This is a genomic window from Desulfovibrio sp. 7SRBS1 (assembly GCF_049723905.1).
Classification (GTDB): Bacteria; Desulfobacterota; Desulfovibrionia; order Desulfovibrionales; family Desulfovibrionaceae.
Window position 1 is genome coordinate 2,986,939 of sequence record NZ_JBJKFD010000001.1, and the last position, 461,373, is coordinate 3,448,311.

377 protein-coding genes, 4 tRNA genes and 4 pseudogenes (2 of these 385 cut by a window edge) are annotated in these 461,373 nt (G+C 56.7%); 182 read left to right on the top strand and 203 right to left on the bottom strand.

What is annotated here, in order from left to right:
- Window positions 1–212, top strand: the final stretch of a protein-coding gene (locus ACI0FJ_RS13490; RefSeq protein ID WP_424304399.1) for a hypothetical protein. The gene continues 235 nt to the left of window position 1, outside the view; only the last 212 of its 447 coding nucleotides appear in the window; its start codon lies beyond the left edge, outside the window; its stop codon occupies window positions 210–212.
- A gap of 104 nt (window positions 213–316) precedes the next feature.
- Here the strand turns inward: ACI0FJ_RS13490 and ACI0FJ_RS13495 are convergent, their stop codons facing one another.
- From ACI0FJ_RS13495 to ACI0FJ_RS13525, 7 genes are all read right to left on the bottom strand, one after another.
- Window positions 317–1,093 (bottom strand): ParA family protein, encoded by a 777-nt coding sequence (locus ACI0FJ_RS13495; protein ID WP_424304401.1) that lies wholly within the window; start codon window positions 1,091–1,093, stop codon window positions 317–319.
- 242 nt (window positions 1,094–1,335) lie between these two features.
- Window positions 1,336–2,343 carry an NAD-dependent epimerase gene (locus ACI0FJ_RS13500; RefSeq protein WP_424304403.1) on the bottom strand — a complete coding sequence of 336 codons (1,008 nt, stop codon included), beginning with the start codon at window positions 2,341–2,343 and terminating at the stop codon, window positions 1,336–1,338.
- A gap of 174 nt (window positions 2,344–2,517) precedes the next feature.
- Window positions 2,518–3,387, bottom strand: coding sequence for a slipin family protein (locus ACI0FJ_RS13505; protein ID WP_424304405.1), 870 nt, complete (start codon window positions 3,385–3,387; stop codon window positions 2,518–2,520).
- 18 nt (window positions 3,388–3,405) lie between these two features.
- Window positions 3,406–4,767, bottom strand: coding sequence for an NfeD family protein (locus tag ACI0FJ_RS13510; RefSeq protein ID WP_424304407.1), 1,362 nt, complete (start codon window positions 4,765–4,767; stop codon window positions 3,406–3,408).
- Window positions 4,768–6,731: 1,964 nt separating this feature from the next.
- The gene (locus tag ACI0FJ_RS13515; RefSeq protein ID WP_424304409.1) at window positions 6,732–7,481 is read right to left on the bottom strand and encodes a hypothetical protein; all 750 of its coding nucleotides are present in this window, start codon (window positions 7,479–7,481) and stop codon (window positions 6,732–6,734) included.
- Window positions 7,457–8,671, bottom strand: a complete 1,215-nt coding sequence (gene coaBC / locus ACI0FJ_RS13520) for a bifunctional phosphopantothenoylcysteine decarboxylase/phosphopantothenate--cysteine ligase CoaBC (RefSeq protein ID WP_424304411.1) — start codon at window positions 8,669–8,671, stop codon at window positions 7,457–7,459. The genes ACI0FJ_RS13515 and coaBC overlap by 25 nt, the downstream gene beginning before the upstream one ends.
- 1 nt (window position 8,672) lies before the next feature.
- The gene (locus ACI0FJ_RS13525) at window positions 8,673–9,188 is read right to left on the bottom strand and encodes a hypothetical protein (protein WP_424304413.1); all 516 of its coding nucleotides are present in this window, start codon (window positions 9,186–9,188) and stop codon (window positions 8,673–8,675) included.
- Window positions 9,189–9,499: 311 nt separating this feature from the next.
- Between ACI0FJ_RS13525 and queA the strand changes: the two genes are divergently transcribed.
- The 5 genes from queA (at window position 9,500) to ACI0FJ_RS13550 (ending at window position 13,274) form a co-directional block, all read left to right on the top strand.
- A complete protein-coding gene (gene queA / locus ACI0FJ_RS13530) occupies window positions 9,500–10,585 on the top strand; it encodes a tRNA preQ1(34) S-adenosylmethionine ribosyltransferase-isomerase QueA (protein WP_424304415.1) in 1,086 nt (361 codons plus the stop codon).
- 75 nt (window positions 10,586–10,660) lie between these two features.
- On the top strand, window positions 10,661–10,903 hold the full coding sequence (locus tag ACI0FJ_RS13535) for a 4Fe-4S dicluster domain-containing protein (protein WP_424304417.1): 243 nt from the start codon (window positions 10,661–10,663) through the stop codon (window positions 10,901–10,903).
- Entirely contained in the window at window positions 10,896–11,969 is a 1,074-nt protein-coding gene (locus ACI0FJ_RS13540; protein ID WP_424304419.1) for a 3-methyl-2-oxobutanoate dehydrogenase subunit VorB, read from the top strand. Before ACI0FJ_RS13535 ends, ACI0FJ_RS13540 begins: the two co-directional genes overlap by 8 nt.
- A 2-nt stretch (window positions 11,970–11,971) precedes the next feature.
- The gene (locus ACI0FJ_RS13545) at window positions 11,972–12,730 is read left to right on the top strand and encodes a thiamine pyrophosphate-dependent enzyme (protein ID WP_424304421.1); all 759 of its coding nucleotides are present in this window, start codon (window positions 11,972–11,974) and stop codon (window positions 12,728–12,730) included.
- A 1-nt stretch (window position 12,731) separates the two neighbouring features.
- Window positions 12,732–13,274, top strand: a complete 543-nt coding sequence (locus tag ACI0FJ_RS13550) for a 2-oxoacid:acceptor oxidoreductase family protein (RefSeq protein WP_424304423.1) — start codon at window positions 12,732–12,734, stop codon at window positions 13,272–13,274.
- A gap of 305 nt (window positions 13,275–13,579) precedes the next feature.
- On the opposite strand, the gene ACI0FJ_RS13555 is transcribed toward ACI0FJ_RS13550, so the two are convergent.
- From ACI0FJ_RS13555 to ACI0FJ_RS13575, 5 genes are all read right to left on the bottom strand, one after another.
- A complete protein-coding gene (locus tag ACI0FJ_RS13555; protein ID WP_424304424.1) occupies window positions 13,580–15,691 on the bottom strand; it encodes a methyl-accepting chemotaxis protein in 2,112 nt (703 codons plus the stop codon).
- 290 nt (window positions 15,692–15,981) lie between these two features.
- Window positions 15,982–16,710 carry an ATP-binding cassette domain-containing protein gene (locus ACI0FJ_RS13560; protein WP_424304426.1) on the bottom strand — a complete coding sequence of 243 codons (729 nt, stop codon included), beginning with the start codon at window positions 16,708–16,710 and terminating at the stop codon, window positions 15,982–15,984.
- 251 nt (window positions 16,711–16,961) lie between these two features.
- Window positions 16,962–18,119, bottom strand: a complete 1,158-nt coding sequence (gene devC, locus ACI0FJ_RS13565) for an ABC transporter permease DevC (RefSeq protein WP_424304428.1) — start codon at window positions 18,117–18,119, stop codon at window positions 16,962–16,964.
- A 16-nt stretch (window positions 18,120–18,135) separates the two neighbouring features.
- Entirely contained in the window at window positions 18,136–19,023 is an 888-nt protein-coding gene (locus tag ACI0FJ_RS13570) for an efflux RND transporter periplasmic adaptor subunit (RefSeq protein ID WP_424304430.1), read from the bottom strand.
- A 415-nt stretch (window positions 19,024–19,438) separates the two neighbouring features.
- On the bottom strand, window positions 19,439–20,545 hold the full coding sequence (locus ACI0FJ_RS13575) for a hypothetical protein (RefSeq protein WP_424304432.1): 1,107 nt from the start codon (window positions 20,543–20,545) through the stop codon (window positions 19,439–19,441).
- Between the two features lie 354 nt (window positions 20,546–20,899).
- On the opposite strand from ACI0FJ_RS13575, the gene ACI0FJ_RS13580 reads away from it, so the two are divergent.
- Both ACI0FJ_RS13580 and ACI0FJ_RS13585 read left to right on the top strand, forming a co-directional pair.
- Complete coding sequence (locus ACI0FJ_RS13580; protein ID WP_424304433.1) at window positions 20,900–21,271, top strand: helix-turn-helix domain-containing protein; 372 nt, start codon at window positions 20,900–20,902, stop codon at window positions 21,269–21,271.
- Between the two features lie 2 nt (window positions 21,272–21,273).
- Window positions 21,274–21,873: an ImmA/IrrE family metallo-endopeptidase gene (locus ACI0FJ_RS13585; protein ID WP_424304435.1), complete on the top strand. Its 600-nt coding sequence runs from the start codon at window positions 21,274–21,276 to the stop codon at window positions 21,871–21,873.
- 382 nt (window positions 21,874–22,255) lie between these two features.
- Here the strand turns inward: ACI0FJ_RS13585 and ACI0FJ_RS13590 are convergent.
- Window positions 22,256–22,331: transfer RNA gene (locus ACI0FJ_RS13590), tRNA-Thr, on the bottom strand.
- A 1,124-nt stretch (window positions 22,332–23,455) separates the two neighbouring features.
- On the opposite strand from ACI0FJ_RS13590, the gene ACI0FJ_RS13595 reads away from it, so the two are divergent.
- Window positions 23,456–23,683 carry a hypothetical protein gene (locus ACI0FJ_RS13595; RefSeq protein WP_424304436.1) on the top strand — a complete coding sequence of 76 codons (228 nt, stop codon included), beginning with the start codon at window positions 23,456–23,458 and terminating at the stop codon, window positions 23,681–23,683.
- Window positions 23,684–24,992: 1,309 nt separating this feature from the next.
- Entirely contained in the window at window positions 24,993–27,305 is a 2,313-nt protein-coding gene (locus ACI0FJ_RS13600; RefSeq protein WP_424304437.1) for a methyl-accepting chemotaxis protein, read from the top strand.
- A gap of 73 nt (window positions 27,306–27,378) precedes the next feature.
- Here the strand turns inward: ACI0FJ_RS13600 and ACI0FJ_RS13605 are convergent, their stop codons facing one another.
- The 4 genes from ACI0FJ_RS13605 to ACI0FJ_RS13620 form a co-directional block, all read right to left on the bottom strand.
- Window positions 27,379–29,052, bottom strand: coding sequence for a diguanylate cyclase (locus tag ACI0FJ_RS13605; protein ID WP_424304438.1), 1,674 nt, complete (start codon window positions 29,050–29,052; stop codon window positions 27,379–27,381).
- Entirely contained in the window at window positions 29,049–29,456 is a 408-nt protein-coding gene (locus tag ACI0FJ_RS13610) for a response regulator (protein ID WP_424304439.1), read from the bottom strand. Before ACI0FJ_RS13610 ends, ACI0FJ_RS13605 begins: the two co-directional genes overlap by 4 nt.
- A gap of 2 nt (window positions 29,457–29,458) precedes the next feature.
- Complete coding sequence (locus ACI0FJ_RS13615) at window positions 29,459–32,293, bottom strand: PAS domain-containing sensor histidine kinase (RefSeq protein WP_424304440.1); 2,835 nt, start codon at window positions 32,291–32,293, stop codon at window positions 29,459–29,461.
- Between the two features lie 76 nt (window positions 32,294–32,369).
- Entirely contained in the window at window positions 32,370–33,560 is a 1,191-nt protein-coding gene (locus tag ACI0FJ_RS13620; RefSeq protein ID WP_424304441.1) for a sensor histidine kinase, read from the bottom strand.
- A 278-nt stretch (window positions 33,561–33,838) separates the two neighbouring features.
- Here ACI0FJ_RS13620 and ACI0FJ_RS13625 point away from each other — a divergent pair, with 278 nt between their 5' ends.
- The 4 genes from ACI0FJ_RS13625 (at window position 33,839) to ACI0FJ_RS13640 (ending at window position 38,922) form a co-directional block, all read left to right on the top strand.
- Complete coding sequence (locus ACI0FJ_RS13625) at window positions 33,839–34,408, top strand: TetR/AcrR family transcriptional regulator (protein ID WP_424304442.1); 570 nt, start codon at window positions 33,839–33,841, stop codon at window positions 34,406–34,408.
- 146 nt (window positions 34,409–34,554) lie between these two features.
- Complete coding sequence (locus tag ACI0FJ_RS13630; RefSeq protein ID WP_424304443.1) at window positions 34,555–35,781, top strand: HlyD family secretion protein; 1,227 nt, start codon at window positions 34,555–34,557, stop codon at window positions 35,779–35,781.
- Between the two features lie 2 nt (window positions 35,782–35,783).
- Entirely contained in the window at window positions 35,784–37,361 is a 1,578-nt protein-coding gene (locus ACI0FJ_RS13635; RefSeq protein ID WP_424304444.1) for a DHA2 family efflux MFS transporter permease subunit, read from the top strand.
- A 205-nt stretch (window positions 37,362–37,566) separates the two neighbouring features.
- Window positions 37,567–38,922 (top strand): D-serine ammonia-lyase, encoded by a 1,356-nt coding sequence (locus ACI0FJ_RS13640; protein ID WP_424304445.1) that lies wholly within the window; start codon window positions 37,567–37,569, stop codon window positions 38,920–38,922.
- Window positions 38,923–39,650: 728 nt separating this feature from the next.
- On the opposite strand, the gene ACI0FJ_RS13645 is transcribed toward ACI0FJ_RS13640, so the two are convergent.
- The 5 genes from ACI0FJ_RS13645 to ACI0FJ_RS13665 form a co-directional block, all read right to left on the bottom strand.
- On the bottom strand, window positions 39,651–40,463 hold the full coding sequence (locus ACI0FJ_RS13645; protein ID WP_424304446.1) for a tetratricopeptide repeat protein: 813 nt from the start codon (window positions 40,461–40,463) through the stop codon (window positions 39,651–39,653).
- 99 nt (window positions 40,464–40,562) lie between these two features.
- Entirely contained in the window at window positions 40,563–43,013 is a 2,451-nt protein-coding gene (gyrA, locus tag ACI0FJ_RS13650) for a DNA gyrase subunit A (protein ID WP_424304447.1), read from the bottom strand.
- A 147-nt stretch (window positions 43,014–43,160) separates the two neighbouring features.
- Window positions 43,161–45,557 (bottom strand): DNA topoisomerase (ATP-hydrolyzing) subunit B, encoded by a 2,397-nt coding sequence (gene gyrB / locus ACI0FJ_RS13655; protein WP_424304448.1) that lies wholly within the window; start codon window positions 45,555–45,557, stop codon window positions 43,161–43,163.
- A 2-nt stretch (window positions 45,558–45,559) separates the two neighbouring features.
- On the bottom strand, window positions 45,560–46,732 hold the full coding sequence (dnaN, locus tag ACI0FJ_RS13660) for a DNA polymerase III subunit beta (protein ID WP_424304449.1): 1,173 nt from the start codon (window positions 46,730–46,732) through the stop codon (window positions 45,560–45,562).
- Between the two features lie 134 nt (window positions 46,733–46,866).
- The gene (locus tag ACI0FJ_RS13665) at window positions 46,867–48,225 is read right to left on the bottom strand and encodes a DnaA ATPase domain-containing protein (protein ID WP_424304450.1); all 1,359 of its coding nucleotides are present in this window, start codon (window positions 48,223–48,225) and stop codon (window positions 46,867–46,869) included.
- Window positions 48,226–48,823: 598 nt separating this feature from the next.
- Between ACI0FJ_RS13665 and ACI0FJ_RS13670 the strand changes: the two genes are divergently transcribed.
- The 3 genes from ACI0FJ_RS13670 (at window position 48,824) to ACI0FJ_RS13680 (ending at window position 52,091) form a co-directional block, all read left to right on the top strand.
- Window positions 48,824–49,999, top strand: coding sequence for a homocysteine biosynthesis protein (locus tag ACI0FJ_RS13670; RefSeq protein WP_424304451.1), 1,176 nt, complete (start codon window positions 48,824–48,826; stop codon window positions 49,997–49,999).
- Between the two features lie 314 nt (window positions 50,000–50,313).
- Window positions 50,314–51,423, top strand: a complete 1,110-nt coding sequence (locus tag ACI0FJ_RS13675) for a DUF362 domain-containing protein (RefSeq protein ID WP_424304452.1) — start codon at window positions 50,314–50,316, stop codon at window positions 51,421–51,423.
- A gap of 245 nt (window positions 51,424–51,668) precedes the next feature.
- A complete protein-coding gene (locus ACI0FJ_RS13680; RefSeq protein WP_424304453.1) occupies window positions 51,669–52,091 on the top strand; it encodes an ATP-binding protein in 423 nt (140 codons plus the stop codon).
- A 419-nt stretch (window positions 52,092–52,510) separates the two neighbouring features.
- Here the strand turns inward: ACI0FJ_RS13680 and ACI0FJ_RS13685 are convergent, their stop codons facing one another.
- The 3 genes from ACI0FJ_RS13685 to ACI0FJ_RS13695 form a co-directional block, all read right to left on the bottom strand.
- A complete protein-coding gene (locus tag ACI0FJ_RS13685; protein WP_424304454.1) occupies window positions 52,511–53,080 on the bottom strand; it encodes a flavin reductase family protein in 570 nt (189 codons plus the stop codon).
- A gap of 224 nt (window positions 53,081–53,304) precedes the next feature.
- Window positions 53,305–53,817: a hypothetical protein gene (locus ACI0FJ_RS13690; protein ID WP_424304455.1), complete on the bottom strand. Its 513-nt coding sequence runs from the start codon at window positions 53,815–53,817 to the stop codon at window positions 53,305–53,307.
- A 922-nt stretch (window positions 53,818–54,739) separates the two neighbouring features.
- Window positions 54,740–55,576, bottom strand: coding sequence for a M48 family metallopeptidase (locus ACI0FJ_RS13695; protein ID WP_424304456.1), 837 nt, complete (start codon window positions 55,574–55,576; stop codon window positions 54,740–54,742).
- 81 nt (window positions 55,577–55,657) lie between these two features.
- Here ACI0FJ_RS13695 and ACI0FJ_RS13700 point away from each other — a divergent pair, with 81 nt between their 5' ends.
- Window positions 55,658–56,002 (top strand): STAS domain-containing protein, encoded by a 345-nt coding sequence (locus tag ACI0FJ_RS13700; protein WP_424304457.1) that lies wholly within the window; start codon window positions 55,658–55,660, stop codon window positions 56,000–56,002.
- A 79-nt stretch (window positions 56,003–56,081) separates the two neighbouring features.
- Here the strand turns inward: ACI0FJ_RS13700 and ACI0FJ_RS13705 are convergent, their stop codons facing one another.
- The 3 genes from ACI0FJ_RS13705 to ACI0FJ_RS13715 all read right to left on the bottom strand — a co-directional run bounded on the left by ACI0FJ_RS13705 (window position 56,082) and on the right by ACI0FJ_RS13715 (window position 59,701).
- A complete protein-coding gene (locus tag ACI0FJ_RS13705) occupies window positions 56,082–56,930 on the bottom strand; it encodes a TatD family hydrolase (RefSeq protein ID WP_424304458.1) in 849 nt (282 codons plus the stop codon).
- Window positions 56,931–57,335: 405 nt separating this feature from the next.
- The gene (locus ACI0FJ_RS13710; RefSeq protein WP_424304459.1) at window positions 57,336–58,217 is read right to left on the bottom strand and encodes an amino acid ABC transporter permease; all 882 of its coding nucleotides are present in this window, start codon (window positions 58,215–58,217) and stop codon (window positions 57,336–57,338) included.
- Between the two features lie 92 nt (window positions 58,218–58,309).
- Window positions 58,310–59,701 carry an ATP-dependent 6-phosphofructokinase gene (locus tag ACI0FJ_RS13715; protein ID WP_424304460.1) on the bottom strand — a complete coding sequence of 464 codons (1,392 nt, stop codon included), beginning with the start codon at window positions 59,699–59,701 and terminating at the stop codon, window positions 58,310–58,312.
- A 387-nt stretch (window positions 59,702–60,088) separates the two neighbouring features.
- Here ACI0FJ_RS13715 and ACI0FJ_RS13720 point away from each other — a divergent pair, with 387 nt between their 5' ends.
- The 7 genes from ACI0FJ_RS13720 to ACI0FJ_RS13750 all read left to right on the top strand — a co-directional run bounded on the left by ACI0FJ_RS13720 (window position 60,089) and on the right by ACI0FJ_RS13750 (window position 68,924).
- On the top strand, window positions 60,089–61,282 hold the full coding sequence (locus tag ACI0FJ_RS13720; protein ID WP_424304461.1) for a PP2C family protein-serine/threonine phosphatase: 1,194 nt from the start codon (window positions 60,089–60,091) through the stop codon (window positions 61,280–61,282).
- Window positions 61,283–61,604: 322 nt separating this feature from the next.
- Window positions 61,605–62,078 carry an Lrp/AsnC family transcriptional regulator gene (locus ACI0FJ_RS13725; RefSeq protein WP_424304462.1) on the top strand — a complete coding sequence of 158 codons (474 nt, stop codon included), beginning with the start codon at window positions 61,605–61,607 and terminating at the stop codon, window positions 62,076–62,078.
- 107 nt (window positions 62,079–62,185) lie between these two features.
- Complete coding sequence (gene ald, locus ACI0FJ_RS13730) at window positions 62,186–63,292, top strand: alanine dehydrogenase (protein ID WP_424304463.1); 1,107 nt, start codon at window positions 62,186–62,188, stop codon at window positions 63,290–63,292.
- 337 nt (window positions 63,293–63,629) lie between these two features.
- Window positions 63,630–64,982, top strand: a complete 1,353-nt coding sequence (dgt, locus tag ACI0FJ_RS13735; RefSeq protein ID WP_424304464.1) for a dGTP triphosphohydrolase — start codon at window positions 63,630–63,632, stop codon at window positions 64,980–64,982.
- Window positions 64,983–65,237: 255 nt separating this feature from the next.
- A complete protein-coding gene (locus ACI0FJ_RS13740) occupies window positions 65,238–66,380 on the top strand; it encodes an iron-containing alcohol dehydrogenase (RefSeq protein WP_424304465.1) in 1,143 nt (380 codons plus the stop codon).
- Entirely contained in the window at window positions 66,380–67,588 is a 1,209-nt protein-coding gene (locus ACI0FJ_RS13745) for a two-component system sensor histidine kinase NtrB (protein WP_424304466.1), read from the top strand. Before ACI0FJ_RS13740 ends, ACI0FJ_RS13745 begins: the two co-directional genes overlap by 1 nt.
- On the top strand, window positions 67,581–68,924 hold the full coding sequence (locus ACI0FJ_RS13750) for a sigma-54-dependent transcriptional regulator (protein WP_424304467.1): 1,344 nt from the start codon (window positions 67,581–67,583) through the stop codon (window positions 68,922–68,924). Before ACI0FJ_RS13745 ends, ACI0FJ_RS13750 begins: the two co-directional genes overlap by 8 nt.
- A 739-nt stretch (window positions 68,925–69,663) precedes the next feature.
- On the opposite strand, the gene ACI0FJ_RS13755 is transcribed toward ACI0FJ_RS13750, so the two are convergent.
- The 3 genes from ACI0FJ_RS13755 to ACI0FJ_RS13765 all read right to left on the bottom strand — a co-directional run bounded on the left by ACI0FJ_RS13755 (window position 69,664) and on the right by ACI0FJ_RS13765 (window position 73,793).
- On the bottom strand, window positions 69,664–71,415 hold the full coding sequence (locus ACI0FJ_RS13755; RefSeq protein ID WP_424304468.1) for a PAS domain-containing sensor histidine kinase: 1,752 nt from the start codon (window positions 71,413–71,415) through the stop codon (window positions 69,664–69,666).
- On the bottom strand, window positions 71,375–72,544 hold the full coding sequence (gene ercA / locus ACI0FJ_RS13760; RefSeq protein ID WP_424304469.1) for an alcohol dehydrogenase-like regulatory protein ErcA: 1,170 nt from the start codon (window positions 72,542–72,544) through the stop codon (window positions 71,375–71,377). The genes ACI0FJ_RS13755 and ercA overlap by 41 nt, the downstream gene beginning before the upstream one ends.
- A gap of 193 nt (window positions 72,545–72,737) precedes the next feature.
- A complete protein-coding gene (locus tag ACI0FJ_RS13765) occupies window positions 72,738–73,793 on the bottom strand; it encodes a diguanylate cyclase domain-containing protein (protein ID WP_424304470.1) in 1,056 nt (351 codons plus the stop codon).
- Between the two features lie 280 nt (window positions 73,794–74,073).
- Here ACI0FJ_RS13765 and ACI0FJ_RS13770 point away from each other — a divergent pair, with 280 nt between their 5' ends.
- From ACI0FJ_RS13770 to ACI0FJ_RS13785, 4 genes are all read left to right on the top strand, one after another.
- On the top strand, window positions 74,074–75,393 hold the full coding sequence (locus ACI0FJ_RS13770; RefSeq protein WP_424304471.1) for an amidohydrolase family protein: 1,320 nt from the start codon (window positions 74,074–74,076) through the stop codon (window positions 75,391–75,393).
- A gap of 79 nt (window positions 75,394–75,472) precedes the next feature.
- Window positions 75,473–75,778: a hypothetical protein gene (locus ACI0FJ_RS13775; RefSeq protein ID WP_424304472.1), complete on the top strand. Its 306-nt coding sequence runs from the start codon at window positions 75,473–75,475 to the stop codon at window positions 75,776–75,778.
- 231 nt (window positions 75,779–76,009) lie between these two features.
- Window positions 76,010–76,327, top strand: coding sequence for a hypothetical protein (locus tag ACI0FJ_RS13780; RefSeq protein WP_424304473.1), 318 nt, complete (start codon window positions 76,010–76,012; stop codon window positions 76,325–76,327).
- Window positions 76,328–76,747: 420 nt separating this feature from the next.
- Window positions 76,748–77,740, top strand: a complete 993-nt coding sequence (locus tag ACI0FJ_RS13785) for an NAD(P)H-dependent glycerol-3-phosphate dehydrogenase (protein ID WP_424304474.1) — start codon at window positions 76,748–76,750, stop codon at window positions 77,738–77,740.
- Between the two features lie 165 nt (window positions 77,741–77,905).
- On the opposite strand, the gene ACI0FJ_RS13790 is transcribed toward ACI0FJ_RS13785, so the two are convergent.
- From ACI0FJ_RS13790 to ACI0FJ_RS13800, 3 genes are all read right to left on the bottom strand, one after another.
- Window positions 77,906–78,070, bottom strand: a complete 165-nt coding sequence (locus tag ACI0FJ_RS13790) for a hypothetical protein (protein WP_424304475.1) — start codon at window positions 78,068–78,070, stop codon at window positions 77,906–77,908.
- Window positions 78,071–78,582: 512 nt separating this feature from the next.
- Window positions 78,583–78,957 (bottom strand): RidA family protein, encoded by a 375-nt coding sequence (locus ACI0FJ_RS13795; protein WP_424304476.1) that lies wholly within the window; start codon window positions 78,955–78,957, stop codon window positions 78,583–78,585.
- 461 nt (window positions 78,958–79,418) lie between these two features.
- Window positions 79,419–80,309, bottom strand: a complete 891-nt coding sequence (locus ACI0FJ_RS13800) for a LysR substrate-binding domain-containing protein (protein WP_424304477.1) — start codon at window positions 80,307–80,309, stop codon at window positions 79,419–79,421.
- 131 nt (window positions 80,310–80,440) lie between these two features.
- Here ACI0FJ_RS13800 and ACI0FJ_RS13805 point away from each other — a divergent pair, with 131 nt between their 5' ends.
- The 4 genes from ACI0FJ_RS13805 to ACI0FJ_RS13820 all read left to right on the top strand — a co-directional run bounded on the left by ACI0FJ_RS13805 (window position 80,441) and on the right by ACI0FJ_RS13820 (window position 85,830).
- Window positions 80,441–80,785: a carboxymuconolactone decarboxylase family protein gene (locus ACI0FJ_RS13805; protein WP_424304478.1), complete on the top strand. Its 345-nt coding sequence runs from the start codon at window positions 80,441–80,443 to the stop codon at window positions 80,783–80,785.
- Between the two features lie 403 nt (window positions 80,786–81,188).
- Window positions 81,189–82,505 (top strand): methylenetetrahydrofolate--tRNA-(uracil(54)-C(5))-methyltransferase (FADH(2)-oxidizing) TrmFO, encoded by a 1,317-nt coding sequence (trmFO, locus tag ACI0FJ_RS13810; RefSeq protein ID WP_424304479.1) that lies wholly within the window; start codon window positions 81,189–81,191, stop codon window positions 82,503–82,505.
- A 176-nt stretch (window positions 82,506–82,681) separates the two neighbouring features.
- Window positions 82,682–83,851: a rhomboid family intramembrane serine protease gene (locus ACI0FJ_RS13815; protein WP_424304480.1), complete on the top strand. Its 1,170-nt coding sequence runs from the start codon at window positions 82,682–82,684 to the stop codon at window positions 83,849–83,851.
- 350 nt (window positions 83,852–84,201) lie between these two features.
- A complete protein-coding gene (locus ACI0FJ_RS13820) occupies window positions 84,202–85,830 on the top strand; it encodes a DEAD/DEAH box helicase (protein ID WP_424304481.1) in 1,629 nt (542 codons plus the stop codon).
- Between the two features lie 498 nt (window positions 85,831–86,328).
- Here ACI0FJ_RS13820 and ACI0FJ_RS13825 read toward each other — a convergent pair whose 3' ends face one another.
- From ACI0FJ_RS13825 to ACI0FJ_RS13835, 3 genes are read right to left on the bottom strand one after another with little or no spacing between them, the layout of a single operon-like run.
- Entirely contained in the window at window positions 86,329–87,741 is a 1,413-nt protein-coding gene (locus tag ACI0FJ_RS13825; protein WP_424304482.1) for an efflux transporter outer membrane subunit, read from the bottom strand.
- A gap of 18 nt (window positions 87,742–87,759) precedes the next feature.
- Window positions 87,760–89,715, bottom strand: a complete 1,956-nt coding sequence (locus ACI0FJ_RS13830) for a MacB family efflux pump subunit (protein WP_424304483.1) — start codon at window positions 89,713–89,715, stop codon at window positions 87,760–87,762.
- A 2-nt stretch (window positions 89,716–89,717) separates the two neighbouring features.
- The gene (locus ACI0FJ_RS13835) at window positions 89,718–90,890 is read right to left on the bottom strand and encodes an efflux RND transporter periplasmic adaptor subunit (protein WP_424304484.1); all 1,173 of its coding nucleotides are present in this window, start codon (window positions 90,888–90,890) and stop codon (window positions 89,718–89,720) included.
- Between the two features lie 302 nt (window positions 90,891–91,192).
- Here ACI0FJ_RS13835 and ACI0FJ_RS13840 point away from each other — a divergent pair, with 302 nt between their 5' ends.
- From ACI0FJ_RS13840 to ACI0FJ_RS13865, 6 genes are all read left to right on the top strand, one after another.
- The gene (locus ACI0FJ_RS13840) at window positions 91,193–91,897 is read left to right on the top strand and encodes a response regulator transcription factor (RefSeq protein WP_424304485.1); all 705 of its coding nucleotides are present in this window, start codon (window positions 91,193–91,195) and stop codon (window positions 91,895–91,897) included.
- Window positions 91,897–93,369: a sensor histidine kinase gene (locus tag ACI0FJ_RS13845; RefSeq protein WP_424304486.1), complete on the top strand. Its 1,473-nt coding sequence runs from the start codon at window positions 91,897–91,899 to the stop codon at window positions 93,367–93,369. The genes ACI0FJ_RS13840 and ACI0FJ_RS13845 overlap by 1 nt, the downstream gene beginning before the upstream one ends.
- 638 nt (window positions 93,370–94,007) lie before the next feature.
- Window positions 94,008–95,411 (top strand): NAD(P)/FAD-dependent oxidoreductase, encoded by a 1,404-nt coding sequence (locus tag ACI0FJ_RS13850; RefSeq protein ID WP_424304487.1) that lies wholly within the window; start codon window positions 94,008–94,010, stop codon window positions 95,409–95,411.
- Between the two features lie 24 nt (window positions 95,412–95,435).
- Window positions 95,436–95,678 (top strand): hypothetical protein, encoded by a 243-nt coding sequence (locus ACI0FJ_RS13855; protein WP_424304488.1) that lies wholly within the window; start codon window positions 95,436–95,438, stop codon window positions 95,676–95,678.
- A gap of 248 nt (window positions 95,679–95,926) precedes the next feature.
- On the top strand, window positions 95,927–96,337 hold the full coding sequence (locus ACI0FJ_RS13860; protein ID WP_424304489.1) for an EamA family transporter: 411 nt from the start codon (window positions 95,927–95,929) through the stop codon (window positions 96,335–96,337).
- A gap of 32 nt (window positions 96,338–96,369) precedes the next feature.
- Window positions 96,370–97,164: a DUF169 domain-containing protein gene (locus ACI0FJ_RS13865; RefSeq protein ID WP_424304490.1), complete on the top strand. Its 795-nt coding sequence runs from the start codon at window positions 96,370–96,372 to the stop codon at window positions 97,162–97,164.
- 642 nt (window positions 97,165–97,806) lie between these two features.
- Here ACI0FJ_RS13865 and ACI0FJ_RS13870 read toward each other — a convergent pair.
- Window positions 97,807–98,427: a TetR/AcrR family transcriptional regulator gene (locus ACI0FJ_RS13870; protein WP_424304491.1), complete on the bottom strand. Its 621-nt coding sequence runs from the start codon at window positions 98,425–98,427 to the stop codon at window positions 97,807–97,809.
- A gap of 157 nt (window positions 98,428–98,584) precedes the next feature.
- Between ACI0FJ_RS13870 and ACI0FJ_RS13875 the strand changes: the two genes are divergently transcribed.
- Window positions 98,585–99,385 carry an EFR1 family ferrodoxin gene (locus ACI0FJ_RS13875; protein WP_424304492.1) on the top strand — a complete coding sequence of 267 codons (801 nt, stop codon included), beginning with the start codon at window positions 98,585–98,587 and terminating at the stop codon, window positions 99,383–99,385.
- Between the two features lie 1,071 nt (window positions 99,386–100,456).
- On the opposite strand, the gene ACI0FJ_RS13880 is transcribed toward ACI0FJ_RS13875, so the two are convergent.
- Window positions 100,457–102,058, bottom strand: coding sequence for a glycosyltransferase family protein (locus ACI0FJ_RS13880; protein WP_424304493.1), 1,602 nt, complete (start codon window positions 102,056–102,058; stop codon window positions 100,457–100,459).
- An 82-nt stretch (window positions 102,059–102,140) separates the two neighbouring features.
- On the opposite strand from ACI0FJ_RS13880, the gene ACI0FJ_RS13885 reads away from it, so the two are divergent.
- From ACI0FJ_RS13885 to ruvB, 5 genes are read left to right on the top strand one after another with little or no spacing between them, the layout of a single operon-like run.
- Entirely contained in the window at window positions 102,141–102,767 is a 627-nt protein-coding gene (locus ACI0FJ_RS13885; RefSeq protein ID WP_424304494.1) for an RlmE family RNA methyltransferase, read from the top strand.
- Window positions 102,768–102,802: 35 nt separating this feature from the next.
- On the top strand, window positions 102,803–103,543 hold the full coding sequence (locus tag ACI0FJ_RS13890; RefSeq protein WP_424304495.1) for a YebC/PmpR family DNA-binding transcriptional regulator: 741 nt from the start codon (window positions 102,803–102,805) through the stop codon (window positions 103,541–103,543).
- Between the two features lie 4 nt (window positions 103,544–103,547).
- Window positions 103,548–104,057 carry a crossover junction endodeoxyribonuclease RuvC gene (ruvC, locus tag ACI0FJ_RS13895; RefSeq protein WP_424304496.1) on the top strand — a complete coding sequence of 170 codons (510 nt, stop codon included), beginning with the start codon at window positions 103,548–103,550 and terminating at the stop codon, window positions 104,055–104,057.
- Entirely contained in the window at window positions 104,054–104,659 is a 606-nt protein-coding gene (gene ruvA / locus ACI0FJ_RS13900; RefSeq protein ID WP_424306570.1) for a Holliday junction branch migration protein RuvA, read from the top strand. The genes ruvC and ruvA overlap by 4 nt, the downstream gene beginning before the upstream one ends.
- Window positions 104,659–105,618 (top strand): Holliday junction branch migration DNA helicase RuvB, encoded by a 960-nt coding sequence (gene ruvB, locus ACI0FJ_RS13905; RefSeq protein WP_424304497.1) that lies wholly within the window; start codon window positions 104,659–104,661, stop codon window positions 105,616–105,618. Before ruvA ends, ruvB begins: the two co-directional genes overlap by 1 nt.
- Window positions 105,619–105,850: 232 nt before the next feature.
- Here ruvB and ACI0FJ_RS13910 read toward each other — a convergent pair whose 3' ends face one another.
- The 3 genes from ACI0FJ_RS13910 to lysE form a co-directional block, all read right to left on the bottom strand.
- Entirely contained in the window at window positions 105,851–108,583 is a 2,733-nt protein-coding gene (locus tag ACI0FJ_RS13910; protein WP_424304498.1) for a glycosyltransferase, read from the bottom strand.
- On the bottom strand, window positions 108,580–110,124 hold the full coding sequence (locus ACI0FJ_RS13915) for an HlyD family efflux transporter periplasmic adaptor subunit (RefSeq protein ID WP_424304499.1): 1,545 nt from the start codon (window positions 110,122–110,124) through the stop codon (window positions 108,580–108,582). Before ACI0FJ_RS13915 ends, ACI0FJ_RS13910 begins: the two co-directional genes overlap by 4 nt.
- 486 nt (window positions 110,125–110,610) lie before the next feature.
- Window positions 110,611–111,228, bottom strand: a complete 618-nt coding sequence (gene lysE, locus ACI0FJ_RS13920) for an L-lysine exporter (RefSeq protein WP_424304500.1) — start codon at window positions 111,226–111,228, stop codon at window positions 110,611–110,613.
- A 126-nt stretch (window positions 111,229–111,354) separates the two neighbouring features.
- On the opposite strand from lysE, the gene ACI0FJ_RS13925 reads away from it, so the two are divergent.
- On the top strand, window positions 111,355–112,269 hold the full coding sequence (locus ACI0FJ_RS13925) for a LysR family transcriptional regulator ArgP (protein ID WP_424304501.1): 915 nt from the start codon (window positions 111,355–111,357) through the stop codon (window positions 112,267–112,269).
- A 210-nt stretch (window positions 112,270–112,479) separates the two neighbouring features.
- Here ACI0FJ_RS13925 and ACI0FJ_RS13930 read toward each other — a convergent pair whose 3' ends face one another.
- Entirely contained in the window at window positions 112,480–112,914 is a 435-nt protein-coding gene (locus ACI0FJ_RS13930; RefSeq protein WP_424304502.1) for a 3D domain-containing protein, read from the bottom strand.
- 231 nt (window positions 112,915–113,145) lie between these two features.
- Here ACI0FJ_RS13930 and ACI0FJ_RS13935 point away from each other — a divergent pair, with 231 nt between their 5' ends.
- From ACI0FJ_RS13935 to ACI0FJ_RS13945, 3 genes are all read left to right on the top strand, one after another.
- Window positions 113,146–113,904 (top strand): DUF3431 domain-containing protein, encoded by a 759-nt coding sequence (locus ACI0FJ_RS13935; protein WP_424304503.1) that lies wholly within the window; start codon window positions 113,146–113,148, stop codon window positions 113,902–113,904.
- Complete coding sequence (locus ACI0FJ_RS13940; protein WP_424304504.1) at window positions 113,901–114,935, top strand: glycosyltransferase family 1 protein; 1,035 nt, start codon at window positions 113,901–113,903, stop codon at window positions 114,933–114,935. Before ACI0FJ_RS13935 ends, ACI0FJ_RS13940 begins: the two co-directional genes overlap by 4 nt.
- A gap of 233 nt (window positions 114,936–115,168) precedes the next feature.
- On the top strand, window positions 115,169–117,583 hold the full coding sequence (locus tag ACI0FJ_RS13945; RefSeq protein WP_424304505.1) for a glycosyltransferase: 2,415 nt from the start codon (window positions 115,169–115,171) through the stop codon (window positions 117,581–117,583).
- A gap of 948 nt (window positions 117,584–118,531) precedes the next feature.
- Here ACI0FJ_RS13945 and ACI0FJ_RS13950 read toward each other — a convergent pair.
- The 4 genes from ACI0FJ_RS13950 to ACI0FJ_RS13965 form a co-directional block, all read right to left on the bottom strand.
- A complete protein-coding gene (locus tag ACI0FJ_RS13950; RefSeq protein WP_424304506.1) occupies window positions 118,532–118,891 on the bottom strand; it encodes an STAS-like domain-containing protein in 360 nt (119 codons plus the stop codon).
- A gap of 12 nt (window positions 118,892–118,903) precedes the next feature.
- Window positions 118,904–119,788 carry an ATP-binding protein gene (locus ACI0FJ_RS13955; RefSeq protein WP_424304507.1) on the bottom strand — a complete coding sequence of 295 codons (885 nt, stop codon included), beginning with the start codon at window positions 119,786–119,788 and terminating at the stop codon, window positions 118,904–118,906.
- Between the two features lie 141 nt (window positions 119,789–119,929).
- Window positions 119,930–120,673, bottom strand: coding sequence for a class I SAM-dependent methyltransferase (locus ACI0FJ_RS13960; protein WP_424304508.1), 744 nt, complete (start codon window positions 120,671–120,673; stop codon window positions 119,930–119,932).
- Between the two features lie 32 nt (window positions 120,674–120,705).
- Window positions 120,706–121,581 carry a methylenetetrahydrofolate reductase gene (locus ACI0FJ_RS13965; protein WP_424304509.1) on the bottom strand — a complete coding sequence of 292 codons (876 nt, stop codon included), beginning with the start codon at window positions 121,579–121,581 and terminating at the stop codon, window positions 120,706–120,708.
- Between the two features lie 103 nt (window positions 121,582–121,684).
- Between ACI0FJ_RS13965 and ACI0FJ_RS13970 the strand changes: the two genes are divergently transcribed.
- The 10 genes from ACI0FJ_RS13970 (at window position 121,685) to ACI0FJ_RS14015 (ending at window position 135,011) form a co-directional block, all read left to right on the top strand.
- Window positions 121,685–121,975: a hypothetical protein gene (locus tag ACI0FJ_RS13970; RefSeq protein WP_424304510.1), complete on the top strand. Its 291-nt coding sequence runs from the start codon at window positions 121,685–121,687 to the stop codon at window positions 121,973–121,975.
- Between the two features lie 29 nt (window positions 121,976–122,004).
- On the top strand, window positions 122,005–123,774 hold the full coding sequence (locus ACI0FJ_RS13975) for a methyl-accepting chemotaxis protein (protein WP_424304511.1): 1,770 nt from the start codon (window positions 122,005–122,007) through the stop codon (window positions 123,772–123,774).
- A 16-nt stretch (window positions 123,775–123,790) separates the two neighbouring features.
- Entirely contained in the window at window positions 123,791–126,013 is a 2,223-nt protein-coding gene (locus ACI0FJ_RS13980) for a methyl-accepting chemotaxis protein (protein WP_424304512.1), read from the top strand.
- A gap of 4 nt (window positions 126,014–126,017) precedes the next feature.
- Window positions 126,018–126,578: a chemotaxis protein CheW gene (locus ACI0FJ_RS13985; protein ID WP_424304513.1), complete on the top strand. Its 561-nt coding sequence runs from the start codon at window positions 126,018–126,020 to the stop codon at window positions 126,576–126,578.
- On the top strand, window positions 126,575–128,050 hold the full coding sequence (locus ACI0FJ_RS13990; RefSeq protein ID WP_424304514.1) for a CheR family methyltransferase: 1,476 nt from the start codon (window positions 126,575–126,577) through the stop codon (window positions 128,048–128,050). The genes ACI0FJ_RS13985 and ACI0FJ_RS13990 overlap by 4 nt, the downstream gene beginning before the upstream one ends.
- The gene (locus ACI0FJ_RS13995; RefSeq protein ID WP_424304515.1) at window positions 128,047–128,766 is read left to right on the top strand and encodes a chemotaxis protein CheW; all 720 of its coding nucleotides are present in this window, start codon (window positions 128,047–128,049) and stop codon (window positions 128,764–128,766) included. Before ACI0FJ_RS13990 ends, ACI0FJ_RS13995 begins: the two co-directional genes overlap by 4 nt.
- On the top strand, window positions 128,763–131,732 hold the full coding sequence (locus tag ACI0FJ_RS14000; protein ID WP_424304516.1) for a response regulator: 2,970 nt from the start codon (window positions 128,763–128,765) through the stop codon (window positions 131,730–131,732). The genes ACI0FJ_RS13995 and ACI0FJ_RS14000 overlap by 4 nt, the downstream gene beginning before the upstream one ends.
- Window positions 131,733–131,734: 2 nt before the next feature.
- Window positions 131,735–132,733: a chemotaxis-specific protein-glutamate methyltransferase CheB gene (gene cheB / locus ACI0FJ_RS14005; protein ID WP_424304517.1), complete on the top strand. Its 999-nt coding sequence runs from the start codon at window positions 131,735–131,737 to the stop codon at window positions 132,731–132,733.
- Between the two features lie 92 nt (window positions 132,734–132,825).
- The gene (locus ACI0FJ_RS14010) at window positions 132,826–133,998 is read left to right on the top strand and encodes a SpoIIE family protein phosphatase (protein ID WP_424304518.1); all 1,173 of its coding nucleotides are present in this window, start codon (window positions 132,826–132,828) and stop codon (window positions 133,996–133,998) included.
- Window positions 133,999–134,054: 56 nt separating this feature from the next.
- Window positions 134,055–135,011 (top strand): DMT family transporter, encoded by a 957-nt coding sequence (locus ACI0FJ_RS14015; RefSeq protein ID WP_424304519.1) that lies wholly within the window; start codon window positions 134,055–134,057, stop codon window positions 135,009–135,011.
- 58 nt (window positions 135,012–135,069) lie between these two features.
- Here the strand turns inward: ACI0FJ_RS14015 and ACI0FJ_RS14020 are convergent, their stop codons facing one another.
- From ACI0FJ_RS14020 to ACI0FJ_RS14050, 7 genes are all read right to left on the bottom strand, one after another.
- Complete coding sequence (locus tag ACI0FJ_RS14020; RefSeq protein WP_424304520.1) at window positions 135,070–136,137, bottom strand: DMT family transporter; 1,068 nt, start codon at window positions 136,135–136,137, stop codon at window positions 135,070–135,072.
- Between the two features lie 291 nt (window positions 136,138–136,428).
- Window positions 136,429–137,364 (bottom strand): AraC family ligand binding domain-containing protein, encoded by a 936-nt coding sequence (locus ACI0FJ_RS14025; protein ID WP_424304521.1) that lies wholly within the window; start codon window positions 137,362–137,364, stop codon window positions 136,429–136,431.
- 79 nt (window positions 137,365–137,443) lie between these two features.
- Complete coding sequence (locus ACI0FJ_RS14030) at window positions 137,444–138,007, bottom strand: N-acetyltransferase family protein (RefSeq protein WP_424304522.1); 564 nt, start codon at window positions 138,005–138,007, stop codon at window positions 137,444–137,446.
- A gap of 265 nt (window positions 138,008–138,272) precedes the next feature.
- A complete protein-coding gene (locus ACI0FJ_RS14035) occupies window positions 138,273–139,418 on the bottom strand; it encodes an amino acid permease (RefSeq protein ID WP_424304523.1) in 1,146 nt (381 codons plus the stop codon).
- Window positions 139,419–139,570: 152 nt separating this feature from the next.
- On the bottom strand, window positions 139,571–140,800 hold the full coding sequence (locus tag ACI0FJ_RS14040; RefSeq protein ID WP_424304524.1) for a Glu/Leu/Phe/Val dehydrogenase dimerization domain-containing protein: 1,230 nt from the start codon (window positions 140,798–140,800) through the stop codon (window positions 139,571–139,573).
- A 108-nt stretch (window positions 140,801–140,908) separates the two neighbouring features.
- Window positions 140,909–143,311 carry an acetate--CoA ligase family protein gene (locus tag ACI0FJ_RS14045; protein WP_424304525.1) on the bottom strand — a complete coding sequence of 801 codons (2,403 nt, stop codon included), beginning with the start codon at window positions 143,309–143,311 and terminating at the stop codon, window positions 140,909–140,911.
- 171 nt (window positions 143,312–143,482) lie between these two features.
- Window positions 143,483–145,981 (bottom strand): 2-oxoacid:acceptor oxidoreductase family protein, encoded by a 2,499-nt coding sequence (locus ACI0FJ_RS14050; RefSeq protein WP_424304526.1) that lies wholly within the window; start codon window positions 145,979–145,981, stop codon window positions 143,483–143,485.
- A 294-nt stretch (window positions 145,982–146,275) separates the two neighbouring features.
- Between ACI0FJ_RS14050 and ACI0FJ_RS14055 the strand changes: the two genes are divergently transcribed.
- Window positions 146,276–147,001 carry a FadR/GntR family transcriptional regulator gene (locus ACI0FJ_RS14055; protein ID WP_424304527.1) on the top strand — a complete coding sequence of 242 codons (726 nt, stop codon included), beginning with the start codon at window positions 146,276–146,278 and terminating at the stop codon, window positions 146,999–147,001.
- A gap of 208 nt (window positions 147,002–147,209) precedes the next feature.
- Window positions 147,210–147,653, top strand: coding sequence for a hypothetical protein (locus tag ACI0FJ_RS14060; RefSeq protein ID WP_424304528.1), 444 nt, complete (start codon window positions 147,210–147,212; stop codon window positions 147,651–147,653).
- A 418-nt stretch (window positions 147,654–148,071) separates the two neighbouring features.
- On the opposite strand, the gene ACI0FJ_RS14065 is transcribed toward ACI0FJ_RS14060, so the two are convergent.
- From ACI0FJ_RS14065 to ACI0FJ_RS14080, 4 genes are all read right to left on the bottom strand, one after another.
- Window positions 148,072–149,232, bottom strand: coding sequence for a YibE/F family protein (locus ACI0FJ_RS14065; RefSeq protein WP_424306572.1), 1,161 nt, complete (start codon window positions 149,230–149,232; stop codon window positions 148,072–148,074).
- Between the two features lie 148 nt (window positions 149,233–149,380).
- Window positions 149,381–150,859 (bottom strand): alkaline phosphatase, encoded by a 1,479-nt coding sequence (locus ACI0FJ_RS14070; protein ID WP_424304529.1) that lies wholly within the window; start codon window positions 150,857–150,859, stop codon window positions 149,381–149,383.
- Window positions 150,860–151,244: 385 nt separating this feature from the next.
- On the bottom strand, window positions 151,245–152,336 hold the full coding sequence (locus tag ACI0FJ_RS14075) for a formylglycine-generating enzyme family protein (RefSeq protein WP_424304530.1): 1,092 nt from the start codon (window positions 152,334–152,336) through the stop codon (window positions 151,245–151,247).
- Window positions 152,323–152,946: a hypothetical protein gene (locus tag ACI0FJ_RS14080; RefSeq protein WP_424304531.1), complete on the bottom strand. Its 624-nt coding sequence runs from the start codon at window positions 152,944–152,946 to the stop codon at window positions 152,323–152,325. The genes ACI0FJ_RS14075 and ACI0FJ_RS14080 overlap by 14 nt, the downstream gene beginning before the upstream one ends.
- 327 nt (window positions 152,947–153,273) lie before the next feature.
- Here ACI0FJ_RS14080 and ACI0FJ_RS14085 point away from each other — a divergent pair, with 327 nt between their 5' ends.
- Genes ACI0FJ_RS14085 through ACI0FJ_RS14095 form a run of 3 tightly spaced genes read left to right on the top strand, consistent with a single transcriptional unit; the run spans window position 153,274 to window position 155,515 of the window.
- Entirely contained in the window at window positions 153,274–153,681 is a 408-nt protein-coding gene (locus tag ACI0FJ_RS14085; RefSeq protein WP_424304532.1) for a Mor transcription activator family protein, read from the top strand.
- A complete protein-coding gene (locus ACI0FJ_RS14090) occupies window positions 153,678–154,097 on the top strand; it encodes a terminase small subunit (protein WP_424304533.1) in 420 nt (139 codons plus the stop codon). The genes ACI0FJ_RS14085 and ACI0FJ_RS14090 overlap by 4 nt, the downstream gene beginning before the upstream one ends.
- Window positions 154,094–155,515: a hypothetical protein gene (locus tag ACI0FJ_RS14095; protein ID WP_424304534.1), complete on the top strand. Its 1,422-nt coding sequence runs from the start codon at window positions 154,094–154,096 to the stop codon at window positions 155,513–155,515. The genes ACI0FJ_RS14090 and ACI0FJ_RS14095 overlap by 4 nt, the downstream gene beginning before the upstream one ends.
- Before the next feature lie 138 nt (window positions 155,516–155,653).
- Here the strand turns inward: ACI0FJ_RS14095 and ACI0FJ_RS14100 are convergent, their stop codons facing one another.
- From ACI0FJ_RS14100 to ACI0FJ_RS14125, 6 genes are all read right to left on the bottom strand, one after another.
- Window positions 155,654–156,253: a hypothetical protein gene (locus ACI0FJ_RS14100; RefSeq protein WP_424304535.1), complete on the bottom strand. Its 600-nt coding sequence runs from the start codon at window positions 156,251–156,253 to the stop codon at window positions 155,654–155,656.
- A gap of 372 nt (window positions 156,254–156,625) precedes the next feature.
- A complete protein-coding gene (locus ACI0FJ_RS14105) occupies window positions 156,626–156,916 on the bottom strand; it encodes a cupin domain-containing protein (protein ID WP_424304536.1) in 291 nt (96 codons plus the stop codon).
- Between the two features lie 15 nt (window positions 156,917–156,931).
- Entirely contained in the window at window positions 156,932–158,089 is a 1,158-nt protein-coding gene (locus ACI0FJ_RS14110) for an MFS transporter (protein WP_424304537.1), read from the bottom strand.
- A complete protein-coding gene (locus ACI0FJ_RS14115; protein WP_424304538.1) occupies window positions 158,086–158,535 on the bottom strand; it encodes a MarR family winged helix-turn-helix transcriptional regulator in 450 nt (149 codons plus the stop codon). The genes ACI0FJ_RS14110 and ACI0FJ_RS14115 overlap by 4 nt, the downstream gene beginning before the upstream one ends.
- Window positions 158,536–159,156: 621 nt before the next feature.
- Complete coding sequence (gene mazG / locus ACI0FJ_RS14120) at window positions 159,157–159,948, bottom strand: nucleoside triphosphate pyrophosphohydrolase (RefSeq protein WP_424304539.1); 792 nt, start codon at window positions 159,946–159,948, stop codon at window positions 159,157–159,159.
- A gap of 92 nt (window positions 159,949–160,040) precedes the next feature.
- Window positions 160,041–160,676 (bottom strand): CvpA family protein, encoded by a 636-nt coding sequence (locus ACI0FJ_RS14125; protein WP_424304540.1) that lies wholly within the window; start codon window positions 160,674–160,676, stop codon window positions 160,041–160,043.
- Window positions 160,677–161,239: 563 nt separating this feature from the next.
- Between ACI0FJ_RS14125 and ACI0FJ_RS14130 the strand changes: the two genes are divergently transcribed.
- The 5 genes from ACI0FJ_RS14130 to ACI0FJ_RS14150 all read left to right on the top strand — a co-directional run bounded on the left by ACI0FJ_RS14130 (window position 161,240) and on the right by ACI0FJ_RS14150 (window position 167,616).
- The gene (locus ACI0FJ_RS14130; protein WP_424304541.1) at window positions 161,240–161,491 is read left to right on the top strand and encodes a DUF4212 domain-containing protein; all 252 of its coding nucleotides are present in this window, start codon (window positions 161,240–161,242) and stop codon (window positions 161,489–161,491) included.
- A 119-nt stretch (window positions 161,492–161,610) separates the two neighbouring features.
- Window positions 161,611–163,389, top strand: a complete 1,779-nt coding sequence (locus tag ACI0FJ_RS14135) for a sodium:solute symporter family protein (RefSeq protein ID WP_424304542.1) — start codon at window positions 161,611–161,613, stop codon at window positions 163,387–163,389.
- A 577-nt stretch (window positions 163,390–163,966) separates the two neighbouring features.
- Window positions 163,967–164,260, top strand: a complete 294-nt coding sequence (locus tag ACI0FJ_RS14140) for a SemiSWEET family sugar transporter (RefSeq protein ID WP_424304543.1) — start codon at window positions 163,967–163,969, stop codon at window positions 164,258–164,260.
- 81 nt (window positions 164,261–164,341) lie between these two features.
- Window positions 164,342–165,163, top strand: a complete 822-nt coding sequence (locus ACI0FJ_RS14145; protein ID WP_424304544.1) for a substrate-binding periplasmic protein — start codon at window positions 164,342–164,344, stop codon at window positions 165,161–165,163.
- 389 nt (window positions 165,164–165,552) lie between these two features.
- On the top strand, window positions 165,553–167,616 hold the full coding sequence (locus ACI0FJ_RS14150; protein ID WP_424304545.1) for an elongation factor G: 2,064 nt from the start codon (window positions 165,553–165,555) through the stop codon (window positions 167,614–167,616).
- Window positions 167,617–167,980: 364 nt separating this feature from the next.
- On the opposite strand, the gene ACI0FJ_RS14155 is transcribed toward ACI0FJ_RS14150, so the two are convergent.
- Window positions 167,981–170,449, bottom strand: coding sequence for an EAL domain-containing protein (locus ACI0FJ_RS14155; RefSeq protein WP_424304546.1), 2,469 nt, complete (start codon window positions 170,447–170,449; stop codon window positions 167,981–167,983).
- 379 nt (window positions 170,450–170,828) lie between these two features.
- On the opposite strand from ACI0FJ_RS14155, the gene ACI0FJ_RS14160 reads away from it, so the two are divergent.
- The 3 genes from ACI0FJ_RS14160 (at window position 170,829) to ACI0FJ_RS14170 (ending at window position 173,521) form a co-directional block, all read left to right on the top strand.
- Complete coding sequence (locus tag ACI0FJ_RS14160; protein ID WP_424304547.1) at window positions 170,829–171,830, top strand: 4Fe-4S binding protein; 1,002 nt, start codon at window positions 170,829–170,831, stop codon at window positions 171,828–171,830.
- Window positions 171,831–171,914: 84 nt separating this feature from the next.
- A complete protein-coding gene (gene dapF / locus ACI0FJ_RS14165) occupies window positions 171,915–172,760 on the top strand; it encodes a diaminopimelate epimerase (RefSeq protein ID WP_424306574.1) in 846 nt (281 codons plus the stop codon).
- 416 nt (window positions 172,761–173,176) lie between these two features.
- Entirely contained in the window at window positions 173,177–173,521 is a 345-nt protein-coding gene (locus ACI0FJ_RS14170; protein ID WP_424304548.1) for a DMT family transporter, read from the top strand.
- Window positions 173,522–173,561: 40 nt separating this feature from the next.
- Here the strand turns inward: ACI0FJ_RS14170 and ACI0FJ_RS14175 are convergent, their stop codons facing one another.
- The 8 genes from ACI0FJ_RS14175 to ACI0FJ_RS14210 all read right to left on the bottom strand — a co-directional run bounded on the left by ACI0FJ_RS14175 (window position 173,562) and on the right by ACI0FJ_RS14210 (window position 182,608).
- The gene (locus ACI0FJ_RS14175; RefSeq protein ID WP_424304549.1) at window positions 173,562–174,965 is read right to left on the bottom strand and encodes a cobyrinate a,c-diamide synthase; all 1,404 of its coding nucleotides are present in this window, start codon (window positions 174,963–174,965) and stop codon (window positions 173,562–173,564) included.
- Window positions 174,966–175,134: 169 nt separating this feature from the next.
- The gene (locus ACI0FJ_RS14180; RefSeq protein WP_424306576.1) at window positions 175,135–175,371 is read right to left on the bottom strand and encodes a dissimilatory sulfite reductase D family protein; all 237 of its coding nucleotides are present in this window, start codon (window positions 175,369–175,371) and stop codon (window positions 175,135–175,137) included.
- A gap of 87 nt (window positions 175,372–175,458) precedes the next feature.
- Window positions 175,459–176,604 carry a dissimilatory-type sulfite reductase subunit beta gene (dsrB, locus tag ACI0FJ_RS14185; protein ID WP_424304550.1) on the bottom strand — a complete coding sequence of 382 codons (1,146 nt, stop codon included), beginning with the start codon at window positions 176,602–176,604 and terminating at the stop codon, window positions 175,459–175,461.
- A gap of 51 nt (window positions 176,605–176,655) precedes the next feature.
- Entirely contained in the window at window positions 176,656–177,969 is a 1,314-nt protein-coding gene (dsrA, locus tag ACI0FJ_RS14190; RefSeq protein WP_424304551.1) for a dissimilatory-type sulfite reductase subunit alpha, read from the bottom strand.
- 756 nt (window positions 177,970–178,725) lie between these two features.
- Window positions 178,726–179,469 carry a DVU0298 family protein gene (locus ACI0FJ_RS14195; protein WP_424304552.1) on the bottom strand — a complete coding sequence of 248 codons (744 nt, stop codon included), beginning with the start codon at window positions 179,467–179,469 and terminating at the stop codon, window positions 178,726–178,728.
- 159 nt (window positions 179,470–179,628) lie between these two features.
- On the bottom strand, window positions 179,629–180,531 hold the full coding sequence (locus tag ACI0FJ_RS14200) for a DMT family transporter (RefSeq protein ID WP_424304553.1): 903 nt from the start codon (window positions 180,529–180,531) through the stop codon (window positions 179,629–179,631).
- 146 nt (window positions 180,532–180,677) lie between these two features.
- Window positions 180,678–181,733: a chorismate synthase gene (aroC, locus tag ACI0FJ_RS14205; RefSeq protein WP_424304554.1), complete on the bottom strand. Its 1,056-nt coding sequence runs from the start codon at window positions 181,731–181,733 to the stop codon at window positions 180,678–180,680.
- Between the two features lie 113 nt (window positions 181,734–181,846).
- Complete coding sequence (locus tag ACI0FJ_RS14210) at window positions 181,847–182,608, bottom strand: tetratricopeptide repeat protein (RefSeq protein WP_424304555.1); 762 nt, start codon at window positions 182,606–182,608, stop codon at window positions 181,847–181,849.
- A 462-nt stretch (window positions 182,609–183,070) separates the two neighbouring features.
- Here ACI0FJ_RS14210 and ACI0FJ_RS14215 point away from each other — a divergent pair, with 462 nt between their 5' ends.
- Both ACI0FJ_RS14215 and murI read left to right on the top strand, forming a co-directional pair.
- Entirely contained in the window at window positions 183,071–183,307 is a 237-nt protein-coding gene (locus ACI0FJ_RS14215; protein WP_424306578.1) for a hypothetical protein, read from the top strand.
- Window positions 183,308–183,454: 147 nt separating this feature from the next.
- Entirely contained in the window at window positions 183,455–184,276 is an 822-nt protein-coding gene (murI, locus tag ACI0FJ_RS14220) for a glutamate racemase (protein WP_424304556.1), read from the top strand.
- Between the two features lie 122 nt (window positions 184,277–184,398).
- On the opposite strand, the gene ACI0FJ_RS14225 is transcribed toward murI, so the two are convergent.
- Window positions 184,399–185,589 carry a PhoH family protein gene (locus ACI0FJ_RS14225; protein WP_424304557.1) on the bottom strand — a complete coding sequence of 397 codons (1,191 nt, stop codon included), beginning with the start codon at window positions 185,587–185,589 and terminating at the stop codon, window positions 184,399–184,401.
- A gap of 59 nt (window positions 185,590–185,648) precedes the next feature.
- Here ACI0FJ_RS14225 and ACI0FJ_RS14230 point away from each other — a divergent pair, with 59 nt between their 5' ends.
- A complete protein-coding gene (locus ACI0FJ_RS14230; RefSeq protein WP_424304558.1) occupies window positions 185,649–186,296 on the top strand; it encodes a class I SAM-dependent methyltransferase in 648 nt (215 codons plus the stop codon).
- 205 nt (window positions 186,297–186,501) lie between these two features.
- On the top strand, window positions 186,502–187,146 hold the full coding sequence (locus ACI0FJ_RS14235; protein ID WP_424304559.1) for a peroxiredoxin: 645 nt from the start codon (window positions 186,502–186,504) through the stop codon (window positions 187,144–187,146).
- A 215-nt stretch (window positions 187,147–187,361) separates the two neighbouring features.
- Here the strand turns inward: ACI0FJ_RS14235 and ACI0FJ_RS14240 are convergent, their stop codons facing one another.
- The 6 genes from ACI0FJ_RS14240 to ACI0FJ_RS14265 form a co-directional block, all read right to left on the bottom strand.
- On the bottom strand, window positions 187,362–188,063 hold the full coding sequence (locus tag ACI0FJ_RS14240) for an Abi family protein (RefSeq protein ID WP_424304560.1): 702 nt from the start codon (window positions 188,061–188,063) through the stop codon (window positions 187,362–187,364).
- A 274-nt stretch (window positions 188,064–188,337) separates the two neighbouring features.
- Window positions 188,338–189,267 (bottom strand): DMT family transporter, encoded by a 930-nt coding sequence (locus ACI0FJ_RS14245; protein WP_424304561.1) that lies wholly within the window; start codon window positions 189,265–189,267, stop codon window positions 188,338–188,340.
- 127 nt (window positions 189,268–189,394) lie between these two features.
- A complete protein-coding gene (locus ACI0FJ_RS14250; protein WP_424304562.1) occupies window positions 189,395–190,207 on the bottom strand; it encodes a helix-turn-helix domain-containing protein in 813 nt (270 codons plus the stop codon).
- A gap of 292 nt (window positions 190,208–190,499) precedes the next feature.
- Window positions 190,500–191,195, bottom strand: coding sequence for a DUF2290 domain-containing protein (locus ACI0FJ_RS14255; protein WP_424304563.1), 696 nt, complete (start codon window positions 191,193–191,195; stop codon window positions 190,500–190,502).
- Window positions 191,192–193,336 (bottom strand): DEAD/DEAH box helicase, encoded by a 2,145-nt coding sequence (locus ACI0FJ_RS14260; protein WP_424304564.1) that lies wholly within the window; start codon window positions 193,334–193,336, stop codon window positions 191,192–191,194. Before ACI0FJ_RS14260 ends, ACI0FJ_RS14255 begins: the two co-directional genes overlap by 4 nt.
- Before the next feature lie 463 nt (window positions 193,337–193,799).
- Window positions 193,800–194,387: a DJ-1/PfpI family protein gene (locus ACI0FJ_RS14265; RefSeq protein WP_424304565.1), complete on the bottom strand. Its 588-nt coding sequence runs from the start codon at window positions 194,385–194,387 to the stop codon at window positions 193,800–193,802.
- Between the two features lie 245 nt (window positions 194,388–194,632).
- Between ACI0FJ_RS14265 and ACI0FJ_RS14270 the strand changes: the two genes are divergently transcribed.
- Window positions 194,633–194,821 (top strand): hypothetical protein, encoded by a 189-nt coding sequence (locus ACI0FJ_RS14270; RefSeq protein ID WP_424304566.1) that lies wholly within the window; start codon window positions 194,633–194,635, stop codon window positions 194,819–194,821.
- A gap of 359 nt (window positions 194,822–195,180) precedes the next feature.
- On the opposite strand, the gene ACI0FJ_RS14275 is transcribed toward ACI0FJ_RS14270, so the two are convergent.
- Window positions 195,181–195,579, bottom strand: a complete 399-nt coding sequence (locus ACI0FJ_RS14275) for a DUF3568 family protein (RefSeq protein WP_424304567.1) — start codon at window positions 195,577–195,579, stop codon at window positions 195,181–195,183.
- A 696-nt stretch (window positions 195,580–196,275) separates the two neighbouring features.
- Here ACI0FJ_RS14275 and ACI0FJ_RS14280 point away from each other — a divergent pair.
- Entirely contained in the window at window positions 196,276–197,724 is a 1,449-nt protein-coding gene (locus ACI0FJ_RS14280; RefSeq protein ID WP_424304568.1) for an ATP-binding protein, read from the top strand.
- Between the two features lie 73 nt (window positions 197,725–197,797).
- On the opposite strand, the gene ACI0FJ_RS14285 is transcribed toward ACI0FJ_RS14280, so the two are convergent.
- Window positions 197,798–198,904, bottom strand: coding sequence for a two-component system sensor histidine kinase NtrB (locus ACI0FJ_RS14285; protein ID WP_424304569.1), 1,107 nt, complete (start codon window positions 198,902–198,904; stop codon window positions 197,798–197,800).
- 143 nt (window positions 198,905–199,047) lie between these two features.
- On the opposite strand from ACI0FJ_RS14285, the gene rimO reads away from it, so the two are divergent.
- From rimO to chrA, 11 genes are all read left to right on the top strand, one after another.
- Window positions 199,048–200,367 carry a 30S ribosomal protein S12 methylthiotransferase RimO gene (gene rimO / locus ACI0FJ_RS14290; RefSeq protein ID WP_424304570.1) on the top strand — a complete coding sequence of 440 codons (1,320 nt, stop codon included), beginning with the start codon at window positions 199,048–199,050 and terminating at the stop codon, window positions 200,365–200,367.
- 207 nt (window positions 200,368–200,574) lie between these two features.
- Window positions 200,575–202,311 (top strand): 30S ribosomal protein S1, encoded by a 1,737-nt coding sequence (locus ACI0FJ_RS14295; RefSeq protein ID WP_424304571.1) that lies wholly within the window; start codon window positions 200,575–200,577, stop codon window positions 202,309–202,311.
- Window positions 202,301–203,206, top strand: a complete 906-nt coding sequence (gene sppA, locus ACI0FJ_RS14300) for a signal peptide peptidase SppA (RefSeq protein WP_424304572.1) — start codon at window positions 202,301–202,303, stop codon at window positions 203,204–203,206. Before ACI0FJ_RS14295 ends, sppA begins: the two co-directional genes overlap by 11 nt.
- A 279-nt stretch (window positions 203,207–203,485) precedes the next feature.
- Complete coding sequence (locus ACI0FJ_RS14305; RefSeq protein ID WP_424304573.1) at window positions 203,486–203,764, top strand: AtpZ/AtpI family protein; 279 nt, start codon at window positions 203,486–203,488, stop codon at window positions 203,762–203,764.
- The gene (locus ACI0FJ_RS14310) at window positions 203,748–204,173 is read left to right on the top strand and encodes an ATP synthase subunit I (RefSeq protein ID WP_424304574.1); all 426 of its coding nucleotides are present in this window, start codon (window positions 203,748–203,750) and stop codon (window positions 204,171–204,173) included. The genes ACI0FJ_RS14305 and ACI0FJ_RS14310 overlap by 17 nt, the downstream gene beginning before the upstream one ends.
- A 5-nt stretch (window positions 204,174–204,178) precedes the next feature.
- Window positions 204,179–204,883 carry a F0F1 ATP synthase subunit A gene (gene atpB / locus ACI0FJ_RS14315; RefSeq protein WP_424304575.1) on the top strand — a complete coding sequence of 235 codons (705 nt, stop codon included), beginning with the start codon at window positions 204,179–204,181 and terminating at the stop codon, window positions 204,881–204,883.
- A gap of 105 nt (window positions 204,884–204,988) precedes the next feature.
- Window positions 204,989–205,327 (top strand): ATP synthase F0 subunit C, encoded by a 339-nt coding sequence (locus tag ACI0FJ_RS14320; protein ID WP_424304576.1) that lies wholly within the window; start codon window positions 204,989–204,991, stop codon window positions 205,325–205,327.
- An 84-nt stretch (window positions 205,328–205,411) separates the two neighbouring features.
- The gene (locus ACI0FJ_RS14325; RefSeq protein ID WP_424304577.1) at window positions 205,412–206,062 is read left to right on the top strand and encodes a redox-sensing transcriptional repressor Rex; all 651 of its coding nucleotides are present in this window, start codon (window positions 205,412–205,414) and stop codon (window positions 206,060–206,062) included.
- Window positions 206,063–206,306: 244 nt separating this feature from the next.
- Window positions 206,307–207,107 (top strand): SAM hydrolase/SAM-dependent halogenase family protein, encoded by an 801-nt coding sequence (locus ACI0FJ_RS14330; protein ID WP_424304578.1) that lies wholly within the window; start codon window positions 206,307–206,309, stop codon window positions 207,105–207,107.
- Window positions 207,108–207,214: 107 nt separating this feature from the next.
- Window positions 207,215–207,958 carry an adenosylcobinamide-GDP ribazoletransferase gene (gene cobS, locus ACI0FJ_RS14335; RefSeq protein WP_424304579.1) on the top strand — a complete coding sequence of 248 codons (744 nt, stop codon included), beginning with the start codon at window positions 207,215–207,217 and terminating at the stop codon, window positions 207,956–207,958.
- Window positions 207,959–208,163: 205 nt separating this feature from the next.
- Window positions 208,164–209,306: a chromate efflux transporter gene (gene chrA / locus ACI0FJ_RS14340; protein ID WP_424304580.1), complete on the top strand. Its 1,143-nt coding sequence runs from the start codon at window positions 208,164–208,166 to the stop codon at window positions 209,304–209,306.
- A gap of 409 nt (window positions 209,307–209,715) precedes the next feature.
- Here chrA and htpG read toward each other — a convergent pair whose 3' ends face one another.
- Entirely contained in the window at window positions 209,716–211,617 is a 1,902-nt protein-coding gene (gene htpG / locus ACI0FJ_RS14345; protein WP_424304581.1) for a molecular chaperone HtpG, read from the bottom strand.
- Between the two features lie 261 nt (window positions 211,618–211,878).
- On the opposite strand from htpG, the gene ACI0FJ_RS14350 reads away from it, so the two are divergent.
- Window positions 211,879–212,340, top strand: a complete 462-nt coding sequence (locus tag ACI0FJ_RS14350) for an Lrp/AsnC family transcriptional regulator (protein ID WP_424304582.1) — start codon at window positions 211,879–211,881, stop codon at window positions 212,338–212,340.
- Between the two features lie 15 nt (window positions 212,341–212,355).
- Window positions 212,356–215,361 (top strand): L-glutamate gamma-semialdehyde dehydrogenase, encoded by a 3,006-nt coding sequence (gene pruA / locus ACI0FJ_RS14355; protein ID WP_424306579.1) that lies wholly within the window; start codon window positions 212,356–212,358, stop codon window positions 215,359–215,361.
- A 273-nt stretch (window positions 215,362–215,634) separates the two neighbouring features.
- Here the strand turns inward: pruA and ACI0FJ_RS14360 are convergent, their stop codons facing one another.
- Window positions 215,635–216,531, bottom strand: coding sequence for a DMT family transporter (locus tag ACI0FJ_RS14360; protein ID WP_424304583.1), 897 nt, complete (start codon window positions 216,529–216,531; stop codon window positions 215,635–215,637).
- 323 nt (window positions 216,532–216,854) lie between these two features.
- On the opposite strand from ACI0FJ_RS14360, the gene ACI0FJ_RS14365 reads away from it, so the two are divergent.
- Window positions 216,855–217,064 carry a TOBE domain-containing protein gene (locus ACI0FJ_RS14365; protein ID WP_424304584.1) on the top strand — a complete coding sequence of 70 codons (210 nt, stop codon included), beginning with the start codon at window positions 216,855–216,857 and terminating at the stop codon, window positions 217,062–217,064.
- Between the two features lie 152 nt (window positions 217,065–217,216).
- Here the strand turns inward: ACI0FJ_RS14365 and ACI0FJ_RS14370 are convergent, their stop codons facing one another.
- Together ACI0FJ_RS14370 and ACI0FJ_RS14375 are read right to left on the bottom strand one after the other, a co-directional pair.
- On the bottom strand, window positions 217,217–219,301 hold the full coding sequence (locus ACI0FJ_RS14370) for a ribonuclease catalytic domain-containing protein (protein WP_424304585.1): 2,085 nt from the start codon (window positions 219,299–219,301) through the stop codon (window positions 217,217–217,219).
- 172 nt (window positions 219,302–219,473) lie between these two features.
- Complete coding sequence (locus ACI0FJ_RS14375) at window positions 219,474–220,748, bottom strand: IMP cyclohydrolase (protein ID WP_424304586.1); 1,275 nt, start codon at window positions 220,746–220,748, stop codon at window positions 219,474–219,476.
- Window positions 220,749–220,992: 244 nt separating this feature from the next.
- On the opposite strand from ACI0FJ_RS14375, the gene ACI0FJ_RS14380 reads away from it, so the two are divergent.
- Entirely contained in the window at window positions 220,993–221,352 is a 360-nt protein-coding gene (locus tag ACI0FJ_RS14380) for a hypothetical protein (protein WP_424304587.1), read from the top strand.
- Here ACI0FJ_RS14380 and ACI0FJ_RS14385 read toward each other — a convergent pair.
- A complete protein-coding gene (locus ACI0FJ_RS14385; protein ID WP_424304588.1) occupies window positions 221,275–222,633 on the bottom strand; it encodes a transglycosylase SLT domain-containing protein in 1,359 nt (452 codons plus the stop codon). The two genes, ACI0FJ_RS14380 and ACI0FJ_RS14385, sit on opposite strands and share 78 nt — an antisense overlap.
- Before the next feature lie 242 nt (window positions 222,634–222,875).
- Between ACI0FJ_RS14385 and ACI0FJ_RS14390 the strand changes: the two genes are divergently transcribed.
- Together ACI0FJ_RS14390 and ACI0FJ_RS14395 are read left to right on the top strand one after the other, a co-directional pair.
- Entirely contained in the window at window positions 222,876–224,153 is a 1,278-nt protein-coding gene (locus tag ACI0FJ_RS14390; RefSeq protein ID WP_424304589.1) for an adenylosuccinate synthase, read from the top strand.
- A 4-nt stretch (window positions 224,154–224,157) separates the two neighbouring features.
- Window positions 224,158–225,057: a DNA polymerase III subunit delta' gene (locus ACI0FJ_RS14395; protein WP_424304590.1), complete on the top strand. Its 900-nt coding sequence runs from the start codon at window positions 224,158–224,160 to the stop codon at window positions 225,055–225,057.
- A 395-nt stretch (window positions 225,058–225,452) separates the two neighbouring features.
- Here ACI0FJ_RS14395 and ACI0FJ_RS14400 read toward each other — a convergent pair whose 3' ends face one another.
- Window positions 225,453–227,102: a diguanylate cyclase domain-containing protein gene (locus ACI0FJ_RS14400; RefSeq protein ID WP_424304591.1), complete on the bottom strand. Its 1,650-nt coding sequence runs from the start codon at window positions 227,100–227,102 to the stop codon at window positions 225,453–225,455.
- A gap of 150 nt (window positions 227,103–227,252) precedes the next feature.
- Here ACI0FJ_RS14400 and ACI0FJ_RS14405 point away from each other — a divergent pair, with 150 nt between their 5' ends.
- From ACI0FJ_RS14405 to ACI0FJ_RS14425, 5 genes are read left to right on the top strand one after another with little or no spacing between them, the layout of a single operon-like run.
- Entirely contained in the window at window positions 227,253–227,588 is a 336-nt protein-coding gene (locus tag ACI0FJ_RS14405) for an ArsR/SmtB family transcription factor (protein ID WP_424304592.1), read from the top strand.
- Between the two features lie 45 nt (window positions 227,589–227,633).
- Entirely contained in the window at window positions 227,634–228,725 is a 1,092-nt protein-coding gene (locus ACI0FJ_RS14410) for a permease (protein WP_424304593.1), read from the top strand.
- A 17-nt stretch (window positions 228,726–228,742) separates the two neighbouring features.
- Window positions 228,743–228,973, top strand: a complete 231-nt coding sequence (locus tag ACI0FJ_RS14415) for a thioredoxin family protein (RefSeq protein WP_424304594.1) — start codon at window positions 228,743–228,745, stop codon at window positions 228,971–228,973.
- A 25-nt stretch (window positions 228,974–228,998) separates the two neighbouring features.
- Complete coding sequence (locus tag ACI0FJ_RS14420; protein WP_424304595.1) at window positions 228,999–229,373, top strand: putative zinc-binding protein; 375 nt, start codon at window positions 228,999–229,001, stop codon at window positions 229,371–229,373.
- Window positions 229,374–229,401: 28 nt separating this feature from the next.
- Window positions 229,402–230,760, top strand: a complete 1,359-nt coding sequence (locus tag ACI0FJ_RS14425) for a radical SAM/SPASM family putative metalloenzyme maturase (protein WP_424304596.1) — start codon at window positions 229,402–229,404, stop codon at window positions 230,758–230,760.
- A 27-nt stretch (window positions 230,761–230,787) separates the two neighbouring features.
- Here the strand turns inward: ACI0FJ_RS14425 and ACI0FJ_RS14430 are convergent, their stop codons facing one another.
- The 5 genes from ACI0FJ_RS14430 to ACI0FJ_RS14450 form a co-directional block, all read right to left on the bottom strand.
- Window positions 230,788–231,339 (bottom strand): hypothetical protein, encoded by a 552-nt coding sequence (locus ACI0FJ_RS14430; protein WP_424304597.1) that lies wholly within the window; start codon window positions 231,337–231,339, stop codon window positions 230,788–230,790.
- A 72-nt stretch (window positions 231,340–231,411) separates the two neighbouring features.
- A complete protein-coding gene (locus ACI0FJ_RS14435; protein WP_424304598.1) occupies window positions 231,412–232,785 on the bottom strand; it encodes a sigma-54-dependent transcriptional regulator in 1,374 nt (457 codons plus the stop codon).
- A gap of 12 nt (window positions 232,786–232,797) precedes the next feature.
- A complete protein-coding gene (locus ACI0FJ_RS14440) occupies window positions 232,798–234,264 on the bottom strand; it encodes a sensor histidine kinase (RefSeq protein WP_424304599.1) in 1,467 nt (488 codons plus the stop codon).
- Window positions 234,265–234,268: 4 nt separating this feature from the next.
- On the bottom strand, window positions 234,269–235,612 hold the full coding sequence (locus ACI0FJ_RS14445) for a glucose-6-phosphate isomerase (protein ID WP_424304600.1): 1,344 nt from the start codon (window positions 235,610–235,612) through the stop codon (window positions 234,269–234,271).
- 232 nt (window positions 235,613–235,844) lie between these two features.
- On the bottom strand, window positions 235,845–237,017 hold the full coding sequence (locus tag ACI0FJ_RS14450; protein ID WP_424304601.1) for a pyridoxal phosphate-dependent aminotransferase: 1,173 nt from the start codon (window positions 237,015–237,017) through the stop codon (window positions 235,845–235,847).
- Between the two features lie 115 nt (window positions 237,018–237,132).
- On the opposite strand from ACI0FJ_RS14450, the gene ACI0FJ_RS14455 reads away from it, so the two are divergent.
- From ACI0FJ_RS14455 to ACI0FJ_RS14465, 3 genes are read left to right on the top strand one after another with little or no spacing between them, the layout of a single operon-like run.
- Window positions 237,133–238,821 (top strand): glycosyltransferase family 2 protein, encoded by a 1,689-nt coding sequence (locus ACI0FJ_RS14455; protein WP_424304602.1) that lies wholly within the window; start codon window positions 237,133–237,135, stop codon window positions 238,819–238,821.
- 31 nt (window positions 238,822–238,852) lie between these two features.
- Window positions 238,853–239,221 (top strand): gamma-glutamylcyclotransferase family protein, encoded by a 369-nt coding sequence (locus tag ACI0FJ_RS14460; protein ID WP_424304603.1) that lies wholly within the window; start codon window positions 238,853–238,855, stop codon window positions 239,219–239,221.
- Between the two features lie 30 nt (window positions 239,222–239,251).
- Window positions 239,252–240,193 carry a deoxyribonuclease IV gene (locus tag ACI0FJ_RS14465; protein WP_424304604.1) on the top strand — a complete coding sequence of 314 codons (942 nt, stop codon included), beginning with the start codon at window positions 239,252–239,254 and terminating at the stop codon, window positions 240,191–240,193.
- A gap of 135 nt (window positions 240,194–240,328) precedes the next feature.
- On the opposite strand, the gene ACI0FJ_RS14470 is transcribed toward ACI0FJ_RS14465, so the two are convergent.
- Window positions 240,329–241,057, bottom strand: coding sequence for a hypothetical protein (locus ACI0FJ_RS14470; RefSeq protein ID WP_424304605.1), 729 nt, complete (start codon window positions 241,055–241,057; stop codon window positions 240,329–240,331).
- Between the two features lie 166 nt (window positions 241,058–241,223).
- On the opposite strand from ACI0FJ_RS14470, the gene lgt reads away from it, so the two are divergent.
- Window positions 241,224–242,015 (top strand): prolipoprotein diacylglyceryl transferase, encoded by a 792-nt coding sequence (gene lgt / locus ACI0FJ_RS14475; protein WP_424304606.1) that lies wholly within the window; start codon window positions 241,224–241,226, stop codon window positions 242,013–242,015.
- Between the two features lie 541 nt (window positions 242,016–242,556).
- Here the strand turns inward: lgt and ACI0FJ_RS14480 are convergent.
- The 3 genes from ACI0FJ_RS14480 to glnH all read right to left on the bottom strand — a co-directional run bounded on the left by ACI0FJ_RS14480 (window position 242,557) and on the right by glnH (window position 245,036).
- Window positions 242,557–243,279, bottom strand: a complete 723-nt coding sequence (locus ACI0FJ_RS14480) for an amino acid ABC transporter ATP-binding protein (RefSeq protein WP_424304607.1) — start codon at window positions 243,277–243,279, stop codon at window positions 242,557–242,559.
- Window positions 243,280–243,306: 27 nt separating this feature from the next.
- Window positions 243,307–243,978, bottom strand: coding sequence for an amino acid ABC transporter permease (locus ACI0FJ_RS14485; protein WP_424304608.1), 672 nt, complete (start codon window positions 243,976–243,978; stop codon window positions 243,307–243,309).
- A 308-nt stretch (window positions 243,979–244,286) separates the two neighbouring features.
- Window positions 244,287–245,036, bottom strand: coding sequence for a glutamine ABC transporter substrate-binding protein GlnH (glnH, locus tag ACI0FJ_RS14490; protein WP_424304609.1), 750 nt, complete (start codon window positions 245,034–245,036; stop codon window positions 244,287–244,289).
- Between the two features lie 381 nt (window positions 245,037–245,417).
- Between glnH and ACI0FJ_RS14495 the strand changes: the two genes are divergently transcribed.
- Together ACI0FJ_RS14495 and ACI0FJ_RS14500 are read left to right on the top strand one after the other, a co-directional pair.
- Window positions 245,418–245,822: a cereblon family protein gene (locus ACI0FJ_RS14495; RefSeq protein WP_424304610.1), complete on the top strand. Its 405-nt coding sequence runs from the start codon at window positions 245,418–245,420 to the stop codon at window positions 245,820–245,822.
- A gap of 429 nt (window positions 245,823–246,251) precedes the next feature.
- Window positions 246,252–247,979, top strand: a complete 1,728-nt coding sequence (locus ACI0FJ_RS14500; RefSeq protein WP_424304611.1) for a bacteriohemerythrin — start codon at window positions 246,252–246,254, stop codon at window positions 247,977–247,979.
- A 386-nt stretch (window positions 247,980–248,365) separates the two neighbouring features.
- Here the strand turns inward: ACI0FJ_RS14500 and ACI0FJ_RS14505 are convergent, their stop codons facing one another.
- On the bottom strand, window positions 248,366–249,304 hold the full coding sequence (locus ACI0FJ_RS14505; RefSeq protein WP_424304612.1) for a LysR family transcriptional regulator: 939 nt from the start codon (window positions 249,302–249,304) through the stop codon (window positions 248,366–248,368).
- Between the two features lie 173 nt (window positions 249,305–249,477).
- Here ACI0FJ_RS14505 and ACI0FJ_RS14510 point away from each other — a divergent pair, with 173 nt between their 5' ends.
- The 3 genes from ACI0FJ_RS14510 to ACI0FJ_RS14520 all read left to right on the top strand — a co-directional run bounded on the left by ACI0FJ_RS14510 (window position 249,478) and on the right by ACI0FJ_RS14520 (window position 251,917).
- Entirely contained in the window at window positions 249,478–250,647 is a 1,170-nt protein-coding gene (locus tag ACI0FJ_RS14510) for an ATP-grasp domain-containing protein (protein WP_424304613.1), read from the top strand.
- Window positions 250,648–250,763: 116 nt separating this feature from the next.
- On the top strand, window positions 250,764–251,039 hold the full coding sequence (locus ACI0FJ_RS14515; protein WP_424306476.1) for a transposase: 276 nt from the start codon (window positions 250,764–250,766) through the stop codon (window positions 251,037–251,039).
- A gap of 11 nt (window positions 251,040–251,050) precedes the next feature.
- On the top strand, window positions 251,051–251,917 hold the full coding sequence (locus tag ACI0FJ_RS14520) for an IS3 family transposase (protein WP_424306474.1): 867 nt from the start codon (window positions 251,051–251,053) through the stop codon (window positions 251,915–251,917).
- A gap of 511 nt (window positions 251,918–252,428) precedes the next feature.
- On the opposite strand, the gene ACI0FJ_RS14525 is transcribed toward ACI0FJ_RS14520, so the two are convergent.
- The 7 genes from ACI0FJ_RS14525 to ACI0FJ_RS14555 all read right to left on the bottom strand — a co-directional run bounded on the left by ACI0FJ_RS14525 (window position 252,429) and on the right by ACI0FJ_RS14555 (window position 260,287).
- Entirely contained in the window at window positions 252,429–254,183 is a 1,755-nt protein-coding gene (locus ACI0FJ_RS14525; RefSeq protein WP_424304614.1) for a bifunctional aspartate transaminase/aspartate 4-decarboxylase, read from the bottom strand.
- A gap of 522 nt (window positions 254,184–254,705) precedes the next feature.
- Window positions 254,706–255,863, bottom strand: coding sequence for a sulfate reduction electron transfer complex DsrMKJOP subunit DsrP (dsrP, locus tag ACI0FJ_RS14530; protein WP_424304615.1), 1,158 nt, complete (start codon window positions 255,861–255,863; stop codon window positions 254,706–254,708).
- 11 nt (window positions 255,864–255,874) lie between these two features.
- Window positions 255,875–256,651: a sulfate reduction electron transfer complex DsrMKJOP subunit DsrO gene (gene dsrO / locus ACI0FJ_RS14535; protein WP_424304616.1), complete on the bottom strand. Its 777-nt coding sequence runs from the start codon at window positions 256,649–256,651 to the stop codon at window positions 255,875–255,877.
- A gap of 2 nt (window positions 256,652–256,653) precedes the next feature.
- A complete protein-coding gene (gene dsrJ / locus ACI0FJ_RS14540) occupies window positions 256,654–257,043 on the bottom strand; it encodes a sulfate reduction electron transfer complex DsrMKJOP subunit DsrJ (RefSeq protein ID WP_424304617.1) in 390 nt (129 codons plus the stop codon).
- A 13-nt stretch (window positions 257,044–257,056) separates the two neighbouring features.
- Complete coding sequence (gene dsrK, locus ACI0FJ_RS14545) at window positions 257,057–258,667, bottom strand: sulfate reduction electron transfer complex DsrMKJOP subunit DsrK (protein ID WP_424304618.1); 1,611 nt, start codon at window positions 258,665–258,667, stop codon at window positions 257,057–257,059.
- A 13-nt stretch (window positions 258,668–258,680) separates the two neighbouring features.
- Window positions 258,681–259,712, bottom strand: coding sequence for a sulfate reduction electron transfer complex DsrMKJOP subunit DsrM (dsrM, locus tag ACI0FJ_RS14550; protein ID WP_424304619.1), 1,032 nt, complete (start codon window positions 259,710–259,712; stop codon window positions 258,681–258,683).
- A 5-nt stretch (window positions 259,713–259,717) separates the two neighbouring features.
- On the bottom strand, window positions 259,718–260,287 hold the full coding sequence (locus tag ACI0FJ_RS14555) for an RsbRD N-terminal domain-containing protein (RefSeq protein WP_424304620.1): 570 nt from the start codon (window positions 260,285–260,287) through the stop codon (window positions 259,718–259,720).
- A gap of 277 nt (window positions 260,288–260,564) precedes the next feature.
- On the opposite strand from ACI0FJ_RS14555, the gene ACI0FJ_RS14560 reads away from it, so the two are divergent.
- From ACI0FJ_RS14560 to ACI0FJ_RS14575, 4 genes are all read left to right on the top strand, one after another.
- Window positions 260,565–261,164 carry a VOC family protein gene (locus ACI0FJ_RS14560; protein WP_424304621.1) on the top strand — a complete coding sequence of 200 codons (600 nt, stop codon included), beginning with the start codon at window positions 260,565–260,567 and terminating at the stop codon, window positions 261,162–261,164.
- 927 nt (window positions 261,165–262,091) lie between these two features.
- Complete coding sequence (locus ACI0FJ_RS14565) at window positions 262,092–263,726, top strand: sigma 54-interacting transcriptional regulator (protein ID WP_424304622.1); 1,635 nt, start codon at window positions 262,092–262,094, stop codon at window positions 263,724–263,726.
- 295 nt (window positions 263,727–264,021) lie between these two features.
- A complete protein-coding gene (gene ald, locus ACI0FJ_RS14570) occupies window positions 264,022–265,137 on the top strand; it encodes an alanine dehydrogenase (RefSeq protein WP_424304623.1) in 1,116 nt (371 codons plus the stop codon).
- Between the two features lie 72 nt (window positions 265,138–265,209).
- Complete coding sequence (locus tag ACI0FJ_RS14575; RefSeq protein WP_424304624.1) at window positions 265,210–266,598, top strand: alanine/glycine:cation symporter family protein; 1,389 nt, start codon at window positions 265,210–265,212, stop codon at window positions 266,596–266,598.
- A gap of 135 nt (window positions 266,599–266,733) precedes the next feature.
- On the opposite strand, the gene ACI0FJ_RS14580 is transcribed toward ACI0FJ_RS14575, so the two are convergent.
- The 17 genes from ACI0FJ_RS14580 to ACI0FJ_RS14660 form a co-directional block, all read right to left on the bottom strand.
- Window positions 266,734–267,965, bottom strand: a protein-coding gene (locus ACI0FJ_RS14580; RefSeq protein ID WP_424297970.1) for an IS3 family transposase whose coding sequence is annotated in 2 segments (ribosomal slippage) — window positions 266,734–267,611 and window positions 267,611–267,965 — 1,233 coding nt in all. Because the reading frame shifts where the segments join, the coding sequence is not laid out codon by codon here.
- A gap of 406 nt (window positions 267,966–268,371) precedes the next feature.
- On the bottom strand, window positions 268,372–269,661 hold the full coding sequence (locus ACI0FJ_RS14585) for a phenylacetate--CoA ligase family protein (RefSeq protein WP_424304625.1): 1,290 nt from the start codon (window positions 269,659–269,661) through the stop codon (window positions 268,372–268,374).
- Window positions 269,662–269,933: 272 nt separating this feature from the next.
- Window positions 269,934–270,695: a tryptophan synthase subunit alpha gene (trpA, locus tag ACI0FJ_RS14590; protein ID WP_424304626.1), complete on the bottom strand. Its 762-nt coding sequence runs from the start codon at window positions 270,693–270,695 to the stop codon at window positions 269,934–269,936.
- Window positions 270,696–270,699: 4 nt separating this feature from the next.
- The gene (gene trpB, locus ACI0FJ_RS14595; RefSeq protein ID WP_424304627.1) at window positions 270,700–271,881 is read right to left on the bottom strand and encodes a tryptophan synthase subunit beta; all 1,182 of its coding nucleotides are present in this window, start codon (window positions 271,879–271,881) and stop codon (window positions 270,700–270,702) included.
- 391 nt (window positions 271,882–272,272) lie between these two features.
- Window positions 272,273–272,893 carry a phosphoribosylanthranilate isomerase gene (locus ACI0FJ_RS14600; protein ID WP_424304628.1) on the bottom strand — a complete coding sequence of 207 codons (621 nt, stop codon included), beginning with the start codon at window positions 272,891–272,893 and terminating at the stop codon, window positions 272,273–272,275.
- On the bottom strand, window positions 272,878–273,684 hold the full coding sequence (locus ACI0FJ_RS14605) for an indole-3-glycerol phosphate synthase TrpC (RefSeq protein WP_424304629.1): 807 nt from the start codon (window positions 273,682–273,684) through the stop codon (window positions 272,878–272,880). Before ACI0FJ_RS14605 ends, ACI0FJ_RS14600 begins: the two co-directional genes overlap by 16 nt.
- On the bottom strand, window positions 273,674–274,675 hold the full coding sequence (trpD, locus tag ACI0FJ_RS14610) for an anthranilate phosphoribosyltransferase (protein ID WP_424304630.1): 1,002 nt from the start codon (window positions 274,673–274,675) through the stop codon (window positions 273,674–273,676). The genes ACI0FJ_RS14605 and trpD overlap by 11 nt, the downstream gene beginning before the upstream one ends.
- 13 nt (window positions 274,676–274,688) lie before the next feature.
- The gene (locus tag ACI0FJ_RS14615; RefSeq protein ID WP_424304631.1) at window positions 274,689–275,261 is read right to left on the bottom strand and encodes an anthranilate synthase component II; all 573 of its coding nucleotides are present in this window, start codon (window positions 275,259–275,261) and stop codon (window positions 274,689–274,691) included.
- Window positions 275,245–276,681, bottom strand: a complete 1,437-nt coding sequence (locus ACI0FJ_RS14620; protein ID WP_424304632.1) for an anthranilate synthase component I family protein — start codon at window positions 276,679–276,681, stop codon at window positions 275,245–275,247. Before ACI0FJ_RS14620 ends, ACI0FJ_RS14615 begins: the two co-directional genes overlap by 17 nt.
- A gap of 125 nt (window positions 276,682–276,806) precedes the next feature.
- The gene (locus ACI0FJ_RS14625) at window positions 276,807–277,622 is read right to left on the bottom strand and encodes a prephenate dehydrogenase/arogenate dehydrogenase family protein (protein ID WP_424304633.1); all 816 of its coding nucleotides are present in this window, start codon (window positions 277,620–277,622) and stop codon (window positions 276,807–276,809) included.
- Window positions 277,619–278,959: a 3-phosphoshikimate 1-carboxyvinyltransferase gene (aroA, locus tag ACI0FJ_RS14630; RefSeq protein WP_424304634.1), complete on the bottom strand. Its 1,341-nt coding sequence runs from the start codon at window positions 278,957–278,959 to the stop codon at window positions 277,619–277,621. The genes ACI0FJ_RS14625 and aroA overlap by 4 nt, the downstream gene beginning before the upstream one ends.
- An 18-nt stretch (window positions 278,960–278,977) precedes the next feature.
- On the bottom strand, window positions 278,978–280,138 hold the full coding sequence (gene pheA / locus ACI0FJ_RS14635; protein WP_424304635.1) for a prephenate dehydratase: 1,161 nt from the start codon (window positions 280,136–280,138) through the stop codon (window positions 278,978–278,980).
- 13 nt (window positions 280,139–280,151) lie between these two features.
- Window positions 280,152–281,141: a 3-dehydroquinate synthase II gene (locus ACI0FJ_RS14640; protein WP_424304636.1), complete on the bottom strand. Its 990-nt coding sequence runs from the start codon at window positions 281,139–281,141 to the stop codon at window positions 280,152–280,154.
- A gap of 3 nt (window positions 281,142–281,144) precedes the next feature.
- Window positions 281,145–281,954 (bottom strand): 2-amino-3,7-dideoxy-D-threo-hept-6-ulosonate synthase, encoded by an 810-nt coding sequence (locus ACI0FJ_RS14645; RefSeq protein ID WP_424304637.1) that lies wholly within the window; start codon window positions 281,952–281,954, stop codon window positions 281,145–281,147.
- Window positions 281,955–282,600: 646 nt separating this feature from the next.
- A complete protein-coding gene (locus tag ACI0FJ_RS14650; RefSeq protein ID WP_424304638.1) occupies window positions 282,601–283,776 on the bottom strand; it encodes a MalY/PatB family protein in 1,176 nt (391 codons plus the stop codon).
- A gap of 15 nt (window positions 283,777–283,791) precedes the next feature.
- Window positions 283,792–285,264, bottom strand: a complete 1,473-nt coding sequence (gene nhaC, locus ACI0FJ_RS14655; protein ID WP_424304639.1) for a Na+/H+ antiporter NhaC — start codon at window positions 285,262–285,264, stop codon at window positions 283,792–283,794.
- Window positions 285,265–285,406: 142 nt separating this feature from the next.
- On the bottom strand, window positions 285,407–285,781 hold the full coding sequence (locus ACI0FJ_RS14660; protein WP_424304640.1) for a Rid family detoxifying hydrolase: 375 nt from the start codon (window positions 285,779–285,781) through the stop codon (window positions 285,407–285,409).
- A 310-nt stretch (window positions 285,782–286,091) separates the two neighbouring features.
- Between ACI0FJ_RS14660 and ACI0FJ_RS14665 the strand changes: the two genes are divergently transcribed.
- On the top strand, window positions 286,092–286,742 hold the full coding sequence (locus ACI0FJ_RS14665) for a helix-turn-helix transcriptional regulator (RefSeq protein WP_424304641.1): 651 nt from the start codon (window positions 286,092–286,094) through the stop codon (window positions 286,740–286,742).
- Window positions 286,743–287,125: 383 nt separating this feature from the next.
- Here ACI0FJ_RS14665 and ACI0FJ_RS14670 read toward each other — a convergent pair whose 3' ends face one another.
- From ACI0FJ_RS14670 to fba, 5 genes are all read right to left on the bottom strand, one after another.
- Complete coding sequence (locus ACI0FJ_RS14670; RefSeq protein ID WP_424304642.1) at window positions 287,126–288,016, bottom strand: EamA family transporter; 891 nt, start codon at window positions 288,014–288,016, stop codon at window positions 287,126–287,128.
- Window positions 288,017–288,171: 155 nt separating this feature from the next.
- Window positions 288,172–288,522 carry a ferredoxin-thioredoxin reductase catalytic domain-containing protein gene (locus ACI0FJ_RS14675; RefSeq protein ID WP_424304643.1) on the bottom strand — a complete coding sequence of 117 codons (351 nt, stop codon included), beginning with the start codon at window positions 288,520–288,522 and terminating at the stop codon, window positions 288,172–288,174.
- Between the two features lie 2 nt (window positions 288,523–288,524).
- Window positions 288,525–288,773, bottom strand: a complete 249-nt coding sequence (locus tag ACI0FJ_RS14680; protein WP_424304644.1) for a glutaredoxin family protein — start codon at window positions 288,771–288,773, stop codon at window positions 288,525–288,527.
- A gap of 111 nt (window positions 288,774–288,884) precedes the next feature.
- Window positions 288,885–289,874, bottom strand: a complete 990-nt coding sequence (gene gap / locus ACI0FJ_RS14685) for a type I glyceraldehyde-3-phosphate dehydrogenase (protein ID WP_424304645.1) — start codon at window positions 289,872–289,874, stop codon at window positions 288,885–288,887.
- A gap of 907 nt (window positions 289,875–290,781) precedes the next feature.
- Entirely contained in the window at window positions 290,782–291,705 is a 924-nt protein-coding gene (fba, locus tag ACI0FJ_RS14690) for a class II fructose-1,6-bisphosphate aldolase (RefSeq protein ID WP_424304646.1), read from the bottom strand.
- A 456-nt stretch (window positions 291,706–292,161) separates the two neighbouring features.
- Here fba and trpB (ACI0FJ_RS14695) point away from each other — a divergent pair, with 456 nt between their 5' ends.
- Entirely contained in the window at window positions 292,162–293,382 is a 1,221-nt protein-coding gene (gene trpB, locus ACI0FJ_RS14695; RefSeq protein ID WP_424304647.1) for a tryptophan synthase subunit beta, read from the top strand.
- Between the two features lie 129 nt (window positions 293,383–293,511).
- On the opposite strand, the gene ACI0FJ_RS14700 is transcribed toward trpB (ACI0FJ_RS14695), so the two are convergent.
- The 11 genes from ACI0FJ_RS14700 to ACI0FJ_RS14750 form a co-directional block, all read right to left on the bottom strand.
- Window positions 293,512–293,925 (bottom strand): cupin domain-containing protein, encoded by a 414-nt coding sequence (locus ACI0FJ_RS14700; protein ID WP_424304648.1) that lies wholly within the window; start codon window positions 293,923–293,925, stop codon window positions 293,512–293,514.
- A 32-nt stretch (window positions 293,926–293,957) separates the two neighbouring features.
- Window positions 293,958–294,605 carry a thiamine phosphate synthase gene (thiE, locus tag ACI0FJ_RS14705; RefSeq protein WP_424304649.1) on the bottom strand — a complete coding sequence of 216 codons (648 nt, stop codon included), beginning with the start codon at window positions 294,603–294,605 and terminating at the stop codon, window positions 293,958–293,960.
- Window positions 294,602–295,435: a hydroxyethylthiazole kinase gene (gene thiM / locus ACI0FJ_RS14710; RefSeq protein ID WP_424304650.1), complete on the bottom strand. Its 834-nt coding sequence runs from the start codon at window positions 295,433–295,435 to the stop codon at window positions 294,602–294,604. The genes thiE and thiM overlap by 4 nt, the downstream gene beginning before the upstream one ends.
- Window positions 295,432–295,734, bottom strand: a complete 303-nt coding sequence (locus ACI0FJ_RS14715) for an MTH1187 family thiamine-binding protein (protein ID WP_424304651.1) — start codon at window positions 295,732–295,734, stop codon at window positions 295,432–295,434. The genes thiM and ACI0FJ_RS14715 overlap by 4 nt, the downstream gene beginning before the upstream one ends.
- Window positions 295,735–295,875: 141 nt before the next feature.
- Window positions 295,876–298,266, bottom strand: coding sequence for a carbamoyltransferase HypF (gene hypF / locus ACI0FJ_RS14720; protein WP_424304652.1), 2,391 nt, complete (start codon window positions 298,264–298,266; stop codon window positions 295,876–295,878).
- Between the two features lie 124 nt (window positions 298,267–298,390).
- Window positions 298,391–299,311, bottom strand: coding sequence for a DUF362 domain-containing protein (locus ACI0FJ_RS14725; RefSeq protein WP_424304653.1), 921 nt, complete (start codon window positions 299,309–299,311; stop codon window positions 298,391–298,393).
- Window positions 299,312–299,468: 157 nt separating this feature from the next.
- The gene (gene plsY / locus ACI0FJ_RS14730) at window positions 299,469–300,143 is read right to left on the bottom strand and encodes a glycerol-3-phosphate 1-O-acyltransferase PlsY (RefSeq protein WP_424304654.1); all 675 of its coding nucleotides are present in this window, start codon (window positions 300,141–300,143) and stop codon (window positions 299,469–299,471) included.
- Between the two features lie 321 nt (window positions 300,144–300,464).
- Entirely contained in the window at window positions 300,465–301,220 is a 756-nt protein-coding gene (locus ACI0FJ_RS14735) for an energy-coupling factor ABC transporter ATP-binding protein (protein ID WP_424304655.1), read from the bottom strand.
- 11 nt (window positions 301,221–301,231) lie between these two features.
- Window positions 301,232–301,975, bottom strand: a complete 744-nt coding sequence (cbiQ, locus tag ACI0FJ_RS14740) for a cobalt ECF transporter T component CbiQ (protein WP_424304656.1) — start codon at window positions 301,973–301,975, stop codon at window positions 301,232–301,234.
- Between the two features lie 468 nt (window positions 301,976–302,443).
- A complete protein-coding gene (locus ACI0FJ_RS14745; protein ID WP_424304657.1) occupies window positions 302,444–303,205 on the bottom strand; it encodes a DUF4198 domain-containing protein in 762 nt (253 codons plus the stop codon).
- A 231-nt stretch (window positions 303,206–303,436) separates the two neighbouring features.
- Window positions 303,437–303,730 carry a hypothetical protein gene (locus tag ACI0FJ_RS14750; protein ID WP_424304658.1) on the bottom strand — a complete coding sequence of 98 codons (294 nt, stop codon included), beginning with the start codon at window positions 303,728–303,730 and terminating at the stop codon, window positions 303,437–303,439.
- A gap of 333 nt (window positions 303,731–304,063) precedes the next feature.
- Between ACI0FJ_RS14750 and ACI0FJ_RS14755 the strand changes: the two genes are divergently transcribed.
- A complete protein-coding gene (locus ACI0FJ_RS14755) occupies window positions 304,064–304,975 on the top strand; it encodes an alpha/beta fold hydrolase (protein ID WP_424304659.1) in 912 nt (303 codons plus the stop codon).
- 257 nt (window positions 304,976–305,232) lie between these two features.
- On the opposite strand, the gene ilvN is transcribed toward ACI0FJ_RS14755, so the two are convergent.
- Together ilvN and ilvB are read right to left on the bottom strand one after the other, a co-directional pair.
- Entirely contained in the window at window positions 305,233–305,556 is a 324-nt protein-coding gene (gene ilvN, locus ACI0FJ_RS14760) for an acetolactate synthase small subunit (RefSeq protein ID WP_424304660.1), read from the bottom strand.
- Window positions 305,543–307,228 (bottom strand): acetolactate synthase large subunit, encoded by a 1,686-nt coding sequence (gene ilvB, locus ACI0FJ_RS14765; protein WP_424304661.1) that lies wholly within the window; start codon window positions 307,226–307,228, stop codon window positions 305,543–305,545. Before ilvB ends, ilvN begins: the two co-directional genes overlap by 14 nt.
- A 95-nt stretch (window positions 307,229–307,323) precedes the next feature.
- Between ilvB and ACI0FJ_RS14770 the strand changes: the two genes are divergently transcribed.
- From ACI0FJ_RS14770 to ACI0FJ_RS14790, 5 genes are all read left to right on the top strand, one after another.
- Entirely contained in the window at window positions 307,324–307,452 is a 129-nt protein-coding gene (locus ACI0FJ_RS14770) for a hypothetical protein (protein ID WP_424304662.1), read from the top strand.
- Window positions 307,453–307,689: 237 nt separating this feature from the next.
- Complete coding sequence (locus tag ACI0FJ_RS14775; RefSeq protein WP_424304663.1) at window positions 307,690–308,025, top strand: hypothetical protein; 336 nt, start codon at window positions 307,690–307,692, stop codon at window positions 308,023–308,025.
- 43 nt (window positions 308,026–308,068) lie between these two features.
- A complete protein-coding gene (locus ACI0FJ_RS14780) occupies window positions 308,069–308,437 on the top strand; it encodes a response regulator (RefSeq protein ID WP_424304664.1) in 369 nt (122 codons plus the stop codon).
- 14 nt (window positions 308,438–308,451) lie between these two features.
- The gene (locus tag ACI0FJ_RS14785) at window positions 308,452–308,955 is read left to right on the top strand and encodes a hypothetical protein (RefSeq protein WP_424304665.1); all 504 of its coding nucleotides are present in this window, start codon (window positions 308,452–308,454) and stop codon (window positions 308,953–308,955) included.
- A 197-nt stretch (window positions 308,956–309,152) separates the two neighbouring features.
- Window positions 309,153–310,070 (top strand): exopolyphosphatase, encoded by a 918-nt coding sequence (locus ACI0FJ_RS14790; RefSeq protein WP_424304666.1) that lies wholly within the window; start codon window positions 309,153–309,155, stop codon window positions 310,068–310,070.
- Window positions 310,071–310,242: 172 nt separating this feature from the next.
- Here the strand turns inward: ACI0FJ_RS14790 and ACI0FJ_RS14795 are convergent, their stop codons facing one another.
- The gene (locus ACI0FJ_RS14795; protein ID WP_424304667.1) at window positions 310,243–311,781 is read right to left on the bottom strand and encodes a two-component system sensor histidine kinase NtrB; all 1,539 of its coding nucleotides are present in this window, start codon (window positions 311,779–311,781) and stop codon (window positions 310,243–310,245) included.
- A 731-nt stretch (window positions 311,782–312,512) separates the two neighbouring features.
- On the bottom strand, window positions 312,513–313,337 hold the full coding sequence (locus ACI0FJ_RS14800; RefSeq protein WP_424304668.1) for a 1,4-dihydroxy-6-naphthoate synthase: 825 nt from the start codon (window positions 313,335–313,337) through the stop codon (window positions 312,513–312,515).
- A gap of 140 nt (window positions 313,338–313,477) precedes the next feature.
- Between ACI0FJ_RS14800 and ACI0FJ_RS14805 the strand changes: the two genes are divergently transcribed.
- From ACI0FJ_RS14805 to ACI0FJ_RS14825, 5 genes are all read left to right on the top strand, one after another.
- Window positions 313,478–314,155, top strand: coding sequence for a TetR/AcrR family transcriptional regulator (locus ACI0FJ_RS14805; RefSeq protein ID WP_424304669.1), 678 nt, complete (start codon window positions 313,478–313,480; stop codon window positions 314,153–314,155).
- Window positions 314,152–315,252: an aminofutalosine synthase MqnE gene (gene mqnE / locus ACI0FJ_RS14810; RefSeq protein WP_424304670.1), complete on the top strand. Its 1,101-nt coding sequence runs from the start codon at window positions 314,152–314,154 to the stop codon at window positions 315,250–315,252. Before ACI0FJ_RS14805 ends, mqnE begins: the two co-directional genes overlap by 4 nt.
- 1 nt (window position 315,253) lies before the next feature.
- Entirely contained in the window at window positions 315,254–316,360 is a 1,107-nt protein-coding gene (gene mqnC, locus ACI0FJ_RS14815) for a cyclic dehypoxanthinyl futalosine synthase (RefSeq protein WP_424304671.1), read from the top strand.
- A complete protein-coding gene (locus ACI0FJ_RS14820) occupies window positions 316,357–317,211 on the top strand; it encodes a menaquinone biosynthetic enzyme MqnA/MqnD family protein (RefSeq protein WP_424304672.1) in 855 nt (284 codons plus the stop codon). The genes mqnC and ACI0FJ_RS14820 overlap by 4 nt, the downstream gene beginning before the upstream one ends.
- Window positions 317,212–317,416: 205 nt before the next feature.
- Window positions 317,417–318,886, top strand: a complete 1,470-nt coding sequence (locus ACI0FJ_RS14825) for a KAP family P-loop NTPase fold protein (protein WP_424304673.1) — start codon at window positions 317,417–317,419, stop codon at window positions 318,884–318,886.
- Window positions 318,887–319,038: 152 nt separating this feature from the next.
- Here the strand turns inward: ACI0FJ_RS14825 and ACI0FJ_RS14830 are convergent, their stop codons facing one another.
- A complete protein-coding gene (locus tag ACI0FJ_RS14830; RefSeq protein WP_424304674.1) occupies window positions 319,039–319,992 on the bottom strand; it encodes a delta(1)-pyrroline-2-carboxylate reductase family protein in 954 nt (317 codons plus the stop codon).
- 116 nt (window positions 319,993–320,108) lie between these two features.
- On the opposite strand from ACI0FJ_RS14830, the gene ACI0FJ_RS14835 reads away from it, so the two are divergent.
- Window positions 320,109–320,828, top strand: a complete 720-nt coding sequence (locus ACI0FJ_RS14835; protein WP_424304675.1) for a 4Fe-4S binding protein — start codon at window positions 320,109–320,111, stop codon at window positions 320,826–320,828.
- A 14-nt stretch (window positions 320,829–320,842) separates the two neighbouring features.
- Here the strand turns inward: ACI0FJ_RS14835 and ACI0FJ_RS14840 are convergent, their stop codons facing one another.
- Window positions 320,843–321,583 (bottom strand): GntR family transcriptional regulator, encoded by a 741-nt coding sequence (locus tag ACI0FJ_RS14840; protein WP_424304676.1) that lies wholly within the window; start codon window positions 321,581–321,583, stop codon window positions 320,843–320,845.
- 525 nt (window positions 321,584–322,108) lie between these two features.
- Between ACI0FJ_RS14840 and ACI0FJ_RS14845 the strand changes: the two genes are divergently transcribed.
- The 6 genes from ACI0FJ_RS14845 to ACI0FJ_RS14870 all read left to right on the top strand — a co-directional run bounded on the left by ACI0FJ_RS14845 (window position 322,109) and on the right by ACI0FJ_RS14870 (window position 328,912).
- Window positions 322,109–322,393, top strand: coding sequence for a UxaA family hydrolase (locus tag ACI0FJ_RS14845; protein ID WP_424304677.1), 285 nt, complete (start codon window positions 322,109–322,111; stop codon window positions 322,391–322,393).
- A gap of 2 nt (window positions 322,394–322,395) precedes the next feature.
- Window positions 322,396–323,559: a UxaA family hydrolase gene (locus ACI0FJ_RS14850; protein ID WP_424304678.1), complete on the top strand. Its 1,164-nt coding sequence runs from the start codon at window positions 322,396–322,398 to the stop codon at window positions 323,557–323,559.
- 87 nt (window positions 323,560–323,646) lie between these two features.
- A complete protein-coding gene (locus ACI0FJ_RS14855; protein ID WP_424304679.1) occupies window positions 323,647–324,597 on the top strand; it encodes a tripartite tricarboxylate transporter substrate binding protein in 951 nt (316 codons plus the stop codon).
- A gap of 161 nt (window positions 324,598–324,758) precedes the next feature.
- Complete coding sequence (locus ACI0FJ_RS14860; protein ID WP_424304680.1) at window positions 324,759–326,282, top strand: tripartite tricarboxylate transporter permease; 1,524 nt, start codon at window positions 324,759–324,761, stop codon at window positions 326,280–326,282.
- Window positions 326,272–326,733 carry a tripartite tricarboxylate transporter TctB family protein gene (locus tag ACI0FJ_RS14865; protein WP_424304681.1) on the top strand — a complete coding sequence of 154 codons (462 nt, stop codon included), beginning with the start codon at window positions 326,272–326,274 and terminating at the stop codon, window positions 326,731–326,733. Before ACI0FJ_RS14860 ends, ACI0FJ_RS14865 begins: the two co-directional genes overlap by 11 nt.
- 613 nt (window positions 326,734–327,346) lie before the next feature.
- A complete protein-coding gene (locus ACI0FJ_RS14870; RefSeq protein WP_424304682.1) occupies window positions 327,347–328,912 on the top strand; it encodes an adenosine deaminase family protein in 1,566 nt (521 codons plus the stop codon).
- 74 nt (window positions 328,913–328,986) lie between these two features.
- On the opposite strand, the gene ACI0FJ_RS14875 is transcribed toward ACI0FJ_RS14870, so the two are convergent.
- The 8 genes from ACI0FJ_RS14875 to deoC all read right to left on the bottom strand — a co-directional run bounded on the left by ACI0FJ_RS14875 (window position 328,987) and on the right by deoC (window position 338,283).
- The gene (locus tag ACI0FJ_RS14875; protein ID WP_424304683.1) at window positions 328,987–330,519 is read right to left on the bottom strand and encodes a hypothetical protein; all 1,533 of its coding nucleotides are present in this window, start codon (window positions 330,517–330,519) and stop codon (window positions 328,987–328,989) included.
- 326 nt (window positions 330,520–330,845) lie between these two features.
- On the bottom strand, window positions 330,846–331,772 hold the full coding sequence (rbsK, locus tag ACI0FJ_RS14880; RefSeq protein ID WP_424304684.1) for a ribokinase: 927 nt from the start codon (window positions 331,770–331,772) through the stop codon (window positions 330,846–330,848).
- Between the two features lie 13 nt (window positions 331,773–331,785).
- Window positions 331,786–332,865 (bottom strand): aldose 1-epimerase family protein, encoded by a 1,080-nt coding sequence (locus tag ACI0FJ_RS14885; RefSeq protein ID WP_424304685.1) that lies wholly within the window; start codon window positions 332,863–332,865, stop codon window positions 331,786–331,788.
- A gap of 17 nt (window positions 332,866–332,882) precedes the next feature.
- Entirely contained in the window at window positions 332,883–333,875 is a 993-nt protein-coding gene (locus tag ACI0FJ_RS14890; RefSeq protein WP_424304686.1) for an ABC transporter permease, read from the bottom strand.
- 9 nt (window positions 333,876–333,884) lie between these two features.
- The gene (locus tag ACI0FJ_RS14895; RefSeq protein WP_424304687.1) at window positions 333,885–334,859 is read right to left on the bottom strand and encodes an ABC transporter permease; all 975 of its coding nucleotides are present in this window, start codon (window positions 334,857–334,859) and stop codon (window positions 333,885–333,887) included.
- A 9-nt stretch (window positions 334,860–334,868) separates the two neighbouring features.
- Window positions 334,869–336,362 (bottom strand): sugar ABC transporter ATP-binding protein, encoded by a 1,494-nt coding sequence (locus tag ACI0FJ_RS14900; RefSeq protein WP_424304688.1) that lies wholly within the window; start codon window positions 336,360–336,362, stop codon window positions 334,869–334,871.
- A gap of 70 nt (window positions 336,363–336,432) precedes the next feature.
- Complete coding sequence (locus tag ACI0FJ_RS14905) at window positions 336,433–337,482, bottom strand: autoinducer 2 ABC transporter substrate-binding protein (protein ID WP_424304689.1); 1,050 nt, start codon at window positions 337,480–337,482, stop codon at window positions 336,433–336,435.
- A gap of 120 nt (window positions 337,483–337,602) precedes the next feature.
- Window positions 337,603–338,283, bottom strand: a complete 681-nt coding sequence (gene deoC / locus ACI0FJ_RS14910) for a deoxyribose-phosphate aldolase (RefSeq protein WP_424304690.1) — start codon at window positions 338,281–338,283, stop codon at window positions 337,603–337,605.
- 323 nt (window positions 338,284–338,606) lie between these two features.
- Between deoC and ACI0FJ_RS14915 the strand changes: the two genes are divergently transcribed.
- A complete protein-coding gene (locus ACI0FJ_RS14915; protein ID WP_424304691.1) occupies window positions 338,607–339,383 on the top strand; it encodes a DeoR/GlpR family DNA-binding transcription regulator in 777 nt (258 codons plus the stop codon).
- A gap of 207 nt (window positions 339,384–339,590) precedes the next feature.
- Here ACI0FJ_RS14915 and ACI0FJ_RS14920 read toward each other — a convergent pair whose 3' ends face one another.
- Window positions 339,591–340,496, bottom strand: a complete 906-nt coding sequence (locus ACI0FJ_RS14920; RefSeq protein WP_424304692.1) for a radical SAM protein — start codon at window positions 340,494–340,496, stop codon at window positions 339,591–339,593.
- Between the two features lie 739 nt (window positions 340,497–341,235).
- On the opposite strand from ACI0FJ_RS14920, the gene ACI0FJ_RS14925 reads away from it, so the two are divergent.
- From ACI0FJ_RS14925 to ACI0FJ_RS14940, 4 genes are all read left to right on the top strand, one after another.
- Window positions 341,236–342,237, top strand: coding sequence for a TRAP transporter substrate-binding protein (locus ACI0FJ_RS14925; protein WP_424304693.1), 1,002 nt, complete (start codon window positions 341,236–341,238; stop codon window positions 342,235–342,237).
- Between the two features lie 233 nt (window positions 342,238–342,470).
- A complete protein-coding gene (locus ACI0FJ_RS14930; protein ID WP_424304694.1) occupies window positions 342,471–342,983 on the top strand; it encodes a TRAP transporter small permease in 513 nt (170 codons plus the stop codon).
- Complete coding sequence (locus ACI0FJ_RS14935) at window positions 342,983–344,281, top strand: TRAP transporter large permease (protein ID WP_424304695.1); 1,299 nt, start codon at window positions 342,983–342,985, stop codon at window positions 344,279–344,281. The genes ACI0FJ_RS14930 and ACI0FJ_RS14935 overlap by 1 nt, the downstream gene beginning before the upstream one ends.
- Window positions 344,282–344,798: 517 nt before the next feature.
- Window positions 344,799–346,022: a hypothetical protein gene (locus ACI0FJ_RS14940; RefSeq protein ID WP_424304696.1), complete on the top strand. Its 1,224-nt coding sequence runs from the start codon at window positions 344,799–344,801 to the stop codon at window positions 346,020–346,022.
- A gap of 113 nt (window positions 346,023–346,135) precedes the next feature.
- Here ACI0FJ_RS14940 and ACI0FJ_RS14945 read toward each other — a convergent pair.
- The 6 genes and pseudogenes from ACI0FJ_RS14945 to ACI0FJ_RS14970 form a co-directional block, all read right to left on the bottom strand.
- A pseudogene (locus ACI0FJ_RS14945) lies at window positions 346,136–346,894 on the bottom strand (IS5 family transposase).
- A 322-nt stretch (window positions 346,895–347,216) separates the two neighbouring features.
- Window positions 347,217–348,527, bottom strand: coding sequence for a (Fe-S)-binding protein (locus ACI0FJ_RS14950; RefSeq protein WP_424304697.1), 1,311 nt, complete (start codon window positions 348,525–348,527; stop codon window positions 347,217–347,219).
- 3 nt (window positions 348,528–348,530) lie between these two features.
- Window positions 348,531–349,907: an FAD-binding oxidoreductase gene (locus ACI0FJ_RS14955; protein ID WP_424304698.1), complete on the bottom strand. Its 1,377-nt coding sequence runs from the start codon at window positions 349,905–349,907 to the stop codon at window positions 348,531–348,533.
- 39 nt (window positions 349,908–349,946) lie between these two features.
- On the bottom strand, window positions 349,947–350,201 hold the full coding sequence (locus ACI0FJ_RS14960) for a DMT family transporter (RefSeq protein ID WP_424304699.1): 255 nt from the start codon (window positions 350,199–350,201) through the stop codon (window positions 349,947–349,949).
- A 62-nt stretch (window positions 350,202–350,263) separates the two neighbouring features.
- Complete coding sequence (locus tag ACI0FJ_RS14965) at window positions 350,264–350,590, bottom strand: hypothetical protein (RefSeq protein WP_424304700.1); 327 nt, start codon at window positions 350,588–350,590, stop codon at window positions 350,264–350,266.
- A gap of 65 nt (window positions 350,591–350,655) precedes the next feature.
- A complete protein-coding gene (locus ACI0FJ_RS14970; RefSeq protein ID WP_424304701.1) occupies window positions 350,656–351,903 on the bottom strand; it encodes an MFS transporter in 1,248 nt (415 codons plus the stop codon).
- A gap of 445 nt (window positions 351,904–352,348) precedes the next feature.
- Here ACI0FJ_RS14970 and ACI0FJ_RS14975 point away from each other — a divergent pair, with 445 nt between their 5' ends.
- A complete protein-coding gene (locus ACI0FJ_RS14975; RefSeq protein ID WP_424304702.1) occupies window positions 352,349–353,095 on the top strand; it encodes an IclR family transcriptional regulator in 747 nt (248 codons plus the stop codon).
- Window positions 353,096–353,143: 48 nt separating this feature from the next.
- Window positions 353,144–353,635 (top strand): annotated as a pseudogene (locus ACI0FJ_RS14980) (RNA-guided endonuclease InsQ/TnpB family protein); the annotation flags it as partial.
- On the opposite strand, the gene ACI0FJ_RS14985 reads toward ACI0FJ_RS14980, so the two are convergent.
- The 4 genes from ACI0FJ_RS14985 to ACI0FJ_RS15000 form a co-directional block, all read right to left on the bottom strand.
- The gene (locus tag ACI0FJ_RS14985; protein WP_424304703.1) at window positions 353,587–353,928 is read right to left on the bottom strand and encodes a hypothetical protein; all 342 of its coding nucleotides are present in this window, start codon (window positions 353,926–353,928) and stop codon (window positions 353,587–353,589) included. The pseudogene ACI0FJ_RS14980 and the gene ACI0FJ_RS14985 sit on opposite strands and share 49 nt — an antisense overlap.
- Before the next feature lie 324 nt (window positions 353,929–354,252).
- Entirely contained in the window at window positions 354,253–356,274 is a 2,022-nt protein-coding gene (locus ACI0FJ_RS14990) for a methyl-accepting chemotaxis protein (RefSeq protein WP_424304704.1), read from the bottom strand.
- Between the two features lie 548 nt (window positions 356,275–356,822).
- Window positions 356,823–357,551: a sulfite exporter TauE/SafE family protein gene (locus tag ACI0FJ_RS14995; RefSeq protein ID WP_424304705.1), complete on the bottom strand. Its 729-nt coding sequence runs from the start codon at window positions 357,549–357,551 to the stop codon at window positions 356,823–356,825.
- A 108-nt stretch (window positions 357,552–357,659) separates the two neighbouring features.
- Window positions 357,660–358,517, bottom strand: a complete 858-nt coding sequence (locus tag ACI0FJ_RS15000) for an NAD(P)-dependent oxidoreductase (protein WP_424304706.1) — start codon at window positions 358,515–358,517, stop codon at window positions 357,660–357,662.
- A 545-nt stretch (window positions 358,518–359,062) separates the two neighbouring features.
- On the opposite strand from ACI0FJ_RS15000, the gene ACI0FJ_RS15005 reads away from it, so the two are divergent.
- The 4 genes from ACI0FJ_RS15005 (at window position 359,063) to ACI0FJ_RS15020 (ending at window position 364,266) form a co-directional block, all read left to right on the top strand.
- Window positions 359,063–359,893 carry an amidohydrolase family protein gene (locus ACI0FJ_RS15005; RefSeq protein WP_424304707.1) on the top strand — a complete coding sequence of 277 codons (831 nt, stop codon included), beginning with the start codon at window positions 359,063–359,065 and terminating at the stop codon, window positions 359,891–359,893.
- 668 nt (window positions 359,894–360,561) lie between these two features.
- The gene (locus ACI0FJ_RS15010; protein WP_424304708.1) at window positions 360,562–360,927 is read left to right on the top strand and encodes a hypothetical protein; all 366 of its coding nucleotides are present in this window, start codon (window positions 360,562–360,564) and stop codon (window positions 360,925–360,927) included.
- Between the two features lie 982 nt (window positions 360,928–361,909).
- Window positions 361,910–362,275 carry a hypothetical protein gene (locus tag ACI0FJ_RS15015; protein ID WP_424304709.1) on the top strand — a complete coding sequence of 122 codons (366 nt, stop codon included), beginning with the start codon at window positions 361,910–361,912 and terminating at the stop codon, window positions 362,273–362,275.
- A gap of 599 nt (window positions 362,276–362,874) precedes the next feature.
- Window positions 362,875–364,266: a sigma-54 interaction domain-containing protein gene (locus tag ACI0FJ_RS15020; protein WP_424304710.1), complete on the top strand. Its 1,392-nt coding sequence runs from the start codon at window positions 362,875–362,877 to the stop codon at window positions 364,264–364,266.
- A gap of 144 nt (window positions 364,267–364,410) precedes the next feature.
- Here ACI0FJ_RS15020 and hpsH read toward each other — a convergent pair whose 3' ends face one another.
- From hpsH to ACI0FJ_RS15035, 3 genes are all read right to left on the bottom strand, one after another.
- Complete coding sequence (hpsH, locus tag ACI0FJ_RS15025) at window positions 364,411–365,343, bottom strand: (2S)-3-sulfopropanediol dehydratase activating enzyme (RefSeq protein ID WP_424304711.1); 933 nt, start codon at window positions 365,341–365,343, stop codon at window positions 364,411–364,413.
- 85 nt (window positions 365,344–365,428) lie between these two features.
- Window positions 365,429–367,900, bottom strand: coding sequence for a (2S)-3-sulfopropanediol dehydratase (hpsG, locus tag ACI0FJ_RS15030; RefSeq protein WP_424304712.1), 2,472 nt, complete (start codon window positions 367,898–367,900; stop codon window positions 365,429–365,431).
- 531 nt (window positions 367,901–368,431) lie between these two features.
- On the bottom strand, window positions 368,432–369,217 hold the full coding sequence (locus ACI0FJ_RS15035) for an SAM-dependent methyltransferase (protein ID WP_424304713.1): 786 nt from the start codon (window positions 369,215–369,217) through the stop codon (window positions 368,432–368,434).
- A 413-nt stretch (window positions 369,218–369,630) separates the two neighbouring features.
- Between ACI0FJ_RS15035 and ACI0FJ_RS15040 the strand changes: the two genes are divergently transcribed.
- The 3 genes from ACI0FJ_RS15040 to ACI0FJ_RS15050 all read left to right on the top strand — a co-directional run bounded on the left by ACI0FJ_RS15040 (window position 369,631) and on the right by ACI0FJ_RS15050 (window position 373,205).
- Complete coding sequence (locus ACI0FJ_RS15040; RefSeq protein ID WP_424304714.1) at window positions 369,631–371,142, top strand: sodium-dependent transporter; 1,512 nt, start codon at window positions 369,631–369,633, stop codon at window positions 371,140–371,142.
- A 1-nt stretch (window position 371,143) separates the two neighbouring features.
- On the top strand, window positions 371,144–371,245 hold the full coding sequence (locus tag ACI0FJ_RS15045) for a MetS family NSS transporter small subunit (protein ID WP_424304715.1): 102 nt from the start codon (window positions 371,144–371,146) through the stop codon (window positions 371,243–371,245).
- 757 nt (window positions 371,246–372,002) lie between these two features.
- The gene (locus ACI0FJ_RS15050; RefSeq protein ID WP_424304716.1) at window positions 372,003–373,205 is read left to right on the top strand and encodes an MFS transporter; all 1,203 of its coding nucleotides are present in this window, start codon (window positions 372,003–372,005) and stop codon (window positions 373,203–373,205) included.
- A 166-nt stretch (window positions 373,206–373,371) separates the two neighbouring features.
- On the opposite strand, the gene ahcY is transcribed toward ACI0FJ_RS15050, so the two are convergent.
- Together ahcY and ACI0FJ_RS15060 are read right to left on the bottom strand one after the other, a co-directional pair.
- Entirely contained in the window at window positions 373,372–374,799 is a 1,428-nt protein-coding gene (gene ahcY, locus ACI0FJ_RS15055; protein WP_424304717.1) for an adenosylhomocysteinase, read from the bottom strand.
- Between the two features lie 20 nt (window positions 374,800–374,819).
- Window positions 374,820–375,740, bottom strand: a complete 921-nt coding sequence (locus tag ACI0FJ_RS15060) for an ArsR/SmtB family transcription factor (RefSeq protein WP_424304718.1) — start codon at window positions 375,738–375,740, stop codon at window positions 374,820–374,822.
- Window positions 375,741–375,909: 169 nt separating this feature from the next.
- On the opposite strand from ACI0FJ_RS15060, the gene ACI0FJ_RS15065 reads away from it, so the two are divergent.
- The 12 genes from ACI0FJ_RS15065 to ACI0FJ_RS15120 all read left to right on the top strand — a co-directional run bounded on the left by ACI0FJ_RS15065 (window position 375,910) and on the right by ACI0FJ_RS15120 (window position 386,743).
- Window positions 375,910–376,407, top strand: a complete 498-nt coding sequence (locus ACI0FJ_RS15065) for a DUF721 domain-containing protein (RefSeq protein ID WP_424304719.1) — start codon at window positions 375,910–375,912, stop codon at window positions 376,405–376,407.
- Window positions 376,408–376,422: 15 nt separating this feature from the next.
- On the top strand, window positions 376,423–376,812 hold the full coding sequence (locus tag ACI0FJ_RS15070; protein ID WP_424304720.1) for a hypothetical protein: 390 nt from the start codon (window positions 376,423–376,425) through the stop codon (window positions 376,810–376,812).
- 71 nt (window positions 376,813–376,883) lie between these two features.
- Window positions 376,884–376,958 (top strand) — tRNA-Gln (locus ACI0FJ_RS15075).
- Between the two features lie 3 nt (window positions 376,959–376,961).
- A tRNA-Glu gene (locus ACI0FJ_RS15080) sits at window positions 376,962–377,039 on the top strand.
- A 63-nt stretch (window positions 377,040–377,102) separates the two neighbouring features.
- Window positions 377,103–377,180: transfer RNA gene (locus ACI0FJ_RS15085), tRNA-Glu, on the top strand.
- Window positions 377,181–377,584: 404 nt separating this feature from the next.
- Window positions 377,585–379,972: a DNA topoisomerase 3 gene (locus ACI0FJ_RS15090; RefSeq protein ID WP_424304721.1), complete on the top strand. Its 2,388-nt coding sequence runs from the start codon at window positions 377,585–377,587 to the stop codon at window positions 379,970–379,972.
- Between the two features lie 317 nt (window positions 379,973–380,289).
- Window positions 380,290–382,686 (top strand): Lon protease family protein, encoded by a 2,397-nt coding sequence (locus ACI0FJ_RS15095; RefSeq protein ID WP_424304722.1) that lies wholly within the window; start codon window positions 380,290–380,292, stop codon window positions 382,684–382,686.
- Between the two features lie 113 nt (window positions 382,687–382,799).
- Complete coding sequence (locus tag ACI0FJ_RS15100; protein WP_424304723.1) at window positions 382,800–383,570, top strand: hypothetical protein; 771 nt, start codon at window positions 382,800–382,802, stop codon at window positions 383,568–383,570.
- Window positions 383,571–383,616: 46 nt separating this feature from the next.
- Entirely contained in the window at window positions 383,617–384,114 is a 498-nt protein-coding gene (locus tag ACI0FJ_RS15105) for a LysM peptidoglycan-binding domain-containing protein (RefSeq protein WP_424304724.1), read from the top strand.
- Window positions 384,115–384,240: 126 nt separating this feature from the next.
- Window positions 384,241–385,407 carry a potassium channel family protein gene (locus ACI0FJ_RS15110; protein ID WP_424304725.1) on the top strand — a complete coding sequence of 389 codons (1,167 nt, stop codon included), beginning with the start codon at window positions 384,241–384,243 and terminating at the stop codon, window positions 385,405–385,407.
- Window positions 385,404–385,934 (top strand): cyclic nucleotide-binding domain-containing protein, encoded by a 531-nt coding sequence (locus tag ACI0FJ_RS15115; RefSeq protein WP_424304726.1) that lies wholly within the window; start codon window positions 385,404–385,406, stop codon window positions 385,932–385,934. Before ACI0FJ_RS15110 ends, ACI0FJ_RS15115 begins: the two co-directional genes overlap by 4 nt.
- Window positions 385,931–386,743 carry a septal ring lytic transglycosylase RlpA family protein gene (locus tag ACI0FJ_RS15120; RefSeq protein ID WP_424304727.1) on the top strand — a complete coding sequence of 271 codons (813 nt, stop codon included), beginning with the start codon at window positions 385,931–385,933 and terminating at the stop codon, window positions 386,741–386,743. The genes ACI0FJ_RS15115 and ACI0FJ_RS15120 overlap by 4 nt, the downstream gene beginning before the upstream one ends.
- Before the next feature lie 167 nt (window positions 386,744–386,910).
- Here ACI0FJ_RS15120 and ACI0FJ_RS15125 read toward each other — a convergent pair whose 3' ends face one another.
- Entirely contained in the window at window positions 386,911–387,213 is a 303-nt protein-coding gene (locus tag ACI0FJ_RS15125) for an integration host factor subunit alpha (protein ID WP_424304728.1), read from the bottom strand.
- A 347-nt stretch (window positions 387,214–387,560) separates the two neighbouring features.
- On the opposite strand from ACI0FJ_RS15125, the gene ACI0FJ_RS15130 reads away from it, so the two are divergent.
- The 4 genes from ACI0FJ_RS15130 to ACI0FJ_RS15145 all read left to right on the top strand — a co-directional run bounded on the left by ACI0FJ_RS15130 (window position 387,561) and on the right by ACI0FJ_RS15145 (window position 392,247).
- Window positions 387,561–388,607: an elongator complex protein 3 gene (locus ACI0FJ_RS15130; RefSeq protein WP_424304729.1), complete on the top strand. Its 1,047-nt coding sequence runs from the start codon at window positions 387,561–387,563 to the stop codon at window positions 388,605–388,607.
- Window positions 388,608–388,646: 39 nt separating this feature from the next.
- Complete coding sequence (locus ACI0FJ_RS15135; RefSeq protein ID WP_424304730.1) at window positions 388,647–389,606, top strand: aspartate carbamoyltransferase catalytic subunit; 960 nt, start codon at window positions 388,647–388,649, stop codon at window positions 389,604–389,606.
- The gene (locus ACI0FJ_RS15140; RefSeq protein ID WP_424304731.1) at window positions 389,603–390,880 is read left to right on the top strand and encodes a dihydroorotase; all 1,278 of its coding nucleotides are present in this window, start codon (window positions 389,603–389,605) and stop codon (window positions 390,878–390,880) included. Before ACI0FJ_RS15135 ends, ACI0FJ_RS15140 begins: the two co-directional genes overlap by 4 nt.
- 698 nt (window positions 390,881–391,578) lie before the next feature.
- The gene (locus tag ACI0FJ_RS15145) at window positions 391,579–392,247 is read left to right on the top strand and encodes a Crp/Fnr family transcriptional regulator (RefSeq protein WP_424304732.1); all 669 of its coding nucleotides are present in this window, start codon (window positions 391,579–391,581) and stop codon (window positions 392,245–392,247) included.
- Between the two features lie 158 nt (window positions 392,248–392,405).
- Here ACI0FJ_RS15145 and ACI0FJ_RS15150 read toward each other — a convergent pair whose 3' ends face one another.
- A complete protein-coding gene (locus ACI0FJ_RS15150) occupies window positions 392,406–394,301 on the bottom strand; it encodes an aryl-sulfate sulfotransferase (protein WP_424304733.1) in 1,896 nt (631 codons plus the stop codon).
- Window positions 394,302–394,338: 37 nt separating this feature from the next.
- Entirely contained in the window at window positions 394,339–395,712 is a 1,374-nt protein-coding gene (locus ACI0FJ_RS15155) for an SLC13 family permease (RefSeq protein WP_424304734.1), read from the bottom strand.
- 374 nt (window positions 395,713–396,086) lie between these two features.
- On the opposite strand from ACI0FJ_RS15155, the gene ACI0FJ_RS15160 reads away from it, so the two are divergent.
- From ACI0FJ_RS15160 to ACI0FJ_RS15170, 3 genes are all read left to right on the top strand, one after another.
- Window positions 396,087–397,010, top strand: a complete 924-nt coding sequence (locus ACI0FJ_RS15160; protein WP_424304735.1) for an NAD(P)/FAD-dependent oxidoreductase — start codon at window positions 396,087–396,089, stop codon at window positions 397,008–397,010.
- A 35-nt stretch (window positions 397,011–397,045) separates the two neighbouring features.
- On the top strand, window positions 397,046–397,357 hold the full coding sequence (locus tag ACI0FJ_RS15165; protein ID WP_424304736.1) for a thioredoxin family protein: 312 nt from the start codon (window positions 397,046–397,048) through the stop codon (window positions 397,355–397,357).
- A 492-nt stretch (window positions 397,358–397,849) separates the two neighbouring features.
- On the top strand, window positions 397,850–398,056 hold the full coding sequence (locus ACI0FJ_RS15170) for a hypothetical protein (protein ID WP_424304737.1): 207 nt from the start codon (window positions 397,850–397,852) through the stop codon (window positions 398,054–398,056).
- A 98-nt stretch (window positions 398,057–398,154) separates the two neighbouring features.
- Here the strand turns inward: ACI0FJ_RS15170 and ACI0FJ_RS15175 are convergent, their stop codons facing one another.
- The 7 genes from ACI0FJ_RS15175 to potA all read right to left on the bottom strand — a co-directional run bounded on the left by ACI0FJ_RS15175 (window position 398,155) and on the right by potA (window position 408,318).
- Window positions 398,155–400,737 (bottom strand): cobyric acid synthase, encoded by a 2,583-nt coding sequence (locus ACI0FJ_RS15175; protein WP_424304738.1) that lies wholly within the window; start codon window positions 400,735–400,737, stop codon window positions 398,155–398,157.
- Between the two features lie 340 nt (window positions 400,738–401,077).
- Window positions 401,078–402,745, bottom strand: coding sequence for a hypothetical protein (locus ACI0FJ_RS15180; protein ID WP_424304739.1), 1,668 nt, complete (start codon window positions 402,743–402,745; stop codon window positions 401,078–401,080).
- A 32-nt stretch (window positions 402,746–402,777) separates the two neighbouring features.
- Window positions 402,778–403,851 (bottom strand): dsDNA nuclease domain-containing protein, encoded by a 1,074-nt coding sequence (locus tag ACI0FJ_RS15185; RefSeq protein ID WP_424304740.1) that lies wholly within the window; start codon window positions 403,849–403,851, stop codon window positions 402,778–402,780.
- Between the two features lie 584 nt (window positions 403,852–404,435).
- On the bottom strand, window positions 404,436–405,491 hold the full coding sequence (locus ACI0FJ_RS15190) for an extracellular solute-binding protein (RefSeq protein ID WP_424304741.1): 1,056 nt from the start codon (window positions 405,489–405,491) through the stop codon (window positions 404,436–404,438).
- Window positions 405,488–406,264: a spermidine/putrescine ABC transporter permease PotC gene (gene potC / locus ACI0FJ_RS15195; RefSeq protein ID WP_424304742.1), complete on the bottom strand. Its 777-nt coding sequence runs from the start codon at window positions 406,262–406,264 to the stop codon at window positions 405,488–405,490. The genes ACI0FJ_RS15190 and potC overlap by 4 nt, the downstream gene beginning before the upstream one ends.
- A 28-nt stretch (window positions 406,265–406,292) precedes the next feature.
- Window positions 406,293–407,150, bottom strand: coding sequence for a spermidine/putrescine ABC transporter permease PotB (gene potB, locus ACI0FJ_RS15200; RefSeq protein ID WP_424304743.1), 858 nt, complete (start codon window positions 407,148–407,150; stop codon window positions 406,293–406,295).
- Window positions 407,140–408,318 (bottom strand): spermidine/putrescine ABC transporter ATP-binding protein PotA, encoded by a 1,179-nt coding sequence (gene potA / locus ACI0FJ_RS15205; protein WP_424304744.1) that lies wholly within the window; start codon window positions 408,316–408,318, stop codon window positions 407,140–407,142. The genes potB and potA overlap by 11 nt, the downstream gene beginning before the upstream one ends.
- Window positions 408,319–408,476: 158 nt before the next feature.
- On the opposite strand from potA, the gene ACI0FJ_RS15210 reads away from it, so the two are divergent.
- Entirely contained in the window at window positions 408,477–410,243 is a 1,767-nt protein-coding gene (locus ACI0FJ_RS15210) for an N-acetylmuramoyl-L-alanine amidase (protein ID WP_424304745.1), read from the top strand.
- Between the two features lie 114 nt (window positions 410,244–410,357).
- On the opposite strand, the gene ACI0FJ_RS15215 is transcribed toward ACI0FJ_RS15210, so the two are convergent.
- From ACI0FJ_RS15215 to ACI0FJ_RS15225, 3 genes are all read right to left on the bottom strand, one after another.
- The gene (locus tag ACI0FJ_RS15215; protein ID WP_424304746.1) at window positions 410,358–411,458 is read right to left on the bottom strand and encodes a 4Fe-4S binding protein; all 1,101 of its coding nucleotides are present in this window, start codon (window positions 411,456–411,458) and stop codon (window positions 410,358–410,360) included.
- A 61-nt stretch (window positions 411,459–411,519) separates the two neighbouring features.
- A complete protein-coding gene (locus ACI0FJ_RS15220; protein WP_424304747.1) occupies window positions 411,520–411,810 on the bottom strand; it encodes a CBU_0592 family membrane protein in 291 nt (96 codons plus the stop codon).
- Window positions 411,811–412,001: 191 nt separating this feature from the next.
- On the bottom strand, window positions 412,002–412,889 hold the full coding sequence (locus tag ACI0FJ_RS15225) for an AraC family transcriptional regulator (protein ID WP_424304748.1): 888 nt from the start codon (window positions 412,887–412,889) through the stop codon (window positions 412,002–412,004).
- Between the two features lie 250 nt (window positions 412,890–413,139).
- On the opposite strand from ACI0FJ_RS15225, the gene ACI0FJ_RS15230 reads away from it, so the two are divergent.
- Entirely contained in the window at window positions 413,140–413,919 is a 780-nt protein-coding gene (locus tag ACI0FJ_RS15230; RefSeq protein WP_424304749.1) for an ATP-binding protein, read from the top strand.
- Between the two features lie 112 nt (window positions 413,920–414,031).
- Here ACI0FJ_RS15230 and ACI0FJ_RS15235 read toward each other — a convergent pair whose 3' ends face one another.
- Together ACI0FJ_RS15235 and ACI0FJ_RS15240 are read right to left on the bottom strand one after the other, a co-directional pair.
- On the bottom strand, window positions 414,032–414,466 hold the full coding sequence (locus ACI0FJ_RS15235; protein WP_424304750.1) for a DUF4019 domain-containing protein: 435 nt from the start codon (window positions 414,464–414,466) through the stop codon (window positions 414,032–414,034).
- Between the two features lie 46 nt (window positions 414,467–414,512).
- Window positions 414,513–415,640 carry a glycosyltransferase family 2 protein gene (locus ACI0FJ_RS15240; protein WP_424304751.1) on the bottom strand — a complete coding sequence of 376 codons (1,128 nt, stop codon included), beginning with the start codon at window positions 415,638–415,640 and terminating at the stop codon, window positions 414,513–414,515.
- A gap of 203 nt (window positions 415,641–415,843) precedes the next feature.
- Between ACI0FJ_RS15240 and ACI0FJ_RS15245 the strand changes: the two genes are divergently transcribed.
- Together ACI0FJ_RS15245 and ACI0FJ_RS15250 are read left to right on the top strand one after the other, a co-directional pair.
- Window positions 415,844–416,122 (top strand): DUF2325 domain-containing protein, encoded by a 279-nt coding sequence (locus ACI0FJ_RS15245; protein ID WP_424304752.1) that lies wholly within the window; start codon window positions 415,844–415,846, stop codon window positions 416,120–416,122.
- Window positions 416,123–416,673: 551 nt separating this feature from the next.
- On the top strand, window positions 416,674–416,838 hold the full coding sequence (locus ACI0FJ_RS15250) for a hypothetical protein (RefSeq protein WP_424304753.1): 165 nt from the start codon (window positions 416,674–416,676) through the stop codon (window positions 416,836–416,838).
- 116 nt (window positions 416,839–416,954) lie between these two features.
- Here the strand turns inward: ACI0FJ_RS15250 and ACI0FJ_RS15255 are convergent, their stop codons facing one another.
- The 11 genes from ACI0FJ_RS15255 to ACI0FJ_RS15305 form a co-directional block, all read right to left on the bottom strand.
- Window positions 416,955–418,475, bottom strand: a complete 1,521-nt coding sequence (locus ACI0FJ_RS15255) for a mannose-1-phosphate guanylyltransferase/mannose-6-phosphate isomerase (RefSeq protein ID WP_424304754.1) — start codon at window positions 418,473–418,475, stop codon at window positions 416,955–416,957.
- A 62-nt stretch (window positions 418,476–418,537) separates the two neighbouring features.
- Window positions 418,538–419,104, bottom strand: a complete 567-nt coding sequence (locus ACI0FJ_RS15260) for a D-glycero-alpha-D-manno-heptose-1,7-bisphosphate 7-phosphatase (protein ID WP_424304755.1) — start codon at window positions 419,102–419,104, stop codon at window positions 418,538–418,540.
- A gap of 153 nt (window positions 419,105–419,257) precedes the next feature.
- The gene (locus ACI0FJ_RS15265) at window positions 419,258–420,508 is read right to left on the bottom strand and encodes a hypothetical protein (protein WP_424304756.1); all 1,251 of its coding nucleotides are present in this window, start codon (window positions 420,506–420,508) and stop codon (window positions 419,258–419,260) included.
- Between the two features lie 146 nt (window positions 420,509–420,654).
- Complete coding sequence (locus tag ACI0FJ_RS15270; protein ID WP_424304757.1) at window positions 420,655–421,713, bottom strand: protein-tyrosine phosphatase family protein; 1,059 nt, start codon at window positions 421,711–421,713, stop codon at window positions 420,655–420,657.
- The gene (locus ACI0FJ_RS15275) at window positions 421,710–424,274 is read right to left on the bottom strand and encodes a PEP/pyruvate-binding domain-containing protein (protein ID WP_424304758.1); all 2,565 of its coding nucleotides are present in this window, start codon (window positions 424,272–424,274) and stop codon (window positions 421,710–421,712) included. The genes ACI0FJ_RS15270 and ACI0FJ_RS15275 overlap by 4 nt, the downstream gene beginning before the upstream one ends.
- A gap of 3 nt (window positions 424,275–424,277) precedes the next feature.
- Entirely contained in the window at window positions 424,278–424,637 is a 360-nt protein-coding gene (locus ACI0FJ_RS15280; RefSeq protein WP_424304759.1) for a response regulator, read from the bottom strand.
- Window positions 424,615–426,696 carry an ATP-binding protein gene (locus ACI0FJ_RS15285; RefSeq protein ID WP_424304760.1) on the bottom strand — a complete coding sequence of 694 codons (2,082 nt, stop codon included), beginning with the start codon at window positions 426,694–426,696 and terminating at the stop codon, window positions 424,615–424,617. The genes ACI0FJ_RS15280 and ACI0FJ_RS15285 overlap by 23 nt, the downstream gene beginning before the upstream one ends.
- The gene (locus ACI0FJ_RS15290) at window positions 426,693–427,619 is read right to left on the bottom strand and encodes a phosphate/phosphite/phosphonate ABC transporter substrate-binding protein (RefSeq protein ID WP_424304761.1); all 927 of its coding nucleotides are present in this window, start codon (window positions 427,617–427,619) and stop codon (window positions 426,693–426,695) included. The genes ACI0FJ_RS15285 and ACI0FJ_RS15290 overlap by 4 nt, the downstream gene beginning before the upstream one ends.
- 18 nt (window positions 427,620–427,637) lie before the next feature.
- The gene (locus ACI0FJ_RS15295; protein WP_424304762.1) at window positions 427,638–428,342 is read right to left on the bottom strand and encodes a hypothetical protein; all 705 of its coding nucleotides are present in this window, start codon (window positions 428,340–428,342) and stop codon (window positions 427,638–427,640) included.
- A 440-nt stretch (window positions 428,343–428,782) separates the two neighbouring features.
- A complete protein-coding gene (locus ACI0FJ_RS15300) occupies window positions 428,783–429,943 on the bottom strand; it encodes a sulfite exporter TauE/SafE family protein (protein ID WP_424304763.1) in 1,161 nt (386 codons plus the stop codon).
- A gap of 104 nt (window positions 429,944–430,047) precedes the next feature.
- Window positions 430,048–430,494 carry a 4Fe-4S dicluster domain-containing protein gene (locus ACI0FJ_RS15305; protein WP_424304764.1) on the bottom strand — a complete coding sequence of 149 codons (447 nt, stop codon included), beginning with the start codon at window positions 430,492–430,494 and terminating at the stop codon, window positions 430,048–430,050.
- A gap of 451 nt (window positions 430,495–430,945) precedes the next feature.
- Here ACI0FJ_RS15305 and ACI0FJ_RS15310 point away from each other — a divergent pair, with 451 nt between their 5' ends.
- The 7 genes and pseudogenes from ACI0FJ_RS15310 to ACI0FJ_RS15340 all read left to right on the top strand — a co-directional run.
- A complete protein-coding gene (locus ACI0FJ_RS15310; RefSeq protein ID WP_424304765.1) occupies window positions 430,946–433,036 on the top strand; it encodes a molybdopterin-containing oxidoreductase family protein in 2,091 nt (696 codons plus the stop codon).
- 989 nt (window positions 433,037–434,025) lie between these two features.
- Window positions 434,026–436,320 carry a TonB-dependent receptor plug domain-containing protein gene (locus tag ACI0FJ_RS15315; RefSeq protein WP_424304766.1) on the top strand — a complete coding sequence of 765 codons (2,295 nt, stop codon included), beginning with the start codon at window positions 434,026–434,028 and terminating at the stop codon, window positions 436,318–436,320.
- A 22-nt stretch (window positions 436,321–436,342) separates the two neighbouring features.
- Window positions 436,343–437,164 (top strand): SAM-dependent methyltransferase, encoded by an 822-nt coding sequence (locus ACI0FJ_RS15320; protein WP_424304767.1) that lies wholly within the window; start codon window positions 436,343–436,345, stop codon window positions 437,162–437,164.
- The gene (locus tag ACI0FJ_RS15325; protein ID WP_424304768.1) at window positions 437,161–438,609 is read left to right on the top strand and encodes an APC family permease; all 1,449 of its coding nucleotides are present in this window, start codon (window positions 437,161–437,163) and stop codon (window positions 438,607–438,609) included. Before ACI0FJ_RS15320 ends, ACI0FJ_RS15325 begins: the two co-directional genes overlap by 4 nt.
- A gap of 374 nt (window positions 438,610–438,983) precedes the next feature.
- Entirely contained in the window at window positions 438,984–440,048 is a 1,065-nt protein-coding gene (locus ACI0FJ_RS15330; RefSeq protein ID WP_424304769.1) for an ABC transporter substrate-binding protein, read from the top strand.
- A gap of 5 nt (window positions 440,049–440,053) precedes the next feature.
- Complete coding sequence (locus ACI0FJ_RS15335; RefSeq protein ID WP_424304770.1) at window positions 440,054–443,008, top strand: response regulator; 2,955 nt, start codon at window positions 440,054–440,056, stop codon at window positions 443,006–443,008.
- Between the two features lie 354 nt (window positions 443,009–443,362).
- Window positions 443,363–444,577 (top strand): annotated as a pseudogene (locus ACI0FJ_RS15340) (IS5 family transposase); the annotation flags it as partial.
- Window positions 444,578–444,841: 264 nt separating this feature from the next.
- Here ACI0FJ_RS15340 and ACI0FJ_RS15345 read toward each other — a convergent pair.
- From ACI0FJ_RS15345 to ACI0FJ_RS15370, 6 genes are read right to left on the bottom strand one after another with little or no spacing between them, the layout of a single operon-like run.
- Entirely contained in the window at window positions 444,842–446,287 is a 1,446-nt protein-coding gene (locus ACI0FJ_RS15345) for an ABC transporter permease (RefSeq protein WP_424304771.1), read from the bottom strand.
- Window positions 446,284–447,522, bottom strand: a complete 1,239-nt coding sequence (locus tag ACI0FJ_RS15350) for an ABC transporter permease (RefSeq protein ID WP_424304772.1) — start codon at window positions 447,520–447,522, stop codon at window positions 446,284–446,286. Before ACI0FJ_RS15350 ends, ACI0FJ_RS15345 begins: the two co-directional genes overlap by 4 nt.
- Window positions 447,519–448,250: an ABC transporter ATP-binding protein gene (locus ACI0FJ_RS15355; protein ID WP_424304773.1), complete on the bottom strand. Its 732-nt coding sequence runs from the start codon at window positions 448,248–448,250 to the stop codon at window positions 447,519–447,521. The genes ACI0FJ_RS15350 and ACI0FJ_RS15355 overlap by 4 nt, the downstream gene beginning before the upstream one ends.
- Entirely contained in the window at window positions 448,247–449,581 is a 1,335-nt protein-coding gene (locus ACI0FJ_RS15360) for an efflux RND transporter periplasmic adaptor subunit (protein WP_424304774.1), read from the bottom strand. The genes ACI0FJ_RS15355 and ACI0FJ_RS15360 overlap by 4 nt, the downstream gene beginning before the upstream one ends.
- Entirely contained in the window at window positions 449,554–451,296 is a 1,743-nt protein-coding gene (locus ACI0FJ_RS15365) for an ABC transporter ATP-binding protein (protein WP_424304775.1), read from the bottom strand. The genes ACI0FJ_RS15360 and ACI0FJ_RS15365 overlap by 28 nt, the downstream gene beginning before the upstream one ends.
- Window positions 451,290–453,119 carry an ABC transporter ATP-binding protein gene (locus ACI0FJ_RS15370; RefSeq protein ID WP_424304776.1) on the bottom strand — a complete coding sequence of 610 codons (1,830 nt, stop codon included), beginning with the start codon at window positions 453,117–453,119 and terminating at the stop codon, window positions 451,290–451,292. The genes ACI0FJ_RS15365 and ACI0FJ_RS15370 overlap by 7 nt, the downstream gene beginning before the upstream one ends.
- A 292-nt stretch (window positions 453,120–453,411) precedes the next feature.
- Here ACI0FJ_RS15370 and ACI0FJ_RS15375 point away from each other — a divergent pair, with 292 nt between their 5' ends.
- The 5 genes from ACI0FJ_RS15375 to ACI0FJ_RS15395 all read left to right on the top strand — a co-directional run bounded on the left by ACI0FJ_RS15375 (window position 453,412) and on the right by ACI0FJ_RS15395 (window position 460,306).
- Window positions 453,412–454,407 carry a helix-turn-helix domain-containing protein gene (locus tag ACI0FJ_RS15375; RefSeq protein ID WP_424304777.1) on the top strand — a complete coding sequence of 332 codons (996 nt, stop codon included), beginning with the start codon at window positions 453,412–453,414 and terminating at the stop codon, window positions 454,405–454,407.
- Window positions 454,408–454,715: 308 nt separating this feature from the next.
- Window positions 454,716–456,113 carry an MATE family efflux transporter gene (locus ACI0FJ_RS15380; protein ID WP_424304778.1) on the top strand — a complete coding sequence of 466 codons (1,398 nt, stop codon included), beginning with the start codon at window positions 454,716–454,718 and terminating at the stop codon, window positions 456,111–456,113.
- Between the two features lie 115 nt (window positions 456,114–456,228).
- Window positions 456,229–458,364 (top strand): TonB-dependent receptor, encoded by a 2,136-nt coding sequence (locus tag ACI0FJ_RS15385; RefSeq protein ID WP_424304779.1) that lies wholly within the window; start codon window positions 456,229–456,231, stop codon window positions 458,362–458,364.
- 65 nt (window positions 458,365–458,429) lie between these two features.
- Window positions 458,430–458,777: a hypothetical protein gene (locus tag ACI0FJ_RS15390; protein WP_424304780.1), complete on the top strand. Its 348-nt coding sequence runs from the start codon at window positions 458,430–458,432 to the stop codon at window positions 458,775–458,777.
- Window positions 458,778–458,899: 122 nt separating this feature from the next.
- Window positions 458,900–460,306 carry an efflux transporter outer membrane subunit gene (locus ACI0FJ_RS15395; RefSeq protein ID WP_424304781.1) on the top strand — a complete coding sequence of 469 codons (1,407 nt, stop codon included), beginning with the start codon at window positions 458,900–458,902 and terminating at the stop codon, window positions 460,304–460,306.
- On the opposite strand, the gene ACI0FJ_RS15400 is transcribed toward ACI0FJ_RS15395, so the two are convergent.
- From ACI0FJ_RS15400 to ACI0FJ_RS15410, 3 genes and pseudogenes are all read right to left on the bottom strand, one after another.
- A complete protein-coding gene (locus ACI0FJ_RS15400; protein ID WP_424304782.1) occupies window positions 460,275–460,460 on the bottom strand; it encodes a hypothetical protein in 186 nt (61 codons plus the stop codon). The genes ACI0FJ_RS15395 and ACI0FJ_RS15400 overlap by 32 nt on opposite strands.
- Before the next feature lie 113 nt (window positions 460,461–460,573).
- Window positions 460,574–460,645, bottom strand: a pseudogene (locus tag ACI0FJ_RS15405) (virulence protein); the annotation flags it as partial.
- Window positions 460,646–460,766: 121 nt separating this feature from the next.
- Window positions 460,767–461,373 carry the 3' portion of an IS3 family transposase gene (locus tag ACI0FJ_RS15410; protein WP_424306581.1) on the bottom strand. It continues 260 nt past the right edge of the window, so 607 of the gene's 867 nt are visible here — the last part of the coding sequence; the start codon falls outside the window, past its right edge; the stop codon is at window positions 460,767–460,769.

Below are 461,373 nucleotides of genomic sequence, written 5' to 3' on the forward strand. Positions count from 1 at the left end.
GCGATGAATGCGGAAACTCAACTCCCAACTGGATCGAAGATTCTCCTCGCAAGTTCCGTCTGCTTTCTGCCAACCTGGGCGGTCTGGTAAATTTTGGATGCACCAAATGCCAAGCAAAAATCACCAAAAAACATTTCAAAGACTGCATCGAATCCTCAACCACGCCCTTTTGTGATGAAAAAGATCCGAAGCTGAATGCGGTGTACGGCTAAAGAGCCAGCACCCCACAATTTGTTGAGCATTTTGGCGGCCCATCCGGGCCGCCTTTTTTATTTTTCAATCTTTAAAATTTGCAACGGAAACTTTCGCTAAAAAACTAGCCAAGCATCTTCGGCTTTCTGCGAACAATTTCCTGAGCCAGAGAAAGATACGACCTCGCCCCAACGGATTTTATATCGTAGGAGATAATCGGCTTGCCGAAACTTGGAGCTTCCGACAAACGAACGTTTCTGGGGACGATAGTTTCAAAAAGGTCATTGGGAAATGTCTTGCGAACTTCGTTTTTCACCTGATTGGAAAGTTTGTTTCGCCTATCAAACATGGTGAGCACGACACCAAGGAAGTTGAGATCTGGATTGAGGCGTTTTTGCACCAGGGTAAATGTTTTCAGCAGCTGGGCAATACCTTCCAAAGCATAATATTCGCACTGCAAAGGAACCAAAAGTTCTCTGGCAGCACAAAGTGCGTTTACCGTAAGCAACCCAAGAGAAGGAGGGCAGTCGATAATTACGTATTCGTATCCTTCCTGCACTTTATCCAGCAGATCTCTCAGATAAAACTCCCGACCAAGCTTGTCGGCAAGTTCAAGTTCTGCGCCAACCAGATCTTGGGACGCAGGAAGAAGCGAAAGATACGGAAGCGCGGTATCGTAAATGGCATCCGTCCCATTGGCATTATCAAAAAGCGCACGATACAGATCGGGCTGCCCATCATCCAGGTACACCCCTACCCCGCTGGATGCGTTTGCCTGAGGGTCGCAGTCCACCAGCAGCACCTTTTTCTCCATTACAGACAGACACGCCGCAAGATTGACCGACGTTGTTGTCTTTCCAACGCCGCCTTTCTGGTTCGCAACTACAATAATCCTTGGCATGGCAGGGCATCTCCTGTGGCTTATCCGCTTCTAGTGTTTCACGTGAAACAGCACTTTATGATCCTTCAGAGTTGTACGCAGATATGCAAAAAAAGAAAAGAGCACATCACGTAAAAACATAAAAAAAGACCCTGAAAACAGGGTCTTTCTCATTAGCGTGCAGCTCTGCGTAGTGGCCAGCAGGCCGTCAGCTCTTGAAATACGCGGGCTGCGGCGGCATACGCCTGAATGCGGCAGACATGTTAAACCTTATAATATTCGCGATACCAGGCTACAAACGCCCCAATACCCTTTTCAATGGGAGTGTTGGGCTTGAAGTCCACATCGCGCTTCAGGTCTTCCACGTCGGCAAACGAAGCCGGAACGTCGCCAGGCTGCATGGGCAGATATTCCTTTATGGCCTTTTTGCCCAGATAGTCCTCGATGGCCGAGATGTAGCGTTCCAGCTCCACCGTATTGTTGTTGCCGATATTGTAGACCTTAAACGGTGCCGGGCTGGTGCCGGGGTCTGGTGCAGCGCCGTCCCAATCGGGATTGGGTACGGGAATCTTCTGCGAAACACGGACAACACCCTCAACGATGTCATCAATATAGGTAAAGTCGCGGCGCATTTTGCCGTGGTTGAAAACCTTGATGGGCGTGCCGTCGATAATACCCTTGGTGAACAGGAAGAGCGCCATATCCGGCCTGCCCCACGGGCCGTACACCGTGAAAAAGCGCAGTCCGGTGCAGGGAAGGTTGAACAGATGGCTGTAGGAATGCGCCATAAGTTCATTGGACTTTTTGCTCGCCGCGTACAAGCTGATGGGATGGTCCACGTTGTCGTGAATGCTGAACGGCATTTTGGTGTTCAGGCCATACACGGACGAAGACGAAGCAAAAACAAGATGCTTTACGCCGTTGTGCCTGCACCCTTCCAGCACGTTGGCAAAACCAACGATGTTGGACTGGATGTAGTCTTCGGGGTGGTCCAGGCTGTGGCGAACGCCTGCCTGGGCCGCCAGGTTGACCACAACATCGAATTTTTCCGCGGCAAACAGCTCGGCCATGGCCGCCCCATCGGAAAGATCGATGGGCGTGTGTTTAAAGGCGGGGTATGCCTGCAACTGCGACAGGCGGTCTTTTTTGAGTTCTACGGAATAGTAGTCGTTCAGGCAGTCGAGGCCGACGACTTCGTAGCCCATTTCAAGGTATCTTTTGGAAAGATGGTATCCAATAAAACCGGCAGCGCCGGTAACAAGGCACTTCATGGATGATCCTTACGTCTGGAGTGGTGAGGTAAAAAGGCAGACACAGGAGCGTCGGCCCGTTGCAACGGAGCGTACAGTATTTGCTTGCGATGTTCCAGAAGGAATACGCCGCAGCCTTGGGGCCCCAATACCTATAGATAAAAAAGCCGGAGGCCCCGCTGGCTGCGCCTTCAATTAGGAAGCTGCAGGCGTATCGTCTTCGCCAGCCGCGGCAATTGGTTGCGCCGAGGGGGCAACAGAGGCTCCCCGGGGCTCGGCACTGGATGCGGCTGCGGGCGGCATGGTCTGTGCCCCCTGCCCCGTCCCCAACATGGACCCCAGCCCCTTGAGAAGATCAAAAGGCACGGGAATGATGGTGGCCGACTTGCTCTCCGCAGCCATCTCGCGCATGGTCTGCAAATACCGCAATTGCAGGGCTTCCGGGTGCGCGCTGATGATTCCGGCGGCCTGTGACAGCCGGTCCGCAGCCTGAAATTCACCTTCCGCATTGATGACCTTGGCCCGACGTTCGCGCTCTGCCTCGGCCTGCTTTGCCATGGCGCGCTGCATCTCCTGCGGAAGATCAATGTACTTCAACTCGACCGTGGTAACCTTGATGCCCCACGGATCGGTATGTTGGTCCAGAATGGACTGAATCTGCAGATTCACATTGTCTCTGTGGGAGAGCAGCTCGTCCAGCTCCACCCCGCCGCAGACGCTCCGCAACGTGGTCTGCGCCAACTGCGACGTGGCAAACATGTAATCCTCAACTTCCACAATGGCCTTCACCGGATCTACAACCCGGAAATACACCACGGCATTGACCTTCACGCTGACGTTATCCCTGGTAATCACGTCCTGGTTGGGCACATCCATGGCCAGTACACGCAGGGAAACTTTGATCATGCGGTCAATGACCGGAATAAGAATGATGAGACCGGGACCTTTGGCCGCAATGACGCGCCCAAGGCGGAAAACAACACCGCGCTCGTATTCGTTGAGCACCTTGAGTGCGGCAAACAGGAAGAGAAGAAGTATAGCCAGGATAGGCAGCAACGTTAACATAGCATGCTCCTGATGGTTTTAAACTGATACAGACACGTCTTTCGGGGCGGAAGACGGCTTATCCACAATCAAACACAAGCTGTCCATTCCCGTGACAACCACGGTATCTCCAACCTTTAAAGGCGTGTCCTTTTCCACAAAATTCCACAACTCACCGCGAACCAGCACCTGCCCCTTGCCGTCCCGGACCTGCATGACGCTGCCCGCAAGGCCGACCATGGCATCCGCCCCGCTGTACCGGGGGGCCATCTGCGCCTTGGTCGCCAAATATATACCGGCAATAAGCAGAACAGACACACCGGACACAGTGACGATGACAGTGGAAATGGGGAGCGATTGCACTCCGGGCTGGTCCTTGAACAAAATAAGAGAGCCGATGAATAGGCTGATGATGCCAGCCACACTGAGCATTCCGTAACTGACGATCTTGATTTCAAGCAGGAAGAGCACCAGGCCGAAAAGAATAAGCAGCAGCCCGCTGACGCTGGTGGGCAGAATCGCCATGGCATACAGGCCCAGAAGCAGGCAGATGCCACCCAAAACTCCGGGCAGCACGGCACCGGGAGTCGTGAGTTCGAAAAACAGCCCGGCAATGCCGCCCAGCAAAAGGAAATAGGCAATCTGCGGATTGATGAGCCAGGAAAGCAGCTTGTAACGCAGTCCCGGTTCATATTCCTGCACCTGGTAGCCATCCGGACCAAAGGCCAGAACAACGCCCTTTTCCGTGGTACCGCGGGCCCCGATCTGCACCAGCAGGTCGTGAATGTCCGGCGCAATATACTCCACCACCTTGTCCATAACCGCTTCCTGCGCAGTGATGCTCACGGCCTTGTCCACAGCCTGTTCAAACCACTGCACGTTGCGCCCGTGCGAACCGGCCACCGAACGGACCAGACTCATAAGGTCGTTCTTGACCTTGCGGGCCATGGTCTCGTCTATCTCCTTCCCCCCAGCCTGGACCGGACTTGCCGCCCCTATTGTGGATTGCGGACTCATGGCCGCAATGTCCGATGCCGCAACAATGAAAACCCCGGCAGAGGCGGCCCTGGCGCCCGACGGCCCTACCCACACGGCCACGGGAACAGGAGAATTGAGAATGGACTGCACAATCTTGCGCATGGAATCCACAAGGCCGCCAGGAGTGTCCAAACGGATAAGCAGCAGGCCAGCGTTGATGGAAACAGCATGGGCAACGGCATCTTCCACAAGGTCGACCTGGGCCGGACTGATGGCTGATTCGATCTGTAAGTAGACAACTTGCCTAGGGTGCGTCGCGCTGCCCGTGCCGGAAGTCGCGTTGCGGGAAAAGGCGCTCCCGCAAAAGAACGCGAGCCCCAAAACAACGGCAAACATGGAGAACAATGCAGAGTGTTTCTTCATGGCCTCAATGTACGACAGTTGCAGCCGCCCTACAAGAAAAGGAAGAAAAAAACAGAGAGAATAGAGTGCACTCTGAAAATAGAAAATTTTCTGGGGCCATGATGGCCCCAGACCCCGCATTACTTTCAACGCGAATCCGGCCCGGACCACAAGTGGTCCGGGCCGGATTCGCGTTGAAAAGGGGGGGGTAAAATTTCTATCCAGTCACGAAAATGGTCTGAACGGTCTCTCACCGTTGCTATAGAGTAAGCTTGAATGAATTGTGGCAACAACAATAACGAGTCTGTTTCGTAACCACGACCTTTCGCCGCAGGTGACTCAAAAAGCCCAATAGGCGAGTCGTAAGTTCACCACCACCAACGGACTCCTATTCGCCACGCCCCTTCTTGGGCGTGGCGCAACTGTGGCGAAAGACCTGCCAATGCAGGTTCCAAAACTATGGTGCAAGGGCGCTACCTCACCTGGCTTGGTGCAAAGAGGCGGCAAAGATTCATTGCCAGATACCTGCGGCCCCTTAGGGTCGGAAAGGGAGGGGAAGGTTCCGGAAACAAACGGGGAAACCGGGGCCTCTACGGGTTTCCCCACTGTTTCCGGAGAATTCGACGTACTTATGCTTGAAAACTAAACGAAGGGACACCATGACTCGCTATAAGCTACCATCCTCTTCCCCTCGCAAGGGCATATGCACAAGGGTTTAATTTTCATGCGGCAACAGAAATAACGAGTCTTTTTCGTCACCACTAACTTTCTCCGCAGGCTTCCCCAATAGCCCAACAGACGAGTCGTGAGTTCCCTCCACTAACGGACTTCTATTCACCACGCCCCTTCTTGGGCGTGGTGAAACTATGGTGGAAGATCTGCGAATGCAGCTGGCGAAACTATGGCGTAAGGGCTCTACCTCACCTGGCTTGGTGCAAAAAGGCGGCAAAGACTCATTGCCAGATACCTGCGGCCCCTTAGGGCCGAAAAGAGAGGGGAAGCTCATTTAAACCAGGGTGTTCAAAAGCCGGGCTGGCAAGGCGCAAGACAAAGGGACGGCCGACGCGTATTCTTCATACGTAAGGATGTGCCTTTGACGCAGCAACAAAAAAAACGAGTCTTTTTCTTCACCACGACCTTTCTCCGCAGGCTTCCCCAATAGCCCAACAGACAAGTCGTGAGTTCCCACCACCAACGGACTCCTATTCGCCACGCCCCTTCTTGGGCGTGGCGCAACTGTGGCAGAAAATCTGCCAATGCAGCTGCCAAAACTATGGCGCAAGGGCGCTACCTCACCTGGCTTGGTTCAAAGAGGCGGCAAAGATTCATTGCCAGATACCTGCGGCCCCTTAGGGCCGGAAAGGGAGGGGAAGGTTCCGGAAACAAACGGGGAAACCGGGGCCTCTACGGGTTTCCCCACTGTTTCCGGAGAATTCGACGTACCTAAGCTTGAAAGACAGCCGAAGGGACACCATGACTCGCTATAGTCTACCATCCTCTTCCCTTCGCGAGGCTCAAAAATGCCAAAGCAACGAAGCGAACGCCTTTTTTTCAGCTGCCACAGCAGAAGAGCGGAGGCTCTGCCTCCGACTCCGCCGGGGCCATGATGGCCCCGGACCCCGCATTTCTTTCAACACAAATCAAGCCCGGACCACAAGCTGCGCTTGTTTGCTCCGGGCTTGATTTGTGTTGAAAGGAGGGCCTTTTTAAAATTTTTATCCAATCACGAAAAATGATCTAAACGGGCTCAACCCATCGGGCATAGAGCTTATGAAATTTTAGTTAAAGCTACTTCGCGACTTTTTCAACCCTTTCCCCACTGCCGCTGGCGGCTCAAAAAGGTGCGAAAGCAAGGCGTGAGTCTTTCCCAGGTTCCGACGTGTATTCTTCTATACACGAGGGTTCTGGGAAAGATGAAACAACGAAGCTAGCGGACCTTTTTCAGCCGCCTGAAATGCCGAAGCAACGCAGCTATCGCAGCTTTTTCAGCCGCCTACCTTTATAGACTTGAGGGCATTCCACACCACATACATCGCATCCCGATCCTCATTAACCAGATCGTCCATCTCGGGAAGGATGAAAAGACGGACCCCACCCAACGTGGCAGAGCCGTAGCGAAAGGTGCGGTCGGGACAGATGGTCATAAGACTGCGGCGCCCAAAGCTGAGCACATACTTTGCCTGAACCTTTTTGGCTCCGGCCCAGAACATACCGCCCTTTGCAAGGAGCTTGTTGTTGCGCGCCTCGTTGACCGGGAAAAAGCCCACAGACCCCTTTGGCCAGGCAAGCTTTTGTATGAGCCGGGCAAAAATATTTCTGCGGCCCTGGTGCGGCTCAAAAGACAAATCCCCGCCCAGTTCCCAATAGGTCCAGATGGTTTCGCACGGTTGCGGAACACGTTGAAGATATGTGGTCCAGGGCTCGACCCATTCGACCTTGCCGGACGTTACCACGCTTGGCACTTCGGGCAAAAGGTCGGGCTTTGGCGTGGTACGGTGCGCCTGTTGCAGAACCTTGCGTTCGGGCGCGGAAGAAGGACGTTTTACAGGACGTTGCGGAGCCTGACGGGGCTGCTCAGGCGTGGGACGCACCCCCTGCGGGGCGGAAGCCGGTGCGGAACAGGCAGAGGCCATACGCTCGGCAACGGGAATCTCCGAGTATATGGTACGCAGGCCAAGGTCATGCCAATGGCGAAGATGGTCGGGCAGATTCAACGCCCCGAAACGAAATCCCATATTCTCCATGCCACTTCGGTTTTGGGCAAAGACGGCCAGGACTCGAACCGCCCTTCCGCGTTCAGCACACTGACTTCGTTGGTGGGGACGCCGAATCCGGAATCCGGCTTGTTGATGCGGTTACCCACAATCAGATTCAGATTCTTGGACTCCAGCTTGCGCTGCATGTTCTCGGGCAGGTCTTCGGTTTCAGCGGCAAAGCCGATGAGAAACTGCCCGTTCTTTTTGCATGCACCCAGAGACTTTAAAATATCTTCGTTGCTCTCAAAGCGCACCTGCAGGTCGCCCTGCACCGTGGACTTCTTGAGCTTGTGGTCGCCGATGCGCACGGGCCTGAAATCGGCCACTGCTGCGCTCAGGCAGGCCGTGTCGCACATGGGCCAGATGTCGTGACAGGCATCGTACATTTCCTGCGCGGTCTTCACGTCCACGGTCCGTATGGGCTCGGGCAACAGCACGTTGCTCGGACCACGGACCACACTCACCTCGGCACCGCGCATCCAGGCGGCAACGGCAATGGCCGCGCCCATGGTGCCGGACGACGGATTGGACCAGAAGCGCACGGCGTCGTACGGCTCGCGCGTCGGCCCAAGCGTCACCAGCACCTTGCGGCCCGTCAGATCGTTGGGAGCCAAAGCGCGCAGGATGCGGCAGTAAATTTCGGGTACCTCGGCCAGTCGCCCTGTGCCTTCGTCCCCGCAGGCCATGGAACCGCTGCCCGGCTCTATGCAATCCAGGCCGCGCTCCTTGAGCTTGGCCCAGTTTTCGCGCGTGGCAGGTGCGTTCCACATGCGCGGATTCATGGCCGGCGCAACCACCACGGGTCCGTCAAAGGCCAAAATCTGGGTCGAAAGCATGTCGTCCGCCATGCCGTGGGCCATCTTGGCAAGAATATTTGCCGAGGCAGGCACAATGGCCATGACATGGCCGTTCTGCCCTGGCTCCAAATGGCCGAAAGGCTCACCCGGCACATTGAACATGGAGCTGTGCACCGGGTAGGCGCCCAGGGCTTCGAACGAAAGCGGTGTGACAAACTTGGCGGCGGCGTCCGTAAGAGTCGCGCCCAGGGAGACGCCGGTCTTCTGCAACAGGCGGGTCAGCTCCAGCGCCTTGTACACGGCAATACTGCCGCATGCGCCCAGATGGACCCGCCTGCCCGCAAAAGTTTTGAATTCAAGATAAGACTGCATCTTATTTGGCCAGATTTTCCTCGTGCATTGCAGGAGCATTGCGGATCATCTCGTTGCCCTTCTGCTTGAGTTCCACAACCAGAATTTCCACTTCCGTGGAGCGGGACGAGGCGTCCACTACCTTGATCAGGCAACTCTTGTTGGGCTTTTCAAAAATAATCACCGAGGTGTCGGCCTTCATGGAAGAATTCTTCCGCCAGTTGTCCTTGGCCATGTTGTTGACGAAAAAGTCGACCACGGACAGCGCGTCCACGTTGCCCTCGAAGTTCAGCTTGCCGGTGCGGAACTGCATGGTTTCAAAGACGTACGATTTGGAATCGTCGTACTCCAGTTCCTTGGGCACGAGCACATCGTCAAAATCATAGTAGTAGTTGACCTGCTCGTAATTCTGCTCCGTATTCTCAGGCGTTGTCCCGGGAGCCGGGGTTGTGGAGGAACCGCCTACATGCAGGCTTTCGCAGGATACGAGCATGGAAAGCATGAGTACGGCAGAACAGAATATGGCGATTTTTCGCATGACAGACTCCTTCTTGTTAACTGGGCCCTCTTGCAGTATGCCGACGGTTTGCCAAGAGGATCCCGTCATGTACGGATAGGTACAACTGGCCGAATACAACAGGTTTGTGGAAACTGCAATTTCCACGCTTTGTCCGGCGTTTCGCCTGAGGGGTCACCCGACGACTCGCCTGAGGGGTCACCCGACGACTCACCTGAGGGCTCACCCGAGGAATCACCTGAGGACTCACCCGGCGTTTCGCCCGACCACTCGAAACAATACACGCAATTGCGGTGCACGCCCCATGTGCACACGGTTTTTACAGGATACCGATGTCCGATTCAACAGAACATAATCTCGAGTTATATTCATACGATCTGCCCGAAAGCGCCATCGCCCAGGAGCCTTCCGCCCAGCGCGACGCCTCCCGGCTACTGGTGCTGGACAGAAAGGCCACGGAAAACCGCCTGGCCACCATGCACGAACTCCCGGATTTTCTCCCGGAAAACTGCCTTATAGTGGCCAACAACTCGCGCGTGGTTCCGGCCCGCATGTTCGGCACACGCCCCACAGGCGGCAAGGTGGAATTCCTTCTGCTCACCCCCCTGCCCCTGCTGCGGCCTGAAGCTGGCTCTGACGGCTTTTTCCGGGCCGAGGCAAGTGGGCTGCTGCGCTCTTCCAAAAAGCCCAAGCAGGGCGAAACTATCACCATTTCCGACGACCTCCATCTGGAGGTTCTGGAGCGCGGCGACTTCGGACGCAGCACAGTGCGCATGATCTGGAAAGGAGACATCGTCTCGATTCTGGAACAGAACGGCCACATGCCTCTGCCACCCTACATCCGTCGCCCGGACAGCAAGGAAGACCGCCAGCGCTACCAGACCATCTACTCGCGTGAGGACAAGGCCGGTTCCGTGGCCGCGCCCACGGCCGGGCTGCACTTCACCCCGGAGCTGCGCGAACGCCTCAGGCAGCAAGGGCACCAGTGGGAGGAAGTGACGCTGTACGTCGGCTACGGCACCTTCAGCCCTGTCCGCGCCGAGGACATCCGCAACCACAAGATGCACTCGGAATTTCTGGAAATCCCGGAACGCACCGCCCAGGCCGTCCGGCAGGCCAAGGCAGAAGGACGACCGGTTGTGGCCATCGGCTCAACCAGCGTTCGCGCCTTGGAAGGCGGCTTTGCGAAAACCGGGGAAATAGCAGCATTTACCGGCGAAACCGATATTTTTATTCGTCCCGGCTACGAGTTCAAAGTGGTGGACCACATGTTCACCAACTTCCATTTACCTTTGTCCTCGCTTATAATAATGGTATCGGCATTCGCTGGACGACGGCGGATACTATCATCCTACCAGCAGGCTCTGGACCACGGTTTCCGCTTTTTTTCCTACGGCGATGCCATGCTCATTCTGTAGCTGTGCTGCGGGGTCTATCCGCCGCAGCCTCCACAAGCTGCATACAACGCCACGACATCCATGCAAGGAGCGTCTATGTCCCGCATTGAGTTTTTTGAAGAACGCTGCAAAGGATGCATGCTCTGCACCCTTGTGTGTCCCAAGGAGCTGATAGTTAGCTCCGAACGCTTCAACACCATGGGCTACAAGGTCGTTGAAGTCGACAAGAACAAAATGGACCAGTGTACGGGCTGTGCCTCGTGCGCCAAAATGTGTCCGGACTATGTCATCACCGTCTACAAGACCGTGAAACCCAAAAAGGAGTCCGGCAATGACTAAACAAACCAACGAACGTATTTTCATCAAAGGGAACGAGGCCGTGGCACGCGGCGCTCTGGCAGCCAAATGCAAATGCTTTTTCGGCTACCCCATCACCCCCCAAAACGAAATTCCGGAAATTCTTTCCTCGGCAATCGTTGAAGCAGGCGGAGAATTCGTACAGGCGGAAAGCGAAGTGGCAGCAGCCAACATGGTGCTGGGCGCCGCTTCCGCAGGTGTACGGGTACTCACCTCTTCCTCCAGCCCGGGCATATCCCTCAAGCAGGAAGCCATTTCCTACATGGCAGGCAGCGAACTGCCGGCAGTCGTGGTCAATATGAACCGCGGCGGGCCAGGACTGGGCGACATCGGCCCCTCCCAGGGCGACTACTTCCAGAGCGTCAAAGGCGGCGGACACGGTGACTACAGGTTGCTGGTCCTTGCCCCCGGCACCTGCCAGGAAGCCTACGACCTCACAGTGCAAAGCTTTGAGCTGGCCTTCAAGTACCGCAACCCGGTGCTCATTCTGGGCGATGCCATCCTGGGCCAGATGAAGGAATCCGTCACCCCGTGGCAGCCCGAGGCTGTAGACGAGGAAGCCGGTGCAAGCTGGCGCCTGGACGGAGCAGACGGACGTGAAAAACGTCTCATCAAATCGCTCTTTCTGGATGAAGGCGCTCTGGCAGGCCAGAACCGCCATCTCCAACAAAAATACGAAGCCATGGCCCGCGAGGAAATTCGTTTCGAATCCTTCCACGCGGACGATGCCGACCTGGTCATCGTGGCCTACGGCTCCATAGGCCGTATCGCCAAAAGCACCGTGCGCAAGCTGCGCAAGGCAGGCCACAGCGTGGGTCTTTTCCGGCCCATCAGCCTCTACCCCTACCCCACTGCCCAGCTCCGCGAACTTGCCGAACAGGGCAAGCGCTTCCTGACCATCGAGCACAACCTCGGCCAGATGGTCGAAGACGTGCGCCTTGCGGTCAATGGCCCCTCGTCCAGCGACTTCTTCGCCATCTATCCTGGCGAACTGCCCACGCCGGACGATTTCGAGGAACCCATTCTCAAGTGCCTCAAGGGAGAATAGCCATGACCGAAAAACTCGTATTCAAACGCCCGGAAAGCGTTATAGACCGGGCCACACACTATTGCCCCGGATGCCAGCACGGCGTTATCCACCGCATCGTGGGCGAAGTCATCGACGAAATGGGCTTGCAGCAAAAAGCAATCCTCATCGGCTCCATCGGCTGCTCCGTGTTCCTGTACAACTACCTGAACGTGGATGCCGTGGAAGCACCGCACGGACGCGCCCCCGCCGTCGCCACAGGCGTCAAGCGGGCACGGCCCGACAACTTCGTCTTCGCCTACCAGGGTGACGGCGACCTGGCCTCCATCGGCACAGCGGAAATCATCCACGCCGCCAACCGGGGCGAACGCGTCTCCATCATCTTTGTGAACAACACGGTCTACGGCATGACCGGCGGCCAGATGGCCCCCACCACCATGATCGGACAAAAGACCACCACCTGCCCCGGCGGACGCTGCGCGGAACGCGAAGGCCTGCCCCTGAAGATGACGGAAATCATCAGCTCCCTGGGCGGCGTCGCTTTTGCCGCACGCACTGCCGTGAACACCATCAAAAATATCAACGCCACCAAAAAAGCCATCCGCAGGGCGTTCGAGGTGCAGGAAGGCAACCAGGGCTTCGGCTTTGTGGAAGTTCTCTCCACCTGCCCCACCAACTGGAAAATGACGCCCATTGCCGCCAACCAGCGCGTGTCCGAAGAGCTTATTCCGTACTTCCCGCTGGGAACATTCAAGGACATCGACAGCGAAGGAGGGGAATAGCATGTACATGGACGCCATTATCGCCGGTTTCGGCGGCCAGGGCGTGATGCTCATAGGCAACCTGCTTGCCTACGCAGGCATGCGCCACGGCCAGAACGTCACCTACATGCCCGTGTACGGCCCGGAAATGCGCGGCGGCACCGCCAACTGCACCGTGGTGGTCTCCGACGAGGAAATCGGCTCGCCCATCATCCGCAGCCCGCTTTCCCTCATCATCATGAACCGCCCCTCCCTGGATAAATTCCAGCCCCGCATGCAGAACAACGGCGTACTGGTCATCAACTCATCCCTGGTGGACCAGGAGCTGGCAGACAAGGACCGCGTGAAATGCGTGGCCGTGCCCGCCAACGACATTGCCGACAAGCTGGGCAATACCCGTATGGCAAACATGGTCGCCCTTGGCGCGTATGTGCAGGCCACCGGCGTAATGCCCCTGCAAACCGTCATAGACAGCCTGGAAAACGTCATCTCCGCTCACTACAGCCACCTCATCCCCAAGAACGCGGAAGCGCTCAAGGCGGGTGCAGAGATAGCTGCCCAATAGATAAAAGAAAGCAGGGGGCGCCGCCCCCTGCACCCCTGCCAGGGCCTGCAAGGCCCTGGACCCATATTACGCTTCAACAAATAAAGGCCTGGAAAGCGCACTTCGTGCTTTCCAGGCCTTTATTTGTTGAAGCGACAGGCCAAAAAATCCAACACCAAATTATTAAAAAGGCCCATCCGCCTTACGCATTTCAGCCCGGAAAACACGCGTTGCGTTGTTTTCCGGGCTGAAATGCGTAAGGCGTAATGCGGGGGTCCGGGGGCCATCATGGCCCCCGGAAAACTCTTCTTCTTTCCCTACCAAACCTAGCTCAACTTGAGTTCGTCGATCACGCGGTTCAGTTCTTCGGACAGTTCGGCCAATTGATCCATGGCAATGGACGACTGTTCCATGGCGTGCGAGGTTTCGTCTGCGATCCGGTTGATTTCCGAAGTTGCGCGGTTGATTTCCTCGGAGGTGGCGCTTTGTTCTTCGGCCGCGGTTGCGATGGAGCGGACCTGTTCGGCCAGCTTTTCGATGACCTCTTGTATGGATTCCAGTGCGGAACCGGCCTCGCTCGCCAGGGTGGTGGTGGAGCCGACCATTTCCGCGGTCTGTGTCATGCTGTGCATGGAGGCGCGGGACGAATTCTGAATGGAGGATATGGCGTCCCCGACTTCCTTGGTTGCGCCCATGGTCTTTTCCGCCAGCTTGCGTACTTCGTCTGCAACAACTGCAAACCCGCGTCCGGCATCACCTGCGCGGGCAGCTTCAATGGCTGCGTTGAGCGCCAGGAGGTTGGTCTGGTCTGCAATGTCGGTAATCACGTTCATAACGTTGCCGATGGCCTCGGCCTGAACGCCCAGCTGCTCCATTTCCGTGCCCAGCTTTTCGGCTTCCTGCTTCAGCTTGCTCACGGCACCGGTCACTTCTTCCATGGTGTGTGCGCCGCGCTCGGCCTCTTGCTTGGCAAACTCGGCGTTTTCCGCGCTTTGGCTGGCATTGGAGGCGACTTCCAATACGGTGGCGTTCATTTCTTCCATGGCTGTGGCGTTTTCCGCCGCACGTTCACGCTGGATGTCCGAGCCCTGCCGGGATTCGCCAATCTGAACGGAAAGCTCGGTGGACGCCGCGGCAATGTGCTCCACTATCTGCTCCAGCTGTCCGGCAGCCTGCATCATGCCGTCGCGCTTGGCCGTTTCAGCCATCTTGCGGGCCTCTTCGGCCTGCGCCAGGGCGCGTTCGGCCTGCAGCGACTTATCTTCGGCCTCATGGGTCTTGTCTTCGGCAAGCCTGATGGTCTTGACCAGCTCGCCGACCATGTTTCGCAGATTGTTGAAGAGCACGCAGAGCTCATCCTTGTAGGAGCAATGATCGGGCATGGAATTGTAGTTGCCTTCGCCGATTTCCCGTGCATATCCGGCCATGGAGACAACCGGTCGCACCACGGATTTGTTGACATAATAGCCGCCGAGCATGGCGAAAACCAAAACCGCGAGAACACCTATAATGATGATGTTGAATATGGCCTTGTTGGCAGCGGAAAAAACCTCATCCTGCTCTATGAAGGCGATCATCTTCCAGCCGGTTTCCTTGGAAACGCGGACCGATGCAAAATAATCCTTGCCGTCAATTTCCAGCCCACTCAGCCAGCCGCCCTTGCTCTCGGCAATCGCTTTGAGAGTGGTGGACTCGACTTTGTCACCCTTGGCCAGTTCGGCAATATTCTTGAAGATGAAATCCTTGTGCCGGGGGTCTGCCAGCACAACACCATTCCCCTGGATGATGACGACATACCCGCTCTCCCCAACCTTGAGATTGTTGACGATATCACTGAGCTTTCCAAGCGAGATGTCTACTGCGGAAATACCTACGAAATCTCCGCTGGGGTCGAAGATCTTTGTGGTGACGCCGATATTGGGCACCCCTGACGTGGTTATGTACGCGGAAAGCAATGTCGAGTCGGACTGCGCCTTGCTTCCCTGGACATACCAGGGACGCTTGCGCGGGTCGTAGTCGTTTTTGATGATTTCCGTACCGTCCTGGGTATATCCGCCATCTTTGAATCCCATGTAGACGTAGGCAAAGTCGGGATTGGCTTTTACCAATGAATTGGCCAGCCTGTAGACAAGCTTTTCCGACGGATCGGTTGCAAATTGTGTAGGCTTGGAAGGTCCGTCCAGATCAAAATAACGCGTCCACTTGCCCTCAGCATTGCGGACTTCATCAAGCTGGGCAATAAAAGTAGCCGTATTGGTGGCACGATTCAGAATTTCGTTGATATAGTCATTAACCAGCTGTAGCTGCTGCGACGACGACGATTGAAAGTCTTCCTCCACTGTACCATTTATCTGTACAAAAATGGCCCCAGTAACAATGGCAACGGAAACAAGAATAGGAAAGACTATTGCAAATATAAGTTTAAATCGAATCCCCATGGTTGTCCCCCGAACAAAAGTTAAGACATAGAACAATACACACCCCGTTCACCACACCAACAGAGATGCAAAAGAAGATACTTCGCGTGATAAGCTGATGAGGTGGATCCTAGCCTTGAGATAGCATCAAAGAATAGGTGCTACAATACGACTCTGTAAATTATAACAGTACCATGCCGTTCTATATTCAACGTCATATGGCCCCCGGACAGAGGCAATTACGCGTATTTTAACGCCTAGCAGCGCAGAGAGAGGATTCCAGGCAGGGACAAAAAAATCATGCCCCGGGGCTATACATCCCCGGCCAAATCTTCCGGACTGCGATCTGTCAGGTTGCCGTCCTCCAAAAAGATAACCCGATCCGCAATGTCCAAAATACGATTGTCGTGTGTCACCAGGAGGACGGAGCAGCCCCTTTTTTTGGCCATGGAATGAAGGCGGTCCACCACCTCGCGTCCGGATTTGCCATCCAGCGAGGCCGTGGGTTCGTCGGCAAGCACTATTTTCGGCTCCGCAGCCAGGGCGCGGGCAATGGCCACGCGCTGTTTCTGGCCCCCGGACAGCCGGTCCGGCTTTTCGTTGTAGCGCCCCTGCAGCCCCACCCCGTCCAGCAGTTCGTGGGCTGTTTTAACGGGGTCGGGAAACTTTTCCGGCGGATGCACCTGCATGGACATGAGGACATTTTCCGTCACCGTGAGGGAATCGAGCAGATTGTGCAGCTGAAAGATGAACCCTATGGACTTGCGGATTTCCAGAAGCTTTTTGGAAGAGCAGCCTCGCAGCTCGTTCCCGAAGACATGCACGCTGCCCTTCTGGATGGCGCGCAACGCCCCTATAAGGGTAAGAAAGGTGGTCTTTCCCGAACCGGACGGCCCGGTGCAGATGACCACCTCGCCGGAGCGGATTTCCGTGGACACCTCGTGCAGCACCTCGTGCGCCAGATTGCCCGAGCCGAACGTATGGCTGAGCTTGTCCACCTTGATGAGTACGTCGAGTACGTCGAGCACGTCCTTATCCATGGGCACATCCGGTCTGCTGAAGAAAAAAAGCCATGTTCACACGTCTCCCCCAAAGTGAGTTCCGCAAAAGGCATCGCACGTTTGGCGTCCGCTCAATCCAGTTCATGAAAAAGCACCAAAACAGGCGACACGTAACATGGTGGGCTATGCCCACCATGCGCCGCCCAAAGCGGCATAAGCGAACATGAAAACCACGTTTTTAAGTTCACGATCCTTCACAAAATACGTTTACGTATTTTGTGGACTTCATACTAAAAGATCTCGGCCGGGTCGGCGCGTTGCACCCGACGCATGGCAAAAAATCCGGAAAACACGCACATGGCTAGGGTCAGCCCGTAGGTGAAGGCGATCTTTTCCGGCGTCAGCAGCATGGACCAGCCCGTGACGCTGGACGTGTAGGTGTAGACCCCCCAGGATATGAGTGCGCCGGGAGGATAACCCAGCAGGGAGAGAATGAGCGATTCCTTGAGCACGAGGCGGGAAAAGTATCCGTTGGGATAGCCCATGGCCTTGAGCGTGGCGTATTCGGAGAGATGGTCGTTCACGTCCGTGTAGAGAATCTGGTAGACGATGACCATGCCCACGATAAGGCCCATGACCGCGCCTATCTCGAAAATAAAGCCCACGGCCGCCGTATTGGCCCAATAATCCAGTTCCTTGCGGATGAACTGCTCCCGGGTGACGACCTGCACATCGGGGGCATGGAGTGTTGTATTGAGCCTGTCCCGCACCGTGGCGGGATCGGCACCCGGCGCCAGCCGTATGAGCCCGAAATTGACGACTCCCCTGGGATTGTGCGGGAAAAGCTGCAAAAAGGTCTGGATGCCCGTGACCACGTTGCCGTAGGCAATAAACGAGGTGCCCAGGCCAAACAGCCCGGACAGCCGGGTGCGCCGGTCCATGACCACCGTACGGAAAGGGCCCTGCTTCTTGAACGTTTCCACCACCGGACCGTAGAGATCCATGCTGAAGCGGTCATACAGGATGTTGCCTGTTACCTTGAGGCTGTCCGTATGCGCCAGAACGCCGGGAATTTGCAGGGAACGGGTGCCCGGCACCACACCCAAAACAAGCAGGGAACGCGAATAGCCGCTGGACAGATTGCGAAATTTGCCGAGGCGCACGTAAAACGGCTCCACCGCCGCCACCTGGGGGTCGCCCAGGCACTGGTACAGCCGCACCGAGGCAAAGGGATGGTCCGATCCCAAATATTCCAGGGAACGTGAAAACATAACCAGATCGGTGTCCAGATGGCGGTGAACGGCCGTTGCGCTGCGCATGAGCGCGTCCTTGAAGCCAAGCTGCACCAGCACCAGAACAACGGCGAACGTGATGCCAGCAATGGCCGCAACAAGGCGACGGGGCTGATTGATCAGCTGTTTCCAGGCCAGAGGAATACGCTTGCGCATGGGTATCGCCCTCCGGCTACTTGCCTGTCCCGATGACCACATGCACCAGCAGGCCGGTGAGGTGCTCCACCTTTTCCGGCTCGTCCAGGCGGATGTGCACCTTGACGACCCGCGCCTGGGTGTTTTCCGCCGGGTCCGGCGAATAGTCCCGAGGCTCCTCCACCATCTCCCCTATGCGTTCCACCGTGCCGTGCAGCGGTTCGGGCAGCGCCCTGCTGGTGACCACGGCCCGCAGGCCGGGACGCACCTTCAAAATATCGTCTTCGTAGACCTCAGCCACGGCCATCATGTGATCGATCATGCCCATGGCCAGCACCCCCGTGTTCCAGGGCACGCTTTCGCCGTCGCGGGCGTGGATTTTCAGGATGGTTCCGGAAACCGGGGCCACGATGTCCACCCGCGCCAGTTGTCCGGCACGGCTCTGGACCTCGGACCGGCTGGCCTGAAGCTGGGCCGCGGCCTGCTTGTAACGCTTGCTGGCCTGCTCAAAGGCATCGCGGGAAATCGCGCCCCTGGCCACGAGCGCCTTGTACCTGTTGAAATCCCGTTGGGCCTGTTCAAAAGCGGCCCGGCGGGCAACCGCTTCGGCGCGGCTTTGGGCCACGTCCGAAGGCAGGGTCTGCATGTTGTCGATAATGGCCACCACCTGGCCCTGCTCCACCTTGTCCCCCTCTTCCACCAGCAGCTTGGAAAGCCTTGCCGGAAACAGCCCGGAAGGTGCCTGCAGCTCGTACACCCCGTGCAATGGCTCAATGCGGCCCAGCGCTCCCACGCCGGGCAACTCTTCCGAGCCGGTCCTGCCCTGCACGGACGTCTCGGCCAGGGCCGTTGGAACGCCCTGAAGAGAACCGGCAACCAGTGCGAAAACCAACAAAACCACAAACCGGGGAAGCAACATGTGCATAAAGGAAGGCCTCGCAGACTAGAAGGTTGGCACGGGGATCATAGTTTCATTTGATAGGCTGAACAGGGGGTTGCGTCAATAATAGGCGCAAAATCATCGGACGAGGCAAAGGACCGGCAGGCGCTCCGCCCCCCTTCGGGAAAAACAAAAAGAGCCGTGGGAAGGTGCAATGGCAGCACAGAAAGCCAAGCCACTGCCGGGCAGCAGGAGTATGGCAAGCAAAGTGGAGAGAGTGAGAGCCTGTGTTTCTTGGACGAGGAAATGCTGTCAAAATACACACCTTCGCCATTTGTTTCGTACGGAGCTTTTACGACCATGCAAAGGTGTGGCTGAACAACAAAAGAATTCTCTGCGTGCCGACTGTCCGCAGCAGGATCGCATCTGCCATGGACAGCCGGCTCATGGGATACATTTCCTATCTGTACAAACGGCAGGACTTGAAGCTGAACTGGCGGCCCCTGTAATTGAAAAAATAGGTGTAGGTGCTGGTCTTGCCGGAAAAATCATTGGTGTTGGTATTGTAATAGCCCTGCTTCACGCTAAGTTTTCCCGGAAGCAGATCATTTGTGTATGCGCCGTCCACCAGCAGTGTCTTGTTGTTTCCGGTCAGGTTCTTGATGGTCCGCATGGACTGACCGCAGGCGTATTTCTGTCCACTGGGCTTGGTGCAGTACTGGGTCATCTTCTTGAACGAATCCACGATCACCTTCACAAAGTGTATGGGCGCATCCGATGTGTTGCGGATGGTTGTTCTGTAGAACATATGGTAGCGCAAAGAACGCCAGCTGGAAGGCAACTTTTCATTATTAAACGGCTTGCTGCCCACATATTGGGACTGGAAGTCCAGGACCGGGTTGCCGAAGTTATCGGTGATGCGGAGCATGGCGTCGCATCCGCTGCCAAGCCTTTCCACACGGATGGCAGACGGCGCCTGCGTCTGCTGCGGGTTGTAATTGTCGTAAGGAGAGCCCCCAGAACCGGAAGAACCGAAAGAGCCGGGAGAAGGAGCAGGCTGGGCCACATCCTCCACGCCGGGATAATACCAGGTGTTCATGGAGTGGCGGATATTCTGCCGGGCGCGCTCGTGGCCCTTCATGGAAAGGCCCTGAAAAATGTAGTTAACCCCTTTGTACCGGGATGCGACCAGGGAGGAGTCGAAATATGCGCCGTTCTGAGTATGGCCGGAGTAGACCCTGGTGACGGCGGGATACCCGGAAACATGGCCGGGCTGTTCGGAGATGAAGTCCTGAAAAGGCAGACCGCGCTGGGTCATTTGGGCGGTCCACAAATCCAGGAGTTTGCCCAGAGGAAGTTCTGGACCGGGAGCCGCGTATAATTCGATGAAGGCATTCTGGTTGGGTGAGATGCATTGCTTGATGACGTCGTTGCCGCGCGCGGAAATGTTGTCGTTCCAGCCTGGTGGACAATCAAGCCCTTTGGACATGTCTGTGGCAAAAGCAAACGAAGCAACCGACACCAAGATAAGAAGAAAACAAAAGCTGGCCCTGAGAATCCTGATCATTTCGCCCTCCTCCGGTTTTTCAATACCCTACCTTCTGTCCATTGTTATTTCAAATAACGATTCAAAAAAATAAGGTGCTTCACTCAGCGAGGGACGTTCAAGAAATTTAGCGAAAAAAGATACTTTAAAAAAATACAAAAAAAATCATAAAAAAAATAAAAACAGAATAACAAATTACTCAAAATGATATTTTTAATAAATATTATTTGCTACATTCAATATTATTGCCATTTTTTTAAAATTCTAAAATATAATTATTCGCATTTTTATGCGAAACTAACTTGACATACACATAAAATTATGTATTTTTTTTACTCACATTAACGACAACAAGGTGGAGGAATGGAGGCCGACATGAGCGCCCGCTTTGGAGAAATTGTCGGAAAGGCGAGAAGGAATAAAGGTTTAACCCTGAAAAAACTTTCACAATTTGTTGGGATTGGACCAAGTATCCTTTCAGAAATTGAACATGGACGACGACTTCCCCCTAAAGACACTAATAAGCTCAAAGACCTCGCAATTATCCTTGGTCTGGACCAGACAAAAATGCTTGATAGCGCCAAAATTGAGCGCCAAGCAACTAAGCCCAAGTTATTTGACCGTCTTTATGCAATTAACCCAGAAGCAGCATTAGGGCTTTGCCGTGCTCAGGACGAACCGACTGATGAGGATTTTCTTAACGCATTGATAAAAGCTCTCGAACTATTAGGGAAGGAGGGAAATTAAATTTGAACACCACTGTTCCGGTAGTCCCCCCAAAAAGTCGTCCGACCATCCAAAGAGAAGCAGCATGCTTCCTAAAAAAATGGATTCCGGAAGCAATCCGCTCAGAGGAGCCTATCGAGATCGATTATATTTATGATGTTATCTTAACGGAACATTATGAAATCAAGACAGGCTACATAGATTTGAGTTCACTTGGGATTGGAAGAGGAATCCTTGGATTCACAGATGCAGAGACTCGCCAAAGCTGGATAACGAGTTCACTGGCAGACGCAACGGATACAGTGGGAAGAAGAAGATTTAGAGCAACAGTGGGCCATGAGATCGGACACTGCATAATGCATGTTCCCTATCTAGAAAAATTCAGATCTGCCTCCTCTCGAAATTGTGGGGAGTTATGTAGAGCATGCAGAAGTGATCTTCCAGCCTACAAAGATCCGGAATGGCAGGCGTGGGAGTATGGGGATGAGCTTCTCATGCCGACGGTATTATTGAAAAAACTAATCAAAGAAGGAAAAAATGTTCAGGATCTTGCTAAAAATTTCGACCTTAATCCGGGATATATAAAAACGAGGCTCAAAAAACTAAAAATAAGGCTCTCGTAATGTTGGCGCATTACAAGAGCCAATAAATATACCCCTGAAATCTCAACCGTAGAGACCGGATCAGGGTCCCTTGATGCTTAGGGTAAGTATGTTATTGTATATTATATCCAGTACAATCTACGCGTCAAGAGAAAGTCTCAAACAGGAGATGCTAGCATGAAAAAGCATATGCCAGATCCCCCTGAAAAGGTTCTGATCTTCCGGTGGACGCGCAGGTGTCCTAAAACTGGTCGAATCATACGAGCCAAAGGGCGTCCTTTCCCTATGTGGGTTGACCCCAAATAAGGGTCGAAAGTCCAGCCCCCGAACATAAGTTCGGGGGCTTTTTTCAGCACAAAAAAAGGCCTGATCCGGTTTAACCCGCATCAGGCCTTATCTTTCGTGGAGCCAGCGAGGAGAATTGAACTCCTGACCTACTGATTACGAATCAGTTGCTCTACCATCTGAGCTACGCTGGCCGATTCGAGGAAGAACTACTGACAGAATTGCCACACCCTGTCAAGATAGAAATTCAGCTGATTAAAGCTTAATTTTTTAACATGCACTATTTTAACCTATCAAGCAAATGAAACAGTTTATATTGCAATAGTATGATTTTAAAAAGTTTGAACTGAAGTCGATGTGATTACGGATTGTTTCAGCTCAAGGCTTGTTTTTCAGAATATCACCCCCATAATACACCCTTTTTATCTCTGTTGGCACCCCACTCTCTATTTTTTAAAAGTAAATTTTATTGCTCTTTTTATTTTATTACTTGAATGTATAAAAGAACATGAAAAATGTGTTTTGATAAACATCTTTTTTAAATTATCTTACCAAGTAATTTTTTTTTGAAGATGAAACTTCATTTTATTTTTTAAAACATTTGTTTAAGTCAGATATTCTGACAATAATTCGACATATTTTACATATTTTTTACAATAAGAATTCAAGAAAATTAAAAACTCAAATAAGATGAAATTGTAGCCAAAGTTTTCAACAAACTTTAAATTCAATAAATCTAAATTAAGCTGAATTACTTTAAAAAACAGACACCATAAAATCACTCTTTTTAAATATCATTATTAATCATTTTTTTGATTTCTATTACTTTTCTAGACTATTTTTAGAATTTATTATTAATGTAAAATACTGTAATAAAATATTTATTCAAAATAGTTTTAATTATTTTCATACAAAACAAGTATGATTAAATAAAACACTTTGAGACAAATTTGTGAAGGAATATATTTAAAATTCATATTATTTAAGCAACTCAAATCAGTTCAAAAAATTTAAATATTATAACAAATAAAACAGGAGAAATCTTGTTTGAATCTTTGAGAATGAATCAATATTAGACAAATAGAAATTTATTTCCATTTTTTTAAAAATGAACTTAAAAACAAAAACTCATTATTCATGAAAACTCGAATCAAAGTTGAAAATATGAATTTGTCAAGAATGCTCTCAAAAGCATGAACTTCAAACCGCTTAATAATGTCAAATTATCCACAAGAATGAATAGAATAGTGTTGAAAAAATGATTGTAACTAACTTCTTTGTAATTGATAGAAAGATAAAAAACAGATAGAAATACGAAATGGACAAGATAATGAAGACGGCTCGGTTGAACCCTGAGCTCAGCGCACTGAGTATGGCAAAGGTAATCAACGAGGTGGAAGACTTCGCCTTCCAGCTGAAGAGCGTTTATTTTCTCCGAGACAGAGGAGAAAAAGCTGCGGCTACAAAACTCAAAGAAAAAATAACTCAGGACTTGGGAGTCAAGCTGGCGGATCTCATAGAAACAGCTGTGAACAAGAAATCCTGATCCAGCCGATCCCAAACAATGGGGCCTACCAATACCGTGGCAAGAACCCACATATTGAACCGCCTAGGTAAAAACCGTGGTTTTTCTCCAGCAATGCTTTCTCCCGTGGCTGAGCAGATGTTGCGCGGGGGAAAAACACCAGGTTTTGCCCCTGTATGTCCGCTGTTCTTGTCGCCCCTTTCCGCCAGACGTTCCATCTCCGTGTTTGTCCGGACCATCTCTCTGAGAATTCAGTGCAGAAAATTCAAACCGCAACTCCTCAGTTCAAAAGCACTCGGAGGATGCCCCCTCAGCCGAGTTTGCCGCGCCCCCTTCCCCCCAGGCTCCTTCCTCAAGGCTGAAACGATTTGAAGAGGCTTCCAGCCTAATTTTCCGGGTCCTCTCTCCTTAAACAATTTTTCCCGGACACCTTGCATTTGAACAGCCCATATTGGGAGAACTCTCTTGTGGCAGTTCGCAGGGGAATGTCCCCCCATGGATGAACTCCAAAAGGCCAGCTGTCCTAGTCCCGCCTGGGGAAATGCTCTATTCATAAACGCGGATGAAAGCCTCGGAGATACTCTAGGCTGGTTCAAGTGTTGAGTTCTGGGGAAATGGAGACATCAGACAGGACAGACAAAATGAAGAGCCGGGCACAAACCCAATGGAGAGCCGATCACACTCAATATAAGGCCAGTCAGGCAAAATAAAGCTAGTCAGACCAATAAGGCCTGTAAGGCAAAATAGGGCCGTACAAGACCACAACCCGGGCAAAGAGCGAAACCGCCCCATGCCTACAGCCTGGAGCGGACGCCCTATGAGAAGACACAGCACGGTCCCGCTTTTCCAAAGGATTATCCGTAGTCCGTAGCCTTTCCATAGCCGAAAAAGCCTCAGAGGAAGTCCTGAGCACATATGGCGCTCTCTGTTCTGGTCCGCACATCATTGGACACAGCCCCGGCCATACAAAGTTCCTCACTATTTATGGTCCTGTGTATGGTCTGCCAGGTCTCGTTCTTCATTCCAGAATGAAATAATCCAACAAGAATTCGCACATCCGAAGCTTTATACCAGCCAACCTATCCACCAATAATCATCCCACAACCCGAGCCAAACACCCTGAAAAAGGTCAAGTTCGCGTAAAGCGGATTAAATTTTTTCAAAAAAAACGAACCATTATCTTGGGAAACCCCGTCATTCATAGACGGACCGGAAAAATTCCGACCACATAATACTATTTGATTGAGTCTTATATATGTTATATGTTATCATAAGAATTTTTTCCAAACCACACCCCGGCAACCTCAAAGGCTTTTAGGAAGATTGTACCATGTTTAAATTCAGAACTATCGCCAGTAGGATGATGTCCATTCTTGGTCTGATAATTGTCGCCTCTACCGTGACGATTGTTCTCTTCACTGCAAGCGAACTGACCAGAATTTCGAAACAAAACGCGGAAACGCTTATGCAGCGCGAAGTGAAGTCGATAATCAGCCAGTACGAACTTCAGCTGAAAAACGCCAACTCGCTGGCAGGGTCCATTGCCAAGCGTCTCGACTTCAAAATCGCCCTTACCCAGCCAAGTATCGCCTTCACGGTAACCGACAAAATCAAAAATATTCTTCCCGAATATACGGAAATCGACTCCATAATGCTGTTCGACAAAGAGGGGAAAGTGGTTGCCGGAACAGCAAATGGAGACCAGGAAGATAAAAAAGCAAGGCGGGTGGACCCGGCCGCACTGCAAACAGTGATGGAAAACAGCAATTTTATTTCCGACCAGGTCCATAAATCCCAATATACGGATAACTGGGTTGTGGACATTGCCGCGCCCATGGAGCTGGACGGAGAAGTTCTGGGCGGCGTACTCGTCAGCCTGAACTGGACCGAATTTACAAAACAATCCATCCTCTCCGTAAAGATTGGCGAGAACGGCTACGCCTTTGCCTACGACGCCTCCATGAATACGATAGCCCACCCGGACGCTTCGCTGATAAAAAGCGGCGCAACCCCCAAAACGTTTGAAAAGGCCATGGCGAATGGCGCAAACTCTGGGCTGGTGAACTACAAGCTGGATGGAAAGGATAAAATTCTCTTTTACCAGAAAATACCTTCCAACAACTGGATATTCGCGGCCGGAGCCTATAGCTCCGACCTCTTGGCCGAAGCCCAGCGGGTAGAAGTCATCCTGGCCTGCGTGGGCCTTGGAATGATCATTCTCATCTTCTCGAGCGTTTTTCTGTCGTTGCGCAGCCTGGTCCTGAAGCCCATTCTGAGCATCCGGGAATTCACCAACAACATTGCCCAGGGTGACTTTTCCGCAAAATTGGATGGAAAGTTCAATTGCGAGCTTTCGGACCTGGCCGAGAACGTCTCCCTCATGACCGCGGAAATCAAAAACAAGCTCGGCTTCTCCCAGGGCGTTCTGGGCGGAATTTCCATTCCCTGCGGTGTTTTCGACCCGAAAGGAAAATCCACATTCGTCAACAAGCCGCTGATGAAGGTTTTGGGCCTTAGCGGAAGCGAAGAGGGACACCTGGGCAAGTCTCTGGGTGAACTTGCCTATGGGGAGAAAAATAAAAAGACGGTGGTGGACGAAGCAATCGACCGGAAGAGCCATCTGGTCAAGGAAATCGTCTACCAACGGGCCGATGGCAGGGCTTTCGCCCTCAATGCCGAAGGAACCCCCATTCACGATCTGGAAGGCAACCCTCTGGGCGTGCTCATATTCCTCATCGACCTTACGGAAATAAAGGAACAGCAGAAGCAGATAGAACAACAGGGCAAGGCCATTGCCAAGGCCGCAGAAAGAGCCACCGACGTTTCCCAGCAGGTGGCATCGGCTTCCGCCGAACTCTCGGCCCAGATAGAGCAGTCCAGCCACGGCGCGGACGAACAGAAAGCCAAGGCCGCGGAAACCGCAACCGCCATGGAAGAAATGAACGCCACGGTCCTTGAAGTCGCCAACAATGTTTCCGAAGCCGCGCAATTGGCCCAAACCGCCCAGGATACGGCAAAGACGGGCGCAGAGGTGGTAGGCAAGGTCATCGACGGAATAGGCAACGTGAACAGGGACTTCCAGAGCGTTCAGGCGACCATGGAAGAACTCGGCAAGCAGTCGCAGGACATCAGCGCCATTGTCCAGGTAATCGAGGACATTGCCGACCAGACCAACCTTCTGGCGCTCAACGCCGCCATTGAAGCCGCCCGGGCCGGTGATGCGGGCCGCGGCTTTGCCGTTGTTGCCGACGAAGTCCGCAAGCTGGCGGAAAAGACCATGAACGCCACCAAGGAAGTAACCAAGGCGGTCGGCGCCATCCAAAGCTCAAGCGTGGAAACACTGAACGGCATGGAAAACGCCGTATCCGTAATCGCCAATATTACCAACCAATCCAGCCAGGCGGGCGACGCGCTCAACGACATCGTGAAAATGGTGCAGGCCACGGCCCTGCAAATGCAGTCCATTGCCAGCGCATCGGAACAACAATCCGCCACAAGCGAAGAAATCAACAAATCCACGGAAGATATCAACCGCATTGCCGTGGAAACAGCGGATGCCATGGTGCAATCGTCCAAGGCGGTCAGTGACTTGGCCAAATTGTCCGAAGAGTTGTTCTCCATTGTGGAAGGAATGACGCCGTAGGCTGAAACACAACACCACAAAAGAAAAAGGCCGGGATTCCCGGCCTTTTTTATGGTCCGCAAAGCTACAACCGCTAAACGACAACCACGCGGTTCCGCCCATGGCTCTTGGCTTTGTACAGGGCCTTGTCCGCCGCATCGGAAATGGACTGCGGGTCGGAATACTCGGGAAACATGGCCGCTCCGCAGCTCAGGGTCACATTGAAATGGGCGTCCCCCACGTTGTGGGAAATTTCGGCAAAACTTACCCGCAACTCGTCCAAAAGGCTCTGAACCACGTCTGCCGATTCCACATCCAGCAAAATCACCCCAAACTCCTCGCCGCCGTATCTGCCTATCACATCCGACCTGCGCAGCCGCTGATTGAGCAGCTTGGCAACGCTTTTGAGAACCAAATCGCCGGTCGGATGGCCGTAGGTATCGTTGACCTTTTTAAAGTGGTCCAGATCGATCATGGCAAAGGCGAGCTTTGTCTCCTGGCGCACGGCACGGTTCATTTCCATGACCAGCCGCATCTTCAGATTGGTGTGATTGAGCAGCCCGGTCAGGCTGTCGCGGGTCATCAGCCGTCGCAGCTCCCTATAACGGAGCACGCGGCTCTCTACCGAAACAATGAGATGCTCCGGGTGGATGCCCTTGTTCAGAAAATCATCCGCGCCAGGGCCTACGGCTTCCAGCTGGGTTTCCAGATCGTCCTCTATGGAAAGGTAGACGATGGGGATGGAAACGTATTCCTCTTTCTGGCGGATAACCGCGGCCAGTTCCACGCCGTTCACATCCGGCATGTACAGGTCCATGAGGATCAGGTCCGGCCGAAACTCGGACAACAGAAGAAAAACGTCCATGGGGTTGGACAGGGTCTTGGTGAGCCAGCCCCTGCCCTGGAGAACAAGCTCGAAATGGCGGGCAAGGTCCTCGTCATCATCAATGATGAGTATCCTGAAGGGATCGTCATCCCTGTAAAAAATCATGCGCTCAAAACTATCGACCAAATTGCCTATATCCAACGGCAGGGTAAAAAAATCAACGGCTCCGGCGCGTACAGCCGCAAGCCTGCAGGCAAAGGAATCGTCATTGGAAACGGCAACCAGCAGAGGTTTCCTTCCATGGACGTCACACACGGGGTTGAGCAGATCTTTTGTAATCTCCGGCAATCTTTCCGAAGACATGCCCGTAAAATCGACAACAAAGCCACTTGGCGGGGCAATGGAACAGGCGTGGACCAAATCGCTCAGGGAGGTGAAAGACTCCACCCTGTACGAAAAACTGGCCATCTGCCTGACGATATCCCCGGCAATCTTTCCATTGGGTTCGTACAGGTAGATAAGGGGCTTCTGCGTTTTTCTCCTCCGCTCCAGCTCGTGTTCGTCAGGTTTCGGCTGCGGTTCGGCAACAACGGAAGCGTCTTCCAACGAAACATTTCTGGCCCGGATGTAGAGGGTTTTCAACAACCCCTGAAACTCCGGCACCAGTTCTTCGCCGGGAAGGGACTCGCTCTTTACCCAAGGCTTGAGCAGGGTCTCCAGAGTGGCGGCGGCTTTGCTTACCTCGTCGAAACCAAAGGTTGCACTGGAACCTTTGATGGTGTGGACAAGCCTGTGGAGAACAGTAATATTTTCTGCATTCGGTTCTTCCAGGTAGGTCTTCCAGCCATTTTCAATGTCCTGCACCTTGGAGGGCAACTCTATGGAGTATTTTTTCTTCAGCTCCTCAAGCTCCTGGCGGAATTGGGCCATTAAATCACTCAAGACGATGAAACCTCCTGCCGGTAGGCATCCCATATGGAACGAATGGAATCCGACAGCTGCATGGGATCAAAAGGTTTGGGTATTACATCCAGGGCTCCAAGCTTCTTGTAGCTGCGAACCTCCTGAGGCATGGCCTTGGCAGTCATGAAAATTACCGGGATGGACTTGGTGGATTCTTGGGCACGAAGTTCCTGCAAGGTTGCCGGACCGTCCATTTCCGGCATCATCACATCAAGGAGAATAAGGTCCGGAGCAAAATCCCCAACAGATTGAAGCGCCTCAACACCCGAAGAACAGACCTTGACCGTGAATCCGCCGACCTTTTCCAAGGCCATACGTCCCACTATTTGTATATCGGCATCGTCCTCAACCATCATTATCTTTTGCAAAAAAGCATCGTCCACGCTCAATTCTCCCGAAAAATTGGTATGTTGACGCAAAACGTCGTTCCATTTCCAGCAGTGGATTCAAAACCTATCTTCCCACCATGCTTTTCAACAATGGCCTTGGCAATGGACAGCCCCAGACCGGTTCCCCCTTTTCTGCGGGAATCGGAAGAATCCGCCTGGGCAAATTTCTGGAATATTCTGTCTTCAAAATCCTTGGGAATTCCAGGGCCGTGATCTTTTACACAAAGCTTGGCCATGGTGTTCTCCACAGAAATACCCACAACAACCTCGGTGCCGTCCCGGGTGAACTTGATGGCATTGGAAAGAAGATTCATGACCACCTGGCCCAGGCGTCCCCTTTCCCCCTGGACCACAATTCCGGGCTCATTCTCCACAATGCGTATCGAGACATTGCGAACCTTGGCAAAACTCTGACTGCTTTCCACAGATTCTGCAACCACAGCCCCAAGGTCTACCGGCAACAAATGGTATTCCAGGGCCCCGGCCTCGATTTTTTCTATGTCCAGGATATCGTTGATGAGGTTGTTGAGCTGTTTGCTGTTGCGGAAGGCCATGGAAATAAGGCTATGGGCCTGTTCCGATATTTCCCCGACCGCACCGCCCATGACCAGGCCGAGGGAAGCGTGGATGGAGGTCAGCGGGGTGCGGAGCTCGTGATTGACTGTGGAGATGAATTCGTTCTTCATGCGTTCCACTTTTCTCCGCTCCGTGGTGTCCCGGATATTGAGGGAAAATATGTAGCCTTTTTCCAGTTTGACGCGCGAAATGGAAATATCTGCCGGGAACTCATAGCCATCGCTCCGCCTGGCGTCCATGTCCACGGTTTCTCCAAGAATCCCCAATCCGTTTTCAAAATTTTTGTCATCCTCTTGCACGCTGAAATCGAAAACAGGCTCGAACATGTCGTGATATTGAGGAGAGATGAGCAAAGAGACGGGGCGGCCGAGAACTTCCGATTCGGTGTACCCGAACATAAGCACGGCCGCGGGATTGAAGGATTCGATAAGCCCGGTCGCTCCTACGGTGACCATGGCATCCACGGAAGCTTCCAGAATGCCGCGCATACGGGCCTCGTTTTCGCGTATGGCCTGGCGCGCATGCACGCTGGGGGTGACGACTTCGCTGATCATTATTGTTCCGCCAATGCTTCCGTCCACCCTGCGCCAGGGCCGGACCTCCCAACGCAGATATTCCGTGGTTCCATCGGGCATGACGGTCGCCTCTTCGTCGGCCCTTTCCACCTTGCCTTTGAGACAACGCTCATGGATGCGCAGCCACCGGCCATCGGTACCCGGAAAAACCTGGGAAAATCCCATCCCCGCCACTTTTTCCCGGGGCAATGCATAGTCGCGTACCCAACGGCGGCTTATCTGCAGCACATTGAGTTTGTCATCAAACATGGCAACCGCAGCCGGGGTATGTTCCACAAACTGCCGGAGTATCTGTTCCGATTCGATGATGGTCTGCTCAAACTGCTTGCGGTCCGTAATATCACGCCCAATGCCGTAGCTGACCTGCTCCTGCACCATGGATGTGGCAACCCAGGAAATCCACTTTACAGTACCGTTTTTGCAGATGAAACGATTTTCAAAACTCACACCATCCTGGCCGTGGTTCAGCTGAGAAAGAAACGCCATGGTCGTTTCCACATCGTCCGGGTGCACCAGGGAGAGCATGTCTCTGCCGATGATGTCCACAAGATCGAAGCCGAGGACGGAACTCCAGGCGTTATTGATGCGCTGCAACTCCCCCTTTGCCCCGAAAATACACAACAGGTCCGAAGACATTTTGAACAGGCTGTCCAGCTCCCGTTCTATACGCCTGCGTTCCGTGATGTCGCGAATGACGGATTGGATGCGCTGCTTTCCCCCAACGTCCACCATGCTGGCCGAAACGTCGGCTAAAAAGAGATCCCCGGTTTTGGTGAGATAATAGATCTCGAAGTTGACCCATCCCCGCTGGAGGATGATTTCGAGAGCGCGGATGGCTTCGCCCATGGAATGGGCCGGATGCAGATCCGGAACCTGCATATTCTCCAATTCGGTGCGAGTGTAGCCTGTAAACTCCAAAAACTTGCTGTTGGCTTCGTAAATATTCCAATCCCTGTCTATAATCAGGATGCCGTCATTGGAATTGTGGAACAGGGCGCTGAATTTCTTTTCACTGTCGCGGATGCGTTCTTCCAGACGTACCCGGCTGCTGATGTCGAAAATGGTTCCGGTAACGCGCAGAACCTTGCCGTTTTCATCACGCCGGGAAGCACGGCCACGGGACAGAATCCATATCCAATTTCCGTTCAGGGCGCGCAGCCTCATTTCCAGTTCCCAGCCCTGGCCTCCCTGGGCCAGATAGCTTTCTATGGAATCTATCGAGCGCTGTCTGTCCTCTGGATGGATTCTCGCCAGAATGTCATTGGAATTGAACCGTTTTACATCCCTGGAAAACCCAAAGCTCCGGGGCAGTCCGTACAAAAAATGGATACTATCCGTCTTTATTTCCCATTCCCACAAGGCCTGGTCCGAGCCTTCAACAATGGTGCTGAGCCGTTCGTCGGAAAGACGCAGGGCCTCTTTGGCCTCCTTGCCTTCCTGGCTGACGCGGTAAAGCGGCAGGTACAGCCGAAGGTACAGCAGCGGTATGATCATGACCCCGGCAAGCAGAGAGGTAACGGCTATTTCCGAAAATTCCAGTTCCAGGCCCGGATGGATAAGATGCAGCACAATAATGGCCGCTCCGGAAGTGAGCATAATGGCGGCAACTGCGAACAGAAGCAGTCCCAAGGGATGCGGTCCCCTTGAAGAAGCCAATTTTCCAGCTGTGCGTCCTACCATAGGAATACCTGAAAAAAATCAAAATGCATGCAATGCCCAAAGGGATGGACAAGTGGAAACATCAGAAACCAAAATGCTAGAGCGAGATTTTTGTATCAGCGTCACTTGAACCATCCACGGGGCAGGCATCGGATTCCGGGTCGTGCGAAGGAAGCTTGATAACAAAGCTGGCCCCCTTGCCAGGTATGCTCTGCACCTGGATGTTGCCCCCCAGTTCCGTGACGATGCGACGGACTACCGCCAACCCCATGCCTACTCCTACAGTTTTTGTCGTATAAAAGGGATCGAAAAGATAGGGAATATTTTCCTCCGCAATTCCCCGGCCATTGTCCTGCACGGTAAAATACGTCCATTTATCATCGTCATTGTGGACGGTTACGGAAATGGCCACCTTTTCATAGGTGTGGGTGGATTCCCCTCCCTTGCCGCGCACGGGAATCTCCCGGCCCGATTCCAGGGCATTGACCAGGAGTTCATGCAGGGCGGATTCCAGCAGTTGGGAATCGGCAAACACGCTGCAGATGTCCACATCCTTTTTCCACTCGAACTCCAGCCCCAGTTCGGCGGCCTTTTCCTCCAGAAAGAGACGGGCGTCCTCCACTACACCGGCAACGCTCATACGCCGGGGCGTGGGTTGGGGGAGGGAGGCAAAACGACTTACCGCCCCGACAATCTGTTCCAGCTTCAGACATTCCTCCCGTATCCCGTCCAGATAGTGGACAATGGAGGGGGTATCCACAGCCTTGCGGCTGGCAAGTCCGGCCAGCCCACCTATTCCCATAACCGGATTGCGTATCTGGTGGGCCACGGAAAGGGCGAGTTTGCGCAGTCCTTCCCCACGTTCCTCCCGGATGCGGGAACGCTCTTCCAATACTCTTTTCTCACGCAGATGCATGTTGTGCTTCTCCGTGGTGTCCTGCATCAGGAGGACTATTCCGGCCACCGAATCCCCGTCCCGCAAAAAAGAGGAGGTGATGGAAAGGCGCAGCCTGGTGCCGTCGGGCCGTTCGTAATAGACGCTGCGTACCAGATGCATTTTTTCTTCGCGTATGACGTCTATGAGCACCTGGTTGAACTCTATATTTTTGTCCGCATGGAAGAAAAGCAGCCCCCACCCCGTGCTGACCAGTTCCTCGCGCTCATACCCAAGCGTATCGCAAAGCGCTGCATTGGCCACTACGATCTCTCCTTCCGGATTGATGACAGCCAGGCCCACAGGAAGGCTTTGCAGAATGTTCTGAACAATAAGCTGTTCAAAATTTGTCATAAGACCGCTCCATCTATGGCGTTCCAGTTCTACCCCTCCATGTACCACCTGGAGGACGACTTTCTCCGTATCACGAAACAATAAATCGAATAAATTAAAATATGGTGAAATACCGTCAATTTCACAAGACCGGCCGACGCTGCGGGAAAGGGATGATTCATAAAACCCGGAGTCAGTTTTTGACATTGCTCCGGCGAGTGCTTATTTAACCGACCCCACTTAGTACTGACCAGTCAGTTTTTATTTTAACAACCCGAACTCATTATTATTTTAAAGTCATGTCCAAATATTCCGAAGAAAAAAGAACGCGCATTCTGAACGCGGCAGCCGAACTTTTTGCAACCCAGCCATTCCACAAGGTCCTTCTCAGCGACATCGCAACCATGGCCTCCGTGGGCAAAGGCACGCTGTATCTGTATTTCACCAGCAAGGACGAACTCTACCTCTCCGTTGTATTCCGGGAATTATCCGGGCTTGTGGAAGAAATAAAACAAATGCTCGGGGAAAAACAGCAGTCTGCCAGGGAACAAATGTCCATAATCATCAGGGAACTGGTGAAACGCATATATGGAAACTACACCATAACCGAGCTGTTGCGGGGAGCAGTGGTGGATTTGAACGGCATGGAAGACTGTGCCCAAAAACGAAAGGAACTTCGCAGTCTTGTTGAATCGGTCATCCGGTTCGGCGTGAAAAACGGAGAATTCAAAGATACAAATCCGGCGATTACAGCACAGTATGTGCCCGGAATGATCCGTTCCGTAAGCCTTTTTCCCCTCAACGATGTTGATTCAACCACTATTTACGAACACTCCAGAGATTTCATTCTCAAGGGTTTGTCTGCCTGACAGTCCTGTTCCAACTTTTTTAACGACATCATCGCCTCATATTGCCAGGTGATACCCGGCCAGTGTTGCCAGGAGCTGTAAAACAGCCCCTGCTCTATCAGCACCGGAGCTTCAAGTTTTTTAGCCGACAAAACGCAGAGGATACCATGAACGACATACCTGCCAAAGATATAAACACGACGCCTTCCAAAAAAAGAAAAATGAAAAAAAAGCTGGGGCTGCTTGCCCTGGTTGTGGTGGTTGCATTGGCAGCCGCGGCCATCCCCTTGTATACCTACGCCGTATCGCACGAATCCACGGACGATGCCTTTCTGGAATCGCATGTGGTGGCCATGAGCCCGCGCGTGGACGGCCATGTGAATAAGGTACTTGTGCAAGACAACCAGAAAGTGACCAAGGGCCAGCTTCTGGTGGAAATAGACCCGCGCGATTACGAAGCCGACCTGAACATTGCCCAAGCCAAAAAAAGGGCTGCCGAAGCCGCGGTGGAAGCTGCCAGGGCCGACACGTCCACGACAAAGAGCGTGCTGCAGCAACGCCTGGCCGACCTTGCCTCGCAAAAGGCCTCCCTGGCCCAGGTAAAGGCGGATGTGACGGAAAACGAAGCCCAGTTCACGCGCGACGCCACCGACCTGCAACGCATCAAAAAAATCGAAGCCGCAGGAGCGGTCAGCCGCCAGGAACTGGACCACGCGGCAGCCACGGAAGCCATGAGCCGCGCCAAGATGAACTCGGCAAAACGGCTTGTGGATACCCATATGGCGAAAATTCTCCAGGCCAAGGCCGCGGTGGAAGCCGCGCAGAACACCCTGCTTCAGGTCCAGGCCCAGATGGAAGAACGCACTGCCGACCTGCAGCGCGCCACGGCCGAAGTAGAACAGGCCCGTCTGAACCTTTCCTACACCCGCATCACCGCACCCTGTAGCGGCCATGTAACCAAAAAGTCCGTGGAGGCTGGAGCCTATGTCCGGGCCGGGCAGAACATGTTTTCCATTGTGGAGGATGAAATCTGGGTGGTGGCAAATTTCAAGGAAACCCAGCTTTCCAAGATGCGGGCCGGGCAGCATGTGGATGTGGAAGTGGACACCTACCCCGACGTTGTCTTCAGCGGCAGGGTGGACAGCATCCAGCGCGGCACCGGCTCCCGCTTCACCCTGCTCCCTCCTGAAAATGCGGCAGGAAACTACATCAAGGTGGTCCAGCGCGTACCGGTCAAGATCGTGCTCGAAACAAACGAGGCCATGAACAAATACCTGCTGGCCCCCGGAATGTCGGTCATCCCCACCGTGGACCTCTCGACTGCAAACCTTTCCACTGCAGACCTCTCAAATGGGGAAAACAAAACCCTGGCCCAGATGGAATCGGGATCGTAGCCATGGCCGGATTCAAAGACCCGGAGGCCATGTCTCCGGCGGAACGGTGGACCATAGCCCTGACAATGCTGATGGGCTCTTTCATGGCCGTTATGGACACCAGTGTGGTGAACGTGGCCCTGCCCCACATGATAGGCAGCTTCGGCCAGGACCTCTCCTCCATCACCTGGGTGGCAACCGCCTACACCATTGCCGAAATCATCATGGTGACCATGTCGGGCTGGTGGTGTACGCTCATAGGCCGCAAAAAACTGCTGCTGGTGTCGTTCACACTCTTCACCATAGGCTCCATACTGTGCGGAACAGCCACCACCTTTACCCAGATGATCATCTACAGGGTCATCCAGGGAATAGGCGGCGGATCGCTCATTCCCCTTTCCCAGGCCATTTTGCGCGAGACCTTTCCCCTGGACCAACAAGGCATGGCAATGTCCATCTTCGGCATGGGCGTTGTGCTTGCCCCGGCCCTTGGCCCCACCTTTGGCGGATGGCTCACGGATACCTATGGCTGGCCCTGGATTTTCTACATCAACATCCCCATCTGCATCATCGGCATCCTGCTCATAGCCAGGTTCATTTTCGATCCCGACTATCTGCGGCGCGGCGTCAAATCCATTGACGGGCTGGGCATCGCCCTGCTTGCGGTCAGCCTCACCACCATGCAGATCGTCCTGGAACGCGGCCAGGACAAGAACTGGTTCGAATCCACGCAGATACGGGTGTTCACGGCCATTACGGTTCTCTCGTTCCTGGCGCTCATAATCTGGGAACTGCGCTGCAAAGAACCCATAGTGAACCTGCGCATACTCAAGGACAAAAACCTGGCCCTGGGTGCGGTCATAGGGCTCATATTCGGCGTGTCGCTCTTCGGCACCACCTTCATCCTGCCCCAGTTCACACAGCAGCTGCTCGGCTACCCCGCGTTCCAGTCCGGTCTTGTCCTGGCTCCCCGGTCCATCTCCCTCTTGCTCTTCATGCCTGTTTCGGGCTGGATGTTCCAGAAGGTGGGCGCCCGGCCGCTGCTTTTCTTCGGCATCGCCATGATATCCATCTCCTACTACGGTCTGGCCCGGTTGAGCATTCAGGCGGGGTTCTGGAATCTGATGCCAACGCTGGTCATCATGGGTATCGGCATGCCCTTCATGTTCGTGCCGCTCAGCACGGTTTCCTTGAGCACCACCGAAAGAAAAAACATGACCGACGCATCCGCCCTGTACACCCTGAGCCGACGCATTGGCGGCAATTTGGGATACGCCCTGGCCGCCACCTTGCTGGACCGGGGAATAACCGCCCACAGAATGTACCTGGCAAGCCACATCAGCAATTTCAGCCAGACCACACAGGCCTATCAGGCTTCTCTGGCAGACATGCTGCGCGATTTGGGACTGAATGCCGTGGCGGCATCCCGCCTCTCCATAGCCATGATGGAAAAGGAGCTGGTACGGCAGGCCACAATGCTTGCCTACAACGATGTTTCCGTTGTGTTCGGCTGCCTATTCCTCGGGCTTCTTCCCTTCATCTTCCTCATTCCGGGCAGGGAGGCGATTATGGAAGTTCTGAGTCGAAAAAAACGGTCCTGACGGTTTGCTGAAGTACTCCGAAAAAACAGCCGTGGGCGTTACATACAGCGCCTGCGGCTTTTTGCGTTTGGCCGGCTGGAATGGCCCTGCCGGATGTTACAGATTTTTTCATTGATATTTTGTGAAAATTACAAAACAGTCCTACCATAAATGGCAGGATGACAATTTTTCCCCTGTATTATCCAATGTGCGGAGTTTTTCCCCAATGAACAACACCCTTTACGGCGGTAAAACCGTCGAGCAATGGATAGACCAACATCCCCTTCTGAACGACATGACAGCCATGCGGGAAGTTTCCTGGTTCAACCCGGATACCAAGCCGTGCGCCGAGGCCATGGCCCATATTTCCCTGGGCGAATCCGACGTGCGCGACGCGGCCGACAGGCTGGAACGTTTCCGCCCCTACATTGCCCTGGCCTTCCCGGAAACCGAGCAGGCCGGAGGACTTATCGAATCGCCCCTGTGCCGGGTACCTGCCATGCAAAAGGCCATGCGCCCTCTGCTGCACACGGAACTTCCGGGAACCCTGCTGGCAAAATGCGACAGCCAACTGCCCATATCCGGCTCCATCAAGGCACGCGGCGGCATCTACGAAGTCTTGCAGCATGCCGAATCCCTAGCCCTGGAAGCCGGTCTCCTTTCCCTGGATGACGACTATTCCCGGCTGGCAAACGACGAATGCCGCTCATTTTTTGCCAAGCACTCCATTGCCGTGGGCTCCACCGGCAATCTCGGCCTGTCCATCGGCATCATGGGAGCGAGTTTCGGCTTTCAGGTCAGCGTGCACATGTCTGCGGACGCCAGACAATGGAAAAAGGATCTGTTGCGCAGCAAGGGAGTGCATGTTCTGGAATACGAGTCCGACTACAGCCTTGCCGTTGCCCAGGGCAGAAAACAGGCCGAGTCCGACCCCGGCTGCTATTTTATTGACGATGAAAATTCCGTGCACCTGTTTCTGGGCTATGCCGTGGCGGCTCGGCGCCTCAAAAAACAGCTTCAGGATATGCATATCATTGTGGATGGCGACCATCCCTTGTTCGCCTATCTGCCCTGCGGCGTGGGCGGCGGTCCCGGAGGCGTTGCCTTTGGGCTGAAGCTCGCCTTTGGCGACAATGTCCACTGCATCTTTGCCGAACCCACCCATTCTCCGTGCATGCTGCTGGGCCTTTTTACCGGACTGCACGATCAGGTCAGCGTGCAGGATTTCGGCATGGACAACATCACGGCCGCGGACGGGCTGGCCGTGGGACGGCCCTCCGGCTTTGTGGGCAAAACCATGGTCCACCTGCTGGACGGCGTATACACCGTAAGCGACGACAACCTGCACCGGCTGCTCGCCCTTATGGAAGAAAGCCAGGGCATCCGCCTGGAACCGTCGGCTTTGGCAGGACTGCCCGGCATGGCGCGGGTACTGAACAACAGCGACTATCTTGAACGCCACGGGCTGGTCCACACAATGGAAAGCGCCACCCATCTGGCCTGGTGCACGGGCGGCAGCATGGTGCCGGAAAAGGAAATGAACGCCTATATTGCCAAAGGCAGGGAGCTGCTCAATAACTGAGATTATCTCCCAGCCAGTTTTCAACGGGGCAAAAGGAATAATAGGCTGTGCAGACGATTTCTGCGCAGCCTTTTTATATGCACCACTCAGTTTAAAAAAAATGTCGTTTCAGAAAAAAACGCTACAAACTTATTTTAAATTACATATGGTTAGCAACTATACGAAACAAATGTGGATAACCATGAGGCAAAAATGTCGCTCAAGGGAAGAAAGCACCAAATGCACCAGATAATGTGCGGACCGGCTCCTCTTCAAGCAACTTGCTGTTCTTCCTTTAAATATATATTTCAATAAGTTACTATCATTACGAACAGAGGAACCACCCTCTACTAATACAACAAGAAAAAATACATATTTATTTGAAAATGTTCGGAAAAAAAATCATTGAAAGATTGCATCAATGGCCCGACACTCTCTCCGTCAAAATGGAAGCCCCTTTCTCCCAACCATCCGGCTGAAAGCCATAGGAAAAGAAAGCCTCCGCATCATGTGCACGGATTGCAATCTGTGGGAATCCAATTGGGACCAAACCATATTTCAGGAAAAAAGATCCCCTGGAAAACAAGGGAAGATAAGGGAAGACTCTTTGCCTGTGGCAGGAGCGCGTCCGTTAAATCCCATAATCATACATGAGGTAGAACGAACGGCACGTCACATGATGGGCCATGCCTTGCCAAAGGAGGTGTGAGCGCACCTGAAAAAACTGTTTTCAGATCGCAGACATCACACTAGTGGGGCAGCGCGTCGGGATATTCCTTGAGCAGCCTTTCTATTTTGGCTTCCACGGCAATGGGATTGGGATGGGTCTTCTTGATGGATTCCAGAAGTTCGAGCGCTTTGACCGGCGAATTGAGATTGAGATAGACTTCGGACAAGAGAAACTTGGCCACACTTAGGTCCTCAGAGCTCATAGTTCCGCTCTGAATCACTTTTTCCAACAGGTTGCGTGCCTCGGTCCAATTCTCCACCAAAGTGTACGTATGGGCCAGCTCATAGAGCAGAGCGTCCTCGCAGGGGAGGGCGTCCACCTCGTCGGGATTGTGGATATGGGTATTTTCACGAAGCAGGTGGAGCAATGCCTCGTATTTGCCCTGCATCTTGTAGGCCTGGGCAAGGTTGAGAATGGTGGAGCAGGTCGTGGCGTTGTCCTGCGGCTGCAAACGCAATATCTGGCGCCAGGCGTCGGCCGCCTTTTCCCAGTGGCCGCTTTGCACCTGCAGGCGGGCAAGCTTGCTCATCACCTGGCGGAAACGGGTGTTATCCCCGCCGTATTCCAGGCGCATGGCTTCCAGAAGCACCATTGCCTTGTCGTTGTCGCCCTTCACCACGCTGGAAATCTCGTAGAGATTGTTCCAGACCTCCCAGCGGTGCTTTCCCTGGGGAAAATTCTGAAGATACTGTTCGTACAGCTTTTCCGCTTCCAGATACCATCCGGCGGTATAGGCCTTTTCTGCGCGGGTGTAGATGTCGTTCCCCGGAGCAGGGGCGTTGCAGGCGCAAAGAGACAGCGCCAAAACGAATAGATATGCGAATCGAAACAACCCTCTTCCTCCGAAAATCCTGCCCCCCGCCAGCCAAACGCAAGACAAGTCAGAAGCCGGAGCGGGTATCCGCTCCGGCTTCATTGAACATACTGTTATTTAATCGCAATCTATCTCGTTTTCCCGGATGAGGTCGAAGCCTGCCACCCGGTCGCCGTTGTCCATGGACACCAGGCGGACGCCCTGTGTCGCACGACCGACAACGCTGATTTCCTTGACCGCGATACGGATGACCTTGTTGCCGGAAGTCATCATCACGATTTCGTCGTCGCCGTCCACCATCATGGCGCCGACCACAGGCCCGGTCTTGGGAGTGATCTTCATGTTGATCACGCCGCGGCCGCCACGGCTCTGTTCGCGGTAATGCTTGATGAGGGTCCGCTTGCCGTAACCGTTTTCCGAGATGCTCAGCAGGTGGCCCTTGCCGGGAACCTGTTTTTCCTGGTCGTCGGGATCCACCACCACGGCGGAGACAACACGGTCGCCATCGCGCAGGGCAACACCCTTCACGCCTGCCGTGCCGCGGCCCATGGGACGCACTTCGCCCTTGCAGGAGAAGCGTATGGCCGTGCCGTCGCGGGTGATGAGCACAAGCTGGTCGTCGTTGCTGACTTCGCGCACCATGATGAGTTCGTCGCCGTCGCGCAGGTTCACCGCCTTGATGCCGCTGGAGCGGACATTGGCGTACAGGTCTTCGGCAGAGCGTTTGACCATGCCCTTGCGGGTGACGAACAGGAAGAACTTGTTATGGTCGAATTCGCGCACCGTAAGGGCGGTGGCGATTTCCTCGTCCTTTTCCAGGGGAACCAGGTTGGCGATATGCACGCCCTTGGCATAGCGGCTGCCCTCGGGCACCTGATGCACCTTGAGCTGATACACCTTGCCGAAGCTGGTGAAGAGCAGCAGATACTGGTGGTTGGAGGTGGTGCAGAAGTTGTGGATGAGGTCGCCCTCGGAGGTCTGCACACCGGCAATGCCTTTTCCGCCCCGGCGCTGCTGGTGGTACACTTCCAGCGGAACCCGCTTGATGTAGCCGCGCTTGGAAAGGGTGATGACCACGTCGTCGTCGGCAATGAGGTCTTCAAGGTCGATGTCGTCCGGATCATTGTCCAGAATGACCGTGCGGCGCGGTGTGGTGTAGGTGGTGCGGATATCCTGCAGCTCTTCGCGGATAACGCCCTTGAGTACGTCCTCGTTGTTCAGGATGCTTTTGAAGTATTCGATCTTCTTGAGCAGTTCCCGGTACTCTTCCATCAGCTTTTCGCGTTCCAGACCGGTGAGCCGTTGCAGGCGCATGTCCAGAATGGCCTGGCTCTGGATGTCGGAAAGTCCGAAGCGTTCCATGAGGCGGGTCTTGGCTTCGGGCGCGTTGGCCGAAGAGCGGATGATGGACACGACTTCGTCGATATTGTCCAGGGCGATGCGCAGCCCTTCCAGAATGTGGGCCCGGGCTTCGGCCTTTTCCAGATCGAAACGGGTACGGCGCAGGATGACTTCGCGCCGGTGCAGCAAAAAGTAATACAGCACCTGCTTCAGGTTCAGCAGCATGGGGCGGTTGTCCACCACGGCCATCATGTTGATGCCGAACGAGGTCTGCAGCGGCGTGTACTTGTACAACGAATTGGTGATGATGTCCGGGATGGTTCCCTTTTTCAGGTCCAGGACAATGCGGATGCCGTTGCGGTCGGATTCGTCGCGCAGGTCGGAAACGCCTTCAATGCGTTTGTCGTTGATGAGCTGGGCGATCTTTTCGACCATGGAGGACTTGTTCACGGCATAGGGAATCTCGGTAATGACGATGGACTGCCGGTGGTTTTTGTGATCCTCCACGTTTACGGTGCCGCGTATGCGCACGGTGCCGCGGCCGCTGGCATAGGCGTCGCGCAGCCCCTTGCCCGCATACAGGCTGGCGCCTGTGGGAAAGTCCGGGGCTTTGATAAAGCCGGTCAGGTCGTTGATGGTGCAGGCCGGATTGTCCAGCAGATACAGGGTGCCATCAATCAATTCGGCCAGATTGTGGGGCGGAATGTTGGTGGCCATGCCGACGGCAATACCGCTGGAACCGTTGAGCAGCAGGTTGGGAACCTTGGCAGGCAGAACAGCCGGTTCGTTCAGGCTGTTGTCGTAGTTGGGCCGCCATTCCACGGTCTGCTTTTCAATATCGCCCAGAAATTCACCGGCCAGCCGGGCCATGCGGACTTCCGTGTACCTCATGGCAGCCGCGGAGTCGCCGTCAATGGAGCCGAAGTTACCCTGTCCGTCAACCAGCGGGTCGCGCATGGAAAATTCCTGGGCCATGCGTACCAGGGCGTCGTACACGGCCGAATCGCCGTGAGGGTGGTATTTACCTATGACGTCGCCGACAACACGGGCGGATTTCTTGTAGGCCCGGTTGTAGTAGTTGCCCAGCTCGTACATGGCGTAGAGAATACGCCGGTGAACGGGCTTGAGTCCGTCGCGTACGTCGGGAATGGCTCGCCCGATGATGACGGAAAGCGAGTATTCCAGGTAGGATTTCTTTATTTCGTTCTCAATGGTGATCTGACTCACAACAACTCCTTGCCCAGGTTCGGCTGTTCGGACGCACGGCCCACAGTCCCGTCCTGGGAAATGATCCGGTATACCCGGCCCCGGTTCAAAGTCCGGGAGCAGATTATCGTTCGGTCGGCGCTCTCTCGTTCCGTTATGGAGCGCATACTAAATATCGAGGTCCGACACGTTGAGCGCGTTGCGCTCGATGAATTCCCTGCGAGGCTCGACCTTGTCGCCCATGAGCTTGCTGAACACGTCGTCCGCGTCCTGGTCGTCCTCGATATCCACACGCAGCAGCGTACGTTTTTCCGGGTCCATGGTGGTTTCCCAGAGCTGCTCCGGGTTCATTTCACCCAGACCTTTGTAGCGCTGGATGGAGTAGCCTTTCTGGGCTTCGTCCAGAATGAGGCTCAAAAGCCTGAATAGCCCCTGCACCTCTGTTTTTTCCTCTTTGCGTTCCAGCACAAAGGCAAACTCGGGCGAAGCAACGTCGAACACCCTTTCCATGACCTCGTGGCCCTGGCGGTACAATTTGGAATTGAAAAATTCCACACCCAGCCGGGTCATGGCGCCGTCATGGGCCATGAAAACCAGAAAGGCGCGTTCTTCCTCTTCTTCTTTTTCGAGTTCCAGTTCCACGCTGTATCCGCTTTCCGCCAGGCAGTCCCGCAGTTCCTGGGGAACACCTTCTTCAAAAGAGGCCGGGCTGAACGGGTTGCGGCAGCTGGACAGCAGCTGGAAGAGCTGTTCCGGAATGCCGAAGTTGTGGGCTTCCTCGGCTTTGGTGCGCACGGAGCGGATGGCCTTGAGAAACGAGGTAATCTGCTCGCCTTCAAGGGGATCGCCCACACCGGTATGGATTTTCACCTCGCCGACGATGCGCTCCATGAGGAAATCTTCCATTTCCTTTTCGTCCACGATGAATTTTTCAAACTTGCCTTTGTGCACCCGGAAGAGGGGCGGCTGGGCAATGTACAGGTAGCCGCTTTTGATGAGCTCCTCGTACTGGCGGTAAAAGAACGTCAGCAGCAGTGTACGGATGTGTGCTCCGTCCACGTCGGCGTCTGTCATGATGATGATCTTGTGATAGCGAAGCTTTTCGATATCCATCTCTTCTTCGCCGATGCCCGCACCCATGGCCGTGATGAGGGCCCGGACTTCCTTGTTGCCCAGCATCTTGTCGAAGCGGGTCTTTTCCACGTTCAGGATCTTGCCTCGAAGCGGCAGGATGGCCTGGAATTTCGGGTCTCGGCCCTGTTTGGCCGAACCGCCTGCGGAGTCACCTTCCACTATGAAAAGTTCGCTCAGCTCGGCTTTCTTGCTCTGGCAGTCGGCCAGCTTGCCGGGCAGCGAGTTGTCGGAAAGCGCTCCCTTTCTGCGCACCAGGTCGCGGGCTTTGCGGGCGGCCTCGCGGGCCCGGGCCGCGTCCACGATCTTTTCCACGATGGCCTTGGCATCCTGAGGATTTTCCTCAAAAAAGGTGTTCAGGCTTTCGTAGACAATGGAGGAGACAATGCCCGCCACTTCGGAGTTGCCCAGCTTGGTCTTGGTCTGGCCTTCAAACTGCGGGTTGGGCAATTTGACGCTGATGATGGCGGTAAGGCCTTCACGCACGTCTTCGCCGGTGACCTTCTGCTTGAGCTTCTTGGGCAGGTCCGCGTTCTGGATGTAGGTGTTGACGGCCCTGGTAAAAGCCGTCTTAAAGCCCACCAGGTGCGTGCCGCCTTCCTTGGTGCGGATGTTGTTGGCAAAGGTGAGGGTGTTTTCCTTGAACCCGGCATTGTACTGCAGGGCAAAGTCCACCAGCACGGAATCGGACTCGGCGGTGCCGGAGACGATATTGTGCAGCTCGCCTTCGCCCTCGTTGAGATCCTTGACAAACTCGATGATGCCGCCTTCGTAATGAAAGCTTTCCTCGGTCTGGGTGCGTTCGTCCTTGAAGACGATTTCCAGCCCCTGGTTCAGATACGCCACCTGCTGGAAGCGTTTCAGCAGCACTTCATGGACGAACTGGTTGGTCTCGAAGATTTCCTCGTCGGGCCGAAAGCGGATGGTGGTGCCGGAATCGTCGGCCTCGCCCATGTCCAACAGATCGGTCACGGGAACGCCGCGCTCGAAGCGCATGGAATATCTTTTTCCGTCGCGCCGTACCACGGCTTCCATGTATTCCGACAATGCGTTCACGCAGGAAACACCCACGCCGTGCAGACCGCCGGAAACCTTGTAGGTATCGTTATCGAACTTGCCGCCCGCGTGCAGCTTGGTCATGACGACTTCGAGAGCCGGACGCTTCAGCTTGGGGTGCATGTCCACGGGAATACCGCGGCCGTTGTCGATGACCGTGACGCTGTTGTCCAGGTGGAGGACAACCTTGATGCGGCTGCAATACCCGGCCATGGCTTCGTCGATGGAGTTATCCACGACTTCATAGACCAGGTGGTGCAGGCCCCGCACGTCGGTTGACCCGATATACATGGCCGGGCGTTTTCGTACCGCGGCCAGCCCTTCGAGAACTGTAATGTTTTCGGCGCTATAGGCCTGTTTTTTGGACTGCTCGGACATGCTTAGGCGTCTTCCTCGGTATAGTAGGTTTCCTCGACTATCTTCATCGGCATGATGATCACCAGGTAATCCTGGTCGTCATCCCCGGTGATGCCGCAGGGTCCTTCACTCCCGGTAAGGGTGAAGGTCACGGTCTCGGAGTTGAAATGTCCGAGTATCTCCTTGAGGTTCCCGGTGGGGAAGGCGATCTTGTCTATCTCGCCGGTGAACTGTATGGGCAGATCCTCCGTGGCCGTGCCCACGTCCTGCCCCTGTGAAAAGAGTTTCAGCTCGTTGTTTTCAAACGTGAAGTTGGAGCAGCGGTTGTTCTCGGAGCTGAAGATCATGATACGTTCCAGGGCGGCGATCAGTTCCTCCCTGTCCACGCTCATCTTGGAAAGCTCTCCTCCCTCGCCGTTCACCTTCTGCAGAAAACCGCTGTAGTCCGGGTAGGTGTAGTAGGAAAGGGGCAGACTGAAGGTTTCCACCTTGTCCGCGGTGCGCAGAAACAAACGCTTTTCGCTGATGGCCAGTTCTATTTCATCGGTGCTGAGCCATTTCTTCAGTTCGTTGAGGTATTTCTTCTGGATGAGGACGCCCGACTCGGGGAGCATGGCGTGCACATCGTCGTTGATAAAGCCCATCATGGCGAACTGGTGGCCGTTCAAACCGCAGGTCTCCACGGATTTGCTTCCGTCGGCGCGAACCTTGGGCACCACGTTCATGCAGGCGATGGCCTCCATGGTGTCTTCATCGGAGATGCAGTAGACGACCCGGTCGATGAGGTCCTGCAGAAAGTCGCCGGACCAGAAGACGCTTTCTCCTTCCGGGTAGTCGGAAAATTTCTGGAACCAGTCGGGATCGTTGATGGGCAGTTTGTATTTTCTTTTGCCCTGTTCGATGAGCAGATTCTTGCTGGCATCGTCCATGCGGATGACGATTTCCCCGGCAGGCAGCTTGCGCACCAGATCGTAAAAGGAGCGGCCCTGTACTCCGGCCAGACCCGGAGTTTGAACCTGGGCCACATAGGTCCCGCAGAATTCCAGGTTGGAATCCGTGGACATGATGCTGACGCTTTCTCCTTCGGCTTTCAGCCAAATGGTGCGGAGATAGGCAGCCCCTGTCTTGGCGGGAATGATATTTGACGATTTCTGGAGTCCGTCAATGATGTCATCTCTGAACACTTTCAGGTACATAATGAATTTCTCCTTGTCGTATTAATAGAGGGGCTTTCCTCTGTTCGTATCGTTTATAACCAGTTGAAATAAAACTCTAAAAGAAGAACACGAAGTTGCCTGAATATGATCCGGTTGGAACACGATCGTGTGCATCACATGTTTTCTTCCATTGAGCGACATTTTTCCTTCAAGGTTATCAACAGTTGTTTCATATCTTTGTTAACCCGTTGCAATTCATCAATTTTATTTACGGCATAAAGAACAGTCGAGTGGTCCTTGCCTCCGAAAATGCGTCCCAGTTCGGGGAAGGATATCCCCATGAGCTTCCGGATAAGATACATGGAAATCTGCCTGGCGCGGACGATGTGCTTATGCCGCCTTGTACCTTTCAGTTCGGCAGGGTCCACGTCGAAATGCTCGGCCACAGTCTTCATTACTCCATCGGGGGTAACGATGGGCTGGGGAGCGTTTTCAGCATGGCTGAGGATGTGCTCGAAATCCTTGATTCCTATATCGCGATTGAGCAATTTAGAATAGGCAAAAAACTTGATGAGAATCCCCTGGAGAGACCGGAAATCACTGAATCTCTGGGCCAGGGTTATTTCCTGGTCGCTGTCCAGTTTCATCTTTTTCTGACGGCACTGGTTGCGGATGTATTTCACCCGTATATCAAAGTCGGGTTTCTTGAGTGTGACGATGAGCCCCCACTCCAGGCGCGACTTCAGCGTGGGGTCCAGAAAATCGTACAGGGTGATGCGCTGGGGGCATACGACGATCATCTGCTTCTTGTGCTCGTAGAAATGGTTGAACAGGGCAATGAAGTCGTTCTGCAGGTCCGGATGGTTGCGGATGAGATGGAAGTCGTCCACCAGCAGGGCATCGTAGGTGCAGATCTTTTCCCTGGCCGCATGGGGGGCCGAGTACTCCCTGGAATTGAATATTTGGGCGATGTCCTCGATGGAGCCCAGAAAAATGGACTCCGTGTCCTGGCTTTTGCTCAGCTCGTTGCCGATGGCGCGCAGCAGGTGGGTTTTTCCCGAACCGCTTTCCCCGCATATGACGAACGGATTGAAAAGGATGTTCTTTTGTTTGGAAACTTCCTTGGCAGAGGCCAGGGGAAAATAGTTTTTCTTGTTCACCAGAAAACGGTCGAAGGTATATTGGCTGTCGAAGGGAAAATCGATCCTTTTGGATTGCGACATGCCGGGAATCATGGCCGAGGCTGCGTCCTGCGGGCCATTGCCCGGGGAGTGGCTGACGTTGTTTCCGTTGCCCCCGTTTCCATTGTTGTACTGGATTACGTAGCCGGGGCCGAAAAAGGCGTTGAGCTGTTCCTCGAAACGTCCCTGTATATTTTCCGCAAACCAGGTGGAGAAGAAGATGTGGGGAAAATGAACATTGAGACGTCGGCTTTCGCTGCTGAGGTGCAGCTCAAGCGGATCGTACCAGCGTTTAAGTTCCTGGTTGGAAAAAGATTGTTCCAAGTGTTGGCGTAGGTCGTTTTTAAACAAGGCGGTTTCGTTGCTGTAGCTGTTGGAGTGTTGTTGTTTTTTGCGGAGGGGGTAAGAAAGCTATCTGCTTTTCAACAAGTGTGAAATGCAAATGCGGAGCTTCCTTTGAATTCTCCGAACTCTCAAGCGAACCCCCGCACGCAAGGGGGAACCATAGCTTAAAAGAGCTTGGTATACAAGCCTCTTGGGGATTAAGTGGCGGCCTTTGGAAAGACAATAACCCTACCCTTTCGGGTGGAATAGGGGCAGCCTTTGTGCTGCCTCCTGTGGAAAACATGGGCAGGATGAAGATGGTTGCGGAAAAGAGGCTGACCATGTGGACAATTTTTGCGAAAACCAACTATATCAAAAACAATTGAAATAAAGTATATTGTTGCAAAATTGTTTTGCTGTGCTATGGAGAAGGAAAGTGCAGGCCGAATCCGGCGGCCATGGAACCAAAAATGGTTTCATGCTCTACGGGAAAAGCGGTGTGGACCGTGAAACCCGGTCGGGTCGATCCCATGTTCCTTTGGAGCATGACCAGCCACGGCAGGTCCCGTAGCCGAAGTTTTCGGAGTGCATGTTTGCAGAGCAACATATTAGGAGGAAATACAATATGTCGGAAGCCCATTCGGTCAATAAGACCATAGAGGAAATCAACAACCGTATTCGCAAAGGTCAGGCCGTGGTTCTCAATGCCTCGGAAATGACCAAGCTTGTACGGGAAAAGGGCAAAGTAGCGGCTGCCAAGGAAGTGGACGTTGTAACCACTGGGACTTTCTCCCCCATGTGTTCGTCCGGAATGTTCTTCAACTTCGGCCAACCCGAGCCTCCGGTCATTCGTGCCAATGACATCTGGCTGAACGACGTGCATGCCTACGGCGGCATTGCCGCGGCCGATGGATATCTTGGCGCGACACAGACCAAGATTGATGATCCGCTCAACAAGGTCCACCCCGGCAAGTTCACCTATGGTGGCGGCCATGTCATTGAAGACCTGGTTGCCGGAAAGGTGGTGAAGTTTAGGGCCAAAGGCTATGCCACGGACTGTTACCCCAGGGAATTGCTGGAACGCGACATCACCCTTGCCGATCTGCCGTACGCCCACCTGCTCAACTCGCGCAATGCCTACCAGAACTACAACTGCGCACTGAATCTGGGCAGCAAGACGAAATATACCTATATGGGGCCGCTCAAGCCGCATATGCGCAACGCCAACTTTGCAACTTCGGGCGAACTCAGCCCGCTGTTCAATGACCCGTACTGCAAGACCATAGGACTCGGCACCAAGATTTTTCTTGGCGGCGGCGTGGGCTATGTACTGGGATCGGGCACGCAGCATGTAACCAACCCCAAACGCAACGAACGCGGCATTCCCCTGACCGCATCGGGAACGCTCATGCTGAAGGGCGACCTCAAGCAGATGAATGCCAAGTGGCTGCGCGGATCCAGCATTCTCGGGTACGGGTGCAGCATCTTTGTTGGCGTGGGCATTCCCATTCCCGTGCTGAACGAGGAAATCGCCTGGTATACCGGCGTGGGCAACTCGGACATTGAAATGCCCGTGCGCGATTATGGTCACGACGTGCCCAATGGCGTGAACAACATCCTTGCCCATGTAACGTACGAGGATCTGCGTTCCGGCGAAATCAAGGTGAAGGGCGAGAAGATCCAGTCCTTTCCGCTGACCAGCTGGGTGCTTTCCATGGAAATCGCCAATACGCTCAAGTCGTGGATTGAAAAGGGCGACTTTTTGCTGACGGAGGCGCAGGAGGAGATCATCTCCATATAGGTTTTAGGCTGCTGAAAACGGCGTGCTAGCTTCGTTGTTGCACCACTTCCAGAACCCTCGTGTATAAAAGAATACACTTCGGAACCTGGAAGAGGCTTACGCCTCGCTTTCGCACCGTTTTAAGCAGCCTGCTGACGAAATAAATAAAAAGGCCTGGATTGGGATTGTGGTATCACTTTTCCGTCCAGGCCTTTTCTATACAAGTTTGGCGGGAAGATTTTTGTTCCACTATATGGAATATCATCTTTTGACGTCACGGTTTGGGACAATGTAAGCGGTCTTTGAAAGACCAACTAACAAGAAAGGACATATGCATGCCATCCGAAGTTTTCCTTTGGGAGTTGCGCGCATCATACAAAGCGCCGCCCGAAACCCGCATCAAAAAGCTCCTCAAAAGCGCCGGGCTTTCCAAAGCCGTGCACAACGGCGACCTGACCGCCGTAAAAATCCATTTCGGCGAACGGGGCAATACCGGGTACATCAATCCACAGAGCATACGTCCCATCATAGCCCTGCTGCGTAAAATCGGGGCCAAGCCCTTTCTTACGGATACCTGCACCCTGTACGCCGGACAGCGCGGTGATGCCGTGTCTCACAGCCTTCTGGCTGCCGACCACGGGTTTGATCCCAATATCATCGGCGCGCCCTGCATCATTGCCGACGGGCTTCGCGGCGAATACGAGGTGACTGTTCCTTTTGACGGAAAATATCTGGAACAGGCCCATATTGCCGCCATGATTGATTCCGCGGACGCCATGGTGGTTTTGAGCCATTTCAAAGGCCATGCTTCCGCAGGCATTGGCGGGGCAATCAAGAATGTGGCCATGGGCTGTGCCTCGCGCCGGGGCAAGATGCTCCAGCACAATATTTCCCTCCCGGTGGTCCATCCGAAAAAATGCAAAGGATGCGGCCTGTGCGTTTGCCTGTGCGGCTCCGGGGCATTATCCCTGGACGACGACAAGCGCATTGTCCTGGATGGTTCCCGCTGCGTGCGCTGCGGTGCCTGCTTCCATGTTTGCGAAACCCACGGCATAGGCATCAATTGGCAGGAAAGCGGCAGCGAGTTTTGTAAGCGTCTGGCCGAACATGCAGCAGCCTTGCTGCAACGCCGCCGCAAACCCGTGCTCTTCGTCAACGTCATCCGGGACGTGACCCCGGAATGCGACTGTGTTCCTTATTCCGACGCGCCCCTCTGTCAGGACATAGGCATTGCCGCCTCCCTGGACCCGGTTGCCCTGGACAAGGCCTGTCTGGATCTGGTCAATGCCGCGCAGCCCATCTACCCCAGCAAATTGCCCGAAGGCATTGTGCCGGGCATGAACAAGTTTTTTGCCGTGCATCCCAGCGTGCCCGAAGACTACGGGCTGCAATATGCCCAGGATATTGGGATGGGCAGCCTTTCCTACACGCTCAAGCGTATTTGACCCGGCCGCCGGAACGGTAAATATGTATGAGTTGACGAAATCCATACCACCCGAATATGGTTACTGCGAATCCAAAGAAGTGTGAGTAAGTTCAATTTGCAGGCTGCTCCCAAAAGGTGCCAATGCGAGGCATGAAGAAAACTCAAGGCCGGCGTGTGTATTCTATACACCCAAGGGGTCGGGTTTTTTGAAATAACCAAGCTGGCGTGTCTTTATCAGCAGCCGGGAATACCCCGGGCTGTCGCATGGACAACGAACCATATCTCAAGGTGGCCGTGGAAACGGACATCAGCAAAGTACCGGCCATACTGGACGCGGTGCATAATATGTTCGTGCAAAAGACAAAGCTTGGGAAAAAACGCGACCTCATGTTCACCATCGAACTCGTAGTCGCGGAAGCCTGCACCAACGTTATCAGACATTCGTACCCGAAAGGGGAAAAAGGCATTCTGGAACTGGAAATAAACGTGGACGAGAATGCCGTTCATATCGAGATCGCCGACTTCGGACAAAGCTTCGACCCCTCCTCGCTTCCCGAACCAGACCCGGATAATCCCAAAACCGGCGGGTACGGAGTCTTTATTATCAAGAACAGCATGGATACTTTTGCCTACGAAAGCAAAAATGGACGTAATGCGCTGAGATTGACTAAAAAATTGAAAGAATAAATATACCAAGCTGTTCAAAATAGTGCGAGAGCAAGGCGTAAGGAAAACGCAAGACCGAAGTGTATTTTTATATACACGAGGGTTTGAGTTTTCTGAAACAACGCAGCTATCGTGCTATTTGGGACAGCTTGGTGGGGCGCTGCCCCACACCCCGCCATGAGGCAACGGCCTCCTGGACCTGCGATTATAAATAAAAAAGCCCTTTCGCCAAAGCAGCGAAAGGGCTTTTAAATTTTAGTCCAAATGTGCGGGTTGCTCAAAAATAGCTACCAAAATTCGAGGCCACGTAAGTTTTGTTACCCGGCAAGGCGCAGTTGGTTTCGCAAGCGAGGACAGTATTGGTCGATACGGCCCGCGCAGTGAAATCAACTGCAACACAGCCGGGAACAAAAATCGCGTGGCCATCCTTTTCATGGACGTTATTTCATCAGATTGCGGCCTGGGGAAAATGCCTTGGCCACGGTTTCTCCCAATCCGGCATAGGTTTTGCCCTGTCCAACCACGTATATGAGCGGATCAATCTTGGCTGCGTCCGGCTTTCCGTCCGTGGTGCACTCTTCGGAAACATGCACCTGCACGATTTCCGCCACAACCAGCAGATGGCAACCAAGGTCCAGGCGGTGATGCATGCGGCATTCCAGGTTTACCGGGCATTGCTCGATAAGCGGAGCGCCGGTTTCCCCGCGAAAAATGTTGAATCCGCAGGCTTCCATCTTGTCCGCCTTGGAACCGGAAACAATACCGCAGTAATCGACCTGCTCCACCTGGGCAACAGACGGGATATTGATGGAAAAGACCTTGTTTTGGTCAATGCCTATCATGGTGTAGCGTTCCGGACGGATACCCACGCTGAGCATGGGCGGATTGCTGTTCACTATGCCTACCCAGGCGGCTGTCATGGCAGTGGGCTTTGAATTCACATCCGAAGCAACAAGAACAGCAGGCATGGGATACATAAGCGTGGTAGGGCCGAGAGTGACCTTGGACATATTGATTCCTCCATGGAATAGGGGGCAAAAGATTTACACTAGCGGGTGTTTAGGCAAGTTCAAACACCCTTGCGAGTGTGTAAAAAACGTTGTGTCTTGCAAGAAAAGCAGGCCAGAAACCGCTTTTTCCACATGCGCAGTTTCCAAAGATACATGGCAAGGGAAGCGCCATGACGTGGGGCATGTCCCCCATTACCAGCCAGGAAAAGGGGACGGACGCGGGGTTAAAATCTGGTTACTGCGCTTTCGTTGCCGAAAAATACTTTTTTCTTGGAGCCGCCGTTTTCATCCGGCACATTTCCGGACAAGGTCATTCGATACCCAAAGGATATGTAGAGGGGGCCGCCAACCAGTTTTTCCGGCTTCAGCCGAAAAACAAAGGGCACGCCGCTGCTCTTGTCCAGCCCTTCGAATTTTGCAGGGTCCAGGATGAACAGGTCGCGTGCCAGAACAAATCCCTTGGCGTCGGCTACATAGGCTTCCAGCCACAATTCATCCACATGCACGGCCCAGTCGGGAATATTTTTGACCAGCGGTATGGCTGTGCCGGAAACTTCAAAACTATCCTGCGAGGCCTTGGTGTCGTAGGAAAATTTCCAGAATTTGAGGCTCAGCTGCTTGGGCTGGTCCAGCTGGAAAGGATTTCTGGCCAGGTGTCTTACACTTGTATGTGAACAGGCTACGGTAAAGGCCGTGAGGAGAATAAGCGCAACGACAAATGGAATTCTGCGGTGCATCAACAACCTTCCATTGCGATAATCATAAAATGTTTCCATCGGGGCATCAGGAACAGAGCCGTTGTGTGAATAAAACGCCGATCAATCAAGTAAACAATGCCAACAAACTGGCGTTTTCCGATAACTCGTATCAAATACAGGGAATCAAGAAAAGAGCATAATGGGAGCGGAGGCTGAACAATTAAAGGGAGCAGGACGCGCTGTGTGCCCATCCCTTGCCTGAAAGGCCTGGCTGCATTACATTAAAAGGTAACACTATCTGTGTGGAGACGTCATGTTTGCAGGTGAGGAATATTCCCAACCCGTTGTAGGGTATACCCATGTTGGGCCGGTGGGCCATGTGGAACCCGGACCGGCCGGTCATTTTGAGCCGGGTCCGGTGGGACATGTTGAGCCGGGGCCTCCCGGGCATGTTGTTATACATCCCGCCACACAGTATGCGCCCGTATCCAGTGCCACGGGTATTGTTATTGCCACTCCTGCTACGCGCACTGCTTGGGATCAGTCGACCGGCATAATCGCCAGTGTCAGAGTGTAGGCTGCTGAAAAAGGCACGATAGCGGCGTTGTTTCACCACTTCCAGAACCCTCGTGTATAAAAGAATACACTTCGGAACCTGGAAGAGGCTTACGCCTTGCTCTCGCACCTTTTTGAGCAGCCTTTGTTGTTGGGGTGGCCGCGCGATTTTTGTCCCCGGCTTCGTAGTTTCGCCGGAGAACAAAACTTACACGGCCATTTGTTTTCTGTAGCTATAAGAATGGCTTAATTAAGCAGCTATCATTTTAAAGTCCCCTTCGCTCAAAAGCGAAGGGGACTTTTTATCATAAAAAATAGTGGGTCCAGGGCCATCATGGCCCTGGCGGGGTGCGGGGCAGCGCCCCGCTTGCTTAACCTTCCCGCTTCTCCTCTTCCTCTTCCCATCCTACGCCAGCAGTCTTGGCACCAATGCTTCGGCGCTGTGCAGTTCTTTTTCCAGGGTATCGACTTCGGGCAGCATTTGGCGCACCAGCTTGTGGAATTTGGGGCCGTGGTTGAGCTGTTGTGTATGGCACAGCTCGTGGATGCAGATGTAGCGGACCAGGCGGCGGGGCATGAAGAGCAGCTTGGCGTTCAGGCTTATGCCGCCTCTGGCGGAGCAGCTTCCCCAGCGGGTCGATTGGGTGCGAATCTGGCAGCGGCTGAAGTGCAGGCTGGTTTCGCGTGCCGCCTCGGCCAGGATGTCGGGGAGTATGGGCTTTGCCTTGCGCACCAGAAAACGGTTCAGAAGCGACCGGGTTGTTTCCAGATTGGCGTCGGTCAGGCCTATTGGCTTTTGGTCGGCATCTGATTGGTCATTATCCGGTTGTTCCTGGAGCCGGAGGAGGAGCCGGTGGCCTGCATTGATCCGCAGGGCGGGGTTTTTCTGTGCCGACTGGAAGACCGTGTCCACCTGCCATTGTTCATCCAGGCAGCGCAGGTCCAGCAGTGGGGGGATGGTTGGCGGATTCCATGGGTCGAAATCCGGATATTTTGCCTGCATGGCGGCTATGGTGCGCAGTATCCATTCCGTGCGGCGCTCTAGAATTTTCGGAACTCCGGACGTGTCGAAATATTCGGGAGCCACCAGTACCAGGCCGTCGCGCCGGGTGATGGTGAGGGTAACGCGGTTTTTGCGGGAACTGGTGCGCAGGGTGCACGGGGGGATTGTGCTGTTCCTTTCGGTATGGCCGTTTTTTCCCCCGCGCAATCCGGGGAGTGGGTCATATTGCTTGGCAGGCATATTGCGTATGTCTCTTTTTCAAGGTAAGCAGAATGTTGTGCCTATAGAATGATTTAAAAATACACCCGGAGCTTATGCCCGATGGATAACGCATCCTTCACATCTGAAATTCTCGACGACGTGGCCGTGGTTTCCGTCAGTGGCCGCCTCGACCCTTTGACTGGACCCCAGTTCGAGGAGTTCGTCAATAATTTGATTGAACAAGGCAACCTCAAATTTGTCGCCGATCTGGGCGGTCTGGAATACATCAGTTCCGCGGGGTTGCGCAGTATTCTTTCCATGGCCAAAAAGTTGCGGCCCATGGGCGGAGCCATTGTTTTCGCCAATCTCAAAGGCATGGCCAAAGACGTGTTCGACATCTCGGGCTTTGGTTCCATGTTCGGTATTTTCGAAACAGTGAGTGCCGCCAAAGACTCTCTGGACTGATCTTTCCCAAACAAGACATCGAATAAAGCCCCGGAACCGTACACGGTCCGGGGCTTTTTTTGTGCAAAGTTCGGCCAGCCTATTGAATGCCGAAAAAACAACGGGCGTTTTCGCTGGTCAGCCGCCATATCTCCTCGGGCTCCACGCCGCGCAGTTTGGCAATGTGGGCAGCCGTGAACACGATGTAGGCGGGTTCGTTGGGCTTGCCGCGGTATGGCTCGGGCGCCAGATACGGGCTGTCGGTCTCTATCAGCAGCCTGTCCGCAGGAATGGTGGGCACGGCTTCCTGTACGGCTTCGTTTTTGGAATAGGTCACCGGCCCGGGCACGGAGATGTGCCAGCCGTTGGCCACGATGCGGGCGGCCATGTCCGTGTTGCCGCCAAAGCAATGCCACAGCAGCGGGCGTCCGGCCCAGCCGAATTCCTCCAGCATCTCCAGGCTTTCCTGGTCTGCGTCGCGGCTGTGGATAACCACGGGCTTGTCCAGCTCCTTTGCCAGTTCCAGCTGGGCGATAAACCACTCCCTTTGCAGGTCGGGCGGCACGTCCTTCCAATAAAAATCCAGCCCTATCTCGCCCACGGCACGCAGCCTGCTGTCCGCAGCAAAGGCTTTGCGCATGCGCTCCAGCACGTCCTTTCCGGCATCACTGTCAGCCGGGCCTATCTCACCCACATCGTTGGGGTGCATGCCCAGAATAAAAAAGACTTCCGGGTGGTCCGCAAAAAGCTCGGCATTGGTTTCGTAATCTTCGGGGCCCAGAAATACGTTGCCTATGCGCTCCAGCCCAGCGGCGGCTGCCCGTTCCAGCACGGCCGGGAAATCATCCCCAAAATGCTTGGGGCCAATATGCGCGTGGCTTTCAACGCCTATGCGTGGCAGTCCGAGGCTTTCGGGCTGCGGTCTTATTTTTTTCTTTTTTTTGCTCATGGTATTTGCAGATATATAAGGAGGAAACACAGGCTCGTGCCCCTCCGGGTTGCTCCAAAAGTGCGTGCCGTGCGGCTTACTATGGGCGGCTGCTATTTGCAAAGGGAGGTAAGGGTGGGAAGATGGGCAGGTGGGCAAGCGGGGCGCTGCCCCGCACCCCGCCAGGAGGCAACGGCCTCCTGGACCTGCGATTAAAAAAGTTTTCTCAGGGTAGGCCGAAGAGTATGAAAGGAAATAACCTTATAATTGAAGCTTTTCTTATAGCTACGGAAGTTGTGTGGCCGTGTAAGTTTTGATCTCCGGCAAGGCGCAATTGGTTTCGCAAGCGAGGACAGTATTTTTCTATACGGCCCGCGCAGTGAAACCAAGATGCAACGTAGCCGGGGGCAAAAATCGCACGGCCACTTAGGCTATACTACGATTTAAATACGCCTCAAGTTTCCGGGCGGCAGTGGAAAGACTAAACGTCATAACAAAATACAAGGCCAGAATGGTTATCCATATCTCAAAGGTCAAATACGTGGAGGCCATCAGCTCCAGCCCCTGAAACGTCAGTTCCTGCACGGAAATAACCGAAACAATGGCCGAGTCCTTGATGGTGGAAATGAACTGCCCGGCCAGGGGGGGCAATATGCGCTGGATGGTGAGCGGCAAAATGACATGGCGCATGGTCTGCCAGGGCGAAAGGCCCAGCACGTAGGCGGCTTCCCATTGGCCCTGGTCCACGGAACGCACGCCTGCACGGACTATTTCCGTAATATAGGCGCCCTCGTAGATCGCAATGGTGAACAAGGCCGCCAGGAAGGAAGGCAGCTGCGCGCGCGGGGCAAAGAAAAATTCCAGCACGCCGAGCACGCTTTCCGGGGCGTGGCGTATGGCGTCTTCCAGGCCGATGGCGGCAATGATCTGCGCGCTGAAGAAAAAGTAGCAGATAAAGACCAGCACCAGGGGCGGCAGGTTGCGGACCAGTTCCACATAGGTCCCGCCAATCAGGCGGAAGAACAGGCTTTTGCTGGCCCGGGCAATGCCCATGGTTGTGCCGATGATCGTTGCGATCAACGTTCCCCAAAGGCTGATGCGCAGGGTGGTCAGCAATCCCTGCAACAGCACGTTGGGTACCCACCAGCCGCTTTGGTTGCGCCGCACCAGATACTGGGGAATGACCGACCAGTCCCATTCATACTGCAGTCCGGCCTCTATGCGATACGCCATGTATCCGGCCAGGGATGCCAAAATGATGATAAGAACCCCGTCCAAGGGGGTGAAACGAGCGCGTTGGTGCAGCATACGTTGACGGTGCTGGGGTTTTAAGGAGCGGGCCGCCATAAATTTGCACTAAATTCTGGGACGGCCCGCTGGGAATGCATGGTCTCAGCCGATTACTTACCAGCCGGGGGGGTGAGTTCGCAAGAGTCGGGATGCGGCCCGGCGCTGTTGGGCGTGATGTGGTTCTGCCCGGTGGATTCGAGCACGGCGCGCCAGTAGCCGGACTGGATGTTCAGGTGCTTGCGTTTTTGCGTCACCAGCGAGAGGGGCAGGTGCAGGTAGCGGTCCTGCAGGCGCGATATGACCATGCCGGTCTTGCCGCACATGCCCGCATGCACTGCGCTCTGGCCCAGAAATCCGCAATAGACCCGGTCGTTGGAGTTGGCCGGTACCGAGCGGATGATGTAGCTGGGATCTATATATTTGAGGGTGATGGGAATATCCCGGCTATTGAAATACTCTTTTATGGATTTGATGAGCACCGTGCTGATGTCGGACAGCTTGAGGTTGCCGGAAGCGTCCCGCTCCTCGGTGGGCGGGCAGAGATGCTGTCCCGCGCCTTCCGCCAGAACAATCACAGCATGGTGGCGGGCATTGAGCCGCTCTTCCAGGGCGGGCAGCAGGCCGCGTTCGCCGTCCAGTTCAAAGTCGTATTCCGGCACCAGCACAAAGTTGGCCTCGCGCAGGGCGAGCACGCTGTGTGCCGCAATAAAGCCGGAGTGGCGGCCCATCACCTTGACCAGCCCGATGCCGTTGTACGCGCCGGTGGCCTCTATGTGGGCGCAGCGGATGGATTCCGTGGCCTTATCCACAGCCGTGTCAAACCCGAACGACTTGGAAATGCAGCTGATGTCGTTATCAATGGTTTTGGGAATGCCTACCACGGAAATCTTGAGTTTGCGGCTTTCGATTTCCGCGCAGATGCTCTGGGCGGCCTTCATGGTGCCGTCCCCGCCTATCATGAACAGGATGTTGATGTTCATCCGTTCCAGGGCGTCGACAATATCCTCGGCAGGCTGGGGGCCGCGCGACGAGCCCAGGAATGTTCCGCCAAACTGGTGGATGCGCGATACGCTTTCCGGCGTCAGCTCCACGAAGTCGTGGCCGTACTTGGGGATGAACCCTTGCAGGCCGAAGCGGATGCCCAGGCAGGCGGCTATATTGTAGCTGTGGAACGCCTCCAGCACGATGGACCGGATAACGTCGTTGATACCGGGGCACAGTCCGCCGCAGGTGACAATGGCGCATTTGGTTTTGCTGGGATCGAAGTAGACCTTCTCGCGAGGTCCGGCCAGCTCGAACACGCTGGCGGAGTCGTAATTGTCCTGGCTGGAAAGGTCGTCTTCGGCAAGATTCAGCAGAACCTTGGCGTCTTTTTCGACAAAACGGCAGTATTTCAGCGGATTGTCGCAACGGGGATTTCCCAGGGAAGGGATGTGGGTGTCCACAACCTGGTTGCGGGAATTTTTTTTGATCGCCTTTTTACCGGCGTTGGTTTTCGGCATGATTCCTCCAGAAAGAATCAAACGCTCAAAATGAGTTCTGAGCAGTAGCTTCAAGGTAGCGCATATAGACCGCGAAAATCAAATTGCATTTTGTTGACGATCTTGCCATGAAATCCGCGCATCTGGGGACTGTACTGCAAATCTGGCCGGCAACACACCAAAAACCATTTATTTCAGCGAAAAATTTAAACAGGCAGTGAAAATCCCGGTCTGGTCATTTTCATAGTGTTTTGGTATGAAATAAAACAGGCAAACGACATTTGAGGAGTGCAGCCAAATTCCTTTGGCTGTTGAAGTCTTGATATAAACAACATATAAAAAAATGTAATGTCGTTGTCAGGCGCTTTACAAATGATTCCGGCAGGCTGTTATGACGAGGGGAGTGAAATGTCGGAACGAATTCTTGTTGTGGATGATGACGAATACAGCCGGGGGTATCTGGCTATTCTGCTGCGTGCCTCAGACTATGAGACGTTCGAGGCGGTGGACGGCCAGGACGCCTATGAAAAGGCTGTTGCCACCGATCCAGATCTTATTCTCATGGATATCGTCATGCCGCGGCTGGACGGATTTCAGGCCTGTGCCTTGATCAAGGCGGAAGAACGTTTTGCCGACACCCCTATTATTTTCCTTTCTTCCAAAAGCGACACCGAAGACAAGATAAAAGGGCTGGACATAGGCGGGGTGGACTATATCACCAAACCGTTCGATGAGGGCGAGGTTTTGGCCCGGGTCCGCAGCCAGCTCAAGATACGTGGCCTGACCAAAGAACTGCGACAGGCCAATGAAAAACTTACGGCCAAGCAGCTCCATCTGGACGAGGACCTCAAGGCGGCTGGCGAAATCCAGCGCAGCATGCTTCCTGCCTTTACCCCGCACCTGGGAAACGCCACCTTTGGCTGGAAATTCCACCCCAGCGACCAGGTGGGCGGCGATATTTTCAATGTCATCCCGCTGGATAACGACCTGGTGAGTTTCTACGTGCTCGATGTCAGCGGCCACGGGGCCCCGTCCGCCCTGGTTGCCGTTTCCGTCACCCAGATTCTGCAGTCCGGGGGAAACATGTGTTTGCTGCCCGGCGTGGAAAAGTCCAACCAGAGTCTGCTTGCCAGCCCGGTGGAGGTGCTCAGCTCCCTGGACAGGGAGTTTCCCATTGAGCGTTTCGACCGCTATTTCACCATGTTTTACGGCTGCCTCAATGTGCATACCGGCGAACTCGTCTATTCCGCGGCGGCGCATCCTCCACCCCTGCTGCTGCGTGCCGATGGAAGGTGCGAGCTGCTGGAAGAGGGCGGCTCCATCATCGGGCTTGTGGGCAAGGTGCCCTTTACCCAGGGGACGGTGCGCCTGGAACCGGGCGACAGACTCTTTATGTACACGGACGGTATTACAGAGTACGAAGACGCCCAGGGTAATTTCTTCGGCCGGGAACGTCTGTTCGGGCTGGTGAAGGAGCACGGCGGGGATTCGCTGGATAGGCTTCTGGATACTGTCTACGAAAGTCTGATGCAGTTCGGCCAGGAACGCGACCCCAAGGACGATGTGACCATGCTTGCCCTGGATTTCGGCCCGTCCGACTGATCCCTCCGCGCAGCCGGGCCAATGCGCGGCTGTTTCCTCTTTCTTTTTCTGATGATGTCTGCGTGCGGTCCGGCTACGGTTGGCCGCCGCATGGGCTGTTTTTTGTATTTTGCAGCCGAATGATTGTGTAAGTTTTCCTTTCTCCCGGTCTTGTTTCCTTTCTTCCTTTCCGTTTATTTTCTAAAGAAAGATCGAATCCTCTTTAAATCAAAATTTCGTTTGACTTTTTTATTTAAAAAATAAAAAATGTCTGAACAATTTCAATTTAGAAAATTATCATTCATCAAATTTTTTTTCTTAGACTTTGGCGCACGAGGGTAGCATGACAAAGCACAGCCTGTCCCATCAAGAGCATCAATTGATCTCTGAACTTGTGGACGATGGTTCGCAGTCGGCCGGAAAACTCGCCGAAAAGCTGCAAGTCACAAGTCCCACGGTTCGTTCCCGCCTTAAAAGCCTTGTTTCCAAAGGAGTCCTGCGCATCGCCGGACTCATGGACCCGTTCCAGGCCAAGGGATTCACCATCGCCCTGGTCTGTCTGACCGTTCAGAGCCACGAGCAGCTCAGTGAAAAGCTGGAACAGGTTGCCGCACTGAAAAATGTCAACTGGGCCGCCATTGTTACGGGCCGGTACGACATAATGGTCGAAGTCGTCCTTTCCGAAGAAATTTCTGACCTGCACCGTTTTCTCGACGAAGACATGTCCACCATCGGTGGCATCAACTCCAGTGAGAGTTTCGTCATGATGCAGGCCAAGCGCAAGTGGATACTGCTCCCCAAGGGGTGGCGCCGCTAGCCGGGCTTTGATGCGTTTTTGTCAATCGCGCTTCCCGCTGTGGGAAGTCGAACATACACACTTACAGCGTCTTCGGGCGCACCAATAGTATTGTGTAGGAGGCATTCATGATCATCGGTATTCCCAAGGAAATTAAAACCATGGAAAACCGGGTGTCCATGACACCCGCTGGTGTAGAAGCACTGATCCGTCGCGGTCACGAAGTCATTGTCGAGGCCGGAGCTGGCCTGGGCAGCGGCTTTGTAGACAGCGAATACACGGCCACCGGCGCCAAGCTGGGCGACGCTGCCGCTGCCTGGGGCGCGGAAATGGTCATCAAGGTTAAGGAACCTATTGCCGCGGAATACAAGTTCCTGCGCGACGATCTTCTGCTGTTCACCTACCTGCATCTGGCGGCCGACAAGCCCCAGACCGATGCCCTGCTCAAGGCCGGCACCACCGCCGTTGCCTACGAGACCGTGCAGCTCCCCGATGGCAGCCTGCCCCTGCTCATGCCCATGAGTGAAGTGGCCGGTCGTCTGGCTCCTCAGGAAGGCGCACTGCACCTCAAGAAGACCATGGGCGGACGCGGCATGCTGCTGGGCGGCGTACCCGGCGTGGCTCCTGCCAACGTGGTTGTGCTCGGTGGCGGCATCGTGGGCACCAACGCCATCAAGATTGCCGTTGGCCTGGGCGCTCGTGTTACGGTTCTGGACATCAACCACCACCGCATGCAGTACCTGGACGACGTGTTCGGAAACCACATCGTTACCATGAACTCCAACGAAGCCAACATCCGTGAAGCCGTTACCAAAGCCGACCTGGTTGTGGGCGCGGTTCTCATTCCCGGCGCCAAGGCTCCGCATCTGGTAACCCGCGAACTGATTTCCCAGATGAAGGAAGGCTCGGTCATCGTTGACGTTGCTGTTGACCAGGGCGGCTGCGTGGAAACCATCAAGGCCACCACACACACCGATCCCACCTATGTCATCGACGGCGTTATCCACTACGGCGTGGCCAACATGCCCGGCGCAGTGCCCCGTACCTCCACCTTCGCACTGGTCAACCAGACCCTGCCTTACGCCATCAAGCTGGCGGAAAAGGGTGTGGGCGCCCTGCGTTGCGACAACGCTCTGAAGCATGGCCTGAACACCTATCAGGGCAAGCTGACCTTCCCTGCCGTTGGCGAAGCCTTTGGCATGGATTACGTTTCCGCGGACGAAGTGCTGGCTTAAGCTGCACAAGGCGGTTCCTGAAACCGTCTGATTTGCGGAAATGGGCGATAAGGGATGGAAACAACAAATTGAAAAAGGGGCGACATCCCGTCATAGGATGAAACCCCGCGGGCTGCCTGCAAAGCAGCCTGAGACCGAAAGGACAGGCCTTTTCGGTGGTATATCCGGCTTAAATATTGTGTAAGGAATTCCCGGCCCGGCCATGGGTTGTCCATGGCCGGGCTTTTCTTATGCCCTTGTCTGTTTTGCCTGGGTTCCCGAATTGATGCCGCGGGGAATTGCTGGCACAATCCGCATGCAGTTGAAACCACATCCAATCAGGGCAAAGAGAAACACTATGTCGGCATCTTCTTCCATGCAGTGGGACAGCCTTCTTTCCTCGGACCGTCCATACCCTTCTTCCGTTCCCCAAACCCAACCGGAATCTAGGCCCGACCCAAGGTATGGCCGCAGTGATTTTCAGCGCGATATCGACCGCATCATCTTCAGCGACCATTTCCGGCGTCTGGCAAGAAAGACGCAGGTCCACCCGCTCAACGAGAACGACCATCTCCATTCCCGGCTGACCCATAGCCTGGAAACATCCAGCGTGGGCCGCAGCCTGGGCGAGGAAGTGGGCTATTTTCTGCAGGACATGGGCGAACTGCCCGCGGATGTTCTTCCCCATCAGGTGGGGCAGCTTGTGCATGCCGCCTGCCTTGCCCACGATATCGGCAATCCGCCCTTTGGCCACAGCGGCGAGAACGCCATCAAGGACTGGTTCAAGGACAACCACAGGTACATCGACGATCTCCCCCCAGAGGAACAGTCCGACTTCACTCGTTTTGACGGCAATGCCATGTCCTTCCGCATTCTGGCCAGCACCGGGTTTGTGCGCACGGGCATGAACATGACCTACGCCCTGCTGGGAACGCTGCTCAAGTATCCCTGGCTTTCTGCCAAGTGCACCACCAAGGACAAGTTCAATTTTTTCCAGTCTGAAAAAAATCTGATGGACAAATTGCAGGACGAGCTGGGGCTTTTGGGAGAAAACGGCGTGCTGTGTAGGCACCCGCTGGCCTATCTTACCGAGGCGGCGGACGACATCTGCTACCGCATCATAGACATTGAAGACGCCACCGAGGTCGGCATTCTGGAACACAACTTCATGGTCGATTCCTTTCGCCACGCCTTGGACCTGTCCCAGGACAAGTATGAAAAATACCTTGCCCAGCATTTCCGCCAGAGAAACAGCAGGCTGCGCGCAACCCTCATCAACAGGGCCACGCAGGAGGTGGTTGCCGCTTTCAAGCAGCACTACGCCGCCATCATGGACGGCAGCTTCGACCCGGGCAAGGGGTTGATGGATATCGGCGAAAGCGGCGTGTGCCGTGAAATCTACGATTTGTACGATTCCATCGAGGAGCGGTTGTTCCTGTCCAAGCGCAAGATCATACTGGAAATAGGCGCGCAGAACACCCTGGGCGTGCTGCTGGAAACCATCATGCGCGAGGCCGACCGGGCGTGTTCCGGCAACAGCGCCGCCGGACGGGGAAAACTGGGCTGCATCCTAGGAAAGGATCTGGTGGACGACATTCTGCAGCGGGAAAAGAGCCGCTATTGGATGTGCATGGCTGCCCTGGACTATGTTTCGGGCATGAGCGACCACTATGCCGCGGAAATGAGCCGCAAGTTCATGGGGCTGAATTAGCCCAGGCCGCCTGCGGGGCCACAGGGGCCGCCATTTTCCGAGTTTTTTGGTTCCACGACATGCAGAATATCTGAAATTTTGCTCCTTTACCCGTTACATGGTAAAGATACCTATCCCCATTTGTCGGAGACGGTTATTTCATCCAGACAGTCGCATTTTTCGCCGGATTCGTTGTTTTTCACAAACACTGGTCTGCCCGCTTTTGATGTGAAGAGCCTCTTTGATTTGGGGAAATAGGGGAATACGGGAAAAGGGATGGAGATAACAAAATTCGCTGTTCCGGAAATAATATTCGGCAACGGCAGCATCAAACATCTGGCACCCTGCGCCAGGCGTCTCGGCGCCCAACGCGTCCTGCTTGTCAGCGATTCCGGCCTGGAAAAGGTTGGATGGGTCGATGTGGTCACACGCATTTTGGCCGAAGACGGCCTGGAGTGTGTCTATTTCAACGAAGTGGATTCCAACCCGCGCGACTGGCAGGTGCACAAGGGCGCGAAAATCTACATGGAAAACCAGGCCGACGTCATTATCGGCCTGGGCGGGGGCAGCCCCATAGATGCGGCCAAGGGCATTGGAACCCTGGTGGGAAACGGCGGCAAGATAAGCGATTATGAAGGGGCCAACCGCATCCAGCACCCTCTGCCGCCCATGATCTTTATCCCCTCCACCGGAGGCAGCGGTTCGGACGTTACCCAGTACAGCATCATCACCGATGTGGCGCGCCAGGTGAAGATGTCCATCATCAGCCGTACCCTGGTGCCCAATATTTCCATTATCGACCCCAGCCTGCTCGTCACCATGACGCGTGAGCTCATTATCGCCTCGGGCGTGGATGCCTTTTCCCATGCCATCGAGTCCTACCTGTCCAAGCTGGCCTCACCGTTTACGGAAAATCAGGCCCTTATGGCCATGCGTCTCATCCTGGAAAATCTGGGCGACGCCATCCAGACCAAAAATCCAAAGGCCCTGGAAAAGCTCTCCATTGCCAGCACCGCGGCGGGCATGTCGTTCAGCAACGCCGGGCTGGGCATCACCCACGCCCTGGCCCATTCGCTGGGCGGCAGGTTCGACGTCATGCACGGCATGGTCCACCCCGTGCTTCTGCCTGTGGTGATGCGGTACAACATCCCGGCCTGCACGGAAAAGCTGGCCAATATCAGCCGGACCATCATGAAGCACGACAAGGGAACATCAGAAGAGTTGGCCCATTGGACCTGCGATCATCTCACCAATCTGTTTGCGGGGTTGGATGTGCCCGTGCGACTGCGCGAGCTGATCCCGGACAAGTCCAGCCTGGACCAGATATGCCGCATGGCCCTGTATGATGCCTGTGCGGTAACCAACCCACGGTACGCGGCCTGGAGCGACCTCATGTCCATCTGCCGGGAGTCTTGGTAATGGAACTGCTGACCACGCTTGAAGATCTTGTGGGCATTGAGCACAGCAAGCTCAACTTTTTTCAGGAATTGCAGCAGAGCATCAAGCAACTCCGGGCCACCAACCGGGAGTCCGAGAACCAGCGCCGGGAAATCGCGGCCATTTTGGACGGCATTACCGACGTGATGATGGTGCTTTCCGAAGACCTGCGCATCATTTCCGTAAACCGCGTGTTCGAGGATATTTTTCCCGGCATCAACCCCATTGGCAAAACCTGCTACAGCATCTTTCGCCATACCGGGAAGCCCTGCCCCGAGTGTCCGGCCTTCCGCTCCCTGAACACCAATAGCGTGTGCAGGGAAACCGCCATCTTCCGCATTAGCGGCCGCAACCGCCAGTTCGACATGGTGGCCTCGCCCCTGAAAAACCCGGAGTGGAAAGAACACCGGGTGCTCATCTTCAAGCGGGATGTGACCCTGGAAAAGGAATACCAGGCCAAGTTCTACCAGGCCGAGAAAATGGCCACCATCGGCGTGCTGGCTGCCGGTGTGGCGCACGAGATCAACAATCCGCTGGCCGCGGTTTCCGGGTTTGCCGAGGGCATCCAGCGGCGGCTGGCAAAATTGCCCGACACCATATCCACCGAACTTTCCGACGACCTTATCGAATATACGGACACCATTCTCAAGGAGTGCAACCGCTGCCAGGAGATTGTCCAGACCCTGCTGACCTTCAGCCGTCCCATATCCGCAGAGTTCACCCATGTGGGGTTGAACAATGTGGTGCGCGATACGCTGAAGCTGCTGCACCACCAGCTGCGCAAGCGCAATGCCGTAAACCTCAAGGTGGGGCTGGACCCGGAACTGCCCCTTATCCAGGGCGACGAAGCCCAGCTCAAACAGGTGACGTTGAATCTGCTGACCAACGCCCTGGACGCCGTGGGTGAAGAAGGAACCATCAGCGTCCGCACCGCCTGCAGAAAAGACGGGTATGTGGGCCTTTCCGTATGCGATACGGGCTGCGGCATTCCGCAGGAAAACCTGGACATGCTTTTCGAGCCGTTTTTTACCACCAAACCCGTGGGCAAGGGCATAGGCATAGGCCTTTCCACCTGTTTCAACATAGTGCGTGACCATGGTGGAGAAATTTTCGTTCAACACAGCGAGCCGGGCGAAGGGTCCAACTTCACCGTCAAACTGCCAATCCAAACGGAAGATGAGCGTGCGTGATTCGTATAAAGTTTTGGTCGTGGACGACGAAGAGTCCATTCTTCGCCTGCTGCAAAAAGAGCTTTCCACCCCCGAGCGCAGCGTGGATACGGCCGGGGATGTCCAACAGGCGCGTGAGCTGGTACGCAAGAGCCAATACGACGTGGTCATATCCGACCTGCGCCTGCCCGACGGCGACGGCCTGGACCTGCTTGTCGAGTTGAAGGATCTTTTTCCCGATCTGGAAGTCATACTCATCACCGGACACGGCAACATCGACAACGCCGTGGAAGCCATGCGTATTGGGGCCTACGACTACATCACCAAGCCGTTCCGTCTGGACAAGGTGGAGCTGGTGGTGGATAGGGCCTGGCAACGCGTCTGCCTGCAGCGCGAAGTCCGGGGCCTGAAGCACACCACGTCCCAGTCCACGCACAGCCAGCTGGTGGGCAACTCCGCATCCATCAAGGAAGTCCGCTACCTCATCCAAAAGGTCGCGCCCACGGACGTGCCCGTGCTCATTACCGGAGACTCGGGCGCGGGCAAGGACGTGGTGGCACGGTGTCTCCATGCCCGTAGCCAGCGGGCGGCCACCCCGCTCATCATCAAAAACTGCGCAACCCTGCAAAAGGAACTGGCGCGCAGCGAACTCTTCGGCCACACCAGGGGCTCGTTTACCGGGGCAACAGACAACCGGGAAGGGCTTATGACCTTTGCCCACACCGGCACCCTTTTTCTGGACGAGATAGGCGAACTGCCCCTGGAAGTGCAGGCCTCGCTCCTGCGCGTTCTCGAAGCCCAGACCTACCGCAGGGTGGGGGAAAAGGACGAACGCCGGGTAGACATCCGGTTCCTGTTCGCCACCAACCGCAATCTGGCCGAAGAAGTGGAAGCCGGACGTTTTCACGAGGCGCTTTACCACCGCATCAACGTGTTCAATATCGCACTGCCCGGACTGAACGAGCGCAAGGAAGACATTCCCCTGCTGGTGGAACACTTTCTGGGGCGCCTTGGGAAGCAGATGGGCCAGGGCATGTGCACGGTGAGCGAAAAAGCCATGCAGAATATGCTGGCTTATTCCTGGCCCGGTAATGTGCGGGAACTGCGCAACGTGCTGGAACGGAGCATCATCCTTTCGGAAAAGGGCGTCATCACCCGCAGTTCGCTTCCCAAAGAGCTTGGCGTGGGGTGCGATGAGCAGGCAGAGGGGCATGTGTTGTCCCTGGAGCATATGGAGCGGATGCACATCGACCGGGCGCTGGGATTTTTCAACGGCAATCGGCAGCAGGCCGCGCGCGCCCTGGGTATAGGGCGCAAAACCTTATACCGAAAAATGCAAAAATACGGGCTGGGATGAGGCAAAGGGAGGAATGGCGGCGTTGCGTCGTCTTTCCCAGAACCCTCGCGTATTGAAGAATACGCGTCGGAACCTGGGAAAGGCTTGCGCCTGGCCCTTCCCGCCCTTTGCCTCATCCCAGCCACGTCTGCGGGGTGGAAGGGAGAGCAAGTAAGAAAAAGGGCTGTTAATCGCGTGTTGGTTAACTGTTTGTTTTTATCTATTTTTTAAGTTTTAGTTTCGGCTACAAAAAGACGGCCCGTTCTGGAGCCGTCTTAATTTACCATTATAATGCAGGCTGCTCAAAAAGGGGCGAGAACAAGGCACGAGAGATATTCGAGGCCGTTATCGTGTTTTTCCAGCATCCGCGTTTTAATCTTAAATTATCCAGATAGTGCAGGCAGTTGAGAAAGGTGCGGGAGCAAGGCGTGAGTCTCTTTCAGGTTCCGAAGTGTATTCTTTTATACACGAGGGTTCTGAAAGAGGTGAAACAACGCAGCTAACGTGCCTTTTTTCTGCAGCTTGAACGCGTCTGTCCTTTTCCGTACTTCACGTTATTCCAGGCACATCCGTATGGTTTGTATCTGGAGTAACAACAAAAAAACGGCCTGTTCTGGAGCCGTCTTAAATTATCCAGATAGTGCAGGCAGTTGAGAAAGGTGCGGGAGCAAGGCGTGAGTCTCTTTTCAGGTTCCGAAGTGTATTCTTTTATACACGAGGGTTCTGAAAGAGGCGAAACAACGCAGCTAACGTGCCTTTCTCAGCTGCCTGAAGAAACCATGGGGATGGTGAAATTGAAAATACTCCCCTCGCCCAATGTGCTCACCGCCCAGATGCGGCCTCCGAAGCGGCTGACAATCTGGCGGCAGATGGGCAGGCCCAGCCCTGTTCCCTTGGGGCGGTCGCTGAGGTGGTCGCCGACCTGTCTGAATTTTTCAAAAATCGTTTCCAGCTTGTCGTGCGGGATGCCGATGCCCGAATCCTGGATGCGCACCAGCAGTTCCTTGTTGCCCACGTGCGCGCTGCATTCAACCCGGCCGTGGTCCGTGAACTTGGCGGCATTGGACAAAAGGTTGATGAGCACCTGGAGCAGGCGGGCCTGATCCGCCATGACCTTTGGGGTATCCGGGGGAACAGTGCTTACCAGCTCCACCCGCTTTTCCCGGAACAGGGGGCTGCATGCGGCAATGGCCTGGTTGACGGAAGCGCACATGTCCACTGGGGAAAGTTGGAAATCCGCCTGTCCGCTTTCGTATTTGGAAAGGTCCAGCAGATCGTTGATAAGGTCTGTCAGCCGCCGCCCTTCGCGTACGATGATGTCCACGTTTTCCGTAATTTGGGAAAACGCCTTTCCCACCTTGGGGGAGTCCATGTTCAGGGCGGGCTGCAAGTTTTTTTCCAGCTTTTTTTCGATGATCTTGGCAAAGCCGTAAATGGCGGTAAGCGGAGTGCGCAGCTCGTGCGAGACCAGGGAGAGGAATTCGGTTTTCGCCCGGTTGGCGGCTTCGGCCTGTTCTTTGGCCAGGCGATAGCGTTTTTCGGTGCGGGTGCGCTCTTCCACTTCCTTGTGCAGCTGTTTGTTGGCCTGGGTCAGTTCCGAGGTCCGTTCCTCCACCCGCTGTTCCAGCTCAAAATGGGCCTTGATGATCTGTTCTTCGGAAAGCTTGCGGTTGGTTATATCGATGATGGAGCCTTCGATATACTCGGTTTCTCCGGCTTCGTTGACGGCGAGCCGGGCGTTTATGGAAACCCATATGCGTGTCCCGTCGTTGCGGATGAAGCGGCTCTCGAAGTTGCGGACAGACCCGAATTTTTCCAGTTTTGCCAGAAGTTCGGACCGGTCGCCGGACTCTGCATAGAGCTGGCTGGGCAGGTCCAGCACATAGGTCCTCAGATCCTCGGGCGAGTCGTAACCGAGCATTTCCGCCATTGCCGGGTTGGCGCTCAGAAAGGAGCCTGTGGGCGAGGTTTGAAAAATGCCTTCCACGGCATGTTCGAAGATGGAGCGGTATTTTTCCTCGGCCAGGCGCAGGGCGCGTTCGGCATCCTTGCGCTGGGAAATATTGCGGGCCAGGAGCAGGGCGTACTTTTTACCGTCCATGGAGATGATGCGGACGTTCATTTCCACGGGCGGGGCGTTTCGGCCCTGGTAGCTCATGCAGGTGTGGTCGGACTCCAGAACTATCCGGCCTCCGCCCCGAACCAGGGCCTTGTGGAACTTGCCCGAGGCGCTGGGAGTGAACACCCGTTCTACGCTTTGCCCGATGAATTCTTCCCGATGCCGGTGGAACAGCCCCTGTGTTCCGTAGGCATCCACAATGGAGCCGTTGTCTCCACTTACCAGAAAGATGGTGTCTCCGCTTTGATCCAGCAGAAGACAGAACCTTTCCAGATCGCTGAGCCGTGTTTCAAGCTCTCCGGAAGTTTCATGCGTTCCGGTTGCGGAGCGGGCGTCGGAAGGTGTTTCTTCGTTAGAGTGCGCGGAGGAATATGTTCGCAATATCTTCGGCATCAGCCTTTTCCGGGTTGGTCAAAATACATGGATCGTTAACGGCTTTGGCAGCCAAATCGGGTATATCCTCGGGCCGTACGCCAAGGTCGCTCAGGCCACCGGAAACCCCCACGCTTTCTTTAAGAGTGCGGATGATGCTGGCCACTGCCTCGCGTTTGACGTCTTCAGGTTCCTGGTCCGAAATCTCGGCTCCCATTGCCCGGCCCAGAGTTGTGTACCGGTCCACTGCAGCGGGAAAATTGTACAGAACCACATGTTCCAACAGCAGGGCATTGCACAGGCCGTGAGGCAGGTCAAGCAGGCCCCCCAGGCTGTGGGCCATGCTGTGCACCGCGCCCAGAATGGCGTTGGAAAAGGCAAGCCCGGCGTACATGCTGCCCAACATCATGTTTTCACGGTACTTCAGGTTCTGGGGCGAGGCTATGGTCTTTGCCAGGCTGGCGGAGATGATCCGTACCGCCTCCAGGGCATGCAGGTCGGTTATGTGCGAGTTGGCATTGGAAACATAGGCTTCTATGGCATGGGTCAGCGCGTCCAGCCCGGTGTGTGCCGTCAGCTCGGTGGTCATGGACGTGGTAGCCACAGGGTCTATGAGGGCCACGTCCGGAACCATGGTTTTGCTGACAATGGCTATTTTAACCTGGTGGGTGGTGTCGTTGACAATGCAAAACTGCGAAACATCCGCGGAACTTCCCGCCGTGGTGGGTATGCAGATGAGCGGGGGGCCGGGTTTGGGGACGTTGTCCACGCCTTCAAAGGAGATGATGTCCTGTTCGTTGACGGCGACGATGCCTATGCCCTTGGCCGCGTCCAGAACACTGCCTCCGCCCACGGCGACAATGCTGTCGCATTTGGTTTGTGCGGCAAAGGCCGCCCCTTCCATTATTTCGTGGTCGCGGGGGTTGGCAGTAATATGGGAGAAAATTTCATAGGGAAGGCCCGCCCCTTCCAGAGTCTGTCTGACCTTTTCGGCCCAGCCAAGGGACAGCATGGCCTCGTCCGTTACCAAAAGAACCTTCCGCCCGCCCAGATTTGCCGCATACTGTCCTGCAAGTCGCATGGCCCCGGGGCCGAAAACGAATTCAGGTGCTACGAATTTACGAAGAACAGAAGTTTCTTCGCTTGACATACCCACTCCTTTCGGTCTGGTTCGTATCCGTCAGTGGCAGCGAAGCACCGTAACAGTCCCGAGGCTTCGTCCTGAATTGCTGGGGGGCGTGGTCTGGATAGAGATCCAGTATCTCTTTACAAATAAAGGGATTGCCAATGTATTGCAAGGGGGGTGAGGCGCAAGCCAGGGAAAACCGGGTGCTGTAGGCGGTTCAGAAGATGATCGGAAGTTCTTCCTGGCAAAAGGCGCAGCATCTGTCACGGCCGGATCGTTTGGCGTCGTACATGGCCATGTCCGCCATTTCTATAAGTTTTTTAGGGTCGTCTCCCAGGCTGGGAATCATGGATGCCAGCCCGATGGATACGGTCACGCTTCTTCCGTAATCCAGGCCCGGGTGGGCAATGTCTTCCTTGCCCAGGGTCTGGCGGATTCTGTCGGCAATATAGGAAGCGCCTTGGGCGTCGGTTTCGGGCAGGACGATGATGAACTCCTCGCCCCCGTAACGGGAAACGCTGTCCTGCGGGCGGTGAAGGCAGGAGGACAGGGCGGCGGAGATGCGGCGCAGGCATTCGTCTCCCTGCTGGTGGCCGCAGGTATCGTTGAACTTTTTAAAGTGGTCGATATCCACAAGCAGCAGGGAAAGGCTTCGGCGGTGGCGAACGGCCATGCTCCAGCTTTTCGCATAGGTGGCTTCAAAGCCGCGGCGGTTGGGGATGCCGGTAAGGGGATCGATGGCGCTGAGGCGTTGCAGCATAAGGTTCGCCATGGTCAGCCGTTCATTGGCAGTGGAGAGTTCTTTTGCCAGGCGCAACAGTTCCTTCTCGCGCTGTCTTCGGATGTCTATTTCCTGCTTCAGGTGCAGGGCGGAGCGCACCCTGGCGAGAAGTTCCACCTTGGTGACCGGCCAGGTGATGAAATCCGCGGCTCCGGCCTCGAACGCGGCATTGATATGCATTTCCTCCGGGGATGCCGTGCAGGTGATGACCGGGATGAACTGCCCGTGCGGGTGGTTTTTTATGGTGCGGGTGGCCTCTATGCCGTTGATGCCGGGCATCATGATGTCCATGAGGATCAGATCGACCCCGTTGCATGGGAGGTCTTTGGGGAGTTCGTCGGCCAGGTCGCTGGCGGGTCTGTCCAGTTCGAGCTTTTCAAAAGCCTTGGCAGCACAGGAGGCGGAAAGTACGTTGGTGTACCCTCCCCCCCGGAGCATGGCTTCCAAAAGAATGCGATTGGACTCGGTATCGTCGACAATGAGAATGCGCATGGTGGTCCGGCCCCCCTCATGCAGAATACGTGTTTTGGCCTGCATTGTGAATGGGTTTTCACTTAATACCGGATCATAGCCTATTGTTTGTTTTTGTGTAGTGGGGTTTTCCTGTATTTTGGGTGGAAATCAAAGAATATCGGCTGGAAAGATCGTCGGCAGAGGCTGCCGATGTTTTCAAGCGCTGACCAAACACGATAGACATACGCCGTTGTGGCGGATACAAGTTTCGCACTTCAGGAGACCTGTCCACATCAACCCATCACGCCGGGAAAGCATCATGGACCGTACCGTCTGCCAAAGCATCGTCTGTTCCAACCTTCTTCTTCCTTCCAGCCGTTCGGAAACAATTGCCGACGCAGCCGTGGCCGTGGGGGGCGGGCAGGTTCTGGCATATGGTTCGCGCAGCCGCATTATGGCCGAATTTGCCTCCGACCATGTGGAGGAGCTGGGCAACTGCCTGCTGATGCCCGGTCTGGTCAATGCCCACAGCCATGTGGCCATGACCTACCTGCGCGGCCTGGCCGATGATCTGCCCCTTTTGACCTGGTTGAACGAGCATATTTTCCCTGTGGAGCAGAACCTTACCGAGGAGATCGTGTACATGGGGGCGCTGCTGGGCTGCGCCGAAATGATGGCCTTGGGCACAACGGCCTTCTGCGACATGTACCTGCTGGAAAAAGGCGTGGCCCGGGCCGTGGACGACTCCGGCATGCGGGCGGTTCTGGGCGAGGTTCAGTTCATGTTTCCCACTCCCGCCTATGGCTCGGTGGATGAATCCTTTGACGTGGTGCGCGAACTCTTTGATATCTGCCGCGACCATCCCCGTATGCGGGCCTCGGTAAAGCCGCATTCCGTCTACCTTACCACGCCGGAGCTGCTGACCCGCTGTTTTGCGCTGGCCGAGGAGATGGACTCCCTGTTCGATCTGCATGCGGCGGAATCCAAGGCAGAAACCCTCCAATGTCTGGAAAATTTGGGCAACCGCCCCATAGAACACCTGGAAAAGCTGGGGCTGCTTACCCCGCGTACGCTGCTGGACCATTGCGTGGACCTGAGCGAGCGGGAAATCCGGCTGCTGGTCAAGACGGGCTGTAAAATTTCCCACAACCCGGAAAGCAACATGAAACTGGCTTCCGGGGTTGCGCCCATACCCGCGTTGCTGGGGGCAGGAGCTGTGGTGGGGCTGGGCACGGACGGAGTGGCCAGCAACAACAATTTGAACATGTTCGGGGAAATGACCTCCGCGGCCCTGCTGCAAAAGGTCCATGCCCTGGACCCTACGGCCTTGCCTGCCGGGGATGTGCTGACCATGGCAACGGAAGGGTCCGCCGCCTGCCTGCTTTGGCCCGAACTGGGCCACATAGCGCCGGGCTGTCCTGCGGACATGACCGCCCTGGACCTGGACAAGCCGAACATGCGCCCCCTGTACGATGCACCTTCCCATTGTGTGTACGCCGCAACCGGGGGCGAGGTCTGCTTTACCATGGTGCAGGGCGAGACCATTTACAGGGACGGCAAGTTTTTGACTTTGGACTATCCCGCCCTGCTGCAGGAGGCCGACAAATTGTCCCAATGGGTGCGGAAACATTCAGCATAATCGCGACCTTGCTTGACCATGCAGGCGACCTTGGGTAGGCAGCCTTCCTGGCATTTCTCCCCATGCCGAAGGAAACCTCATGTTCAATCCGTACGCCGGTTCCACTGCCAAAGAACGTCGCCGGGTTTTACGCCGTTTGTTTCCGTCCCGGAACGGGCAGTATGTGTATGTCCGCATTGACCAAGGACTGCTTCTTCGTTCCAGCCTGAGAGACCTTTCCCCTGCCGGAATGCGTCTGCACCACGAAACCGAACATGTTTTGCACAAGGGAAGCCGCATCCGCGTGGGAGAGGCGTTTGCCCAGACTACCCTGTTGGAAGGGGGGCACGGGCCTATCTGCTGGGTGGCACCCGGTGAATTGGGCATACATTTCGATCGGCTTTAGCCAGGCGAAATCCTGTAGTTTGAGCCGTTGGCTGGCGTTGTTTCGGCAGTTTGAGGGGACGCCTGTTTTCTGCTGAAGGGAGCCTAATGAGTCTTGGTGATAATTTGGGGCATTATATTTTTCCACACCAATGGATTTATGCACAGTTTATCCACAGAATAGGAACTTTTCTTGCAATGTTCAAGGCGGATTCAAAATTCCGGCGCATTTGCCGCCGCAGAGGAGACCGCCATGAATACCAACACAGCCGAAGACATCACCAGGCAAGTAGAGCACGAGGACCACGCTGCCCACCGCGTCCATCCATGGGATGTGGAATTCAGCCGCAGCGCCATGATAACCATCGGTTCCGCGGTAAAGCAGATTGCCGCGCATCTGGGGGTGAGCCCCAAGGCCGTAACCAAGGGAATGTTTGGGGAAATGTACTGGATGGAACCCAGCAACCGGCTCATGCTCGTCATTCCCGTGCCCAAGGCCGAAGCCGACATGTTTGTGGAAATTCCCGAAGGGCATTGGCAGATCCGCGAGCGCAATCAGGCCACGCAGTAATGGTGCGCTAACGCACGGATGTCCGTTCACATGGTGTTCGTTCAAAACGTGCGCCGGAATGGCCGTCCGGAGTGCCCCGGAGCGTTCATTGTGAAGCGTACGGGAAACGTGGTTTTCAGGCAGATTTTGCAGGGCATGGCAAAAAAAGGGCTGTAACCGTACCCGGCAACACGCATTGCAAGGCGGCTTGCCAGAAGTACCGGGCCAGATTAACCTGGCGGTATGTCAGCAGAATACGTTTATGTATTTTGTGGAGGACCGCGATTCGGAAAAGCGGTTAATCAGGTTCACACCGCTTTTGCTGGTGCATGGCGGACCATGTGCCAGCCGGTGACGTGCCGCTGCTTGTTTATTCAGAATGATACGAATTGAACGGACGCCACAAGTGCGCTCCTTTTTTCTGCCAATGGAGGCGTATACATGATCTTTTCGGTCCTCGGGGGCGGCAGCTGGGGCACGGCCCTGGCAGATCTGCTGGCCCACAACGGCCACGACGTCAGGCTCTGGCTGCGCAAGCAGGAGCTGCTGGACGAAATAGAGAAGAACCGGGAAAACACCTGGTATCTTCCCGGCCTTACCCTGCACGAAAAACTGAGGGCAACGACAGATTATGGTGTTGCCCTTGAAAATACGGACTGCGCCATGTTCGTGGTTCCGTCCCAATTTTTCCGCGGCGTGTTGCAGGAGGTAAAACCTCTTTTGCCCGAACGTCCGGCCATTTTGTGCGCCAACAAGGGCATAGAGCTGGAAACCATGTGCACCATGTCCGAAGTGGTGGAGCAGACCGTGGGCGACCTCAATCCACGCTACGCCATGCTCTCCGGGCCCAGTTTCGCCCAGGAGGTTGCCCGGCGCATGCCTGCCGCCGTGGCTCTGGGCTGCGTTCACAAGCGGTTGGGCCAGGATCTTCAGGACGCCTTCAGCAACGACTATTTCCGGGTCTACACCAACCCCGACTTCAAAGGCGTGGAGCTGGGCGGAGCCATCAAGAACATCATTGCCATTGCCGCGGGCATTGCCGACGGCCTGGACTTCGGCACCAATGCCCGCGCCGCCCTTATCACCCGGGGGCTGGCCGAGATGAGCCGCCTGGGCAAGGCCATGGGGGCCAATCCCGCAACCTTCATGGGGCTGGCAGGCATGGGCGACCTGGTCCTGACCTGCACCGGCGAACTTTCCCGCAACCGTCAGGTGGGCCTGAGCCTGGGCAAGGGCCGAAAGCTCCCGGACATCCTTTCCCAGATGAAAATGGTGGCCGAGGGTGTGAAAACCACCGAAGCCGTGCGCGATTTGGGCAGAAAGCTCAAAGTCGACCTGCCTATCACCGAGAATGTCTACGAGGTCCTGTACAATGGAAAGGATCCTGCGCTTGCTGTGCGGGAGTTGATGGCACGAGACCTTAAAGACGAATAGCCCCGCAGGCGGGTGAGAAAGGCACGATAGCTGCGTTGCTTCGTCTCTCCCAGAACCCTCGTGTATGAAAGAATACACTTCGGAACCTGGGAAAGACTCCCGTTTTGCTCTCGCACCTTTCTCACCAGTGAAGTGCCATAGAAAAAATGGACATTCTCTGAGAGGTTAGTCCGCTACGTTACTTTTAGCCTGGTGGATGTTTTCATATTCCACCGGGCTTTTATAACCGATTCCGGCATGCCGCCGTTTCCTGTTATAAAATCCTTCCAGGAACATGAATATATCCAGTTTGGCTCCGGGAGCTTTGTCGGTATTTACGTTTGTAGGCATGTTGTCTCCTTTGTTTGCGAATTTTGTTTCACTTCAAGAAAATCGTATTGCAACTTTTGTCTTTGTGTTGATAATTTTTTATCATAGCAGTTTGAATAATTCGAGCATTTTTTGATATATTTATTCAAAAGCTAAAAAACTACGTATTTCAAATAAATAGAGTATATTTTCTAAGAAATTTGGAAATACTTAGGCAGTGTGGACAAGGGGGGGGGATTGGCAGCAGAGCCAAAAAAACGCTGTTTTTCCGTTGCCGGGAAAGGCGCCAGCGCGTTCCTGCTACGAAAAAAGGCCCTTCGCTCAAAAAGATGCAAAGGGCCTTGATTTTTTTGGGAAACAGCAGGGCTTTTGGGCGTGCGCTCTCTGATCAGTCTGCTGGTCAGCAGACTGCCCAGAGGGCGGCGACGGACGAGGAGAGCAAATCCGAGGAATTTTCCCCTTTTGGCCTATGGTGTTTCAGCAGAGGCAAGCACATGGGGTCGTCGAACGTATCCGGCGACCCCAACCAGGTGTTACTTCTCAGCAATAACCTCGATTTCCACCAATGCGTCCTTGGGCAGACGGGCTACTTCAACGCAGCTCCGGGCCGGAAAAGGAGCGCTGAAATACTCGGCATATACTTCGTTCATGGCCGCAAAATTGTCCATGTCGCTTAAAAATACCGTTGTCTTGATGACGTTCTTCATGCCGGTATAGACCTCTGCCAAAACGGCCTTTACGTTTTCCAACGACTGACGGGTCTGCCCGGCAATGTCTTTGGGCATTTTGCCGGTAGCCGGGTCGATGGGAAGCTGGCCGGATGTGAACAAAAGACCGGCAATCTGCATGGCCTGGGAATACGGACCTATGGCATCGGGTGCCTTGGTGGTTTCAACCTTGGTGGGCATGTCGAGTCTCCTTTGCTTGCTGTTTCTAGCGTCACCGTGGAGGTTTCTATTTACGTTCGTATCCCACTGTCAACTCAGGCGGCTGAGAAAGGCACAATAACTTCGTTGCTTCTCCATGCGGCTCAAAAAGATGCGCTAGCGGCGTTGTTTCATTTTTCCCAGAACCCTCGTGTATAAAAGAATACACTTCGGAACCTGTGAAAGACTCACGCCTTGCTTTCACACCTTTTTGAGCCGCCTGGAAGATAGGAGTTTAGGAGCACTGCCTTTTCTGTTTCTGCTTTTGTTTTCTTCATAAACCTTTCCCCCCAGCCAGCGTCCGAGGGCGCGCTAGTTTGGGCTCCGGCAAGGCGCAGGTGGTTTTCATGAGCGAGGACAGTATTTTTAGATACGGCCCGCGAAATGAAAATCGCCTGCAACGTAGCCGGTGTTCAAACTAGCGCGCCCTTCATTCCCGGCCTTCATTGGAAGGCACGGATGATATGGCTCGCGAGAGCATCCTGCACAGGTGCGGCGCTTTGTCCCTTGTCGCCTTGGGGGCGGGCAGGCACCTTGCGGTGCAATGTGACATTGGCGACAGGCAGGCGAGGGAAGCCGTCCGAACGGTCCAGAATGGTCACTCCTTCGCCCAAAGTGGAGCGGCCTATGGGGGCCACGGCCAGCCCTTGCCGCACCGCACCCAATATTCCGCCGACGCTGGGGGTGATGTAGGCAATGCGGTAGCTCCGGCCGATGCGCTCCAAGGCCTGTATGGCCCAGCGGCGGAACAGGCAGCCGTGGTGAAATACGGCCAGGGGAAGCGGGTCGCGCTTGTGTGCGTCGTGGTGCTGTGACGTCACCCAGACCGCAGCCTCCTGATAAATTATTTCCCCGTCCTGGCTGGTGCCGTTCTCGCTGTTGTATTCCGGCAGGTTGCATACGGCCAGGTCCAGCTCGCCCCGGCGCAGTTGCACAATAAGTTGGTCGCTGGGAGCGCTGACCATGTGCACGCACACCCTGGGATGGGTGGCGGCAAAGTCGGCCAGTACCTTGGGCAGCATGCTGCTGGCGTAGTCTTCCGGAATGCCCAGCGACACGTTCCCCTGCATTTCCGGGCTGGAAAGAACAGACAGCGCCTCCTGCTCCAGGCGGGCCATTTTTCGGGCATAGGGCAGCAGCAGACTGCCCTTTGCACTCAGGGATACGCCGCGTCCCTCGCGGATAAACAGCGCCTGCCCCACTTCGCTTTCCAATCGTTTGATCTGCAAACTCACTGCCGACTGGGTGCGTCCCACGCGCTCGCCAGCATGGGTGAAGCTGAGCGTTTCCGCCACTGCAATAAAGGTCTGCATCAGTTCCAAAGGCAATCGCACAGGATGGCTCCAATGAATAAGTATTTCTCATGGATTGAATAAAAACTATTCGTTTGTCAAATATATATTCTCTTTCTACCCTGCTTGCATTGGTTCTCTCATCTTTAACCTCGCAACCAAAGGATAGAACAATGGAAAACCAAACCGAATTGCGCCAGACCACCATTGATAGTTTTGCAGTTATCAAGGCCAGCTCCCCGGAATTCAAGGAGCATTACGAAGGCATCAATGCGGAAATCTTCAAGGACGGGTTTCTGACAGGCAAGGCCAAACGCCTTATGGCCCTGGCCGTGGGCATCAGCCATGGCTGCCGGGGGTGCATGCTCTTCCAGACCCTGGCCGCATTGGAGCATGGCGCCAGTGTGGACGAGATTCTGGAAACCTGCACTCTGGCAACCGTTATGGCAGGGAATATGGGTGGGGCGAATGCTTCACGCGTTGTCACGTATCTGCGCGAGCAGGGACTGGTAGACTAGCAGGCGGCTGAAAAAGGCCCGTCTGCTTCGTTGCTGCGGAAAATTAAAGTCGCTCGTGTACAAGAAGAGTACACGTCGCGATTGAATTTTCCTGGCGCCTCGCATCCAGACCTTTTTGAGCCGCCTGGAAGATTCCCGCCTCTTTTTTAATCTTCTTTTCTTCTTAAATTTATCGGTTCCCAGCCATCGTTTAAGGCCGTTCGAGTTTTGGTCCTGGCAAGGCACAACTATTTTTCGTGAGCGAGGACAGTATTTTAGATACGGCCCGCGAAACGAAAACTCGTTGTAACGCCGCCAGGACCTAAAATCGGACGGCCTTCATTCTCCGCTATTTACTTTGTGGGCATACCATGGGAGGAAATGACCATATTCACCCGGTTTACCGGGAATGGGAGTACAATACATGCAACACATTGCCGTTATCGGAGGCGGGCTGGCCGGATGCGAATGCGCCTGGCAGCTTGCCCGACACAATACACGGGTCACGCTGTTCGAGATGCGTCCCGAGCGTACCACCCCGGCCCACGAAACCGACCTGCTGGCCGAGCTGGTCTGTTCCAATTCCTTCCGCTCCAGCGAGGAGCTGACAGCCATTGGCCTGTTGAAGGAAGAAATGGCCTCCCTGGACAGCCTCATCATGCAGGCGGCGCGCGCTACTGCGATTCCGGCGGGCAAGGCCCTGGCCGTGGACCGCACCGAATTTGCCCGCTTTGTCACCAATGTTTTGGAAGAGCATGAAAACATCACCCTGATTCGCGAGGAAATCACCAGCCTGGAAGATCCGCGCCTGATGGATGTGGACAAGATTGTGTTGGCAGCCGGGCCGCTGGCAAGCGAGGCGCTTTCCGATGACCTGAAAAAGCGGATCGGCGACGGCAAGAATGGTGCTGGACTTTATTTTTACGACGCCATTGCCCCCATTGTGGACGCGGCCAGCGTGGACATGGACAAGGCGTTCTGGGGCTCGCGCTACCTGCCCGAAGATACGGACTACCTGAACTGCCCGCTGACCGAGCAGGAGTACAAGACCTTTGTGCAGGCCCTGGTGGACGGGGAAAAAGTCATACCGCGCGAATTTGAAAAGGAAATCCACTTTGAGGGCTGCATGCCTGTGGAAGTCATGGCCGAGCGCGGCGAGATGACCCTGGCCTTCGGACCGCTCAAGCCGGTTGGTCTGGTTGATCCCAAAACCGGGGAGCAGCCGTATGCCGTGCTGCAGCTGCGGGCCGAGAACAAGGACAAGACCGCTTTCAACATGGTCGGGTTCCAGACCAAGCTGACCTACCCGGAACAGAAGCGCATCTTCCGGATGATTCCCGGGCTGGAAGGCGCGGAATTTCTGCGGCTGGGGTCCATCCACCGCAATACCTATGTGAATGCGCCCGAAGTGCTGAACCCGGATCTTTCCCTGAAATCGGTTCCCAAGGTGCACCTGGCCGGGCAAATCACCGGTGTGGAAGGCTATTTGGAATCCGCGGCCTGCGGCATGTGGCTTGGCCTGCACCTGGGTGCGGGCGTGGGACACGCGCCCGAAACCACGGCACTTGGCGCGCTCATGGCCCATTTGCGCCGCCCGGTAAAGAAATTCCAGCCCAGCAATGCCAACTTCGGCCTCATGCCCGCGCTGAACCGGCGCGCTCCCAAGAAGATGCGCAAGGAACTCTATGCCGCCCGTACCCGCGAGGACTGGGCAGCCTGGCGCGGCGACCAGAACCTGTAGGACGTACATAAACAGTTGTTTGCAAGGCCATGGCGGAGGATTTCGCCGTGGCCTTTTTACATGCAGCCTATGCGGTTCGTGATATGCCAAACATATAATATGCGCCCGTACCCGGTATCTTCTATGGATGATTCAAGGTATGGTAGTCCAGTACACGTATGCACTGGAGATGCCTGATGTTTCGCCGCACGCCCGTGGTCAGATCGGAATACAGGGGACGCAGCCGGTCCCGCGAAGATTCCCCTGGTCTGTTGCGAAAGCCGGCCCGGGGGGCAGGCCAAAACCATCCCCAGCAGCCCATGAACGAGCCTGATAATCCGACGACTCCTCAGCCCCAAAACAAATCCATGGGCCATTCTTCCGGCGAGGTGTGGATCGACCTGCCCATTTCACCCCACGGCGAGGAGTGCGGGGCGCGGTCTTACAGGAACGGTGGCGACGAGGATGGCGGGTGCGGCGGTATGCAGTCCGTCAATTTGCCCATGGGGCTGCCCATGGAGTTGGCCAACGAGTGGTCGCTGGTATTGCAGTCCAGAGGGCTGGACCATTACATAGGGCGCACTCCCAAAGGGTGGACCGTGGCCGTGCCGCAGGCCGATCTGGACCGGGCCCTTGCTGAAATTTCCGCGTACGAGCGGGAGAACCGTCCACGCCGCCGGGCCGAGCTGCGGCGCGAATTTGCAGGCAGTGCGCGGGCAACCCTGCTGGTGCTGGCTTTGCTGTTTCTGTTCCACTCCCTGACCGGGGCGGTTCTGCCGTCCCTGGGGCTGTATCCGCACATCTGGATGAACCAGGGCATTGCGGACTCCCAGGCCATTTTGCACGGCGAGTGGTGGCGGGCGGTCACCGCCCTGACCCTGCACGGGGATATGGCGCACATTGCGGGCAACATCCTCATAGGCGGGGTGTTCATCGTGTTTGTCTGCCGCGAGACGGGCAGCGGCCTGGGCTGGGCATTGGTCATCCTGTGCGGTGTGCTCGGCAATCTTGTGAACGCCTGGGCACACGGACCGGGACACCATTCCATAGGCTTTTCAACTTCGGTTTTCGGAGCCGCCGGAATGCTTGGTGCCATGCGCGCGGTATTAGGACCAGGAATGCATGGCCGGGCGCGCTGGGTTCCGGTGGGCGCGGCAGTGGGGCTGCTTGCCTTGCTGGGGCTGGGCGGAAAGAACACGGATATCGGCGCGCATGTGTTTGGTTTCGGGCTGGGGTTGTTGTTCGGCCTTGTTGCGGGGTGGCTGCTGCGGCGCGGCACGCCGGGGAGAGCGGTCCAGACGGTTCTGGGCGTGAGCACGGCCCTGCTGGTGGTGGGGGCCTGGGCAAAGGCCTTGGGGATAATATAGTGTGATGCCCACCATGTTATGGGCCGCGCAGGCTGCGTCCTTTGTAATACAGCGAATGGAACGGACGCGAAACAAGGCCCGGGAAGATTCCTGCAAAAGGCGGGGGGTTGCTTCAAATGATTTGCTGACTTATTCACAGGGAGTTTGCAGCAATTATTTGCCCTGCATGAAAGCCGCGACCTGATTATAATATTTCATTCCTGTGCGCCGGTACCGTTCTTCCAATCCATTAAGAATGCGGCAACAGCAGCGAAGAACATCATGGAAAACGCGCTCCGCGACGAATGTCTCGTGGAGGCCATATTTTCCGGCCTGCCGGTGCGCAACACTCTAAGAGGTATATCTCATTTATGACAGACCAAGAAATTTCAACCACTGATTCGGGCCGGGACGTTTCGTCCGACGCGTCCGACATGCCGGAAAAGGAACTGCTTCCCGAGGCGGTTTTTTCCGAACTTCCCGAAAGCATACGCGAGGCCTCGGTTCGCGCCGGGTGGAACGACCTCATGCCCGTGCAGGCCAAGGCCATGCCGTATCTTTTGGAAGGGAAGGACCTCATGGTCCAGTCCCGTACAGGCAGCGGCAAAACCGGTGCCTTTCTTTTGCCTGCCCTGTACCGCATAGACCCGGATGATCCGGTCTGCCAGGTGCTCATTCTGGTTCCCACGCGCGAGCTGGCCAAGCAGGTGGCCCACGAAGCCCGCGTGCTGTCCAAAGACACGGGCATTCACGTTGTGGAGGTATACGGCGGCGTAGGCTACAAGCAGCAGACCGATGCCTTCCGCGAAGGCGCGCATCTGGTTGTGGGCACTCCGGGCCGTATTCTGGACCATCTTATGAACATCAACCTGCGCCTGGACGGTCTGCACACGCTTATTTTTGACGAGGCCGACCGCATGCTTTCCATCGGGTTTTACCCGGACATGAAGCAGATCCAGCGCTATATGCCCGATTACAAGCCCGCCACGTTCATGTTTTCCGCCACCTATCCGCCCAGTGTAAAGCGGCTTGGCGGCGAGTTCATGCACGACCATGAATTTCTCAGCCTTTCCAGCGACATGGTCTACGTGGCCAGCACGCACCACACCTATGTGAACGTGCCGCGCATGGAAAAGGACCGCGCCCTTATCCGGCTTATTGAAATGGACAATCCAGAGTCGGCCATCATTTTCTGTAATACCAAGGCCACGGTGGAGTATCTGGCAACCGTGCTCCAAAACTTCGGCTACGATGCCGAGGCCATTACCGCGGACCTGCGCCAGAACAAGCGCGAGCAGATTTTGGGCCGCAGCCGCGAAGGCAAGCTGCGCCTGCTGGTGGCAACGGATTTGGCCGCGCGCGGTATCGACATCCCCAACCTGTCGCACGTGTATATTTACGAACCGCCGGACGACCATGAAATCTACATCCACAGGGCAGGCCGTACAGGCCGCGCAGGTGCGGCAGGCAATGCCACCTCCCTGGTGGACACCATGGAAAAGGTCACGCTGGACCGCATTGCCCAACAGTACAGCATCAACATCGAAGAGTGCGCCCTGCCCACGGACGAAGATGTGGAAAAGGTTGTTTCCGAACGCCTTATCGCGCTTATCGAATCCAAGATGCGTAGTGTGACGGGCCTGCGTTCCGAGCGCATGCTCCGCTTTGTGAAACTTGCCCACGAGCTGAGCCAGACCGAAGACGAGATGCACCTGCTGACCATGCTTTTGGACGAATACTACCAGCAGTCCCTGCACGCGGCTCCGCCCGCCCCGCCCCTGGAAGATTCCCGTCCCGCCCCGTACAAGTCGGGCGGCAAAGGACGCGGAGACGGCGGCCGCAAGCCCAGACAGTCGTCGGGGCCCAAAGGCGGACCCAAGTCGTCCGGACCCAAGCCTGGGCCGAAAGGCGGCCCGAAGTCGTCTGGGCAGAATTCGGGGCAGTCGGACGGTGATGCGCAGAGGAAGAGGCGGAGGCGGCGCAAGCCTTCTGGGGAGTAGGGCTTTTGGGGGGTAGGGCTGCCCATAATAGGCAGCTAACTTCGTTGCTGCGGAAAATGAAGATCGTTCATGTGCGGAAGAGCACACTTCACGACTTCATTTTCCTAGCGCCTTGCTTTCTACCTGTTCTGAACAGCCCGCGAAGTAGGTTGGCCGTCCAGAACGCCACGCTAGCTTCGTTGCCGCGGAATATTTAAGCCACTCGTGTACGAAAAGAGTACACTTCGCGTTTAAATATCCCTTGCGCCTTGCTTTCGTACCGTTCTGAACAGCCCGCGCTATGGGGGGGAATGTTTATAACGGCACGCTAGCGGCGTTGCTTTCGTACCGTTCTCAACATCCCACGCTATTGGGCTGATACTTAAACAAACAAAAAGGCCGAAGAACTTATTACAGTTCTTCGGCCTTAAATATTGCGGGGTCCGGGGCCATCATGGCCCCGGTATAACTTTCTTCTCTATGTTCTTCTCTTTCTCTTCCCTTCTTCTCCCTCTCTTCCTACCCCTCTTTGCTTGTCCTCTCCACTTGTGCGGGCTGTCCGCCAAGGGCCTGGTATAAGGTCACGAAATTGACCAGTCGGTTATAGAGGTTTTCGGTCAGCGAGGCTTCGGCTGCGCGGCGGGAGTTCTGGGCCTGGAGCCAGTCTTTGAGTGTGCCGTATCCGGCTTTGTAGCGCACCTCGTAGATGTGTTCGACCTTGCGGGCGGCGGTGAGGTTTTCCTGGAGCATGTGGCTTTGGCGCTGCAGGACGGTGCGGTTGGACAGGGCGTTTTCAACATCCTTCATGGCCACGTACAGGGACTGGCGGAAGTTGATGACGGCCTCGTCGTAATCGGCCTTGGAGACGTCCTCGCGCAGGGTGAGGGTGTTCCAGTTGAGAAATGGCAGGGCGAGGTTGGTTGCCAGGGTACCGATGGGGTTTTCCAGCACGTCGGCAAGTTCGGTGCTGGAACCGCCCAGGCTGCCGGTGAGCGCCAGCGTGGGGTAGAAGTTTGCCCTGGCAACGTCGGTTTGGGCCAGAAGTTCGCGCAGTCGCAGTTCGGCGGCGCGCAGGTCTGGCCTGCGGCCCAGGAGCTGGGCGGGCAGCCCTGCGGGGATGGTCGGCATGGTGGCTACCTGGAGCACGTGCGGATCGGCCATAACTTCTCCGGGCGGCATGTCGAAAAGAACGGCCAGGGAATTGATGGCTTCCTGGCGGCTTTGCACAAGGGGCTGGCGCGATACTTTGAGCCCGGCCAGGGTCTTGAGCGCCTCGTTCACTTCCAGGTCCGTGGCGACCCCGTATTTTTCCTGGGACTTGACCAGTTGCAGGGTTTCCTCGGCGGATTTGATGTTCGCGGCGCTGAGGCTCAGGCGCACGTTGTAATAGGCTATCTGCCAGTACAGCTGCATGGTGGTGCCCACCAGGGAGAGGGCCGTGCTTTGGCGGTCCTGGTCCGTGGCTATGGCTTCCCATTTCTTGGCGTCGTAGGCGCTGGAGAGCTTGCCCCACAGGTCCACTTCGTAGCTTACCTGGAGGTTGGCGGAGTAGGAGTTGGTCCAGTCCGTATCGTGCGTGACTTCCTTGCTGTTGTTGCTTGTTCCCGTGGCGGAAAGGCCGGGGATGAGGTCGCGTTGGGCGATTCCGGCTTCCAATTGGGCCTTGCGCACGCGAATTGTAGCGGCGGCCAGGTCGTTGTTGCGGGCCAGGGCAAGCTCCACAAGGCTTTCCAGCTTGGAGTCGCCAAAAGAGGTGGGCCACTGGGCCGCATCGCCGACCAGGGAGTTTACAGCACCAGAAGTATTACCGGTCGCGTTCCAGCTGGCGGGGATGGTCAGGTCGGGCCTTTTGTAGTCCGTATGCAGTGCCGGGCCGCAGCCAGCCAAAAGCAGGGCGGCTGTAACGGCTATGATGATTTGCAGTTTTCGCATGGGGTGTATTCCTGTTTGCTATTCGCGGACCAGCGCGTCCACCGGGTCCAGGTAAGCGGCGTTGCGCGCCGGAAGATACCCGAAAACAATTCCGATGAGCGTGGAGCAGATAAAGGCGATGACCATGGAACTGGTGGAGTAGACCATGGTGAATTCGCTCCCTGCCTGGGCAATGAGCAGGCCGAGGCCGAGAGCCAGGCCTATGCCCAGCACGCCGCCCATCAGGCAGACCAGCACGGCCTCTATGAGGAATTGGCTCATGATGTCGCGGCGTCTGGCGCCCACGGCCATGCGCACGCCTATTTCCTTGGTCCGCTCGGTAACCGACACCAGCATGATGTTCATAACGCCTATGCCGCCCACCACCAGCGAGATGACGGCAATGGCCGAGATGAGCAGGGTCATGGTTTTGGTGGTGCTTTCCACGGTCTGGCGGATGGTGTCCGTGTTCATGAGAAAGAAGTCCTGCCGCTTGTGGCGCAGGGTAAGGACTTTTTTAATGCTTTGTTCGGCAGCCTGCATGGGGGCGTTGTCCGCCACGCGCACGGTGAGGCGATTCAGGTAGGACTGGCCCAGCATGCGGTACATGGCCGTGGTGTAGGGTACCCAGATGTTCAGGGCGTCGGGGTTGCCGAAAAAGGTTTTCTTGGGCGCGGTAACGCCGATGATGCGGCAGGGAACCTTGCCCAGGATGACGACCTTGCCGATGGGGTTTTCTGTTTCCTCGAAAAGGCGCTTGCGGGTGTTCTGGTCTATGACCGCCACCAGGGCGAGGCTGCGCACCATGTCGCGGTTGAAGGCGCGGCCCTGGCCCAGCTTGTAGCCGTAAACCCGGAAGAAATCGTCGCCCACGCCGTTGACCGTGGCTGTAACGTCCACGTTGCGGTAGAGCAGGTCCACGGAGGTGGAAACCTTGGGCGTGACGCTGTCCACATAGGGCTGGCGTGCCAGGGCGTCGGCGTCCGCGGCCATCAGGGTGTGGATTTTGCCGGAGTGGCGGTCGCCAAAGCCCTTGCCCGGAAAGACGTCGATGACGTTGGTGCCGATGGCGCTGATGTCCTTGAGGACCTGTTGTTGCGATCCCTGACCAAGGGCGACCACGGAGACAACCGAGGCAATGCCGATGATGATGCCCAGCATGGTCAGAAAGGTGCGCAGCTTGTGCGCTCTCATGGCGGAAAGGGCCATGCGCAGCAGTTCGAAGGGACCGTCCAGCCAGCTCATGACGCCCTTGTGGTCGGGCAGCGTGGAGGCTGTGGAGGCGGTGGAGACGGCAGGAACGGCCTCGGGATTGGGATTTTCGTGGTCGGAAATGATTTCGCCGTCGCGGATTTCTATGATGCGCCGGGCATAGGCGGCCACTTCCATGTCATGGGTGACCACGATGATGGTATGGCCTTCGGCGTTCAGCTCGGTAAGGAGCTTCATGGTTTCGTGCCCGCTGGCAGTGTCCAGCGCGCCGGTGGGTTCGTCGGCAAGGATGACCTGCCCGCCGTTCATGAGGGCGCGGGAAATGCTGACGCGCTGCTGCTGCCCGCCGGAAAGCTGGCCAGGGCGGTAGTTTATGCGGTCGGCCAGGCCCAATCGGCTCAGAAGCTCGGCAGCCCGCTTGCGGCGCGCGCTTTGGTCCATGCCCGCGTAAATGGCAGGCATTTCCACATTGCCCAGGGCCGTAAGCGACGAAAGCAGATGGTAGCGCTGAAAAATGAAGCCGAAGTGCTCGCGGCGCAGCCGGGCCAGTTCGTCGGCTTCCAGCTCGCTCATGTCTTTTCCGGAAATGCGGTAGGTGCCGCTGGTGGGGTGGTCCAGGCAGCCCAGAATATTCATGAGCGTGGACTTGCCAGACCCTGAAGCGCCGACAATGGCGACCATTTCTCCGGCTTCTATTTCCAGGCTTATGTCCTTGAGCACCGATACGGTGGTCTCGCCGGAAGGGTATTCCTTCCCGAGGGTGCGAAGTTGCAGCAGGGCCATGGCTACAACCTCATGGGGCCGCGGCGGCGCAATACCGACGTGGGATCGGCCTCGCCCAGAATGACCTCGTCTCCCTGGTTGATTCCGTCGAGTATCTGGACGTTGACATTGTCGCTCAGCCCGGTGTGCACCGTGCGTTTTTCCGGTTTGCCTGCCGCGTTCAGCACGCGCAGGGTATACTCTCCCGGAGCCTGCTTTTTGCCCAGGGCGATGGCCGGAACAACCAGGGCGTTTTTGGCTTCGGCTAGGGTTATGACCACTTCGGCGGTCATGGAAATGCGCAGCTTGTGGTCCGGGTTGGGCACGTCCAGCAGGGCGTTGTAATAGATGGCCTTGTCCGTGCTGGAGGTGGCCGAGGTGGTGGTTTCTGTGGCGATGGAATCGGGCGCGGGTTCGATGCTGCGCAGGGTGGCCGCGTATTCGTTGTCCGGCTCGCCCAAAATGGTGAAGCTGGCCTTCTGCCCCGGATGCACGTTGACCACGTCGGCTTCGGAAATTTCCGCCTTCACGGTCATGGTGTCCAGCTGGGCCAGTTTGACGATGGTCGGGGCCTGCTGGGCCGCGTTTACGGTCTGGCCTTCCTTGGTCACCACGGCCACGATAACCCCGTCCATGGGCGCGACAATGGATGTGTAGCCCAGGTCTATCCTGGCCGTGTCCACCTCTATGCCCGCGGAAACAATCCGGGCGTCCAAGGCGGCGATGTCGGCCTTGGTCTGGGCAAGGGTGGACTGGGCGTTCTCATAGTCCTGCCGGGAAGTGGCTTTGGCATGCAACATGCCTTCCTGCCGGGCAAATTCGGATTCGGCCTGGCGGAGCACGGCGAGCTTGGCGGCCCGTTGCGATTTGACGTTGTCCAGCTGTGCCTGGGCCGTGCGCAGCGCGTTGCGCTGGGGTTGGGAATCTATCTCCGCGATAAGGTCGCCCTTTTTCACCTTGTCGCCCAGGTCCACCTTCAGGGACTTCACCTGGCCGGAAACCTGCGCGCCCACGCTGACCTGCTGGAAAGCTTCCAGGGTGCCGGTTGCCAGGACGGTTTCGCGTATATCGCCGGTGTCCGCCTTGGCCGTAAGATAGCTCACCGGCTGCGGCGCGGGAAAGAAAATCAGTTTTGCTCCAACGCCCAGACCGGCCAGGACCACGGTAACGAGCGCGAGTTTGAGAAACCTGTTCATATATTGCTCCTGTGATCTTATCTGTGTGGGAGGGGAACGTACGGTCTTGGCCGATTGTTCCGCGTACAGCCTTGTGTCGGGCCCGTTCAATTGGTGTCATCATAAATGGAGCTGTACACGCGACACCCGACATGGTGCGCGATCCCCTGCAAAATAGATATGTGTATTTCGCAGCCATCACACTGGATATAAGCCTTTTTGGCATGGATGGGAGTTAAGGCTTTGCCAGAAAAGTGTAAAGTGTATGTAAAAAGCGGGCGCAGGGGTTAGCGCTTCGCTGCAAGATGTGTCAAAGGATGGGTATGAAGGCCACACGTATTCTTATAGTCGATGACGACGTGGATCTCGCAAACCTGCTGACCGAATATCTTGAGGCCGAAGGTTTCGAGACCGATGCCGTGCACAATGGCAGAGAGGGAACCACTGCCGCACTTTCCGGAAAGTACGATCTGATCATACTGGACGTCATGCTGCCCGACCGGGGCGGCGTGGAGGTGCTGCAGCAGATTCGTCAGACCAGCCGGGTGCCGGTGATCATGCTTACGGCCAAGGGCGACCATGTGGACCGCGTGGTCGGCTTGGAAATGGGCGCGGACGATTATGTGCCCAAGCCCTGCTACCCCCGGGAGCTGGTGGCCCGTTTGCGCGCGGTGCTGCGGCGCTCCGGCGGTGAAGGGAGCGAAGATGCACAGCCCGAGGATGTCTTCCGACTGGGCCGGTTATGCATGCATGTGCCCCAGCGCACTGTGGACTGGGACGGGGAGCCGGTGGAGCTGACCACCACGGAATTCAATTTTCTGCACATGCTGCTGCGTGCCGACGACAGGGTGGTGACCAAGGAAGAGCTTTCCGAGCGCGTTCTGGGCCGCGTGCGCGAACCGTACGACCGCAGTGTGGACGTGCACATGAGCCATCTGCGCCGCAAGCTGGCCGATGCGGCCGGAAGTGCGGACGATGTCGTGGCCATCGAGACCGTGCGTGGCATCGGCTACAAGGTGCTGCGCTGATGCGTCTTCGCCTCCGTCTGTTCTGGAAAATTCTTTTCGGCTTCTGGTTCACCTTTATCTGCATTGTGGAAGGGGTCTGGGTGGTTTTCACCCTGTACAACATTCCCCGCTTTCGGACGGAAATCCGCAGCTACGCGCACAACCTTTCCGAGACGCGTCTTGCCTCGGCGGAAACAGCCCTTCGCCTGGGCGGGGAAGACGGGTTGCGTGCTTTGCTCGCCTCCTGGCCCGAGGAAGAGAGGGTACGCCTCACCTTTGCGCCTGTTGGTGCGGACGAAGGGGAAAATTGGCTGGGGCCCAATGTGTCGGTGCTCGCGTCCATGAAAGTACCGGGGAAAGTACCTGGGAAAGTACCTGGGAACGTACCGGGGTATATTGCGCGTATTGTGAAGGAGGAGGGAAAGCCCGAAAGGCGCATCATTTCCCGCAAAGTACCCCTTGCCGACGGCACCATCGTCCGCATTATCTACGACAGGACGGACATGCTGCCCAGGCCGCCCAAACACGGGCCGCTCCATATTCCCGTAGAAATGGTCGTATTCGGCGTGGTCGGCGGGCTGCTTTTCAGCGCCCTGCTGGCCTGGCACCTTTCCAGGCCCATCTGGCGGCTGCGCAAAGGCTTTACCCAGCTGGCGGGGGGCAATCTGGACGTTCGTCTCAAGGGGCTGATGGGCCGCCGCCGCGATGAAATAGCCGATCTGGCCCGGGACTTCGACAGCATGGCCGAACGGTTGCAGATCCTTGTCGAGTCGCGCGAACAGATGCTCTACGATGTTTCGCATGAACTGCGCTCCCCCCTGGCCCGGCAGCACATTGCCATTGGCTTGGCCCGGCAGAATCCCCGGCGTACGGAAGCTCTGCTCGACCGCATAGAGCGCGAGTCCTCGCGCATGGACGAGCTGGTGGGCGAACTGCTCACCCTGTCGCGCGTGGAGGCAGAGGAAAGCGTGTTGGAAGAATATTTTGATCTGCAGGGGCTGGCCCGCGTGGTTGTGGACAACACCCGTTTCGAGGCCGAGAAGGACGGCGTTTCCATACAGATGCACCATGTACCGGAAGACGAGCTTGCCGAGATTTCCACCGTGCGTGGCGATGCCGAACTGGTGCGCCGTGCCCTGGAAAACGTGCTGCGCAACGCCGTGCGCCACAGCCCGCCCGGCTCCTCCGTGGTGGTGAGCGTAAAGGTAGATGCTGCCATGAACAGCTGTGCCATAACAGTGGAGGACAGCGGCCCCGGCGTTCCAGAGGAATCGCTCAAGCGGATTTTCGAGCCGTTTGTGCGGCTGCGCACCGCAGAAGGCGGAAAACCCGCCGTTAAGGTGAACAAGAAGGGGACTAGTCAGGGGGCCGGGCTGGGGCTTGCCATTGCCAGCCGCGCCATTGCCGCACACAAGGGCAAGATTTATGCGGCCAACCGGAGTGAGGGGGGTGGGTTGTCTATAACAATGGTTCTTCCATTGGAGGGTGGCTGAAAAAGGCGCGATAACGGCGTTGCTGCGGAATATTTAAGCCGCTCGTGTACGAGAAGAGTACACTTCGCGTTTAAATATCCCTCGCGCCTGGTTCTCGCACTTTTTTGAGCCACCCGCGGTGGGGGAGAAGGGGCGGCTGAAAAAGGCGCGCTAGCTTCGTTGTTTCATCTTTCCCAGAACCCTCGTGTATAAAAGAATACACTTCGGAACCTGTGAAAGACTCACGCCTTGCTATCGTACCTTTTTGAGCCACCCCAGAAATTGGGATGGGGAAGGTAAAAAGCAGGGTTGGTTGGAAGCACTGGCTCAACAGCATTTTTGCCAAGCAATTTTTCTCGGCGCAAAGTTTGGCAGCGCGGAGTTCGTCATCGAAAAAAGCCCGGTGTAAGGCCGGGCTTTTTTCGTGTTCTTTGGGGCGCAGTGTTTCACTCGTTACGGTCATCGCGACCTGTAATATTCAAATGCGGGCGGCAGTTAAGCGCATTTGCGGAACTGTTGCAAAGCGTGCGTAGCCGCTGCCTGCCGCGAAAGTGACGTTTTTATGCTTGCAAGCGATAATTTAGTGTGCTTATACTAAGAATTCCGGCCTAGCGCCTGGAGTATTTCATTTCATAAAAGTAATCTACAGGAGGGCTGCCATGAACAAGCCCGAAACAAAGTCCCAGTTTGATGTCGTCATTGTCGGAGCAGGGCCCGCGGGTCTTTTTTCCGCCTTTTATCTGGCCGAGCACACCGATCTCGACATCCTGCTCATTGACAAGGGCAGAGCCTCGCTCAAGCGCAAATGCCCCATCAGCCTGGAAAAGGAAGAATGCATCAAGTGCAAACCCTGCAATATTCTTGCGGGCGTGGGCGGTGCAGGTCTCTTTTCCGACGGCAAGCTCAACTTCATCCACATCTTGGGCAAAACCGACCTCACCCAGTTCATGTCTGCCTCCGCAGCCATGGAACTCATCGACGAAACCGAAGCCATTTTCAACCGTTTCGGCATGGACGGCCCGGTCTATCCCACGGACTGGGAAACGGCCAAGGAAATCCGCAAGGAAGCCAAAAAAGCGGGCATTCAGCTGCTGCTCATCAAGCAGAAGCATCTGGGCAGCGACAACCTGCCCGGTCACATTGCCGGAATGGCCGACTATCTGGAAGAAAAGGGCGTCACCATCCGCACCTCGGAAGAGGTGGAGGACGTGGTTGTGGAAGACGGCCGCGTGGTTGGCGTGGTCACCACCAAGCGCCAATACGACTGCGGCAAGGTCATCCTGGCCCCCGGACGCGTGGGTGCGGACTGGGTGGGCAAGGTTGCCACCCGCTGCGGCCTCAGCCTGTCCCAGCGCGGCATAGAGGTCGGCGTGCGCGTGGAAGTGCACAACGACATCATGAACGACCTCACCAACGTGATCTACGACCCCACCTTTTTTGTGCAGACCCAAAAGTACGACGACCAGACCCGTACCTTCTGCACCAACCGGGGCGGCTTTGTTACCTTGGAAAACTACCAGGACTTTGTCTGCGTCAACGGCCACGCCTACCGCAACAAGAAGAGCGAAAACACCAACTTCGCCTTTTTGTCCAAGGCCGTGCTTACCGAACCGGTTACGGACAACCAGGCCTATGGCGAATCCATCGGACGTCTGGCAACCCTTACCGGCGGAGGCAAGCCCCTTTTGCAGCGCTATGGCGACCTCAAGCGCGGTCGCCGCTCCACCTGGAGCCGCATCCGCAAGGGCTATGTGGAGCCGACCCTGACCAACGTGGTCTGCGGCGACATTGCCATGGCCCTGCCCGAACGCATCCTGACCAACCTTGTGGAAGGGCTGGAAAAGCTGGATAACGTCGTGCCCGGCGTGGCAAACGACGAGACCCTGCTTTATGCGCCGGAGATCAAGTTCTTTGCCACCCAGATTGAAACCGACAACAACCTTGAGACCGCAATCAAAGGGATGTATGTTGCCGGGGATGGCCCCGGTGTGGCCGGGAACATTGTTTCCGCCGCAGCCACGGGCATCATTCCGGCCAAGGCCATTGCCGGAAGCAAAGACTAAATTCGTACAACGGGAGCGCAGGCCATGAAGTACATCATGTTCGAAGACTTTGCAGGCAAACCCCTGCCCATCATCTTTCCGGAACGTATTGAATTTGATGAGTTCCGTGAGCAGATCCCCTACTCTTCGGTGCGCTCCGCCGGTTTTGTAGTGCAGGACCCGCAAGGGCTGCGCTGCTACGGCAAGGCCAAGAACCTCGGGCCGGAGGTGATTACCGCCCACCCGGACGACGCGGCCATCATTGCCGAAAACTTCGAGGAAAAGTAACAGCCGGCAGCGGCCTGGGCCATATGGCTGGCCCGATGAGTGGCCCGGATTTTTCCTCGTCTTTCGCGTTTCTTTAGCGAACGCGGCAAGAACGCCCAACAAAAAAATGCCCCCGATGGAATGCACGTTCCACCGGGGGCTTTTGTATTTCTGCGTCTGTAGAAAATATTGAAAAACGGTTGCCGATATATTGCGTTGGCGGTAAAAAGAAGAATCCCCTCAATTTTCAATGCCAAGAGAGAAAAAGCGTGCCCAACTGGCTTCTGCCTGCCACAGTCACCCTTGTATGCTGGGGCCTGTGGGGCTTTGTTCCCAAAATCACCACCCGTTATATCAGCCCCACCAGCGCCATTGTCTACGAAACCCTGGGATGCGCCATAATGGGCGTTGTCACCCTTGTTTTTCTGGGATTTCGGCCCGATACCGACATCAGAGGTGCCGGGCTGGCCGTTTCAACCGGTATTCTCGGCATGGTTGGTGCGCTTGGTTTTCTCTATGCGGTCAAGCTGGGAAAAGTCTCTGTTGTCGCCATGTTCACGGCGCTTTCCCCGGTGGTGACCGTGCTGCTCGGCGTTCTGCTGCTCAAGGAAGCCCTTACCGTCAAGGAAGTGCTCGGTATGGTCTGCGCACTAACTTCCATTTATTTATTCACCAGCTGAGGTGAACAAACAGCTCCTCCGGAGGACAGACGATGAATACGCCCGCCTTTTCGGAACAAGTGGACCTCTTCACTGCCGCCCTCGGTCTGCCCGAGGAGCCATTGGGCCTGTACTATACGGACAGCAGACCCGCCTTTGGCTTTTCCCCCAGGCCCCAGACCCCGCTCTCGCAACTTCCTAAAGAAAATGACGGCAATCTGAATTGGACATCGTGCCTGCTGGGCAAGCTTCGCCGCGCCCGCAGGGAAAAAGCCCCGGCTTTTTTTGACGAGGAACGCTACGGATGCTCGGGCGGAGCGTTTTTTATGGGGTTCAAGCCGGATTACGAACCCTTTGAACCGGCACTTCTTTCCACTGGAATTCCCGGAAAAATACCCGGCGAACGCTATGTGGATTCCCCGGAAACAGGCGAACGCTTCTACAACGATTTTCAACCGCTGGAAGCCTCCGGCCCGGTGCTGGTGGCCCAAGCCCTCAGCCTGTTTCAGGACGAAGAACGGCCCGAACTCGTCATCATGTTCCCGAACAGAAAAAGTCTTATCGGCCTCAATGCTCTGACCGTTTTTTTAACTGGCGATATGAACGCCGTGAAGATGCCCTTTGGCGTTGGCTGCTGTACAACGGTGTGCTGGCCCAGAAAGCTTCTGGCGCAAGGCAAAACCTGCGCCGTGGTCGGCGGGTACGACATCAATATGATCAAATACCTCAAGGACGGGGAATTGATTTATACCGTGCCCTACGGGTTGTTCCTTCATATGGTGGAGAAGTGGCATTTGGCCGTACCGGGGACGAGGGCTTGGGGGAGGCTGATGGACAAAACCAGCTAGTTTTCAGGCTGCTGAAAAAGGGGCGCTAGCGGCGTTGTTTCATCTTTTCCAGAACCCTCGTGTATAGAAGAATACACTTCGGAACCTGGGAAAGACTCACGCCTTGCTTTCGCACCTTTTTGAGCAGCCTGGAGGAGAAAGAGTTTTTCAGCAGTTGTTGGCTACCCCTGGCCCGCAATATGATTGAGAAACTCAAGGGGATGGTTTTTACGGAATTAAACCGATAAATTTAGACCGCAAGTTCAACCTTTGAGCGTATATTAATTCCCCTCCACCAATGGCCTTCTATTCGCCACGCTTCGTGGCGTAACTGTTGTGCAAACACTTGAAAGGCAGCTTACGAAGCTATGGCGCAAGGACGTTACCTCACCTGGCTTGGTGCAAAGAGGCGGCAATATCGTCTTGATAAATACCTGCGGCCCCTTGAGGCTGGAGGGGGAGGGGAAGGTGCCGGAAACAACCGGGGGGACCTGGCCTTATCAGGTCCCCCCACTGTTTCTGGCAAAGAATCATAAAAAGTGGCTTGGCTGACATACGAAGGGACACCATGTCTCCCTTCATTCCCACATCCTCTTCCCTCTTCAATGCGCGGAAGGCGCATTGTGCTTTGCTTTTTTTATTTTCTGTACAAGCATGCCCCGCCTAAACCAACCCCATAACCACCTCTGTCAATTCATCCGCAAACCCTTCATCCATCCTTCCATGTCCCACCAGCAACCGATACCACATGGCCCCGAAAACAATGTCCGTAAGCATCTCCGGGCTATGAACAGACCCGATTTGTCCACTCTCCATTGCACGCGAAAAAATTGAAAGCAACACTGCCCGCCGCTGGGCAACGAAATTTTCCCGAAACCTCTTCCTGAATGGCTCATCCATCTGCGCCTGCGCCATGAGAAAACGTAAATGGATGCCTCCCCAATCGGTCAGAGCCGTCATGGACTGCCGCAGAAATTCATTGAGCGTGCCCCGGAAGGTTTCGGCATCGGGAACACCAATGTCCGCATCGGCCCTGTTGAGAACCACCTCCAAAACAATATCCGCCACCGAAGGCCACCAACGGTAGATGGTCGGTTTGCCAACCCCGGAGCGGCGGGCAATGGCGGCAATGGTCAACCCGCTTCCGCCCTCTTCATCCAAAAGAGCGCGTGTGGCTTTCAGTACGGCATCCTGCGACTTTTCGCTTCTGGGGCGCCCGATCTGGCGTGTCGTGGAGCGTGTTGTGGGGCGTTCGGCAGAGCTTTTGGGGTTTGTTTGCTGCATTGGCAGTCCTTGGGGTGCGGGTGGAGATTTATGGCTGTCCATTGACAGGTTTTTATAGTTTCGTTACTCATAGTAAAGAAACTAAGGTTTGTAAACCGTAATCAGCCTGCGTGTGGCCTAAATCGTTTCCAGTCTTTGGGGCTAAAAGGGGAATTCAATGCATATCAAGTCTATCAAGCTTGCCTACTTTTCACCGACCGGAACAACCAAAAAGGTTTCCCAGGCAATAGCCTTGGGAATCAAGCCTGACGCCATTGAACCCATCGACATCACCAGCCCGGCAGCACGGGAAGAAACTCTGCATGTGGCTGGGGACGAACTGCTTCTTCTGGCAGTTCCCGTATACATGGGAAGGGTGCCGGAGATTGTTGGCGGCTGGCTGGAAAAACTTCAGGCCCAAGATAGCCCCACGGTGTGCGTTGTGGTCTATGGAAACCGTGCATACGAGGACGCACTTCTTGAACTGAAATATGTGGTTACAAAATGCGGGGGCCGTCCCATTGCCGGAGCCGCATACATTGGCGAGCACTCCTTTTCTACAGCGGAAAATCCCGTGGCGCAGGGACGGCCCGACAAAGACGACTTGGAACACGCCAAGGCATTCGGGCGGAAAATACGCGAAAAACTCCAGTCCGCTGCCACCCTGTCCCAACTCTCGGATGTCGAATTCCCAGGCGTTTTTCCCTACAGGGGAAGCACCACACTTTGGGATGTGGATTTTATAGAAGTAAGCAACGCCTGCACCCAGTGCGGCACCTGCGCACAAGTCTGCCCGGCTGGTGCCATTGCCCCGGACGACAGCACGCAGATTGACCTGAAAAAGTGTATCACCTGCTGCGCCTGCATTAAAAAGTGCCCGGAAAATGCCAGAAGCATGAAGCCTGGGCCGGTGATGGAGGCTTCGAAAAGGCTGAATACTTTGTTTAATGAGAGAAAAGAGCCGTTTGCAGGCTGCTGAAAAAGGGGCGCTAGCGGCGTTGTTTCATCTTTCCCAGAACCCTCGTGTATAGAAGAATACACTTCGGAACCTGGGAAAGACTCACGCCTTGCTTTCGCACCTTTTTGAGCAGCCTGTTAAGAGGAAAAGCTCAGTGGGGTGACTCTCAAGTTCTACTTTTTGTGCGAGCACTAAGGGAAGCTTTTAAGGAACTAAACCTAGAAAGTTAGGCCGCACATACAGCCTACGGACGTGTATAAAACTCCCATCACCAATGGCCTTCTATTTGCCACGCTTCGTGGCATAGGGACTTGGGAAAAGCTGCGAATGCAGCTTGCGAACCTATGGCGCAAGGGTGTTATCTTATCTGGCTTGGTGCAAAGAGGCGGCAATGTCGTCTTGATAAATACCTGCGGCCCCTTAGGGCCGGAAAGGGAGGGGAAGGTTCCGGAAACAAACGGGGAAACCGGGGCCTCTCCGGGTTTCCCCACTGTTTCCGGATAATTCGACGTACCTATGCTTGGAAACTGAACGAAGGGACACCATGTCTCCCAATGTTCACGCATCTTCTTCTCCTCCTCAGGCCCCACGCAATGTCGGGGAAGATCATAACAATTTTTCGTGCATTGAAGAAAAAAGAGGATGTGGGAGTGACGGAAGGCACGGTGTCCCTTCGTTTGTCATCCCAGCTATTTTTTATGATTCTTTGCCAGAAACAGTGGGGGGACCTGATAAGGCCAGGTCCCCCCGGTTGTTTCCGGCACCTTCCCCTCCCCCTCCAGCCTCAAGGGGCCGCAGGTATCTGGGCAGAAGTCTTTGCCGCCCTTTTGCACCAAGTCAGGTGATGTAATACCCTTGCGCCATAGGTTCGCAAGCTGCATTGGCAAATTGGGGGGAGTAGCTATGCCACGAAGCGTGGCAAATAGAAGGCCATTGGTGGTGGAAATTACTTTCTCGCCGGAAAACTGAACGTATGGTCTGAATTTTACGGTTAAATTCCGTAAAAACATTCCCTTATGTTCCCACAATATAATGCGGGTCCAGGGGCATCATGCCCCTGGCGGAGTCCAGAGGCAGCGCCTCTGGCTATACTTATGCTATACAGCCCAATACTCGTTCCATCCGATGCCTATACATATGCCCCTCTACGAGCACCCCCTGCCACTGCCTGATAATCTCCTCGCGCCTGCCAGCCCCCGCCTCAATCCGCTCCAACAACGCCGGAATCTCACCGGGCCGTGAAAAGCAGACCTCCCGCACCAGCTCCTGGGGGAAAATCGATAAGCCCGGCGTGACGTCCGTCAACAACATCCCCCCACTCATCCAGACGTCGAAATGTCGCTGTGTGAGCCCGTGCGGCAATAACAAACTGGTCATGTTCAAGACCCCGCGCGCCTGCCCATAGACGGCTGGCAGCTCGGTATAATAGTCCACTGCCTCGGCCAGCTCTGCCTTACCGAACAAAATATCCAGCCATCCCGCGTCGCCGTGCACCCGCAAGGGGAGCCGCGCGGCCGCCTGTAGCACACAATGCGCCCGCCATGCCTGGGAAGACTGCTCCGCCCCAAACCCCGGCAACCGTGCCGCCTTGCCCGGCCACAACGTTTCCGTGGGCAGATTGTTGAGCCACCAGCCATAGTCGGGCCAGTCGACATCCGCCACGCGCCCCTGTTCCAGCAGGGCCGAGGCCCGCGCGGTCAATTCTTGGGGCAGACGCAAGCCGGAAAAAAATTTGTTCTTGTCCGGAAAGGCCGAACTGCCCACAAAGACGATCTTGTCGTGGCGTGGGGTGGCGGGCAGGGGTTGAGCGGCAAACCCCTCCCACGCGGCCAGGGGCAGGTGATGCACACTACGCGCACCCATGCTGCGCAGCCGGGGGATGAACCAGTCGTCCGTGACAAACAGGGGCACGTCCTTCCAAAAGGGCGACCTGAGCCCGGAGAGCAGATGAAAAGGATTGTCCACACACCACACGGCCACGGGAATGCTTGCGGCGCGCAGCAGATGATACAGCTCCCCGTTGCCGTCCAGACCGTGAAAATTCAGGCTGAAAAAAAGCTCGGGCCGGACATGACGCAACCGCTCCATTGTCTGGGGCGCGGCCTGCTCCCGGTCCAATTCCACTGGGGAAAGCCCCAGCGATGCAAAGGCCGAAGAAATCTCGCGCCGCAGCAGGTCGGTAGGGGCGGTGGGCAGCCAGACCTCGCGCACTTTGGCGGGCGGTCCCTGCGGACAGATGCGGCTTAGGTGCAGACCAGCCAGAATCGGCCCCCAAAACGAGGGGAACAGGGATTGCGCAGGCCGGTAGATGACGACGCGGGCAGGGGAAAGGGAGCGGACGTCCTTGGGGGAAATTTTCGTCGGTGAAATTTTCGTCCAGCCCTGTGGAATGGCCTGGTGCCAGGCTGTGGACATCTGCGAGATAAATTCCGGGCACTCTACATAATATACGCTGCTGCCCGAATTTTTGGGCCCCAGAAGTGCGGACAGTTCCTCCGGCGCAGGGCCGAGGCCCAGCACCAGCGTGACATGGAGCGCGTTTGGGGGGACGTTTGGGAGAGTCTTGGGTTGTGCGCCGGAAACCTCATATTGCCCACCACCCGAGGCCAGGGTCCGGCTCTGTCCCAGCTCGTTGACTATCCGCACACGTTCTGGACGCCCGGAAAAATCCTTTTTTTCTGGCTGATTTTTCACGCAAACATCACATTGGCTTGCGGCCGTGTTTCAAGTATGCTCATCCACCCGGCGGCATTCCGCCGCCAAATCAGGACATACCATGAAACAATATCGCGACCATTATTTCAAGCGGGCCAAACAGGAAAACTATCCTGCCCGGTCTGTATACAAACTCCAGGAAATCAACAAGCGTTTCCACATTTTGCGCAAGGATGACGTTGTGCTCGACCTGGGCGCAACCCCCGGCTCCTGGAGCCTTTTCGCCGCCAAATGCGTTGCCCCGGGCGGGCGCGTGCTGGCGGCCGACATCCAAAGCAACGAGACCAAATTTCCGGACAACGTCACCTTTATGCAGGAAGACGTGTTCGACCGGTCCGCGGAGTTCGAGGCCGAGCTGCAAAGCTGGATGCCCTTTGATGTGGTCATCAGCGATATGGCGCCCAAAACGACGGGAATTAAGTTTACGGACCAGGCACGCTCGGTGGCGCTGTGCGAAGAGGCGCTTGCCGTGGCAATGCACTGTCTGGTAAAGGGCGGCCACTTCGTGGTAAAAATTTTCGAGGGGCCGGATTCCAAAACATATTCCGACGGCCTCCGTAAATTGTTCGACAAAGTCAAATACTTCAAGCCGAAAAGCTCGCGCGACGAGAGCAAGGAAATTTTCATCGTGGCCCTTGGGTTCAAGGGGGCCGACGGACCTGCCGCGCACGGTCAGGACGCCGTATAAGCGCCGCTTTTCGCGAACCTACAGGAGAGTGGATTATGTCAGGACATAGTAAATGGGCAAACATCAAGCGCCGCAAGGGCGCACAGGATGTAAAGCGTGGCAAGGCCTTTACCAAGGCTGCCAAGGAAGTCATGCTGGCTGCAAAACACGGCGGGGACCCGAACTTCAACCCCCGTTTGCGTACGGCCATTGCCGCGGCCAAGGCCGTGAACCTGCCCAAGGATAAAATCGATACCGCCATCAAAAAAGGCACGGGCGAACTGCAGTCCGAGACTTTCGATGAAGTGATGTACGAGGGCTATGGTCCGTCCGGCGTGGCCATTCTGGTGGAAGCCGCCACGGACAACAAGAACCGCACCGTTGCCGACGTGCGCCACATCTTCAGCCGCCGTGGTGGCAACATGGGTGAAAGCGGCAGCGTGGCCTGGATGTTCGACCGCAAGGGCATGTTTGTCTTTTCCAAGGAAAAATACGACGAAGACACCCTGCTGGAAATCGGGCTGGAAGCCGGAGCCGAAGATGTTGCCGAGGAAGATGATTCCCTGGTCGTTACCTGCGCCTTCGAGGACTTCGGTGCGCTGCAGCAGGCTTTTGACGACGCGGAAATGATCTACGAAAGCGCGGAAACCACCATGATTGCCCAGAACAATATTGATCTGGACCTGGAATCCGCACGCAAGCTTTTGGACATGATGGAAGCACTGGAAGACCATGAGGACGTTCAGAACGTCTATGCGAACTTCGACATGTCCGACGAAGTAATGGCGGAACTGTAATACAATGAGCAATGATGCAGCATTACGGGTGCTGGGCATCGACCCCGGCTCCCGCTATACCGGCTACGGCTTCATAACCGAACAGTCCGGAACGCTGCGTCTTGTGGAGGCGGGCGTCATAACCCTTACCTCCAAAAAAGATTTGTACGAGCGGCTGGGACTGCTTTTCAACAAGCTGTCCCTCCTGCTTGATACCTACGCCCCCCACGAAGTGGCTGTGGAAAACGTTTTTGTATCCAAAAACGTCATGTCCGCGCTCAAGCTGGGCCAAGCCAGGGGAGCCGCTCTGGCCGCCTGCGCCGGACGCGGCCTGCCCGTGCATTCCTACGAGCCCACGCTGGTCAAAAAGAGTATCGTGGGCGTGGGGCGGGCCCAGAAATCCCAGGTAGCCTTCATGGTCGGACAACTGCTCAACACCAAGGAACAATGGCGCGAAGACGCAAGCGACGCCCTGGCGGTGGCCGTGTGCCACTGCAACGAACGCCGTATGCGGCGGCTGGCGAGGCTGGCATGATCGCCTACATCACCGGCTCCCTCATCGAGTTCACGGAAGACTCCTGCCTGGTGCTTACCGGCAGCGGAGTGGGCTACGAGCTGCGCCTTACGGCCCCCACGCTCTCGCGCCTGCCGCAAAAGGGCGCGGAAGTCGCCTATTTTGTCCAGCCCGTCATTCGCGAGGACGCCTTCGACCTCTACGGTTTCGATACCTTTGAGGAGCGTTCCCTGTTCCAGGTGCTGACCTCCATTTCCCGGCTGGGGCCGAAAAAAGCCCTGGCCATTCTTTCGCGCTTCCTGCCCGACGAACTGCACCGCGTGGTCTACGACGAAGATCTGGCCGCGCTTTCCAGCGTGTCCGGCATCGGCAAAAAGACCGGACAGCAGATTCTCCTCGAACTCAAGTTCAAGCTGGGTGCCGAGGGCGCCATAAAGGGCCGCATCGTGGCACCGCCCCAGGCGGGCGGCGTATTTTCCGACGCCCTGGCCGGGCTGAAGAACCTGGGCTATTCCGAAGAGGAAGCCGCGCCCGTACTGCGCCGCATTTTGGAGAAGGATTCCGCCATGGACGTTACCGAAGCCCTGCGCAGCGCCCTTAAAACCATGGCCTCGGAACGCTGATGAGCACTTTGCCGCAGGACGACACCATCCGGCCCAAACGCCTGGACGACTTTATCGGCCAGGACGAACTGCGGGCCAACCTTCAGGTCTTTATCCGCGCCGCCTGCGAACGCGGCAAGGCCATGGACCACACCCTGTTCTACGGCAACCCCGGCCTGGGCAAGACCACCCTGGCGCAAATCATGGCCTCGGAGCTGGGCGTCAACATGGTCAGCACTTCCGGCCCGGTGCTGGAACGCTCGGGGGATCTGGCCGCCATCCTCACCAATCTGCAGCGCAACGACATACTTTTCGTGGACGAAATCCACCGCATGCCTGCTTCGGTGGAGGAAGTGCTCTACCCGGCCATGGAAGATTTCAAGCTCGACCTTATTATCGGGCAGGGACCGGGCGCGCGCACCGTGAAGATAGACGTGGAGCCGTTCACCCTGGTGGGCGCCACCACCCGCCTGGGCCTGCTCACCTCGCCGCTGCGCGACCGTTTTGGCGTGATCCAGCGGTTGGAATTCTACGAACCGGCCGATCTGTCCCGCATTGTACTGCGTTCTGCCGCCATTTTGGGCATGGACGTGGACGAGAGCGGCGCGCTGGAAATCGGCAAGCGTTCCAGGGGAACCCCCCGCATTGCCAACCGGCTGCTGCGCCGCGTGCGCGACTTTGCGGAAGTGAAGTCCTGCTGCCTCATCGACGACTGCATGGCCATGGAGGCTCTGAACCGTCTGGACGTGGACCCCATGGGGCTGGACCAGATGGACCGCAAGATCCTCATGACCATCATCGAGCACTACCAGGGCGGCCCTGTGGGCGCGAAGACCCTGGCCGTGGCCTGTTCCGAGGAAGTCCGCACCATTGAGGAAATCTACGAACCCTACCTTATCCAGAACGGATTCATCAAACGCACCCCGCGTGGCCGTGTTGCCACGGCCAAGGCCTACAAACATCTGAAGATACTCGGGTAATATCCGCGAAACTCTCTCGAAGTTTCTGTTGGGGAGTTTTGTTGGAGATTGCGGATGAAAAAACGCGTGCACAAGGCCGTTTCTGGCTGTCTGCACGCGTACTTCTTTGCTTTGCGGAGTAATTTTTTCCGAAAATTCCCGTAGGCTGAAGGGCAAATTTGGTTGCTGATGGCTTGTCTTACGCGGGCGGAGTCGCTTTCTCAGAGCGTCACCCTTTCATAAGAACGCTGCACTACTTGGTCGCCTGATCCTTGTCCGGCTGCCCCTTGGCCGACTGAACCTTGGCCGACATCTTTTCGCTGGTCCGCTCCATCACCACGTTGCCCGGCCCGTCTGGCGAGGCCCAGTGGTCACCGCCTTGGCGCATGCGGGTTACCTTGCCCCATTTGTGATAGGGCGGCGGGGCCAGCACGCAGTCCACAACCCTGTTGCGGCTGGAAAATCCGCCGTGAAAGTTGACGTCGGTTTCCAGGGTGCTGTTGGTGACGGTGTTGTCCGCACTGCTCCACTGGAAGGCAAGGTGACGGATGGCGCGCACCGTGGAATCGCTCAGGGAGCAGCCAAAGGCGCGGGCAAAACGCACGTAGCCGTTGCCGCCTCTGCCTTTGTTCCAGGCCCCTTGTATGAACATGTTGGCGGCTGCGCAGTCCAGGGCGCGGTCAAAGTCCAGAGGGTGGCGTCCGGCATTGATGATCGCCATATCCGAGGCCGTGCAGTCGGCGGCCCATTGAAAACGTATGCCGTCCACTGCGTACTCCGGTGCGGTGTTGGCGTAGTTTTTCGGGAAAGGGGGCACGCGTCCCGGAACTTGCTGTTCCAAGGCGAAATCGCGCAGATGGATGCCGGTGAGCATGTGCGGCGCGCTGACCTGGGTTCCTGCGGGCAGGTCGATATCCAGGGGGCGGGCGATGAAAACGAACCCCCCGGTGGAGTCCACCACATGGTAGAAACGCTGGCGCAGTTGCGGGGTCTTTTTGCGCCAGGCCGTATCGCCAATGGAGTCGAGAAATTCCGGGGTGTTGGGCGCGGACAGCCAGATGAAACGGGCGTCCTTGGGCCAGCTTGGAATGTGCAGCACGCGCCTTCCGGCCCGCACCGGCGAGGCCAGGGGAGGCAGCAGAGGGCCGCGTCCGCCGCGGATGTAGAGCAGCGCGTTTTCTTTGGTGTTTGGGGCGGCCTTGGCCGTGGAAACAAGAAATGTCTTTTCCCGGCCCGCGCCCTGCAGGGTGACGTTGGAACGGGTTATCCGGAGCGGGGTGTCCAGCCTGTAGAGGCCGTCCGGCAGGATGATGCGCAGAGGCTCGGTGGCGTTTGCCTGGGCCAGAATGGTTTGCAGCCGGGGGCTGATGTCCTGCCCGGGGGTGATGTCGTTAAGAGAGATGGTGTTGTCCGCAGGCGCGGCCATAACCTGGGGGACCAGCGTTTCTGTGCGCCCAAAGCCGTGCAGATCGACAGGCAACGCTCCGCTGGCCAGGCTGAACAGCAGCAGGAAAAAGGCGATGTTGAGCGACATGAAAACCCGCGCCGCACCATGCCATCCGCCCTGGGCCTTCACCTCGTGGGTGGTTCCGCCCTTGTTCCAGCGTTGCCGGGCCAGATTGTGCAGGCAGCGTATCTTGACGAGGCTTCCCATCCATTGGTTGTAAAGCATCAGCGGAAGCTGGGCGATGTTGAAGTCCGAGCCTTCCAGCACGTAGAACCACAGCATGATGAGCCGTGTGTAGATGACCCACACCACGTAGAAAAGAAGATAGTATACCGAGTTGCTCAGAGCCAGCATGGCGGCGCACACCGGGCCCACCAGCGGCGTCCAGACCGTGAAGCGCTGGTCCAGGATGCACCACCAGATGAAGCCGCCCATGGGCTTGGGACCTATGGCCAGGGCGCGGCCGTTGTTGCGCAGCATGTTGCCGAACCAGCGGTGCATGAGCGAAACGCTGGTGGATATGAAGTTGGAATCGCGTTCCTCCACGGCCCAGACCGTGGCATCAGGCACGTAGAGCATTTCCCAGCCCTTGCGCAAAAGCACGTACCAGGTGCTCTTGTCGTCGCCCATCAGAAACGGAATGTGGCCGAAAAGCCAGTGTTCCACATGGTCGTTTTCCACGGTGTGGATGAACTCCTCGGTCATGATGGCCTGCATGCGGAACATGCTGCACCGTCCCGTAAGGGTCAGCACGCGGCGGGACAGGCTGTGCGAGGCAAACACGTGGTGGCGTTGGGCGAACTTGAGGTTGTACCAGTCGTGCAGGGCCGTGTTGGCGTGCAGGGTCAGTGGACGGTTGCGGGTGGTTACGGCACCAAGGGCAGGACTGTCCGCAAAGAGGGACGCACATTTCTGCAATGTGCCGTGGCCGAGAACCGAGTCGCCGTCCATGAGGATGCAGAGGTCGTTGGCCTTGTCGGCGTGGTGCCGGAACGGGTCGTTGGCCAGCCGGGCAACGGTGCGCAGGGCGTGGCCGATGGCGCGGCGCTTGCCCTGCTTCTGCTCCATGAGCACCAGCTCCACGTTGTCGGCACCGGGCTCGGAGCGAACAACCTCGGTAACCAGGTTCATCTCCTCGCGCGAACCGACATTGGCGACAATGGTCGCCTGGCACGGGGTTGTGGCAAGTTCCCTGGCAATGGAGCGGAAGACCTGTTCGGAGATTTCCGGCATTTCCTGAAACGACGGCACCACCACATAGATATGGCGCGGCCACTGATTGGCATTGGCGTCGGCACTGGCGCGCAGCCTGGGGTAGACGCGCTTCATGTATATCCAGTGGCGGACCAGATGGATGAACTGCCAGGAGTATCGCCATATGCCGAACAACCCAAAGGTATAGGCTCCCCGTTCCCACAGGTACCAGACGTCGTCCGGCATGGCGGCCAGAAGACCGGCGGCCAGCACAAGGTAGAAGAGGGTGGCGGGCAGGGATTTGATGCACGCCCTTGCAATGGAAGTTTTGTTTGTCAGGGTCACGAATTGATTCCGAGACGCACGCTCAGGATATCGAGCAGCCCGGTCCGCACAAAGACCATGGCCGCGGTGCCGGGCATGACTTTTTCATTGTCTGCCAGGGTGATTTCCGCAGGCACGCGCCGTGGTGCGTCGCTGCCGGGATTCATGGTGGGCAGGCCGATGTTCTGGACCTTTCCAGCCACGTATTTGCGTTGCGATGTCAGGAAAACCTGCACATCCATTCCGGGCCGCAGATATTGCGCCCTGGACGGTGAAAACCAGGCTGTGACCTGACGTTTTCCATTGTCGGGCAGCAGCTGAACCACGGGATGTCCCTGGCGCACGTAGCTGCCTGTGGCCTCGGCAATATTGTAGACCGTACCGCTTACGGGGGCCAGGCAACGGGTGTCGGCCAGCTGGTTTTCTGCCTGAGCCAGCTCTATTTCGGCCTGGTGCAGGTCCAGCTGGGTTATGCGAACCTGGGATTCAAGGCTCAGAATGTTGCCCTGGGCCTTGCCGTTGGCCAGATATTTGCCTTGTTTCGAGGCGCGGACGTTGGACTTTCCAAAGGCGACCGCCTCTTGCAGTCCTTCCTTTTCCGCTTCCAGTTCCCGGACCCGGCTTTCGTTGGCTTCGTGCATGGACCGGCTGATAGCCTGTTGTGCCAGGAGCTTGCGGGTACGCTCGGCCTCTTTGCGTGCATAGTCCAGTTGTGCTTCCACACTGCGCAAACGTGCCAGAGAGCCCTGAATATCCCGCTGGGCCGCGTCCTTGTACAGGGAGTAGGCCGTGCGTTCCTCTTTTACCCGGGCCTGGGCAAGGGCGACTTCCTGGCGCATGCGGTCCAGATTGGCCTGGCGTTCTTCCACATCACGCAGCATGGTTTTGTCTTCAATGACAAACAAAAGCTGCTTGGGCTCTACGTGCTGGCCTTCGGAAACTTCGACTGCGCCGAGAATGCCGTTGACGGGCGGAGCACATTCGACCAGAGGCGAGGTGATGTAGGCACTGTCGCTGGAAAATCTGCCCAGGGCAAAGCCGCTGAGCCAGGCTCCGACCCCGACCAGAACGGCCACAGCCGTCAGGTACAGGGCCACGCGCGAGGCAAAGGAGCGCTTGAGCGCCACCGAGGTCTTTGTCTCCAGTGGATCGGAGGACTCCAGTCCCTGGGAGGCGGATTCGACATCCTGGATAATGGCGTCGAAGTCGTCGAGCTTTCCGGTAAGGGCCGCACGCATGTAGGAGCTCAGGGCGGCGTGTTTGGACGCGTCCCCGTTCACAAAGGAAAATCCGGCATCTCCATCCACGCACCGGGCAAGGCGCGCCTCCAGAGGCACGGCGATATCCGCCCCGCGCATGGGCAGGCGGAAAACCACGGTGCCGGTCCAGCCCTCTGCAAAGCACGCTTGTCCGTTTGCCGGGACGTCTTCGGGCAGTTCCGCCCGAAAGCCTTCAACGGACCAGTCCTTGACGCTTAGGCGGTGCCCTGCAATTTCTACATCTACGGGAATTTTAAGACGATGGGCCTTGCGAAGTTGGTTGTGTTCAAAACTTGTAGCCATAGGTGTTTGTACAAAGACGCAACAAACGGGTGAATAAGCATAGTTAATCACCTGTTCATTTTGCCTTCCCCCCCCCTCAGAGTGTTCGTCATTACATCTGCGTATTCAGTAAAGAATGAAGACATGATGACGTGTGTTGGCTGGCGCAAATTACATGCAAAATTTTGCAGCAGTTTTTTGTTGGCTTAAATCTTTCAACAATAGCGGGCACGCTTTGTTGCTTTAAGGAAAGCACTCTTCGTATTCCAACTGTGCACAAGAACGGTTGCGCTGATGATGATTGACCGTTCTTTCCATGTCATGGATCAGATAATCAATAAGCTCATTCGCAATAGTTGTGTTCTCAATCTCCTTTATGGAGAAATTGAGGTGCAACAAAAAAAGTTCTAATGCCGCAAAACCAGCTCTATAGTAAATATTCTTATCGCGGATTACATGAACATGCAAGGGTGGGGAAGTTATAAAGAAAAGAATAATTGCGGTAATTTATTGCCGCAAGGTGTGCAGAAGCAGCCCGGTGCCCACAAACCACATGATGCATCCGATGGCGGTGTCCATGATGCGCCATGCCCGGGGGCTGGAAAGCACGGGGGCCAGCAGCCGTCCGCCCAGGCAGAGGGAAAAGAACCAGACAAAGGAGGCCATGATTGCCCCGGCTCCGAACATGTATCTTTCCTGCCCCGCGAACCGGGTGCTGATGCTGCCCAGCAGGACCACTGTGTCCACGTACACGTGGGGGTTGAGAAGGGTCACGGCCAGGGTGAGGCTGACGGCGGCCTTGAACGACCGGGTGGTTTCCTTTTGCGTTTGCAGGCCTTCCTGCCCGCGCAGGGCGGAACGGAAAGAGCTGAACCCGTACCAGTACAGAAAGGCTGCACCGCCCCAGCCTGCCAGATTGCGCAGGATGGCGGAGTTGGTGATGACCGCGCCCAGCCCCGCCACTCCCGCGCTGATGAGCACGGCGTCGCACAGGCTGCATATCAGCGCGATGGTCAGGTGATGTTCCCGTTTGATGCCCTGGGTCAGCACGTAGGCGTTTTGCGCGCCGATGGCGATGATGAGGCCGCAGCCGGTTCCGAATCCTTGGGCGAGTTCCGCAATCATGGTATGTCTCCTGCCCCGAAAGGTGGCGGGGTTGTTGTGGTCGATACGGACGCGAAGCTAGCATTGCCATTTCAAGAAGTGAAATGAATGATTTTCAAGATTGATTAGTTTTGCTAATAATAAGTCATGCTCGATTACAAAGGAATAGAAGCCCTGGCCGCCGTGGTGCGCGAGGGCGGATTCGAAAAGGCGGCAGCAAGCCTGTACATTACCCAGTCCGCGGTTTCACAGCGTATCCGGGCCATTGAGGAAAGGGCCGGACGGCTGCTGCTGAACCGCACCAACCCGCCGCGTCCCACCAGCGCGGGCCGTCTGGTCCTGCGTCATCAGGCCCAGGTGGCCCTGTTGGAAAACGATCTTCAGGCCGCACTTTTTCCCGAAGCCGAGGAAGGGTTTGCGTCGCTGCCCGTGGGCGTCAATGCGGACTCGCTCGCCATCTGGTTTCACCAGGCCATGGGGAGTTTCGTGGCGCGGGAGAGGATGCTGCTGGACCTGTACGTGGACGACCAGGACCAGACCCACAAGCTGCTGCGCAAAGGGGAAGTGCTGGGGTGCGTAAGCTCCCTGGCGGAAGAGACCAGGGGGTGCCGCACGGTGCGGCTGGGCTCCATGACCTACCGCCTGGTGGCCTCGCCCGAATACGTAGCCAAATACCTGCCCGATTTCGGGACGGATTTCTGGACGGGCGGGCCGACTCTGGAGGCCATGTCCAAGGCCCCGCTGCTCTGCTTCAATCGCCGGGACAAGGTGCACGAGCCGCTCTTCGACATTATGTACAACGGCAAACAGCCCGACTCGCCCTGCCATTATGTGCCTTCCATCGAAGGGCATGTCGGCCTGGTGCTGGCCGGTGCAGGCTACGGCATGGTCCCGGACCAGCACAGCCAGCCGCATCTGCGCAGCGGGCGGCTCATAGACCTGGCGCCCGAGCATGCCCAGTGCATCGGCCTGTATTGGCATTGCTGGAATTTGGAATCGGATTTGCTCAAGCGCTTTACAAACGAGCTTGAAGAGAGGGCGGCTGGCCTTTTAGACCAGTAACGCTGGCAGGCTGCTGATAAAGACGCGATAGCTTCGTTGCTGCAAAAAACTCAAATCCTCGCGTATGTAAGAATACGCGTCGGCCTTGAGTTTTTCTCGCGCCTTGCTCTCACATCTTTCTGAGCAACCTGAAACCAAAGATTGGGTGGGCTGATTAACTGTGTCGTAGTCAAAATCTGTACTGTTTTTGCTGTTATCCCAAGCCGTTGGTTATTCCTCGTTCGTCGGCTTCCAATAAATCCGCACCCGCCGTTTGCCCCAGCGCAGGGCACCTTTTTCGTTCCGTCCGTAGTAGATGTCTATGCGGTTTTTCCATTTGCGGTTCATCTTGTCGCGCACCCGGTATTCGCCTTCCAGCCCATGGATGTACACGGGCGCGTTATGGCCCAATCCCATGGGTATGAGGTTGCGCGATACGGCAATGGCCTTTGAGCCGGGAACCATCACATCGTTCCAGGCCCCAAGGTAGGGGTGGGTGCTGGTCTGGTCGTCGTAGGAACAATAGGCCGTGGCCGTTACCACCATGGATTTCCAGCCCGGACCCGTGGGCGGTTCCCAAGCGGCAGCAGGCCTGGCAAATGCGGTCAGCCCGGCTAATGCGGTCACAAGAACGAGAAGGGCGCAGAAAATTGGGAAAATACGCATGGCAGCTCCAGGGAAGAAGGATTCAATTTTTATCTGAATACCCGGGGTGGACATTTCGCACAATGTTTTTAGGCTGCTGATAAAGAGGCGATAGCGGCGTTGCAGCGAAAAACTCAACTCCTCGCGCCCTGCTTTCACATCTTTCTGAGCAGCCTGGGGGCTGGAAGGGAGATGCAAACTCCGGGGACCGGCTCCATTGCTCTACGTGTCCTAAGTTGGCATACTTATGCCATGAAACACAGCGTCGAACTTGTCATTGCCCGCTACAAAGAAGACGTCTCCTGGCTGGGGGAGGTTGGTTTCCCGGCCATTGTCTATGACAAGTCCGGCCAAGTGTCCTGCCGGTCAGCCGAGCAGACTACGTCCATTTCTTCTGACGACACCCCGCCCTTCACCACAATTCCGCTGCCAAACATCGGGCGCGAAAGCCACACCTACCTGCACCACATCCTCACCCGCTATCCGGAGTTTCCCGACTACACCGTATTTTTGCAGGGCAGCCCTTTTTTCCACATGGACGAAGGCACCACTCCGGCAGTTCTGCGCGCCAACCTGGATGCCTTGATGCAGCGCAACGTGCACTTCAAGGGGCTGGCCTATTACAACATCCGCTGCGACCGTTTGGGCAGGCCGCACCATCTGCGTGAACCACAGCACCAGGGCAAATGGGCGGGCTGGGGCCGTGACATTCCGGTGGGGGAAATCTACTCCCGGCTCTTTGCCGGACCTGTGCCCGAAGTTTTCAACACCCGCGCGCCTGCCGGATTGTTCCTTGTTTCGCGCCAGCGGCTGCTTTCCCGGCCTTTGGGTCTGTACCGCGCGGCCATGAACAGTATTCTGGCCGACCCGGACGACGCCTTCAACACCGGCCATGCCATGGAACGGCTGTGGTACCTCGTGTTCAACGGCTACGGAGCCCTGAACCGCGACGATTACCCGGACGCCCTGATTGAACCGCCAGGCCTGAGCCCGGAAAAGGAAACCCCATGAGAACCTTTATTTTTCTGCCGCCCGTGCGCAAACCCACCGGCGGCGTGGCCGTCCTTTACCAGATTGCCCGCTGGCTGCACGAAAACGGCCACCCGGCCTTTCTGGTCCCGCGCGATCCCGGCACCTGGCGGCCCGAGGATGCGGAAAGCGTTTCCCTGCTGCCCTGGGACGATCTGCGTCTGGAACCGGACGACACCTGGCTGGTGCCCGAAGGCTGGATCAACGCACTCACCCCCGGTTTGCAGGCCGGAGCGCGCTGCGTGGTCTATGTGCAGAACTGGGCCTATCTGTTTTCCAGCCTGCCGGAAAATGTGGACTGGCGTTCCCTGCCCGTCTCCTTTCTGGCCGTGTCCGACCCGGTGCGCTGGTATATACGGGAGACCACGGGCCACAACCCGCCCATCCTGCGCCCCGGCATAGACCTTTCCCTGTTTCATCCTGCTTCTTGTGCCGGGGATGGGAGCCACATCCCCCCGCAACGTCCGGCAGGCCCCGTCCGCGTGGCCTACATGCCGCGCAAGAACAAGGCCCTGGCCGATCAGATCCAGCAGGGATTCACTGCCCGGCGTTATGGAAAAGCGCCCGTCCAGTTTGTTGCCATAGACGGCATGACCGGGCCGCAGGTGGCCGAAACCCTGGCCTCGTGCCACATCTTTCTGGGCACCGGCTTTCCCGAGGGGTGCCCGTTGCCGCCCCTGGAAGCCCTGGCCTGCGGCTGTCTGTACGTGGGGTTCAGCGGTTTTGGCGGCTGGGACTATCTGCGCCAGGCAGATGACGGACCAACCGCATTTGCCCCCTGGTGGCCCCTGCGTTCGGTCCCCTGGCAGGGCAATGCCCTGGTGGTGGCCGATGCGGACGTACCCGGTGCGGTGATGGCCCTGGACAAGGCCGTGGGCTGGGTGGAGACCGACGCGCCCCAATGGCAGATTGCCCTGGAAAATGCCCGCCGTACCGTACAGCACTACACCCTGGACCATCAGCGCAAGGCCGTTCTGGAGCTTGCCGCTGGGGGCTGGAGCAGCGGCGGCTGATAATTCCGGTTTTTTCTTTCCTCTTTGCCAAGACAGGCGTCCCGGTTTGCCGACCGGAACGCCTTTTTCTTTGCTGGCCGGGGTCTTTCGGGCTGCCATGAAAAAGTCATGCATGCGTAACCTGGGTGTGCCGCACGTCACGGACGGGTCATATTGCGCCCGTATACCATGGATAATTTGTCGGGGTTGGGGCTTGGGTTCACGCTTACAATGTCTGGTCAGCGAGGTATACGGTGAAAATAGATCTTCACGTCCATTCCAAATTTTCCACGCGTCCGTCGCAATGGATTTTGCAGAAAATCAATTGCCCGGAAAGCTTCACCAGTCCGCAAAAGCTCTACAGAATAGCCAAAGAGCGCGGCATGGACATGGTGACCATCTCCGACCACAACACCATTGACGGAGCCCTGGAAATCGCCCACCTGGACGACGCCTTCGTCAGTCTGGAAATCACCACCTATTTTCCCGAAGACCGCTGCAAGGTCCACGTGCTGGCTCTGGATATCGACGGGGCCGCGTTTCAGGACATTCAGAAAATCCGCACCAACATCTTTGACCTCGTCCCCTACCTGCGCCGTAACAACATCACCCACGTCTGTGCCCACCCGCTGTATGCGGTCAACGACCGGCTGACCATGGAACATTTCGAACAGCTCCTGCTGCTGTTCAAAAACCTGGAGCTGAACGGAGCGCGCGACGGGCGGCCCAACGACCTGCTCAGACTCCTGTCCAAATCCCTTACGCCCGAAGACATGGACCGCCTGGCAAACAGGCACGGCATCGAGCCCGACTATGACGAGCCATGGGTCAAGAACCTCACCGGCGGTTCTGACGACCACGGCGCGCTGAACATCACCCGCATCCACACCGAGGTGAAAGGGGCGCGCGATCTGCCCGAATTTCTGCAGGGCATTGCCGAGGGCCGCTCCATCCCGCGCGGCGAAGCGGCCAATCCGGAAACCATGGCCCACAACCTCTACGGCATTGCCTACCAGTATTATAAGAACAAGTTCCGCCTCGACCGCTTTGTGAACAAGGACATTTTTCTGCGCTTTGTGGACCGTTTTCTGGCGGCGGAAGAGCCCAGGGAGTCCAACCTTATCGACCGGCTCCAGGCCTACTGGACCACGCGCAAATACATGCGCTCGGGCAGGTCAAATTCCGGGCGGGTGCAGGATATCGTCCGCCGCGAGGCCGCCCGGCTCATCTGCGACGACCCCCGGCTGCTCAAGATAGCCAAAAAAAGGGTGGAACTGCCCAAGAGCAAGGGCAAGGAGTGGTCGCGTTTTGTCAACGGCGCCTCCAACAAGGTGCTCAAGTACTTTGCGGACAGTCTGTTGGGCCACCTTTCCGGCGGAAACGTCTTCGACATCTTTCAGACCGTGGGGTCGGCTGGCGCGCTGTATACCTTCATGGCACCGTATTTCGTGGCCTATACCCTGTTCAATCAGGACCGCCGCCTGTGCCGGGAAGTGGCCTCGGCCTTTGGCTGTCCGGGCCACGAGGAAGAGCAGAGCCGTCCGGTCAAGGTGGGCCACTACACGGATACCTTTTTCGAGATCAACGGCGTGGCCAAGACCCTGCAGCACAGCGTGCGCATTGCCCGTAAAACCGGCAGGGACCTGACCATGATCACCTGCGACCCGGAGCGGGGGCAGAGCCTGCCCGGCGTGCGCAACTTCCAGCCCATCGGCGTGTTCGACCTGCCCGAATACCCGGAGCAGAAGATTTTTTATCCGCCGGTGCTGGAAATGGTGGCCCATGCCTTTGAAAGCGAATTCACCCACATCCACGCGGCCACGCCCGGCCCCATAGGGCTGACTGCGCTGCTTGTTTCGCGGCTGTTCAAACTGCCCATCTACGGCACCTACCACACGCAGATTCCCCAGTATGCGCAGCAGCTTACGGGCGACGACCAGATGGAGGAGCTGACCTGGAAATTCACCATCTGGTACTACAGCCAGATGGATATGGTCTATGCGCCCTCGCAGGCCACGGCCGACGAACTGGTGGAAAAGGGGCTGGACCCGGAAAAGGTGGTGGTGTACCCGCGCGGCGTGGATACCGACCTCTTCAACCCGGCCAAGCGCAATGGCTTTTTGCGCCGCTACAGCCTGCCCGAAGGCATCAACCTCATCTACGTGGGCCGCATTTCCAAGGAAAAGAATCTGGAGATTCTGGCCGAAGCCTACCAGAAGGTGGCTGCCCAACATCCCAAGGTGAACCTCATCATGGTGGGCGACGGTCCGTATCTGCCGGAAATGAAGCGGAAAATGCGCGATCTGCCCTGCGTGTTCACCGGGTATCTGGAGGGAGAGGAGCTGGCCGCCTGCTACGCGTCCAGTGATCTGTTTGTCTTTCCCAGCGTTACCGACACCTTTGGCAATGTGGTGCTGGAAGCCCAGGCCTCGGGCCTGCCAGCCATTGTTTCCAACTGCGGCGGACCCAGCGAAAACGTGCTGCACGGCAAGACCGGGCTTATCGTGGACGCCACCACCCCGGCCGACTTTGCCGAGGCCATATCCTCCCTGGCACGGGAGCCGGAACGCATGGAGACCATGGGGCGGATGGCCCGGCAGTACACGGAAAACCGCTCCTTTGAGCAGGCCTTCATCAAGACCTGGGAAATCTACCAGGCGGCATCGTAACCAGACACGTTCTCAGGTTTTTTGGGGGGAACTCCCCCGGCAATTTTCCCGTAAACACCTCCCCATAGGGCCCGGTATGGAGTCGCTCTCCATGCCGGGCTTCATGGTTGTGGGGGATGGGACTTTATAATCCGAAACGTATTTGGATTTGGGGCGTAGGGAGACTATTCCTAAACAAATGAAAAAAGGATTACGGTAAAAGTCGTATCCGTTTAATTTTTATTGGTGCCCCCTATTAAACTTTATCCCCATTGCTGGCGAGAGTGGGGCTGCTGTGATTTAATCAATATCGTTTGTTGTGTCGCTTAAGCGCTCTGCTGAGTTATTTGGTGTACGTCAATTGGTAGGGGCTGTGTCCGGTGGCATGTCTCTGTGTATTTATTTTAAAGGAGGAAAGTTTGAGGAATGGAACGTAAGGCTTAAATGAGGAGTTTTTGGTTACACGTTAAAATTGTTAAACCACTATTTTTAAAATCTCCATCATGAGTAATAAACGTGTATTCTTGGGCTGTGCAAAGCCTACAAAACATTTGGTCGTTGAAGTCCGCTCCTCCCCTTGCGAATTCATTTAGTAAATCATGAAGGCTAGTCGTTGTAAAACCTGATTCGACGCATTCACACATACCTAATATGTATCGAACTTGACGTCCTATGTCCTGTGCAATTGGAATGAAGTCAGTACTATTGCGAAAATTTTTATAGGAAGGTTTTGGATTTACTGAAAATATGTTGTACTCGTATCTCGCATATACATTGATAAATTCAGACAATATTAAAGGATCAATGAAGATCGAAGCCCCTACATTTCTTATGTCTTTAAGTGCTCCTGAGTATATCCTCTGTTTTCTGTCTGTTTTTGGGCTTGGACCATACACTGTTAGCCATATGTTTGCATCAAGAAAAAGACGATCATCATTACTAAAAGTGTATGAAGAGATATCAGAAGCATTAGTCGTCATCACCAAATGCCTCACTTTCCGCATTTATAAATTTCTCAGGAGTTTTGAAGAAGGATTTTGCACGATCGACAACTCTTTTTAGATATACTAGATCATCGTTATTTGTGTCTACAGGTAGTAAATGTGCAGCTATAAAATCGTATTGATAATCTCCATTGTATAGTCTACCAACAGCTGCATTTAAAAAAGCTGTAGTTAAATCTTGGACACCCTCAAAAGACAAAAGAATACGTTCACTGCTCTGAAGGTGTGAAGTGATCATATCGTACACTTTGTCTCCATCTTCTGAAGCTGTGCATTGGGCGGTGCCAATTACATCTTTTATGATAATTTTATACTCTGTATTCATTCTTACTCCAAGTCAAAAAATTGTAGACGGGTCTATGAGTTCTTCTTGTAGGCAGTAGTTCTTCGTGTCTGCAGTGTTAATCTCAATGTTGACCGTTGTTCCCGGGTATGGCTTTGTCAAAAGGCGGTAGTTAACAGCACTACCGTTAACTTCCCAATACCCTTGATCTGACACAATAATCATTTTCCCCGAATTTATTTCTAAAAATTTTTGGATCAATTTTAAACCTATGCCACCAGGTTTTCCATCGACCTTATTTCTTGTGGTGTTGTTTTCTTGCAGAGCCCAAGCAATAGCAAGCTCGGGGGAGAAATCAGTCCCTATTGATCGTAAAATTCTTTGTTTAAATCCAATTCCAAGGTCAGAAATTGAAAAATCTAAACGATCTTTCTTGGGGAAGTATTGCCCGCAAACGTATATTCCCAGTTTGGTTTCGGAGTGTGCAACGGCATTTTCAAAGATTTCCCATAGGCTTTCACGAAAACGTCTAAGCAGTTTTGGGGTCATGTGCGGAAGTCCTCTTGCCCCATCAACAAAGAATTGTTCGGTATAATCTTTAAACCCTTGAATCTCATGGGGGGCATACCGATGATATTTTATGGTAGTTTGGTAGCTATCCCAAGCTGGGTCGGTCTTGCACAACTCTGGTAAGAAGTTATTTTTACACAAAATTTTATGAACACTGTCTCGCAGCCCAACAAAAGAAATTCTCGTTTTCGCCGTTGCTTTGTGAATAACCGCTCCTAAACAGGAGCACATGTTGGCGTCAATCCAAGATAATTGGCTGCAATCTAAATGAAATTTCTCTCCAGTAAATGATTCCAGCTTATCATTTAGATCAATGATTTGGGCGTATCCAGTTTGGTTTGTCGCAAGTCTGCGTAATGTGAAATCCATAAAGATCTCGATAGAATAAGAGCCCATGAAATAAACACCAATTGAGAAAGGATGTATACAATATTAAACTTTAAACGGAAACCCAAGACCTTTCCCCCGCCCATTTGGGAGGGGCTGGTTATGAAATGCCGCTGGGAGATATCAGCTGTTGGCGTAGACGAGCACGGCCATTCCCCTCTTCAGGCTGGAATGGACCTGGCGCATGGACAGGGAATCGAGAAATTCGCTTATTTCGTGAGTGCGGAGGCGGGTTTTTACATAGCTGCTTTTGGTCACGTTCCACTGCCCCTGCTCCCGGCTGTGCACCACGTCGTGCACCGTCACTGTTCCCGGACTGTAGTCGAGCACCGTGGTCATGAGGCGGTCCGGGTCCAGCCGCAGGGGGATGATGCGGTCCGCGCCCGAGAGTTCTTCGGTCTGGTCGCGGAAGGTCAGGGCCAGCCAGCCTTGCGGCGCAAGATGTTCCCGCATCTGTTGCAGGCACTGGCGTACCGCGTCCATGTTCGGCAAATGGGCCAGACTGTCGCCCATGCATATGGCTAGGTCGAATACACCGCCATCGGCCCAGGCCGCAGCGTCCAGCATGTCCGCGCACAGCGCCCGGATGGAGCCGGGATAATCGTTGGGGGAAGCGCCGTGGGCCGCTTTTCTGGTCCGCAGAATTTCGAGCATGCGCGGGGAGTTGTCCACCGCGGTGACGGCCATGCCCAGCCGGGCCAGGGCCAGACTTTGAAAGCCGCTGCCGCAGCCCAGGTCCAGGGCTTTGCCCAGGGGGCAGGCCAACCCGTGGCGGGCGAAAAAATCCTGGGCGCGGGCCAGGCCGGAGTCGAATCCACCGCACATCCAGTCGTAATGGTCGGCCAGGAAGCCGTCGTAGTGGTTCATGGCATCTTCCTCCGGCGTTTCAGGACATCCAATCAGATCACCTTGGACCAGATTTCCTCGAACACATCGGACCGGTTCAGCGGGTAGAGGTGCACTCCGGGTGCGCCGCCCTCGCGCAGGGTGTTTATCTGGCGCACGGCATGGTCCATGCCCACGCGGCGTACCTCGTCGTCGCCGCCGCGTTTGTGCGCGGCTTCCAGGGCCAGGTAGAGCTTGCCGGAAATGGGCACCCCGCACATGCCCAGCAAACGGCGCAGGGAGGCGAAGCTGCGCACGGGCAATACGCCGGGAATGACCGGGCAGGTCACGCCCATGGCCCGCAGCCGTTCCACAAAGTCGAAATAGATGCGCGGGTCGAAAAACAGCTGGGTCACGATGGCGTCGGCTCCGGCCTCCACCTTGGCTTTCAGGTGTTCCAGATCGGTGCGGGCAGTGGCTGCTTCGGGGTGGGCATGGGGATAGCCCGCAACCAGAATGTTCCATTCCTTGTGCGTTTTCCGGATATGGCTGACCAGGTCGGAGGCATGGTGAAAGTCGCTCAGCGGGGCGTTGTCGGGCGAGCAGCCGCAGGGGATGTCGCCGCGCAGGGCCATGACGTTGGTCAGCCCGGAGGCCTGCAGAAAGTCCAGCGTGGATGTTGCGGACTCTTTGTCCATGCCCATGCAGGTCATGTGTGCCACGGTGTTCAGCCCCAGGCCGTTTTGCAGGTACAGGGCGGCGTGGCTGGTGTGGGTGCGCACGCCGTTGCCGCCTGCTCCGCAGGTTACCGCGGCAAACAGGGGGCGGTACGCGGCCACGCGGCAGGCCTGTTCCTGAAAGTCCTCCATGGCGTTCTGATCCTTGGGCGGAAAAAATTCCACGGAAAGAAAAAAATTCGGGCTTTCGGAGATGCACTGGCTGATGTTCATGGCTTTTTCCGATGTGTTGGCGTTGAATTATTTATACATCAAAATGCATTGATTTTAGATTTATGAAAAAATGGAAATTCCGTCAAGTGGGAGAGCAGGGAAAATGCGCTTTGGCCTGCAAAAGGCGGGGGATGACGCGTTTTTTTCAAAACCTCTTGCGCAGGCAAAGCCATGGGCTGCCGAATTTATTGGCGGTAACCCAATGGGTTTTATTGGCATATGCCTCGGGTTACGTTATGTTTCGCCGGAAGACGGCAAACATTGCCGTAGTCGGGCCGCTGGCCGCGAAACGGCGCACGGGCTTGCAATCCGGGGGGATGCCTGGCCGGGATATTCCATTTTGGCTGCCAAAGATATATTCGTTTTACATTCTGGCGTGTTGCAGCGGTTTTAACATGGTCCGGCGCATCAAGGAGGAGGAGTGTGAGTATTCAGAAACGGTTCATGCTGGCCGGTTCCGTCTTTTGCGTGCTGGTCGTGGCCGTGTTCGTCTGGCTGGCGTCCAATTTTCTCTACGGCATCATTTTCAACGAATACCGCGAAAAAGCGGAAATGATGCTGTTCAGCATGAAGGCCGTGCGCGCCCACATGAAGGAGGTCATCCGGCCCGAGGCGGACAGCATACTTCCTCCCGATGCCTTTGTGACCGAGCTGCAATCCACATCGTTTACGGCCAACGGCGTCTTTTCCCGCATCTCCAAGGACTACCGCCACAACCTGGAATTCAAGACCGCCTCGGTAAAGCCGCGCAACCCGAACAACGCGGCCACGGAGGTGGAGGCGGAAATCATCCGCAAGCTCGACGAGCTGAACAACGAAGGAGAGCCCGCCGTATGGGAGGGCACCCGGCTTATCGGCGGCAAGGAATATTTCATCACCGCGGCGGGCGAGGTGAACAAGCCCGCCTGCATGCGCTGCCACTCCACCCCGGACAAGGCGCCCCTGGACATGCGGCGGCGTTATCCGCCGGAGCATGACCAAGGCTACAACCATCTGGTCAACCGCATCGAGTCCGCGGAAATCGTCTCCATCCAGGTTTCCTCCATTGCCTCGGAGGTGACGCAGCTGCGGCTTGCCATCATCGGCGCCGCGGCAATCATTCTGGGGCTTGCCCTGCTGGCCATGCGCTTTGGCCTGAAGACGATTTTCGACCCTGTGGCCCGGGCCTCCAGTCTGGCCCAGCTCATTGCCAAGGGCGATATCGAAACCGCTTCGCGCGAAATCCGCGAGTGTCCGCAAATCCAGAAAAAGCTGGCCCGCGACAAGGACAGGAAATACTGCGACGAGGCAGGCACCCTGCTGCGCTCCTTCGCCACCATGACGGACAATCTCAATTCCCTGGTGGGGCAGGTGCAGGAGTCCGGGGTTCAGGTCACCACCTCGGCTTCGGAAATCGGCGCTTCCGCCCATCAGCTGGAATCCACGGTGGCCGAACAGGCGGCCTCGCTCAATCAGGTCAGCGCCACCTCGCGTCAGATCCATGCCACGTCGCACGATCTGGCCCAGACCATGCGCGGTGTGGCCGATATGGCAAACCAGACCACGGAACTGGCAGGCGAGGGCCGCAGCGGGCTGGAAGGCATGGAACAGAGCATGCGCAGCCTGATGAACGCCACCGGCACCTTTTCCTCCCGCCTGGCGGCCATCAACGAAAAAGCCACCAACATCTCCGGCATCGTCACCACCATTTCCCATGTGGCGGACCAGACCAACCTGCTCTCCCTCAATGCCGCCATAGAAGCGGAAAAGGCCGGCGAATTCGGCCAGGGGTTTGCCGTGGTCGCCAGGGAGATCCGGCGTTTGGCCGACCAGACCGCCCTGGCAACCGACGATATCGGCTCCATGGTCAAGGAAATGCAGTCGGCCGTGGGTTCCGGGGTTATGGAAATGGACCGTTTTGCCCAGGAAGTGCGCCAGCGCGTGGCCGACGTGGCCGAGATAGGTGGCCATCTGGGCCAGGTTATCGACCATGTCCGGGCGCTCGGGCCGGAATTCGAAACAGTAAAGGACGGCATGCTGTCGCAAAGCGACGCGGCCGAGCAGATATCACAGGCCATGTCCCAGCTCACCGAGGCGGCCAATCAGACCAGCCAGTCGCTTCAGGAATTCAAAAACGCCACGACCCAGCTCAACGAGGTGGTCGGCGGACTGCGCACGGAAGTAACCCGTTTCCGCGTAAGTTCCGCAGAATGAGCACGAGGAAAAGAGTATGCGTGTCCCACTAAGAAACAAGATAACCACCCTGGCCGTGGCCGCCGCTTTGCTGCCCGTACTGGTTACCGTGGCTGTTACGCTGACCGAAGAGCGCCACGTGTCGCAGGTCATTTCCCACGAAATCGACAATATGGCGCAGGAAACCATCACCCACGTGGCCTTGGACCTGTACAACCTGTGCGACACCACCAACACCTTTGTGGAGGAGTTTGTTGCCCAGGCCGCCAAGGGCACCCAGAAGATAGTGGCCGAGTCCAAGGGCTTTGCCATGGGCCAGCCGCGCGAACTGGTGGTGCACAACGACAGGACCGGCAAGCCCAAGACCATTTACATGTCCGTGCTCAAGCTGGGCGATGAGCAGATCGTTCCCACCACGGATGCCAATGTCCGCGTTCCCCTGGTGGACGATGTGTTCGAAATAACCGGTGTGCCCTGCACCATCTACCAGCGCATGGACAACCAGGGCGACATGCTGCGCATTGCCAGCTCCGTTCCCACCAAGGACGGTTCGCGGGGCGGCCTGCTGGGCTACATTCCGTACAAGAACGCGGATGGTCAGATCCATCAGGTGCTCAAGAATATTCTGGAAGGCAAGGAATACGTCGGCTTCAACCAGGCCCAGGGCCAGAACTGGATGGTCAATTACCTGCCCATCCAGTCCAACAACGGACGGATTCTGGGCATGATCGGCCTGGGCGTGGTCATCGACGAGATCGACACGCTCAAGAAGACCGTGGCCAGCACCCGCGTGGGCCAGAGCGGATATGTGTGGGTTATCGAGGCCCAGGGGCCCAAGGCCGGGCGTTACATCATCTCCCCCAACCGGGCGCGGGACGGTGAAAACGTCATGGACTTGATGGATGCGGACGGCAAACCCCTGGTGCGCGATATCGTGGATCAGGCGCTCAAGTCCAAGCCGGGCACCATCATCTACAAGCACTACATGTGGAAAAACCCCAACGACCCTTCCTCGCGGGCAAAGTTCGCGGCCTACGTGTATTTCGAGCCATGGGACTGGATCATCGGCGTGGGCGCGTACGAAGACGATTACGCCCATGTGAAGAACGTGGTGCGGGGCCAGCTGCGCAGTCTGCTCAAGGCCATTATCGGGGCGGACCTCCCCATCTTTTTTCTGCTTACCCTTTTGGCCTTTGTCATGGGCAACCTGCTGGCCAACCCCATACGCTTCATCTCGCGCGTGGCGGGCAAGGTCGCCATGGGCGATCTGGCCGGAGCCCAGAAGGCCCTGGATAACTACGCGCCGGCCAAGACCGGATTCATGGGCTGGCTGCGGACCTTGAACCCCCGGGACGAGACCACGGAGCTGATGGAGTCCATACGTACCATGACCGGCAACCTGAACGGGCTGCTCAACGAAGTGCGCAAGTCCGGCATACAGGTGACGGCGGGGGCCACGGAAATTGCGGCTTCGGCCCGCCAGCTGGAACAGATTGTGGCGGCCGAGGGCGTGTCCATCAATCAGGCCAGCGCCTCCACCAAGGAAATCTCCATGACCTCCGCGGAGCTGGACAGGGAAATGGGCGCGCTTAACGAGAGCACCTCCAGCACTGCCGAGCTGGCCGCCAGCAGCCAGGCCGGGCTGGACGACATTCGCCCGACCATGGATTCCCTGCTGCACGGCACGGAGCGCATTGCCGACAAGCTGGCCCGCATCAGCAGCAAGGCCGACGACATAGGGCAGATCGTCATGACCATCACCAAGGTGGCCAACCAGACCAACATGCTTTCGCTCAACGCGGCCATAGAGGCGGAAAAGGCCGGGGAATACGGCCAGGGCTTCGCCGTGGTGGCCCGCGAGATACGGCGGCTGGCAGACCAGAGCGCGGTTGCCGCCCTGGACATCGAGGACATGGTCAAGGAAATGCGCTCCGTGGTGCAGGATGGCGTCTCCACCATGGCCGATTTCAGCGGCATTGTGGACGCGGGCTCGGAAAAGATGGCCCGCATCGGTTCGGACCTGGGCGGCATCATCGACAGGACCCTGGACCTGGGGCCGCGGTTTGAGACCATCAGCCAGAGCATGGGCAGCCAGACCCAGGGCGCGGAACAGATAAACCAGGCCATGATCCATCTTATGCAGACCACGGATCAGACCCGCCAGTCTTTGGACGAATTCAACCGGGCCACGGCCCAGCTGAACGATACCGTGCAGGTGCTGCACCGCGAAGTCTCGCGCTTTAGCGTGGAGGACGAATAAAGCTATGCTTTATTTGATTTTCCAGGCAGGGGGCGACACCTTCGCCCTGGGCGCGGCCTCGGTGGTCGAGGTGGTGCCCCTGGTGCGGCTGCGCAACGTGCCGCACGCGCCGTACGGCGTGGCCGGGGTCTTCAATTACCGGGGCGCGATCATCCCGGTTGTGGACCTGGGCGCGCTTATTGTCGGGACTGCCTGCTCCGACTTCTATTCCACACGTATTATTGTAACGCGTGTGGAATGCAAGGCCGACCCCGAGAGCCCTACGCCCGGCAAGAAAACAGAACGGCTCATCGGCCTTATTGCGGAAAAGGCCACGGAAATCACGTCTCTGGAAGAGAGTCTTTTCGAGCCCTCGGCCCTGCGTGTGGAACAAACCCCCTATCTGGGCGACGTGGTCTCGGGCGGAAGCCTGGAAGCGGACGACGTTGCTTCCGAATGGGGCAAGGCCGAGATTATCCAGCGCATCGATGCGGCCGCCCTGCTTACTCCGGACATCCGGCGCGCTCTGGACATGGCAGACGGTCTGGACAGTGAAGAAAAGGCCCAGCAGGAGCAAGGCGTATGAGCGCCACGCAACGCACCTCGCCGTTTGCCCCGGATTGGGAACACCTGCCCATTGAGCTGGCCGACCACCTGGAACGGACCATGGGGCTGGACCGGGAGTCCGTGGGGGAAAAGATTCTGATTGTGGCCGCACAGCAGCGGGCCGAATGGCTGGGGCTGGACGCCGCAGCCTATACCCGTCTTGTGCTGGCCGATGGTGAGGAGAGCCAGCGGCTTATCGAAACCGTGGTTGTGCCGGAAACCTGGTTTTTCCGGGATGTGCAGCCGTATGTTTTTCTCACCCGCTGGGCCTGCGACCATTTTCTGCATTCTGGATATGGGGCCGACCCCATCCGCATTCTGTCGGTTCCCAGCTCCACGGGCGAGGAGCCGTACTCCATTGCCATGGCTTTTCTGGATGCGGGCTTCAGCCCGGAGCAGTTCCATGTGGATGCCTGGGACATCAGCCGCGTGGCCCTGCGCAAGGCGGAACAGGGCGTCTTTGGTCCCGCCTCCTTCCGCACCGAGGACCTGGGCTTTCGGGACCGCCATTTCAGCCGGAACGAGCAGGGAGACGGGGGCGATTACCGGATTGATGCACGCACGCGCGGTTGCGTCTCCTTTTATCTGGGCAATCTGGCCAATCCGGGATTCGGCGCGGGGGTGCCCCCCTACCATGCAATTTTCTGCCGCAATCTGTTGATTTATTTCACCGAAAAGGCCCGCAGCCGGGCCGTGGCCGCTTTGGAGCGGCTGCTTCTGCCCGGTGGCGTGCTGTTTACCGGGCATACGGAGATCATGCTTTTCCAGCGGCTGGGCTATGTGCCGGTAGACCATCCCAAGGCCTTTGCCTGCCGCAGGCTTGCGCGGCCTGTGCAGGCCGTGCCCCCGATTCAGCCTCCCCTTGGGACGGTCTGCACCGGGGCTGGTGCGAAAACAAACGGTGCGGCGCGTGCCATCAAAAGTGTTGCCGTTTCTGGAAAGGCCGTCCCCGGACAGGCCGCCCAAACAGGGAAAAGCGGGCCAACAGGTACAAAACAGGGGCCCGTGGTGCCTCTCGAGCCGTCCCGGGCAATGGCGGGCAACGCTTCCCCTGCCGCTCCGTGCGAAGATATTTTGCTGTTGGCCCGACGGGCCGCAGACTCCGGTCGTCTGGCCGAGGCCGAGGAACTGTGTCATCGTCATTTGGCCGACAATGCCCAGGACGCATCCGCCTATGTGCTGCTGGGCATCATCAGGCAGGCCGCAGGCCGTGCCGACGAAGCCGAGAAATGGCTGCAAAAGGCCCTGTATCTGGACCCGGCCCATTACGAGGCCCTGGTGCACATGAGCCTTTTGTGCGCCATGCGCGGCGACGCAGGCGGGGAGGCCAACTTCAAGCGCCGGGCCGCACGCTGTATGCCGACCGCTTCGGCCGCCGGAACAAGCGGAAAGGCTGCCACGTTTCCCAGGTTTCCCAAGACGCCGGGGCATACTGACGGGGGCATCTCATGAATTTGGAAACTCCTGAAGTCGCGCGCTGCTGGAAGATAATGGGCAGCTACGGCGACAAGTCCTGCCCCGAACTTCTGGAGCACGGCCTGTGCATCAACTGCCCCGTGTTTTCGGCCCATGGCCGTTCGCTGTTCGACCGCCCCATGCCCGAGGGCGAGACCGACCTGTGGGCACGGCTGCTGGCCGAGGAAAAACTGGTTCCGCCCACCGGTCTGGTTTCCGCCATTGTCTTCAAACTGCGCCAGGAGTGGCTGGCACTGCCCACCCGCTGCTTTGTGGAGATAATGGACATGTGCACGGTGCGAGCCATTCCCGGACGCTCCAACCCCGTGTTCCGGGGGCTGGTGAACTACGGCGGGGAGCTGGTGCCGTGCATGTCCACGGCCGCCCTGCTCGGCATTCTGGCCGGGAAGAAAAACAGCGGCGAGAACATGCTTTCCCAGGAGCGCATGGCCGTGGTCAGCCACAACAACGAGCAGCTGGTCATCCGCATCGATGAAATTCTCGGCGTGGTCCGCTACCAGCCCGGCGGGCTGCGCGAACCGCCCGCAACCCTGCGGGACGATTCCAAACGTTTTACCGTGGGCATTCTTACCCAAAAGCGTTTCGGCGGCGGCCAGATGGGGGCGCAGGCGTACAAGGAACCGGAGATGGACGTGGCCGTTCTGGATGTGGCGTTGTTGTTCGAGGCGTTTACCAGGAGCATGGCGCGATGAGTCCTGTGGATATGGGCATGCTCGATCTTTTCCGCATGGAGGCGCAAACTCACGGCACCACCCTGCGCCAGGGGCTGGACAGCCTCACCGGCGTTGAAGGCGAGGAGCGGGTGGCGCTTTGCCGCAAACTGGCCCGGGCCGCCCAGTCCATCAAGGGAGCGGCCCGCATTATCGGCCTGGAACACCCGGCCCGGCTGGCCCAGGCCATGGAGTCGCTGTTCGAGCGGCACAGCGGCGGCGAGGGAGCCAGCGGATGCGCCGCGTCGGTTCTGCCCTTGCTGGGCCAATGCGTGGATATTTTTCTGACCCTGGCCGACCTGGACGGACAGGAATACGACGGCTGGCTGGAAACCATGGCCGATGCCATGGAAGACCTGACCAAGCGCATTGCGGACTGGGAGCCGGGTGAAGAGTCGTTCCAAGAAGAGTCGTCCCAAGAAGAGCCGGACGAAGTAACGGCGGTGCAGGCCGATGTTCCGGTGGCTCCTGAAATTTCGCCCGAGCCTGTTCCGGCTCCGGCAGCTCCCGAAGCATCCCCTGTAGCGTCCCCTGTAGCCCAGGCCAAACCGGTGGCCCCGGCCCCCCAGCCTGCTCCCATAAACCTTGCCGACGCCTCGCTATTGGATCTTTTCGTCATAGAGGCCCAGACCCACGGCCAGAGTCTGGATACCGGCCTTGTGGAGCTGGAAAAGGACCAGCGCCCCGAACTGGTGGAGCCGCTCATGCGCGCGGCCCATTCGCTCAAGGGCGCGGCCCGCATAGTGGGGCTGGACAACGTGGTTGTGCTGGCCCATGCCATGGAAGACGTGCTGGAAGCCTGCCGCAAGCAGGAGCTGGTGCTCACCGGCGGGCACATCGACCTGCTGCTCAAGGCCAATGACCTTTTTCTGGCCATGGGCGCTACCAGCGCGGCCGACCTGCCCGCCTTGCTGGCGAGCCAGGCTGCCGCGTCCGATGCCCTGGCCAAGGCCGTGCGCGAGTCGCTGCACACGCCGCCGGTGTCGGTTGCTCCCTCGGCGTCCGGACAAGCCGGGGCTGCCCAGCCAGCGCAGGCTGCCAGTGCGGACAGCGGGCAGTCCGGTGTTGCCAAACCGGACGTTCCCCAGGCCGACGCCCCTGCAACCTCGGCTGGCAACACTTCAGTTGGCAACACTTCGGCAGCCAATTTGGGCGGCGTGGTCCGGGTTTCCTCCCAGAATCTGTACCGCATCATGGGGCTGGCCGGAGAAAGTCTGGTAGAGGCGCGCTCCCTTTTCCCCTTTCTTGCCAAGTTGCAGGCCATCCGCCAGGAGCAGCAGAGCCTTTTCAAACTGGTGGGCAACCTGCGCGAGACCGTGGCCGAATACAAGGCCGACATGGGCCAGAATTTCCGCTACGCCTGGTCAGACGGTCCGCAAGAAGAGGGCGCGGACATGTGCACCACCGTACAGGCCGAACTGGAACGGGCCGAAGAGCTCATCCGTTCCATGCGGCGCAGCCTGGGGGCGCACACCCGAAGTTTCGATGGCTATGCCCGGCGCATGGAGCTGCTTTCCGACCGGCTCTACAACGAAGTCATTGCCAGCCAGATGCGCCCCTTTTCCGACGGGCTGTACGGCTACCCACGCATGATCCGCGACCTGGCCCGGGAAACCGGCAAGCAGGTGGAGTTCATCGTGGAAGGCGAGAACACGCCTGTGGACCGGACCATTCTGGAAAAACTGGAGGCCCCGCTTACCCATCTGCTGCGCAACGGCGTGGACCATGGCCTGGAAACCCCGCAGGAGCGCACGGAAGCGGGCAAGCCGCCCACCGGGACCTTGCAGTTGAGCGCCCACCACAGGGCGGGCATGCTGCACATCCGCCTGGCCGACGACGGACGCGGCATCGACCTGGAGCGCATCCGCGCCAAGGTGGTGGAGCGCGGTCTGGCCTCGGCCGACATGGCCGGGCAGCTCAGCCGGGCCGAACTCATGGAATTTCTTTTTCTGCCCGGATTCTCCACCGCCAAAACCGTGAGCGAAATCTCCGGCCGCGGCGTGGGGCTGGACGTGGTCCACTCCATCATCAACTCCGTGGGCGGTTCGGTGCGCTGCACCAGCGAACCGGGGCAGGGCATGGTGTTCAACATGCAGCTCCCCCTTACCCTTTCCGTGCTGCGGACCCTGCTGGTGGAAATAGACGGCGCGCCTTTGGCCGTGCCCCTCAACCGCATAGACCGGGTGCACAAGTGCGTGTCCGAGGAGGTTCAGCACGTGGAAGACCACCAGTACATCCGGCTGGACGGCGACAACGTGGGGCTGCTCCAGGCCCGGCAGGTGCTGGGCATAAAGCAGGACACGGCCACGGAGACCGAGGAAATACGCCTGCTGGTCATAAGCGACCGCATGCACAGGTATGGTTTGGTTGTGGACGACTTTCTGGGCGAGCGCGATCTGGTGGTAAAGCCCCTGGACCACCGTCTGGGCAAGGTCAACAACATCAGCAGCGCCTCGGTGCTGGACGACGGCGAGCCCGTGCTCATAGCCGATGTGGACGATCTGGTCCGCAGTATGGACCGGCTTATCGGCAAGGGGCGGCTGAACAAGGTGGGCAGAACCGCTGCGGCCCGTCCGGGCAAGCGCGTGCTGGTGGTGGATGACTCCCTGACCGTGCGCGAGGTGCAGCGCCGCCTGCTGGAGAACAACGGGTATCAGGTGGATACGGCCGTGGACGGCATGGACGGGCTCAATGCCCTTGTTGCCGGGGAGTACGATCTTGTGGTGACGGATGTGGACATGCCGCGGCTGAACGGCATCGCCCTGGTGGAGCGCATTCGGGCCAACAAGGCCATGGCCAGTCTGCCCGTGATGATCGTCTCCTACAAGGACCGCGAGGAAGACCGGTTGCTGGGCATGGAAGCCGGTGCCAACTATTACCTGACCAAAAGCAGTTTTCACGACGACAGCCTGCTGGAAGCGGTCCGCGATCTCATCGGGGAGGCCTGAATTTGCGTATAGCCATAGTCAACGACGTGATGCTGGCCGTGGAGGCCCTGCGCCGCGTTGTTGTATCCCTGCCCGGCCACGAAGTGGCCTGGGTGGCGCTCAACGGTGAACAGGCCGTAGAAAAGTGTTGTTCCGACAAGCCGGACATGATCCTCATGGATCTGATCATGCCGGTGATGGACGGTGTGCACGCCACGCGCAAGATCATGTCCACCTGCCCGTGCCCCATCCTGGTGGTGACGGCCACGGTGGAGGGCAATGCCGCCATGGTCTTCGAGGCCATGGGCCACGGCGCCCTGGACGCGGTCTGCACCCCCACGCTGGGGCCGGACGGCAACGTGGCAGGCGCGGCCGCCCTTGTGGACAAGATGCGTATTGTCGCCATGCTGGGCGGCAAGGAACCAGCAGGAGCGTATATGGCCTCGCAGGAAAATTCGGGCAAGTCCTTGCGGATCATTGCCCTGGGGGCGTCCACCGGCGGCCCCAAGGCGCTGTGTGATGTGCTGTCCGTGTTTCCGGCCCAGATGGATTTTGCCGTGGCCGTGGTTCAGCATGTGGACATGCATTTTGCCGCGGGGCTGGCCCATTGGCTCAACGATCAGGTGCCGCCGCCCGTGGTGCTGGCCGAGGAAAACCAGAGCCTGCGTCCGGGCCGGGTATATGTGGCCGGAACCAACGATCATATGGTAATTGACGGCCATCATCGGCTGCATTACACCCCGCATCCGCGCGAGTGCCCGTATCGTCCCTCTGTGGATGCGTTTTTCAACAGCCTGGCCCGGCTTGGTCTGAAAGGCGGAGCCGCCGCCCTGCTGACGGGCATGGGCAAGGACGGAGCCGCGGGGCTGAAGGCCCTGCGTGAGGCCGGATGGCATACCATAGCCCAGGACCAGGCCAGCAGCGTGGTTTACGGCATGCCCCGCGCCGCCGCGGAGTTGGATGCCGCGGTGGAGATTCTTGATATCGGGAAGGTCGCTCCCTCCCTGCTCCAACACGTGTAAGGAAGGGCTTCCCTTTAATAGAAGGGACGGGTTTCCCCCCAACCTCCCGACCAGAGGACAATCTCAAGAGGACAAGCCCCAAGGATAATCCCATGACGCAACAGACCTCACATCAACCGGCCCTGACCCGCCACGATATCACCGTGCTGCTCATCGACGACCAGGCCATGGTCGGCGAGGCAGTGCGCCGCATGCTGCAGGAAGAAACCGATATCGTCTTTCATTTCTGTCAGGACCCCACCAAGGCCATCCAGACCGCCAACGAGATAAGGCCCACGGTGATTCTTCAGGATCTGGTCATGCCGGACATCGACGGGCTGACCCTGGCCAAGTTTTTCCGGGCCAACAAGGCCACCAAGGACACCCCCCTCATCGTGCTCTCCACCAAGGAGGAGCCCGCCACCAAGGCCGAGGCCTTCGGGCTGGGAGCCAGCGATTATCTGGTGAAACTGCCGGACAAGATCGAGCTTATCGCCCGTATCCGCCACCATTCCCAGGGCTACATCAACCTGCTGGAGCGCAACGAGGCCTTCAAGGCCCTGGCCGACCAGCTGCAGCATGCCTCGGAATACGTTACCTCGCTGCTGCCCGCGCCCATTGCGGAAGGGGCGGTGCGCGCGGATTGGAAGTTTGTGCCGTCGGCCCAGCTGGGCGGCGATTCCCTGGGCTACCACTGGATGGACGACACCCATTTCGCCATGTACCTGCTGGATGTCTGCGACCACGGCGTGGGCCCGGCCCTGCTGTCCGTGCAGGCGCTCAATGCCTTGCGCGCCGAGGCCCTGCCCGGTGTCGATTTCAAGGACCCGTCGTCCGTGCTGGCTGCTTTGAATGACACCTTCCAGATGGAAAAGCACAACGATCTGTATTTCACTATCTGGTACGGAGTATACGACACGGCAACCAAGGAGTTGTCCTACGCCAGCGGCGGGCACCCGGCAGCCCTGCTTCTCCAGGCAAATGGCGAGGTGGTGGAATGCGCCACAAAGGGCATCATCATCGGCGGCATGCCCGGAATGTCCTTTCCCTCGGCAACCATACCACTGGATACGCCCGCCACCCTGTACACCTATTCGGACGGCGTCTACGAAGTGGAAACCCCGGCGGGCGAGATGTGGACCTTTCAGGAGTTCAAGGAATATCTCCTGGCCTCCCGCGCAGAGGACAAGGACGAACTGCTCGGACTGTACGAGCATGTCATGGCCATGCATTCCGGCGCCACCCTGGAAGATGATTTCTCCATCCTGCGGGTGGATTTTTCCTGAGCCGGATTGCGAGCGCACGGCCAGCGGATTCTCGGTAACAACGGTTTTCAGACAGCATGACCTCACTGCTCACTTTCTGCGCCCTGGCGCTGACCACGCTGTTCTGGGGCATGTCTTTTGTATGGATCAAGACGGCCCTGCTCCAGTTTCCCACCTTCACCCTTACCTTTTTGCGCTACGCCACGGGCGCGGTGCTGTTTGCCGCCATTGTGCTGGTCCGGGCGCGGCGGCGCAAAACATGGCCCCATTTCTCACGGCGCGCCCATCTGCGTCTGGCAGGGCTGGCCCTGCTGCATCCGGGCATCTATTTTTCCTGCATGACCATAGCCATTCACTATACCACGGCTTCGGAGGCCTCCTTCAAAATCGCCACCGTTCCCATTGTGGTGCTGATTTTTTCCGCCCTATTCCTGGGCGAGGCAGTCACTTCCGGGAAACTCCTGGGCATTGCTCTTTCCGTGGCCGGTGTGGCCCTTCTGGTGGCTGGCGGGGGAGCGGGCGTTCTGGATGTGGGACAAAGCTGGTTTTCCACCGGCTGGAAGGCCGACGCGCTCCTGTTCTGCGCCGTACTGGCCGGAGCGGCCTATACCGTGCTGGCCCGCAGGCTCATCCGGGACCACGCCCCGCTGGATGTCTCCTTTCTGCAATTCGGCTACGGCAGCCTCTATTTTCTGCCCATGTGCCTGTGGGAACAGCCCGCCATGAACTGGGCGGCCGTGGATGGGCAGGGGCTGGTCGCCCTGGCCTGCCTTGCCTTTTTGTCCAGCTTTGCCGCGTTCTTCTGCTACAACTACGCACTGTCCCGCATCGATGCGGTGCGGGCTTCGGTGTTCGTGAACATGTGCCCCCTGGTCTCGGCAATCGGGGCCTGGCAAATGCTGGGGGAGACCATGTCTTCCCTGCAGATGGCGGGCGGGGCGCTGATTCTTCTTTCCGTTGTCCTGCCCAGCCTGGGCGACATGCGGCGGTTGCGCCAGGGGCCTTGGAAAAGGAAGGGGCGGCCAGCCGTGTGACCGCCCGTTGGATCGCCCGTCGGGCCACCCGCCGGGGATATCGGTTCGGCTCGCGCCTTTACAGGGTGGGCGGACGCCGCGACCAGAATTTTCTGGGCCTGTCAGGCCTGTGTATTATCGGGTCCGGCGGGCCCGGCGAGTCAGGCGCTTCGGGCGGAACATTCTCTTTTTCCTTTGCTGGTTGGCTGGTTTGAGGGGCTTCTGGTGCTTTGGTGTGTCGGCGTTCTCCACGGGCAATGAGCAGGATGCCCACGGCCACGCCGCCACAGCCTGCCCAATGCCAGGGGCCGACCGGGTCGTCCAGCACCAGGGCGCAGAGCAGCACCGCGCTGACCGGCAAAATACCGGTAAAGACCGCGGCGGACGAGGCGGGCACGTCGCGGATTCCCCTAAACCAGAACACATAGGCCAGCACCGTGATAGCAACGGCATAGTAAACGATGACCAGCCAGCCCTGCTTGGAGACCGCGCCAAAGTCGAAGCCCAGCCCCTGGTACACGGCCATGGGCGCGAACATGCACATGCCCAGCAGGCTTATCCAGAAGGAGACGGCCAGGGCGGACAGGTCGGCGTGCAGGGATTTGCGCAACACCAGAAAGATGGATTCCCCCAGCACCGCGCCAAAGACCAGCAGATAGCCCCACACAGAGGTATCCGTTGCCCCTGCAGCTCCCGCTGTCGCCGTTGCTGCCGAATTATCTGCCAGCCGCAGCACAGCCACGCCCGCCATGGCCGCGCCAATGCCCAGCAGTTTGAAGAGCCCCGGCTTTTCCCGCAGAAAAACAAACGAAATAAGCCCGATGACCGCAGGCGTGCTGCTGGTGATGACTCCGGCCGAGGCCGGATTGGTCCATTGCAGCCCGTACAGCAGAAAGACGTTGAAGAGCACGCCGCCGCAAAAACATTGAAAGGCCAGCAGCCCGAAGTCGCGCCAGCCGATGCGGGGCAGTCCTTTTTCCAGATACAGAAGAAAGGGGACGATGATGGCCACGGCCAGCACAAACCGCAACCCCAGCGCCAGAAACACGGGAAATTCCGCAATAGCCAGTTTGCCCGCCACAACCGAACTTCCCACAATGACCATTGCCAGGGAAAGGTCGGTGTATGAGGCCAATCGAGAACGCATATATAAGCTCCTTGGCCCGGGCGCTGTGGTCAGGCTGCTGACAAAGGCACGATAACGTCGTTGCCTCAAAAAACTCAAACCTTTGCGTATCAGGAAATACGCGTCAGTCTTGAGTTTTCCTCACGACGGTGAGTCTTTTTGGGTTCTCGTACCTTTTTGAGCAGCCTGGCAGATTTAACTTTGTAATCAATCTGGGACCGGAGAATTTCCGGCCTGCGGATTCTGGCTGCATGGGATGCAGAAGTATCCGAATGTGCGCCCGGACTGTGGGCAGGATGGCTCGGAAAGGGCTTACGGGTATTGAATATTCTTGCGGTATTGTCCCGGCGTAAGGCCGAATACGGCCTTGAAGCGGCGCGTCAGGTGGCTCTGGTCGGCAAATCCGGTCTCGGCCGCGATTTCCGCCAGAGAAGGAAGGTACGAAGTGGTCTCGGGCAGGCCCAGCAGCGTTTTTGCCCTGTTCAGCCGCAAATGGGTGAGGTAGGCGTGCGGTGGCGCGCCCACACTGCGGTGGAAGACGCGGGCCAGATGAAAGGGGCTGAGATGGCAGGCCCGGGCCAGCCGGGTCAGGCTCATGTCTTCGGCAAGGTGGGCGGCCATGTACTCCTTGGCCCTGCGCACGGCCACCGGCTCTGCGCCGGGACGCAGCAGGGTGGGGGGATTTTCGCAATAGCGCCGTATCCACAGGGCCAGCAGGCCCAGCAGCCGGGTTTCCTGTTCCAGGCTGCCTATGGCGGGGCGGCCCGCCGGGCTCACCGGCCCCAACGGGCGCATCAGGCTCACCGGGCCTGTCTGCACGGGCTGCATGCAGCGGTGCAGATGGTGGATGTTGCGGGCCAGCAGCGGGTCGGAAAGCACACCGGCCCTGAAATGAGGCAGGGGGCCGGGGTTTCCGGAAATTTCGCGCACCGCACGGGCCACCAGTTCCGGGGCCAGGTAGAACATGCGGTAGGTCCAGCCATCCGGCCCTGCGGCGTGGCCATCGTGCATCTCTCCGGGCACCACCAGATTGACCAGCCCTTGCGAGGCCACATGGCTTTGGCCCAGGTAGTCGAAGGCCATGGCCCCCTGTTCTATGATGCCCACGGCGTATCCGTCGTGGAAATGGCGGGTGAAGTTCTGGGTGTAGTAGCGGGCGCGCATGCACTCCAGGCCGTCCAGGGCCTGCGGCTTCCAATAGCGCACGGATTCGTGCGCGGCGTTATGGTCGGAGCGTTTGCGTGTCATGCATCATGTCATACGTCCTGTATGCGGCAAATTTCAAGACGAAAAAAAGAATGGGGGAACGGCTGGGCTGCAAACCGCTTCAGGCCAGCTCTTTCTGCATCCAGACCATGTCGAAAAGCTGGCCGTGCTTGCGGCCGATGTTGGCGAACCGGCCGCACTCCACAAAGCCATGCTTGGTGTGAAAGGCCAGGCTGCCCGGATTGCGCGAGGAGATATTGACCAGCAGGGTGCGCATGCCCGCCTTTGCCGCGCCCTGTTCCAGCAGGGGCAGAAGCAGCGTGCCCAGCCCTTTGCCCGTATGTTCCGGGAGGAAGAAAACCGTGCTGGTGCCGGTTGTGGAAAAGATGTTGCCGAGTTTGTAGGGGCGCACATAGCCGAATCCGGCATAGCTGTTGTCTCTGGTGTCGTTTCGGGTGGTGACGCTGAAGGCGGCGACCTTGCGGCTTTCCTGAAAAATGAAATTGAAGAAGCGGGTGGAGACCGGCTCTTCCTGATACGCGGCGAATCCGTTTTCCACATAATGGTTGAAAACGCGCAGGAAGTTGTTGCGGTCGGCCTTGCGCATGGGGCGGACATGGTGGGCCGGGCCTAATGGTATGGGGCGCGTGAAGGGCCTGGAGGGCCTGGAAGAGAACCCCATCATGGCGCGGCCAGCGTCTTGTTCTCTATTATGCGGATTAATTTCAGTATGTTGCCGTATTTCTTCATGGAGGCAGCATAGCACAGGGCGGGGAAATGGCAAAGGCGGGCAGGTGAGTTTCAGAAAGCGTGTAGGGAGGGGCTTCGGTTTTTGCCAGCCATGAAAAGACCCGGCAGAACATGGTGTTCTGCCGGGCTTTGAAAAGCAGCGCAGGGAACGTGCGGGCGAATGTATGGTTTCTCCATCCCAATATGCGAGAAAACCTTTTCTACATGTAGTTCGCCACGATGATGAGCACGCCGCAGATGGCGCTGATAATGATGGCTGGCCGTCCGCCAAAGGCCCTGAACTTGGTGCTCCGGCCCTCGGAGCGCATTTTCCAGACCATGGCGCAGGGCAGGAAGATGGCAATAATCGCCAGGGCCACTCCGGCGTGCGACAGAGCCGCGATAAAGCCGTTGGGGGCCAGCAGCGAGGCTGCCATGGGCGGCAGAAACACGGCCAGGCTGGTTCCGGCGCGTCCGGCCGAATCATTGGACCGTTTGAAGGTTTCCGCCACCAGGTCGAAGAGGCCCAGGGACACCCCGAAAAACGAGGTCAGCAGGGCCAGCAGCGTAAACGTGGAAAGTATGTTCTGCACCCAGTGGGAGCCGCCGCTGGTGAGTGCCACCAGGGCGTCCACGTTGGTCATGCCCGCCAGTTGCGAGGGCGTGGCGCTGCCCATGGAAAGCAGAAGCCAGAGAATGTAGCAGACGCCGGGAATGGCGCTGCCAATGATGAATATTCGTACCAGGGCTTTTTTGTCCGCGCCCACAAAGGACACGATGCTGGGAATGGACCCGTGGTAGCCGAACGAGGTGAACAGCACGGGCAGTGCGATAAGCAGGGTGGAGGGCGAGGCTTTGCCCAGGCTGAGGTTGGACATGTTGAGCTTGCCGCCCAACACCGCGAAACTCAGCACCATGGCCCCGAGCATGGTTATGAACAGAAACTTGTTCACCGTGATCAGGGTGTTGGTACCGCAGTACAGGATAAAGGCGCTGACAGCCGCGAAGATGATTGTCCCCAGGCGGGAATCAAGGCCCGTAGCCCCGGCAATGAGGTTGCCCATGCCGGTCATGTAGGCCACAAGCAGGCAGTAGAGCAGAAAGAACACGCTGGCCGTGGCCACCAACTGGCCTGGTCGGCCCAGAATTTTCAGGGCCATGGTGTTGAAATGGGCGCCTTCGCCGACTTCCAGGTTCACTTCCAGAACCATCATGGCCGAATACATGGCGACAATCCACATGAACAGAAGAACGAGCGAGCCGTTGGTGAATCCCAGCCTGCCTATTGCCATGGGAAGGCCGAGCATGCCTGCGCCTATGGCGGTTCCGGCGACAATGCTGATGGCACCGATTTTTGAGGAACGCATGGATATCTCCCTCCCGAATTCCGGTTTGGGTTCGGGCGTTGCATAATATACCTCTGGTTGCACCACAACATGAACATGCGTCGAAGACCCATGGCGCGGGCTGGTTAAGCACCATTGCACGCCATGGGCCCATTGCTCCGGAGAGCTTCGGATTAGTTCTTCAGTTGTTCCAGGACGTATTCCAGGGCCGTGGCAGAGAGTTTCTTGCCGCCGGGAGCACGGTCCACAACAACCTTCAGTGCATTGTAGATGGTTTGGGAGGCGTCGTTGAAGATGTCGCTTTCATCAAGGGAAACCTTCTGGCTCATCAGGTAGTTGAAGGCGCGGGCCATGGCGCTGTTGGCAATGAAGTCCGGGATGACGCTGAAGTTGTCATCGGCGAACTCGGCGGTGGACCCGTAGAAGATATCGTCGTCGCGGAAGGGCACGTTGGCGCCGCAGGCCAGAACCGTTACCCCGTGTTCCTTCATGGCTTCCAGCTGTTCGCGGGAGACCAGGCGGGAGGCGGCGCAAGGCATGAACACGTCCGCTCCGGCGTTCCAGACCTTGGCCAGGGCTTCGTCGGCGGGGATGGCGTCCCTGCTTTCCAGGGTATTGCCGGACCGGTTCAGGAAGAGTTCGCGCACCTGCTCAAAGGGCAGGCCTTCGGGTTTTACCAGGCCGCATTCGCGGTCGAGAATGCCGACCAGCTGGCCACCCAGGGCGGACAGATAATAGGCGCTGGCCGCACCCACGGTTCCCCAGCCCTGCACCACAAAGCGCTTGCCCTTGGCGGTGTCGCCGGAGAGCTCGTAGAAATGGCGCACGGATTCGGCCACGCCGTATCCGGTGATGAGGTCGCCCACAGTATAGCCGCGGGAGGGGTCGGGAGTCAGATCGGGAGATTTGACCACCATGCTCACGCCGTCGCGCAGCTGGCTGATCTTTTCGATGCGTTGCTGTTCGGTAGGATGGAAGTGGCCGGTGACCACGCCTTCCTGCGGATGCCACAGACCAAAGTCTTCCGTGATGGGGTTCACTTCGGTCATTTCAAAGACGTTCAGGTCGCCGCCTGTGCCGTAGTAGCTTTTGAGCAGAGGCATAACCGCCTTGTACCAGCGTTTGAGCACGCCTTCCTTGCGGGGGTCTTGCGGGTCGAAGTTGATGCCGGATTTGGCACCGCCGATATGTGGGCCGGAAATGGCAAATTTGATTTCCATGGTTTTGGCCAAAGACACCACTTCGTGCTTGTCCAGGCCTTTGCGCATGCGGGTTCCTCCACCAGCAGCCCCGCCCCGCAGGGTGTTGATCACTGCCCATCCCTTGGCGTCTGTCTCTGTGTCCTGCCATTCGAATACGATTTCCGGTGTCTTGTCCTCAAAGGCTCTCAACAGATCTTTCATGATTTCACTCCAAATGTGGTTTGTGTGAGAAACTTCCGTGAACCTATTGGTCAATTGAGGCTGTGCAGGCGCACACTCGCACCTCTGCATCCGCCTCGTGGTCTCCGATTATTCGTGGCGCATCCTTTCGGCATACAGGCGCGCTTCGATGTACAGGGAAAGCGATGCCACGGCCCGGTCGCATGCGGGAAACACGGGAACACCTCCGGCATTGAGGACATCGCGGAGTGGGTCGTAAAGACGTCCGCCATCCACCACGGCCACCAGGGGCTTGTCCGTGCTTTGGCCCAGCTGTGTCAGAAGCGGGGCCACGCCCTCTTCCGCATCCAGGGAAAAGGCGGCCACCGGTGTGTCGGCCAGGGTGTGCATGGCGGGGGACAAGGGGTCGAGCCCGATGACCAGGGCGTCGACGCCCTTGTCTTCAAGCAGGTGGCGGGCAATGGTTACGTGGGTCTCGTCGTCGGCCGCCGGATTGATGTCCAGCGGGTTGCCCACGGTGACCAGGGCGTCGAGTTTTTTCCGGCGCAGGATCTCGGTGATCTGCTTTTTGGAGGTCTGGCCAAAGTCGGCCAGCTGGATGTGGTAGTCGTCCGACTGGATGGAGTCGGCCATGCCCACGGCCTCGAATCCGGCACCGCTTACAGCTCCCAGGCGGTTGCCGCCAAGCTGTTTTGTAGCCAGGTTCTCGGCCAGCAGAAAAAGATCCTGAAATTCGGTGAATGTCCGGGCCACGATGGCTCCGGCCTGGCGTACGCAGGACTCGCAGACCATGTAGTCGCCGGCCAGCGAAGCCGTATGCCCGCTGGTGGCGCTTTTGCCTTCGGGCGTGCGTCCGGCCTTGTAGAAAACCACTTCCTTTCCGGCCAGAACCGCGGCGCGTACCGCGGTGCAGAATTCCAGGCCGTCCAGGTCGTTGAAGCCTTCCGCGTAGACCGCGATAACGTCCACCTGGTCGGAATCCTTGAAATACTTGACCATGTCGCCCAGGGTCAGGTCGGTCTGGTTGCCCATGGAAACCATGTAGGCGGGGTGCAGGTCCGGGCACTGGCTGATGCGGTTGAGCATGAACGCGCCGCTTTGGCTGACAAGGGCCGAACGGTGCGTTCTGGCCGTGCGGTTCTTGGGAAATTTTTCCTCGGGAATGAACCAGGTATCGTACCCGCCGGGGTGCGAGACCACACCCATGCAGTTGGCCCCGATAAAGATCGGTCCGCCGTCGCCTTTGCCGTGAACTTCGTTGATGGCCCGGCTTACGGCCGCGGCCCGCTCGTGGCTGTCCTCGGTTTCCCCCATACCGCCGGGGATGAGCATGACGCTTTCGGCAGCGTCCAGGCGGATCACCTCGTCCACAAGGTCGGGCACCTGGGAGGCGGCCACGGCCACCACGAACAGGTCGAGTTTTTCCGGGAGCGAGGCCAGGTCTGGATAGCAGCGGATGCCGTCCAGTTCGTCTCGTCCCGGCCGCAGAATGCAGATGTTTTCCCTGGCAAATCCTTCGGCCAGGATGTTGTCCAGAATGTTCCGCCCAAAGTTCTTGCGCTTGGTGGATACGCCGATAATGCCGATTTTCTTGGGATGGAGCAGGGAATCTATCTTGGCGATGGGGCGTTGGTTTCCATGCGCTTTGGGCAGGGAGAATTTGCACATGCCGTCCAGGGGAACCATCAGGTAGTTGGTAAAGGCATATGGGTTGATCTCCATTTCCTGGATGACGAACCCGGCCTCGGGATTTCCAGGGGAAAAATGGCGGCCCATTGCAATGAACGAGGAAAAGCATTCCAGCAGCTGCTCGTCCGTCACCACCCGGCGCTGTCCGCGGGTGAGCCCGGCCAGCTTGCGGTAGGAGATGGTCTTGCGGAACTGCTCAAAAAAGTCTTCGCCGGTGGTCAGCTCGCACGAGGCGGCCACGATGGCCTGTCCCTTGCGGAAACGTTGGGCATACAGCTCGGTGTCTGTTCCGCCCAGCCCAGCACTGACCACCATGCCGAATTCGCGTGTATAGCGCAGGCCCACGATGAGCTCGTTGCCAAAGGAACTGGAATCCGGAGGCATGAACTGCACCAGGAGCACGCCCTTGATGTCGCCCCGGATGGCCTCCAGCAGGTCGTCGCCGTCCAGCCCCTTGTATTCCTCGGGGGCGTGGGCCAGCTTGAGCCGGATCATGTTGGCGTAGTTTTCCGGCACCTCGCTGACCATGCGGCGCACGGCCGAGCGTACACTGTCCTCGTCGCGGGGTACGATGCGCACCCCGCCCACTTCGGTTTTATGCACAATGGTGGGGGAGACGATCTTGAGCACGACCTTGTCGCCGGGCAATCCCCGGAGCGTCTCGTCCGTCACCCTGGCCCCACGCGGGAGCAGCACGCTGCGGGGCGGTGTTTCCGCGCCCGAACGGCCAAGCAGGTTGTAGACCTCGTACTCGAAAAGATGGTTGCGCCCTTCGGCATGCGCATCACGGAACAGCGTGGTTATGGCGTCGTAATCGATGGATACTTCGGTTTTCGCTTCCATTGCGTGGTCCTTCAATATGAAAATTGCAGGGTGGAAGAAACAGCCCCTCATGCGCTGTCCGCAAAATGCAGCTCTTTATTTTGCGGAGGGTCGCTTCTGTCGCTTCCGGAATGTTCCCAATTTCCGGTCGCGCCTGGCGGGCTGTACCCGCCAGGCTTTGCGTCGCTCGCACTAGGCCAGACGTCTTCCCGCCTGGAATGCGGCATGGTTGGCCGTCCAGATGGCGGGTTTGGGGCTGACGCTCTTGAGCGCCTGGAGCCACAGTTCGGGCGGGAACGCGGCAAAGGGGTCCAGCATGCTCAGGGCGCCGATCATGACCACGTTGGCGATACGGCCGGTGGCGTCGCCCAGGGCAAGCGCCTCGTCCAGCACGTCCATCTCCACCACTTTGTAGTCGGCCAGGGTCTGCACTATTTCGTCGTGTGCGGGGTAGGCGTCCTCGTGCACGCCGTAGGGCAGTACCTTGGTGGTTGCCAGCAGCACGCTGCCGCCGGGGCGCAGCATGTCTATGAAACCGGGGCGCAGGACTTCGCTCTGCTCCATGCAGACCAGACAGTCCGCGGTTCCCGGCAGAAGCACCGGGGAGCAGACCTTGCCGCAGCTGAAGGTGGAGATGACCGGGCCGCCCATCTGGGCCATGCCGTGGGTTTCCCCCTTGACCACGTTGGTGTCGCCGTAGCCCGCCAGGAAGGCCAGACGGGTCAGTACGCGACCGAAAAACAGGTTGCCCTGGCCGCCAACGCCGCGAATGGCCACGCTCACCCTTTCCGGCAGGTCAAAGGAGCCGGCTTTGGGCAGAGTGATGGTGTCCGGCGCTTCCGGCAGTTCCACCTGGGCGCATTGGGCGGTTTCGCACGAGTCGTCTACGGAAATGGCGCCCACCGGGCACATCTGGGAGCAGGCCGCGGGCTGGCTTACACAGCCTGTGCATAAGTTGTTGAACGAAGGCAGCCCTTCGGCGTCGGCCTGGATGCCGGGGCATATCTGGCAGAGGCCACAGCGTTTGCACAGTTCGGCATCCACCTTCAGGCGGGTGCCGTAGCTCTGCTTGGGCATTTTGCGGATGCACACGCCGGTAACCACCAGGGTTGTAAAGTCGCCGTTTTCAGCATTCTGGAGTGCGGTGGTCAGGGCCTTGCGGATGGCTTTGCGGTCGTAGCCGCTCACTTCCAGCACCTTGGCGCCGTGCGCGGCCAGGGAGGCCTTGAGGTCGAAGCTGTTGGTCTGGCCCGCCAGGTTTACGGGTGAAGTGGGGCCGGGCTGGCCGCCGGTCATGGCGGTCCAATTGTTGTCCAGAATGACCTTTACCCCCGGCACCTGCCGAAACAGGCTGTTGCGGGTGCTGTCCATGCCACTGTGGCATTCGGTGCCGTCGCCCAGCAGGCTGATGCATTTTCCGGCCTTGTCCGGGTTTGCCAGGACAAATCCGGCCCGGTTGGACTCGCTGGTTCCCATGGCTACGTTGGTGTCCAGGGCATCCATGAAATAGAGCAGGGTGTTGCAGCCGATGTCGCCGAAACAGGCTTCTATCTTGCCCTTTTTGCGCATCTGCCGAACGGTTTCGCCAAACAGGCGGTAGGGGCATCCGGCGCAGATCATGGGGGGGCGTTTGAGTGGTGCCACGCCTGCGGCCTCGCTAATCTGCAGGCTCAGCCCCAGGCGCGAGGCGACCAGGGTCGGGGTCCATTCGGTGAGGCTTTCGGACGGGGCCTTTCCCTTTACCAGCAAACCGCAGCGTTCCAGCTCTTCCTGAACAAAGCGGTAGCCGTCCTCTATAACGTGGACGTCGCCGTCAATGGCCTGGCAGAATTCGCGGATGCGCTGCATGGGCAGGGGAAAGGTCAGTCCCAGGGACAGAATGTCGATATCCTCGCCCAAAGATTCCTTGACTTCGCGCACCATCATCTCGGTGGCGCCGTAGGTGATGACGCCAACCTTGCCCGAGCCTTTTTCCCATGTATTGAGAGGGCTTTCCTCGGCCATTTGTTGCAGTGCGGGCAACCGGTGGGACAGGACTTTTTCGTAGTTTGCCCTGGCAGCCACAGGCAGGGTGTTGAAGGACTTGAGCGGTGCGGAAAGCTCCACACGGTCGCGTTTGGCAATGTCCGAAAGGCGGACCAGTCCTTCGCTGTGGCAGAGCGTTCCGCTTGCCAGGATGACCACGGGGGTCTTGAATGCGCGGCTTATGTCCGCAGCCCGTCCGGCTGCCTCGTGCATTTCCTGGTGGTTGCGGGGCTCGAGGATGGGGATGAAGCAGCTTTTGATAAAGGGACGCGGGTCCACCAGGTGTTGCGTGGAACTGGGGGTGAAATCCGAAGCAACGTAGTAGACCAGCGCGCCCCTGTCTCCGTTGAAAAAGGCGGAGCTGCTGAAGGGGTCGCCCGCCTGGAAAAGGCCGGGAATCTTCATGGTAACAACGCAGTCGTTGCCAGCCAGGGAATAGCCATGTCCCACGGACACGGCGGCCGCCTCGCTTACGGACCAGCCCACGGAGAGCATATCCTGAACCTGGCTCAGGCCCCTGTCTATGACTTCGGTACTCGGGGTTCCCGGATATCCGTCCACAGCGTGGATGCCCGAACGGACGCAGCCCACGGCAAAGGCCATGTTTCCCTGAAGAACAGTCGCCTCACCTGCATTCTGGGTACAGAGCTTCCTGACTGGATTCATTGAAAATTCTCCCTTATTTGGCATTGGCCGGAATATGGCTTTTCTTTAACGAATTTCGGGCAGGCTATTGAATGTCTGACATTAGGTCAATAGCGAAAATGGATTTTTTTGCTAATTTCGTTTTTTTCCTTGTATAAAATGTTGATATCCAAAAAATAGACCGGTTTGTTACGGAAGCAAGGGATAAGCTGCTGCAAGAGGAAGGGTTAGAAAGTAGGACATCAATAAACACATTCGACAGCGTGGATCTTTTCGACTACTTCTTTTAGATTGTAGAGTGGAGGGTACTCACCGATGACAAAAACCTATACAGCTCCCGCTTCCAACCGCTGCGAGGAAGTCGTGGCCGCTTTGAAACGGGAAATTTTGCTGCAGCAGTACATACCGGGCGACAGCCTACCGCCCGAGGAGGTTCTGGCCCAGAAGTTCGTTGTAAGCCGGGCCATGGTTCGCGAAGCCCTGGGCATACTCAAGGCCCAGGGGTATCTGGAATCCAGACGGGGAAAGAACGGCGGGACGTTCGTCAAAAATATTCTGGAATCCGGCATGTTGGGCGATCTTTTTGGCGACCTTATCCTGATGGGGAAAATGAAGATTTCCGACCTCATGTCCTCCCGCCTGCTCATCGAGCCGGAAGCCGCCAAGCTGGCGGCGCTCCATGCCTCCTCCATGGATCTTCAGGTATTGTCAGACATCAACGACAGGGTGGCCGCATCCACAAGCAGCAAAGAGCGTGTGGAGAACACCGTGGCGTTCCATGTGACCTTGGGCGGACTGTGCGGGAATCCTTTTTATGACATTTCCATTCGCAGCTTCATGAATTTTACCGCCGTGTTTGCCGAACTTTTCGGTTTTTCAGATCCGTACGTGCATAACGACGATGCCCATAATGAAATATTGGAGGCATTGGTGATGCGCAACCCGAGCCTTTCGTACGAGCGCATGTTCGTCCATGTCTCCAGCATGAAGGCCGCCATGAGCTGCCAGGAAAAAATGTACCGAGAGGCGAAGTTGTTGTAATATGTTTAAAAAGGCTGCCGTTTGAGGCCGGAATTATTTTTTTGCCTGGGATGTCCGGGAATTACAGAAAAGTTTTCCCCTGCCTGTGAAAAAATCGTGTCAACCCCCTTGCGCGAAATTTCCGAACGTCTACCATAGGAATTTCCGGCGGAGAAAAGGGATTTGTCTTTGCCGGATTTCTTCCGAACCACGACTCAAGGATTTTATTATGTCACAAACGAGTCTCGCCGCAGGCGAGTCGATAGTCTGCCGCTGCACCAAGTGTGGTGATGAAAGAAAACATACCATCGTCGCCATGGTCGACGGGTCCATTGCCAAGGTGCAGTGCGACACCTGCCAGGGCGTTCATAAATATCGTTCCGCCAGCGATGCCAAGAAAACCACGACCAAGCGTACCGGAACGACGCGCACGACCAAGGCCGCAAAACAAGCTGCCGAGGCTGCCCAACTGCACAAGGAATGGGAAAACCTGACCACGGAAACGGCTGAAGGCAAGCCGCTTACCTATTCCATGTCTGTTGAACTTTCCAAGGGTTCCCTGGTGGAACATCCGATTTTTGGCGTCGGCTCGGTGCGCAAGACCATTTATCCGGACAAGGCGGAGATTCTTTTCGAAGCGGGGATGAAGGTCTTACGCTGCAAGACTGTATAAATTTCCAGGCGGCTGAAAAAGGTTCGCCAGCTTTGTTGCTGCAAAAAAGACGGGCCCTTGTGTATGGAAGAATACACGGCGGTCCCGTCTTTTTTTTGCGCCTCGCTTTCGTACCTTTTTGAGCCGCCTGGGATGTGGGGTTCACAGTAAAAGAGAAAGAAAGAAGATTTTGGGGTGACGTACATTGTGGGGCACCGGGTTGTGGGAACTGTCATAGTAAAAGAGAAAGAAATTTTTAGGGCTACGTATATTGCAAGCCGTGTGGGGCTAGGCAAAAGAAGAAAGACGTAATACCACCAGGCAAATCAGGAAAATCCAAAGGCTGGTTATTGGTGTTTTAAAACGCTGCAGCCTACAAAGCAAAAAGCCACCCGATCTGTCAGGTGGCTTTTGTTGTTTACAAGCTGGGGGCAGGTTTTTATTTGGCTGTGGCTGTTTTCAGGACCCGCGCCTTTCTTTTTCCCGGAACATAGATGAGTGCGCCCACAATGGCGGTGAACGGAGCCACGGTAACCAGTCCGAAGCTGCCCACCAGGGTCTTGAGCACTTCCGCCGCCACGTAGATGAAGTTGAAAAGGTTGGTCAGGGGGATGCCCTGGGCCACAAAGGCCATGAGCATGGTGATGAAGCCCCCGGAGTAGGCCAGCAGCAGTGTGGTCGTCATGGTGCCGACCACGGCGCGCCCCACCCGCATGCCGGAGCGCAGGGCTTCCAGCCGCCCGATGTCCGGCTTTTTGGCAACCACTTCGTGCATGGAGGCCGCCACGTCCATTGCCAGGTCCATGACGGCGCCCGAAGCAGCCAGGAACACGGCGGCCACATAGATTTTCTGCAGGTTCAGGTGGCCGTATCCAGCGTACAGCAATGTCTCGGCAAAGGGCATGACCGCGCCGTGCACATGGAAGCGTCCGGTAAAATACACGGCCAGGATACAGCTTGTAAGAATACCCAGAAATGCCCCCAGAAAGGCCACCAGACCCTTGCGGCTGATGCCCGCCACAAGAAAGATGATGGAGGCGGTCAGGATGGTTATCACGCTCAGCGACAGCCATACCGGGTCGTATCCGTCCAGCATGAGCGGAACCAGAACCTTCCACAGCATGAGTGCGGAAAAAATGAACGACAGCAAGGCCTTGGCCCCGGTCCAGCCGCCAAAGGCCAGCAGCCCCATGGTGAAGATTCCCAGCAGCCACATTTCCAGCCCCAGCCGGTAATGGGCCTGCGGGTTCACGTAGATGATGTTGCCGTCGCTATCCAGAGACAGCACCACCAGGGCGGTATCGCCCACCTGAAAAATTTTGTCCCGGTCCATCTGCCCCATCAGGGGGTTGTTCCCGGACACGGTCTGTCCGGCGAACTTTCCGTCGAGTAATTTCAGGGTCACGCCCTGGTCGCCGGTCCATACCATGCCGTACTGGCGCATGTCCGAGTTGTCCACCTGGACCACACGGCCCCTACATCGCATGCCGTTGTCTTCCGTGCGCTTTTCGTACTGGTTGGGGACAAAATACAGCCCTATGGTCAGACAGACGAAAACCGCCGCAAGAAGTGCATCCCTGTGCCAGCCTTTTGAATTCATGTTCACGCCGGTATCCTCGTTTCTCAGACTTCGGCGGGCGGTACGAACGCCCTGTAAAGCGACAGGCGGTCCGGAGCGTTTCCGGACCGCCTGCCTGGTATTCTTTGGGAGAGGTTTTGCGGACGCGGTGTCCGCAAAACGTCAGCGCCTACTTGCTCAGGTAGACGACCTGGGGGGCGACACCCATGACGGACTTGATCTTCTTGGCCACGTCGGTGTTGTCGTAGTAGCCGTTGAAGGTTTCGGAACCGACGCCCAGGGCGGAAGTGGTTACGGGCACGCCGGTGTGCTTGTAAGAGGTCCAGGCCAGGCCGGACTTGTTGTTCAGCAGGTGGGTAAGGGTGATGGTAAGGGGCTCGTAGCCGCCGTACAGCAGGTAGCCCTGCGGGTCCTTGATCTTTTCGCCGGACATGGAGCGCTTGAAGGCGTCCTTGAGCTGGGTGATCTCATAGGGCTTGAGGACCATAGGGTCTTTCTTGGCGTCGCCGGTAAAGGTGAAGCCGAAGTTTTCCGTGATAACGGGCATGAGGTCTTCGAACTTGGCGTCGGCACCGTGGGCCTTTTTGTAAGGAGCCATCACGTCCTGGTCGAACTTGGTGAAGGAAGCCATCTGGTTGGCCAGCAGGTTGAAGTCGGATTCGTACTTGGTTCCGGCAAAGCCGAGGGTCAGGCCGCCACACTCATGGTCGCCGGTGACCACGATGAGGGTATCGTTGGGGTGCTTCTTGTAGAATTTGACGGCTTCCTGAATGGCCAGGTCAAAGGCAACCGTGTTGCGCAGGGCGGCAGCGGCGTCGTTGGCGTGGCAGGCCCAGTCGATCTTGCCGCCTTCAACCATCATGAAAAAGCCCTTGTCGTTGTCCAGCAGTTCAATGCCCTTGGCAGTGAACTCGGGCAGGGTGATGTCTTCGGCCGTGATGTCCATCACATAGGGCAGGGCCTGGTCGTCCTGGAGCCAATGGTTCCAGGCAATGATCTTCTGACCGGGCTTGGCGGCTTCGAAATCCTTCTTGTTGTCGATGATCTTGTAGCCGTTCTTCTGGGCCAGGATGCGGGCGTCGCCCAGGGGTTTTTTGGACTTCTTGCCCGTGGGGTCGATCATGCCGCCGCCACCAAAGTAGTCGAAGCCGCTCATGGCCAGGGCGTGGTCGATTTCATGGTACATCTTGCGGGTGGGCACGTGGGCGTAGAAAGCAGCCGGAGTGGCGTGGTCTATGGATACGCTGGAAACAATGCCGACCTTTTTGCCCTGGGACTTGGCAATCTCGGCCACGGTCTGCACGGGTTTGTAGTTGGGATCAACGCCAATGTAGTTGATGTTGGTCTTCTGCCCGGAAGCCAGGGCAGTGGCGGAAGCGGCGGACCCGGTGATGAAGCGGTCGTTGGCGAACGTGGTGGTCACGCCCTGGGCCGGGAACTTGTCCATTTCCATCTTGGTGTTGGTAAAGGCCTGGGTGGCGGAGCGCTGGGGAATGCCCATGCCGTCACCGATGAAGAAAAATACGTATTTTGCAGGGGCACCCTTGTACATGGCTGTTTTGGCCTGTGCGCCGTCCACGGCGAAGGCGGCAACAGCCAGGGCGGTCAGCAGCAGGGCTGTGAAGGACCGTTTGGCAGTAGCGAACATCTTGAATTCCTCCTTAAATAGGGAACGTGTAATGAACAGAATAACGATGGGTATAGGTACTCGCTGAACGTGTGGAATGGTTTGACAGTCCAGTGACAACACGTTGAATGTTCGGTGAATTTTGCCTCGCAGTCCGGGGGAGAAAATTGGGCCCGGAGCAAATGTGGCCCGGAGCAAATGTGGCCAGTGGTTGCCGTTACGAATATTGCATTAATGTATGTGGAAAACAAGACAGTCGAACGAAAATACGGGCGTGCCAGCCTGTGGGCCGACCTTGGAGCGAAAGATGAGGGGATGGGAAAACTGTTGAAGCAGTGGCGCGAACGGTGCGCAAACAGCCATTTGTCCGGTTGCGCACCGTTTGGGGACGTTTGAAAAAAAGGGATTAGTGGGAGATTTTGATCAGCCGGAAGCCGGTGTCGCCGTCGGTTGATTCGGGAGCGCGCGGGTAGCGGTTGGCGCAACGGGCATTGCGCAGCTTGCTGTCCTGTCGGCCGCTGCGGAGAACGTGCAGGCTCTTGTCGCCCGGGGTGTAGGTATTCTCCGTCCATTCCCATACGCCGCCGGACATGGCCTGCAACCCGAGCATGTTGGGGCCCAGCGTTTCCTTGAGCGGCGCATCCATGTCGGTTTCTTCTATTTTCTGGCCGATCCTGCCGTCCACAGTGGCAAAGGCGTTCCAGCGTCCCTGGTTGCGGCAGGCGTATTCCCACTGGCTTTCCGTGGGCAGGGCGAATTTCTCCCCGGTGGTGTCGCTCAGCCAGCGGGCATAGGCCGTGGCCGTCAGCCAGTCCACATTGCCCACGGCATGGTCTGCCGCCCCTTCCACAGGGGCGAACATGTCGCCGCGGCGTTCAATGCCCGGAAAATCGGCAACCGTCGTGGGGTGAACGGCATTGAGATATTTGCAGAACTGGTCATTGGTCACTTCGTTCACGCCCATCCAGAAATCTTCGGGGCATTCGCGGCGCAGCGGCAGTTCGTCTTCGTCGCACACCGGGTTCCAGTCGCCGCAGCCCATCTCGTAGCAGTCTCCGGGAATGCGCACGAAGAGCATGCCGGTAGTGGGCTCGCGCCATGCGGCCAGGGCGTTCATTTCGCCCGATACGGGGCCGTGGTAGCCGTTGGGGAAGTCTTTTTCGATATCCCAGATGATTGTTTTATCCGGGCCGGGCGTAACAAGCCCCAGGTCGCCCGTCATGTGCAGTTTGCTCGCGTCTGTTTTGTCGCCGTATGCGGAAACGGCCAGCACCACCAGCGCCTTGTCTGCGTCCGAATGGACGTTGAAATGAAATTTCGTCTGTTCGTTTTTCGTGGTGATGCGAAGGTTGTCTATTCCCGTGGCGTTGGCGGCGGTATTTTCCGCCGGGGCGCTCCATGCGTTGTCGGGAATGGTTCCGGCAAATCCTGTCAGGACGCACAAGCACAGGGCTGCCGTCCATTGGAGAAAAAACGGGATGAACCTATTGCGCTGCATGGTCCCCCCCTTGGGGAGTATCTATGTAAATTTGGAAAAAGACGGGGCCGGTGGGAGCGTCCGCCGGGGGCTGCATCATGCCCGTGGTGGATTTTTCATTTGTTTTTGCAGGCTGCTTTGCCGGGGTAGACTGGTTCGCCGCTTGGGGCGCGGGAACGGCAGCTGCGGGAAGAGCGGTTGTCTGTTCGGATGCATTGGGAGCGGATGGCTTGGCAGCCACGGCAGGAGTCGCGCTGCCGGTTGTCTGGTCCGTGCCGTTTGGCACGATATGCTGCTGTTCGGGAGCCTGCTTGGCGGAAGCAGGGGCTTCCTGGGCGGGCTGTCCAGATATGTCGGATGCGGTTGGTTCGGGGGCCGGAGTGCTGGTGTTGAACAGGAGTGTATAGGCCAGTACCACGATTGCGGCCAAAACCAGGATGGCGCCAGCGTACATTCGGACCTTGCCGACCCATGGGCGGAGTACGGCGTAGCGTCGCAGGCAGGTCCGGCAGCGAAAAGGAAAATACGGCAGAGCCGGGCCGAGGAGTTTTTCATATCCCGTGCTTCGGGTGGGCCAGAATTCTCTGCTGCCGCAGTGAGGGCATCTGGGATCATGATCAAGGGGTGCCATGCTGCTCCAAATCGTTCGACATACCGCGTGGATTTATTCCAGCTTGTGACAATACACAAATACTTCGGTTTCTCCAACCCCTGGCGCGCGGCAGTATCAACGTTTTTTTATCTGTTCGTGGTATGAATTCAGCTTTCGATAACCAAAAATCGTGTCAATAGGAAACTCTCTCATACATGAGGGCACGGATGGGTATGCGCGTTTCCAGCAAAAAAGCCATGATATTCTCCCTGGTGTAGAGCGTGTTGCATTACATGCCCTTTTCGCCAGCTTTATGACGCCCACACATATAACATACTAAATTAAAAAATTTTTCAGGAGAAAATCATGCCGCAGCAACATGGTGCAACGTCCTCGTTTTGCAGCGCAAGTTCCACAAATTGGGAGGCGCTCCCAAGGCTTTGCCGCGACTTGCGCGACCTTGTGGGGGAGCACTCCGCCCGTCACGTCCTCAACGCCTTGGGCGGACAGGTTTTTTACATTCCGCGTATTCCGCCCCCGGACCACCCCCTGGCCGCCATACGCCCGGAGGCGGCCCAGCGTATCTGCAACGCCTTCCACGGAGAACGGCTGGCCATTCCCCAGGCCCGGTGGCTGCAGCGCCAGGAACGCGACAACGCCATACGCCTTGCCCGTAAAAGCGGCCAGAGTGTTTCCCGGCTGGCCTGCGTGTTCGGGCTCAGCCGCCGTCGCATCCAGCAGATATTGGCTTCGGGCCAGGAGACGGAACAATGAGCGGCAAGCTGTGCGCTCGCAAACAAAGGTTCATCAAGGCGTTCAGCGAAGGCCCGGAAGGAGTGGACGCGGTGGAGGCGGCTGTTCGGGCCGGGTACAGTCCGCGCTTTGCAAAGGAGCGGGCCGCGCAGCTGTTGGCCGACCCGGAAGTGCGCAGCCATCTGGAGCGCCGTTTGTCCGGCCGGAGTGATGATCCGCAGTTCACCCGCCGGGCCGTGCTCCAGGGACTTCTTCGCGAGGCGGGCGACCATAGCGGAAATTCCAGCCCTGCCAACCGGCTGAAGGCCTGGGAGCTGGTCTGCAAGCTTTTGGGATTTTTCAACGAGTCCAAGGACGCCGCGCTGCCCTCGGTGGTCTACGATATCCGCATAGACGGGCAAAAGCTCGAAAGAAGAGCCAACGGCAGGCCGCTATGAAGCAGCTCCGCCTTACCTACCGGGCGGAACCCACCCTGGCCGCGTTCCACAACAGCAACGCCTTTGTGCGCGGCGTGATGGGGCCGCTTGGTTCGGGCAAGTCCTCGGCCATGTGCATGGAAATACTCATACGCGCCGCACGCCAACGCCCTTCGCCCGATAACGTCCGGCGCACGCGCTTTGCCGTGGTGCGCAACACGCAGGCCGAACTGCGGACCACCACGGTGAAAACCTGGCAGGACTGGCTGAGCCAGGGCGAACGCGGGCCGAGTGCCTCCCCGCCCTTTACCTCGCGCTTGCGTCAGGACCTGGGCGATACCACCAAACTCGATGCGGAGGTCATCTTTCTGGCCCTGAACCGGGCCGAAGACGCCAAAAAACTTCTTTCCCTGGAGTTGACCGGGGCGTGGATCAACGAAGCGCGGGAGCTTCCCTACGACATTGTCAGCGCCCTTACCGGCCGGGTGGGCAGGTATCCGCCCAAACGTCTGGGCGGGCCGTCCTGGTCCGGCCTGATAATGGACACCAACCCGCCCGATACCGGCCATTGGTGGTTTCGTGCCGCAGAACAGGAGACGCCGCAGGGCTGGGCGTTTTTTACCCAGCCGCCCGCGCTGCTTGCTTCCGACTCGGGCTACCTGCCCAACCCGCAGGCGGAAAATCTGGAAAACCAGCCCCTGGGTGCGGACTATTGGCTGCGCCAGGTGCACGGCAAAAGCAACCAGTGGATCAAGGTCCACCTGCTGGGCCAATACGGCGACCTCATGCCTGGCAAACAGGTCTACCCGGAATACGACGACGAACACCACGTTGCCTTGGAACCGCTTGGCGCCGTGGCCGGTACCGAGCTTGTACTGGGCTGGGACTTTGGTCTGACGCCCGCCTGCGTCATTACCCAGCCCCTGCCGGGCGGACGGCTGTTGGTGCTGAACGAGCTGGCCGAGACCTCCATGGGCATACGCCGTTTCGCCCGCTCCACAGTTGTTCCTTTTTTGCGCTGCCATTACCCGGACCACACCTTTACCAGCGTGGGCGACCCCGCAGGCACGGCCCGTGCCCAGACCGATGAACGCACCTGCATGGAGGAGCTTGCCAAGGCCGGAATCCCAACCCGTCCGGCCCGCACCAACGCCTTTGCCGCCCGGCGCGAGGCCGTGGCTTCCTTTCTTACCGGAGGGCACGACGACGTTCCGGCGTTTCTGCTGGATGGCTCGTGCGCCATACTCAGGCGCGGCTTTCTGGGCGGATACTGCTTTGCCGAAAACAGCGACCGGCCAGAAAAGAACAGCTACAGCCATTTGCACGACGCGCTGCAATATGCCGCGCTCCACGCCCAGGACAGCCATGAGCGGCCAGTGGCACGACGGGGAATACGGCGCAGGGAGCGGCAGCCGGCGGATGGATTTGCGGGATATTGAGGCACTGGGGGAAGGAAACCCCTTTTGCAAAAGGGGTTTCCTTCCCCCAGACCCCCATCCTTCCTCAAAAACTTTTGTTATTGAAGAAGTTAGAAAAGGGGGAATGGGCAGAAACTGACAATATATAAGAAAAAAATTTTATGCCATTTCTTCAACACTTTCGACATTGTCGGACAGTGTTCGAAGGTGTTTCACAAATGCATTTCTACGTTTTGTTCGAATCCGATCTCCTCGATTCATTAAATATAAAAAAACAACAAAACCAGCCAGCATGGAATACCCAAGAGTCTTCCATCCAGAATATCCAGCAGCATTAAAACCATAACCGGCGCCAAAAAGTGTTATAAGAATTAAAAATAATGACGTGTAGAAACCACTATGCCCTAGTCCTAATTTTTCCATTAAAGGGTATGTATGTTCCACATAATGAATATCTTTGGCAGCGTGATTTACTAATATTGCTGGCCAGTAATTTGTTTTATCCTTAAAACTGTATATTACACTAACACGTTGCCCTGTTCGAATCGGTATATCTCTCATATGGAAAGTTACATATTTTTCAATGCCATTATCTTTTTTTATCCAAACACTATGGTTGTCAAATATTTCTGTTTGAACTGGTTCGCTGCTATTAATATTATGAGATCTAAAAGTTTTAGTATTTTTTTCGCTTGATAAGACCTCACCTGTTACCCGCTTGAATTCTATTGTTTTCTTACCCCATTGAAAATTCCCCACACCATCCTCCTTTATCTGGAATATGTATTAGAAATTTGAATCAATTAGTAAAAGATAAAAATATTTATTTTGTAAAATATGGGGCGTCAATATTCATAGGGCTACAAATTGAAAAAATGAATTTTGTATTCTCGCGTAAGAAATTGCTATTGAAGAAGTTAGGGGCAGAAATAAGGGTAACGAAGGTTAGGGGGCTGAAATGAGACGTGAAGATATGATAAAATTTTACACCCCACCGCCGCAGGCTGGTGAGAAAGATGCGGAAGCAAGGCGCTAGGTAAATTGATTCGTGACGTGTACTCTTTATGTACACAAGCGGGTCAATTTACCGCAGCAACGCTGCTAACGTGTCTTTCTCGCCAGCCTAGCCATTTAGCGGTTGGGATGGATAATCACGACCTTCGTCGGTGTGGTCAGTACTCGGGTAACATGCCTTGTGCCAGCCGGTATTGAGCGCATGGTCAGTCCGGAAATGGTTTCCACTCCATCGTCAGTTTCCAACTCGATTTCGCCTTCCAGCAGAACAAAAATCTCATCAAATGGATGGGACTCATCCGGCGACACTGCGCCTTTCTCTGCGAAAACCGTTTCTACCTCGAATTCATTACGCGCCCCAATGAACAGTCTGGAAATATCCGGGATAGGTGGCGTCGTCGTCTCCATGTCTTTGCTCCTTGTCTATGTGGTTTGTTGAACACGCTTGAGGGTTGTGATTCGAAACACCAGAGCAAGCAGGCCTGCCAATCCGGTTCCGAAGGCAAGTGTAAGGTAGATATTGGAGATACCCGGGCCAAAGATGAGGCCGGAGGCTTTACCCGTAATCAAAGGGCTTGCGAATTGTCCGGCAAACAGGAAGCTGGTGACCACCGCAGTGCCCGCAGTCCCGGAGGTGTGCACCATTGTTTTGGTCACACCGTCCATTATCGAGGGAACCAGGGTGCCGAAAGCCAGGCCGTTGATCACCAGACCACAGAACAGGGGGAGCACTGACGGAAAGGCGGAGAGGCCGTAATAGGAGAGTGCGAATATGCAGAGACTTACACCGGGAAGCCATCCTCTGAGTGCTCTTTTCAGATTGCCGTACAGAAGACCGGTCAAAAATGAGGATGCTGTCATGGCTGCCATAGCCGCGCCCGCCATGCGCGAGTCTCCAATGCCGTGCCCTTGAAGATAGAGGGCGAGATTAACCGGGATGGCATAAAAGGCGACCATGAGCATGAACATGCCCAGCCCCCAAAGAGTGGAGGAGCCTAAAAAACGCATCCCTTGGGAAGACTGTCTTTTCGTTGCCGGGGCGGGATGATTATCGGGTAAAAAGAAGAAAATCAGCAGCCAGACCGCTACCCCAAGGAGATAAATAAGAAAGGATGCCCGCCAGCTTATTGCCGCCAACAAGCCGGAGAGAATCATGGCGATGATTCCCCCCAGATTGTTCGAAGCCGAGGCAAGGCCCATGGTTCTGGCCTTTTCCTCGCCCGACCAGATATCCGCGATGATCCCGGTAGAAAGAGGCATGAGAATACCGACCCCGATACCGAGCACGGCTCTCATTGACAGCAGAAAGGGAATGGACGTCGCAAGCCCGCCACCGGCTCCGCCCAAAATATAGAAAAAGATACCGGCGTACACCAAACGCTTACGGGCTATCCGGCTGCTGAGCAGTCCTGTGAGCAAAGACATGGGGATGATGGTCAGAGCAGGCGTGGTGAGCACCATCTTTCCCAACATGTCCGAGGAGTTTGGGAAATAGGCGATTATGTCCGCCACAGCAGGCGCTACGGCAGCTCCGGACATGACAGTAAGCAGGGATAAAGAGAGAATTGCCAGGCGAATCATTTTGTTTCCCGCAGCATTTGCACCACACGGGCGCTGATTATTTGGGTGAGGTGAAAGTATTGCTCAATGTCCGCTTCGCTGAAATCGGCGTACACATCATCTGTAAGCCCTTTGAGTATCTGGAGGATTTCATCTTTGGCCAGGCGGGCCTTCTTCGTGGTGCGGAGAATGTTGCGTCTCCGGTTGTTGGGGTCTACCGCCCTTGTAAGATATCCGTCCTTTTCCAGGCGGGCCACGGCTCGCGCAGCCGAGCTTTTATTGAACTGGAGCGACTCCGCCACATCGTCCTGGCTTGCCCCTTCGTTCTCATAAAGAAAGGTGAGAATTGGGATGGTGGCCGCCCCAAGCCCCCCCAGTCCAAGATGGGCAAGGCGGCTGTCCAAAATAAGGCCAAGATACCTTGCGATGGTAGCGATTTCTCTTCCTATGGAATGACGATGTGACATTTTTTTTGTTTCCTTGCTGTTTAAGAAAAGGGCGTTTTGGGTTCGTTCTTTGTATCGTACAAAACAACTGTTGCATATGCAACTGTTGCGTGGCGTACAATTGTGTATGACCTCTCAAAATCGGCAAAAAATATATCTATCCAACTAAAAAATAAGAATTTTTCAATATGATATTTCTGGTCGGGCCGTCCCGGGTGCTCGATTGAGAGGCTCTCCAGAGAGAAGAGAAAAGGGCTTGAAACAATGTTCCAAGCCCTGAAATTTTAGGGAAGATGGGTGCGTGCTTTGGGCAGAGAAAAGAATCTTTTCTTGCAATATATATCGAATTTTACACCGGAAATCGCGGGTTTGTGAAAACGGTGCGAGAGCGAAGTTCTTAAATCAATTTATACCAACCCACAGGCGGCTCAAAAAAGTTCGCGAGCAAGGGGCGAGAAAAACTCAAGGCCGACGCGTATTTTCAATTCCACATCTATTGAGTTTTATACCCAACATCGCGGGCTTGTGAAAACGGTGCGCGAGCAAGGCGCCAGGTAAATTGATTCGCGACGTGTACTCTTTGTGTACACGAGCGGATCAATTTGCCGCAGCAACGACGCTATCGCGCTGTTTTCACGGGCCTTACTCTGCCGTCTTTACCTTGTTCCACAAGGCATCCTGCTCCTCGAAGGAAAGCTCGGCGATATTCTGCACTCCGTTTTCCAGGGCCAGTTTTTCCATGGCCTGGAACCTGCGCAGGAACTTGTGGTTGGCAAAATCGAGCGCGGCATTGGACTTTATGCCCATGCGGCGTCCGTATTCCGCCAGGGTAAAGAGATAATCGCCGAATTCTTCCTCAATACGTTCCTGGCTGCCCTCGCCGCGGGCTTCCTGCAGCTCCTTCCACTCGGAAGCCAGCTGTTTTTCCACATCCTCGTCCGTGGGCCAGGTAAACCCGGCACGCGCGGCCTTGGAATTGATGCGGTAGGCGCGCAGCAGGGGCGGCAGCCCCTTGGGCAGGCTGTCGAACACTCCGGCGGGCTTGTCTTCGGGAGCCTGCTTTTTTTCGTCGCGCTTGATGCGTTCCCAGTTATTGAGGATGTCGTCCTGGCAGGTGATGGACGTGTCCGCGAAAACATGCGGGTGGCGGCGGATCATTTTGGCGCGGATGCCGTCCAGCGCCTTGTCCATGTCGAACTCCCCGGCCTGGTTGTAGCGTTCGGCCAGGAAAAACAACAGGAACATCACGTCCCCGAGTTCCTCGCACGCTTCGGAAGGGTTGTTGGAGCGTATGGCTTCCACAAGTTCGAAGGCTTCCTCAATCACATAGTCGCACAGGCTCAGGGGGGTCTGTTCCTTGTCCCAGGGGCAGCCGTTTTCGCCAATCAGGGCACGCAAAACGTCCCTGAGGCCTTCAAAAGATGAATTCGTCATTTGTATTAATGTGTTGTTTAGAGGGTTGTGGACGCAAGTTCGGCCCAGCGGGAATGCCCGCCGAGAATGCCCCGCTGAAAATACTCAGCAAATCAGTTTTGCGTCTGCGGTTCGGAATCTCCCGAGGATTCATCATATGACTCGTCCGAAGGCTCATCAGAAGATTTATCCGGCATCATGTCCGGGAGCTTGATATCCGGCATGGAAACCGAAGGCATTTTGATTTTACGCAGTTTTTCCACGCCGTTGTTGAAAGTTCCCTTCATGTCGGTGGGCAGCAGACTGGACAGAAAGACCGTGACTCTGCCGATATACGGCGCGGTAACCGACTCCTGCACATAGGCCGAGTTGGGAATGAATGTGGTGAGCGCCAGCAGGATGATGGCGCACAGCAGCATGCCTTTGATAAAGCCGAAGGCGCCGCCCATGGCGTGATCCACCCAGGCCAGCAGTGCCAGCTTGAGCAGCCCGGAAAAGAGATTGATCAGAATCCAGGTGGCTATGGTCACCAGAACCAGGGTGATGATGTAGGAGGCGGTTTCCGCCGTGGCCGGAGAAGACATGTAGGGCGCAATGTAGGGGGTCAGCTGGGTGTGGTACTGGTTGGCGACCCAAAAACCGATGAGCAGCCCGGCAATACCGGCGATTTCCTTGAGAATTCCGTGGAAAAATCCGCGTACGCAGAAAAACGTCAGGATGAGAAGGAAGACTATGTCCAGAAGGGTCATGCAAATGTCCTTTAAGGGCAGGGTTGAAAGCGGAATGTGCGGCAGGCGGTATGCCGATTCCGACTCGATTGCACTCGAGCGTACGGTTCTGCGGTTTGGCCGGTGCACTGCCGCCGGAAGAGAAAATTGGTTCGTGTGAGCCGCCCGCAAAAGTGTCCGGAAACTTACGATGCGCTTACGTTAAAGCACGTTAGCAGATGCGATTGTGAAAATGAAGCGGGAAAGTCCCGGCTTCGGGCAAGGCCCGTTCGCGCCGCTGCTCCTGGAAAATTTCCCCCGGCCACGTTGTGCTAACTCTGCACCGGTCTTGATTTTTTTTGCACGCCTTCCCCAACAAGCCCGTCAAATTCGTTTTGTCCTTCCCCGGAATCTTTCCTCCTGTTTCGGGCCAACGGTAGGGCCGCGCCAAGTCAGCGGAAGCTGACCGGGGTGAACGGTAGGTGAGGCCATCGCCTTTGGCAAAAGTGCGCTCTGTTGCCGTTTACCGAAAAAAGCCTGCACGCCTGCCACGGCCCTGCTATTGGGTGAGCATGGATAACGCTCTGCAACCCCAGGAGGACATTATGAGCAGGGATCTCAAGGAGTACTGGAAACGGAATTTGGCGCTCATGGCCAAGCTTCTGTTTATCTGGGCCCTGGTTTCCTATGGCTGCGGCATTGTTTTCGTCAACGAACTGAACGCCCTGCATATTGGCGGGTTCCCGTTGGGATTCTGGTTTGCGCAGCAGGGCTCCATCTTCACCTTTGTCATTCTCATTTTTGTCTATGTGCTGCGCATGGCGCGTTTGGACCGCGAGTTCGACGTCCATGAATAGCCCGTTACGGTATGGGCGGCCCAATCAGCGGCCGCAAAGGGCTAACCGAAAGAACGCATGCGGGCGCCCGGACCACCAAGGCAGGTGAGCGTCCGGGAATGGCCCGCAAGGAGAACGACATGGGTTCCATACAACTTTGGACATACGGGATGGTCGGCCTGACCTTCGGGCTGTACATCTTTATCGCCTGGCGGTCGCGAGTGGCCGACACCAAAGGCTTTTACGTGGCAGGCGGGGGCGTTCCGCCCCTGGCAAACGGCATGGCCACCGGCGCGGACTGGATGAGCGCGGCATCGTTCATCTCCATGGCCGGAATCATTTCCTTTACCGGCTATTCCGGCTGTGTCTACCTGATGGGCTGGACCGGCGGGTACGTGCTTCTGGCACTGCTCCTGGCGCCCTACCTGCGCAAGTTCGGCAAGTTCACGGTGCCGGATTTCGTGGGCGACAGGTACTATTCCAACACGGCCCGGGTCGTGGCCCTGGTCTGTGCCATCTTTGCCTCGCTGACCTATGTTGCCGGGCAGATGCGCGGGGTCGGCATTGTCTTTTCCCGTTTTCTGGAAGTCGACATCAACACCGGCGTCATCATCGGTATGTGCATCGTCTTTTTCTATGCCGGGCTGGGCGGCATGAAAGGCATCACCTGGACCCAGGTGGCCCAATACTGCGTGCTCATCCTCGCCTTTCTCATTCCTGCGGTGGCAATTTCCATGAAGATCACGGGCAATCCCATCCCGCAGCTTGGTTTTGGTTCCACCATTGCCGAAGGCCCGCACGCCGGACGGTTTCTCCTGGAAACCATGGATGCTATTCAAAAGGATCTCGGCTTCAACGGCTACACTTCGGCCTTTGGGCCGGGCAACCGCTCCATGATCGACGTCATCGCCATCACCCTGGCGCTCATGGTCGGCACGGCCGGGCTGCCCCACGTCATCGTGCGCTTCTACACCGTGCCCACGGTGCGGGGCGCGCGGCTCTCCGCAGGCTATGCCCTGCTCTTCATCGCCATTTTGTACACCACGGCACCGGCGGTTAGCGTCTTTGCCCGGTACAATATGATCGATACCCTGGAGAACGTGGCCTATGCCGAGGCCCCTTCCTGGTTCAAAAACTGGGAGGAAACCGGATTGATCGCCTGGCTGGACAAGAACGGTGACGGAAAAATCCAGTACCGGGCAGGCAAGCCCTTTGAAGGCAAACCCAGCTTTACCGGGCAGGCCGGGCCGTACGGCCAGCAGGTGATCACCAATGCGCCCACGCCCAACGGCAACGAGCTGTATGTGGACCGCGACATCATGGTTCTGGCCAATCCGGAAATCGCCAAGCTTCCTGCCTGGGTTGTGGCCCTTGTTGCGGCGGGCGGACTGGCCGCAGCCCTTTCCACTGCTTCGGGCCTGCTGCTGGTTATTGCCTCCAGCATTTCGCACGACCTCTACTACCGGGTGCTCAACCCGCAGGCCACGGAAAAGCAGCGTATGCTGCTGGCCCGGATAATGGTTGGCGTGGCCGTTGTGGTGGCCGGATACTTCGGCATCAACCCGCCGGGATTCGTGGCCCAGGTTGTGGCCCTGGCCTTTGGGCTGGCTGCATCGAGTTTCTTTCCCATTCTGGTCTTGGGCATCTTTTCCAAGCGGGTCAACCGCGAGGGAGCCATTGCCGGAATGGTGGCGGGCATCGGGTTCACCCTGGTGTACATTGCCCAGACCAAGTTCATGGGCGTGGCCCCGTGGTTCTTCAACATCAGCCCGGAAGGCATCGGCGCGGTGGGCATGGTCATCAACTTTGCGGTAACCTGCGTGGTTTCGTCGCTGACCAAGGCTCCACCCATGTATATCCGCGAACTTGTCGAGTCTGTGCGGACGCCGAGGGGGGCGGGAGAGGCTAGTGGTCACTAGGCTGCACCAAAAGGCACGCTAGCTTCGTTGCAGCGGAATATTTAAGCCGCTCATGTACTTAAGAGTACACTTCGCGTTTAAATATCCCTCGCGCCTTGCTTTCGCACCTTTTTGAGCAGCCTGGGGAGGGGGGGTGAAAGACTCAAACCCTCTGCAAAGCATGGCGGTAGAACATTAAAAATCTGATCCTCCTTGCAAACAACTCCTTCCCTGGCGGGCCAAGAGCTGACCGCCAGGGAAGGAGTTTCATTTTTAATCCAAGTTAAAAGGATGTTCTTTCTTGTGGGTCCCATCCCCATTTTCATAGGCAGTTCAAAAGGGTGCGAGAACAAGGCGTAAGAAATATTCAAGGCCGACGCGTATTTCCTGATACGCGAGGATTTGAATATTTTGAAACAACGCAGTTACCGTGCCCTTTTCAACTGCCGCAGCAAAGCAGCTTGACCCTAGGCCAAAGGAGGGGCTAATTGCCCATTTGTAGAGACACATTTCTTCCGCCAACAGAACACGAGCCGGGATGCCAAAAGGTTTCCGGGGCGGCAAACCATGGGCGTTCCGAAAAAGGGGTGGGTGGATTATGGATGGATTCGATTGGATTGAGGCGATTGGAACGCTGGCCGGCCTTCAGACCACATTGGCTTTTCTTCCCCAGGTCCTTAAGGTCTGGCGCAGCAAGTCGGCTCACGACATTTCCCTGGCCACGTTTTCCATATTCACTTCGGGCGTTATTTTCTGGCTTGTCTATGGCATCCTCATCAACTCGTTTTCCATTACCGCAGCCAATGCAGTAACGCTTGTTCTGGCCTCCACCATCGTGGGCATGAAATTGGTGTACGACAAAAGATTCCCCGTTGGGCAAGGCATAAAATAGCTTTCTAAGTTCTTGCTTTCCATGCTTCTTCCGTTTAATTTGAACAGTGGTTTAAAAAATCGGTCTGGAGTGGGACTGGTCATGTCTTTTTCTGCGTTTCCTTTTTCCATACTATGCGGAATTCGAAATCGGCAGTATACACTACTCCTTTTTCTTGCGTTTTTTTGTTTTCCCACCAATGCCGGGGCAAAGGAAATCGTTACCCTGGTTTCCGACCTCTGGTGCCCCTACATCTGCCAGTCTGCAAAGCAACCCGGCTATATTGTCGAAGTTCTCCAACAGATATTTAAAGACGCGGACATCGAGCTGCAGTATCACATACAGGATTGGGAAGAGGCCATAGTTCAGGCCCGTTCGGGCGCATACTCCATGGCAGGGCCGGCAGCCCGAAACGAGGCTCCCGGTTTTATCTTCGGCCATGTTTTCATCGGTATTGCCAAGGGGGCGTTTTTCACCTCACGGGATTCCAGTTGGCGATATACCGGGCTCAGCTCGTTGCGCGGCATCCGTATGGGGGTGGTAAGCGGCTATAGCTACGGCTGGGTTGTGGACGGAGTTCTCAAGAGGTCGGAGGAGCTGGGGGTGCAGGTGTACTCTGCCAATGGAGATGCCGCCTTGCTCGACAATCTGAAAAAGCTTGCCCGGGGTGAATTGGATGCGGTTGTGGGAACCACTGCGGTGGTTACCTACACGGCAAGGCAGAATGGAATATCGGATCAGATAATCGTTGCAGGCGAGGCCCTGTATCGAATTCCCGTGTTCATGGCCTTTTCTCCTGTTGATATACAGGCAAAACGCAACGCACGCGTGGTGGACGAAGGGCTGGTACGGTTGCGTAAATCCGGAAAACTTGCAGAAATTTTAGGCCATTACGGTCTTTCCGACTGGGGCGCGGAACGCTGAACACCATCCCTGCACTGTATTGCAAACTGCGGATAACGATTCAACCGGGGTATTGCATGAAATTTCCAAAGGCTGGCCGTATCCAAAACAACGCGCCAGCCTTATTTTTTCCTTTGTTTATAAGATGTTGTCTGGCAGTTTTTGAGGGGGCTGTCTGCTGCCTTGCATAGGGAAAACAATTGGAAATCAGGTTTTGAATCCCTCCATGTATTTATCTATTTTAATCTTTTATATCAGCCTCTTATATCCCCCGCCAGCATTGGGTGCGTCTTGACAATCTCGCGTTCGTCTCTCTATAGGTGGATACTTCGAGAAAAAAAATGCGACACAGCATTCTCGTTCGGCAAAGGCAATTGATCACATACACCGGGTAGCAAAGGGAGCGCTTCATGTCGGATCTTGGGACTCAAAGGACGTATGCACTGGTCGGTCATGGAGGCTGCGGCAAGACTTCGGTGGCGGAGATGCTTTTGTTCGCCACCGGGGTCGTCAACCGCTTGGGCAAAATCGAGGAAGGCGCAACCATTCTCGATTACGAGCCGGAGGAAATCAAGCGCAGAGGCAGCATCCAGCCAGGTTTCGCCCGCATGGAATGGAACAAGAATGTTCATTACCTCATCGACACGCCAGGGGATAACAACTTCAACGGCGACAACGCCTACCTGCTGAGCGCAGCGGACAGCGTCGTCTTCGTCATTGATGCTGTGGACGGCGTAACCCCTCTCTCCAAACGCCTTTGGGACCGGGTCGGCAACTCCGGTCTGCCCTCCATGATCGTCATCAACAAGATGGACCGCGACAGGGCCGATTTCGATTTCGCCTTTGACGGCATTACCAGCGTTTTGGGTGCCAAACCCGTGCTGACGTTCATGCCCATCGGGTCCAAAGAAAATTTTACCGGTCTGGTGGATGTCCTCGCTGGCAAAGCCTACTTTTTCGAGGACGAAGGCAAGGTCAAACTTGGCGATATCCCCGCCGACATGGCCGACGAAGTGGAAACCCTGCGTGAAACCATGGTTGAAAACATCGCGGAAAGCGATGAAGAACTCATGGAACTTTATCTGGAAGAGGGCGAGCTGACGCCCGAGCAGGTGACAAAGGGACTGTCCTTGGGTGTTGCTTCCGGCGAGCTGACTCCCGTAGTGGTCTGCTCCGCCCTGGAAAACAAGGGCGCGGCTCCGATTCTGGACACCATTCAGAACCTCATGCCCGGCCCGCTGAACCATGCCGACTGGACAGGCATAGACGGCTCCAAACGTGCTTCCAGCCCGGACGAACCCGTGGCCGCCTTTGTCTTTAAAACCGTCATCGATCCCTTTGCCGGACAGCTCAACGTCATGCGCGTACTTTCCGGCACCCTGACTTCGGACATGGCCCTTGCCAACGCCACCCAGGAAGGCAAGGAACGGCTGGGACAGCTGCTCTATCTCAAGGGCAAGGAGCAGGTGCAGTGCAAGGAACCGGCCGGTCCCGGTGCCATTGTTGCCGTGGCCAAGCTCAAGAAAACAGGCACCGGCGACACCCTGTGCGATGAAAAGACTCCCTTTGAGCTGGACAAGCCCGAGATGCCGCCGCATCTTATGACCTTTGCCCTGGCAGCCGAGGAAAAGGGCGAGGAAGACAAGGTCTATCAGGCCATCCACAAGCTGCTGGACGAGGACATCACCCTGCGCCTGTTCCGCGACGAGGAATCCGGCGACATCCTGCTTTCCGGCATGGGCCAGCTGCACATTGAAACCACGGTGGAAAAGGCCAAGCGCCGCAGCAAGGTCAATATTCTGCTGAAGACTCCCAAGGTCCCCTACCGCGAAGCCATCAAGGGCAAGGCCGACGTTCAGGGTCGCCACAAGAAGCAATCGGGCGGGCGCGGACAGTTCGGCGACTGCTTTGTGCGCATCATTCCCCAGGCTCCGGGCACGGGCTACGTGTTCGAAGACCAGATTGTGGGCGGCGCCATTCCCCGCCAGTACATTCCCGCAGTGGACAAGGGCATTCAGGAAAGCGCCCGGCGCGGCTACCTGACCGGCAACCCGGTGGTGGATTTCAAGGTCGAATTGTACGACGGTTCGTATCACTCGGTGGACTCTTCGGAAATGGCCTTTAAAGTGGCCGGTTCCATTGCCTTTAAAAAGGCCTGTGAAACCGCGGGCGTAAAGCTGCTTGAGCCGATCATGCGCATGCTTATCAGCGTGCCCGACCAGTTTATGGGCGACGTCATCGGCGACATTTCCGGCCGCCGCGGCAAGGTGCTGGGCTCGGATTCCAAATCGGGCCTTACTGAAATCCAGGCCCATGTGCCCATGAACGAAGTGCTGCGCTACGCCCCGGACCTGCGCTCCATGACCGGCGGCCAGGGCGTGTTCACCATGGAATTCGACCACTACGAGGACGCACCGCCACCAGTGGCTGAAAAGATTATCGAAGAATACCGCAAGTCCAAGGAAGAAGCGTAACCATACCGGTTGCCAGCGGCTGACCTGACGTGCCGCTTCCCATGAAATAAAGCCCCCGGCATTTGCCGGGGGCTTCTTATGTTCTTTTCGTCTTCTTTGGATATTGAAACCCCCAACGATTGCCAGGGCCTTTTATCTTTTTCTTCTCTTCTCTCTCCCACCCCCAAAACCCCGCAGGGTTGCGAGAATGGGTTGAGAGCAAGGCGTGAGGGAAAATTGAGGGTGACGCGTATTTTCCTGATACGCGAGGACTCAATTTTTCTGAAGCAACGCAGCTATCGGCCTATTCTCGCGACCCTCGCCCCGATAGCAACGCAGCTATCAGCCCATTCCCGCAACCCTCGCCCCGATAGCAACGCAGCGATCAGCCTGTTCCCGCAACCCCGGTTAATTTTCTCCGTAACAGCTCCGTTGCCTGCTCCGCACTCACCGGGCGGCTGAACATGTAGCCCTGGGCTTTTTCGCACTGCATGTTCTGCAAAAACGCCAGCTGGCCCTCTGTTTCCACACCTTCGGCCACAACCTCCAACCCAAGGCTCCGGGCCATGGCAATGATGGACTGCACAATGTGCACGCTTTCCTCGGACTCTTCGCCGCTTATAAACGAACGGTCTATCTTGAGCACGTCCACAGGCATCTGCTGCAGATAGCTCAGCGAGGAATAGCCGGTGCCGAAATCGTCGATAGCCAGCAGGATGCCGAGGTCCTTCAGCTCGTTGAGTTCCTTGATGGCGGACTCGGGATTCTGGATGAGCAGGGATTCGGTTATCTCCACCTTCAGACATTTGCCGGGCAGCGAGTATTCCTCCAGCTTTTCGCGGATAAAGCTCACCAGGTTGCCCTTGCCGAACTGGCGGCTGGACACGTTGACGTTGACGCTGAAATCCGGATTTTCCGCGTCCAGGTTCAGAGAATGGTCGTCCAGCCATTCGCGGAGCTGGCGCAGCGAGTCGGCAATGACCCACTGGCCCAGGGGGATGATGAGGCCGGTTTCTTCGGCCAGGGGAATGAATTTGTCGGGCGGAACCAGGCCACGCTTGGGGTGCGGCCAGCGGACAAGCGATTCGAATCCGCAGATGCCGCCCCTTCTGACGCAGACGATGGGTTGGAAATGCAGCAACAGCTCTTTTTTGCGTATGGCCTCGCGCAGTTCCGTTTCCATGGTGACGGATTCCAGCAGGCTGGCGTGCATTTCCTGATCGAACACCAGATAGCCCTGGCGGGTTTCCTTGGCGCGGTACATGGCGATATCCGCATCGCGGATGATCTCCTCGCCGCTCCTGTAGGTTTCCGCCTGGGCCACCACGCCTATGGAGCCCATGGGCTGGATGGTCTTGCCGCCGATAGTCATAACCTTGCGCAGCTCGGCAAGGATGCGGCTGGTAATTTCCTCTACTTCCTCGGCTCCGTTTATGTCTTCCAAGATAATGGCGAACTCGTCGCCCCCCAAACGGGCCACGGTATCGGCCTGGCGTACCTGTTCGCTGAGCCGCTTGCCCACGCCCACCAGCAGCTCGTCGCCAGCCTGGTGGCCAAGGGTGTCGTTGACGTTTTTGAAGCGGTCCAGGTCGAGCATGAGGACGGAAAAGCCCTTGCGGCTGCGGCGTCCGGCCCGCCGGATGGCATGGCCGAGCCGTTCGGAAAAGAGCAGGCGGTTGGGCAGGCCGGTAAGGGAATCGTGAAACGCTTGGTGCGTTATCTGGGCCTCGAACGCCTTGCGCTCGGAAATGTCCTGGTAAACATAATATATTCCAGCCACTTCACCATGCTCATGCACAGGAAAGCCGATCATGGAGACGGGCAGCAACGTGCCGTCCTTGCTTTTGCGGTAGGTCTCCTTGGCCAGGGACGAGCCGGACATGATGTTGTTGCGGTAGTTCTCGCATTCGTCCTGCAGGTGGTCGGGCACGATAAGCGGACGCATGCCGAACCCGATGATGTCCTTGCCCCGGTAGCCGAAGAGTTTTTCAAAGCCCGCATTGACGTCCACCACGTTGCGTTCCAGGTCGATGAGCAGGATGGCCTGGGGCGAGTTGTCGAAGAGCTGGCGAAAATGCTCACGTTGGTGCGCCAGGGCTTCTTCGGCATGTTTGCGCTGGGTAATGTCCATTACCGTGCCTTCAAAGCACACCAGCCGTCCCTGGGCATCGTGAACGGGACGCGCGTTTTCCGAAATCCAGATGATGCTGCCGTCCCGGCGGTAGATTTGCGATTCGAAGTTGATGACCTCGCGCTGGGTTTCCATGATCCGCACAAAATCGTCGCGCCGGTTGGGCAGAACGTACAATTCGTCCTTTATGGAATTGTAATGCTGGATCATCTCCCGGGGCGTTTCAAAGCCGTACAGCCGGGCAAGGGAGGGGTTCACCTCCAGATAGCGGCCCTCTGGCGTGCTTTGGAAAATGCCTTCCACGGTATTGTTGAAGATGGAGCGGTAGCGCTCTTCCGCAGCCCGTGTGTCGCCCACGGCCTGAAACTGGCTGCCCAGCCTGTGATAGACGGCCAGGTAGCCTACAGAGCCGGAATCGCAGTTCCGGGAGGGCTGGATGTCGATCCTGAATTTGGTCCGGGTGCCGTCTTTTTGCGTGCATTTGCGGTCGCACTGCAAACATTCCGGGGCTTCGCCTTCGTTTGTTTCGTACATGCTGGAAAGCGCGCTGACGGTAACGCCGGGAAGATTTTCCGCGGCCCCGAAACATTCGTTAAAGGCTTTGTTGGTGCAATGTATGGTTCCGTCTTCTTCCGCAATGCACATGGGTTCGGGTGCAATTTGAAAGTAGCTGGAAAAGCCGGAAAAGAAGTTTTCTGCGTCCGTGGAGTCCTGAGTGAACATGAGAGCCTCAAAAACGTAAAAAGATTAGGCAACATTTGTGTTAATGCAAGGACGTGCCCATATTAAAGAAAGTATATTATTTTGGGGTATTAAGCAGTTTGCTGCCCTGCCGTATGTAACCAAATTGTATATTTTCACCAAAAATGATTTCTCGCAGGCGAAAAAGAGCTCACAAAAACCTGCAGAATCTTTGAAAAATCGCCTGCACAGAGCGGCAGCCATGGGTTTTGAACGGAGTTTATTGGAAATTTATTGTAGACATTTTTGTAAGTGTACACATTCCTCCGAATGTGCGAGGAAATCTTCCGGCGGGGCGGAGGCTGTGTATGCCTCTGGAAAACATGGTGCCCTGCCGTGTTGTCTAACGGAAGAATGTATCATGAAAAATATGCCCGGTCCTACCGTGTTCCGGCGCTTTCTGCAGGGCGCAATCGCCCTGTTCTGCCTTTATGTCGGCTACTGTTTTCACGCTTTTCTGTCCTGGGTCCATAATGGCGGACCGGCCGTGCCGCGCCCGGCCTCCGTGGAAGCCTTTCTGCCCATCAGCGCGCTCATGGGGCTCAAGCGCTATGTCCTGACCGGCCTGTGGGACAATGTGCATCCGGCCGGTTTGGTCATTTTGCTGGCTGCCATAGGCATGGCGTTGTTGTTCCGCAAAGGTTTTTGCGGCTATGTCTGCCCCGTGGGGCTGGCCTCCAACCTGCTCGCAAAGCTGGGGAAAAAGATGTCCCTGGCCTTTACGCTTCCCCGCTGGCCAAGCCGTGTGCTTTCCGTGTTCAAATACGTGTGGCTGGCCTTTTTTCTGGTGAACGTGCTGTCCATGCCCGTGGCGGCGCTCAACCAGTTTCTGATGTCTCCCTACAACCTGACGGCCGATGCACGCATGCTGGAGTTTTTCACCAGCCCCAGTGCAAAGGCTCTGATGGCTTTTGCTGTGCTGGCCGTGCTGGGTATTGTGTTCAGGAATTTCTGGTGCAGGTATTTGTGCCCTTACGGCGCGTTTCTGGGGCTGTTTTCCTGGATGGGGCCCATGGCCGTGCAGCGGGACGCAGACGCCTGCGTGCACTGCGGAAAATGCGCCAAGGCCTGTCCTTCGTCCATCCAGGTGGACACCAAGGCACGGGTGACTTCGCCCGAATGCATCGGCTGCATGGCCTGCGTGGAAGCCTGCCCTGTGGAGGGCTGCATACAGCTTGGTGTGGGCTACGGTTCCGGAACCGGCCAAGTCAAGGAGGGAAGGACTTCCCTGCCTTTCTGGGCCGTGGGTGCGGGCTGTATCGGCCTGCTGATTCTTGGCTATGTTCTGGCTTCGGTAAGCGGCCATTGGGATAACGCACTGCCTGCCAACATGCTCAGGATGCTCTACCTGCGCGGAGCCTGAGGACGGCGGTCTGAACTCTCGACGAGCGGGCCAAAGCTATGTTAGCCAGTCGAGAAGTAATATTGCACGCGAGGTACATTGAAGATGGGTATTGATTTTTCCGCAGCTGTTCATTTCTTCAAGATGCAGGGCAGCGGCAACGATTTTGTGGTTATCGACAATCGGACCGCCAAAGTCGCGGTCGACGACATGGCCGACTGGGCCAAGTCCTTGTGCCGCAGGGCGTTTGGTATTGCTGCCGACGGCCTGTTTTTTCTCGAAGAGGCGCCCGAGAGGGACGACGTGGATTTTCGCTGGCATTTCTACAATGCCGACGGTTCCCGCGCCGAAATGTGCGGCAATGGGTCGCGCTGTGCCGCGCGGCTGGCCTACGAGCTGGGCATGGCCCCGGTGGAGCACTCCATTGGGACGGATGCCGGTGTTGTGCGCGCCAAGGTGTTGCCGGAACTCGGCCAGGTCAAGGTGCAGCTTACCGACCCGTTCGACGAGCGGCTGAACATCGAAGTGGGCCTGTCCGACGATTTGAACATCTGCCATTTTGTCAATTCGGGCGTGCCCCATGCCGTGGTTTTCACGGACGATGTGGAGGAAGTGGACATCTCTGCCATGGGCAGCAAACTGCGCTTTCACGAAGAGTTCGCCCCGGCCGGAACCAATGCCAACTTTGCCCAGGTGGTGGACAAGGAGCACATGCTGCTGCGCACCTACGAGCGCGGCGTGGAAGACGAAACCTATGCCTGCGGCACGGGTGCCTGCGCTTCGGTTTTTCTGGCGCACCGCTTGGGCCTGACCGGACCTGTGGTGGAAGTGACCACCTCGGGCGGTGAAAAGCTGGTGGTGGATGTGACCGACGGCAAGCTCTTTTTGCAGGGCGGGGCCGAGATTACCTTTCAGGGTGAGGCCAATTTGACCAGCCTGGGCCTTGCTTAGGGGGTAAGGGCTGCCGAAAATGGCGCGTTAGCGGCGTTGTTTCAGAAGATTCAAGCCCTCGCGTATATAAGAATACGCGTCGACCTTGAATCTCCCTCACGCCTTGCTTCCGCACCATTTTGATCAGCCCGCGAAGTTGGGAAGTTGGGTAGAAGAGTGAGAAAGAGAGGTTAGCCTGCGAACGTGGGGAGCCTGCGAAGATACGAACTCCAGGGAAAGTCAGAGATGGCTTTCCCTTTTTTGTGGGGAATGGGCTTTGGAGGGAGAGTCTAATATTTCGGAGGAATACACGAGGCCGTGGGTCTTTGTACACTTGGTTGCCGAACCATTTGAGCCGTCCGCGCAGTTCGACTACTGTGGGGACTGTCTGAGAAGGCCTCGCCTTTTGGATTTGCAAGTATCGGGGAGATGCACTCATGAATCAGTTGGCGCTGTCGTATCTGTATCTGGCCTTTGCCATTGTCTCTGAAGTCATTGGAACAACCTTTCTGCAGAAGTCCGAGCAATTCAGCAGGCTTGTTCCCACGCTCCTGGTGGGAGTGTTTTATGCGGCTTCGTTTTTCCTCCTGTCCCTGGCGCTGAAAAATATTTCGCTGGGAGTCGCCTATGCAATTTGGGGAGGAGTGGGGATCGTTCTGACCGCAATCATCGGTGTCGTGGTGTTTCGCCAGACGCTGGATGCCGGGGCGCTCGTCGGGATAGGGCTGATTGTTGCCGGAGTGATTGTGGCGAATGTTTTTTCCAACACGCTTTCGCACTGAGGCGAAGCGCATAACAACGTGCGGAGCCGGTGTGCGCCGTTTATTCGGCGTTGCGAGCTTTGCGAAATTTCGACGCGGCAGCCACGAAGCGAGGGGCCCACTTTGGCACGGACAGGGCGTGGATGTGGCTGTATCCGGCCAGGGTGTTGTTCACGGTCAGGCCGTCCCGGCCATTGTGGATGCCGGAGCCGCGGTTGATCTTGAAGGAAAAGTGCAGCTCTTCCTCGTCCGGTTGGGACGAGCAGCAGGAATAGTGGAATTCGTGGCCGTGGATGGTCTCTCCGGCCTTGTAGAACGCGGTGTCCGATTCGACCCTGGCCTGGATGTAGCCCAGCCCCTTGGGCCGTTCGCACAGCCGGGTGTCCAGGGGAAACACGCCTGCCATGGGATAGGTGCGGTCCTGGTATTCGATGGAGCGGGCAAGGTACATGAAGCCGCCGCATTCCGCGTAAATGGGCATGCCTGCGCGGGACAGGGAGCGCACCCGTTCCAGTGCCGCGGTATTGGCGGAAAGCCGTTCCGCCAGGGTTTCCGGAAAGCCCCCGCCGATATACAGGCCGTCCAGCTCGGGCCATGGTGCTGAATCCAGCAGCGAGACCGTGCGTATGGTCGCTCCGGCCCGTTCCAGTGCTTCGATATTCTCCGGATAATAGAACCAGAACGCCTCGTCCTTGACCACGCCGATGACAGCCTCGCCAAGGCCCTGCGCTTCGGGCCACAGCGTATAGTCCGGTGCGGCAAGCGGAGGAGCGGCGTCGGCAATGGACTGTATGCGGTCCAGGTCCACGTTGTCGGCAATGATGTCGGCCAGCGGGTCGAGAATGGCTGCTCCGTCCATCTCCCTGTTCGACCACAGCCCCATGTGACGCTCGGGAATGGGGTTATCCGCTATTTTCGGCAGAGTCCCCAGCACGGGTATCGAAGTATAGCGCTCGATGGATTCTCGCAGGATTTTGCGATGTCTGGGACCGGCCGTGCGGTTGAGAATGACCCCGGCCAGATTGAGTCCGGGCTCGAACCCGGCCACACCCTGGATGATGGCGGCAGCCGTGCGCGTCATCTTGGTGGCGTCAACGACGAGAATGAGAGGAGCTTCCAGGCAACGGGCCAGGCTGGCCGTGGACATGGAACCTTCGCTGTCCATGCCGTCGAACAACCCCCGGTTGCCTTCCACAATGCCTGCCTCGAAGCCGCGCATGCGTTCTATGAAAAGGGCGCGCACGCAGTCGTCGGACATGAAATAGGAATCGAGATTTGCCGCCGTGTTGCCGGCTGCCAGAGAAAGCCAGGCCGCGTCGATGTAGTCTGGCCCTTTTTTGAATGGGCGGATGGATTTGCCGGATCGGGAAAAGGCGCGACAAAGCCCCAGGGAGACGATTGTCTTGCCTGCACCACCGGAAAGACCGGCCAGAATGAGGCGTGGCAGTTCGTGTGTTTTGTGCACGTGGCGGCTTGTTCGGCTTTAGAAATACAGAACCGGGCCGAGGGATCTTGTGAATCCCTTGCAGCCCGGTCTTGGCGAAATACGTATTTCGTCAACATCTTCCACGCCTGACGCCGGGCTGTGCCCTTGGCAGGCTCCGACCTGAGGTACCGCAGGCCGAGGGAAGATTTTAGTCTTCACCCTCGCCATGGGCCTGTTTGCCAGCGCCCTTGAGGCCATACAGGGTGGTGGATCCCGAAGACCAGTATTCCATCTTCTCTTCCTTGACCAGTTCGGTCAGGATCTTCTTCACTTCGCGAGCCTTTGCATCGGGAAACAGCTTGGTGAAGTCGTTGAAGTAGAATTTGGATTTGGAACCGGTCTTTTCTTCCAAAAACTTCAGGATTTCAACTTTTCCGGATTCCATATCGATAGGCATAACGTGAACCCCTTGGTTAGTTATGATGGGCGCGGTCCGAGAGGGACCGCGCCCTGGGTGTCTATAAGGCTCAGACTACCACTTGAACTGAGTGGTCTGACGCCAGGAGTAGTAAGCCGGGTCGCGGAAGTCGTCGATCAGGTGCGGCGTGAAGGGGATGTCGCACACTTCGAAGAAGCGTTCCCAGCCAATACGTTCGGCCCAGTCGCCCAGACGTTCGTACTTGTTGGCACCGGCAGCGTAGGCGTCCACGATCTTTTTGATGGTGGCCGTCAGTGTGGGCCAACGGGGAGGTTCGTTGGGCACGTATGCCACAACAACCTTGGAGAACTTGGGCTGGCTGATACGGTTGGACAGCTTGCCGCCAACCATGATGGCCAGGCCGTCGCCTTCGCCGTCGGACAGGGGCAGTGCGGGGCACATGGTGTAGCAGTTGCCACAGAACATGCAGCGTTCGTCCTTGATCGCCACGCTGTTCTTCTTCTCACCGTTCAGTTCGACCTTGGTGGGACGAATGGCGGCGGTGGGGCAGGCAGCGACGGCCAGAGGAATTTCGCACAGGTTGTCCAGAACAGCGTGGTCCTTCATGGGCGGCTTACGGTGAATGCCCAGGAAAGCGATGTCGGAGCAGTGAACCGCGCCGCACATGTTCAGGCAGCAAGCCATGGATACGCGCAGCGGAGCGGGCATATCCATTTTGCCGAAGTGGTCGAACAGCACGTCCATAACGGCCTTAACGGTGCCGGAGGCGTCCGTTGCAGGCGTATGGCAGTGCACCCAACCCTGGGTGTGGACGATGTTCGTGATGGAGGCGCCGGTTCCGCCGATGGGGAACTTGTAGGAGCCGCCGGGGAACTTGCGGGACAGCAGATCTTCTTTCAGAGGAGCCACTTTGTCCTTGCTGTCCACCATGAACTCGAGGTTGTTACGAGTGGTGAAGCGCAGGTAGCCATCGCAATACTTGTCGGCGATGTCCATAACTTCACGCATCAGGGTAACGGACATCAGGCGGGCAGTTGCACAACGGATGGTGTACACTTCAGCGCCGCTTTCAGCCACGTGCAGCAGAATGCCGGGCTCCACGATTTCGTGGTATTTCCATTTACCGAAGTTTTCCTTGATGACCGGGGGAAGAAACTGATCGTATTTCTTGGGCCCGATATCGGAAATCCGGTTCTCCATGGGTTTAGCGGGATTGTATCCTGTGGAGATAAATGCCATGGTATATAACCTCCCGTAAATTTGGGCTTTTTAGTGTTGCGTTGGTCTCGACTACAGGGAGTGACGCTTGCGGTAATCCGAAATGTCGCGATCCCAGCCACCGGGAACTTCATCTTCCTTCCAGAAGATGTAGGGGTTCTCACGGGGATGTTGTACGTGACGCGCATCGGCTTCGATGCCGGTAACTTCAAGCAGCTTCTGGAAGCCAAGGCGCTTCATTGTTTCGCCGAGACGTTCGCGGTTCTTGCCCTCTTCCATCCACCAATCCCAGATGTTTTCCACAACTTCCTTCAGCTCGTCGAAGTCGCCTTCGGCCTTGATGAAAGGCACGAGCAGGGAAGCCATCTGTGCACCGTCGAGGATCGGAGCCTTGGCACCGCAGAGGATGCTCAGGCCGCGTTCGTCACCGATACGCAGGGCGCGGGGCATGGTGTTGATGCAATGCATGCAGCGCACACATTCTTTGTTATCGATGGACAGCTTGGAGCCGTCGTAGCTGATGCACTTGGAGGGGCACAGAGCCACAACTTCTTTCTCGATGTCGAAAGCACCCCAGTCACGACCGGAGTGGGCGCCTGCGTTCGGGGCGATTTCGCCGCCAACATAGGCCTTCACGGCTTCCTGATCGATTTTGATGTCGTCCTTCCAGGTTCCGATGAAAGACATGTCGGAACGGGCGATGGAGGCAACGCAACCGTTGGGGCAGCCGTCAAACTTGAACTTGAACTTGTAGGGGAATGCGGGACGGTGCAGTTCGTCCTGGTATTCCATGGTCAGGTTGTAGCAGGCTTCCTGCGTGTTGTAGCAAGCGTATTCACAGCGGGATTCGCCGAGGCAGCAAGCGGGAGTACGCAGGTTGGAGCCGGAACCACCAAGGTCGACGTCCATATTGTGAGTCAGTTCAAAGAAAATTTCTTCGAGCTGCGGGGTGGTGGTACCCAGCAACACGATGTCGCCGGTGGAGCCGTGCATGTTGGTCAGGCCGGAACCGCGGAAATCCCACAGGTCCATCAGCTGGCGCAGAAAAGCGGTGCTGTAGTATTTGCCGTTGGGCTGAGCAACACGCATGGTGTGGAAGTGAGCAACGCCCGGGAACTGTTCGGGGGAGTCACAGTAACGGCCGATAACGCCGCCGCCGTAACCGAACACGCCGACGATACCGCCGTGCTTCCAGTGTGTTTCACCATCTGTGTAGGAGAGTTCCAGCACACCGAGGAGGTCTTCGCAGACATCAACCGGGATCTGGTACTCGACGTTGTTGGGGTTCGCTTTGCGGTTCTCGGCTTCCAGCTTGATGTCGTCAACAAAGCTCGGCCAAGGTCCCGAACACAGCTCATCGAGCTTCGGGGTCGCATGTTTCGCCATTGTCCATTACCTCCGTCGTTTCTGATGTTAAGGATTGTATCCCTGTCAGCTTACGCATTGAGTGTATGTAAAGCCCCAACCATATTACGTAATCTTAATGGCTAGGGGCATCCGTCCAAGTAGTACACGGAAAATGCGGCGGCGATTTATTTGGTAAGGCTCGTTCAAATATGAACAAGCCAACCTTCCTGCTAGAAACAATTAGTTGTTTTGTCAACTTCCAGCAGGCCAAAGCGGCTCATCGCACGCGGTAGTGCGGTGAGCATAGTACCCGCCAAGCATTTATTCAACGCCTGTCCACCCAGGTTATTTTCGCAAGGACTGCTTCTATGGTAGTCTGCTTAAACTAATTGTTGCGAAAATACAAGCGCGGCAAGGCATTTGTAGCTTTTTACATATAATAGGCTGGGGTGGAATGCGATCGTTTTTGTTCCCCGGAAAGGGAGCTGGGCATGTATCCCAATCCCCCCTTCCGCAAGCCCGGGGCGGCCCGCCTGTGTGGAAAATTCTTTTTTTCGCAGGCTTGCGTGGCTGGTGCCGGGGGACCATTCGTGTCTTCACTTCGGCTGGGTCATGGGGAACATGGACCCCGTCTGCATGGCTCCGTCTGCCCAAAACCGCGCCAATCCCGCGCCAAAATACGCCAACCAATATCCCTCAATCGAACTTGTCAATACAACAAAAAGGCCGACCCTATTCAGGGCCAGCCTTTGATTGTTTGCAATGTTTTACCTGCCGGGGAAACCTCCCGACAATTCAGTTCTGTATTCGTTCCATAGCCTCGCGCGCCAGGGCGCTGACCGTGGTTGATTCCAGGCGGTTGTTTCGAAACAGGCTTACCGGGGCCTGGTCGTCCAGCAGGCCGGAAAGCGGTTCCATGGAGCGCGCAGCCCCGATGCTGCCGAGAGCCCAGCAGGCAAGGCCCCTGGCCTGGGCGTCGTGACACTCCAGTCCCTCGTAGGTGCCTTCCCTGCCTTCCATGGCCTTGGCCGGGTTGATTATCTCTTCCAGGTCGTTCAGCCCCTTTTCCAAGAGTTCGGGCCGTTCCTGGGCCAGCCGTCCCAACCCCCACAGCACGCCCCAGCGCAGCGGCGGATGGTCCAGAAAATTGCCGTGGCAAATGCCCTCGTATTCCTGCACGTAGGAAAGCAGAATGGTGTGGTATTCGCTGGCCAGCCGTTCGTTGACGGCCATTATCTCGCCCCAGGTTTCGCCGATGCCCCAGCCGATGTTTCCGGACTCCTCGTTCATCCGCCAGATGAGCTGGCGCATGACGATGCGGGCGTCTTCGAAGTTTTCGCGGGCCATGCGGTCCACAACCTTGCCGAATGCCGTTACCGCGCGCCAGGGAACCTCGGGAACAGGGCTGAGCAGCAGGGAAAAAAGAGTGCCGACAAGTTTCTTGGGCGCGTAGTCGTCAAGTTCGGGCAGGCGTTCCTGCCAGCTGTCGGATTGCAGCAGGTTATCGACGAATTGTTTGGTCATGCGGAACGAGGCCATGTTTCCTCCAAAAGTTACCTTGTCGTTTCGCCTGAACAGAGAAAGGTGTGCCAATTTGGGGCGGCGAAACGCTTTCCCGTAAAATTCGTGGGGAATTTTACGGGGTGAGTCTCTAATAATAGGAATATTTACTAGAATAACAAGGGGTATTCCGCAAACTCATGCTTTTTGTCGTGTTGCCAGCAAAATACCGCCAATGATGGCAATGCCGGAAATGGCATGGGTCCAGGTGATCTGCTCACCCAATATGAGCCAGGCCTCCAGGCCACAGAACAGGGGCAGGCTGTAGTAGACCATGCCCGCCGTGGACGGCCCTATGGAAGCCACGGCCCTGTTCCAGAACAGGTAGGAGAGCAGGGACGCCCCAACGCCGATGTACACAACGGAACCGAGAACGTGGGCCGAAGGCAGTGTGGGAGGAGTTGCGGCCCACTGCCACGCCACCCAGGGGAGCATCATTATCAGGCCGAACAGGAATGTTGCCGCCAGGTATGTGGTGGGTTCTATTTCCGTCGGCTTGTTCCGCACCAGAATGGTGTAGACCGCAAAGATAAAGGTTGCCAGCAGCATCCACAGATCGCCCTGGTTGAACTGCAACCCGGCCAGCCGTGCAAACTCTCCATGCACGGCCAGGGTCACCACACCGGCCGAAGACAGGACAATTCCGGCCAGTCGCTGCCAGGTGATGGGCTCGCCCAGAAATATCCGGGCCAGAAGAATGATGAAGACCGGGGCGAACACGGCAATGAGCGAAAGGTTCAGGGCCGTGGTCTGGTGTCCGGCAATGTAGACGATGGTATTGAAGATGGTGACGCCCAGAAAGGCGATGCAGACGAGATGCCACAGATTGCGGGCAATGACCTGCCGCTGCCGGGCAAGGGCCTTTGCGGCAAAGGGAAGCAGCACGATGGTGGCGGTGAACCAGCGGTAAAAGGAAAGCGTTACCGGGTCGATGTCGTCAACCAGTCCGCGTGCGACAATGAAGTTCCCCGACCAGATCACAGTGGCCAGCAGGGCGTAGATGTATCCGGCCTTGCTCTCGGCCGTCAGGGCGGTACTCATGGAAAATGATCCTTTACAAGGTGGTGTTGCCGGGGTGTTGCGCCGGGAAATGCGGAAAGAACCGAAGAATCGCCTTCCTCGGTTTACTGGGAAATCTTCCGCACAAGGTTTGTTGATGTTGGTGTGCCTTTGCTGCGGGGCAGAGGTTAGCGGCCCATGCGTCGTTGCAACAGGACAAAGTCCGCAAGCACCAGCCGGACCATGGCCTTGAGCACAGGCACCACACGCGGGATGGCGCTGATGTCGTGGCGTCCGCCAATGGTTATTTCCGTGGGCCGGTTGTTGCGGTCAATGGTCTGCTGGGGCAGGCTGATGGAGGGGATGGGCTTGATGGCCGCGCGGACCACCAGGGGCTGGCCGCTGGAAATTCCGCCCAGGGTTCCGCCGCTGGCATTGCTGGCAAATCCTTCGGGGGAGATTGCATCGTTGTTGCGGCTGCCGGTGGAGCGGGCCGCGCTGAAGCCGCTGCCGATCTCCACGCCTTTTACCGCGCCCACGCCCATAAGCGCGTAGGCAAGGCGGGCGTCGAGCTTGTCGAACACCGGCTCGCCCAGCCCGGCGGGCAGGTTGCGGGCCTGAATTTCCACGATGCCGCCCAGGGTGTCGCCCTGTTTTTTTACCTCGCGGATGCGTTCGTCCCACAGGGCCGGGGCATCGGGATCCGGGCTGAAAAAGGCACGGGCTTCCGCGCCGTCCGGGTCGATTATCTGCGCGGGAATGGAGCCGAGTTCCGCGGTGTAGGCCAGCACGTCGATGCCGCAGGTATCCAGAAGCTGTTGGGCAATGGCGCCGCCCGCCACCCGGCTGAGGGTCTCGCGGCCCGAGGAGCGTCCGCCGCCCCGGTAGTCGCGAAAGCCGAATTTGGCGTCAAAGGTAAGGTCCGCATGTCCCGGACGGTAGACGTCCTTTATCGTGGAATAGTCGCGGGAGCGGTGGTCTGTATTGTCCACATGAAAAGCAATGGGCGTGCCTGTGGTCCTGCCCTCGAACACGCCGGAAAGCAGGCGGACCGTGTCCGGTTCCTTGCGTGCGGTGCTTGCCGGGCCGGAGCCGGGTTTGCGTTGGTCCAGGGCCTGCTGAATGCAGGCTTCGTCCAGGGGGATTCCCGAGGGGCAGCCGTCTACCACACCGCCCAGTCCGGGGCCGTGCGATTCGCCGTATGTGGTGAGGCGGAATATTTTTCCGAAAGTGTTGGCGTCCATGGCCTTGTTTTGCAGAAACCGGGGGCGGTGGCAAGCCACAGTTGCGGCCGATGCAAAAGGAATGGAACAAAACCAGAGGCGGGCGGTGTGCCCGGTGGGGAAAAACGCTCGGACTACAGGAATATTCTGTTGCCCGCGGCGCCCCGTTCAGCCACCAGAACCAATTGGTGGCATTCGTCGAAATCGGGATTCAGCCCAAGGGCTTTTTTACCATGGGCCATGGCATTTTCAAACTCGCCGCGTTCATAGTAGGCCCGGGCGATGTTGTACAAAAGGTTTTCGTCATCGGCACACAGTTCAAGTGCTCTTCTGTAATACCGAATGGCCTGCTCCAACATGCGCGACTTGCGCATCCGGATGCCGAAGTCGTTGAAAAGATGTTTGTTGTCCGGCCCGAATGCGGCGTCCAGGGTGATGATCTTGTTGAACACCATGTTCGCTCCGGAAATGTCCCCGCGTTCCAGATAGATAAGGCCAAGGCCGAACACGCCGCGTACATGGTCTTCGGCCATGGACAGGGCGCACTTGTATTCGAATTCCGCAGTGTACAACGCGCCCTTTTCGCGCAGCTTTTCACCACGCTTGACGTGTTCTTCGAGCTTTTTTAGCTGGGGCAGGACCTTCTTGAGGTAGACGGCGGGTTCGGGTGTGTAGTTGGATAAAAGCTCGTCTTTGGAAATGGATTCAGTTTTGCTGATCGGAACCATGTTCTGGTTGAGGGGGGCCATGGTGAGGCGGTTGTCGGCGTGCTGTTCCACGAAAAAATAGACGGTTTGCTCTACCTTCCGCTTTGTTACTCCGGTGCCGATGACCATTTTCTTGGTCGTTGAAAAGACGCCCTGAAAAGGCTTGGGGGGGTGTTGGGGAGAAATCATTCTGCGTCCTGGGCCGCACGGGTTGCGCGGCTAAATAATATTTTCATCCGAAATATTCCTATCTGCGGACTAGCCTCGGTCTAGTAAATTTTACAGCTCTTTTCCAGTGGAAAATGGGGGCAGCTTTACGGGATTTTCGTTGAGACCTTGCCATGTCTGCAAAAGCTTTTTTTCAGCTTCCGGCAGGTCCAATCTGGTAGATTTTTTTTTGACCGGCAATGATTTTAGGGGCGTTGTTCAGTGGGGAGTGGGACAGCTTGTCGAGAGGATTTCGTTGGTGGAAGAAAAGAGCGGTTTGAGGAAAAAAGCGCTGGAAAACTGCATCTCAAGAGGGCGGAAGTGGGAAGAGCGTACACCGGATGCCGGATTTTCAGTTGTCCTGTGTATCGTCACCGGGTAGAATACGCCTCTTGCCGGAATGTTCCGGCGGGAGATTTTTTTCCATTGGGAGCCAACCGCCAGATGATACTCAACGCCAGCCAGCTGCGCGCCCTGCGTCAGCGAAACGACGAAGAACTTCGCAAAGGATCTTTCGCCAAACGGGGATATCCGGCCAACACCATCCAAGACCTGCTGCAGACCATCGACGCCGCGAAAAAGGAAAAGAAGAAGTGGAAGAAGCTGGCCCAGGACCGGGGCCAGGCCTTGCGCGGCATTCTCGACCTGGCATCCAAGACCGACGTGAGCAACGGCGACTAGTCCAATGCCCGGCCCTGTGGGCAACAGTTTTTGCAATGGCCTGCGTATCCGAAATCTTTGCCTTCCGCTCCTTTTTGAGCCGTTGAACAATAAGCCACCTGTCAGGTGCGACCGAGCGATCAACCCGGCCAATAGGTTTTTCCCCGCATGAATACTTGTCCCAACACATTGCCCATAGGCGTGTTCGACTCCGGCGTGGGCGGACTCACCGTGCTGTCCGCATTGCAGCAAAGGCTGCCCGGAGAAAGCTTTCTCTATTTGGGAGACACGGCCCGTGTTCCCTACGGCACCAAGACACCCCAGTCCGTAAGCCGCTACGCGTTGCAGGCCACCCGCCATCTGGTGGAGCGCGGCATCAAGCTGCTGGTTACGGCCTGCAACACGGCCAGCAGCGTGGCCCTGCCCGCCCTGTCCGCCGCCTATCCCCACATCCCCGTGGTCGGCGTGGTCGAACCCGGAGCGCGCGCCTGCGCGGCCAATTCCGCAAGCGGCCATGTGGCTGTCATTGCCACGGAGAGCACCATCAACAACCAGGCCTATCAGCAGGCCATCCGCAACCTGCGCCCCCAGGCCCGGATAGAGGCCCGTCCCGCACCGCTCTTGGTGGCCCTGGCCGAAGAGGGCTGGAACACCGGCCCGGTGGTGGAGGCCATTGCCCGCTCCTACCTGGACCCCATGTTTCAGGCGGACTCCCGGCCCGACTGTCTGGTGCTGGGCTGCACCCATTTTCCCGTGTTTGCCCCGGCCCTGGCGAAAATTCTGGGGCCGGACGTGTGCATTGTGGACTCGGCCCAGACCACGGCCGTAGAAGTTGCGGACATCCTTGCCCAGCGCGGACTGTGCGCAAACGGTGACAAAGGCGGAACGGTCTTTATGGCCACGGACGGACCGGAACGCTTTGCCAGGGTGGGCAGTCTTTTTATGCACCAGACCCTGTGCTGCAACGACGTGGAAGTGGTGGACCTGTAGGGGGGCCGAAGACGGAATAACGACGTCGTTCTATAAGTAATGATAAGGCCGACGTAGGGAGGGCATCCCTGCGTCGGCCTTTTTTATTCGATTCATCAGCCCTGTTCCGGCTGCTTCTCTTTTTACAACCCCGATTTGATGACCAGGTCTGTAATGGGACCGCGCGACTTGTCGCCCTTCAGCACAAGGTGGGCGTACAGCTCGTGGCCCTTGAACTTTTTCACGATCCAGTTGAGCCCGTTGTTTTCCTGGTTCAGGTAGGGGTTGTCTATCTGCCGGGTGTCCCCCAGGCAGAAGCATTTGACGCCCTCGCCCATGCGCGAGAGCAGGGCGCGGACTTCGGAGCGCGACATGTTCTGGGTTTCATCCAGAATAACCACGGCATTTTCAATGTTCATGCCCCGTATGTAGGCCATGGGCAGCAGTTCGAACTTCTTCATGTCGAATTGGGGCGGGTAGGCCTCGGCATTGGTGAACAGGCGGTTGGCCGGGCGCATGTCGTGCAGCTTCATCAGCAGATCCGTCACATATTTGGTGTACGGTTCCATCTTCTCTTCGACCCGGCCGGGCAGGTAGCCGAGCTTCTGGCCGATTTCTATCATGGGTTTGACCATGAAGATCTTCTGGTGGCTCTTCTTTTCCAGCACCAGATGCAGGGCGCAGGCCAGGGCCAGGAAGCTCTTGCCGTACCCGGCTTCGCTCTGTACGGAAACCACATCGATGCCCGGGTTGGTCATCAGTTCCATAACCAGGTTCTGGAAGATGTTGCGCGGGGTGACGTTCCATATCTTGTGCTGATAGTGGATGACCTTTTCCCCATCCGGGCCGAAAAATACGGGCTTGCCCTCGTCCCACATGAAGCAGTTGGGCAGTACGTCCTCGCGGCTGTCCACAAAGCCGGTGTAGAATTCGGCATCGGAGCGGAACGGCAGGGATTCCCGGTAGTCTTCGTTGCGGATGCCCTTGGTGCTGGCCTGCAACTTGAGGATTTTGTCGTTGGTTACCAGGATGGGGTCGATAATGTCGCTTTTTTCAATTTCATCCAGAATATAGTTGTCCACATGTCCGGAAAAGGCCTCGGAAATATTGGACGTGTTCATTATGGTGAACTGTCCGTTGCTTTCACTGAGGGTATTGACCACTTTGGTGACAATGTGTCCCAGGCGGGGGTCCTTGCGGAATTTGTTCAGCTCCAACAGAACGTGGTAGGGGATGTAGACGTCGTTTTCCACGCCGTTGCGCAGTCTGTGCAAACATTCGGGGTCTTCCAGCAGGACATTGGTGTCCACCACAAAGTGTTTTCTGTTTTCCATACGGCTCATCCTACGTTGGCAGTTGAGGGTGGGTGCAGAGAACTCTCCCGGAGGAGAATATGACGGCATCCGATGCGTACGCGGGCATAGCTCCCGTGTACGACGCAAGTGTGGGACCATTGTTGCGCCCCATGTACAGGGCGGTCTGTTCGGTTGTGCACGCCGAGCTTGGGGACGGAACGAGGCGAGTGTTGGATATCGGCTGCGGAACGGGGGCGTTGTGCGCCTCTTTGGCGCGAATACGAAATGGGAAAGGGGAGTTGGGCGTAACCGGTTTGGACAGCTCCGGAGCCATGTTGCGCCGGGCTGCGGCCAAAACGCGGGGAAGCGTGGTATATGTTCGGGGAAACGCTGCCCAAACAGGGTTCAAACAGGCCTCCTTTGATATAGCCACCATATGTCTTGCGCTGCACGAAAACAAGCCCGGCGTTATTGCGGGCATTCTTGGGGAGGTGCGCAGGGTAGTGCGGCCCGGCGGACTGCTTGTGGTCGCGGACCATGCGAGGGGCACGGGGCTTTTTGGGAAAATGTTTTCCCTTGCCGCGTTGCCGGTGGAGCGCCTTGCCGGGATACATCATTATACAATGTACAGGCGCTTTATGAGGGAAGGCGGAGTGGCAGGCTGCCTTGTCCGCCATGGATTTCGTGTTGATCAAGCCCATTCCTTGTATGGTGGAACAGTCGCCATTCTTCTTGCCAAGTGGTAGCAAGGCCTGGTGACAGGTGGGTGACACCCGCATTGCCGTGGATTTTTTCCCTGTTTTCCTTGGAAAAGTGGGAGGTGGGGACGTTCTGGAAAAAAAGGATGGAGAAAAAGAGGAAAATGCGTGATTTTGGGGTTGGCAAAGCCTAACTGTTTTGATAAAGATTGATTCGTAAATAAGATTTATACCTAACAAGGAGCAATACACCATGAGCGAGCACGAACACTGCGATCACGAGCACGAACACGAAGAATTCCCTGAAAACGCCGCTGTGGGTCAGAAGGTTCCCTTCTTCACCCTGACGACGTTTGACCCGGAAGAGGGCTTTTTCGGTGAGTTTTCCCTGGAAAAGGCCGTGGAAGACGGCAAGTGGACAGTTCTGTTCTTCTACCCCGCAGACTTTACCTTTGTTTGCCCCACGGAACTGGCAGACCTTGCTGCAAAGCACGCCGAGCTGAAGGAACTGGGTTGCGAAGTCGTGTCTGTGTCCACAGATACGGAATTCGCCCACCTTGCCTGGCGCCAGAGCGAAAAGCTGCTGGAAAACGTGAAGTTCCCCATGGGTTCCGATCCCACGGGCGCACTGGCCGACTTCTTCAACATCTATGATTTTGAAAGCGGCCTTGCCCTGCGCGGCACATTCATCATCAGCCCGGACGGGGTACTGGTTGCCTCGGAAGTGAACTACCCCAACGTGGGACGTGACGCCGACGAACTGGTCCGCAAGATCAAGGCCAACGTCTATTTGCGTGAAAATCCCAACGAAGCCTGCCCTGCCAAGTGGAATACGGGCGACAAGACCCTGACTCCCTCGGAAGAGATTGTAGGCAATGTGTACGATGCGCTGAAGTAGGTTGCTGAAGTTAGGCTGCTGAAAAAGGCACGCTAGCTGCGTTGCTGCGGAATTTTTAAGGCGCTTGTGTACAGAAGAGTACACGTCGCTTTTAAAAATCCCTGGCGTCTTGCTTTCGCACCTTTTTAAACAGCCTGTTCAATTAGGTTGTTAAGAAATCAAAAGGCCCTGGATGTCATCGTCCGGGGCCTTTTTCGTGGAGTGTGGTTTTCAGCTTACCGTCTGAAAAGGCCCTGTGTTGTCAGGGAGAGCAAAGGCTCTTTAAATGGAAGCGTTCCTGCACCATATATTTCCGGGAATTTGTCCATGAGCAATGTGACTTTGAAAAGGCTGGGATTCAGCCAAAGAATGAACTGAAGAATCAAGTTGTGCTTTTTGTGTAAGTCTTCAAAATACCAGACAGGTTCGTGGTGAAAAATTCTGTTCCGGAATATTCTGATTTCGTTGAGCGATTCGGAAACAAAGCCCCGTTTGGCCTTCCGAGAAATTTGTGCAACCTCGGAAAAGGCCTTTTTCATTAGTGGTGGAACCAGAGTATTCCGATATCTCGGGTGTAAAAGAGCGGTCCAGAAGCCAAACTCCAATTCGGCAACCACTTTGCCTGGAGTTTCCTTTTCTGCACGGCGTGTTATTTTGTCTTTGGCTTTTGCTATCTGATTCGATTGATAAGAGTCTAAAGGGCCTGGCGTATCAAACCACCATTCTGTTTCGAATTTTTCGCTTAGGGCAGTATGCATGGCGTTACGTAAGGCAACTTCCAGATGCTGAAGCAGAGGGTAAAACGAAGTACACAGTTCGGTATTCCAAAGATAGCGCAGCAGGGCGTCGAAGCTTCGTTCGCCCGGATACCGTCGGTACGCTTCCAGCCGTTCCGTAGAAAGCGAGCTTTCAATAAATACTGAAAATAATTCTTGCATCAAAAAAGAATGATCCCTATTTTATATGGGCAATGCTCAGGAGCGACCCCTCTTGGTTTCATGCCAATGATGTCCCTGGGCTCTTGTACCAAACCCCGCAATTGCGGGGTTTTTTTTAGCCCGACGAGATATACGCCAATCCCCCGGCTTTTGTCTTATTCTAAATTCGAACACGTCGGAGCATGAATTTCTTTTGAAAATACAACAAAAAAGGCCCTGGATGTAAGTGTCCAGGGCCTTTTTTCGTGGAAAGAAAAGAGGTTACCGTCGTCTGCTATTTGCCGCCCGACTGGGCCAGCCACACGCCCAAAAATACCAGCATGCCGAACAAGCATTGTATCATGGTCAGGCTTTCGCCCAGTACGATCCAGCCAAAGCCCACCGCTGCCACAGGGACAAGATTGATGAATGTGGACGCGTGTCCGACGGGGATGCGGCTGAGGCCCCAATTGTACAGGCCGAATGCGCCGATGGTGACCGGACCGCCCAGGAAGATCACGATGGCGATCATGCGCAGGTCCCAGACAGCCGGATCGGCATGCGCCACGGAAACAATACCGGGCAGAAAGAAGATTGCTCCGGCCAGGGTCTGCAACGCGGTGAGCGACCACGGCGTGTAGCGGCTGGAAAGCTTTTTCACCACAAGCATCTGGGCCGAGGCGCAAATCATGGCCCCAAACTCCAGCGTGTTGCCCAGCACGGGATTGGACGCGCCGGAAATTTTGCCCCCGATAAGGGTAAGACAGATAACGCCGCCAATGGACAGCACCATTCCGGCCATGGCCCGGGATGTCAGCCGCTCCCCCAGTGTCAGGGCCGCCCCAAAGGCAACCAGCAGGGGAACAGAAGCCGCAATGATACCTGCCTGCGACGAGGTCGTGTATTGCAGGGCATTGGATTCCAGCAGAAAATACAGGCAGGACTGCAGCAGCGCCGCCGGGGCCAGAAGTTTCCAATCGCCCGGCCTGTAGGCCTTGCGCCCTTGCCTGTAGAGCCGTCCGGCAAACGGCAGCAGAACCAGAACTCCCAGCCACATGCGCAGTCCCATGACGCCGCTCGGGCTCAGAACGCCCACGGCCAGCCGCATGGCGGAAAAGGACGCTCCCCACAAAAGCACGGCGCACAGCAGGGCCAGATACGAAACCGCGGCTCCCAGATTGTTGGTGGCGCTGTCCGGCTCAAGGACCATGGTGGTTTGTTTCATTGTTCTCTCCCAAATATAAGATCGCGCCCGCACAGTACATTTTACCGTGCCGAAATGGTTTTGGCGCTGCATTTCATGGTTGCGGAAGGGGGGTGCCTACAACTGATAACCGGAAAAGTGAAGGTGATTATCCGGTTGCATACTGCCGGGGGGTGGCTCCCATGTATTTTTTGAACGTATTGCTGAAATGGCTCTGGTCCGTGAATCCGGTGGCCAAAGCGATCTCGGCCGGAGCAAATCCCTTGCGGAGCATCAACCGCGCCGCCTCCACCCGCTGCTGCGTCCGGAAGACGTGCGGCGGCAGGCCCGTGGTTCGCTTGAATACCCGCAGAAAATGATAGCGGGACAGCCCGGCCACGTTGGCTGCCTGCTCCAGGGAAATGCGCTCCTCAAGATTCTCGGCCAGAAACTCCTTGGCCCGGCGCACGCCGTCCGGCTCCCGGCCAGGAATCGGAGGGAAACTCTGCAAACTGGAAAAACGTCTGCCCAATCGGGCAAAGGCCGCGGTAAGCACCGATTCCTTTTCCAGCCTTTCAGCCGGGCTTCTGAGCAGCTCCATGGCATGGCACATGAGCTCCCACAGGATACGGTCTTTGCCGACCACGCGGCAGAATTCGGGAAAAGGCGTGTCGCGTTCCCCCACATCGCTGAGAAGTTCACGGAACCACTCGGCCTGTACGTGGAATGTGCGGTAGGTGACGCGTTCGTTCCAAGCCGGAATACCCGAATGGACCTGCCCCGGATTGATAAGGCACACCTCTCCCGGAGCGACGAACGAATCATCCTCGCCCTGCTTGCGGCACCAACTGCCGCCCCGTTCCATACAGCCCACAAGGTACTCGTCCTCGTGCCAATGGTTGGGGAAAACATGTGCGCTGGAAACAACCAGCCCAACCTCCAGGGCGGGAAGCTCCTTGTCGCGCCAGTATGTCACGTTCATAACAAATCACGTCCGTGTTCTGGCTTATCTGTATCTCAGGTGTGCAGGAATTTCTTGTAGAAAATTGCCACTTGCAATGGGAGGATGGGATGCGTCGGGAAAAGGATGCAAGCAGGACCAGAGGCGCTGCCTCTGGACTCCGCCGGGGCCATGATGGCCCCGGACCCTTTTAGTGTGAAAGCTGCTAACATTTGGCAAATAATTTAATAAATAGTGTTGCCCAAAAAAATTTTAGTCCAAAAACAATTTCCATGAGCGCATAGAAGCCGCAATATTCTGTTTTATGGAAAAATTATCTAAAATGTATGACAGAACGGTCATCATCTGAAAAGTAATCACTTTGAATTTGTGTGCACATTCCTCTCTCTTTTTTGATTAATTTGTATAATTCATCGGAATAATTATTTGCAATGTCATTTTTTTTATGTACTACATGAAAATAATACATGTTACATATCAATAGTGAAAACATCATTGGTGTTAAAAATATAGAAGAAGACCACCTGTCATCGTGGTAAAATCCTATGTGGAAATGAGCTGCAGGGTGTAGACGCTGCTTGTAACAAGAAGGGGAAAAGTCGTATCGAATGCAAGGAACGCCGTAATGTTCTTTTAGTTCAGATATTAATTGACAATACTCTTCATAATCCAAACGCCCTTCCTCAAACATTTGATTACAGTCTAAAATATAACTAGGCTGCTCTCCTCTCAGTGGATTCGGATAAAAAGCATACCTCACACTACAGTCAGAAATATTAAGTAATGAAAATTGGAAAAAAGAGTAATCCCTTAATATTATGTTGTAATCCTGCGTTTCTATCGCCTTGAGGTATAAATTTTTGTATTGAGTGGTTCTGTCCAAGGATAGTTTTTTAAAGTCACTGGTTACTCTTAACGATGTAGGGCAGCGAACAGCAAGCAGTAACCCCACTTCATCAAATAGTGAGGCAGATTTGTTGATGCTTATCGTAAAATTACGAGGGTTCATAAGTCACTCAGACCTTGAAGTTGGTCAGCTATTTCATCCTCATTAAGGCCAACGCTTTTCAGTTCTTCAATAAATTTGTCCTTAGCTTTGTTGATCTGTTTTCGTTTTTCACTCAAATCATGCTGAATAATATTTATATCAGCAGGATCGGGATACTCGAAAATCAGATGAGGAGAGTTTTTCAAAGCGGTTTCAACTTCACCTAAAAGAGACCTTGCATTTTCTCCTATCCCGCTAATCCTGAGCCATGCTTTTGATCTAGTGAACGCAGTAAAAAGTCTATTTCTTGGAGATCTTGTTTTTTTCGTATTTGAATTAATGCTATCAATACCAAGAACAAAAACGACAGGGGCCTCATTTCCTTTTGCTCGATAAACAGTAGACATGGTTACATTGTTTTTTACAGTGAAAACTGTCGATGAATATGGATTTGTGAGTATGTTGTTGACGGATATTTCTGACGAGTTCAGTTGTTCTGAAATCAGGGAGAAGTATGTGCGTGCGTTTCTATCGTCGATAGATATTACCAGTATGTCTTCTGGGCTCAACCCCTCCTTTATAAAACCCAAAATTCCATTAGATACCCACTCTATCTCGTCATCAAAATCTGATGCCACATATGTATCTATCAAATCGCCACTGCCTTCATAGTTCTTAATCGACAGTGGGCTGTTTGTCTCGGGGCGTTCAATAGATACAGAACTCCCAGCTTGACACCTCCCTTGTACAACATTGTATCCTACATCATTCCAATGTTCTTCACTTTCAAGCATCTGCACTATTGTATCGTAAATACCAAATCCAAGAGCGTGGGCAGCAATTAAAATTTCTAAAGGGGTTCTGTAGCATTTCTTTAAAACTGTATCATTACTCATATATTGAGGAAGTCTTTGATGCTCAGATGCTCTCTCTAAATCAATAAGTGCGTCCCCTTTTTTGTCAATTCCAAAAAAGTCAACTGCTGTTTTTTGTTTTACGTCTATAATACTTTGCAGTTCATCATATGCCCATATTATAGTCTTGTCGTCCCTTTCGCCTTTAGCCAGTTTAAAACAGAGTCTAAAAAAAGATTGTGGAAAGTCTTGAGCTTCATCAACAATTATAACATCATACTTTGGGTTTATTTTTTGCTCTTTTTGTAAATCTCTGCATACAAAATCAAAAGGTTTAAGAGAGCTAATTTTTTTTGCTTCCTTTAGGGGGATTGGTGATACTCCATGTTCTATTGCTGTATTGTAGTAGACTCCTTCAACGATACTTCCACCCCATGCGTGCATTATATGAATTTTATTCCAATTTGGTGCTACGCTATTGTAATGTTCACAAAACTTTGAAATGTACATTTTGATAAGGTCATATAGGCTTTTGGTGTAGAATGTGAACAATATTAATTTTTCTGGATCATCAATATGAATTTGAGCAACTTTCATCGCCAAAACAATTGTTTTGCCTGAGCCAGCCAAACCTCTTATCCGCTGTGGCCCTTTAAGCAAAGTTATTGCAGCTTTTCTTTGGTGGAAGTCAAAATTTGAAATCTCTTTTTCAAGTTCAGCCAAGGCAGACAGCTTTGTGGCTGCAAATTCGGGAGCAACCTCTCTTCCCTTTTTTTTCCCAAGTGCCTTAGCACCTTCAAGAATAGACCGAGCTTCTAAAAAAATCTCTTCTGACAGAGATTCTTTTAATGTGAACAATCCGAAAATATCTTTAAGTCCTGAAAGTGAAACTGAGATTTCAGATTCATAGCCTTTATTTGTAATGTCAATGTTTCTCGGACTGCTAACGTATATAACACTGTTAATGTCTATTGAAAGTTGTCTTTTGCTCTTCAGCACCTTGCTCTTCTTGAGAAGACCTTCAACTAATCCATAATAATGACTAATTCTTTCATCTTCATCATTGATAAATTTTTCTGATATAATAGTCTCGAAGACATTCCCGATTATTACTACTCCATGTCTGTAAGACAAAACAACTATAAAAGGGCGAGTTACTTCATCTTCGTAGTCACCAATTGCAGGAAATTTGTAATACAGTACAGCATCTTCAAGTTCAAAATCTTCCCTGTTGTCATAAAGGTATTCAACTACCTCTCTAGCTTTATCGTCACCTATAAATGTGTCTGTTCCAATTATTCTTTCCACTGATAGTACCTTGTCATATTCGGCTATAGTTGGCGTTGAGTAGGGCCCTAAGGGAGAAAGACTCAAATGGAGTATCTGTGCCTAAGATAACTACTAAACTAAAATAGTAATAATTTTCTATCATATTTACAATCCGTTTGTCTTCTTTGCTCCGGCGGGCAAAACGGTGGTCACGAGGAGAAGTCAGTTGATTTCTGTAATAACGAGTTGTTTTTATAGGTGGCCCCTATCCCGATTAGAAAATTAAAATCATAACAGGTTCTGGGGCTGGGAAAGGGCCAATGTGGCATGTTTTTAGCAAGAGGGAGTTCTTTAACGAAAATGCGGATTCGGCAGGCTGTTGAGAAGGCTTGAGAGCAAGGCGTTAGAGAAATTCAAGGCCGACGCGTATTTTTTCGATACGCGAGGATTTGAATTTCTCGCAGCAACGCAGCTATCAGGCTCTTCTCAACAGTCGTCATTTTTAAGCTTCGATCTTTGTACCGACCAACTCAAGAAACTTGCGCATCCATTCGGGATGGGCGGGCCAGGCAGCCGCGGTTACGAGGTTGCCGTCCACATGGGCATCGGTAAAGGTTTCGTTCTGGGAAACCCAGATGCCGCCAATGGTTTCCAGTTCGGGCTTTACTGCCGGGTAGCACATGCCTTTGCGGCCCTTCATGTCCAGCACCGGGGTAAGCAGCTGCATGCCGTGGCAGATGGCGGCAATGGGTTTTTTCGCATCGTCGAACGCCTTGACCAGGGCCAGAACTTCGGGCGACAGGCGCAGGTATTCGGGAGCGCGTCCGCCAGGGATGACCAGCCCGACGTAATCGTCCGGGTTCACCTTGTCGAAGGCATAGGTCAGCATGAAGTTGTGACCGGGTTTTTCCGAATAGGTCTGGTCGCCTTCAAAGTCGTGGATGGCTGTTTTCACGGTTTCGCCCTGCGCCTTGCCGGGGCAGACGGCGTGCACTTCGTGGCCGACCATCGTCAGCATCTGAAAAGGAACCATGACTTCGTAGTCTTCGACATAGTCGCCCACGATCATAAGAATTTTTTTGGCTGCCATGGGATTGACTCCTTGTTGCGCATCGTTTTGAGTATTGGAAGGGAAATACAGTCCTCGGAATTCTATGTTGAAAATGTAGTTCACCAGACGTGTATGTTCAAGAGGTAAAAAAATTACCTCGGCCTGTTAAAAAAATGCTGCGCCCCAAGGGGCTGGCGTCCGGATTTTGCCGGGCACGGCGTGTGCATGGTATTTTACGGAGCGACCAGAGGGAAAATTGTACCTGCCTGAACAAGGAAAAAAGCATGAAAGAATCAAAGCTGCCGCCGTCATTGGTCCGGGCTGCCCGCAAGGTGATGGAAGAGCATCCGGAAATGGTGGAAAAGATCGAAAACGCCGCCGAGCTGGCCCGTTCGTCCCTGCTGAACGGCAAGCTCAAGCCTGTTATTTCCGAGGAGTTTCGGAAGAGGCTGGAGCGGTGGAGTAAAAAGTAGCTTTCAGGCGTCAGGCGGCTGAAAAAGGCACGATAGCGGCGTTGCTTCACCACTTCCAGAACCCTCGTGTATATGAAGAATACACTTCGGAACCTGGAAGAGGCTCGCGCCTTGCTCTCGCCCCTTTTTGAACCGCCTGTGGGGGAGTTCCCGCCCATGCTCGTCTCTTTTTGCAGCGTCAGTCCAGGCAATAGGACTTCACAATTTTTTTACGGCCACCGTTTAACGCCAAATAGCCCCGGAAAGCGACGCTTTCCGGGGCTATTTGGCTGTAAACATAATGCGGGAAGGCCATCATGGGCTCCGCAGGCCATCATGGCCTTGGCGGGGTGTGGGGCAGCGCCCCACATCTCTATAACCTACAGATGGCGCGCGATGGCGTCGTGAATGCGTTGTGAAGCGACCTTGTCGCCGGTAAGCCCGACGCGCACGCTGATCTTGGTGATTCTTTCCGTCTTGGAGTCCATGGTGATCCAGACGTCGCGGTCCGAATCCTTGGCATCGATGCTGGCTTCGGTAAGGTTCTTGGAGTGTTTCTTGACGGACAGCCCGAGGTCTTTGCACGCGGCCATGCCGGCTGCGTAGGCCTGGTTGACCGTGACATTGTAGTCTTTGTTCAGCCAGCCGGTAACATAGTAGTAGGTACCGCCAGCCGCAGCACCGCCGACAATGACGGCAGCACAGCCGGAAAGGCAGAACAGGACGGCCAAGGTGGCCGCAAGGCATTTGATTTTGCGTATGGGACTTGAAGTGTGCATTCTCTACTCCTTTGTTGGCATGCGGGGTTCTGTACTGGCATCCTATACACGTATAGTTTTGCAATGGCAAAAGGCAGGCGGCTGAAAAAGGCGCGATAACTTCGTTGCTGCGGTGCATTCAAGACGCTTGTGTACATAAGAGTACACGGCGCGTTTGAATGCGCCTTGCGCCTTGTTCTCACACCTTTTTGAGCCGCCTGCGGGAGTAGGGAAAAGGCACGATAACGGCGTTGCTGCGGTGTATTCGAGACGCTTGTGTACATAAGAGTACACGGCGCGTTTGAATGCGCCTTGCGCCTTGTTCTCCCACCTTTTTCAGCCGCCTGCTAAAATGAGAAAAAGGCGCGATAGCGGTGTTGTTTCACCTCTTCCAGAACCCTCGTGTATAAAAGAATACGCTTCGGAACCTGGAAGAGGCTCACGCCTTGCTCTCCTCCCTTTTTTCAGCGTCAGCCCAGCCAGTCGGGCATCACAATTTTCTGTTGAAAATCAGCCTTCTCATGGCCTCCGTGTACCGCCTCGCAGGCCATCATGGCCTTGGCGGGGTGTGGGGCAGCGCCCCACCAACTGCCGCCACATTGATCAATCCGGGACATTCCCTTACAACGAGGCTGCACTTTATGTTATAGTTATTCGAGGTGTCCGCGCAAACTTTCTGGACGCCGACCATCTGCACGGAGACGTGCCGGGAGAACCATGCTCAAACCTCTTCACGGGGCATGCATTTGCCTTGGTTGTTTTCATACGCCCGACCGGCAGGCGCTGGCTGATCTTTTTACGGAAGCCGGGGCCGGTGTAACGGTGCCCGATCATATGGTGGATGTCCTGAATTTTCTCAAGGACGGATGTTGTCATCTGCTGGTGGCCGACCTGGAAGACCTGCGCGGCAATGCCGAGAATTTCTTTGCCCTGGAAGCTCCGGACGTTCCGGTGCTGGCTGTTGTGGCAACCGAGGGTAACCTTGTAACGGCCCTGGACCTGGGAGCCGACGAGGTTTGCCTGAGGGGTGCGGACAGCAGGTTGCTGGTGCACCGTGCCCAGGCCCTTACCCATCGTTGCGCCTGCCACAGCGGGCATGTCATCTGCCGCCGCTTTGAAGAGGAGCGGCTCAAGCATGTGCTCAAGAACATGCCCGTGCTGGTCTATGCCTGCGATGACGACGGAAGCATTGTATTTTTCAATCCCGAGTTCGAGCGCATCACCGGCTTTTCCGCCCCCGAAGTTCTGGACAATCCCGAGGCCATGTCTCTTATTGCCCCGGACGACAGCCGCTTTGTGGCCGCCTGCCCGGTGGACGTGTCCAAAACGGGAGCTCCGCACCCGGAATGGGCCTTCAGGAACAAACACGGCAATGACAGGGTCGTGCTCTGGTCGCACATGGCGGAATCCTGTCCCATTCGCGGCTGGAACAGATGGGCCGTGGGCGTGGACGTTACGGACTACAGCCGTCTGGAGATGTTGCGTCGCGAGGTTGAACGGACCGTGCAGCACGATCTGCGCAACCCGCTCAACGCCATATTCGGCTTTTCCACCCTGCTTTTGGAGGATGACGATCTTTCGCCCAACGCACGGGATTTCATAAGCCGCATTCAGGAATGCAGCCGTCGCATGGTGCGGATAATCAAGAGCTCGCTTTCCCTGTTCCGGCTGGAGCAGGGCGAAGGAACGCTGCGCCCCGTGCGGGTGGAGCTGGCGCCCCTGCTGCAAAGTTTGTGCGAGGAAGCCGGGGCAACAGCCAGAAGTGCCGGAGTGGAGGTGAAGCTGGAATATTCCGGTGCTACAGGTGCGGCTGGCGTGACCGGTGCCGCCGGAGATGTCGCGGTACTGGGCGAAGGGCCGCTGCTGGAAACCCTGTTCGCCAATTTGGTGCAGAATGCAGTGGAGGCCTCGCAGAAAGGGCAGATGGTGGAGGTCTGCTTGGCGTCGGGCAATCCGGTCAGGGTGACCGTGCATAACCAGGGCGTTATTTCCGAGGCTGTGCGGGAAAATTTCTTCGAGCGTTATGTCAGCGGCAAACCCGGCGGCACGGGCATGGGCACCTATCTTGCCAAGCGTATCGCCCGGCTGCACAACGGCGATGTGGACTTTGTGAGCGATGCCGAACACGGCACCACGCTGACCGTAACCCTGCCTGCGGCAGACTGAGTCGGGCTTTTTTGGGGGCACTTGGCGCGGGTGATGCTGTCTGCATCTGCCCTGCGTTTTTAACTTTTTTCAGCTATTCGCTTTCGGCCGGAACCGGCGGCAGACGCACGGTCACTGTGGTTCCCTTGCCCGGTGTGCTCTGCAACACGATTTCCCCGCCCATTTCATCGAGCATCTTGCGCGACTGCGGAAGTCCCAACCCTGCGCCCTTTTCCTTTGTGCTGAAAAAAGGGTTGAACACGTTGGAGAGCAGCTCTTCGGGGATGCCGAGTCCGCTGTCGGAAAGCTTGATGCTGGCCATTTCCCGGTCAAGCCCCGTCGTGATGGTCAGCTTGCCGCCCTGGGGCATGGCTTCGAAGGCGTTGTTCACCACGTTGATGAGAATCTGCTTGAGGCGTTCGCTCTGTGCCAGGACCAGGGGCAGGTCTTCGGAAAGCTCGGTCTGTATCTGTATGGCTGGCGACTGGCTGCCGTCGGCGGTCTGCTGCTTTTGTTGTTGCTTTGCGATCTCCAGCACGTTGCGGATAACCTCGTGCGCGTCGGTTTCGCCCACCTTGGCCGTTGTGGGGCGGACAAAGTCGGAAAAGCTGGCCAGGATGTCGTCCAGCCGCTTGGACTGCTCTATAATGATATTGACCTTTTCCCGGGCGGTTTCCTGCAGCAGGGGGTCGCGCAGCAGCGAGTTGGCGAATCCGCTGATCATGAACAGGGGGTTACGTATTTCGTGCGCCACATAGCTGGAAAGCTCCCCGATGGCGGCCAGTCGTTCCGACTTTTCAAGTTGTCGTTTCATGTGCCGGGTTCGGGTGACGTCGCGCCGTATTTCGGCTATCAGGGGATGTTCTTCGTCCGGAACGGGCAGGGGAATAACCGTGAGGCGGATGGCGCGGGCCCGTCCTTCCAGGTCGGTCACCGTGTATTTTGTCTCCACCGTCTGCCCGGCGAGGGCCTGGGAAAAGGACGATTCCGGGCCGTCCGGCCCTCCGGGTTCGCCCTGCAGGATCTCCTTTGCCGGGCAGTTGCAAATTTCCTTTCTGTCCAGACCGCGGATCCGGCAAAAGGCGCTGTTTGCAGTCACGATGTACCCTTTCGGGTCCATAACGAGAATTTCTTCGTCCACCAGGTCCAGGAGGGCCAGGGACGAGTAGATGCAATAGGATGTCGAGTCGTTGGACGTCATTATAAGCTCCCGGGAGTTATGGGGACCGGCATGGGCCTGTCGCCATTCTAAGGGATTTTGTTCAAAACATACTACCGCCAGCGGGGCAGGGGGACAATTATTACTTCACTTGTCTCTGGCGATGGGTTACAGGGCACGGATTCATGCCGATCAAAGTTCACAGTATCAGCCTCGGATGTCCTAAAAACAGGGTGGACACCGAACACCTGTTAGGCTCCCTGCACCAAATGGGGGGCGGTATAGTTGCGGTTGAAGAACCCGACGAGGCCGATCTCATCTTCATCAATACATGTGGTTTTATAGCGCCTGCGGTGGAGGAATCCGTCCAGACCATTCTCGAGTGCGCTTCGGCGGCTGGCGAAGGGGCGGGCAAGCGTCCGCTGCTGGCTGCTGCCGGATGCATGGTCAGCCGCTATCTGGGACAGATAGAGGAAGGCCTGCCCGAGGTCGATCTGTGGCTTCCCCTGAACGCGAAAGAGCGCTGGCCCGCCATAATTCTGAAAGCCATGGGGATGGAAGCCGAATATTCTCCGGCCCGGCTGCTTTCCACCGGCCCGTCGTTTGCATATCTCAAAATTTGCGAAGGATGCGGACATAATTGCTCGTTCTGCACTATTCCGTCCATTCGCGGGCCGCTTTCCAGCCTGCCGCAAGAGGCAATTGTGAACGACGCCAGGGAAATGATTGCCCAGGGCGTGCCCGAACTGGTCGTGGTGGCCCAGGACGTTACTGCCTATGGCCGCGACCGGGACGAGAAAAACGGCCTGCTGCATCTGCTGGAAAAGCTGATCCCCCTGGACGGGTTGCAACGGCTGCGGCTGATGTACCTTTATCCGGCCGGGCTTACCGACGAGCTGCTTTCCTTTTTGCGCGACGCGGGCGAGCCGTTCGTACCCTATTTCGACATTCCGGTGCAGCACTCGCACCAGGGCATTTTGTCCGCCATGGGCAGGCCGTTTGCGCGCGATCCCCGGCGGGCCCTGGACAAGGTGCGGAGCTACATCCCCGAAGCCGCGCTGCGCACCAGCATTATCGTCGGCTTTCCAGGGGAAACGGAAGAACATTTTTCGCATCTGCTCAATTTTATTGAACAGACGCGCTTTCACCATCTCGGCGTATTTGCCTATCAGGCCGAAGACGGCACGCCTGCCGCAGAGTTTGCGGACCGTGTGCCCGAGGACGTGGCTCTTGCCCGGCGGGAACGGGTCATGGAGCTTCAGGCGGAGATAAGCCGGGAGATGTTGGAGGAATATGCAGGCCAACGCCTGGATATTGTTGTGGATGAGGTTTCTCCGGAATGGCCGGGACTACACGTCGGAAGGACGTGGTTCCAGGCTCCGGAGGTGGACGGGGTGACGTATCTCAGCGGCCCCGGAGTTCAACCGGGCATTGTGGCCCGGGCCGAAATCGTGGAAACCAAGACCTACGACCTTGTAGCGCTGGCCGATCAGCCGGAAGACTGACGGCGTGGCCGAAGGGATTATTTTTTCCTAGATGGTACGGGGGATGCGCAGAGCTGTATAAATAAGCCATGCGCGGCTGGAGGACCGGGGAAAAGGTAGCTTTTGCCGGTCGTGGTCAAGGACTTTCACGGATTTAGGCTTGCCATGTCAATAGCGCATGTGCTAGGGCCAGGAAAATTTTCGGCAGAGGAATTTGGAGGTATTATAATGATTGTACAGGAACCACAAGACGGATCAACTATGACGACCGACTTTGAATCGATGGATTTTGAAGCCGCTCTCGAAGATTACCTTAACGCCGACTTCGGCGATTTGGAAGAAGGGAGCATTGTTAGTGGCGAAGTCGTGAAAATCGACAAGGACCACGTCCTGGTGGACGTGAACTTTAAGTCTGAAGGTCAACTTCCGGCTGCTGAGTTCATTGATGCCGAAGGAAACTGCACAGTAGAAGTCGGCGACAAGATTGACGTCTTCGTGGTCAACAAAAACGAAAACGAAGGCACTATTACCCTTTCTCGTGAGCGGGCCAAGCGCATGAAGCTGTTCGACAAGCTGGAAGATGTCCAGCAGGCCGATCAGACCATCACAGGCCGCATCATCCGCAGGGTCAAGGGTGGCTACACCGTGGATATGGACGGCATCGAAGCCTTCCTGCCCGGTTCCCATGTTGATCTGCGCCCCGTGCCGGATATGGACGCCCTGGTCGGCCAGGAGTTCGAATTCCGCGTACTCAAGATCAACCGCCGCCGCTCCAACGTCATTGTTTCGCGCCGCGTTCTGTTGGAAGAACAGCGTGATGAAATGCGTTCGCAGCTGCTGGAGGATCTGGAAGAGGGTCAGAACATCACGGGTAAGGTCAAGAACATCACCGAATACGGTGTCTTCGTGGACCTGGGCGGTCTCGACGGCCTGCTGCACATTACGGACATGTCCTGGAAGCGCATCAAGCATCCCAAGGAAATGGTCCAGCTTGGCGACGAAATGGAACTGAAGGTTCTTTCGTTCGACCGCGATAGCAACAAGGTCTCTTTGGGCCTCAAGCAGCTCGTACCCGATCCCTGGGAAAACATTGCCTCCAAGTTCCCCCAAGATACGAAACTTACCGGTAAGGTTACCAACCTTGTCGATTACGGTGCCTTTGTCGAACTGGAGCCCGGCGTGGAAGGCCTGGTGCACATCTCCGAGATGTCCTGGACCCGCAAACTGCGTCATCCTTCCCAGATGGTCAGCGCTGGTGAAGACGTTGAAGTCATCATCCTCGGCGTGGATCAGGACAAGAAGCGCATCTCCCTGGGCATGAAACAGGTCAAGCCCAATCCTTGGGACGTGGTTGCCGAGAAGTACCCCGAGGGAACCATCCTCGAAGGCGCTATCAAGAACATCACCGAATTCGGTCTGTTCATCGGCATCGAGGACGGCATCGACGGCCTCATTCACGTGTCCGACATCTCCTGGACCAAGAAGGTTCGTCATCCCGGCGAAATGTTCAAGGTCGGCGACATGGTACAGGCCAAGGTCCTGACCGTGGACAAGGAGAACGAGAAGTTCACCCTGGGCGTGAAGCAGCTTACGGACGATCCTTGGAACCTGGTTCCCTCCAAGTACCCCACTGGCTCCATCATCGAGGGCCTGGTAACGAACATCACCGATTTCGGCCTGTTCGTGGAAGTGGAAGAGGGCATCGAAGGTTTGGTCCACGTTTCCGAAATCAGCTCCAAGAAGATCAAAGATCCTTCCGAGCTGTTCAAGGAAGGCGTCACCATCCAGGCCAAGGTGATCCATGTGAGCGCTGATGAACGCCGTCTCGGCCTGTCCATCAAGCAGCTCAAGGAAGAAGAAGAGAAGAAGAAGCCCAAGGAATTCCGTTCCGGCGGATCCTCCGACGGCGGCGGAATAAAGCTGGGCGACCTGCTCGCCGCAGCGGAAGCGCAGGATGAAGAATAACGGGAACACGCCCGGCTTCAGCCAACGGCACCCGTTTATCTTCGGCTTTATGCTTATAATGGTGGCCATGGTCCTCCTTGGGGGGACCATGGCCGCTTTGCGTGTGTGGCTCTTCGGCGACGAACTGGCCATACATCCCGGAGCCAAACTGGGTATTGTCCGGCTGGAAGGGCCCATAGTCGGCAGTGAAAAGGTCAACGACTGGATTGCCGAGCTCAAGCGCGACGATTCGGTAAAGGGCGTGCTCCTGCGGGTCAACTCGCCCGGTGGCGTGGTCGCTCCCAGCCAGGAGATGTTCCAGGCGGTGCGCAAACTCGCCAAGGTGAAGCCCGTTGTCTGCAGTATGGCGTCCATGGCTGCCAGCGGCGGCTATTACGTGGCCTGCGGTGCAGACGTGGTGTTTGCCAATCCAGGCACCATCACCGGCAGCATCGGGGTGCGTTCCGAGTTCGTGGACCTGCGCAGCCTCATGGAAAAGCTGGGCATACGCCACGAGCTGTTCGTTACCGGAAAATACAAGGGCATGGGCTCGCCGTTTCACGAAATCACCCCTGCCCAGCGCGAACAGCTGCAGGGCATGATAGACGACGTCCATTCGCAGTTCGTACATGATGTGGCCGAGGCCAGGAAAATGGACGTGAAGGTCGTTGAGAACCTTGCCCAGGGCCAGCCCTTTACGGGCAGGCAGGCACAGGAGAACGGCCTGGTGGACAAATTGGGCGGCATGGACGACGCACTTACGTACCTGAAAGCCATGTGCAAGCTGGAAGGCAAAGTGCCGCTGCGTGACGGACCCGAGACCAAGAAGTCCGGGCTGCTCAAGGAGCTGCTCTCGTCCATTGATTTCCATCTGGAAATGTCCGAAGGACCGTCGTTGCGCATTGTGGCGCGTTAAAAATTTCTCCAGCGTATGGCGGACCGAGTTCGGCCTGCGCAGAGGGCGAAAAAGTCAAGCGTTGTCGGACCTTCCGTGTTATTTTTCACATGAGGGCGAGGGCCGGGAATCGGCTCTGCACGGGAACGACGCGATTTAGCTCAACCTTTTTTGGTCCTGGCTCATTGACTTGGCGTACCACCCGTGATAGGGCTTGCAGCACTTGTGAACGAAATAACGTGTGCTTTTAGAGTGCGCGGGCCTTGTGAGAAGGTCGGACAAAGCCGCGGAAAGGTAGCTATGGGCTCAAACATCAAGGGGCCCGGCCCTTGGGAAATTATCGTAAACGCCGCAACCATCGGGTTGCATCTCGTTTGTGCGACGTTTATAGGTTTGGCCATTGGCTACTATTTGGAGAACTGGCTTTGTGAACACGGTTGGTGCTACAAGCCCTGGGTAATGCTTTTCTGGCTTGTATCTGGCATCGCAGCCGGGTTCAAAAACATTTATCTTGAAGTGAAGAAGATCGACAAGGCACAACGGGAAGAAGATGCTCCAGACGATGAACACAAAGATTGAGGGCTACCTCTACCGCCGCGGCTTCAAGCTGCACGAGGTTCGCCGCATTATGGGCAATCAGTTCATCTACTGTGGCGCGTCCACCCTGGTGGCAATGCTTGTCGGCCTGCTTGCCGGTTCGGTGTGGTGGGGCATTGCCTACGCCTGCGGAGCCGTGCTCATCACCTTCAACTTCTACCTGGTCGCCAAAGCCGCTCAGGAAGCCGTCTGGGTACAGGGGGGCGGGGTCTCCGCTTTGCTCTTCTGGTTCTATCTGCGCCTGGGTGCTAGCGGTATCATACTGTATGGGCTCATTGTTTGGGCATCCCTGCCCATCTCAGCCCTTCTGGCCGGATTATCCACTGTTCTCATCACAGCCCTTTATTGGGGCATCACCCGGTTTGCCGGGCAAAAAGTCAAGGAGGCGTAGGACGCATGGCTGTCATATCTGCCGTATCGGGAGGGCTGCCCCACCCGCTGCTCATTTTGCCTGAAATCGCCAAAGCGATTGGCCTGCATGTTCCGAACCACGTGTTGTTCACCTGGTTCGTCATGGCCGTCCTGATCACCCTGAGCCTGATCGTGTCCAAAAAGATCAGCATGGTTCCTGGTGGACTGCAAAACTTTTTCGAAATGATCATTGGTGGACTGGAAGATTTCGTGGTCAGCAACATCGGTGAAAGCGGACGCAAGGTCTTCCCCATCATGTGCACCATCTTCCTGTACATCTGGTTTATGAACCTCTGCGGTCTCGTGCCCGGATTCGATGCCCCCACGGCCAATATCAACACCAACGCCTCCATGGCTATCTTCGTGTTCCTGTACTACAACTACTGGGGCATCCGTACCCATGGCTTCAAGTACGTAAAACATTTCGTGGGCCCCATGCCCGCCTTGGCGCCCCTGATGGTTCCCCTGGAACTCATCAGCCACTGCGCCCGTCCGCTTTCGCTTACTCTTCGTCTCTTCGGTAACATCCGTGGTGAGGAAATCGTCCTGGTCCTGCTGTTCACGCTGGCTCCGGTCGTCTCCACACTGCCCATGTACTTCCTGTTCGGTCTTGCCAAGACCATCCAGGCCTTCATCTTCTTTATGCTGACGATGATCTACCTGAAGGGCTCCCTGGAGCACGCTCATTAGAATTGACGAAAGTATTCGCGGGTCGGTAATATCCCCGGCCCGCACCCGAAATTTGGGGGAAATGGTCGTATTGACCAATAAACAATATCTTTAAGGAGATTCACAATGCGTAAACCTCTCTTCGTTGCTATGCTGACCATGGCTTTCGTGTGCATCGCCGGCGCCGCTTTCGCTGCTGAAGGCATTGCTAGCGTTGTCGCTACCACTTCCTGGGCTGCTGCGATCGGTATGGGCATCGCTGCTGGCGCTTGCGGCATTGGTCAGGGCATGGGCCTCAAGGGCGCTTGCGAAGGTACAGCTCGCAACCCCGAAGCCGGCGGCAAGATCACCGTTACGCTGATCCTGGGCCTGGCCTTCATCGAATCCCTGTCCATTTACGCCCTCGTCGTTGCGCTGATCCTGCTCTTTGCTAACCCCCTCATCGGCAACGTCGTCGGTCACTAAAATTCCGGCTAAAAAGAGGCCGCTTTGCGGCCTCTTTTTTTCCCCTGCATTGTTACGAATTTCACAATTCAAGGGGCGCAAAAGGTGCCGAGTAAAAGCGAACATATACCCAGAGCTACTATTCAACGGCTTGCGGTTTACGTACAGGTCCTCGAAAATCTCATCCGTGACAACACGGATGTCATCTCTTCAGAGCACCTGGCCCGCATCTGTTCCGTCAATCCCTCCCAAATTCGCAAAGACCTCGCCTATTTTGGCGAGTTTGGCGTTCGTGGAGTAGGCTACTACGTCCAAGACCTCAATTCTTCCATCAAAAAAGCATTGGGTGTCGACCGCACATGGAATTGTGCGCTGGTGGGCGTGGGCAACCTGGGCCGGGCGCTGCTCCGGCACAAGGTTTTCAAACAACGCGGCTTCAACATCGTTGGAGCGTTCGATTGCGATCCTTTCAAGATCGGCGAAGTCATTTCCGGGCTGGAAGTCATCTGCTCGCGCAGGTTGAGCGAAAAGGTCGAGGAAATGAACATCGAGGTAGGCATAATAACAACGCCGCCCGAACGCGCACAGCGTGCTGCAAACTATCTTATAGACGCCCAGGTCAAAGGCATTATCTGTTTTGCGCCAACGCGGATTACAGTGCCGGAATCTTTACACGTGGAGTATGTCGACTTCTTCCATCACTTCTATAATGTTGCTTTCAACATTACCCTGAGCGACAACCTGAGCAACAGCTGACCTCCTCCTCATCGTGCAGCACGGACCGAACGCCGGGAACAGCATCCGGAGTTCGGATTTTGGCGTTGTGCGATTCTTTGGTCATTAAGCCTTCTCGTTCTTGCGATACAGCGACCGTGCTGGTAAATAGAAAGGATCATTTGTCGATGGTTTTTGTGGTCGTCCGTGGTAACCGCCCGACGACCCAGAACTCCATTCGTTTACTCTTACGGCCTCTTTTGCACGGAGCATGCGGGCATTTGCCATGAAACCGATAATAGCTTTGCTTACCGACTTTGGCCTGGCCGATATATTTGTCGGACAAATGAAAGCCGTGCTGACTGCCAGCCTTCCGGATGTGCAGATTATCGACATCAGCCACGACGTCATCCCCTTCAACATCGTACAGGCCGGCTTCTTCCTTACGGCAAGCAGCCGGTACTTTCCCAGGGGAACGGTCTTTCTGGCGGTCGTCGATCCCGGAGTCGGTACTTCGCGGCGCATAATGCTGGTTCAGGACCGTGGCCGAAGCTACATTGCTCCGGATAACGGCCTGCTTGGCACGCTCATGGCCCGTGCGGAAGATCCTGTTGTCTACGACGTGCCCCAGACCCTCAATGGGAAACCCATTGGCGGAACATTCCATGGCCGGGACCTTTTTTGTCCCCTGGCAGTGCGTCTGCTCAAAGGCGACAGCCCGGAAAGCTTGGGCAAACTTACTCGTGCCGCGACCCTGATCAAAGCCGATTGGGCCAAGCCCAGGTTTTCCGACAACTCGCTCATTACCCACGTCCTGCACGTAGACCGCTTCGGCAACTGCGTCCTTAGCGTGGAATCATCGGAAGCCAGCGACTATTTTGCCAGCTGGCCCATTGCCATGCTCGCCCATCCGCGCCAGGAGCCGGTTATGTATGCCAGCTGCTACGGCGACCTGGGGCCGAAGCACATCGGTGTCATACCCAACAGCCAGGGCTTTTTGGAGCTGGCCGTCAATCGCGGTTCGTGCGCCAAAAGGCTGGGCCTGCGCATCGGCGACATGGTTCGGTTCAACGGCAGCAAGATGTAGCTTCTGCTCCGGCCGTTGTGTACGGGCCGAACATGGTCGTTGGGGCAGCTCGGCGGCCCCTGTTGTGTGCCGGAGTCTGCCTCCTTTAACCCCGTGTATACGAGCCAATGAAACTCAAATCCGCCTTTTCCGATTTTCTCACGGCCATGACATTTATGACCCGTCTTGTGCCCTGGCAGTACGGGACGTCCTCCCTGCCGCGCACGCTTCCCTATTTCCCCCTGGTCGGTGTGATCATCGGGGCGATCTGCGTGCTCCCCCAATATTGGGGGCTCTTTTCCAACCACCCCATGGTGCAGGGCTGGCTTTACGTCTGCCTCGGCATCTACATCACCCGCGGGTTGCATGCCGACGGGCTGGCCGACGTGGCCGACGGCTGGGGCTCCAATGCCACCGGCCCCCGCTTCTGGGAAATCGTCAAGGACAGCCGCATCGGCGCCTTTGGTGTGCTGGCCCTTGTTCTTGGCTTGGGCGGGCAGGCACTGCTGGCCGGAGCAGTCTTTTCCGACCACGCCTTTGGCACAGCCTTTTTTTCCCTGCTGCTGGGGCGTCAGGCCGGTATCTTCATGTGCCGGGCAGGGCGTTCCATAACGCGCAAACAAGGTATGGGCCGCGATTTCCTCCGTGCCGCAACCAACCCCGTCGTCGCCCTCACCAGCATCGTCACGCTCGTCATCGGCCTTTTCTGCATGCCCTTCGGGGCGCTGGTCATTGCAACCCTGCTCACGCTGGTCGGTGTGCGTGTGCTCTACTCGTTGGGCAATCGGCAGGGTGGGGTGAATGGCGATTTCATCGGCGCGTCCATCGTCTGGGGTGAGTTGTCGGCCTTGCTTGGATATTTGATTTTTTAATGCGTCGGGGCGCTGCCCCGGCACCCCGCCCTTCGGGGACCAGAGGCGCCGCCTCTGGACTCCGCCAGGGCCATGATGGCCCTGGACCCACGCTTTGTTGTCGTAGAATCATACACAGGCGAACACAGTTCGCCTGTGTATGATTCTACGACAAACGGAGGCCGGTTAAGAGAAAGATTGGCCATTTGATATATATAGGAGCTGTATGCGCGTTTCGCCCGCAACCATATTTTGGAGTTTTCTCCGGCTCGGAGCCACCGCCTTTGGCGGTCCGGCCATGATTCCCTATATCCGGGAAATGGCCGTTGTCCGCAACAAATGGATGAGCAGCCCGCAGTTCGATCTGGGCATGGCGCTCTCCCAGGCCATCCCCGGAGCCACCGCCATGCAGGCTGCCGCCTTTACCGGACTGCGGGCCGGAGGCGTCAGCGGTGCCCTGGCCGCTTACATCGGCTTCGGACTTCCCGCTTTTGCGCTCATACTTGTGCTCTCCGTCCTTTATGCCGCCTATCATGAAACAGGGTTCATCCTGGCCGCAATGAGTGGCTTACAGGTCATTGTCGTGGCTCTGGTGGGCAACGCGTCTGTCGATTTTGCCAACAAAAATCTGCACACACGCCTGGACAAAATCCTCGCCCTTGCCGCAGGTGTCATTTTCGGCTGCAAAGCCAGCCCCATCCTTGCCATTGCCGGAGTCTGCGTGGCCGGAATCTTCCTCTACCGCGACGCCCCCTACGATCTCGACAACGAACCGCGTGAAAACATAGCCTTCAAGCCCATTCTGACGCTCGGCCTCTGCATCGCCCTTTTGTTTCTGCTGGTCTGGCTCATCGCCCCCCACCTCTTCGTCCTGGGCGCTACCATGTTCAAGGTCGATCTCTTCGCCTTTGGCGGCGGTTATGTGGCATTGCCCATCATGCTGCACGAAGTCGTCGGAGCACACGCCTGGATGAGCCAGTCCGTGTTCATGGACGGCATTGCCCTCGGACAGGTTACCCCCGGCCCCATTGTCATGACCGCCGGATTCGTCGGCTACCTCACCCAAGGACTCATAGGGGCTGTCTGGGCAACCATCTGCGTGTTCGTGCCGTCGTTTTTTCTCGTCTGCGGCCTCACGCCAATAGCACAGCATTTGTTGACCAACGCCTATTTCCGGCGCGCAGTCCGTGCCTCCCTGGCGTCGCTCGTTGGGCTCATGGCCGCAGTCACCGGAAGTTTTATGCTCTCCGCTCACTGGAGTTTTGCAGCCGTGTTGATTGCGCTGGCAGCCTTCATCGCCCTGCGCCGCAAGGTCGATATTCTCTGGGTGGTGCTTTGCGGTGCAGCCGTTTCTATGTTGGTTCTGTAAAGGGGGAGGTTTGTCAGGGCGCTGCCCCGACACCCCGCCCTTTGGGGACCAGAGGCGCTGCCTCTGGACTCCGCCAGGGCCATGATGGCCCTGGACCCACATTACGCGTTGTAAATTTGCGGCCCGGAACAAGCTGTGCTTGTTCCGGGCCGCAAATTTACAACGCGGATGGCCGATCCAAACCGCAAAAAAGCGGTTTGGATGGTGAAGAAAAAAAGCTCTTTCCTAAAAATAAAAGTCCAAACAGGCTGGCCTTTTTCCCTTTTCTTCACACCGCCATATGGCAAGGGGTGTTCAGAAAGGGGTGGGAGCAAGGCGAGAGAAAAATTCAATCTCGACGCGTATTTCCTGATACGCGAGGGGGTGAATTTTTTGATTCAACGCCGCTAACGCCCCTTTATGGGCACCCCTACCGTCCCTTATACCAGCTGCTGGACCTAGTTAAGTGGTCCTGTATACGGCTCACCAGCCCATGTGGGTCGGTCAGATAGCCTTCCTGGAGCAGTGCGGCTTCGTAGAGCTGTTCCGAGGCCAGGTTGATGTAATCGTCCTGGCTGTCCTTCTGGTAGATTTCCAGCAGGTTGCGGATAAGTGGGCTGTCCGGGTTCACTTCCATGGCCTTTGGCGGGATGGATTCGTCCTTGGACATCATGCGCATGATCTTCTGCATGCCCGAGGTCATGTGGCTGTCCGGGCTCACCAGGCAGACCGGGGAATCCTTCAGCCGTTTGGACACGCGCACTTCGGTGACGCGCTCGCCCAGGATTTCCTTGATGCGTTCAAGCAGCCCGGTGAAGGTTTTTTCCTGTTCCTCGGTCATGGCTTCGGGCTTGGTGGAATCGTCGTCGCTCTTGTTCTCGTCGGGCAGTTCGTCCAGCCAGGCAAGGTCGGCCAGTTCCACGGAGACCATGCGGTGCTCCTTGTATACGGCCAGGCTGTCCATGACGAACTCGTCGATGGGTTCGTACAGGAAGAGCACTTCCACGCCCTTTTTGCGGAAGATTTCCAGATGCGGGTTGGTCTGGGCTGCGTCGCGGCTGGACAGGGTCACGTAGTAGATATCCTTTTGTCCTTCCTTGAAGCGTTCCACATAGGACGCCAGGGAGGTCAGCTCGGGCATGGCCGGGGTTTCAAAGCGCAGCAGCTCGGCAAAGTCTTCGCGGTGGGCAAAGTCGGAGTAGCCCAGCTTGAAGATTTTGCCGTGTTCCTTCCAGAACTCCGCGTATTTTTCCGGCTCGTTTTCAGCCTTTTTCTTGAGGTGCGAGAGCACGTGCTTGACCACGCTCTGCGAAATTTTACGCAGCAGTACGTTTTCCTGCAGGGTCTCGCGCGAAATGTTCAGGGGCAGGTCTTCCGAGTCCACCACGCCGCGCAGGAAACCGAGGTACTCTGGCAGAATATCCTTGTTCTCGTGCTGGATGAGCACCCGGCGCACGTACAGGTCCAGACCGTGCTGCCCCTGGTAGCCGCCCAACAGGTCCATGCTTTTGGAAGGCACAAAGAGCAGGGCGTTGAACTGAATGGGAGCGTCCGCCGAAGTGTGGATGACGTCGGCCGGGCCTTCGCTGTCAAAGGTCAGGAACTTGTAGAACTCGTCGTACTGTTCTTGTTTGATGGAGAATTTGGGCTCGCGCCACAGGGCTTCGACCGTGTTGACGCGGTCCTCGCCCACAAAGATGGGATGCGAGATGAAGTTGGAGTGGCGTTCGATGATGCGCTTCAGGCGGTCCGGGTCGGCGTATTCCTTGGCGTCGTCCTTCAGGTGCACCTCAATGGTGGTGCCGCGCGGAGCGTCTTCTGCGCCGGGCGTAATGGTGAAGGTGCCTTCACCATTGGATTTCCATACCCAGGACTCGTCCGGGGCTGTTGCGGAGCGGGTGGTGACGATGACTTCGTCGGCCACCATGAACACGGAGTAAAAGCCGACGCCGAACTGGCCGATGACGGAATCCAGCTGGCTCTTGTCCTTGGCTTCCTGGGCCTGACGCACAAAGTCGGCCGTGCCGGAGTGGGCGATGGTGCCGATGTTCTCCACCAGCTCGTCGCGGGTCATGCCGATGCCGGTATCCGTAACAGTAAGGATGTTGGCGTCCTTGTCCGTGGACACATGGATATCCAGTTCCGTGTCCGGAGAGAGGACTTCCTCTCCTGCCAGCTGGCGGAAGCGGATTTTGTCCAGCGCGTCCGACGCGTTGGAGACAAGCTCGCGCAGAAAAATCTCTTTGTTGGAATAAAGCGAATGGACCAGTATTTCCAGAAGCTGACGAATCTCAGCCTTGAACTTGAAGTTTCCAGCACCCTTTGCTGCCATGGGTGTACCTCCTGTGAAAATCTTTGGGATGAAAAGCTCTCGGGCGGCTTCCGAGCAGACGATTCCGTACAACAATTTACTGACAATAAACACTTCAGGCGGTCTGGCAAGGGGGAAAGGCGTAACCTTGGCATGTGGCCGGGGCGGGGTTGCTCCTTGAACGATTTTGCTGAATTGCGGTTTACCCCGGCTCAAAACGAACGATCATATTGACAATAAAACAAATTGAGAACTATATTCGGTAAAAAGGTGATAAAGCGTATGATCGACGAGATAGACACAAAAATTTTGAACATTCTTCACGAGAATGCCCGTATCAGTAATGCGGAGATTGCCCGCCGTGTAGCCATGGCCCCATCGGCCGTTTTGGAGCGCATCCGCAAAATGGAGCGCAAAGGCGTCATCCTGGGGTACGACGTGCGCGTCGATCCCAGAGCTGTGGGCCTTACCCTGACGGCCTTTACCAAGGTTCACACGCGCGACGCGGTTGGCAGTTTGGAGGCCGGACGTGCCATGGCTTCCATTCCCGGCGTGGTCGAGGTGCATTACACGGCGGGAGACGCGGCGTTTTTGGTCAAATCCCGGGTGGCGGACACTGCCGCTTTGTCCGAGCTGCTGCGGCAGATAGGGCAGGTGGCCTCGGTGCACGACACCAATTCGACCATTGTTCTCAAATCCATAAAAGAATCGGCTGCCTATTCCGTGGGGTTGGCAAACGAGTAAAAGGAGGGTGTGGTGATGGATCAACAGCAGTTGGATGGCAAGATCATAAGTCGCGGCAAGGAATTTTTCGAGTCCATCAAGGGTGAGGCCCCTTCTATCTTCAACAAGGGCTTCTGGACCGGCAAGGTCATGGACTGGGCCATGAAGAACGAGGATTTCAAAATCCAGCTGTTCCGCTTTGTGGACGTGCTGCCCTACCTGAACACTTCGGATTCGTTGCAACGGCACATTGAGGAATATTTTACAGGCGAGGGAAGCGACGAAATTCCCTCGGTCCTCAAATGGGGCGCGGAAAAATCCGGCCTGTTCGGCGGCATTGCCGCCAAGGCCATGGGCAAGGTCATCCGCTCCAACATCGAAAACATGGCCAAGCAGTTCATCATTGGCCAGAACTCCAAGGAAGCGCTCAAAACCCTCAAGAAGCTCCGCAAGGACGGCTTCGCCTTTACCGTGGACTTTCTGGGTGAATTCACGGTGAGCGAGGAAGAAGCCGACGCCTATCTGGAAGGTTATCTGGAGCTGCTGGACGCCATTGCCAAGGACCAGGGCAAGTGGAGCGCACTGGGCGATCCCGGCGATCAGGACTGGGGATACGCCCCCAAGGTGAACGTGTCGGTCAAGCCGTCCGCGTTCTATTCCCAGGCCAAGCCCGTGGATCAGGAAGGCTCCATCGAGTCCATTCTCAACCGCTTCCGCATCATCTACCGCAAGATCATTGCCATGGGCGGCTTCATGTGCATCGACATGGAAGCCCTCAAGTACAAGGAAATGACCATCGAGCTGTTCAAGCGGCTCCGCTCCGAGCCGGAATTCCGCGACTACCCGCATTTGTCCATCGTATTGCAGGCCTACCTGCGCGATACGGACAATGATCTGGACGACCTTATCGCCTGGTCCAGGGCCGAGAATCTTCCCATCGGCATCCGGCTGGTCAAGGGCGCGTACTGGGACCAGGAAACCGTCATGGCCAAGCAGAACGGCTGGCCTGTTCCGGTCTGGACCCACAAGGCCGAGTCGGACATGGCCCACGAGCGCAACGCCCGCAAGATTCTGGAAAACTCCGATCTGATCTATTTTCAATGCGCTTCGCACAACATCCGCTCCATCTCGTATGTCATGGAAGCGGCCAAGGAACTGAACGTCCCGGATGATCGCTACGAGTTCCAGGTGCTTTACGGCATGGCCGAACCCGTGCGCAAAGGGCTGAAAAACGTGGCCGGACGCGTGCGCCTGTACTGCCCCTACGGCGAACTGTTGCCGGGCATGGGCTATCTGGTGCGCCGCCTGCTGGAAAACACGGCCAACGAATCCTTCCTGCGCCAGAGCTTTGCCGACGATCTGGATGTGGAACTGCTGATGGAGAACCCGGAAAAGACGCTGCTGCGCGAACTGGAAGCCAAGCCCAAGGTGGAGGAGGCCGAACCGCAAAGCGGCCTGCCTCCGTTCCGCAACGAAGCCATGCTGGACTTCACCATCCCGGCCTACCGGGAAGCCTTTCCCAAGGCCATTGCCGAGCTGCGCAAGACCTGCGGCACCAACTATCCGCTGTTCATCAACGGTCGCGACGTAACCACGAATGATACCATTCCCACCACCAACCCGGCCAAGCCCGACGAGGTTATCGGCAATATCTGCCAGGCCGGAACAGGTGAGATAGAAGACGCCATTTCCGCTGCGGAAAAGGCCTTCACCTCCTGGCGCGACCTGTCCGCTGAGGAACGGGCCGACTACATGCTCAAGGCCGCGGCGGTGGCCCGCAAGCGCGCCTTCGAGCTGTCCGTCGTTCAGGTCCTGGAAGTGGGCAAGCAGTGGGACCAGGCCTATCACGACGTGACCGAAGGCATCGACTTTATGGAATACTATGCGCGCGAGGCCGTCAGGCTCTCCAAGCCCCGGCGCATGGGCAACGCCCCTGGCGAACACAACCATCTGTTCTACCAGCCCAAGGGCATTGCCGCGGTCATCTCCCCCTGGAACTTCCCCTTTGCCATTGCCGTGGGCATGTGCTCGGCAGCCATGGTCACGGGCAACACCGTCATCTTCAAGCCCGCAAGTCTGGCTTCGGTTGTCGGTTACGGACTGGTTGAAATCTTCCGCGAAGCCGGACTGCCCGAAGGCGTATTCAACTACTGCCCCGGCCGCAGCTCCGTAATGGGCGATTATCTGGTGGAACATCCGAAAATCAGCCTCATTGCCTTTACCGGTTCCATGGAAGTGGGGCTGCACATTCAGGAGACCGCTGCCAAGGTTCGTCCCGGACAGATTCAGTGCAAGAAGGTCATTGCGGAAATGGGCGGCAAGAACGCCATAATTGTGGACGACGATGCCGATCTGGACGAGGCCGTCATCCATATTCTCTACTCGGCCTTTGGTTTCCAGGGTCAGAAGTGCTCGGCCTGCTCGCGCGTCATCGTGGTGGAGCCCATTTACGAGAAGTTCGTCAACCGCCTTGTGGAAGCGTCCAAGTCCATCAAGATAGGGCCTTCCGAAGACCCGTCCAACTACATGGGTCCGGTGGTGCACGAATCTCAGGCCCATGCCATCAAGGAATATATCGAGATCGCCCGTCAGGAAGGCAACATCCTGGTGGAACGCGAAGTTCCCTCGGGTGGCGCGTACGTGCCCCTCACCATTGTGGAGAACATCAAGCCCGAGCACCGTATTGCCCAGGAGGAAATCTTCGGCCCGGTGCTGGCGGTTATGAAGGCCAAGACCTTTGACGAGGCAATCGACATAGCCAACTCCACGCGTTTTGCCCTTACCGGCGGCGTGTTCTCGCGCAGTCCCAAGCATCTGGAACAGGCCCGCCGCGACTTCCGCGTGGGCAATCTGTACCTGAACCGTAACAACACCGGTGCCCTGGTCTGGCGCCAGCCCTTTGGCGGATTCAATATGTCCGGCGTGGGCTCCAAGACCGGCGGGCCCGACTACCTGCTGCAATTCCTCGATCCGCGCTGCGTAACGGAAAACACCATGCGCCGCGGCTTTACGCCCATCGAAGACGACGACGAATGGGTGTAGATTAGGAAGAGTGAGGGATGGGGGGCGCTGCCCCCCAAGCCCCCTGCCAGGGGCATGATGCCCCTGGACCTGCACTACCGGAACACAAAATCCCCCCTCAGCCATGGCTGAGGGGGGATTTTGTGTTCCGGTAAAGGGCTTATAAAACAGGTAGGCTGTTGGAAAAGGTTGGAGAGCAAGGTGTTGGGAAAATTCAAGGCCGACGCGTATTTTTCGATACGCGAGGATTTGAATTTTTTGAGGCAAGGCAGCTATCAGGCCTTTTCCGGCAGCCTACCCCTGTTTGGCATGGCCTAGGAGGTAGGTGGATGCGACAATGACCACGGAGCCGGCAATGGTCAGCATATCTGGAATTTCGTTGAAGAACATGAGGCCGAATATGGCTGCGAAGACTATTTCCAGGTAGCCCACGGCGCTGATAGTGGCGGCTTTGCCCAGGGCGTAGCCTTTGGTCATGTAGTATTGCCCGGCGTTCATGAAGATTGCGGACAGGAGCAGGGGAATTGCCCCTTGCAGGCTGGGGACAATCCAGTTTGCTCCGTCTGCCAGTGGTGCGACCACCAGGACGACGAGCAGGGGGTAGAGCATGATGGTGCCCGGGTGTTCGGTTTTGGCAAGCTGGCGCACGGCCAGGATGGCCAGGGAGCTGCACACCACGGCAGCAAAGGCCATGACAACGCCCAGGTGGTTCAGGTGGTGTGTGTCGGGGAAGAGAAAGCCGGGCTTGGTGACCAGGGTAACGCCGATCAGGCTTGCCAGAATGCACAGCCAGGCCGAGGGCGGCAGTTTTTCCTTGAGCACGAACGAGGCGAGCACCGCCACAAGGACGGGGTGCAGGAATATGATGACCGTGGCGTCGGCAAGGGGCAGCAGCACAAATGCGCTGATCATGCAGAAGAAGGAACAGGCCCCGAACACACCGCGCACGATGAGCAGGGGCTTTTGTTTGCCAAGGTGGTGGACCCCGGCTTTGCGGCGGAGGAAGAGGCAGAAGAAGAGGCCGATGACCCCTCTGGCAAAGACGATTTCTGAAAATGGGACGTATCCGCCGGTCATTTTGATGGCGGCCGCACCAATGCTGAAGAATATGGTGCCGAGAAGCATGAGGCGGACTCCGGGATGGATTCCCAGAAAGCTTTGAGGCTGCACGGCGTTGGTTTCGAGTTTCATTACAAATGCTTCTTGGTTGAAATCTATGTACAAAAAAACAAGGGATGAGCCGGTGGTTGCCGGGCTGTGCCCTGGTGGGAAGTGTCGAAAACGGAAGGCTTGATGCTGGCGTCTGACGCGAACCGGTAGGCCATGTGGCGACGACTTCGCCTTAGCGTTATTGGTATGCAGCTGTCAAAAACAATCGCTTGTTCGGAGTGATCGTAGATGGTTTTTTATGGCTTTTGGCATGAGAATATGAAAAGTTAGTTGTAGAATCGTCAAACCTATGCAGGACATCGTGTGTAGTTTTCAATCAACCCCCATCCTTTGGAGAAAAAGCTATGGAAGTCAGTGCAAGAAACCTTATTCCCGGTACAATCAAAAAAATCGTGATCGGTATGGTGAATGCGGAAGTGGTCATTGAAGCCGCTCCCGGTGTGGAAATCGTTTCCGTCATCACCAAGGATTCCGTGGAACGCATGGGCCTCAAGGAAGGCTCCAAGGTCAAGGCCATGGTCAAGGCCACCAGCGTCATGGTTGTAACGGACTAAGACCGCAGGTTTTCCGGAAACGATGCGGCCTGCGGGTCGCGTTGTTTCCGGAACCGAACGCGCCTGAACGCCCAAGGGCCCGAAGAAGCAAGCCTGGCTTGTCACTTCGGGCCCTTCTGCGTTTGGAATTGGGCCTGGAAAAAGCGGGGAGGCTAGGCTTCCAGCACCTCTGCCACGTGGATTTCGTTCATCAGGGGATCAACCTTGCCGAAGCTGATCATGAACAGCATGCCGGGGTGGCATTTTTCTCCGGCCAGTTTTTTGTCCGCGCGCACGAAAATCTGCAGCTCGGGAACGGCCAGGGTAATGAAGTTTCCGTTGTCGTCCACGGCCACTGCCTCGCGCAGGCTTTTGCGATTCTGGCGGCAGAATTCCAGTTTCCAGTAGCGCGGGCGGAAGCGTTGCACCTGCCCGGCTGCTTCCAGGCGTGCCACCAGCCGGGGCCGCATGGTTTCCAGCTCTTCCTTGCTCCAGCGGGGCGTGCCGTGGGCCAGCCAATGGCCTATCTGGGCGCAGTTGACCAGGTCGGGATAGCGGCGCAGGGGCGAGGTGGACGGCGCATAGGCCTGCAGGCCCAGCCCTCTGTGCGGGCGGGGCTCCACTTCCAGCAGCGAGGGGCCGAACTGCTTGACGATGGCAAAGATGTCGTGCGGCTCGGTCCACAGGCCTGCGTATTCCTTGGGCAGGGTGAAATCCTGGGTGCGGTGGTACAGCCCTATTTCCCGTTCAGCAGCCCAGTTTGCCACGGCCTCGTTGGCCAGAATCATCATCTCGCTGACCAGTACCTGGGCCTTGGGCGTGGCAGGCTTCATCACCACTTCCACGCGGGTGTTGGCGCCTTCTTCGTGCAGAACCACTTCCGGGTCGGGCCGGTCGATGACAATGGCCCCGTGCTGTATGCGGACCTGGCGCAACAATTCGCCCAGCTCGGCGGCGCGGGCCACCATGGGCCCCCAGTCCGGGGTGCTTTCGCCTTCTATGGCCTCTTCGGCCAGATCATAGGTAATGTTATGGGCCAGGCGCACGGTCTGCATGCGGATATCGCAGTCCAGCAGGTGCCCGGTTGCATCCAGATGAAAATCCATGACCATGGAGGGGCGTACCTTGCCTTCCAGCAGGCTGTAGACCCCGGTGCCCATTTCTTCGGGCATCATGTGCAGGGAGCCTTCGGGCAGGTAGATGCTGGTACTGCGGTCGAACACGGCCTTGTCCAGGGGGCCGCCGAAGTTCCAGGCAAAGGCCGGGTTGGCCAGAGCCAGGCGCAGGCGGAAGCCGCCGTCCGGGTGGTCTTCCAGATGAAAGGCGTCGTCGATGTCGCGGGTGCTGGCCGAGTCGATGCTCAGGAAGCCTTCGGCCTCGGGCGTGTCCAGGGCCTCCACGCGTTGCATCTGGGCGGCTATTTCATCGGCGTAGGCCGTGCTCCAGTCGTTGCCCCGTTCGTAATCGGCCTGGTCCAGGTGGAAATTGTAGTGGTTGGGTACAATGCCCCATTTTTGGGCCAGGAGCAGAGGCAGATGGGGCGAGTCGGGAAAGCCTTTGCGCAGGTCGCGCCATATCGGGCCGTAATCGGCGTCCTCGGGGTCGGCCATGAGTGCCATGAGCAGTTCCCGCAGCTTGTCCGCGGTTTCTTTTTCCGGCTCGGCAGGCGATTTGCCGTCCCATACGGCGCGCAAAAAATCGCGGCCCGAGGAAACGAGTTTTTGCCGGATGCGTTCCCGTTCCATTTCCGTCTGTTTGCGCTCCACGGCTTCGGGGTCGAGGATGGTGAATTCCGGGGGCTGGAACTTGTAGTGGGATTTTCCTGCCAGCAGGGCGCGGCCCATGGCGGCAATCTGATCCGCGTCCGGCTCCTGGAAGATCATTTCCGCGAACCACGGGGCGGGGGCCGAGGGGACTTCACCCTGGGCCATTTCCCACAGTTCGGCCACGTCCAGGGACGCCTCGATGGTCTGGCGTTTTTCCTGGCGGCTGTTCAGTTCGGCTTCTATGTCGTTTTTGGACACGTCCGGGGAAAGGGCCGGGCCGGACCAGGGAAGCAGCCGGCTGGCAGGCAGTTTGGTTTCCCGTTTGTTCAGGGTGTAGAGCCTGAGTTTGCCGGATTGTTCTTCCAGCACCCAGGCCAGCATGGGGGCGTTGCCCTGCATGAATTCCACCACGCAGCCGGGGCCGGGGTGTTGAATAATCGAAGTGGCGCTCATTTTTCCGCCGATGGTCGCAAGGTGAAGCGTAATAAACATGTCGGCCCGGCTCCCGAAAAGGAACCGGGACCGTCATGTACGCAAGTATTCTTCGGAGGCGGATACCCTCTACAGAGGTCCGCGATGTGTGGATGGTCCGGGTGTGCGGGGCGGCTTTGTCCGGCAGGTGGGTACGTGCCGGGCGGCGGTATCCCGCGCTTTGGGCGTACTCCTAGTGCTTGAAGGAGCGCTGTCCCGTAAAGACCATGGCCACCTGGGGGCTGGCTTCGTTGACCGCGCCGATAACCTCGGTGTCGCGGATGGAGCCGCCCGGCTGGGCAATGGCGGTTACGCCCTGCTCCACAGCCAGGTCCACGCCGTCGCGGAAGGGGAAGAAGCCGTCGGATACCAGTACGGTTCCGGCCAGTCCGCCCTTGGCTTCGGCAGTGCGTTTTTCAATGTCGGCCAGGGCCTTGGCGGCAGACTCGTCGGTCTGGGCCTTCAGCTGAAGTTCGTACACGGAGCAGCCCTGTTCCTTGAAGCACAGGCCGTCGGCGTACTTGGTGTAGGCCTTGCCAATGGTGATCTGCACGCAGCCCACCCGGTCCTGTTCGCCGGTTCCGATGGCGACGGTGGCGCCGTCGCGCACAAAGATGACCGAGTTGGAGGTGACACCGGCTTCCACGGCCCAGGCAAAGAGCAGGTCGTCCGCTTCCTTGGGATTGGGGCCGCGGGCGGTAACGCTCACGCCGTCTTTTTCCGCCTGCGCGGGCAGAAAATCGTCCGCGCTCAGGATGCGGTTGCGGAAGGAGAACTGCAGAATCTGTCCGCCGTCGATGAGGGACTTGAACTCCAGGAACGGCTCTCCGGCCAGATCGGCCAGATTGTTGATGCCGGGAATCTGGAGAATGCGCAGATTCTTCTTGGACTTGAGAATATCCAGGGCAGCGGGCTCGAAATCCGGGGCCGCCACCACTTCGAAATATGCGGTGTTGATCTGTTCCGCCGTGGAAACGTCCAGGGTGCGGTTGACCACGATGGTTCCGCCAAAGGCGGCGATGCGGTCCGAGGCGAAGGCCTTGGTAAAGGCGTCGCACAGGCTTTCCGCAGACCAGGCCGCGCCCGAGGGGTTGTTGTGCTTCAGGATTATGGCGGCGGGTTTGGCGCCGAGGTACTGCAGCATGTTCAGCCCGTTGTCCACGTCGGTCAGGTTGATCTTGCCGGGGTGCTTGCCCGCCTGGAGCATATGCTCTTCGGTCAGGCTGGAAACCAGACCCTTGCCGGGGCCGCGAAAGGCCACGCCGTCCAGTTCCAGGCCGCCTTCGCGCAGCTCGTACAGGGCTGCGGGCTGGTCGGGGTTTTCCCCGTAGCGCAAACCTTTTTCCGCACCGTCCAGTGTCCAGGTGCGTTTGGCAAACACCAGTTTGGTGGCGCCAAGGGTTATGGTCATTTCCTGGGGAAAGGAATCCTGCTGTATGGTCTTGTACATTGCTTTCAGATCGCTCATGGGAAGCCTCCTGTCTGTACGGACGTCTTTTGTGGGAAACGTGCTTTTTCCTGACAGTCCGCGGGATACGCTCGCTTAAAAAGGCTGAGTATCACAGCCGCCCCGCAGCGGCAAATAGATCGGTGGGGGCCGGAAGTCCGGGAAAACAAGGCCATTATCAGCATGTCCACCGGTGCTCAGGTGCGATTACCATTTGGCTCGCCATATGAATTCTGATAACAACCCGCATGCAAGGAGGGCGGATTTGGAACGAGTTCTGTTAAAGATAGCAAAGCAAATCAATGCATTGGATGAAGCTTCCCTGATGGCGCTGTGGGAAAAGTATGCCGCGCAAGTGGCCCGCTTTGAACCGAGCAAGCGTTGGGAAGAGGCTGTGCTTGTGCTCAGCATCGTCCAGGGAATGCATTACAAGAATCAGCTTTTCAACCACCACTGGGCGCAGTCGCAGAAGCCTGACGGCGGGAATGATCAGCCGGAAACGGTTTCGGGCAGCGCTTCTTCTCCCAAGCCTTCGGATTCTTCGGAATCAGTCGGGCCATCCGGCCGGGACGCCGCCAGCAAGGGCGGCAAGGTCCTCAAATTCATCCGGCGCAAGGACGGATAATCCCTTCAGCACATAATAGAAGTAGCGGATGTTGCGCACGTAGTGTGCGGCTTCGTAGCCGCGTGCGTAGCCGTGTCTGGCCTTGCTGTAGTAGCGTTTCCAGGAAAGCTGCTTAAAGGCCTTGCGGATGTTGCGCCAGCGTCTGTGGTCCAGCTTTTCGCGTTTTGCCAGCCGAATGGCGTCGCGTGTGTGCCCCATGCCCTGGTTGTAGGCTCCCAGGGCCGCGAACCAGCGGTCCCAGACCGGCAGGTCGAAGCCGTCCAGCTGGTCGTAGAGGTCGCGCAGGTAGCCTGCCCCGCCAAAGATGCTCTGGATGGGGTCCAGCCGGTTCTCGATGCCCAGGTGGTCCGCGGTGATGGAGCTTATCTGCATGAGCCCGCGCACCCCGGTCTTGCTGCGTGCAAACGGGTCGAAGCGCGACTCCTGGTAGATGACCGCGGTCAGAAAAAGAGGGTCCAGCCGGTTTTCCCGGGCCGCCTTGAGTATGGCGGTGGAGTACTGGGGCAGATGGTTCTGCAACGCTTCCTGCAGCTGGTACAGCTCGTAGTAATCCGTGCGCGAGGGCAGAAAACCGAAGTAAAGCGCTCCCAGTTCCGCACTCAGCTTGCGGCCCTGGTCCATCCAGAAGGCTTCCAGGATGAGGGGGAGCTTTTCCCGTTTGTTCGTGCGCCAGTACCAGCGGCGGAAGATCTTGTCTTCCAGCCGTTTGGTCATGCGTACGGAGGTGTAGAACGGCTGCCACAGGGAAAAAAGCCGTTCGTCCGCCATGCCGAAGCGGGTATCCTGACTTTCCACATGGTCCAGAAATTTTGTCATCTTGAGGCTGTGGGACACGGTCATGTTCTTGCCGCAGGAGGCATCGTCGGCAACTTCCCGCAGAAGTTCGGGAAGCTTCTGAATATTTTGCACCAGCACCCGGCGCGAACAGAGATTGGTGAGGTCGTTGAGCCCGTATTTATTTTTGGGGTGCACCACGACCGGGCTGGAGGCCGCATAGGTGGGGCTGGCTGCCAGATCCTCTATGCGGTCCGCCCCGCTGGGTGGGGTGAGCCCGGGGCCGATGAGGATGTCGGCCTTTCCGCGCCGCAGCAGATTCCAGCCCTGTGTCCATGATTTGATGGGCACCCAGATGATTTTCAGCCCGTAGTTGCGGGCCAGGCTCCGGGTCAGTTCCAGTTCGAACCCCGGCCCATACGGCGAAAGACTGCTGCGCACGGCCTCGGTGGAAGGCGTGGCAATGCGGATGGTACGCGCTTCTTCTGCGCGGTGTACACGCTCCACATGCAGCACCAGAAAAACTTGCAGGACAATGAGTATGCAAATAACTGCAAGTCTTGGTATATGGGGACTTTTTGGTATTTTTATCATGAATTATTTATTGTTTGCGAGATTTGCATGCTACAGTATCGTTGACAAGTACGCCAGCTTGCTTTTATCGCCTATAGCTTGCGACCAGCGTGAAAAAATGTGCGGCCCAAATTGTGGGTCTGCTTTTCGAATGTCTGTGTAAGGAGATCAAACTCATGGCCAACACTGTAATCATCGGTGCCCAATGGGGCGACGAAGGCAAAGGAAAGCTCGTCGACCTGCTGACCGAGCGCGCCGATGGTATTGTCCGGTTTCAGGGTGGCAACAACGCCGGCCACACCTTGGTGGTTGAAGGTAAGAAAGTTGTTCTGCACCTCATCCCTTCCGGCGTGCTCCACCAGGGCAAAACTTGCATGATCGGCAACGGCGTGGTTCTCGACCCCGAGGTGTTCTGCAAGGAAATCGACACCCTGGGCGAACAGGGTGTGCCCGTAGGCCCGGACCGTCTCATGGTCAGCCTGCGTACGCACATCATCATGCCCTACCACAAGATCTTGGATGCGGCTCGCGAGAGCTCCAAGATCAAGGGCAACAAAATCGGAACCACGGGAAGGGGCATCGGCCCCTGCTACGAGGACAAGATGTCCCGTATCGGCATCCGGGCGGGAGACTTCCTGGATGAAGATCTGCTGCGCCGCAAGATAGAAGCCGCCCTGCCGGAAAAGAACGCTTTGTTCGCCATGTACGGCGCCGAACAGCTCGACGTCGATCAGGTCTTTGAGCAGATTATTCCCTTTGCCCGCCGTGTCGTGGACTACATCGACGACGTGCCCGCCAAAATCCAGGGGCTGCAGGCCGAAGGCAAATCCGTGCTTTTTGAAGGTGCGCAGGGTACCCATCTGGATATCGACCACGGCACCTATCCTTTTGTCACCTCTTCCTCCACGGTTTCGGGCAACGCTGCCGCCGGTTCGGGTTGCGGCCCTGCCACCATCGAGGAAGTCGTCGCCGTGGTCAAGGCCTACACCACCCGCGTGGGCGAAGGCCCGTTCCCCTCGGAACTGGAAGACGCCGTAGGCGACCATCTGGGCGAAAAGGGCGCCGAGTTCGGTGCAACCACAGGGCGCAAGCGCCGCTGCGGCTGGCTGGACCTGGTCGTCATGCGTGAATCCGTGCGCCTGAACTCCCCCACCGGCATTGCCATGACCAAGCTGGACGTGCTGGGCGGGTTGGAAGAACTGAAAATCTGCGTGGGCTACGACTACAAGGGCCAGCGCATTGAATATCCGCCCCAGGACCAGCATGGTCTGGCCGAGGTGGCCCCCATTTATGAATCCTTGCCCGGCTGGAACGAGGACATCAGCGACATCACGTCGTTCGACGCCCTGCCCGCCAATGCCCGCGCCTACATCGCACGGGTGGAGGAAGTTCTGGACGTGCCTGTGAGCATCGTCTCCGTGGGTCCCGGCCGGGAACAGACCATCATCCGTTAGGCGTATGGCTGATTCCGGATTTCCCGATACCGGCCCGTTTGCGCGGGTTCGCGGATACCTGGACCGTCTTCGGACGGTTCCTCCCCGATCGCTGCTGCTGGAAGGCGGCAGTAGCCGGGAGAGGTTCGAGGCTGCACTGCACTGGGCCAGGCTGCTCAACTGCACGGGTGAAAACAAACCGTGTATGGCCTGCGCCCCGTGTGTGCAGATCGGTTCGGACGCGTTCCGGGATCTGTTCGTGCTGGACGGACGGGAAGGCACCATAAAGATAGATGATGTGCGGGAAATCCGCCGCGTCATGGGCGAGCCGCCGCGCGGCAGCGGCAGCCGTGTCATCGTGCTGGCCGAGGCCCAGGAACTCACCATCGAGGCCGCCAACTCCCTGCTCAAGAATATGGAAGAGCCGCTTCCCGGCAACGTCTTTGTGCTGACCGCGCCGCAGCGGGAACGGCTGCTGCCTACACTCGTTTCGCGCAGCTTTGTGCTGACCCTGCCCTGGCCCGAGTCTGGACATCAGGACACCGCGGACACCGGGAAAAGCGGGGCCGATGGTGACGAAGAAGCCGATCTGGCGGCCTGGAGCCGCGAATTCTACAATTTTTGCCGCACCGGGCGCGGCTGGCTTTCCATCAGCTCGGCCCGCGGCATGGTCACCAAACCCCGGGCCGAACGCTTCCTGACCCGATTGCAGGGCGACCTCACCGCCGCACTTTCCGGAAAAGCGGAAAACGATCCAAATCCTGCCCGCGACCTGCTGGATCAATTAGGCCCCTCCGCCATCCTCCGCCTGGACGCGGCCCTGAACAGCGCACAGGAAGCCGTGGCTTATCGCGCTAATCCTGCCCTGGCTCTCGACTGGCTGGGTGTCACCATCAATGGGTGGCTGGGGATAAAGGCGCGATAACTGCGTTGCTGCGGTCTATCCAAGCCGCTCGTGTACAAGAAGAGTACACGTCGCGTTTGCCTACGCCTTGCGCCTTGTTCTCGCACCTTTCTCCCCAGCCACCGAAATACGGTGGTAAAGGCGCGATAACTGCGTTGCCGCGGTCTATCCAAGCGCTCGTGTACAAGAAGAGTACACGTCGCGTTTGTCTCTCCCTTGCGCCTTGTTCTCGCCCCTTTCTCCCCAGCCACTGAAATGCGGATGGTAAAGGCACGATAACTGCGTTGCCGCGGTCTATTCTAGCCGCTCGTGTGTACTGAGATAGGTATAACCTGACTGTCGCCGGACCTTGGCGGCCTCCCCCCCCTATAAATCAGCATTCGCCAGCTCAACATTCGTTAGCTCAACATACGTGGTCAACATTCGTCCGGCAGACAGACCATATTCTTCTTTTTCTTTTTTGCGGCATACATGGTGCTGTCCGCAAGGTGGAGCAGGCCTTCCCGGTCTTGGGCATGGTCCGGGTAGAGCACTGCGCCTATGCTTGCCCCAATGTGCACGGTGCCCTGGGAAAGCGTGATGGGGCCGTCTATGCTGTGGCGTATCTTTTCGCCCACGTTGCGTACGGCTTCCTGTCCTTGTATAAGGGGGAGCACTGCCGCGAATTCGTCGCCGCCCAGCCGGGCCATGGTATCGGCCTTGCGTACGTTTTGCTGGAACCGCCGGGCCACCTCCTGCAGCAGTTCGTCCCCTGCCTGATGTCCCAAGGTGTCGTTCACAGACTTGAACCCATCCAGATCGATATACAAGAGACCGAATTTGCTTTCGCTGCGGTTGGCGGTGTGCATTGCCATATCCAGGCGGTCGAAGAACAGGGTGCGGTTGGGCAGGCCAGTCAGGCTGTCGTATTGGGCCATGTTCAGCAGTTTTTCCCTGTTGAGCCGCCGTTTGACGATGTACAGGGATATGAAAAAGGTGCTCAGGCCGGACAGTAGGAGCAAGCCAGCGGCGGCGAGGAAGAGCAGGAGATCGTGCCTTCTTATGAGCTGGTTCAGTATGTTGGGAGGAATATGGCTGACCAGAATCCAGGCATACCTGCCGTCGTCCTTTTTGAAGACGGACTGATGCTCGGTAGCAGGCGTTTCCAGCGCTTTCAGTATTTGTTCTATTTCTTTTAGGGGAAAAACAGTGGAATAGGAGAACAACCCGTTGTCCGTAATGAGCTGGCCGGATGATGTTTTCCGGATCTGTTTCCACTCGGCTGGAAATTTTTTGGCAAACGAGTCATTTTTCCGGTCCTTGAAAATGAACCCCCATTTTTTAGCGGCGTCCGGGTGCACCAGCCAGTATCCGTCGTTGTTGACCATGAGGTGGTCGCCGATGGTGCCGATTCCGGCTTGGGCGACGCGGTCCAGCAGTTTTTGCGCCAGGTAGTTGATGACGACGATGCCGCTGGGCTTGCCCTTGCTGTTGAACACGGGAGAGGCATAGCGCAGCATGGGCTTAAGCGGTCTCTCGATGCGGCCGTTTTCCACGTTCAAATCCAGGGGCGAAAGGTAGATTCTCCCTTTGGGAAGTCCGATGGTGTCCTTGAAATAGTATCTCGTGGTCTTTTTCTGCAGGTCGGCTGGCTCTACCACAACAGGGTGGCGGGCATTGCTGTTTACCCTCACCAGCTCCATGCCGTCCCGCCCGAGAAGGCGAATCTGGTCGTAGATGGACCTGGATTGGGCCAATGCCAGATATTCATACTGAATGTCCTTGATGGCGGACTGCCGTTCTTCCGGTGTTTCAGCTCGGGAAAGATCGAGCAGTTCGTTCTGCTTGGTCAGAAACAAAAGATCACTGACAGCAACATCGAATGCCGAAGAAATAATGGTGTGCTGGTGGGTGAGGACATCCTCCTCCAGCACCTTGTAGATTTGGATGGTGTGGTTGCGCTCCCATGTGTAGGCAAGGTGAAAGAGCCCTGCCAGAATGAGGGCGCTTGTCAGGAACAGCGGCAGGAACAGCCGCATGGTCGGCAGAAAGGTTGCTTCCGATATATTGGGTTTGCTGGGGATCATGCGTGGCCTTGTTTTGGCTGCGCAGAGGGAGAAAGTCAACGGCCGTAGTGCATCCAATTTCATGGAGAATCGGGGGGGAGATAAGAATTTTGGACGTCACGGTTGGATATTGGGGTTGACGTGATTGAACGCTTGGCGTAAACGCCAAGTATGAAGATTGAAGACAAAATGCCAACGGCTGTGTTTGACCAGCCCAAATCCCTGGAACATTACGAGTCCCGGGCGAAAATAATGAAAGCCTTGGCCCATCCGTCCCGGCTGATGATGGTGGACGCGCTTTCGTATGGCGAGAAGTGCGTGTGCGAACTGACGGAGCTTGTGGGTCACGATATCTCCACCGTGTCCAAGCATTTGAATCTTCTCAAGAAGGCCGGAGTGGTTGTGGATGAAAAACGCGGCAAACAGGTCTTTTATCGTCTCAAGGTGCCGTGCATTCTTAACTTTTTCCATTGTGTGGAATCTGTTGTAGCTGCCAACCGCAAGTAAAATTTTTTGGGTTAATAGTTGGCGAAATAGCCAAGTGAGGATACAATGTCGCTCGAAGAAAACAAACCGTCATGCGCGTGCGGTGCCACCCCCGCCGCAGAAAAAAATACTGCTGAAAAAAATAAGAACAAGGTGCTGCTGGCCATGCTCGGGTCCATCGTGGTCTGGTATGTGGTGTACAAGCAGCTTTTGCCCTTTTCCCAATGGCTCAGTTTTTCGCTGTTTGGCCTTTCCCCGGAAAGCCATCTTGGTTCCGCTGTCCAGTTCTTTGTTTACGATACGCCCAAGGTGTTGATGCTTCTGCTGCTTGTGGTCTTTCTGGTGGGCATTGTCCGTTCCTTTGTAACCGTGGAATGGACGCGCAGGTTCCTTGCCGGAAGGGGCGAGTCCGTGGGCAACGTACTTGCCGCGCTGCTCGGCGTGGTCACGCCGTTCTGTTCCTGCTCCGCAGTACCGCTGTTCATCGGGTTCATGACCGCAGGCATCCCTCTGGGCGTTACCTTCTCCTTTCTCATTTCCGCTCCCATGGTCAACGAGATCGCCCTGGTCATGCTCTATGGGCTGCTGGGCTGGAAAATCGCGGCCCTGTACTTTGCCACGGGCATTGTCATTGCCATTGTGGCGGGTTGGGTTATCGGGCGGCTGAAGCTTGAAAACCACGTGGAAGACTGGGTCCGCAACATCCGCGCGGGCGAAGCCGCGGACCTGCAGCAGGGCATGACCTGGACCGGGCGCGTCCACTATGCCGTGGATTCGGTCAAGGACATCGTGGGCCGTGTCTGGAAGTACGTGGTGCTGGGCATTGCCGTGGGCGCGGGCATTCATGGCTACGTGCCGGAAGGCTATCTGGCCGGCATCATGGGCAGTTCGTCCTGGTGGTCCGTGCCGGTTTCGGTGCTCATCGGCATCCCCATGTACACCAATGCCGCGGGCATCATTCCCATTGTGGATGCGCTGCTGGGCAAGGGGGCGGCGCTGGGCACGGTTCTCGCCTTCATGATGAGTGTTATCGCGCTCTCCTTTCCGGAAATGGTCATTCTCAGAAAGGTGCTCAAGCCCACGCTTATAGCCGTATTCATTGCCGTGGTTGGCTGCGGAATTCTGGCGGTGGGCTATCTTTTCAACGCTATAATATAACAAACGGAGATATTGCCATGAAGATTCAGGTAATGGGGCCGGGATGCGCCAAGTGCGCAGAGGCTGAAAAGAATGTGAAGGCGGCGGTTGCCGAGGCCGGTATTGACGCCGAAGTGGTGAAGGTGACGGATTTTCAGGAAATCGCCTCGTTCGGCGTGTTTTCCACGCCTGCCGTGGCCATTGACGGCGACGTAAAGGTTGTGGGCAAGGCCCCGAGCGTCAAGGAAGTGGTTGGCTGGCTGAAGTAGCCGGAAAGAAGAAAGGGAGTTTTCCATGTCCGAATGTTCCTGTTCCTGCGGTGCCGCGCCCAAGTTTGTCTTTTCCTGCTCCGGTGCCGCCGATGTAGGGGAAATTGCCGACAGGTCCGCACGCGCCTTGTCTGCTGAGGGAAAAATAAAGATGTTCTGTCTGGCCGGAATCGGCGGACGGGTTTCCGGCATTGTAAAGAGCACGGAAGCCGCCTCGCTGGTGGTGGCCGTGGACGGATGTCCGCTCAATTGTGCCCGCAAGACCCTGGAAGAAGCTGGCATAACAGACGTTGTGCACGTTCAGCTGGCCGATCTGGGCTTCAAGAAAGGCGAGTCGCCTGCCACAACAGACCGCATCGATGCCGTCGTTGCCAAGGTCCATGAACTCGTCGGAGAGTAACCCTGGCTCCGCCCCCTGCCGACGTTCAGTGGGCAGGGGCGGAACAGTCAGGGGAAAGACGTCTTCTTTTCGTTCAGACTTTCCATCTGCCTCCATTTCCACCCCTTTTCCCGCCTGCATCCAGGTGGAGGTGACCTCGCACTGCAACATGCGCTGCGCCATGTGCATGAAGCAGGCTGAAGGGGCGGAGATTCGGAAAACCCACCTTCCCTTTGATCTCTTTAAAAAACTTGCCCCGGCCCTGCCCCAATGCAGGGCGCTGGTGCTCAGCGGCATAGGCGAACCCCTGCTGCATCCCCATCTGCCGGAAATGGCGGCCTTTGCCCGGGAGCGCATGGCCGCCGATGCCATGATCGGCTTTCAGACCAATGGGCTGGCCCTGGACGAGGAGCTGGCTGAACGTCTGGTGGAAAGCGGCGTGAACACGGTGTGCATATCCGTGGATACGCTGGACTCCACAAAGGGAACGGGTGAGTTGCACGGCCAGGCCCATTCCGAACGGTTGGCCGCGGCCTTTGCCATGTTGCGTCGAGCTGCGGAAAAAGCGGGGCGGAGAGTGCGCCTGGGCGTGGAGTTCGTGCTCATGGCCGACACCTGGCGGCAGCTCCCCGACGTCATCGATTGGGCTGTGCGCCAACACGCCGCATTCGCCATTGTTTCGCACCTCATGCCCTATCATGCCTCCATGCAGAAGCAGACCCTGTTCAACCCGAACACGCCGGAAGCGACTGCACTCTTCGGGCTTTGGAAGGCCCTGGCAGAGGCCGAGGGCGTGGACATGCAGGATCATTTCCGTCTTATCTGGAAAGTCGACAAAACGCCGAAGCAGCAGCGTCTGATGGACATTGTGCGCTGCATGCAGGAGGACGCCCGCAAAAAGGGGATATGGATTCACCTGGGCCACCTGCTGGAATGGGACCGGAAGGATATGTCCGGGCTGCGGAAAGTCTGTACGGATGTTGCCGCATCGGCCCGTGCCGCCGGGCTGGAGTTGCGTCTGCCTCCGTTGCAGGCTTTGGACGACCGGTATTGCCGCTTTGTGGAGCAGGGGGCCGCGTTTATCACCTCCGAAGGGAATGTCAGCCCTTGCCAGATGCTGTGGCACCAGACGCCCTGCCATATGGACGGCCAGCCCAAACGTGTCCGGCCCTGGCTGTTCGGCAACCTGGGAGATGCCGAACTCTCGGACATCTGGTGTTCGGAAGCTTTTTCCTCATTCCGCGAACAGGTGCTGGGCTACGAATATGCCTATTGTTCGAACTGCACCTACGTGCCGTGCGACGACATCACCGGCCTCTCCTATTCCTTTGAAGCCGACTGCCTGGGAAGCCCCGTACCCTGCGGCCACTGCATGTGGAGCATGGGCGGACTGCAATGTTTGCTGTAAAAATGCGGGAGAAGAAGTGAGGGCGCCCTAGTTTGCAGCGGGCTTCTTGTCGGTCTTGGAGTCGTGTTTGACGGCAATGGGGTAGTTTTCCACATCCACCTTCATACGGACTTTTCTGGTCTGCTGGGGAACGGCCATGGTACCGCGGACGAGTTCCCATGCGGCCGGAGGAAGCACGGGATAGAGCTGGGTATCGCGTCCGACTAGCTTGCTGTTCTGGGTGTCGAAAATTTCCACGGAAAGGACGAGGTTGCTGGCCGTGCCGTTACCGATATTGCCGACCTTGCCGTTGTACCGGAAGTAGCCGTCCGAGTAGAGCCTGCCTGTGATTCCGCTGATGTCGATGCGTGGAACTTCGATGGGCTGGGAGCTGCCGCCACTGGGGGCACTGCGCGCAGAGGTCGCTTTTCCACCCACGCTCGAGGTCTTGGAATGACCTCTCAGGTGTATTTCCAGGGTGTGGTAGTTCTTGTACAACAACGCCATCATCCCCAGCAGAATGAGAACAGAGAGAATGAAGAGTTTCTCTTTGGTTGAAAGCCCCTTGGCATCGCTTTTTCTGGGGTCGACGTCGTGCATAAGTGCGTAATAGCAGGCGTTGGGATATTGATCAATTGATCTGTCTGCATATTCCGGAGTAAAATTGACGGGTTAGTGGCCTGTTATCTTATACTTCTTGAGTTTGTATTGCAGCAGGCTCTTGGAAATCCCCAGCATTTCCGCCGCCTTGACCTGTACGAAGCTGGCCCGGACCAGGGCGCGGCGGACCAGGGCGGCTTCTATTTTTTCCAATGTTTCCGAAAGATTGATGGTGGCGGGCAGCAGGTCCACCGCACTCTTGTACTGGGTTTCCTCGTCGCGAATTTCCGCGGGCAGGTCTTCCACGCCCACCAGATCGCTGTCTGCCAGAACAACGCAGCGTTCCATGACGTTTTCCAGCTGGCGGACGTTGCCCGGCCAGTCGAAGGCGCTGAGAAAATCCATGGCCTCGGGGGTGAAGCCCCTGAATTCCCGCTCGTTTTCCTGTGCATAGGTGTCCAGAAAATGCACGGCCAGCAAGGGGATGTCCTCGCGCCGTTCGCGCAGGGCAGGCAGCTCTATCTGCACCACGTTGAGGCGGTAGAAGAGGTCCTCCCGAAAGCTGCCGTCGGCAATGGCCTTGTTCAGGTCCTTGTTGGTGGCGGCCACTATGCGGATGTCCACTTCTATGGATTCCATGCCGCCCACCCGTTCGAAGGTGCGCTCCTGCAGCACGCGCAGCAGTTTGACCTGCAAATCCTGCGAAAGCTCGCCTATTTCGTCCAGAAACAGGGTACCGCCCTGAGCCAGCTCGAAGCGGCCGCGCTTGCGAGCTACTGCGCCGGTGAACGATCCTTTTTCGTGGCCGAAGAGTTCGCTTTCCAGCACGCCGGTGTTGAAGGCCATGCAGTTGACGGAAACAAACGGTTCGTCCTTGCGTGGCGAGGCATAGTGGATGGCCCGTGCCACCAGTTCCTTGCCCGTGCCGGATTCACCGGTAATGAGCACTGTGGAACGGCTGGGCGCGGAACGCTCCACCATTTCCAGCACGCGGCGGATGGCCCGGCTTTTGCCGATGATCTTGTGCAGGCCGAAACGATCTTCCAGGCTTTCGCGCAGCAGGATGTTCTGGCGCTGGGTACTGGCGAATTTTGCGGCCTTGGTAACGGAAAGAAGCAGTTCCTCGTTGGAGAACGGCTTGGATATATAGTCGAATGCCCCGATCTTCATGGCTTCGACCGCGGCTTCGATGGTGCCGAAGGCGGTCATTATGAGCACCGGAATGTACGGGTAGTTCTTTTTGACGTTTTCCAGCACGTCGCGGCCGGAAAGTTTGGGCATCTTCATGTCGGTAATGACGATGTCCACTTCGGATTCTTCCAGAAAGTGCAGGGCGGTTTCCGGATCGGGCAGGGCGGTAACGGCAAAACCCCGGTCTTCCAGAAGCGCCTGGAGGACCAGCAGATAGTTTTGTTCGTCGTCTATGATGAGAATATGTTCGGCCATGATGTGTCCGGTTTAATTCTTGGGAAAGGTTACGGAGATTCGTGCGCCGCCGGTGGAGGCGTTTTCCAGAACCATCCTGGCCCCGTGCGCCTGGAAGATGTTGTTCACTATGGCCAGGCCCAGGCCGGTGCCCGTATCCTTGGTGGTGAAAAACGGGTCCTTTACCTGGTCCAGCACGTCCGGGTCGAAGCCGGGGCCCGTGTCCTGCACCACCAGGGTAAGACTGTCTCTGCTTTGCGATGCGGTAACCCGCAGGATAGACTCTGCGCCATGCGCGTCTTGCCCTGATTTTTCCGGGCCCGACCTCTCCGCCTCCATGGCCTCCAGCGCGTTGGCCAGCAGGTTGTAAAAAGCGCGGTAGAGCAGGTCCTTGTCGCCGTGGATGTGCAGTTCCTTGGGATAGCGGCGTTGCAGGGTCACGCCTGTCTCGCGGCAGCGAGATTCCAGAAACGTGGTGCCCTGATCCAACACGGAGGCGAGGTTGACGTCGTCCTGGCGCGGCTGCTTGGGCCGGGCATAGTCCAGAAAGTCGTTGACCGTGCGCGAAAGGCGTTTGGATTCGCTGAAAATGGCCTGCAGCAGGGGGGCGCTGGGGTCGTTGTTGCGCGTGGCCTTGCTGAGCAGGTGTTCGGCGCTGGAACGGATGATACCGAGCGGGTTGCGTATTTCGTGCGCCACGCCCGAGACCATGCGGCCCATGCTGGCCAGCTTTTCGCTCTGGTGCAGCTCGCGTTCCAGTTGTTCCTTTTCTCTGGCCCGCTCCTGGGTGACGCGGTCGGCCCTGCGGATGATGAGCACCAGCACGAAAAAGAGCAGCAGGGAGGAGAACAGCGAGGTGATGACGATGAGCCGCTGAAAGTTGATGGCGGTCTGGTAATCCCCCGTGATGTCCTGAGTAAGCTCCACGGCCCAGTAGTTCATGTCGTTTTTCAGAAAGGGCTTTTCCGTGCGCAGTACAAAGACCGTGCGCAGGATGACGCTTTCCGGGGCCAGCTTGTAGGTCAGCAGAGCCTTCCAGATGGGGTCCTTGTTGATGATCTCAAAGGTGCGGGTGCCGTCCTTGAGTGCATCGGATACGGCCTTGTCCGCCATGTGGTCGGCCCCCACCTCTTCTTTTTCCAGAGAATAGGAGACGGTTTCGTCAAAGCCGTACACGCGCAGGTTCAGCACATGAAAGCTGTGGATGGTGGCCCGGATGACGTTGTCGATCTGGGCGTATTGTTCCTTGCTGCGCAGGTCGAAATCGCCGATGCCCAGCAGGGTGGGCAGGGTGAAACGGCGAAATATCTGGTGGTTGAGGTTTTCCGCCAACAGCCGAGCGTACTCCTTCTGTTTTTCCAGAAGGGTACGCTGGGCATATTCGGCGACAAACATGGACAGGGCCAGGTTGAAGCCCAGAATCAGTATGAGAAAGCTCCATGATATGAGCTTTATAAGCTGGAAGGGACTTTCAGTGGCTGTGTCCCTGTAGTCGTGCAACGCGTCAGATCTCCTGGATTGTACGCTCCCCTTCCAGAAATGCCTTGAGATCGGCTTTTTCCTCGGCATAGCCCTCGGCTTCAAGCCGGGCGTTGGCAAGCCGTTTGCCCAATTCCACGGCAGGTTGGTCCAGGGGATTGATGTCCAGGAGCCATCCAGTGAGGAGCGTTGTAAGTTCAAGCAACATAATCAATTTGCCCGCGTCGTACAATCCGGCAGTGGGGGCGTCCAGAGCCACCAGGGGCACCCCGGTTTTTGTAAGCGCCATGCGGGTCCCCAAGGCCTCGGCCTGGAGCAGTTCGCCGAACTGTCTGCCTTTGAGAAAGGCAAACTTGTCGGGCAGCGTGTCGGGGAAGGCCATGCCCTTGTCCAGCCCGGTGCAGGTCAGGAACAGGCAGGCCTTGTTGCGCGGCCCGTCCAGATACATCTGGTTGACGGAATGCTGGTCGGTAACGCCCACGCTGGGCAGCGGCATGCTGCCCTTGCCTTCCTTGCCCAGGCTTTCGGCCCACAATTGGGCAAACCAGTTGCCGAAGGTGGCCCACATGGGGATGTAGGAGAAAAAGATCAGCTCGGTGTAGCCGCTTTCCATAAGCGCCCGGTTCCAGACCGCCAGTTTCCAGGCGGGGTGGTCGTTGAGGCTCTTTTCCGTAAGCTTGGCCGCGCACAGTTCCTTGGCCGCGTCGTGCGCGCCCAGGGCGATGCGCCGGTAGTCCAGCCCCAGAAAAACGGCAGGCACCAGGCCCACGGCGGAAAGTACGGAATAACGTCCGCCCAGATTGTCGGGCACGGGCAGGCTCTGCATGCCCAGTTCCTCGACCTCGCTGCGCAGTTCGCCGTTTTCGGCGTCGGTTACGGCCAGGATGTTGTCCTTCCAGTCCTCACCCAGTGCCCGGCGCAGCCATTCCTTGGCCAAAATGTACTGGCTGGCGGTTTCAATGGTGCCGCCCGACTTGCTGATGACCACGACAACGGTCTTTTCCGGGGGCAGGGTGTCGAAGTAGCCCTGCAGGGCGGCGGGGTCCACGTTGTCGTTGACCCACAGCCAGGGGCCTTTGTGACCGGGGCGGTCCTGTTGGGGGAAAAATGCTTTTTGCAGGGCGCGGGCGCCCAGGGCCGAGCCGCCAATGCCCAGCAGGAGCATGTGCTCGAAATTGGAGAGGTACTCCTTCATGTCGTCCAGCTGGCGCAGCAGGAGGTCCATGTAGGGCAGGTTCACGAACGGAAGTTCACCGTCCGCGATGCTGTCGGCCAGGCGGCCCGCAAAGGTGCGTGCCTTGGCCTGGTAGTTCTGGCAGTTCAGGTCGTTGAAATCGGCGTTGGTCCAATCAATGGAAAAAGTGGTCATTCGCGTACTCCTCCGGCTGGATGCCGTATCTGAATGTCCCTCCGAAATCCGGTGGAGGCAGGGAGCTTCGTGTCAATCGGCACGGCGGCGAAATACCGCCGCGCCGATGTGCAAAGCATATGATACAGCTATCGTATGACTTTTCAATGAATTCCACGCAATAGAAAAACAAAAATTGCGCCTTATTTCATTCACTGAAAAAAGTAGCATATTCCGGACTGGTACCGAAGATCTACCCGGCGAGCACATCTCCCATTTTCAACAATGCCTGTTCCAGCGTGGCATCGTCAAGGGCGTAGGAAAGCCTGACGCACCGGTCTTCGCCAAAGGCGACGCCGGGAACCACGGCCACCTTTGCCTGTTCCAGAATCTTTTCGCTCATGGCCGAGGAGTTGGGGGTGTCTGCCGTGAAGCAGGCGGAAACGTCGGGGAACAGATAGAATGCGCCATCGGGTTTGGGGCAGGTTACACCCTTCCAGGTGGCGATGATGTCCATGGCCAGGTCGCGGCGGCGGGCAAAGGCCTTGCGCATCCGCGCGACTTCGTCCCACGGGCCGGTCAGTGCGGCCACGGCCGCCTTCTGCACCACGGAACAGATGTTGGAGGTGGACTGGCTCTGGATTTTGGTCATGGCCTTGATGAGGTCCGGATGGGCCAGGACGAATCCCATGCGCCAGCCGGTCATGGCAAAGCTTTTGGACAGCGCGCCGACAATGGCGACGCACTCGGGGTGGCGCTGCCAGAACGGAGACAGTGAAGCGGGCTTGAAAGGTTCGTAGACCAGTTGGTCGTACACCTCGTCCGAAATGATGAAGACATCATTGGCCTTGGCCCACTCGGCAATGGCGTCCAGCTGTTCTGCGCTGTATACGCCGCCCGTCGGGTTGCTGGGCGAGTTGAGCACCAGAACCCTGGTTTTGGACGTACGTGCCTTTTCCAGGTTTTCCACGGTAGCCAGGTAGTTATCCTTGGCCTCGGTGGGCACGAACACGCTGACGGCTCCGGCCAGGGCGGCCATGTCCGGATAGCTTACCCAATAGGGGGAGGGAATAAGGACTTCATCCCCCGGATCGAGCAGGCTCAAAAATATGTTGTACAGGGCGTGTTTTCCGCCGCAGGTGGCCATGGTGGCTTCCTTGGGGGCGTCAACGCCGTAGAATTGTTTGTAATAACCGGCAATGGCCTGCCGAACCTCGGGGGTTCCGGCCACTGGCGTGTACCTGGTAAATCCCTGGTCCATGGCCTCTTTGGCCGCGGTTCTTACGTGTTCGGGGGTTTCGAAATCCGGTTCCCCTACGGCAAGACTTACAATGTCCACGCCTTGGGCGCGAAGTTCCTGTGTCTTGGCATTGAGGGCCAGGGTTGCAGAAGGCTGGATCTTACTCAGCAGACTGGCGATACGCATGGGGTGCTCTCCGCTTCCATGTTTTGTGGTTGACGTCCTGTTCCCTGTAGGCATTTGCGGCGCGACTGTAAATGCCCTTGTTGCCACGCCGATAGCCAACACGTACAATGAGAGCATGAACGCCGTATCAACGCTTCTGCCAACACCTTTCATGGTGCTTGAAAAATTGCGTCAGATCCACCCCTTGCTCTGCCTGGGCGTGGAACAGCGGGGCGCGTTGTTGAGTCTGCACAAGGCTGCTCCCGCTCTGCCCGACATGCCCTGGCTGGCAGCCTCCGTTATAGGCTGGGCTTTTCAGCGTATCCCCCTGTATCTGGAAAATGCGCAAAAGGCGGCTGCGGCGGAAAATTTCCCCGAAGTGCCCCAAACATCCCCAATTGGGTCGGCCAATTTTTTTTCCGGAAAGGAGCTGGCCCGTTTTGCGGCCAGGGTGAGTGGCTATCTGCCCGATCAAACCGACCCGCAGCTGCAGGATATACTCGACCTGTACGATATCCGGCTGCTGACCCGTTTTCTGCTGCCCAAACTGGGAGACAAAAAGCAGGGCTTCCCCCTGCTGGCCTCTGCCTGGGACAGGCTCATCAAATGCACTTCGCGCGATCTTCCCCTCACCATGCTGGAAGCCACGGCGTTTCCGTCCGAACTGCTGCCCCTGAAAAAACGGCTGAAGGCCGAGTGGGCCGTGCACCATCTGGCAGGTGACGACCCGGAGCAGGCCTTGGACATGCTGAACGATTGCGACGACGCCTTGTGGGGGCAATGGAAGCTGTCCATGCGGGCCATGCTGCTGGTGCAGGCCGGGGAAACGGACGAAGCCGGGGACATTTACACGGGCCTTTGCCGGGCCATGCCCTGGCACGTCAACAGCTGCCTCATGGCCCATGCCCTGCGTTATCCGCTTGGCGACTTCGGGGCTGGTGATGCCCTTTCCCGTTCGGATGGGGTGAACATCCTGCTCTATTCCTGGAACAAGAGCGAACTGCTGGCCCGCACCCTGGACAGCCTGTACGCCTCGGAAAGAGGCAATGCCCGCATTGTGGTGCTGGACAACGGCTCCACCGACGCCATGGCCGACGTGCTCAATGCGGCAGAGGACCGCTTTGGTTCCGACCGTTTTTCCCAGGTGCGCCTGCCCGTGAACATTGGTGCGCCGGGTGCGCGCAACTGGCTGCTGAGTTTGCCCGAAGTGTGGCAGAGGCCCCTGGCCGCCTTTCTGGACGACGACGTGATTCTGCCTTCCGGGTGGCTGGGCCATTTGCTGGCCGCGTCTGGCAGATTGGAAAATTTTGGTGCAATCGGCTGCCGCATTGTTTCGGCAGAGCGTCCCTACGGCTTGCAGTCCGCAGATTACAACAACTATCCTCTGGACAACAGCGAGGGAGGGAGCAGGCTGGGAATCTTCAACAACTGCTTCGGCCAGCTGGACATGGGCATGTACGGCTACGACAGGCCGTGCCTTTCCGTCTCGGGCTGCTGCCATCTCTTGAACATGTGCTCCATCGAAAAGGCGGGGCTGTTCGACATCCGCTACAATCCCACCCAGTTCGACGATCTGGACCACGATCTACGCTCCTGCCTGGCCGGGTTCCCCAGTTACTATGCCGGTTCCCTCCGGGTGTGCCATGTGCAGCATTCCAGCATGGAAAAGGCCGACACCATGGCGGCAATGGGCCAGGTGAGTGGCAACCAGATGAAGCTGCAGGCCCGTTTTGACGATATGGAGCTGACCCGGTTGTTTGGATTGAGCCAGACCATTCTTTGGGACGATTTGCTGCGCAAGGCTGCCGATTTGTCCGCCGAGTAGGCGGAACTTCACAGGAATACACGGAGAATATGTGAGTCAGTTTGTTTTTGCCTATGGCACGTTGCGCCAGGGCTTCATGTATCATGCCTATCTCAGCGGGACCCATTTTTTGGGCGGAGCCCGTACCGAGAACGCCTATGCCCTGTACCGGGGGGAATATCCCCTGGTGGTGCGCGACGAATGCGTAAGCCCTATCATGGGCGAGGTCTACGAGGTGAGCGACGGCCTGCTGACCATGCTGGACGCCCTGGAGGAACACCCCAGGGTCTACTGCCGCGAGCAGGTTCCGGTGCGTCTGGACAGCGGACGGCTGGTCAGGGCCTGGGTCTATTTTTATGTCCTCAAGGTGCAGGAAACCGACCGTCTGATACCGGGCGGCGACCTGCATGGCGAAGGCTGAGCTTTCGGAAAACATCACAAAGGATCATATATGCCCCTTCTTGGAGCCCACATGCCCACGGCGGGCGGGTTGGAAAAGGCGTTCGACCGGCTGCGCAGCGTGGACGGCAACGCCATGCAGATCTTCACGCGCAACCAGCGCCAATGGAAAACTCCCGACATTTCAGCCGACGAAGCTACAGCCTTTGCCTCGGCCTGGAACGGCTGGGAAGGCAGGGAAGGTAGGGAAATCGGGAGCGACGGATTGCGTCCCTATGTGGCCTCGCATGCATCGTATCTGATAAACCTTGCCACGCCCGACCCGGAGCTGGGGGAAAAGTCGGTGAACGCCCTGGCTGCCGAACTTGTCCGCTGCCGTGTGTTGGGAATCGGCCATGTGGTTCTGCACCCCGGCGCGCATGTGAAAAGCGGCGTGGAAGCTGGCATTGCCGCAATTGCCCAACGGCTGGACCTGGCATTTGACCGGGCTTTTTTCCGGTTTGAGGAATTGGCCGAGGGGCTGGAACCTGCGGCGGGAAGGGACATTTTGCCCGTGCGCGTTCTGTTGGAAAACACGGCAGGCCAGGGCACCACTTTGGGCGCGCGGTTCGAGGAAATTGCCGGAATTATGGCTGCCGCGGCCGAGCCGGACCGGCTGGGCATGTGTTACGACACCTGCCACGGTCATGCCGCAGGCCACGACCTGACAACGCCGGAATCCTACGCCGGAGTGATGGACAGACTGGACGCGCTCATCGGTTTGGACAGGGTTTTTCTGTTCCATCTCAACGACTCGAAAAATCCTTTGGGATCGCGCAAGGACCGGCACGAACACATCGGCCAGGGCGTGCTGGGGCTGGAACCGTTCCGCCATTTGCTCAACGACCCGCGCCTGGCCGACCGCCCCATGGTGCTGGAAACGCCCAAGGACAAGGACTTGGCCGATGACGTGCGCAATCTGAACACCCTGCGGTCTCTGCTGGAATCTTCCTAGGCAGTCCGGTCCGGACCACGATCTGGCCAAAGTCCGTAACCGGACTTCCGTCTTTTTCGGAAAATACAGACAACAAAGCCCCCCAAGCACAGTTTGCGAGGGGGGCTTTGATTTGTCTGGCGTTGCCGAAGGGTGTTAGTTGAGGAGCGATCCAAGTCCCTTTTTCAGCTCGTCGGCAACGCCTTTCACGGCTTTGCCTGGATCATTGATTATGCTTTGCACGTCAATTGATCCCGCCGCCTTGGCAGTCGTCTTGGTTATCGTATCCAGAACGATTTTGGCAACCTCGGCAAAAGTGGCGCCGCCACTGCTTTTTCCTATGTTGGTCAGCCGTATTTCCGGCAGGGTTACCTGGGCTCCGCCCAATCCCTGCAAGGCCATGGTCGCCTGGGCGTCCCTGATGATCAACTCGCCGATGACCACCTTTTTGCCTGCGCTTTTGCCGCCGTCGGCCTTTTCCGCCTTGGCTTCGCTTTTTTCCGCGCCAAGGGCGTGGTCGGCAATTGTCTGGAGGTTCGTACCCCTGGGACCGGCCTCGTACAGAACATGCGGCGAAGTGATGACGATACGCGGAATTTCAATGGTATCGCTCAGCACGGTGACCGCATTGATCTCCACATGCATTTCCCCCACTTCCAGGGCATTGGATTTGCTGAACCCCGGAGGGTTGGCAATGGTCAGCCCTTCTATGGAACCCTGGCTGGAGAGCACGGAAATGCGCACTCCTTCCAGCCCCACGGCCGTTCCGGTGATTTCGGGGCCGTAGGTGACGACCGCTTTCTTGACCAGCGTGTTGAACTGGGCGTAGACGAAAATGACCGCGGCTATGATTAGAATGCAGATGGCAAAAATTGTTTTCCTCATCGCCAAACTCCCGTAAGACTGTGCCCGTAACGAACATGTTTCCATGTCCGCAAGGCGGATTTCATCAATTGTCAGCCAGAGTTCCGGCAGTTGCCCCTGTATTTTGCACACGACGGCAAACCATGGCCGGTGTTGCTTTGTCTCGCTGACAAGCCAAGGATTCCATATGCTTAGATATCCCCATTTCGACCCTATCGCGCTGGACCTCGGACTGGTCCAGATCCGTTGGTACGGGCTCATGTATCTGGCGGGGTTTGCTGCCGCATGGATACTCGGCCGCTACCGCGCGCGCAAGCCCTATTCGCCCATTATGCCACAACAGGTGGACGACCTCATCTGGTATCTCGTGTTGGGCCTGATGATAGGCGCAAGAGTAGGATACATCTTATTTTATGATTTTCCCAGTGTATACCAGGATCCGCTCATCGTCTTTAAAGTCTGGCGTGGCGGCATGTCCTTTCACGGCGGGCTTATCGGCGTCATTGTCTCCGTGCTGCTCTTTGCCAAGAACAAAAATATCAACTGTTTCGACATCGGCGACTTCATCTGTCCGCTGGCTCCCATCGGGCTTATGTGCGGCCGGTTCGGCAACTTCATAAACGGCGAGCTGTGGGGACGCCCCACCGACCTGCCCTGGGGCATGATTTTCCCGGACATCGAAGCCGGGCTGGTGCCGCGCCATCCTTCGCAGCTCTACGAGGCAGCCCTGGAGGGCGTGACCCTGTTTTGCATCCTCTGGTTTTATTCGGCCAAGCCCCGGCCGCGCATGGCTGTTTCCGGCATGTTTTTGTTTTTCTACGGGCTGTTCCGCTTTAGTGTGGAGTTCACCCGTCAGCCGGATTCGCAGCTTGGTTTTATTGCCTTTGATTGGCTGACTATGGGGCAGCTGCTTTCCGTGCCCATGATATTGGCGGGGGGTGGTTTGTTGTTTAGGGCGTACACACGTCGTAGTCGGTAAGGCTGCTGAAAAAGACGTGATAGCGGCGTTGCTGCGCATTTCCGCATCGCGGGCCGTATTAGCCTATACTGTCCTCGCTCGCGGAAATGCTGGCGCCTTGCTCTCCCACCTTTTTGAGCAGCCTTGCGGGTGGGTGGTAGAGAAGAAATAAGCCGACCAATGACTTTTTTGGGGTGAGGGCCAAACCTTAAGGTCCAGCCTTATGGATTGGGCAGAGGGAAAAAGAGGGAATCGGCAAGTCACGAATCCTTTGGCCTAGCCTGCGCGGTTGGGCGGTAGCGAAGCAATTGCGCAGATAAATTTTAGAGTCTGTCTTTTTGTAAAAGTGGTATAGTTTCAGTGCGTTAAAAAGTTAAAAAGCCGATGCGGAGTATGTCTCCGTGTCGGCCTTTTTTTGGGGCAGTGGAGCTTTGTGCAAAAAAAAGAATCCGGCTCCGAACGGGCAGAAGTATCTGCGCATCCAGGGCCGGACTCTTTTTATGCGCCGCGGGATTGGGCAAACGCCCGGACGGAGGGGCGGCGCGGACAAACGTTTTTGGTTTTAGACCACTTTGCCCAGAAAGTCTCGCAGGCGCGGGTGCTTGGGATTGGCAAAGAATTCGTGGGGCGTGTTTTCTTCCTGAATGACGCCCTTGTCGATGAAGATGACCCGGTCGGCCACTTCCTTGGCAAAGGCCATCTCGTGCGTCACCACAACCATGGTCATGCCTTCCAGGGCGAGTTTTTTCATTACTTCCAGCACTTCGCCCACCAGTTCCGGGTCCAGGGCCGAGGTCGGTTCGTCGAACAGGATGACCTTGGGGTGCAGGGCCAAAGAGCGGGCAATGGCCACGCGCTGTTTCTGGCCGCCTGAAAGCTGCCCAGGGTAGTTGGAGGCCTTGGACTTCAGCCCCACCTTGTCCAGCAGGCGCCGGCCCAGTTCTTCGGCGTCCTTGCGGGCCGTGCCGCGCACCTTGATGGGGCCGAGGGTGACGTTGTCCAGCACGCTCATGTGCGGGAACAGGTTGAACTGCTGGAACACCATGCCCGCTTCGGTGCGCACATAGTTGATGTCTGTCTTGGGGTCCATGATGCTGTAGCCGTCCACGATGATGTCCCCGGAGGTCGGCTTTTCCAGACGGTTGATGCAGCGCAGGACCGTGGACTTGCCCGACCCGGACGGGCCGATGATGCAGACCACTTCGCCTGCCTTCACGTGCAGATCTATGCCTTTGATGACTTCCAGATCGCCGAAGCTTTTATGCAGATTTTTTATTTGGATCATATCTATGCTCTCTTGGTTCCCTGGCAATTAGCGCTTCAGTTTCTGGTTCATCCGCTTTTCCACCACGCGCAGCGTCCGCGCAATGGAAAGGGTCATGACCAGATAGACTATGGCCACGGCAAAGTAGACCTCGAAGGCCCGGAAGTTGACTGCCACGATTTCCTGACCGGTGCGCAGCAGTTCGCCCACGCCGATGACCATGAGCAGGGAGGTGTCCTTGAGGCTGATGATGAACTGGTTGCCCAGGGGCGGGATCATGCGTTTGAGGGCCTGGGGCCAGATGATGAAACGCATGGTCTGAAAATGGGTAAGCCCGATGGATCGGCCCGCCTCCATTTGGCCCGTGTTGATGGACTGGATGGCTCCGCGCACGATTTCCGCAATATAGGCGCCCGAGTTGATGGCAATGATGATGATACCGGCTGTGAGCGGGGGGATGCGGATGCCCAGGGCCATGGGAATGCCGTAGTACAGGAACATGGCCTGCACCAGCATTGGGGTGCCGCGGATACACTCGATGTATATGATGGAAATCTTGTGGGAGAACCAGTTACGGGAAAGTTTCATGAATCCGGCGACCACTCCCAGCGCGAAGCCCAGAGAGAGCCCGCCCAAAGTGATCAGAATGGTGAGTTTGACCCCACGCATGAGCATGGGAATGGTGTCCCAAACGACACTCGGTTCAAATTGAAATGCCATATACCCCTCTTATCTGGAAGCGTTGAAGATCTTGTGCCGCATCTGAGTGATTCTTTTTGAAGAACAACAATACTTGCGACAAGTTACGCAGTAGGCATGGTCCGCTGTGTGTAACCCTGCCTACGCAGTTGCTTAAGCAAGCCCGAGATTTTTCCCGGTTCGCGGATATCGCACTGGCTGTACAGAAAGCCCGCCGACGGTTCGGTCGGTGCGTTTTTTGAGCAGCCGGGGCAAAGCGGTTCTTGTAAGAACTTGGGCAGCCCGGAGGCTGCCCAAAGAGTGCTCAGGAATACGGAAAACAAGGCCCCTTATTTGGGCTCGGTGCCGAACCACTTCACGTACAGTTCGCGGTAGGTGCCGTTGTCACGCAGCGTCTTCAGAGCGGCGTTGACCTTGGCTACAACCGGGCTGCCCTTGGGGAAGCCGATGCCGTAGGACTGGCCCATGTACAGGGGGCCAACGACCTTTACCTGGCCCTTGCCAGCGGTGCGCATGAAGTCGGCAATCACGGGGGAGTCGAACATGACGGCGTCGGCGCCGCCAGCCAACAGTTCCATGAACATGGCGTCGTTGTTGGGGAACAGCTTTACGTCCTTGGCCTTGGCGTTCTTTTTGACAAAGTCTTCGGAGGTGGTGCCCAGCTTGGTGGAAACAACCTTGCCGTTCAGGTCTTCAATGCTCTTGATGTCGTTGTTGTCGCTCTTTACCAGGATGAGCAGACCGGCGTTGTAGTAGGGATCGGAAAAATCAACAACTTTGGCGCGCTCGGGCTTGATGGTGATGCCGGCGATGCCCACATCGAGCTGTCCGGACTGCAGGCCGGGGATGATGCCGTTGAAGTCCATGGGCTGCAGTTCGTAGGTGACGCCGATTTGCTTGGCAAGGGCGTCCCACAGTTCCACGTCGAAGCCGGTGTGTGTGCCGGTGGCCGGGTCTTTGAATTCAAAAGGCGGAAAGTTGGTGTCTGTGGCGACAGTCAGCTCTTTGGCCATGGCCGAACCTGCCAGAAGGCAGAGGGCAAGACATACGGACGTGAACAACAAGGTGATCCGTTTCATGAATCCTCCCAAATGGATAAAATTGTTAACTCGATGTGATCTAGGCGCGATATATGGCACACGCGCACTTGAAAAGAAGAATGGACCCCAAATCCTTACCCAAAAACGAGATATATTTGCATATTTTTTCGATATAATCAAGATAAGTACGGCTTATCCTCGGCCGTCAGCAGCTGGAACCACTTGTTTTTGTATAAGAAAAAAAGCTTGTGAGAAAAAACGTAATTTACCTGGTCCGGCAACGGAAAACTACGCGTATAAAAGACGGAAAATGTAGTTTCCTGTTTTTATGGTCTGGCTGGCTGTTCAGACAAGGGCGGCGGCTGTGGGAAATCAGGTTCCCCTTCTTTCTTTCCCCCGCTGTTTCAAGTATGCAAAGGTATGATTACCAATGGGTTATCCCTGCTGCACCCCGAAGCCCCCGGGCATTTGCGGCCGCCTGAAATCCAGACCGAAGAGCAGGACGATCGGATCACCACGCCCTGGATACTTTGCCGCGATTGTCGCCGGGCCATTACCTTGATGTCGTGGAGCGTGGAAAGGCAGGGCAGCCATGTCCATACCTTTTTCAATCCCAGCGGGCGGATGTTCGAAGTCATCTGTTTTTCCAAAGCCCCCGGCTGTATTGCCACCGGCCCGCAAAGCGACGAGTTCACCTGGTTCAACGGCTGTTCCTGGCAGGTTGGGGTGTGCAGCGGCTGTTTGAGCCATCTTGGCTGGCGGTTTTCCTGCGAAGCCTCTTCCTTTTGGGCCCTTATCCGGAGCCGGCTGGCCCTGCCCGGCTGATATGGCGGCAGCACAATCGATTTTCTCGACAAAAAAATCATATCAATTTAGTATGAATAGAGGGAAGGAGTTATCTTTCGCAGTCACTTTCCGTGGGAAGCGGAAAGGACATTGCTTCATATTTCAGCTTTTTGCAGCCATGTAATTTCCCGTTGTTGTGATTTCTCCTCCTCTTCTTTCCCTATTTGCTCAAAATCTTTTCCAGAAAATCCTTTATTCATGGGAGTTTTGGAAGTTGTTAGGAAAAACTTGCATTTAGTTGGAAGTTTGCTAAACCCGACGTGACGGAGTTATTAGTCATAATAATTTCATTTTTTACAATTTAACGACATTGCTATTTTTCTACGCCGGTATGCTATGCACCAGCGTCGAATACAATATTATCCAGCCACGATATCTTTTCGTCCCGCTGGAATCCCGGAGGACACTGTGGGAATCGGAACAAGGCTTGTTGCATCGGTTGTTTTCATGTTCGCTGTTATTGCCGTCATGTTCGGCTCGGCATTGATCAGTGCCGAGGGCACATTCAACCAGTTTGTCACCATCCAGGCCATGTGCTTTGGCGTGGCCATACTCGCCCTGGCCTTCATCATCTTTAATCTGCGCGCCCGGCTTATCGTGCCGCTGCAAAGCCTGCGCGACTACTCTTCCCGCATTGGAAAGGGCGACCTCAGCGCCGTGGCCTCGGGAAACTATACTGCCGAACTCGGCGAGCTCCACCGCTCCATGGGGGCTATGGTCACCAACCTGACCAAAACCGCCCAGGACGCCACGGAAGCCCATCGTGAAGCCCAGGCAAAGGCCGACGAGGTGCGTCAGGCCCTGGAAAAAGCCACAGAGAACGAAACCCGCGTGGCCGCGCTGATGGAAAACATGCGTACCGCCGCCTCCAAGGCACAGGGTGTTTCCCAGCATATTTTTACGGCAGTGGAAGAACTCAGCTCCCGCGTTGAAGACGTCAACCAGGGCGTGGAAGTGCAGCGCGACCGCATGACCGAAACCGCCACTGCCATGGAAGAAATGACCAGCACGGTCATGGAGGTTGCCCGCAACGCTTCCCAGGCTGCACAGAGCGCCGACAACTCGCGTGAAAACGCGGTGACCGGAGCGGAAGGCGTGCACCAGGCTGTTTCGGCCATCAACAACATCAGCCAGCGTTTCGACACGCTCAAGGAAACCATGGCCGGGTTGGGGCAGCAGGCGGACAACATCGGCAAGGTTATGACCGTCATCAACGACATTGCCGACCAGACCAACCTGCTGGCGCTCAACGCCGCCATCGAAGCTGCCCGTGCAGGCGACGCCGGACGCGGTTTTGCCGTGGTTGCCGACGAAGTCCGCAAACTGGCGGAAAAGACCATGGCCGCCACCAAAGAAGTCGGTGCGGCCGTGCATGAAATTCAGGCCAAGGCCCAGGAAAATATCGAGGCCGTGGAAATCGCTGCCGGAGATATTCTTGTCAGCACGGAGGCTGCCAACAAGTCCGGCGTGTTCATGGAAGAAATCGTGGGCTTTGTGGAAGATACCGCAGGGCAGGTTGCTTCCATTGCCACGGCCAGCGAAGAACAGTCGGCCGTCAGCGAGCAGATCAACCGGGCGGTTCTGGAAGTGACGAATGTTGCCCAGAACACGGCCAAGGGCATGCATATGTCCTCCGAGGCCTTGGTTGAAATTTCCGGCCTGGCCGAAGAACTGGACACCATAATCCAAAGCATGGCCCAGGGGCGCCTGGAAGAGGTCGTATCCAGCGATAAGCTCATTACCTGGACCGACAGCCTTTCCGTCAACATCAGGTCCATAGATGCCCAGCACAAGCGTTTGGTGGACCTCATCAACGAACTGCATGCCGCCATGCGCCAGCGCAAGTCCGACCGTGTCCTTCTGGACGTTGTGGAACGCCTCAAAGACTACACCGTGACCCACTTTCAGGCCGAGGAAAGGTATTTCGACAAGTACGGCTACCCCGCCACCGAGGCGCACAAGAAGCAGCACACCATTTTTGTGCAGCAGGTCGCTGACTTCGAGGCCGAACTCAAGGCCGGAACTGCCAAGGTCACCATGGATATCATGCGCTTTCTCAAGGACTGGCTTGTGAACCATATTCAGGGCACGGACCAGAAGTATAGCAAGTTTTTGAATGGCAAGGGCTTGTATTAGGGGATGAAGGGCTGCTGAAAAAGGCGTGATAGCTTCGTTGCTGTGCATTTCCGCATCGCGGGCCGTATTGGCATATACTGTCCTCGCTCGCGGAAATGCTGGCGCCTTGCTCTCCCACCTTTTTGAGCAGCCCGCGAAGTTGGGCAGGTAAAGAAGATAACCGCTCGCAATTAGCAGGTTAGCTGGTTGACCTTTTCAATATAAACCGGAGTTGTCGCAATGACAGCTCCGGTTTTTTTTCTATTACAACCGAAATTTTCAAGGCCGCGCAAGTTTTGACTCCGGCAAGGCACAATAGGGTTTCGCAAGCGTGGATAGTATTCTTTAATACATCCCGCGCAGCGAAAATTTGTTGTAACGCCGCCGGTGGCAAAAATCGCACGGCCTTACTCCAAAGAAAGGTGGGGTATCTGAGCCAACTCGCCGAGCACATGTTTTTGAAAATATCGCTCGGCCAGCGTGGCCGTTTTGTTGCGGAATTGAACGCAAGCCACAATGCTTTCGAGCCGTTTGTGGTGTCCGGCAATGGGAATAAGGCTTTTGTCGGCCATTTGTTTGTTCACCAGATGGCTTCCCACGATGCCCAGCCCCAATCCTGCCTCGGCAGCTGAAATAACAGCCCCGATATCGTCTACAACCAAAACCTGATCCAAGGTGTCGGGCTCCTTGTCGAACTGTACCTTGAACCAGCTTTGGAATAGGGCAATGTCGTCCCTGAAGCCCACGTACTCCAGCTTTGTCAGCGTATCGTAATCCTCGTTCCGTACATGGTCTGCATAATATGTTTGGGAGCACGTCAGAACGAATTCTTCCCGGAGAATCGGCTGGATTTCGTAGCCCGCATTGATAACCGGCGCATCGGTACCTATGGGCAGAATGTCTATGTACGCGTAATCGAGGCTGCCTGTGGAGAGGTGCCTCAGCAGGGTGTCGGGCGGCCCCAGTTCGAGCCTGAAAGACACTTTGGGAAATCGACTGCGGAATGAAGCCATGGCCTTGGGAAGGTATGTTTTGCCGAATTCCTTGGGCGAGCCTATCCGCAATTCGCCCGCCGGAACCTCATACGATTCATCAAGCGTACGCACGTCTTTTTCCAAACAGCGTATGAACCCATCCACAGTGGCAAACAGCCGTCTCCCTGCCGTGGTGGGCACCAGCCGACGATTCACACGCGTGAACAACTCGGTGTGGAGTTCCTGTTCCAGCTTTTTGATATGCTGGCTCACGCCCGATTGCGTGATGTGAAGCAACTTGGCCGCTTCCGTGCTGCTTTGCTGCTCAAAAACAGCGTGAAAGACCTTCAGCCTGTTGAAATCCGGCAGCATGCGCACACCTTTTAGGTAAGTAAAATTAACTGAAAAAATAATAACAATTAATTTTACTACTAGAAGCTCTCCCTCCATAATGCAACCCGCATTGTGCCATGCCGTCGCGCTCTTTTGCCACGTCGATTTCGGAGCGCAGCGGCAACACCCCAGACCAGTTCAGGAGCCGGATAATGTTCATTTTGGAAGAGCCATATGTGTCTGATTTTATGAAAAAAACGTTGCTGGAGATGGAGGCGGACGTTCTTGAGAACGATGTTTCCCGCAACGCATTCGAGCCGGGAACCATGCCGCTCCTGCCATCGGAAAAGGCGCAGGCCTTGTACCAGGGCAGTACCGTGCCCAAGGTCTATGCCAACTCGGAGAATGCCATCGATTGGGTCAGCGAACATCTGGCGGGCAGCGAACTGGACAGGGCGAACAGTCTGTTCAAGGACAAGGCCAGATTTCGTGACCTGGTCAGGGACATGTACCCGGAATTTTTCTACCGCGAGGTACAGCTTGCCGATCTGAAGGCCGTGGACGTGGACGAACTGCCCATGCCGTGTATCATCAAGCCGAGCGTGGGATTCTTCAGCCTTGGGGTGCATATGGTTTCTTCCCCGCAGGAATGGCCGCAGGTTGTCGATGCCATAGTCTCGGAAGTCGACCACATCTGCACCATGTACCCCAGCCGGGTCGTGAGCGTGGACACCTTTATCATCGAGGAGTGTATCGAAGGTGAGGAGTTTGCCGTGGATGCCTATTATGACGCTCAGGGCAGGCCGGTGATCATCAACATTTTTTCGCACGCATTCTCTTCCAGCCATGATGTGAGCGACCGCTGCTACGTCACGTCCACGGAAATCATCCGCCAGCATCACGACCAGTTTTTGGCCCTCTTGGCGCAGATTGGGGACCGGGCGCACCTTGCCAACTATCCGGTGCATATGGAGCTGCGCCAGGGCACCGACGGCAACCTGGGCATTATTGAAGTGAATCCCATGCGCTTTGCAGGCTGGTGTGTGACCGACCTGGCCTACTACGCATACGGAATCAATCCCTACCAATGCTATATGCAAGGCATCCGGCCCGATTGGGATGCGATTCTGGCGCAGAACTCCGGCAATACCTATGCCATGGTCATTGGCGACGTTGATTCCTCGGTGGACCGTTCACAGATACGCTCGGTCGATTACGAGCGCTTTGCTGCCCTGTTTCCCAAGGTGCTGCAACTGCGCAAGATCGACTTTCACCAGCATCCGGTTTTTGCCTTTGTTTTTGCCGAGCTGGGTAAGGAAGAGAAAAGCGCGCAAATCGAAAAGTTGTTAAGGGCGGATTTTACGGAGTTTTTAGTGATGTAGGGGGCTGTAAAGAGGAGCGAGGGGGAAACCTCTTGAAAGAGGTGAAGTGCCCTATAGATGACGGACACGAACCGAGAGGTTACTGTTCGCTCCAACAGGAGAGCATAGTGGCACGTATGAGATATTCAAAAGATTTCAAGTTGTCAGCGGCAAAGCTTGTTGTCGAACAAGGGTATTCCTTTTCTGAGGTTGCACAGCAGCTTGGCTGTAGCGGCTGGTCAGTTCGTGATTGGGTTAGAAAGTATCGTGCAAGTGGCGAACTTTCTCCCAGAGAGGAAAGCACGTCAGCTGCCAGCGATTATGCCAAGCTGAGGGACGAGAATGCCCGCCTGCGCATGGAGAATGAAATTCTAAAAAAGGCAGCGGCGTACTTTGCAAAAGAGTCCCTGTAAAGTACGCGTGGATCGCAAAGCAAAGGGGACATTACCCGACGAAGGTTCTTTGCAAAGTTCTGTCCGTCAGCAGAAGCGGCTATTATGCGTGGGCAAGGCGAAAGCCCGGTAGACTGGCGTTGAAGCGGCAGCTGGTCCTTGCCGCAGCACAGAAGTCGTATCACGCCAGTAGGGGAATTTACGGCTATCGCAAGGTGCATATGGACGTCGTGGAGCAGGTTGGGTTTTGGTGTTGCCCGGAGACAGTGCGGCGGGTGCTGGCGGCTGCTGGACTGCAGTCCAAGTTGAAGCGAAAACATCGTTATCCCTGTCAAACTGGACCGAATCCGCCTGTGGCTGAAAACCATCTTTCACGACAGTTTTTAGCCTCGGCACCGAATCAGAAATGGGCGTCGGACATTACGTATATTCCGACACGAGAAGGCTGGCTGTATCTTGCTGTTACTCTGGACATGTTCTCCAGACGCGTGGTGGGTTGGGCAATGTCGGAACGCGTGGACTCACATCTCGCCTGCAAGGCTCTGACAATGGCCGTTAAATCCAGATCCCCCAAAGCGGGATTGCTCCATCACAGCGACCAAGGCTGTCAATACACCAGCGAACTGTATAGAAAAGCCCTGAGTCAAAATGGAATGGTTTGTAGCATGAGCCGCAGGGGAAACTGCTGGGACAATGCCGTTGCAGAAACGTTTTTCAGCAAGCTGAAAAGGGAATGGGTAAATTGGAGCAGGTACCAGACCCGCTCCGAAGCCAAACTGGATATCTTCATGTTCCTGGAAGGATTTTATAACAGGAAACGGCGGCATGCCGGAATCGGTTATAAAAGCCCGGTGGAATATGAAAACATCCACCAGGCTAAAAGTAACGTAGCGGACTAACCTCTCAGAGAATGTCCATTTTTTATATGGCACTTCAAGGTTCTCCCCCTCGCGCTCCCCCTTCCAGAACTTTTTATTAGGGGGGTGCCCCAAAAGGCGTGATAGCTGCGTTGCAGGGGGATGGGCTGCTGAAAAAAACGTGATAGCTTCGTTGCTGCGCATTTTCGCATCGCGGGCCGTATTGGCATATACTGTCCTCGCTCGCGGCAATGCTGGCGCCTTGCTCTCCCGCCTTTTTGAGCAGCCCGCGAAATTGGGCAGTTAAAGAAGATTTTCTTTTAAAGTTAGTAGGTTATGTAATTGCCTTTTTTCAAATAAAAACCGGGGCGTCACCACGACTACCCCGGTTTTTGATTTTTTAACTACCTACCATCTTCCAAGGCCGCGTAAGTTTTGGCTCCGGCAAGGCACAACGGGGTTTCGCAAGCGTGGATAGTATTCTTTAATACATCCCGCGCAGCGAAAATCTGTTGTAACGCCGCCGGTGGCAAAAATCGTGCGGCCTCCCCCTTTATCCCTTGATGTAGGAGTCGAGAGTCGCCGCAATATTTCTGCCCACCTGCATACAATCCTCGGCAGGCAGGTTGGCCAAAGCCACGCGCAACGACCAGTCCGGTCCGGCAAATCCGGCGCCGGGCAGGCAGATGGTCATATGTTCCTCTGCCAGCTTGAAAAGCAGTTCCAATGGCGGACGCTTGTCCAGGGACTTGGCCGCGGCCTTGCCCAGCCGCTGGCGTGCCATGTCCTTGATGTCGATAAGCGCATAATAGCGCGTCAGGCCAGGATTATCCGGCGCCTTCATACCAAGGCCCTGGTACAGCGCGGCCCAGCGTTCGCGCAAAATGTCCATGATCATCTTTTTGTATTCGCTCTTCTCGTCCATCAGCTCGTACACGCTGAACATGAGCATGATGACCTGCTGCGGCGTGGAAAGGCCGCCCGTGTGGGCCAGGGCCACGTCGCGGCTGTCGATTTCCAGCCTGTCCAGGAATGGGATGTCCTGCGGCTGGCCCGAGGTAAGGCGATAGCGAGCATCGAGCAGGGCCTGTGTGCGTTTGGGCAAGCGTTTGATGAGCCGGTCGCACACGTTGTTCTCGAACACGGCAATAACGCCCAGCCGCCAGCCCGTGACGCCGAAGTATTTGGAGAAGGAGTACGCGCCCAGCACGTTTTCCGGGATTTCCTCGGCCAGGGTGTGGAATTCGTCCACAAAGCTGGCGTAGACCGTGTCTGAGATGACGACCAGGTCCTTGTTGTAATTGCGTACGATGTCGGCAATGCCCAGCACGGTTTCCTTGTTCAGCGAAACCGAGGCCGGGTTGGCCGGGTTCACCAGGAACAGCCCCTTGATGGAGGTGTCCTTGAGCTTGTCCATTTCCTTTTTGGGAACCTGCCAGCCGCTTTCCGCCGTGGTCTGGATGTAGACGGGCTTGAGGCCGAAGCGGTTCAGGACCGGCACTTCCAGGTAGGGGGAGAAAATGGGGGTGACAATGGCGATTTTGTCGCCGGGGTTCAGAATGCCGTTGATCTGCAAGGACTTGAACAGATAGACCATGGCGCCGGTTGCGCCTTCCGTGGCAAAGAGGCTGAAAGGCTGCTTGGGCGCGTTGCCGGAAAAGACGATCTTTTCCAGGTAGCGGCTTACGCCCTTTTCCACCACGGGCTGGATGCGCGACGGCTCTGGATAGTGGTCGCCCTGTACGGCGTCCACCAGTTGGTAGGCAGCCTCGTTTGGGTCCATGCCCAGGTTGTCCAGAATGTAGTCCACACTGTTCTTGAGCAACATGCCGCCCGGTTCCTTTACGCGGGCAGCGGCAAAGTTGCGCATGCGGTTTGCCAGGCCGTCCCGGCCCACAATGAGGCCCAGGTCCGGGTCTTTGTGCAGCTTGTTGGCTTCCGTGGCTGCAAACAGGGTAAGCAGCGCGAATGACTGGCGGGTGGTGGTGTTGAGAAAATTGGGGTTGCCGCGTCCGGCATTGAGCACGGAGCAGGGCATGCCTGCCTTTGCTTTGGCTTCGCAGGCGCTTTTGGCCTTGTCGATGAGCAGGTTCTTGACCTCAAAGGGGCTTTCCCTGTCCAGGGTTGCCCAGTCTTCCTGCTGCACGGCCAGAACTTCGTGGGGCGTCATCCCTGCCATGGCTCCGGCTGCTATGGCCGACATTCCCAAAAGCGAGGCGTAGCGCAGAAATGCGCGGCGGTCGATGCCACCCTTGCGGGTTTCTTCGGCCAGCTCTTCCACATGTGAATTCGTTTTGGATCGGAACATGCGTAACCTCCGTTCGCATTGATCTTTTGACACACGATCTGTCATGCAGAACATTCCAATGGAGTTCCCCGATTTTTTTTGCACCACGTCAGTGGGTGGTGCCACTGCGTTGGCGGGCTTCAAGCCCTGAGGTGCCGGAAACACCGGTGGCCTTCTCCTGCAAATAAACCTGCCGTGTCGAGTACCAGTTACTAACATTCAACGGGGGGGATGCCGCTTTTCTGCGCCAAACCGGACAGAATTTCGATTTCGCAGTTCTGGCGTATCAAATTCTGCGGAAAAAAGCAGCTAAACTGATAAGTTGGTAATTATTTGTCTCTGAAGCCCGTTATTTGCCGAACAATCTTTAATAAAAGGGAGTTATGCGCAGAATCTTTCTTCCTCTTCCCCCTCCCCCAAACAAAAAAATCCCCCGCCATCGTCAGATGGCAGGGGACTTTTTTATTGAATCGCAGGTCCAGGAGGGCGTTCCCTCCTGGCGGAGTCCAGAGGCGGAGCCTTTGGTCCCCGAAGGGCTGTGCGCTAGCGCACTTCCTTTTTAATGCTCAGTGCGACCTTGTACAGCACGGAGATCACGAACATGCCCGTGGCGTAAACGGCCAGGGTAATCATGATTTCCTGCAGGGTCGGGGTGTAGGGTGTGAACCCTTCGAACATGTTGGGTGTGAAACCGCCGATAAGCAGGCCCACGCCCTTGTCCAGCCAGGTTGCCAGCACCAGCAGAATCAGCGCCCAGGGCAGCAGCTTCTGGTTATCCCGCAGTTTGGGCGGAATAAGCATGATAAGCGAGGCAATGGCGGCGAAGGTGGCGATCCACATGAGGGTGGACACGTAGTTCACGTTGCCTTCCCAGAATCCCCACAAGAACTCGATAGGCAGCTTGTGGCCGGGGATGTTGGAGTAGAAGGCGGTGAACACTTCACACAGGAACAGGAAGACGTTGACGCACATGGCGTAGGTAATGGTCTTGGTGAGTGTCTTTTTGGCAGCGTCGCTCACGCGGAAGTCGGTCGTCTTTTCCAGAACCGTGGCTACCAGCAGCAGAATGGCCGGACCGGCGCAGAATGCGGAGGCCAGGAAGCGGGCTGCCATAACGGCGGTAAGGAAGTAGTGACGGCCGGGCAGACCTGCGTACAGGAACGCCGTAACCGTGTGGATGGACACGGCCCATACGATGGACAGGTACACCAGGGGTTTGACCCACTTGGGAGGCATGACCCGCTGGCGGGTGCAATCAAGCGTTACCCAGCCCACGACGAGGTTCAGGAACAGGTAGCCGTTGAGAACGATCATATCCCAGAACAGCACCGAGTTGGGTGTGGGATGGAAAATGATGTTCATCATGCGCTGGGGCTGACCAAGGTCGACCACGACGCTGGCGAGACAGATGATGATCGCTCCGATGGCCTGGAATTCGGCCAGGATGATCAATTCCTTGTATTCTTTGTAATGATGGAAGTAGTAGGGCAGAACCAGCATAACGGCTGCTGCGGCAACGCCGACCATGTAGGTCAGCTGGGCGATGTAGAATCCCCAGGATACGTCGCGGCTCATGCCGGTAACGGTCAGACCGTGTTGCAGCTGATTCATCCACGCCAAGCCACCCACGCCCATGACGACGAGCAGCAGGAGCAGCCAGGCCCAATATAACTTGCTTCCTTTCAATGCAGTCTCAAGCATGGCGAATCCCCCTAAATGAGATAATAGACGTTAGGGTTCGTGCCAAGGCTGGGCTTGCGCCGAATGGAGTAGTTCTCCTTCAGCACTTTCCGCACTTCGGAGTTGGGATCATCCAAGTCGCCGAAGATGAGCGCGCCTTTGGATGCCTCGACACAAGCGGGCATTTTGCCTTCTGCCAGGCGCTCCGCACAGAAGTTGCACTTTTCCACAACGCCTCTCATGCGTGTGGGATAAGTCTTGTTCTCGTGCTTGAGGTACGGCCGCGGGTCCATGAAGTTGAAGGAACGCGCGCCGTAGGGGCAGGCGGCCATGCAATACCGGCAGCCGATGCAGCGGTGCATGTCCATGATGACGATGCCGTCACTTTCACGCTTGAAGGTTGCCTGTGTGGGGCAGACCCGTACGCACGGTGGCTCCAGGCAATGGTTGCACATAAGCAGGTATTCCTTGTGCTCTGCGCCTTCTGCCTGGAAAGGGTTGTGCTGTTCCGGGAAAACGTGCTCCATCGTGTCGGTCCAGATCCACTTGATATCCTGGTTGCCCGGGATGTCGGGCACGTTGTGGAAGCTGTGACAGGCTTCGATGAGTGGCTCGAAGTCTTCCTTGTGGTTCAGCTTGCGTGTGTCGATGACCATGGCCCAGCGTGTGGCGTGGAGCTGTTCCTTGCGGGGATGCACGGGCTCCTTGCCGCCGGTGTTGGCCATGGCGCGGACGGCCGGGGCTGCCAGCGCGAGTCCCATGAGGGACGCACCGGTGTATTTTATGAAGCTTCTTCTGCTGTTATTCATGCCTATTTCTCCTCCTTGGGAGCGATGTGGCAATCCCAGCAATAGGGCGACACGGAAGCTGCATTGTGGCACTTGTCGCAGAACTGTTCCTTGCTCACATGGCACTTCATGCAGGTGTTCTGGAGGCTGATGACGTACTCTTTGTGATTGGTCTGGCTTACGTAGACGCGTTTGCCGTCGCGAATTGCCCAGTCACGCCATTCGTTGAGCAGTTGCATATGGTTTTCGCGCATCCATTCCGTATCCTCCACGCACTGTGTAGCGACGCTTTCGGGCGGAAGTTGCAGCTTGGGCTGTTCAAACGTCTTGGTTCCCAGGTTGGACCACAAGGGGAAGGTCACAAGCCCGAGGAAGACGATGAGCCCGACAATTATCTTACTGCCGTGGTACATGGATTACTCCCTCCTATTCCTCTTCAAAGGGCTCGCCGCGAAGGTCGAATTCCCGCTTGTTTTGGCCCTTGAGGTTCAGCGCGTTGGCTACCAGCTCGTGGACACCGGAAATCTGGACGCCGGGCGCCCAGTAGTCGGCCAGGGGGATCAGAGTTGCCCGGTCGATGGCGCAGATGCAGGACATGAGGTTCACGTCGTGCTGGCGCTGCACATGACGCAGGGCGTTGCCACGTGGCAGGCCGCCGCGCATGCGGATTTCCATGATTTCGTCGGTGTTCAGACCGGAGCCGCCGCCGCAGCAGAAGGTCTGCTCGCGTGTGGTCTGGGGGGGCATCTCAAAGTAGTTGTTGCATACGTTCTTGAGAATGTAGCGGGGCTCTTCCAGCAAGCCCATGGCACGGGCCGGGTTGCACGAATCGTGAAACGTGACGCGGTGCTTGTTGTTGCGTTCGGGCGAGAGGTCGAGCTTGTTGTGCTTGATGAGGTCGGCTGTGAATTCGGCGATGTGCACCATCTTGGTGGCTGCGGCGTTGTGGAAGACCGTGCCGGTGATGGGGCTTTTGGGAGTGATCATGCCACTGTGCTGCATGTACCCGTTCATGGTGTCCATGTACTGGTTGATCACGCGCCACATATGGCCGCATTCGCCGCCCAATATCCATTTGCAGCCCAGGCGTTCGGCCTCGGCGTACATTTTGCCATTGAGCTTCTGCATGGTGTCGGCCGTGGTGAACAGGCCGAAGTTGCCGCCTTCGGAAGCATAGGTGGACAGGGTGTAGTCCAGGCCGATGGCTTCGAAGAGCATCAGGTAGCCCATGAACGTGTAGATGCCGGGGTCGGCGAACACGTCGCCCGAAGGCGTGATGAAGAGGATCTCGTGACCCTTTTCGTTGAAGGGCGGGTTGATGCGCACGCCCGTGTATTCCTCGATGTCGTCGCAGAGGAATTCCACAATGTCCTTGAAGGCGTGGGGCTGGATGCCGAGGTGGTTGCCGGTGCGGTTACAGTTGGAAACCGGCTCCATGATCCAGTTGATGCCCAGACCGACCTCGTGCATCAGTTCGCGGGCCATCATGGTGATTTCCGCGGTATCGATGCCGTAGGGGCAGTACAGGGAGCAGCGGCGGCATTCCGTACACTGGTAGAAGTAGAGGAACCATTCCTTGAGGACGTCCTCTTCCAGCACGCGGGCGCCGTTCAGCTTGCCCAGGATTTTGCCTGCCATGGTGAAGTCCTTGCGGTAGACCGAACGAAGCAGTTCGGCGCGCAGGACGGGCATGTTTTTGGGGTCGCCGGAGCCGATAAAGTAGTGGCACTTGTCGGCACAGGCTCCGCAGCGCACGCAGATGTCCATGAAGACTTTGAGCGAGCGGTACTTGTCCAGGCGTTCGCGGAAGGCGCGATGAATGATGTCCTGCCAGTTTTCAGGCAGTTTCCAATCCTCTTCGCCGGGATTCCATTCCCTGGCGTTGGGAAACCCCAATTTTCCATAAAGGTCCGGCTTGGCCGGATAGCACCAGTTGCCCGGCGCGAAGTTGTTGGGCGTATCCATCCACCCGGTTTTGGGCGGATTGTCGTAATTGACGTTTTGGAGCAGCTCTTTTGGCTTAAGGTCGAATCCCATGTGGCTATCTCCTCTACTCCTGCTTGTCCGCCGCGGGGAGCGGCTTGTCTACGGGAAGACCGGCTTCCACCATGGCTTCCCGGAAGTCGTCTTCATAGGCTGCGTAGCTGTGCGGAGCGACTTTGTTGTTCCAGGGGTTTTCGTGGTGTTTGAAGCGGGTGTCGTTGGGCATATTGCGTGTGGGCGAAAGGAATACGCCGCCCATATGCATGAGCTTGGAGAAGGGGAAGTAGGCGAACAGCACGCTTACCAGGAAAATATGCACATAAAATGATGCGGAGATATTTTCCGGGATAACCGGGTGAAACGTTACCAGCCCCATGGTCAGTTCCTTGATGGCAATGATGTCTACCTTGGCGAAGTAACGCATGTAGATGCCGGAAAGAGCAATGCTCAACAGCAGGAACAGTGCGAAAAAGTCCGCGGCGTTGGACAGGTAGCGGATGCGACCGCTGAACATACGCCGTCCAAGCAGAAACAGCAGGCCGACGATGATCATCAGGTCGCTCATGTACATGACAGGAGTGGCGATCTGCATGATGCCGTCGACAAATTCAATGCCCGTAACAAATCCCAGCACCGGTTCCGTGAAAAGACGGAGGTGGCGCAGCAGGATGACCAGAAAACTGTAATGGAAAATCAGCGCGAACGCCCACAGCCATTTGGCAGAAAAGTATGCCACAATGGGGCGTTCACCGTCCGCCTCTTTGTACAGAACGGACTTTGTGTTGCGAAAAAGGGAGCGGAAGCAGAAAATTTCGAAAAACATCCTGATGATAGTTCCGCGCACCGTAGAGGGGTTGTCAATACAGTTGTGTTCGATCCAATCGAACGACTTCTGCTGTCCCCCCGTGGTGGGGATGCGGAACGGCACCGGCGATTTCGCCCACCCAATCACCTTGCGCACAAATCCGACCACAAAGATAGCCACCGCAACGTACGGGATGGCAATGGCGAACAGGCTGCTCAAATGGGCACCCTGCACTCCGATCAATGCGACCAAGATGAGCGCGAAGACGAGAAACAACGAGTAAAATGCGTTCATCTACCCTACCTCTCTTTGTCTTGCACCGGCCCCTCCGGAACAATGGGCGTCAGCCCTTTATCCATGGAGGGTTCCTCACACACCAATCCCGCCTTTCTAAAAAGCATGTGGTGCGTTCGCTTGTATTCCTGCACCCGCATGGAATACACATGCTCTCTGGCCTTGGTGTAGATATCGAACGCCATCAGGGCCATGTTGTCCACACGTCCGTCCAGTGTTACGAGATCTTCCCCCAGATTCTCCTTCCTGATCTGGGAGCCCAATGCCTCACGCACCGCTTTTTTGAAAAGGAAAACAAAGGACAACGCCTTGCCCGGCGTAAAATCCTGTACGGCCCGAATCTTGACGATGTCTTCCAGATGGGCGCAGATGTCCTGGGCGTTCTCCCAGGCCAGCATGCCATCTATCAGCTTATCCAAGGCTTCGCGAAAGGTCGCGCCCACCGGATTGGTGAACTGATCCTTGTTGCTTTTCCAAAGCCTGGCTGTCTCCTTGGGATAGGTTTCAAGCACAAGCTGGTTCCAACGGGCAAGCACGTCCGCCTTGTTTTTCGCCACAAGCTCTAACAGTGTCATAGGATACGTAAACTCGCTTTGACGACGAGAAAGAAACCGACCACAACGGCCGAAGTCGCAGACTCACACATTTCGTGGCCGAAATGTGGGCGTACTGCGCGTAAATTATCGTTCTGAGTGCAATACGTTGCCATGTGCGAATCGTCAAGGCGCTTGTGCGAAAATGCACGACACTCAGCATCCTTAGGCCCTTTATCGATAAAAAAACTGGTCATTGAATCAAGCGTGGCGAACGCGTATGATTAGGCATTTCAAAAACGCAAAAAAGGAAGTGAAGATGTCCCGATTCACCGGTATAAACCATTTGGCCATGGTTACGGGAGACATGGACGCCACCATCCGCTTCTGGCGGGATCTTTTGGGAATGCGCATGGTGGCCGGATTGGGCAGGCCGGGCTTCCGCCACTATTTTTTCGAAATTAGCGAGCACGACATGATCGCCTTTTTCGAATGGCCGGATGTGGAACCTCTTAAGGAAAAGGACCACGGCGCTCCTGTCAAAGGGCCCTTTGCCTTCGACCATATCGCCTTAGGCGTGGCGTCGGACGATGACCTCTGGGAACTCAAGGCCAAGCTGGAGGCCGCGGATATGTGGGTCTCCGAGATTATCGACCATGGGTTCATCCATTCCATCTACGCCTTCGATCCCAACAATATCGCCATAGAATTCAGCGCCGAAGTGGACTCCGTGAATGTCCGGGCCCATCCGGTGATGGCGGACCGGGAACCGGGTGAGATTGCCCGGGAAGGCGCGGAGCCCCAGCCGGGTGTCTGGCCGCAGCCGGGCGCGCCCGTGCCGCTGGAAGAGCGCGTGGTGTACCCTGGCGAAGGGGTGAAGATTGCGGAAAAAATGAAGCGCGACAAGGACGGCGAATAGCACTGAGTCCGCACGTGCTCCCTATTATATATGTATTACAGGCAGGGGGGCGCCGGGAGGCTTCCCGGCCCCGAACTGCGGACAACGGCACGAGAGTGCCGCAGCCCTGAAGAAAAGTTATCCCGCATATCAGGAGCTCCGCGCCAGCCCTGAGCTTTCCTCACGGCGTCCGGTCTTTCGCCACACACCTTTTTGAGCAGCCTGCCAGATTGAATTTTGTAATCAATCTGAGGCCGGGACTTCCTGGCCTTTCGTTTTTCTTGGCGGCCCTTTGCATCCCCTTGCAGTGGAGCGCATCGTGAATGGGCCCGTCCTCTTTGCAGGCGTCGGCCAGCTGCGAAGAGGTATTTTGATAAAAATACTGCCACCTCGTTTCGTATTTCTCAATCCATCATTTTGCAGCGGGTTTTTCAGCCTTTTCCAGAGCGTGTCTGTCTGTTTTTTTGCGCTCTTTTCGGAGAGGTTTTCCTATTAATTCAAGATTCTGTAACAATTTGGCCTGATGATGGGGGTCGTCAAATAGGCTAGAATATATTATGCTTACACAATGAGCAAAGGGCGGAGATGGCCTGTAACAGCCTGTTTACACATAAATGGCATATCTCCGAAAATGTAACTCCATCGTATTGTTCATAAAATTTTACACAAATGAAAGCATAACTCTTTGAATCCTCTGGTGTAGAATACGAAAATCATAAGAGCGCTCGACCTGAAAAGGGATGCGCGGAAGTGAAAAAAAATGCCGAAAATCATAAGGCGTGAAAAAAAGCAGAATTTCGGGCCGAGTCAAAGCTCTGTTTTTGTATCGTATATTGCTATGTTCTCTGGGTAATTACATTAATTATAACGTGAAAAAAGAATATTGCGTATAAAATGAAGATTTCGGATATAGATTTTGTCGAGAGGTCCGGCAGGGGGTTGTCCGGTTTGGCTCGAAGTCTCAAATTCAAACTCCTTTTCGAAGATCGAATCGGTATCGTATACGACGTGGCCCGCCTGATGGTAGACCAGGGGCTCAATATCGTGAGCATGGAAGTGGAGCAGCAGAACGGATATGCCAAGATCGCCGTGGAAATCGAAAAAGTCGATGGCGATGTGGACAAAGACTCCCTGCTCAGCCTTTTCTCCACCCTTCCCAAAATAGAAAGCCAGGCCGAGCTGGAACGTCTGCCGCAGGAACGCCGGGAACGGTGGTACCGCAACCTCTTTGACGGCATGAGCGAAGGCGTCCTTTCCGTGGATGCCAACGGCATCATCAATGCGGCAAACAGCGTTGCCTGCCGCATTCTGGGGCAGAGCTACGAGGTGCTCATCAACTCGCACGTGAGCGAGACCACCGATCCCAAAGACTGTATCCTGGCCGAGTGTATTGCCAAGAAAATCCCCATCAACCGGCGGCGGTCCGTCAATACGGACACGGGGCGGGTGGAATATTACGGATCGGCCAAGCCCATATTCGATACCCAGGGAAATTTCATCGGTGCGGTGCTGCTGATGAAAAACCTTAAAGAGGTGCAGGCCATGGTCGATGCGGTCATGACTCCCGCGCAAATCACCTTCTCCGACTTTGTGGGCGACAGTCCCCCTGTCCGCAATCTCATCTCCTTTGCCCACAGGATCGCCAAACTCGACACCATTGTTTCCATCACCGGCGAGAGCGGTACAGGCAAGGAGCTTTTCGCCAAAGCCCTGCACTTCGACAGCGAACGCAGTGGTCCCTTCATCCCCATCAACTGTGCGGCACTGCCCGAACCCCTTATTGAAAGCGAACTCTTCGGTTATGCGGACGGTGCATTCACCGGAGCGCGCAAAAAAGGCAAGCCCGGTCTTTTCGAAGCCGCACGCAACGGCACAATCTTTCTGGATGAAATAGGCGAAATGCCCCACACCCTGCAGGCCAAGATTCTTCGCGTTCTGCAGGATGGACTGGTGCGCCGCATTGGCGGGTTTGACGAAATCCCGGTGAATGCCCGGGTGCTTACCGCAACCAACAAGAACCTTGCGGAGCTGGTCGAGGAAGGAACCTTTCGGGAAGACCTCTTCTACCGCATCAATGTGCTGACCGTGCAGATTCCGCCCCTGCGCGAACGGTTGGGGGACATTCCCCTTTTGGTGGATGCGTTTTTGCTCCGTTTCAACCAGCGGCTGGAAAAGCCCAAGCAGACACTCAGCCAGGGGGCATTGGCCAAATTGAACACCTACAGCTGGCCCGGCAATGTACGGGAGCTGCAGAATGTTATCGAACGTGCCTCCATTTTGAGCGACGGCGGGGTGATCCACAGCGATGCCATTTTGCTGAACAGCGAAGCGGCCGTCGATGGAAAGCGGGCAGCCTCCAAACCGATGAAAGGTGGCAAACGGCCACTCAAGGAATTGGTGGGGGATTATGAGATGGAAATTTTGCTGGAAACGCTCAATTCAACATCCAGCATTCGCAAGGCGGCAAAGATGCTCGGCATCTCCCATACGGCCCTGCTGAAGAAGATCGCCAAGTATGAACTTCAGGGCGGTAACAAAACGTACCACTGCGGAAAAAATATACCATTCCGAAATTTTCAATAAAATAAACAGGTTAGTATATATTCCCCTCATTTTTGGTAACAAATCGTACTGATCGTTACCACTTTCTTTCGATTCAAAGCAAAGATGCGTGCAGCGGCACCTGCAAAGTAACGGGCGCTTGTATGCATTTTTTTCTTGCTCAGCAAGAGCTTGCGCTGTTTTTTTATAAAAATGAAAATTGTGTGCTTACAATTTTATAATATGGCACGAGGTTTGCCTTAACTTCGCCGGGAGAACCTTACACGCTTTAACTGTTCCCCGCGTTTCGGGGAGCACACATCGGGAGATGGGTATAATGAAAGTTGGTATTCTCAAAGAGATCAAGGTTGAAGAGAATCGTGTTGCCATGACCCCCAGCGGTGTTGAAGTCATGCGCGCCAACGGCCATGAAGTTCTGGTTGAAAAGGCTGCCGGTATCGGAAGCGGATTTCCCGACGAAGCTTATGTGCAGGCTGGTGCAAAGATCATCGACACGCCCAATGAGATTTACGCCGAGTGCGAAATGGTCATGCATGTCAAGGAACCCCAACCCTCGGAATACGACATGGTCCGCGAAGGCCAGATCGTGTTCACCTATTTTCACTTTGCTCCGGACGAACCCCTCACCCGCGCCTTTATCGCGAACAAGTCCGTGGCAATTGCCTACGAAACCGTTGTTGGTCCGCACAACGACCTGCCCCTGCTCACTCCCATGAGTGAAGTCGCAGGCCGCATGTCCATGCAGCAGGGCGCCAAGTACCTGGAACGCAGCTTCCATGGCCGCGGCATTCTGCTGGGCGGCGTAACCGGCGTTTCCCCCGCCACTGTCGTTGTCATCGGCGGCGGCGTGGTCGGCACCAACGCAGCCCTGATGGCCTGTGGCCTGGGCGCCAAGGTGTACATGCTGGACATGAACCTGGACCGTCTGCGTCATCTCTCCGAAATCATGCCCAAGAACTGCTTCCCCATGATGAGCAGCCCCACCCTGACCCGCGAACTGGTTCAGGAAGCCGACGTCGTCATCGGTGCCGTACTGGTGGCCGGAGCCAAGGCTCCCAAGCTGGTTACCCGCGAAATGCTCAAGACCATGAAGAAGGGTGCGGTTATCGTGGACGTCGCCATCGACCAGGGCGGTTGTTTCGAAACATCCAAGCCCACCACCCATACCAATCCGACCTTTGAAGTGGACGGCGTCATTCACTACTGCGTGGCCAACATGCCCGGCGCAGTGCCCGTTACCTCCACCATGGCTCTTACCAACGCCACCCTGCCCTATGCCGTGAAGATTGCGAACAAGGGCTGGAAGCAGGCTGCCAAGGACGATTACGGCATCAAGACCGGCCTGAACATCGTGGAAGGAAAGGTCACGTTCAAGGGCGTGTCCGATGCCTTCAACCTGGAATACGTACCGGTCGAAGACGTACTGAACTAAGAATTCCTGCTTGTTTCGACATATGGAAGGGGACCTATGTTCAATTACAACATACAGGAAGGGAGATAGCGTATGGAGTTCCTGAGTTCATTGGATGCAATCGTAGGGAAAATAGGTGCATTTGCGTGGGGTCCGCCCATGCTGATTCTGTTGGTCGGAACCGGCTGCTGGCTGACTTTCGCTTTGCGCGGTTTGCAGCTGAGAAAACTCGGACATGCACTGTATCTGGCGCTGATCAAGCGCAAAGAAGAAGGTGACGAACCTGGTGATATCACCCACTTCCAGGCGCTGATGACCGCGCTGTCCGCTACTGTGGGCACCGGCAACATTGCGGGCGTGGCCACGGCAATTGCCATGGGCGGCCCCGGCGCACTGTTCTGGATGTGGGTTACCGGCCTTGTAGGTATGGCTACCAAATATGCGGAAGCCGTGCTGGCCGTGAAATATCGCGTGATTGACGAACATGGTGAAATGAGCGGCGGCCCCATGTACTACCTGGCGAACGGCCTGAAGATGCCCTGGTTGGGTACCATCTTCGCCGTCTTCGCTTCGGTTGCCGCTTTCGGTATCGGCAACATGGTGCAGTCCAACTCCATGGCCGATGCTATTGAAGCAACCTATGCCGTGCCCCATTGGGTAACAGGCGTGGTTCTGATTGGATGTACCGCAGCCGTTGTTCTGGGCGGCATCAAGAAGATCGGCAAGGTAACCGGTACGCTGGTTCCCGTAATGATCATCTTCTACATGGGTGGTGCCATGTACATCATCCTTGCCAACATCAGCGGCGTGCCCGCTGCCTTCGCTCTGATTGTGGAACAGGCCTTCAACCCCACAGCGGCTGTCGGCGGTTTCGCCGGTGCTGGCGTCATGCTGGCTATCCGCATGGGTGTTGCACGCGGCGTGTTCTCCAACGAATCCGGCCTGGGCAGTGCTCCTATCGCAGCTGCCGCGGCGCAGACCAAGAGCCCCATCACGCAGGCCCTGGTGTCCATGACCCAGACCTTCATTGATACTCTGATTGTCTGCACCATGACCGGCCTGGTGCTGATCCTGACCGGCGTATGGTCCAGCGGTGCCAACGGTGCCGAGCTGACCACCATCGCGTTCTCGGCGGGCATGCCCGGCGGCGCGCACGTGGTGACCATCGGGTTGGTTCTTTTCGCCTACTCCACCATCCTCGGCTGGTGCTACTACGGTGAAAAGTCCATCGAGTACCTGTTCGGCGTAAAAGCCGTGCTGCCCTACCGTATAGCCTTCGTCATCTTTGTGGGCGTCGGCGCGGTAGCCAAGCTCAGCCTGGTCTGGAACATCTCGGACACGCTGAACGGCCTGATGGCAATCCCGAACCTCGTGGGTCTGCTCCTGCTGACTCCCGTGGTTGTGTCTGAAACCAGAAAGTACTTTGCAGACAAGAGCGATAATTCTGCACAGGATTCCGCTCTGAGCAAGGAAGAACAGTAGGCTCTTTTGGCAGGCATCCGGGACCGGGGAGTTTTTCCCTGACGGATGCCTGCCATTTTCGGTTCCCGGCATTCCCTGTTCTTCCCTGTCCCTTGAGGCGTCCTAACTTAGGTTGACGTTTTTTGAAGGTTTCACTCAGGCTGTGGGGCTAGCCCCACAGCCTGATTCGTGTACATCGTTTGGCGTTCTCATTCCCAGGCTGAGATGTGGCCGTTGTGAGTTGTATATCTCAACGGATTCCCTCACCAGAGTATTGAGTTCCGCAAAGTCGTTGCATTTGGCAAACATAAACTCTTGCTTCAGAATACCATTCATCCGTTCCGCCAGGGCATTTTGATAGCAGTCATAACCATCTGTCATGGACGGAACCATTCCGGATTGTTGGAGCTTTTTCTGGTAAACCGAAGAAGCGTATTGGAGCCCTCGATCTGAGTGGTGAATCGTATTCACCTTCCTTCGCTTATTTTTGACTGCCGCGTCCAGTGCTTTGGTTGTGCTTTCCGCTCCGAGATCCCGACTCACGTTGTATCCCATTATCTTCCGGCTGAATGCATCTGTAACCAGCGAAAGGTAACACGTTTGCTCGCGTGTCTTTACGTAGGTTATATCGCTTACGAACACCTGCTCAGGACATTTGGGCTGAACATCTTCCAACAGATTGGGATGTTTTTTTAGCCAATGTTTCGAGTTGGTTGTCTTTGTGTAGTTCTTTCTTCGCTTGATGAGCATGTGCTCTCGCCGCAGCAGCGAAAACAATCCATCACGTCCGAGCTTGATTCCCTTTGCAGAAAATGCGTCCTTTAACAGGTAGTACAGCTTTCTGGTTCCAAGGCGGGGCATCCTGGCCCGCACGTTCAGGACCATGTTTTTTGCCTCCTGAGACATGGCTTCTCGTGCATCATGGCGTTTTTCAGCCTGATACACGGACTGCCGACTAACCCCGAGCTGCCTGCAACAAGCAGACAAGCTTATTTGTCTTTCTTTCTGAAGACTTCGTGCAGCTCGGGGGTAAGTTTTTTTCTTATTGAAGTCCCAAGCTCGCGGTCGGAAATCTCAATCATTTTATTGAGAAGCATGGTCTTGATCTTTTCTTCCTCAAGCTCTTTCTCCAGCCGCTTGATCTTCTGGGCCGGTGTTTCTTTGGCTTTTGGGGCTTTGCGGGAATGTACCATGGGCCTGCTCCAATCAAGGGTGCCGTGTTTTCTGAGCCACTTCAGCACAGTGCTTCGCCCTTGAATACCATAAAGAGCCTGAGCCTGCTTGTACGTCATCTCGCCTTTTTCAACCTGGGCCACGACGGACAATTTAAAGGCCATCGTGTAGTCACGCTGAGTTCGCTTTACTCGCTGTTTTTCTTGAGCATCCATAAAATAGGTCCTTTGGGTGTCAACCTATTTCAGGACGGGACACCTAAAAAAATAAGATCGTCTCGCGTAGCGGGGCGATCTTTTTTTTAGGGCGATTGGGCTGTTTGAAAAAGGCTGGATAGCTGCGTTACTGCTGGCTGTAGGGCTGTTTGAAAAGGTTGATAGCTTCGTTGCTGCGCATTCCTTTTCATTCCAGCCCGCGAAGCTGGGGTGGGTGGAAAGAAAAAAAGCAAAAGAAAGAGACGCCTAATTGGGCAGGCAGATAACAAACGTGCGCGAACAAGCAACGAAGTTATCGTGCGTTTATCGCCAGCCCAATAATAAAGGTTTTTGAGGGTGGAGGGGGTGCGGGGGAGGAGGGAACTTTTGCAAAAGTTCCCTCCTCCCCCGCATGCTTTCATCCGCCTTAGGCGGAATTGCGTTCGTCGATGACGCGTTTGGTCTTGGCAAATGTACGCGGCAGGTCGCCGGGGTCCACGATGTTCACATGGGGGCGAACCAGCAGATGCTTTTGCATGTATTCGCTGACAGCCTGCCCCAGGTTCTGGTCCATGTCTGCGCTGACGCCCTTTTCGCGTTCCACGGAAACCAGCATATGGTCGCGGCCTTCCTTGCGGAACAGGCGGATCTGGTATTCGCTGGAAAGTTCCTTGAAGTCCTGGAGCGCTTCCGCGATCTGTCCGGGGTAGATATTGACCCCGCGCACGATGATCATGTCGTCGGAGCGGCCCAGAATCTTGTCGTGGCGCGGCATGGAGCAGCCGCATTCGCAGGTGCCGGGCAGCAGCCGGGTGAGGTCGCGGGTACGGTAGCGGATGAGTGGGCTGGCTTCCTTGCACAGGGTGGTGATGACCAGTTCGCCCACTTCGCCTGGAGCCACGGGCGTAAGGGTTTCCGGATCGAGAATTTCCACTATGTAGCGGTCGGCCCAGTAGTGAATGCCGTTGCGGGCGGCACATTCAATGCCCGCGCCCGGTCCGTACACCTCGGTCATGCCCGAGATGTCGTGGCTGGATTCCAGCCCCAGAATCTGCTCGAAGCGTTCGCGCATTTTGGGGGTATGGGCTTCAGCCCCGAAGATGACCCGTTTGAGCGCGATCTGGTCGGTAAGGCCTCGTTTTTCCACTTCCTCGGCCATAAGCAGGGCCATGGACGCGGTGGAACAAAGCACCGTGGGTTTGAGGTCGCAGAGCAGCTGCACTTGGATGTCCAGCAGCCCCGGCCCCACGGGAACGGCCATGGCACCGAAATGTTCACAGCCCAGCTGAAAGCCCGCGCCCGCCGTCCACAGGCCATAGCCCACGCAAATCTGCATGCGGTCGGAAACAGTGCAGCCGATCAGTTCGTAGCAGCGGGCAAACATGTTTTTCCACACGTCGATATCGCGCTGGGTATAGGTCAGCACTTTGCGCTTGCCTGTTGTGCCGGACGAGGCATGAACGCGCACGACCTTTTCCTGGGGCACGGAAAGCAGCGGAAAGGGGTAGCCGTCCTTGAGGTCGCTGGCCGTGGTAAAGGGCAGGGAGGTGATGTCTTTTACTCCCCGGATGGCGGCCGGATCGATGCCCGTCTCGTTAAGGCGCTGGCGGTAGAAAGGGCTGTTGGCGTAGGCGTGGGATACGGTCCAGCACAGACCTTCATCCTGGGTGGCGGCGAGGTCTTCGGGGGTGAGATTGGGTATGAATCTATAGGCCATGATAACTCCTTTGAATGAAGGCCGGATGATTTGTGCCTCCGGCTGCGTTGCAGCGAAATTTCGTTTCGCGGGCCGTATTACTTATACTGTCCTCGCTCGCGAAATTCCCTGCGCCTTGCCGGAAACACAACTTATCCGGCCTGGACCATCGACTGTGGCCTTAAAAAAATTTTTCTTAATCGGTTGAAGGTTTTTGAAGGAGGAGGGGGTGTGGGGGAGGAGGGAACTTTTGCAAAAGTTCCCTCCTCCCCCACATTTTCCTTATCTCTTTCCTACTTGAATCTGGCCATGAATTCGGTAGGCGTGCCGTCCGCCTGGATATGGCGGATCAGTGCGCTGCCGAAGACCACGGCGTCGATCAGGTCGCCGAAGGGGGTAACCTGTTTTTTGGAGCTGATGCCGAAGCCAAGGGCCAGGGGAACGTCAAAGGCGTCTCTGGCCTGGCGCAGTTTGTCCAGAATTTCTGGTGGCAGGTCGGCCTGGCCGCCGGTAATGCCCAGCACGGACACAAAATAGGCAAAACCGGACGCACCGTCGGCATACAGCTTCATCCTCTCGGGACTTGTATTTAGCCCGACCAGGGGGATGAGGTCCAGCGGATGATGGGCAAAGGCCTTTTTGAACATGTCCGCTTCCTCATAGGGAAGGTCGGGGATGATGAAGCCGTTCACTCCGGCTTCTGTGGCGTCGTCGGCCAGTTTGTCCAGGCCGTACTGCATGAACGGGTTCACGTAGCCCATGAGGACGATGCCCGCCTTGAACTGGCCTTTGCGTTCCTTGAGTCCATCAATAAGGTATTTGAGGGTGACGCCGCGCTGCAGACATTCCTGGGCCGCCTGCTCAATGACCGGGCCGTCGGCCACGGGGTCGGTAAAGGGGACGCCTATCTCGATCACGTCCGCACCGGCCGCATCCAGTTCGGCCACATCCTCCCAGAACTTGTCCAGGTCGGGGAAGCCGCAGGGGAGATAGGGAATAAGGGCCTTGCGCCCTTGGGCCAGAGCCGCTTCTATTTTCTGTTGCAATACGCTCATAGCCCTACGCCTCCACGTCGTTGAAAAGCAGCGGTTCCACAATGCCCATGTCCTTGTCGCCCCGGCCGGAAAGGTTCACCACCACCCGGCTGCCCGGTGCTATGGAGTCCTTGTTTGCCAGCACCCAGGCCACGGCGTGGCTGGATTCCAGGGCCGGAATGATGCCTTCGCGGCGGCAGAGAATCTGGAAGGCTTCCAGGGCCTGATGGTCGTATACCTGATGGTATTCGGCCCGGCCGCTTTCGTGGAGCCCGGCGTGTTCCGGTCCGGTGCCGGGGTAGTCCAGTCCTGCGGAAATGGAGTGCGAAGGTTCTATCTGGCCGTCCTCGGTCTGGAGCAGTTTGGTCAGCGAGCCGTGCAGCACGCCGTTGGTGCCTTTGCAGATGGAGGCAGAGCTGTAGCAGCCGGGTTCGCCCGTGCCGCCAGCTTCCACGCCCACAAGGCGCACGCTTGTTTCCGGCACGAACTCGTGGAAAATGCCCATGGCATTGGAGCCGCCGCCCACGCAGGCAACGATGATGTCGGGCAGGCCGCCCGCCTGTTCGGTCATCTGCTTGCGGACTTCGCGTCCGATAATGGACTGGAAGTCGCGCACCAGCTGGGGAAAGGGATGGGCGCTGACTACGGAGCCGACACAATAGTGGGTGTCCTGCTGCCGGGCGATCCAGGCGCGCAGGGCCGCGTTGGTGGCGTCTTTGAGGGTCTTGGTGCCGGTTTGCACGGCAGTGACCTTGGCACCCAAAAGCTGCATGCGCCGTACGTTGTGGGCCTGGCGTTCCGTGTCCACGGCTCCCATGAAGACTTCGCATTCCAGATCCAGCATGGCGGCTGCCGTGGCCGTGGCCACGCCGTGCTGGCCCGCGCCGGTCTCGGCAATGATGCGCGGCTTGCCCATGCGTTTTGTCAGCAGGGCCTGGCCCATGGTGTTGTTCACCTTGTGCGCGCCCGTGTGGTTGAGGTCTTCGCGTTTGAGCCACAGCTCGAAGCCGAGGTCCTTGGACAGGTTGGGGCACTTGTACAGGGCAGAAGGCCGTCCCACGTAGTCGCGGAGCAGCAGGCCGAGTTCTTCCTGGAACTGGCGGCTGGGTACAATGAGTTCCATGGCCTGCTCCAGCTCAAGGAGAGGCGGCATCAGCAGTTCCGGCACGAACTGCCCACCGTACATTTCGTAGTATCCTTTGCGCATGTTTTCTCCTGGGGTGGATTGGTGAAAAAGGCACGTTAGCGGCGTTGCTGCACATTTTCGCTTCGCGGGCCGTATTGGCATATACTGTCCTCGCTCGCGGAAATGTTTGCGCCTTGCTTCCATACCTTTTTGCCTAATCCTTATTGTTGTGTGGATTGGTGAAAAAGGCACGTTAGCGGCGTTACTGCACATTTTCGCTTCGCGGGCCGTATTGGCCTATACTGTCCACGCTCGCGAAAATGTTTGTGCCTTGCTTCCATACCTTTTTGCCCAATCCTTGCTCTTTATTGGGCTGAAGAAATCTCTTCAGTTTTTGGGTCTGCCTGTTGTCTTTAACCGCAGGTCCAGGAGGCCGTTGCCTCCTGGCGGGGGTGCGGGGCAGCGCCCCGCCTTAACGTACCCCTGCCAATTTTCTGAACACTTCGCCGATCTTGGCGTTGTCCTTTACGCCGGGCGCGGATTCCACACCCGAGTTGATATCGAGTCCGTTGGGTTTAACGGCCAGTGCCTGGTCCAGATTGTCCGGTCCCAGTCCACCAGCCAAAAGCCATGGCAGTGGGCTGTTCAGTCCCTTGAGGATGGTGGTGTCCATGGCCGCGCCGTGTCCTCCGCCGGATGCGCCGGAGTCGAACAGAAAGTAGCGCGCGCTGGTCTGGTAGCGGCGCAGGTCGGCTTCCAGCTCTGCGGTGGTTTCGTAGCGGTCGGGCCAGAAGACCTTGATAACACGGTTTGCGCCGATGGCGCGGCAGAAGTCCGGGTCCTGGTCGCCGTGCAGCTGGGCAAGGTTGAGCTTGCCGCGCTGCATGATGTCGTTGATCTCGTCCGCGGTCTGGCTGACGAAGACGCCCACCTTGGAGGCACCGCAGGTCCGCACGTTGGCGGGCAGGGCCGGGTCGGTATTGCGCGGGCTTTTGGGGTGAAAGATGAAGCCGAGCAGGTCCGCGCCGATGCCGGTACACACGGCCACGTCTTCCAGCCGGGTAAGGCCACAGATTTTTACGAGCAGTCGCATGAGGAGTCTCCCTGTCCTGCCCGGACCAGCCTGCCCAGAAACGCGGCGGGATCGTCGGCCGCCATGATGGCGGTTCCCACCAGTACGGCGTCGTAGCCTGCGGCGGCCATGGTCTGGACGTCCGCGGGGCAGTGGATGCCGCTGGCGCTGATCCACACTTCGCCGTCCCGTTTCTGGGGGGCCAGCTGCAGGGCGTTGTCGGTATCGGTCCGCAGGGTGTCGAGGTCGCGGCTGTTGACCTGGATGATGCGGGCTCCGGCCTGGCGGGCCCGTTCCAGGTCGTACTGGTTGAATATTTCCACCACGGAATCCAGGCCGCATTCGTCTGCCGTGCGGTGCATCTCGGCGAGTTCTGCCGCATCCTTGTACATGCGCACGATGAGCAGCACGGCCGAGGCGGGCGTGGCCATGGTGGCGCGTATCTGCACGGGGTCGAACAGGAAATCCTTGCGCAGCAGGGGCAGCCCGGAACAGGCGGCCTTGGTGAGAAAGTCGAGACTTCCCTTGAAGTAGACCTCCTCTGTCAGCACGGACATGGCCGCGGCCCCGTTTTGGGCGTAGAGGGCGGCGATTTCCTTGGGCGAGGCGTGCATGTTGATCTCCCCCCTGGAGGGGGAGGCCCGCTTGTACTCGGCTATGACGGCGCAGCCCGGGCGGGAGAGCGCATCAAAGAACGAGGGGCGGGGGTGGCCCTGGAATTGGGAGAGCGGGGCGGGCAGGCGACCTGCCTCTTCAAGCTGCAGCAGCGCCCGGATTTCCTCTTCCTTGGCCTTTCTGAATTTATCCAGCATGGTTCATCACCTGGAATTTCCGTCCCGCGTCGCCGGACATGAGGACTTCGCGGGCTTTCATGGTTGCTCCGTACATGTCCTGGTCGTCTTCCAGCACCATGAGGGCGATGGTCAGGTTGAGCAGCAGCATCTGCTGCATGACCACGGGGCCCTGTCCGTCCAGCAGCTCGGCCAGCACGTCCAGGGCTTCGGCCTTGTTGTTCACCCGCACGTTGTCGGGCGTGCCGCCGCCCAGCCCGATGGCCAGGGGATCGATGACCTGTTCCTCGATCTTTCCGTCGCGCACCCAGAGGATGGTGTTGGGACCAAAGGGGCAGAGTTCGTCGTAGCCGCCGTGGCCGTGCACCACTGCGGCGGTGACGTTGTTTTCCGCCAGGGTGGCGGCCATAAGGGGCATCATGGCCTTGTTGGCAACGCCCAGAATCTGGTGGGTGGGGCGGGCCGGATTCAGCAGCGGGCCCATCATGTTGAACAGGGTGCGGATGCCCAGGGCCTTGCGGACCGGAACCACGTATTTGAAGGCAGGGTGAAAGTTGGGGGCAAAGAGGAAGGCGAAGTTGGCATTTTCCAGGGCGGCGGGCACCTCTTCGGGCTGCAGGTCCAGGCGCATGCCCATGGCTTCCAGCACGTCCGCACTGCCGCAGGTGGAGGAGACGGAGCGGTTGCCGTGTTTGACCACCTTGTAGCCCATGGTTGCCAGCACCAGGGCCACGCCGGTGGAGCAGTTGAAGGAGCCCTTGTTGTCGCCGCCCGTACCGCAGGTGTCTATGCTTGGCCCTTCCAGCCCCTTGACGAGGCGGGCGTGGTGGAGGCAGGCGGCCACGCCCGCGCCCAGCTCTTCGGCGGTTTCGCCTTTGGCGCGCAGTCCCATGAGCAGTGCGGCGGCCTGGGCTTCGGTCAGTTCGCCGTTCATCAGGCGCCCGAATGCGTCGTCGGCCTGGGTACGTTCCAGGTCGCGCCCCTGGGCCAGAGTTTCAAGAATGTCTTTCATGTCTGTTCCCTTTTCAGCTCAGAGATTGCGGAAAGTTTGCCAGGAGTTTCGGTCCTGACGGGGACAGGATGGATTCGGGGTGGAACTGCACTCCGGCCCATGGCCTGTCCTTGTATCGAATACCCATGACCTCGTTGTCGTCTTCGGCGCGGGCCGTAATTTCCAGCTGGTCCGAATTTTCCGCCGGAACCACCAGGGAGTGGTAGCGGCAAACCTGCATGGAGTCTTCCAGCCCGGTGAAAAGCCCTTTGCCGTTGTGGCTGATGGTGGACGTTTTGCCGTGCATGATGCGCTCTGCCACCTTTACCGGCACTCCGGCGAAATGGCCCAGAATCTGATGGCCCAGGCAGACGCCCAGCACGGGCACGGTTTTGGGCAGCCGGGCCAGGAACTCCAGGCAGAGTCCGGCGTTTTCCGGGTTGCTGGGGCCGGGTGAAATGCAGACCATTTCCAGATCCGGGCTTGTTGCCAGGTCCAGAATTTCGGGCCGGTCGTTGCGGATCACGTGCGGATCCCTTCCCAATACCTGGAATGCCTGTACCAGGTTGAAGGTGAAGGAATCAAAATTGTCAATAAGTAAAAACATCGCCGTCTCCCTCGCCATAGACAACCGCACGGATGACTTTGGCCTTGTTGAGGCATTCCTGCCATTCGTTTTCCGGCACCGAGTCGAAGACGAGCCCGGCTCCTGCCTGCCAGCACACCTTGCCGTCGCGCACCCACATGCTGCGGATGGTGATGCCGGTGTCCAGGTCCACGCGGTCCTTGTCCAGGCCGAGCCAGCCGATGGCGCCGCCGTAGGGGCCACGCGGGATGTCTTCCATTTCGGCGATTATCTCCATGGCCCGCACTTTGGGAGCGCCGGAAAGCGTGCCCGCGGGGAAGGTGGAAGCCAGCACGTCCAGGGCGTCGAGGTCCTCCTTGAGGTCGGCTTCCACGTAGCTGGTCAGGTGCATGACATGGGAAAAGCGTTCCACCTGCATGAAGTTCTTTACTTCCACGGTGCCGGGCGCGGCAATGCGGCCCAAGTCGTTGCGGCCCAGGTCCACCAGCATGACGTGTTCGGCGCGTTCCTTGGGATCGGCCAGCATTTCCTGGGCAAAGGCATCGTCCTTTGCCGTGGTTTCGCCGCGCGGGCGGGTTCCGGCAATGGGCCGGGTTTCCACGCGGCCGTTGGTGCAGCGCACCAGCAGTTCGGGCGAGGAGCCGATGAGCTTCAGCCCGTTGAAGCGCATATAGAACATATAGGGGGAGGGATTGACCTGGCGCAGCCTGCGGTAGAGCACAAAGGGGTCGCCCTCGAACGGGGCCTCGAAGCGGTTGGAAAGCACGGTCTGGATGCATTCGCCCTGGCGGATGAGTTCCTTGCAGCGGCTTACATTGTCCATGTAGGCCTCGCGTCCGGGGAAGATTTCGGTTTCGCCCACTCTGGGGGCTTCGGGCTTGCGCTGCAGGTTGCGGGTATCTATTTCCGGGGCCTTGGAGTCGTTGATGCTGAGGTGGCAGCAGCGGTGGTGCAGGTGGTCGAAAAGGACCACGTTGGCGGGCAGCACCAGGCTGGCCTCTATTTCCTCGGGCGGAATGGCTGGAGTCTCGCCGCTGGTCAGTTTGGGCTCGAACAGTCCGGCCATGGCATAGCCGAAATAGCCGTACAGGGCGCGGGTGATGGCTGGCAGCTTGGCGGATTCGCTGAATTCTTCGGGAGGCACGATGGTCAGCCGGCGCATGGCCTGGCGGATGCCCTGGTCAAAGGGCTGGCCGTGCAACTGGTTTATGGAGGCCACCCGGCTGTCCGAGGCCAGAACTTCCAGCTTTCCTTCCCGGCAGGTCAGGGTGAGGATGAAGTCCCAGGCAATAAGGCTGTAGCGGCCCAGGCGGCCGTCCACTTCCGCGCTTTCCAGCAGGATGCCTGGATTGTCGCCGACCAGCCCGAGATAGAGGCTGATGGGGGTCTGGATGTCTGCGGGCATCCAACGGCCCGTCTGCCGTAGTGTGATGGGTTGCATTTTTTCTCCTGGCGGCCGGTGCCTTTGCTGTCGGCTGGCCCGGGGTTGACGTGAGGTAAAAAAAAAGACCGTGCCCCCTGGGGAGGACACGGTCTTGTATATTTGCCACAAAACTGCCGTTTAACTCAGGAACCTCCCCCATCTATAGCGTCACGCCACCACCAGCCAGCGCGCTGAACGAGCAGGTCGATATCGCCACCGGCGGCAATGTTGAGATGCGAACGGAACTGCCGAACGCAATCGAGACTATAGGGGTTGGTTTCAAACATGGCTTCAAACATTTGTGCGTCGTTGTTGAGCATTTTCCTGGCCGCTTCCAGACGCCGTCTGAATGATGGGGTGATGAAGCGGTCGATATTCGGTTGTTTTGCCGTTGCCGAAAGATACGAGACGGTTGTTACAAAATTAAGTCCCTGGATGTATCCAAGAGCTATATCGTGCTCTCTTGTCGTCGTCTCAAACGGTATAAAGCCTATGTGTTGCATAAAACGGATAACCGCGTCCAGACTTTTTTTGGCGCTTTCCATTTGGGCCGGGGACATGTCGCGTCCGTACTCGTTGCCGGGGCAGACGGCCACCCGGCGGTCTTCGGGGGCGGGCAGGTTGCCGCCAAAGAGCGGATGGGTTCCCACCACCGGGCCCTTGTAGGCGGCCAGCATGCGGCGGACCGGGTTGGCCTTTACCGAGCAGACGTCGGCCAGGATCTGCTTGCCGTCCAGGTGCGGCACCACCTGGCGCAGAACCTGGGGAAAGACGGACATGGGCACACAAAGGAGCACGAGGTCCCGGCCCGGAATAAAGTCTGCCAGGTCGTCGTCGGTCATGGATTTGTCCAGACCGGCGGCGTCGAGGCCCGCCTCGCGGCAGACCTCCATGAACAGCGACCCCATCTCTCCCTTGGAGCCGATGACGGCCACTGTGGAAATCCGTGAGGAACTCATAACTTGTTGCCCTTTCGTATCTTGTCCCACTCCTGCCAGAAGTGGGGAAATGATTTGGACACGCAGTCCGGATTGTCCAGACGGACCTTGATTCCGGCCAGCTCGAAAATGGAAAAGCACATGGCCATGCGGTGGTCGCCGTAGGTGGTGAATTCCAGTTCCCTGCCCGCGGGCAGTTTGACCGGGTCGATGGACAGGCCGTCGGGGAAGAGCTTGGTATCGCAGCCGGTTTTGGCGATCTGCGAGGCCAGTGCGGCCAAACGGTCGGATTCCTTGAGGCGCATGTGGGCCACGTTGCGGATGCGGGTTGGCGAGTTGCAGAAGGCGGCGGCCACGGCCACGGCCGGGACCAGATCGGGGCACGATCCCATGTCCACGTCCACGCCTTCGCGTTCGCCGGGAGCTATGCGCAGGGTTCCGCCGTCAAAATAGACCTGGGCCCCCATCTGCTTGAAGATATCCACGGCGGCCCGGTCGCCCTGTACCGAGTCGGGGCGCAGGCCGGTCAGCTCCACGGGATGGCCCAGGAAACCGGCGGCCAGAAAATACGAGGCGCTGCTCCAGTCGGCCTCCACGCTGTATTCGCGCGGGGTGTAGGCGGCCGGTTCCACGCGGAAACGGACCTGCCCGGGCTTGAAGCCCTTCAGGGAGCGCCAGTCGGTTTCTTCATATCCCGCATCCGTGCGCTCGAAAATGCGGACCTTGACGCCGAAGTCCTCCATGGCCTGCAGGGTCAGGGCCACGTAGGGCCAGGACACGGTCTTGCGTCCGCCCAGGCCTATGTCCATGGAGGTGCGGGCCAGAGGCGCGCCCAGGAGCAGGCCGGAAAGATACTGGCTGGATTCCTCCAGATTGACCTCGTCGTTGCCTCCGGCAAAGCCCCTGGCCTCGATGACCATGGGCGGGCAGCCGGGCTTGCCCTGCCATTGGATGCGTGCGCCCTGGCGTTCCAGAACTTCGGTCAGGGCACCGACGGGGCGTTCGTACATGCGGCCCTCGCCGGTGATGCGGAAAAATCCCCGTCCGGCCGCGGCTACGGCCGTGAACAGGCGGCAGCTGGTGCCGGACTCGCGCATGTGCAGGGTGACGGGCTCGTCTTCCCCGCCCCGCATTCCAGCGGGGTTGCCGGTAACCAGCAGGGCGTCGCCGTCGTCCTGCACGGAGATGCCTCCGGCTTCCAGGCAGGCGCGGGTGGCCTTGATGTCGTCGCTCTCCAGCAGGTTGGAAATGCGGGAGACGCCGTCGGCCATGGACGCGGCAATGAGCGAACGGTGCGACACGGACTTGGAAGGCGGCGCGGAAATGCAGATGGGATCGGCATAGGTTGCATCAGACATGGTTGTTCTCTCCGTTGCTCAGGCCTGGTGCCTGACGTCTATTTGCTGTCCTTGAGGGTAGCTGCCCAGAATGCGGAAGGTGAGGCAGGCTTCTTCCAACCTTCCTAAGGCCTTGCGCAGTGCTTCGCTGCGCAGGTCGCAATCCAGGTCGGCAAAAAAAATGTATTTCCACTTTTCGCTTTTTATGGGGCGGGATTCAAGCTTGGAAAGGTTGACCCCTTCCTCGGCGGCCACATTGAGCATATTGGCCAGAGATCCCGGCTTGTTGGCCGTGGTGAAAAGTATGGATGTCTTGACGTTGTCCGGATCGGCCACCGGTTCGGTGCCGATGATGAAAAACCGCGTCCAGTTGTCCGGCGAATCCTCGATGGGCGAAGCCAGCACCTTGAGCCCGCACATTTCGGCCAGCTTGATATGGCCGATGGCGGCGGCGTTTTTCTTTTTGACCACCATGCGGGCTGCGGCCGCCGTGCTCTCCGTGGGTGTTATGTCGGCCAGGGGCAGGTTGGCGCGCAGCCAGCCGCCGCATTGCTCCAGGGCCTGCGGATGGGAGTACACCTGGGTGATGTCGCCGAGCGAATCAGAGGTGGACAGCAGGCTGTGGCTGATGCGGGCCAGGATTTCAGACTGGATGTAGACCTCGTATTGCTGGAAACAATCCAGGCTTTGGCCCACGGTGCCCTGCAACGAATTTTCCAGAGGGATGACTCCGTAGTCGGCATTGCCCCCGGCGACCGAGGCGAAGACGCCCGGAATGGTGGGACGGGGGGTATAGTCGGCGCTGGAGCCGAGATATTCCTGGCCCGCAAAGTACGAAAAAGTACCTTCCGGTCCCAGATAGACCACTTTGAGGCGCTGCTGCATATCACGCGAGGAGGAAATGATCTCGCGGTAGATGGCCCGCAGATGGGCATCGGGCAGCGGCCCGGGGTTGAGTTCCGACAGCTTGTCCAGCAGGGCCTTTTCGCGGCCCGGCTTGAGAATCTTGCCGCCGGAGCGCGCCTTGATGCGGCCCACGCGACGGGAAACGCGGGCCCGGCGGTTGAGCAGGTCGACCAGTTCGTCGTCTATCACGTCAATCTCTTTGCGGACGCTGGCCAGCACTCTGGCTTCGTCCAGCGGTGCGTCCGGGTTGGGCGCACGCCACGGAATATCGTCATTTTTTTCGTTGTCGGACACGGTGTTGTTCTCCTCAACCTTCGCGAATATCTTCGTCCACGCGCATGCCGAAATGGCGGCCGGCGCTATCCATGCGGCACAATACTTCATCACCCGGCTGCAACGTTACCACGCTGGCTGGCTCTCCGCCAGGACGTACCAGGCGTATGGTTTCGGCATTCTGCAGGAAGACGGAACCCTGTCCGTTTTCGGTTTCAGCCTTTAGCAGCAACATGGGCCGGACTTCGGTCTTGAGCCTTCCGGTTACGGCCGTGCGGCAGTTGCCTTCCTTGTCCACTATGAGCACTTCGTCGCCCGGGGCCAGTTCTTCCAGGTAGCGGGTGGTGTCGCCGGGCATGAAAACATAGGAATGGACGGCTCCGGCATTGACCCGGAAGGGGCGGGAGGCCACATAGGGGTTTTCCTCGGTTTCGCCGTGCACCAGAAAGGTGAAGGCGCTGGAATTGCCCACCATCATGCCTTCGCCGGTTGCCAGCAGGGAGAGGGTGTCCACGCAGACGCGGTGTCCCAGTCCCACGGGGATGATTTCCGTGATGCGGGCAGGTACCAGGTCCATGCGGCCCTGGCCGAGTTTGGCACCGGCAATGATGGGTTTGGACTGCATGACGCCTTCCGGGGAAATGACCAGAAAATCTGCGCCCTTTTCCAGAATGCCCAGAGCCAGGCGGGCTTCTTCGGCGTCGTGCACTTCCATGCCCAGCTTGCCGTCCGTGCCCCTGGCAGCGGCCAGCAGGTTTTCCACGGGGATGATTTCCACGCCCCGGCGCAGGCAGACAGCCTGTCCCTTGGCCAGCAGATCGGCGGCGGTTTTTTCATCGTCCTTGCTGTTGATGGCGATGAAATGCATGTCCTTGAGGTCCATGGTTCCCACGCGCGAGAGGGAGGCGATTTCCCCCAGGTGGTCTGCCGTGGCGATTACCGCGTCCACGCCGGATTCCAGGGCCATGGTCACTTGTTCCTTTTCGTAGGGATCGGCCAAAAAGTAGATCGGTTTGGTAGCCACGTGTTACCCCTTGAGCCTTTCGAGGGCCTGGTCCAGCTCCCAGTCTTCGTGCACGATGCCGCGCAGGACCCGCACCAGCAGCTTGGGATCGTCGGCCTGGAAGACGTTGCGGCCGATGGAAAGTCCGCGTCCGCCAGCCAGGATGGAGTCGTGCACCATGCGCACCAGGTCTTCGGTGTTGTCCAGCTTTTCGCCCCCGGCAATGACCACGGGAACGCAGCAGCCTTCCACCACGCGGGCAAAGGATTCAATGTCTCCGGTGTAGGGCACCTTGACCACGTCCGCGCCCAGTTCCACGCCCACGCGGGCGCAATGGGCCACGACTTCCGGATCGTACTGGTTGATGCCCTTGCCCCGGGCGTAGATCATGGCCAAAACCGGAACGCCCCAGAAGGCGGCGTCGGTGCACACGCGGCCCATGTCGCGCAGCATGTCGATTTCCGCGTCGTCGCCCAGATTCACGTGCAGGGAAACAGCGTCCGCGCCCAGGCGGATGGCTTCCTCGACCGTGCCCACCAGGCACTTGGCATTGGGCCGTGGAGAAAGGGAGGTGCTGGCGGAAAGATGGCAGATGAGGCCGATGTCCTTGCCTGCGCCGCGGTGGCCGCAGCGGATGAGGCCCTTGTGCATGAGCACGGCGTTGGCACCGCCATCCACCACGCTGTTCACGGTCTCGCGCAGGTCCACCAGCCCGTAGATGGGGCCGACGGATACGCCGTGGTCCAGAGGGACCAGAATGGTTCTGCCGGTGATGCGGTTGAAGATGCGTTCCAACCGGATGCTTTTGCCGATGTGTGTGTTTGAATTGTCCATTTTGTTTCCCCGTCGTGTTTGTTCGCGGGGCCGGACAGGGACTTCGCCGCGGCTGGGTACAAAAAAAGGGCCGCTGGCGGAGTGCCTGCGGCCCTTTGAAGTGACTTTGTTCGTTCGTAACTCGACTACACGCCACCCTCAGGTCCACAGGCCTCACTAAAATACCAAAAGTAAAAAAAGTAAAAAAAGGAGTGGGTGTGGGTGGTGGATGCGTTCATAGAGTTCCTGCTACGAGATCTCGTCGGAAAGTGTCAAGAAATTTTTTGTTACGATTTGGCGGCGCCTCCGGAAGATTCATCCCTGAATAATCCATTTTATCCGTTCCCCTGCTGGGGCTGGCGGCCCATTGGGCAGGGCGGATTTTGGACCGAAAAAATAATGTCGGAGGGAGGCCGTTGGGGAGAATTTCTCGGCACCAGGGGGGAGATTTCACGAATCTTCCAGTTGCGGCTCTCCATTCCAACGGCGATTTGCATGGGAATCCGTGGAGGGACTGCACCTGGGCAGGAATGTGCGCCGTGCTTTTGCCCAATTTCAAAATTCCGGTTGATTGGGGGACGGTTGCGGGAGCATTTCCAAAGAAAAAAGCCGACAAAACCCGTTGGAAGGCTTTGTCGGCTTTTATTGTACGCTTGGAACCAGCTGATTAGGCGAGTGCCCGCTTGAGACCTTCCGCGGCCTTTTCAACCGTGGCCCGTGGGCAGCCCAGGTTGATACGTTCATAGCCTGCACTGGCCTTTCCGAACCAATGTCCGTGATCCAGGGCAAGACGGGCAATATCCTCAATGCGTTGGGCAAGTTCTTCATTACCCAGGCCCAAGCTGCGGCAGTCAAACATCATAAGATAGGTTGCTTCCGGGATGATCGGCTTGACACCTGGGATGTTTTCCCGAACAAAATCAGCAATGTATTTAACATTCCCTTCCACATGTTCAATGAGCCCGTCCAGCCAGTAGCCGCACTTTGCGTAAGCGACTTCCGTGGCCACCACACTGAAGGCGTTGTTTCGCTTCAGGAGTTGGTAGTCAAGAAAGTTCATGTATTTCTTATGGTCTTCCTTGTTGGGCAAGGCGACATAGGAAGCCTGCAAACCGGCCAGGTTGAAAGCCTTGGAGGGGGAAAAACCCGTGATGGTGATCTGTTCCACATCCTGCCCCAAGGAGGCGATGGGAATGTGTTTATGGCCTGTATGAATGAAATCACGCCAGATTTCGTCGGTAAAGATTCTGACGTTGTGACGCAGGCAGATGTCGGCCATCTTTGACAGTTCGTCTTGCGTCCAGACACGCATGGCAGGATTGTGCGGCGAACAAAGGAGAAAAGCGGTTGCCTTGGGGGAACTGCATTTCTTTTCAAAGTCCTCAAAATCCATCACAAATTTTTCATTTGCTTCATCCCATTGCAAAGGGGATTCACAAACCTCCCGGCCTGCTCCGTTGATGATGGAGTAGAAGGGATAATAGACGGGAGACTGGATAATGACCTGATCTCCTGGCTGGGTAAAGAGCTGGATGCAGTAGGACATGGAAGGCACAACCCCGGAACAATGGGCCATGCTTTCATAATCCATCTTGTACCCGAATTTTTTTTCGGTCCAGTCGATGGCCGACTGGAAATATGATTTCGGGCGGTACACATACCCATAAATGGCCTGGGAAGCTTTTTCCTGCAATGCTTCGACAATTTCCGGAGCGCACTTGATATCCATGTCGGCTACCCACATGGGCAACAAGTCGTCTCTGGAGTATAGGCGGTCCATTTCGGACCACTTGGTCGAATGATTATTTCTCCGGTCCGTTTCAATATTATAATCTATGTGCATTTCTAGCTCCTTTGATTACTCGGAAAAGGCAGGCTGACCCTGACCATCTTCAGGTTTTTCTTTGGCTATGAAGAATCCTGTGTATCCCCATATTACTGCGAAGATGCAACTGGTGTAGCAAAGAATGGCCCAGGGGAAAAAGTCCATGACGGCAACGCCAAGTGTGGCTGCCATATACGCGCCCGATGATGACCAGGGAATAATGGGAACAACGACTGTGCCGGAATCCTCCAGTGTCCGTGACAGGTTTTTAGCTGCCAAGCCCATCTTACCGTAGCTTTTTTTGAAAATCTCTCCAGGAATAAGAATGGTGAGGTGCACGCTGCCGGTGACAAGTGCCATGGTGATGCAGGACAGGCAGGTGGATAATATCAAGCCACCCGTTGATTTCACACGGGAAAGGATGAACCCAAGAATGACATCCAGTGCGCCCATTTTGCTGACGATGCCGGCAAAGCCCATTGCGCAGAGAATCAACAAAATGGTGCTCATCATGCTTCGCATGCCACCACGGTTGATCAGGCGTGTGACTTCCCAGATGACATTGTCGGCATTGAATCCCGGCGTATGGACCATATTGACGTTAAATCCGCTTAGGAAGGCGTCCAATCCGCTTTTCAGATCAAATCCCTGATACAGCCATCCTAAAAGGATGGCGATGGCGCAGGAAATGATCATAACCGGGGTTGTAGGGTATTTTTTGAAAGAACCGTACAATACGATGGCCAAAGGCAAAAGCAGAACAGCATTCCAGCTGAAGATGCCATCCATAGTGCTGAGCATGCTGATGACTGTCTGAGGCGTTGCGGCGTCTCCACTGGAGTTCATCCCGACAATGAAATACACGATAAAGGAAACAATACCGGCCGGTACGGTTGTGTAAAGCATGTGGCGGATGTGTTCGTATAAATCGGAGCCCGCCACCATGGAAGAAAGATTTGTCGTATCGGAAAGAGGCGAAAGCTTATCCCCCAGGTATGATCCAGCCACAATGGCTCCGGCAGTGGCCGGAAGGGATGCACCCAAGCCCATTGCGACGCCGATCATGGCCACACCGACAGTTCCGATTGACCCCCAGGACGTTCCGGTAACCAAAGAGACAACAATGGTTACAATAAAGGCCGCCAAGATGATGTATTGGCATGAAATGCTCTTCAAACCAAAGTAAATCATCATTGGAATAGTTCCGGAGTATATCCAGGTGCCGATCAAACCACCTACTATGATCAAAATGATCAAGGCTGGCATGGCAACATTGATTTTTTCAATGATGCCATTTTGCATGTCCGACCAGGTAAGTCCTGTCCTGCGGGCCATAAACGCAGCGTATATGGTTGCGATTACCAGCAATGGATCCGGTTTGTAATGGAGCATGCCATACCCCACAGCCAGAAGGACCATGAGAACCACTAAAGGTGAAATGGCTTCAAAATGAGTTGGGGGGCGTTTCATGATCTTTTCTTTTTCGGTTTTCGATCCGGCACTCATCACGAATCTCCTCAGTAATTAGTTGTTGCCTACTCACAGGTCACGGCTTGCAGGCCGAGGCCGCTTCTCCCCATCACAATGGTTTGGGGAGAAACGGCAATGTGTCTTGTGTCACGCTCAACCAGGTAGTGCAGAAGTGTTTCTAGATGATACAAGTTGCTTCGATTTCGATTTCACCGCCCAAAGGCAGTTCAGCCACCTGGACTAAAGAGCGGGCTGGCTTGTGATCACCGAAAAAGTCCGAATACACGGCGTTGATTGCAGGAAAGTTTTTCATATTGGTCACAAAGACGGTGATCTTTGCGATGTCTTCCAGGCTGCCTCCGCCTGCCTCAACAACGGACAGGACGTTTTTTAGGGATTGCAGGGTGGCCTTTTGAATATCTCCCTGGACCAACACGCCTGTTTCCGGGTCTATGGGCAGTTGTCCGGATGTGAAAATGACATTTTTTTCTATGGTTCCCTGGCTATAGGGGCCAACAGCCTTGGGCGCGGTTTCGGTACTCACAAACTGCATGATTCCTCTCAATTTTGATTAAAAATTATTATCTCTTCGTGAGATAATTTTTTATACGTTTAGATAAATTATTGTCAAAGGGTTTTTTTGTCTTTTTTTCTAAAAACTAACAGCCTGAAATAGAAGACATATTCCGGAGGGAGGTGCAAAAAAAATATCGGATCCCGCTCATTGGCAGCCAGCTCCAACGCGAGTTCCCATAGCTTGATCCTTTATTTCAGCTACGCTATCATCAAAAATTGAGCATTTTGCTTAAACAACAGATCAAAAACGTGTTGCACTCAGACACATAAAGAAATGGCGCATAAGTATGATCATACATATAGACCATGATGTATTGATGGATTTTTTGAATCAGGTCCTGGGAAAAAATTACGAGATTGTTTTCCATGATATATCAGATGGTTCTATTGAGAATTCCGTAGTCGCTATCCGAAATGGTCATGTTACGGGCCGTGTTCTTGGCTCATCAGCTACGGGAAAAGCGCTGTCCATATTGAAAAAGCATAGCGGGAACACCAAAAATCCATACGAAGTGAATTATGTCGGGATTGCCCAGAATGGGAAAAAGCTGCGAAGCTCCACTTTGCTGCTTCACGATCCGGAAACAGAAAAGCCAAGTGCCATGCTTTGTATGAACATTGATGAAACCCCCATCTATCAAATCAAAAAGATTTTGGATGGCTTCCTTGTGAACGGGCATTCTGCTCAGGATGAAGAATCATTCAATTGTGACATACAGAGCTATGGGGAAAACCGGATGGAGGAAATCCTTCTGGAATACCCTGGCATAATACGCCACATGAGCAGCGAGGAAAAACTCAGGATTATCCAGAAAATGGACAAGGCCGGGATATTCTTGATCAAGGGGTTTGTTGCCAAGGTGGCGGATAAACTGGAAATTTCAGAGCCTACGCTCTATCGGTACCTCAAACAGATCGAGAAAGGGCACTGTGGATAAGTTCGGTTGAGACAGCTTTGGGAAAAGTTCGTTTGCAGTGTAGCCCGCCCGCATAATCCACCCCGCAAAACAGAGAGATTTTCGGCAAACGCCCCAGAAGGGGCCGCGCCATGTACGGAAATCCCGATTCAGTGAAAGCCTCATCTTTCAGATACTGCAAGAAGCTGGCAGGTTTCCCTTGCAGCCACGGCCCATGCTCCCCCATTCGGTGCCAGCTCCGGCAGGCTCAGCTTTCTTCATTCCTTTCTTTTTTTCCGCATTCAAGGGCACGGCGTTCTCCTGGCCGAGGTTCCGGTGGTGTTTTGCGACTCCAACCGTACCAGCCAAAAGCGGGCAGACCACGTTCCTTGTATGGTCTGCTGTCAGAAGGACTGGTCTTGGAATCAGGATGCGAAATAGGCCAGACAGGCTCCGGCAATGATGAGCCCGACGCCCAGAACGCGGGGCGGGGCAAAGCGTTCGCGCAGAACCATCCAGCCCAGGCCTGCGCCCACCACCAGGCTGGTCTGGCGCAGTACGCCCACATAGCTGACCTTGCCCAGGGACAGGGCAAAGAGGATGAGCACGAAGGAGAGGGTGTTCAGAACCGAGACCGCAATGATGCGCCATTTGTTGGCCTGCCACTCGGCCCGGACCACGGCGGGGTCCAGCTTTTTCAGCAGGGGCAGAAAGTAGAGGTTGGAGGCCAGCGTGTAGCAGTACATGTATATGAAGGGGTGCAGGTGCCCAATGGCCTCCTTGCCCCACAGGGTGTAGAGCGCCACGAAAAAGGCCGCCAGCAGCGCCAGAAAAAGGCCCCAGCCGGGTATGGAGGCTCCGGATGCATTGCTGCAAGTGTGCCCCTTTCTGGAGCGGGGAATGTGGAAGCTGTCCAGGGGGATGACGAACACGCCGAGCGTGGCAGCGATAACCGAAAGCCAGCCCACCATGTCGATGCGCTCACCGAAAAAGAGCAGAGCCAGAAATGGGAGGAATATCGTGCTGGAGCGCGACACCGGGTAGGCAATGGTCAGGTCCAGCAGCTTGTAGCTCCGGGCCAGGCAGACGTAGTTGGCAATGGAGAGGAACGCGCCCACGGCCACGTACCAGAGATTGCCGGGGGCCATGCCCCATACATACAGGGCAACGGCAAACGGCACGGCGTAGATGATCGGTTCAAGGGCTTTGCTCAGGCCAAGAAAGGCGTTTTTATCGTGGGCCTGCTTGAACAGAAAATTCCAGTAGCCGTGCGCGATTGCGGAGAGAATGACCAGAAAAAAAGGAAGGCCTTGCATAGCGTGGGCACCTGTTGCGTGAAAAGAATAAGACTATCCCCGTCCCGTCTTTCCCATTCGCGGCGAACCAGACTGGCAAAGCGGGTTCATTCCCGGAACGGAAACGCAGGCGGAACCGAAACGCAGCAGGCCGGAAGTCCGGACGTTTGCTTGGCCTAGTCGCCCATGCCCAGTGCGGCCAGAAGTTTTTCCGGCGGACGGCGTTCGGGCACGGTCACTTTTTCGATTGTCCCGTCGAGCCACTCCTTGGAAACGTACAGGGCGCAGAAGCAGGCCCCGAATTCTTGCACATCGGCGTCGCGGTATTCGCAGGGACAGAGAATGTCCCGGTCCTGTTCGTAGTCTCCCGAGGCCAACCGGCAGGGGCAGGCCATGTAGCCGTACCGCTCCTTGTTGGTCAGCAGGCTTTCCAGGAGCGGCATGGTGTAGGACATGTCGGGATTAAAATGAAATCCCTTTTTTTCCTGAAAGTCCTTGAGCTTTTCGTACAGGGTTTGGGCGTCCATTGCTATTTGTCCAGAGCGTTGCGGATTTTCTGTTCATCAAAGCCGACGACCACTTCGTCATTTTCAAAGACGATGGTGGGAAAGGAAAGACCGGGGTTGTGGCGCTTGAGTTCCTCGATGCAGTTCTGGCGTTCCTCGCCGGTGAGCTGGTCCACGTAGGTGCAGTCGAAGTCGGCGTTGCATTCTTCCAGAAGTTGGCGCGCTTTTTTGCAGTGGATGCAGGTGGAGAGACCGAAGAATTTGATGCTCATGAATTTGCTCCGTGTGGCGGTGCGGGTGCAGCCCCGTAGAGACCGCCGGCTGCTTTTGGCTTTGCCGTGATGGCCGCCGGACATATGGGGAATGTCCGGCGGCCGGGATAGCTATATGCTGGCCGCAACCTTGCGGATAAGCCGCAGAAGCTGCCAGGTGAAGCTGGATTCATTATCGTACCAGATGATCATTTTTACCTGGGTTCCATTCTTCACGGAAGTACACAGTCCGTCAACCACACCTCCGTGGGTGTCGCCGATGTAGTCGGTCGAAACCAGCGGAATCTCGGTGTAACCCATGTTCTCGTTGGCTGCGTTCTTCATGGCCGCGTTGATTTCCTCTACCGTGGTCTCGCGGCCCAGTTCGGCCACCAGATCTATGAGGGAACCATCGGCCGTGGGCACGCGTACGGAAATACCGTCCAGCTTGCCTTCCAGTTCCGGCAGTACCAGCCCCACGGCCCTGGCTGCGCCCGTGGTGGTGGGCAGCATGTTCAGGGCGCAGGCCCTGCCCCGGCGGATGTCCTTGTGCGACCCGTCCAGCACGCGCTGGCTCATGGTGTAGGAGTGGATGGTGGTCATGGTGCCGTATTTGAGGCCGAAGGTCTCGTTGAGCACCTTGGCCACAGGAGCCAGGCAGTTGGTGGTACAGGATGCATTGGAGATGATCTTGTGGCTGGCGGGGTCGTACTTGTCGTGGTTGACACCCATAACCACCGTCAGGTCCGGATCTTTGGCCGGAGCCGAGATAATGACTTTTTTTGCTCCGCAGGCCAGATGCTTTTCACAGGATTGACGGTCGTTGAATTTGCCTGTGGATTCGATAACCAGATCGCATCCCTGCTTGCCCCAGTCCCATTCGTCGGGCGCATTGCGCGTAACCTGGACATGGTTGCCGTTGATGATGATTCCGTCATCATCGTGACCTACTTCACCCGGGTAGGTCCCGTGCACGGAATCGTATTTCAACAGGTAGGCAAGGTCGGCGTTGGATGCCCGGGCGTTGATGGTCGCCAGCTCCAATTCGCCTGCCTCTCCAATGATGCGGGCCAGATAGCGGCCAATGCGCCCCCAGCCGTTGAGACCTAGTCTGACAGTCATGATTTCCCCCGATTGTTTGGAAATACAGAATGTTAGAGTAAATAAGAGAGTCGGTCATCCCATTGGCAAGGCAAAAAGACCACGAGCAGAAGCAAGTTGTCCGCCATGCCGAGGGATGCCGTATCGCCAGTACAGCAAAGGTGGTTGGGCGCACTCCGGTCAGAAAGTGATCCTCTTTTTAAGGGATATTTACGCCCGCCCAAGCTGATAATAGCAAATTTGATGGATGTGAAGCAATGCCGGACAATATGCGGAAGGAAATAAAAAAAAAGCAGGTCGTATTTTCTGGCGCCCCATGCTGCAAAATCTTGAAAAGCGTTGCGGTGTATGCCTTGCCGGGCGGGGGGCTGAAAGTGGGCGGGCCATGGATGTGGAGTTAGAAAAATGAGTTTTGGGGTCGGCAGTTCAAAAATGCTTGGGGGCTCAGGCAGCTGAAAAATGCCCGATAGCTTCGTTGCTGCGAAAAATTCAGATCCCTCGTGTACATAAGAGTACACGTCGTGACTGAATTTTCCTGGCGTCTTGCTCTCGAACCTTTTTGAACTGCCTGCGGAATTGGGTTGGTGGGGGAAAAGAAAGAAAAATCAAAGAATTGTGAACGTTTGTACGGCAGAGCGCAAAAGGTGCGAAGACAAGGCATGAGGGTGACTCAAGGCCGACGCATATTTCCTGATGCGCTGGATTTGGGCCCGCTTAAATAACGAAGTCAGCGGGGATTGGGTGATCTGTCAGGTCGGCTTCTGTTATCTTTTCAGAATGCCGAAAGATTGGGGCCGGCAGGGTGGTGCAAATGGTGCGAAGACGAGGCGTGAGGGGAACTCAAGGCCGACGCGTATTTCCTGATACGCGAGGATTTGAGTTCTTCGAAGCAACGACGTCAGCGTGCCTTTTGCACCACCCTGAGGGGTTAGGCGGCGTTGGAACTGCCCAATACGTTCTTAATCTTGTGCTGTACCATGTCTTTCACCGCGGTGCGGGCCGCACCCAGGTAGGAGCGAGGATCGAACGCTGCCGGATTTTCCTGCAGATACTTGCGGACCACGGCGGTCATTGCCAGGCGGATGTCGGTATCGATGTTGATCTTGCACACGCCAAACGTGGCGGCCTTGCGCAGCAGCTCTTCGGGAACGCCCTGGGCGCTGCCGATGTCTCCGCCGTATTCGTTGCACATGTGCACGAATTCCTGGAGCACGCTGGACGCGCCGTGCAGCACCAGGGGGTACTGGGGCAGCATGTTGGAGATTTTTTCCAGGCGGTCGAAGTCTAGCCGTGCCTCGCCCGTAAACTTGTATGCGCCGTGGCTGGTGCCGATGGCGATAGCCAGGGAGTCGCAGCCCGTGCGTTCCACGAATTCGACTGCCTGGTCGGGATTTGTATAGATGTGGTCATCGGCACTGACGTCTTCTTCAACTCCGGCCAGAACGCCCAGTTCGGCCTCCACCCACACGCCGTGCTCGTGGGCATAGTCCACCACTTCCTTGGTTACGCGGATGTTGTCCTCAAAGGAATGGCTGGAGCCGTCGATCATCACCGAGGTGAAACCGCCGTCGATGACTTCCTTGCAGATGGTGAAATCCTTGCCATGGTCCAGGTGCAGGACAACGGGCAGGTCGCTGCTTTCCGTGGCGGCTTCCATGAGCTTCACGATATAGTTCTGCCCGGCGTACTTGCGCGCTCCGGCAGAGACCTGGAGGATGAGGGGAGAGCGTTCCTCCTGCCCGGCTTCCATGATGCCTTGGATGATTTCCATATTATTCACATTGAAAGCGCCGATGGCGAATTTGCCGGCATACGCTTTGGCAAACATTTCTTTTGGAGAAACGAGTGGCATTATGAACTCCCTTGTCGGTAATTTTCTATTTGGGAAATACGGGCCGAAGCCGCAGGTTAATACCGAAAATATATACCCAGCCGGGGGCTTTTCTGTCAACGCGGGCTGGATGTTTCAATGCGTTTGCTTGTGCGTGTTTCCGTATGAAAAAATGGGTTGGGAAACATGTCCGTTAGGGGGCGGTTCGCCGAATATTGTTGTGCGGCAGGCCTTGCGGAGGCTTGACAGACCGCAATATGGCGTGCCAATAAACGCGTTATGCAAAACGTGAACACCCTTCTTTCCACCGGTTGGTTTTGGTGGCGGTCCTGGAGCAACAGGCCGCGGGGTGTTTTTGTGGCATAAGTATTCCTCCCTGGTGGAGAACTATACAGACCAACATAACCGCGGCAGCGAAAGCTGGCGCGGTTTTCTTTTTGTCCGCGCCGGAGGTCGCTGCGCACAAGGAGACGCGCAATGACAACCCTTCCCGATTCCAAAGGTTTTTTCGGCGAGTACGGCGGACAATATCTGCCCCCTGAAATCCTGCCCATTGTCAACGAACTGGCCGACGTCTTTGCCAAATACAAGGACGATCCCGAGTTCAACCGAGAATTTTCCTATTATCTGAAGCAATATTCCGGGCGTCCCACTCCGCTGTACCTGTGCGAAAACCTTACCGCACGGCTGGGCGGCGCAAAAATCTATCTCAAACGCGAAGACCTCAATCACTTGGGCGCGCACAAGGTGAACAACACCATCGGCCAGATCCTGCTGGCCAAGCGCATGGGCAAGAAAAAGGTCATAGCCGAAACCGGTGCAGGCCAGCACGGCGTTGCCACGGCAGCGACCTGTGCGCTCATGGGCATGGATTGCGTGGTCTACATGGGCGCGGAGGACGTGCGGCGGCAGCAGCTCAACGTCTTTCGTATGGAAATGATGGGCGCCAAGGTGGTTCCGGCTACCAGCGGCCAGTGCACGCTCAAGGAAGCCGTGGACGAGGCGCTGGGCGCCTGGGTGGCCGATGCCGAGAACACGTTTTATCTGCTGGGGTCGGCCGTTGGCCCGCACCCGTATCCCATGATGGTGCGCCACTTTCAGTCGGTGATCGGCACGGAATCCCGCGAGCAGATTCTGGAGCTGGAAAGCAGGCTGCCCGATTATGTCATGGCCTGCGTGGGCGGAGGTTCCAATGCCATCGGCATGTTTTCCGGTTTTGTGGACGATGCCGAGGTAAAACTGCAGGGCGTGGAACCGTCGGGCCGCGGACTGGCCGTGGGCGATCACGCGGCCTCTTTGAGCCTGGGCAAGCCCGGCGTGATGCACGGTTTCAACTCCTACATGCTGCAGGACGACAAGGGCGAACCCGCGCCCGTGTACTCCATTTCCGCAGGGCTGGATTATCCCAGCGTGGGGCCGGAACACAGCCTGCTCAAGGACCTGGGCCGGGCCGAATACGTCATGGCCAGCGATAAGGACGCACTGGCCGCTTTCTTCATGCTGTCCGAATGCGAGGGCATCATTCCCGCGCTGGAATCCGCGCACGCACTGGCCCAGGCCATCCGCCTGGCTCCGAAGCTGGACAAGGACAAGATCATCCTGGTCAACCTGTCCGGCCGCGGTGATAAGGACGTGGCGCAGGTGCAGGAAATGCTCAGCAAGGGTGTTATCGACCGCACCAAACTGACCATAGAATAGGTATTTGTTATTGCGCGCGCGGGGCGGGGGATGCGGACGTTGTGTCTTTTTCTCCCGTCCCGCAATGCGGAAAGACAAGCTCCGGCTGCACCGGCAAAACAGGGCAGCCGTTACTGCCGTAACATTTGCCTACATCGCGTCCTGCGCGTCGTAGACGTTGCAGATGCAGCACAAAAAGGTTCCGGATTCGGTTGTGCTGGCATTGCGCATGCCGTGCGGTTCGTCGGCTCCGGTGTAGACCCAGTCGCCCGGTTTGCAGAGGCGCGATTCCAGAATTTCCCCGGTTTCCGGGTCTGCGCCAAAGCATTCGAACTCGCCCGACTCGATGTACATGGTCTGCTGGTAGAAGTGGCTGTGTACAGGAATTTCACCGCCCGGCTCCACGGTAAAGTGGCGCAGGCCGTATTCCGGCTGGCCGTTGGCGTCCTGTCCCACCTTGGACAGCCAGCGGATGGTCACGCCCTTCACGTCGAAATTCTTCTGGTTGAACGTGGCCGTTTTAACCGGCACGCCTTCCACTTCGCTGGTATGTTTGGCGATCATGTATTCCTCCGGTTCTGTAACATATTGAAATTTCAGCCTGCCGTCCGCTTCCCGGCTTCCACGGCACGAACAAGCCGGGCTGCGGCCTCGCGCGGCGACGGGGCCGAGCATATGGCCGAAACCACGGCCACGCCGTCCACCCCGGAGGTCGCGATTTCCTGGGCGTTTTCCTGATTTATTCCGGCAATGGCCACCAGGGGAATGCGCGATTGGGCCACGGCGCGGCGCAGGCCGTCCGGTCCCCAGGGCGAGCCTTTCACATCCTTTTTGGTATTGGTGGGGTAGGCCGGGCCAATGCCCAGATAGTCCACGGGCATGGACTGGGCAGCGGCCAGCTCTTCCGGCGTTTCCACGGAAAGGCCGAGAATCCGGTCCGGGCCGATGAGACGGCGGGCGTCTTCCGCCGGCATGTCGCTCTGGCCCACGTGCACGCCTTGCGCTCCGGCGGCCAGGGCCACGTCCAGGCGGTCGTTGATCAGCAGGGGCACGCCAAGCGGTTCCAGACGGGAGACAAGGGCGCGGGCAAGCGCGACAAACTCACCGGTGGCGGCGTGTTTTTCCCGCAGCTGCACCATGGTGCAGCCGCCCTTCACGGCCTCGGCCACCACGTCCTCCAGGCTGCGGCCCAGGCACAGGTCGCGGTCGGTCACCAGATATACGGAAAGATCAAACGTGTTCATGCAAGTTCCACCTTCAGCCGCTGGGCAACGTCTTTTTCTTCCATCAGATACAATGCGTTGTACAGGTGCAGCTGCAGACTGCCCGGTCCGGGCGAGGCCTCGGCAGCCATTTCCCCGGCAATGTCCATGACCGCGGCGGTATCAACCGCAGCCAGGAACGGGTCGGGCTGGACCGCGGCCATGGCTCCGGCCAGCGCGGTGCAGGTGCAGCCAAGGCCGGTGACTCTGGGCATCATGTCCGAGCCGCCTGCCAGCCGGGCTTCCCTGTTTCCGTAGACCACAAGATCCACCTCGCCGCTGACCACCACGGCACAGCCGTGTTTGCGGCTGAGCACGCGGGCGGCTTCTCCGGCCTCTTCCACGCTATTGAGCGAGTCCACGCCCTTGGGGCGGCCCTGTTCTCCGGCCACGGCCATAATCTCCGACGCATTTCCCCGGAGTATGGCGGGCCGGTATTTTTCCAGAAATTCGCGGGCCAGACCGGTGCGCAGGTCGTTGACCCCGGCGGCGACAGGGTCCAATGCAATGGGCTTGTTCTGTTTGACGGCAATGTCCATGGCCACCCGCATGCCTTCCACATATTCCGGGGCAAGGGTGCCAAGGTTGATGACCAGGGCCTGGGCCAGGTCCATGAGGCCGGGCAGGTCTTCGGCCACGTGGTTCATGGCCGGGGATGCGCCAAGGGCCAGCAGGGCGTTGGCCGTGTTGTTGGTGACCACGTAGTTGGTGACGTTCACCACCATGGGGCCCTGCTTGCGGACCGCGTCGATATCGTTCCAGACTGTCCGTATCATTTCGGGGGAAGCACTCATGTCACTCATTCCACTCATTCCAAAATGTCTCCGACGCTTTTGACCTTTTGGACCATGCGGCCTCCGTCACTTTTCTTGGAATCCACGGCCATGGTCATGTAAACCCGGTCGCAGTCCTTACGCAGCTCGTCGTGGCAGCGGCGGACGACATCCATCACTTCGTCGAATTCGCCTTCCATGACCGTCCCCATGGCTCCCAGCTCGTAGGGAAGCCCGGAATCCTTGATGATGCGCAGGGCGCGGGCCACATAGGGGGCAAGCGATTCCTTGTCTTGGGGGTCCAGGGGAAAAATAGTGAATGTTACAACGCAACTCATGAAAATTCCTCCATATGGAATTGAATGTGCAAAACGGATTGTGCGTCCGCAGAGAATGGCCGGTCAAGGCTGAAATACCCCATGGAGTAAAACAGCCTGTGGCGGCGCAGTCGGTGCGGGGATGTGTCTTTGCCTCGGGTATCAGCCTGCTTCGGCTTGCAGCGCCAGCAGCCGCATGCCGTAGGCCACCTGCCCCAGGCTGATGCAGCCGTCGTTGGGCGGCAGCTCGGTGTGTGTCAGCGCGGTCAGCCCGCGCTGCTTAAGCGCGGCCGGAAGTTCCAGGCTCAGGGTCTTGTTTTGCATGACCCCGCCGGAAAGCCCAACCACTTTGGTGCCGGTCTGCTCGGCCATAGAGGCGGCCAGCTCGGCCAGACCAAAGACCAGCCCGGCGTGAAATTTTCGGCTGATGACGCCGGGAGCCACACCGTCCATGTGGTCGCGGGCGGCCTGGGCAAACAGGTGCAGGGTGTCGAACAGGACAGGCGCTCCGTCACTGGAAGTAAAGGTGCACTCGTACCGGCCCTGTGCATTCATGTCCTGGGCGGCTTCCAGACGGATGGCGGCCTGCCCTTCGTAGCTCACCTCCAGGCAGATGCCCAGCAGGGCGGCCACGGCATCGAACAGCCGACCGCAGCTTGAGGAGAGCGGGCAGTTGACCCCGCGTTCCAGCATCTGTTCCACCATGTTGGCGGCCTGGGTCTGTGCAGGGAGCCAGGGTGTTTTGTCCGGCGGGAGTTCCATGCCGCAGGCGCGCAGCATGGCCTGGGCAATGCGCCAGGGATTGCGTATGGCAGCCTCGCCTCCAGGCAGGGGCACGGGGGTAAAATGGGCCAGCCGCCGGTGCTCCAGGGTGCGGGTGTCCACATACAAACACTCGCCGCCCCACAGGGTTGCGTCTTCGCCATAGCCCGTGCCGTCCAGAGCAAGGCCGATGAGCGGCCCCTGGTGTTTGTTTTCCGCGGCCACGGAATGGATGTGCGCGTAGTGGTGCTGCAGCCCGACCATGGGGATGTTTTCCTCCCGGCTGCGCTGGGCCGCATACGGGGTGGTCATGTAGTCGGGGTGCAGGTCGTGCACCAGCAGTTCGGGCGTCACCTGCAGGATGTCCTGCAAATGAGCCGCGATTTCCTTGTAAAATCCGTAGGTTTCCAGGTTCTCCATGTCGCCGATGTGCTGGCTTACAAAGGCCTGGTCGCCCTTGCTGTAGCACATGGTGTTCTTCAGCTCCGGCCCGGTGCCGAAGACGCAGGCGCCCTTTTGGGCGAGAAACACGGGCGAGGGGGTGAAGCCGCGCGCCCGGCGGAACATCTGGGGCGTGCCGTCTTCGGTTTCTGCGGCGGGCAGAATGCGCATGACCGAGTCGTCCGTGCGGATGAGGATGTCGCGGTTGTGCAGCAGGAAAACGTCGGCAATCCCGCCCAGCCGTTGCAGGGCCTCGCGGTTGCCAATGGCAATGGGCGCGCTGCTGGAGTTGCCCGAGGTCATAACCAGGGCGGGCGGCCCCTGGGTGCGGGCGCGGTAGTGCTCGAAAAGTACATGGTGCAGCGGGGTGTAGGGCAGCATGACCCCGAAAAATTCATTGTCCGGCGAGATACCTTGGGCCAATGGCGTGCCGGATTTCTTGCGCAGCAGCATGATGGGCCGCTTGTTGCCCGTGAGCCATTTCTCTTCCGCCGGGGAAATATGGGCGAACTGCCGGGCTGTTTCCAGGTCCGGCACCATCACGGCCAGGGGTTTGCCCTTGCGGTTCTTGCGTTCCCGCAATCGTTCCACGGCCTGCCCGTTGCAGGCGTCCACGGCCAGATGAAAGCCGCCCAATCCTTTGATGGCGGCTATGCGTCCCTGGGCCAGCAGCTCGGCAATACGGAGAATGGCCGCATCGTTTTCCACCAGCCTTTGGGTATCGGGCGCGGTCTGTTCGTTATCGAGCGCGGTCTGCTCGTCACTCGGCGCGCAGAGCCAGACCTTGGGGCCGCATTCGGGGCAGGCGTTGGGCTGGGCATGGAAGCGGCGGTCCAGCGGGTTTTCGTATTCCTCCCGGCAGACCGGGCAGAGCGGAAAACAGGCCATGGAGGTCTTTTCGCGGTCGTAGGGAATGGAGCGGGTGATGGTGTAGCGCGGGCCGCAGTTGGTGCAGTTGGTAAAGGGGTAGCGGTAGCGTGGGTTGGCCGGGTCGCGCATGTCGGCCAGGCAGTCGTCGCAGGTGGCCGTATCTGGCGAGATGAGCACGTTGTGCCCTTGCCCTGCGCTGCTGGCCAGGATGGCGAAGATTTCCTCGCCGTCCACGGTCTCGACGTCGCTCTGTTCCAGGCTGGTGATGCGGGCCAGGGGCGGCAGCTTGTCCGTGAGGTCGCGGCCAAAGCCGTCGGTGGCCTCGGGCGGTCCCTGGACTTCCAGGACCACGCCTTCGGGCGCGTTGCAGACCGTACCGGTCAGTTGGCGTTCATGGGCAATGCGGAAGACGAACGGGCGGAAGCCGACCCCCTGCACTTGTCCGGCAATAATGAAACGACGGCGGATGATGTGCTGCATGATGTTCCTCTGGTTGCACCGGTAATGTATCGTTTCGTGTTTGCGGGCGTCAATCCGACCGGCCGCCTGGTATCAACTGACATGATCGGTCAGCAAGGGCCCGTAGTCTGGAACAGAATCGGGTTCAGAAAAATCTCTGCCACAGGCTTTTCAACCGCCCCTTGAGCAGCCGCTGGGGCGCGAAGGTTTCCGGGTTGAGTTCTGCGGGTATCACAAAGCCCGAAACATCCACGTCCTGCGGGGTTTTTTCCGGGAAATACACGCCGCCGAGGTCCGCGCCGGGCCTGCCCATGGAAAGGGCCAAATGCCAAAGGGGCACGTCCGTGGGCACCAGCCCCAGGGCATTGTACAGGGTGGCGTCCAGGGCATGCATGTTTGTGGAAGCGGCCACCAGATTCAGGGGGTGGGATTCTCCCCAGATGGGGCCTTTGATGTGCATGGCGCGGATGCCGTCCACAATATGGAGCTGGGCGGGAACGAGTTCCGCAATGTCCAGAATCATGCGGGGGAATCTGTTGCCCTCGTCGCCGTGGCGGTAGTGAGCCAGGGCCTTGCGCGGGCCGCACACGCAGCCGAACAGGTTTTTTACCGCCGCGCTGATGCGCATCTGGTTGTGGACCTTGAGCTTGGGCAGGTTGACTATGGCGTCGGCTTCCAGGGCGTCGCGGGAAATGCCTATGGAAACCCCGCCGGGCAGGCGGATGGTACGCGGCCGTCCCAGGCTGATGAGCCGCACGGGCAGGTCTTGCAGAGCTTTGGCAAGGCCGCTGCGTCGGGCAACGGAAAGGGCGGTCCCGAACGACGGGGAATCGCCCACTGTCACTTTTGCCCCGTATTTGAGGAGCACGCGGCAGACCTGGCGCACAAAAAGGGGATGGGTATTGGAAATCTCGGCATTGCGCGCGCCCACCATGTTCGGCTTGACCAGCACGCGCATTCCCGTGGCTGGGAAAAAGCCGGACGCGTACAGCATGTCGTCGATCATCCGTTCCAATTGGGGATCGGCGTATTCGGGACAATGCTGAAGAACAACCGGGATCGGCATGGTTTCCTCGGGGAGGGTGCGTTGTTTGAGCCGTAAAAGTCCGGGCGTTCCCTACCGCGTTGCCTGCGGCAGCGGAATTTGAGCCGAAAGGACGGAAGGGAGCGTTGCGCCTGTGGGGTTTATGCCGGGCGTTTTGCCGCCGTTGGCCAGGGGCTGTTCAGCTTTTTTTGCGCCAGGGGTTTTCCCTGCCCTCGGCCAGCCGGTCTATGTTTTCCCGGTGTTTCCAGTACAGCAGAAAGGTGGCGATAAAGGCGAAAAGGGCGATGCCGAAATTGCCGGACAGGATCAGGAAAATGGGCAGGCAGGCGCCGAACATGAGCGCGCCAAGGGAGACGTAGCCGCTGGCCGCAATGGTTACAACGCAGAGAATAACCGAAAAGAGGATGGGCCAGAAGGCCAGGGGAAGAAATGCGCCGATCATGGTGGCAAAGCCCTTGCCGCCGGTGAATCCAAGCCAGCACGAATACATATGCCCCAGAACGCAGGCCAGGGCGCACAGGCCCACAAAGAACCAGCTGTCGCTCATGTTGGCGGCCACCATAACGGGCAGCGTGCCTTTAAGGATGTCCAGAGCCAGCACCAGAATGCCGTATTGCGTGCCGCACAGACGGGCCACGTTGGTGGTGCCGATGTTTCGGCTGCCTGCTTCGCGTGGATCAATGCCGCAGGTTACTTTGGCCACCACGAGTCCGAAGGGAACGGCGCCGAGCATGTAGCATATGGCCAGCCAGAGAATATTGAGCATCTGCGCGAACTCCTTGCGTTCCAGGCTGTGACGGGGGGGCGGAACAGCCGGGCTGATAGTTTGAGGGGGGTAGATTATCCTAAACATATTCAGTCTACAACCTCAGGCGGCTGAAAAAAGCGCGATAGGGGCGTTGCAGCGCGTTTCCACTTCGCGGGCCGTATTATTTATACTGTCCTCGCTCGTGGAAATGCTCGCGCCTTGCTCTCGCACCTTTTTGAGCCGCCTGTCGAGTAGGGCTGACCTTTCGGAAGCTTTTTTTGTGGATGACACTTCAAACATTAAAAATTTTTTCCCACTCATGTACGAAAAATCCCGCCCCGGCGTTTCGCTGGGGCGGGATTCTTCGTACATAGCTCGCAGGTCCAGGAGGCCGTTGCCTCCTGGCTGGCGGAGCCATTCTTCTCTTTACCCTTCATGCGTATGCGGCACATCGCCGTGGGGGTGGATATGGCGGTGCTGGTGGAAGAACTCGCCGTCTTCCTGCCGCAGTTTGCCGTTTTCCAGGGCCATGACGGTGTTGGTCACCTGGGTCAGGAAGTCCCAGTCGTGGGAGATGACCAGCAGGCTGCCCGGCCATTCGCCCAGTATGCGGATAAGGCGGGTTCTGGTCTCGGGGTCCAGGTCGTTGGTGGGCTCGTCCAGAATCAGCGCGCTGGGCAGCATGGACATGATGGAGGCCAGGGCCACGAGTTTTTTTTCGCCGCCGGAAAGTTTGTGGGTAACGCGTCCTTCAAAGCCATCCAGGCCCAGCGCGGTAAGGGTGCGGCTGGCCGTTATCCGGGCATTTTCCGGGGAAAGCCCCTGGTTGAGCGGCCCAAAGGCCACGTCTTCCAGCACGGTGGGGCAAAAGAGCTGGTCGTCCGGGTTCTGGAACAGGTAGCCCACCCTTTCGCGCACCTTGCTGAAGTCGGCAGCGTTGGTGTGCGCCGAGACTGGCGCGCCCATAAAGAAGACCTGTCCTTGGGTAGGGGTTTCCAGGCCAAGGGCAATGCGCGCCAGGGTTGTTTTGCCTGTGCCGTTGGAGCCGATAAGCCCGATACGGCTGTTCGTGTCCATGCGCAGGCTGATCTTGTCCAAGAGCATGGGGCGGCTTGGGTAGGCAAATATGATGTCGCGCAGTTCCAGGGAAAAATCTTTGGGGGCGGAAAAAGTGGATGTCATGGCAGGCCTCGTTACATCAGATGGTCGGCAGCAAGCAGGGTCATGGATACCAGCAGGGCCGCGGCCATGAAAAGGGTGTCCGGGCGGCCCGGCGTGTGAGTATCCAGGCTGTGAAACGTTCCGTTGAAGCCGCGGCAGCGCATGGCCTCGTAGACCCGCTGCGAGCGTTCCGAGCTGCGCACCAGCAGCATTCCCGTTAGCCAGGCAAAGGTACGGTAGGAGGAAAGGCTGGTGCGCGGAGTGAACCCCCGCAGTATGGCCGCGGTGCGCATGGTGGCGTATTCCTGGGCCAGGGTGTCTATGTAGCGGCTGGTAAAGGCGACCAGGGCGCAGACTTTGGAGGGCAGGCCGAGCCGTTGCAGGGCGTGGCCCATGCGGTGCGGCGGGATGGTCCCTGCCAGGGCCATGAATGCGGCCATGATGGCGTTGGCCTTGAGCGTTACCAGCAGGCAGATCATGACGCCTTCCCGGGTAATGGTCAGCGGGCCGAGGCTGAGGAGCGTTTGTCCGGGGTAGGTCCAGGGCACGGTGGCCCACAAAAAGAGGACAAAGCCGTTGGTTGCCAGCAGGCGGCGCAGGGCCTTTTTTTTGCCGAAACCGCTGAACGGCAGCAGGGCAAAGGCCGGGACGCAGCCACAGAGGGCGACGAGCGGGTTGTGCAACAGGGCGGCGGCAACGGCGAAAACAGCCGCACCCGCCAGGCGGAAGGCGGGGTGGAGGTGGAGGAGGGGGGCGCTGGTCGTCGTTGTATCCATTTTTTTTCTCTTTCAGGTTGCTGAAAAAGGCCCGTCTGCTTCGTTACTGCGGAAAATTCAAGTCGCTCGTGTACGTAAGAGTACACGTCGCGATTAAATTTTCCTGGTGCCTCGCATCCATACCTTTTTGAGCAACCTGCGGGTGAGGAAAATTCAGTACATGTCGCAAATGAATTTCCCCCTGGTGCCTGGATCTCGTACCTTTTTGAGCAACCTGTAGAAGAAGATAAGAATTAAAATTCGTTATGTTCTTGTCTCGTTGCCTTTGGGCAGGGGGCCATGAGTCAGGCTGCAAAAGCAAAGTTCACATGGCGCACTGTACGTCGCAAAAACCATGTATTGCCATTATAAAGGGCGAAATAGTCAAGGCCAGGGCTGCGTTTGCAAGCCTCCTGCTTTGACAATAAAAAAAGGCCGGAATGTCTATAATTCCGGCCTGTCATACCGTGTTCAGAGCCTGGGCTCAATCTATTTTGTGGTAAACGGCTTCAGCTCGATCCAGAGCACGGCACCGAGTTCCACGTCCTTGCCCTCGATCTTGTAATCGGCATCGTTGAGTCCGGCGAATCCCCACCAGCCGGGCAGGGGCAGGGCGACCGTGAATACGCCGTTGCCGTCGCACAGCACTTCCTGGGTCACCATGCAGTCGCTGGGAGCCGTGAACTGACCAGCCGCGTTGTAGTATTCCACTTCCACGCGGGTGTAGGGCGCGGGCTTGCCGTCCATCAGGACGATGCCCTGGAAAACGTTGCCGGCGTAGTTGCCCCAGGGGCGGGTAAGAGGCACGATTTCGGTTTTCAGGCCGACGGGGGTGTTCCAGTCTTCGCCTTCGTCATAGGCGGAAACCACGGTCTTTGTATAATGGATGATGTAGTTGTCTTCAGCGGGTTCGGGGTAGGCCTGCGGCTCCATGGCAAAGATGTACATGCCGGGGCGTTTGGGGCTGTAGGTGGTCATCCAGGACTTGTGGCCCATCACCTTGGTTTCTTTCAGCGTGCCCAGCAGGTCCTGGCTTTTGCCGTCATGGAACACCTTGAACATCTTGGGCTTGACCAGATCCATTCCGTGCCCCTCAAAGGGATGGGAGAAGGACAGGGTGAGGTCCAGGGATTTTTGGCCCTGGGGCAGGATGGAATTGCTGGGAATGATCATGCCGAAGTGAGCCATTGCCGGAATGGTCAATGCCAGGAAAAGGCCAAGCGCCATAATGGAAACTGCAAGGCGTTTCATACGGAACTCCCATGGTTGATTTCGATGCGAATACAAATGTTGATGTTAACCGCTATGCGTGTCTATAATTTAAAAAATGTGCTACAGTCAACGAACAAGTCTTTTTTCCCCCTGCTTATTGCGGGTGTTGTGACGTGGCACTCTTCTTTTTCTTTTGTTTTTCGGGCACAAAAAGGCCCCCGCAGGTAGGCGGCCTGCGAGGGCTACGGTGGTTGGCGTCAAATCCGGAAGTTAAATCATGTTGTCGATTATTGTTCCCTTGCCCGAGTACGCAGCGTCCAGGACGCTTTTCTGGAAGTTGTAGTCCTGTGAATTGTTCGGGCCGTAGTTGTTCCCCGAATTCATGTAATCCAGGGTTTTGGATACAACCTGTGCGCCGAACGTTTGCTTGTCCACCGGAGCCAGGCTCTGGCTGGAAGCATTGTTCATGGTGTCGAGAGTTTTCGACACGACCTGAGCACCGAAGGTTTGCCGATCCAGAGAGGTGTTGTACTCCCCTGTTCCGGAGATGCTTGACATAGGCATGGTCCCCTCCCGGAGGAAGTACGGATCTGACGCTTATTCGTCGTATCGGTCGATAACTTTGTTTTCTTTACCCCTCGGGCGGAGAAAAATGAAAAAAGATGAAAAAAAGATGAAAAAACCGTGCGGCGGTGGATGGCGGGCTGGGCGTTGCGGGCTGGCATTTGGGTGTCCGGTGGCGTTCCGGCTTGGAATAGAAACATTGTTTCAATCGTATATACGGATAGATAGAAAGAGTTCGATGATCGGTTGATTATGTATGGATACATCTGTATATAGTTGCATTCTGAAATGCGATTTTTATCTGTGAAAGGTTCGATTTCTGTCAGGCGGGTTATGAAAAAATTTATTACAATTGGTTTTGTGCTGGCGACCATATTGGTAGTGCTGGGAGGAAGGGCCTTTCCCGCAAAAGCGGATGCCACGGCAAAGGGAGTAGTGTACCACCTATACGGTAACGCGGGGCCTCATTCGCCTGTCGTGCTTATCCACGGCTTGGCCTGCGACTCATCGGTATGGCGCTTTCAGGTACCTGTTCTGCAAAAAAAAGGGCGGGTTATCGTGGTGGATCTCCCCGGGCACGGGCAGAGCATCAAGCCGCATATGCAGTATACCCTGCGGCTGTTCGCCGATTCCGTGCGCGAGGTCATGGACAAGGCGGGAGTGGATAGGGCCGTTCTGGTGGGGCACAGCATGGGCTTTTCCGTGGCGCGGATGTTCGCCATCATGTACCCGGCCCGTTGCATTGCCCTGGCCGACGTGGACGGTGTGTATGAAATCCGGCCCGAATCTGCGCACGACCGGGCTGTATATTCCCGGATGGTGCAGGACTTCATTGCCCCCATCCATGGCGACGACTTCCAGCGCGATCAGTTCATGCAACGGTTCATACAAGGCCTGTTCACGGACGAAACCCCGGAACGGTTGCGCCGTCAGATCCGGGGGCTGATGCTTTCAACGCCCCGGTATGTGGCGGACAGCGCCCTGGAGAATCTGTTCCGCGAAGAGGACTGGAAACCCTGCCCCAGACCGGGCCTGCCGGTGCTGGCCGTCTATTCGAACATGGCGGGATTTCCGCCGGACATGGGCGACCGGCTGTGCAGGGAGTATTCCGACGTCCGTATGCATGTGCTGCGAACCCCCGGCCATTTTCTGATGATGGAGCGGCCGCAACAGGTCGATAAACTGCTGCTGGAATTTCTCGACACGCTTCCGTCGCAAGAGAGTGCAAAAGCCCCGGCATCCTGATTCCATCCTTTCCCTGTGCTTTTCCTTTTTTCGGTTCTTCTGGCCCGGATATTTTAGCGCGTCCGAAAGCGAACCCGGCTGCCGGGGAAGGGTGGAGAGAGCCGTTGGCTTGATACCGTACTCTCCCGCACCTTGGAAATTCCCCTGCATCGTGTCTCTCCCGGCTTTTCCCCCGATTTTTTGGGGGCCACAAGGACGTGCCGCTCTGCTTTTTCCTCGCAGCCTGCCGGATCTTTTCGTGCTTTTCCCCCGATTTTTCAGGAAGCAATGAGGCCTTGCAGGCCGTCGAATACGGGATGTGACGGACCGTGGTGGCGCACCTGCCGTACATCGTGCAGCTTTTCCACCTGCTTTATAATCTGGGCAAGCCGTCCGTCCTCGTGGACCAGCAGCCAGATGACGCTGGTCTGGGTTCCGTTTTCCTCGTGCATGGACTGGGGCAGGCAGGCAATGCCTTCCACGTTGTAGGCGCGCCGGGCAAACAGCCCGCAAACGTGGGACATGACGCCCGGATGGTTGTTGACGTTCAGTTCCAGCACGGCCTTGCGATCTGTGGCGTTGGTAATATCAGGCGCAGACATTGGCTTTTTCTCCTATCATTTTGCTGTTGGGGGCTCCGGGAGGCACCATGGGGAACACATTGGCGTCGGGGCGGACGGGCAGGCGCACCAGGCAGGGGCCGGGCCGCTGCATGGCGGTTTGCAGGTCTTCTCCGGGATTTTCGCTGTGTTCCAGGTCCACGGCGTCCAGGCCAAAGGCGCGGGCCAGGCCGGGAAAGTCGATGGAGCCGGTATAGGTGGAGGCAAAGGTGCGGCCCTGGTAAAAAAGTTCCTGCTGCTGATGCACCAGCCCCAGGGCGTTGTTGTCGGCCAGGACGATCTTGACGTTGAGGCCCAGCTCCGCGGCGGTGGCCATTTCCTGAATGTTCATCATCAGGCTGCCGTCACCGGTAAAGCAGGTGACCGTGGCCTCGGGATTGGCCAGGGCCGCGCCAATGGCGGCAGGCAGTCCAAAGCCCATGGTGCCCAGTCCGCCCGAGGTCAGCCAGCGGCGCGGGGCCAGGTAGGGATGGGCCTGGGCCGTGCGCATCTGGTGCTGGCCCACGTCCGTCACCACGATGGCGTCCTTTCCCGCGGCCTTGGCCGTGTGGTTGATGTAACCGTAGGGGGTGGTCGGGTCGTCCATTCCGGGAAGTTCCAGAGGATGGTCGCTCTTGAGGTGGTTTATGCGCGCCCGCCAGGCCGTGCGTTCCCTGTCCTTCACCAGGGGCATGAGGCCATGCAGTGCCCCGGCCACGTCGGCGGTGACCGCGGCATGCGGCGTGCGCAGCTTGCCCAGTTCGGCCGGGTCGATGTCTATATGCACCACGGAGGCGGAAGGGCAGAAGTGTTCCAACGCGCCGGTTGCCCTGTCGTCGAAGCGGGCACCCGCGGCCAGGATAAGGTCGCACTCCTCTATGGCGTAGTTGGCGCAGGGCGCGGCATGCATGCCCAGCATTCCCAGGTACAGGGGGTGGTCTTCGGCAATGCCGCCCAGCCCCATGAGGGTGCAGACCACGGCCATGGAGGTCTTTTCGGCAAATTCACGGGCCAGTTCGCAGCATTCGTTGCCGCAGGACTGGACCACACCGCCGCCCAGGTAGAGCACGGGGCGTTCGGCCTTGTTGATGAGTGCGGCAGCGGCTTCAAGGTCTGCCTGGCGGGGCGGCTGGGGCGTTTCGGCACAGCCGATGGGCGGCAGTTCCTGAAGGTCCACCTGCGCGGTCTGCACGTCTTTGGGAATGTCGATGAGGATGGGGCCGGGGCGTCCGGATGCGGCCAGGGTGAAGGCTTCGGGAATGACGCGGATCAATTCTTCCACCGATCGGACCAGAAAGTTGTGCTTGGTGGCCGGAATGCTCATTCCGTAGATATCGACTTCCTGAAATGCGTCCGTGCCGATCATGGACAGGGGAACCTGGCCGGTGATGCAGATGATGGGAACGGAGTCGAGCTTTGCGTCGGCCAGGGCGGTAAGGGTGTTGGTTGCTCCGGGGCCGGACGTGGCCATGAACACGGCGGGTTTGCCCGTTGTACGGGCCATTCCCTGGGCCATGAATCCCGCGCCCTGCTCGTGCCGGGCCAGGACGTGGCGAATTCGCGTGCTCTCGGAGAGGGCGTCGTACAGGGGCAGGTTGGCACCTCCGGGTATTCCGGGAATGGTGCGTATGCCCTGGCGTTCCAGAAGTTTGATAGTGAGTTGCGCTCCGTTCATGCAAGGCTCCTTGCGTGAGCCCCAGGCGCTGCGTGCTATCCGGCGGGTTTGGGTAAATAAAAACCCCCGCCAGCGTCGCGCCGGCGGGGGTTGAGATGTACAGAGTCTGTTTCCCGCTACGGCGCGATGGCTACTACTACACCTACTACTACGACTACAACAGGGGAAGCGACACCGACGGTCTGGACCGAAGGCGTGGCAGGTGCGCTGCTGAAGTCTGTTAGGTACGTAGTGTACACGGGAAATAAATCCTTGCTTGTTAACTAATGTTCGTTCGGCATCGTATAAAATACGATTTCTCTATCTTCAGTTTGTATGCCCCTCGCCCGGCTGGTTTGTCAAGGAGGGAAGCACATGCCGTGGATTTTATTTTGCAGGCCGCGCCAAAGGGCTTTTAACCTGCATGGCCTGTTGCGGCATAACCTGCACTGGACATGACCGGGGCGCAAAGCAGAAGCAATATGAGCACGAAAAGCTGTGGGCGTATCATCGGGTTTCCTTGTCAGTTGAAAGCTGGCGGGCAACATAAGGGATCGGAATATGGAACACAAATAGTTCGCTGGCTGTTGAAGACATCGGATGCGTCTTATGCTAGCTTCAAAGTCCGGTTTTTGGGGCTAAAACCAGGGAAGTTGGCTGTGCTTATTGCTTTTATCGGCTGTTTTGCGCTAGAAAATAAATCGGCATTGTCTCGTCACTTTTTCCAAAGTAAAAGGGGACGGGAGAGGCTTTCGAGGGAAGGCGTGATCCATAAAATGTATGGTGTGTTATGCATGCTTTCTTGCGTTTGTTTTTGAAACTACGTAAGAATTGACTAAACATATGTGAGCAGGTTTATTTATGGCTAAAATTCTTATCATAGACGACGATCCCACTTCCCGTTGGGTCTTGAAAGCCATTCTTGAAGAAGAGGGGCATAATGTGAGCGAGGCGGAAGACGGTGAGCAGGGTCTTGCCCTGTTCAACGCCACTCCTGCCGACCTTGTCATCACCGATATTTTCATGCCGGAAAAAGAAGGCGTGCAAACCATTCGGGAGCTGCTGCGCGATCATCCCGAAACGCGCATCATTGCGGTAACCGACGGCGGTTCCAAAGGCATGTACGAACCCCTCAACTGGATTCAGCTGCTGGGAGTGAAACATACGTTTGCCAAGCCGTACGATCGCAAACAGATGATATCTGCCGTGAACGAACTCCTCACCGAATAATCCCCCCATTTTATATGCCCGCTACTCATGCTTCCGACCTGGCCCTGTTTTGTGTGGATGTGGGGATCAGGTCGGGGATGGCACTGTTCGATGCGCAGGGCCGTCTGGTTTGGGCACGTTCCAGAAATTTCGGTTCACGCGCCCGGCTGCGCAAGGGCGTTTACACCATCTTGCGAGGACTTCCCCGGTTGGGGCTTGTGGTTTTGGAAGGCGGCGGCGATTTGGCGCGCCTGTGGGAGCACGAGGCCCAAAAGCTGGGAGCCGAGGTCTGGCGCGTGAGCGCGGAAGATTGGCGGGACGATCTGCTGCCGCCGCGCATGCGGTCCTGCGCCTCGGTTGCCAAGCAGAGTGCGGTTGCCGTGGCCCAGGAGTATGCCCGTTCCTGCGGCCTGCCTCTTGCCACCGCCTTCAATGACGATGCGGCCGAGGCTGTCTTGTGCGGTCTTTGGGCGTCCCTCCGCGTGGGGGGCGGTGGGCGCAACGGGAAGGTTTCCAAGAATGTACTTTTTCGATTATAAATGCCGTCAGCGGGGGGACGTTCGAAGCCGAAAGTGATATCTTGACCGTTGTGGGAATTGCCCACTTGAACTTTTGTACACGTGTCAATATATTAATATAGGCTGAACATTAAATGTTAGGGCTGTGCAACCTGCATTTAACGTGGCAAGGCCGAAACCGACAGAACGCGGCCGGCCGATCTCCCGGAGGATAGCGAATGAATCTGCTTACCCGTGCCGACTTTGACGGGCTCATCTGCGCCGTGTTGCTCAAGGAAGCAGGCGTCATGGACTCGTGGCGTTTCGTCCACCCCAAGGATGTGCAGGACGGCAAGGTGGAAGCCGGACCCAACGACATATTGGCGAACGTTCCCTATGTTCCGGGCTGCGGCATGTGGTTCGACCATCACTCCAGCGAGTTTGAGCGTCTGAATTTTGATTTCGAGTTCGAGGGCGTGTCCAAGTCGGCGGACAGCTGTGCCCGTGTTATCTGGGAATACTACGGCGGCCATGATACCTTTTCGCGGTCTTTCGACACCATGCTGGAATATGTGGACCGTTGCGACAGCGGACGGCTGACCAGGGAAGAGGTGGAGAACCCGGACGGCTGGGTCATGCTGTCGTTCATCAGCGATCCGCGCACCGGGTTGGGCCGGTATACGGATTACCGCATCAGCAATCATCTGCTCATGCTCAAGCTGGTGGAATGGATTCGGACGCTGAGCATAGACGATATTTTGGAAGAGGGCGACGTGCGCGAGCGCGCCGTACGCTATTGGGAGCACGAAACATTTTTCCGGCGCATGGTGGAGCGGACCGTGTCCATCCGCGACAACGCCATTGTGCTGGATTTGCGTCCGGAAAGTGAAATCTACACGGGCAACCGTTTTTCCATCTATACCATGTACCCGGACTGCAACATCAGCGTGCAGGTGGTATGGGGCAAGGACAAGGAGCGGGTGAGCCTTGCCGTGGGCCACAGTATCTTCAACCGCACCAGCAATACCGACGTGGGCAAACTGATGCTGCAATACGGCGGTGGCGGCCACAAACAGGTGGGCACCTGCCAGGTGCCTGTGGATGATGCGGACCGGGTGCTGGAAGAAGTCGTTGCCCGAATCAATGCCGACGGTTGATTTTTCCAAAGGTGTGTCGCCTGCATAAGGACAGGCTGGCTTAAAGCCCCTTTGCTTCGGGCTGTCCCGATGAACTGGGCTGGTTTCGCTGTGCCGCTCGTTCTCCCGCATTCCAATGATGCGGATTTAACGGAAGCGGCACTATCAGTTTTCCGGCAACGGCAGTTGCGGCTCATACACTGCGAATATCGCGTGCTGTTTCGGCTTCGCAGTCCACGGCGCAAACCGGCGGAAAACACAACGTAACCGTGGTTCCTTCCCCGACCTTGCTGGTCAGGTCCACCCTGCCTCCGTATTCATCCACTATCTTGTTGATCATGGCCAATCCAAGGCCGCACCCTTGTTCCTTGGTGGAATAAAAGGGGCTGAAGGCGTTTGCCAGTTCCTTTTCGTCCATGCCGGTTCCCGTATCGGACACGGCAATGGTGATGAAGTTCTGGTCGGCTCCGGTGGTCAGGCTGATGTCCCCGCCATCGGGCATGGCCTCTATGGAGTTTTTGATCAGGTTGACCAGACACTGCTTGACCATTTCCGGCTCGCCATTCACCAGGGGCAGCTTGGGATAGGTGTAGATGAGAAAACGGATGCCCCGTTTGCCGTAGCCCATTTTCATGAGGTCCACGGTTTCGGTCATCACCTTGTTGAGGTCCACGGTGGCATCGGTGGTTTTGGAGGGGCGTGAAAAGTTGAGGATGCTGGTCAGCATCTTGTCCAGTCTTTTGGTCTCGTCGGCAATGATCTGCAGTTTTTCCAGCTCTCTTTCCGTGAGGTTTTTGGACTTGAGCAGCGAGTTGGTAAACCCGCCAATGGCAAAGAGCGGGTTGCGGATTTCGTGGGCCAGGTAGGTGCTCATTTCACCGATTACCGACAGCTTTTCGGTGTGCTGCTGGTGCTTTTCCTGGTGTGTGCGCTCGGTGATGTCGCGCCGCATCACCAGAATATGGGTCATGGTGCCGTTGCTGTTGAATATGGGATAGGAGTAGATGCGGAAATATTGCAGCCTTCCGTCCGTCGCCACCCGGGTCACCAAGGCTTCGGCCGCTTTTTGCCGGGCAAGGGTGGAGTGGAACGGGCAGCGGGAATCCATCTTGTTGCAGAATGGCAGGCCGTCGGGCAGGGTCTGCACACGCCAGCAGGGCATGCCCAGAAGTTCCGACTTTTCCTTGCCGGTTCGCTTGGTCACGTTTTTATTCGTGTCCACAACGCGGCCTTCCTTGTCCAGCAGCAGAATGTCTTCGCGCACTTCATCGATGATGGTCTGAAGCAGGGCCTTTTGTCTGTCCAGATGGCTCTGACAATGGCTGGAGACCTGCAGCATGGAATGCAGGCCGCACAGAAAAATGGCGGACTTGTGGTCGATGAGCGAGAGGGTCTCGGGAATGGAATTGCGGATTTTCTTCAGGCTGAAACGCTTGCCCACCAGCTCCACCAGCAAATCAAGCTTGGGGTGGGCCTTGAGCATGTCGCGATAGGAACGGTAGATGGGCATGCCCTGTTCCCGGATGTAGCGAACCTTGCCCGGATGGTTTCCCAGGTCGGACACCCCTATGAGCCGCAGCCCCGGAAGGTATTCCTTGTACTGTTCATTGGCGATGATATCGAGAATGGACATGAAACCGGGGCCGGTTCCCATGATACCGATAGTGAATTCGCCTTCTTCGATTTCCCAGAGACAATAGCCTTCCGCCTTCCCGTCGGCTTCTTTTGCCATGATCCTCTCCAGTGCCAGCTGGTGAAAAAGCTGTTCGTAGCAGGTGGGCGATCCTACTTGCGTGTGTCGTGTATTCTATATTGTCGGTTATTTGGGCCTTAATTGCAATCTTAAGTGTTTTTGGCTGCTGAAAAAGGGGCATCTGCTGCGTTGCTGCGTAAAATTCAAGCCGCTCGTGTACATAAGAGTACACGTCGCGTTTGAATTTTCCTGGCGCCTTGCTCTCGCACCTTTTTGAGCAGCCCTGGCCTTTTGGTCGCTGAAAAAGGCACGATAGCGGCGTAGCCGGTAAAGGTAGGGTGGGGTGAGAAGAGCATTAAAATTTCTCTCCTTCTGCCTTCACGCACGAAGAATCCCGTCCGGGCGTTTCGCCGGGACGGGATTCTTCGTACGTAAATCGCAGGTCCAGGAGGCCGTTGCCTCCTGGCGGGGTTGGGGGCAGCGCCCCCAGATGTGCTCGGTTGCTGAAAAAAGCACGATAACTACGTTGCCGCAAAGAACTCAAATCCTCGCGTATTTAAGAATACGCGTCGTCCTTGAGTTCTTTTAGCGCCTTGTTCTCGCACTTTTTTGAGCAGCCAGCGGGACGACGTAGAAGAGCAGGAGAAAAAGTGGTTTTTATTTGGCTGTTTGCTTTTTCCTGCGCTGCTTCAGCGCTGGAAAAAGCATAATCGCAGGTCCAGGAGGCCGTTGCCTCCTGGCGGGGGCTGGGGGGCAGCGCCCCCATCCCATTACGACGCGAAAATCGGCTTGTCGGGCAGGGCGATTCCGGCGGCTTTGGCAGCGGTTTCCACCAGTTCGGTCACTGCGGGTGCGGCATTGCCCACATCGTGGGAGAAGTCGTTCACAAAGGTCTTGATGTGCTCGCGGATGACGGTTTCCGACATTTCCTGGGCATGGTCGAGAATAAAGGTCCAGATGGTACCGGGGTCTTTGTGGGCGCGGTCCAGGCTGGTACGGATGAGTTCCTCCACCAGTTTCACCTGGGGGATGCGGTCGCGGCGGATGGCGATGGCACCGAGGGGAATGGGCAGTCCTTTTTCCTTTTCCCACCAGGCGCCGAGGTCGAATATCTTTTCCAGCCCGCTGTTCATGTAGGTAAAGCGGCCTTCGTGGATGATGACGCCCAGGTCGGCCCGGCGTTCTACAACCGCGGGCATTACTTCGTCGTAGCGCAGTATCATCCGGGGGCCGGGGAATTTCCCGCACAGCTCGGTGAGCAGCGCGGCAGTGGTCATGGCTCCGGGCAGGGCGACGGTTTGTGAGGGCGCGGTTGCGTCGCGGTCCGGGCGGGCCACCACAATGGGGCCGCAGCCGTAGCCCAATGCGCCGCCGCAGCGCAGCAGGGCGTAGTTTTCGGCAATGCGCGGATATTGGGCCACGCTTATTTTCACCACGTCCAGTTCGCCGGTCAGCGCCTTGCTGTTCAGTTCTTCCACGTCCGCCAAGGTGGTCTGGATGGTCAGCCCCTTTGTATCGAAGAGATTCTTGACCAGCGCGGCAAAGATGAATGTGTCGTTGGGACAGGGCGAGATGCCCAGCTTGAGTGTCTGCATGGTTTGTACCCCTGAAAAGAATATGACCTAATATATCTTCTTACGACATGCTTGACAAGTGACCGGGTGGTCATCTACCAAATGACCACCCGGTCATAATGAGCGGGGGCAGGGTACACCACGGTTAAAAGGACGGCCGCATGACGGACAACGACACATTCACCAAGCTCGATCCACAAAAGAAGATGCGCATTCTCGATGTCGCCATGGACGAGTTTTCCGAGCACGGATACCAGGGGGCCAGCGTCAACCGCATGGTTCGGCGCATGGGTATCGCCAAGGGGTCCATCTTTTCCTACTTTGGCTCCAAGGATGGGCTGTTCGAGTATGTTTTCGAGCGGGCCGTCGGGCTGTTCTCCGGCTCTCTGCGCCGGGTGCGCGATACCACCCTGGAGGCCGACGTGTTCACCCGGATACGCCAGAGCCTGGATGCCGGTATCCGCTTTATAGACAACAATCCCCGCATCTATCGCATCTATTTGAAGATGCTGTTCCAGGAGAATTTTCCCGGGCGCGAACGATTTCTGAGCACAGCCCGGCTGTACTCGGCAAAATACCTGCGCCCGCTGGTGGTGCAGGGGCAGGAGCGTGGCGAACTGCGCTCCGGGCTGGACCCGGACTGGGTCGTCTTTTTTCTGGACGCCCTCATGGACCGTTTTCTTCAGGCCTATGCCGTGCCCTACATGGATTCGGGAACCGGCCTGCACAACGCCCCGGCTGCCGAACTGGAAGAGCGCCTGGAGCAACTGATGTCAATCATACGCCACGGTCTGGCCCCCGACGGAAAAGGGGCGGACGCGGCTTGGGAGAACGCATGAACACGTCACGAATTTTTCACAACGCCGGGTTGGACGACATTGCCGCCAAGGTGGAGGCCGGTGAACGGCTGAGCCTGGAAGACGGGCGCAGGCTGTTTGACTGCCCGGACATCAATGCCGTGGGCGCGTTGGCCCATGGGGTGCGTACCCGGCTGCACGGCAGGAACACCTATTTTGTGGTCAACCGGCACATCAACTACACCAACGTCTGCGTCAACGGGTGTCTGTTCTGCGCCTACAGCCGCAAACGGGCCGACCAGAAAGGCGCGTTCGAGCTGTCCATGGAGGACATCGAGGCCAAGGTGCTGGCCCACGAAGGCGAACGGCTGAGCGAAGTCCATATTGTGGGCGGCTGTCATCCGACCATGCCGCTTTCCTTTTTCGAGGCTGCGCTTGCCCGCATCCGGGAGCTGCGGCCCGAGGCCAAGCTCAAATGTTTCACGGCCGTGGAGATCGCCCACTTTGCCCGTCTGGAAAACATCAGCGTGCACGAGGTGCTCACCCGCCTCAAGGCCGCGGGGCTGGACGCCATGCCGGGCGGCGGCGCCGAGATTTTCAACCCCGAAGTGCGCAACCGCATCTGTCCGGAAAAGATCAGCGCCGAGGAATGGCTGAGCGTGGCGGAGCAGGCCCACGAGCTGGGCATCAAGACCAACTGCACCATGCTCTACGGCCATGTGGAAAGCCTGGACGACCGGCTCGACCATCTGGACCGTTTGCGTTGTTTGCAGGACAGGACCGGCGGCTTTCTCTGCTTTATTCCGCTCACCTTTCAGATCCGCAACAACCTGCTGGGCCTCACCCGCCAGAGCACGGGTGTGGAAGACCTGAAAAATATGGCTGTGTGCCGTCTGATGCTGGACAACATTCCGCACATCAAGGCCTACTGGGTCATGCTGGGGGTCAAGCTTGCCCAGACCGCGCTCTACTACGGCGCGGACGATCTGGACGGCACGGTTGTGGAGGAAAAGATCGGCCACATGGCCGGTGCCCAGTCGGACAACGCCCTGACCCGCGCGGAACTGACCGGCATGATCCGGCGTTGCGGCCTGGATGCGGTCGAGCGCGATTCGTTTTTCAATCCGGTGGAGGGCTGAGATGCGCGCTGTACTTGAAAACGCACTGGATGTGGCAAGCCGGGGCGACCGGCTGGACAGGGACCAGGCTCGTGTTCTGTATGAACAGGCCGGACTGCACGAACTGGCCGGGCTGGCCCATGGTGCGCGCATGGCGCACCACCCGGACAACATGGTTACGTACGTGTGCGACCGCAACATCAACTATTCCAATGTCTGTTCTTGCGGCTGCAAGTTCTGCGCGTTTTTCCGCGCGCCCGGTGACGAACAGGGCTATGTGATGGAACACGACGAGCTGGGCCGCAAGATCGAGGAAACCATTGCCGTGGGCGGCACGCAAATTCTCATGCAGGGCGGTCACCATCCCGACCTTCCTTTGTTGTTCTACACGGACATGCTGGGCTACATCCGCACCACCTTTCCATCCATCCATGTGCACGCCTTTTCCCCGCCCGAGATCGTCTATTTTTCCAATATCTGGGGCATGAGCGTGCGCGAGGTGCTGAAGGAATTCATTGCCGCGGGCCTGCATTCCATCCCCGGTGGCGGTGCGGAAATCCTTGTGGACCGCGTACGCACGGCCGTGGCGCCCAACAAATGCAACACCGACGCCTGGCTGGGCGTGATGCGCGAGGCCCATCAGCTGGGGCTGCGCACCAGCGCGACCATGATGTTCGGCCATCTGGACACGCCCGAGGACCGCTTGGAACATCTTTTCCGGCTCCGGGAATTGCAGGATGAGACCAGCGGTTTCACCGCCTTCATCCCCTGGACGTTCCAGCCTTCCAACACTGCGCTTTCGGACATCGAACCCGCCACCAGCGTGGAATATCTGCGCTTGCTGGCCCTGTCCCGGCTGGTGCTGGACAACTTCGACAATGTGCAGGTTTCGTGGGTGACCATGGGGCCGAAAATCGCCCAGCTGGCCTTGTTCTACGGCGCCAACGACTTCGGCTCCACCATGCTGGAAGAAAACGTGGTGGCCGCGGCAGGCGTTTCCTTTCGCCTGAGCAGGGAAGAGATTGAATTCCTCGTGCGCGAGGCCGGATTCACCCCGCGCCAGCGGCGCATGGACTACAGCCTGGTGGAATCCACCGGCGCTGAAAGCAGCACGGGAGGTGCGGCATGAGCAGGAAAATGCACCTTGGAAAGATCGGCTACCTGAACGTATTGCCCATTTACAATCCCCTGGAAACCGGCGAGCTGGAACGTGCCGGGCGGCTGCCTGCCGGACTGCCCGAGTTCCAGGTCATGTCTGGTCCGCCTGCCGAACTCAACGAGGCCATGCGCCGGGGCGAGCTGGAAATAAGCTCCTGCTCGTGCATCGAGTACGGGCGCAACCCGGACCGCTATCTGCTGGTTCCCGACCTTGCCATCGGCAGCTGCGGCCATGTGCAGAGCGTGCTGCTGCTCTCCCGTCACCCCGTTGCCACCCTGAACAACCGCAATCTGCTGGTCAGTGCGCAGACCCACACCTCGGCCGCGCTGATGAAGCTTTTTCTCCATACCCGTCTGGGCGTGAAGCCCAACTACACAGTAGGGTCCATCACCCAGCGGCTGGAAACGGGCGACCTGCCCGATGCCTTTTTGGCCATAGGCGACGAGGCGCTCCGCCTGCGCGACCATCCCGAGTATCCGCACCGCTGGGACCTGGGATCGGCCTGGCTGGACTGGACCGGCCTGCCGTTCATTTTCGGGGTATGGATCGTCAGCCGCGAGGCTGCTGAAAAACGGACCGAGGCCTTGCGTGCAGCCTGTGACGCCCTGGTTGCGGCCAAGAATTATTCTGCCGAGCGCCCGGAAGAGGTCGCGGCCAAAGCCGCACAAAGCGGCTTTTTGGACGAGGCGGCCATGCGTTCGTATTTCAAGGGATTGGTCTTTGACCTGGGACCGACGGAACAGGAAGGGTTGCGGGTCTTTTACGACAAGCTCGTGGCCAGCGGACAGCTGGACAAAGCGCCCAAGCTTGAATTTTTCTGAGACGTTTGGGCCAGCTCACAGCCTATACATTATATAAAAAAGCGAACGGCCCGATGCTCCATCAAATGGAGCACCGGGCTTTTTTTTATTCTGCGGACGGGGGGTGCCCTCAACTTTGTATGGCCCCCGGAATCGGGATATTAACCTTATCTTTTGTGACACGATATGGCATTGTCGCAGAAAACCATGCGGGAGGCGGGCAAGCATGTTCGGAAGAGCCAAGGAAGCTACGTTCACCAAGGAAGACGTCATAATCGACGCGACGGGAAAACCTTCCTTCAAAAGGGACCTTCTCGACCGGGGGCAGTATCTCCAGAGTCTGACCCAGGTTCTGCAGGCCGCCAAGGGGCCTTTTGTGATGACCTTGGGCTCCCCCTGGGGAACGGGCAAAACAACCTTCGTCCGCATGTGGCAGGCTTATCTGGCGCATGAGGGGACGCCAAGCGTCCTCTTCAACGCTTGGGAGAACGACTATGTCGAGAACCCCATGCTGACCTTGGTAGCCGAAATGGCCGACCAACTGGGACAATTACAGAAAGGAAAATCCAAGCCACGCGCTGGCTATAAAAAAGTATGGAACGGCGCCAAAAAGGCCATGCCGAAATTGCTTTCTTTGGGCACGCGGTTGGCCCTAGGCGTTTCCATAGATGCGTTGAGCCTGTGCCAGGCGGGAGAGGACGTGTTGAAAGAGCTTTCAGGCGGCATGGAGCAACTGGTCGAATTTTGTTCCGGGGAAGTGCTCGCCCAACAGCAGACAACCAAAAATATTGTCAAAGAGTTCAAGATCGCATTGAAGGAGTTTGTAGCCAAGTATGGGCAGGGTAAGCCGTTGATCATCTTTGTCGATGAGCTGGACCGCTGCAAACCCACCTACGCCGTCGAACTGCTGGAATCGGTCAAGCATATCTTCGACGTGGATGGCCTTATCTTTGTATTGTTGTTGGACAGAACGCAGCTTTCACATACGGTCAAAGCGGCTTATGGACGTGATTTGGATGCCGACAATTATTTGCGGAGATTTATTGATCTTGAATATGTTTTGCCGGAACCAAGCAAGAGAAACTATATAAATTACTTGGCTAAAAATGTGTACAGCTTTGAAGAATTTTCATTAACTCCACAAGATGAAAATTTTGATTATGGTGAATTATTTGAAAAATATATCATTAAATTACATCTCCGGATAATTGAAAAAGTAATGCTTAAAATGACACTTGTTTTAAATATGCATCACTGTACCCCTGAAGCTGATGATACTCCCATGCAATTTATAATAAAAGCCAGGTCTAATAATGAAGTAAAAAGTTTTTATCATTCTAATCAAGTTGTGAATCTTAAATGTGAAATACTACAAGAAATTATGATGATAGTTGTTTTAAATAAAGTTGAAAATTCTGTTTACGACACCTATCTAGTTGAAAGTATTGATACTAAAAATGATAAATTGAGACAGTTTTTTCAAGAAAATAAATTCGATTTTGCCGTTAAACTAAATGATTTAAAGGGTTTTATAAAAGCTGAACAAGGCTCCGATAGAAAATTAGTAAGCGGAAATAATGAAAACATGAGTATTGCCGTGCAATACTATAAAGAACTATTTGGAGAATACATAGTTGATAATGTCGCAAGATGTCTAACTCTTGCAGAGCCTTTCATCACTAAATCCGATCAGTAAGTTTTACTCTTAGTAAAGACCTCTCTTACATATCTCTCCCCCTCGCGGTGCGCTTTTCCAAAACGCTACACCGCGAGGGGAATTTTTGTATGACAAAGGCCAAGAAAGGCTACCGACTCAGTGTTTCATCAAGAGAGGTATCGGGCCGCTTGTTATTTCCTGGCGTGTGTCCCATTACCCAAAGCAAGCTTGGCCGCGGCCAGATCAAACAATGCGCAGCCCACGGACTTGAAAAAGACCGGGCCGCCGTTGGGCGTATCTGCCGGACGCGCACCGTGCAGGGCATCTTCCAGGGAGGTGACCGTCTGCCAGTCCACGCCTGCCTGGATGAAATCCCCGCCTTCGCTGCGCACGCCCTCCACTGTATCGGCATAGAGCCTGCAAGCTTTGGTCATGGCTGGCCCAACCTCGGCCATGGAGGGGGTGAACGCGCCCACGCCCGCAAGAAAGCAATGCGGATTGAGCAGGCCGGGATCGTCGGGCAGTACCGGGCTGGTGCTGGTCGTGGTCGTAACCACGATATCCATGTCCGGCAGAAGTCCGGGTAGGTCGGTTGTGCCCACGGCCTGGGCCTTCAGCCCCATGGTTGTCGCTTTTTGGGCCAGGCGGCCCGAAGATTCCAGACTGCGGGCCACAATGAAAATTTGTTTCGGCCGGTTGTCCACCGAGGCAAGCGCCTCAAGGTGTCCTTCGGCCTGTGCCCCGGCCCCGACCAGCAGAAAGGACGGATTCTCGGTTTGTTGCGGGGCCAGCACCTGCCAGGCCAGCAGGCTGAGGGCTGCCGTGCGCCGGGCCGTGAGCGTTCTGCCTTCCAGAATGCCCAGATTGGTGCCCGTGGCCGTATCCATGACGATCACCTGCCCCTGAATAGTCGGCAGGTTCTGGGACGGATTGTCCGGGTGCACCGTGACCAGCTTGGTCATGGTTACCTGCGGGTCGCCTCCCGGCATGACCAGCAGGGTGCCGCCTCCGGCAAGCGCGATGTGCTGGCGTTCCGGCGAGGTGACCAGCCCCTTGCGGTTGTCGCGAAGAACCTGGGCAATGGTTTGGGCCAGTTCTGGATAGGGCAGGCGGGCGGCAGTTTCAGCAGAGTTGAGGATTCGCATGGGGGCCTCCTGTGAGGATGTACGAGGATGTTCTTGCACTGCGGATTCAGCCTATCCTTCACTCGCACCTCCTGCAACGTATGGCGGGCAGAAGAAATCTTGATCTGGGTCAAAGCATGAAAGCCCTGGAAAAGGCATGTTGGGTCAAGACGTACAAGGAGGAAAAAGGCATGGATGCCAGGCCGACAACATATATTGTGAATGGTTGCCGAGGGGCTACGGACAGGGGATGCCCCCGCGCGCTCCCGGTGGAGGCGGATTGGCTGGAACGGCTGGGAAAAGTTGTTGAAGACGCGGGCTGGCCGGAATTTTTGCTGCATGCACAAAAAGACGCTTCTCCGGCAGGGCCGAAAAAACATACCCATTTTCGGATTGCGGTTGCAGCCTGCCCCAACGGGTGTTCGCGCCCGCACATTGCCGACCTGGGGTTGATACGGGCCGTCCGACCAACCGTGAACCCCGACAGCTGCATCGGCTGCGGGGTGTGCAGGCAGGTCTGCCCGGACGGGGCAATACGGATGAACAACAAGCTCCCGGTTATCGACCGGGAAGTGTGCCAGCGCTGCGGCCGATGCATCGCAGCCTGCCCGTCACACTCCCTGCTCCCCGAGCATGAGGGATGGCGGGTACTGGTCGGCGGGCACCTGGGCAGACATCCCCGCCTTGGGCTGGAGTTGCCGGGGGCGAGCTTCGGGACATACTCCGGGGACGAGGTGGAAAGTCTCCTGCACCGCATGGTGTGCCTGTATATGAGGCACTCCAACGGGAAGGGGCGTTTCGGAAACGTTCTCGAAGAAAGGGGCGGCGCCGAAGTATTGTTCCAGGGCGGTGAATGATCCGCCCCGGCGCGTTACCCGTGCAGCTCTATATAGTAGTGGTAGCCGTCGGTCAGCATGTGGGTCACGCGGTGTTCCACCGGGGTGCCCTTGATGTCGAAACATGTCCTATCCATGCGCAGAATGGGGGTGTGCGGCTCTATGGAAAGCCTTTTGGCATCCTCCACCGAGGCAGACATGGCGGAGATGCGTTCGTGCGCACTGGAAATGGTCACATTGAATTTTTGCTGAAAGAAGTCGTAAAGTGTGTTGGGGATCGATTCCAGCGGAACATTTTCGAGCCCCTGGAAAAGCTGCTGCGGTACGGTGATGTACTCGTTGAAAAGGGGACGGTGGTCCACAAGGCGGACGCGGCGCAGACGGACAACAGCTGCGCCCGGCTCGATGTTCAGGGCGTCGGCTTCTTCGTGCGTGGCTCCCTTGTGAACGCCGGAACCGGAGCAAATGCGGATGTTCTTGGACGTGGGCAGGGTGCTGGCCCCGTCTTCACGCCGAATCTGAAAGAACTTGAACAATGCCTGGTCGGAATCCAGAATAGATACGGCAGTGCCTTTTCCCTGGTATCGAGTCAGCCTGTGTTCACGAGTCAACTCGTCCAGGGCACGGCGAAGGGTGCCGTGGCTCACCTGATATTCTTTTGCCAAATCTGTTTCGCAAGGAAGAAAAGTCCCGGGCGCCCATTCGCCGTCTGCTATCCTCGAAAGGATGGACTCCTTCACCTGCTGGTACAATGGGGTGGATTTCAAGGCTCTCATTTCTTTACTCAATTCTCCTAGAGTCATTCTACTATACATTAAAGTATGTAGTGGGGAAACAAGCCGAATCGTCGCACTGTTGCCTGGGTATCGGATAGTCTTCTGCCATTGGGTCGGTATGAAGGCCCTGGAAGCCATTTTCCTGCAATAGAGTGCGGATTCGCGCCGGTCTTGGACGGACCGTCTGTATCGGGAATGTAATACTTTGCCGACGTTTCGCAATCGGCAATAGCCCAATTCCCTATATCAAATCAATAAGCACGGTGTCCGGACATGCCGTCCCCGGCGGAGGGTGCATCCACCGGAGGGAAACTCGGACGCTTTTACTGATTATCCCCCGGGTAATAATCACAAATGACATCTTATACAAGATATAAATGGTGTTTGTATTTTAGAAGGGCATCAGGCGAATAAAACCCTATTATTTCAAAAAACTAAAAAAGTTTGTGAAAAAAATTTTTTAAGCCTTGACGTCTTATATAAGACATAATACAAAAGACTCAACCACTCACTAAGGAGGATTACATGGAAATCCATTTTCTGGTGCACGAAGCAGGCGACGCGGTAGGCGTAGTCGTCGTGGAAGGCGTCAAAGCCGGTCAGAAGCTTAACGGTTGGGTCATGAAAGAAGACGAAACCGTCACGTTTGAAGTCCTCAACGACATCCCCATCGGTCACAAGATTGCTCTGAAGCCCCTGGCTGAAGGCGATACCGTTATTAAATACGGAACAGACATCGGACGCGTTGTTAAACCCATCAAACAGGGTGAACATCTGCATGTCCATAATGTAAAGACGAAGAGGTGGTAGAGATGAAAAGCACGAAAATTATGGGATACCGTCGTGAAAACGGCCGTGTCGGCATTCGTAACCATGTTGTAATCCTGCCCCTCGACGACCTTTCCAACGCTGCCTGTGAGGCCGTGGAAAACAACATCAAGGGCACCCTTGCTCTGCCTCACCACTACGGCCGCCTGCAGTTCGGCGAGGACCTGGAACTCCATTTCCGCACCCTCATCGGCACTGGCCGCAACCCCAACGTTGCCGCTGTAGTCGTTATTGGTATCGAGCCCGAATGGACCAAGGTTGTTACCGACGGTATCGCCGAAACCGGCAAGCCCGTGTTCGGTTTCTCCATCGAACAGAATGGCGACCACAACACCATTTGTGCTGCTTCCCGCAAGGCCAAAGAACTGGTGCAGTGGGCTACTTCCCTGCAGCGCGAAGAATGCGACGTGAGCGAACTGCTGGTCTCCTGCAAATGCGGCGAGTCCGATACAACGTCCGGCATTGCTTCCAACCCCACCGTTGGCAACGCCTATGACAAGCTGTACGCGATGGGTAACACCTTGATTTTTGGTGAAACATCTGAAATCACTGGTGGTGAACACCTCGTCGCAGATCGTTGCAGAACACCTGAAGTTCGCGAAGCTTTCATGAAGATGTGGAACGACTACAACGATTTCATCATCGAAAACAAAACCAACGACCTCTCCGATTCCCAGCCCACCAAGGGTAACATCCTGGGCGGCCTGACGACGATCGAAGAAAAGGCTCTGGGCAACATTCAGAAGATCGGCAAGAAGTGCCTGGTTGATGGATGCCTGCAGCCCGCCGAAGCCCCCACGGGCAAAGGCCTGTGGTTCATGGACTCCTCCTCTGCCGCCGCCGAAATGGTCACCCTGTGTGGCGCTGGCGGAGCTGTTGTTCACTTCTTCCCCACCGGTCAGGGCAACATCATCGGTAACCCCATTGTTCCGGTTATCAAAATCAGCGCCAACCCCCGCACCGTACGTACCATGAGCGAGCACATCGACCTCGACGTCTCCCCGGTTCTGCGTCGCGAGATGAACCTTGACGAAACCGGCGACGCTCTGCTCGATCTGATGGTCGACACCGCCAACGGTCGTTTTACCAGCACTGAAGCTCTCGGCCATCGCGAATTCGTTATGACGAAGCTGTACCGCAGCGCTTAAGCTGCTCCTCAGCGACAGCCTCGGAACACATGCAACGGGTGGGACGGCCCCACCCGTTGCATTCATTACAGGATAGGAGAACATGGCATGAAAATTATGTGGAACATCTTCCTGGCAATGGCGCTGGTACTCGGCGTGGCCGCTACCGGATCTGCCGCTTACCCCGACAAAGACGTCACCTATATCGTTCCCTTTGGACCCGGCGGAGAATCGGACATTTCCGCCCGTATCCAGCAGGCGAACTTCCGTCGCCTCTTCGGACATGAAATGGTTATTCAGTACAAGCCGGGCGGAGGCGGAGCCGTTGGTTGGAGCTCCCTGCAGCAGTATCCGTCCGACGGTTACACCATCATGGGGACCAACCTTCCCCACATCGTACTGAAACCGTTGCAGAAAGGGAGCGGATTCAAACTCGAAGACATCGCAAACGTTTATTTCTTCCATTACACTCCCGACGCCATCGTTGTTCCCGTAAACAGCAAGTACAAGACTCTGGACGACCTGGTTCAGGACGCCAAAGCGCATCCCGGTATGATCACGTTCGCAGGAACGGGTTCGTACTCGAACAACCATTTTGCAAAGACTCGCTTCGATAAAATTGCCGGAATCAAAACGACATATATCCCCTTCAAGACCACGGGTGATGCTGCCATGGCCATGCTGGGCAAGCAGGTTGCCGCTCATTGGGGCTACACCACCGTTGGTGTTGCCCAGGGCGACAAAGTGCGTCTGCTGGCTGTTGCCGGCGAAGAACGCCACCCCCTGTTCCCCAATGTTCCTACCTTCAAGGAACTGGGCTACGAATTCGTAGGCGGTGCCTACCGCGGACTGGCTCTGCCCAAGGCTTCCACCGAAGCCACTCGCAAGGAAGTTTCGGACATGCTCGACAAGCTCAACCATGATCCGCAGTTCCGTAAGCAGATGGTCAATGCCGGCTTCACCATGGTGGACGTACCTTACGACAAGGTTCCCGCCTTCCTGGATAGCCTGAAGGACAAATACTACGAAGTGGCAAAGGAACTGAAACTCATCAAGTAGTCCGAAGGGTGCTTGTAGATTGTGCATAGGGTTGTACAATCTGGTGGGGCCTGCACACCGCTGTCGGTTGCAGGTTGGGGTCCAAAGTTCCTTTACTGACAAAGGACTGAAAGTGCACGCTGCGGCCGGGTCCGTAGCGTGCACCTTAACAAGGGTGAGATATGTTAGGTATTCAATTCCTCCTGGATGCGCTTACACCGCTTAACCTGCTCCTGAGTGTGGTCGGAGTGGTCACGGGTACCGTTATCGGTGCGCTTCCCGGTCTTTCAGCAACTATGGCCGTGGCAGTCCTTGTGCCGCTGACCTTTGCCATGGCGCCGGCTTCAGCCCTGATCATGCTTGGGGCAATTTATACCGGAGCCATCTACGGCGGATGTTTCGCCGCTATTCTGGTGAACACGCCAGGCACACCTTCCGCCATTGCAACGACCTTTGACGGGTTCCCCATGGCAAAACGCGGCGATGGCGACCTCGCCGTAACCTGCGGCACAATCGCTTCCGTTGTCGGCGGTGTTGTGGGCGCTCTTTTTCTGCTTCTCTTTGCTCCGCTGCTGGCCGAATTCGCTTTGCGTTTCGGACCTGTCGAATATTTCTGGTTGGCCCTGTTTGGACTGACCCTGATCTCCGCCCTGTCCGAAGGAAGCCTGCTCAAGGGCTGGGCCGGAGCTGCGTTCGGAATGCTCTGCTCCACTGTTGGCGTTGCCGTTATCGGCGGTGACGTTCGTTACACCTTCGATTCCGAATTGCTGCTGGGCGGCATCGATATCGTCTCCGCCCTTATCGGTCTGTACTGTGTTCCCGTGCTCATCGATCTTGTTATGACCCGTGCCCGTCACCTCGATGTGCCCAAGAAAGGAAAAGGCTTCCGTCTGCAAGAAGCCATGGGCTATGCGCTTAGGGATAAGTTCAACCTCATCCGCAGTGCCGTTCTTGGTACGCTGGTAGGTATTCTTCCCGGTGCCGGCGGTTCCATTGCCAGCCTTGTTTCCTATTCCGAAGCCAAGCGTACTTCGCCCCGCGCCGAAAATTTCGGCAAGGGTGAACCTTCCGGCATCTTCTGTACGGAAGCTGCCAACAACGCCACGGTGGGCGGCGGTTTTATTCCCACGTTGGTGCTGGGTATTCCCGGTACGCCTCCGGACGCCGTCATCATGGGCGCTTTGCTCGTGCAGGGCGTGAAGACCGGTCCCGCTCTCTTCACCGATGAAGGCGGCATCGTCTACACGTTCATCTACGGATTGCTGCTGGCAACCCTGATGATGTTCCCCATTGGCCTGCTCATCGGCAAATATGCCTACCGGTCCATTGCCTCGTTCTCCAAATCCGTTCTGGTTCCCGTTATCGCCTTCATGTGCGTTATCGGTTCCTTTGCCATCAACAACAACGTCGGCGACTCGCTCATCATGGTTTGTCTGGGTGGCGCTGGATGGGTTCTCAACCGTTTCGGCTTCCCGCCGTCTCCCATTGTTCTGGGCATCATCCTCGGCCCCATCGCCGAACAGGGTTTTGTGCAGAGCTATCTGATCGGTACGGCCAGCGGCAATGTGTGGGGAGGCTTTTTCAGTCGTCCCATCGCCCAGGTCATTATCGGCCTGATCTGTCTGGTTGTGTTCTATCCCATCGTTTCCAAGAAACTCTTTTCGCGGTTTACCTGGTTCAAGGGAGGACGCACCAATGAAAGCTAACAAAGACTTTGGAAGCATTATTGTTTCCTTCTTCCTTATCCTGTTTGCCATAGGCGCCTGGTACTATGCCGGTGAGTTCTCGAACATGGGGGCCATTTTCCCCAAGACATTCTCCCTGGTGCTTATCTTCTGCTCTGCCGGTTATATTGTGGTGTCCCTCTTCAAGGGGACCCCGGAAGCCAAAAAAACGCCCGGTGAGCAGATATGGAGAGGGCTGGCCCTTTTTGTCGTGCTTCTTATCTGGTGCCTGCTGCTGAAGACCCTCGGGTTTCTCGTCTCCAGCGTTCTCAGCTACATCATACTTGCGGTTTTGGCCGACCACGAGCATAGGCCCAATCCCAAGCGCATTTTGACCCACGCCGGTCTCGGCATCCTTATTGCTGGTATTTTCTACATCGGCTTCAGTGAGTTTCTTGCCGTTCCGCTTCCCAAAGGGATTCTTCCGCTTTGATCTCCACGGAATCCCTGTAGGACGGCAGTCCCACAAGCTCTATGAAGCATTCCCTTTCTCTCCCCGGGTGGGTATATATCGGTGGAGAGGAAGGGAATTTTTTTTCTTAGGATGGGCAGAATGTGTGATAGCTTCGTTGCTGCGAAAAATTGAAGCCGCTTGTGTACGGAAGAGTACACGTCGCGTTTCAATTTTTCTGGCGCCTTGCTCTCACAGCATTCTGCCCATCCTGCGATTTTGGGCTGGTGGGGAGGGGATGAAGACAAGAACCGGAATTCAAGATTCAAGCGGTCAATCACAGCTTCGTTGCTGCGGAGAATTGTTTTCGCACCATTCTTCCCCGCCTGAGATATTGGTTTGGAATTCAGGCAACGAAAACGAAGCAAAGATATTCTTCCCCAGGTCAGCAAAGCCATCGGTTTGTTCCCTTCCACCTTCTTTTTCCAAGCCAGTCGAAAATCCCTATCTTTCGTCCATCTGTGGCAGCGGAGATTCAGCAATCCGCTGCTTTTTGATGCTTTGACGGTCGAAGTGGGATAAGGGTATCTCTACGTTTCAGTCCGCGTTTCGGGCTGGCAAATTTTCTTTGTGAACTGAATGCTGGGGGCATCCAATGAATACGTCGAAATCGTCGTGGTGTTATTTCAGTAGGGCGGCACTATTGCTGGTCGTATCGCTGGTGGTATTGCTGATGGTTGGCGGGTGCAGTTCGTACGGTGCACGGCAGCAGTACACGGGGCAAAGCGAGTTTGTTTCCGCATCCGCCGCTTTTGATGCCGTGCGTAACGATCCCGTACGGTTGCGGGCCTATCTGGTGGAATTCCCCAAGGGCGGGGAGCTGCATTCGCACACCAGCGGGGCCGTGTATGCGGAGGATTATCTACGCTGGGCAGTGGACCAGAAGCTATGTGTTGCACCCGAGACATTGCAGCTCAGCAACGCTCCGTGCGCCAGTGCAACTCTTCCGGCGGCCAAGGCCTTTGCCAACGCCACGCTCTACAGCCGCATGATCGACTCTTTTTCCAACAGGAATTTTAACAGCAGCCGGGCCATGTGGGGCCACGACAACTTTTTCGCCACCTTCGACCGCTTCGACCTGGTCACGGACAACAATGCCGGAAAAATGCTGGCCGAGGTTATGCGCGAGGCCGGACGCACCAATGCAGTGTATCTGGAGCTGATGAAATGCTATTTCCCGCCCGAGCTGTGGAAGGCCGCCACCACAGCCGGTTGGGACGGCAATGCCGACGCCACTTTGGCGCGTCTCAGGCAGACCGGGGTTTTCGACACCATCCCTGCCTCGCGCCAGCGCATCGGCGAAGTGGAGGCCAAGGCTGCCGCGCTGGTAGCCGGTACGCCCGGTGCAAACGTCACTGTGCGCTGGCTGGAGCAGTGCATCCGGTCGCTGCCACCCCAGTATGTTTTTGCCCAATTCGCCTATGCATTCGCCCTGTGCCAGGCCGACCCCAGAGTGGTGGGCTTCAATCTGGTGGCGCCCGAGGACAACCCCGTGTCCATGCGCGACTACAGCCTGCACATGCATATGATTCAGGCCCTGCGCAAGCATTTCCCTGCCACCAACGTCAGCCTGCATGCGGGTGAGCTGCGCCTGGGGCTGGTGGAGCCTGAAGGGTTGCGTTTTCACATCCGCGAGGCCGTGGAAGTGGCTGGCAGCAAGCGCATAGGCCATGGCGTGGATTTGCCTTTTGAAAAGGACATGCCCGGACTGCTCAAGGAGATGAAAAAGCGGGGCGTGTCCGTGGAAATCTGCCTGTCCAGCAACGACCAGATTTTGGGCGTTACCGGGAAGGACCATCCGGTACGTACCTACATGGCGGCGGGCATCCCCATCACGCTGAATACGGACGACGCCGGAGTGGCCCGCATCGATCTTCCGCACGAGTACCAGAAGGCGGTGCAGGAGCAGGGCTTTGGTTTCGACGACCTTGTCCGCGCCTCGCGCAACGTGCTGGAATATTCCTTTCTGCCCGGACAGAGTTTGTGGCAGAACGCCACGACCTTCACGCCCGTGAACAGCTGCGCCGACGGCCTCAAGTGCGGTACGCCGTCCGTGCAATGCAAGGCGCTGCTTGCCAAGAGCCGGAAGGCGGATTTGCAGTGGAAGCTGGAACAGCGCTTCCGCGCCTTTGACCAACGCGCGCCCCAATTCGCCAGATAAACAGCCACCTGTACAAACGACAAACGCCCCGTATGGATTTCTCCGTGCGGGGCGTTTTGTTGTGGGCGGGCGCGCTACCGGAGTTTTTCGATGCGCTTGATGCCGTTGCGGTCCAGAACAATGCGGTAGCGGTGGCAGACCGTGCCCTTGTCCAGAATGTGCCTGCGGATGATGTTCATGTGGTAGACCTTGTTGCCGCTGGCCTTGATGTATCCGCCCCCGTCCTTGAGGGCATAAAGCTGCTCTTCGGGCTCGTCCATGTACATGAGGAAGTCGTGCACCCCTATGCGGCTGATATCGAGCAGCCCGTCGCTGAAGCAGTTGCGCACGATCTTGAAGGCGGAGCTCCGCAGCTCCATGTCCTTGCGGTAGCAGATGATGGTTTCCAAACGAAAGGCCGCGGAAATGTCCACCATGTGCACCTTGTCGCGCAGGGCGGCCACCTCTTTGGGCAGGGCGCTTTCGTTGATGAACGAGAAGGTCTCCTTGCACACGCCGATGGCCGTGGTGAAGTTGCGGAAGATGGTCCGCTTGCGGTCGGAAAGGAAGCGCCGCAGCCCCGAGGCCATGCGGGCCTTGAGATAGTCCTTCATCCGGTCCTTGAAAATGTAGGCAATGACCAGCGCCCCGAACAGCGGCATGCTCAGGGAGCCGTACCGCCCCTGCCAGATAAAGGCGATGCCCGTGGCAAAGACCATGGCCACGGCGGCGGCCACGCTGTACGCGGCCTGTTGCCAGAATTCCGTGTCGCGCCGCTTGCGGACGTCCAGAAACAGGGCGCTGCTCATGTATTTTTTCAGCATGCTCCAGCGGTGCACAAAGAGTTCGTTGTCGCCATCCGCCCGGGGAACCACGGTATGCAGCACATGCTTGCGGTAGTCGATTTCCGCCTGGATGTAGTCCAGCAGTTTGCGCGCGCCCGTGTTGCCAGGTTCTTTGTCGCCTGGTTTTTTGTCACCTGGCTCTTTGTTTGGGGCCTCTTTGCCAACAGCCTCTTTATTTGTCGCGTTTTGAGCCGGGTCAATAGCCCCAAGGCTGTCCAGCGCCCGGAAACCATAATAGGCCGTGATGGTGCTGAGGTATTCGTCGCCGTAGCCGTAGGCGGGCATGTCGCCAAGCCCGGCCTCTTCCGCCTGGCGTTGCATGGCCCTGTAGCGCTGCAACACTTCCCGCGTTCGGGCTATGAAATCGTCGACCTCCTGTTCCGGGGCGTCTGTGCGGCCATGGTGCACCTTTCCGGCCCAGGCTTCGAGCGCCCGGTTAAAGGACAGGCAGAGAATCTTGACGCGGTCCTCGAACAGCTCCTTGCGTTCTTTGGGCGTAAGCAAGTGGCGGTCGGCCAGGAGTTTTTCCAGCATGCAAAGCGGCGCGTCCTCGTCCAGAAAGCGATGGAGTGGAACCAGGGGAATGCACAGGCGCACGTAGCTCTTCAGCCGCTTGAAGAATTTTTTGCGCGTAAAGGTGTCGGGATTGATGCAAAGGCTGCTGGGGATGAAAAAGTAGGTCTCGACCTTGCTGCGGCATCGGCGTCCGCCCCCTTCCAGGGGAAGGATGTGCTTGATCTCGAACTGGAGAGTATCGTGTATTCCGCAAATTTCCCGTAACATAAGAAAACCGTGTGGTTACGGCGACAGGTAGCGCCGTCCCGGCAAGGGAAAGGCAAAGGAACCCACGGGGTGGGCCCGAAAAGGCTCCAGAGTGTCCAAGGGGATGCTCCAAAGGTTACCTTTCTATTGTTTCGGAAAAAGTAAAGTGAATTTTTTTTGACTTCTTTAAAAGACCAGCGGCAAATATCGATTTCAGAAACCGATATGGTGAAGGATAACAGCGGTGCAAGAAAAGTCCCCCCGGCCATGCGGACGGGAGGACTTTTGTATTTAATAGCGGGCCCTTGTGATCTCTCGCAGGGACCGAATCGGGGGCGGAAAGAGAATCAGCCGAGCGTTGCTTTGAACTGCTCGAACTGTTCCGCAGTGGCATAGGAAGACTGCGTGCCGAGGCGCGTGATGGAATCGGACGCGTATCGGGCGGCGTCTTCCAGGGAGGCGACAAGGTCGCGGCTGCGCACGTAGGTGCTGACAAAACAGCCTATGAAGGCGTCGCCCGCGCCGGTCGTGTCCTTGGCTTCCACCTTGGGGCAGTCGATGTGCAGCGCGCGTCCGGTTTCCACAAGCAGTACGCCGTTTTCACCCAGGGTGACGATGACCTGCTGTACGCCTTTGTCCACCAGGGATTTTGCCGCGGCTTCGGCTTCCTCTATGGTGGTTACGGGCATGCCGGAAAGAATCTGTAATTCGCTTTCATTGGGCACCAGAAAGGTGGCCTTGCAGACTTCCCTCATGTCCAGATCGGCCTGGGCCGGGGCCGGGTTCAGCAGAACGTCGATACCGTGCGTTTTGCCGAAGTTCAGCACATGGTAGATGGTCTCCACGGAAATTTCCAGCTGCATGACGATGATGGCGCACTGCTTGAGGTCGTCGGCCACGCGATCGATGTCCGCGGGCTTCAGGTGTGCATTGGCGCCCTTGACGATGAGGATGCTGTTGGAGCCGTTGGGCTCCACGAAAATGGGGGCCACACCGCTGGGAACGCCGGGCACGGTCTCCACGTATTTGGTGTCTATGCCGTTGTCCGCCAGGTTCTTTTTGGTGTTGGGGCCGAACATGTCGTCGCCCACCTTGGTTACCATCATCACGTCCGCGCCCAGTTTGGCCGCGGCCACGGCCTGGTTGGCGCCCTTGCCGCCAAAGCCCATGGCAAAGGAAGGAGCTTCCAGGGTTTCGCCCTCGTTGGGCATGCGGTCCGTGTAGGTGATGAGGTCGACCATGTTGCTGCCGACCACGGCGATTTTTGTGCTCATATTCCCTCCCGCTTTACAGCTTTGCGATAAGATTCGCTGCCTTTTCCGCTTCTGCAGCATCCAGGTATCCGGCCGTGACGTTGAAATGCCGTTTGCCGTGGCCGGGGATGATCTGCACGTTGCCCTTGGCCTTTTCCGCCAGGTAGCCTTCCGGCTCGCAGGTTGCGGGCAGGGCGAATGCGGCCACCTGCTGGTCCGAGTTGCACAGCACCCAGCGCACGGTATGGGGAAAGTCCTTGGTGGAATAGGAGGTGTAAAAGCCGTCCTTTTCCGTGCGGCGCAGCATCAGGTGCGTCTTGCCGTCGGCGTCCGTGTGCAGGTTCTTGATGAAGAGCACCTGCTCGGGGTTGTAACGGGCGGTTTCGTGCAGCGTGGCCATTACCGAAGGATCTTCGGCCAGGCTGGCGATAAGGGCCTTGAAGTCGTCGTTGGGCACCACGTGGCCGGGAATGGAGGTGCGCACCACCGTATCTTCGGGGGTGAAGCCGGTGGGCTGGTGGATGGTGCCGTCCTCGGCATAGGCGAAATTCATGTGGCACATGTACATCAGTTCCATGTCGTCGCCGGACAGGTTCTCGATGTCCATGGAAATGTCGAACACGGTCTTGTTCTGGCGCAGCGTCAACGCGGGCCGGGCCAGGTAGTGGCTGCCGAAGCCCATGGCGTATTCGCAGGAGCCGGTTAGCCGCAGGTAGGGCCCTTGTTCGTCGTGCCCCCAGACCAGTTCCGCGCTGTCCATGGTGGCGCAGGGCATTTCCCCGTGCAGGGGGTGGGTGTCCTGGGGCGAGGGGCAGCCGTTGCGCAGCAGCCCGCTGTGAAAGGCGAAGCATCCGTAGGTTTCCACCACGGTGGCTACCGGGCGGGGCTGCGGAAACATGTTGGTCATGGTCAGGTCCACGCCGTCCATCACCGCATCCCATATCATCTGACCCATATAGGGCAGAACCGTTACGTAGCCCCGGCTGTTCTGCAGCCGGACAGCCTCTATGCCGCTGTCGTAGCGGAAAAGGGAAGCCTGAAAGCCCTCGGCCGTGAGTACGGTTTCTTCACGGGGGCCGAAAAAGGATCTTTGAAGATGAAATCGTTGTGTCATGGTGTGCTCCACTGCGCTCAATTATTGAGTTTCTTTCTGTTGTTCAAATAATTGATGACCATGATCAGCAGCAGGAACGCGCCCCAGACAAAGTCTATGAGGTGGTTGCTGAAGCGCATGATCTGCAAGCCGCTGGACAGAAACATCAGGGCGATGACTGCAATGAGGATGCCCAGAATGGAACCCTTTCCGCCCGACGGGTTGGTTCCGCCCAACACCGCGATGAGAACGGCCTGAAGCAGGTAGGAGGAACCGTAATCGGATTTGGCCGCATTGGCCCGGCCCGAAAGGATGATGCCCGCTATGGAGGCGATGACCCCGGTCATCATGTAGGACAGGAAGATCATCTTGCTCTTTTTAAGGCCCGCATAGACGGCAGCCTTGGGGTTGGTGCCGATGAGCGTGAGGTTGATGCCAAAGACCGTCTTGTTCAGTACAAAGGCCACCAGCAGCAGGATAAGAATGAAAATGACCAATGGAAAGGCGATTCCCAGAACCTTGCCGTTGCCGATGAAGGCCCAGTAGGAAGGAAAGCCCACAATGGCCGGGCCGCCGGAAATGACCAGGCACAGCCCGGTGAATATCTGGGCCGTGCCCATGGTTGCCAGAATGGGCGTTATGCCCAGCTTGGTGATGAAAAATCCGTTGGCCGCTCCGGCGCACAGCCCCACGCACAGGGCCAGGGCCAGCCCGGCGGCCACGTAGACCAGAAGCACTTCCGGCGGAATATTCTGGCCGCGGGTAAAGTGGGCAAAGAACGATCCCGCCACAATGCCCGAAAGGTTGGCCACGCCGATGATGGACAGATCAATGCCTCCGGTGAGCATGGAGATCATCATTGCCAGGGAAAGCAGCCCCAGCTCCGGGAACATGAAGCAGATGGACTCGAAGTTGTAGTAGCGGAGAAATTTGTCCGGGTTGAGGATGCTCATGGTCGCAAACACCAGAATGGTGATGATGACGAGCTGGAAAAGGTTGTTTTCCCTGTTTATGAAGCTGCGAATATTCATGGGACACCCTTACATGCTTTTATTTCTGTCTCTGTAGGCCGTTGCCGCCGTCGCCGCCAGGATGATCATGCCGACCACGACCCGCTGCCAGGTGGTGTCCACATGCATGATGATCAGGCTGTTCTTGACCATGACCAGGGTGAAGACCCCGAGCATGGTTCCCAGAACCGACCCCTTGCCTCCGAATATGCTGGCTCCGCCCAGCACCACGGCGGCGATGACGTCCAGTTCCAGCCCCCCGAAGTCGCGCGGGTTGGCCAGCCAGATCATGGAGCTGTGCAGCAGCCCGGCGAATCCGGCCAGGGCGCCTGCCAGCCCGTATACGAAAAACGTGGTCTTGCGCAGGCTGAACCCGATGCGCTGTGCGGAAACCTGGTCGCCGCCCATGGCGTATACGCTGCGTCCCATCAGGGTGTAGCGCAGGATGAGGTGCACCATCAGGGCCAGTCCTATGTACACCAGAATCATGGCCGTGAGCCCGTAGTGGGTGCCGTCGGGCGTGGTGAACCCCCACAGCTCCGTGGTGGCGAAGTTGATGAGCACCTTGGGCATCTTGTTGATGTTGATCATGCTGGTGCCCACGCCGCCCAGCAAAAGGCCGCGCACCAGGCTTGCCGTGCCCAGGGTGACGATAAGCGGGATGATCTTGAAACGGTATACGAAGAAGCCGTTCATGAAGCCAAGGCACATGCCCATGGCGGTTGCCATCAGGAAGGGGATGAAGATTCCCTGGCTTCCGGTGGCGACCATGTATTTGACCGTGAGGTACATGGCTGCCACGGCAAAGGCCGGGAACGATACGTCGATGCCGCCGGAGATGAGCACGAGCAGCACGCCCAGGGCCATGATGCCCATGACCACGTTGCTCTGCAGCAGGCTGAACATGTTCTGGAACTGCCAGAAGGCCGGGTTGATGAGGCCGATGATGCCCATGGCGACCACCAGGACGATGCCGACGACCATTTCCGCTTTATGATGCTGCATGACCATTTTTCAGTCCAAATTTTTCAGGAGTTCGTTGATCTTGTCTTCGTCCGCTTCCAGAGCTGCGATATCGCGCACAAACCGCCCCCGGTGGATGATCAGGATACGGTTGCAGTTCTGAATAAGCTCGGGGACATCGTCGGAAATCATCAGCACGCTCAGGCCGTTCTGCTCGGCCAGGGTGCGGACCATGGCATGGATTTCCGCCTTGGAGCCCACATCCACGCCCACGGTGGGGCCGTTGAGGATGAGCACCTTGGCATCGGTAAGCAGCCATCTGCCCAGGACGACGCGCTGCTGGTTGCCGCCGGACAGGGAATTGACCGGATTGTTCCCGGACGGGGTGGCGATCTTGAGGTTGTGAATCAGGTCTTCTGTAAGCCGCGAACCCTTGTTGCGGTCCACCACTCCGAAGAGCCCGGCAATGCGGTCGTAGGCGGCGGCAAGCAGGTTGCGGTTGATGGACTGGGTGGCGAAAAGGCCTTCGGAAAGGCGGTCTTCCGGCACATAGGCAATGCCGTTGTCGATGGCGGAGCGCACGGAATCCAGAACCACGGTCTGGCCGTCCACCCGGATTTCCCCGGTATGCTCGGCCATGCCGAACAGCGCCTTTGCCATGGGGGTTCTGCCCGAACCGAGCAGCCCGGTAACCCCGACTATCTCGCCCTTGCGCAGGGTCAGGTCCAGGCCGTCGCATTCACCGGGAATGGTCAGGCCGCTTACTTGCAAGCGCGGCGTTTCATCTTCGGACGGGGTAAAGACGTACTGGCTGGCCTGGATTTCCTGGCCGGTCATGGCCGTGGTGATGGCGGCTTCGGTAAAGTCCGAGGTGGAACCTTCGTCCACCTTGGAGCCGTTGCGGATGATGGTCAGCCGTTCGCTGATTTCCAGCATCTCGCGCATCTTGTGGCTGACGAAAAGTATGGAAATTCCCTGTTTCTGGATGTTGCGGACGATCTCGAAGAGGTTGTTGACCTCTTTGCCGGTAAGGGCCGTGGTGGGCTCGTCCATGATGATCAGCCTGGCGTCGAACATCAGGGCCTTGGCAATGGCCACCAGCTGTTTGCCGGAAACCGGCAGGTCGTCCACCAGATCGCGGAGGTTCAGGTCTATGTGCAGCCTGTCCAGCGCTTCACCGGCTATTTCATAGGTCTTGCGCCAGTTCACGAATTTCTTTTTGTCGTGCAGCTGGGCGTTCAGGGCCAGGTTTTCCGCCACGGTCAGGTTCCCGAACAGGGAAAAGTCCTGGTAGATGACCTGTATGCCCTTGCTCAGGGACTGGATGGGCGTGAGCTTGTGGAAGGATTCTCCGTCTATGGAGATGGTGCCCGAATCCGGGGTGTAGACTCCGGAGATGACCTTGATAAGCGTTGACTTGCCGGAGCCGTTCTCTCCCGCCAGGCAGTGGATTTCACCCGGCTGGATGGAAAGGGACATGTCGTTCAGGGCATGCACCCCGCTGAACGACTTGTGGATGTTCTTCAGTCCCAGAAATTCTGTCATGCTGCACCCGAAATAGTAAACATTGAACGGAGAGGGGCGCGGATGCGCCCCTCGTCTAAGTTCCTGAGAACTAGAAGTTGTACTTGTCCATGTTTTCCTTGGTTACGCCCACCCAACCGGCGCCGTACAGGAGGTTCGGCTTGTTCTTCACCGGGGTGATGAGGTCTGTGTAACCGGGCAGTCCGAGGTTCAGGCCGGCCTTTACCTCGTTCTTCTTGCCGTTCAGGACCATGACGGCCAGTTCGTTCATGGCGTATCCGGCCACGGCGGGATCCCAGAACTGGATGTACTGGATGTCGCCGTTTTTCAGGTATTCGCCAGCCACGGAAACCAGGCCCGTACCGGCAAAGAACAGCTTGCCCTTCAGGTTGCGTTCGGCAATCAGACGACCGGCACCTGCCGAAGTGGGCATGGGACCACCCACAATACCCTTGAGGTCGGGGTAGGTTGCCAGAACCTCTTTGAGCTTGTTGTAGTCGGTGTTGGCGTCGTCATAGGTTTCCAGACGGCTGGTCACCAGCTCCATCTTGGGGAAATGCTTCTTTTGGTAGTCGATGGCGCCGTCGATCCATTCGTTCTGGGACTTGGATGTGAGGCTGCCCACAGTGCCGACGTACTTGCCGGTGCCGCCCATGTACTCGCCCAGCACCTTCATCAGGTTGGCGCCGTATGCGAAGTTGTCGAAGGCTTCCAGAACGTAGTCCACGTTCTGGATGTTGGAAGCTTCGTGGGCAATGACCAGAATGCCGCGGTCACGCGCTTTTTTCAGTACCGGTTCCACGGCTTCCACGGAAAAGGGAACCACGCAGATGGCGTCCACGCCCTGGGCAATCAGGTTTTCGATGATCTGTACCTGGGCAGCGGCATCGGTCTGGCTGGGGCCCACCATCCAGGTATCCTGGCCGGTGTCCTTGCCGAACTGCTCCACGCCGTCGCGCATGCGGTCGAACCAGGCAATGCCGTCAACCTTGACGACCGTGGCAATGGAGTATTTCTTGCCTGTGCTTTTGGTATCCAGATCCTTGCGAACCTTGGAAATGTCCACCGGTCCGTTGGAACCGGCAAAAGCCACTGTCGAGACCAGAAAAGTCATGATCAGCGCCAAACAGAACTTTTTCATCCCAATCTCCCATACTTGGCTAAGTTTTTGTAAATATCGCATTCGCACGGTGCGAAGTGCCGGACATTCTTACTACGCGTGGTTGTGGGGCTTTGGAAAAGCTCCCGATACGGGCAAGTGTTAGTAGGACGCCGTGCTTGTTTCGCCCTTGACGATGGCGATGCCGGAGCTTGCGCCCAAGCGGTCGGCACCGGCGTCGATCATGGCCTTGGCGTCCTCGTACGAGCGGATGCCGCCGGAAGCCTTGACCTGCATATCCTGTCCCACGGTTTTGCGCATCAGCCGGACGTCTTCCACGGTTGCGCCGCCGTGGCCGAATCCGGTGGAGGTCTTGACAAAGTCCGCCCCGGCTTTCTTGCTCAGGCGGCAGGCCAGAACCTTTTCCTCGTCCGTGAGCAGGCCGGTTTCGATGATGACCTTGAGCAAGGCCTTGCCGCAGGCCTTTTTGACCTCGCGGATGTCGTTTTCAACGTATTCCTCGTTGCCGTCCTTGAGCGCGCCGATCTGGATGACCATATCGATTTCATCCGCGCCGTCTTCCACTGCGAACTGGGTTTCCGCGACCTTGGCCCGGGTGCTTGCGGCACCGAGAGGAAAGCCGATGACGCAGCAGGTCTTGACGCCGCTTCCGGCCAGGGCTTCGGTAGCCAGGCGGGCAAAGGACGAGTTGACGCACACGGAGCAGAATTTGTACTCGCGGGCTTCGGCGCACAGCTTGAGAACCGCCTCGCGGCTGGCTTCGGGCTTGAGCAAGGTATGGTCGATATATGAGGCCAGAGATGCTGATTCGTGATCTGACATGACACCCTCTTTTTTTGGTGTAAAAGTAACTTCTTAGTGTTAATATCGTAACATTTAGGCTAGGTCAACCAGTGGCCGACTTTAATGTAGGTTCTCTGTGAACTTTGTTACATGGCTGTGAAAGATGGCATCCGCCGTGGGTTTCCTGGCAGCCGGGCAGGAGATGGACAGCCTGTTGTGGCTGCTTCCAATTAGAATAATAGGGAAAAATATTTAATGGGAGCGCACGGTCCGGCAGGCTCTCCCTTCCTCTTGGCCGGGAGGGCTTGTCAATGTTGACCAGATGTGCAAATGTTAGAAACCTAACATTGTTTGAGGTGGTGATGTTCGAACGCAGAAAAAAACGGCTGGATACGATAAGGACGCTGCTGGAGCGGCAGGGTACCATTCATCTGAAGAGCGCGGCGGAAACGCTCGGGGTCTCGGATATGACCATTCGTCGGGATATTGCGGCTTCCAAGGCGGAACTGGCCTATCTTGGCGGGTACATCATTTCCGGCAAGAGCCTGCCGGGCACGCCCGAGTACAAGATGAATACCGAGGAGGACCGCAACACGCGCAACAAGGAAAGGGTGGGACGCATTGCCGCCTCCATGGTGGAGCAGGGCGATACCATCTTTGTGGACTGCGGCACGACCACGCCGCATATCATCTCCGCCCTGCCGGAAGATCTGTCCATCACAGTGGTTTGCCACGCCCTGAATATCGCCAATCTGGCGTCCCGGTTGCCCAAGGCGAACCTTATCCTGCTGGGCGGGGTCTACTATTCCGGGACCATGGTTTTCAAAAGCGACCCCGGCCTGACCATGCTGGAGCAGGTGGCTATCAGCAAAGCGTTTATCTCGGTCGGCGGCATCCATGCGGAACGTGGGCTGACCTGCTCCCATTTTTACGAAGTGGATATAAAACAGTCTGTTATGCGTGGTGCTGTTCAACGATATATGATCGCCGATTCCAGCAAATTTTCCCTGGTCAAACCAGCCTGCTTCGGGCAACTTTCCGAAGCGGAAACAATAATTACAAACCCTGATATCCCCGACGACTACCGCGCTATTTTGGATGAAATCCCGCTGAACGTGATGACTTCTCCGAAAAAATAGCCTTTACGCCCCAGGTGGGCACAAGGGGGCGCGCAGGGCGCCGGTCTCACTCCCGGTGCGTTATCTCCGTGCCGGGGCGCTCTGCTGTTGTCGGCCGAAGGTTTGTTCAATTCTTCAGTTCGTTCTGTCCGGTCATCCCCGCACTCGTCGTTCGAGCCTGTTTCCCTTGTTTCGTCTGGTCAGCTTGGTCTGGCCAACGCAGTCTGGTCACTCCAGTCTGGTCAGTCCGGCCTGGAGTGCTTCCTGCCGGGCCTGGGTTACCTCTTTCTTTGTCACGTTGCGGGCCAGCGCCGGGTGGTTCATGGCGTTCCCGCAGGGGTGATACTGCCCCATGATGTTGACGTAGGTATCGGTTGAAAGGCCTGCCAGAAAACGCATCCAGGGCCGGGTTCCGGCAATTTCTCCGGGCATGACCAGATGGCGGACGAGAAGTCCCCTTTGGGCCATGTTCCGGTCGTCCAGTTGCAGGTCTCCCACCTGGGAGTGCATGTCGCGCACGGCCTTGCGCGCCACATCGGGGTAATTCTCGGCCAAGGTGTAGACACGGGCCGCTTCCGGGTCGTGAAATTTAAGGTCCGGCAGGTAGATGTCCACAATGTCGCGGAGCAGCTCGATGGTTTCCGGGCTGTCGTAGCTTCCCGTGTTGTAGACCAGGGGGATGCGCAGGCCGCTGTCCGCCGCAATGACCAGGGCTTCGATGATCTGCGGAACAACATGGGTGGGGGTGACGAAGTTGATGTTGGCCGCGCCCCGGCGTTGGAGCTTGACCATTATTCCGGCCAGGGTGTCGGCGCTTACCTCGGTGCCTCGATAGTTGCATTTATGGCCGTGCGAAATCCTCCAGTTTTGGCAGAACTCGCAGGCCAGGGAGCACTGCATGAAGAATATGGTCCCCGATCCGCCGGGCCCGACCAGTGGGGTCTCCTCGCCAAAGTGCAGCTCGTAGCCACTTACCCGGGCGTACCGCCCGGTACGGCAGACCCCTGTGTTGTCCATGAGTCTGTCGACCCGGCATTGTCTGGGGCAGAGTTGGCAGTCCTGAAGTTCGCGCAGCGCCTGGGCCGCTCTTTTCTTCAGTTCTCCTCTCTGATGCAACCGGAGGTAGGATGGCATTATCGGCTTTCTCCCTTTGGGGAACAGTGGGTGTGTTGTTCTGTATCCCTTGTACAGCATAGGGGCTGTGGAGACAAAAATCTTTTTGTCTTTGGGGCGTGCCCGATGAGAGCGTGGGCAGCCCCCGGCGGGCGCGGGCGCAGGCCCTCTTATGCCCCTGTGTTGCAATGATTTCGGGGGGATGTGAAATGGCGTGGTGCTGTGGTCGCTGCTTTTTTTGATGCATTGCCACAACGACATGTGCACGGCTGCAACAGCTGGGAAGGGGGGTGAGGGACCCCGAGAGGCGGAAAAGCGGAAAAGGGGCAAAGAAGTGTTGCAGCGGTGCAACTTTTTGGGATGATTGGAAGTGTTGTTCGGAGTGGGGTTGTCCGTTACATTGCGCTTTTTTTCCCAAGGTTCCCGAGCTGCAAGGTTTTTAAAAAATGGCATTTATATTGCTTACTGCGAGACGTCGGTTTTTGGGTAAAATCGGCGTGATACTTTTTTCCCAAGCATTAAATTTTTTGAAAGAACCAAATCAGTCGATAAAGGGCGTTGTTGTGATGTTGGCGCATCGTGTGAGGTAGAGGACAATCTTGGCGGATGTCCGATATGTTTCCACATCCTTCTGCTCCTGTCGAAAATATAAATGTGTGATGCGGTCGCAAGCAGCTGGCAATACGGCTGGCGGCCCTACGTATGGTCTACGGACCGGGACTTTGTTTACACTCAAATCATTTTTACCTGGAGCACCAAGATGAAGAGAGCAATTGTTCTGCTTGCTGTTGCAACATTTCTGCTGGGTTCGGTTACAGCATTTGCACAGGGCTACAAAAAAACAATGATCATGGCTGCAACAGCCAACCCCACGGGCAGCCTCCATGCCGTGGCTTTGGAAAAGTTCAAGGAAATCATCGAAAAGGAATCCGGCGACGACGTCCACGTGAATCTTTTTCTTGGCGGCTCCATGGGCAGCGAACAGGCCAATGTGAAGCAGCTGCGTGACGGCGAAATCCACGTAGCGGTTCTGGCAGATGGCAACCTGACTCCGTTTGCTCCGGCGGCAACCATCACCATTCTGCCTTATCTTTTCCCCAAACTCGAAGATGCATACACCCTGCTGGGCAACAAGAAGTTCGTAAGCGAACTGGGTGACGACGTGGCCAAGCAGAGCCAGACCCGTCCCCTGGGGTGGCTCATCGGCGGCTACCGCGTGCTGACCAACTCCAAGAAAAGCATCACCAAGATGGAAGACCTGCAGGGGCTGAAGATTCGCGTTCCCAAGGTCCGCATCCAGCTCGATTCCTTCCGCTCCTGGGGCGTTGAACCCCATCCCCTGGCCTGGTCCGAGACCTTCAACGCTCTGCAGCAGGGTGTTGCCGACGGTCAGGAAAACCCCCACTCCATCAACCAGGACCAGAAGTTCTGGGAAGTGCAGAAGTACATCACCGACCTGCACTACATGCTTTGGGTTGGTCCTTTGCTGGTTTCCGACACCTGGTACCAGCGTCTGCCCAAAAACACCCAGGAACTGGTGCAGAAGGCCGCTACGGAAGCCTGCCAGTACGAGTGGAACTGGGTTGCCGCACAGGACAAGAAGGCCCTGGAAAACTGCCTGAAGCACGGCATGGTCTTCGAGCAGCTGACCGACGAAGACGCGTGGATGGAAAAGGCCCGCGCTCTGTGGCCGCAATACTATGACGCCGTGGGCGGCAAGGCGAAGATCGAGCAGGCCCTGGCAATCATGGGCCAGAAATAGACTTTATCGCACAGGGGCGGGCTTTGGCCCGCCCCTTTCAGGGCTTCGCCCGCCCTGGCAGTCGAGAAAGTGAATGGTGTTGTCGCTGCAAAGAAAATCAATCCCGACGTATCTGAACCACACAGGTACTTTGATTTTTTCCCGGCACACGCATTCGGTCGAACTTTCCCGGCAGCCTGTCGGTTTGGACTCTCCAATCACTCTGGACCCTTAAATACTACCTGGTACCGAGTATGAATATTGCAAAAAAGTTTTTCACCAATTTCGAGGAAAACCTGTGCATGATTTTCCTTGGAACAATGGTCTTCGCCCTGACATTGCAGGTCTTCATGCGGTTCTTCCTGAGCTCGTCCCTGGCTTGGACGGAAGAGCTGTCCCGCTACACGTTTATCTGGTCAGTCTACATGGGTGGGGTTCTGGCCGTTAAACACGGGCAGCACGTCCGCATCACGGCCCAATTCATGGTGCTTTCCCCAAAATGCCGGGTAGGCCTTCGCATCTTTACCGATTGCGTCTGGATACTGGTCAACTTTTTCATTGCCTACCAGTCCTGTCTGGCCCTGGACAACGCCTTTGCCTTTCCCGAAGTCTCCCCGACCCTCGGAATCGTCAAAGGCTATGTGGAAGCCATGCTTCCCGCCAGCTTTCTGCTGATGAACCTGCGCCTCATCATGGGGTACTGGAAACTTTTCAAGGATCACGATCTGATGAGCCTGGCCCAGATCGGCGGAGGGGATGAAGCCTAATGTCTACTCTTCCTCTTATCATTATCGTTCTGGTCGGCTGCTTCTTCATCGGGATGCCGATCTTCATGTCCCTGATCATTTCGGCGATCGTGGCCATTGTCTCCTGCGGCTACCTTCCCCTGTCCATTATCCACAACTCCCTGTTCGACGGGGTCAACATCTTCCCCCTGCTGGCCATTCCCTGTTTCGTCATTGCCGGTACACTCATGGAGTACGGCAACATCACCAAGCAGATCATCGACGTGGTCAAGCAGGTGGTGGGACGGCTGCCCGGCGGTCTGGGCATCACCACCATCCTGGCCTGTACCTTTTTCGCCGCCATCTCCGGCTCGGGGCCGGGAACCGTGGCCGCCATCGGCACGCTGATGATTCCGTCCATGGTGCGCAGCGGGTATTCGCCGTCCTATTCCGCGGCAGCCGCGTCCTCCGGCGGAACCATCGGCATCCTGCTGCCACCCAGTAACCCCATGATCATCTTCGCCATCCTTGCCAACGTCTCGGTAACTGCAATGTTCACCGCGGGCATCGTGCCGGGGCTGATCGTCGCCATGCTCATGGCCACCATGGCCATGGTCAAGGCCAAGATGGAAGGCGTGCAGGTGGACGAGTCGCTCCCTCCCTTCAGCATGAAGGTTTTCCTGGTAAGCCTGTACAAGGGCGCGCCCGCGCTGGCGACGCCGCTCCTCATACTCGGCTCCATCTATTCGGGCATGGCGACTCCTGTGGAAGCGTCCGTGGTGGCCATTGTCTGGGCGCTCTTTGTCGGCATTGTCATCAACAAGGCGCTCACCTTCGACCACATCAAGAAGTCCCTGCTGGAAGGCGCCATGCTGTGCGGCACGGTTCTGCTCATCGTGGGCGCATCCACGCTCTTCGGCAAGATCCTCACCTACGAGCAGGCACCGCTCAAGCTGGCCAACCTGGTTCTGGGCGTTTCCAAGAACCCGCAGATCGTGCTGATCATGATCGTCGGCATACTCTACTTTCTGGGTATGTTCATGGAGACCCTCTCCACCATGATCATTCTGGCTCCGGTTCTGCTGCCCATGATCCGCAACCTGGGCATCGATCCCATCCACTTTGGTGTGGTCATGGTCATCACCAACGAGGTCGCCATGCTGACACCGCCTTTGGGCGTGAACCTCTTTGTCTCTTCGCGGATTGCCAACCTTTCCGTGGAAAAGATCTCCGTGGCGGTTCTCCCCTATCTGGCCGTGCTTACAGCTGCCATCCTGCTTATCGTGTACTGCCCGTTCCTCAGCACCTGGTTGCCTGCTCTTATTGGAGCCGGCATGTAGGACGGAGTACCTTCTGGATAGTAAAGGCCTCGTCGCGTAACGCGCGACGAGGCCTTTTTTGTGTGGGCAGGGTGCTGAAAAAGGCACGATAGCGGCGTTGCTGCACATTTCCGCATCGCGGGCCGTATTTGATATACTGTCCTCGCTCGCGGAAATGCTTGCGTCTGGCTCTCGCACCTTTTTGAGCACCCTGCAGGATGTTGAAAAAGGCACGATAGCGGCGTTGCTGCGGAAAATTGACTTCGCTCGTGTACATAAGAGTACACGTCGCGACTCAATTTCCCTGGCGCCTTGTTCTCGCACCTTTTTGAACACCCTGTGTGGAAGTTCGGCAGGCAAGAGGATTTAACGCCGTTACAGCGAAAATGGCTTCGCCTTTTTTAGAAAGGTAAAAAAGGATAAATTGGAGGCTGTTTTTTTGCAACTTGGGCATAGATTTTAGAATTGATTTGGTGTAACTTTTTTATAAAAAATATTTATTTATAACTACGTATCGAGATATAACATCGGGGAAACTATGTGCGATTTGGGTCGTGCTACTAATCTGCTTAAATTTTTATACCATTTGTATAATGGTATCCCTTTTGTAAAAATCAAGCATTGTATAAATGAGCCATTGAGGCACCCTAAGGTATCAGATCTTTATTTTAGCAGAGAGCTTGACGTAGGCTCTATTGTAACAACATCTGGGTATCTTTCAAAATATTGTCAGTACTTTAAGCCTGCTTCCTATGTGTCTCATGTTTATCAGCCCACTGAATGTAGATATAGTAGATCTTCCATACACGGAACGGGGACGTCTTACAGTAGGCAGACTATTAAAATTGGTGCTTCTCGCCCAACCTATTTCCCCGTGCAAGCTTTGCCAAATTGGGAAGTGTCTGCTGACGACTCATATAAAATAGCCTTCTTATATCCAGAGTCTTTTACTCGGTTTCTCCAATGTTCAGATTTAGATAAAAAAAATATATTAGAACAATATAAGGCGATACCTGTTTTGCTTTCTAATTTCGACTTTAATCGACTTACAGATCGATGGTTGAGTAAAATAACAGCACGAATTGTCCCCCTTCCGGACGATGCTCAGAAAAAATTTTTCGAAATCTCTGGAGATTCAAATGCAGAAGGTAAGTGGAAAGAAAGTTTAGAATTACTTATGTACTCGCACTTTAGGCCAAGTTCAGAATTAATTGGATTTGCGCTAGATGGGAGGCAACGTTTTGAATACTCTATTGATAAAGATAAAAAAAACGATTTTTCAGTTGGGGCTTATGTCGAAGGCCATTTTATAAATACCCCTGAAAATATGTATAATTATGACTTCGGTTGTTTTATACCACGAGTTCAAACTTCCTCACCAATTACGAACCCTAGTAATGAGTTTAATAATAGAATATATGGTTTGGCGAAAAATAAAGGGCTATATGTTGATGATTACAATGTATCGTTTGTTCGGCACTATGTTAGAGATGACACTATAACAATACTGCAAAAAAATAATATTTTTAGTTTATATACCGATTTGCCATTACTCAATGAAAGGTCAGCAAAGAAAAAATATGATGAAATGGTAGGCTTGTACCATCGATTACGAATAAATGTCTGCAAGCAGCTAAAGCAAGAAAAATGTACTAATGTGAAATTTTTTTTGGATTTTATTTGGGACTATAGAAAAGTTTGCGCTTTTGATAAGCGAGGCTTAAAGAATAAATTTATAGAAAATTTAAACAATTATAAATAGTATAACGGTGTCTAATATTTAATAATTGACTGGAGAAATAGTGAATTTTATTAAAATAGTAGTTTCGCTTCTCCGCTCGATAAATGTATAGTTTCTAGATACGTGTCGTCAAATTATTGTAGCCACAATACTATGCACCGAATCTGAATCGCCGCAAGGAAGGACGAGGCCCTTTTGGCGTATCGCGTGGCAATACCTCGCCATCTCTTGAGATGCAAAAATGCGTTTTCGACAATATGCCGTAGTTTATACAAGTATTTGTCATAATCGCGTTGTTTCTTCCGCTTTTTTTTTGGGGGGCGGAATGACCGGAGTTGCTTCCATGTTTTCGACCTTGTTGATGATTTCATCCGTATCATACCCTTTGTCTGCCAAAAGAAAGTCAGCTTCAAATCCATCAATCAGGCAACAGGCCTCTGCGCAATCAGCTTTGGTACCTTCTGTAATAGAAACTCGGACCGGCAAACCAAGCGCATCCACGGCCAAGTGTATCTTGGTGTTGAGCCCCCTTTTGTGCGGCTCATTGCTTGGTTGCCTCCAACCGCCCCAGCCGCATGTGGATGAACCTTACAATGGCTTGCATCAATCATCAGCCATTCAAAGTCCGGCTCCACCATCAACTCCTCCAGCAGGCCTTCCCACACGCCACGATCCCGCCATCGGCAAAATCTGCGTTGTGTGTTTTTCCAGTGACCGTAATCCGGTGGGAGATCGCGCCAGGGTGCGCCTGTGCGGAGTCTCCAAAAGACCGCGTTGATGAATAATCTGTTGTCTGTTGCGGGGCGACCAACAGAGCCTTTTCGTCCTGGAAGATGTGGCTTCAGAGCGTCCCAAATTCTGTCGCGAATGTCGTGTCGTCTGTGTGCTAGCATTCGATCCTCCGTGTTCGACTTAAAGGGGGATAGCATAATTTCTTTAATTTGACGACACTATCTAGAAGATCAACAAGCCTTCCAGGTAGTAATTGACCATTCAGCTTGCCCGGTAGTTGCCCAGGTTGCCGCCATCATGGGCTATAACGCAGACGATGGCCAGTCCCGGTCCGCCCCTCCGTGCTCTCGGGGGCGGGGTTGTTCATCCTGCGTTTCTGGTAATAGAGTTGTTAAGGACCAGTCTCTAAGGCGGACGCTAGAATCTTAAAGTAGGTAACCCCCAATAGGGATTACCTACTTGTCTGCTAGCCGTTTCCGAAGGTTATGCGCCGATGGCCTCGGCGAGGATCTGGATGATGTGCTTTACCGGCATATCGGTCCCTCCGTTGCGCCTGCGCAGGCCGTCCCGGAGTTGCAGGATGCAGCCGGGGCAGGCCGTGGCGATGACGTCGGCGTTCGTGGTTGCGGCGTCTTCGATCTTTGGGGCCTGAATCTGTTTGGACCGCTCCATGTTGGCAAGGCAGTATGTACCGCCGAGCCCGCAGCAGGCCTCGGGGTGCCGCATTTCGCTGATCATGTTTCCAGTCGCCGTCTCCAGCACTCGGCGGGGTTCGTTGATCAGCTTCTGGGCTTTCCGCAGGTGGCAGGGGTCGTGGTAGGTCGCCGAGAGCTTTGCCGTCTTCGAGAGCAGCGGGACCAGGCGGTCCAGGTCCGTGTCGGTCGCCAGGAATTCGGTGATGTCCCTGGTGCGCGAGGCGATGTTCTTCAGCCCGGTCGCCAGGGCGGGATCGTCGCCGAACCGGTCCATATAGCCGTGTTTGAGCATGTGGCCGCATGAGGCGCAGGCAGTGACGATGGGCACCTCCATGCCGTCCTTGGCCAGGGCGCCGATGTTCCGTTCGGCCTGCTTGCGCACTATCTCGTGCTCCCCGGTGGCGAGCATGGGCATGCCACAGCAGGTCTGCCTGGACGGCACCTCGACGGCGATGCCGAGGGCGTTGAGGACCTTGACCAGGCTGTGGCCGATTTCGGTCATGAAGTAATTGGTCATGCAGCCGGTGAAGAAGACCACCTTCGGTTGGTCCGGGCTTCCGGCGAACTGGACCTCGTCCCTGAACGGTCTGGCCGCCAGTTGCGGCACGTACTGGTCCTTGTCCACCATGGGCATGGAGAAACGGCGGTACAACCCGCTCGTTTCGGGCACGGCCTTGAAGGCCAGTTTCTGCGCCATGGCGCCGATCTTGGCCCCCGCGTCGAGCACTCCCCGGGGCATGGACAGGGTCTGTCCCACGGCCTTTTTGATGAGGGGCACACCCAGCTTTTCGGCATAGGCCTCGCGTACGGCGATGACCACCTTGTCCGCCCGCGCCCCGCTGGAGCACTGGCTCACACAGCCGGTGCACAGCAGACAGTTGTCGAAAAGTTCGCGGGTGTGCGCGTCGAACTCCAGCTCGCCGCGGGTCAGGCTTTCGGCGATGGCGATCTTGCCCCGGGCCGTATATCGCTCCATGGGCGTCACGGCGAACACCGGACAGACGGTTCGGCATTCGCCGCAACGGATGCATTTGTCGGTTTCGTTTTTGACCAGCTTTTGTAGCGCGGCCATTTTTTCGGCTTGGGTCTGTTTCTTCATGGTTTATCCCCTGGGCATGACTTTGCCCGGATTGAGCAACCCCTTGGGGTCAAGCAGCGTCTTGAAGCTACGCATCAGGTTCATGGTCGGCTCGTCGATGTTCCAGTGCAGGTTTTGCACCTTGACGCAACCGATGCCGTGTTCCGCGGCGATGCGGCCTTCGAGCTCCACCACTGCCGCGACCACTTCCTGCTTGGCCACCATGGGGAAGGGACCGCCGTCCTTGCCGGTGGTCATGCCGATGTGGATGTTGCCGTCGCCGTAGTGGCCGAAGTTGGCGATGATGATGTGGTGGCGCTCGGCGATTTCATCCAGCTTGCGGATCATGGCCGGGATGCGGGCGATGGGCACCGATATGTCGTCATCCTCCCATTCCGTGGCGATCTCGCACAGGGCGAAGGAGAGGGCGCGGCGCGCTTTCCAGAGGTCCTCGCGGTCCTCGTCCGACTGCGCCTTGCGGAAGGTGATGACGCCGCACTTCTCGCAGGCGGCCTCGATCTTTGCCGCCTCGGCGTCGAGGTACTGATCCGGCCCGTCCACCTCTATGAGCAGCAGCGCGCCTTCCTCGGGCTTCGCGCCGAAGGCGATGGCCTTTTCCACGGCCTCCAGGGAGATGCGGTCCAGGAATTCCAGGGTGGCCGGGCGCACGCCGGTGGCGTAGATGGCGCTGACGGCCTCGGCCGCCTTTTCCAGGGTGGAGAAGGTGGCGGTCATGGTCCTGCGGGCTTCCGGCCTGGGCACGACCTTGAGCACGGCCTTGGTGATGACGCCGAGGGTTCCCTCGGAGCCGACGAAGAGTTCGGTCAGGTTGTAGCCCGCCACGTCCTTGATGCATTTGGAGCCCGTCCGGACGATCTCGCCCGTGGGCAGGACCACTTCCAGGCCCATGACGTACTGCTTGGTCACGCCGTACTTGACGGCGCGGATGCCGCCCGCGTTTTCCGCAATGTTGCCGCCGATGGTGGCGAAGGCGATGGAGGCGGGGTCGGGCGGATACATCAGGCCGATGCGGTCTACCTCGGTCTGGAGGTCCTTGACCACCACGCCGGGCTCAAGGATGACGAGGAAGTTGTCCCGGTCGATTTCGAGAATCCGGTTGAAGCGGTCCATGGCCATGACGATGCCGCCCTGGACCGGGACGCAGCCGCCGGTGTAGCCGCTGCCGCCGCCACGCGGCGTGACCGGAACGTCATACGCATACGCCAGCTTCATGATTTCCGCCACTTCCTCCGTGCTCTTGGGCGAAACCATGCCTTCGGGCTTGGCGCGCTTTTCCGGGTTGGCGTCATAGGAATAGGCGACCATGTCCTCCGGAGAGAAGGAGCAGCGGTCCTTGCCGAGGAGAGCTTCGAGTTTGTTGATGAATTCTTGGTGCAACATACATGCTCCAACAGTGAGTTGTGGGTTGATAGACGTTGGCTACTCCGTCGCCGTCAGGTTGAGCGAGACGACGCCGACCAGGATGATGGCTACGCTGATGAATTTTCTGAGCGTGATGCTTTCGTTGAACAGGATCACGCCGAGCACGGAGGTCGCGATGATGCCGACTCCGGACCAGATGGCGTAGGCCACCCCGAGTTCGATCTCCTTGACGGCCATGGTGCCGCCGAGCTCCAGCGCAATGGCGGAGTAGAGCTGCACCCAGCAGTCCTTCACCAGGGTGACGCCGAGCATTTATTCGGTCTCCCGCGCCCGCAGGGGCACAAAGCTGGGGGGAAAGAAAAACAGGGCCGCGCTCAGGAGCTGGCTGGCCGTGTAGCCGATGTAGGCCAGGATGGTGGTGAGGGTGCTGACGAGGCGGACTCTGGTGCCGTGCCGCTGCTCGATGAGGTCCGAATAGGTGATGTGGCGATGCCGATCTGGTAGGACTTCTCCGCCGTTCCCATGATGGCGGCGCCGCCCACCCAGGACGACATCCAGAGGGCGGCCAGCGACAGGGTGCCCGCCCCGCGCCCACCGACGTAGTAGTCCTCCGTGGTCTTCTGCTTTCTGTTCGCGTGGAGGGCGATGGCGAGCAACGAGCAGAAGTAGAGCATCAGCACTGTGTAGTCGATCGCTTCCATGCCACCCTCTCTTGTTGCACATGGCCGGACAGGACGGGCCTGTCCGGCCGTTGCGGGTTACGCGGCTATGCCGCCCGGGAAGTCGTCCTGACGGCGATGACGCTGTTGCGCCGGATCATCAGGGCCGAGAAGAGGCCGACGACGCCGGACGCGGCAAGGAAGCTGAAGATATACAGGTAGCCGGTGTTGCCAAACCTGTCGAGCCAAACGCCGAAGAGCGGGTTGTAGATCATGTCGGGCAGGTAGCCGATCATGGAGGCGACCGCCACGGTCGTGCCGGTGAACCGGCGGGGAATGCCGACCTCCTCGATGCAGGAGTAGAGGATCGAGTAGCAGGTGAAGGTCACGGCGGCGAGCAGGAGCTGGAGGCCGATGACCACGGCGGCGCTGGTGCCCACGGGCAGCAGCATGAAGACGACCAGGATGGAAGTCATCAGCGCGAAACAGCTGATGATGACCAGGGCCGGGGACTTCAGCTTGTCCGCGAAGATGCCGCCCAGCGGGCCGCAGGTCAGGCGCAACACATGAGTGCGCACGATGGCCAATACACCGGAGAAAGCCATGGTCACGCCGATGACCTTGGTCATGTAGGGGTTGAAGTAGGAGGTGCTGGTGTAGATGCCGTGGCCGCAGAATATCAGGATGGAGATGGCCCAGGTCATGGGGTTCTTGAGCACGATGAGGATGTCGCTGGTCTTGAACTTGTCGTCCTCCGATTCCGCTGCCGCGTCTTTGGCTTCCTCAAAGAAGAAGAACACGATGATCGACGAGAGGATGCAGGTCGCGCCCTGCACGTAGATGACTCCCTTGAGGCCGCCCACGGCGTCGGCGGTGAAAAGGCCGTAGACGTACAGGGCGACGGAGGCGGTGATGGCCGAAAAGGCTCCGACGCCGGAGCTGAAGAAGCCGTAGAGCTTGCCCTGCTCCGCGGCGGTGCCAAGCAGGCGGATGGCCTTGATGATGCCCGACCAGAACGCGAAGGCGGTGCTGAACGCCAGGAGGATCCAGACGACCAAGGCGAAGGAGTAGTTCATGTTCAGGGCGAAGACGAAGTTGAGCACGCCCGTGGCGAATAAGGAGGCCACCAGCACGTACTTGGCCTTGAATTTGTCGGCCACCCAGCCGCCGGGAATGTACAGGACAAGTGCGGCGATGGTGTAGACGGTAAGCAGGAAGCCCGCCTGCTCGTTGTTGCAGCCAACTCCTTCCAGCAACTGGTCGTAGAAAACGTACTTGATGTACGGCAACATGTAACTGGCGGCGTACCCCAGCGACAGCGCGAACAATACGAAGTATTTCCTGAACATATTCATGCCAACCTCCTGAAAATCCTACTGTTGTCGTCGCCCCCGGCGCGACGGGTTTCTAATCCCTCACAACGACAAGGGCGTCCGCTGCGCAGATTCCCTATCCTTTGCAGAGCTCTCGATTCTGCGTCATGCGGGCGCTTTTTTTTCAGATCCGGTCATTCCGACCTCCACTCGGTTGCTGCTCCGGTCTTCCCTGCTGAATGCGATGGGCTGGCCGGGTTGTAATTTTCGTATTTTCGTGCGGCCGAATGGCTGGACGGCACGGTTCCTGTTAGCGTTGATCACTGTCTATTGCCGTTTGAAGAATGCTGTCAAAAATATTTTCAGTTACGAATAAAAGTTCGCATATGCGTATAATTTGTACTTTACATCAGGCAAGGATATAAAGAGGGTGGGGAAGGCGAAAGGGCCGCAACCGCTTTTCTCCTTACTGCTCAGGAGGTGGAAGATGAAATTGAACAGAACCGCCCACAGGGTGACGGAGATACTCCGCCTGCTGGCTGAAAGCCCGGAGGGGCTGACCCTGACCGAGATCGGGAATGAATTGGCGCTCCCCAAGGCCAGCGCGTTCGATATCGTGCAGACATTGAAGAAGACGCATTTTCTCCGGGAGTCCAACAGGCGGTACGCGATAGGCTTTATGGCGCAAGAGGTGGGCGAGGCCTATTCCAAGGGCAAGGACCTCTATGGAGCCACGCAGCCGCACCTAGCGGTCCTGGCAGATGCGTTGAACATGGCGGGGTCGCTCGTCACCTATGAGCGGGGGACGCTGAATTACGTCATCGAGCACCGCCCGATAGGCTCAATCGTCAATCCCGTGGCGTCAAGCGGCATGGATTTCGTGCATGCGTCTTCATCCGGTAAATCGCTGATCGCCTTCATGCCCGAGGCGCGTCAACGCAAGGCGTTGTCCCTTTTGACGTTCAAGCGATTTACGGACAGAACGATCCTGAACATGGTCGACTTCATGGAGGAACTCGAGCGGATCAGAACCCGTGGATACGCGATCGACAATCGGGAATTCAACGAATTGATGACCTGCGTATCCACGCCTATCTTCAGGCGGAATCAGGCCGTGGCGACCTTGACGTTGTCCGATCTCCAAGTTGATCCTGACGCCGTCCCCGATATAGCCGAGCGGCTTTTGGAGACGGCGCGGAACATAGCGGCCGAACTGGCGAAGGACGATGAGTGACTTGCCCCGGAGTCCGTTCCGGTCTTTTGTTCCGCGCACTTTTCCCGACTTCATCTCCGTATTGCCGATGCTCGTAACGACTTCCTGCACAAGGCATCCGCCGCCATTGCCCAAAACCACGGCATGGTGGCTATGGAGGACCTGCAGGTATCGAACATGAGCGCTTCGGCAAAAGGGAGCATGGAGGAGCCGGGACGAAACGTGAAAGCCAAATCCGGTCTGAACAAGGCGATTCTCGACCAGGGCTGGTTCGAGTTTCGCCGCCAGCTTGGGTACAAGCTGGACTGGCTGGGCGGAAGGCTGGTGCTGGTGGACCCGAAGAACACAAGCCGGACGTGTGCTCAATGCGGCCATGTCGCGGCTGAAAACCGGAAGACGCAAAGCCGGTTCAGGTGTGTGGCTTGTGGCCACACAGCCCATGCGGACCTGAACGCGGCGATAAACATTTTGGCGGCAGGGCTTGCCGTTACAGCCTGTGGAGAGGGAAAGGCTCAAGCGCCCTCGATGAAGCAGGAACCAACCGGGAAGGTGGCTGCATGAATGCTTTCATCTTCGCCGGAATCCCCTTCCTTCAGGTGGGGGAGGAAGTCAACGGAGTTCTTCACAGCAAAATCTTCGTTCACCAACGAGGCCAGACTTGCAAGATGTTCATCACGTCTTGTTGTTGGATCAAACGGTTTAAGAAGAACCGCCCCGGTTGGCAGCTTGTGGGCAATCACATATTTCTGATCATCCCTAAGACCAAGATTCTCACGGAGCCAGGCTTGATTTAAAACGAGTTGCCTGTTCTTTGGGCTGACAGTCAGTATTTCAAATTCTGTCGTTTTGGACATCGACTCTCTCCTTTTGAGACAGATCGTCTTAGCCTGTGTGAAAGTTTGGCAGGCTGCTTTTCTTTTCAAGCAGCCTGCCACTTGAGGGCTGAAGAAACGTAAGAGTCTTACGGAAGTGGCTGTCCAGTGGGCCGTCCAGTGAGCTGTCCAGTGAGTTTTTTAGGGAGGGGAAGGGCAGCCCATACAACGCCTGATCCGCGCAATTCGCGATCACCGGCAATGTTCTGGTTGAGAACAAATAAAAAGGGCGCGCCGAGCCTTTAAGGTACAGCGCGCCCTGTGTGTTAGGATTTATCGGGCGTTGGGGTTTTGTTTGCGGGGTGGTTATGCGTTTTTCAGCTGTTCGACCACCGAGCGCAAATCGCCCGCCATGTGTGCCAGCTGCTCGATGGCGCGGGCCGATTCGTTAATGCTGTCCGAGGTCTCGTTGGCAATAATCGAAACTTCTTCCACGGTGTGGCTTATCTCTTCCGAAGCGGCGGACTGTTCTTCGGCGGCCGTGGCTATGGACTGCGCCTGGGAGGCATTGGCCTCGGCAAAGGAGAGGATGTTTTCCAGCACTCCACCCGAGTCGTGCGCAAGGGTGGTCGTCTCTTCCACGGAGATCGAAGCCGTATCCATGGAGTTGATGCTCTGCTTGGACGCAGCCTGAATGGCCGAGATTTTCTTGCCCACCTCGTCGGTTGCGCCGATGGTTTTTTCCGCCAGTTTGCGCACTTCGTCGGCCACAACGGCAAAGCCCCGTCCGGCATCTCCGGCCCGGGCGGCCTCGATGGCGGCGTTCAGCGCCAGAAGGTTGGTCTGGTCCGCAATGTCGTTGATCACGTCCATGATGGCCCCGATGCTGTCCGCCTGCTGGCCCAAAGCCGTCAGCTCTTTCTTCATGGCCAGGGTTTGTTCCTGAACGTGGTTTACCGAAGTGATGACCCGGCGCACCAGGTCGGAACCCCGGCTCGCCTCTTCCTGGGTGTTTACCGCGTTGGTCGCGGCATCCCCGGAATTGCGGGCCACCTCGATGACCGAGGCGTTCATCTGCTCCATGCTTGTGGCGGTTTCGGCCAGCCGTTCGTGCTGGGTCTTGGCAGAGCTGGCTATCTGGTCGGCCTGCGCGCCCAGTTCCTCGGTGCCCGAGGCAATGCGCTCCACCACGCCTTCAATTTGCGAGGCAGCCTGCATAATGCCCTTTTGGGTGGCCAGTTCGGCTTCCCTGCGGGCTTCTTCGGCCTCGGAAACCGCCTTGCGGGCGCGTTCCGCTTCCTGTTCGGCCAGCCGTTCCTTTTCCGCGCTTTGGTCGATCATTTCCTTGAGGGTGCCGACCATGGAGCGCAGGGCTGCGGCCAGCACGCCGACCTCGTCCTTGCGGTTGATGTCCAGGGTTTCGTCCAACTTCCCTTCGGAAACAGCGGCGGCAAAGGCCACGCTTTTGTTCAGCGGCTTGAAGATGAGATACGAAGCCAGCAGATTGAGCATGATGGCCGAGACGATAAGGGCGGCAGCGGCAACCATGGCCATGTGGTACATGTTTTCCCAGGAATCCGCGTGGATGACGTCCACCTGCTCGAAAGACCAGACCTTCCAGTCCAGGCTCTTGATGGCAAAGACGCTGCCTTCATAGTTCCGGCCATTGTACGAGAATTTGATCCGTCCGTCGGATTGGAGGGATTTGTATTGTTTCAGGTCCGGGATGAGTTCCCAGAGAATTTTTCCTATGTCCTCCGCGTTGTCGCTGGCCATGACGTCGCCATTTGGGCGGGTGAGGAACAGGTTTTTGAAATCGAGCACATGGTTGGTGTAGTCCGTAATGTCCTTGAGCCCGAGGTTGATGCACAGGGTTCCGGCAACTTCGCCCTGCTTGAGAATGGGGACGCCCGCCGCCATGACGGTTACGCCCTGCGACGAGGTGTAGGGCGTGGTGACGATGCGTTTTTCTCCGGCGAACAGCCGCTTGTACCATTCGCGTCCGAGTTTTTTAGCATTGAAATTGGGGACCAGCCCGTTGATGTCGTAGGTGGTTCCGTTGGCATAGCAAAAATAGGCCACCCCCACTCCTGTCTGGCTTACAAGCTTCTTGAGCAGGGTGTCTCTGTACTTCATCACCGCCTGCGGATCATCCGTGGGCGCTGCGTAGAACAGGCGGGCGGTCAGTTCCAGGGTATTGAAGTAGACTTCCAGCTTTTCCGATACCGCCTTGCCCACGGAGCGGGCCACGGTATCGAGTTTTTCTTTTTCCGAGGTGTTGGAAGAGGCGCTGAAGTTTTCATACGAGATTGCGGTCATCACAAGAATGACCAGGGTAAAGAAAGAGAACACACTGAAAACGATCTTGTTTTTTGCGCTCAAGGCCACATTAATTCTCCTGTCGCATGAAAGACTGCGCGTTTCTTTTTGCCTGCCTGCGTTAATACCTGTTGTGATGCATGGCTCGGTTTCTGGACTTTTATATCCCGAGATGCGTCCGGATTTCGCGAAGCTTTAGCTGGCAATCGGCAATGCAAAGTAAAAATTGGTTGAAGATGGAAATTGTAGATACCTATAAGCAATAAATGCACCAGCAAATTATAATAATGCGTTTTTGGATGCCATTATAAGTGTTGTATGCGCTTTCTTTACAGCTCAGGTTCGGGCTGATTTCGGTTTTGCCCGATGTCTCCTGTGCAGCCCAGGAAAGTAAGGGGGAAAGTCAGCTGCATCACAAGTGAAGCGATACAGTGCAAAGAGCAGGATCTGGGCGTGCGCAGAGAGCGCTGTTTGCTGGAATACACAGCGGAATGCAAAATCTTGCTGAAGAAAATGCGTTACCTGGGCGGGGAGGAAGGTGCGGCAGGACTATGGTGTGCAGAAATGCCATACCCTGTTGCATAGGTGCAATATCGGCTTACATTACCATTGTGTCGTTAAAGGTATTCCATGAGCATGGCCGCCGCGCTGATGCTGGAAAGCAGAAAGACCGCCGGACGGGTGCACCGTTTGTCGAAATACGGGGAGAGCTTGAAGGACAGCACGTACCCCAGAACCGCGGCAGGGGCCAGGGCCAGGGCCAGCTGGAGCTGCAAAAGCCCGAGTTTTCCCACCGAGGCCAGGGCAATGAGGGACATGGCCACGGAGATGAGGCCGACGGCGGAAAGGGTGCCGCGCAGTTCCGGGCCGGGGCTGTTCTGAAGGGCGATGGCCAGGGGCGGAACGCATACGCCGCTCAGGGTGCCCATGAACCCGCCCATGGTTCCGGCGGCAAAAAGGATTTTTCTGTTGGGCGTTATGCGGATGCCCAGCATGCTGAGGGCCACGCCGAGAAAAATAAGTCCGCCGAAGAGGATGGCTGTTTCCCGGTGGGGAAGGTGGGCCACCAGCAGGGCGGCCAGCCCAGTTCCTATGACGAAGCCAGGGATGCTCTGTTTGACGTAGGTCCGGTTGATGGCGTTGCGTTCGCGGAAGAGGATCATGGCGGTCATGAGGCCGACCAGAAGAACGATGGGGCCGGGATAAAAGGCCGGGTCTATCAGCAGGAGAAAGGGGCCGATGAGCAGTGCCAGGCCGAATCCAGCCAGGCCGTTGCCAAAAGCGCCTATGGTTACGACAAGAAAGGCGAGCAAAAGATCGTGAACTGAAATTCCGGGAAGGAACATGGTGTTGGTACCTGTTTTCGTGAAGCGATACAAAGGGTTGAACGGTGAATGTGCATCCGATCGGGCCGGGGGCCGGTGGAGGGGGCGGTGTAAGCGCCGGAGTCCGGGTCAGGAAATGATGTGGTGGACGCCGCAGCAGTCCTCTTCGCCATGGCCTTGGGCGCTGGCCTTTTTGAATATTTCCAGAACCGTGCGCATGGTCGACACGTCCATGCCCCAGGCTTCCGCCATTTCACAGCCAAGGCGCACGTCCTTCAGTGCCAGGTCCAGCCCGAAGCGCTTTTCGTAGTCCCCGGCTGCAATCCACGGACCGCGGACGTCCATCTGAAAACTGCAGGCCCCGGTATCCTGAAGCAGCTCCACGGCCTTTTCCGTATCCAGCCCTGCCTGTTGCAGAATGTGCAGCCCTTCCGAAAGCACAACCAGATTGGACATGCCTATCATGTTGCTGACCAGCTTTACGGCGCAGGCCGCGTCCACGCTTCCCAGATAATGGGCCGGAGCGCCGATAACCGGCCACAGGTCGGAAAGACGCTCAAAGCACTCCCTGTTTCCGCCTATGAACAGCGGTTCTTCCGCCCGTTCGGCATGGGCCGGGGTCTTGCCCAGGGTGCATTGCAAAAAGCCTATGCCGTACTGCGCGGCAGTGTCTTCGAGAAAATGGGACGTTTGGGGATCTATGGTGCTGAGGTCCACGTAAATGGCCTCGGCCTTCATTTGGGAAAGCAGCCCCTGTGGCCCGCCCATCAGCGTCATGACGTCCTGGGGCAGCGGCAGGCAGGTGAACACCACCTCGCATGAGGCAAGATCGCCAATCAGGTTGGTTACCGAGCCGTTGTTCTCCACTGCCGGGCTTGCGGTGCCGCTGGTGCCTCGTTTGTAGATGAGCACCTCGTGGCCGCCCTTCATCAGGTTGTGGGCGATGGGGGCTCCCATTTTTCCGGTTCCTATACAGCCGATACGCATGACCCTGTTCTCCTTGTCTCTTGCAACGATAGCCGGTGCGGGACGTCGCACTATTTGAATAAAATTGCAATCCGGGTGCCATATGCGCGGTGGCCGGGTGCCGGGGTGGGCAACATGTTTGTTTCTAAGGGGAAAAGTTTTGCGCAGAGGGTTTTTCCCGTATTCCAAAGGATGTTTGGGAAAATATTTTGTTGGGAAAATCGGCAAGAACACTGCGGAGAAAAGGGTCTGCGTTGCGTAACGGCAGGCCGGTGTTGCACCGGTGCACGCTTTTGCCTGCCAAATCTGGGGATTCTTCGGTTGTCTCCAGCCATCATGGGGGCAGACCGGAAAAAGTGTTGTACCACTGCAATGTGTGGGAGCTGTTCGGGGCGAAAATCCGTGCGCAATTTCAACAGAATATGGCTCTGCCCGTGGTTTGCGGGGCTTTGGACTGCGGGCACTCTTTTTGCTTCAGTGTGCGCGGGATTTCTGAAGGCGCGGCAGGGGAGCGCCGCAGGCCTAAGGCAGACAACATGTGCATTGTAATTCAAAAGGAGTCTTTCATGCAGGTTATTGATTTCAGGTTCCGCCCCAACACGCAGGCGACCATCGACGGGTTCACCACCAGCACCATGTTCAAGGGCATGTTTGAAAAGATCGATCTCAGCCACATGAAGGCCCAGACCGTTCCCGAAATCGTCGAAGATCTGAAAAAGCACAGTGTGGTCAAGGCCGTCATTACCGGCCGTGATTGCGAATCCACCTACGATGCCGGTTCCAACAACGGCGGCGTCATCAATTTTGTACAAAGCTTTCCCGACATTTTCATCGGATTCGTGGGGCTCGATCCCCACAAGGGCATGAAGGCCGTTAAAGAGCTGCAGGACTCCGTGCAAAACAAGGGCATGAGCGGCGCGTCCATCGACCCCTATCTGGCCAAGATTCCGGCCAACGACGCCAAGTACTATCCCCTGTATGCCAAGTGCTGCGAGCTGGACATTCCCATGGTCATTTCCACCGGCCCCGCCACCCTGGTGCCCGGTGCGGTTATGGAACATGCCGCTCCCCGGTTCATCGATTCCGTGGCCCGCGACTTTCCGGAACTCAAAATCGTCATCAGCCACGGCGGCTACCCCTGGGTTCAGGAAGCCATCATGGTGGCGGAACGGAACTACAACGTGTTCATGGAACTGTCCGAATACGAGCAGCATCCCGGTTCCGAGGCGTATGTCCAGGCGGCAAACACCATCATTCCGGACAAGATCCTGTTTGCCAGCGCCCACCCCGGCGTGGATTTCCGCCAGGCCATGAATTTGTACAACGAACTCCCCTTTGCCGCCGACGTGCGTGAGAACATCATGTACAACAACGCCGCAAAGGTTTTGGGCCTTTAGTATACCTCCTTCCTCCGCAAGGTGTGGCAACGCATCTTGCGGAGAAATCCGCCCCACAGCGCGTATGGCCGAACCATTTTCCCGCTGACTTGCCGGTCGGCTCACCGGCCGGTTCACGCTGCAACGCAAGGGGCCTTGCTCACCTTCTCTTTCCTTTCGGCTGTATGCAGCAGCCGCCCCCGAAAATCTCCTTCAAATCGAATTCCGGTTTGGTCCTTTGTCGCACTGGGGGGTGGATAATCCCCCCTTTCCAAGCAGCCTAAGTTTTCGCGGGGGCTATATTATGTTGCCATATCACGTGGGGGGGCCGCAGGGCAGGCTGTTGCGCGGTACGGAAACCTGCGAAATCGGCTGGACAATGTTATCGCTTGTTGGGTTGGCGGCAAAGCCAAGAAGCGCCAACTTTATGGGCTGCAGATGATGAAAGGTTGTGGCGGGTTTGGTTTAACATACTGTTTACAATAAACATTATTTATTGGTATGTTTTTTGTTAGTGTGTGCTTACGTTGGTGTGTGATGAAGGAATGCGGCTGCTGCTTTCTGTTGGCGTGTTGCTTCCGGTTCGGGGCATGTGCTCTGTGGTGGCCCCAGGCTTCACGTGCAGCCAACGTTTGACAAATTGGGCAGTAGGCCTGCCCCTAAAAATTTTATGCCCAGGAGTATACGCCATGACGTTGCCCAAGTTTTCTCTCTTCGCAGTGTTGTTTGTTGCTGTCTCCCTCATGTCAGCAGCACCCGTTTTGGCAAGCACCAAGATGAGCCCGGAGAAGTGTGCGGCCGTTGGTTCTGCCGTGGTGCATTGCTACGATTGCATGGAATACAAGTACCTGGGGAAGGCTTCCGTTCTGACGGGCTACGAAGAATCCGGAGGCGAGAAGTACTGCGTGGTGGCTAATGAGGCCAAGGCCGCCTGTGCCAGCCGCTTTGGAGTAAATAGGAATGCAATTGGGTATTACACGACGTTCTCGGTTGGCGGAGTAAAGAAGGAAGAAATTTACGGCACGTCCTGCATAGACAGGGTTGGGAAGCCGTAGGCCCCGGCTCTGGGCGTCTTGAGCAAGAAAGGAAGGAAGCCCCAGCTCGTTTTGTTCACCAAACGAGCTCCCTTCCGTACGGAGATTGCAACCCGCCTGATGGATGCAACTTGAAAGTTCATCTGTCTGCCCTTGTGGGCATATCCTCTTTACAAGTCGTCATGTATTTTTATTAGTTCGGTAAAGATATTCTTAAGCACGGTGTGCACAATGCATTGGCATTGGTTGTTTCCTGCTGCTACAGGGGTTTTGCCTCTTTGTTGCGTTGCCAAATACCTTTACAACAACGCCGCAAAGGTTTTGGGCCTTTAGTATACCTCCTTCCTCCGCAAGGTGTGGCAACGCATCTTGCGGAGAAATCCGCCCCACAGCGCGTATGGCCGAACCATTTTCCCGGCTGACTTGCCGGTCGGCTCACCGGCCGGTTCTCGCTGCAGCGCAAGGGGCCTTGCTCACCCTTTCTTTCCTTTCGGCTGTATGCAGCAGCCGCCCCCGAAAATCTCCTTCAAATCGAATTCCGGTTTGGTCCTTTGTCGCACTGGGGGGTGGATAATCCCCCCCTTTCCAAGCAGCCTAAGTTTTCGCGGGGGCTATATTATGTTGCCATATCACGTGGGGGGGCCGCAGGGCAGGCTGTTGCGCGGTACGGAAACCTGCGAAATCGGCTGGACAATGTTATCGCTTGCTGGGTTGGCGGCAAAGCCAAGAAGCGCCAACTTTATGGGCTGCATGTGATGAAAGGTTGTGGCGGGTTTGGTTTAACATACTGTTTCCCATAAACATTATTTATTGGTATGTTTTTTGTTAGTGTGTGCTTACGTTGGTGTGTGATGAAGGAATGCGGCTGCTGCTTTCTGTCGGCGTGTTGCTTCCGGTTCGGGGCGTGTGCTCTGTGGTGGTCCCGGGCTTCACGTGCAGCCAAGGTTTGCCAAATTGGGCAGTAGGCCTGCCCCTAAAAATTTTATGCCCAGGAGTATACGCCATGACGTTGCCCAAGTTTTCTCTCTTCGCAGTGTTGTTTGTTGCTGTCTCCCTCATGTCAGCAGCACCCGTTTGGGCCAGCTCAAAGGCAAGCCCGGAGAGTTGTGCGGCCGTTGGTGCTGTCGTGGTGCATTGCTACGATTGCGGGCATTACAAGTACCTGGGGAAGGCTTCCGTTCTGACGGGCTACGAAGAATCCGGAGGCGAGAAGTACTGCGTGGTGGTTGCCGATGCCACGGCCGCCTGTTCCAGCCGCTTTGGAGTAAATAGGTATGCAATTGGGTATTACACGACGTTCCGTATTGGCGGAGGATCGCGGGACGAAACGCACGACACGAGCTGCATAGACAGGGTTGGGAAGCCGTAGGCCCCGGCTCTGGGCGTCTTGAGCAAGAAAGGAAGGATGCCCCAGCTCGTTTTGTTCACCAAACGAGCTCCCTTCCGTACGGAGATTGCAACCCGCCTGATGGATGCAACTTGAAAGTTCATCTGCCTGCCCTTGTGGGCATATCCTCTCTACAAGTCGTCATGTATTTTTATTAGTTCGGTAAAGATATTCTTAAGCACGCTGTGCACAATGCATTGGCATTGGTTGTTTCCTGCTGCTACAGGGTTTTTGCCTCTTTGTTGCGTTGCCAAATACCTTCAACAATGTACGCGATTTTCAAATTATCCGGTCTACAAAAGCGAACAGCCGCCTGTTTTTTCTGTTTTACTGAAAAATGGTTAGAACCATGAATTTCGGTGGTGGAAATTTCTTTGGAAAATATTTGTTTTTCCGGTGTGTTATGTCGTTTTTTGAATCCTTCCCCTTAAGGGCAGTTTTTTTGACTTTTCTGCAGTCCAACACTAGTGTCGTTTTCGTGTCGTGCGATGGCCGAATTGGTGATCCTGTTTTTGGGCCATCCGCGGCAATATTTTTTTCATTTAACGATTACACACAGTTGGCCCATGGAAAATACATCCTTGCCGACGGATATACTGCACGCCTACATGTCGGATCTCCTGGATTCGTTCGGGGAGGCCATTGCCATTTCAGACTGCTACGGGAACATGATCTATGTGAACTCGAAGCATTCGGAGCTTACCGGCATAGCCCCCCAGGACATTCTTGGGAAAAAGGCAATGGACATGGTGGAGCAGGGCGCGTTCGACGTTGTTCTGAACCCGGAAATCGTCAAGACGGGACAGCCCGCCACCCGGATGCAGAACCTCGCGGACGGGCGCAAGCTTATCCTTGAGGGCAATCCTATTTTTGACGAGCTCGGCCATGTCGTGCTGGTAATCACCTTTATCCGCGACATCACCAAGATTGCCGAACTCAACGAGCAGGTGGCCGCCCAAAAGGAACTGCTGGAAGCATTCAGGAAGCTCCAGGGAGGTGGGGGCACACCCCACGAAAAATTCCCCAGGATGATTTCCAGCCGGGCCATGAAAAAGCTCTACGCCCAGATTTCCATTTTGGGCGATACCGACGTGACCGTGCTCATCCAGGGGGAAACCGGAGCGGGCAAGGATGTTTTTGCCCACCGGCTGCACGAGGCCAGCAACCGCGTCAACCTTCCCTTTATCAAGACAGACTGTAGCAGCATCCCTGAAAATCTCATAGAAACCGAGCTGTTCGGCTACACCCCCGGCGCGTTTTCCGGGGCCAGCAAGCAGGGCAAGGTGGGGCTTATCGAGGCTGCCTCGTCCGGTACGCTTTTTCTGGATGAAATAGCGGAACTGCCCCTGTCCATGCAGGCCAAGCTGCTGCGCGTTCTGCAGGACCGCGAAGTTGTCCGCGTGGGCTCCACAACGCCCAGAAAGGTCGATGTCCGCGTGGTTGCCGCCACCAACAAAAATCTGGAGCAGGAAGTCGCCGAGGGCCATTTCCGCAGCGACCTCTACTACCGGCTCAAGGTGGCCGTGGTCACCATTCCTCCGCTCCGGGAGCGCAAGGCCGACATCCTGCCCATGGCGCGCGGGTTCCTCCGTTTTTATTCCCAAAAGTACAAGCGCGACGTGGTTCTTGCCCCGGACGCCGAAGAGGCCTTGCTGGCCTATTCCTGGCCCGGCAACGTGCGCGAGCTGGAAAACCTCATCCTCGGATGCATGATCACCTGCGAAAAGCGCATGATCAATGCCAAGGACCTTCCCATTCTCAAGAATGCGAGCGAAGAGGAAGCGCGCAACGGCCTGCTGGAGAATCTGGAGGTGGAGGGCAAGACCCTGAAGCAGATTCTCGACGAGGTGGAACAGAAGGTGATTATGGATGGCATGGCCAGGCTGGGAAATATGAGCGCCCTGGCTCGGACGCTGGGCGTGGACCGGACCACGATTTTCCGCAAGATGCGAAAGTACGAAAAACCGAATTAATGGGAGCGCGGCCATTTGGCCTGCAACTCCTGCGGTATATAAAAAAAACCGGGCGCGTATGGCATGCGCCCGGTTTTTCTGTTCAAGAGAGAGGGGGAGCCAGACTGTGTTCTTCAGCCGTGGCGAACAAAAAACAGTCAGTGGCTACTGTGCAAATTTCCCCGCAAAACCGGCCTGGAGGATCTGCAACCGGGCCATGAGCCCTTCGTCCAGTTCCTTTTCCGTCATTTCGTAGGTTCTGCCCAGGTAGTTGTATTTGGGTTCGCCAAACCGGTGGTAGGGCAGCATTTCGTAGCTCAGTCCCTTGCGTCCCAGGGGGAGGAATTCCAGAATGGCCCGGATGTCCTCTTCAGTGTCGTTGAAGCCGGGCACAACAGGGGTGCGCACCATGATGGGCAGGTCCGGGAATTCCTCGCAGACCTTGCCGAAGTTCTCCAGAATACGCTCGTTGCCCACCCCGGTGAACTGCTTGTGCTTTGCGCTGTCCATGCACTTTATGTCCATTATCAGGGCGTCCAGGCTCTGGCACGCTTCCTTCAATGTTTCCCAGGAACAGTGTCCGCAGGTTTCCATCATGCAGTGGATGCGGTGTTTCCGTCCTTCGCGCAAAAGGGCCGCGGCAAATTTTCCCTGGGCCATGGCTTCGCCGCCGCTCAGGGTCATGCCGCCGCCGGAGCGGGTGTAAAAGGGGCTGTCTTTTTCCACCTGCTTTATCACTTCGGCCACGGTCATGGTTTCGCCGTACACGTTCAGCGCGTTGGCGGGGCAGGCCTCGGCGCAGGTGTGGCAGCGGACGCATTTTTCCGGGTCTATCTGCGGCATGTTCTGTTCGGACGCACTCAGCGCGCCGTTGGGGCAGGCTTTTATGCAGCGCGTACACTTTTCCGTGGTAAGGCACTTTCTGGGGTTGAAGGCCAGATCCGGGCGCATGTTTTGCGATTCCGGGTTGCTGCACCACCTGCAGCGCAGCGGGCATCCCTTCAGAAAAACCAGGGTGCGTATTCCTGTGCCGTCGTGGACGGAATAGTTCTGGATGTTGAAGACGATGCCTTTTTGTTGCGAATCCGGGATGCTCATTCTGAATATCCTTGTGACAGCATGGGAAAAAAGATGTGAAAAAGGGGAGGACGAAGCGGCGTCCTCCCCTTTACATGCCTTACGGTTAGACCGTGGCGTGTTCGGTTCTGTTGATGATGTCGTCCTGCAGGTCCTTGGACAGGTCGCAGAAGTAGGCGCTGTAGCCGGCAATGCGAACCAGCAGGTCACGGTAGCTGTCCGGGTCCTTCTGGGCGGCCACCAGGGTTTCCTTGTTCACGATGTTGAACTGCAGGTGCCACAGGTGCAGGTCGCACCAGGTGCGGATCATGTCCATGATCTTGCGGGTACCTTCCTCGCCCTCTACCGCCTTGGGGGAGAGCTTCAGGTTCAGCAGACGGGACGCGCGGTTCATCATGCCCATGTTCTTGGTGTGGTAGTTGGACATGAGCACGGCGGTGGGGCCGTTGTGGTCTGCGCCGTGGGAAGCGGAAGTGCCGTCGGACAGGGCAGTCCAGGCGTGGCGTCCGTTGGGCGTGGCGGAAACGACCTTGCCAAAGGGAACGTGCGAGGTGATGGGCACGTAGCGGACGTCGCAATGGATGCCGCGTTCCTTGGAGTATTTTTCAGCGTATACCTGGGTGATGAAGTCGATGTCCTTGGCAATGGCGTCGGCGTATTCGTCGTTGTTGCCGTAGGCCGGAGCGTTGCGGAGCATTTCGCGGACGTCTTCATGTCCTTCAAAGTCCGTCTTCATGGCTTCCACAACTTCGGCCATGGTCAGCTTCTTGTCTTCAAACACCAGCTTCTTGATGGCGGACAGGCTGTCCGTAACCGTGCCATAGCCCAGGAATTCGAAGTAGGAGTAGTCCACGCCGCCTTCGATCTTGGGGCTCTGCAGGTCCTTGCCTTCCTTCATGCACAGGTCGTGCAGCACGGAAGCCATGGGCGAGGCAAAGTGTTCGGGACGCAGGCAATCGACCACGTACTGCTGCAGGAAGGCCTTGGACAGCAGGTTCATGTGCTGCTTCTTGTAGGCTTCGTAGAATTCGTCCCAGGTCTTGAAAGAGGTGGGGTCGCCGGTTTCCAGGCCGATGAGCTCGTCGCCGTAGTGCAGCATGCGGCCATTGTACATGGTCATTTCCATGGCAGTGGCAAAGTTGATGTACACGCAGCCGGATGTGTAGGTGTCGCGGTTGGGCATGCGGGCTTCTGTGCAGCCGGAAACGGCGTAGTCCAGGGCTTCCTTGAAGGGAGCGCCCTTGGCCGTGTACAGGGGCACGATTTCTTCGTCGTTGATCAGCTTGGGAAAGCCGGAACCGTCCTTGATGGTCAGCGCGATCTCGTGGAGAAAACGCTCCGGAGTACGGGAATGGATACGGGTTGCCAGGTCGGGGTAGTTCAGGGGGAAATCCCGCTTGGACTTCAGGAACAGGTAGGACAGCTCGTTGGTGGCGTCCTGTCCGTCGGGAGTCTGGCCGCCGATGGTTACGGCTTCCCAGTGGGCGTATCCTTCCTGGAATTCGTTGCCTGTGGGGTTGATGTACAGGTCGATGAACTGGGCCATTTCAACCCACATGATTTCCAGCAGTTCGGTAGCCTGTTCTTCGGTCAGTTTTCCTTCTTCAATGTCTTTCTTGTAGAAGGGGTACAGGTACTGGTCCATGCGGCCGTTGGAGATGATGGCCGAAGCCTTCTGCTCCATGCGCGAGAACATCTGTACAAACCACTGGCACTGCAGGGCTTCGCGGAAGTTGCGGGCGGGCTCGGCAGGTACACGTTCGCAGATTTCAGCCATTTCCAGCAGCTCGGCCTTGCGCTTTTCGTCCTTTTCGGCGGCGGCAAGTTCCCGTGCCAGTGTGGCGTGGCGCTTTGCCCAAATCATAATGGCGTCGCAGACGATGACCATGGCCTGGTAGAAGGGGCGCTTGTCCCAGTTCTGCGTGGGGCTCATGGGGTCGAGTTCGTCCAGCTTGGCCTGTGCTTCGGCCTGGATGTCCAGGAAGCCGCGCTTGATGACCTTTTCATAGTCGTGCACCCACTGCAGGGCGGAACGGTAGGAAGATGTTTCGCTGACCACGAACTTGGACTTCAGACCTTCGTTGTCGTCGTAGGTGACGGTGCGCAGCTCTTCGGGCAGGGCGTGGTTCAGGTGCTCGTGGTAGGTCTTGCCTTCCCAGAAGGGAGCAATTTCGCTCAGCAGCAGGTCGGTGTCTTCCTTGGAGATGATGAAGGGGCTTTTTTCGCGCTTGTGCAGGTCCTTCATAACCACTTTATAGAAGTCACCGTCGATTTCCGGATACAGGATGCCATAACGGCCGGGCTGCCCTGCACGTCCGGCAAGAAGGGAATTGGGCGTGATGTACACGTCGATTTTTTCAGCAACGTTCTTGAGCGCCTTGGCCCAGCGCAGAACCAGAGGCTGGCCTTCGGTCGTCTTCATGGATTCCGTGAAATACTGGGCGCGTTGGATGTCGATGTGCGGGACGGTCATGTGGAACGTATCCATGATGCCGTATACGCGTTCGCGGCCCTTGCGGGTATCCAGTTTGTTCAGAATGCGATCTTCCTGGGGGGAAAGTGAGCAACAACCAGTCATGGTGCTTTCTCCTGATAAATTGAGTGGGCTGCAGACTTAAAGAGCTGCAGCAAAAATTGTTTGAGTGATAAACCCGTTCGCTCTGATGTCTCCCACTTAGCAAGGCTGGTGCCAAAAGTGTAACCAGTTTGTTTTATTGAAGAAATGTCGCATTTGTGAAAAAAAGGACAGAAGCGGATTTTTTTCAACTATGTTGCGCTGGTGCAACGCTTTTTGGGGTGGGCTTTGGTTTGCTTGGATTTTTGAGGGTGTTGCAGTGGTGCCACATGTGCACCAGCGCACATCCATTCCCGTGAGAACAGCACGATAGCGGCGTTGCTGCACGAAATTCAAAACCTCGCGTATCAGGAAATACGCGTCGGCTCTGAATTTCGCTGGCGCCTTGCTCTCGCACCGTTCTCACAAGAATGGTGCTGGGGATGGGTAGAATAGCAGAAAGAAGAGAAGATAGAAGAGACAAGGCCGAAGAAGCGGAGAGCTTTGGATATAAATAAAGGCGGCAAGCGCAATGCCTGCCGCCTTGTGTGTGCGTTACTCGGGTTTTACGGCAATCACGTACCCGAAGCTGGTCCAGCGGCCATTATCCACGGCCAGGGTTTTGGGGTCGCCTTGTGGGTCTTTTTTGCAGAACGGGTCGTGCAGCGCGAATTCCATCCACCAATCTTGGGCGTCGGGCGCGTACCCGCTTTCGATGACTCTGAAGCCCGCGCGTTCCACGTCCGCAACGGTTGCGTGGATGTCGCGGAAGCATTCCTTCCATGGGAATTCTTCCTGCGAAACATACGGTTCCAGGTCTGCGGGCAGGGGCACGTCCAGGTGCATGGGCTCGCCCAGTCCGAACACGCCGCCGGGCCTGAGTACCCGGCGAATTTCTTCGAGGCAGGCCAGGTAGCCGGCTTCGCCCTGCATCCCGCGCACCATTTCCAGCGCAGTGGTGGAAAGGGCGAAGTCGAAGGATTCGGAGGCGAAGTTGGTATCGGGCACGCCGATCTTTTGCGCCAGCACAGAGCTTGCAACGCCCCATGCCTGCGCGTTGCGGCGTACGTGTTCCACCATGGGGTCGCCCTGCATGCGGTCGTCCCATGGGTCTATGGCAAAGACGGAAAGCCCGTATTCCTTTGCCAGAAAGCAGCTCTGGACGCCCCGGTTGCAGCCCACGTCGAGCAGTCGGGCTTTCGGCAATCGGGCTTTCGGCCCCATGCCCATTTTCTGGGCCATGAAGTCGCTCAGTCGCAGCCCGCCTGGGCCGCTGCATTCCATATATATGGCATCCAGGTCGGTGTATTTTGTCGATTTGCTGTAGTCTATGCGCGTCATTGGACGGCTCCTGTTGGTAGTAAGGTATACGAACGGGCAATCGCCCAATCGCCCGGACTCATGGTCAACAGGAAGTCTCCGCCCGCTGCGGCGTATGTAAGGCAACGTGTATCCGTGTTGCTACGGCAGCGGACGGATTACGCTGCTATGCTCTTTCTCATGAAATCTCCGGTAAAAAGAGGTGTGCAATGCGGGCTTGAGCCCGTGTTTGATCCAATGCGCACCGTATAGCAAGCTCGGCAAAGGGGCGCAAAGTATTTCCGTATTCGTAAAAACGGTTTGTCGGTTCGTGCATGTGCTGCGCAGGCAGGGCCACGGACAGCTGGACGTCCGCCTTCCGATTCAGTATCCCAACTGCTTCAGTATCCCAACTGCCGAACCTCGTTGAGAATAAATGCACCCAGGAGTTGCGCATGAGCCAGGAGAACAGGGACCAGTGGATATCCCGCAAGGGGTTTATCTTCGCCACCGTAGGCGCTGCCATCGGTTTGGGAAACCTGTGGCGGTTTCCTTTTCAGGCCTACAACAACGGCGGTGGCGCGTTTTTGCTTCCCTATTTCTTCGCCTTGCTCACCGCTGGCATCCCGCTGATGATCCTCGAATACGGATTCGGCAGCCGGATGAAGAGTGGCGCGGCCTACGCCTTTTCGCGTCTGGGACGCCGCTTCGAGCTGCTGGGCTGGTGGCAGGTGATGATTCCCCTGATGGTGATGATGTTCTACTCCTCCATCGTGGCCTGGAGCCTCAACTACATGCTCTACTCCGTCAACCTCGGCTGGGGCGACAACCCTGGTAAATTTTTCGGGGTGGACTTTCTGCACGTCAGCAACAGCCCCTTTCATCTGGGTGGGGTCAACTGGCCCATTTTGGCCACCACGGTCGTGGTCTGGTTCTGCAACTGGTTCATCACCCGCAACGGTATTTCCAGGGGCATAGAAAAGGCCTCGCGCATCTTCACGCCCCTGCTGCTGTTGCTTATGATCGGCTTCATGATTCGCGGCGTCACCCTGGAAGGTGCCAGCCTCGGCCTGGACTATCTGTTCAAGCCCGACTTCAGCGTGCTGCTCAAGCCCGAGGTGTGGGTCTCGGCCTATGCCCAGGTCTTTTTCTCGGCCACATTGGGCGTGGGCGTGATGATCGCCTACTCCAGCTATCTGCCCAAAAAATCCGACATCGTGAACAACGCCTGCATAACCGTCCTGGCAAACTCCAGTTTCGACATCATTGCGGGCATTACCGTGTTCAGCACCCTGGGATTTGTGGCCCACTCCATGGGCGTGGAATTCACCGAAGTCGCCAAGGGCGGCCCCGGCATCGCCTTTGTGGCCTTTCCCATGGCCATTTCCCAGATGCCCGTGGCCAAGTCGCTCATCGGCGTGCTGTTCTTTTTCTGCCTGTTCATTGCCGGGCTTTCGTCCAGCATCTCCATGCTGGAATCGTTCTGCAGCGCGGCCCTGGACAAATTCAACATCTCCCGCAAGCGGCTCATCACCATTGTCTCCCTGCTGGGATTTGCCGGTTCGGCACTGTACACAACGGGCGCGGGCGTGCTGATTCTGGATATTGTGGACCACTTCGTGGGCAACTACGGCATTGCCACCTGCGGACTTTTGGAAGCCTTTATCATCGGCTGGTTCTACAATGCCTCCAAGATGCGTGCGGAAGTCAACGAGTACTCGGACTTCAGGATCGGCGTGTGGTGGGAATACTGCATCAAGTACCTGACCCCGGCGGTGCTGGGCTACATGACCGTGATGAACATAGTGGAAGAGTTCACCCGGCCCTACGGCGGATATCCCATGGCCGCCATTGCGGCATTCGGCCTGAGCGTGGCCGTGGGCATGCCTGTGGTGGGCTTTCTGCTGACGCTCAAGTCCTGGCGCAATCTGCGTCGTTCACCTTTGGACCGGCAAGGAGCCATGTAATATGAGTACCCCTGCAATCATTATGATGACTCTGGGCTGCGGCATTGTTCTGGTCGGGCTGGTGGGGTGTTTATTCATGGCGTGGAAGCGCTCCCGCCGCTAAGGCTGTCGGTAAAGGGCTGTTAGCGGCGTTGCTGCGGGCAATCGATACCGCATTTTCATTCTCGCGTGAACGGCACGATAGCGGCGTTGTTGCGGAAAATTGATATCGCTTGTGTACATAAGAGTACACGTCGCGAATCAATTTCCCTGACGCCTTGCTCTCGCACCGTTCCCACGAGAATGGTGCAGTGAGGCTAAGGGAAAGAAGAGAAACACCTCGGAATTCTGGGGAACAGCACGATAGCGGCGTTGCTGCGGACAATTCCCAACCTCTGGTGCGCTGCCCGTTTGTTCGGTTGACATTTTGCCGTTGGCGTTGTCTTTTAATAAAGCTTTGCAGGATGTATGGACATCCTTGCCAAGGACTGTTTTTCAGAACTCTTTCCTCCCTCAAAAAGGTGTATGCCGATGCATCAGCATCGTTTGAACGTTTCTCCTCCTCCTTCCATTTAATGGGAGGAACGCCGCGCCCGGCCTCTGGCCGCGAGTGACTCGCCCTGTGTGACGGGCCGGGTCCCTTGTTTCTTTGTGCGTCCGGCTTCCCCTTATCTTATTGTCTCCGGCTTCTTGTTCCGTTTCTGTTTTTCGTAGCAGGCTGCGTTTAGCGGTTTGGAGATTGCGTTTGCACGCTTTTTCCGTGGGAAAACAGCCGGACAAGACGGACTCAGACGCTCTCCTGTTGTCTTTGGACAACAGACGGGAAGCATACAAGGCCCTGCCGCGTATCGATGTTGCGGCAGGGGCCATGGGACGTCACCATGAAACGATTCATACCTTTGGCCGGGCTCTGCCTGGCGGTTTTTCTTATAATGACAGGCATGGGCCTGGCCGTAGTGGCCCTGCCGGAAAAGTATATTCAGGCCTCCGGCACCCTGCGGAATTCCGGTTGGCTGGCCTCGGTATTTGCCGTGGCCTACCTGCTTTGCCAATACCCGGTGGGACGCCTTGCGGACAGCCGCGGATACCGGGGCGTGGTTGCGGCAGGCTGCCTGCTGATAGCCTTGTCCGCAGCCCTGTTCTCCATGGCGCAGACACCCATGTGGATATACGCGGGGAGGTTCATCCAGGGGGCCGGGGAGGCGCCAGTATGGGCTTCCGCCCCTGTGCTGCTGGCGCGGCTGTACCCGGAAATGAAAGGGCGCGTCATGGGCCTGTACAATGCCTTTTTTCATATGGGGCTGATGTTCGGGCCGGGACTTACAGCGGTGCTGCCCGCCAGTGCATGGCAGGGCTGGCTCGATCCCTTTATAGTGTTTGGCGTGCTGAGCCTTGTGGCAATGGTGCTGGTCTTGTACGTGGTGCGCGAAACAGACAGCGGCAAGGCTCGTCCGCAGCAGTCGGCACAATGGGTGAGCGGGCAAAGCGGCCCGGCCCAGAGTGGTTTGAAGAGCAACGCTACAACACCCATGACCGAGGAGCGGAATTGGGTAGTGCGCATTTTCTGCGGCGTGCCGGTCTTCGGGGCCGTGTACGGGCTGCTCGTAAGCTGCATTCCCGTCTACCTGAGTGCGGAAGCAGGCTGGCACCAGGGCCGGATAGGAGCTTACTTCTTTGCCGTATATGGGGGCATTGCCCTTGCGCAACTGACGGGAGGCGTTCTTTCCGACCGCTACGGCCGACCATTCTTCATGTCTGGCGGGCTTGCGCTCCTGGGGGGCGGACTGATCGGCTTTGTCCATGCTCCTGCCGCATTCTGGCTTGGCTTTTTCGTGACCATCGGCCTTGGCGCGGGGACGTTTGCCGTCTCCTCCATGGCGTTGCTGAATGAAGTCAGCGCGGAGCATCGCAAGGGAACAGTCTCCGGCGTCTACTACCTGCTGTGGGGATTCGGCTATTTTGCCGGTCCCTTGCTGGGGAATTATCTGGGGCTTTTTTGTGTAGCTACAGGGCTGGCGATAGGTGCTTTTGTTTTGTCGCCCCTTTCGATGGCCCTGCCTAAGGTGCTGATAACGGGCCGATAGCGTCGTTCTTACGAGAATGGTGGTAAGGAGGGTAGATAGGGGAAAGAGAGAAAAAAGTACGGCTGTATTTAAGAAAGAATAAAGGTTTTTGAGGGTGGAGGGGGTGTGGGGGAGGAGGGAACTTTTGCAAAAGTTCCCTCCTCCCCCGCCTTATATCCGCTACATTCTAATAGCGGTAGTGATCGGCTTTAAACGGACCTTCGACTTTCACGCCGAGGTAGTCGGCCTGTGTCTGGGACAGCTTGGTGAGCTTGGCGCCCAGACGGTCCAGGTGCAGGCGTGCGACTTCTTCGTCCAGGTACTTGGGCAGAACCATAACCTGGGGTTTGTAGTCGTTCTTGGCCAGATCGATCTGGGCCAGAACCTGGTTGGTGAAGGAGTTGGACATGACGAAGCTGGGGTGTCCGGTGGCGCAGCCCAGGTTCACCAGGCGGCCTTCGGCCAGCACGATGATGGTGGTGCCGGTCTTTGTGTTGGTCCAGATGTCCACCTGGGGTTTTACTTCGTTCTTTTCCCAGTCCTGGCTTTTTTCCAGGTAGGCCATTTCGATTTCGTTATCAAAGTGCCCGATGTTGCAGACGATGGAGTCCTTTTTCATCTGGTTCATGTGCTCGCCGCGGATAACATGGTAGTTGCCGGTGCAGGTCACATAGATGTCGGCCACGGGCAGTGCGTCTTCCACGGTGGTTACTTCGTAGCCTTCCATGCAGGCCTGGAGCGCGCAGATGGGGTCGATTTCCGTAATCAGCACGCGTGCGCCGAGTCCGCGCATGGCCTGGGCGCAGCCCTTGCCCACGTCGCCGTATCCGCAAACCAGTACGACCTTGCCGGCCACCATGACGTCTGTGGCGCGCTTGATGCCGTCGGCCAGGGATTCGCGGCAGCCGTAGAGGTTGTCGAATTTGGACTTGGTAACGGAGTCGTTGACGTTGAAGGCGGGGAAGAGCAGCTCGCCTTTTTCCATCATCTGATAGAGGCGGTGCACGCCGGTGGTGGTTTCTTCGGACACGCCGCGAACCTTTTCAGCGAACTTGGTCCATTTGCCCTTGTCGTTTTCCAGGTTGGCCTTGATGCGTTTGACCAGGGCGACCCAGTCGGAAGAATCGTCGTCCACGTCGAGCACGGAGGCGTCTTTTTCTGCCTTTGCGCCCACATGGATCATCATGGTGGCGTCGCCGCCGTCGTCCACGATGAGGTCGGGGCCGGAGCCGTCGGGCCAGGTGAGGGCCATTTCCGTGCACCACCAGTATTCGTCCAGGTTTTCGCCCTTCCAGGCAAAGACCTTGGCGGTACCGGCTTCGACAATGGCGGCCGCGGCATGGTCCTGAGTGGAGAAAATGTTGCAGGAAGCCCAGCGCAGGTCGGCGCCCAGTTCATACAGGGTTTCAATGAGCATGGCGGTCTGGATGGTCATGTGCAGGGAGCCCATGATCTTCAGTCCCTTGAGGGGCTTTTCCTGGCCGTATTTGGCGCGCAGGGCCATGAGGCCGGGCATTTCGTTTTCTGCCAGGTCCAGTTCCTTGCGGCCCCAGGCGGCGAGGCTTTTATCGGCTATTTTGTGGTCCAATGTAAGGTCAAGAGGTTGTACAGACATAGTGTCCTCCTCAAAGCTTTTTACGGTTGTTTTTTTACGGCTTCGTACAAAATGAAAACGAGGCCGGTTTCCAATTCGAAACGTGTGAACTTGGGTTTTTCAAAGCCCGCATCGCACAGCCATTCCGTCATTTCCTCGGGGGTGAAGCCGAGCCAGCGGTCGCCGTGGCGCGAGCGGAGATCTTCGCGGTTGTGTTTTTCCAGCTCTCCGATGATAAGTGTGCCCCCGGGTGCGAGGCTTCGGGCGGCTTCGGCAATACCCACCTGGGGTGTGGACAGGTGGTGCAGTGCCAGGTTGATAATTGCACAGTCTGCCTCGCGGTCGCGCAGGGGCAGGTGTTCCAGGTCGCCGATGCGCAGGCTGGCCCAGGTGTCGCCGGGCAGGCGGTTGCGTGCCAGGTCGAGCATTTTCTGGGAGTGGTCCACGCCGATGACCTCGTTGCGCGCCCGGTCCTTGAGCAGGGGCAGCAGTGCGCCCGTGCCGCAGCCCAGGTCGGCGGCAATGCTGCACCGGGGCAGGCGTTTGGCCAGTTCGGCGGCCATGTCGAAATTGCCCAGGATTTCGCGGGTAAGCCGCTGCCAGTCTCCGGCCACGCTGTCGAAAAAGCGCATGCTGGCCAGGGCCCGTTCCTCCACGGCGCGTGATGCCGCGTCGAGGTCCTGTCCTCCCTGCGCGTTGTCGGGCATGAAGGGCTGGATGGCCTTGAGAAAATCGTGCCCTTCGCCCTGGTCTGCGGTTTTGTAGTACACCCACAGCCCGTCGCGCCGGGTGGAGAGCAACCCGCATTCCGAGAGTTTTTTCAGGTGGTGCGAAATGCGGGACTGGCCCATGCCCATAACGGCCACAATTTCACCCACATTAAGCTCGTAACGGTCGAGAATGCGGAGCAGGCGGAGCCTGGTGGCATCGGAAAGTGCTTTGCTGAGTTGTAGAAGTTCCATAGATAATTGTATCAATAAATGTTGATTTATTAAGTCGTGGTAGTATTGATTTACCTCTTCGTCAAGAAGAAAGCCAGCTTTATCAAAGTAAAATTAAACAACGCATTTTGTTGCCAGGGCGGTGGGTTGGCCTTATACGGTAGAAATGCGACGCAGGAACAAAGATCCCATGGCCTGGTTGCGTTTCAGGCCGGACAAAGTGCGCGGATTCCGGGAAGGCAAGCCCACGGCCGCGTCTTCGTTGGTGGGGCCCACTCTGGGGCCGGACACGGAGCGTCGTTTTGCCCTGGTGCGGCTGTGGCGGGACTGGCCCCGCGTGGTGGACCCGGCCATTGCCGAGATGGTGCACCCCTTGAAAACGCGCAAGGGAACCCTGGTTTTGGGCGCGCACGATTCTCTGGTTATGCAGGAAATTCATTTCCTTGCACCGGAGATTTTGCAGGTGGTAAATGAGTTTCTGGGAGAAGAATTCTTTGACAAAGTGGTCTTTGAACTGATAAGCGGCAAAATCCCGCTAGCCCGGGGCTCTGAGCCCAAAGGGAATATGGCCGCTCCAAAGGTCGATCCCCCCGGGAAACTGGGCACTTTGCAGCATCTCCTGGAAAGCGACTCGGCGATTGGAAGAAGTTACCGCGCCTATGTCCGCCGGTTTGCCGGGAAGATATAATTTCTGGAGGAAAAAATGAGCGAAGAAACTAAGACTGAAGAAACTGCAGAAGCCACTGAAGAACAGCTCACCCTTGAGAGCCTTGATCTGAAGAAGCCCCTTGACAAAATGACCGTCAAGGAACTTCGCGAACTGTGCATCGACAAGTTCTCCAAGTTCATCGTTGGTGCTTCCGGCATGGACAAGGAAACCCTGCTTGCATCCATCAAGGACGTTCTGGGCATTGAGGACGAAGAAGAGCCCAAGCCCGCCGAAGAAGCCAAGAGCAAGATTCGGGAAATCAAAGATCAGGTAAAGGCTCTGCGTGCGGAAAAGGCCAAGGCCGAATCCCGCAAGGCTGTTGAAATTCTGCGCAAGAAGATCAACCGTTTGAAGAAGCAGACCCGTCGTCTGGCAAAAGTTTAAGTGGTGCGCAAATTTTTTTAAAAAAGTATTTGACAGCCCACTCACTTTGAATTAACTACGCTTTTCCGCGTTGGGGAATCGTCTAGTTGGCAGGACGACGGATTCTGGTCCCGTTAACCTAGGTTCAAATCCTAGTTCCCCAGCCACGCGTCCCTATCGTCTAGCCTGGTCTAGGACACCAGATTTTCATTCTGGGTACCTCGGTTCAAATCCGGGTAGGGACGCCAACGTGATGAATAGCCCTGGTCTGCGGACCAGGGCATTTTTAAATACAGACCTTACTTTTCCGTGTCCCTATCGTCTAGCCTGGTCTAGGACACCAGATTTTCATTCTGGGTACCTCGGTTCAAATCCGGGTAGGGACGCCACTGAATATAAAGCTCTTCTGGCTAAAAAAAGCCCGAAGGGCTTTTTTTTGTTCAGTCGGCTGAAAAAGGTCTGTCTGCTTCGTTGCTGCGGAAAATTCAAGCCGCTCGTGTACATAAGAGTACACGTCGCGTCTTAATTTCCCTGGCGCCTTGCATCCAGGCCTTTTTGAGCCGCCTGTGTAAGAAGGGAGGAAGAAGCCCTGCCTGGGTAAGAAGGTTGTGAGGGAAGAGGGGAAAGCAAAAGACAAATAGCCTGTTGCTTTTTCCAGCGCTGCTTCAGCGCGGGGAAAAGCATGGCTGTGGGTCCAGGGCCATCATGGCCCTGGCGGGGTACGGGGCAGCGCCCCGCTTTCTCTCATTACCTTATATGGACAGCCGAACCTGCAACTGCTACCCATCCGGAAGTGAACAAACGAACTCTTATTATTGCTGAAAAGCCCTCTGTGGCGCGCGACATAGCCAAGTTTCTGGGGATTAGCGGAAACGGGCGGGGCGGGCGCATAGACGGGCCGGACCATGTTCTGACCTGGGCCGTGGGCCATCTGGTCAATATTGCCGAACCCGAAGTGCAGGATGCGCGCTGGAAGGGGCGCTGGTCACTTGGTCAGCTGCCCATGATTCCGCGTCGTTTCGCGCTTGCCGTTCTGGAGCGGACCCAGGATCAGTTCGAGGTGGTCAAGAGCCTGCTCAATGCCGAGGACGTGACAGAGGTGGTGAACGCTACCGACGCCGGGCGCGAGGGCGAGCTGATTTTCCGCCGCATCTATATAATGGCGGGCTGTACCAAGCCCATCCGCCGTTTGTGGGCCAGCGACATGACCGAGGAAGGGCTGAAAAAGGCTTTTGCCGGCATGATGGACGGCGAGGAAAAGCGCAATCTGGGGCTGGCCTCGTTTGCCAGGGCAGAGGCGGACTGGCTGGTGGGCATGAATTTTTCGCGGCTGTTCACAGTGCGCGACGGCGGCCTGGTTTCCGTGGGCAGGGTGCAGACCCCGGTGCTCAAGTTGCTGGTGGACCGCCGCCGGGAAATAGAGCATTTCACTCCCAGGGATTTCTGGACCGTGGAGGGCGTGTTCGCGCGTCCGACCAAGCTGGAGGGCGAGGAGGCCGAGCCGTTCAAGGCCGAGTACTACCTGCCGCCGGATTTCAAGGAGACCCGCCTGGACTTGGAGGCCGATGCCCTGGCCGTGCAGGCTCGCTGCATGGGCGGGCAGGGCACGGTGCTGGGCGTCACCAGCCGTCGCGGCACCCAGAAGCCGCCTTTGCCGTTCGACCTGACAACATTGCAGCGCGAGGCCAACAGCCGCTACGGGCTGTCTGCCAAGGATACCCTGTCCATTGCCCAGTCCTTGTATGAAAAGCGCAAGCTGCTGACCTATCCGCGTACGGATTCGCGTCATCTTACCAAGGATCTGTTCAAGGGCATCGTCAACCATCTGCGGGCCGTGTACCCGCACTTCCCGGATATCGCCACGGTGGCGGGCAATGCGGTCAAGGACGCCAAGGCCAAGTTCGAGTGCGTGAACGACAAGAAGGTCACGGACCACCACGCCATCATTCCCACCACGCGCAAGGCCGATCCCAAGGCGCTGTCCGAGAACGAGTGGGCCATTTACGAGATGGTCTGCCGCAGGTTGTGCGCGGCGCTCATGCCCAAGGCGCAGTTCGGCTCGTCCACGGTGTGGATAGAGGTGACGGCCAACCCTGCCGCGGCTGGCGCAGAGCCGGAAAAAGCCGGTGAGGACGTGGACGGCGATCGTTTCAAGGCCACGGGCAAGATTTTCAAGGACAAGGGCTGGCTGGTGGCCGAACCATGGCGCGCGGCCAAGGACAATCCGCTGCCTGCCCTGAAAAAGGGGCAAAAGGTGGACGTCTGTTCCGTGGAGCAGATCAAGCGCCAGACCAAGGCTCCGGCCCATTTTACCGACGCTTCCCTGCTGGGAGCCATGGAAACCGCGGGCAAGCTGGTGGACGACGAAGCCCTGCGCGAGGCCATGAAGGAGCGCGGGCTGGGCACTCCGGCCACACGGGCCCAGACCATCGAGACACTTATTTCGCGTGGCTTTGTGGACAAGGACAAGAAAAAACTTATTGCTTCTGATAGAGGCTGCGCTGTTATCAGCGCGGTGACGCGCCAGCTGCCCGAGGTGGCTTCGCCCGAACTGACCGGGGACTGGGAAAGCAAGCTCAAGTCCATTGAGGCGGGCAAGCTCTCGTACCCTGAGTTCATGAACGAGATACGGGCCTTTGTGCACCAGGGCGTCATGGCGGCCAAGTCCGGGCGCAGGCCGGGAAGCGCGCCTGCTCCGCGTCGATCTCGTGGACCGGAAGGGCGGAAACCGGACGGGCGGGAACCGCAGGACCGCAATCGTGGCTCGGAACGTGGTCCGGAACGTGGTCTGCAAGGGGCGGCGGGGAATGCCCCTGGTAATGTCCCTGGCAATGCCCCTGGCAACGGGCCGGAGAACGCCCCTGACAATACTGCGGATACCGACCAAAGCACCGAGTCCGTACACCAGGGCGAACCATTGGGCGCGTGTCCTTTGTGCGGCGGCAATGTGGTGGAGGGCGAACGCGGATACGGCTGCGCCAATTGGCGGCCCGAGGCGGGCGCCTGCCCGTTCGTGGTCTGGAAGGAATTTTCCGGAGGCACCATACCGCGCCGGGCCGTGCGCGATCTGCTGGCCAAGGGGCGGACCTATTCCCGTTTGAAATTCGTTTCCAAAGCGGGCAAGCGGTTCAACGCCTTCCTCCGTTTGGCCGGACAGAAGTTGGAAATTTTCTTTGAGTAGCAGCGCCTATCCTTAATATATTTGGAGAAGGGCGTGCGAAGGGCAGCACGGCGACGGATGACAAATCGGTTGCGAGGTCGTAAACTGGAGGCTCGTCGTGGGAAATGTCCTTAGGAAATATCGGGGGAAATATTTTGTGTGCTGAGTTCGCCTTGTGCCGCTGATGACGGGCGAAACGCGCAACATACATTGTTTTTTACAACGCAGGGCAGAATATGTCCTGCGCCAGCCGGGAGGAGTTCTTCCGGCACATATTCTCGGGCTGTGTCCGGCAACGGGCGGGGTTCGGGGCTGAAATCTTGAGCATTGAGGTATGCATGAGCAAATTGAAGCCACTGCCTTCCGGCAAGCTGCGGCTGCGTCTGGATCCGGAACGTATCAAATATGAGGATTCCACCCGGATTCCGCACGGCGGAAATCCCGCCGGGCAACAGCCCAGGGCCACGCACGCCTTTGAATTGGGCCTGCACATCAAGGGAGGCGGCTACCATATTTTCGTTTCCGGAGAGACCGGCCTGGGACGCACGTATTTTGTGCGGTCTGTTCTGGAAAAACGGGCCAGGAAAAATCCCACGCCGCCCGATTGGCTGTATGTGGAAAATTTCGAGGACACGGACCGCCCCATGTACATCGAGTTGCCGGCAGGCAAGGGGCGGCAGTTCCGCCACGATCTGAACAAGACCGTGACCGGCCTGCGCGAGGATATCCATGCCCGGCTGGAGGAGGAGACCTTTCAGAAGGAACAGGAAGGGCTGATCCATCAGTTCAAGACCTGGCGCGAGAACGTCTATTCCCAGATGGAAGACGAGGCCCGCAAGGAAGGCTTCAGCCTGAACATCATGGAAGAGGGCAACCTGACCCTGACCCCGGTGCTCAACGGCAAGCCCGTGAGCCAGGACGAGTTCGACCAGCTGGACAACGAGACCAGAAAATCCCTGCGCCATGTGCGCGAGGGGCTGCTCACCTCGCTCACCACGCTTTTGCGCCGCATCCAGGTGAAGGAACGTCGCCTGAAGGTGGACGAGGAAGACCTGGAACGGAAAATGGTCACCGAGACCATTGACGAGCATCTGGCTCCGCTGCGGGAAAAATACCAGGGCAACGGCAGGCTGGAAAAATATCTGAAAATGATGCGCGACGATATTCTGGAAAATCTCGTGCAGTTCACCACGCGGGAAGACGCCGCCCCCCAGCCGGGGCAGGAGCCGCACCACGGCAGCGAGGAGTTCTTTTCCCGTTACAGGGCCAACCTGTTTGTGGACAACAGCGCCATCAAGGGCGCACCCCTGATCGTGGACGACCATCCCACGTTTTTCAATCTGCTGGGCTGTATCGAGCGCGAAAGCGAACTGGGGGCCATGTACACGGACTACTCGCTCATCAAGGCGGGAAGTCTGCACAAGGCCAACCACGGCTATCTTGTTCTGGACGTGGCCGACGTGCTTTCCTTTACCGGGGCATGGGAAGGTTTGCTTCGCGCGCTTCGTTCACAGCTGGCAAGGGTGGAAGACCCGTCCGATCAGGATCAGGTTCGTACCCGCACTGTGGAGCCGGAGCCCATTCCCCTGGACCTCAAGGTCATACTCATTGGTTCGGAAGAAGCCTACGAAACCCTGCTCTACCACGACAGCCGTTTCAGCAAGCTGTTCCGCATCAAGGCCCACATGCAGGACACCACTGTCTGGAACGCGGCCAATATCCGTCAGTATATGCGGGAACTGGGCGAGATTGTCCGAGACGACGACCTGCTGCCGTTTTCCCGTTGCGGGCTGGCCGCACTGGTGGATTTCGGGTCGCGTCTGGCCGAGGACCAGCGCAAGCTCTCCCTGGAATTTCCCCAGCTGCGCGATCTGATGATAGAGGCTTCGGCCATGGCCTCCATAGACGGGCAGGACATGGTGGACGCCCGGACCATCGACCGGGCACAGTCTGCGCGCGATTTTCGGGCCAACCTCTATGAAGAGGAATTCATGGCCGATTACGACAGTGAAATCATCAAGGCGCCCACCAGCGGCTTGGCCGTGGGGCGGGTGAACGGGTTGGCCGTAACCTATTACGGCGACTACGCCTTTGCCCTGCCGCACCAGATTGCCTGCACCGTGGGCGTGGGCGAGGGCGGGGTTATCGACCTGGAGCGCGAGGCCCAGTTGGGCGGCCCCATCCATACCAAGGCCATGATGATCCTGAAGAGTTTTCTGCTGGGCCAGTTTGCCCACAACAAGCCTCTGGTCATGGCCGGGAGTTTGTATTTTGAGCAGAGCTACGCCCATGTGGAGGGCGACTCGGCTTCGGGGGCGGAGCTGGCGGCGCTGCTTTCCGCGCTGGCCGATGTGCCCATCGACCTTTCCTATGCCTTTACCGGCGCGGTCAACCAGTCGGGCACGGTCATGGCCGTGGGCGACGTGACCCGCAAGGTGGAGGGCTTTTACGAAGTCTGTCGCCGCCGCGGGCTGACAGGCAACCAGGGCGTTCTGCTGCCTGCGGACAACGTGGTCAACCTGGTGCTCAAGCCCGAGGTGCTGCGCGCGGTGGACGAAGGCCTTTTTGCCGTCTACCCTGTAAAGACCATTGGCCAGGCGCTGGAGATCCTTACCGGGCTCAAGCCGGGAACGCGGCGCAAGGACGGAACATTTACCAGAGGTTCGCTTTTCGACCTGGCGGACCGGCGTCTGCTGGAGCTGGGGCGCAGGGCGCATACGTTCCGTAAAAAATAGTTGAGAGCGTGTGTATTAATAGGTAGCCAAATTGGCGTGCATGTTGTTTTGTTGACATTGTCAAAAAACGATTGGTCTGCCTGAACAAAGAGCAAGGATGGACTGCTGATCTCATGTCCAAAGAGTGGATTCGACAAAAACGCCCGGAATTTGTGCGCGACGTGGTGCGCGAATTCTGCGTGGCGAACAAGGCCCTTGAGGAACAGTTCGCCTACTTTGACCGATTTCAGCGCCTGGATTTTGAAATCCTGCGCGATCTTCTGGGGGGCCAGAACAGCAAGGGATTGCTCTGGCGGCTCAAGGATACGGCCCACCATCTCTTCCGCAACGACCGGGAGGTGCGTCTGGTGGGCGAGTTTCTGGACTGGGGGCTGGGCTACATCTTCCACGAGACCATAAAGCTGAAGGAAGACGCCTACCAGCAGCAGGCCTATGCACCATGGTTTCGGGAACTGCAGGCCATGGACCTGCCCCGCGAGGAATCCATCATCTGCCAGGAGCTCTACCAGGTCATCACCCAGACCAGGGAGAGCATCCATCGCGAGATCAAGCGGGTGCGCTTCATCATGTTCCATTGCCGCCGTCTGTTTCCCATCTATTTGGCCTCGCACAGCGAAAATCCGCTTCTGGCCCGTTTCTTTTTTGAAAGCCGGGAATTGGTGAAGCATGTTTTTGGACGTGACGAAAAAAGGCTTTTATGCCATATATATGGCGAAACTCCTGAAATCCTGCCTATTCTGGCTTCTCAAAGCTACCGCAGGGGGGGGTGGATAGACTTGGCGGAGCAGGCCGTGGAGGCTGCGGAGAAGCTCAATCCGCAAAGTGTTCTCGTATTGCAAGAGAAAGAAATTGTTGATAACTGGAAGCGGAAACTAAAAGTTTGATATGTAAGCCAAAGCGGTGCATCCAAACTATACTGGAGGACGTGAGATGAAAAAATTTGGATTTCTCGTGCTGGCACTCGCCCTGATGATGTCCTGGGGATGTGCCAAAAAGACAGTTACTTCTGAAGCTCCCAAACAGGAACCCGCTGCACAGGAAGAAGTTGTTGTGCAGGAAGAACAGGTTGTTGTTGAAGAGCAGACTCCTGCTCCGACTCCCATGGAAATTTACGAACAAACCTACGGCTCCCTGCCCGCCTCCCACACCGTGGTCAAGGGCGAGTGCCTGTGGTGGATCGCAGAATATCCCCAGATCTACAACGATCCGTTCATGTGGCCCCTGGTCTACAAGAGCAATCGTGACCAAATCAAGAATCCCGACCTGATCTACCCCGGTCAGGTGCTGAGCATCCCCCGCACCGGCATGACCTTGGCCGAAGTGAAGGACGCCCGCAAGCAGGCCGGTGCTTCGTGGAAGGCGCTTGATCCCGCCGCCACCGCCAATCTGCCGTCCAACATCCGTCAGGAACTGGGCTACGGTTTCTAGCCTTTCGGAGTTGGCCCAATAAGGCATCAAGGGCGTTTCGACCTATGGTTGAAACGCCCTTTCTTTTCATGGAGCGGAAAAACACCCGCTCCGATTGCACCGTCCGAATAGGGAGATGCGACGCCGATGCTTTCTCGCCTGCTGACATGGTTCAAAAGCCCGCTGGCCAAATTGCTGGCCATCACGTCGCTGCTGCTTGTGGGCAGTTCGGTGGGCTTTTATTATCTGGAGCTGGTACAGGACGGGGAGACCGGTTTTCTCGGCGCGCTGTGGTGGGCGGTGGTCACCCTGACCACTGTCGGGTACGGCGATCTGGTTCCCCATTCCGCTTGGGGGCGCGTCCTTGGCGTGGTGGTAATGATTTCCGGCATTGGTCTGGTCTCCACCCTTACAGGCAACCTGGCCTCGCTGCTGGTTGAGCGGCAGGCCCAAAAACGCAAAGGGCTTCTGACCGTGAAACTTTCAGGACACATCGTCATCCTCGGCTGGAACCCCTATGGCGCGGACCTCATCAAAACGTTGCTGCGCACAGGCGTGCTGCGCGAAACCCACGTGGTGCTGGTCAACGACCTGGGGCAGGAACTGCGCGACGAGCTGGCCTACCGGCTGGATGTCGGCGAAAAGCTCCATTTCGTGCGGGGCAATCCCACCCAGGAAAACGTGGTGCACAAGGCCTCTCCGGCCCAGGCCAGGGTGGTCTACATTCTCAGCCAGTCCGGGCTGGATGCCAACGACGCGGACCAGCAGTCCATCTATACGGCCCTGACCATCCGCAGTCTGGCCCCGAAGGTGCCCATCTACGGGCAGGTCTCCATGGCGGAGAACAAGGAGCACCTTATCCGGGCGGGGGTCAACGAAACCCTGGTGCCCGGCGAAATGGTAAGCCACATTCTGGGGCTTATGGGGGCCAACCCGTCCTACTGGTCGTTTTTCAAATCCATGCTCGGCCTCAACGGACAGGCGCGGCTCGACTTCCGGCCCCTGTCGCACGAGGAACGGCGGCTGGACTGGAAGACCTTTGCGGAGCGCATGCGCCAGCGCGACGGCTCCCTGCCCATGGCCCTGTGCCAGCTCAGCCGGGAGCTTTCCCTGGACGACCTGCTGGACGAGAGCGCGGCCCTGGACCAGTTCATCAAGGAACTTTTCGAACTTTCCGGCCAAAAGACCGACCTGGGCAGACAGGGACCAAGCGTTCAGGTCAATCCCGCGGACGACCTTTCCCTTGACGGGTACGACGCTGTCCTGTTCCTTACCGGCGAGGGCGGCGCAGCCAAGGCGGGAGGCGTACTTTGAAAGAGATCAGCTGGCCCGACATCCAACTTTTTTCCGGCATGACGCCGGAACAGATAGATACCATCCGTCCCATTTTCTTTACCCGGGAATACCAGGCCGGACAGACGCTCATCGAAGAGGGGGAGATGAGCGACGAAATGTTCGTGCTGGTAAGTGGCCGGGTGCGTATCTCAAAATCCATGCTCATCAAGGGCATGAGCCTGCCGCTGGCGGAAATGACCAATCCCCGCAAGGTGTTGGCCACCCTGGATGAGACCCATTACCCCACCTTTGGGGAGATGGCGCTGCTCGACCGGGATACCCGCTCCGCCACCGTGGAGGTGGTTGAGGACTCCAGCTTTCTTGTCACGGACCGCAGCCGTTTTTTCGCCCTGGTGGCTTCCCACCCGGACGTCGGCTGCAAGATACTCACCGCCCTGGGCAAAAGCATGGCCGGAATGGTCCGCAAAGCCAATGTGGACATGGTCAAGTTGACCACTGCTCTGGCTCTGTCGCTGGGCAAAAAAATCGGTGGCTCCCAAGAATGATTTTTCCCTCCCCCCTGCGCGTCCGTTGGAAGACGGGCGCCATAGTGTTTTGTGTGTGTTGCCTTGGACTGCTCCTTTCCGGATGCGGCTCCAAAAAATATGTCCCCTCCACCCCGCCCACATACAAGGGCTCGTCGCACATGGCCTCGGCTCCGCCCCAGGCGCGGACCTCGTCGGGCAAGCTCAAGGGCACGTACAAGCCCTACACCATCCGGGGCGAGACCTACCATCCCATGTTCAGTTCGGACGGGTATCAGGAAACCGGCATCGCCTCCTGGTACGGCAGGCAGTTTCACGGCAAGCGCACGGCCAACGGCGAAGTGTACGACATGTACAAGTACACCGCGGCCCATCGTCTGCTGCCCATGAAAACCAAGCTGATGGTGGAAAACCTGGAAAACGGCCGCACCGTACAGGTTATGGTCAACGACCGCGGACCGTTTGTGGATACGGACAAGCGCATCATCGATCTTTCCTATGCCGCGGCCAAATCCCTGGGCATGGATACCACAGGGCTTGCCAGGGTGCGCATCCACAGCCTCGGCAAGGTGAAGGGCATCCACAACGGCGACCTGAGCGGCACCTTCTATGTGCAGCTGGGGGCGTTTACCCAGGCTTCCAATGCCAGAACCCTGGCCGACAAGCTCAAGGCCCTGGGGTATTCCGGCACCAGGATAGAACAGGCCGACGTGGACGGCAGAACCTTCTGGCGTGTGCAGGCGGGTGTCTTCAGCACCTATTCCAGGGCACAGTCTGGCAAGGCAAAGCTGAAAGCCGATCATCCTGGAGCGTTTGTAGTTGCCCGGTAGCTGGCAGGAGGGCGCTGCTTGAAAAGCGAACCAACCTGTTTGGACAAAATAAAAAATCCCGCCCGGAACTTCCGGGTGGGATTTTTTGTGTCGGGCCGCGCAGGATTATCTCCTGCATTGCTGCCCGCTTATACGGGGGAATCCCCGAGAGAGCTGATCAGATAGCTTTATTCTTCTTCTTCGCCGTTGAGTTCGCAGCGGAACTTGCGCGAAAGACGGAATACCACAACCTTGCGCGGAGGCAGGGTGATGGATTCGTTGGTTTGAGGGTTGCGTCCCTTTCGGGCGTTCTTTTCATACGCTTCGAATTTTCCGAAACCGCTTATCAGGAGACTGTGGTCGCGCTTGATGGAATCCTTCATGATGGTCAGCAGGGTTTCCACGTGGCTTTTGATTTCAGCTCGGTTCATTTCCACCTGTTCGTAGATGGCATCAACAATTTCCGCTTTGGTAAGAGTCTTATGCTCCATGTTCCCTCTCCTGCACAGATACGCCTGTTGTTGTGAAAGCTACGTATCTGCTGCTATCCGAAAGAAACCACGACCGGGCCTGAACTTCTCCACGAGACAGGCTCGACGTTCGAGAGTATGATCCTGCACAGGCGTTTCTTTCGGGTGTCTGTATTTCGTGCCATTAACCCAATGCAATAGATGTTTGCCGCGTGACTATCCCCGTTATGACGGCATCCCGGAACCAGATTCCCACAATGGTCGCCTATTGTGAGTGGACAGTATGGCAGGCAAACCGTTTAGGCAAGTCCTGAGTCGTAAATTGCGGGTTTGTATGTAGTTTTTTCCAAATCGATAATCAACCGGATATGAGCTTGACCGAAATTCGTTTTTTCCATCCACGAGCTGAACGCCGCCAAACCCGCATTTTGCCGTTATTTCTTCCGCATGCGGGATGCAAAGGGCATTGTTTGTTTTGCGATCAGTGTGCGCAAACAGGACAATGCACAGCGGACTACGACAAGGCTTTGAATTTTTTAGTTAAAAAATTAGACGAAAACCGGGAACGCTGTGGCCCACCCTTGGAGGTGGGATTTTATGGCGGAACTTTTACGGCTTTGCCCACACCCTGGCCGGAGCGGTTTACTGAATTGGCTGGAAAATACAAGTCCGAAGGGGTGGTGGAAGCCATCCGCTGCTCCACCCGGCCCGACGCCTTTGACGAAAACCAGCTGCGCAGACTGGCCGACCTGGGCATGGACCGCGTGGAACTGGGCATCCAATCGTTCGATACCGAGGTGCTGAGGGCCTGCGCCCGCGGGTACGACCGCGAGACCGCGCTGCGGGGCTGCCGCCTTGTCCGCCGCTGCGGTTTGCAGCTGGGCGTGCACCTCATGCCCGGCCTGCCGAAATCCAGTGCGGAAATTTTTCGCCACGACGTTGAACAGCTCATCCACATGGACGTGCAGACGGTGCGCCTGCACCCCACGGTGGTCCTGGCCGGGACCGGGCTGGATAGGCTGTACCAAAAGGGGGACTTTGTGCCGCTGCCCCTGGACGAGGCCATAGACCAGCTTGCCCAAGCCCTGCTGCCCCTGTGGCGGGCCAATATCCAGGTCATTCGCATGGGGGTTGCGCGCGAGGACGGATTCATCAATAACATGGTGGCCGGGCCATGGCACGACGCCTTGGGCCAGCGGGCCTCCTCCCTTGCTCTTTTCAGGTTTTTGCGGCAAACGCTCTTGCAGTCGCAAATTCCGGCGAACAGCCTGGAGACCCTCCTGGTACCCAAACGCTTTGAAAGTGACACCAGGGGCTGGCGAAACGAGAACATCCCGCGCTTTCAAGCTATTGGAATCCCTCTGGAACGTATTGGATTCTGGGACAAAACATTCTTCTTGTTGCGCTCTCGGTGAACAGGTACATTTTCGTGAACTTCAACTGCGGGGCACGGCATGTCGGAAGAAAAAAAACGAACCTGGCATCATAAAGACCTGCTCGACGTGGACCAACTTTCCACGGACGATGTAGGCATGATTTTCGAGGCAGCGCGGTCGCTGCAGGATATCAACTCAAGGCCCGTTAAAAAGGTCCCCACACTCAGGGGCCGAAGCGTGGTCCTTTTTTTTGCGGAACCCAGTACACGCACCAAGACGTCCTTTGACGTTGCCGGTAAACGGCTTTCCGCAGACACCTTTGCGCTAGCCAAAAGTTCCAGCTCCCTTACCAAGGGCGAAACCCTCAAAGATACCGCCCTGACGCTGCAGGCAATGAACCCGGATGCCATTGTCATCCGCCATTGGGCCAGCGGCGCGGCAAAGTTTTTGGCGGAACGGCTGGAATGCTCCATCATCAATGCGGGCGACGGCTGGCACGCTCATCCCACCCAGGCGCTGCTCGACAGCTTCACCCTTTCGCAGGAATGGGGCAGCATCGACGGCATCAAGGGAAAAACCATTCTCATTTTGGGTGACATTGCCCACAGCCGCGTGGCCCGTTCCAACGTGCAGCTGCTCACCAAGCTGGGCGCAAAGGTCCGGTTGTGCGCGCCGCGCACCCTGCTGCCGGCCTGTGTGTCCGACTGGCCTGTGACCGTGCACTACGATCTGGACGAGGCCGTCCAGGGCGTGGACGCCGTCATGTGTCTGCGTTTGCAGCTGGAACGCCAACAGGCTGGATTGCTGCCCGACCTGCGCGAATACTCCGTCACCTTCGGGCTTTCCCCCCGCCACATGGAAATGGCTGCGCAGGGTGCCCGCATACTGCATCCCGGCCCCATCAACCGGGGCGTGGAAATTTCTTCGGAATTGGCCGACAGCGCCGAAAGCCTCATTCTGGATCAGGTGGCCAGCGGTGTAGCGGTGCGCATGGCTCTTCTTTACCTCTATATCACCTGTACGGAGTGCACCCAATGAGCGTCCCAGATCTTGTAGTACGCAATGCCCTGTGGATGGGCGATCTCGTGGACGTCATGGTGCAGGAAGGGCATATTCTGGGCGTTGCGCCGTCCATGCCCGATGCCGACCGCCACGGCGGCCATACCCTGGATGCCAAGGGGCTGATGCTGCTGCCCAGCTGCGTCGATGCCCACGTGCATCTGCGCGAACCCGGCTTCGAGTACAAGGAAGACATCGCCTCGGGCCTGCGCGCCGCAGCTCACGGTGGAATAGGCCATGTCATGGCCATGGCCAACACCTCGCCGGTCAACGACGACTCGTCCGTGACCGACCTGATGCTGGGCCAGGCCCGCAAGCATCATCCGCACGGCCCGTTCCTGCATCCCATCGGCGCGCTCACCCGCGACCTCAAGGGCGAGCAGCTCGCGCCCATGGCCGAACTCGCCAAGGCCGGATGCGTCGCCTTTTCCAACGACGGCCAGCCCGTGCTCAACTCCGAGTACTTTCGCCGCGCCATGGAATATGCCGACACCATCGGCAAGGTCGTCATCGACCATTGCGAAGACCCCTTCATGGCACCTGCCGCAGGCATGAACGAAGGCGCGGTCAGCTCCCGCCTGGGCCTGCGAGGCCAGCCCTGGGCTTCCGAAGCCGCACAGGTGGCGCGCGACATTCTGCTGGCCGAGTATCTGGGCATTCCCATCCATCTGGCCCACATCTCCTGCATCGGCTCGCTCAACCTTATCCGCGAGGCCAAGGCACGCGGCGTAAAAGTAACCGCCGAGACCTGTCCGCATTACCTCTTCCTTACCGAAGAGGCCGTGGAAGGCTACAACACCGCCGCCAAGGTCAATCCGCCCCTGCGCACCCGGGCCGACCTGGAAGCCATGCGCGAGGCCATCAAGGACGGCACCATAGACATCCTTGCCACGGACCACGCGCCCCACGCTTCCCATGAAAAGGAAGTGGAATTTCAGGACGCGCCCTGCGGCATCTCCGGCCTCGATACCGCGCTTTCGCAGACCTACTCCCTGGTTCGCGACGGCCTGCTGGACATGCAGCGCTTCGTGGAGCTGTGGTGCTACGCCCCGGCCGACATCTTCGGCCTCAGGGTCTGCCACTTCCTGCCCGGCGATCCCGCCGAGTTCTGCCTGTTCGACCCGGATGCCAAGTGGACCGTCAGCCCGGAAACCATGTGCTCCAAGGGCAAGAACACTCCCCTGCTCGGCCATGAACTCCAGGGCCGCGTGGTGCACCACTACATGAGCGGCGTGGAAGTGTTGAATAAGTAAAAGTAAGATTTTGCCTCCGGCGGCCGGGGGAGATGATCTCCCCCGGACCCCCGCGATATGTGTAACGCAAAAGCCCTGGTCCAAGAGCTACGCTCTCGGACCAGGGCTTTTGCGTTACACAGGGGGGATGGAAAGAGCTAGGCAAAGCAAGTTGGCTTCCTAGGGAAGGAACTGGAAGGAGGCTTTTTTTCTTGATTCATCAGTCTTTGGGGCTTGGTTGTTTGCAACGTTTCGTGCGCCCATCCAGTCCCCATCACCAATGGCGGAGTATTCGCCACGTCCCGCAGGGCGTGGCGCAACTGCGGCGGTGCGGCTGCAAATGCGGCCTGCGATCCTATGGCGCAAGGGTGCTGCCTCACCCACCTTGGTACGAAGAGGTGGCAAAGACGTCTTGCCAGATACCTGCGGCCCCTTAGGTTGGAAGGGGAGGGGAAGGTGTCGGAAACAACCGGGGGAACCTGGCAGTTATCAGGTTCCCCCACTGTTTCTGACATAAAAACGGGACCTATAGATGGAAAATAACTCAAGGGAACCGCGATTCCCTGTACCCCTCCACCTCCTTTCTTATTCTTCTCTTTTCTTTAATTGAAATAATTCCCTCTCCCCCGCACCAAGCCCCCCCAATTCACGAAAAATTCAAAAGATGCGCTTTGTGCAGAATACATATATGTACTTTGTTAACAGCAAGTTGAGGCAACATGTTCTGGCACGAACTCCCGCATATCGATACGTTCAAATCCATCGGCCGCCATACCCGTTTCGACAAGGGTGAGGCACTCCCTTTGGGCCAGAACGTCTATTTCCTCGAGCGCGGCCTGGCGGCTCTGACCATGCTCACGCCCTCGGGCGACGAAAAGGTCTACATGTATTTCAAGTCCGGAAATCTTCTGGGCTTCATCCGCTTCACTTTGCCCCAGGAACTCCTTCCCAGCAGCTACATTTCCATCAACTGCAATTCCATTGTCGCCAAATCGCCTCTCGAAGTGTGGGGAATAGATAACAAAATTTTCTTTCAGGAACTGGAAAACAATCCGACACTGTATAAGGACCTTTCCTTTTCCATTTCTCAAAATCTTTCCAACGTGCTCGAACACTCCTATTGGCTGGCCAGCAAAGACGCCAGCACCCGCCTCTGCCTCATGCTCGTCAACTTCATGGAGGAGCGCGAAGGAAAGCTTGTTCTGCCCCGTTGCTTCACCTACCGGGAAATGAGCAACTTCCTGTCCATCCATACCGTCACCATCGCCAAAATATGCAAGATCCTGGTGGACCAGGGCGTGCTTGAGCGCAACGGCCACTGCGTGCACATTGCCGACCCGCAACGCCTCCATCAGATCGCCAGGGAAGAAACCACCCTGAACTACTAATTCACCTCCGTAAGTTCGGTTGTTTAAAAAATCCGGCCACACCGCGTGACCATTGGCTGTAGAACATAAAAAGGCGCTCCCCCATGCAGGGAAGCGCCTTTTGTGACGTGTATTGCGAAGTACCGTCCGGCAGACCGCTTTCGCGGGCCGGGATGGACTTATTCAGCCACCGTGATGGTGACGCCCAGATTGTACTTCTTCTCGTTGAGGATCATCTTGACGGCGAACGTGCCGGTAAATCCCAACTTGCTGATGTTCATGGACACGCGACGGTCATCCGCCTCCATGAACGATCCCACGCACATGGCCAGCGCCGGGCGGGCCGTGGTGGAGATGTAATAGTTGTGCGCTTCCTTTTCATTTTCCAGGCAGAGCATGAGCAGGTTGCCCTTTTCGAACCTTCCGAAAAAGGTGAAACGGTCTTCCTCTTCCACAATCTTGACCTGATTCCAGGCGGAAGGAGCTTCCTGGGTTTCCTCGGCTTCGGCCACGGTGTCGAACTCGGGGGTCACGTCCAGGCTGCCCACTATCTTGCCCTGTCCCAGGCACAGGTTGTCGCCGTCGTGGTACAGGGGGAGTTTTTCGGCCCGGTAGAACTGGGACGGCAGATGCATCTCGTACATGACCACATCGTCCTTTACTTCCACCGTGATGCTGCGCTGCTCGTGCGTGGGGTCTTCGGGATCGAGGAAAGCGGGCAGCAGAAGTTCCGAAGCCATGCCGTCCACGTAGCCGATGCCGCCGGAGTGCACCAAGTAGTGCCCTTCGTCGTAATATTCCACGTTGCAGATGTAAGGCGAGTAGAAGTGCTGGCCGCGTTCCTTGCCGTACTGCCAGACCTGTTCGATTTCCATTTTATCGGTATCGATGCGGTAGCGCACGCCACGGGAGAAGTTGTCCCGGTTCTTGCGGTAGTTTTCTTTTTTCTTGGCGCGCCAGTGGCCGTTGTCGAAGCACATCACATCGCCGGTGGGGGTGATGAGGCAGGCGTGCTGTTCGTACTGCCAGTCGAAGTTTTCCACATCGCCCACGGGGGTGAAGAAATACTTCTTCACCAGCTCTTCGGGCCAGCCTTCGGGGTCGCCCAGCATCCAGTTCAACTCACCGCTCTCGTAGTCGATGTTGATGATGATGTCCTGGTGGCGTCCGGACAGGGACAGGGAATTGGTGGGCTTATCGTACCACACGGCATTGCAGTGGAACCAGTCGCGGTCGCTCCAGCTTCCGGACTTGCCCTCTTCGTGGGGCAGCAGGGCGGAGATGTCCCAGGTGCGCAGGATTTCGCCGTTTTCCCTGTCGATGAGCACCAGCATGTCCTCCACGGTGTCGCGGTGGAAGTCCTGGGTCAGCACCAGCAGGTTGCCGTCTTCCATCTCAAACTGGTCGTGATGGTAGTTGCCGGGCAGGCGGTATTCCTTGATGATTTTGCCGGTCATGGCAATTTCGCAGATACCAGCGGTGTGGTAGGGCACCCGCGAGTAGCGGTACGAGCCCACCAGAAGATTGCCGTTGGAGATGCGTTTCATATCGAAGACAAAGTTTTCCGCCAGGGTCCAGCGGCAGTCTCCGTTGTAGTCGTACCCGGCGGGCAGGGATTTGCCTGCGGCCGATACAAACATCATGTTCCCGTCCATGTATTCGGGCGTGGTGACGATGTTGGTGACTTCCCGGGTAAGCTCCGGCAGGGCACCTGTGGTGACGGTCAGGGTAACTTTTTCGCCGTTGTCCAGCTCCACGTCCACCAGGTTGCCACATTCCTTGTACAGTCCCAGAACCGGCAGAATATGCTCTGTGGCGGGGCCGAAGGTCTTGCTGATGTTGGCCACGGATGTCTTGCCATGCACCGTGACGGTGGCGGACACGGGTTTTTCCGTACGGAACAGAACCAGGGCGGCCAGCGGGTTGATGAGGTAGGGATTCACCACAACCAGGGGCTTTTCCAGGGTGTACTCGCCCTTGGAAAAATCGGCCATGAACGCGGCCTCGTGTTCATTCTGCTGAGTGACCAGATGGTCGATGCGCTCGTACTGCATTTTCGGTTCGTTGTAAGACATGTCTTTCTCCTTTGTTGGAAGAGGGGTAGAACTGAAATTAGGCTCCGATGAATTTCCAGTAGGGAACAGCCACGAACAGGAGGTACAACGCAGTCACCACGGCTCGCACGCCAAAAACAGCGGCCACCTGCTTCATCTTCATGTAGCCGTAGGCATAGAAGTAGAGCAGTACTGCGTATTCATAGGGAAAGAAGTACTGGTCCAGGCCGTAGAGCAGAGAATAGCTGCCCACGGCGGGCGAAACGCCGAGATGCTGGCAGATGGTCGTGATGGGCCCTGTAAGGGCGGCCACGGCGGCCAGCGGCGTCAGGAACAAGTTGGATACCAGGCCCACGCCGAATATGCCCATGAGCGCGGTGGAAAGGGAACCGTCCAGGTAGGGAGCCACAAGCTGTTCCACCCAGCCGCTGGCACCGGCCACTTTGGCTGCCGAGCCAATGCACATGGACCCGATAACGAAAAAGATGACGCTGAAGTTCATCTTGTTCAGCTTTTCCTTGTTCAGCAGGTCCACGCCGGGCAGAAAGCAGACGCCACCCATGAACAAAAGCACATAGCCCGAGTTGATGCCGTGCCATTTGCTGGTTGCCATAAGCAACAGCAGGGAAACCAGGATGGCCATGCTTTTGAGTTCGTTTGGGGAGACTTTGCCCAGGGCGGCGTATTCCTGGTGGATGTAGCCTTCCAGGTCGGCATCCAGCTTCGGACGCATAATCAGCAGGATGCAGGCCAGGGAAATGATGCCGTACACCACGGCTATCGGGAAATTGTGAACAAAGTACTCACTCCAGGTCACAATAGAGCCAGCCCCTTTGCCCGCAATATTCATGGCCATGACAATGTCGCCGCCGCCCGTCAGGTAGGCCAGCTTTGCGCAGGCCACGGAAACAAAGCCAACCATCAGAACCGTGGCGCCTTCGCGCGATCCTTTCTTCAGGTGCAGGGCCTCGCATATACCCAGGCTGACCACCGAGATAATGGCCGCTTTTCCCATAACCGAGGGGACGAACGGGGAAATGATGTATCCGGCCAGCATCAATCCGGCCATGACCTTGGTGAAGGAAAAGCCCGCCACCCGGATGGAGAACAGGGCAATCCGTTTGGCAAGGCCCGTCTGCATCATGATCATGCCCATCATCATGCCGCCCACCACAATCCAGGGGATGGTCGTTCCCCAGGGGGCGAAAATCTGTTTTCCGGTTCCCAGTTTGGTCACCACATATATCGCGGGCATAAGGATTGCCACGAGCGTATCCGGGAGCGTGTCGAGCACCCAACTCAAAACACCCCAGCTTGTGATGGTGAAAAAGAGCGTCAACTTCGGAGGAATCCCAAAGGTGGGTCCCAGGAAGTAGATGGCTACCGGGAAGAGCAGGTTTATGACCCACTTTATCAATTTGCCACGCTGCATGTAGCCTCCCAATTACAACAAAGTTTGATGACCGTTTCGGCTCACGGCGAGCCCACCCCGCCTGGTTTCGTGTCGTTCGCAGCTTTTTTGCACGAGGCCGCAAACGACACACAACGGTATTGTGAAAATATTCACATCTGATGTAGCAAGGTTCTGGTTTTTCGCGCCATAACCTGGACTAACTTTCGCATTGAATTTTCGAAAAATTTGACGCCCCTGCGCCTTAATTTCTCAGCAGCCCCAAAAAACTTGCTTTTTATTGAGCAAAAGATAGTCCAGGCTATTTCGCCCCGTCCGGTAATCTAGTTCTATAGATCACAAGGACAACGACATTGTGCGGGCAAATACAGCCCGCATATATCTGGGAGTATGCAATGAAACGTTATGATCTGATTATCGTCGGTTCTGGTCCGGCAGGTATGACTGCCGCCATTTACGGCGTTCGCGCCAATCTGTCTGTTTTGCTTCTGGATCAGCTCGCTCCGGGCGGGCAGATTGTGAACACCAACGAGATTGAGAACTATCCCGGTTCCGGTCCGGTGGAAGGCGCGGCTCTGGCCATTTCCATGTTTGAACATACCCAGCAGCTGGGCGCGGAGTTCGACTACAAAACAGTCACCGCCATTGACGACAAGGGCGAGTACAAGCTCATCAAGTGCCTGGAAGACGAAACCGAGTATGAAGCCACGGCCGTGATTCTGGCGACCGGAACAAAGCCTCGCAACCTGGGCGTTCCGGGTGAAGACAAGTTTGCAGGTTCCGGAATCAGTTGGTGCGCCATTTGCGATGGTGCCCAGTATCGCGGAAAGAAGGTTGCCGTTATCGGCGGCGGCAACTCCGCAGTGGAGGAATCCCTTTACCTGGCTGGCATGGTGGAAAAGTTGGACATCATCACCATGTTCGACCTGACTGCCGATCCCAAGGCCTGCGGCAAGCTTTGCCTGTTGGACAACGTCACGGTTCATCCCTATCAGGATGTTCTGGAATTTACCGGCGACGACAAGCTGGAAGGCGTTCGCTTCAAGTCCACCAAGGATGGCGACGAAAGCTACGTGGCCTGCGACGGCGTTTTTGAATACATCGGGCTGAAGGCTTGCTCGACCTGGTTCGCGGACCTGGGAATAGTGGACAAGTTCGGCTGCATTGTTGTGGACGATGAAATGAAGACCAGCATTCCCGGTATTTTCGGCGCTGGCGACATTACGGCCAAAAAACTGCGCCAGGTTGTCACGGCCTGCTCCGACGGCGCCATTGCCGCCAACAGCGCCTCCAAGTACGTTGAAAGCCTCAAGGCCTAGCCTGAACGCAATTTCAAAAACCGAAAGGATTTCGCATGATAAAAGAACTCACCACCGAAGAATTCGATGCAATGGACAAGTCCGGCGTCATGATGCTGGAATTTTACTCCAAGACCTGCGGCCCCTGTAAAATGTTGGCTTTCGTGCTGAAGGCCATCGACGGCATGTTCCCCGATTTCCCCATCTATCAGATCGATTTCGACGAGAACGCCGAACTTAAGGAACGCTGCGGCGTAAAGGGCTTTCCCAGCATGCTCTTTCTGAAAGACGGCGAAGAAGTAAAGCGCCTGGAAGGGCTGCAGCAGAAACCCGCCATCGTTAAGGTTGTTGAAGAATTGACCGCCTAACGTAACGGGACAACGGGCGAGGGGGAGACGGATCTTCTCCCTCGCGCTCCCCGTGTTTTATCTAAGCAATCAGGCTCCGGCCCAATGAGTTTTGCTCTTTGGGCCGGAGCCTGATTGATTTTTATATGGGGGATGGAAAGGATTGGGTAAGGGGAAGTAGGATTTTGGGGGGCGAAAATGAGGGCGCCAAAGTCGCTTAACGAAGGAGGCGTTGAAGGCTGGGAATAACCAAGTGCCTTACAACGTTTTTTTATCTGGCTTTTAGCGTTGCATTGTTTTCGCAACGTACCGTGCGCCCACCCATTTCACTTCACCAATGGCGGTGTATTCGCCACGTCCCGCAGGGCGTGGCGCAACTGCTACGGAGCGGCTGCAAATGCAGCTTAATAAAGTGTGGCGCAAGGGCGTTATTTCACCTGCCTCGGTACAAAGAGGCGGCCATGACACGCCGTGAGATACCTGCGGCCCCTTAGGTTGGAGAGGGAGGGGAAGGTGTCGGAAACCAGGGTGTTCAAAAGCCGTGGTGGTAAGGCGCCAGCCAAAGGCATGGCCGACGCGTATTTTCTGATACTCGAGGATATGCCTTTGGCGCAGCAACGCCGCCACCACGAGATTTTCAACGCCCTGACGGGGGAACCTAGCCTTACTGGTCCCCCACTGTTTCTGACAGAGAAAACAGAGCTTACGAATGGAATGTAACTCGAGGGAACCGCGACTCCCCGTATCCATCCGCTTCTTTGCGTTTTGTTTTCTTATTCTTTTCTTCTCTTTGAATTTTATTCTTTTTTTTCTTCTGTCTATACGCCAAGAATCTCGTACACCCGTTCCATATCCATCCCCGCCTCCACCACATCCGCCAACCTGTCCAAAGCTGGCTGAATATCGTAGGGATTCTCCCCATTGAGCGGCTCCAACCCCTTGCTGACCCGCAAGGTGTTCAAAAACGCCCGGCGAAAGCCGTCCGCGTCAAACAAACCGTGCAAATAGGTGCCCCATACGCGCTGGCTTGGCAGACCATGGCCGATGACCTTGCCGTCCTCGCGAACCACACAGGACTGCAACCCATCGGAAAGCGGGGTGGTCGTGCCGTGGTGAATCTCATACCCGTACACGCTCAACCCACTTGGGGTGTGAACACAGGCGGCGCGGGTAAGGGTCTTGCTTTCCGCCAACGTGGTCTGCAACGGCAGGAGACCCAGACCGGGTGTTTCCGCGTCTGAAGACTCCAACCCCAGCGGATCGGCCACACTGCGCCCAAGCATCTGCAACCCGCCGCAAATGCCCACTATTTCGCAGGTTCCGGCCAGCTCTGCAATGGCCGCGGCCAGCCCGGTCTCGCGCAAAAAACGCATGTCGCCAATGGTGTTCTTGCTGCCCGGCAGGATGATGGCATCGGGCCTGCCCAATTCTTCGGGCTTGCACACCTGGCGCACATGGGCGTCGGGCTCGCGGGCAAAGGCGTCGAAGTCCGTGAAATTGGAAATATGGCGCAGGTCGATGACCGCAATGTCCAGTTCGGCCGTGCCCCGTTCCCGCACCAGCCGACCGGCCTTGAAAGCCACCGAATCCTCTTCGGGCAGGCCGTGGTCGTGCACGAACGGCACCACGCCCAGCACGGGCACGTTGGTGCGGTAGGCGATCATCTCGTTGGCCGGGGCCAGCAGCGAGGCGTCGCCGCGAAATTTGTTCAGCACATAGCCCTTTACCAGGGCGCGCTCGCGCTCCTCCAGGCATTCCATGGTGCCGATGAGCGAGGCATACGATCCGCCCCGGTCTATGTCGGCAATCAGCAGCACGTTGGCCCGCGCGTAGGCCGCCATGCCCATGTTCACGATGTCGTGCGCCTTGAGGTTGATTTCCGCAGGCGAGCCAGCGCCTTCCAGCACCATCACGTCGAATTCCCCGGCTAGGTCGTCATACGCGGCCCTGGCCGCACGCGCCGCCTCACGCTTGTACTCGATGTACGCGCCCACGCGCATGGTGCCCACAGGCTTGCCCATGACGATAACCTGCGATCCCGTGTCGCTGGACGGCTTGAGCAGCACCGGATTCATGCGTACGTCCGGTTCCAGCCGACAAGCCGCAGCCTGCGTAACCTGCGCCCGGCCCATCTCGCCGCCGTCCAGGGTGACAAAGGAATTGAGCGACATGTTCTGCGCCTTGAAGGGCGCGACCCGCAACCCCTGGCGCAGCAGAATCCGGCACATGGCCGCAGCCAGCAGACTCTTGCCCGCGTCCGAACTGGTGGCCTGAAACATGATGGCAGGCGTTTTGCGTTGCCTGCGGGGCTGTTTTTTGTGCTCCAAAATCTGCGCAAGTGCGGGGAGCAGGCGCGCGTTGTCGTCCTCGTTGCGCACGGCCACGCGAAAATAACGGTCGTCCAACCCGTCATAATTGGAGCAGGGGCGGATGGCGATACGTTGGGCAATGAGCTTGTCGAAGAGTTCCGCACCGGACGTGATTCCACTCCCCTTTTCAAGGCGGCAAAGTAGGTAGTTTGCCTCGCCCGGATACACGCGCAGTTCGGAAATTTGCCCCAGTCCATGGCAGAGGTCCGTGCGCAGCCGGGTGCACTCCAGGCGCGAACGTTCGGCATAGTCTGTGTCGTGCAACGCCCGCGCACCCACGGCCTGGGCAATGGAGTTCACACCCCATGGCGCGCTGGTCCGCCGCAGCTCGGCCAGAACATCCGAGGCGGCAGCCGCCAGCCCAAGGCGCAGTCCGGCCACAGCGTAAAATTTGGTCAGGGAAAGCAGGACGACCATGTTCGCAGGCCGCTGCTGCACCATCCGGTCGCTGCCAGCCTCCAGAAAATCCGCGAACGCCTCATCCACCACAAAGAAGCTGTCCGTATGTCCTCTTGCCAGCTTCCGTGCGTCCTCGGCAGGGAATGACACGCCCGTGGGGTTGTTGGGCCGCCCCAGAAATACCAGGGCCGGACCTTCAGCCAGCATGCTATCCAGAGCATCGAAATCCACACGGAATCCGTGTACCTCGTGCAGTGTCAGCGTTTCGGTTTGCAGTCCCGCCAGTTGCGCGGCGCGCTTGTAATCCACATACCCAGGGCTCGGAACAATGGCGCGCTTCAGCCCGTACAGCGCCTTCACCACCCTCGGCATAGCAAAGAGCATTTCGCTGGTGCCGTTGCAGGCCACAAAATTATCCGCAGGCACGCCGTAATACTGCGCTGCCGCGCCAAGCAGCTCCGCATTATCCGGGTCGGGATAGTGCACTACAGAACCCAGAACCCGGCTCACTTCGTCCCGTAACCAGGCCGGTGGTCCCAGCGGGTTCATGTTCGCGGAAAAATCCAGAATGTCCTCAGGCGCGCAGCCCGCCAATAGTGCGTATTTCGTAAGGTTTCCACCATGGTGCATCATGGGGAAAACCTGCCTATTATTATAAAATTTGGCAATGGGTAGCGGGGCGGGAAGAAGGAAAAGAGGGGCGAGGGGAAACCTTTTTGAAAAAAGGTTCTCCCCTCGCGCTCCCCTTCCAAAAAGTTTATTTATAAAGGGGGAGTCGGAAATTGATGTTGGGTTGTGTGATTACGTTTTCAGCCGAGCTTGTAGTAAAAAAAATATATTTTTTTAAAGTCTCTATTTTGAGATGACTTTAAATATGTTTCAAAATCATCCGCAGGTGAACCCTGTGCTTTACTCAACTTTCGTGGCTAAAAGGGGATAAAAGTCTATGTATTTCTTTTCTCGAGTGACTTTTTTAAGAGAGATAAGGAGCAAAAAAGTCAAGGGCCTCATCAAATTCGTCTACGTTTAGTAGGCTCTTCTTGTTATGTAACTCGATTACTGAACCTGAAAATTCAACATCATATGTTTTTCTCAAGGCTAAAATAACTTGAAGGTTAGGTGGGGTATAGTCCCTAATGGTAGATAATATTTTATTCATATTGCCTTTATCCTGGTCTTGTTGGTTCGGAGTATCCACAACCAGTGGACAGGGGATTGAATCTGAAAATTTAAAATTTGTTTGTAGTAACGCAATTTTTTTGGCCAAGACAAGGCGAGTGTGTAGGCTTCCTTCTTCTGATATTGCACAATATATCTTTGATGCGACCTGATCTGGAATCTCAACGTCAAGCGAAATGCCTAGAGAATTAATATTGTCATAGTAGTATTTCTTTATCGTTTGTGTCTTTTGAGCATCTTGTGCGTTTTTTAAGTTTTTTTGTGCTTCTTTTTTCATTTTATCGTATTCATCTACAACATCACTACATTCAGATATTTCCGAGTAAAATGTTTGCAGATAAAAGCGTCTTCCCTCTTCTTCAAGGTACTCTCTCATTGAAAAATCTTTATTACGTGTGTCGATCTTTTTATGAATTTGTTGGAGCTCTTGTCTTAAGATTATACTATCATTTTCAATTTTTATGATTTTTGAATTGAGGTGAAAAATTGCTTCTTTAAGTTCACTAGAGCGTTCCAGGCAATAGCTCAGATCTTCTGAAAACGAAAAACGGCTTGCCAGACTATTGTCATATAATGCTCCACAGGTAGGGCAAGGGAATTCACCGTCATTTTCCGTCGCGAATTTTAAATCAGCACGAATTTCGTTGATCCTAGAGTTTACTACCGTCAAACAGGACTGAGCTTCGTTCCTTTTGTTGTATAACGTGTAGTATTTCTTTTTAAATTTCGATATTTTTTCATTGTATTCTGAGGATAGTGATATCAAGTCATTTATTTCTTGTTTTAAGAGGCTAATATCCTTGCTTTCATCTATTGATTTACCTGCCTCATCTAATTTTCGTTTTACGAGGAGTAAATCATTTAGCTTACCCTTTTGGTCAGCAAGAGAAACGTCTAGATCGTTAATTTTGCATTTAAGCCTATAGTATTCGTTGCTTTGAATCCCTGAATGATACTGAAAATAGGCGTCTTGCCAGTTCTGGAATTGACTAAGCTTCTCAAAACCTTGGTAATCTCTTGTCCATCCATTTTTTTGGTCAATATAATATGGTAAAAGTTTAAATGCTGGAGTTGCTTGAATAAATTTTTTCTTAGAAGTTAGATGAAGATTGAACTCTAATATTTCAGCCAGTAAAGGTGATAGTTGCCTTGTAATTGAAAGATCACGTCCGATACATTCTCCTTCTCGATATACGGAAACGTTACCTCCCCAATCTCGGTAGAAATGATATCTTTTGTCGTCAACTTCTGCTTCTAAAAGTACTTTTGGTTGAGCATCCTTCCACCGAGGATGTGCGCTAAAGTCAACTCCTAATGGATGCAATAGACAACGTACAAGGCTTGTTTTTCCTACTGTGTTATCCCCTTTTATCAGAGTGAACCTTGGGTGAAGTTTCACGACTTTCCCTGCATTCTCTTTGAAGGAAATTACCCCAACTTTTTTGAATATCATCTTCTTCATATCTTTTAGTCCTAGTCTTTCTTATTAATCGTTTATAATTCCCCATAAATTTTGGCTGTTTCATAGTAGATTGCCCCTGTTATAAATTCCTCTGAGTATATTTTTTTGTATCCTCTTTGTGGATCTAATCCGCTAGCAACTTCTGATACAATGGTACGAATCGTTTTGCTAACAGAAATTGTTTTTTTGATGCCGGTTATTATATCTAATTCTAGCTCGAATATAACGTCATTGGAATATTGCATCTTCTCTGATCTGTATTTTTTGATTTTTTCCTTAATTGCGTATCTCAGTCCAAATTCGTAGTCGCTTTCAGTTAAAAGTTTTTCTACTACTTTGTCGATATCTGTGTGTCTTGCGCTAGATATCGTTTCTTTAATGAAATTTTCAATATCAACTCTCTTGAACCCTTTTTGTGTGATGAGCATGTCTACATTTTGAAACTCTTTAAAAATTAAAGCTCCTTTTTTTGTAATATCTGGCAATATGGTCCTATAGAATGCATCTACATCTATATCACATTTGTATTTTTTTTTGAAAAAATCATAAATTATTCCTTTCAATTGTTCACAATATCCTTTTCTAGAAAGTTCAGAGTTCATAAAACGCAAAACATAAACAAATCTCCCACAGGATTCCCCTGTTTCTTTTTCAATTTTTGTGGTTATATTACTGCATTCTTGTAAGTCTTTTAAACATTTGTATTCACTGTTGCTGATAATTTCTTTGCTGTTTGAATCTGTTATTGGCCTGCTAGTAACAAGATAGCATCCTTCAACAGATTCTCCAAAATCTTTGTATAAAGAGTGCATTTTCCCTATAATTGAAGAATCGCCACTTTTTTTGGGATCATATCGCAAGATATCGGTTAAAGATAATTTTTTATGGTCCTTGACTTGATAAAAATTAATTTTTTTAGGGGGGCATGTGCCATCTAGAGAGACAACATCATCCCAATGTTCAATTAGTATTGCGTAATCATCTTCGGTAGCGTGTAATTTTAGTAAAAGGCAGATTGCCCAATGATTTTGGTAGTCAAGGCCTTTGAGTCCAGTGCTTCCACCAGATTCCCTTGGTGATATTGATTGCATTTTACGAGTTAGCATGGGATCTCTTTCTACTAACCTTTTCTAGATATTCAATTATATATAGATGTGAGCTTTGAATAAAATAGTTAATTAATTTAGTGCACATTCTTTTTCTACTCGTCAACCATTCTGTTAATAGTGCTCGGACTATTATTATATGAAGCTACTTATCCTTGCAGCTGATAAGTGTATGGTTACACAAGTAAAGCTTAGGTGGCATTTTTTGACGAGCATGAACGGGATCATGGAAAGGAATGTTTTTTTGCTAAAATTTGATTAGTACGACTAAACTGATATTTGCCCACCTTCAGTAGCACTTAGCAACAATTTCATGGGGGCGTATTTAGCTTGTTGTCCGCGCTGATAGACGCGCCCCGCGTCGTCTACGAGGCGTTTGTTCCCATGGCTAAGGCCACGTTTTGATGTCGTTTGAGGCGTTGAGGCGTAGGTAGCGAGTGGTGTGGTTGGAGTCGTGTCGCAGACGGCGAGCCATATCCGCTAAAAATTTAAGATCAAAAGTCTTTGGAAAGGGGGAGCGCGAGGGGGGATAACCTTTCCTCAGAAAGGTTTCCCCCCTCGCAGGGTCTTCTTCTTTTCTTATCCTACTTCCCAGACTTCAACTTTTCCCAAAACTCTTCATAGAGCTTGATGGAGTCGCCGATGTCCTGTGTGAACTGGGCATGGCGCATGTCGTCTTCGTTGGGGAAGAGGGTTGTATTGTCTTTCAGGTCTTCGGGGAGGAGCTGGCGTGCGGCCTTGTTGGGCGTGGCGTAGCCGATTTCCTCACAGATGACTTTGGCGATGTCGGGGCGCAGCAGGAAGTTGATGAAGGCGTGTGCTTCGTCAATGTGCTTGGCACCGGCGGGGATACAGAGGTTGTCGACCCAGGCGATGGTGCCTTCCTTGGGGTAGACGTAGGCAATGGTTTCGCCTTCTGTTTCTGTATTGGCCTGGTTTACTTCGCCGTTCCAGATCAGTCCCACGGAGACTTCCTCGTTGAGGAAGGGCATGCGGGGCGCGTCCGAGTTGAAGAGCACCACGTTGGGCATCAGTTCGGTGAGCTTTTTGTAGGCTTCTTCAATGTGCTTGGGGTTGGTGTCGTTGAAGGGGTATCCCAGCACCAGAAAGGCCATGCCGAAGACTTCGCGGATGTCGTCTGTCAGCAATACCTGGCCCTTGTATTCGGGCTTCCACAGGTCGGCATAGGCGGTAACTGTGGCAGGATCGTGCCGGTCGGTGCGCACGCCGATGCCGGTTGTTCCCCACAGGTAGGGGATGCTGTAGGCGTTTTCCGGGTCGTATGCCGTGTTCAGCAGAGCCGGGTCCAGGTTCTTGAAGTTGGGCAGTTTGGACTTGTCGATTTTTTCCAACATGCCTTCGCGTTTCATGCGAGAGACAAAGTAGGTGGAAGGTACGACCACGTCGTAGCCGCCTTTGACCAGTTTCAGCTTGGCGAACATGGATTCGTTGCTGTCAAAGGTATTGTAGACGACTTTGATGCCGGTTTCTTCGGTGAACTGGTCCAGTACGTCTTGGGGCATGTATTCGCTCCAATTGTAGACGTACAGGACTTTTTCCCCGGAATCGGCAGCCTGCGCCGTAAGGCCGGAAAGGAAAAGGCACATGGCCGTAAGGGATATAGCGAGCAGTCGTTTCATCGGCTCCTCCGTTCACGTGAAATGAAGTGGTAAATGGTTGTAAGGATAATGGTTGCCCCAAACAATATGGTGCACAGAGCGTTCACCTCTGGTTTCACGCCCAGACGCACCATTGAGTAAACTTTCAGGGGAAGGATTTCGAAGCCCGGCCCGGTCACGAAAAAGCTGACCATGACGTCGTCGAGCGAGAGCGTGAAGCTCAGCAGCCAGCCCGCCACCACCGAAGGCAGCACCAGGGGCAGGGTCACTTCCCGGAATATGGTGAATTCGCCTGCGCCCAGGTCGCGCGCGGCCTCCACCAGGTTTTCGTCAAAGCCCTTGAGCCGCCCCAGCACGGTGATGACCACAAAGGGCAGGCAGAAGGTGGTGTGGGCAATGAGCAGGGTACCCGCGCCCAGCGGGATGCGCATGGCTACAAAGAGCACCAGCAGCGAGATGCCCATAACCAGGTCCGGACTGACCGTGAGCACGTACATGGACATGCGCAGCAGATTGCGGCCCTTGAAGCGGTAGCGCTGGATGGCCACGGCCGCCAGGGTACCGAACAGGGTTGCAAGCGATGCCGCGCAAACGGCTATGAAAAGGGAATTGAGAGCGGCGTGGACGAGCGCATCGTTGCCCGCCAGTTTGTCGTACCAGCGCATGGAAAAGCCTTTCCAGCGCATGCCGTATTTGGATTGGTTAAAAGAATAGACCACCAATATGGCTATTGGCGCATACAGAAAGGCGTAGACCGCCAGCATGTAGGCTCGTTTTAAAAGCCGGGTCATCATCCATGGTCCTCCCCCTTGCGAGTATGGGTTATAGCAATGCGTCCTGGCTGACGCGCTTGGAAGCTTTGTAATAGACGAACAGCATAACGGCCATGACGATGTTCAGGGCTATGCTTGCAGCGGCGCCCAAAGGCCAGTCGCCCGCCGTAAGAAACTGGTTGCGGATGAAGTTGCCCACCAGCATCACCTTGGCGCCTCCCAGAATATCCGGGATGTAGAACATGCCCAGGGCGGGCAGGAACGTGAGCATCATCCCGGCCATTACTCCGGGCAGGCTCAGGGGCACGGTTATCAGCCAGAACACGGACATGCGGCTTGCGCCCAGGTCGCGTGCGGCTTCCTTGTACCGGTTATCGAGCTTTTCCAGCACCGAATAGATGGGCAGAATCATGAACGGCAGCAGGGTGTAGACCAGCCCGAGCAGGACGGCACCATCAGTGTACAGCAGCTTGAGCGGATGGTCTATGATTCCCAGCCCCATAAGGATGGAATTGATGAGTCCGTTGGCCTTCAGGATGATGATGAGCGCGTAGGTGCGGATGAGCGAGCTGGTCCAGAAGGGAATGATGAGCAGGAGCAGCAGCTGGTTGCGGTTGGCGCGCGGGGTGCCGGACAGAAAATAGGCGAACGGGTAGCCCAGCAGCAGGCAGATGAGCGTGGCGCAAAAGGCCAGACGTAGCGACTGCCCCACCATGGCAATGAAGAGCGGGTCCAGGAACCGGCTGTAGCTCTCCAGGCTGAAGCGCATGCGCACCAGATCTTCGGCTTCCGGCGAAAGGATGGAGGTGAGGAAGACCATCAGGTTGGGCGTTACGGCAAACGCAATAACCCACAGCACCACAAGTGCGATGGCAATGCGCTCGAAAACACCCATCCTACCCATCATCTTCGTCTCCGTAGTCGTCGTCATCCTCGCCCGTGTATTCGGACGGTGCATGGTCTTCGTCGGGCAATACGACTTCCCAGTCGTGAACCCAGGTAATCCCCACGGGTTCGCCCGGTGTGTAGACGATTTTTTCCGCGTCCTCGTCGAAAAATTCCGTAGCCATCACATGGATGGATTCATTGCTGGGTTCGGGCAGGACGATATCCACGGTAATGTCCACGGTGGCGCCCTTGTACACGCACTCGTAAACCGTCCCCCACAGGATGCACTCCTCGGACTCGGGCTCGTCGGGCCGGTACAGGCGGATGTCTTCGGGGCGCAGCAGCACGTTGACCTTTTCGCCGGGGTCGAAGGTGCGCTTGGAGCCGACCACGCAGGGCTTGCCGTACATTTCGGTATGCAGGTCGTCCTCTTCCACGCTTACGACAGTGGCTTCCAGAATATTGATGTCGCCCACAAAGCTGGCAACAAAGAGGTTTTCCGGCTCTTCGTAGATGCGTTCTGGCGTGCCGATCTGGCGGATGGCGCCTTCGTCCAGCACCACCACGCGGTCGGACATGGAAAAGGCTTCTTCCTGGTCGTGCGTTACAAAAACAAAGGTGATGCCCAGCTGGCGCTGCAAGTGTTTGAGGTCGCTCTGCATCTGCTTGCGCAGCTTGAAGTCCAGGGCGCTGAGGGGTTCGTCCAGCAACAGCACGGAAGGCTCGTTGACCAGGGCGCGGGCCAGGGCCACACGCTGCTGCTGTCCGCCCGAGAGGCGGTCGGGCATGCGTTTGCCCAGTCTGCCCAGCTGTACGAGGTCCAGGGCGGTGTTCACGCGGCGGTCGATTTCATCCTTGGCTGTTTTCTGGCGGCGCAGGCCAAAGGCCACGTTGTCGTACACATTCATGTGCGGAAACAGGGCGTAGCTCTGGAAAACAGTGTTCACTTCCCGCTTGTTGGGCGGCAGGTCCGTCACATTGCGGCCGTTGAGGTAGATCTCGCCGGACGTGGGTGCTTCAAAACCTGCGATAAGGCGCAGCAAAGTGGTCTTTCCGCAGCCCGAGGGGCCGAGAAAGGTGATGAATTCGCCTGGGCGAATGGACAGATCCAGGGGATGGAGAACAAGGTCACCGTCGTAGCGTTTGCTAACGCCCTCAAATTCGATGACCGGGGCAGGTTGATTCAATGGCGCCCCTCCTGAAAGAAAATTTGCAGTGCTCAAATGATGGAAAAGGGAGTTGTTGTCAACAACATTACACAATGGCTGTCACCTATCAAGCACGGCCGGGAAGGTCCTATTTTCCGGATTGGAAATTCCTGAAGAAATTATATACAAGATATCCCGTGAAACGCGTTGTCCTTCTTTTTTTCTTGTGCGCCGCTCTAACGGCTTTTTTCGTGCCCTCCGCCCAGGCCGCCAGCGATGCGGCCCTTTTTCGTTCTGCCTGGAAGGATTTTCATGTCCTGAAAGACGGCGGCAAGGGGTCGATGATGCGCCATAATTGGGAACATATCGAACGCGAGTTCCTGACAATTTTCAAAAGACATCCTTCCGGCTCCTACGCGCCCAAGTCGCTGTATTACGCTGGCCGGGTCAATCAGGAGCTGGGCGAGCGTTCCAAGCTTACGGGCGATTACGAGCGCGCCTGCGAATATTTTCAGCGCGTGGTCCTGCGCTATCCCCAACATTCCTGGAGCGACGACGCCCTGCTGCGCAAGGCCGAGATCAATCTGGAAAAGCTGGGCAACAAGGACCAGGCCTATGCCGACCTGCTGCTTCTGGTGCACCGCTATCCCAAGGGCGACCAGCGCGAAAAGGCCGATGCCCTGCTGCGCCAGATGGACCAGAAAAGCGCGAAGAAAAGCGCGAAGCAAAGTGCGCCTCCCCCAAAATCGTCCACAAAAAGCGCCAGCCCACAAAGCACATCCAAGCGCACTGCGCCCCCCCGCAAAAAAAGTGGGCTGAGCCTGCTGCAACACGTCCGTTACCAGAGTTCCAACGACTACACCCGCGTGGTGCTGGATTTGGACAAGGAAACCAGGTTCAAGTGGCAGCTGCTTCCGCCATCCAAGGAGGCGAACAAGCCCCGGCGGCTGTACATCGACCTTGACGATTCACAGATCGGCAAAGAGGTCTCCTCCTCTGTGAGCGTGGCCGACGGCATTCTCAAGCAGATCCGCACCGGCAAGCAGCCCGGCAATGTCACGCGGGTGGTGCTCGATTTCACCGCGCTCAAGGACTACAAGGTCTTTCACCTGTACGATCCCTACCGCGTAGTGGTGGACATCTACGCCCCGTCGCGTACCTCGGCACTCAAGCAGCCGCTGCCTTCCACCACGCCGCCCGATAAAAGGTCCAAGGCCCTTAACGGCTACAAGCCGCCCCCAGGCAGCAAGCAGCACATGGGCGACCTTGTGGAACAGCTGGGCCTGACCATCGATACCATTATGATAGACCCCGGCCACGGTGGCAAAGACCCCGGCGCCAGGGGCAACGGCCTGCTGGAAAAGGATGTGGTTCTCAAGCTGGCCAAGATTGTGGGGGCAAAACTGAAGGCCAAGGGCTTCAAGGTCATCTACACCCGCACCACGGACACGTTCATCCCTCTGGAGGAGCGGACCGCCATGGCCAACGTGCGCAAGGCGGACATGTTCGTGTCCATCCACTGCAACGCCATCCGGTCGTCCAAGGTGCACGGGTTGGAAACCTACGTGTTGAACCTGGCGCGTACCAAGGACGCCGTGCGCGTGGCAGCGCGGGAAAACGCCATATCCACCAAGCGGATAAGCGATTTGCAGGTTATCCTTACCGACCTGATGCTCAATTCCAAGGTGCGCGAGTCCAAGGATCTGGCGGGCAAGGTGCAGGCCAACATGCTCAGAAACCTGCGCAGGCACTATTCCGTGCGCGACCGCCATGTGCGCGAAGCGCCGTTCTACGTGCTGATGGGGGCAAAGATGCCGTCCATCCTCATAGAATCCGGCTACATTACCAACCCGACCGAAGCGCGGCGGTTCAAGTCCAAGACGTATCTCGACCGCCTTGCCGATGGTATCGTGTCGGGTATTCTGGCCTACAAAAAACAGATCGAGCGCTACGCCAGCATCTGATGCGGCGAAGATTTTTTCGGCAGTGAAAATGCAAACGCCCCGGCTCCCAACCATGGGAACGCGGGGCGTTTTTGTGTCGGTCGAATTGGTGAAAAGAATTTTTGGTGGGGAGGCTCAGGCCATGCGTATGGCCCTGGCCGGGCACAGCCAGACGCAGGTACCGCACCCCGTACAGCTGTCCGCGGAGATGGAATACACGTCATCGGTGCATTCCACCGCGCCATAAACGCAGACCCGGCATTTCCCGCAGCCCACACACGTGTCCGGCGAGATGACTGCGGTTTTCGGGTGCTTGTCGATGGCCTCGAACGGCACAATGTGTGCCAGGGCCTTGCCCGTGAAGTCGCTGATGGACGAATGGCCGTGCCGTGCCATGTAGTCTGTGAGCGTGGCATTGATTTTGCCGATAAGCCCGGTGCCTTTGATGAGAATGCCGGTGCAAATCTGAAATGTGGACGCGCCCAAAAGCAGGTGCTCGATGGCGTCCTCGCCGCCCATGATGCCACCGATGCCGGAAACAGGGATGTTGACGCAAGAGGCTATGCTGGCGACATGGGCCAGGGCAATGGGCTTGATGGCCTGGCCGGAATAGCCGCCAAAGGTGGGCAGCAGGGGCATGGCGGTTTCAATATCCACGCCCAGCAGGCAGCGCACGGTGTCTATGGCGCTGATCGCATGCGCGCCGCCGGCTTCCGCGGCCCTGGCAATTTCACCAATGTCCGCAACATTGGGCGAAAGCTTGACCATGACGGGCAGCGAAGCATGGCGCACCAGCCCTTGCGTGTATTCGAAAACAAGGTCCGGGTCGGCCCCGATGATCGCGCCGCTTCGGCCGTGCGGACAGCTTATGCCCAGTTCCAGCGCATCCGCGCCGTATTCCTGAAGCTGGTCGGCAAGGTGGGCCACTTCGTCGATGGATTCCCCCATCAGGCTGGCAAAGACAACCGCCCCGGCCTCTTTTGCCTCGGCGATTTCCCTTCCCCATTCCTCCACACTGTGCTCGGTGTAGCGCTCAATGTTCTGCATGCCCTTGGCCCGCACCGCTATTCTGGGGCAGGGGTTGTGCTTTGGCTGGCGGACAATGGTTTTGGTAACAACGGCACCGGCCCCGAGGCGGGTGCATTCCGCCATGGCGGCGCCCGACCATGTGGGTGGGCCCGAAGCAACAATCAACGGGCTGTTCAACCGCATTCCAAGGAACTCTACAGACAGCATGTCCACCTTCCTTTGGCAGATTGTGACTGCCCGGCTCCCAGACATGGGAAAACGGGGCGCTTTATAAGACGACCTTGCCGATGGCGATAAGGGCGATGACGGCCCAGATGACGTTGAGCACTGCCGGTTGGTAGGCTTTTTTTCTGAAGGAAATGGCGATGATGCCGAATGCCCCGGTAAGGTTCAGCAGCTGATAGGGCAGTCCTTTGGAGTCCAGCATGCCGAGGCTGACAAAAAGATAGGCCAGCACAATGGCAGCAGTTCCATACCAGCCCACAACCTCGAACAGGAGCGCGGTTCCGCGCTTTTTCGTCTGTTCAGACGGGGCGGGGTTTTGCAGCGTGGTTCCCATACATATTCCTTTGCCGGGTACGGCGTCCGACTTCATTGTTGATGTTGGAATGAAACCTATTTGCCGCACCTTGTCAAAAGTATGTTGGGCCGGGGCGCCGGAGTGAGGTTGACGCGGGAGAAATAAACGCCCCGCCTCCCAACCATGGGAACGCGGGGCGTTTTTTCGCGGGGGAAAGTATGTCGTGGCGGTTACTTCAGCGGAATCCATATTTCGGTCAGCAGCTCTTCGGGCGTGGTCTGGGTGCAGTCGTTGAGGTACACCTCGTAGGACGGTCCGCCCTGGGCCTCGCGCCCGCTTTGCGGCAGCCACTGGCCAAAGAGTTCGGCATAGACCTTTTCCAATTGCTCGTAAGGGCCTTTGTGCAGGTACACGGCGCATTCAAAGCCGCCTATCTCCTGCAACCCCACCTGGCCTTCCGGCTCCACGGGGCGGGAAAGGGTGAGGCAGACGTCCATGCGAATTTTTTCCGGCGCAGTGATGGAAGGATCGTCGTAGCAGGCGCCGATGAAGCGGGTGTCCGGCCCGAACAATCCCTTGGGACCGGCCCAGTTGCACAGTGCCTCCCAGGCGGTGCGGCATTCGGCATAGGGGCCGGTGTGGCGGATAAAGGCGACCTGGTTTTTTTTCATCTGTTTGATCTCGACATTCATAATGGGGCCTCCTTGCGGTTTGAGCGCAATGTTTTCGGAGATGTTTTCCGGTTGAAAGTGGATTCCCGAAGGAATTTCCGGGAACCTGGGACGTGTGAACTCGTTTCTGAACGCGGACGGGGACTTGCCGAACATCTGCTTGAAGGCGCGGCTGAAGGCCTCGTGGGTTTCGTAGCCCGCGCCAAAGGCGATATCCGTTACGTTTTTTTCCGAGGCCAGCAGGCGCAGCGCGGCCCGTTCCAGCCGCAGCCTGCGGATGTGCTCCTTGAGCGTTTCTCCGACCATGCCCTTGAACACACGGTGGAAGTGCGACGGCGAATAGCCGCATATTTCGGCCAGCCTTGCCGCGTCCAGCGGGTCGTCCAGGTGCTGCTGGATAAAGAGCAGCACGTTCAGCATTTTCTGAGTATACTTGTCCTGTTGCATCGGGTGGTGATCTCCGGGGCCCCTTGGTGATCGTTCCTGCCTGAAATTGTCGGGCGCTCGCCGTGCGAACGTTATGGAGGCGACAGTAGTCGTTTTTGGAAACGGCTGCTTGATATTTTTGCTCATTTTACGCGGAGCTGGAAAAAATTGTCACGGACTTTGACTTGGGTCAAAGCACCCATCGTCCGTGTTCGGCATAAAAGGGCCGTAACGATCACGAAAGACCACGGAAGATCAGGGAGGAGAGCCCATGAATACCAGCGAAACAAAACCGATTATGCGGAAAATAATACAGATAGACGAGGAGCGCTGCGACGGCTGCGGACAATGCATCCCGTCCTGCGCCGAGGGCGCGTTGCAGATAGTGGACGGCAAGGCGCGTATCGTAAAGGACATCTATTGCGACGGCTTGGGTGCCTGCCTTGGCGCCTGCCCCCAGGACGCCCTGCACATCATCGAGCGCGAGGCCGTGCCTTTTGACGAAGAGCTTGCCATGGAACATGTGCGCACCCGTGCTGAGGGGGATACGAAAGAGAATACCTCCGCAGGTTCGGGCCGCATGGCCTGCGGCTGTCCGGGCCAGAACGTGATGGAGCTGCACCCTGCCGCAAAGGCAGCCGGAAAATCTGAAGCCGTGGTGTCCTCTCTGGGCCATTGGCCGGTGCAGATCCGGCTGGTTCCGCCCAATGCGCCGTTTCTGCGAAATGCCGATATCCTGGTGACGGCGGACTGCGCACCCGTGGCCGTGCCCGACTTCAACCCCCGTCTGGTGGACGGCAAGGTGGTCCTGCTCGGCTGTCCCAAGTTCGACGACCAGGAACTGTATCTGAACAAGTTTGTGGACCTGTTCACCAATTCGGGCATCCGCAGCGTCACGGTACTGCGCATGGAAGTGCCCTGTTGCCAGGGGCTGCCCGCCGTGGTGCGCCGTGCCGTGCAGCTGAGCGGATTTGCGGGCGAGGTCAGGGTGCTGATTGCCGGAAGGGGCGGCGAAATAAGCCAGGAGCAGGCCCCAACCAATCTTTTGTAGGGTGGATAATGGGCTGCTAAGGCCCATGGCGTTTTTGTTCTGAAGAAAACCGGCCGACGTGTGGTTCACATGTCGGCCGTTCTTTTGTTTGCAGCGGTGGGCAAAGATGGGGCTAGCGCAGCCAATATCCTTCCACGTCCCACGAGCCGGACGAGGATTGGCGCAGAACAACCTGTTCCGTATACGTGGCCTTGGCATACTCGGCCTTGTAGGCCACAAAGGCGTAGAGTCCGGCAGGTGCGCCCTGTGGGTTTTCCATCATTTGCTGGCTAAGCAGGGTCCGTGTTTTCAGCGCGCCGAGATGTTTGGCCTGCTGTTTGAGGGTCTCTATCCATTGGTCCTGGGGAATCTTCTGGCGAAAGGTCGGCCCGGCCTGCTCCCAGCTTTGGCCGTACTTTGCCTGGTCCACAAGGTCTATCCAATGCGAGGCCACGGCGGTAATGGCCGGGTCTGGATCGGCCGCATCCGTTTGGGTGGCATTGGCTTGGGCCAGGGCCAGACAGGGGAAGAGCACGAGGGTGAGCAGTAAAAGGGAACAGGTGCGCATGATGTTTCTCCTTTAGTGTACGTTGGGCCAGCCGCTCATTCAGCTGCTACCCCATTCGTTGTGCCGCGCGTTTTTCCAGCTCGCGCAGGCGGCACCGCGCACCGCGCGACATGGGGTTGAACAGGGCCTTTATGCGGCGGCGCAGGGTGTGGAAACCGCTGTCCTTGTCCACGGAATGCTTTTTCAGGCCGCGCTCGTGCCAGGCAGCCATGTGGTTGGTTACGGCCTCGGCGTCCTGGGCAATGAGGTCATGGGCCATGGGCAGAAAATCCTCGTTCACGGAAAGTTCGGGCGCCAGGAAGTCGGCCTCGAACCAGGCCGGGTCCAGCCCCTTGAATATTTGCAGGCTCAGTTCCCGGCAGCGGATAAACCACGGGTCTTCCGGGCCGCTCAGCTTGGGCGTGATGACCTTGATGTCGCGGAAATAGTTTTCATTGAGGTATTTGATGAGCGGCTTGATCTGCCCGGCCCCCAGCAAAATGCGCTTGGCTTCCAGAAAATGAGCGATCTGGTGGTCGATTTCCGTTTCCAGCGTGGCGGCCGCGCTTTTGTGGTCCTGCCGGAAATAATAGACGAAGTCCGGGCATTGGGAAAAGCTGTCCACGTGGGCGAGCATCTCGAACATGAAGCAGACGTCCTGCCCCAGCTTGTAGGGCGGGTGGGCATAGGCGCGCTCTTCTACAAACGAGCGGCGTAAAATCCAGCGCCAGGCCACCTTGCTTTTCCAGTAGCGGGGATTGGCAAAGGTGGTGCGCGATATGGCCGGATGGTGAAAGTAGCGCCGGGTGTTGAACGTGGTGGTGGAAAAGACCACGGCATTGCCGCAGACCATGTCCACCTTGTCGCGTTCAGCCGTTTCCAGCATCACGCGGGCCATGTCCGCATCCAGAAAGTCGTCCGCATCCAGCCAAAAAAGAAATTCCCCGTTCGCCGCATCCTGGCCGGTCTGCCTGGCCTTTCCCGAGCCCTGGTTTGCCTGGTGTATGGCCTTTACCCGGCTGTCGGCCCTGGCGTAGGCATCGGCTATTTCCCCGGTGCGGTCGGTGGAGCCGTCGTTGACCACGATGACCTCGATATCCTTGCGCGTCTGCCACAGGCACGATTCGAGCGCGGCAGGCAGCCAGGGCTGCATGTTGTAGCTGGGAACGATGATGCTGAGTGCTGGGTGAGACATTTTTTTCCTGGTGAAGCGTTGGTGTGACCGGGCCTGTGGAACGGTTGGAGAGTAGCAGGAGGCTGTTTGCGGGAAAAGAGGAAAAAAGTTTTCAAACTATGTTGACATTGATAATCGTTTTCAATAAATACTGAAACAACAGAGCGATTCGGCATTGGCCGACTGGCTCGCCAAACCAAAGAGGGAAGTTTCAGGAGGAAATCATGTGTGGAGCACTCATCGGTGGAATGGACAGGCTGAAAAGGGAATACATTGATACGGCCAAACGGCACGGAGTTGAGCTCAAAGTGTTCACTGGCAAGGAAAACAAAATCCACGGCAAGCTCGGCAACCCCAATTTTCTCATCATGTTCACCAACAAAGTTTCGCACGAAGCCCGCCGCAGCGTGATGAGTCACGCCAAGTCCCAGAGAATTCCCGTATACATGATGCATTCCTGTGGTGTGTCGAGTCTCGACAATTGCCTCAAGGAACAAGTTTAATCCTTTGGCTGCTGAAAAAGGCACGCTGGCGGCGTTGCTGCAAAATTTTTAACCCCTCGCGTATGGAAGAATACGCTTCGGTGTTTAAAATTTCTCGCGCCTTGCCCCCGCACCTTTTTGAGCAGCCCGCGACGTTGGGCAGGGAAGAACAGCCCGTGAAGTTGGGCAGGGAAGAAGGTCCTTGCGAAGGTCGGTAGAGAAGGAAGGCCCGCAACGTTGGGCAGGGAAGAAGATCCCTGCGAAGGTCGGTAGAGAAGGAAGGCCTGCGACGTTGGGCAGGGAAGAAGATCCCTGCGAAGGTCGGTAGGTCTAAGCAGCCTAAGAAGTTGGGCAGGCTTGAAGAGCCCGACAACCGAATGTGTGAAGGAGCTATTGAATGTATGGGCCCCAAGGTGTGTGCCATGTTTGGACGGACAGCAGGGGGGTTGTCCGAACAATCTGCGGGACCAGCCCTTGGAAGAAATTTCGGCTTTTCAAAGGTGTCAGGCGTTTGCAATTTTTATCCTGCCCCGCGTTTGGTGGCGCGGCAGGCAGAGCAAAGGGGAGCGGCTATGACCAACAATTCCAGTGCATCCATTTCTTCGCTGCACAAAAAATACTTTTTGCGTAGTGCCTTTTCCGGCTGGGCTGGCGAGGACAAATCGCATCATGTGGCGGATAAAAATGGAAACGAGGCAATGAGCAAGCGCCCAGCAGACAAGTCGGCAGGCTGCTGAAAACAGCAGGCTGGCGGCATCAGCTTTCAAAACATAGGCCCCTTGCGGAGAATCTCCTCCGCAAGGGGCCTATGTTTTGGTGGTGGCCGGAAACGGCCGATGTGCGAAAAAGAGGGCTAAACCTTGGAATCGCGTCCGTACACGTCTTCCAGCCGGACAATGTCGTCCTCGCCCAGGTAGCCGCCGGTCTGGATTTCAATAATTTCCAGCGGAATCTTGCCGGGGTTTTCCAGCCTGTGCACGTTGCCCAGGGGGATGTAGGTGGACTGGTCCTCGGTAAGCAGAAATTCCTTGTCGCCGTTGGTCACCTTGGCTGTGCCGCTCACCACTATCCAATGTTCGGAGCGGTGGTGGTGCATCTGCAACGAGAGCACCTGCCCGGGCTTGACCGTTAGCCGTTTGACCTGGAAGCGGTTTTCAATGTCGATGCTTTCAAACGATCCCCACGGCCTGTAGACCTTGCTGTGCACCTCGGCTTCGGACCGTCCCATGCTTTTCAGCCGCGTGGAAACGGCCTTGACCTGCTGGGCCTTGTCCTTGTCCGCCACCAGAATGGCGTCGGGCGTTTCAATCACGATCATGTTGCGCAGCCCCACGGCGGCCAGCAGACGTTTTTCCGCGTGCAGATAGCAGTCCTGCGTATCTTCGGTAAGCACGTCGCCCAGCAGCACGTTGCCCTGTCCGTCCTTTTCCCCGGCATCGTACAGGGAACTCCACGAGCCCAGGTCGCTCCAGCTGGTCTGCAAGGGCACCATGGCGCCCCTGTCCGTCTTTTCCATCACGGCGTAGTCCACGGAATTGGCCGGGCTGGCCTTGAAAAGCTGCTCGTCCAGGCGGATGAAGTCCAGGTCCTCGTAGCGTTGTTCCACGGTCTTGCGGCAGGCCTCCAGCATGTCCGGGGCATGTTTTGCCAGTTCTTCCAAAAACGTCCCGGCACGAAACAGGAACATGCCGCTGTTCCAATAGTAGTTTCCCTGTTCCAGATAGGATTCGGCGGTCTTCCGGTCGGGTTTTTCCACAAACGAGGCCACGCGAAAACCTTCCTCCACCGCGTCGCCCTTGCGGATGTAGCCGTACCCCGTCTCCGGGGTGGTGGGGGCGACTCCGAAGGTCACCAGCAGGTTCTTTGCGGCCAGCTTTTCCGCCTGGCGCACGGCTTCGTGAAAGGCGGCGTTGTCCTGGATGACGTGGTCGGCGGGCATAACCAGCAGCATGTCGTCCGGGGCGCTGAGCATGGCGCTGATGGTCACGGCCGGGGCCGTGTCGCGTCCCGCGGGTTCCAGCACAATGTCGCCCTGCATGTGGATAACCTGCAACTGTTCGGCCACGATGAAGCGGTGGTCGTTGCTGCAGATGATCAGTGGCGGCAGGGTGTTTTCCAGGTCGCGGATGCGTTCCGCGGTTTGTTGAAAAAGCGTGGTCTTGCCGCCCACGCCGAGATACTGCTTGGGATATTGTTCGCGCGACAGCGGCCAGAGCCTGCTGCCTTTGCCGCCGCTGAGGATGACTGGCTTGATCATGCTGTGTTCCTTTTCGAAAAAGACGTTGTTTGCCTGCGCTCCGTCCGGCGGAGCAACGCTGAAAAAATACCATCGTTGGCTGCCGCGGACAACAGCGATGGCTCGGAAATTCTGCACTGGCCATTCGGGCCATTCGGGCCGGTCAGACTGGTCGGGCCATTCGGGCCATTCGAGCTAGTTCAGCCCTTTGGGGCCAGGGCGCAAATCCACTCCGCAGCCTGCCCCAGGTCGTCGGCCACATAATCGGGCGCGCAGGCGTTGGCCGCTTCCTGTTTTGCGCCGTACCCGGTGCGTACCAGCACGGTGCGCAGGCCGCACTTGCGCCCGAAAGCCACGTCACAGGCCTTGTCGCCCACCATGAAGCTTTGTTCCGGGACCATGCCGTAGTGTTGCATGGCCTGGTTGCCCATGCCGGGCAGGGGCTTGCGGCAGTCGCACCCGGTTTCGCCGGGCTTTGGCGGCGCATGCGGGCAGAACAGAAAACCGTCCAGCACAACGCCCTGGGCGCGCAGAATCTCCTCCAGACGGGCGTGCACGGCGTGCATGGCCTCCTGGGTAAAGTACCCCCGCCCAATGCCGGATTGGTTGGTCACCACCAGCAGGCCGAAGCCGCTTTCCCGCAGTTTGCGCAGGCCCAAGGCCGCACCGGGCAGCAGCTCCACCCCGTCGGGGTCGGACAGGTAGTGCCTGTCGTGGATAATGGTTCCGTCGCGGTCCAGCAGAACGAAGGCGTGGCGTGAAGACATGAAGGCCCCTGTTTGAGTGTGTCCGGAGGTCTTGAACGCCGGGAGTATAGGGCGGGGAGGAAGTGCTGGCAAGGCCTGCGGCGGGTCGGGGCTGTGGCGGGTCTGGGCGGAGATGGGGCCGGGTTGTGGCCGGGGGAGCGGAGCTTTGGGAAGCTACACCGCCATGGCGCGAGCGTGGATGGCGGCGGTGATTTTGTTGACGGTTTTTTCCGGCAGGTATTGGCGGTTCTGGTCCACATAGGCAAGCCAAGCTTTGACAAGCAGCCCCATGTGGCAGGAGGAAAAGGGGGCTACGGCTGGCCGGTCGGACGTGCTGAGGATCTTATTGACCTTGCGGATGAAAAACATGCGCCGGGTTTCGCTTTCCAGCCCCATTAGAATGTACAGGACAAAGCGCGCCAGAAACTGGACGACCTGTTCGTCCTTGTAAAATGTTTGCAGCATGGCCCTGCCTGGCTTGTCCGTGCCGCAGAATCCGGTCATGGAGGTAAGGAATTTCGCGTTGACGCGCCGGTATTTTTCTTCGCCGAAAACCAGGGCCTTGAGCACACACAAAATGGGGCCGCAGTATTCGCGAGGGAAAAGAACCGCTCCGGCCGGAAGTTCGTCGTTGCATCCGGCAATGTGGTAGCAGAGGTCCAGCGGGTACAGCAGGCCGCGTCCGAACGGGTCCACAATGCGGTAGCAGGTGGGCGGACAGGCCGAGGCTTCCTTGGGGAGCGGTTTCCCGTGGCCCGGCGTGTTGCCCGCAAGAAGATCACCGGACGCGAACAAATCACCTGGCAGGGGGATGTTGCCCAGGTTGCTGCGGTGCTTGCCGTAAAAGTCCACAAGGGTGGTGTTGAGCTGGTGAAAATGGCTGGCCGCGCGTTGGGACATGTCCTTGCAGAAGTCCGCTCCGGCCCGTCTGACCAGCTTGTCCTTGGCCGTGTCCTTGCTGCGGGCCGTGAAAAACGGAGCCGAGTGGCGGATGAAGGCCTTTTCCAGCTCGCAGCCGAGGTAGTGGCAAGCTTCCTTCATGGAAGTGGAAGCCCGGCGTACGGCCTGGTCCGGGGGCAGGTTTTCCCTGAACACGTTCTGGCAGATGAAAAGCTTTTTTTTGACGATAACGTTTCTGCCTGCTCCGGCAGCCTCTTCCTTGAAGCCGCCGCACAGGTCGTTGACCGTGTTGCTGTCCAGGGGGATGCCCTGTTCCGAGGCCAGACGGCACAGATAAAAACGAAAGCGCGTGGCGGCCATGGAGGTGACTGCCTCGTGCGTGGTGCTGATTGCGAGTTTGAGCTTGAGAACGTCGGCCTGTGGTGGCCGCTGCTCGTCGGATGCCATGGTCTGCTCCGCCGCTAGGCTGGTGGTATGGGAAATTCGGAAAGGCCCGACACTATTTTTCCCGGGTGACATTTGCATGGCGATTCTCTTGAAAATCTGGGGCGATAGGATGCGTGGAGCGTCTGGCCGGGCAGAGACGGAACAAACAAACCGCGCGGCCTTGGCAGGCGGCCCGACGACATCAGAAGGGAAAACAGGGAAAGAAGGGAAAGCAGGGGGAAGAGCTATCTGCGTCCGTGGGTGAGCAGCACGTGGAAAAATTCCTGCACATAGCGGCCGGAAACCACGTCCGGCAGGGTAAAGTGCAATCCTTCCTTGGGTACGAAAATTCCGGCAAAGGCCATGAGCACGTCGTTGGACAGAACATCCAGGGCGGGGCTGGCCAGTTCGTTCCACAGCCGTTCCGAAATGTCGTAGTCCGCATCGTGCAGGCGGCATTGCAGCGGGCGGAAGTCGTACAGCGAACATTGGCCGTAGGAAAGCAGGGGACATTCGCCTCCGGCTGCGGAAAGACAGGCGTCGGTGTCGGCCAGCCCCTGGTCCCTCCTGGCCCTGTTCTCGTGGCGGATGCGCTCCATGGCCCGTTCCATCAGCACCTGACGTTCGGGACTGGCCAGGGTCAGGTTGATCTTGTGGGTCAGGTAGACCGCTTCGACCAGCACCAGGCTGACCGGCGTGGTGCAGCAGCGGGAATGGTCGCGGCCGCAGCGCGGCTGGTCCCAATGCAGTCCGGCCTCGTACTCTACATGTTTTACAAGCACTTCATAGTCTTCGAAAAAAGGGGAGAGGTCCACGGCGCAATGGTTTTCCAGGGACGGCTCGCGGATGGTCAGCCGTGGGGAGCTGCGTCCGTATTTGCGCACGGCCCACCACTGCCTGAAATTGGCGGGCTTGGCCTTGAGGTTGCGCATGGTGCGCGAGGAGAGCTTGTGCCCCATGCCCCGGCGCAGCAGATAGGCGTTGAGCACCGTGCCGGTGCGCCCAATGCCGTGGCGACAGTGGATGAGCACCTTCTTGCCCAGATAGATGGCCTCGTCCAGCCATTCCAGGGCTTTTTCCAGGGCCGCCGGGTCCGGGGCCTCCTCGTCGGCCACAGGCAGGTAGTAGACCTCGAACCCTTCCTCGGCTTCTATCTCGTGCAGTTCGCAGAATTCCCCGCACAAGTTGAGAATGCAGGTGATGCCCTGTTCGCGCAGGGATTCCAGCTGCGCTAAGGACATGGGCGCGTGGCCCACGGCCAGCTGGTCCGAAACCCAGGTGGGTGTGTAGGCCGGGCCGTTCATTGCCGGTTCCCTTCTTCCGCCCGCTGCACAAAGTCGCGGGCCATGCGTTCAATGTCGGAATCGTCGCCCAGCCCCATGTCCATCAGCCGGGTCACGGCAAGCAGCCTTCCGACCACCACCAAACGTCTTTGCGTATCCTTTTCCGATGCGCGGATGAAATTCGCGTCCAACATATCGCCACGCGTCTTGGTGGTGAAATCGAAGGCCTCGAGCACCGCCCGAATGAAGCGCAGACGCAAAAGACGCTGTTCCGGCAGTCCACCGCCCCCCTTGAACCGGAAATTGACGTAGTTTTGGGCGGAAGTTGGGCTGCAAACGGAATCCACCTGGCTGAAATGGTAGCCGAAACGGATCATCAGGTGCAGGTAGGATTCGGACAGCACGGCGTAACTGGCCAGCAGCTTGGACTTGGGGTCGAAAATGCCGCCGCTGATGCGGTCGAACTCATCCCAGTCGAAATGGGGAAGATTGGCGGACCAGTTGGCTTCCTGGCAGGAAAGCCCCCACCACAGCGACCACATGGGCGCACTGCGGATATCCTCGGGCGTGGCGATTTTGGGATCGGACGCGGCCGGGAAGAGCCCGTCGCCGAGGTCCAGCAGATACAGGGAGATGGGCAGTCCGGATTCCAGCCTGCGCGCGCCGGAAAGTCCGCGTCCGCCCTTGCCCACCAGGGAGAACATCTCGCGCACGCTCATCTCGTGGCAGTAGCGGACAAAGTCGTGCATGGACCGGCAGTGCTTGGGCGAAAATTCCGGGGCTTCCGGGTCGGTGAGGTTGAGCCGGGAAATCATGTCCATAAAGGCGTCCATGCGCCGGGCAAGGCTGCTGCGTTCTCGCCGTTCCTGGGCTTTCAGGCCCTGGGGAAGAATGTTTCCGCTCCATACCGAGGCCTCGCGTCCGCTGGTGGGCGGGGGCGCATAGACCGTCACTTCCTCGCCAGAGGGAAGCTTGTCAAAGACGTCCTTTACCCCGCCGATGACGGGCAGGCCGAACTCGCGGGCAATGGCCGCAAAGTGACTGGCCCGGCCTCCGGCCGCCGCAACCACGGCAGCCGCCTTTTCCACCACCCTTGCCAGGGAGGGCGTCAGGGTGCGCACGGCCACGATGGCGCCTTCGGGCACGTCTGCCGCGTTGAGCACGGCGCGGGCATGAACAACCGGACCGCTGGCCCATCCGGAGGAAAGGCACTGGCCCGTACACAAGGGGGCCTCGCCTTCAGGCGGCTGAAACGTGTCGTCCGAGGGGGTGGGCGAAGGCGTGCGCGATGGCGGGCAGATGCGGTTCTGCAGCAGATACAGCTGGTCGTCCCGGTCCATGGCCCATTCTATTTCCCGTTCGCCGCCAAGCTCCCGTTCCATGCTCAGGGCCAGGGAGGCGACGCGGGCCGCCTGGTCCGGGCGCAGCAGCGGACGGGTGACGGCCTCCACGCTGCAGGCCTCTTTGCGCAGCTGGGGCTTTTCCGGCCTATCCGATGATTGGGGGCGGGTCAGGCGGAAAATCTGGGGGTCCACCTCGCCGGAAACCAGGGCGGCACCCGGCCCTTCCACCACGTGCACTCCGGCATAGCCCTGATTCTGGGTGGGGGTTTGCCGGTCCGGGTCCAGGGAGTAGGCCACGCCCGCTCTGACCGCATCCACCATGGGCATCATAAGCACGGCCATGGGGGCTTCAAAATCGGGCAGGCCGTGCAGCATCCGGTAGGTGAGGGCCTTGGGCGCGTACTTTCCGGCAATGACCTTGCGGTAGGCGGCTTCGGCATTTTCCGGGGGCACAAAAAGCATGCTTTCGTATTGCCCGGCAAAGGATATTTCGCCGTCCTCGCCCACTGCGCTGCTGCGCAGAGCCAGCATGCCGTGCGGCCCGGCCAGCTCGTGGGCATTGCGCCGGATTTCCGCGGCAACCTCGGCCGGGATTTCGCCCTTCACAATCCGGGTGCGGATTTCCGCGGCCAGCTCGGAGAGCTTTTCCGGGTCGTCCAGGGTAATGCGCTGCAAGCGCCGGTTTATGGCCCGCCGCAGGGAGTTGTTTTCCAGAAAATAGTTGAAGGCGTTGGAGGTGACCACCACGCAGGGCGGCGTTTGTACGCCGTCTATGTGCATGGCGCGCACCAGATTGGCGGCCTTGCCGCCTACAAGGGACTCGTTGGCGGCCTCGTTGGCGGATTCATTGCCGGGGCTGTCTGCCGCCGGGGCCAGTGGATGCAGGGGCAGCACATAGGGCGGGGAAAAGGCCGGTTCGGGCGGAGCCGCCTTGAGCTGGAGGTAAAAGTCGATCTTCTTGAAATACTCGGGCAGCCCCATGTGGCGCACGGGGTGCATCTGGACCAGCAAATCCACCAGGGTGCCGGTGGTTCTGCGCAGGCGGCGCACTAGCCAGGCCACCCGTTCCCAGTCCGCGTGTTCGTAGCCGTAGCGGATTTCCTCAAGGTCGGCGATGAGATCCAGGCACATGGCGTCATAGCGCAACAACCTTTGGAACGCCTCGTACTTGCTGCGCAGCAAGGTGCCGGGCGCAAAGGCGGCGTAGGTCCAATGACGCAATAGTTCCCGGAATGCCATGGTTCAGCCCGCCAGAACTTCTTCGACTTTCTGCTCCAGCTCGTCCTTGTCTATGGGTTTGACGCAGTATTCGTCTGCGCCCAACCGTACGGACTCCCTGGCCGTTTCCAGGGTGGGGTAGCCGGTAAGCATGATGACCCGAATGTTCTCGTTGATATTCTTGAGTTCCTCAAGCACTTCCACGCCGGTCATGCGCTTGAGCTTGATATCCAGAATGGCCAGGTCCACGGTGTGGGTACGTGCGTGTTCCAGAGCCTCTTCTTCTTCGGTAAAGGGCGTTACGCTGTGGCCCTTGCGTTCCAGAATGCGCTTGATGAGAATGCCGGCATCGGTAACATCGTCAACAACTAGAATGTTTGCCATGTGATCTCTCCTTGAACTGGTCCGAGTCGCTGAGACAGCTTGGCGGGTGCATGGGCAGCACGATGTGGAAGGCCGTCCCCGTGGTCTGCTCGGTGAAAAATTCCGGCCTGTACTTGGGTGGCACCGGACTCTGCACCTCGATGCGTCCGCCGTGTGCCTTGATGATACCAAACGAAACGGACAGGCCCAACCCCGTTCCCTTGCCCACGGGTTTGGTGCTGAAAAACGGATCAAATATCTTGTCCAGGTCGTCGGTGGGGATGCCGGTGCCCGAGTCCACGATCATAATGACCTGCTTGTCGCCTATTTCGCACAGCCGTGTCTGCACAAATATGGTTCCGCCCGCTGGCATGGCGTCGCGGGAGTTGGTCAGCAGGTTCAGCCATACCTGCTTGAGCTTTTCGCGGTCGCCCACCATGTAGGGCATGTCTTCGGTAAGGTCCACCTGGATGTCTATATTGTCCAGGGAAAAGGAATGGCGCACCAGGGATATGACTTCCATGACCGCGTGGGAAAGGTCCATCTGCTCCAGACGGCTTTCGGACTGGCGGGAAAAACCCAGCAGGTCGGCCACGATCTTCCGGCAGACCTTGGTCTGCTTTTCAATGATCTGGATGTCCTTGTACATCTGGCTTTCCTGGTCCACATCTTCGAGCATGAGCTGGGCATAGCCCAGGATGATGCCCAGCGGCGTGTTGATTTCATGGGCCACGCCGCCTGCCAGCTTGCCCATGGATTCCATCTTCTGCGACTGGATGAGCTGCTCCTGGAAGTTCTTGATTTCGCTGACGTCGCGGGCGGTCTGGAGAATGCCCACCAGCTCGTTATCGTGGTTGAACACGGGCACGCGCACCACATGAAACCAACGCGGTCCCATGCCGGTGAGCATGTGGGCTTCCTGGTGCGTGCGGCGGCGAGTTTTGATAACGCGCATGTTTTCCTGCAGCCGCGCATCGGCTTCATCGGGAAGAAAAAGTTCCTCATCCGTGCTGCCCACCACCATGTGCAGGGGTTTTCCCACGAATTCCACAAAGGCGCGGTTCACGGCCTGGTACCGGAGTCCTCGGTCCTGCATGCTGACGAAATCAGGTATCACGTCCAGCACGGTGCGCATCAGCCGCTGTTGGTCCATCAGGTTGGTTTCGGCCTGTTTCAATTCCTCGATGTGGCTCTTGAGTGAAAGCGCCATCACGTCGAAGGCCTCGGCCAGGTCCTGAATCTCGTCGCCCCGGTTTTCCCGGTACACGGCGCAGTCGCCGCAGCTGTCCACCTTGCCGGGGAATTGTTCGTCCGCACAGTCCGGGCACATGGTTCCGGCCAGGTGCCAGCACCGCCTTCGCGTTTCCCCGTAGGCCGGGCACTCCTTGAGCCCGCAGTTCATAATGTCCCAGCAGTTGCGGGACAGTTTGGGGCCGGTCTGCAGGTCCAGATTGCCCTTGATGACCTCTACCGCGTAGTCGCGCAGGGTGTTGATGCGCCGGGAGACGCGGGTGCCGAAAATGGCGCTGAGAATGACGGCGGCGGCCAGCGCGCCCCCGGAAATTCCGGCCACGGCCATGACCAGACGGGAGACCGTGCGTTGGGCCTTGTCGCGGGATATGCCTATGCGCACCAGCCCGAACATCCTGCCGCCTATGAGTATGGGCGCGGCCACGTCGTAGATGGTGCCCTGTCCGGTATCCAGCAGCTGGATATGCGGCTGGTTGCCCTTGGGCGGGTTGGCCTTGATGAGCTCCACGGGAAAGCCACCGTGGTAGGTGTGCACCAGAACCTGCCCTTCCTCGTCCTGGACAAAGGCGTATTCGGCCTCGTCGTCAACAACAATGGCCTCGTCCACCATGTTCTTGAGGCGTAGCAGGTCCATGGCAAGCAGGGGGTCGGCGGCGCGTACCGCCATGTTTTCGGCCAGTATCAAGCCGCGTTTGCGGGTCTCGGCCATAAGCGAGTCCGCGGCCATGCGGCTGATGAATACGGAAAGAGTGACGGCCGTAAGCACAACAATGGCGCACAGCCCGGTGATGATTTTGGTGCGAAAGCGCATATGAGCAAGCATTTTCATTGGTCGCCTCCGGAGAGGCCGAGTTTGGCGGCAAGGTCACGTACTGGATCGTAGTCCGCGTTATCGGCGGGGATGACACCCCGTATGCCAGCGGTTTCCAAGATGTTTTTTTCCACGGGGTCGTCCATGGAAAGGGCAAAAAGCGCTTTGGCAATGCGGTCTACCACTGCCTGGTCCAGCCCCTTGCGCGCAGCGTACACCCATCCGGGATAGGACCGGGTTTGGGTCAGCACGCGGATGTTTTTCATCTCTATCTTGTTTTTAACGATATCCAAAGTGCCGGTGCGGATGGAGCCGATGTCGAATTTTCCCGCGTGCACGGCCAGAACGACTTTTTCCTGTTTGCCGCCCGGCCCCGGAGCAAAGGCGATTTCGGAAAAATCATGCGGGAGCAGGTCATGGTCGTGGAACAGGCCCAGGGCAAAGAGATAGCCGCCCGCCGAAGACGGGTCCACGGCAATCCAGCGTTTGCCCCGGCAGTCGTCCAGGGTGCGGATGGAGGTGTTGTCCGAGCGGCAGATGATTTGCCCGCTGAAACTGGGGCTGCCCGAAGGCTCCACCACCCGGGCAAAGGCACGCGCGCCCAGACGGGCTATCTGTATGTAGATAAAGGGGTTGGAAAACGAAATGTCGATTTCCCCGCGTTCTATCATCTTGACGTGCTCGTCAAACGTATCCGGAAAAACCTGGCGCATGGGAATGCCCGTGGCCTGCTGCAGATAGGCCACCATGCGGTTGTGGCGGCGGTAGGAAACCGTGTGCGAATATTGGGGCAGGTAGGCGTAGGTAAGGGCGTTGGAACGGGGCGAGGCAATCAGGACTTTTCGCTTGGAAAGGTCCACCCGGAGTGCATCTTCATCATTGCCACAGGCCGCAGCCAGCCCAAAGGCAAGTATAAAGAGTATAAACAACAGCCTGCGCACCGGTTTCTCCTTTGGAAATCAGTTGGTTTCGGGATTCGTTTCCTTGCCCGTCTCTCCCCCTCCATCTGTCGCGCCCTTTGTGTCTGTCGCATCTTTTGCGTTCGGGCTGTCCTGCGGCGTGTCGACGTTGTCGTCGGATTTTGAGGCGGCTACAGGACCGGCGTTGACTTCTCCCCAGCCTATCATGCGCTCCTTTCCTCTGCCAGTCTGGCGTTGCAGCTCTGCCACGGGGCCGAAAAACGGAAGGCGGCCCTTGATGCGGGAAAAGAGTATGCGCTCGATGATGTACAACAGGATGAGGAAAAAAGGATAGCCCATGGCCCAGTCCAGGCCGGGAACAACAGGGATGTCTATTGTGCCGAACCGTTCGGCCAGCCATGCCAGGGCAAAGGGCACGGGCCAGAGGGAGACGGCAAAAAGCGCGGCCTGGGCAAAAAACGCCTTGCCGAAATGTTCGTTGGCAAAGGAGTTGGCCGCCTTGTAGCTCTTTTTGTCTTTTGCCTGAATGGCTCGGACCGAAAGATTGTGCATGCGGACCATTTCGTTGGTCTGCTCAGCGTAGTGCTCGCGGTTCCAGAGGAAGATGGCACCCATGCTGAGTTCGCCGAGCAGGACGCACCAGATGGCAAGGACTGCGGTGCCGAGCCAGAAACCGGCCAGGCCGGGCAGGAGTCTATAGGGCCAAATGAGGAAATAGTCTAAGTAGATGTAGTATTGTTCCATAGTGGGTTGTGCTTTAGGCCGCGCGATTTTCGCCTTCCGCGGCGTTGTTGGTATTTTGGCAAAGAGGGGCCGTAGGTTTAACTACTGTCCCCCCTTTGCAAAAACACCAACGCCTTGCGGAAAACGAAACTTACACGGCCTTCGGGATTGTATTTTACAAGTTGGGATGGGGGCCCTTCGGGAAAGTATTTTACAAGTTGGAAGGGGCCCATGATGCTCCCCTGGAAAAATAGGGTCTTGGGGGAGTAGCACCATACATAGGGTAACTTTTATCTACGATATTTGGGAGTAAAAGTTGAGGGCGTCAGCCCGTGCCTGGCGTGTTTATGGATCAATACAGTAAAAATTAAAAGTTTTGGGAAAAGGGGGTCCGGGGGGAATAACCTTTTTGAAAAAAGGTTTTCCCCCCGGCTCCCATTATTGCAATGAAGCTGACCGACTTAGAACGGAGGCACTATGCTGTAACCGAGGAAGCCCTTGGTTGCGTAGCGGAGGCCGACGTACAGAGCCAGTACGATGAACAGGCGCTTGAGCCAGATGTCCGGTATGTACTTGGAGGTACGGGGTCCGATGAACGAGCCGACGATGATGCCGAGCAGTTCAACGCCGATGAGCGGCCAGAACACGGGAGTGTCCTTGATGACCATGTAGGAGAAGATGGAGGTGATCATGCCCACCAGAACGGCCATGGCCGAGGTGCCAGCCACCAGGTACATGGGCAGTCCGGCAACGCTGGTCAGGAAGGGAACCAGCAGGAAGCCGCCGCCGACGCCGAGGAAGGAGGCCAGTGCAGCGATGAAGAAGCCGCCGATAACCGGGATAATGGGGTTGAAGGAGAATTCCACGCCGAAGAAGGTGAAGACGACGCGGCGAAGGCTGAAGCTGACGACCTTGACGCCCTGGTCGGCGGTGGCGGCAGCCTGTCCGCCTTCGCGTTCGGCCTTGATGGAGGCTTCGAAGGCGCGTGCGGCTTCTTTGGCGGACTTTTTCTTGGACTGTCCGGCCGGGGTGGTTTCATAAAAGAGGTAGCAGCCCAGGAACAGGACGAAGAGTCCGAAGTAGCCCAGGTATGCCTTGAGGGAAACCTTGCCAGCGGTGAGCCAGGGCACCAGGTAGGAACCGGCGATGGAGCCCACGGCCAGGGCCAGGGCAAGCGGCAGGACCAGGCGTCCCATTTTGTAGTAGTTGAAGGACGATATACCCGCGCTGGTACCGACCAACCACTGGTTGGACACGCGGATGGAGTCGGTTACCAGCTTGTTCATTACGGGCGAGGTCTTTTTGAAGCTGCCCGCGTAGTTGGCGAAGCCGTAGATGGTGATGTGTCCCACGCCGGCCATGATGCCGCCGAAGGCGCCTACTGTGGAGAAAATCCAGCCGACCCAGATGGCCCAGAAGAAACCGATGACCAGGTTGATGGAGGGCGCACCGGCTATTCCCAGGTATCCGGTTTTTGCGGCCTCGTTGATCATGCCGGGTTCCGTACCCTTGGGCGTGGCGTTAATGGCATCCTGGAGCCTGTCCGCCAAGGCGGGCTGGGTCCAGATGCAGAGCACGGCCGCGAGTACGACCAGCCCCAGAATCACATGGTTCTTTTTCATGTCTCCTCCTCTGTCCGTTGGTGTAAAAAAGTATTGTTTGGTGTCCGCTCTCAAAGCTTTTCCGGGTGGGGACACGGTCCCTTCCCTGTCCTTTCCCAGTGCGCTCAGGGCCTGACGAAGACCAGAGCCTTTGCCGTACAGCCGGTCACGCAGGCCGGGTCGAGCCCGGCATCCACACGGTCCACGCAGAAATCGCACTTGGCCATTTTGCCCGTATCGGGACGGATAACGGGCACGCTCCAGGGGCAGGCTTCAATACACTGGCCGCAGGCGTCGCAAAGTTCGGTCCTTACCAGGACCAGCTTGTCGGGCTCGCGGATGTAAATTGCCTGGTTGGGGCAGGCGTCCACACATTGCGGCTTTTTACAATGCATGCAGGGTTGGTACTTGAAGGCGATATGGGGCTTTCCGTCCTTGTCCACCAGACCGGAGGAAATAATTTTGTTATACTGGACGCCAACAGGCACGCTGTTTTTGAGCTTGCAGTGCACCTCGCAGGCATGGCAGCCGATGCAGCGTTTTTTATCCAGTTTGATCCTGTAATCGCTCATGTCCAACCCCTTTCAGTTGATTTCCTCTACGGAACCCACGGCGGGTATATGGCCTCCCATTAGGCGGCACGCCGGGACCTGCTGAAAAAAGCGTTGTCGTGTAGTTCGGCAACATCATGGGAACAGGCCGTGTGTCAAAGAAATCCGACCATGTGATATGTTTCACAATATATCTGCTTTTCAATAGGCCATATAGCATAAAATTGAGCCCACAGCAGTTCTTTTTTTCACATGGCCGTGCTACGGTTGCTTTCCAGATGGCTGACGGGGAATTAAATGTGAAGATCCATTCTTTATATTGTCTGTGCGGCGCAGGGTGGGGCCCAAAATGCGTTCGCCGGGCAAGGAAAATTCGAGGGCCAAGTCCGGGGGAGGTCTCTGTTTGCGTCTCTGCCATGGGCGGTGGCAAGGCGTGGAGTTCGTCAGATTCAGTAACAATGGAGCATATCATATGAAAAAGCGCGTGTATTCCGTTTGCGGCATGTGCACGGTTCGTTGTCCCATTGAAGTCGAGGTTGATGACGGCAAGGTCGTGGCAGTGCGGGGCAATCCGCATGCGTCCGGGCTGCAGGGCTCCCTGTGTGCGCGGGGAGCGGCAGGGCCTTCGCTTCTGTACGACGACGAGCGCCCGCAGACACCGCTTATTCGGGAAGGCGCGCGCGGCGAAGGGAAGTGGCGCAAGGCCACCTGGGACGAGGCGCTGGATTATGTGGCGGAAAAGATGAACGCGATACGGGCCGAATATGGCGACCGTTCCGTGCTGCTTTCGGACCGGGGCGGTCCGTTCCGCGACCTGTACCGGGCCTTTTTGCGCGGCATCAATACGCCCAACTACTGCAACCACGATTCTGCCTGCGCGCGCAATGTGCAGCACGGCGCACTTTCCGTGATGGGCGCGGGGCGCAAAAGCGTGTGCTACGACCTCAAAAACGCCAAACACGTCGTGCTCCAGACCCGCAACATTTTCGAAGCCATCAATGTGAAGGAAGTCAACGACCTGATGGATGCGCGGGAAAACGGGTGCAAACTGACGGTCATCGACGTACGCGCCAACGTCAGCGCGTCCAAGGCGGACAACTTCTTCATGATCCGTCCAGGAACGGACTATGCGTTCAACCTTGCCGTCATCCACACGCTGCTGAACGAAAATCTGTACGACAGCGAGTACGCGGAACAGTTCATTCAGGACCTGGACGCGCTGCGGGAATTCGTAGCCGGGTATACGCCCGAGTGGGCGGAAAAGGAGACTGGCGTAGCGGCGGAAGGCATTCGGGATTTTGCCCGTCAGCTGGCCGAGGCGGCTCCTTCGGTTATCTGGCATCCGGGCTGGATGAACGCCCGCTACGGAGATTCATTTTTCCTGTCGCGCACCGCATACATCATCACCTCCCTGCTGGGGGGTATTGGGGCGAAAGGCGGGTTGCCCTTTGCTTCCAAGCCCGGCGACGTGGGGCAAAAGGGGCTGGTCTCGTTCATGGACATGTACCCCAAGCCCGAGGAAAAGCGCGTGGACGGCGTGGGCTGGCAGGAAGGACGGACACACTTTGACGGGGGGCCGGGGCTGGTGAACCTTGCCTACGAGGCCATTGCCACGGGCGACCCCTATCCCATCAAGGCCTACATTGCGCAGCGGCACGATCCGCTCATGGCCTTTCCGGACAGCGCGGCCTTGAAAAAGGTATGGGACAATCTGGACCTTTTGGTTTCAGTGACATTTTCCTGGTCGGATACGGCCTGGTATTCGGACGTGGTCCTGCCGCTGTCCATGTATCTGGAGCGCGATTCCATCATTGCCACCAAGAACGGCCTCAAGCCGTACTTTTTTGTGCGCCGCAAGGCCGTGGATCCGGTGTACGATTCCAAGGCCGAATGGGAAATCTACACGGAGCTGGCCCGGCGCATGGGATGCGAAGAGCTGGGAGGGCTGAAGACCATTGAGGACGTCTGGAAGTATCAGCTGCAAGGCACGGGACTGACCATTGAGGACTTCGACGCCACAGGCATGGTTACGCTTGCCAACGAACCACGCTATCTGGCTCGGGAAGACTTCAAGTTCAAGACCGCGTCCGGCAAGTTGGAAATGATCTGTCCCGGTCTGGAAAAGGACGGGCTGGTCTCGCTTAAACCGTACGAGGCTCCCGAAGCCGTGCCGGAAGGAAAGTTCCGCATCACCTTTGGACGCTGTGCCGTTCATACCCAGGGCCATACCGTGAACAACCCTCTGCTCAACGAAGTCATGAGCGAGAATGTGTTGTGGATCAACGCGGCAGTGGCGGAAGAGCTGGGTATAGACGACGGTGAGTATGTTCGGGTGGCGGCGAACGGACACTCCGGCCGTATCAAGGCCTTTGTGACGCCGTTCATCCATCCCGAGGCGGTCTTTATGATCCACGGCTTCGGCCATACCCTGCCGGTGGAAAGCCGCGCCTGCGGAAAGGGCGTTGCCGACAACGAGCTGATGCCCGGCGGCATAGCCCGGTGGGACAAGGCGGGCGGCGCCATCAGCATGCAGGAGAACTTTGTGACGGTCTCCAAGGAATAAACTGGCAGGCGGCCGAGAAAGGGGGATAGCTTCGTTGCTTCGAATATGACAAACCCTCGCGTACGGAAGAAGTACGCGTCGGTCTTGTCATATTCTTGCGCCCACAGAGTCATTTGGGCCTCCCCTCTTTCTCGGCTGTCTGCCGTGCTTTTTTGTCGTTGGCATGTCTGGCGGGATGAAAGCACAGTTTGGGAATCCTGGTCCGGGGCGGATAGCTGCGTTGCTCTGAAATGGTCTTTGGGGCTCTGATTTTTGGGAGTCGTTTTTCATATTGGGGAGTAAATCTTTCAAAGTGAAGGCCGTGCTTTTGGGCACGGCCTTTTCTTATGCGGCCTCAGGTCAAGCCAGTGCCGGTGCCGGACTGTGTTTTTACAAAACAAGACTGTAGTAGGCTGCGAATTTTAACGCTTTATTTACATTCTTTTTACGGTCAATTAGCGGAAACACTATTGATTATGAATATTATTTTCAATATTGTGCTGCTGGCTTCAGCCCGAAAAGATTTATAATTGTTTGATATTTCGAGCTAATTATTGATCAGTTGCCCCCTTGTGCCGGGGGGGAATTCCCTTGCAGAAAATGGATTATAGGAAAAAACATTTGAAGGGCAGAAAAACACCCCTTTTAACATGTTTTTCTATTCTGCCATTCAAAAGCAGTGTGTCGTGTGGCACCACAGCTGATTTATGACGCGAATACATTGTATTCGTATTTTAATACTCTGATAATATGGAGAAAGTTGAAAAATATGAATCTTTTAAATAAAAAACAAAAATATATTGACGCTTATTCACTCTTTAAAGTTTTTCTATCTTCAATAAAAAATTGCAATGATGCGGTATTGTATACGTATTATTTTGCGCACTGCGTTTTGTGGAACTGTATATAGGCACATGTGAATGTGCCGCAAGATATGATGTATGGAAGAGTATAAAATATATCCATATGTCAACACCCCATGTTCCACAAATATCTTGAGGAGGGTATGCGTGAAAAACTTGAATACTGTATGGAAAGCATATTGCTGCATCTCATCAGCTGCACGTACTTTGCCAACTCATGTTCGACGGACCGCTTTTTCTGCGGCTGTTTTGTGCCTTTTGCTCAATGGGTTTACTGGAATCTCCTCTGCCCATGCCGCGGAAGGGCAGGCAACGGCTCGCCATGCATTCTCCATAGAGTCTGGAGAGTTGCAGCCAGCCCTGTCCGCTTTTGCCGAACAATGCGGCATAACCCTTACGTATGCTCCGGGGCTGGTTGACGGGCTGCGGACCAAGGGGCTCCACGGAGAGTTTACTGTTTTGGAGGGGCTGCAGCGCCTGCTGTCCGGAACGGGGCTGCGGGCCGGAGACTTGGAGAGCGGCACGCTGCCGCTTGTTTCAGAGTCTGCTCTGCCCGGGGAAACGGCTGTTCTGCCGACGGTGCGGGTGATGGGCAACGCCATGGATACCCATGAAATTCCCATGGAAACCGTGAAGCGCATCATGGCGAGGGACATGGCCGACGTATTCCGCAACGACCCGTCCGTCATCGTTGGCGGCGGAGCCCGTAACTCACAGCGGATATACGTCCGGGGCGTGGACGCAACCAACCTGAACGTCACCATAGACGGTGCCAAGCAAGGGGCAAGCCTGCACCAGCACTTCGGAGACATGGGCTCCCTGGACCCGTCGCTTCTCAAGCGGGTGTCGGTGCAGACGGGATCGAGCGCGGATGCGGGACCCGGAGCCCTGGGCGGCAGCATTCGTTTCGAGACCGTGGATGCGCAGGATCTGCTTGGTCCGAAAGAGACGCTGGGCGCTTCCATCAACGGACAGTACGGCAGCGTGGATAATTCCTGGCTTGGCGGTGCCACGGCCTACGCCCTGTTCGACGACACCTACGGCGTTCTGGCCCATTTTACCGGCCTGGACCGGCGCAATTACCGGGCCGGAGATGACGGCGGCGGCAAGGTGGAGAACACGGCGGGTGACAATTACGATTACTTCCTCAAATTGAGCATGCTGGACCATGCCGGGCAGAGCCTGCGCCTGAGTGCGGAGCATATGACGGAATCCGGGAGCTACATTTGGGGAGGGCAGGGGAGCGACTTTGGCTACAGCGGCCCGGCCGATCCCATGTACGTAACCACGGAACGCACCAGCCTGGTGGCCGACCACCGCTACAATCCGGAGAATCGTCTCATCGATTCCCGCATCAACCTCTACTACAATGTAAATTCCGTCGATAACTCGGATTTGGATTCAAAATACAACTCCGACACGCTCGGCGGCGACGTCCGCAACACGTTCCATCTCACCTTTGGCCAGGTTGCGAACGACCTCACCACCGGTGTGGACTCGGTATACGAGGAACGCATTTCCGACGTCTCGGGCGACAAGACCAACAACGGGTCGTACAACGTCGGCTTTTATCTGCAAAACCGTATGAGCTACGGCCCGGCCCGGCTTTCCTTTGGTGCACGCCTGGACAGCTACGACGCCGAATTCGGCGAAGAGAGCACGTCCGGAAGCCGTCTTTCGCCCAACATCGGCCTGGAATTCGATGTGTTCCCCGAACTGACGGCCTTTGTCGACTACGGCGAGGCCGTGCGGTCCACCGGCATTCTGCCTGGTTCCTGGATGGCCAACATCAATGCCAATACCAAATTCAACGTCGATTCCCCCGAAGTCTCGAAGCGCTACGAGGGCGGGCTGCGGTTCAACAAGTCCGATCTCATTGTGGAAAAAGACAACCTGCGGGCCGAGTGGACCTACTTTGACTCCCGGCTGGAGAACGTCATCACGGCCATTGGCGGCAGGGGCGGCGTGGTCCGGGAAATAATGAATTCCGACCCGCTCTCCAGCAAGGGCTGGGAAGCCCGCCTCGGCTGGGGATACGACGACAAGTTCAATACTTCCCTTGGCTATACGCACGTCATCACCCGGGACGATGACGGCGACCCCGTCTCGGTCACCCGGCGTCTTGCCGCGGCCGCAGGCGACCGGATGGTCTGGGATAACCGCGCCAGCTTCCTGGAGAACTGGACCTTTGGCTACACGCTGACCTACGCGGCCCGGCTGACGGATGTGCCGGACGGCGAAGAAGAACGTCCGGGCTACGTGCTGCACGGCGTGCAGGCGGAATGGACACCGGGCGCCGTACCCGGGCTGACGTTGTCGCTTGCCATCAGCAACCTGTTTGACCGTGCATATTGCGAACAGACCAGCATTGCCGACAGCGACGGCTATGTGCGCGAAGAGCCCGGCCGTGATGTACGCCTCGGCTTTGCCTACCGTTTTTAACCCCAATTGAAGGAGATTCCAGATGATGGAAACAGTAACACGGGCAGTGGCCACGCTCTGCCTTGCCCTCCCCCTGCTTGCCTTTTCGGCGGCAGCCTCTGCCGGGGGTACGGGGCACCTGTACCTGGTCGGCATGGGCGTCGGCGACAGGGACAATATGACGGTCCGGGCGGTCAACGTCCTGAAACAGGCGGATGTGGTGTTCGCCATGCGGGGCATGCAGAAGCAATATGCCGACATGCTTGACGGCAAGGAAGTGCATGACGCCGGACACGGGCTGTACGCTTCCTTCGGCCATCGCGGCAGCGCCAAGGCTGCCAAGGCCCTGGCCCGGGAAAACCGGGAAATCATCCGCCAGGCAGTGGCCGAAGGTAAAACCGTGGCCATCATCGACGGCGGAGATCCCATGGTCTACGGCCCGCACACGGGCTACCTGAAAGAGTTCGCCGACCTGCATCCCGAGGTCGTGCCCGGCGTGTCGAGCTTCAATGCGGCCAATGCAGCCCTTTTGCGGGCGGTTACCAGCGGCCATGCCAGCCATTCCGCCATTCTGACGGCGGCCATGGGGGCCAAGGAAGGATATCAGGGCAAGGATACCCTGGCCGAACTCGCCAGGTCGCAGTCTTCCATGGTCTTTTTTACCATGGGCATGGACCTGCCCGAGGTGGTCCGGCAGCTTCGGGCGCACTATCCTGGGGATACGCCCATCGCCATCGTTTCCTACGCTGGGTACCGCTCCAAACAAAAGGTGCTGGAGGCCACGCTGGATACCGTCATCGAGAAAACCAGCGGTGGCAAACTGCCGTTTGAACATCTGATTTATGTCGGAGACTTCCTGAAATGAGGCAAAGTGCGGCGAACACAGGGGGCCTCAAGCGCGAAATAGGGCTGGGCTCGGCATTGATTCTGGTTATCGCCAACATGGTGGGAACGGGCGTGTTCACCACATCCGGCTTCATCATGGCGGAGCTGGGCAGTGCACAGGCCCTTGTGCTCTGCTGGCTTGTGGGCGGCCTTTTCGCCCTTACCGGCGCCCTGTGCTACGCCGAACTGGGGGCGATGATGCCCCACGCGGGCGGGGAATACTATTACCTTCGGCGCACCTTCGGGATGCTCCCCGCGTTTTTATCGGGCTGGATTTCCCTGATTGTGGGGTTTTCCGCCCCGATAGCCGCCGCGGCCATCGCGTCCGCCACCTATCTGCTGGGAGGCGGGCGCGAGCCCTGGTTCACTCTTGAATGTTACGGCCGGACGGTCTGCGTACTTTCCCCGGCCACGCTGCTGGCTATCGGCATGGTGGTAGCGCTCTCGCTTGTCCATTACCACAGCCTGCGGCTCGGGCGCCGCGTACAGAACGGGCTGACCCTGTTCAAGATAGGGCTCATCCTTTTGTTTTCCGTGGTCGGGCTCTGGCTGGGAGAGGGCGACGTATCCCGCATGGCCGACGTTTTTCACGCCGGGGATGCGCCGCTGTTCAGCGGAGGATTTGCCGTGTCCCTGATTTTTGTTTCATTTGCGTATTCCGGGTGGAACGCGGCCGCCTATCTGGGTGGGGAAATCAAACGGCCGGAACGGAACGTGCCGCTGGCTCTGATTGGTGGAACCGTAGTGGTCACGGCCATGTATCTGCTGTTGAATTTCGTCTATATCTATGCATTGCCCGCGGAGGCCATGCAGGGGGCGCTGGATTTGGGGGTGCGGGCCGGAGATGTTCTTTTCGGCTCCGGATTCGGCAAGGCCATGGGGGTGGCTATCGCCTTCGGCCTGCTCTCTGTTATCAGCGCCATGATTATGGCCGGGCCCCGGGTTTATTACGCAATGGCCTGCGACGGCGTGTTTTTTCGGAACATCTGCCGGATTGATGCCGGTGGGCACACGCCGGGGCGCTCCATCCTGCTGCAAGGAGGGCTGGCCGTGGTGATGATCGTCAGCACGACGTTCGAGACGTTGTTGGCCTATATTGGGTTTACCCTGGCATTGTCGTCCATGTTGACGGTCTGCGGGCTTATCAAGCTGCGTCTTTCCGCTCCTGAAATGCCGCGCCCCTACCGCACGCTCGGCTATCCCCTTACCCCGCTGCTGTTCATCGGCGGCAACGCCTGGATTGTGGTGCATTCGCTGCTCTGTCAGCCTTTGGCCGGGGTGTACGGGCTGGGTACCATCGTCCTTGGGGCGTTGTTTTACCGGCTGCTTATGCCCGCCGGGGAGGAGCAGCCGGGCTGGAAGGCCGGGCCGCCGGAACAGGTGGGCGCCGCAGGTGGAGACGGTTCCGGCACACGGCGGGGCTAGGCGGGTGGCACCATCAGCATGCAGGAGAACTTTGTGACGGTTACAAAAGTGTAGCTCTTCGCTCCTTTTCGCCAAGTGACCGGGCAACAACAGGCGGACAGGCAGCCCCCCAGAATGATCAAAGGGGCTGTCTGCCCGATTGGTCATTCTGGGGGGCTGCCTGCTGGCCCGCAAGAGAGTGTCAGTTTTTGTGTTCGGTAGAGCCATTGCGTTCGTGTCGGCAATCCGAACCTCCCGTCAGGCCCTTGGTTTTCAGGGGCTACCCGGCGCTCTGCCGTCCGGAATAAAAATCCTTTTGTTTCAAGATTGTTAAATATAATATGGCTCCCTACTCTGGTTCGCGTACTTTAGTCGCGAACCAGAGGAGGGGCTTTATGAAACATCTTTTTTTAAGGCTATTTTTCCTCGCGGTTTTCATCCTGGCGGTCGGATCGGCCGAACAGGGGAATGCCGCTTCCAAAAAACTGCACAAGGTATTCATTCTCCATAGTTACGAACGCGATCATGTTTGCGGCGGTCCCCAGCATGACGGTGTTGTGGAGGCGTTGGCAGCCAACGGTTATGTGGCGGGCGGAAATTTGGACATAGAAGTCTATGCCATGGATACCAAACAGCGCAACAACACGCCCGAGCTCATCAAGCGCGAGGGGGAAAAAGCGCTGCGCAAGGTTTGGGCCTATGGGCCGGACGTTTTGGTTACCCTGGACGATAACGCCTTCCGCGAGGTGGGGTTGAAATTTGCCGGTACCAACACCCCGGTTGTCTTTTCGGGCATGAACGCCCAGCCGGAAGATTACCAGACGACTCCGCCCTGGCTGGACAGCCGGGCGCATCCCGGGCACAACATCACCGGGGTTTATGAAAAACTGCATTTTGTCGACGCCATCCGGGTGCAGAAGAACATCATTCCCGGTTTGAAAAAGGTGCTTGTTTTTACGGACAACTCCCCCACGGGCAAAGCGATTTTCAAGCAGATAGAGCTTGAGATGCAGCAGGAAACGGTGCCCTGTCAGGTGGACGTGTACGTGGCTTCCTCGTGGGAAGATTATGTGGAAACATTGAAAAAGGCCTGCCTGGACCAGGACGTGGGCACACTGTACCCTGGGGCGCTTTTACTGAAGGACAAGGCAGGAAAGACCTATACGGCCAAGGAAATTTTGGGCTATACCGTGAAGTATTGCAGCAAGCCTTCCATTCCCGTGAACTACGGGTTTGCCGAGCTGGGCGTCCTGGGGGGCGCGGGGGTCGACTTCAAGGACATGGGCCGTCAGGCCGGAACGCAGGTCGCACGAATTCTAAACGGAGAACGGGCCGGAGATTTGCCCATAGAGGACACCAGGCGCTACGCCCTTGTCTTCAACATGGCGCGCGCGGCCGAACTCGGCATCGTCATTCCGCCGGATATCCTGCTTGCCGCCGATGAGGTCTATACGGATTAGGACGCATGTACAAAAGGTTCAGGAAACCGCATTTCGCATCCGTGGTCGGACTGGCCGCGGCAAGTCTCGCACTTGCCTCTGCTGTTCTGGTCTGTATTGCCCTGTACAATTCCTTCGGCACCCGGCTTTCCGTGGAGTTCGAGGACAGGGTTGCGGCGCGCGGCGGCGAGGTGGGGCTCACCATACGCAGCCGTCTGAGCGAGGCGCGTTCCCGGCTTTCGGAAATGGCTCTGGACAACACGGTGCGGGTTACACTGATGCTTGGCGTGGACTCGCAGCTGGACGAACAGATTGCCCGGTACACCAATATGATGCCGGGCACTTCTTTTTTCATCTCCCGGCTTACGGACAACAAATTGTTCGGCAATGTGCAGGATTCCGCGCGTATTCAGGTGGCCCGGGACATTTTGGACGGCAAGGTGCGTCCGGACAGGGTGCAGCAGGATAAGCGCGGCCGTTTTTACGTGGCCTTTAAAACGCCTGTGAGCCGGAGAACCAGCATCCTGGGCATGGCCGTCTGCGTCTTTGACCTGCGCGAGGCTCTGGCCGACTCCACGGGCCTGCGGCAGAAGGGTGAACGTATTTTCGTTGCGGACGGTCCTTTTTTGAGTGATCCGTTTACCGGGGAAAAAGTGCCCGGCCCCACCCGCATTTCCGGGCACGATCCGCGAAAGGTACGGGTGGACAACGAACCCGGCCTGTTGGTCGAGGCCCTCCCCCTGGCAGACTTTTTTCTTTACAGCCCGCTTTCGCCGCTTATTGCCACCCGCCACGAAATGCTTATGCAGGTCGCCCTGCTGACCGCACTGATCTTGTTGGGGAGCCTGGCGGTTTCGTATTTCTGGACGCGCAAGATCACCCGCCCCCTGAGGATCATATCCTCCCACGCCCAGGCCATTGCCGAGGGCGGCGGAGCTTCTGCCATGGCGGGCGTGGAAACGCCCTACCTGGAAACCGAGTACCTCAAAAAATCTTTGGTCTCCATGCTGGAGAATCTGCACCGGGCCGAGCAGAAGGCGCGGTATCAGGAGCTTTTCCAGAATGTGGGCGATATGGTCTGCATCCATGACGCGCAGGGCAATTTTTTTGAAGCCAACGACCTGACCTACCGGCTGTTCGGCGTGGACAAGGACGCCTTCACCAAGATGTCGGTCTTCGACGTCATCCCCAAGGACCAGCACGCAGCAGTCCGCCGCACCTTGGACCGAATGCCGGAGACGGCCTCGGTGCAGACCCGGATTATTCTGGCGTCCGGACGGGTGCGCGAGGTGGAGGTCAATGCCCGGCGCATCATTTGGGAGGGCGGGCAGGCCTATCTGGGCGTGGTGCGCGACGTGACCGACCGCAACAAGGCCGAGCGCGAAATGGCCACGGCCCGCAGGGACGCCGAGCAGGCCAGCCGGGCCAAAAGTGAATTTCTGGCCAGCATGAGCCATGAAATCCGTACGCCGCTCAACTCCATTCTGGGCATGGCCGATCTGCTCTGGGAAACCGAATTGTCGCAAGACCAGCGGCATTACGTGAAGATTTTCCGAAATTCCGGTGAGCTGCTACTGGGGCTCATCAACGGCATTCTCGACCTCTCCAAGGTGGAGGCCGGACAGATGGTGCTGGAATCCGCCGCCTTCGATCTGGTCTCCGTGGTGGAGCAGGTGGCCCGCATCATGGCCGTGAACGCCCATAAAAAGGGGCTGGAGCTGTCCTATCATGTCTCTCCGGACGTGCCGCGCAAGGTGGTGGGCGACTCGCACCGTCTGCAGCAGGTTTTGGTGAATCTGCTGGGCAATGCGGTCAAGTTCACGGAGCGGGGCCAGGTGACCCTGCACGTGGAGCACGACCCCATGCAGGAAGACCCAGGCGGCATATTGTTCATCATCTGGGATACCGGCGTGGGCATTCCGCCGGACAAGACCGAGCTGATTTTCGGCAATTTTTCCCAGGCCGATTCGTCCACCACCCGCCGGTTTGGCGGAACCGGTCTGGGGTTGGCCATTTCCAGGCGTCTTGTGGAGCGCATGGGCGGCAAGATCCGCGTGGAGAGCGAGCCGGGCAAGGGCACCATGTTTTCCTTTACCGTCACCTTCGGGTCTGCGGTCAACGAACCCGTGGTGGAGCAGGGAAGCGAGCTGCTCAAAGGGCTGCGCGTGCTCATTGTGGATGGCGACAGCATGCACAGGCGCATGGTCCGGCGCAATCTGGACAGCTGGGGCATGATCTGCTCGGAAACTTGGAATGGCCGGGAGGCCGTCTCCATGACGGGCGATGCCGCCTCCCATGGGAAGGCCTTCGACCTCTGCTTCATCAACATGTGGAAGCATTGCAGCGAAGGCCAGGACCTTGCCGCAAAACTCTTGGAGGTTTCGCCCCTCCTGCGTATCTACGCTCTGGTGAGTTCGGAATACGACGGCCAGAGCTGCATCGGGGGATTCAGCGGCTGTCTGACCAAGCCACTGGTGGAATCGGAGGTGCGCAAGGCCGTCTCTTCCACGTTCTTCGGCATTGTCCAGCCGCCCTTGGAAGCGGACCCGGAAAAGGCTCGGGTTCTGCCTCCGGCCGAAAAATCCGTGCGTATACTGCTGGCCGAGGATTCCGAGAACAACCGCATGCTGGTGGAATTCTTCCTGAAAAAATTGCCCTGCAAGATCGACGTGGCCGAAGACGGAGAACGGGCTTTTGAAATGTACACCGCCAATAAGTACGATGTGGTGCTTATGGATATTGAAATGCCCAACAAGGACGGCTACTGGGCCACGCGTTCCATACGCGAGTGGGAAACAGACAACCTCCGCTTCCCGATCCCGATCATTGCCCTGACAGCCAATGCCTTCCCCGAAGACCGAGAACGCTGCTTCGATGCCGGATGCACCGACTACCTGAGCAAGCCGGTGAAAAAGAAGGTCCTGGTACAGGCCATATCCAAGGCCGTGGGCATGGACCTTGAGGCAAAGATGGAGAAGTAGGCGGGAACAAGTAGGCGGGCGAGATGGGGGAAGTGAGTTTTTGAAGAATTGGAGGCCGATGTGGCAAATGCGCGTCGGTTTTTTGTTGGGGGGGAGCGCCTGTGCTATGAGGGAGTCTAATGGGGTGTGATGGCTTTTATGATTAGCTAAAGTTGATTTCATTAATGTTTTGTAGTGAAAATTGGTCGATTTTCAAGTTTCGCAAGACAGTTGATAAATAGTCGGGCCTGAAATATCTCTAGTGGATTGATTTTTATTAACAATTCTCCTTGTACAATGTAGTATTTTCGACCAGAGAACGTTGTGAATTCGTATAAAACCGGTCGAAATGATGCAGCGAATGGCGGGAGAATCATGAGGGCAAAACCCAAAAAACAGCCGCAGGGTACGTTCCTTTACCCAGACCTTCTGGACCAGCTCAATCCGAAGGCTCCGCTCCTTCAATTGGCGAGGAGAATTCCCTGGGGGCGATTCGAGGAGGAGTTCGCCGGACTCTACAGCGACCAAGGTCGGCCAGCCAAGCCGCCCCGGCTAATGGTCGGGCTGATGCTGCTCAAGCAGTTGGAGAATCTGAGCGACGAACGGGTCGTGGAGGCATGGACGCAAAATCCCTACTACCAGGCGTTTTGCGGTATGACCGAGTTCCAGTGGAAGCTGCCTTGCGATCCCACGGATTTGATCTATTTCCGCAAGCGCATTGGCGAGGACGGGGCACGACTGATTTTCGAGGTCTCCGTGGAACTGCACGGTGATGACGCCAAAGAACGAGAGATCACGGTGGATACCACGGTCCAGGAAAAGAACGTAACCTTTCCTACCGACCTGAAGCTTTTGACCAAAGTCATCGAGGGCTGCCGTAAGATCGCGGACAGCGAAGGCGTCGGTCTACGCCGCAGCTTCAAGCGCACGCTCCCCAAGCTTCGGCTGAAACGGATGAAGATGGCCAAAAAGGCGAGGAAGATGCGGACAATGGCTGGTGCCTTGATCCGTGAACTCCGGCGCAAATTGCCGGGCGAAGCCCTGGGCCGCCACCAGGAGCGACTTGACCTGTACGAGCGGGTCAAGGACCAGAAACGAAGCGACAAGAATAAGGTCTACAGCCTACACGAACCCGATATTCTCTGCATCTCCAAGGGTAAAGCGCACAAGCAGTACGAGTTCGGGCGCAAGGCGTCCATCGCGGTCACAAAAACTACGGGTATCATCGTCGGCGCGATGTCGTTCAACGAGAACGTCTACGACGGCCATACGTTGCCGGATGTCCTCGAACAGTGTTGGGAGGTCACCGGGGTCTGTCCGTCCATGGCGATCTGCGACCGAGGCTACAGGGGCCTGAATCAGGTCGGTGACACGCAAATCCTCATCCCAAAGCCTCCGAAGAAGAAGGACACACCGTACCAGCGCCTTATGGCGCGGCTCCGCTTCCGCCGTCGGGCGGCTATCGAGCCGGTGATCGGCCATCTCAAACACGATCACCGCATGGCCCGGAGCTATCTCAAGGGCGCGGTCGGCGACGCCATTAACTTGTTTATGGCCGCAGCGGCGTTCAACTTCAGGAAGTGGATGCGGAAAATCGGAGAGTTTTTTGCGCTCTTGGCGTTTCTGCTCCTCGGCAAAGACTCAAGCCGACGGCTGGCGGAAAATGTGGCGTAGAAGCTGAAACGGGTTTTTCAGGCCTGACTCATTAGGGAGTTGGCATAGGAAGGATTGGTGGACACATCGCGGGTGCTAATGTGTGGAATGAGGACTGCTCTGGAAAAGGCCGCTGGGGATGCTCCGGCGGCCTTTTTACGTTGCAGGTGATTCCGCGGTGTCTATGCCGTCATTTTCTGGCTATTCATGGTGCAAAGCTTGGAGCACTTCGGTTTTTGCCGCTTGCCAAGCTGGGTATGCCCCGGCTACCAGCCCGCATCCCGTAGACAAAACAAAAACGCTGCAAATCACGAGGGGATCGTAACAAGGCGGAAAGATACCCAATTCCACCAACAATGCCACCGGAATCAGGCCAACAATAACGCCGAGGAAGCCCCCGGCGAAAGCCATAACTGCGGCTTCGCTCACAAACTGAAGGACTATGTTGCGCCGTGTTGCGCCAACAGCCCGGCGGATGCCGATTTCAACCCGACGTGAGCTGACCAGCAGGGTCATTATCGAGAGGATACCCAGCGTGCCGATGGCAAAGGATATGCCCGCCCCTACAAATCCCAAGGCGCGCATGAGCCGAAGGGCATTGCCTACGAAATTGTCCACATGGTCGCCGAAGCTGATGGAAAAATCGTCCGGCCAGAAGTCCGGCAGGTGGTGGGCCCGGCGTAGTAGGGCTGTGACTCCGGTACGTAATCCGTCGAGGTCTTGGCGGGCTGCAAGTGTGAAATCGGCGCCCGACAGATGGTCCTGCCCCGTGAGCCGGAGGCGGTAGGTACGAAGCGGAACGAAAATCATCTCATCAAGGCGGGTTCCGAACGCGTCCAGGCCGCGTTTTTCCATGACGCCCACTACGCGCAGTGGGGATTCCAGCAGGCGTACCGTAGCACCAACAGCATTTTTTGCTTTGCCGAAGAGCCGCTCGGCCAGGGAATAGCCGAGCACACAAACAAGTACCTTGTTCGTGTCTTCCTCGTCCCGAAAGAACCGACCATATTGTGGCGAAGCGTGTTTAACCTGCACGTACTCGGGTGTTGTTGCGTATACTTGGCATGAGGATGTTGCACTTTCCAAGCGGTCGGTGTCTCCGGGCAGAATGAACGGGCTGACCTGACAGGAGGAGAGAATATAAGGGGCCGCGCGCAGAAGGCGCGGAAAGCCCGAACAGATGGCGGAAACATCGTCCAGAGTCAGAGTTGCGGCGGTTTTGGCCTGCTTGCGCGCGATGTCGCCGGACGATTCCGATTCAGCCTGGTTTTGCGATGGCGTATCCGCGTCTGGACTCTGCTCTGGTGCATTGGGCATCCCGGCTTCAGCTCCCTGTGTGCTGCCAGCCGGGTTGTCAAAGGTGGTGATCGTACCCCGCCGGGGGGCATCCTTGCGATTGAATTGGACGTTCACCGGTGCCACGGTCATTGTGTGTGACCCAAGGCGTTTGGCTTCCAACTCGATGTTTGCGGTTACTCCCGCAAGAACATGCAGGATACAGGTCAGCAGCAGCGCCCCAAGAAAAACCCCCAGGGTGGCCAGCACGGTGCGCAGGCGGTGCTGGCGCAGTACAGCCAGAACCAGTTGCAATGTCCGGGCCCACTTGCTGAGTGGAGAGCAGATTTTTTGAAGAAGAGAGTTCTTCATGAGAGGCCTTTGAGGGCGGCTGCGGGCTGCATGCTGGCAGCGTTGCGGGCAGGGCGAAGACTGGAAATGATGCTTACGCAGACTGCTGCAACAAATCCCCAGAGAAAAACGGCCGGGGAAAGAGCTATTTGCATCACGTCGAAGGAAGCGAGCAGCCTGCCGCAACCAATCCCCAAAAGCAGGCCCAAGGCGGCACCTCCGGTGGCGAGCAGGGCAGCTTCCATAAGAAATTGCAAAAGGATGTCCTGTTGCGACGCCCCCATGGCCTTGCGCAGGCCGATTTCTTCTTTTCGAGCCGAAACCGAAAGATAAAAAAGGTTGGCCTGGGAAAAACCTCCGGCCAAAAGGGCGATGACGGCTACGATGCCGAGAAAAATGCTAACGCTGCCCTTGATCAGATTCACAAAGTCGATGATGGACTGCATTGTGAAAAGCTGGAAGTCATCTGGAGTATCCGGGCCAAGGTGGTGCAGTTCGCGCAGCAGTAGGCGGAGGCTGGCAACATGCTCTTTCATCTGTTCGGGCGTTGTGTCGGCAGGGAATTTCACGCGCATCTGTGTAAGCCGGTCGCGGTCGAGATTGAAGCGTTCGATCATGGTGGTCACGGGAATGGTGACCCGATCGTCGAAGCTCACTCCGCCGCCCGACATGCCAAGGTGGGAAAGCATGCCGATTACCGTGAACGGCACGTCGTCCACGAGCACAATTTTTCCAATAGGATTTGCGCCTCCAAACAGGGCCTTTTTGGGGATGCTGCCGAGAAAACAGACCCCGGCCCGTTTTTTTATGTCCTCTTTGGTGAAATCCCTCCCCTCGCTGAGATACCAGCCCCAGGTCGGGCCGTGTGCTTCCGAAACGCCGCAGAGGTTTTCCGTAGTGTAGCGTTTTTTGCCGTAGCGCAGGGTGGGGCGGTAGCCCATCAGCAGAGGGGCGGCGGTTTGCACGCCTGGTACCAGGGCTTCTATGCTCTGCTTGTCGTGCCAGGTCATGGTCATGGGGCTCCGTTTCAGGGCTTCGGTTTCCGCTCTGCCGCTCATGACGTTGATGGACGACGGGCCGAACTGCCGGGCCAGCCAGGCCGCCTGCTCACCTGCTCCCTTCATGGAGGCCAGGATGATGGTCAGAGACGCTATGCCCAGGCCGATGCCGCAGACGATGAACAGACTGCGGGGCCAGAAGGCAAGCACGGCCCGCAGGCTTTGTACGGCAATGCGCAGGAGGCGGACGAGATTCATGCGTGTTCCCTCTGGGGAGCCTGAATACAGCCATCGTGCATTTCCAGGCGGGTTTTCGCACAGGACGCAGTCTCTTCGCCATGAGTTACGACCACGATGGTCGTTCCTTCTTTGTTGATGCGTGAAAAAAGATCCAGGATGGATCTGCTGGTTGTGGAGTCAAGCTGGCCGGTGGGCTCGTCCGCCAGCAGTATGTCGGGTTCGCCCAGCAGAGCACGGGCCAGGGCCACTCGCTGTTGCTGACCTCCGGACAGCCGGGAAGGAGTGAAGTCCATGCGGTCTGCAAGCCCCACCTTTTCCAGGAGATATTCGGCCCGGTCGCGCAGCTCGGTCCCGGAACGGTTGCTGTATGTTCCCGGCAGCAGGACATTTTCCAGGGCCGTGGCATAGGGGATAAGGAAAAAGTTTTGGAACACGAAACCCAGTACCTGGTTTCGCAATGCGCTCAGGTCTTTGTCGTCCAGCGACTGCACGGAACGCCCGGCAAGGAGATATTCCCCTTCCGTTGGTTGTTCCAACAGTCCCATGATGTGCAACAGCGTTGATTTTCCCGACCCGGAACTGCCGGTCAATGCCATGAAATCTCCTTGCCGGATACAAAGAGAAATGCCGTGCAGCACCGTGGTGCTCAAGCCTTTCATGAAAAAGGTCTTGGTTACGTTCCTAAGTTCTATGATTGTACGCCGGGTGTCGTTTTTCGGCGCGGTTGTTTCAGCGTGCCGCCTCATTGTGTCCACTCCTGGGGCAGGGGGGAGGGGAGGTCCAGATTGAGCACAACCGTGGCTCCCTCTTCGATGTCGCTGAGTATTTCTGTTTGCGACAGCCCTTCCAGGCCGGTTTTTGGGGAAAGCGGGACAATTTCTCCCGAAGCATTTTTGACGAACACCACTCGTCTGGTGCCGAGCCATTTGAAGGCCGTATTGGGAACCATCAGGACATCGTCCTTTTGCGCGACCATGATGCGGCAGCGGACCGTCATTTCCGGACGCAGAGCCAGGGATGTTTCCGGAGGCAGCCGGACCAGGGCGCGGTAGTAGACGATGTTGTTGCGAATCTCCGCTCCCGGATGGATGAGATCTATGACGCCGGAAAAGACCTTTCCTTGCAGTGATTCCACCGTAAAGGAAACAGGCGCTCCGGGGTGGACCAGGCCGATGTCGTTTTCGTCAACGTAGATTTGCAGTTCAAGTCGTGAGGGATCCATGACCGTAACCAGATAGGCCACCTGCAGGCCAGCCACCAGGGTTTCTCCTTCCTGGGCCGTGATTTCACTGACAACCCCGTCCATGGGGCTCAAAATCTGGGAGTAGGACAGGCGTATCTGTGCGGCGGCCAGGTCAGCCCTGGCTTCGGCCACGGCTTCTGCCAGACGGGTACGCTCGGTGATGAATTCTTTCTCCACCCGGCTATGGGCGCTGACCGCCAAATTGTGGGCCTCTTGTTTGACCTTCAGCGTGCTTTGGGATTTTTCTACATCGTCTTCGGATACGCCGCCGCTGTCCATCGGGGCCACCCGCTCGTAGTTTCCCTGGGCGTATTCCATCTCTGCCTGGCAGACGGCTACTTGTGCGGCCGCCTCGGCAATCCGCAGGGGATAGGTTGTTTCCACCTGTTTCAGCTCCGCTTCCAGGCGGCGGATTGTGGCCTCGTGGCGGCGGCATTCGGATTGTTGTTCCCGGTCGTCCAGTTCGGCCACGATCTGTCCTTTGCTTACCGGGTCCCCGAGTTTGGCGAAAAGTCGGCGGATAACTCCTGTAAAGCGCGAACCGGTCTTCACCTCGGCCCCTTCCTCCGGCTTGATGATGCCGGTGGCGGGCAGTTCCTTTTTGAGGGAGCCCCGCTGAACCGTTGTTGTTTCGTGGACCACGGGAGCCGTGGTGCTGCCGGATAGATTGGTTGCTACGGGCAGCAGGGCCAGAATTACCAGCATAGCCAGGCTGCGCTTGGGGCGGGCGCGTCCCCAGGCCCAGATTCTTCCAATTCCCCGGGGGGGCTTGCCAGGAGAAAGCTCTTTTACTGCGTTCGTTTTTTTCATGAGACGCGGTTCGCTATGTTCCATGATCTGATTTGTTCCTGATTTTTCCATGCATTGCAGTAATGACTGCCATTTTTCAGCAGGGAGGAGTGGGTGCCGTGTTCTGCGATTTTTCCGTCGCGCAGCACCAGAATCTGATGAGCTTGACGGATGGTGGATAGACGGTGGGCGATAACCAGCAGCGTCTTGCCGCGCATGAGGTTGGTCAGACCTTGCTGCAAAAGCAGTTCGTTTTCCGGGTCGATGGATGCGGTTGCTTCGTCCAGAAGCAGGATGGGAGCGTTTTTGAGGATGGCGCGGGCAATGGCTATGCGTTGGCGTTCGCCTCCGGAAAGGCGTGCCCCCTTTTCCCCCACGTTGGTGTGGTAGCCTTGTTTCAAAGCCATGATGAAATCGTGGCAGCAGGCCATGCGGGCAGCCTCCATGACTTCCTCGTCGGAGGCGTCCTGTCGTGCGAGCCGGATATTGTTCATCACCGTGTCATTAAAGAGGTAGACATCCTGAAAAACCACGCTGAAGAGACTGTAAAAGTCTTCCTGGGCAAAGGTGCGTATGTCCGTTTCCCCTATGCTGATGGTTCCGGAGGCCACGTCCCAGAAACGCAGCAGCAGGTTCAGGGTGGTTGTTTTACCGCCGCCCGATTCGCCCACCAGTGCGGTTACCGTGCCTTCGGGGACGTTGAAGGATATATCGCGCAGCACCGTCTTGTCGTCGTATGCGAAGCTGACGTGGTTGAATTCTATGGCATGCCCTTGGGGCGGAGTGTGCCCGGAAAAGCGGGGGAGGGGAGATTCGTAAAGGATGTCGGCAATGCGTTTGAGCGAGGCCATGACGTAGCGGAATTCGGCGATGAATACTCCGAAATCCTGTAATGGCTGGTAGAATTTGCCGCTGAAGAGCAGGAAGAACAGGAATACGCCCACGGTCATGGTTGTTCCGGCAACAAACCAGCTGCCCGCAAGGAGCATGAGCACGAACGAGGCGTCCAACATTGCCAGGAAAATCTGGCCCCGCAGCCCGAAGCGCGTTTCCATGGCAAGGGCCATGGTCCGGAAGCGTTTGTTTGCCTCGGCCCATGGGGTGAAGCGTTTTCCGGTCATATTGGCTGCTTTGAGTTCGCTGATGCCGTTGAGATATTCCAACAGGGTTTTGTCCGTGAGCGAGCGTGCCGCGATGTATCCTGGTGCTTCCCGGCCCAGTTCCCTGGCGGCATGGAAGACATACGGCAGTGTGCTGAGGGCCGAGACAACGACAATCAGCCCAAGGCGCATATCGGCGATGCACAGCATGGCTCCGTAGAGCCCCAGGATGATGAGCGAAGTGATGATCTCGTGCAGGTAGATGCAGAAGACGGCTTCGGCGTCGGACATGTCGTGCAGAAAACGGCCGCTGATGGCTGCGGTATCGTTTTTTTTGAAAAAAGACAGCGGAAGCCTGCGCAGATGATTTGAAAGCTGCAACCTCAGCTCGGCCACCGAATCGTATCCGGCTTGAAGCGAAAATCGATTGAGATGGATGGAGGCGATGTAGTAGCCCCATATGAGGACTGCCAACAGCAGACTATAGATGGTGACAGACTCTATGGTTGCTGTTCCACGCATCAGCGAAAGCAGCAGGAGGTAGACGACGACGTACAATGCGCCGAGAACAATCCCGACGCCCAGGTTCAACAGGCCGGAGCGGACGATGGGCCCCAGTTCTCCAAGTGTGAACCGGATCATTTTGAGCATGTTCAGCATGCTGTCATCTCCTGTTCGATGGTGTCCTGAGCTGGATCGTCTTTGGGGGTGTTGCGGTGTTCATCATCGGTGGCGATCATCCAGCTTCTGGACGTGGTGTAGGCTTCCCACATGCGTGTGTAGGTTCCGTTGTTTTTCAGCAAATCCTCGTGCCTGCCTGTTTCCACGATACGCCCTTTGTCCAGCACTATGATGTTGTCGGCTCCGGCAATCGACGGCAGCCTGTGGGCGATGACAAGGACGTTTTTGTTCGAGAGGAAGCGTGACAGTCCCTTTTGGATTGCGGCTTCGGATTCCGGGTCGGCAAAGGCGGTGGCTTCGTCCAGCAGCACGATGGGGGCGTTGCGCAGGGCCATGCGTGCCAAGGCGATTCGTTGGCGTTGCCCGCCGCTTAGGTGGACCTGTCCACCCGCGCCTATGTGGGTGTCGTATCCTTGGGGGAGGCCGGAGATGAATTCATGGCAGCCGACCATGTCCGCCGCTTTTTTGATGTCCTGCAGGGGGGCGTCCGGCATGCCGATGGCGATATTTTCCGCCACTGTTGCCGAGAATATGAACGGCTGTTGAAAGACCATTCCCATCACATGGGAGAGTTGTGGGCCGGAAAATTCCTGCAGGGGAATTCCGTCCACGCGGATGGTCCCTTCGGTGGCCTTTTCCATACCCGCAATGACGGCGGCAATAGTGCTTTTACCGGAGCCGCTGTGGCCTACAATGGCCGTTACCGTACCAGCCTGGGCCGAGAACGAAATGTCGTGCAGAACGGTTTTGCCTTCGTAGGCAACCGAAAGATGGTCGACGATGAGGTCGGGGGTGGTGACGTCGTCGGCTGTTCGTTCGCCACGGGATTCAGCGGGTGTGTCCAGCAGTTCCTTGATGTTGGTATACCCCATGATGGCCCTCCACAGGAGCGTCACGAAACGGACCAGTCGGGAGAGAGGGGCGAAGGAAGCCACGCCGAGCATCAGGAAAAGGACGATATTTTCAAAGGGCACGAGTCCGGCCAGATGGAGATAGGCCCCGGCAATGGCCAAAGCACCGAAGGACATGGTGGTCAGGGTTATGAAGACGACCCAGCGGCGGACGAAGACGTTCCGGGCCATGACTTGGATTTTTTTGAATTGGAGAATGGCTTTTTGCATGCGGGAGAACGAATCCGCGCTGCGGTTGAATATTTTGATGTCCGGCATTCCTTCCACAAATTCCACGGCATCGGCGTGAAGCATTTCCAGGGAATCGAGATAGTCCTGCGTCAATGAGGTTTTCTTCATCATGAGAGCAAGGCTTCCGGCGTGGCAGATTGCGGCTGCGGCTATGAGTGCCAGCATGATCAAGGCCAAAGGGGCGCTGACGAAGAACAATGCAACGATAGTCACCACGGGCAGCAGGAGCGAGCCGACGCCGTCGGTAACATTGTGGGCAACAAAATTTTCCACCTGGTCCAGTTCATGGCCCAGGGTTTTTTTCAGGCCCCCGACGCTTTTTCCCGCGAACCAGTGCAACGGCAGTTTGCCGAGGTGCTCCAAGGCTGCGGCGCAAACTCCTGTATTCAGGGCAAAGGCGGCCCTGTGCGAAAGGTGGGACGAGGCTGTCCGGCATATGGTGTTTAGGACGATGGCGACCAGTGCAACGAGACAGGGCAGGACGGGCAACCCCGAAGCAGTGCCCTGCGACAGATACTGGCGGAGAATGAGCCAGGCCATGAATATCGGGACGGGATAGAGCAGGGCGGCGGCGCAGGCCAACAGAATCGAGCGGATGAGATCCGGCCAGGCTTCGGGGGCCATTGAAAACAGCCATCGGATAGGTTGGGTTCTAGTCATGCACACTCCTTGGAAAGCAAAATATTGCAGTGTGAATTCGGTGTATGTGGCAACTGGATTCGAGGCACTCTTCATGGAGCGTATAGCGGAAAACAGGGCGGATGTTTTTGTGAGGGGGAAATCGGGCATTCTTGAATTTGTTGCGAGTAAATTGGAAACGGAGGGACACGAAAGAGGATAATTTATGTTGCCTTCGGGAAGTGAAGTGGGTATTGGATAAACAATATATTGATAATGAATATCATTATTATCTAAATGCAATATGTGTTTATAGACGACAGAGGAGGTCGCTATGCAAGCCAGTTCTCAAGTAGCGATTTGCGATAAGATTTCCATGGGGCTGCGGCTGTCACAGGAATATCCGCTGCACGAAAAACCGGAAAAGCTCTATTTTGGTGGTGAAATGTTGTCTGGGGAGGGATTTATATTCAATCCGCTGCCGGGGTTTCATTTCGGTGCCTGCGGAGCGCTGAATGTTCATTCCCCTGTCACCAAATCGGTTCGCTGCGATCTCCCCATAGTCATTGCCTTTTTGGTCCTTGACGGAAGCTTTAGCTACAAAATCAAGGGCGGGGGGGATGCCTTTACTGAAGTGCACAAGAACATGTTTTTGTTAGGCCGGTGCGGCGGCGTGGAAGTCGATTTGTTTTTTCCCGCACAGGACAAGTACAGCCATATCGGTTTTATCGTGCAGGAATCATCCCTTGATGAGATCTTTGGGGAGAAGGCCGGCACGTCCTTGCGCGGCCTGCTGGACGAAACAATGGCCAAAAGTCCGGAAGACACCACTCTCCTTTCGGGAATTGCCTCTCCAGATGCAGTCAGCATTGCACGGCAGCTGCATGAAATGCAGGGAGCCGGCCCTTTGGATCTGCTGTGCTGCCGCTGTACGGCGCTGCATTTTTTTGCGAAATTGTTCAGTCAGGCGGCCATGTCTGAAAATGCCCCGCAGATTTTGCTGCACGAACAGGACAAACGTCGGCTGGCGGAACTCAAGGAAAACATAGAGAGCAATTTTTTGACCATCGGTTCCGCCGCTGAAGCCTGCACCACCATAGGCATGAGTTTTTCCAAGGCCAACAAGGCGTTTCGGGCGTTGTACTCAACAACAATTGCCCAGTACATTCAGTATTGCAAAATGTCACATGCCTATTCCATGCTGGTGGCACGCAAGCTCAACGTCAGCGAATGCGCCTTCGAGGTGGGCTATTCAAATGTCAGCCATTTCATTTCCGCGTTCAAGAAACAGTACAATCTGACACCTAAGGCGGCCTCCCGGCTGGGGTGACGGCCATAGAGCATTTTGTGTTCAGCCTGCGGTCAAGGTCCTGAAACGTGTTTTTCGGCCCGCTCGGTATACGGCGGGCCGTTTTTATTGCCCTTTGCTTCTTTTTCCCACGACGTCCTGTGCAATTCCAGCGAACAGACCAGACCATAGAAGAATCCTTTTCGGGAATGCAGCGAAAGCCGGTCATGAACGGGGGGGATGAAAAAATGGGGTAGTTTTGCGTCGAAATGCGTGGAGAACGGTGCTTCGGCTTTTGCTACGGTGCGTTGGCAAAAGTTACCGAATCCCCATGTTCCCTGGGAGGGAAAATGTCCGCTATACAGGCTTTACGCTCGGAGACCCCCAAGCTCATCCCCCTTTTTCTACCTATTGTCGTTTCACAATACGCAAGCATAGCAAGCGGAGTTGTGGATTCCGCCATGGCTGGCAGTCTTGGAACTCTGGAGTTGGCCAGTATCGCCGTGGGAGTGGCCGTGTGGGTGCCGTTTCAGGTGTTCATTCTGGGTATCATATACGGACTGGTTATTTTTGTTTCCCAGGCCTTTGGGGCTGATGACAGGGGGAGCATCGACAATTTGACCCAGCAATCCCTGTATCTGGCTTTGCTAGTGGGGCCGTTGGCAGGGCTTGTCCTCTTTTTCGTTTCCGGGCACCTCGGGCTGCTCGGCGTACAGGAAGATGTGGCATCCCTTGCGGGACGTTATATCCGGGCAGAGGCATGGGGGCTACCTCTGGCCTGTCTTATGTTCACCCTGCGTTTCTACTGTGAAGGGCAAAAGGTGGTGGTACCCGTCACGGTTATGTCGGTCATCATTATCGGCGTGAAGGCCTTTTTCAACTACGGATTCATGTTCGGCAATCTGGGGATGCCGGAACTGGGCGTGGTGGGGTGCGGCATTGCCACGGTATGCACCAATTTTTGTTTTTTACTGATGCTTGCCGGGTATGTCTGCCTGAGCCCGCGTTTTGCCGGAAAACGGGTCTTTGCCACTTTGTACCGCCCGGACCCGGCTTCCTTTTTGCGTATTGCCAAAACCGGAGCGCCCATCGGGCTGTGCTTTACTTCGGAGTTTCTTGTTTTTTCCGTCATGACCATGTTCATCAGCCGTGAAGGTGCAGCGGCAGCGGCTGCACATCAGGTTGCCTTCAACTGCATGATTCTTTTTTTCAGCACTGCCGTGGCCTTTGCCGGGGCTGCCTGTATTCGTGTGGGCAATCTTTATGGAAGCGGCGACAAGGTGCCCTTGCGCACGTCGGTTTCCGGCATTCTTGTCATGAGCGTCATTATCGGCTGCGTGCTCATGGCAGGCATGGTGCTGAATGACGAGAAGCTGGTTTCCGCATTCATCGATGAGGCCACCGTGATTCCGCTGGCAGTTGCCATTTTGCATGTGGCGGCGTTTTTCCAGATTGTGGACGCCATGCAGGTAAGCCTGAACGGGGTTCTGCGGGGCATAGGCGATGTGGGACTGCCCTTTGTTTTTACTACGGTCTCGTATTGGGCTGTGGGAATTCCCGCGGGCTACCTTTTTTCCGGCAGCCCACTGCCGTTCGGATTTTTCCCGGTGGCCGACTTCGGGGTGGTTGGCTGGTGGATGGGCATCACTCTCGCACTTTTCATCACCACGCTGTTATTGGGTCTGCGCGTGCGCGCCATGTTTTGGAACAGCAAGGGGCCTGTTGAGGCCTTGCAGCCTGCAACCTGAATCAGATTATGCTTCCGGTTCGCTGTTTGGCAGCGGGAGCATGTTTTTGTTGATCCTGACATTCATATTCAACCTGCGCGTTCACGCAGACCATGTTCTGGAGGAGAAGGGGACGATGAAAAAATACACGCTGTTCATATGTATGCTGGCCGGGATGATCATGTATCTCCTGGGGGGGGCATCTCTGGCCTTGGCCGAGGATTCTGGCCAAACACATTCTACAGCCGAGCAAGGCAATGATGTTTCCACGTCACCTTCGAACCCGTACGCCCTGCCCCCTGTCGTGGTTACGGCAGACAAGCGGGAGTCCGAGGTGCAGGAAACGCCCATGGCCATTACCGTCTTATCCAGCCAGGACATTCAGGATGGCAGCATCTATACTATCGACGACGTGCTGCAGCGCATACCCAACCTGCAAGTGGGACATTTCTTCGGCGGTTCCTCTCTTATGACCTTTCGCGGCATGCCAACAGCCACGGGGACCAACACCAACCCCTTGGTGATATACATTGATGGCGTGCCGGCGGACACGGTGCTCAACCTGGACGCCAACCTGATGGACATCGAACGTGTCGAGGTTCTGCGCGGGGCGCAAAGCGTCATCTACGGCAAAAACACGCTGGGCGGCATCATCAACATCATTACCAAAAAGCCGGACAACAACTTTGCAGGTAATGTTTTTGCTCGGGTTGAATCGTACGGATCGTATGCTGGCGGTGCATCCATAAGAGGCCCCATTAAGGAAGATCTGCTCTACTTTTCCCTTTCCGCCATGCATGAGTACAACTACGGGTTTATGGACAATCCCAACTCGAATGACCGTGACAGCCTGCAGACGGACCGCGTCAAGGGGCAGTTACGACTTACGCCCACCAATAAATCGGAGTTTGCCCTGTTGTTTGACTACACAGTGGCCAACGAGGATATGCCTCCCTACACTTTGGGCGACAGCGTGGGCATGACATCCCATGCCGCATCCAGCGATTACGACGATTCCGACGTGTTCAATGTCGCGCTTTCCGGAAAAATGCAGTTTGCTCCCCTGACCTTTGAGAGCATCACCACGGCCAGGATCGAAAATCAGGACTATGCGTTCGATATGAATAACATCATGCCGGGGTATTTTTTAAGCGATGGGGGGAGGAAGGTCGCCCGTTCGGAGATCACACAGGAATTTCGGTTCCGCTCGCCCGATGAAGCGGAAGGCCTTATCTGGCTGGCAGGGGTTTTCGGCAGCTATACCGATCTTGATATGAAAAAGATTGAGCAGAAATACCAGCAGATGGGCCCGCTGCATCCGTATTTGAACCAGCCGTACCGCGAGTTCACACAGGATTTTGCCCCCTTTGGGCAGATAGAGATTCCCCTGGCGGACGAGTTTACCCTGACCACCGGGTTGCGTTGGCACTACACACATAAACGGGCCTCCATCAACTACGAGCCCAATGCCGACATGCAACTTATGGGGCAGACGCCCATGAGTACGCGCGAGACCGGAGAATGGGACGAGTTGCTCCCTCGTGTGAACCTGAAATGGCAGCCTACGGACGACCATATGGTCTATGCCAGTGTCAGCCGGAGCTTCATCCCCGGTGGGTACAACTACGCCGCTACAGCCGCTTACGAGTTGACCTACGATTCGGAAACCGCCTGGAACTATGAACTTGGTGCCAAGACGTCCTGGTTTGGCGACCGTCTCATCGTGAACCCCGTGCTGTACTACATCCAGCTTGAGGATTTGCAGGTCATGTCGTGGGATCCCAGTGCCGGTCTGTATACGGCCGATAATGCGGGCCGGGCTACTTCCTACGGTGCCGAACTGGACATTACCTATCGTATCCTGCCTTCCCTGGATGCAGAGTTTAGTGGTGGATACACCCATGCCAAGTATGACGAATACTCCAAGGAGACCATTACCGGCACCTCTGTTTACGATGATAATTGGATACCCAACACGCCGCGGTTCTCCGCCATGGCCGCTCTGCAATATCGGCATGAACGTGGCTTCTTTGCACGGGGAGAGGTTTTTTACACCGACAAGATGTATTGGGACGACGCCAACGACTACGCGCGTAACGACGTTACGACCGTCAACCTCCGCGTCGGCTACGAAATGGATGACTTTGACGTGTACCTGTACGCCAAGAACCTCTTTGACGAGCGCTACCAGCAGTACTTTTCGTCCGCCAATAAAATCGGATTCACTGCGCAGCCGCAGACGTTCGGTTTGGAAGCAAGGTACAGGTTTTGACGTGGGCCTTCCCTTACGAACGATTTGCTTTCGTTTACCCTTAGCTACAAATCAGGATGGTTAATATGTTTCAGAGCGATTCCTACCATTGCTATTATATGGATCATTCCTTTTTTGACGCCCGCCAGATTGGCAGCATCTATTCACAGTTGGCCGGAGTTTGTTCTGAAAACAAAGATGAGGACGGCCTGATTTTATCAACCTGCCAGCGCATCGAGGTGTATTCCGCTTCGGAGGGGAATCCGCTTTCTTCGCTTGAACTGCCGTTTCAGCATGACTCGGGAAAAGATTCTGTGAAGAAACGGCTGCTTTCCATCTGCTGCGGCATTGAATCCCAGATCCTGGGCGAGAAGAACATCTACTATCAGGTGCGCAATGCCTGCTCCTCTTCGGAGGAGCAGGTCGCAATATGACAGGTTCGGACTTTGTTTTGCCAACAGGATTGATCCCTTGGGGTTCTCTTTTGCGTATTGGCATGGAGCAGTGGAAGCAGACCATAATATGCAGTAAGGGCTGGTGAGAGGTGGCAATGTATATGGCGATTGTTTTCAGGCGGGCCTGCCTGACCATGTTTGTCTTGTTGCTGGCCTGCGGTTGCACCTTGGCTCCCCAGTATGAGCGGCCTTCTCCCGTGGTTCCTGAGGATTGGAATGGCGGCGGGGATGTCAGCTCCCAGCCGGGCTCGCAGGCGTTGGATTGGCGGCAGATTGTGGCCGATGAAGCCATGTCGCAGCTCATCGAACTGGCGCTGGAGAATAACCGTGAGCTTCGAGTGGCCGTTTTGCGGATCGAGAGGGCGCGGGCGCAGTATGGCATTACAAGGGCAGGCCAGTTTCCACATATTGATGCGGAAGCAAAGTCCGACATGGCCCGTACACCGGAGTTTCTTTCTTCGACGGGAGATGCATATACGTCTCACGAATATTCCGTGGGGGTGGGTATCAGTTCCTTTGAGCTGGACCTGTTTGGACGGGTTCGTAGCCTCAAGGAAAGGGCGCTGGAAACCTACCTGTCCACCGATGCGGCAGCCAGAAGCGTGCAGTTGAGTCTCGTGGCCGAAGTGGGGCAGGCTTACATGACATTGGCCGCCAATCGGGAACTGCTCGCCTTGTCCCAGGAAATTTTTGAAACCGAACAGGCGTCGTACAAAATGGTCAGTGAGCGCTATGAACACGGTGTTGCCACGGAAGTTGACGTGGCTCGGGCCCGTATTTCTGTGGAAACGGCCCGTCTTGACGTTGCTCGATATTCCGGTCGGGTTATCGAGGCCGAGAACGCCCTTGTTCTGTTGCTGGGGATGCCGCTTGTATCCGGCCTGGCTCCCGCACGGGCGCTTACGGAAATTCAGCCTTTGGCCGAGGTACCCGTCGGCCTTCCTTCCGAGGTGCTTACACGCCGGCCCGACGTAGTTTCAGCCGAGCATGCTTTGAAAGCGGCCAATGCCAATATCGGCGCAGCAAGAGCAAAATATTTTCCCCGTATCGATCTTACGGCGAGTCTGGGCAGTGCCAGTGTTGATATGGACGAGTTGTTCAGGAGTGGCGCTCGTACGTGGACATTCGTGCCTCGGGCGACTTTGCCTCTTTTTCATGGGGGGGCCATCCGCGCCGGTGTGGAGTCCGCCGTAGTGGACAGGGACATCTGCGTAGCGCAATACGAGGACGCCGTGCAGACGGCGTTTCGGGAAGTGTCCGACGCGCTGGCACGAGGCAGTGCACTGACGGCTCAGGTCCGGGCACAGTCCTCCTTGGTGAAGGCCACAGGCAGGGAATATGCGCTCGCCTCCAGACGCTACGAAAACGGCCTGGACAGTTCTTTGGACAAGCTTGACGCGCAGCGTTCCTATGCTACTTCCAGACAGAATTTAATCGGTTTGTCCCTTGCCGCGCGGGCAAACCGTCTGACTCTTTTTAAAGTACTGGGAGGCGGTTGGAGCGGTTGAGGCCGCTTGGGGGAGGAATAGAGGAGTGCATGAAGTAAGGCCTGGTGTTGCGATTAACGCATTTGCCGTTAATGGTCCCTTGTGAACTGAGTGGTTCATATTGGATCTCCGAGGCCGTCTTGCCCGTAATGGCGAAATGGAATTTGTCCTGCACATGGGCATAGAAATTTCCGGTGGTCTCGGAACGCGGTGCGTAGTCTTTCCAAAAAGATGTCCGTTTTTCATTCGTTCGTCAGTGAAGGTGAATCCCTTGATGAGCAGTTCCTTGAGCTTGCTTGTCGTCCATATCCTGAATTGAGTCGTCCTGGATGAGTTGACCCGGTAGCCGACGGATATGATGGCATCTAGGTTGAAAAATTTTGTCTTGTAATTTTGCCATCTGCGGCGGTTGTTTCCAAAATGGAAACAACCGTCCTGTCAGGATGAAGTGCCATAGAAAAAATGGACATTCTCTGAGAGGTTAGTCCGCTACGTTACTTTTAGCCTGGTGGATGTTTTCATATTCCACCGGGCTTTTATAACCGATTCCGGCATGCCGCCGTTTCCTGTTATAAAATCCTTCCAGGAACATGAAGATATCCAGTTTGGCTTCGGAGCGGGGCTGGTACCTGCTCCAATTTACCCATTCCCTTTTCAGCTTGCTGAAAAACGTTTTTGCAACGGCATTGTCCCAGCAGTTTCCCCTGCGGCTCATGCTACAAAGTATTCCATTTTGACTCAGGGCTTTTCTATACAGCTTGCTGGTGTATTGGCGGCCCTGGTCACTATGATGAAGCAACCCTGCTTCGGGGGATCTGGCTTTAATAGCCATTGCCAGAGCCTTGCATGCGAGATGTGCGTCCACACGTTCCGACATTGCCCAGCCCACCACACGTCTGGAAAACATATCCAGAGTAACGGCAAGATACAGCCAGCCTTCTCGTGTCGGAATGTAGGTAATGTCCGACGCCCATTTTTGATTCGATGCCGAGGCTAAAAACTGTCGTGAAAGATGGTTTTCAGCCACAGGCGGATTCGGTCCAGTTTGACAGGGATAACGATGTTTTCGCTTCAACTTGGACTGCAGT

What these genes read in the sequence shown, in the direction of transcription:
- ACI0FJ_RS13495 (WP_424304401.1), bottom strand. Translation starts at nt 1,093, where the DNA reads ATGCCAAGGATTATTGTAGTTGCGAACCAGAAAGGCGGCGTTGGAAAG.
- ACI0FJ_RS13500 (WP_424304403.1), bottom strand. Translation starts at nt 2,343, where the DNA reads ATGAAGTGCCTTGTTACCGGCGCTGCCGGTTTTATTGGATACCATCTT.
- ACI0FJ_RS13505 (WP_424304405.1), bottom strand. Translation starts at nt 3,387, where the DNA reads ATGTTAACGTTGCTGCCTATCCTGGCTATACTTCTTCTCTTCCTGTTT.
- ACI0FJ_RS13510 (WP_424304407.1), bottom strand. Translation starts at nt 4,767, where the DNA reads ATGAAGAAACACTCTGCATTGTTCTCCATGTTTGCCGTTGTTTTGGGG.
- ACI0FJ_RS13515 (WP_424304409.1), bottom strand. Translation starts at nt 7,481, where the DNA reads ATGGGATTTCGTTTCGGGGCGTTGAATCTGCCCGACCATCTTCGCCAT.
- coaBC (WP_424304411.1), bottom strand. Translation starts at nt 8,671, where the DNA reads ATGCAGTCTTATCTTGAATTCAAAACTTTTGCGGGCAGGCGGGTCCAT.
- ACI0FJ_RS13525 (WP_424304413.1), bottom strand. Translation starts at nt 9,188, where the DNA reads ATGCGAAAAATCGCCATATTCTGTTCTGCCGTACTCATGCTTTCCATG.
- queA (WP_424304415.1), top strand. Translation starts at nt 9,500, where the DNA reads ATGTCCGATTCAACAGAACATAATCTCGAGTTATATTCATACGATCTG.
- ACI0FJ_RS13535 (WP_424304417.1), top strand. Translation starts at nt 10,661, where the DNA reads ATGTCCCGCATTGAGTTTTTTGAAGAACGCTGCAAAGGATGCATGCTC.
- ACI0FJ_RS13540 (WP_424304419.1), top strand. Translation starts at nt 10,896, where the DNA reads ATGACTAAACAAACCAACGAACGTATTTTCATCAAAGGGAACGAGGCC.
- ACI0FJ_RS13545 (WP_424304421.1), top strand. Translation starts at nt 11,972, where the DNA reads ATGACCGAAAAACTCGTATTCAAACGCCCGGAAAGCGTTATAGACCGG.
- ACI0FJ_RS13550 (WP_424304423.1), top strand. Translation starts at nt 12,732, where the DNA reads ATGTACATGGACGCCATTATCGCCGGTTTCGGCGGCCAGGGCGTGATG.
- ACI0FJ_RS13555 (WP_424304424.1), bottom strand. Translation starts at nt 15,691, where the DNA reads ATGGGGATTCGATTTAAACTTATATTTGCAATAGTCTTTCCTATTCTT.
- ACI0FJ_RS13560 (WP_424304426.1), bottom strand. Translation starts at nt 16,710, where the DNA reads ATGGATAAGGACGTGCTCGACGTACTCGACGTACTCATCAAGGTGGAC.
- devC (WP_424304428.1), bottom strand. Translation starts at nt 18,119, where the DNA reads ATGCGCAAGCGTATTCCTCTGGCCTGGAAACAGCTGATCAATCAGCCC.
- ACI0FJ_RS13570 (WP_424304430.1), bottom strand. Translation starts at nt 19,023, where the DNA reads ATGCACATGTTGCTTCCCCGGTTTGTGGTTTTGTTGGTTTTCGCACTG.
- ACI0FJ_RS13575 (WP_424304432.1), bottom strand. Translation starts at nt 20,545, where the DNA reads ATGATCAGGATTCTCAGGGCCAGCTTTTGTTTTCTTCTTATCTTGGTG.
- ACI0FJ_RS13580 (WP_424304433.1), top strand. Translation starts at nt 20,900, where the DNA reads ATGAGCGCCCGCTTTGGAGAAATTGTCGGAAAGGCGAGAAGGAATAAA.
- ACI0FJ_RS13595 (WP_424304436.1), top strand. Translation starts at nt 23,456, where the DNA reads ATGGACAAGATAATGAAGACGGCTCGGTTGAACCCTGAGCTCAGCGCA.
- ACI0FJ_RS13600 (WP_424304437.1), top strand. Translation starts at nt 24,993, where the DNA reads ATGTTTAAATTCAGAACTATCGCCAGTAGGATGATGTCCATTCTTGGT.
- ACI0FJ_RS13615 (WP_424304440.1), bottom strand. Translation starts at nt 32,293, where the DNA reads ATGGTAGGACGCACAGCTGGAAAATTGGCTTCTTCAAGGGGACCGCAT.
- ACI0FJ_RS13620 (WP_424304441.1), bottom strand. Translation starts at nt 33,560, where the DNA reads ATGACAAATTTTGAACAGCTTATTGTTCAGAACATTCTGCAAAGCCTT.
- ACI0FJ_RS13625 (WP_424304442.1), top strand. Translation starts at nt 33,839, where the DNA reads ATGTCCAAATATTCCGAAGAAAAAAGAACGCGCATTCTGAACGCGGCA.
- ACI0FJ_RS13630 (WP_424304443.1), top strand. Translation starts at nt 34,555, where the DNA reads ATGAACGACATACCTGCCAAAGATATAAACACGACGCCTTCCAAAAAA.
- ACI0FJ_RS13635 (WP_424304444.1), top strand. Translation starts at nt 35,784, where the DNA reads ATGGCCGGATTCAAAGACCCGGAGGCCATGTCTCCGGCGGAACGGTGG.
- ACI0FJ_RS13640 (WP_424304445.1), top strand. Translation starts at nt 37,567, where the DNA reads ATGAACAACACCCTTTACGGCGGTAAAACCGTCGAGCAATGGATAGAC.
- gyrB (WP_424304448.1), bottom strand. Translation starts at nt 45,557, where the DNA reads ATGTCCGAGCAGTCCAAAAAACAGGCCTATAGCGCCGAAAACATTACA.
- dnaN (WP_424304449.1), bottom strand. Translation starts at nt 46,732, where the DNA reads ATGTACCTGAAAGTGTTCAGAGATGACATCATTGACGGACTCCAGAAA.
- ACI0FJ_RS13670 (WP_424304451.1), top strand. Translation starts at nt 48,824, where the DNA reads ATGTCGGAAGCCCATTCGGTCAATAAGACCATAGAGGAAATCAACAAC.
- ACI0FJ_RS13675 (WP_424304452.1), top strand. Translation starts at nt 50,314, where the DNA reads ATGCCATCCGAAGTTTTCCTTTGGGAGTTGCGCGCATCATACAAAGCG.
- ACI0FJ_RS13680 (WP_424304453.1), top strand. Translation starts at nt 51,669, where the DNA reads ATGGACAACGAACCATATCTCAAGGTGGCCGTGGAAACGGACATCAGC.
- ACI0FJ_RS13685 (WP_424304454.1), bottom strand. Translation starts at nt 53,080, where the DNA reads ATGTCCAAGGTCACTCTCGGCCCTACCACGCTTATGTATCCCATGCCT.
- ACI0FJ_RS13690 (WP_424304455.1), bottom strand. Translation starts at nt 53,817, where the DNA reads ATGCACCGCAGAATTCCATTTGTCGTTGCGCTTATTCTCCTCACGGCC.
- ACI0FJ_RS13695 (WP_424304456.1), bottom strand. Translation starts at nt 55,576, where the DNA reads ATGCCTGCCAAGCAATATGACCCACTCCCCGGATTGCGCGGGGGAAAA.
- ACI0FJ_RS13700 (WP_424304457.1), top strand. Translation starts at nt 55,658, where the DNA reads ATGGATAACGCATCCTTCACATCTGAAATTCTCGACGACGTGGCCGTG.
- ACI0FJ_RS13705 (WP_424304458.1), bottom strand. Translation starts at nt 56,930, where the DNA reads ATGAGCAAAAAAAAGAAAAAAATAAGACCGCAGCCCGAAAGCCTCGGA.
- ACI0FJ_RS13710 (WP_424304459.1), bottom strand. Translation starts at nt 58,217, where the DNA reads ATGCTGCACCAACGCGCTCGTTTCACCCCCTTGGACGGGGTTCTTATC.
- ACI0FJ_RS13715 (WP_424304460.1), bottom strand. Translation starts at nt 59,701, where the DNA reads ATGCCGAAAACCAACGCCGGTAAAAAGGCGATCAAAAAAAATTCCCGC.
- ACI0FJ_RS13720 (WP_424304461.1), top strand. Translation starts at nt 60,089, where the DNA reads ATGTCGGAACGAATTCTTGTTGTGGATGATGACGAATACAGCCGGGGG.
- ACI0FJ_RS13725 (WP_424304462.1), top strand. Translation starts at nt 61,605, where the DNA reads ATGACAAAGCACAGCCTGTCCCATCAAGAGCATCAATTGATCTCTGAA.
- ald (WP_424304463.1), top strand. Translation starts at nt 62,186, where the DNA reads ATGATCATCGGTATTCCCAAGGAAATTAAAACCATGGAAAACCGGGTG.
- dgt (WP_424304464.1), top strand. Translation starts at nt 63,630, where the DNA reads ATGTCGGCATCTTCTTCCATGCAGTGGGACAGCCTTCTTTCCTCGGAC.
- ACI0FJ_RS13740 (WP_424304465.1), top strand. Translation starts at nt 65,238, where the DNA reads ATGGAGATAACAAAATTCGCTGTTCCGGAAATAATATTCGGCAACGGC.
- ACI0FJ_RS13745 (WP_424304466.1), top strand. Translation starts at nt 66,380, where the DNA reads ATGGAACTGCTGACCACGCTTGAAGATCTTGTGGGCATTGAGCACAGC.
- ACI0FJ_RS13755 (WP_424304468.1), bottom strand. Translation starts at nt 71,415, where the DNA reads ATGCCGAAGATATTGCGAACATATTCCTCCGCGCACTCTAACGAAGAA.
- ercA (WP_424304469.1), bottom strand. Translation starts at nt 72,544, where the DNA reads ATGTCAAGCGAAGAAACTTCTGTTCTTCGTAAATTCGTAGCACCTGAA.
- ACI0FJ_RS13765 (WP_424304470.1), bottom strand. Translation starts at nt 73,793, where the DNA reads ATGCGCATTCTCATTGTCGACGATACCGAGTCCAATCGCATTCTTTTG.
- ACI0FJ_RS13770 (WP_424304471.1), top strand. Translation starts at nt 74,074, where the DNA reads ATGGACCGTACCGTCTGCCAAAGCATCGTCTGTTCCAACCTTCTTCTT.
- ACI0FJ_RS13775 (WP_424304472.1), top strand. Translation starts at nt 75,473, where the DNA reads ATGTTCAATCCGTACGCCGGTTCCACTGCCAAAGAACGTCGCCGGGTT.
- ACI0FJ_RS13780 (WP_424304473.1), top strand. Translation starts at nt 76,010, where the DNA reads ATGAATACCAACACAGCCGAAGACATCACCAGGCAAGTAGAGCACGAG.
- ACI0FJ_RS13785 (WP_424304474.1), top strand. Translation starts at nt 76,748, where the DNA reads ATGATCTTTTCGGTCCTCGGGGGCGGCAGCTGGGGCACGGCCCTGGCA.
- ACI0FJ_RS13790 (WP_424304475.1), bottom strand. Translation starts at nt 78,070, where the DNA reads ATGCCTACAAACGTAAATACCGACAAAGCTCCCGGAGCCAAACTGGAT.
- ACI0FJ_RS13795 (WP_424304476.1), bottom strand. Translation starts at nt 78,957, where the DNA reads ATGCCCACCAAGGTTGAAACCACCAAGGCACCCGATGCCATAGGTCCG.
- ACI0FJ_RS13805 (WP_424304478.1), top strand. Translation starts at nt 80,441, where the DNA reads ATGGAAAACCAAACCGAATTGCGCCAGACCACCATTGATAGTTTTGCA.
- trmFO (WP_424304479.1), top strand. Translation starts at nt 81,189, where the DNA reads ATGCAACACATTGCCGTTATCGGAGGCGGGCTGGCCGGATGCGAATGC.
- ACI0FJ_RS13815 (WP_424304480.1), top strand. Translation starts at nt 82,682, where the DNA reads ATGTTTCGCCGCACGCCCGTGGTCAGATCGGAATACAGGGGACGCAGC.
- ACI0FJ_RS13820 (WP_424304481.1), top strand. Translation starts at nt 84,202, where the DNA reads ATGACAGACCAAGAAATTTCAACCACTGATTCGGGCCGGGACGTTTCG.
- ACI0FJ_RS13825 (WP_424304482.1), bottom strand. Translation starts at nt 87,741, where the DNA reads ATGCGAAAACTGCAAATCATCATAGCCGTTACAGCCGCCCTGCTTTTG.
- ACI0FJ_RS13830 (WP_424304483.1), bottom strand. Translation starts at nt 89,715, where the DNA reads ATGGCCCTGCTGCAACTTCGCACCCTCGGGAAGGAATACCCTTCCGGC.
- ACI0FJ_RS13835 (WP_424304484.1), bottom strand. Translation starts at nt 90,890, where the DNA reads ATGAACAGGTTTCTCAAACTCGCGCTCGTTACCGTGGTCCTGGCCGGT.
- ACI0FJ_RS13840 (WP_424304485.1), top strand. Translation starts at nt 91,193, where the DNA reads ATGAAGGCCACACGTATTCTTATAGTCGATGACGACGTGGATCTCGCA.
- ACI0FJ_RS13845 (WP_424304486.1), top strand. Translation starts at nt 91,897, where the DNA reads ATGCGTCTTCGCCTCCGTCTGTTCTGGAAAATTCTTTTCGGCTTCTGG.
- ACI0FJ_RS13850 (WP_424304487.1), top strand. Translation starts at nt 94,008, where the DNA reads ATGAACAAGCCCGAAACAAAGTCCCAGTTTGATGTCGTCATTGTCGGA.
- ACI0FJ_RS13855 (WP_424304488.1), top strand. Translation starts at nt 95,436, where the DNA reads ATGAAGTACATCATGTTCGAAGACTTTGCAGGCAAACCCCTGCCCATC.
- ACI0FJ_RS13865 (WP_424304490.1), top strand. Translation starts at nt 96,370, where the DNA reads ATGAATACGCCCGCCTTTTCGGAACAAGTGGACCTCTTCACTGCCGCC.
- ACI0FJ_RS13870 (WP_424304491.1), bottom strand. Translation starts at nt 98,427, where the DNA reads ATGCAGCAAACAAACCCCAAAAGCTCTGCCGAACGCCCCACAACACGC.
- ACI0FJ_RS13875 (WP_424304492.1), top strand. Translation starts at nt 98,585, where the DNA reads ATGCATATCAAGTCTATCAAGCTTGCCTACTTTTCACCGACCGGAACA.
- ACI0FJ_RS13885 (WP_424304494.1), top strand. Translation starts at nt 102,141, where the DNA reads ATGAAACAATATCGCGACCATTATTTCAAGCGGGCCAAACAGGAAAAC.
- ACI0FJ_RS13890 (WP_424304495.1), top strand. Translation starts at nt 102,803, where the DNA reads ATGTCAGGACATAGTAAATGGGCAAACATCAAGCGCCGCAAGGGCGCA.
- ruvC (WP_424304496.1), top strand. Translation starts at nt 103,548, where the DNA reads ATGAGCAATGATGCAGCATTACGGGTGCTGGGCATCGACCCCGGCTCC.
- ruvA (WP_424306570.1), top strand. Translation starts at nt 104,054, where the DNA reads ATGATCGCCTACATCACCGGCTCCCTCATCGAGTTCACGGAAGACTCC.
- ruvB (WP_424304497.1), top strand. Translation starts at nt 104,659, where the DNA reads ATGAGCACTTTGCCGCAGGACGACACCATCCGGCCCAAACGCCTGGAC.
- ACI0FJ_RS13915 (WP_424304499.1), bottom strand. Translation starts at nt 110,124, where the DNA reads ATGGCTACAAGTTTTGAACACAACCAACTTCGCAAGGCCCATCGTCTT.
- lysE (WP_424304500.1), bottom strand. Translation starts at nt 111,228, where the DNA reads ATGATTGCGGAACTCGCCCAAGGATTCGGAACCGGCTGCGGCCTCATC.
- ACI0FJ_RS13925 (WP_424304501.1), top strand. Translation starts at nt 111,355, where the DNA reads ATGCTCGATTACAAAGGAATAGAAGCCCTGGCCGCCGTGGTGCGCGAG.
- ACI0FJ_RS13930 (WP_424304502.1), bottom strand. Translation starts at nt 112,914, where the DNA reads ATGCGTATTTTCCCAATTTTCTGCGCCCTTCTCGTTCTTGTGACCGCA.
- ACI0FJ_RS13935 (WP_424304503.1), top strand. Translation starts at nt 113,146, where the DNA reads ATGAAACACAGCGTCGAACTTGTCATTGCCCGCTACAAAGAAGACGTC.
- ACI0FJ_RS13940 (WP_424304504.1), top strand. Translation starts at nt 113,901, where the DNA reads ATGAGAACCTTTATTTTTCTGCCGCCCGTGCGCAAACCCACCGGCGGC.
- ACI0FJ_RS13950 (WP_424304506.1), bottom strand. Translation starts at nt 118,891, where the DNA reads ATGAATACAGAGTATAAAATTATCATAAAAGATGTAATTGGCACCGCC.
- ACI0FJ_RS13955 (WP_424304507.1), bottom strand. Translation starts at nt 119,788, where the DNA reads ATGGATTTCACATTACGCAGACTTGCGACAAACCAAACTGGATACGCC.
- ACI0FJ_RS13960 (WP_424304508.1), bottom strand. Translation starts at nt 120,673, where the DNA reads ATGAACCACTACGACGGCTTCCTGGCCGACCATTACGACTGGATGTGC.
- ACI0FJ_RS13965 (WP_424304509.1), bottom strand. Translation starts at nt 121,581, where the DNA reads ATGAACATCAGCCAGTGCATCTCCGAAAGCCCGAATTTTTTTCTTTCC.
- ACI0FJ_RS13970 (WP_424304510.1), top strand. Translation starts at nt 121,685, where the DNA reads ATGCGCTTTGGCCTGCAAAAGGCGGGGGATGACGCGTTTTTTTCAAAA.
- ACI0FJ_RS13980 (WP_424304512.1), top strand. Translation starts at nt 123,791, where the DNA reads ATGCGTGTCCCACTAAGAAACAAGATAACCACCCTGGCCGTGGCCGCC.
- ACI0FJ_RS13985 (WP_424304513.1), top strand. Translation starts at nt 126,018, where the DNA reads ATGCTTTATTTGATTTTCCAGGCAGGGGGCGACACCTTCGCCCTGGGC.
- ACI0FJ_RS13990 (WP_424304514.1), top strand. Translation starts at nt 126,575, where the DNA reads ATGAGCGCCACGCAACGCACCTCGCCGTTTGCCCCGGATTGGGAACAC.
- ACI0FJ_RS13995 (WP_424304515.1), top strand. Translation starts at nt 128,047, where the DNA reads ATGAATTTGGAAACTCCTGAAGTCGCGCGCTGCTGGAAGATAATGGGC.
- ACI0FJ_RS14000 (WP_424304516.1), top strand. Translation starts at nt 128,763, where the DNA reads ATGAGTCCTGTGGATATGGGCATGCTCGATCTTTTCCGCATGGAGGCG.
- ACI0FJ_RS14010 (WP_424304518.1), top strand. Translation starts at nt 132,826, where the DNA reads ATGACGCAACAGACCTCACATCAACCGGCCCTGACCCGCCACGATATC.
- ACI0FJ_RS14015 (WP_424304519.1), top strand. Translation starts at nt 134,055, where the DNA reads ATGACCTCACTGCTCACTTTCTGCGCCCTGGCGCTGACCACGCTGTTC.
- ACI0FJ_RS14020 (WP_424304520.1), bottom strand. Translation starts at nt 136,137, where the DNA reads ATGCGTTCTCGATTGGCCTCATACACCGACCTTTCCCTGGCAATGGTC.
- ACI0FJ_RS14025 (WP_424304521.1), bottom strand. Translation starts at nt 137,364, where the DNA reads ATGACACGCAAACGCTCCGACCATAACGCCGCGCACGAATCCGTGCGC.
- ACI0FJ_RS14030 (WP_424304522.1), bottom strand. Translation starts at nt 138,007, where the DNA reads ATGATGGGGTTCTCTTCCAGGCCCTCCAGGCCCTTCACGCGCCCCATA.
- ACI0FJ_RS14035 (WP_424304523.1), bottom strand. Translation starts at nt 139,418, where the DNA reads ATGCGTTCCTCAAAAATCGGTGCCATCAGCATTGTCGCCGGAACCGCC.
- ACI0FJ_RS14040 (WP_424304524.1), bottom strand. Translation starts at nt 140,800, where the DNA reads ATGAAAGATCTGTTGAGAGCCTTTGAGGACAAGACACCGGAAATCGTA.
- ACI0FJ_RS14045 (WP_424304525.1), bottom strand. Translation starts at nt 143,311, where the DNA reads ATGGAAGCGAAAACCGAAGTATCCATCGATTACGACGCCATAACCACG.
- ACI0FJ_RS14050 (WP_424304526.1), bottom strand. Translation starts at nt 145,981, where the DNA reads ATGAATCCAGTCAGGAAGCTCTGTACCCAGAATGCAGGTGAGGCGACT.
- ACI0FJ_RS14055 (WP_424304527.1), top strand. Translation starts at nt 146,276, where the DNA reads ATGACAAAAACCTATACAGCTCCCGCTTCCAACCGCTGCGAGGAAGTC.
- ACI0FJ_RS14060 (WP_424304528.1), top strand. Translation starts at nt 147,210, where the DNA reads ATGTCACAAACGAGTCTCGCCGCAGGCGAGTCGATAGTCTGCCGCTGC.
- ACI0FJ_RS14065 (WP_424306572.1), bottom strand. Translation starts at nt 149,232, where the DNA reads ATGAATTCAAAAGGCTGGCACAGGGATGCACTTCTTGCGGCGGTTTTC.
- ACI0FJ_RS14070 (WP_424304529.1), bottom strand. Translation starts at nt 150,859, where the DNA reads ATGTTCGCTACTGCCAAACGGTCCTTCACAGCCCTGCTGCTGACCGCC.
- ACI0FJ_RS14075 (WP_424304530.1), bottom strand. Translation starts at nt 152,336, where the DNA reads ATGCAGCGCAATAGGTTCATCCCGTTTTTTCTCCAATGGACGGCAGCC.
- ACI0FJ_RS14080 (WP_424304531.1), bottom strand. Translation starts at nt 152,946, where the DNA reads ATGGCACCCCTTGATCATGATCCCAGATGCCCTCACTGCGGCAGCAGA.
- ACI0FJ_RS14085 (WP_424304532.1), top strand. Translation starts at nt 153,274, where the DNA reads ATGCCGCAGCAACATGGTGCAACGTCCTCGTTTTGCAGCGCAAGTTCC.
- ACI0FJ_RS14090 (WP_424304533.1), top strand. Translation starts at nt 153,678, where the DNA reads ATGAGCGGCAAGCTGTGCGCTCGCAAACAAAGGTTCATCAAGGCGTTC.
- ACI0FJ_RS14095 (WP_424304534.1), top strand. Translation starts at nt 154,094, where the DNA reads ATGAAGCAGCTCCGCCTTACCTACCGGGCGGAACCCACCCTGGCCGCG.
- ACI0FJ_RS14105 (WP_424304536.1), bottom strand. Translation starts at nt 156,916, where the DNA reads ATGGAGACGACGACGCCACCTATCCCGGATATTTCCAGACTGTTCATT.
- ACI0FJ_RS14110 (WP_424304537.1), bottom strand. Translation starts at nt 158,089, where the DNA reads ATGATTCGCCTGGCAATTCTCTCTTTATCCCTGCTTACTGTCATGTCC.
- ACI0FJ_RS14115 (WP_424304538.1), bottom strand. Translation starts at nt 158,535, where the DNA reads ATGTCACATCGTCATTCCATAGGAAGAGAAATCGCTACCATCGCAAGG.
- mazG (WP_424304539.1), bottom strand. Translation starts at nt 159,948, where the DNA reads ATGACGAATTCATCTTTTGAAGGCCTCAGGGACGTTTTGCGTGCCCTG.
- ACI0FJ_RS14125 (WP_424304540.1), bottom strand. Translation starts at nt 160,676, where the DNA reads ATGACCCTTCTGGACATAGTCTTCCTTCTCATCCTGACGTTTTTCTGC.
- ACI0FJ_RS14130 (WP_424304541.1), top strand. Translation starts at nt 161,240, where the DNA reads ATGAGCAGGGATCTCAAGGAGTACTGGAAACGGAATTTGGCGCTCATG.
- ACI0FJ_RS14135 (WP_424304542.1), top strand. Translation starts at nt 161,611, where the DNA reads ATGGGTTCCATACAACTTTGGACATACGGGATGGTCGGCCTGACCTTC.
- ACI0FJ_RS14140 (WP_424304543.1), top strand. Translation starts at nt 163,967, where the DNA reads ATGGATGGATTCGATTGGATTGAGGCGATTGGAACGCTGGCCGGCCTT.
- ACI0FJ_RS14145 (WP_424304544.1), top strand. Translation starts at nt 164,342, where the DNA reads ATGTCTTTTTCTGCGTTTCCTTTTTCCATACTATGCGGAATTCGAAAT.
- ACI0FJ_RS14150 (WP_424304545.1), top strand. Translation starts at nt 165,553, where the DNA reads ATGTCGGATCTTGGGACTCAAAGGACGTATGCACTGGTCGGTCATGGA.
- ACI0FJ_RS14155 (WP_424304546.1), bottom strand. Translation starts at nt 170,449, where the DNA reads ATGTTCACTCAGGACTCCACGGACGCAGAAAACTTCTTTTCCGGCTTT.
- ACI0FJ_RS14160 (WP_424304547.1), top strand. Translation starts at nt 170,829, where the DNA reads ATGAAAAATATGCCCGGTCCTACCGTGTTCCGGCGCTTTCTGCAGGGC.
- dapF (WP_424306574.1), top strand. Translation starts at nt 171,915, where the DNA reads ATGGGTATTGATTTTTCCGCAGCTGTTCATTTCTTCAAGATGCAGGGC.
- ACI0FJ_RS14170 (WP_424304548.1), top strand. Translation starts at nt 173,177, where the DNA reads ATGAATCAGTTGGCGCTGTCGTATCTGTATCTGGCCTTTGCCATTGTC.
- ACI0FJ_RS14180 (WP_424306576.1), bottom strand. Translation starts at nt 175,371, where the DNA reads ATGGAATCCGGAAAAGTTGAAATCCTGAAGTTTTTGGAAGAAAAGACC.
- dsrB (WP_424304550.1), bottom strand. Translation starts at nt 176,604, where the DNA reads ATGGCATTTATCTCCACAGGATACAATCCCGCTAAACCCATGGAGAAC.
- dsrA (WP_424304551.1), bottom strand. Translation starts at nt 177,969, where the DNA reads ATGGCGAAACATGCGACCCCGAAGCTCGATGAGCTGTGTTCGGGACCT.
- ACI0FJ_RS14195 (WP_424304552.1), bottom strand. Translation starts at nt 179,469, where the DNA reads ATGGCCTCGTTCCGCATGACCAAACAATTCGTCGATAACCTGCTGCAA.
- ACI0FJ_RS14200 (WP_424304553.1), bottom strand. Translation starts at nt 180,531, where the DNA reads ATGAGTACCGCCCTGACGGCCGAGAGCAAGGCCGGATACATCTACGCC.
- aroC (WP_424304554.1), bottom strand. Translation starts at nt 181,733, where the DNA reads ATGGACGCCAACACTTTCGGAAAAATATTCCGCCTCACCACATACGGC.
- ACI0FJ_RS14210 (WP_424304555.1), bottom strand. Translation starts at nt 182,608, where the DNA reads ATGATTTCTCCCCAACACCCCCCCAAGCCTTTTCAGGGCGTCTTTTCA.
- ACI0FJ_RS14215 (WP_424306578.1), top strand. Translation starts at nt 183,071, where the DNA reads ATGATACTCAACGCCAGCCAGCTGCGCGCCCTGCGTCAGCGAAACGAC.
- murI (WP_424304556.1), top strand. Translation starts at nt 183,455, where the DNA reads ATGAATACTTGTCCCAACACATTGCCCATAGGCGTGTTCGACTCCGGC.
- ACI0FJ_RS14225 (WP_424304557.1), bottom strand. Translation starts at nt 185,589, where the DNA reads ATGGAAAACAGAAAACACTTTGTGGTGGACACCAATGTCCTGCTGGAA.
- ACI0FJ_RS14230 (WP_424304558.1), top strand. Translation starts at nt 185,649, where the DNA reads ATGACGGCATCCGATGCGTACGCGGGCATAGCTCCCGTGTACGACGCA.
- ACI0FJ_RS14235 (WP_424304559.1), top strand. Translation starts at nt 186,502, where the DNA reads ATGAGCGAGCACGAACACTGCGATCACGAGCACGAACACGAAGAATTC.
- ACI0FJ_RS14240 (WP_424304560.1), bottom strand. Translation starts at nt 188,063, where the DNA reads ATGCAAGAATTATTTTCAGTATTTATTGAAAGCTCGCTTTCTACGGAA.
- ACI0FJ_RS14245 (WP_424304561.1), bottom strand. Translation starts at nt 189,267, where the DNA reads ATGAAACAAACCACCATGGTCCTTGAGCCGGACAGCGCCACCAACAAT.
- ACI0FJ_RS14250 (WP_424304562.1), bottom strand. Translation starts at nt 190,207, where the DNA reads ATGAACGTGACATACTGGCGCGACAAGGAGCTTCCCGCCCTGGAGGTT.
- ACI0FJ_RS14255 (WP_424304563.1), bottom strand. Translation starts at nt 191,195, where the DNA reads ATGAACCCTCGTAATTTTACGATAAGCATCAACAAATCTGCCTCACTA.
- ACI0FJ_RS14265 (WP_424304565.1), bottom strand. Translation starts at nt 194,387, where the DNA reads ATGGCAGCCAAAAAAATTCTTATGATCGTGGGCGACTATGTCGAAGAC.
- ACI0FJ_RS14270 (WP_424304566.1), top strand. Translation starts at nt 194,633, where the DNA reads ATGAAAGAATCAAAGCTGCCGCCGTCATTGGTCCGGGCTGCCCGCAAG.
- ACI0FJ_RS14275 (WP_424304567.1), bottom strand. Translation starts at nt 195,579, where the DNA reads ATGCACACTTCAAGTCCCATACGCAAAATCAAATGCCTTGCGGCCACC.
- ACI0FJ_RS14280 (WP_424304568.1), top strand. Translation starts at nt 196,276, where the DNA reads ATGCTCAAACCTCTTCACGGGGCATGCATTTGCCTTGGTTGTTTTCAT.
- ACI0FJ_RS14285 (WP_424304569.1), bottom strand. Translation starts at nt 198,904, where the DNA reads ATGACGTCCAACGACTCGACATCCTATTGCATCTACTCGTCCCTGGCC.
- rimO (WP_424304570.1), top strand. Translation starts at nt 199,048, where the DNA reads ATGCCGATCAAAGTTCACAGTATCAGCCTCGGATGTCCTAAAAACAGG.
- ACI0FJ_RS14295 (WP_424304571.1), top strand. Translation starts at nt 200,575, where the DNA reads ATGATTGTACAGGAACCACAAGACGGATCAACTATGACGACCGACTTT.
- sppA (WP_424304572.1), top strand. Translation starts at nt 202,301, where the DNA reads ATGAAGAATAACGGGAACACGCCCGGCTTCAGCCAACGGCACCCGTTT.
- ACI0FJ_RS14305 (WP_424304573.1), top strand. Translation starts at nt 203,486, where the DNA reads ATGGGCTCAAACATCAAGGGGCCCGGCCCTTGGGAAATTATCGTAAAC.
- ACI0FJ_RS14310 (WP_424304574.1), top strand. Translation starts at nt 203,748, where the DNA reads ATGAACACAAAGATTGAGGGCTACCTCTACCGCCGCGGCTTCAAGCTG.
- atpB (WP_424304575.1), top strand. Translation starts at nt 204,179, where the DNA reads ATGGCTGTCATATCTGCCGTATCGGGAGGGCTGCCCCACCCGCTGCTC.
- ACI0FJ_RS14320 (WP_424304576.1), top strand. Translation starts at nt 204,989, where the DNA reads ATGCGTAAACCTCTCTTCGTTGCTATGCTGACCATGGCTTTCGTGTGC.
- ACI0FJ_RS14330 (WP_424304578.1), top strand. Translation starts at nt 206,307, where the DNA reads ATGAAACCGATAATAGCTTTGCTTACCGACTTTGGCCTGGCCGATATA.
- cobS (WP_424304579.1), top strand. Translation starts at nt 207,215, where the DNA reads ATGAAACTCAAATCCGCCTTTTCCGATTTTCTCACGGCCATGACATTT.
- chrA (WP_424304580.1), top strand. Translation starts at nt 208,164, where the DNA reads ATGCGCGTTTCGCCCGCAACCATATTTTGGAGTTTTCTCCGGCTCGGA.
- htpG (WP_424304581.1), bottom strand. Translation starts at nt 211,617, where the DNA reads ATGGCAGCAAAGGGTGCTGGAAACTTCAAGTTCAAGGCTGAGATTCGT.
- ACI0FJ_RS14350 (WP_424304582.1), top strand. Translation starts at nt 211,879, where the DNA reads ATGATCGACGAGATAGACACAAAAATTTTGAACATTCTTCACGAGAAT.
- pruA (WP_424306579.1), top strand. Translation starts at nt 212,356, where the DNA reads ATGGATCAACAGCAGTTGGATGGCAAGATCATAAGTCGCGGCAAGGAA.
- ACI0FJ_RS14360 (WP_424304583.1), bottom strand. Translation starts at nt 216,531, where the DNA reads ATGAAACTCGAAACCAACGCCGTGCAGCCTCAAAGCTTTCTGGGAATC.
- ACI0FJ_RS14365 (WP_424304584.1), top strand. Translation starts at nt 216,855, where the DNA reads ATGGAAGTCAGTGCAAGAAACCTTATTCCCGGTACAATCAAAAAAATC.
- ACI0FJ_RS14370 (WP_424304585.1), bottom strand. Translation starts at nt 219,301, where the DNA reads ATGTTTATTACGCTTCACCTTGCGACCATCGGCGGAAAAATGAGCGCC.
- ACI0FJ_RS14375 (WP_424304586.1), bottom strand. Translation starts at nt 220,748, where the DNA reads ATGAGCGATCTGAAAGCAATGTACAAGACCATACAGCAGGATTCCTTT.
- ACI0FJ_RS14390 (WP_424304589.1), top strand. Translation starts at nt 222,876, where the DNA reads ATGGCCAACACTGTAATCATCGGTGCCCAATGGGGCGACGAAGGCAAA.
- ACI0FJ_RS14395 (WP_424304590.1), top strand. Translation starts at nt 224,158, where the DNA reads ATGGCTGATTCCGGATTTCCCGATACCGGCCCGTTTGCGCGGGTTCGC.
- ACI0FJ_RS14400 (WP_424304591.1), bottom strand. Translation starts at nt 227,102, where the DNA reads ATGATCCCCAGCAAACCCAATATATCGGAAGCAACCTTTCTGCCGACC.
- ACI0FJ_RS14405 (WP_424304592.1), top strand. Translation starts at nt 227,253, where the DNA reads ATGAAGATTGAAGACAAAATGCCAACGGCTGTGTTTGACCAGCCCAAA.
- ACI0FJ_RS14410 (WP_424304593.1), top strand. Translation starts at nt 227,634, where the DNA reads ATGTCGCTCGAAGAAAACAAACCGTCATGCGCGTGCGGTGCCACCCCC.
- ACI0FJ_RS14415 (WP_424304594.1), top strand. Translation starts at nt 228,743, where the DNA reads ATGAAGATTCAGGTAATGGGGCCGGGATGCGCCAAGTGCGCAGAGGCT.
- ACI0FJ_RS14420 (WP_424304595.1), top strand. Translation starts at nt 228,999, where the DNA reads ATGTCCGAATGTTCCTGTTCCTGCGGTGCCGCGCCCAAGTTTGTCTTT.
- ACI0FJ_RS14430 (WP_424304597.1), bottom strand. Translation starts at nt 231,339, where the DNA reads ATGCACGACGTCGACCCCAGAAAAAGCGATGCCAAGGGGCTTTCAACC.
- ACI0FJ_RS14435 (WP_424304598.1), bottom strand. Translation starts at nt 232,785, where the DNA reads ATGGCCGAACATATTCTCATCATAGACGACGAACAAAACTATCTGCTG.
- ACI0FJ_RS14445 (WP_424304600.1), bottom strand. Translation starts at nt 235,612, where the DNA reads ATGACCACTTTTTCCATTGATTGGACCAACGCCGATTTCAACGACCTG.
- ACI0FJ_RS14450 (WP_424304601.1), bottom strand. Translation starts at nt 237,017, where the DNA reads ATGCGTATCGCCAGTCTGCTGAGTAAGATCCAGCCTTCTGCAACCCTG.
- ACI0FJ_RS14455 (WP_424304602.1), top strand. Translation starts at nt 237,133, where the DNA reads ATGAACGCCGTATCAACGCTTCTGCCAACACCTTTCATGGTGCTTGAA.
- ACI0FJ_RS14465 (WP_424304604.1), top strand. Translation starts at nt 239,252, where the DNA reads ATGCCCCTTCTTGGAGCCCACATGCCCACGGCGGGCGGGTTGGAAAAG.
- ACI0FJ_RS14470 (WP_424304605.1), bottom strand. Translation starts at nt 241,057, where the DNA reads ATGAGGAAAACAATTTTTGCCATCTGCATTCTAATCATAGCCGCGGTC.
- lgt (WP_424304606.1), top strand. Translation starts at nt 241,224, where the DNA reads ATGCTTAGATATCCCCATTTCGACCCTATCGCGCTGGACCTCGGACTG.
- ACI0FJ_RS14480 (WP_424304607.1), bottom strand. Translation starts at nt 243,279, where the DNA reads ATGATCCAAATAAAAAATCTGCATAAAAGCTTCGGCGATCTGGAAGTC.
- ACI0FJ_RS14485 (WP_424304608.1), bottom strand. Translation starts at nt 243,978, where the DNA reads ATGGCATTTCAATTTGAACCGAGTGTCGTTTGGGACACCATTCCCATG.
- glnH (WP_424304609.1), bottom strand. Translation starts at nt 245,036, where the DNA reads ATGAAACGGATCACCTTGTTGTTCACGTCCGTATGTCTTGCCCTCTGC.
- ACI0FJ_RS14495 (WP_424304610.1), top strand. Translation starts at nt 245,418, where the DNA reads ATGATTACCAATGGGTTATCCCTGCTGCACCCCGAAGCCCCCGGGCAT.
- ACI0FJ_RS14505 (WP_424304612.1), bottom strand. Translation starts at nt 249,304, where the DNA reads ATGCTGCCGGATTTCAACAGGCTGAAGGTCTTTCACGCTGTTTTTGAG.
- ACI0FJ_RS14510 (WP_424304613.1), top strand. Translation starts at nt 249,478, where the DNA reads ATGTTCATTTTGGAAGAGCCATATGTGTCTGATTTTATGAAAAAAACG.
- ACI0FJ_RS14515 (WP_424306476.1), top strand. Translation starts at nt 250,764, where the DNA reads ATGAGATATTCAAAAGATTTCAAGTTGTCAGCGGCAAAGCTTGTTGTC.
- ACI0FJ_RS14525 (WP_424304614.1), bottom strand. Translation starts at nt 254,183, where the DNA reads ATGTTCCGATCCAAAACGAATTCACATGTGGAAGAGCTGGCCGAAGAA.
- dsrP (WP_424304615.1), bottom strand. Translation starts at nt 255,863, where the DNA reads ATGCTTGAGACTGCATTGAAAGGAAGCAAGTTATATTGGGCCTGGCTG.
- dsrO (WP_424304616.1), bottom strand. Translation starts at nt 256,651, where the DNA reads ATGAATAACAGCAGAAGAAGCTTCATAAAATACACCGGTGCGTCCCTC.
- dsrJ (WP_424304617.1), bottom strand. Translation starts at nt 257,043, where the DNA reads ATGTACCACGGCAGTAAGATAATTGTCGGGCTCATCGTCTTCCTCGGG.
- dsrK (WP_424304618.1), bottom strand. Translation starts at nt 258,667, where the DNA reads ATGGGATTCGACCTTAAGCCAAAAGAGCTGCTCCAAAACGTCAATTAC.
- dsrM (WP_424304619.1), bottom strand. Translation starts at nt 259,712, where the DNA reads ATGAACGCATTTTACTCGTTGTTTCTCGTCTTCGCGCTCATCTTGGTC.
- ACI0FJ_RS14555 (WP_424304620.1), bottom strand. Translation starts at nt 260,287, where the DNA reads ATGACACTGTTAGAGCTTGTGGCGAAAAACAAGGCGGACGTGCTTGCC.
- ACI0FJ_RS14560 (WP_424304621.1), top strand. Translation starts at nt 260,565, where the DNA reads ATGTCCCGATTCACCGGTATAAACCATTTGGCCATGGTTACGGGAGAC.
- ald (WP_424304623.1), top strand. Translation starts at nt 264,022, where the DNA reads ATGAAAGTTGGTATTCTCAAAGAGATCAAGGTTGAAGAGAATCGTGTT.
- ACI0FJ_RS14575 (WP_424304624.1), top strand. Translation starts at nt 265,210, where the DNA reads ATGGAGTTCCTGAGTTCATTGGATGCAATCGTAGGGAAAATAGGTGCA.
- ACI0FJ_RS14585 (WP_424304625.1), bottom strand. Translation starts at nt 269,661, where the DNA reads ATGGCCTATAGATTCATACCCAATCTCACCCCCGAAGACCTCGCCGCC.
- trpA (WP_424304626.1), bottom strand. Translation starts at nt 270,695, where the DNA reads ATGAGCGTATTGCAACAGAAAATAGAAGCGGCTCTGGCCCAAGGGCGC.
- trpB (WP_424304627.1), bottom strand. Translation starts at nt 271,881, where the DNA reads ATGCGCAAAGGATACTACGAAATGTACGGTGGGCAGTTCGTGCCGGAA.
- ACI0FJ_RS14600 (WP_424304628.1), bottom strand. Translation starts at nt 272,893, where the DNA reads ATGCGACTGCTCGTAAAAATCTGTGGCCTTACCCGGCTGGAAGACGTG.
- ACI0FJ_RS14605 (WP_424304629.1), bottom strand. Translation starts at nt 273,684, where the DNA reads ATGCTGGATAAATTCAGAAAGGCCAAGGAAGAGGAAATCCGGGCGCTG.
- trpD (WP_424304630.1), bottom strand. Translation starts at nt 274,675, where the DNA reads ATGAAAGACATTCTTGAAACTCTGGCCCAGGGGCGCGACCTGGAACGT.
- ACI0FJ_RS14615 (WP_424304631.1), bottom strand. Translation starts at nt 275,261, where the DNA reads ATGTTTTTACTTATTGACAATTTTGATTCCTTCACCTTCAACCTGGTA.
- ACI0FJ_RS14620 (WP_424304632.1), bottom strand. Translation starts at nt 276,681, where the DNA reads ATGCAACCCATCACACTACGGCAGACGGGCCGTTGGATGCCCGCAGAC.
- ACI0FJ_RS14625 (WP_424304633.1), bottom strand. Translation starts at nt 277,622, where the DNA reads ATGAGTTCCTCACGGATTTCCACAGTGGCCGTCATCGGCTCCAAGGGA.
- aroA (WP_424304634.1), bottom strand. Translation starts at nt 278,959, where the DNA reads ATGTCTGATGCAACCTATGCCGATCCCATCTGCATTTCCGCGCCGCCT.
- ACI0FJ_RS14645 (WP_424304637.1), bottom strand. Translation starts at nt 281,954, where the DNA reads ATGGACAATTCAAACACACACATCGGCAAAAGCATCCGGTTGGAACGC.
- ACI0FJ_RS14650 (WP_424304638.1), bottom strand. Translation starts at nt 283,776, where the DNA reads ATGCACATAGATTATAATATTGAAACGGACCGGAGAAATAATCATTCG.
- nhaC (WP_424304639.1), bottom strand. Translation starts at nt 285,264, where the DNA reads ATGAGTGCCGGATCGAAAACCGAAAAAGAAAAGATCATGAAACGCCCC.
- ACI0FJ_RS14660 (WP_424304640.1), bottom strand. Translation starts at nt 285,781, where the DNA reads ATGCAGTTTGTGAGTACCGAAACCGCGCCCAAGGCTGTTGGCCCCTAT.
- ACI0FJ_RS14665 (WP_424304641.1), top strand. Translation starts at nt 286,092, where the DNA reads ATGATCATACATATAGACCATGATGTATTGATGGATTTTTTGAATCAG.
- ACI0FJ_RS14670 (WP_424304642.1), bottom strand. Translation starts at nt 288,016, where the DNA reads ATGCAAGGCCTTCCTTTTTTTCTGGTCATTCTCTCCGCAATCGCGCAC.
- ACI0FJ_RS14675 (WP_424304643.1), bottom strand. Translation starts at nt 288,522, where the DNA reads ATGGACGCCCAAACCCTGTACGAAAAGCTCAAGGACTTTCAGGAAAAA.
- ACI0FJ_RS14680 (WP_424304644.1), bottom strand. Translation starts at nt 288,773, where the DNA reads ATGAGCATCAAATTCTTCGGTCTCTCCACCTGCATCCACTGCAAAAAA.
- gap (WP_424304645.1), bottom strand. Translation starts at nt 289,874, where the DNA reads ATGACTGTCAGACTAGGTCTCAACGGCTGGGGGCGCATTGGCCGCTAT.
- fba (WP_424304646.1), bottom strand. Translation starts at nt 291,705, where the DNA reads ATGCCACTCGTTTCTCCAAAAGAAATGTTTGCCAAAGCGTATGCCGGC.
- trpB (WP_424304647.1), top strand. Translation starts at nt 292,162, where the DNA reads ATGACAACCCTTCCCGATTCCAAAGGTTTTTTCGGCGAGTACGGCGGA.
- ACI0FJ_RS14700 (WP_424304648.1), bottom strand. Translation starts at nt 293,925, where the DNA reads ATGATCGCCAAACATACCAGCGAAGTGGAAGGCGTGCCGGTTAAAACG.
- thiE (WP_424304649.1), bottom strand. Translation starts at nt 294,605, where the DNA reads ATGAACACGTTTGATCTTTCCGTATATCTGGTGACCGACCGCGACCTG.
- thiM (WP_424304650.1), bottom strand. Translation starts at nt 295,435, where the DNA reads ATGAGTGGAATGAGTGACATGAGTGCTTCCCCCGAAATGATACGGACA.
- ACI0FJ_RS14715 (WP_424304651.1), bottom strand. Translation starts at nt 295,734, where the DNA reads ATGAGTTGCGTTGTAACATTCACTATTTTTCCCCTGGACCCCCAAGAC.
- hypF (WP_424304652.1), bottom strand. Translation starts at nt 298,266, where the DNA reads ATGCAGCACATCATCCGCCGTCGTTTCATTATTGCCGGACAAGTGCAG.
- ACI0FJ_RS14725 (WP_424304653.1), bottom strand. Translation starts at nt 299,311, where the DNA reads ATGCCGATCCCGGTTGTTCTTCAGCATTGTCCCGAATACGCCGATCCC.
- plsY (WP_424304654.1), bottom strand. Translation starts at nt 300,143, where the DNA reads ATGTTTAGGATAATCTACCCCCCTCAAACTATCAGCCCGGCTGTTCCG.
- ACI0FJ_RS14735 (WP_424304655.1), bottom strand. Translation starts at nt 301,220, where the DNA reads ATGACATCCACTTTTTCCGCCCCCAAAGATTTTTCCCTGGAACTGCGC.
- cbiQ (WP_424304656.1), bottom strand. Translation starts at nt 301,975, where the DNA reads ATGGATACAACGACGACCAGCGCCCCCCTCCTCCACCTCCACCCCGCC.
- ACI0FJ_RS14745 (WP_424304657.1), bottom strand. Translation starts at nt 303,205, where the DNA reads ATGAAACGCCTTGCAGTTTCCATTATGGCGCTTGGCCTTTTCCTGGCA.
- ACI0FJ_RS14750 (WP_424304658.1), bottom strand. Translation starts at nt 303,730, where the DNA reads ATGCCTATGTCAAGCATCTCCGGAACAGGGGAGTACAACACCTCTCTG.
- ACI0FJ_RS14755 (WP_424304659.1), top strand. Translation starts at nt 304,064, where the DNA reads ATGAAAAAATTTATTACAATTGGTTTTGTGCTGGCGACCATATTGGTA.
- ilvN (WP_424304660.1), bottom strand. Translation starts at nt 305,556, where the DNA reads ATGTCTGCGCCTGATATTACCAACGCCACAGATCGCAAGGCCGTGCTG.
- ilvB (WP_424304661.1), bottom strand. Translation starts at nt 307,228, where the DNA reads ATGAACGGAGCGCAACTCACTATCAAACTTCTGGAACGCCAGGGCATA.
- ACI0FJ_RS14770 (WP_424304662.1), top strand. Translation starts at nt 307,324, where the DNA reads ATGTACAGAGTCTGTTTCCCGCTACGGCGCGATGGCTACTACTACACC.
- ACI0FJ_RS14775 (WP_424304663.1), top strand. Translation starts at nt 307,690, where the DNA reads ATGAGCACGAAAAGCTGTGGGCGTATCATCGGGTTTCCTTGTCAGTTG.
- ACI0FJ_RS14780 (WP_424304664.1), top strand. Translation starts at nt 308,069, where the DNA reads ATGGCTAAAATTCTTATCATAGACGACGATCCCACTTCCCGTTGGGTC.
- ACI0FJ_RS14785 (WP_424304665.1), top strand. Translation starts at nt 308,452, where the DNA reads ATGCCCGCTACTCATGCTTCCGACCTGGCCCTGTTTTGTGTGGATGTG.
- ACI0FJ_RS14790 (WP_424304666.1), top strand. Translation starts at nt 309,153, where the DNA reads ATGAATCTGCTTACCCGTGCCGACTTTGACGGGCTCATCTGCGCCGTG.
- ACI0FJ_RS14795 (WP_424304667.1), bottom strand. Translation starts at nt 311,781, where the DNA reads ATGGCAAAAGAAGCCGACGGGAAGGCGGAAGGCTATTGTCTCTGGGAA.
- ACI0FJ_RS14800 (WP_424304668.1), bottom strand. Translation starts at nt 313,337, where the DNA reads ATGCAGACACTCAAGCTGGGCATCTCGCCCTGTCCCAACGACACATTC.
- ACI0FJ_RS14805 (WP_424304669.1), top strand. Translation starts at nt 313,478, where the DNA reads ATGACGGACAACGACACATTCACCAAGCTCGATCCACAAAAGAAGATG.
- mqnE (WP_424304670.1), top strand. Translation starts at nt 314,152, where the DNA reads ATGAACACGTCACGAATTTTTCACAACGCCGGGTTGGACGACATTGCC.
- mqnC (WP_424304671.1), top strand. Translation starts at nt 315,254, where the DNA reads ATGCGCGCTGTACTTGAAAACGCACTGGATGTGGCAAGCCGGGGCGAC.
- ACI0FJ_RS14820 (WP_424304672.1), top strand. Translation starts at nt 316,357, where the DNA reads ATGAGCAGGAAAATGCACCTTGGAAAGATCGGCTACCTGAACGTATTG.
- ACI0FJ_RS14825 (WP_424304673.1), top strand. Translation starts at nt 317,417, where the DNA reads ATGTTCGGAAGAGCCAAGGAAGCTACGTTCACCAAGGAAGACGTCATA.
- ACI0FJ_RS14830 (WP_424304674.1), bottom strand. Translation starts at nt 319,992, where the DNA reads ATGCGAATCCTCAACTCTGCTGAAACTGCCGCCCGCCTGCCCTATCCA.
- ACI0FJ_RS14835 (WP_424304675.1), top strand. Translation starts at nt 320,109, where the DNA reads ATGAAAGCCCTGGAAAAGGCATGTTGGGTCAAGACGTACAAGGAGGAA.
- ACI0FJ_RS14840 (WP_424304676.1), bottom strand. Translation starts at nt 321,583, where the DNA reads ATGAGAGCCTTGAAATCCACCCCATTGTACCAGCAGGTGAAGGAGTCC.
- ACI0FJ_RS14845 (WP_424304677.1), top strand. Translation starts at nt 322,109, where the DNA reads ATGGAAATCCATTTTCTGGTGCACGAAGCAGGCGACGCGGTAGGCGTA.
- ACI0FJ_RS14850 (WP_424304678.1), top strand. Translation starts at nt 322,396, where the DNA reads ATGAAAAGCACGAAAATTATGGGATACCGTCGTGAAAACGGCCGTGTC.
- ACI0FJ_RS14855 (WP_424304679.1), top strand. Translation starts at nt 323,647, where the DNA reads ATGAAAATTATGTGGAACATCTTCCTGGCAATGGCGCTGGTACTCGGC.
- ACI0FJ_RS14860 (WP_424304680.1), top strand. Translation starts at nt 324,759, where the DNA reads ATGTTAGGTATTCAATTCCTCCTGGATGCGCTTACACCGCTTAACCTG.
- ACI0FJ_RS14865 (WP_424304681.1), top strand. Translation starts at nt 326,272, where the DNA reads ATGAAAGCTAACAAAGACTTTGGAAGCATTATTGTTTCCTTCTTCCTT.
- ACI0FJ_RS14870 (WP_424304682.1), top strand. Translation starts at nt 327,347, where the DNA reads ATGAATACGTCGAAATCGTCGTGGTGTTATTTCAGTAGGGCGGCACTA.
- ACI0FJ_RS14875 (WP_424304683.1), bottom strand. Translation starts at nt 330,519, where the DNA reads ATGTTACGGGAAATTTGCGGAATACACGATACTCTCCAGTTCGAGATC.
- rbsK (WP_424304684.1), bottom strand. Translation starts at nt 331,772, where the DNA reads ATGAGCACAAAAATCGCCGTGGTCGGCAGCAACATGGTCGACCTCATC.
- ACI0FJ_RS14885 (WP_424304685.1), bottom strand. Translation starts at nt 332,865, where the DNA reads ATGACACAACGATTTCATCTTCAAAGATCCTTTTTCGGCCCCCGTGAA.
- ACI0FJ_RS14890 (WP_424304686.1), bottom strand. Translation starts at nt 333,875, where the DNA reads ATGAATATTCGCAGCTTCATAAACAGGGAAAACAACCTTTTCCAGCTC.
- ACI0FJ_RS14895 (WP_424304687.1), bottom strand. Translation starts at nt 334,859, where the DNA reads ATGCAGCATCATAAAGCGGAAATGGTCGTCGGCATCGTCCTGGTGGTC.
- ACI0FJ_RS14900 (WP_424304688.1), bottom strand. Translation starts at nt 336,362, where the DNA reads ATGACAGAATTTCTGGGACTGAAGAACATCCACAAGTCGTTCAGCGGG.
- ACI0FJ_RS14905 (WP_424304689.1), bottom strand. Translation starts at nt 337,482, where the DNA reads ATGAAAAAGTTCTGTTTGGCGCTGATCATGACTTTTCTGGTCTCGACA.
- deoC (WP_424304690.1), bottom strand. Translation starts at nt 338,283, where the DNA reads ATGTCAGATCACGAATCAGCATCTCTGGCCTCATATATCGACCATACC.
- ACI0FJ_RS14915 (WP_424304691.1), top strand. Translation starts at nt 338,607, where the DNA reads ATGTTCGAACGCAGAAAAAAACGGCTGGATACGATAAGGACGCTGCTG.
- ACI0FJ_RS14920 (WP_424304692.1), bottom strand. Translation starts at nt 340,496, where the DNA reads ATGCCATCCTACCTCCGGTTGCATCAGAGAGGAGAACTGAAGAAAAGA.
- ACI0FJ_RS14925 (WP_424304693.1), top strand. Translation starts at nt 341,236, where the DNA reads ATGAAGAGAGCAATTGTTCTGCTTGCTGTTGCAACATTTCTGCTGGGT.
- ACI0FJ_RS14930 (WP_424304694.1), top strand. Translation starts at nt 342,471, where the DNA reads ATGAATATTGCAAAAAAGTTTTTCACCAATTTCGAGGAAAACCTGTGC.
- ACI0FJ_RS14935 (WP_424304695.1), top strand. Translation starts at nt 342,983, where the DNA reads ATGTCTACTCTTCCTCTTATCATTATCGTTCTGGTCGGCTGCTTCTTC.
- ACI0FJ_RS14940 (WP_424304696.1), top strand. Translation starts at nt 344,799, where the DNA reads ATGTGCGATTTGGGTCGTGCTACTAATCTGCTTAAATTTTTATACCAT.
- ACI0FJ_RS14950 (WP_424304697.1), bottom strand. Translation starts at nt 348,527, where the DNA reads ATGAAGAAACAGACCCAAGCCGAAAAAATGGCCGCGCTACAAAAGCTG.
- ACI0FJ_RS14955 (WP_424304698.1), bottom strand. Translation starts at nt 349,907, where the DNA reads ATGTTGCACCAAGAATTCATCAACAAACTCGAAGCTCTCCTCGGCAAG.
- ACI0FJ_RS14960 (WP_424304699.1), bottom strand. Translation starts at nt 350,201, where the DNA reads ATGCTCGGCGTCACCCTGGTGAAGGACTGCTGGGTGCAGCTCTACTCC.
- ACI0FJ_RS14965 (WP_424304700.1), bottom strand. Translation starts at nt 350,590, where the DNA reads ATGGAAGCGATCGACTACACAGTGCTGATGCTCTACTTCTGCTCGTTG.
- ACI0FJ_RS14970 (WP_424304701.1), bottom strand. Translation starts at nt 351,903, where the DNA reads ATGAATATGTTCAGGAAATACTTCGTATTGTTCGCGCTGTCGCTGGGG.
- ACI0FJ_RS14975 (WP_424304702.1), top strand. Translation starts at nt 352,349, where the DNA reads ATGAAATTGAACAGAACCGCCCACAGGGTGACGGAGATACTCCGCCTG.
- ACI0FJ_RS14985 (WP_424304703.1), bottom strand. Translation starts at nt 353,928, where the DNA reads ATGTCCAAAACGACAGAATTTGAAATACTGACTGTCAGCCCAAAGAAC.
- ACI0FJ_RS14995 (WP_424304705.1), bottom strand. Translation starts at nt 357,551, where the DNA reads ATGTTCCTTCCCGGAATTTCAGTTCACGATCTTTTGCTCGCCTTTCTT.
- ACI0FJ_RS15000 (WP_424304706.1), bottom strand. Translation starts at nt 358,517, where the DNA reads ATGCGTATCGGCTGTATAGGAACCGGAAAAATGGGAGCCCCCATCGCC.
- ACI0FJ_RS15005 (WP_424304707.1), top strand. Translation starts at nt 359,063, where the DNA reads ATGCAGGTTATTGATTTCAGGTTCCGCCCCAACACGCAGGCGACCATC.
- ACI0FJ_RS15010 (WP_424304708.1), top strand. Translation starts at nt 360,562, where the DNA reads ATGACGTTGCCCAAGTTTTCTCTCTTCGCAGTGTTGTTTGTTGCTGTC.
- ACI0FJ_RS15015 (WP_424304709.1), top strand. Translation starts at nt 361,910, where the DNA reads ATGACGTTGCCCAAGTTTTCTCTCTTCGCAGTGTTGTTTGTTGCTGTC.
- hpsH (WP_424304711.1), bottom strand. Translation starts at nt 365,343, where the DNA reads ATGAGCATCCCGGATTCGCAACAAAAAGGCATCGTCTTCAACATCCAG.
- hpsG (WP_424304712.1), bottom strand. Translation starts at nt 367,900, where the DNA reads ATGACTGGTTGTTGCTCACTTTCCCCCCAGGAAGATCGCATTCTGAAC.
- ACI0FJ_RS15035 (WP_424304713.1), bottom strand. Translation starts at nt 369,217, where the DNA reads ATGACGCGCATAGACTACAGCAAATCGACAAAATACACCGACCTGGAT.
- ACI0FJ_RS15040 (WP_424304714.1), top strand. Translation starts at nt 369,631, where the DNA reads ATGAGCCAGGAGAACAGGGACCAGTGGATATCCCGCAAGGGGTTTATC.
- ACI0FJ_RS15045 (WP_424304715.1), top strand. Translation starts at nt 371,144, where the DNA reads ATGAGTACCCCTGCAATCATTATGATGACTCTGGGCTGCGGCATTGTT.
- ACI0FJ_RS15050 (WP_424304716.1), top strand. Translation starts at nt 372,003, where the DNA reads ATGAAACGATTCATACCTTTGGCCGGGCTCTGCCTGGCGGTTTTTCTT.
- ahcY (WP_424304717.1), bottom strand. Translation starts at nt 374,799, where the DNA reads ATGTCTGTACAACCTCTTGACCTTACATTGGACCACAAAATAGCCGAT.
- ACI0FJ_RS15060 (WP_424304718.1), bottom strand. Translation starts at nt 375,740, where the DNA reads ATGGAACTTCTACAACTCAGCAAAGCACTTTCCGATGCCACCAGGCTC.
- ACI0FJ_RS15065 (WP_424304719.1), top strand. Translation starts at nt 375,910, where the DNA reads ATGGCCTGGTTGCGTTTCAGGCCGGACAAAGTGCGCGGATTCCGGGAA.
- ACI0FJ_RS15070 (WP_424304720.1), top strand. Translation starts at nt 376,423, where the DNA reads ATGAGCGAAGAAACTAAGACTGAAGAAACTGCAGAAGCCACTGAAGAA.
- ACI0FJ_RS15095 (WP_424304722.1), top strand. Translation starts at nt 380,290, where the DNA reads ATGAGCAAATTGAAGCCACTGCCTTCCGGCAAGCTGCGGCTGCGTCTG.
- ACI0FJ_RS15100 (WP_424304723.1), top strand. Translation starts at nt 382,800, where the DNA reads ATGTCCAAAGAGTGGATTCGACAAAAACGCCCGGAATTTGTGCGCGAC.
- ACI0FJ_RS15105 (WP_424304724.1), top strand. Translation starts at nt 383,617, where the DNA reads ATGAAAAAATTTGGATTTCTCGTGCTGGCACTCGCCCTGATGATGTCC.
- ACI0FJ_RS15110 (WP_424304725.1), top strand. Translation starts at nt 384,241, where the DNA reads ATGCTTTCTCGCCTGCTGACATGGTTCAAAAGCCCGCTGGCCAAATTG.
- ACI0FJ_RS15120 (WP_424304727.1), top strand. Translation starts at nt 385,931, where the DNA reads ATGATTTTTCCCTCCCCCCTGCGCGTCCGTTGGAAGACGGGCGCCATA.
- ACI0FJ_RS15125 (WP_424304728.1), bottom strand. Translation starts at nt 387,213, where the DNA reads ATGGAGCATAAGACTCTTACCAAAGCGGAAATTGTTGATGCCATCTAC.
- ACI0FJ_RS15130 (WP_424304729.1), top strand. Translation starts at nt 387,561, where the DNA reads ATGAGCTTGACCGAAATTCGTTTTTTCCATCCACGAGCTGAACGCCGC.
- ACI0FJ_RS15135 (WP_424304730.1), top strand. Translation starts at nt 388,647, where the DNA reads ATGTCGGAAGAAAAAAAACGAACCTGGCATCATAAAGACCTGCTCGAC.
- ACI0FJ_RS15140 (WP_424304731.1), top strand. Translation starts at nt 389,603, where the DNA reads ATGAGCGTCCCAGATCTTGTAGTACGCAATGCCCTGTGGATGGGCGAT.
- ACI0FJ_RS15145 (WP_424304732.1), top strand. Translation starts at nt 391,579, where the DNA reads ATGTTCTGGCACGAACTCCCGCATATCGATACGTTCAAATCCATCGGC.
- ACI0FJ_RS15150 (WP_424304733.1), bottom strand. Translation starts at nt 394,301, where the DNA reads ATGTCTTACAACGAACCGAAAATGCAGTACGAGCGCATCGACCATCTG.
- ACI0FJ_RS15155 (WP_424304734.1), bottom strand. Translation starts at nt 395,712, where the DNA reads ATGCAGCGTGGCAAATTGATAAAGTGGGTCATAAACCTGCTCTTCCCG.
- ACI0FJ_RS15160 (WP_424304735.1), top strand. Translation starts at nt 396,087, where the DNA reads ATGAAACGTTATGATCTGATTATCGTCGGTTCTGGTCCGGCAGGTATG.
- ACI0FJ_RS15165 (WP_424304736.1), top strand. Translation starts at nt 397,046, where the DNA reads ATGATAAAAGAACTCACCACCGAAGAATTCGATGCAATGGACAAGTCC.
- ACI0FJ_RS15175 (WP_424304738.1), bottom strand. Translation starts at nt 400,737, where the DNA reads ATGATGCACCATGGTGGAAACCTTACGAAATACGCACTATTGGCGGGC.
- ACI0FJ_RS15180 (WP_424304739.1), bottom strand. Translation starts at nt 402,745, where the DNA reads ATGAAGAAGATGATATTCAAAAAAGTTGGGGTAATTTCCTTCAAAGAG.
- ACI0FJ_RS15185 (WP_424304740.1), bottom strand. Translation starts at nt 403,851, where the DNA reads ATGCTAACTCGTAAAATGCAATCAATATCACCAAGGGAATCTGGTGGA.
- ACI0FJ_RS15190 (WP_424304741.1), bottom strand. Translation starts at nt 405,491, where the DNA reads ATGAAACGACTGCTCGCTATATCCCTTACGGCCATGTGCCTTTTCCTT.
- potC (WP_424304742.1), bottom strand. Translation starts at nt 406,264, where the DNA reads ATGATGACCCGGCTTTTAAAACGAGCCTACATGCTGGCGGTCTACGCC.
- potB (WP_424304743.1), bottom strand. Translation starts at nt 407,150, where the DNA reads ATGATGGGTAGGATGGGTGTTTTCGAGCGCATTGCCATCGCACTTGTG.
- ACI0FJ_RS15215 (WP_424304746.1), bottom strand. Translation starts at nt 411,458, where the DNA reads ATGCTGTCTGTAGAGTTCCTTGGAATGCGGTTGAACAGCCCGTTGATT.
- ACI0FJ_RS15220 (WP_424304747.1), bottom strand. Translation starts at nt 411,810, where the DNA reads ATGGGAACCACGCTGCAAAACCCCGCCCCGTCTGAACAGACGAAAAAG.
- ACI0FJ_RS15225 (WP_424304748.1), bottom strand. Translation starts at nt 412,889, where the DNA reads ATGCAACAGGACAAGTATACTCAGAAAATGCTGAACGTGCTGCTCTTT.
- ACI0FJ_RS15230 (WP_424304749.1), top strand. Translation starts at nt 413,140, where the DNA reads ATGAATACCAGCGAAACAAAACCGATTATGCGGAAAATAATACAGATA.
- ACI0FJ_RS15235 (WP_424304750.1), bottom strand. Translation starts at nt 414,466, where the DNA reads ATGCGCACCTGTTCCCTTTTACTGCTCACCCTCGTGCTCTTCCCCTGT.
- ACI0FJ_RS15240 (WP_424304751.1), bottom strand. Translation starts at nt 415,640, where the DNA reads ATGTCTCACCCAGCACTCAGCATCATCGTTCCCAGCTACAACATGCAG.
- ACI0FJ_RS15245 (WP_424304752.1), top strand. Translation starts at nt 415,844, where the DNA reads ATGTGTGGAGCACTCATCGGTGGAATGGACAGGCTGAAAAGGGAATAC.
- ACI0FJ_RS15250 (WP_424304753.1), top strand. Translation starts at nt 416,674, where the DNA reads ATGACCAACAATTCCAGTGCATCCATTTCTTCGCTGCACAAAAAATAC.
- ACI0FJ_RS15260 (WP_424304755.1), bottom strand. Translation starts at nt 419,104, where the DNA reads ATGTCTTCACGCCACGCCTTCGTTCTGCTGGACCGCGACGGAACCATT.
- ACI0FJ_RS15265 (WP_424304756.1), bottom strand. Translation starts at nt 420,508, where the DNA reads ATGCAAATGTCACCCGGGAAAAATAGTGTCGGGCCTTTCCGAATTTCC.
- ACI0FJ_RS15270 (WP_424304757.1), bottom strand. Translation starts at nt 421,713, where the DNA reads ATGAACGGCCCGGCCTACACACCCACCTGGGTTTCGGACCAGCTGGCC.
- ACI0FJ_RS15275 (WP_424304758.1), bottom strand. Translation starts at nt 424,274, where the DNA reads ATGGCATTCCGGGAACTATTGCGTCATTGGACCTACGCCGCCTTTGCG.
- ACI0FJ_RS15280 (WP_424304759.1), bottom strand. Translation starts at nt 424,637, where the DNA reads ATGGCAAACATTCTAGTTGTTGACGATGTTACCGATGCCGGCATTCTC.
- ACI0FJ_RS15285 (WP_424304760.1), bottom strand. Translation starts at nt 426,696, where the DNA reads ATGAAAATGCTTGCTCATATGCGCTTTCGCACCAAAATCATCACCGGG.
- ACI0FJ_RS15295 (WP_424304762.1), bottom strand. Translation starts at nt 428,342, where the DNA reads ATGGAACAATACTACATCTACTTAGACTATTTCCTCATTTGGCCCTAT.
- ACI0FJ_RS15300 (WP_424304763.1), bottom strand. Translation starts at nt 429,943, where the DNA reads ATGAAAAAGAACCATGTGATTCTGGGGCTGGTCGTACTCGCGGCCGTG.
- ACI0FJ_RS15305 (WP_424304764.1), bottom strand. Translation starts at nt 430,494, where the DNA reads ATGAGCGATTACAGGATCAAACTGGATAAAAAACGCTGCATCGGCTGC.
- ACI0FJ_RS15310 (WP_424304765.1), top strand. Translation starts at nt 430,946, where the DNA reads ATGAAAAAGCGCGTGTATTCCGTTTGCGGCATGTGCACGGTTCGTTGT.
- ACI0FJ_RS15320 (WP_424304767.1), top strand. Translation starts at nt 436,343, where the DNA reads ATGATGGAAACAGTAACACGGGCAGTGGCCACGCTCTGCCTTGCCCTC.
- ACI0FJ_RS15325 (WP_424304768.1), top strand. Translation starts at nt 437,161, where the DNA reads ATGAGGCAAAGTGCGGCGAACACAGGGGGCCTCAAGCGCGAAATAGGG.
- ACI0FJ_RS15330 (WP_424304769.1), top strand. Translation starts at nt 438,984, where the DNA reads ATGAAACATCTTTTTTTAAGGCTATTTTTCCTCGCGGTTTTCATCCTG.
- ACI0FJ_RS15335 (WP_424304770.1), top strand. Translation starts at nt 440,054, where the DNA reads ATGTACAAAAGGTTCAGGAAACCGCATTTCGCATCCGTGGTCGGACTG.
- ACI0FJ_RS15345 (WP_424304771.1), bottom strand. Translation starts at nt 446,287, where the DNA reads ATGAAGAACTCTCTTCTTCAAAAAATCTGCTCTCCACTCAGCAAGTGG.
- ACI0FJ_RS15350 (WP_424304772.1), bottom strand. Translation starts at nt 447,522, where the DNA reads ATGAATCTCGTCCGCCTCCTGCGCATTGCCGTACAAAGCCTGCGGGCC.
- ACI0FJ_RS15355 (WP_424304773.1), bottom strand. Translation starts at nt 448,250, where the DNA reads ATGAGGCGGCACGCTGAAACAACCGCGCCGAAAAACGACACCCGGCGT.
- ACI0FJ_RS15360 (WP_424304774.1), bottom strand. Translation starts at nt 449,581, where the DNA reads ATGGAACATAGCGAACCGCGTCTCATGAAAAAAACGAACGCAGTAAAA.
- ACI0FJ_RS15365 (WP_424304775.1), bottom strand. Translation starts at nt 451,296, where the DNA reads ATGCTGAACATGCTCAAAATGATCCGGTTCACACTTGGAGAACTGGGG.
- ACI0FJ_RS15370 (WP_424304776.1), bottom strand. Translation starts at nt 453,119, where the DNA reads ATGACTAGAACCCAACCTATCCGATGGCTGTTTTCAATGGCCCCCGAA.
- ACI0FJ_RS15375 (WP_424304777.1), top strand. Translation starts at nt 453,412, where the DNA reads ATGCAAGCCAGTTCTCAAGTAGCGATTTGCGATAAGATTTCCATGGGG.
- ACI0FJ_RS15380 (WP_424304778.1), top strand. Translation starts at nt 454,716, where the DNA reads ATGTCCGCTATACAGGCTTTACGCTCGGAGACCCCCAAGCTCATCCCC.
- ACI0FJ_RS15385 (WP_424304779.1), top strand. Translation starts at nt 456,229, where the DNA reads ATGAAAAAATACACGCTGTTCATATGTATGCTGGCCGGGATGATCATG.
- ACI0FJ_RS15390 (WP_424304780.1), top strand. Translation starts at nt 458,430, where the DNA reads ATGTTTCAGAGCGATTCCTACCATTGCTATTATATGGATCATTCCTTT.
- ACI0FJ_RS15395 (WP_424304781.1), top strand. Translation starts at nt 458,900, where the DNA reads ATGGCGATTGTTTTCAGGCGGGCCTGCCTGACCATGTTTGTCTTGTTG.